The following is a 446,509-nucleotide window of genomic DNA, read 5'->3' as shown; positions in this document are numbered from 1 at the left end:
AACGTGACCAAACGTCCTAACTAGAACCGGAGACGTCCGGTAACCGAGTAGCGACGGCCCAGCGTGTCATAGGTCGTCGGGTATGTGTTGCCCGAGTTGAACGCGCTCGAACCGATGAACGAGCTGACATTCGGCGGATCACGATCGAGCAGGTTCTGGACGCTGAACGTCACATCGAAATTCTCGCTGACGTTCGAACGAACCGTCAGGTCGAAATAGGATGCATCGTCGGTCGCGGCATATTCCGGCAAGGTATTGCCGAACGCACCGTTCAACGGCTCGAGCCCCATTCCGTCGATCCAGCGCCACAGCAGCGAGATATCTGCGATATCGTCGATGCTCAGTGTGGTCCGCAGATTGAATGCCCATTCCGGCGTCAAAGGTTCGCAGTTGCCGCCATAGAAACCGACGCATTCGCGATTGATCGAAAGCGGTGTTGCCTGGAACAGCAGTTCATCTGTCCATGTACCGTTGAGATCGAAGTTCAGTCCACCAAAGCTCAGCGGGAAGGTGTAGTTGACCCGGAAGTCGACACCACTGGTTTCGATGACACCCAGGTTAGACCGTTGCAGGATCAGGCCAAGCGTTTCGCCACCACCGTTCAACGAACCGTTGATCGGGTTACGGCCAATACTCGCACATGCCGTTGGGTCCGTCCCGTTACCGTCGCTGTTGGCACCGTAACATGGGATGAGGATATCGCCTGGTGTAGGCACACTCGATGCACCTGTTACCTTGATGTTGAAGTAATCGACTGAGACAACCAGACCCGGAACCTGCGGCGGAGTTGCCACGAGGCCGAGAGTTATCGAGTCGGCTTCTTCCACATCCAGATTGACGTTGCCGCCAGTCGTCGCGTTGATCTGTGCCGCAGACGGTTGCGGAATCGCACCAATGGCGGCCGCAGGTGCACCCTGAGCGACGCAGATAGCCGTCAGAGTGGCGTTACCAACCGGGTTGGCGCCGGCGCACGGGTCGGTCGGCAATGGCGTCAAACCAGTTGTAACCGGAGCAAAAAGTTCGCCAATGTTCGGCGACCGCACAGAGACCGAGTAGATGCCGCGGAAGCGGAAACCTTCAAACGGTTCCCAGCTACCACCCGCTTTCCAGGTAACCGACGTACCGGTGTTGGAATAATCCGACACACGGATGCCGCCTTCAGCCTGGAGGCTGTAGAAGCCCGGAACGTCTTCGAGAATCGGAACGATCAACTCGGCAAAACCTTCGATGACATCATACTGGCCATTGAAGGTCGGCGCAGGCGCACCGGAACCCAGGACCTCGCCTTGCGTACCTGCCGACACGTCAGCCACACGACTGGCGCCATAATCGCGATACTCGACGCCAACAGCGAAGCCGATTGGGGTTTCCGTAAAGAAGCCAGTCTCACCAAACGTACCATTGAGTGAAGCGTTAACGACCGCAAGCGACGTCGAGTCAGTAAAGCCTGACGGCTGGTTGAAGAAAGCGACCGAGCGCGGATCGATATTCGTTCCAGCCGGTCCGCCACCCGCAAGATTGATCGGGAAGCAACCATTTGACGGATCGAAACAGGTTGTCGGGCTCGTCGCATTGAGCGCCTGTTCGATGCGTGATTTCAGGCCCCAACCTACGCGCGTGATCGTTCTCTGAGATTCGCCATAAGTCGCGTAAACATCGTAGCTCAACGTCGGGCTTAGATCGCCGCGGAAACCGGCCCAAACCTGGAACTGGTTTGTCACAATATCGCTGTTACGCGGGCCCTGTTCGACGAGACGACGATTGATGATCGTCTGTGGAGCCAGATAGTTTGGATCACCTGGTCCAGTCGCTTGACCTGCCGCCGTACATGTCGCCGGATCAATCGGCGTCGCAAAGCTGGCGCAGATCTGCTGGCGAACCGTTTCGGTTAGGAACGGATTGTTGAGCGGAAGCGTAAAGGGCGCACCGAACAATCCAGATGGCGCGAGGCGCAGGCTAACCGTCGAGTTCGTGAACATTGCCCGTGAGTAGACTTCAATGCCCGGCGTTACTTCATAACGCGCAGAACCGAAGATGTTCCAGCGCTCAAGCGGCGTCTGGAAAAAGTTGAACGGCGCGTAGTTGAAGGTATTCGGAGTACCGACACCAAGTGCCGAACCATCCTGCAAATACTGATTCCCATTGAATGCCGTTGGCACGGACGTACCCGAACCAACCTGCTGACCGCCAAGGAACAAAGCGTTCTGCGAGATCGTCCGATTGGACTGTAAAACGTCATCGACTTCCTGATAGCCCATCGAGAGAACCGCGTTACCGCGACCATCGTCGAAATTGGCACCCAGCGTAAGATCTGCCCGGATCCGTTCGCCGTCACCGCGCTCGGTGATTCCGTAGGTCATCGCAGCTTCCATGCCTTCAAAGTCACGACGCAGAACGAAGTTGGCAACACCCGAGATGGCGTCAGCACCATACACCGAAGAAGCACCACCGGTGATGACTTCAACCCGCTCAACAAGAGCAACCGGGATGATGTTCAAGTCAGTCCGCGAACCGATCGTCGAAGGTACGAGACGCGTACCGTCGAGAAGAACAAGGTTACGGCCGGTACCCAGGTTACGAAGGTTCAGCGAAGCCGTACCGTTCGAACCGTTGTTGACCGAGCTGTTCGTACCCGGTGCGATACCCGGCAGTTCACCGATCAGCTCTTCAGCGTTGGTTGCCTGACGAAAATCCATTTCGTCCTGGCCAACGACCTGGATCGGGCTCGACTGTTCGAGGTTCGGGTTCGTGATGCGCGTGCCGGTAACGATGATCGCCGGCTGGTTGCTGCTTGCAGCCGCCAGCTCCTCACTATCCTGTGCAAAGGCTGGCGTGCTCGCAAAGCCGATAGCCGCGGTCCCCAAAAGCAACCGCCGAAGCGACTGCGTACGCGTCAAAGATGTCATGGTGGATTCCTTATTGGTCATTGAAACTAAACCTTCCCCTTGTCGAAACAGTGAACCGAGACACGCGAGCCGTCGGTTATGGCCTTCAAATTTCGCGCTCCGACTCCTCAGTTTCGTCCATGCGCCCGCAGTTCCTGCTGGCACCTCAGATGCGCGTATATGCAGATGCCCTTTCCCAGCCTCAACTGAAATATAGTGCGACTCGCACTTTAATTTGCCTCTGTGGCATCATGATCACATACGCTGATTCTGCTATATAGCTGCTATAACGACATATTTGACTAGTATTATGATAATTGATCCTATTTCTTGCTGGATTTTATGGTTCGCACCATACTATATAGTACGTGTCGTACTTAATAAGGAGAATCGCCATGCCGACTGCCCGCCGTGACTCACCGCGATCGGCTATCGACTGGCAGGAGAGGCGCCGGGACATTGCAGACAATGCGCTACCGCTTTTTCTCAGCCGCCCTTGGCCCAACGTGTCGATCGAGGAAATCGGGGCCGAATGCGATATGAGTTTTTGGCAGGTCTATTATTCGTTCGATGGCCTGGAGGATGTCTATCGTGCCGCCATCATGAGACTATTTGAAAATCTATCCGAAGAATTCGCTGCCCAGCCAGAACCGGCAGCCACGATCCAGCAAACGATCAGCGATTTCGTCGATCATGTGGCTGCGATCGTTCAAAGCCCACGCTACCGACAGCTGCTATATCTTCGCGTACGAGACGAACGCATCGAGCCCTGGCTCGGCATCCAGCATGAAAAGCGGATCGTCCGCCCGCTCATTATCGCCTTGGGGACAGCAATTGAAACCAGCGGGCATCGCATGGGAATGGAGATAGCGGTCGACGAACAATGTTGCCGCCGTACGCTCGCGTCGCTCGAAGCGAACCTATCGCTGCCTCGGTTGCTGCAGGATGATGGACTGGATGAGGATTTCTGCCAACAGGCGATCCGTTCGTCTTCAAAAAAGCTCTGGGCCGGCACATTCCACATGGACGAGAGCCTTCCTATCGCTGTGTGAATAAATCACTCAGGCATCGCCTAACCTATCCTTTGCTGGCTATTTTCGATGTCACATCATAAGCATAGACGCTAGTACGCCACGACTTCCGACAAGTGGAATTAGACATGACCACCCTAGTTTCCGATCTGATGGACGATATTCGCCGTCGCTTTGACGAGGATGCGATCCCGTCGCTTAGCGAGTTTATCCGTATCCAGAACGTGTCACCTGCCTTCGATCCGAAGGGCGAGTCGGCGCCTAACACGCGCGCTGCGCTGAAACATGTCAGTGACTGGGCCATCACCCATGCTCCTGACGGTACCAGTATAGATACACTTGAAATCATTGAGAATTCACCGATCTTGGTGATCGACATTCCTGGAACCACCGATACAACCGTAATGTGCTACGGACATCTCGATAAACATCCGTCGGACTCTGAATGGTCCGAAGGAACTTCTGGGTATGAACCGGTGCTGCGCAACGGAAAACTGTTTGGTCGCGGCGGTGTAGACGGCGGATTTGCGCCTTATTGTTACGTTACGGCCATGGCTACCCTTGCGCAGCACGAGCTAAAGCGCCCGCGCTGCATATTGTTTCTCGAAACGACCGAGAAAAGTGCCAGCATGTATCTGCCACGCTACCTGCCAGAAGTCCGCAAACGATTCGATGAGCCAAGCTTGATCGTCCTCCTGGAATCGATCTGTGCTGATTATGATCGCCTATGGTATATGCAAGGCTATCGCGGGGTCGTTGAAGGTACATTGTCTGTAAATGCGCTCGCTCAGCCGGCGCATTCCGGAGCTGCTGGGCTGGCCCCCACAGCGATTGGCATTGCTTTCGACTTGCTCAGCCGGGTGTGTAATCTTTCGACCGGTTTGGTCACGCTTGATACTCTGCAGGCCAAAAGCCTGGGGCATATCACAACCGGCGGCGCCGAAACCGATGCGATTGCGGCGCGCTATTTTCTCGACGCCGCTCAAGTTGATCGAACGATTCCCGGTATTACCGACGATCTGACAGCGGCAGCTCCGATGGCCGTGCACAAAGCCGGCCTTTCGATCGCCGAGATTCATGGCCTACGCTCTGGGGGTATGGTGGGTGGCACATTGCCGGACGAGGTCAGCGTCAATATTGCCGTTCGATTGCCGCCGGAATTTGACGGGATCGAGGCCGCCGCCAATCTAGAAGAAGCATTAGTCAGTGATCCGCCGCTAAACGCCCGAGTTGAGTTCATCCCGTCGAACATCTCACCGGGCTGGCATTCTGGCCCGCTGCCAGCGTGGCTACAGCAAAGCATTGATGCTGCATCCTTTGACTGTTTCGGCAATCAGGCCGTTGGATGGCGGATCGGCGGCGCCTATCTGGAGATTGAGATCCTCGCGCAAGAGTTTCAGGCTACGCCGATTCTGATGACAGGCATCAAAGGACCGAAAGCCAATTTCCAGTCGGCTGATGAATCGCTCGATATTGCAGCAGCGCATAAGTTGACGGGAGCAATTGCTCGGATCTTGTCGGATTCCGCTGAACAGCCCCGCGCCTGAAGCGACGCGCAAAACCCCACCCAACGCATAGCTCCCCCACAGGAGCGAAATGCCTACTGTCATTTCGCGTCATTTCGACTATCGATAGAGCCACATAATGTGATCTTGGCGGCGATAGACCGAGGCGCAGCAAGGGAGGGGCGGATTATGTCCGACGAGCAAAGCCAGGCTGGCGACCCCCAGAATGGGGACACCAGCGCGACCGAAAGCGCCTATTGGCGGGCCAATATCCGGCTGCTGAGCATCTTGATGAGCATCTGGTTCATAGTCTCCTTTGGCGCTGGCATCCTTTTCCGGCCGTTTCTCGATCAATTCTCGCTCGGCGGCTATCCGCTCGGCTTTTGGTTTGCCCAGCAGGGCTCCATCTATGTCTTTATCGCGCTGATCGTCATCTATGTCCGCAAGATGCGGAAGATCGAACATCGCTTCGGGCTTGATGACGACTGATGGAAACCCAAAGCCTGATCTATCTGTTCGTCGGCGCATCCTTTGCGCTTTACATCGGCATCGCCATAGCCTCCCGCGCCGGATCGACCAGCGAGTTCTACGTCGCGGACGGTCATGTGAACCCGGTCGTAAATGGCATGGCCACGGCGGCCGACTGGATGAGCGCGGCAAGCTTTATCTCAATGGCCGGGCTGATCGCCTTTCTAGGCTATGATGGCAGCGTCTATCTGATGGGCTGGACCGGCGGCTATGTGATGCTGGCCCTGCTACTCGCGCCCTATTTGCGCCAGTTCGGCCAATATACCGTCCCCGATTTCATTGGCGCGCGATATTATTCCAAGGCCGCCCGCGTGGTCGCGGTCATCTGCCTGATCTTTATTTCCTTCACCTATATCGCCGGGCAGATGCGCGGCGTTGGCATCGTTTTTTCGCGCTTCCTCGAGGTCCCGGTTGATCTTGGTGTGATCATCGGCATGGGAATTGTGTTCGTCTATGCCGTGCTGGGTGGGATGAAGGGCATCACCTATACTCAGGTCGCACAATATTGCGTGCTGATCTTCGCTTATATGGTCCCCGCCTTCTTCATCAGCTTCCTTGTGACCGGCAATCCGGTTCCGCAGTTCGGACTGGGCAGTACCGTCGCCGATGGCTCGGGTATGTATGTGCTCGAAAAGCTTGATGCGACGCTCACCGATCTCGGTTTCACGGCCTATACGGATGGCTCCAAGGCGATGATCGACATATTCTGCATCACCGCCGCGCTGATGGTCGGCACGGCCGGATTGCCGCACGTCATCGTCCGCTTTTTCACCGTGCCGAGCGCCCGGGATGCCCGCAAATCAGCGGGTTGGGCGCTGGTCTTCATCGCTTTACTCTATACAACCGCGCCAGCAGTAGGCGCCTTCGCGCGGATCAATTTCGTCGATACGGTCAATGAGCAATCCTATGCCGACGCGCCCGAATGGTTCACCAATTGGGAAGCGAATGATCTGATCGCGTTTAATGACCGCAATGGCGATGGTGTGATGCAGTATCGCAGTGGCGACGCCTTTGCAGGCGCACCCGTCTTCACCGAGGAGCGCGGTGCATCGGGCGAGCGGCTCGTTTCGAATGATGCTGCCGAGGGCGAGAATGAAGTCTATGTCGATCGCGATATCATGGTTCTCGCCAATCCGGAGATCGCCAACCTTCCGGGCTGGGTGATCGCGCTGGTTGCAGCGGGCGGCCTTGCCGCCGCGCTATCGACCGCTGCGGGATTGTTGCTCGTTATCTCGACATCGATCAGCCATGACCTGCTGAAACAGACATTCCGACCACAGATAACCGAGAAAGGCGAGCTGATGGCGGCGCGGATAGCGGCAACCGCCGCGATTCTCGTGGCCGGCTATCTCGGAATCTACCCGCCCGGCTTTGTCGCGCAGGTGGTCGCCTTTGCCTTTGGCCTTGCAGCGGCATCCCTGTTCCCGGCCATCTTCATGGGCATCTTCTCCAAGCGGATGAACAAGGAGGGTGCGATCGCCGGCATGGTGACGGGTCTCGCCTTTACCTTCCTTTACATTGCCTATTTCAAGCTGTGGAATCCGGACGCGAATATCTCGGCCAATTGGTTGTTCGGCATTTCGCCAGAAGGCATCGGGATTATCGGCATGGTGATCAATTTCGCCGTGGCAATAGCCGTGTCGCGGATGACAGCCAGTCCGCCGATCGAGATTCGCAAGCTGGTCGATTCCATTCGCGTCCCGCGTGGAGCGAGCGAACCTTCGGATCACTAAACTACGCGGCCATCTCCTGTTCAGGCGTGCTGCGGCAATGGACCCGCCTGAGTCGCTTTTCAGACACTGCTGATCTGATATGATCCCTTGAAAAGGGAACGTGAGGCATGATGAAGAAACTGCTGATACTGGTTGCGATCCTGCTCCTGGCTGGAGCGATACTGTCCTTTGTCGTGACCCGCGATGGGGCCGTTGTGACGCCGACCGGCGAAGGAACTGTCGAGCTTAATGCCGGCAACTTCGAAGCCTTTCCACTCCCCGATTACGCTGCGGCTTTCGTATCCGAAGACTATCTGAGCTATTTCGTTGAAGTCGAACCCGGCATCAAAATCCATGTGCTCGAAGTCGGCTCTGGCTACCCCGTTTATCTCCAGCACGGTAATCCGACATCCGGTTTCCTCTACCGCCGTGTTGCCGAAGAGCTGCCGCGTGACCAGTTCCGGCTGATCATGCCGACAATGGTCGGACTCGGCTTCTCCACCAAGGTCCCGGCAAGCGAGCATACGCTTGAGAACCATATGCGCTGGATGACGGCGGCGATTGAGCAATTGCAGATCGAAGAAGCCATCTATGTCGGCCAGGATTGGGGCGGACCGGTGGGCATGGGCGTCATGGCACGCTCTCCAGACCTGCTGCGCGGTGCGGTCGTGATGAACACAGGCTTCACTGCACCAACCGAGCAACGCGATCTCTCGACCGCCCATGCGACGGTCAAGACTCCGGTTCTTGGCGAACTGATCCTCGAGACCTTCGGCTCGATCTTCGATCGCTTGCCCGATGCGCAGGGCGATCCGGCGTCAATGCCAGCCGATGTGCTCGACCTTTATGGCCGGCCCGTCCTTGAAAGCGGCAATGCCAAGGCGCCAGTAGCGCTGATGCGCATGGTACCCGATGGCCCCGATCACCCGAGCTCGGAACAAATGCGCGAGATCGAAGCCTATGTCGGTGGCCTGGACATCCCGGCCGAGATTGTCTGGGGTATGAACGATCCGATCCTTGGCCCGGGACTGCCCGTCATGCGGGGCCAATTCCCCGATGCGCGCGTGACTGAAACCGATGCTGGTCATTTCCTGCAGGAAGAGGTGCCGGCGGAGATCGCCGCGGCTATCCTGCGTGTGCATGGCCAGATCGAGGCCGCTAGGGCCCCAGAAGACGGACAGGAAGACGAGCAGGAAGACGACTCCCCCTCAAGTGAAGGAAATGCAGAGTGAATAAGACAATCCTCGCCGCAACCACCCTCACCGCTCTACTGGCGGGCGGTGCCGCATTGGCCCAGTCCAGCGATGCTGAACGCGCCGCAGCGCGCGCCAATTTCCAGCAGTCCGACGCCAATGATGATGGCGAATTGAACGCGAGCGAATTTCGCGCCTTTATTGATGCCAATGCCGAAGACGATATTGGCCGAGCCGGCATGGTGCGTCGCTTTGGCGCCTATGACCGCGCTTTCAGCCAGGTCGATGGCGACAGTAATGGCAGCATCACCCCAGCAGAACTGGCCGAAGCGCGCGGAGACTAAGCAAACCGGCAGAATCCCCGAGCCGCTTGCGTATCCGGTCGACGTGTATTAGATAAGCAATACACCTAATCCGGGACAATCTCTTTGCCGAACACTTCGCCACAAGACAGTGCCGCGCGCCCGCGCAAATGGGACCTGGCTGCGCTGCGTGATCTGGTGATCGTCGTCGCGGTCCTGGTGATCGTGAAGCAATCGGTGCTCCCTTATAGCTATCTCTACGCTGGCCCCGCTTCGACCTTCAGCGCGATGGCCGTGGCGACCTATCTGCTGTGGCGACGCGGGCTTGGCTGGCGCGATCTTGGCCTGCGCTGGCCGACCAGCTGGCTCAAGACTGCGGGCCTCACTGTGCTGACCATGGCCGCCTTCATCATCGCCACCCAGACGATGCAGCTCGCCGCCGACTATTTCTTCGAAGATGTCGGCGCGAGCGGACGGTTTGATCATATCGAAGGCAATCTCGCCGCCTATATCGGCATCATGCTCCTCGTCTGGACACATGGCTCCTTCTTTGAGGAACTCTTGTTCCGCGCCTTTGTAATCGATCACTCAAGCCGGCTCATGGGCGGCGGACTGGGCGCTGACCTCGCCGCCGCCTTCCTCTCCTCGGTCTTTTTCGGTTACCGCCATTTCTATTATCAAGGCATGCATGGCGCCCTGATCTCGGGCGCGGGCGGATTCGCCTTTGCCCTGCTCTATATCTGGTTCGGCCGCCGCAACATTTTGCCGCTGGTGTTCGCCCATGGCATTTTCAATTCGCTCGGCCAGACCTTCCGCTATCTCGGCATTCGCGACTAGCGCGGCCCGCGTCCGCCATCGGCATCTGCTGGTTCAGCCTCCTCCTCCGGCGAAGTTTCCTCCCTGTAAAGTTCCGGCAGAAAATCCGCGACCCGTCAGTTACGGACAATCGTCGGTTGGGTCGTCATGCGTGATCGCGCATATCATTCGTTCGGCGCATTGCGCGCCATAGGTTGCAATCAATCGCTCACGAAATGTCGCCCATTTGTCGGCGCTGTCTTCGACAGCGGCCAGGACAGCGCGTTCAAAGTTGGTGCCAATAGCACCGCGCTCTGTGGTCCCTGCGCCGATCACCGGATCAATCTGTCCGGTATCCTTGTTCAAATTGAGATGGCGGACGCGGTGCGCCCTGTCCTGATCGTAGAGACATCCGCGCTGCTCTCCCAGAAATGACGCATTGTCAAAGCATCCAGAGATGAGACCTTCTGGAAATGCCGGGGTATCATGGCGAAGATCCAGCCAATCCGCCCTGCCGCTATTGCCGAGGCCTGGGGGATTGTCCGCGCCAATCGGGCGCGCGGGATCGGCACCATCCACCCAGTTACTGTGCGAGTAGAAATCCTGCGCCGCGTGCAGTATGCGGCCGAGATGGGCGAGAATGTTGCACTTGGCCCGTCCATGTTCGCTGCCGGCATAGGTGCAGGAAATAAATCCTGGGATCTGGCTGGATCGAATATTGCCATCGCTGTCCAGAAGGTCCGCGGCATCGCGGACCGCATGGTCCATATTCTCCATCATATAGTCCCGGCACTCGGTGAGTATCGCCGCCGCTTCGGATCGGCTGCGCGGATAGCCTGGCACATCGAGATAATCGCCGCCGCTGCAATGCGCGTATGATGTCAGCATTCCGCGACCGCGGTCAGGCGCCCCGACAGCGCCAAAATCTCCGAGAGATCCGGCCAGGCTGTCGATCGTATCTTCGTCAAAACAATCGGCGATTGGATCCGTTGCCGCGCAGCTCAGCGCGTGCCGGGTTATCCGCCCATGCTCCGCATTCTGGCCGCCGACGCGCACCGTTCCAAACCCTGCGACCAGAAAACCGGCAAGCGTGACAGCCATCACGCTGGCGAATGCTGAAGTTCGTCTAGACATTATTGCGGCCATAACTGTCTTTCTTCGATGAATGACTCAGAACAGCATCGCCATTCCAATGGTGGCTAGCGTGGCGACCACCGGCACGAGAACCGTGACCACACCAACATCCTTATAGCCCTGTTTATGGGTGAGACCGACAACGGTGAGCATGGCGATCACAGCGCCGCAATGTGGCAGCGAGTCAAAGCCGCCGCTCGCCATCGCAACCAATCGATGCAGCTCTTCAGGGGCGATGCCCATGGCGAGATATTGGTCAGACAGCGTCGCCATGAAAATCTGCAATCCGCCCGATGCAGATCCGGTGATTCCCGAAACCGTGCTGATCGATGCAAACATGGAAATGAGCGGATGGACATTCGCTTCGACCATCGCGGTCGTGAAGGTTTCAAACCCGCTCGTCCGGACGACAACGCCTCCAAACCCGACCACTGCCGATGTCGCCATCAGTGGAAGGATCGAGTCCTGCATCCCCTCACCCATCAGTTTGAGCGGTTGCCGCCGCCCGATCTTGAACATCGCCAGTGCCAAGAGGCTTCCCAGGATGAGCGCAATAGAGGGCCAGATAATCGGTTGGGCATTGGCGAACTGAATGAGGCGATTGCCCGCTCCAAACTCCGTTCCGATCAACAGCCTTGGCATCAGGATTGTTGCGATGACTGCGAACAGCGGTGCGATCGCGAGCCACCAGGGCGGCAAATCATGGGCAATCGATTCAAGGTCCGGAATATTGTCATGCGCGCCAGCGACGAAGGTTTCCCCCGCGGCGCGGGCCTTGATCCGCTCGCGTTCGAGATACCACATGCCGAGCACAAACATGATCGTGCCGCCAAACAGGCCGAGCCACGCCCCGGCAAAAAGATCGGTGCCCAAAGCCACCGAGGGGATGACATTATGGATCGACGGCGTACCGGGCAGCGCGGTGAGCGTGAAGGTTCCGGCGCCCAGGGCGAGTGCCCCGCAGAACAAGCGTTTGGGAATATCCGCCTCTTTCAGCAATCTGAGCCCCAGCGGATACATCGCAAAGATAACCACGAACACGACCACCCCGCCATAGGTCAGCAGCGCGCAAGACAGGACGGTGATCCACAATGTGCGATGCGCGCCCAGCCGGTTTACAAGCGCCATGGCAATGCTGGTGGCCGCATGGGTTTCGCCCATGATGCGTCCGAAAACCGCGCCTGCGGCGAACAGGAAGAAGAAGCGGCCGGCAAAGGTGAACGCACCGAGATCGCCGGAGATATAGTCATTGGTCAGGCTCTCGGCGAAGGGCAGTGCGTTGGTGATAATGACGATCAAGGTGCACAGGATGGATGCCAGCAGAATATTCACACCGCGCAGCGCAAGGATGATGAGCAGGGCGAGCCCGGCCAGCAAGCCCAGAATTCCGATCCATCCGGCCATCATTGCGCTCTCCTGTCCGTCGGCACTCCCAAATGTAACCGCCCGATTGCAGTACACGGATTAGCAAGACGCACGGTGCGACTTGTCCACATCCACCTGCCGATCGATCGATTTGGCGGTGCAGGCGGAAATGGCGATACATTCACCGCCGGTCCCGAACAGGAGCGCGCGAGCCCCAGGACTTGCGCAATACCTGGCCTCACAGGTGCGCATCGAGATAATTAAGATTTTGATAAATATGGAAAAAGATCGTGGTGCCGCTTGCGTGACTCGAACACGCGACCTCCGCATTACGAATGCGATGCTCTACCAGCTGAGCTAAAGCGGCACGATCCCTTGGATGGGCGCTGGCCCTTACCAAGTGCAGATGCGCGAAACAAGCCGTAACATTCGCCTGATCCGCGGCTCTACTTACAGATTAAGGTTTACGGTTCGTAAACCATCACCGTGCATAAGGCTTACGTAAACCAATTCTGCGGGGGCAGACACGTTATGGACAATCCTCAGCCTTTTGATTCCGAAGAGCCCGGCTTTTCCGAAGACGATGGCAATGCTGCGATCGAGGCACCGCCGGAAGTCGGTACCGATGAGCGTCGCATGCATGTCCGCGCCTATAACCATTGGGCATCGCTGCTCAAGGACAATGCCTATCCGTCGATCGAGGATCTCGATCCGGCTGCAATCGGCGATTTTGGCCCGAACAGCGTATTGCTCGATTTCACAGGTGGCGTAAGCGATCCGATCATCACCTGGCTGGGTGGCGCGCTGCGCGGTGAATGCGATGTCGCTGACGATATCGAAAGCATCTCCGATGTCCCGCCCCGCTCGCTGCTCTCCCGGCTGACCGATCACTATATGCAGATCATCGCCAACCAGGCCCCGGTTGGATTTGAAGCCGAGTTTGAAAATCATCGCGACGTCAACATGATGTACCGCGGCATCCTGATGCCCTTCTCATCGGACAATGACACCATCGATTTCATCTATGGTGTGATCAACTGGAAAGAGGTGGTTGACCAGCGGACCCAGGCCGAACTGGCAAGCGCCGTCGACCAGGCCCTGCAGGACCAGCCGAATGAAACCGGTGATGCCGGCCCGGTCTGGGCGGATGGCCCGAGTGGCAATTTTGTCCCCGCCGATGACGCACCGAACTTTACGGCCAGCGATGTTGCGCCGGACGATCCAATCGCGGCGCTCGATGCTCAGGTTGAAGAGCCCGAAACGCTCGTCGACTTCCTCGTAGCCGCCCGCGAATCTGCAGCCGAAGCGCGGACCGCCGACCAGCGCAGCCGGGCAGCGCTCTATGAGGCGCTTGGCCGTGCCCATGATTTCGCGATTGGCGCCGACGCTGAACCGGAAGCCTATGCCGAGATCCTGGACGATGCCGGTATCACGATCCAGGAACGCGCACCGATGACCCCGATTGCCAAGCTCGTCTTCGGCGTCGATTATGACAAAACCCGGCTGACGGAATTTGCCTGCGCCCTGTCTTTCGCCAAGCGCGAACATATTGCCGCCGGGACTTTTGCCGATTTCCTCAAAGGACATAGGGGCGGCCTGAAGGCCGTTGTTGCCGAGGAACGTGCCGCGCGCCGACCGGCCTCCAAACCGGACAAGCTGGAAGACGCGCGCGAAACGCTGCGCAATGCGCCGGTCCAGGCCTATGTCGAGCTGGATGACGATGGCGACAGCAATGCGGAATTTGCCCTGCTGATGGCCCGCCGCCTGCCCGATGGCCGCCTGGCGATCATTGGCGTGGTTCCCGAAGATGCCGCCCTGACCGCAAAGGCCATTCGCAAAACGGCCGGCTAATTTGCCGAGGCCGCACAATCGCAGCCAATTTCAATTGAAAACGGACCGCTACACAAAGCTTGAGTAGCGTCTTTTTGGGGCGCATATGCCGCCCATGAACCAGGTTCCGAACGACTCGCACAAAGACGAGCAGACCGAGCCCTTTATTGCCGCCATTGCGGACGCACTTGTCCGTGGCGCGCTCCCGGGGGAAACCACCAATTTCAGCAAGGACGAGGCTGAGGAAGCGGCACGTTTTGTGGCCAGCGCGGCAGCAAAACGCGTACCCGACACGCCCGAGGTCCGGCTGGAATCAATCACCGACGATACCGGCCGCCGCTTCATGCGGATGGCGATCATCAATGACGACATGCCGTTTATCGTGGATTCGATCACCGGTGCAGTTGGCGCCCATGGTCTGACCGTGATGCGATTGCTGCATCCCATTGTCGCGGTAACGCGCAACCAGAAGCATAAGCTCGTCGAACTTGGCAGCGATAGCGCCGATGCGTTGCGGGAATCGATAGTCTATCTGGAAGTTGATCGCGCCGACGCGCGGACCCGGCTCGAACTGCTCGCCGATGTGCATCAGGTTCTCGTCGATGTCCGGGCGGCCGTGCGCGACTGGCCAGCGCTCCAGGACCGGATGCGCGCCGACGCCGACGGTGTCGATAGTGAAGAAGGCAAGGCGTTGCTGAGCTGGTTTGCCGATCATCATTTCACACAGGTCGGCCATTATGTTGAAGACCGGCACGGTGCGCGCGAGACCGGGCTCGGTATATTCGGTACAGCGGGTCCGTCCTGTTGGAACCAGCGAACGCGCGAAGCGGCATTTGGTTATTTCGAAAATGGCGGCACCGCGCCGCTCATGTCCAAGGCAGACCGGATTGCAACCGTTCACCGCCGCGTTCCGCTCGATCTGGCGATTACGCCGATCTACGAAAATGGCGAACTAACGAAGCTCTCCATCCATGCTGGGCTATGGACGAGCGCGGCGCTCAACGAACCCGCCGATAAAGTCCCGGTTCTGCGCGAACGACTGGCGGCTCTCGAAGCGGGATTGGGCTTCGATCCCAAGACCCATGCCGGAAAGGCGCTGGAACATGCGCTCTCGCGTCTCCCGCACGATATCCTCATCGCCTTTGACGAAGAATCGCTGAAACAGGCGGCGCTCACGGCGATGTCGCTGGCCGATCGGCCACGACCGAAGCTGCTGCTCATTCGCGGACCGATGCAGCGCCATCTGTTTGCATTTGTCTGGATGCCGCGTGACGAAATGTCGACAACCCGGCGCACCACGATCGGTGCTCGGCTGGAAGAGGCGACCGGTGCCATGATTTCCAGCTGGTCGATCGAGCTAGGCGATGGCGATCTCGCCTTCATCCAATATACGCTCGACATTGGCGAAGAACCGAAAAACCCGGACCCTGAAGCGCTTGATGCCGAAATCGAAGCTATGGTGCGCGGCTGGATCCCGGCCGTCGAAGCCGAATTGGGCGAACGGGTGCCGTCAGCGCGGGCTGCGCGACTTACGCTTGCCTATGCCGGCGCCTTTCCGAACGGCTATCGTAGCAATTATGGGGCCGAAGAGGCCGCCAAGGATATCCTGCGCATTCGCGGGCTTACCGATCATCAACGTGGTGTGCGCCTCTATCGCCTCGAAGGTGATCAGGGATCACAGTTGCGCCTGAAACTCTATCGGCGCGGGGCTTCAGTCCCGCTGTCCGACACGGTCCCAGTGCTCGAAGATTTTGGCTTCCGTGTTTTGGAAGAAATCCCGACGGCGCTCGAAGGCGGTCGGATCGGTTATATCCATGATTTCCTGCTCGAGATTGACGATGTCCCCGATCTAGATGAGCTGATCAGCCGGGCTGGCGTCAAGGAAGGCGCACTGTCCGCGGTGCTGGAGGGCCGGGCAGAGAATGACGAGTTTAATCAGCTCATCATTTCGGTTGGCCTCAACCCGCGCGATGTCACTCTATTGCGGGCCTGGTTCCGTTATTTGCGGCAGACGGGCCTGAGCTACGGCCTGACCACAGTGGTTGAAACGCTGCGCGACGAGCCGGGGATTACGCGTTCGATCGTCGAACTGTTCGATGTACTCCACAATCCGGACTTCGACGGCGACCGTGAAAGCGAGGCTGCAAAAATCAATCGCCGTATCGATAGTGCACTGACGAACGTTGCCGCGATTGATGACGATACGATCCTGCGGGCGATCCGAGCGGTAGTGACCGCCTGCCTTCGCACCAATGCCTTTGCACCCGCGGCCGCCGAAGCGCTTGCGTTCAAGCTCGACAGTTCAGGCATTCCGGGCCTCCCTGCGCCGATCCCGTGGCGCGAAATCTGGGTATATAGCCCCCGCGTAGAAGGTATCCATCTGCGCGGCGGGCCGATCGCTCGTGGCGGCCTGCGCTGGTCCGACCGGCGTGATGATTTCCGGACCGAAATTCTCGGCCTGATGAAGGCCCAGCTGGTGAAAAACGCTGTGATCGTGCCGACCGGCGCAAAAGGCGGTTTCTTTCCCAAAGCGCTGCCCAATCCGGCCGAAGATCGCGACGCCTGGATCGCGGAAGGCACGGAAAGCTATCGTATTTTCATTCGCACGCTCCTGTCGGTAACGGATAATCTCGTCGAGAATGAAGTTGTGCATCCTGACCGCGTAATCATCCGAGACGATGACGACCCCTATTTCGTTGTCGCGGCAGATAAGGGCACGGCGAGCTTCTCCGACGTGGCCAATGGCATCGCGCAGGAGCGCAAATTCTGGCTTGGCGACGCCTTTGCGAGCGGCGGCGGCTATGGCTATGACCATAAGGCGATGGGGATCACGGCGAAGGGCGCCTGGATTTCCGTCCAACGCCACTTCCTGGAAATCGGCATCGACGTGCAAACCGACCCGATCCGCGTTGGCGGCTGCGGAGACATGTCCGGCGATGTGTTCGGCAATGGGATGCTATTGTCCAAGGCCATCAAGCTCGTCGCGGCATTTGATCACCGCCACATCTTCCTCGATCCGGATCCGGACCCGGCGACAAGCTGGGAGGAACGCAAGCGGATGTTCGAACTGCCGCGTTCGAGCTGGGAGGATTATGACGAGAAGCTGATCTCCAAAGGCGGCGGCGTATTTTCGCGCAGCCTGAAGTCGATTTCACTCACCCCTGAGATTCAGGAGATGCTGGGTGTGTCCGAGGAGAAGATGCGCCCGTCCGAAGTGATATCGGCCATCCTCAAGGCCGAGATTGACCTGATCTGGTTCGGCGGCATCGGCACGTACATCAAGGCGTCGAATGAAGCGCATAGCGAAGTCGGCGATCCGGCCAATGACAAACTGCGGGTCAATGGTCGCGATGTGCGGGCCAAGGCAGTCGGTGAAGGCGCCAATCTCGGGCTAACGCAGGCCGGTCGTATCGAGTTCGCCCAGCATGGTGGACGGATCAATACCGACTTTATCGATAACAGCGCCGGCGTCGATTGCTCGGATAATGAGGTCAATATCAAGATTCCGCTGAACCGGGCGATGCTCGAAGGGCGGCTCGAGTTTGACGACCGTAACGCTTTGCTGGTCGAGATGACCGACGAGGTCGGCACGTTGGTGCTCGAAGATAATCGACTTCAAAATCTTGCTCTGTCGTTGGCCGAGCATGAAGGCCCAGGCGCTTTGCCGAGCCAGGTGCGCGTCATCGAGATACTCGAAGCGAGCGGACAGATTGATCGCGACGTCGAGGGCCTGGACAGCAATGAGGAACTGTTGCGGCGCGCACAGGAAAATCGCGCGCTAACCCGGCCCGAGCTGTCTGTTCTACTCGCCCATGCCAAACTGAACCTGCAAGCGGCTGTGGAAACGACCGAATTGCCCGATGATCCGCTGCTTGAACCGGTTTTGCACGCGGCCTTCCCAAAGCCGATGCAGGAGAGGTTCGGGGAATCCATTGACGAACATCGCCTGAGACGTGAAATTGTTGCCACAAAAATCGCCAATAAGGTTATTAACCGAATAGGGATAATTGCGCCATTTGAATTAGCCGAAGAAGAAGGTGTGGGTCTGGCCCAGGTTGCCAATGCCTATTATGCGGCCGATGCGCTATTTGATCTGGAAACCCTGTGGCAGGCCATAGAAACGGCAGACGTCAGCGAATCCGACCGATTCCGGCTCTTCGCCAGCGCGCAGATGAATGTGCTGATCCACTTGTCAGACATATTGCGCAATAGCGATGCGACGACGATGCCCAGCGTCATCGCCGAACTGCTCGCGCCCGGCATCAAGCGCCTCGACGAGTCTGCGCACGATCTTCTCAAGGAAGAAGCGCGGCACCAGGCTGCCGGACTCCGCGATCATCTGGCCGACATATCCGTCGAGCCTGCGCTGCTCGAGCGGATTGTGCGCCTTTTCGAACTGGATGGCGCTGTCGGCACCTCAACCCTTGCTGCCCGACTTGAAGTGAGCGAGGTGGATGTCACCAAGGCCTATACGCGGCTTGGCGAAGCCCTGGGGCTCGATTGGGCGAAGGCGGCGGCTGTGCGCTTCGAGACCAGCGATCCTTGGGAACGGCTGCTTGCCGCTGGCCTCAGCCGAGATTTCGAACAGTTGCGGCTCGACTTTCTTGCGCGCAATCGGACCAGCGATCCGGTGGCCGATGTCGAGAGCTGGCTGGTACGCCAGGAAGAGCGTGTGCGACAGTTCATTGAGCTGACCGAACGGGCGCGCCTCGCCCCTGCGCCAAGCGCTGCGATGCTTGCACAGATCGGTGGCCAGGCGCGGATCCTTCTCAACCGCGAAGTTTAACCGTTACGCGTCGTCGCGGGTCGCCTGCACAAAGAGCCAGCTCCTGATCGCGCTCGCCAGGTTTGGCGGATCGTCAACCGTCAGCCGGTCCGCGTCAATCTGCGCGACCAGCGCATTGAGCGGGAGCGACGCGTCGGCCGCGGCTTGCTCGAGCGCGTCCCAGAAAAGCGGCTCGAGCGTAATCGAGGTCTGATGCCCGGCAATCGTGACACTGCGCTTGATGGGCGGCTGAAAGATATCCACGCCCTTATATAACCACGCTCAGAGCTGCGCCTAATACATGTGCTGGCCACCATTGATCGACATGGTCGATCCGGTGACAAAGCCGGCTTCTTCGGAACAGAGAAAGGCAACGCCGCGCGCAATCTCGCCGGCTTGACCCAGTCGACCGACCGGGATCTTGGCGACGATCTTCTCCAGCACCGGTTCAGGAACAGCGGCCACCATGTCTGTATCGATATATCCCGGTGCCAGTGCATTGACCGTTACGCCCGCCTTGGCACCTTCCTGTGCCAGCGCCTTGGTAAATCCATGGATGCCGGATTTGGCCGCCGCATAATTGACCTGGCCATATTGGCCACCTTGCCCATTGATCGATCCGATGTTGACGATCCGGCCCCAGCTGCGTTCGCGCATCCCGGGGAAACAGGCCTTGGCCATGTTAAAGCAACCGCCCAGATTAACGCGCATCACTTCGTGCCAATCCTCATAGCTCATCTTGGCAAGCGTGCCGTCTCGCGTAATGCCGGCATTATTAACAAGCACATCAACCTGGCCGATTTCTTCGGCGACATTTGCACACCCTTCCTGGCACGCATCAAAGTCGCCGACATCCCACTTGCGCGCCGCGATCCCGGTACGCGCAGTGAACTCGCGCGCCCGTTCGTCATTGCCGCCATAGTTGGCGACCACATTCATCCCCTGATCCTTCAAGGCAACACTGATCGCTTCACCGATCCCGCGTGTACCGCCGGTAACTATTGCCACTCTCGCCATGCTCTGATCCTCTTGTCTCTAACCGCTCCAACACTGGTGTAGGATAGAGGCGCGCGCGCGTGCAAGCGCAATCGCGCTAATGCCAGGCGACAATGCCTCCCCACCCTGGCGTCATGCATTAACCACCCATTTCAGGAAATTATTCATAGGGTTGCGCTACATCGCAGATATGGACGTGCGGTCTATTATCTCAGCATCTGAGGATGTTGGGCGGCACGGCTTGGCAGTAAGTTTGGGGGTTACGCAGGCTGATAACGCCTACGAAACAGACTCTCAGATCGCTCTTTTGCGACGGGCAGCGGCAATGCTGCCCGCGATCGTCACCGCACAATTCGTCTCTCTCGCGCTCATTCTCACCGCCACTTTTGGACTTCAGACATTTGTGGTCGGAGGATGGGCCACCGCCTTTTCCGGCACCGGCCTGGCGGTCAGCGCTGCCATGCTGCTGTTCTCGCGGAGCCCGACATTCGAGCGCAGCCCGCCCCATCTTCTCATTCGAGGAACCGTACCAGCGGCCGCCTTGCTCGGCCTGTGCTTCACCTTTGGCGCATTCGAGATTGCCTTACTCGCTCAAATGACGATCGGGATCTTGTTCCTGGTTGCACTCGGCATGGCCGGGCTGTTGCTGCTGTTTGCGCTTGCACCGATCCATGCGGCAGCTTTTGCTTTCATCATTTCGGCTATCGTGACCGCTAGCATCCTCTCAGCTGAGGTCACGATAGTCGTTATCGGACTAGCCTGTTTCATATGTTTTTGGCTGGCCGGGGTCCGGACGGTGCGGATCGAACAGAAGCAAGTCCGTGATCGTGCGCGCAATGATGCGAGCGCATATCGGGCCAATCGGTTGCTGGCGGGATTTGAAGCCAATGGCGGCGGTTGGTTCTGGGAGACCGATCGCAGCGGGAAAATCGTCTATCTGTCTCCCAAGCTGATCGCTGCATTGAAGCGGCCCCGGGCCGAGATAATCGGCCAGCCTTTTGCCACGATCATTCGCCATCAGGGCGGTGCGGAGGACGGAGAGCGCGCCCTGGGATTTCATCTATCCACGCGTAGCGCATTTAAGGATGTCGAAGTTCGTGCAGCAGTTGATGACGAAGAGTTGTGGTGGGCGATTTCGGGCCATCCCGTCATCGATGAGATCGGACAATTTCGCGGCTATGCCGGCAGCGGCACTGACCTGACCGAGAAGCGCCGATCCCAGGCGGAAGCCACTCGCCTCGCCCGTTATGACTCGCTGACTGGCCTTGCAAACCGACAGGAAATGCAGCTGGCGCTTTCTCGATCGCTCGAAGAGAAGGGCGGACGTCCGGCCGAGGCAGCGCTCATGCTGCTCGATCTCGATCGGTTCAAGGCAGTCAATGATACGTTGGGCCATCCGGTCGGCGATGAACTGTTGAAACAAGCCTCGCAGCGCCTCTTCCGGGTGGTTGGTGACCGGGGCTTAGTCGGCCGGTTGGGCGGTGACGAATTCGAAGTCGTGCTGCCCGATCTCGTCAATCCCGACCCGCTGACCGACCTCGCCCGCCAGATTATTAGCGAGTTATCACAACCCTATATGATCAACGGAAACTCGCTAACGATTGGCTGCTCAATCGGGATTGCCATCGCGCCTGCCAATGGTGACACGTCGGACGAACTCGTCCGCAACGCCGATCTCGCGCTTTACGCTGCCAAAGCCGACGGCCGCGGCGTGCATCGTTTCTACCAAGCGGAAATGCACGCCGGTGCCAAGCAGCGCAAACGGCTCGAAGACGATCTGCGGGTGGCGCTCTCAAAAGACGAACTGGCGGTCGCCTATCAAGCTCAGGTCAGCACGGCGAATGAGAAGATTGTTGGCTATGAAGCGCTCGTCCGCTGGAATCATCCAGCCCGCGGCCCGATCTCTCCGGAAGATTTTGTGCCGGTTGCCGAAGATATTCGCCTGATCGAGCAGATCGGCGAGTGGGTGTTGCGAAAATCCTGCGAAGATGCGGCCAAATGGCCATCTCCGGCGCGCGTGGCCGTCAATGTATCCCCGATCCAATTTGCCAATCCGAAGTTCCCGGAAATCGTGTTGAGCGCCCTCACCAATGCCAATCTCGAGCCTGAGAGACTCGAACTGGAACTTACTGAATCGGTCTTCCTTGATGAGGACAATGATACGACAACGATGTTCAAGACCTTGAAGCGGATCGGCGTGCGTCTCGCACTGGATGATTTCGGAACCGGCTATTCCGCGCTCGGCTATTTGAAAACCGCGCCGTTCGACAAGATCAAGATCGATCAATCCTTCATTCGCGGCGCCGCCGTGGTCGGCAATCGCAATGCTGCAATCATCAAGTCAATCGTCTCGCTGGCCGAAACACTGGATATGGAAACCACGGCTGAGGGCGTCGAACTGAAAGACGAGATCGAGCTGGTCAAACAATTGGGTTGCTCACACATCCAGGGTTATATCTACGGCAAGCCGATGCCGCATGACGCGGTAGTGGAACAGCTGGGCGAAGGTGCCGGCGTTGCCAAGGCAGAAGGCCATCAGGCAAGCCGCAGCCCGCGCAAACGCCTGCTCCGTTCTGTCTCAGTCGAGGTGGATGGCCGGGTTTCCAAGGGTCTGATCCGCAACATATCGGCTACCGGCGCGATGGTTGAAGGCCTGAGAGATGTCGAAGTTGGCGCCACCGTGCGGATCGAAGTCATCGAAGGTCAGATGTTTCATAGCACAGTGCGCTGGTCGGACACGAAACGCGCAGGAATCGAGTTTGCGCGGAACTTCGATCTGGAGAAGCTCAATTCCTTCACGGCAAGACCAAGACCGAACGTGCGCCGGGTCGCCGCCAGCTAGGGAGCCGAGCCGAATTGCGCGTTCGGAATGTTGACGGTTGCAATCGTTCCGCCCGGTGAGGCCGGATCCAGACCGACGCGGCGCGTTAACCATCGCTCTCAGGACAGTATTCACATTGATGAACTATCACCGCCCGATGGACGTGCGGGCAATCATCTCAGCATCCGAAGATGTTGAGCGTCAGGGCATTGCTGTAAATCTGGGGATTACGGCAGCCGAAGGCGCATTTGAAACAGAATCCCAGATCGCTTTGGTACGTCGGGCAGCGGCAATGCTTCCCGCGGCCCTTGTCGCACAACTGCTTACAATCGCACTCATTCTGACCGCTACGTTCGGCATGCAGGCTTTTGAGTTCGGTGCCCGTGTTGTTCCCATAGTCGGCGGCGTATTAACGGTAACGCTTACATTGCTGCTCTTTTCGCGCATGAGAGTTTTCCGCCGAATCAGGCCCCACTATCTAGTGCTCGCTACACTGCCCATTGCCGCCGCATATGGAACAGTTTTCACAATCTTGGGATTCGAGTTGGCTGCGCTCAGCCATATGACGATCGGAATATTGTGCATGCTATCCCTCGCAATGTCCGGATTGTTGCTCTTCTATGCCCTCGCGCCGATCCAGACCGCAGCCTTTCTGCTCGTCGCTGGCGCGATCATCAGCGGTGCGGTGCTATCCGGTGAGTTTCTGGTTGCAGTGGTCGGAATAACCAGCCTCATATGCCTATGGGTCGCAAGTATCCGCAACGCCCGTATCGATCAGGAGCAAACCCGAAATCGCGCACGCAATGATGCCAGCGCGAGCCGCGCCAACCGGTTGCTCGAAGAATTCGAAGCCAATGGAAATGGCTGGTTTTGGGAAACTGACCGCACCGGCAAGATCGTCTACTTGTCCCCGAAACTGGTCGAGACGCTCAAAAAGTCCAAGTCCGAAGTCATCGGTCAACCATTTGCATCACTCATCCGGTACGAGGGCGGCGCTGAAGACGGTGAGCGCGCGCTCGGCTTCCACCTGTCCACGCGCAGTGCCTTTAATGAGGTCGCTGTCCGGGCTGCCGTCGAGGGCGAAGACTTGTGGTGGGCTATCTCGGGCCGCCCGGTCATTGATGAAATCGGACAGTTTCGGGGTTATGCGGGCAGCGGTACCGATTTGACGGAGAAACGTCGTTCCGAAGCCGAAGCCAACCGCCTTGCGCGATATGACTCACTAACCGGCCTTGCGAACCGGCAGGAGATGCAGCTGGCCCTCGAACGTGCGCTGGATGACAAGGGAGATCTTACCGCCGAGGCCGCCCTGTTCCTGCTTGATCTCGACCGGTTCAAGGCGGTCAATGATACGATGGGCCATCCGGTCGGCGATGAACTGCTTAAGCAGGTATCGAAGCGACTATTCCGCGCCGTGGGCGACAAGGGAATGGTCGGTCGGCTTGGCGGCGACGAATTCGAGGTGGTGCTGCCTGGGCTCGTCAAAAACGATAGCCTGTCGAGCCTGGCCAGCCAGATCATCAACGAACTGTCTCAACCCTATATGATCGATGGCGTTACGCTTTCCATTGGGTGTTCAATCGGGATTGCGATTGCACCGGCCAATGGCAGCACGTCGGACGAGCTTGTGCGCAACGCCGATCTGGCACTTTACGCTGCCAAGGCCGATGGCCGCGGCGTCCATCGTTTCTACCAAGCGGAAATGCACGCCGGCGCCAAGCAGCGCAAACGGCTCGAAGACGATCTGCGGGTGGCGCTCTCAAAGGACGAACTGGCCGTCGCCTACCAACCCCAGGTCAGCACAGGGAATGAAAAGATTGTTGGCTATGAGGCGCTAATCCGCTGGCATCATCCCACGCGCGGCTCAATCTCGCCCGAAGATTTCGTTCCGGTTGCCGAAGATATTCGCCTTATCGAGCAGATCGGCGAATGGATCCTGCGCAAATCCTGCATGGATGCCGCAAAATGGCCCGGCAATGTACGGGTCGCGGTCAATGTGTCCCCGATACAGTTTGCCAACCCGAAATTCCCCGAAATCGTCGTCAGCGCCCTGGCCAATGCCGAGCTCGAGCCTGAACGTCTTGAGCTTGAACTGACGGAGTCGGTTTTCCTCGATGAGGACAATGACACGACAACCATGTTCAAGACGTTGAAGCGGATCGGAATACGGCTGGCATTGGATGATTTCGGCACCGGCTATTCCGCGCTCGGCTATTTGAAAACTGCGCCGTTCGACAAGATCAAGATCGATCAATCCTTCATTCGCGGCGCCGCCGTGATCGGCAATCGCAACGCTGCAATTATCAAGGCGATCGTTTCGCTGGCCGAAACGCTGTACATGGAAACCACCGCCGAAGGTGTCGAGCATAAGGATGAAATCGAGCTCGTGAAGCAGCTCGGTTGCTCGCACATCCAGGGCTATATCTACGGCAAACCGATGCCGCATATTGAGGTGATGGCGCAGCTCGGCGACGGATCTGGCGTCGCAAAAGCCGAAGGACATCGCGCAAGCCGCAGCCCGCGCAAGCGCCTGCTCCGATCCGCTAATGTCGAAGTTGACGGCCGGACAAAAAGAGGCCTGATCCGCGATATCTCTGCGACGGGCGCGATGATCGAGGGCCTGAGCGATATCGAAGACGGAACTGATATCCTGATCGAGGTTCTGGAAGGGCAGATGTTCCGTAGTAAAGTTCGCTGGTCGGACAAGGAGCGCATGGGGATTGAATTCGCGCGCAATTTTGATCTTGAACGGCTCAATACGCCGGCCGAAAAACCCAAAAAACACTTGCGCCGCGCCGCCGCAGGCTAATCGATCCAGCCGCCAAGCTCCCGACGGACGAGCGTTTCAAGCATGGCCATGCCTCCATCGCTGGCATTGAGGCAGGGGATATAGCCAAAATGGGTGCCGCCAGCCGCCATGAACTGCTCACGGCCTTCCATGGCCAGCTCTTCCAGAGTCTCCAGACAATCGACTGAAAAGCCCGGCGCAAATATCGCAATCTTGCGGATATCCTTGGCCGGCAGCGCTTCCAGCATGTCCACCGTCGAGGGTTCCAGCCATTTGGCCCGTCCGAAACGGCTCTGGAACGAGACGAAGAGCGGTCGACCCAGCGCTTCGCCGACGAGGCGCGCGGTTTTCTGGCACTGGCAGTGATAGGGATCGCCGAGCTCCAAGGTACGCCGTGGCATGCCGTGAAAGCTCGCCACCACTGCGTCGGGTTCAAAGTCGAGCCCCGCAATGCCCGTGCGCACCGATGCGGCCAGCGCCTCGATATAGGCCGGGTCATCATGATAGGGCGGCATGACCCTGAGCGTCGGCTGCCAGCGCATATCTGCTAATTCCGAACCCGCTTCGTCGATTACTGTTGCCGTGGTCGCACCGCAATATTGCGGATAGAGCGGCGCCAACAGGATGCGGTCATAGCCCTGCTCTTTCATTTGCTCGAGCCGAAAGCCGATGCCGGGGCGGCCATAACGCATCGCATAATCGACATGGACGCTATCGCCGAGCGCCGCCTGCAATGCGGCCACCTGCTGCTTGGTATGAACAGCCAGCGGTGATCCGTCGTCGGTCCAGACCTTGGCATAGGCGGCTGCAGATTTGCGCGGCCGTGTGGTGAGAACAATCCCGTGCAGGATGGGTTTCCAGACCAGATCCGGCAGCTCGACAACCCGCTTGTCCGCTAGAAATTCAGCAAGATAGCGCCGCACGGCCTTGGCTGTCGGCGCGTCCGGCGTACCAAGATTGACCAGCAACACCGCCACTTTGGGAGGGATTATATCCGGATGGAAATCAGGCTTTTCGGTCATTCAACTCCGCCTATCACAAACGGTAACGAGCGCAGGCGCTGGCCAGTTGCGGCAAAGATCGCATTGCCGATGGCTGGCGCGACTGGCGGCACGGCAATCTCCCCAACCCCGCCTGGTTCTTCTTCGCTCTCAATCAATTCAATCTCAATTTCGGGGGTGTCGGACAGCAAGGGCAAGGCGAGGTCCGGGAAATTGGAGGCAGTCGGTTCGCCGGCATCATAGCCGAAGGGCAGACCCAGCGCCTGCGACATGCCGAAAATGACGCCGCCTTCAATCTGCTGACGGACAATTTCGGGATTGAGGACCCGGCCACAGTCCACCGCAACGGATACGCGCTCCAAAGCGGGGCGCTGATCATCGGCAATGCCCAGCTGAACGACCATGGCTACATGGCTGCCGAAACAGCTATGGGCCGCGATGCCCATGCCACCGCCCTGTTCGCCGCCGTCCCAGTTGCCCAGCATCGCAGCATTTGTCAGGCAGCGCGCGAGCCTTGGCTCGGCGCCCAGCATCGCGATCCGGAATGATAGAGGCTCGACACCGGCCTGCTGGGCCAGTTCGTCAATAAAGGTCTCATTGAAAAAGCCGGTATAGCTATGCCCGACCGATCGCCAGATTCCGGTTTCAACACCGATATCGGCCGGCATCTGTTCAACCGCCAGATTGGGAATCGCATAGGCCGGGCGCGCGCCTTCGACCGCGATTGGGCTGGCATCGTCGACATCGCCGAAAAAGATGCTCGGCATGATCCGCTTGAACATCTCATTATTGGTCGAGGGAACCGCGATCCGGCTGTGCCAGGCCGACACCCGACCGTCCGAGGCCAGTTTACCGGTTAGCCGCGCGCGGGCAGCCGGGCGATAATAGTCGCTGCGCATCTCTTCTTCGCGCGACCAGGTGAGCTGGACCGGGCGGTTCATCCGGCGCGCGATGATCGCTACCTGGATCGCCGCATCATTTTCGATCTTCCGGCCGAAGGAGCCGCCGAGCAGCATCGGATAGATGGTCACCTGGCCTTCGCCATAGCCGATGGCTTCGGCCACCGCGGCGCGCATCAAACCGGGCGCCTGGGTTGGCGCCCAGATCTCAATCTCGTCATCCTGGACCCGCGCCGTCGCGGTTAGCGGTTCGATCGCGGCATGCGGCGCAAGCCCGACAGTATAGGTCTCGCGGATCGCGCCCGATGGGCCGAAGGCGGCAGACAGATCCCCTTCGCTTACAAAGCGATGGCCCTCATCGCCATCGAGCGCCGCCTGCAGCGCCTCATCGATGCTGCTATCGTCGACCGGCGTCTCATCATCGCTGTCCCATTGCGGTGCCAGCGCCTCGACGCCGCGATTGGCCGCCCACCAATTGGTTGCGACGCAGGCCGCAAAGCGGGGATTTTCGAAGATCGCGGAAACACCGAACACATTATTGGCTGCGTCCCGGTTTACCGAGGCCAGCCGATGGCGGCGCGAAGGCGCCTGGCGGGCTGCGGCAAACACCATATCCGGCAGGCGGACATCACCGGCATAGCGGGCAGACCCGTCGACCTTGGACGGCAAATCGATGCGCGGCACGGATTGACCGCTGATCGATCCGGTACCTGCATTGCGCAGCGTCAGTGTTGATGGCGGAGAATAGCTAGCGGCTTCGGCGGCAAGTTCGCCAAACCGCAATCGGCGCTCGCCTAATGTTACAAAGCCATCAGCCGTGTCGCAGGCCTCCCAATCGGCATCCCAGCGGGCGGCGGCGGCCTTGCACAAAACTGCGCGCGCCGCGGCGCCAGCCTCGCGGAACCGCTGCTCAAACCCGCGCACCGAAGTCGAGCCTCCAGTGATCATCAAGGCGTTGCGGACGGCATATTCGCGGGTCGCCCATTGGCCGATCGATCCGAGGAATGAAGGCAGCGCACCATCCGATTCTCCGGCAACGATAAAGTCATTGGCATAGAGCGGATTGATCGGCGCCGTCTCGACCCCGATCGTGCGCCAGTCCGCGCCCAGCTCATCGGCGAGTGCCTGCGGCAGCGCGGTCCAGACGCCCTGTCCCATCTCGGCCTGCGGCACGATGACGCTGACATTGCCGTCCTCGCCGATTTTGAGAAAGGCGTTGAAGACTGTTTCCCCTTCACCGGCGATCAGATTATGGACATAGGAACGCGGCCAGACGGCCCAGGCGACCGCAAGTCCAGCACCCACGCCACCCCCAATCAGGACGCGGCGGCGCGTAATTCCAAAGCGCGGACCATCTGCCATGAATGGCTCTGTAGAGACTGGGAAGCGATGACGCCAGCCGCCCTTGGGAACAGGCTGCGCATGGCTTAGGCTTCGGGTTGTTCGACCCTGACCCAGGCAAGAAAGATCAGCCCGATCGCAAACAATATGGCGATCGATGCCATGCCAATCCGCTGGCTGTTAAAGGCCGTAGTGAAAACCTCCACAAGCAGCGGCCCAAGCCAGACGGTGACCGTACCGGCAATCGCATAAAGCCCGAAAAATTCGCCTGCGCGGCCCGGCGGTGCCAGCGCAACCAGCATTGTGCGGCTCGAGGAAATGCTGGCCGTGGCCGTCACCGCAAGCACCGCGGCCAGGCCAAGATAGACAAGATCGGACAGGTCCTGGAACACGAGGCCTTCCCAGACCTCGTAATTCTCGACAGTGCCGAAGAACAAAGTCTCATTGGTGATCGAGAGCTGCAACGCCAGGACCGCAACCATGCCGAGTATCTCAATGATCAGCGCCAGTTTCACGCCGACCTTGTTGTCGAGCCAACCACCGACCAGCCCGCCAAGAAACGCCCAGGCCGAAGCGAAAATCGCATAGCCGGTCATTTCCAGAAATCCCCATTCAAGGAATAGCGAGACATAGACTGCGCCCAGCGCCAGCAGCGCGGCCATTGCATCCGCGTAAAACATTCGCGCGAGCAGGAATTTCATCAGCTGCGCATATTGGGCGGCCTTGCGTACCGTGCGGACGACGCTCTTTGCGCCATCGATTGCCGCCATGCTCCAACTCGCACCCGGCACACCGGGATCCCGCGCGCTCGTAAAGAAAGGGATGGCAAAGACAACGAGCCAGATCGCACAGAGCGGACCTGCGATCCGCATATGTTCGTAGCGCGCAAGATCGAAGCCGAATTGCGGCTCTGCAAAGGGCCAGCCGATCGCCGCCGGAAGTGCAAACAGCCCGACCAGCGCCATAAACATCAACGTCGCCGCAAGATTGCCAAGACCGAGGCCCAGACCGCTGATCATCGGCAGCGCTTCGGGCCGCCCGGCCGCGGGCAACATCGAATTATGGGTAACCTCAGAATAGGTGTAGCAGACATAGGCAACGACCAGCACGACCATCACCACATTGGTCGGCAGGCCTTCTTCGCCCGGAATCGCATACCAGAGCAGCCAGGACATGACTGCAATCGTGCCGAGCATGACAGCAAGGATCGGCTTGCGCCGTCCACCGCGATCGAGCGCGGCCCCGAGAAACGGTGCGGTGAGCGCGGCGATCAAGCCGGCCCATTTGGTCACCGACGCAATCGCCGCCTGGCCCCGCGCATTGGCGGTCTGCGTCGCGGTTTCGGGATCGAGGCCGTCCAGCTCGCCGCTCGCCAGGATATCCGCTCCGACAATATCGCGCGCAAAATAGGGCGCGAAAATATAGATGACGATCAGGATATAATAGGGATTGCGGGCCCATTCGAAGATCGCCCAGGCAAAGCCTGTCTTGCCCAACGCACCGCCTTCACCGTGATGGGGCAAGGGCGCAGCGGCCGCTGCGGGTTGGGCGTCTGTTGCGATATCAGCGACCCTGAACCGGGTGCCTTTTCTGGTCGATCCGCATTGCGATCACATCATCTTCGGCGTGCCGAACACTCGCATAATTTCCGGTTCGAAGCTTTTGAGACTGTCGACATCGAAATCGGGATCAAAGGCCGGCGCATCCCATTCATCGACCAATTTGCAGGCCAAGGGATACCAGCTTTCATCCTTGTGATCTTCGCGCATCGTCGTCGATTTGCCGAGATAGTTATAATAATAAGCGCCCTGAAAATCCTGGTGATATTTGATCACATGATAGAGATCGTCGCTGACATAGGGTTTGAGGATTTCGGCCGCGATTGCGCCGTGATTGGGCACCGACATTGTCTTGCCGATATCATGGCAAAGCGCGGCAACGATTTCTTCATCGCTGGCGCCAGAGCGGCGCGCCAGGGTCGCTGTCATCAGTGAATGCTGGAGCTGATCGCAGCCAAAGCCGAGCGTCAGCGCACCGAGATCTTCAAGATGCTTGAGGATGCGCTTGGGCGCGTCTGTCTTGTAATGATCCTGATGCTCTTTCGCGATCACCGCCCAATGTTCGGGCTGGCCATCCTGCATGCGGGTGAAGGATTTGCCTGTCGTTTCTACTTCGGGTGCCTGGGTCGCCATCTTACTCTCTCCTACGCCTTTGTGATTCTCGGCGCTTTCCGTTTCGGTCTGCCACCATTATGAGGGCAAAAACGCGAGGGGGAAAGCCTTGGACTTTCTGTTAACGACATTCGCCGCCGCCGTGCCCGCTACCGGCGATTTTCTGAGGTTCGAAAATCTCGGTCTTTCGCCAATAGCTCTCGATCTCGGCTTCTTTCAGCTACGCTGGTACAGCCTTGCCTATATCGCCGGTATCATTGTCGGTTGGTGGTATCTCCTCAAACTTGTCGGCCAACCCGGCGCCCCGATGGCCCGGCGCCACGCCGATGATCTGGTGTTCTACGCGACGCTCGGCATCCTGATCGGCGGTCGGCTCGGCTATGTGATATTCTATAAACCCTTAGAATATCTTGACAATCCCGGCGATATCATTCGCGTCTGGGACGGTGGCATGTCCTTCCATGGCGGGGTAATCGGTGTCAGCCTCGCAATCCTGTTCATGGCCTGGAAGAACAAGCTCAACTGGCTACGGATCCATGACTATGTCGCCTGCACTATCCCGTTTGGCCTGTTTTTCGGGCGCCTTTCCAACTTTGTGAATGGGGAGCTGTGGGGCCGCCCTGGCGATGTGCCCTGGGCGATCATATTTCCCCGCGCCGACGAACAGGCCCGCCATCCGAGCCAGCTCTACGAAGCCGGGTTGGAGGGCGTCCTGCTCTTTGCCGTGCTGTGGTATCTGTTCTGGAAGACCGATGCGCGCCACCAACCTGGAAAGCTCGTTGGGACGTTCCTGGTCGGCTATGGTCTTGCCCGCTTTACTGTCGAGTTTTTCCGCGAACCGGATTCGCATCTCGGACTGCTCAGCCTGGGCATGTCGATGGGCCAGTGGCTGACGGTGCCGATGATCCTTGGCGGCATCTGGCTGATCGCAACCGCCAAGGGCCGCGCTGACCAGGCCAAGCCCCAGGCGAATGCCGACTAAAGACCGTTCGCTGACGGACAGGCTGGCTGGGCTGATCGCCGCTGCCGGTCCGATCTCCGTTGCCCAGTTCATGGCCGAAGCGAATGCGCATTATTATGCAACGCGCGACCCTTTGGGCGCGGCCGGAGATTTCGTCTCCGCGCCGGAGATCAGCCAGATGTTCGGCGAGCTGACCGGACTGTGGCTGGCAGACTTATGGGATCGCGCCGGATCGCCAGCCAACGCCCATTATGTCGAGCTTGGCCCAGGCCGCGGTACACTGGCCGAAGACGCGTTGCGGGCGATGCGCGCCGGCCGGTTCGAACCACCCATCCATCTCGTCGAAACGAGCCCGGTGCTGCGCGAAAAACAGGCGACGCGACTGCCGACTGCACGGTGGCATGACGATATCGATACGCTCCCGGACACCGGTCCGCTGCTCGTTGTTGCCAATGAGTTTTTTGACGCGCTTCCAATCCGCCAGATCATGCGGACCAAGGCGGGATGGCATGAAATCATGGTTGACCATCAAGATGGTGCTTTTCTCCCTGGTGCGTCCGGCCCGACGCTGGACAGCCTTGTGCCGGAGCCGCTGCGGGACGCGCCGGTCGGCAGTGTCATCGAAACATCGCCCGCCGTAGAGAGCGCTGCACGCGCACTCGCGACCCGCATTGCAGCCCAGGGCGGCGCCGCGCTGATCATCGATTATGGCTATCAGGGGTTCGCGACCGGTGACACATTGCAGGCCGTGTCCAGCCATGAATATGCGGACATTTTTGCCGAACCTGGCGAGCGAGACCTCACCGCCCATGTCAATTTCTCGATGCTCGAGAGCCTCGGCAGAGCGGCCGGACTGGCAGTTTATGGGCCGGCGGATCAAGGCGGCTGGCTGGAGTCCCTCGGTATCGGCGCGCGCACGGCAGCACTCGCCAAAGCCGCGCCGCACCGCCAGGCGGAACTGGTTGCCGCCCGTGATCGGCTCACACAGCCTGATGAAATGGGTACACTTTTCAAAACTTTAGCGGTAGTGAACCCCAACTGGCCAGCACCCGCGGCTTTTTAAATCGCACATTGCAACCAGCCAGAAGAGCGCTAAACAGACCGACCCGTTACGGGCAGGGACAAGAATTGCATGGGTCAGAAGATCGAGATTATCCGCGCCGCGGCGCTGGACGGGGTGGCACATGGCTTCCTCGGCCGGACGGGCGGAGCATCGACCGGCATCTATGAAAGTCTGAATGTTGGCATTGGATCAGATGACATCAAATCGGATGTCGAGACCAATCGCCGCCGCGCCACCGAAGCGGTAGCGCCCGATGCAACCCTTGTGACAGTCCATCAGGTCCATTCGCCCGATGTTGTGACCGTCACCCATGCTTTCCCCGATAGCGATCGCCCTGAGCTCGATGCGATGGTCACCGACAAACCCAATCTCGCTCTCGGCATCCTGACTGCGGATTGCGCACCGATTCTACTCGCTGACCGGGAAGCGGGCGTAATCGGCGCCGCGCATGCCGGCTGGAAAGGCGCGATGACGGGCGTCGCAAAATCCGTGGTTGAGGCGATGGAAGAGCTCGGCGCAAACCGCAGCCAGATCGCCGCCGCGGTCGGCCCGTGTATCGGCCGGGGCTCCTATGAGGTGGATGATGAGTTTCGCAAGCGCTTCGAAGCCATCGAACCTGAAAATGAGCAATATTTCCGCGATGGTGCGCCGGGCCATCATTATTTCGACCTTGAAGCCTATGTCGCGGCCTGGCTCGCTTTTTGCGGTATCCAGACCGTCGAGACGCTGGGCCTTGATACCTATACTGACGAAAATCGCTTCTTCAGCTATCGCCGCGCCACCCATCGGGGCGAACCCGATTATGGCCGCCAATTATCGGTGATCGCCTTATAATCGCTCGCACCTTCGCGCGAGCGATAAAGGGTGGTAGGCGATGGCGCACGGAGGGGTCGGATGACAGCCAAACAGATGGGATTTTTCGGCGGCCTCACCGTCTTTATCATCCTGCTTATCATGCCGGCGCCCGAAGGCATGCCGGTCGAAGCCTGGCGGGTGACCGCGCTGGTTGTGCTGATGGCGAGCTGGTGGATGACCGAGGCGCTGCCGCTGACAGCGACCGCACTGCTGCCGTTCGTGGCGCTGCCCTTTATGGGCGTGATGACCACCGGTGAGGTGGCGAGCGCCTATTATTCGCCGATCCTTTTCCTGATCCTGGGCGGTGCGTTTCTTGCGCTGGCGATCGAGCGGACCGGAATGCACCGGCGACTGGCACTCGCCATCATTGGCCGGGCCGGGAAAACCGCTTGGGGGCTGCTCTTTGCGTTCATGGCGGCGACAGCCATTCTTTCGATGATCGTCTCGAATACCTCGACCACGCTGATCATGGTGCCAATCGCGATAGCCGTGCTCGCCGCAGGTGGCGTCGCGGAAGGCGAGACCAAGGGCTTTGCCGGCGCATTGCTGATGGGCATTGCCTTTTCCGCATCGATTGGCGGGCTGGGAACGCTGGTCGGATCGCCGACCAACGCAATCGCCGCCGGACTGATGAACCGGACCATCAGCACCGAAATCGATTTCCTCACCTGGGCGATGTTCGGCTTGCCGATTGTTGCCATCGGCATTCCGCTGTGCCTCTTCATCCTGGTACGAATACAACGTGTGACGCGCACTGCGTTTGACACCGCCGCAGCGCAAGCCGCGATCGGCGATCCCGGTGCCTGGTCGACAGCGGAAAGGCGGCTGCTGCCCGTTATCATGCTGGTGGTCGGTGGCTGGATCGCGCTGCCCTTTATCAAGACCTATCTGCCCGAAGGTTCCATCCATGATGGCACCGTCGCGATCCTCGGCGGCCTGCTGCTATTCGTGCTGCCCGATGGCGAGGGTCGGCCAATGCTCAACTGGCCCGAAGCCAATCGCGCGCCCTGGGACGTGATCATGCTGTTCGCGGGCGGACTGGCGCTGGCCTCAGGCATCATCGCATCCGGGCTTGGCGCCTGGCTGGGCGAAGCCCTGGAGCCGCTCCAGGCGGTTGACCTCATCATTATCGCGCTGGCGGTGACCGCGCTTGTCGTGCTGATCACCGAATTTGCATCCAATGTGGCAACGGCAAGCGGCGTGATACCGGTTGTCGCAGCATTAATTGTCGCGACCGGCGCGGATCCGATGCTGCTCGCCATGCCCGCTGCAATGGCCGCAAGCTGGGGCTTTATGCTGCCCTCCGGCACCGGTCCCAATGCGATCGCCTGGGCATCTAATCACATTGCGCTGCCAAGGATGTTGAAATCCGGATTTCTGCTCGATATTTGCGGGATACCGATGATTGTCCTGGTGACCTGGGGCGTCGCAGCGCTGGCTGGCTAGTCCGCCGCGTTTCAAATCGGGCGAATGACGGAGATGCGCGCCTGCGGAGGTTAGGCGCCCTGGCCGGAAACGCCTCTATTGAGCTCCTGCCTTCCTAGGAGCGCAAAACGGAAGGCCTGTCCGCTATGACTGACGGAACCGAAGACAAATCTGCGCTCGACGGCACCACGCCGCGCCGCAAACCGAAACCCGAGATTGAAAAGATCGGCAACCGCAAGCTGAAGCCTGCAACCTTGATGATGGGCCATGGCTTTGACCCGGCCCTGTCCGAAGGCTCGCTCAAGCCACCGATCTTCCTCACCTCGACCTTTGCGTTTGAAAACGCGGCCGCTGGCAAGCGCCATTTCGAAGGGATTACCGGTAAACGCCCAGGCGGCGCCGAGGGGCTTGTCTATTCGCGCTTTAACGGCCCGAACCAGGAAATCTGCGAAGACCGGCTTTCGGTCTGGGAAGAAGCAGAGGAAGCGCTCGTCTTTTCAAGCGGCATGTCGGCAATCGCCACTGTCCTGCTTGCCAATGTCCATCAGGGCGATGTCGTCGTCCATTCCGGTCCGCTTTACGCGGCCACTGAAACCCTGATCAATCGCGTGCTCGGCCGCTTTGGCGTGACCTTTATCGATTTCCCCGCAGGTGCAGACCGGGCGGAGGTCGATGCGATCCTCGAAAAGGCAAAGAGCATGGCTACCGGATCAGGGAAGGTCGCGATGATCTATCTGGAAAGCCCGGCCAATCCGACCAATGCACTTGTCGATATCCAGATGGTCAAGGAAGCGCGCGATGCGGCCTTTGGCGAAGACGGCCCGCCGATCGCTATGGATAACACGTTTCTGGGCCCGCTCTGGCAGCAGCCACTCAAACATGGCGCGGACATCACAATTTACAGCCTGACCAAATATGTCGGCGGGCATAGCGATCTGGTCGCCGGTGGCGTGATGGGCTCCAAGGCGCATCTCGATCCGATCCGCGCGATGCGCAACACGATCGGCACGATCACCGATCCGAACACCGCCTGGATGCTGCTCCGCAGCCTTGAGACAGTGGAGCTTAGAATGACACGCGCCGGGGAAAATGCGGAGAAAGTCTGCAGCTTCCTGCGCGATCATCCCAAGGTCGACGGCCTGGGCTATCTCGGCTTTCTCGAAGAGGGATCAAGCCAGCGCGATATCTATGATCGCCATTGCACGGGCGCAGGATCGACCTTCTCGCTCTTCGTCCAAGGCGGCGAAGAGGAAAGCTTCCGCTTCCTCGATGCGCTGAAGATCGCCAAGCTCGCCGTGAGTTTGGGCGGCACCGAAACGCTGGCCAGCCACCCCGCGGCGATGACGCATCTGTCGGTGCCCGACGAGCGCAAAGCCGCACTCGGCATCACCGACAATCTGGTACGCATTTCCATCGGTGTCGAAGATGCCGACGATCTGATCGCCGACTTCACCCAGGCACTGGCGGAGGTCTAGCTGTGCGCCGGCGCAGGCCGGAGTCCAGTCCTGTCACATCCACATAGCGAAACCCGATCGGCCATAGGCTCCGGCCTGCGCCGGAGCACAGGATAGCGCAATAGTGCGGCTCACCCCCAGGCAAAGATCCGCCAGCCGCGTTTATCGGCGATCTTGCGGAGTTTGCTGGTGGGGTTGGTGGGTAGCGGTTCGTCCGACCAGTCGAATACCGGGAGATCGGTAGGGCTGTCCGAATAGAAACGGATCTCGATATCGTCCTTGGCCAGGCCCTGGGCTTCGGCCCAGACCTGGACGCGGCGGAGCTTGGCGTCGCCATAGCAATTCTCGCCATCGATTTTGGCGAGGATATTGCCGTCCTCGTCGCGCTCAACCTCGGTACCGATCACATCGTCAAATCCCAGCCGCTGCGCTAGCGGGCCAGCGTAGAACGAATAGGATGCGGTCGCGAGGACCAGCCGGTAGCCGGTGGCTTTCTCGCGAGCGATCCGGTCCAGCGCTTGGGGATGGAGATTGTTCGCCAGCGTCGCTTCGGCAAAGCTTTCGGTAATCGCCGCCATTTTCTCTGCATCGACCGGCGATCCGAGCAGCATATCCTGCATCCGCTCTTTCAGCCCGCCGCGATCCAGCGCGCGAACCAGATAGAGGGCGAACAAAATGCCGAAGCCAGGGAGGAATATCAGCCGTCGCCTATCATAGCGCCAGGCAGCATGGAGCAAAAACGGCAGATATGTAGGCCGTTTCGTGATCGTCTTGTCGAGATCATAGAGAGCAATTTTCGTCATCGCAGTGCTTCATAGCATGAAGGAGCCGCTTGCCGAGCCGGGATTTTCACCGCACAAGGTAAGGCGATGACTGCAGAAGCGAATTTTGCCGAAATCGAGGAGGGGGGCGAGCGGATTATTCGCTTTTCCGGCCGCCTGACCATTGCCCGGCTTGGCCCGGTGCCCGCCAAGCTGGATGCGCTCGAACTGGCGCCCAGCCGGATCGATATCTCGAATGTCGAACGCGTTGATACGGTCGGCGCCTGGATCGTTCACAAATTATCGCGCGATCATGGCGCGGAGATTGTGGGCGCGAGCGATCATGCCGAGCGCCTGATCCGCCAGGTTGTAATCGCCGATGATCCGGCAAAATCCTATGACGAGGATGAAGGCCGATTCCATCGCATTGTCGGCCGAATTGGTGCCTCGACTCTGGAGGCACTCAGCGGCCTCAAGGGCCTGCTCGCCTTTTTTGGCGGGCTGATCATCGCCACCGGGGCGGTAATCCGCAGTCCAGGCCAAATGCGCTACAATGCTGTCGTTCAGCGCTTTGAAACGGTCGGCGTTTCCGCGCTTGGAATTGTCGGGTTGATGAGCTTCCTGATCGGCATCGTTATCGCCCAGCAGGGCGCGGTCCAGCTGCGCCAATTCGGCGCCGAAGTCTTCACCATCAATCTGGTCGGCCGGATCACGACCCGGGAACTTGGCGTATTGATGACGGCAATCATGGTCGCCGGCCGCTCGGGCAGCGCCTTTGCCGCGCAGATTGGGTCGATGAAACTTGCCGAGGAAGTCGATGCGATGCGCACCATCGGTGTGCCGCCCATGCAGGCCCTTGTCCTGCCCCGGGTGTTGGCGACCACGCTGCTGATGCCGCTGCTTGGTTTTTATTCGACATTCCTGATGATCGTCGGCGGCGGTTTGCTCTGCTGGATCGGCCTTGGGATACCGCCGGAAACCTTCATCATCCGACTCCGCGAAGTCGTACCGATGACGGATCTATTGGTCGGCCTGATCAAGGCGCCGGTGTTCGGAATGATCATCGGTCTTGCTGGCTGTTACCAAGGCATGCAGGTGCATGGCGATAATGAAGAAGTCGGCAATCGCACGACCACGGCGGTGGTCCAGGCAATCTTCCTGGTGATCGTGCTCGACGCCTTTTTCGCAGTCTTCTTCTCATCCATAGGCTGGGGTTAAGTGGTGATGAGCGAGGAACCGATCATCTCCATCCGCGGATTGCGCAACAGTTTTGGCGACAATGTCGTGCATGAGAATCTGGACCTTGATGTTCGCAAAGGCGAGATTCTGGGTGTCGTCGGCGGATCGGGTACGGGCAAATCGGTGTTGCTGCGGTCGATCATAGGCCTGCAAGAGCCGGACGCCGGTGAAATCAGCATTTTTGGCGAGCGCATCGATTGCGCGACCGCAGAAGAAAATCTCGATTTGCGGCGGCGCTGGGGCGTACTTTTCCAGAATGGCGCGCTCTTTTCGACGCTGACCGTGGCCGAGAATGTCCAGGTGCCGCTGCGCGAATTCTACAAATATATCGATGAAGATCTGCTCTGCGAGATTGCGACGTTCAAAATCGTGATGAGCGGATTAAAGGCTGAGGATGCGCCAAAATATCCGTCGGAACTGTCTGGCGGCATGCGCAAACGGGCGGCACTCGCGCGTTCATTGGCGCTCGATCCGCTGCTGTTGTTTCTGGATGAGCCGACAGCCGGGCTCGACCCGATTGGCGCGGCGGCCTTCGACAATCTGATTCTTGAGCTCAAGGAAGCGCTGGGCCTCACAATCTTCCTGATCACGCATGATCTGGATACATTACATACAATCTGTGATCGGGTCGCGGTGCTTGCAGACAAGCGGGTGATCGCCTGCGCACCGATTGAAGAATTGCTTGCTCTCGATCACCCATGGATACAGGAATATTTCAACGGGCCGCGCGGACGCGCCGCAATTGCGGGAACGGGCTGAGCCAATGAGCTGGCGCCCAGGAGGATAGGATGGAAAACCGATCGAACCAGATACTGGTAGGCAGCGTGGTGCTGGGCCTGATCGCATTGCTCGTCTTTATCACCGTCTGGCTGACCCGGATCGGCGATGGCAGCGACAATAGTTATGACATCTATTTCGCCCAGTCGGTCGATGGCCTCGCTCGCGGTTCGGGTGTCACCTATGCCGGTGTCCCGGTTGGCCAGATCAATGAGATCTCGCTCGTACCCGACAATCCCGAATTTGTCCGTGTGCGGATCAGCATTGATGAGAGTGTACCGATACTCGAGGGGACCACTGCAACGATTGCCGGCATCGGCTTTACCGGCGTTTCCCAGATTTCACTGGACGGCGGTGTCCAGGGCGGGGAACCGATCGATGACGAAGGCCCCGAAGGTGTTCCCGTCATTCCCACTCGACCGGGTGCTTTTGGCGAACTGCTCAATAGTGCGCCGCGCCTCCTGGAACGCCTGACGACCTTGACCGAGCGGCTGACAGAGCTGCTGGGAGACCGGAACCAGAATTCGATCGCAGCGATCCTCGCGAACACCGAACGGCTAACCAATGAACTCTCAGCCCAGGGACCGGAGATCACCCAAACCCTTACCGAAACGCGCGTAGCCATTCGCCAGGTGGGTATTGCGGTCGAAGAGATTGGTCAGCTCGCCAACACAACCGACAATCTGCTCGGATCGGAAGGCCAGGGCCTGATGCGTGACCTGCGCTCGGCCGTTGCATCGGCGGAATCGAGCATGGAAGCGCTTGACCGCACGATTACCGCCGCAGAGCCGGGCCTCAACGCCTTTTCCGAACAGACCGTGCCTGAGATCGGCCAGCTGGTTCGCGATCTTGGCGAAATGTCTGAATCGCTGACTGCCGTATCGCAACGTATCAACCGCGAGGGCGCGGGATCGCTGGTCGGTACTGCCCGCCTGCCCGATTATGAGCCGCAATAGGAGCCGATGATGAAACGCTTATTCCCATTGGTTGCGCTAGCCATGCTGGCCGGCTGTGTCAGTTTCGGCTCCGAGCCGCCCCCGTTTTTGATGGCGCTCAATGCCGATGAGCAGATCGCGGGCGGTTCCGATCGCTCCGCTGCGATGGGTCAGGCGATCACCATTCGCCGTCCGGAAGTGCCGCAAAAGCTGATCACCAACCGGCTGCCCGTCCAAACCGGCGAAACAACCATCGCCTATCTGACCGACGCGCTCTGGGTCGACACACCCAATGAATTGCTCCGCGCGCTGTTCAGCGAAGTGGTTGCTGCCCGCACCGGCCGCATCGTCCTCGATCCGGCAACCTATTCGGCCGATCCCGGCACCGTGATCAACGGCCAGCTGCATGAGTTTGGCCTGGATGCACGATCCAACGAAACCGTGATCGTCTATGACGCCACAATCACCGATGAGAATGGTGTACGGACCCGCCGGTTCGAGCAACGCGAGCGTGTTTTCTCGCAGGACGCGCAAAGCGTCGCCCAAGCCTTGAACCGTGCGGCCAATCGCATGGCTGTCGAATTTTCGGACTGGATTACCGGTTAGGCTACCAGGGCCTGCCCTTCAGATCGATTGTCCCGGACTGCGGCGCGGCGCTGGCCCCGTCCCGCAGCATGACGCTGCTCTCCTGGAACGCGACCTGCTTGCCATGCTGCTCGACCATCACCGTTCCATCGAACACCCGCCAGCCGCGTTTTTCGTAAAATGGCCGATTATGCTCTTCGACAAAGATCAGGCTGAATTGCGGCGCGATCGTCTCGGCAATAGCCAGATTGGTTTCGTCGAGCACGGCGGTGGAATAGCCATGCTTCTCATGCTCCGGATGGGTTTTGACACCGCCGATCCCGGCCACCAGGCACTCTGATCCGTTCACATCGATCTCGCGCTGGTGAATGCCCGCCACAGACACAAGCGCATCGCCAAGATAGCCCAGCACCCATTTGTGTGCATGCGACCAGACCACGTCATGCCATTCGTCATGCGCGGCCATTTCGGGCGTGTAGACGATCGTGGCCAGCGCCTCGACCTCAGGCCAGGCGGCTTCGGCGTCTCGCCGTTCGATGCGCAGCGCCTCAGCCAAGGCTTTTTGACGCCTGTTCGAGCACGTCTTTGGAGAGGTTTGGCGCGGCAAGGATCCGTTCCAGCTCGGCCCGCATCATCGCGCCGCGCTCCTCATCGAAGCGCCGCCATTTGCCGAGCGGCGGCAGCATGCGAGCGGCGGTTTGCGGATTGATCGCGTCAGCCTTGAGGATGTGATCGGCGAGCAGGCGATAGCCGCGGCCCGAGGCTGTGTGGAAGGCGCGCTGATTGCCGCCAAAGGCTCCGATCAACGAGCGGAAACGGTTTGGGTTTTCGATACTGAAATCGGGATGGGCAGTTAGCGCCTCAACCGCGTCAACCGTGTCATCGCGCGTCGACATCGCCTGCACCATGAACCATTTGTCGAGCACCAATGCATCATCCTTGTACCGCGCGTAAAAATCATCGAGCGCGGCGATCCGCTCCGGCCATTCGCCACTTGCAAGGACGCCAAGCGCGGCCTGGCGATCGGTCATATTGTCAGCGCTATCGAACTGGCTGAAGGCGATCTGCGCAGCATCATCGGCGCCGCTCGCTGCGACATAGCTCAATGATACAGCCCGTAATCGGCGCAATCCCTTGGCCGTCGGATTATAAGCATAGCTGTTGCCGCTTGCCCCGGCATAAGCGGCGCGCCATTCGGCATCGAGCGCTTCACCCAGATCGTTGCGCAATGCTTCGCGGGCACCATGAATGGCTTCCGGATCGACGATCAGCATTTGATCTCCCACAAAGCTCTCGCTCGGCAATAGCACAGCTTCGGCGATAAAGGCCTTGTCGAGATCGTTATTGGCGAGCGTCTTTCCCACTGCCTCGATCACCGGACCATGATCGCTCCCATTTCCCGAAACAGCATCGGTGATTGTGTCCACCATCAGCTGCTGCATAGCTTCGTATCGGGCAAAGGGATCGTCATCACGGGCGGAGAGGAAGGCAAGCGTCGCCGCATCGCTTTCCCGGTCGATCGAGACGGGCGCTGTGAAACCGCGGTTCAAGGACAGGACTGGCGGTTCGGCGAGATTCTCGAAGCGGATTTGCTGCTCGCTCTCGGTCAGCATGATCAGCTGCTCATCGACGATGGGATCGCCGCTGGTCTCGCCCAGTAAAGCTGTTTTGAGCGGTATCGCCATCGGCTGTTTGTCGGGTTGCCCCGGCGTTACGGGCACCGTCTGCGATAGCGCCAATGTCGCCGACTGTTCTTCGGCATCATAATCGAAGCGCGCGGTGACTTTGGGCGTGCCCGCCTGGCTGTACCAGCGGCGGAACTGGGTGAGATCGGTGCCGCTCGCATCTTCCATTGCGGTCGCAAAATCTTCGCAGGTCGCGGCCTCGCCATCATGGCGCTCGAAATAGAGATCGGAACCCTTGCGGAAATCCTCCGCGCCCAGGATCGCCTTCATCATGCGGATCAGTTCCGCGCCCTTGTTGTAAACGGTCGCGGTGTAGAAGTTTGAAATCTCGATATAGCTTTCAGGCCGAACCGGATGGGCGAGTGGCCCGGCATCTTCAGGGAATTGCGCCGCGCGCAACACGCGGACATCACCGATCCGGGCAACCGCCTCCGACCCTTGATCGGCCGAGAATTGCTGATCGCGAAACACGGTGAAGCCTTCTTTCAGGGAAAGCTGGAACCAATCCCGGCAGGTCACCCGATTGCCCGACCAATTGTGGAAATATTCATGCGCGACGACTCCTGCAATCGCATCGAAATCCGCATCGGTCGCGGTGTCCGCATCGGCCAGAATATAGCGCGAATTGAATATGTTGAGCGATTTATTCTCCATCGCGCCGAAGTTAAAGTCGGACACGGCGACGATATTGAACTGGTCGAGATCATATTCGCGGCCATAGACCCGCTCATCCCAGGCCATTGATGTCTTGAGCGCATCCATCGCGTGATCGGTCTTGGGAAGATCCTCTTCGCGGACCCAGATCGCCAGCGAGACCGCCTTGCCCGAGCAAGTGGTGAAGCTGTCGCGATTGGCGGCGAGATCGCCGGCAACGAGCGCAAACAGGTAACAGGGCTTGGGCCAGGGGTCCTGCCACAGCGTCCAATGCCGACCCGCCTCGCCATCGCCGCTCTCGATACAATCGCCATTGGAGAGCAGCACCGGGAAGCGTTGCTTATCCGCCTCCAGACGCACCGAATAGCGGCTCAGCACATCGGGCCGGTCGGGGAAAAAGGTGATCCGCCGAAAGCCTTCCGCCTCGCATTGGGTGCACAATATGCCACCCGATGCGTAGAGCCCCATCAGCTGGCTATTCTTGTCTGGCGCGATCTCGACCAGTGTCTCGACAACCGCTGCATCACCCTGCAGGGGCACGCTGAGCTCGGCATCGTCGAGCGTCCAGTCGCCTTCGGACAGCGCATCGCCGTCAACATGCACTTCGAGCAGCTTGAGCCCCTCGCCATCAAGGCGCAGCGGTTCGTGATGCGCGCCATTGCGTTCGACCGTCAGCCGGGTGCGCACGATCGTGCGCGCCGGATCGAGCTGGAAATCGAGGGCGATCTCCGGAATGAGCCAGGCCGGCGCGCGATAGTCAGCGCGTAATGTGGCGGGCGGCGTGGCGGCGGCTATTTGCATATCGGACATGATTGCCGTCTAATCCCGTCTGTCCGGCGGCACAATCGCTACCGGGCAAGAATGAGAGGGATCGCAATCATGATACGATATTTGGCAGTGGCAGCAGCCACGGTGCTGCTTGTCTTGCCCACATCACTATGGGCCGCAGCAGGGTTCGATCCGGTCGCCGCGACCAATGCCTATGTCGAGACGCTGTCCGGCGAGGCCCGTGAGCGATCCGACAATTATTTCGAAGGCGGTTATTGGCTGCTCCTATGGGGCGCGATCGTCGGGGTGTTCGCCGAATGGGTCGTGTTGCGCACACGCCTGTCCGCGAAATTCCGTGACTGGGCCGAGCGCGTCGCCAAGCGCCGCTGGCTGACTCCCGCGCTCTACGCCATTCCCTATGTCATCGTTTCGACGCTGATCGTCCTGCCCTGGACGATCTACACCGGCTTTTTCCGCGAGCGCCAATATGAGCTGATGAATCTCGGCTTTGGCGAGTGGCTGACCGAACAGGCGATTGGCCTCGGCATTGGGGTGATCGGCATGGCCCTGTTCCTGATGGCGCTGTTTGCAGTGATCCGCCGTTCGCCCAAACGCTGGTGGATATGGGGTTCGGGCGTGATCACCGGCTTCATCATCATCGGGATCGCCATCGCGCCGGTGTTTATCAGCCCGCTGTTCAACGACTATACGCCGATGGAAGACGGGCCGCTGCGGGACCGAATTCTCGCCATGGCCGAAGAGCATGATGTGCCGGCAGACAATGTGTATGTCTTCGACCAGTCGCGCCAGCATGACCGGATCTCGGCCAATGTGTCGGGCCTGTTCGGGACGATGCGGATCTCGCTCAACGACAATCTGCTGGAGCGCGGAACGCCTGAGGAAGTTGAAGCGGTAATGGGCCATGAGCTGGGCCATTATGTGCTCAATCATGTGCTGCTGCTCGTCGTCGTCCTGTCGCTTATCTTCGGGTTAGGATTGTTCATCACGGCCAAGCTCGCGCCGCGCATATTGGCGCGGCATGGCGAGAAATGGGGCATCCGCGATGTCAGCGATCCGGCTGCATTCCCGCTCTTTACTGCCATTTTGACGGTCTATTTCCTGGTCATGACGCCCGCGCAGAACACGTTGATCCGCACGGTCGAAAGCCAGGCGGATGCCTTTGGCCTTGATGCAGCCCGACAACCTGATGGCTTTGCTTCGGTCGCGATGAAGCTTTCGCAATATCGCAAGATCGAACCCGGCGCGCTTGAGGAATTCCTGTTTTTCGACCATCCATCGGGCCGCACCCGCGTGCAGATGTCGATGGACTGGAAAGCGGAGAATGTGGAAGATCCCGAAATGATCGTGCCGACTGCTGAAGGTGAGACAGACAGCTAGACGATGCCGCATATCCTGATCTTTGGTCTCGGCTATTCCGCCGGGCGACTGGCCGATCGGCTGCGCGCGGACGGTTGGTCGGTTACCGCGACACGGCGCACGGCCGACGCGAACAGCATTGCCTTTGGCGATCGCGAAGCGGTGGTGAGCGCCATTGCAGCCGCCAGCCATATCCTCTCCTCGGTTCCGCCAACCGACGGGTCCGATCCGGTGCTCGACACCTATGGAGACGCCCTGAAACGCGCACCGGCCCAATGGTTCGGCTATCTCTCCTCGACCGGTGTCTATGGCGATACGGGCGGCGCATGGGTCGATGAAAGCGCCCCCATTGGCAGCGGGCGGCGCAAGGCGCGCACCGAGGCGGACCTGGCCTGGCAGGCGCTGCGGGGCGATGTGCGCGTGTTCCGGCTGCCCGGTATTTACGGCCCCGGCCGTTCGGTTCTTGATCGCATCCGCCAGGACAAGGCGCGGCGGATCGACCTGCCCGACCAGATATTCAGCCGCGTCCATGTCGACGATATCGCTCAGGGTGTGATCTGCGGTTTTGACGGGCCAGCAGGCGTCTATAATCTGTCCGACGACCAGCCGGCCCCGCATAATGACGTCGTCACCTATGGCTGCGCGCTCCTTGGCGTGGAACCGCCACCGCTCCAGACAATGGACGAGGCTGGGCTGAGCGAAATGGCGCGCGGCTTCTATTCCGAGAATCGCCGGGTCGCCAATGGCAAGGCGAAGCGGCTGCTAAACTGGATGCCGGCCTATCCCGACTATCGCACAGGCCTGCGCGTTATCGCGGCGGGTTAAGCGGGAATGCGTGGCCTTTTGGGCTGACGCGCCTGCATCGCAAAGAGCAATCCGGCAATCGCCAGCGCTGCGCCGCCAATTGCCAGTGGCGACCAGACATAGCCTTCCAGCAGCGTCGAAAAGACCATCGCGACAATCGGCACCAACACGCCGGTATAGGCCGCCTGGGCCGCGCCGATCTCCCGGATCAGGCCGAAATAGATGGGGAAGGTGACCGCCGATCCGATAACCCCCAGATAGAGGATGCCGGCAAAATACCCGGTGCGCATCTCGACCACCGGCGCACCGACCGTGGCGAGCCCGAATAGCGCGTTGAGCAATGCGCCCCAGAGCATCGCCCAGGCGATCAGGGTCAGGATCGGATGGGCCTGTGCGCCCTTGCTCGCCTGCAGGATATTGGCCGTCGACGCGCACATGATCGCGATCAGCGTAAGCCCGATACCGATAAACACTGCATCGCCGCCGACCGGTGCCAGCCGATATTCCTGCACGAACAGCAAGGCTATCCCGCCAATTGCGATTGCCGAGCCGATCACGAAACCGGTGGTGATACGCTGGCCGAGGAACATCCGCCCCAACACCGCATTGGGCACCATCAGCAGCGCAAACATCACCGCGACAAGGCCCGACGTGATGTAGAGTTCTGCCCCATAGACAAAGTTGAAATTGAGCGCGAACTGGCTGAGCCCGAGCACCACCGCCCAGAATTGCCCGCGGCGATCGAGCATCAGCGGCTGGCGGCGGAGCGCAATGACGATGAAGGTGGCGATGCTCGCGGCAAGAAAGCGATAGCTGACCGACCAAACCGGCGGGACAGCAATCAGCTGGTCCTTGATGACGATCCAGGTAGAGCCCCAGATCAACGAGATCAGCAGGAAGGAGAACAGGATGCGCGGCGTCCACAGGCCGACCTCGGCCTGCGCCGCTTCGGCCTGGTTCATAGCGCGGCTATGGCGGCGGCCAGCGGGCGGATATCCTCTTCGCGCTGGTCCCAGCTGGTCACGAAGCGCGCTTCGCCAATGCCCCAGTCATAAAAATCAAAGCCTGCGGCACGGAGCGATGCCGCTTCGTCAGCGCTGAGCGTGATAAAGACCTCATTCGCCTCGGCCGGATAGACCAGCCGATCGGGCGCGGCATCGGCGATCAGCTTGGCACCCGCATTGGCGGCGCGTGCATTGGCGAGCCAGAGATCGTCTGTCAGCATCGCCATCAACTGGGCCGCCAGATAACGACCCTTGGACAGGAGATGCCCGCCGCGTTTGCGCCGATAACGGATTTCCGCTGCTTTTTCGCGCGCATCACCGAACAGGATCATGGCTTCGGCCGACATGCCGCCATTTTTCACACAGCCAAAGCTCAGCATATCGACGCCGACGCGCCAGCTGATATCGGCGGGCGCGCAATCGAGGTGCGCGACCGCATTGGCAAAGCGCGCGCCATCCATATGCAGGCTCCAGCCCTTGGCGTGGCAGATATCGGCAAGCGCGCGGACCTCGTCCGGCTGGTAGACCATGCCATATTCGCTGGCCTGCGTGATCGACAGCGCACCGATCTGCATCTGGTGCACATCGTCGCGGATGGACGCCGCGAGCCGCTCGATCTCCGCGGGCGCCAGCTTGGCCCCCTCACCCTCACCGAGCAGCAGTTTGGCACCATGGGTGTAGAATTCCGGCGCGCCACACTCGTCATTCTGGATATGGGCTTCGCGATGGCAAATGATCGAGCCATGGGGCGGGCACAGGGCGGCGAGCGCCAGCGCATTGGCCGCCGTGCCCGTCGACACCCAGAGTGCGGTGACATCACTCTCGAATAGCTCCGAAAAGGCCGCATCGAGCCGCTGGCTCAACGCATCATCGTCATAGGCCGTATCGACGCTGTTCGCATTGGCCAACGCATCGAGCACCGGTTGGCTGACGGCCGCCGCATTATCAGAGAAGAAACGCATGCACGGCGTGTGGATCGCCGCTTCTGAATCGTCAAGCGGTGAGCGGAAAAGACCGGCGGAATGCAATACTCCCCTCCCCTTGATGGGGAGGGGTCCGGGGGTGGGGTGATCCATCGGAACGCGCTGGCGCCAGCGGTGATGTCACCCCCACCCAACCCTCCCCCATCAAGGGGGAGGGCAAGTCATACAGTGATCATCGGGCTGAACTCTAGCACGCCCTTGCGTCACCGCCATTGTCATCTACGACAGTCAACCGGGAGACGATGAGCGGGGCAATTGCGGTGAACCTAATATTGTCGATTGCCATCGGGATCACGCTGGCCACGTCTGCGCTAATCCTGATCCGCTACTCAAACGTCAAACTGACCGGCCCTGATCCGCTGCCCCTCGCCACCTTCATGGCGATCCTGTTTACCTCCGGCCTCGATGTCGGGCTGATCATGTTCCCGCTTACCGAGTTTCCCATTTATGAGAGCGAGCCAGCCTATGGCTTCACCAATGCGCTGGCGATCGAGTTCGGTTTTTGGGGGTTTCTGGTCTGGGCCTTTTATTTCCTCACGACTTTCTATTTCTGCGTCGTCGAACCGAAACTGCAGCTGTTCGAGATTGGCTGGATCAAGCTTGCGAATAACGCCGTGATTATCGCCACCTGCGCCTTTACCGGCTTTTTGTTCCTGACCTATCTGCCGACCTAAGTAGAGGGCATCTCTGATAGCCTTCGCTACGGTCTGGTCGCGTTGGTCGTGCTCCTGGCGGTCCTGTCGAGCACCGATATCCGCTATATCAAATGGCTGAGCCTTGGCTCCTGCGCACTGTTTTTCGGGCTTGTGCTGCTGCTGTGGGTGGCCAGCGGCGCGGGCATTGCCGGACTGGCCGAGAGCGCGGCGAACATTGGCGGCTATTTCCCCACTATCCATCGCTTCGCCACGCCGATCACTGATCATCATGCTTTTTACCTGTTCTGGTGGTTTGCCTGGAGCATCATGATCGGGCAATTTGTCGCGCGTTTTGTCGGCGGGATCGCGACTTGGCAGCTGCTGTTAGCGCTCCTCGTCATACGCTCCATCCCGATCGCGATCTGGTTTGCGATCCTATTCTATATTCACACCAGCGGCATGATGCTCTCCGGGGTCTTACAATTGTGCATGGTCGCGGTCGGCGTGATCTTCGTGATCAATTCTCTCGACTCGCTGACGCGGCTCTATTCCGAAAATCTCGGTCTCACCGTCACCCGTTTTGGCACTCGGATCTACACGGCCGCCCATTGGGCGCTGCTGTACGGCCTGATCCTGCTCTACCAGTTCACCCCGTTGAAGATTGAGTGGATTGGATTGGTCGTGATCGGCATCTACGCCGCGATTTACGCGCTCACCTTCACACGGCGTGCGCAGTTGCGGCAACCAGCGTAGCGGAGCCGCATTGCTGCAATCATTGGGGACGCATGGATAATCCGCTGTGCGCGCAGCGGATGCTTGACGATTGCCGCCCTTTCATTTAATGAACACGTTCAGTTAATTCAAATATCTATTCAAATCTGCCTAATTCCAACCAATTAAGGGTCAGAATCGTGACAGCAAAGCCATTGTCCCAATCGCATGCGACAAGCGATACGCTTCATGTTCACTATGAAAACCGCAACTTGCGCACGCATAGCCGAATAGGCTGGGCGCTGGAGAAATGGATCGGTGTGCCCCTCAACCTGATCGAGGTGCTCGGCTCCTATATTCTGGTGCGCCCGATGAACTGGGCGCTCAGGCACCTGGACGGATTATCTTACAAATTGGAAGGAACGCTGTTGAAGCGCATCCTTCAGCATATATTGTTCCCGGCGACGATCCTTGCGGGCCTGTATATCGGATTTGCCGTGGCCGCAGCCGGTGCATCGCTGCAATCTATTGCGACGCTCGCACTGATCCCGGTCGTCATCGGTTTGTTCGTCGCGCCGCTCGAAAGACTGATGCCCTATAGCCGGAACTGGCTGGAGGGCGGCAACGACACGACGGTTGACCTCATGATGTTCGTGTCCGGTGCTTTCTGGAATGGCTTCGCGCGATATCTGATTTCCGCCCTGTTTCTCGTCGGGCTGGTCGAGGCGATGGAAGCTTATGGCCATGGCTTATGGCCCACACATCTCCCCGGGGTCATTCAGGTGTTTCTGTTCATCCTGATCAAGGATTTTTTCCGTTACTGGTTGCACCGCGCCTTGCATGAGGTGCCCTTTCTGTGGCGCTTCCATGCCGCGCACCATTCGGTCAAACGGCTCTACTGGCTCAACGGTATCCGCAGCCATCCGGTAGAAGTGGTCGGGCAAGCCGTGTTGTTTGCAGTGCCCTATGCCCTGCTCCAGCCGCCGGCGGAGATCATCCTGGTTGCTATTTTGATGCAGCTTACCATTGGCATTTTCCAGCATGCCAATCTCGATCTGAAACTGGGCTTTTGGGAGTATATCTTCTCAATCGGCGACAATCATCGCTACCATCATTACCCCGACAAGGGCGTCGGCGATTCCAACTATGGCGGCGAGTTCATTGTCTTCGACCTTCTCTTCGGAACCTTTCACAAGGTTAAGGGAGAGCGCCCGCACGACAATATCGGCATCGGCACCGCGCCCAACTATCCGATGACGATGGCCGGGCTCTATATCGCGCCATTCCTGCCGGATCAGAAAGTGTTCGGGAGCGATCAATCAGAGGTGCAAGATAGCGAAGACGCGCACAGTCGCTGACCGGTGATGGTCGCCAAAGCGCTGTCAGCCTGACTCGTCCTGAACCGGTCTATCGGTTTTTGCGTGCCTAGGACCATGTATCCGCTGTCGGCAAAAAAGCGGACCATCTGCGACAACTCATGCTACTATCTTCTATCCTGCGATTTACAAAAGGAGTGGCGGCGGCGTGAACATTGATTTTGCTCCAGAGCTGGAGGCCTTCCGGGCCGAGGTGGCTGATTTCTTTGCGAGCGCGCCGACGCCCGCCATTCGCGAGGCGGGACGCAAGACGACCAGCGTTTTTGCGCCGTTCAAAGAATGTATGGAATGGCACCGCATCCTGTTCGAAAAGGGGTGGATCGCGCCGCACTGGCCGGCTGAACATGGCGGGACAGGATGGAGCGTCGAGCAACGCTTCATCTTCGCCGAGGAATATCGCAAGGCCGATCTGCCGCCGTTGCTGCCACAGAGCCTTGGCATGGTCGGGCCGCTGCTGATCGATATCGGGACGCAAGCGCAGAAGGACAGGTACCTGCCCGACATCCTGAATGGCAATGATTTCTGGGCGCAGGGCTATTCAGAGCCGGGCTCCGGTTCTGACTTGGCGTCACTGAGCTGCCGCGCAGAACCAGATGGCGATGATTATGTCATCAACGGTTCGAAGATCTGGACCACCTATGCCCATCACGCCAACCGCATGTTCATGCTGGTGCGCACCAGCAAAGAGGGCAAGAAGCAGCAGGGCATCACCTTCCTGCTGCTCGACCGGATGGACTATCCCGGCATGGATGTGCGCCCGATTGTCGGCCTCGATGGCTTCCCCGAACAATGCGAAGTGTTTTTCGACAATGTGCGCGTGCCGCAATCAGGCAGGGTCGGCGAGGAAAATGACGGATGGAGCGTTGCCAAGCATCTTTTGAAGCATGAGCGCGGCGGCGGTAATGCTGCCAGTCCGACGCTCACCCGATATTGCCAACGCGCCCGCGAAGCAGCGGCTGAAACCCGGTCGCCCTTTGGCGGGATGCTGGCCGATGATCCCGTATTCCAGCAGGAAATGGGCGAGCTCGAAGCGGATATCGCCACGCTCGGGCATTTCGAGAAACTGGCCATCAGCGGTCATGAGATCGCCCGCGATCCAGCCTTCCCATCCATGAACAAGACGATGAATTCCGAACTGGTACAGCGCGCATCAACCGTGATGATGCAGGTCTCCGGCGTTGACGGCCTGGCGCGACAACTCGAAGCGCTCAGGGTGGGATCGAATGTCGAACCGCTGGGTAGCGAGTTCGACCTGATCAGCATGCCGCTCTACCTGAACAGCCGTGCAACCACGATATATGCCGGCTCGAACGAAGTGCAGCGCGATCTGATCGCCCGCACGGCTGTGGGGAGCTGAGGCAATGGATTTCAGCTTCACAGACGAACAGCAGATGCTGCGCGACAGCGTCGGCAAGTTTCTGGAAAAGAGCTATGATTTCGATACGCGCCAGGAACTGGTGCGCTCAGACGCGCCATGGTCTGCCGAGGCGTGGCAACAATTTGCCGAGTTCGGCCTGTTGGCGCTGCCGTTCAGCGAAGACCAAGGCGGACTGGGTGGATCGATCTCCGATTGCGTCGCCTTTGCCGAACTGTTCGGCAAGCACCTGGTAGTCGAGCCCTATGTCGCCTCCATATTGCTCGGTGGCACGGCACTGGCGGTAAGCGCCAATGAGAGTGCGCAGCAATGGCTGGAGAAGGTGCAATCGGGCGAGGCCATTGCGGGTTTTGCATTCGAGGAAGGCCGTGGCACGCCCGCGCTCGACCAGACACGCATGGTGGCCACACCCGCTGACGGCAGCTTCACCCTCACAGGCGAAAAACGCACCGTCATGGCAGGGGCCGAAGCGGATATCCTGGTCGTGGTCGCGCGGAAAGGCGAAACTGGCGAGCCGGCGCTGTTTGTGGTCGAGCAAGGCAGTGATGGGTTTGCGGCGCGCAGCTTCACCACCATTGATGGGCGCAGCGCCGCAAATATCATGTTTGAAGCGGTTCCGGCGCTGGAAATAACGGATGATCGCGAACTGATTGAGCGCATACTGAACCATGCCATCATCGTCCACTGTGCCGAGGCAGTGGGCGCGATGAGCGCCCTGCTCTCGACGACCGGCGAATATGCCATGACCCGCAAGCAATTTGGGGTTCCGATCGGGTCCTTTCAGGCTGTCGCCCACCGGCTGGCAGATATGAAAATCGCCTACACCAAGGCGCGATCAACGCTGATCTATACGACCGCTCTCGTTGAATCCGGTGCGGCGTCTTCGCGCGACATCGCCATCCTGAAAGGGCAGACCGGTAAGCTGGGCCAAGCCATTGGCGAGGCGGCTATCCAGACGCATGGCGGTGTGGGCATGACGGACGAGCTGAATGTCAGCCATTATCACAAACGCCTTCTTGCCCTCGACGCCCAATTTGGCGCGCATGGTTTTCACCTGAGAATGGTGGGCCAGGGCTGAGGCCATCTTGCCTGCGGCTCAAAAAATGGCGCGGCTAGCCAATCGATATATGCCACGGAGCAGGACGGTGATAATCCCCTTCGACGCAGCAACAGGGTGAACCGTGCGCACCCCGATGGCCACTTTGCGCCCATTGCGGACATGTCGCTAATAGGTAGAAAACGGTTAGAGTGAGTTATGGCCGAGCGTGCAAGATTCACCGCTGCTGTAATCGGGATATTCCTCTGGTTTGCCTACCCAGTTGCATTTATCGTCGGAGGAGTCGCGCACCGAAACCATCGTTGTGAAGGCCGAGTTTTTACAGGCGAACTTGACGATTGTTTCACTGACGCAATCCCAGTCCTGCAAATGATGACACCGTTTGTCACATTGCTGTTGACGATATTCTTCTTAAACTTCGCATTTTCGATGTTTGCACCGTCGGCTGACAGGCGCACTCTAAGATGGTGGTTTGCGGGCTCTGGGGCCGGTGCTGACTACCATCCCGGATTTCAGTTTGCTGCTCTTGCTGGATTAATGTGGTGCGGGTTTCATGTTTGGGGGTTGCCAGTCTCAATCAGTACCTGGCACTTGTGGCTTTATTGGTCCGCGTGGTTCGGTTGGTTCTTAACTGGCGCATTCGCAAGCCACCCGTACGTTAGTAGGAACGAACACTAGTGCCCAGCCAATCGTCTGCGTTCTACGCATAGCGAGCAGTCTTAGCTACGAGATTGATACTTCCGAACTGCAATCCACACGTAGCTGATCAAAACACCTCCGCTTCCAATCGTCCAAGCCCACCATTCCCACGTTCCTGTGATTGACGAAAGCAAGATTCCAATGATCACGCCACTCCCGACAATGACGCCAATAACCATTGACCACGGCATCAGACGAGCTGCTTGAGATTGGGCCTCTCCCAAAGTTCGCCGGGGAGTAATATCAGGGCGCCCTTTGACCAGCCTTCTCGGGGCAAGAGATGCCCAACCAACTCGAACAAGGATCAGAACCGCAATTCCAATGGTCACGGTGGCGGATGCCCATTCAGGAACTACAAAAGTCAGTCGAAACACACTCCAAATCGCTACCAAGCCGATGATCAGCAGCATGCTAATCCAGAAACCACGGCCCGTGGCGGTGCGCTTCCATTCGGCTAGCAAATCTTGGTGTTCTTTCTCGGTGACGAACTTTCCACCTTCTCTACGCGACGGATAGTAAATGTACCCATCACCATGAGGTTCGAACTGCTTGGTGAAAGTATCAACTATCCTGATGACCGTGCCTCCAAGCTCCAACGCGTCTGCTACTCATCGAATGCGGGATTATTCGCATGTCATACTCAGCTGTGACGTATCATAAATCGCTGGACCACAATCCCGCCAAGGATAACTACAGTCCAGGACGCAATCCCAAAATCGTAGTCGGTGAGTGCCCGTTCGACTACGATAACCGCCACAAGCAAAATAGAAAAAGGGATAATAAGCAAATTCAGGACGAGCAGCCCTTTGGCGATTTTGGAACGTAGCACCAGACAAGAGCGCGCTCGAACAGGACTTTCTTCGGTTTGTCTTCTTTCATGGAAGAAGTATCGGGCAACGCGCCTTACCAAGTCAACGAATGCGCAGACCAAAGGCGGAATGTCCGCTAACCACCCATTGCGGACGTTTGAGTTTTGGTATTTGGTATAAGTTCATGGACCGTGCGAAGATCAAGAAATCAGAAGAGACAGACCGACGCGGATTGGCCGGTCTCGAAGGTCATATCTATGGTTGGACGACACCATCAGTAACCGGGGTCGATGTGATCGGCGCACAAGATGAAGATTTTGCCATCAATGTCTTCATCGAGACACTTGATGAGGATTTCTGGTTCACAAAGGATTTGGTCGAGGTGCTCGGGCCGGAAGTTGGGGCGGTGTTTTCCCTCGATGCTTCAGAAAATGAGAATGTGCGGCTGCCTGATGGAAGCTGGAAACAGCGCCCAAAACGACAGTAAGATCAACGTCCGCTTTCCACCCATTGCGGACACTTCCCGAGCGCACTAGCTTCAACCCATGTTAGAGATTCCACAAAACATGCGGTCAATTTTTCTGCATGCCGGAATTGCCGCACTATTTTGCACTACTGTTGCCACGGTTTATCTGTTGGTTAGTACCGGCTTTGGTCCCTCATTCGACTTGCCGATATGGTCCTTCTTTGTTTTTCTAACTGTCACGCCCGTTGCCATTTTCTCGGCTTCTACTACTATGCTGGTGCTACGGCGGATAGTGTGGCCAAAGGTTCTGATTGGTCTAATAATTGCGCCCACGCTTACGCTTGCAAGTGTTTACGGCTTCGAATTTTACATGGGTAACATCATCCCGTCCGTAAACTGGTCGGCTGCCTGGTTGTGGCCCGCGATTGCATCAGCGTCAGCTGCCTTCATTGAGATTGTTCTATTCAAGAGAAGCGCGGCTGCGCCTGATTCCTAATGTCCGCTAACCACCCATTGCGGACATTCTCGAAGCCCCGCAGCGTCCCGCGGATTGCGATTTCGCTGTTCTGTGGATGGATATTTAGGTGTCGACGACCTAGTTTGCGTCGATGACATCAACAGATCATGTTTCGGTCGATCATCTGCCGTTGCCTCAGAAAGTCCGCGTCACTTTTTCCAAATATGACATGCTGACATGGGACCTGAAAATTTGTGATGTTGATCTGGATGGTCCGGCTGTCTGTTTCACCGAAGAGGTTGAACATTGGGAGGAGTTGATCGCGCATCTCAGCCAGCTTCCAGATTTTGATGTCACTTGGCATGAGAAGCTGGCTCTACCACCATTTGCTGCCAATCCAGTTGTCGCATTTCTTCGAGCAGACCAGCCGGATCGGAAGAGCTATCCCATGATGGAGCTGCCGCCCATTGGTGATCGCCAAAAAATCTCGACTTTGCTCAGAGCTTCAACGGGTATGAATATTGCGTTTCTTTTCAAGCTTGTGCTGAGGCGGCTGCAGAGAAAGAGAGGAACAGCTTTTGATAGGAACCAAGGCAATTAGAGCTCTCGTCCCCAGTATGGTGCTGTTCGCAGCACTGACTGGCTGCGAGGAAAATGACGAACTCGTCAGAGATAGATGTAGCTCACCTCGAGTGGCTGCTGAACAATATTATAGAGAGATTACCGGCAGCAATGGACACTTGACGATTGAAGAGAGTGAGTTCGATCAAACTTATTCTCAGTTTGACGTGTACGAATCTGATGGAGTTATGGTGGCTTCTATTGTGGTAAATGATTCTGACTGCAGCTTAGGCATATATGCTAGCATCGGACTCGAATAAGGTGCGAAAAGAGCTCGCCGTTATTTATTAGTGCGTCTTCAAATGTCCGCTTTCGGCCAGAATCAGTCATTCAAACCATCTTAATAGACCGTACCTATCCCCGCGTCGCTGCTCCGAATGCAACCATGGTTTGATGAAACCTACTCCGCTTCGATAACCGCCGCACGTTGGCCTTCTTCGACAACATCGCCCTCGGACACGCCAAGCTCGGCCACGGTCCCCGAAGCGGGAGCGGTATAGGGTACTTCCATTTTCATGACTTCCAGAATGAACAGCTCCTGGCCTTCGGACACTTGGTCGCCGACTTTGACGAGCGTCTTCCAAACACTGCCACTCGTTTCAAGTTCAATACCATGTGATGCCATGATCAGTCCTATCGGCTCTTAGGGGCTATACGGAATTGCGCTGGGGCCGAGTAAATCCGGCAGCAGCGGCTGCACGCGATCTATCCACCGACACAGCATGGGGCGGGTTTCACGCGGATCGATGAGTTCATGGACCGAAAGCGCTTCGCCACGCGGGAATGGCGATTGGCGCGCGGCCAACATGTCTTCAAGTTCCTTGCGTTTGGCATCGGGATCTTCCGCTGCAGCAATCTCGCGATGAAAGGCAACTGCGACGCCGCCCTCCACCGGGAGCGGCCCACTTTCTGCCGATGGCCAGGCCAGGACATAGGATTCGGGTCCGTAATGGGCGGCCTGTGCGACCCCAAAGCTTCTTCGAACCATGACCGAAGCCCATGGAACGCTGGTCATCGCGGCTGTCAAAACGGTCCGCGCGCCGGCCCGGATCGTTGCCTCTTTCTCGGCCTTCGAACCGATCATGAATCCGGGCTCATCCACAAAAGCGACGATGGGAAGGGAAAATGTTTCGCACAATTTGATGAACCGTTCGGCCTTTCTTGCGCCATCAGCGGTCATCGAACCGGCCAGATGGCGTCCATCATTGGCCCAAATCCCAACCGGCTGGCCGTTCAGCCGCGCCAATCCTGTAATCTGGCCCCGGCCATAGCCCGGCCCCATTTCAAAAAAGCTCTCCCGATCAAGCACCAAGGAGAGAAGTTTCCGCATATCGAAGGCACGGCGGCGTTCGCGCGGAACGATATGGAGGAGATCCTCTTCCATCCGATCGACAGGATCGTCGTTGGGCTTAACCGGTGCCAGGTCCCAGACATTGTTGGGCATATAGGACAGGAAATGCCGAATTTGCGAAAGAGCGGCCCGCTCATCCTCGGCGCCATTATCGACCGTTCCATTGCGCGTATGGACTTGGGCGCCGCCAAGTTCGTCCTTGGTAAGCTTCTCCCCCATTGCGCGTTCGACGACAGCCGGTCCGGCGACCAATATCTGTGCCGTCGATTTCGACATGACCGAAAAATGAGACGACACCAGTCTTGCGGCCGGCAATCCAGCCACCGCACCAAGGCCGGCGGAGGCGACAGGAATGGTGGTAAGGGTTTCGGCCACGGATTTGAATCGCGACGGCGCAAATACGGGGCCTGGCACACTGGGCCCACCCGATCCGCCGACACTGCCGCCAGCGCCTTCATGCAAGCGGATGAGGGGCACTTTGCTCTGGAGCGCGAGATCTTCGGTATAGACCGACTTGCGCAATCCGGCCTGGGATGGCGAACCGCCCTTGATCGTAAAATCCTCGCCGCCGACGAGCACGCGTCGCCCGTCGATCGTGGCAAAGCCAAGGACAAAATTGGCCGGAGTGAAGTCTATTAGCTCTCCATTTGACCCATATTCAGCGCCGCCCGCCATCTTGCCAATTTCATCGAAACTATCGGGATCAATCAGCGCGTCGATACGCTCTCTGATCGTCAGGCGCCCCTTTTCATGCTGGCGCGCAACCGTCTCTTCGCCGCCTTGCTCGAGCGCCGCGGCGCGACGCTTCTTGATTTCATCAACTTCGGATTGCCAGCTCATGGCCAAGTTTTGCGGAGGATTGCGTGGAAAGTCAAAGCGATCTCGGACCGGCGGAGCTCAACAATCCCGCACACCGCGCTCGGGCCGCCGATATGATTGCTGGGACCGTGCAAACTCTGCTCCGCTGTTTCTCATTGGAGAGCGGAGGTAAATCTCAAAATCGATGGAAAAATGGTGCTGCTAGAGAGAATTGAACTCTCGACCTCACCCTTACCAAGGGTGCGCTCTACCACTGAGCTACAGCAGCGTGCCATTTGCCGGAATGCGGGCGAGCCTATGCCGGTAGAAAGGGCTAAATGTCAAGCAAAAGGCTTGGCTTTTCGCGCGCGCTTGGGCAGCGTGGCGCGCATGGCAGACAAGGATGAACGGGCAAAAAGGCTGGCCGAAGAGCTGCGCAGGAACCTGCGTCGTCGCAAGGGCCAGGCGCGCAAAATGGACCAGCCCGAAAAAACCAAGAAAGACTGAACCTTAGGCGATAATCAGCGCGAACAGGATCGCGAGCAGCAACAGCTTTGACAGGATCAGCGTGGGCCAGATCATCAAGCGGTTGAGCTCCCAGCGCGTCATCAGTCGAGCGGCGCGCACACCTCACCGAGCCAGGCGGCGGTGGCATCATCGAGATGCGGCCCGATCTTGGCAATCACATCGGCATGATAGCCATCCACCCAATCGCGTTCGGCGGGGCTCAGAAGGTTGGTGTCGATCAGCTTGTGATCGATCGGCGCGAAGGTGAGCGTTTCAAAGCCGAGCATGGTGGCTTCGCCGCCCTCGATTTCGCGCTCTTCGACCGCCACGAGATTTTCGATGCGGATGCCATATTCGCCAGCCTTGTAATAGCCGGGTTCATTGGAGAGGATCATCCCGGCATGGAGCGGCTCGTCCCAGCCGCTGCCTGGATAGTTGGCCGCGCTGATCCGTTGCGGGCCTTCATGCACGCCAAGGAAGCTGCCAACGCCATGGCCGGTGCCATGCATATAATCGAGGCCCGCCTGCCACAGATGCATGCGCGCAAAGCTGTCGAGCTGGCTGCCGCGGGTCGCGAGCGGGAAGAGCGCGGTGGCGAGCGCGATATGGCCCTTCAGCACCCGGGTGAAGCGATCGCGCATCTCGTCAGTCGGCGTGCCGATGATCACGGTGCGGGTCACATCGGTGGTGCCATCCGGATATTGGCCACCGGAATCGACGAGGTAGATCTGGTCCATCTCCAGCGGCAGGCTCGATTCCTCGGTCACCCGGTAATGCGGGAGCGCGGCATGCGGGCCCGTCCCCGAAATCGCATCGAAGGAGAGATCACGGAGCAGCGGATTTTCCTCGCGAAACTGTTGCAGCCGCTTGGCCGCAGACATTTCGGTAACACCGCCCTTGGGCGCCTCCAGCGACAGCCAGTGGAGGAAGCGGACCAATGCCGCGCCATCGCGTTCATGGGAATCCCGGGAGCCTTGCAGCTCAACGGCATTCTTGATCGCCTTGGGAAGCACAGCCGGCTCGGTCTCGGCCATGATCGTTGCGCCGCCATCATCCAGCGCCTGGAAGATTGCCGACACCGCGCGCTCAGGATCGGCGATCACCTTCTTGCCCTTGAAGCTCGCTAGCGAACCCTTGAAGGCGCTGCGATCATGGACGCGCACGCCATTGCCAAGATGGCGCAACACATCCTCGCTCATCTTGTCGGGTTCGACATAGAGATCCGCGGTCGCATCCTTGTGAACGACGGCATAGGCGAGCGCGACCGGCGTATGATCGACATCCGCACCGCGCACATTCAGCGTCCAGGCAATCGAATCGAGCGCCGCCAACACCGCTGCATCAACACCCTTCTCGGCCATGGAATCTGACATTTCCTGGCGTTTTTCGGCCGATGACTTGCCGGCATAGCTATCTTCATGGACGATCAGCTTGGCTTCGGATGGCAAAGGCTTGTCCGGCCATACGGCATCAATCGGATTGGTATCGACCGCGACCAGCTCTGCGCCTTTTTCCGCGAGCGCCTTTTCCGCTGACTTCACCCATTGGCGGGTGTGGAGCCAGGGATCATAGCCGATCCGCGCGCCATTATCGGCATGCGCGGCGAGCCATTCGGCAATGCTCGTACCCGGCACGCCAACATAGTCCCAATGATCGCCATCCACCTGTTCGCGGACCTGGATCGTGTAGCGGCCATCGGTGAAGATCGCGGCCTCTTCCGGCATCACAACAGCCGAACCGGCGGAGCCCTGGAAACCGGTGAGCCAGGCGAGACGCTGCGCATAGGCGCCGACATATTCGCTCATATGCTCATCGGTGAGCGGCACGACAAAGCCGGACAGTTTGCGACTGGCTAGCTCTTCGCGCAGGGCCTTGAGACGGTCTTCATAGCTGGACATGGCATTTGGCCTTTTTGATCGTTACTAGCTGCCTACATAGTCACCTGCGCCCCAGCGCGCTAGCGCCCGAAAGGTCATACGCCCATGTCATCCCGCTCCCTGATCGCTGCCGTCAGCCTGCTCGCCTTTTCAACGCCTGCCTTTGCCCAAGAAGAAAGTTCGTCCGTGCCAGAAACCGCCGCCACCACCCTGCCCGAACCACCGGTTGCCGAACGCCGCCCGCACAGCTTCACCATGCACGGCATCACGGTCGAAGATCCCTATCATTGGCTGAAAGACCAGAGCTATCCGGAAATCGATGACGAGGATGTCCTCGACTATGTACGCGCAGAAAACACTTATTTTGAAGCGGTTATGGCGCCCCATGAGGCGCTGATCGAGACGCTCTACAATGAGATGCGCGGCCGCTTGCCGGAAAATGATTCCAGCGTGCCGATCCGCGATGGCGCGTTCGAATATTGGTATGCCTATAATGAAGGCCAGGAATATCGCCTCTGGTATCGCCGACCGGTCGCTGGCGGTGCAGACGAACTGCTGCTGGACGAAAATGCGCTTGCCGAAGGCCATGAGCAGTTCAGTCTTGGCACCATCGCGATCAGCCCCGATGCCCAGTTGCTCGCTTACTCCACCGATACCGATGGCGCGGAACGCTATACGCTGAGGATTCGCGATCTGAGCACTGGCGAAGATTTGCCAGATGCCGTTCCCGGCATTCTCGGCCGGGCCATCTGGTCTGCTGATTCATCGGCGCTCGTCTACACGCCGGTCGACGAAAATTGGCGCAGCAAGGTTGCAATGCTGCATCGCCTCGGCAGCGAAACAGACACAGATGTCGAGCTCTACCGCGAAGCCGAAGAGGGCATGGAAATCGGCATCGACCAGACCCAGTCCCGCCGTTTCCTGACGATCAGTGCCGGCGACAATGTGACCAATGAAGTCCGCCTTGTGCCGCTTGCCGATCTGTCAGCAGAACCCGTTCTCGTCTCGCCACGCGTCACGGACCGCCAATATGGCGTCGAGGAGCGCGACGGGACGCTCTATGTCCTCACCAATCAGGATCATGTGAATTTCAGCGTCATGACCGCCCCGCTGGGCGATCCCGGCAATTGGCGTACGGCAATCGCCGGGTCCGATGAGTTCTACATTACCGGCCTCACCACCTTTGCCGATTTTTTTGTGATCGAAGGCCGTGATCGCGGGCTCGATCAGGTGCAGATCTGGAATTACAGCTTTGCGCCGCCGACCGCGGTAGAATTCCCCGAAGCCAGCTATGATGCGGGATTGGGGCCGGTTGCCGAGTTCGATACGACCACGATCCGGATTGATTATGAATCGATGATCACACCCGATACCGATTTTGGTTATGACGTTACGAGCGGCGAGCTCACCACGCTCAAGGTCCAGCAGGTTCCGTCCGGCTATGATGCCAGCCAGTATCGGACCGAGCGGCTTGAGATCGAAGCGCGCGACGGAGTGATGGTCCCTGTCAGCCTTGTCTATCATGGCGATACCGAGATCGGCCCGGATACGCCGGTCCATCTCTATGCCTATGGCGCCTATGGCTATGCCGTGCCGCCGGTCTTCTCGACCCGGCAATTGAGCCTCACCAATCGCGGCTTCATCTTTGCCATCGCCCATGTCCGGGGCGGCGATGATCTCGGATATCAATGGTATCTCGACGGCAAGCTTGATCGCCGCACCAATACGTTCAACGATTTTGTCGATGTCGCACGCGGCCTGATCGATCGCGGCTATACCAGCGCTGGTCGTATCGCGGCCTCGGGCGGTTCTGCGGGCGGCGAGCTGATGGGCGTTGTCCTCAACACCGATCCGGATGTCTGGGGCGCGGTGGTGGCCGAAGTGCCCTTTGTCGACGTGCTCAACACGATGCTCGATACCTCACTGCCGCTGACCCCGGGTGAATGGCCCGAATGGGGCAACCCGATCACATCGGCCGACGATTTCCGGCTAATCCAGAGCTACTCACCCTATGACAATGTGAGCGCCCAGGATTATCCGCCGATCATGGTCACCGCCGGGCTCAACGATCCGCGCGTCACCTATTGGGAGCCCGCTAAATGGACCGCCCGGCTGCGCCATCTGCGCACCGACGATAATCTCACCGTGCTGCGCACCAATATGGGTGCCGGGCATCAGGGCCAGTCGGGCCGCTTCCAGTCGCTGCGCGATGAAGCCGAGGCGCAAGCCTTCATGCTGACGCAGCTTGGGGTGGAAGAATAGGCAAGGCCGTTTGGGCTGAGCCGGTCGAAGGGTTCAGGGTGACGGATTGCAGAGCAACACTTCTCCCCTCCCCTTGATGGGGAGGGGTTGGGGGTGGGGTGATCCATCGGAACGCGCTGGCGCCAGCGGTGATGTCACCCCCACCCAACCCTTCCCCATCAAGGGGGATGGCTAAGGGTGAATGGGATTGAATCTACTGGGGACGAAAATGTCTTTCTCTCACCAAGTCACCGCCCGCGCCGAGCATATCGACGAGCTGGGCCATGTGAATAATGCGGTCTGGGTCCAATGGATCCAGGAGCTGGCCGTTGCGCATTGGAATGCGGTCGCCGATCCAGCGCATATCGACGCCTATATCTGGGTCGTGATCCGGCATGAGATCGATTATCTGCGTCCGGCACTCGAAGGCGATGTGGTGACCGGCACGACCTGGATCGAGGAAGGGCCCAAGGGCGCGCGCTTCAACCGCTATATGGAATTTGCCGGTGCCGACGGAAAACCGCGAATCCGCGCCAAGACGACATGGGCGATGATCGATCGGGAAACCGGCCGGCCAAAGCGCGTGACAGACGAGATCGCCGCGCCATTTTTTGACGGCAATTCTAGCGCCTGAAGCGGAAGCTATATTGGGCCGGCCCAGCCTGCTGAGTCGACACACCATTGCGCTGGGAACCGCGATACTGGTCCCGACCACTGGCTGAAACGACCGAGACTACACCCCCGTTACGACCGACGACGCCGGCATGCAGCGCGGCCCGGCAGATCGCCGACCGCTCGCTATACACATCGGTGCCGAAGACCTGGCCGCCGCTGACGCCAGTGCGGGTGCAGCGGCAGGTTACGCCACCAGGCGACGCTCGCAGGGACAGGCCATTGCCCGCACAGTTACGGACTTCGCCACCCGGAGCGGGCCGGAGCGGCGGATAGGGGCTGTTGGGCGGAATATAATCACTGCCACCAGCGCGAAAATCGATGGATCGGGCCGAGCGGCCATAGTCGCGAGAGCGCACGCCATTGCGCCGCGATCCTTCATAGGAGAATTGCCCGGCGCGCAGATCGAAGCTCACCATGCCACCACGATCGCCGATCACGCCGGCATGAAGCGCGGCCCGGCAGATGCGGGATTCCTGCGCATAGACCCGTGTGCCCCAGATGCGGCCGTTGCGCGTCGAGCCGGAATCGCAAAAGCAGGACCGCTGGCCACCGCCGCGATACTGGGTGGCATCGGAAGGGCAGTCGCGGCGATTGCCAAAGTCGGGATCGCCATAATCCGGCTGGCCGCCAAAATTGCCGCCCGCAAATCGGAAACTGGACGCGGCCCGGCCTGCACCGCGAGACCGTACGCCATTGCGCCGAGATCCCTGATAGCTGGCGCGCGCGCCAAGAAAGACAATCCGGACATTGCCGCCGCGCTCTGAAATGCGACCGTCATGCACCGCGGCCCGGCAGATCCGACTGTTTTCCGAATAGACACTCGTTCCCCAGACCGAGCCATCGTCAGACCTGCGTGCGGTGCAGTGGCATGTTAGCGCCCCGTTTCGGCCGCGAAAGCGAACCGCGTTGGACGGACAGTCATTCACCCGCTGAAACATCGCCTCACCTGACGAAGACATCGACAGCGGTACAAAGGCAAACAGCGCGAGCATCAGGAATATGGCTATTCGCGGCATCTACACTCTCCCCTCAGACGGATCGGCGCGCGCTATTCAAATGTGAAGCTTCCGGACCAGGCGCCATAATCGTTTGTCCGGATGCCGTTATTGTCCGACCCCCGATACCCACTCTGCCCGGGCAATGGGCGCAGGGTTACATAACCGCCATGATAGGTGGCAGATCCCGAATGCATCGCCGCGCGGCAGATGCTGGAATCATCGGTATAGACACGCGTGCCCCAGACCGAGCCGGCCTCGATATTCTGCGCCGGGCAAAAACAGCGATATGATTCCGCGCTGCCGCGAAATCTGGTGGCATTCTCCGGGCAGGTTGGGAGACCGTTGACGGAAAAAATGAAAGTACCGTCCCACTCGCCCCAGTCATTGCTCTGAACGCCATTGTTGAAGCTCGCATCATAGCCACCCATCCCGTGGCTCACATGGAAGGTAATCTGACCGCCATTTTCGTCTATCCAGCCGTCATGAACAGCCGCGCGGCAAATGCTGGAATCGTCGGAATAGAATTGCGTCCCCCAGACAGAGCCTGACCGCGCCGCCGATGCTGAACAAAAACAGCTATAGGTGCCGCCTGTGCCGCGATAGGCGGTGGCATTGTCCGGGCACGCTTGCAGGCCCGCCTGCATGGCCGGAGCCGGACTGTCGACCGGTACCAGCATCACGGCAACGACCATTGCGAAACCTATAGCGATCATTCGAAACATGTAATTCTCCCCTATAGCCGAAGCCCGCAAACCGTCGGACAATTCGGCGCGCCCTCTACCGCCTAATGTTGCGCATTCGCCTAGCGTTGGCAAATGCTGACTCCCTGGCCATTTCAACCTATGCGGTTGGGCATGGCACGAAAAAGGGCACTCATCATCGGCGCGGGCCATAATGGCCTGGTCTGCGCCTGGTATCTGGCGCGTGCCGGGTACCAGGTGGAGATGCTGGAAGCGCGCAGCATTGTCGGTGGCGCGGCCGTGACCGAAGAATTCCATCCCGGTTTCCGCAATTCGACGGCGAGCTACACGGTCGGCCTGCTCGATCCTGAGATCGCAGAAGAGATGCGGCTTGCCGAACATGGCTTACGGATCGTCCATCGTCCGGTTGCCAATTTCCTGCCGCTGGATAGCGAAAGCTACCTGATCATGGGTGGCGGAAGGAGCGCGGAAGAAGTCGGCAAATTCTCGCGCGCCGATGCGGCGATGCTGCCCGAATATGAGCGACGGCTTGATGCGGCGGCCAGCCTGTTGCGCTATCTCGCCAAGACGGTGCCGCCCAATGCCGGGGGCGGGCTCGACGATCTGTTTCGGGCCATCGGCCAGGCGCGCACGGCGCTGAAGCTGCCCATGGAAGCGCAGCGCGACGCAGTGGACCTTTTTACCCGATCGGCGCGCGAATTTCTCGATGGGTTCTTTGAGAGCGATCCGGTCAAAGCCGCCTTTGGCTTTGACAGCGTCGTCGGTGCCTATCACAGCCCGGACACGCCGGGCTCGGCCTATGTCCTGCTCCACCATGTGTTCAACGAAGTCGATGGCAAGACCGCGCAATGGGGCCATGCGATCGGCGGGATGGGGGCGATCACCCAGGCGATGGCGCGCGCATGCGAAGCGGAAGGGGTGACGATCCGAACAGAGGCTCCAGTCGCAAGGGTGCTGCGCTCGGGTGATCGGGTGGATGGTGTGGAAACCGCGGATGGCGAGCGGGTCTTGGCGGATGTCGTCATTGGCAATGTCCATCCCAAGCGGCTCTTGTTGGAAATGCTCGAGCCTGATGCCCTCGAACCGAGCCTGCGCGCCCGTATGGAGCAGCATGTGTCGGGATCCGGCACCTTCCGGATGAATGTCGCGCTGTCCGAACTGCCGCGTTTCACCTGCCTGCCCGAGCCCGGTCCGCACCTTTCAAGCGGCATCATCATGGCGCCGAGCCTCGACTATATGGATCGCGCCTATCAGAACGCGCGCACCGATGGCTGGTCGAAGGAACCGATCGTCGAAATGCTGATCCCGTCGACGCTCGATGATAGTCTCGCGCCTGAAGGTGCGCACGTTGCCAGCCTGTTCTGCCAACAGTTCGATCCAACACTGGATTGGGACCAGCATCGCGATTCCGCGGTCGAAACCATTATCGACACAATCGAAAACCACGCCCCCGGTTTCCGCGCCAGCATCGTCGGCCAGCTCGCCCTCTCCCCGCTCGATCTCGAACGGCGCTTCGGCTTGATCGGTGGTGATATCTTCCATGGCCGCATGTCGCTCGACCAACTTTGGGCGATGCGCCCGATGCTCGGCCTTGCCAGCCATCGCATGCCGGTATCCGGTCTCTATCTCTGCGGATCGGGCGCCCATCCGGGGGGTGGTGTAACCGGTCGACCAGGGCGCAATGCAGCGACCGTTATCCTGCGCGACCGGCGGCGCTTTCGGTAGGCCAAGGCCAGGCTAACTATCGCTCCCGGAATCGTCGTCGGTATCGGCCTGACCAGTATTGTCGTCCAGTTCGACAAATTCAAAGCTGCCATCCCAGGCCCCGTAATCCCGAGTCTCCACGCCGTTGGCTTCGGATCCGGTATAGGCCTCCTGACCGCCAACCGGAGCAAAACGCACTTCGCCGCCAGCCTCTGAAATCACTCCGGCGTGGACCGCGGCTTTGCAGATCGCGCTATCGTCCGAATAAATGTCCGTACCCCAGACTGTGCCGTCGGTCAGAATGTCGGCGGTGCATCGGCAGGTCACAGCTTCCTCCGTCCCGCGCAGCGCCTCGGCATTGTCGGGGCAGACATCGGCATAGGCATCGCCCTCGGGTTCGCCGAGCTCAGCGCCCTCAAAGGCAAAGCTGCCACCCCACGACCCCCAGGCGCCTGTTTCCACATCATTGGCGATCGATTGCGAATAGGCTTCACGGCCCGGCAGGAAGTTCACAGTCACATTGCCCGGTTCATCGCCGACCAGCCCCGCATGCATCGCAGCCCGGCACACAGCGGAATCGTCGGAATAGGGACCCGCACCCCAAACCGTTCCCGCTTGCGCTGTTTCGGCCGAGCAGGAGCAGGTGAAAGATGCCGCCGATCCCCGCATGTCCTGAACGCGTTCAGGACAGGGATCAGCCAGCGGTTCGATCACCTCGATCGGAGTGGTTTCTTCCGGCGGCGAACTCGTGAAACTGTCGCACGCCGCCAGCGTCGACAGCGCCATCACAGCAGCAATCCAGCCCAATGTACGAAGCGATGCCATCCATTCTCTCCCCACAAGATCGCTGGCACAATGCGAGTCTCGGGAGCCGCTGGCAAGCGGTGCATTCGACCGACCGGCCCGTGAGCGCGATTATCACCAATCCAAAGGCAACGGCACACTGGCGTTCGCCGCCATAGCGGCTATTAGAAGCGGAATATCGACTGGAGCCAGTGGAGCCCGATGCAATGATCGAAGTGGAATGGTGGGAATTCGAAGACGGTGACACGCTTGCCAATGAAGTGGCGGGCGATATCGGATTCATCATCGAAAAGGCGATCGAGACCAATGGCAAGGCGGAGCTCGCCTTGCCCGGTGGACGCACACCCGTGCCGATCCTCGAAACCTTGGCTAAGCGCGATTTCGACTGGTCGAAAGTCCGCGTGTTTCCGACCAATGAACGGATTGTTCCAGAGGGTGATGAACACAGCAATTATGAAATGCTGCAACGGATCCTTGGATCGGTTGGCGCCACCGTCGAACCGCTGATCGACCATTCGCAAAGCTGGAGCACCAAGGAAGCCGGCCAAAGTGCCGACGCACGACTGGCGGGCCTGAGCTGGCCAGTCGATCTCGTCTGGCTCGGCATGGGCGAAGATGGATCTACCGCATCAATTTTCCCCGGCCAGATGGACGATGCAATCAATGCGCCCAAGAGTCGTCGAGCTGTTGGCGTGTCTCCGGACCCGGCACCACCCAGTGCGCCCTATGATCGGGTCACCCTCACGCGCGCCGCGCTGCTAAGCACGCATACGATGATCGTCACGCTTGCCGGGCAGCCCAAGCGCGAGGTTTTGGAGAAAGCAATCAAAGATGGGCCACTCTCCAGCGTGCCGATTGGACGCGTACTGGCTGAGGTCGATCTCCCACTGGATGTCTATTGGAGCGCCACTTAGCGCTACAGCGTTCGCGACTGACGTTGAAATGTCCGGACTGACGCAGATTCTCCACAACCCCTAAACTGGCTGTTTTTCAGTGTTTTACAGCGTCATAATTCCGTAAATATTACTAATCGGATTATGCCGGAAACTTGTGCCGCATTCCTCGATATGACAATGCGCCTTCTCAGGGGCAACGCCGACTCGGCGAAGGAATGAATACATCTCGCGATGAGTGCACAAGACACGCCGCAGACATTGACCGATCACGAAGGCTCGTTGCTTTCGCTCGTCCATCGGCTCCAGCCCATCACAGCCTATAAAGTCGCCAAATTTTATCAGGATTCTCCTGTTGCTTCGGTCAACAAGAGCATGGGGCAGGTCTACCCGATGATCAGCCGCTTTTCGAAAGAAGGGCTGATTGAAGGACGGCAGATCGAAGATGATGCGCGCGGCACCGAAGTATGGCGGACAACCGACAAGGGCGAGACGGCCCTCAAGGCATGGCTTCTCGAATTCAAACCGGCCCAACTCATCCCGCACGACACGCTCGGCACCAAGGTCCTGTCATTTGACCTGATGACGCATCAGGAGCGGATCGACTGGGTATTGGCGGCGAAGAATGAGCTTGAGAAAAAACAGGCCGAGCTCGACACCTATAATGAGAAATCCGATGGGCCGTTCCAGGAATATGCCCATGACAATGCGGCAAGCATCTTGCGGGCGCGAATGGACTGGCTCGATAGGATCCTGTTCGATCTCGTCAAAAGTTCGGCCGCCGACTCCTGATCACTGCTCCTGTCTGATGGACAAAAAAATGGCGGGGGTAGGACTTCCAAAACCACCCCCGCCATCACACTAGAACGTGACCAAACGTTCTAACTAGAACCGGAGACGTCCGGTAACCGAGTAGCGACGGCCCAGCGTGTCGTAGGTCGTCGGATAGGTGTTGCCCGAGTTGAATGAGCTCGAACCGATGAACGAGCTGACATTCGGCGGATCACGATCGAGCAGGTTCTGGACGCTGAACGTCACATCGAAATTCTCGCTGACATTCGAACGCACCGTCAGGTCGAAATAGGATGCATCGTCAACCGACGCATATTCCGGCAGCGTGTTGCCGAATGAACCATCCAATGGCTCAAGCGTCATGCCGTCGATCCAGCGCCACAGCAGCGAGATATCTGCGATATCGTCGATGCTCACGGTGGTCCGCAGGTTGAAGGCCCATTCCGGCGTCAGCGGTTCACAGTTTTGACCGTAGAAGCTGACACACTCACGATTGATCGAAGCCGGGCTGGCCTGGAACAGAAGTTCATCCGTCCATGTGCCGTTGAGATCCCAGTTGATCGAACCGAAGCTGACCGGCAGGCGGTATGCTACGCGGAAATCGATACCTGACGTTTCCAGCGTACCCTGGTTGGTAAGCTGCAGGATCAGGCCCGGCGTTTCACCACCACCGTTCAACGAACCGTTGATTGGGTTGCGCTGAATATTGGCGCATGCGGTCGGATCGCTGCCGGCACCATCATTGTTCGGGCCGAAACACGGAACAAGAATGTCACCGGGGACCGGCTGGGTAATAGCGTCGGTGATTTCGATGTTGAAATAGTCGACTGAGAAAACCAGGCCCGGAACCTGCGGCGGCGTTGCCACGAGGCCGAGAGTGATCGAGTCTGATTTTTCAACGTCGAGATTGACGTTGCCGCCAGAGGTCTGGTTGATCTGCGCAGCGGACGGAACCGGGATCAGGCCGATCGTTGCAGCCGGCGCACCTTGCGCAACGCAAATCGCCGTTAGCGCAGCATTGCCAACCGGACCCGCGCCAGCACATGGATCAAGCGCAAGCGGGGTCAGACCGGTTGTAACCGGAGCGAACAGCTCGCCGATATTCGGTGACCGGGTCGCACGCTGGTAGATTCCGCGGAAACGGAACCCTTCGAACGGTTCCCAGCTACCGCCAGCCTTCCACGTTACACTTGTTCCGGTGTTGGAATAATCCGAGACTCGAATACCGCCTTCAACCGTGAGGTTATAGAAGCCGGGAACATCTTCGAGGATCGGAATGATCAGCTCGGCAAAACCTTCGATGACATCATATTGACCATTAAAGGATGGTGCCGGAGCGCCCGTTCCCAGAACTTCGTCCTGCGTACCGGCAGACACATCGGCGACGCGGCTGGCCGTATAGTCACGATATTCAACACCGACGGCGAAGCCGATTGGCGTCTGCGTGAAGAGGCCGGTTTCACCGAACGAGCCGTTCAATGAGGCGTTGACCTGCAACAGCGAGGTTGTGTCGGTAAAGCCCGATGGCTGGTTGAAAAAGGCCACCGAACGCGGATCGATGTTCGTGCCAGCCGGTCCGCCACCCTGAAGGTTCAGCGGGAAACAGCCGTTCGAAGCATCAAAACAGGTCGTCGTGCTGGTGGCTTCCAGCGCCTGCTCGATACGCGATTTCAGGCCCCAGCCCGTACGGGTCGTGGTGCGCTGGGATTCGCCATAGGTTGCATAGACATCATAGCCGAGGGTCGGGCTGAGATCGCCACGCACACCGCCCCAAACCTGGAACTGGTTAGTCACAATGTCCGTAGCCCGTGGACCCTGCTCAACGAGACGACGGTTGATGATGACATCAGGCGCAAGATAGGCCGGGTCGTTCGGATCAACCGCATTACGCGCAGCTGTACAGGCAACCGGATCGATTGGAATGGCGAAGCTCGCGCAAATCTGATCGACCTGAGTGTCCGTCAGGAACGGGTTGTTCAGCGGCAAAGCGAACGGATCACCGAACAGACCCGACGGTGCCAGCTGCAGGCTGACGGTCGAGTTGGTGAACATGCCTCTTGTGTAGACTTCGATGCCCTCGGTTACTTCATAACGGGCCGTGCCGAAGATATTCCAGCGCTCAAGCGGCGTCTGGAAATAGTTGAACGGCGCATAGTTGAACGTATTGTACTGCGGAACGAGCGTCTGGCCGGCCGGATCAATCTGAAGACCGTTGAAGCGGGTCGGAACCGTGGTGCCCGAGCCGACAGGCTGACCACCGAGGAACAGGGCGTTTTGCGAAATGGTGCGACTGGATTGCAGGATGTCATCGACTTCCTGATAGCCAATTGAGAGGACTGCGTTACCGCGACCATCATCGAAATTGGCACCCAAGGTCAGGTCACCGCGGATCCGCTCACCATCACCACGCTCGGTGATGCCGTACGTCATTGCCGCTTCCATGCCTTCGAAATCGCGCCGCAGCACAAAGTTGGCGACGCCCGAGATGGCGTCAGCACCATAAACCGAGGACGCGCCACCGGTGATGACTTCGACGCGTTCGACCAGAGCAACCGGGATGATGTTAAGATCGGTCTCGGAGAAGATCGTTGAAGGAACAAGGCGCGTTCCGTCCAGCAGAACCAGGCTTCGCGTTGCGCCGCCTACATTGGCGAGGTTGCGCAAGTTCAGCGTCGATGTACCATTTGAACCGTTATTGACCGAGTTGTTGGTACCCGGAGCAATACCCGGGAGATCACCGATCAATTCTTCGGCATTGGTAGCCTGACGAAAATCCATTTCGTCCTGGCCAACCACCTGGATCGGGCTCGACTGCTCAAGGTTCGGGTTCGTAATACGCGTACCCGTAACGATGATGGCTGGTTGATTGCTTGATGCAGCGGCCAGCTCTTCGCTGTCCTGCGCCAAGGCAGGGGAACTGGCAAAGACCGTTGCCGCACTGCCGAGCAGCATTGCGCGCAGGCCCTGCTGCCGTGCCGATAATCCTGAAAATTTCTGTCCTGTATTCATCGAGTTTAAACCCCTTCAAAAACTTTGCGGCCTCAAATCGGCGAGCCGGACCTGGTCCGTCCCTGTGCCGGTGAAGCGACGCCGCGCTTCGAGTGTGTGGCAGACGAAACCCGTAGATTCGCCGTTGACCATGGATCGCGCTTATGACGTCCGCCTTGGCCGCGCTCAATCCTTTTTTACCTCGTTTCGTAGTTGTTTGAGATATGTGGCAATCCAACAACAGTGCTGTACGTCCCGTTATATAGGCTTTTTGTCGAAATTCCCGTGCGATTCCGGGCATCTCTCATATTCCGATACATATTATATATTACGTTTCGATATATTATCGAAGCTGACAGTATTGAAAGGGAGAGACCATGGCTTGTCGCGAGAAACGTCCTGCCGGATCGACCGTGGATTGGCGTTCCCGCCGGGCAGAGATTGCGGATGCCGCGCTGCCGATCTTCCTGGAGCGCCATTGGAGTGCTCTGAGTGTCGAAGAATTCGCCGAGGCAATCGGCTTTACCTATTGGCAGGTCTATTATTCATTCGACGGACTCGAGGATATTTACCGCGCCAGCGTCGCATTGCTCGCCGAAACCGTGGCGGATGCCATCGCATCACCCCCCGAACCAAGTGCCTCGGTCAGCCGGACCATCCAGGACTATGTGCGCTTTGCTGCCGATAGTGTTCGCAGCGAAGCCTATGGCCACTTACTCTTTCTGCGGCTGCGCGACGCCTATCCCGAACCCTGGGTCCGTCATGTCTATGACACACGGATCGCGGCCCCGCTGCGGCGCGGGCTGGAGAAAGCGATTGCCGAGGCTGGTGCACATAGCGACCTGAAGATTGTCCTATTGCATGGCGCGCGTGGCCGCTGCCTTATGAGCCTTGAAGCGGCACTCGCATTGCCGCAGCTCCTCAACCAGGAGGATTTCGTCGAAGAGGGTTTTGAAAAGACGGTAGCCAGCGTTGCCAAAGACATGTTTGCGGCAACCTGCACATTTGACGGTTTTGAACAGGGCACTGTTCAGGCCGCCTGACCCGGACGGCGCCAAACACCAGCCTCGGAACCATCGCTTTCTGTGAGTCCGTGACGCTGCCATGCCGCGCTGCGAAATGCCCGCTTTTCGATTGCCGGAAAATCCCCTAGCCTCTCCGTGTGGTTATTGATTCCAGAGATGAATAGGCTTGCATGCCGTTAGTCGTTCACAACGCACTCGACGCGGTGCGCATTCGCAAATCCAATCCAGTCGCTGCCTGGGGCAATCGGGGCGATGAGAATCGTATCGAACCGGTAACCAAACCGGAATTCGACGTGCCATTCCAGTTCAAGCAGAAGGAGCGAATATTTACCATCGGCTCCTGTTTCGCGCGCAATGTAGAGAAGGAATTGCTGGCGCGTGGTTTTCGCATTCCGATGCGGGAACTGCTCGAAAAACCGGCATTTGACGGCGTTAATGCGGAAGTCGTCAATAATTTCGGCACACCGTCAATCTATAATGAGCTGGCCTGGGCGTTTGGCGCAGATACGTTTGACGAAAATCTTGGTTTTGTTGAAGTGCAGAACGGCAAGTTCATCGATCTGCACATGGTCAACAGCATCAAGCCAGCCCCGATCGAGCTGCTCAGGAAGCGACGAGACGGACTCGCCAAAGCGATTCAGATGCTCAAGAAATGTCGCATCCTGGTCATGACGCTCGGTTTGGTCGAACTGTGGTGGGACAATGAGGCCCAAGTCTATCTCAACACCACGCCTTTGCCATCGGTCCTCCGATCCTGGCCCGGTCGCTTTGAACTCCATGTCCTGACGTTCGACGAATGCCGCGACTATCTCGATCGCGCACTCGACCTGTGCTTTGCCCATGGCCATCGCAATCTCCAGATCATTCTCACAGTGTCGCCAGTCCCGATGATGATGACCCATCGGCGGATGGATGTGATCACAGCAAACAACTATTCGAAATCAGTACTCCGCACCGTTGCTGAACATGTCGTCTCCGATCGCGACAGGCTGTGCTATTTCCCAAGCTATGAGTCCGTCACCCATAGCGACCGGCAGATCGCATGGACCAACGATTTCGTGCATGTCACCGAGGACATCGTCGCCTTCAATGTCGAGCGGATGGTGAACGCCTTTACCGGGAAATCCCGCGCGGACGCCAATTCCGCCTTCCCAGCTGAACACAATCTACCGAGCGAAAGCGTCGATGCGCTGATCCTCGCAGAGCGCGCCATAGAAGCGCGGATTCACAATGATGAGAAATTCTTCGCCGATAATGCGGCGCAGGCTGCACAGTCGCCAGCCTTTCGCCTGGAGTATGCGCGCTATCTGGTCGACCGTTTCGAATATGCGACTGCGGCACGCCTGTTATTGGACGATCCGCGTTCAGAAGCGCGCTTGGTTCGCGCCACGGCATTATTGAAGGATGGTGACCATGCCGCCGCATTCGCCGTCGCAGAATCGATTGCAAGCCATGACCACAAGGGTGATCTACACTGGCGGACAATGGTCGAAGCCGCCATTGAAATGGGCTCCCGAGACAAGATCTTGGAAACTGAAACCCGATGGCTGGAAATGCATCCACGCCAGCGATATTTCGCAAAATTCGTCGTGGGTCGCGCTCTGCGCCGCATGAAAGATTATCGATTGGCGCTGGAAAGGCTGGAGGACGCCCTGGCCTGTGGCGAGAAAACACCGCCGCTCGCGGTCGAAACGGCATATTGCCTGTCCGAACTTGGTGAGCACGAAGCGGTAAAAACCATGCTTGAGGGAGTCGCAGCCGCCAATGAATGGCAAGTTGCGCAAGTCCAACGCCTGCTCAAGAAAGTAGATGCTGCCTAAACGTAAGGCCGTCACATTGCCTTGCTAGTTTCGCGACAAATGTTAGGGTTATGCCGGGGGCACGATCATACAGGTCGCTTAAACAAAAGGCATTCTTGAAAATTGGCTGATATCCAAAACTCGGTGGAATCGGGTGACGGCACACCCGGCGAAAAGAAAGACGCGCGTAAAAAACGCGGTTTTAGCGAATCTCGCTTTGTAGCGGGCTTCTCCGATCTCATTGCCGACGGCGAGCCCGAAAAGGCACTTGATTACTTCATCGGTGAGCTCGACTTGCTAAAGGCTAGCAAGCTGAATCGCAAAGAAAAACTCAACCATCTTGTCTATATGAGCAAGATTATTCAGAGCAATGGCAATGCCAAACATGGCTGGCAAAAGCTCCAACGGAAAAGCCGCCAAGCCCGCCGGGTAATGGCGCTGACCGATGTACCGCGCGACAAGACATTCCTTGATTTCGGATGCGGCGCTCATGATCCGGTATCCCTGTCTACATTCTTCTATCTAAACGGGTTTCCTAGATCGGTTGCGTGCGACATGCGACCGATGCGCAATCCGACCTACTCGGCCATTTCGCTCTATGAGACGCTGGCGGAATTCAATCTTCATCCCGAGCAATTCATGCTGGATGATGTCGAAGAAAGTGATTTCAAGCAACGGCTTAGCCATTTTGATACGAACAAATTGGCGCAGGGCGAGATCGATACGGTCCTTGGAGGGCTTTCTGGTTCAATCGATCACCGTATTGATAACCTCCTGAATCTGGACGTGGACGATGACGAGCTAGGCTTCGTCGTTTCATTCGCGGTACTCGAACATGTCGACGAAATTCAGCCGATCATGGACTGGCTGTATCGGAAAACTGCGCCCGGTGGAGCACATTTTCACTTTATCGATATCGCTGACCATCGGTCATACCAACCTGGAGGCGGATTTAACGCGTGGAGCTTTCTAACCGAAGAGGACGCTCCGGAGGGCATGAATCGCCTGCGCAAGGGTGAACATCTTGAAGCGATCACCGGTGCAGGCTTTGAAATCCTGCAGGAAAGATCGGTGGAAGGCGAAGTACCGCCGGAAACCGCCGAGGCGTTGCTACCGCGCTGGAAAGATATGTCAAAGTCGGACATAGATACGATCAAGCTCACCGTCATGTTTCGAAAACCAGCGCTATAGTGGGGCAGCAATGGATTCGTGGATCATTTTTGACAGGCTACGTAGCTGCGGAACCGCAGATTGCGATTGTCACTTCTCCAAATTGGCCAGTCGATAGGCAATGCAGACCGATACCTTCGACGTAAGACGCTTTCCATCGCTGGATAAGTTTGTCGCACCGGCTAGTGAGAACAAGCTCGAAGTCCTGATTGCGACCGAAGAGATTATCGGTCCGGTTCGCAACGGTGGCATTGCCTCCACATATTATCATCTCGCTCGTGGTCTGGCGGCCGACGGACATAAGGTCACAGTCCTTTATCTTAAGGGCCGTACGGTCGAGAATGAGACACCGGAACACTGGATCGATCACTATGCCAGCTTTGGCATCGAACTGGTGTATCTCCCCGACCTGGAGAATGAACTCTATTGCGCGAGCGCCAAATGGCAGTGGCGCTGGTTGTCCTTCTATCGCTGGCTGAAGGCCAACGACCGGTTCGACATGGTCCATACGTCAGAATGGCGAGGCGGCGCTTTCTATTGCCTGCAAGCCAAGCGGCTCGGCCTGGCGTTCCACGATACCTTGTTCGTGATGAAAACTTCATCGCCCTATATCTGGAATCGACACTATCAGATGCGACCGATCGACAAGGCTGAACTGATCGTTGCCGCGTTTGCAGAGCAGAAATGCGTAGAATGGTCGGACATCGTCGTCGGCGGCAGCGCGCATTTGCTCAGCTTCATGGACTATGTCGGCTATCAGCTTCCCGAGGGACATACCTATGTCCAGCCGAACATTGTCGACTTCTCCGAAGTGCTGGTCGACGATCAGCGGCCGCGGCGAGAGCTTGGCGACACGGTTAAGACTGGAGAATTGGTGTTTTTCGGGCGCCTCGAACCACGCAAAGGCCTCGAGCTTTTTGTGTTCGCGATCGATGCGCTCGTCGCGAACGGCGCCCAGATTGATAAGATCACCTTTCTTGGCAAGGAAGGGGAGAAGCTGCAGGGACAAGGCAATATCAAGCCTGGCGAATTCATCGAGGCCCATGCAAAGCACTGGCCTTTCCCGATTGAGATTGTAACCGACCGAAACCAGCCTGAAGCATTGTCGCTAATGTGTTCGCGAGAAATGATCGCGGTGATGCCGTCTTTGATCGAAAACTCGACGATGGCGGTTTACGAAGCCCTGGTACATCGGATTCCGTTCATCGCAACCCGTGTCGGCGGGACGCCGGAACTGATAGATGCGATCGACCACGACGCCACTTTGGTGCAGCCGCAGGTGCAGAATCTTGCCGATACGATCGCGCGCGCGCTCGAACATGGCCAGCCGATTGCCCGACCCGCCTTTGATAATGATGACAATCTCGCGACCTGGTATGGTTTTCACCGCTATGTTGCGAGCGAGGGACACCGTGCACTAGCCTCCCCTCCAGAGCCGAATGAGCTCGCGTCAACTATTGCCTATATTTCGGCGCCGGCAAATTTGGGAATGTTCTCGCAGCTTGTGGAATCGCGAAGCGCTGAAAGTCTTGCCGCTGCAGATCATATCGTAATTGTCAGTTTTCTTCCAACCAACGCCGTACGCGAGCAAATCGCGGCGGCGCAGGAAAAAGGTTTCACGATCATCGAGATGATCGGCGCATCGACCGGCGAGTGCCTGAACGCAGGCCGAGCGCAGACAGATGCCGAAATCATTATCTGCGAGGCCGCAGGAGTGACTGAAATATCCGAGGACTTCTTCCCGACTGTTCGCAAGGCCATGGCCGTCCGTCCTGCAGATATCCTGACAACGCTTTATCAGTTTCGTACAGCGGACATGGAAGATTTTAACCTGTTCGTCCCGCTCGGCGGGGATGTCGCGACGCAAACTATTTCAGGTGATGCCTATGGCGTCGAAATCGTGATCGGCAGGCGGGATTGCCTTGATTCGATTGGCGAATTTGAGGGTTATCGCGTGGATTCTGGCACAGTTCATGAGTTTGTCGGCCGCGCGGCAGCAAATGGTCGCGAATTGTTCGTGGTTCCCGAACCGCTTTTCTCGGTCGAGATTTCTGATGATCAAGATCCAGACGCAGCAGATCCGACCGGTGACTATCTCGTCAGAAAGCCCGTCCTTGACGGTGTAGATTTGACCACACGTAAGCTGTTGTTACTCGATACTGCCAAGACTGGTGGTGGCGGCAGTAAGCCCAATCGGGGGCCAATCATCATGGCCAAAGCCCACCGGCGGGAAGACAATGACGCATGGCTTACAAATGTAGATCGGCTCGGTCGTCCGGATGATCCTGTGCGGTTTAATGACGCAATCTACCTCGGATTCGACCGCGACATTGGCGTGCTGCATGTCGCCATGCGCCATAAGGGAGAATTGCTGATCAAGGCCAATGGCGAAATACTCAAACACGACCTCGACACCGACACCAAAGGCGAACTTGCTGTTTCGGAGATCCCACTCGCTCCGCTACTCGAACGCAGACCCAAAACACATCTCAGAATTGAGCTGATTAACGACGAGCGAGTGCGGGCTGCCGGCCTTGCCGTTCAGCGGCTCGAGCCAAATGTCTATTATCTAAGCTCTCACCGCCCGATCTTCTGGGGCAATGATTTCTTCCGGCTGATTGAGAAAGTGGAGCAGCATCGGGCGGCGAAGCAGGCGCGGAAAAGCCAGCGTGCGACAAAGCAGGCCCATAATGCGGCCAATGACCTCATTTCAGGATCAGACGGGCGCTCACGAGAAAGTGCTGAACTCACCGTACTCGGACGGCTCAGAAAGAAGATCGGGATTTAACTGCGCTCGATTGCGCTGACAGATTGGCCAAGCCTAGTCATTGCCATCTGTCGATGCACGGTCATCCTCGTTGCCGAACTGGTGAATTCCGCATTCCGTTTTATCGATGCCCGCCCATCGTCCATCGCGCGCATTGTCACTCGGCACGGTGCAGGGTGCACATCCAATTGACGGGAAACCCATGGCGACCAGAGGATGTTGCATCAGCTGCTGATCATCCAAAAACGCGTCAATCTCTTGCTGCGACCATTCGGCAAGAGGGTTGATCCGCAACCAATTGTTCTGGACTTCGACCGTCTGCATCGCTTGGCGGTCGTCAGTTTGAAACCGCTTGCGGCCAGTAAGCACGCAATCATAATCCTTCAGTACGCCAATCATCGGCAACGTCTTGCGAATATAACAGCATTGATCGCTGTCAGTGATATGCAGCGTCCCATCCGGATCTGCAGCCAATAGCTGATTGGGATCGGGCCGGACGCGGACCAAGGTCGTCATCCCCAGCGAATCCATCACCTGATCGACATATTCCAATGTTTCGGGGAAATGTTTGCGCGTTTCCAGGAAGACCACTGGCGTCGACGGTTTGCGATCCGCCACGAGTTTCAGCAGTACAACCGCTTCCGCTCCGAACGATGAAAGAACTGCGGGCCGGCCGGCGACCCCGCCATGCAGAATATCCGACAGAATTTGTCCCGCACTTTTGCCCGCAAACCGCGCGTTCAGCGTCTCGGCAACTTCAGCGAGCTCAATCGATTGGCGGGTTGCAAGAACCACCGGCCGCGCCCGCCCCTATGTCCAGGTTGATCGGCAGGGAATTTTGCTTCGGTCGCAACGATCCGAATATTTGGTCGCGATCTCTGTGATCTCGTCCAACAAGCCGTCTTCCAGCGTGATCGGCTCGAGGCCCAGCCCGAGAAAGCGATCATTCGCGACATGAAGTTCATTTTCATCGGCTTCGTTGCGGGGATTCTCGACTAGCTCGAATGTGCCGCCGGATTTGTCCGCAATCATCTTTGCAAGATCGCGAACGCGATGTGTTTCCGTCATCTGGTTGAGGATATTCACCCGCTCGCCCTTCTGTGGCGGATTGGCGATCGCCAATTCGATGCAGCGGCAGGTATCCTGGATATGGATAAAGGCTCGGGTCTGACCGCCAGTGCCATGCACAGTCATCGGATAGTCGAGCGCAGCCTGCATGACGAAGCGATTGAGCACAGTCCCATAATCGCCGTCATAGTCGAAGCGATTGATCAACCGTTCGTCCATCTTGGTTTCTTCAGTCTGCGTACCCCAGACGATGCCCTGGTGAAGATCCGTCACCCGGATGCCGTCATTCTTGTTGTAATAGGCAAAGAACAGCTGATCCTGCGTCTTCGTCAAATGATAGATCGAGCCTGGATTAACGGGATAGAGAATTTCCTGTTCGATCGGCTTGTCATCTGTCGGAATCTGGACCGTGAGATAGCCTTCAGGGATCTTCATTCCGGCTGTGCCATAGCCATAAACACCCATCGTTCCGAGATGGACGATATGGGCATTGCTTTTTGCTTCCACGATCGCGGCGAGCAGATTGTTCGTCGCGCTAAGATTATTGTCGACTGTATAGCGTTTGTGAAAGCTCGACTTCATCGAATAGGGCGCAGCGCGCTGTTCGGCGAAATGGATCACGACATCGGGATCCTCGGCTTCGATGAGGCTCAGCAGCCGATGATAATTCTCTGAAATATCGAAATCATGGAAGGCGATATCCTTACCGCTGACTTCTTTCCAGGCTTCGAGCCGTTGGTCGATCGGCGCAATTGGCGTCAGCGAATCGACACCGAGCTCGATATCGATCTTCCGGCGCGAGAGATTGTCTATGATGGTTACGTCATAACCGCGACGCGATAGATACAAACTTGTGGGCCAGCCGCAAAAGCCGTCGCCCCCCAAAACGAATACTTTCATACGAGATCGCCTACCTTTTTGCCCCATCACGAGTACGAATTCTGTCGAAAAACCGGTTTATCCATCCGTACCAGCAAATCAACAGCTTATCCGCAACTCGCCTATGCGATGAGATGAGTGGCTAGATCGCTCGATCTAAGCGTGTGGCGCTGCACATTTCGATTGTGTCCGGGCCGATTGATATCGGGCGCGGGCCTTCGGCATGGCTGGGCTCGATAATCGCGATGATACGCGCATCACTGTCCGGTGCGCGCAGCATGGGCACCGCATAGTTATGAATATATGTGAATTCAGCTGGCGGACACGGAGGGATTCGAACCCTCGATACGGATAATCTCCGTATGCCGGTTTAGCAAACCGGTGGTTTCAGCCACTCACCCACGTGTCCTGACCGAGCCGAAAGGCGCGTATAGCGACGCAGGCCAGCCCGATCAACAACAAGTCGCATCGCCTGCAATTCCGCTCCAAATAGCGGAAAATCCACAGGATCGACTCGTTTCAGCCTAATATCGACTCAACTCGTCCCACGCTCGATTGCGCGGGAGTCGCTGCGCGACGTATTTCTCGGGCGCCGAATTCTGTCGGGGGAGTTACTATGTTGAAGACGAAGATTTTTTCCATCGCCGCAGCCTTAGGGGCGTTCGGGATGGCCATCGCCCCGGCATCCGCACAGATCGACACCGTCGACCCAGACGCCGCACTCGAAGCGTCTGGCTATGACGAAAGCGACTATCAGAGCGGCGGCTCAACCACGGATCAGGGCGCGCCCGCCATCGCCTATGGCGACGAGTTCGATTTCGATCCGGACGCAGCGACCGAGGCTGACACGACGGTATATTCCGATCCCAACTATATTCCCGACACGCCCGGTTACGAAAATGAGGCGACAACGGGCGATACCGATGTCGTTGCCAACCAGACGACACCGGCCGAAGATGGCCGCACCACCTATCAGCAGGACGATCTGATCGCGGCCGCTGGCGGCGTATTCGGAGATGGTGCAGAGGGCCTCGCGCGCATCATCCAGGATATCCTGTCTGAACAAGGCGAACCCAATGGCTATATCGTCGGACGTGAAGCGGGCGGCGCCTTCATATTCGGACTGCGCTATGGCTCGGGCACATTATTCCATGCCGTTGAAGGGCAGCAGCCAGTGTATTGGACCGGTCCATCCGTGGGCTTCGATGCCGGCGCAAACGGCGCTTCGACCTTTGTACTGGTCTATAATCTCTTCGATACGGACGAGCTCTTCCGGCGCTTCCCGGCTGGCGAAGGCAATGCCTATCTCGTCGGCGGCCTGACCGCGAGCTATCTGCGGTCGGGAGACAAGGTCCTGATCCCGATCCGCATGGGTGCAGGCCTCAGGCTCGGCGCAAATATCGGCTATATGAATTTCAGCCGCAATCGCCGCTGGCTGCCTTTCTAGGCAGTCGCGCGGCTCCAATCGCAGCTTTCTCTTTGCCAACAATTTTCGAGTAGCCTCGGTGCACGAACCGTCGTAGGCGGCGGACATGAGCGAACCTCGCAACACACCGGCCGGCTATGCCTTTGGCATTGGCGTGTACCTCCTTTGGGGGTTGGTTCCGCTCTATTTCAAACTGCTCGACCATGTCGGCGCGTTCGAGACAGTCGCCCATCGGATCGTCTGGTCGGTCGGCTTCTTGCTGATCCTGCTGCTCGCTGTCGGCAAGCTGGGCAGCCTGCGTGCTACCTTTCGTAACCCGCGCACATTGGCCGCGCTGGCCCTGTCGGCCACACTGATCGGCGTGAACTGGCTGGTCTATATCTGGGCTGTCATTAACGAGCATATATTGGCGGCCAGCCTCGGCTATTTCCTCAATCCGTTGCTCAATGTCGTGCTCGGCACGCTGTTCCTCAAAGAAAAGCTGCGCCCGGCCACAATGATCGCAATCGGATTGGCAGCCATCGGCGTGGCAATCCTGGCCTGGAGTGCGCTCGATACGCTGTGGGTCAGCGCCACACTGGCGGTCTCATTCGCGCTCTATGGCTATGTCCGCAAAGTCACCGATGCCGGGGCAATTGAAGGACTGGCAGTTGAGACCGCACTCCTAACGCCGCTGTGCATCGCCTATTTGGCATGGCTCGGCGCAGCCGGTGGGCTGATGTTTGGCACGGATACCAATACCGATATCCTGCTGATCCTGGCTGCGGTTGTCACATCGATACCGCTGATGCTGTTCGCGGCGGCCGCAAAGCGGCTGACGCTGACAACGCTCGGTTTCATTCAATATATTGCGCCGTCGATGGTGTTCTTGATCGGCGCGTTCATCTTCAAAGAGCCGCTCAATAGCGGGCAGATTGCGTGCTTCCTCTTCATCTGGGCGGGGCTAGCGCTGTTCACGATCGATAATCTGCGGATGGCGCGTAGCAATCGTCGTGCGGCGCGAGCGACAGCCTGACCGCTTAGTCGAGCGTCCAGCCCAGCGTTTCGCCGGCCTGGAATGGCACTAGCTCTGTTCCCTCGATTGGCATGATATCCGGAATTTCCAGCGCAGCGCGGCGCAATGTTATGCTGCCCTCATTGAGCGGCAGGCCGTAAAAGCGCGGGCCATGTTCCGAAGCAAAGCCTTCGAAATTGTCCAGCGCGCCTTCGGCGTCAAATATCGCCGCATAGCTTTCCAGCGCATAGGGCGCGTTGAAGATTCCCGCACAACCGCAGGATGATTCCTTGTCACCGCGCGCATGGGGCGCGGTATCGGTGCCGAGGAAAAATTTGGGCGATCCGGATACTGCCGCCGCGCGCACCGCCAACCGATGCTGCTCACGTTTGGCGACCGGCAGGCAATAGGCATGCGGGCGAACACCGCCTTCGAAGATTGCATTGCGGTTGATTACACAATGATGCGGAGTGATGGTGGCGGCGATGTTGGCTCCGGCAGCCTTCACAAATTCCACGGCATCAGCGGTGGTGATATGTTCAAAGACGATCTTCAGCGCGGGAAAATCGCGGGTGAGCGGTTCAAGAATCTGCTCGATGAATACCGCCTCGCGATCGAAGATATCGACCTCATTGTCCGTCACCTCACCATGGATCAGGAGCGGCATGCCGATTGCTTCCATCCGCGCGAGAACGCCGTGAATATTGGCAACATCGGTGACGCCGCTATCCGAATTGGTCGTCGCGCCAGCCGGATAGAGTTTGGCGGCGGTGAAGATACCCTCGTCATGGCCTGACGCGAGATCATCTGCATCAATTGTATCGGTGAGATAGGCCGTCATCAGCGGCGTAAAATCGCTATCTTCTGGCAGCGCAGCCATGATCCGATCGCGATACGCACTCGCTGCCGCACTGGTTGTCACCGGCGGGATGAGATTGGGCATGATGATCGCACGCGCGAATTGGCGAGCCGTATAGACCGCCACGGCATCGAGCATTGGCCCATCGCGCAGATGCACGTGCCAGTCATCGGGCCGCCGGATCGTCAGAATATCGCTCATGCGCCTTCCCTTTGCACGGTCGGCCACCTAATTGAAGCCTATGGCCAACACGATGCTTGCCGACCGCGCCCTGATCCGTCTCTCGGGCGACGATGTCCGCGATTTCCTGCAAGGGATAGTTACCCAGAATGTGGACCGGGTAGAAGCGGACCAACCGCAATGGTCGGCACTGCTAACCGCCCAGGGCAAGCTGCTGTTTGACTTTATCCTTTGGGCCGATGGCGCCGATATTTTAGTCGATTGCGAAGCCGCAGCCGCAGACGATCTGGTCAAACGGCTATCTCTATACCGATTGCGCCGCGCGATCGTGATTGAGCGGGATCCAGAGCTGGCTGTTCATTGGTTGATCGACAAGTCCGACCACCCGTCAGATCCCCGGCTGGATGCACTGGGCCATCGCTGGTTAGGGCCAGCAAGCGAGCCGGCGGCTGGCTGGCACGCGCATCGCCTGTCCCTTGGCGTGGCCGAGGGGGTCGCCGAGCTCGGCAGCGACAAGACGCTTTGGCTTGAATGTAATGCGGAGGAGCTGAACGGCGTCGATTTCGAAAAGGGCTGTTATGTGGGGCAGGAGAATACCGCCCGCATGCATTATCGGAACAAGGTGAACCGGCGGATAGTCGTGGTGCCGCTCGATCAGGCCGACGAAAAACGCCAGCGCTGCGCATACCCTGATCTCGGCCTGGGCGTCGAACATCGTCGGGTCGAGGATCTGGACGGGATTGCTGTGCCCGATTGGCTGGCGGCAGCGATCGCGCCGGCCTAAGCCTGCGCGCTATTGCGTATCGCGGCCATCGGGAGCGAGCCAGCGCAGCGTCACCACACCCGCTTCGGTTCCCGGGACACGACGCGCATCTATTCCGGCAGCCGTCAATCGCGCGATCACCGCTTCGGCTTCTCCATCGACGCCCGTTACGCCCACCGGAACGGACAATCGCTGTCCGGCCCAGATGGCCAATGCAAGCGCGGTTTCTCCTGCACTATCGATTGCGCCATCCGTCAGGCTGACCACCGGCAAATCTTCCGCCGGCGGGATCACCTGCACGTCCCAGTCCTCGGCCCGTTCATTGGCGCGGCGTTCGAGCGCGTAATAGGTTTCGAGCTCAGCCCCCGGTAGCGCCCGGACCCGAACAATCGCGCGCCGGGCGGTACGATCGACCGTCACCTCATCCGCGGTCGTGCCCGCAATCAGTGCAAGTCGGTCGCTGAGATCGGCGATTTCCTCCTGGGTTGCACTTTCTTGCGCCTGCATCCGGGCGAGAGCGAGTTCGGCGCTGTCAGTGGTATCCTCAGTATCGACCTGGAACTGACGTAGATCGACCGATACCGGCCGGCCCAGCTGGCGTTCCAAGGTGCGCTGCGCACGCTCTTCAGCGCCGCCGACAATCTCCGGCGTGAGCACCGATGCGGTGATACGGATGGGCTCCGCGTCGAAGTCGAAATCGAGCTGGGAGATTCGCGCTTCCTGACCGAACTCATCGCTCACCAGGGCCTGGGCCTGGCGCGTGGCATTGGCTTCCCAGGAAATCTGGCGCAGCGAAAAGCCGAGGGGGATCGCCAGCGCGATAAAGACGATCACGATCACCACGGATTGCGCCGCCGTCTGCTTGGTCGTCAGATAGCTGCTGAAGCCATAAATCCGCGCCATGATCGCGGCGGTGAGCGCGATAGTTGTGAGGTTGGTGAAAAAGAGGAACAGTGCGCCGCCGAAAACGGCCCAGTTGAACGTTGCCAGGCCAAAGCCGATCGCGGCGAGCGGCGGCATCAAGGCAGTCGCGATTGCCACACCGACAATTGTACCGTCGCGCCCGCGGATCATCGCATAGGCACCGGCCAGGGCGGAGAATAATGCCACGCCAAGATCGAACAGGTTCGGCCGCGTCCGCGCTGCAATTTCCGACGTGATCGTCTGCAAGGGCGACATGGAGACGATCAGCGCGCAGAACAGGACCGCGACCAATGTGCCCAAGGCCAGGGCGCGGCCGGCATCCCTCAACCAGCGATAATCGCCAACAGCCAAGGCAAAACCGATGCCGAGGATCGGCCCCATTAGCGGTGACAAGAGCATCGCGCCAATCACCACCGCTGGCGAGGAAAGCAGCATGCCGAGAATGGCGATGCCCGCCGACATGCAGGTCATGAAAACATAACGCGGGGTCCAGCCGGATTCGCCGCGTACTTTTTCGATCACGGCGACCTGGTCAATCTCCCGGCACACCATCCGCCACCAGCGCCGCAGCAAAGCCAGTGATCCGGTGATCGGATTGCTGAACCCGGTATCGCTATTCTGTTCGCTTGCCATGCCGCCTCCCCAAGCTGGGATATGCATAGGCGCACCAGACAGTTGCGACAATTCCATCTTGCGCGGATTGATAATTGATACTATATATTCTTTATCATAAAACCGTCATGTTAGACTGATACAGCTGCGCCAAGGAGATTATCATGGCCCGCCCGCAATCCGATCATGAAGCGATCACCGAGCAGCTGCTCGAAACCGCAGAACAATTGATCCGTGAGCGCGGTCCGGTGACGCCGACAATCACGGAAATCGCCAATGCCTGCGGTATGTCGCAATCGAATGTCTATCGCTTCTTCCCGAACAAGGAGGCGCTGTTCGAAGCCTCGATCGAGCGCTGGTTCCAGCCGCTTAACGATATGATGGAAGAGGTGGTGGAGAGCGATCTTCCACCCCGGGAAAAGCTTTACCAGTTTTTCGCGCGACGCTTTGCCGAAAAGCGCCGGCGCTACGAGGAGGACCAGGACTATTTCCTGGCCTGTATGGCGCTTGGTGAAGAGCATAAGGATGTGGTGATGAGCTATGTCGATCTCGCCGACCATTATATGGCGACGATCCTTGCCGAGGCGATCTCCGATGGCGAATTTGCCGGCATGACGATCGACGGGCTGATGTCTCCGGTGAACACGATGCTCGCGCCCTATTGCGATCCCAGCCTGATCCCGCGTTATGACAGCGCGAATATGGAAAATCTGAGGATCGCCATCAACACGCTGTTCAACGGGCTCAATGCCAAATGCGCCGAGGCCCCGACAAGCAGCGGCACCCCGCTCAAGTTGGCGTCTTAGGACTTATTCCGCTGCTTCAGCCTTTGCCGGCCAGTTCTTCATCGAACCGGGCGGCGGACTGGCGTGCATCTCGCTCTCATCGAGCGCGGCCAGCGCCCGATCGCGATCGGCTTCGGTGAAGCTACCGGTGGTCAGACAAAATTCGACCATGTTGCCATTGGGGTCACGCGTATAGACCGAGCGGCACCAATTGTGATCGATCTCGAGCACGTCGAGACCGGCATCGTTCCAGCGCCCGCGCCAGTCATCCAGCTCTTCGCGCGTATCGACCGAAAAGCTGTAATGGTTGGTGCCCTGCGGCATCTTTGCCGCCGCGTTCAGATCATGCAGCTGCTCGTCCTGACCCGGTACGTCATGCAATTCCCAAAAGGCGATAAAGCGGCTGTCATCGCCATCCATACGGTAGAAGAAATGCTTGCCCCAGCCGCCACCCATGACAGGCGCGATCTCAACCTTCACCAGTTCAAATCCCATAACACCTTCATAAAATTCATGAATCGCCTTCATGTCTTTCGCGGCAAGGGCAAGATGGTGATAGGCCATGGCGCTAATCCTTCTTCCGGTTATCGACCATGCCCATCACGTCCGCCGTCGCGCCTTCGGGTGCGGGCACTTCGGTGATCGGTTCATCGACATCATCATATTCAAGCCGCAAGGCGCGGCTCATCACAGCGTGCATCATATAGGTGGCGGTGATGTAGGTGAGCTCCAGAATCTCTTGTTCGGACAGATGCTTTTTCAGCGTCGCGAACACCCCATCCGGGACCCGGCCCTTTTCGAGCACAAGACAATCGGTATAGGCGAGCACCGCACGCTGCACCTCGTCGAAACAATCGGCGACCGGCCAATGGGCAATCGCTTCGGCCTGCGCATCAGTCAGCCCAGCAAAGCGCGCAGCCTTCATATGCTGCGAATATACGAACCGCGATCCGACCGCATAGCCGGCCCGTGTCTGGCCGAGTTCGCGCAAGACCGGATCGAGCTTGCGATTGTCCGAGCGATAAAAGCCAAAGCCTTCGGTCGTATGTTTGAAGGCATCCGGAACGAGCGCGAAAACCGTCCACCAATTGCCGGGCGTTCCGGTGGCTGTACCGGGGTCTGCGACCGGATCGCGATCGCCGAACAGGGCGGTGTAGAGGGCGCGGACATAATCGTCTGCATCGTCGCGGGGCACTTGGGATAGGCGTGGCATGCGTTCAGCCTAGCGCAACACATTATGCGCCACCACCCCAATGGGTTGCATGACTTTCGATGCGATTGACCTTTGCGCGCGCAGAGCGTCATAATCACATCCAGGGGGACATTTCATGCCATTCACACGCGTCGCACGCAATCCGATCACCATCAGCGGGCTGCCCGTCACGCTCTTACTCCTCGTGTTGCTCATCCTTGCAGTGCCGGGCCCGGCCCATGGTTTCCAGGGATCGACGCTTGAATCCTTTGACAGCGAAGCCGATCTCGCCAGCTATCTTGGCGCGATGCGCGACATTCGAGAAGAACGGATGCGGGTACAGCGAGAACGCGCGGAAGCCGAAGCCGAACGTCGACGCGAATATCTCGAGCAGTATGAGCGGTACATGGAAGCGCGTGAGCAAGAATTACAGGAACGTGAAGTGGCGGAAGCCGCTTGGCAGGCTGAATCGGAGCGCCGTGCAGCAGCCGGCCTGCCGCCGCCACCGCCCCTGCCTGCGATGCCTGAGTGGCTTCCAATGCCGCCTCCTCCACCTCCGCCACCTTCGCCACCGCCGCCCGCACCAGCGATGGCTGATAGTGTTGCCGAAGAGAGCATTACCAACAATCAGACAGCCGGTGTCGATGAAGGCGGGATCGTCAAAATTCGCGGCGATATCCTTGTCATCCTGCGCCGCGGACGGCTGTTCACCGTATCGATTGCCGACGGGAATATGCGGCCGGTCGACATGATCGACGCATTTCCGCCCGACACCGATGGCAGCGCATCCTGGTATGATGAAATGCTGATAGCCGGGAACCGGGTGATCGTGATCGGCTATAGCTATGGTCGCGGCGGAACCGAGGTGAATCGCTTTCTATTGTCCGACGATGGCCAGCTGACGTTCGAGGACGCCCATCATCTGCGCTCCAATGATTATTACTCCGCTGACAATTATGCCTCGCGCCTGATCGGTAACCAGCTGATCTTCTACTCGCCGCTCAACCTGTTTCGCGGCGAAGACCCGATGGACGCGCTACCGGGCGTCAAACGCTGGGACGGCAATCCTCAAAACCGCGTGTTTCAGCGCGTTGCATCACCGCGCCAGATCTATGTGACGCGCGACATTCGCCGCAATGCCAGCGAGGCGATATCGACGCTCCATAGCGTTACGACCTGCGATGTCAGTTCGCCCGATTTCGATTGTTCCGCAACTGGTGTGATCGCGGGCAGTTCACGTGAATTCTATGTTTCGGGAGATGCGGTCTATCTGTGGGTCAGCAATGGCGACTTTACCCGGCCATCGAACAACCCGCGCTATTCGACGGTGTATCGGATGCCATTATCGGGCGGGGCGCCGTCCGCAATTGGTGCGCGCGGCGCGCCGATCGACCAATTCTCCTTCCGCGAAGATCCAAATGACGGCATGCTCAACATCCTCGTCCGCGCCGCTTCTGGCGATAATGCCATGTGGGAACCCGAAGCGCCGCGAGGCACGATCAGCCTGATTCGCGTGCCGCTTTCCGAATTTGGCGATGGCACTACCGAGGTTCGCCAACGCTATTACCGGCACCTGGAGCGCAATGAGGCCATGCCGCAACTCGAGAACCGGTTTGTCGGCAATCACCTGATTTACGGCCATGGCCGCAGCTACACTTGGCAGAGTCCGCCCAGCTATAGCAGCGAACCGACCGCATTTGCCGTACCGCTCAATGGCGGCGCGATAGCCCGTCTTAGCATGGGCCATAGCATTGAGCGGCTCGAAGTAATGGGCGCAGATGCCGTGATTGTCGGCAGCGATCTTGAGAACCGGCTAGGCTTCAGTGCGATCGAACTGGGCGGTGGATTGCCAGCGCTTGGAGATGCCTATTTCATGCCGGCAACGGGCCAGGGTGAATCGCGCAGCCATGCCTATTTCTACCGGCCCGATCCAGGATCGGCGGATGGCGCTTCCGGCACGCTCGGATTGCCCGTCGCACGCCAGGTGGAGCCGGAATATCGGCGGCTGTTCGGTAGCGCCGTCTCGATGCTGTTCCTGCGCCGGGACGATGGCCAATTCTCGCAAGCCGGCGAGCTCCGCGCCGAGGTTACCGGTGCCGTCGATGACGGTTGCCGCGCCTCCTGCGTCGATTGGTATGGCAATGCCCGCCCGATCTTCCTGCGCACCCGCACCTTCGCCCTGCTTGGATATGAGCTGGTCGAGGGCCGGATGGAAAATGGACGGATCAGCGAGATCGGCCGGACGAACTACGCGCCGACCAACCCCATCGATTAGGCCTCGCCGATCAGGCCCCGCCGGTTAGGCCCGGTCGATTAGGCGAGACTGAGGCCAGCGTTAGGCCGCGAGGTTCCGAAGCACATAATGGAGGATGCCGCCGTGGCGGAAATACTCCATCTCGTTAGCGGTATCGATGCGGCACAGCGTTTCGAACGTCTCGGTCGAGCCATCTGCACGGGTCATGGTGACCTCGACAGTCTGGCGCGGATCGAGATCGGCAACACCGGTGATGGTAAAGCTCTCCGTACCGTCCATGCCGAGCGTATCGCGATCAACGCCGTCTGCGAATTGCAGCGGCAATACGCCCATGCCGACAAGGTTTGAGCGGTGGATGCGTTCAAAGCTTTCAACGATCACAGCCTTGACGCCGAGCAGGTTGGTGCCCTTGGCCGCCCAGTCCCGCGATGAACCCGTTCCGTATAGCTCTCCGCCAATCACAACCAGCGGCGTGCCTTCGGCCTGGTGGCGCATGGCAGCATCATAGATCGGCATCACCTCGCCATCATATTTGGTGTAGCCGCCCTCTTTACCGTCAGCCATCTGGTTCTTGATGCGGATATTGGCGAACGTACCGCGCATCATCACCTCGTGATTGCCGCGCCGGCTGCCATAGCTGTTGAAATCCCGTCGATTGACCTGGTGGCTGGTCAGATATTCGCCAGCCGGGCTGTCTTCCTTGATCGCACCGGCAGGCGAAATATGGTCGGTCGTGATGCTATCGCCGAGCAGCGCCAGCACCTTCGCATCGACAATATCGTTGATCGGCGCCGGGGTCATTTCCATGCCGTCAAAATAGGGCGGGTTCGCGACATAGGTCGATCCAGCGCGCCACTGATAGGTGTCTCCGCCGGTGACATCGATCGCCCGCCACTCATCATCGCCATTATAGACATTGGCATAGCGGGTTTCGAACATTTCGCGGCTGACAAAGCTGTTCACCATGTCGGTGATCTCGTCATTGGTCGGCCAGATATCCTTCAGATAGACATCCTGCCCATCGTTGCCCTGCCCAATCGGCGTTTCATACATATCCTCGCGCACTGTGCCTTTGAGCGCATAGGCGACGACCAGCGGCGGTGAGGCGAGATAGTTGGCGCGTACATCCTGGCTCACCCGGCCTTCAAAGTTGCGGTTGCCGGACAATACCGAGGCGGCGACCATGTCATTCTCATTGATCGCCTTGGAGATCGGCGCGGGCAATGGCCCGGAATTGCCGATACAGGTGGTGCAACCATAGCCGACCAGATTGAAGCCCAGCGCGTCGAGATCATCGCTCAGCCCCGCCTTGTCGAGATAGTCGGTGACGACCTGCGATCCCGGTGCGAGCGAGCTTTTCACCCAAGGCTTGCGCTGGAGCCCAAGCTCTCGCGCCTTTTTGGCGACCAGCCCGGCGGCAATCAGCACATTCGGGTTGGACGTATTGGTGCAGCTGGTAATCGCCGCGATCGTTACATCGCCATGGGCGAGTTCATAATCTTCGCCCTCAACCGGCACTTCCTTGTCGGTGTCGGCGATGCCGAACACTTCGGAGAGATCCGTGTTGAAGCCTTCATCAAGGTCGGCCATCGACACGCGTTGCTGCGGCAATTTCGGTCCGGAGAGCGACGGCATCACCGTGCTCATGTCGAGCTCCAGCGTGTTGGAATAGATCGCATCCGGGCCATCATCCAGCCGCCAGAAGCCCTGTTCCTTGGCATAGGCTTCGGTCAGCGCGACATCCTGCTCCGACCGGCCGGTGAGCCGCAGATAGTCCATCGTCTTTTCGTCAATCGGGAAATAGCCGCAGGTCGCGCCATATTCGGGCGCCATATTGGCGATCGTCGCGCGATCGGCGAGGCTCAGCGCGGCAACGCCCGGCCCGTAAAACTCAACAAAGCGCCCAACCACACCCACTTCGCGCAGCATCTGCACGCAGGTCAAAACCAGATCCGTCGCGGTAATGCCTTCGGGCAGCGCGCCAGTCAGCTTGAAGCCAACCACTTCGGGGATCAGCATCGATACCGGTTGGCCGAGCATCGCGGCTTCCGCTTCGATCCCGCCCACGCCCCAGCCAAGCACGCCAAGGCCATTGATCATCGTCGTATGGCTGTCGGTGCCGACACAGGTATCGGGATAGGCCACTTCCTGGCCATTCTGGTCCTTCGAAGACCAGACCGCGCGAGCGATATGCTCGAGATTCACCTGGTGGCAAATGCCGGTTCCCGGCGGCACCACGGAGAAATTGTCAAACGCGCGCGATCCCCATTTGAGGAACTCATAGCGTTCCATATTGCGCTGATATTCGAGTGCGACATTCTCTTCGAACGCGGTCGGCGTGCCGAACTCATCAACCATCACCGAGTGATCGATCACGAGATGCACCGGAACTTGCGGATTGATCTTCTGCGCATCGCCGCCCAGCGATTTGATGCCATCGCGCATCGCGGCAAGATCGACAACCGCCGGAACCCCAGTGAAATCCTGCATCAGCACACGGGCCGGGCGATATTGGATTTCCGCGCTCGACTTGGCTTCCTTCTGCCAATCGACCACCGCCTGCGCGTCGCCAGTTGCAACTGTATGCCCGCCATCCTCAAACCGCAGCATATTTTCCAACAGCACCTTCAGCGTGAATGGCAGCCGCGAAATATCGCCAAGCTGTTCTGCCGCCTTGGCGAGCGAATAATAGGCATAGGAAGTCCCGTTCACATCAAGCGTGGAACGGGTGGAAAGCGTGTCGTGGCCGGTGCTGGTCAAAGGGATGGTCCTTCTGATCTGTGCCCGGCGCCGGAAGGGGGACTGCGCCAACGCGCAGCGACCAGCGGCCAAGCGGTAAATGAGTCGGGAGGGGTTTAGCGGGAAGGCGCAGCGAGTGAAAGACGCAACCCCGCAATTATGCTTGCGCCGTGGCTAACCGTCCTAGCGCCCGTCCACCGCACTCAGATCGCGACATCGAAGAGCGAGCGCAACAGCCAGCCGGCGCCATAGGCAAAGAAAGCCGCCATGCCGCCGATAAACAGCGTTTCGAGCCCCGATCGCCACCAGCTCGTCACCGCCCAGCGGCTCTTGATCGCACCAATCCCGAAAAACACGATACCGGTCATGCCGATCGACAGGGCCAAAGGTGCCTGGCCCGCCAGCAAGCTCGGCGTCACATAGGGCGCAAGAAAGGGCAGCAGCGGCACCGCGCCGCAGATCGCAAAAGCCACAAATGTCGCCAGCCCCGCACGCATCGGCGAAGGATTGACGGCCGCCAGCCCATATTCCTGGGTCACCATGAACTCGATCCAGCGGCGCTCATCCGCGGTGATCGACTCCACCGCCTCATCAAGCGTGGGAGGGGTCAGCCCCATGCCTGCAAGGATCTGGCGCACTTCTTCCCTCTCGCCTTCGGGGTCGGTATCGATATGTCGCGCCTCGATCTCCCGGATCCGCTCGACATTATCGATATCGGCCTTGGTGCCGCTATAATTGCTCGCGGCCATCGAAAAGCCATCGGCGAGCAGGTTGGCGATGCCGAGAATGACGATGATGCCGGATGATAACGACGCGCCGACCACACCGGCGACAATCGCAAATGTCGTAATCGCCCCATCAATCCCGCCATAGACAAAGTCGCGCACATAAGAGGGCCGCGATCCCGCCGCGAGCCGCTCCACAATCGCATCGGGATGATGGCTATGTTCCGGTGTCATACACATGCTCCCCTGGGGAGGAGAGGTATCAGAAGGGAGAGGCGGTGTCAGGCGGGAGGACGGGACGATGCTGGCATGACCGCATTCGCGGGGCTGCCCAAAATGCCTAAATGCTCGGATTGAAAACAAATATGTCGAGGAGGAGCGCAGTCAGCAAAAGTGGCGCTAAGGTCTTGTGGAGCAGCGGGTGCTTGATAAGTCCCAACACCATACAGCTGCCAAAAAGCACTATCGATGCGAGGTTGTCGAAGTCTAGCAGCGGCATACCGAAGCTGATCGGACGGAACAGTGTCGCCACGACGACCACCGCGGCAGCGATCAGCCAAAACGCTTTGGAATTGTCGAAATAATGCGTCTCCAGATCCACATCTTCTGCGGCCTTGGGATATAGCAGATGCGCTGCGATATAGAGACCGATTGGCCCGGCAAGCATCCAGAGCATGCTGCCAAAGTTCCAATGCTCGATCGATTGTAGCCCCCAACTTTCCCACCATTGCTGAAGCAGAGCGACAAAAACGAACACAACCAGCAGTGATTGCAGCCATGAGAATTTCCAGGATTCTCGATCCTTGAGCTGCCGCGCGACATTCGAAAGCAGGTCGGTTACGCCCAGTCCGACGATTAGTGACAGCAAGACCATCACAAACTGAAACTGAGTCATCCAGCAATCCCCTCGTTGCGTCGCCGCGGTGCGCTAATCATAGCCTATACTAAGCGAGGATGATCGGTAAGCCAGGATCATCAATGCGCATAGGGATCTCGCCATGACCGCTTTCGGCCAGAAGTGGATTCTCCATTACAGGTGTCTGCGCGCTCTCGACATCAACACGTGCAATTCCCTATCCTCGGTTATCGCTAGCGTCTCGAAGCAGCGACGAAACCATATCGTTGAACGCAGGACTAAACTGGGACTGGTTGTTTCGCCAATGAGTGGCGAGGCCTCGATCCTCGTTGAGCACAGTGGCGAATCGCGTGCGACTGCCCAGCCAGACATCTTCGTCCAACGCACCTGCGAGAAACTGAAGATGCGCGTTCTGCCAGGTCCTCAGGACATTGCCGTAAAAAGTTGTCAACCGCAGCGCAGCAGCCCCAGTCAACTCTTCGCCGTCGCGTCCTGCCCTCAATAGTTCGGCAAACTCGGGATTCTGAGCAATGAAAAACTCAATTTCGCTGAAACTATTTTGAAAATTGCTGGCAGCTTCCATGCGCGTGGCCACAGTGTTTTGCCGCAACTCAAAGGCAAGAAAGAAGATTCCTGCGATAACGCCAATATTTGCCGCCAAGAGGATCCAGCGGTTTACCCCGTCAACAATAGAATCCTTGTCCACTCCCATTCTCCCCGATCGGTTCTCCAGCCCGCGCTCGATGCGACTCTAAGGGGCAGCTTTCGATTTTGATACAACCATGTCCGCTTTCGGCCATATGCGGACGCTCGGGGTAGAAGAGCCTCTATCTTCCGATTCTTAACAGGCTGGGCCAATCACCGAACGTCCGCATTACGCTCAAGGCAATCTCTGCGCGCCGCCGATCGGTTGCAGAAGGAAGGGAAACGAAGACCCACAGAGCGGCTATTTGCTGTCGGGGTGCTGTCGCTCGATAAGCGTACTCAATCGCTGCGACGTAAGGTCCCGGAGGACGGACCCCCGTTCAAGATGTTGTTGCATGCGCGTGAGGCATTGCTCAGTGACGTTTTCAGAGTCGGCATTGTAGGCAAGGAGCGCAGCATCGATTTCCGAGGCGTCAATCGCGACGCCGCGCATTTCAGCTCGCGTTTGGAAATGGATTTGGCTTGGCAGGCCCACCTCGCGATCCTGAAGCGCCATTAGTGCGACAATACAAACAAGATCTTCATCAGCATTCGCCTGGGCTCCGACTTCACCGGGCAACAAGGCGCACAGCGAGATCGTTGCCATAGTAAAGCGGTTCATGAGACCTCCTACGATATTGGATGATCCACCATAGTATATTCTCCGTCCAATGTCCGCTTTCGGCCAGAAGCGGACATCCCAATCGACATCCCCCGCCATTTCCGCTCTAAGGCGCACCCGTCTTAAACGTTGAGGCATGCATTAGTGGCAGATCAATCTCCTGGGCTTCCCCCGCTTACGCCGGCGACTATCCAGCCCTTTTTCGATAATTTTTCCGAGATGGCGTTTCACAAATATCTCGGCATGCAATTGGTCGAGTATCGCGATGGCTATGCGCGGGTGGAGCTGCATCGCACCGAGCATACACCGACCGGGATTGGCGGGAGTGTGCATGGCGGGGCGCTGGCGACGCTGGTCGACATGACGGCGGTGACCTCCGTGCTCGCCGGGCTGCGCGAGGGCGAACATCCGGCCGGGACCGCCGATATCCAGCTCACCTATCTGCGCCAGACCAAGGGTGAGACCGTGACCTGCGAAGCGCATGTGTTGAAGCGCGGCAAGCAACTGGCCCCGGTTGAGGTGAAGGTGACGGACGATGAAGGCCGGCTCTGCTGTTCGGCCCGGGTGCTCTACGCCTTTCGTGCCTGAGGCTGCGCCATTTCCCATTGCGCCGGGCGGTGACGGGGCGCATGGTGAATGCCTCATTTTAGGGGTATTTGACCATGACGACGCCCAGCCAGGAGCAGATTGACGAGCTGCTCGAAACCAGCCTCTCCACCTCGCAATTGCGCTTGCAACAGGCCGGTTATTGCCCGCCGCATGCGCATTATCTTGATAGTGATGGCCGGATCATCGGGCTTGAGGTGACGGCTGAGGATATGCCCGATGCAACGCCCAGCTATGAGACGCTGGAGACGGTGTTGCAGGACCTGGCTGAGCGCGGCGAGGCGGTGGCCACCACGATCGGCGAGGCGATGGAACTGCATTATGCCGACGAGAAAGGCACATTCGATGGCATCGTCATCGCGCTGCGCACAGCGGACACGGCAGAGGATTATCTGACGCCCTTTGTGGCCCAGGAGACCGGATTTTTCCGTAAACGCATCACGATCGATCTGCTCGAAACAACGGTTAAGCAGGCCGAGAGAAACGAAATTTTCGGATAGGAGAAGTGAGGGTGTGATTATGTCAGACTCTCACTTTCGTTCGAGCGCGGCACCGGCCCTCTCCCCTTCCCGGCCGCCCACAGGGTATACTTACTGGGCGGCCGGGAAGGGGAGAGGGCCGGTGCCGCGAACTTCCGCCAGGAAGTTTCTGACAAAGATCTCATCGACCCAATAGGAGACCCACCATGCCGATTACCAAGATCAATCCCGATACGCTGCCCGATGCCGGGGCGCTCGGCTATACGCAGACGGTGACCTCGCCGCCCGGTGAGTTGATCTTCTGTTCGGGCCAGGTCGCGATCGATCGGGATGGCACGCCGGTGCCCGAAGATCTGGGCGAGCAGGCCAAGGTGGCGGCGAACAATGTGAAGCTGGCGCTGGCCGCCGCCGGCGCAACGCCCGACGATGTAACTGCGGTGCGGCTCTATATTGTTGGCCTGACGCCAGAGCGCCTGGGCGCAGTCGGCAGCGCGCTCCCTGCCCTGTTCAACGGCACCGCGCCCTGCGCGACGGCGATTGGCGTCGAGGCGCTGGCCGATCCCGAATATCAGGTCGAAATCGAAGTGATGGCGGTGAAGAGCTAGAAAAGAGTCGGGGTGCGGGCTGGTGCGGCGCCTGAGGCGAAGCCGAAGGTCTGACAAGAAAAGTGGGGCGCTTCTGTTGCTCGGTGCGCCCCGGACCGCCGGTATCCACTTCTGTTGCCGGGCGTGGTCCAGCCCCGTTATTTACCTAGTAACTTAAGCTGTGAAGCTTTGGGTTACGCAGCAATAGCAAGAGCGTCGTTATCGTTTGCTCTTATGAGTTGTGAACGGTTTCACGGCGCATTCAGGCCGGGCAAAAAGTTTCGTCTTTCAACACACGTCGATCCTGGTTCGGCCCCATCGGGAAAGGCGGGATTGGCAAGCCAAATCGCCCTTTTTGGTGGAGCCGCCGGGTACTGCCCCCGGGTCCGCTGTGCCTATTACACGACACCGTTTATCGCCATAGCCGAACCGAAATCCGGCACCCCCAATATAGGGGGCCTGGCGTTAATGGGAAGTGAGGAGAGAAAAGCGACTGGAAACAGACGGTTATTCGATCGGTTCCGGAGGTGTCTCCGTCCAGCATGAGTCCAATGTCTCAAACATGGCATTGACCCAACTGCCGGGTTGGGAACGGCCCCAGACTTCAAGCGTCGTCCGGGTGTGCTGGCCGTTGGCATAACGGCTCGGCATGCGGATTCGATAATAGGGCCCGTCATAGTTGATAAGATGGCTCCTTTCGTCTGCCATAAGCGGCAGGCGTGGTTCCGGGTCCGCTATATCGCCCAACGCGATTAACGACTGTCGGGCTCCTGGACAGTCAATGCTTGTCGTCCACCGCCGTTCTCCGTTTCGTGCCAGGCGAGAGAACCAGAATTGCGATCGGCCCTGCTCGTCGCGCCGATACGGACCGTAAAAGCCAACCTCGACCGGCACTCCGACCGCGCCGCGACGAAAATCTCCCGAAGCATTTGCTTCGGGATGGGTCAAAAACCGATTCTCAGGGCTAACGGCGCTATCCGACTGCACCATCAGCAGCATTAATAGTTCGATCATATTTCTCTTCCCCTAGCCGCAAGGCACTGCAAATCGCGTTACCCCGATTATTCCTTTTTCAGAGCGTCGCGGATCTCGGTCAACAGGTCGATTTCGCTGGGGCCGGTATCTTCCTCGGCTTCTTCGGCTTCTTTCTTGGCCATCATCTTGTTCGCCTGGCGCACCATCAGGAAGATGACAAAAGCCAGGATGATGAAGTTGATGATGACAGTGATGAACGCGCCGAGGCCGATCATCGCCACGCCGGCTTCCTTGAGCGCGGCATAGTCTTCGGGCGATCCCGCATAGTCCACCGGGATATCGCCCAAGCGGATGAACAGGGTGGAAAGGTCAGCCCCGCCAAAGATCCAGCCGACGACCGGCATGATAATGTCTTCGGTCAGCGATGTGGTGATCGTCGCAAAAGCGCCACCGATAATAACTGCGACCGCCAGGTCGATCACATTGCCACGCGTCACAAAATCTCTGAACTCACCGAACATAGGAACCCGTCCCCCTTGATTTGATATCGGCGCGGATATGGCACAGCCTGCTGCGCGCGCCAAGCAAACCGGTTTCCCGGCCTGAGGAAATATGCCATGCCAATGGCCTGAGTTAAGGAGTTTGATCAATGAAGTTTATGTCCACGCTCCCCGCCGCCGCGATCAGTGCGGCGCTTATCCTCGCGGCTTGCAGTGAAGGCGAAGCCACGGCGCAGGCAGAAGATAGCGAAAGCGCAGCCGAAGACGCGAGCGAAGAAACACCCGAGGTGCACGACGCAGCCGGCTATGCGGAAGATGAAACCGGTGGCCTGATCGATGCAGCCATCGTCGAAGAACTGAATACCAAGCTGCTCAGCTATCATGCCAGCAGCGGGCGGGACGTCCATGTGGTTCTCGGCATGAGCACGGACGGGCGCGATGTCGAAGAAGTCGCAGAAGAGATGCGCGCCGAACGCGATGCAGATGCACTGATCTATGTGGCAGGAAGCGATCAGGCGCTGGCCATTGTCGGCGAGGCGCTTGGTGACACCGCAGTGGGCGAAGCTGAGCTCGCAATGATTGCGCATTTTGAGGAAAATGAGCTGTCGGAAGGCCTGAATGCGGGCATCGACGCGGTCATTGCCGATCTCGGCCAATAGCGAGCGCGGCTTTATCGGGACGTCTTAGCATGCAATAGCAGTGGCTGAGTTTCACAGGGGGGAAAATATGACGAGAACAATGGCAGCAATGATGGGCGCGACAGCGCTGACAATGACTTTGGCAGGATGCAGCGGTGAAGCAGATACAGCGGACACCGAAGGCAGCGAAGCCGCAGCAAGTGAAGAGGCAGCCGAACACGGCGATTACATTACCGATGAATCTGGCCAGTTGGCGGAAGAGATCGGTGACGAAGCGATTGCCAATGTTAATGAACGGCTTGCGTCAAAGCATGAAGAAAGCGGACGCGACATCCATTTCTTGATTGTCGATTCAACCGATGGCGAGGATAGTGATACAGCGGCTGCCGCAGCGCGATCCGAAACCGATGCCGACGCGATGATTTACATTGCAGTCAATCAGCAGGAAATTGCCGTGGTTGGCGAGAATATTGATACGCAAGAAGGCGAAGGCGCCGCCAACGCGATCATCACAGCCTTTGACAATGGCAATTTCGAGAACGGCATGATGAACGGCATCATGGCCACCGAAATGCATATGGAAGACTGATTGTCGACAGACAGTAGCGAAGAGCGCGAGACCCACTGGGCCGGCAACTATCTTGCGATCCATCAAGAGGGTCGCTGGGAGTATGTGAGCCGCGTGCGCGGCATTGGCGCCGCCGTCATTCTCGCCATCGATAGCGATAAGACGGGTGACCATGTCATCCTGGTCGAACAATATCGCGTGCCTCTGCGCGCCAGTTGCATTGAGCTGCCCGCAGGCCTGGTTGGCGACGATACGGCCGGTGAGGCAGCTGCAGAGGCCGCCGGGCGAGAGCTAGAGGAAGAAACCGGCTACCGGGCCGGGCATCTCGAAAATCTCGGGCGCTTCTGCTCTTCGCCGGGGATGACGAGTGAGACCTTCACCCTGCTCAAGGCCACTGACCTAACCAAGGTCGGTGCCGGTGGCGGCACAGAGGACGAGAATATCACGGTGCACAGAGTAGCGCTTGCCGAGATCGCTGAATTCATCGCGCAACAGCGAGATGCCGGATCCATTATCGATGTGCGCATCGTCATGCTTCTCAGCGCCGGCTGGTTGTAGCTCAAAAATGCACTTTGGTCCGTTGACCGATTGTTCGCCGCGCTTTGCAGATCAGATGTAACGCGCGAATTCAGTCCCGCTATTGAGCCTGCAACCGGTCAATAGGGGAGGTTCCCAACATGCGATTTCATAGTCTATCCGTCGCCCTGCTGACGCTCAGCCTCGCCTTTGTTGGCGGCACTGCACATGCTCAGTCCGAAGAGGCCCAGGCAGCCATTGAACGGTTGGCGCCATTGGTCGGGACGTCGCGCGTCACTGGAGTGCGCCATGGACCGAATGGCGCAACAGATTTGGCCGCTAGCGAGGCCGAAGGGCGCATCATTTTGGGCGGCCATATCCTGCGCGAAGACACCCAAATCGAACAACAGCCAGGCGATCTCATCACCCTGCAAACCCAGTTCAGCTTTGACCAGTTTCGCAATCTGTATCGCATCGCAGTGGTGGATGACGATTTTGGATTGATGGACATCTATGAAGGCCGCTTCATATCCGACACGCTGCTCGTTGCTACAAATCTGCGCAGCGATACGCATTTTCCACTGGAAGACGGACGAGCGATGCACTTTCAATTACGGTGGGACTTCTCCGAACTGGTGGTTCATTTTGACGTGCTCTTGACGGTCGATGGCGGAGCGAACTGGCGGCCATTTTTCGAACTCGAATATGCGCATGGAGGCAGCGCCGAATAGGCTCTTGAATCACCACGTAAAACCAGCCTGCCGTTAACGATTCAGCCAAATGATCCAGAAGCGCTGGTTCCAGTCTCGGGCGGACTTTTTGTGCCTAAATTCGCGTTTACCAGTCTCGTTTACCGGTCATGCTTACTATTCCACCGATAGCATTCGGCGGAGGTATGAGTGGGTCTTGATCGTCAAAAGGCGTTCGACATCGCCGGGTTGCGCATATTGGAACAGGGACGGCCATCGCTCGATTTATCCGGGCTGTGCCGATACCGCACCTATCTGCCCGAAGCCGAGCTAAGATGTACGATCGGATGGCTGATACCGGATTATCGCTATCATCCTTCACTTGAAGATCATGCGGGCGGCCATATTGATCATGTGGCGCATCGCGCCCTGGCGACAGAACTTGGGACCGATCCCTGCAACGAGGATATCGGCCTCTTGGCTGCTCTGCGATTTGCGCATGATGCATCGGCCAATGCGCTCCGTTACGGCAATTGCCACATCTTCCTTGCCGAATTCATCCGGCGAATGCAGATCGTGGCGCGGCGCTATGGGCTGGATCCATGCTGTATCGAGCGGCGCCGGATCGTCCCTTCCGGATCGCATCACGGCCAATATGTGTTCAATGGAATATTGTGAGAGCGGCGGCACCGCCGTCATTGTCTCAAGCCACAATCCTAGCGAAAATTATCCGCATAGGCCTGGATCTTGAGCGTCCGCTCGGGACCCGGAACGACGTGATAATCAATGCCCTGCTTTTCGGCATAGGCTTTGGCGGCCTCAAGCGTCGGGAAGGTTAGCCGAACCTGCCGATTGGTGTCCGATGACCCGGCCCAACCCATCAGCGGGTCTGCGCGCTGCGCTTCGCTGGGCTCGAACTGTAGCGTCCACTGACCCACCCGATGACGGCCAGACTGCATTGCATTCTTCATCCGTTGATAGATACGCGCGGACATAATCATTCCCTGTTTCTGCCACTGCCAGATGCCGGAAGGCGACGTGCACCGTCAAGATGGATTAGCAGCTTTATATCCGATAGGGAGCCAGTCGAGGAGAGGGAATATGATCCGCACCATTTCGCTATGTATTTGCGCTGCTACATTTTCGACCGCTGCCTTGGCGCAAGACTATGACGAACCAGCCGAAGAGGCTCCGCCGCAGATCACTCTTGGCAATGGCGAGAATAGTGCAATTTTGGTCGACGGCGCGACGCGCAGTGGTGCGACGTTCCGGTTTCCGACAGTCAAAATTGACCGTAACGGCTTTCTGGTGATGCACCCGTTTCGCGACGGGGAACCCGAAGGGACAGTATATGTCGGCGCATCTCCGGTTCCCGCCGGCATCAGCCATAATGTACCGATCACAATCGATGACGTGCCGGAAGCTGGCGATATGTTCATCGTCATGCTGCACTACGACATGAATGATGACCGGGTTTTCGATTTCGGCGACGGGATCACGGTGCCGGACGTGCCAGTATTCGAGGGCAGCACAATGATTGCCCATCGCTACGCGGCACCAGCGGAAACCGAATAGCGAGGCCGACCAGCTAGTCCCGCCGGACGAAGGGATAGGCGAGCAGCCTCAAGAAGCTCTGATCCCGTTGCCCCTCAACACCGATGGGCATACCGATCACTCTTGCTTTGGGATTTGCCGAGCCGAACAGGCGATCCCAGATGGATAGGATCGCGGTATAGTTGCTGTCGGTATCCGCCCTGATCTTGTGATGGTGAATCCAGTGGATTGAGGGGGTCACGATAAACCAGGAGAGCAGCCGCTCGAACCGACGCGGCAGGGCGATGTTCGAATGATGAAATACGGCATTGGCCATCAGCAGTGCTTCAAACAGCAACAGCGTGGCGGCATCGATACCAAAAATGAGCGCCGGGATCAGGCGCATCGCTGCAGATATCAATATCTCACCAAGATGAAATCGGAACGCCGAACTTGCATCCAGATGGTCATCCAGATGATGCGGCGCGTGGAACCGCCAAAGGAACGGGATTTCATGATAGGCCCGATGCATTCCGTAGGTCCAGATATCGAGCACCAGCAGCTGGACCAGCAAGGCGCCCAGCGCACCGAGCGCAGTGAGCGGCACCAGCGGTTCCATGCCCGACGCGAACCGACCGGTTAGCGTCAGCAGCAACGGAGCAGCGGTCAGCGCGATCATACCAAGGCCGAGGTTTCGGAGTATTCGGCGCCAATTCTCTGCTGGCGGCATTTGCGCCACGGCCAGCCGCTCGAGGGTCAGGACGAGCGCAATCCATAGCGCCAATGCGCTGACGAGCCAGGGATCGGTCATTCTGACCCAAACCGCCGCGCGACGCGGCTTTGCCAGATCATAAGTAACGGCACGACACCAAGCTCCATTACCAATCCGAAACGATGGCCGTCGGACGGCAGTCCATACTCCATGACAGAGACTGCGCGGGCCAAGCCACCCAGGACGATCATGGCACCGAGCAATCTGAATCGCGCTGTCTTGCGTTCAATTCCCGGGACGCAGGTCGCAAAGGCTATCCCGACCATCAAAAATATCCCGGACAGATACCGAAAATGGCTGTCGAGATCGCGCGGCGGCGGATCATCGATCCCCGATAATATGGATGGCCCGATAATGACACTAGCGACGCCCATGGATAGCGGGACAAGGCAGGCGAGGCCGGCGGTGATTTGCAGCGCCCGCTTCTCGGCGCCCGGGCTCATTTCTTCGGCCTGCCCAGCAAATCGGCGCGAACATGGATCGATCGGTTCGCCAGCTGCACTTCGTAGAGGAAGGTGATCAGGCCGAGAATCAGCAGGCCCATCGCACCAACAAATGTCGCGGCCGTAAAACCGGTAAGTTCGATCTCGAAAAGCCGGGCTGCGAACAAGCCGCCTACAACCAGGCAGACGGCAATCATGGCAATGGTACCAAATAGGATGGATATGCCGGTGACAGTCATTCGCCGATCGAGCATCCTGAGCTCTTTCAGACAGTCGTCATGCTCCGGCCCAGGCTCTTGCGGCAAGATATCGGCGATGATCCGCGCCCGATCGACGACGCGTCCCAACCGGCCAGCGGCGAGAATGAGAAACTGGCCAATCCCGACCAGCAAGAAAGCCGGCGCCAGCGCAAGCTGGATGGTAATGGCGATATCAGCAGGCACTGGATCCATAATGGCAAACCTTTGCCCCTGGCCGGTGCATGGTCAAGCGCTGCTATCCAGTAACCGGCGTTTTCTGGGTTCCGCTGCACTGCAAAATGGCGCATGGCCGATCGCATGACGAACGGGGCATCCGCACCGCCGGCCCGCAAGCTGCCAGGCTTCACAGAATTCGTCGCCATGGTGGCTTCGCTGATGGCGATGACGGCGCTCGCCATAGACGCAATGCTGCCTGCGCTTCCGGCGATCGGCCACGACTTGAATGTGATTGAAGATAATGACCGTCAGTTGGTTATCGGTGTCATGCTGTTGGGCTTTGGTATCGCCCAGATCGTTCATGGACCTCTATCAGACAGATTTGGGCGCCGACCGCTGCTCGTCGGTGGGCTTGGCCTATATGCGCTATCAAGTGTCGTTGCAGCCTTTGCGCAATCCTACGAACTTCTGCTAGCCGCGCGCTTCTTTCAGGGAGTCGCCGTTGCCGCGACGCGCGTACTTGCCGTGTCGATCGTTCGAGATCTCTATGTCGGGCGTAAAATGGCCCAGGTCATGTCCTTCGCAATGATGGTCTTCATGGCCGTTCCCGTGCTCGCACCGCTTTTGGGCGAGATAATCATATCGATTGCAAACTGGCGCTGGATCTTCTGGATGTTTGCCGCAATTGGCATCAGTGTTGGCCTCTGGATCGGATGGCGCCTGCCGGAAACTCTCCAACCGGAAGATCGAATGCCGCTGACCGTTGAGCGTGTTGGGCATGGCTGGAAACAGACGCTCACCAATCGCAAGTCGCTTGGCTATATGCTGGCTTCAGCCCTGCTGTCGGGCGCGCTTTTTGGTTTCATCAATTCAATTCAGCAGGTGATCTACGATACATTCGGTCGGCCAGAAATGCTGGTTCCGGCTTTTGCCGTGATAGCCGGTGCGATGTCAGCAGCGTCTCTGCTCAACTCGCGGATCGTGTTGCGGCTCGGAACGCGTCTCGTCTCGCACAGCGCCCTGATCATCTTCATCCTGTTGGCAGCAGCGGCCTCATTCACGGCCTATGCGGATACCAAATCTCTCTGGCTTTTCCTGATCCTGCTGTCCCTCAATATGGGCGCGTTCGGCCTGTGCGGCGCGAATTTCGGCGCGATGGCGATGGAGGATATGGGCGCAATCGCTGGAACGGCCAGCTCGGGGCAAGGCGCAGTAGGCGTCTTGCTCGGGGCGTTGATCGGGGTCAGCATCGGTCAGCTATATGACGGCACGACCTTACCGCTATCTCTCGGTTTTCTGGTCTGCGGCTGCCTCGCTCTTGTCTGCGTCTTCGTCACTGAAAAGAGACGCCTGTTCGTCGAAGACGAGCTCGCAACCGAGCCGGCGCGCACCTGATTCAGCAGGCGCACGCCGTCCCTTGCTCTTGATGACCTATGGACGGCGGAACCGCATCAAGACCTTGTCGGTCCGATGGCGGATCGCCGGATCGAATGCTGACAATGTGGTATCATCATCCGGATTGCGCAGCAGATCGCTTTCCGCCTCCAGTACAAATCCCGCGGCCTCGAACTCGCGACGGATGACCGCCGGATCAATCCGGTGGAGCGCTTCAACGCTTTCGCGCGGCGGCATTCCTGCGGGCGCCACGCTATCGATGACGCCGACGGTTCCGCCAGGTTTCAGTGCCTCAAAAATGCCGGCCAGGAACATTTGTGGTGTCTGGCGAATGAAGCCGAACTGATCGCTCTCGAAATATACATCATGAAAGATCAGGCTGAGCATCACGAAATCTAGGCTGGCGGCCGGATAGTTGATCTCCTGCACGCTGCCGATATCGGCCCGGCTGTTCGCATTGCGTTCGATTATCGCATCAGCTTGCGCGCGAAAATCTTCGCGCGCTTCATACGGCACCTCGGGAACGCTGCCGATCACCAGTCCATCATCACCAACAATGCGCGCCAGCATATCCATCCAATATCCGCCGCCCATGGCGACTTCGAGGATATTGTCGCCGGGTTCGACGCCAAAAAATTCAAGGACTTCCGCCGGTCTGCGATGTTCGTCGAGCGCGACCATGGCTTCGGGCCGGCCTTCCGGTGCTGCAGCCTCCGCATAAATGCTGGAAGCGGTTGTCGCTTGCGCCGATGCGGGTGTGAAGGGAGCCGTCGCGCAAAGCAGTGCGACCGGCGCCAGGAAAAGTGCAAGTTTCGAATGCATGGTATTGTCCCCTTATCAATGGCAGCCTGACTGCGGCGTGGCGCGAGTGCAAGGCAATAGGGTTTCGACCAACATCATGATGCAGGTTTCGAGTGCCATCGCGCTTCGACGAACACCCCCCCCCGCCCGCGCCCAATAGCCAAGCACCGGCTATCGCGGTATCAGCCCGGCATGCTTGCCGTCCTGCTCCCGCTGATTGCATTCTTCACAGCGCTACTTTCAGGTATTTTCGGCATGGCGGGCGGAATGGTGCTGATGGGCGCGCTCGTCCTGCTGCTTCCGATCAGCGCGGCTTTTGTGACCCATGGGATCATCCAGATTGTGTCGAATGGCTGGCGCGCGTGGCTCAATCGAGCAGACATCGTCTGGTCGATTATCGGCTGGTATGCTCTCGCTGCGCTGATCGCGGCGCTGATATTTACAGGCTTGGCCTTTGTTCCACCGCGCCCGGTTGTTTTCATCGCGCTCGGTCTCGTCGGTCTATCAGTTTGGCTGCCAGCCAAGCGCTTTGCCCTGGACGCACGACGACCCTTCCATGCCTTCGCGTCCGGATTGCTGGTAACCGGAACCAATCTCGTCGCCGGCGTGGCCGGCCCGTTGCTGGATATCTTCTTCGTGCGCACAACATTAACGCGACATCAGATCGTTGCGACCAAGGCGTTTACTCAGGTCTTCGCGCATCTCGCCAAGATCATCGTTTATGGCGGAGCAATGATCTTCGCCGCAGATAGCGAGACGCTCCCTTGGATAGCGATTCTGCTGGCAATCCCTGTGACAATGTTGGGCACCCGGACAGGCAAAGCCGTACTCGACAAAATGTCGGACGCCATTTTTCTTGGCTGGACACGGTGGATCGTCAGCCTGATCGGACTGATCTATCTGGCACGCGGCCTTATGTTAGCAATGGCTTAGAGCGGCCGGATTAATCCGCGCGACAAGAGGCGCCGAATCAGATCAACGGCATCAGCGTCTTCAATCTCGGGAAGATCGGCCTTCTTGAAATTCTCGCCATCCATGGCTCGATCAAACGCCTTGCGCTTGGTCCCGACAAACTCACTGGCACCGCCACGCGTTACGACAGCAAACTCACCGCTCTCTTCATCCTCGATAAGACGATACAGGCCATTGTCATTGACCTCGTACATCTGGTCGTCCTTGATCGGATCGGAGGCGTAGCGAATGATGCCTGCCATATCCGGCGTGCGCGATTTCACATAATCGTCAGCCAGGATATCGAGCGGTTCGTCAAACTCGGCCTTTTCGGCAAGCTCTTTGACAAATTCGCGAAACTGCTCGCGTGCCGGGCCGCGTTCGAAATTGCTGTTGGCATAGCCCGGCGGCAGTGCCCGGCGCAGGTCATCGGTTTCCACGGCGGCCTTGGAGATCGCCTCGAGAACGACATCGGCCCATGTCTTGGTGACAAGGCCCAGGGTGATGTGCAGCGATGCCTCTTCATCATGCGCATCGGCATCATGCATCATACCGCGCGGGATATAGACAGTGTCACCGGCGCTCAGGACGAATTCGTCCGTAGGGTCTCCGACTTCATGAACACCCGGCTCAAACCCCTCGCCGCGAAACGGTTTGCCGACTGGTTCGTCATAAATCCGCCAGCTTTTGGTGCCCGACACCTGCATCACGAAGACATCGTGATTGTCATAATGGGTGCGAAAGCCCTTCGCACCCGGTGGCGTCAGATAGATATTCGTCTGCACGGACGCGCTGAAGACCGGCTCCAGCGCGCGAACGAAATCACCGAGCGGTTTGTGATAGCTGTGAAGATGCGGAGCGATGATTGTCGCATGATCCTGATACAGGCGAAGCAGCGCGCTGCGATCAATCTCATTATTGTCTAACGTAAAGGCATCACGCGTGATGCGCGGTTCAGCCCGGGTCGCATCGATCTGGCCATCAAACAACTGGCCATCAGCGATAAAGGCGTCGAGTACGTCGACAGAAACGAGATCTGAATACCGATCCGGCTCTCCGCGAGCGATCAGATGGTGCCGCTCCTCGAATACTTCCGTAAAAAAATCGCTCGGGTCTATCGGATCGAGAACCCGTGTGAGCGCGTCCGCTGCAACAGTTGGCAGATCTTTCGTCGGATCATATTTGTGCATGATGGTTTTCCGCAGGGGTTAGATAGCCAGACAGTAAGGCGCCGGCAGAACCAGCACCTTGATCTGTCTCAAAATGAAGTCGGTAGTGCCTAGTTGCCGCGGCCTTGGCCGATCGGATCCGCATTCGGACCGATATCACTGTCAGTCACACCACGCGTGCTGCCGGGACCACCACGACCGCCATTTAGTGGGTCAGCGCTAGCGCCAGTGTCACGATCGGTAATGCCGGTATTTTCACGGCGCCCCTGACCGACAGGATCGGCGCTCGCACCGGTGTCGGTGTCGGTCATTCCGCCGCCACGATTGCCGCCGCTTCCGCCGCGGCCCTGACCGACAGGATCGGCATTCGTGCCAACGTCGCTGTCGGTTATGCCACCGCGATTGCCGCCCCGGCCATTGCCGACTGGATCGGCATTGGAACCACCATCGCTATCGGTAACGCCGCTTCGGTTATTGGTATTAGAACCATTGGCTGGCCCACCGCGGCCATTGCCTGCGGGATCGGCACTTGCGCCGCTGTCGCTGTCAGTGAGGCCGCTCGTCCGAGGCTCTTCGCCTGCGGATCCGTTTTCAGAAGATCCCGCCGAACCGGATTCACCGGTACTGCCTGCGGCACCCGCGCCCTCGCCGGCGACATCATCACTGGGATCTGTACCGCTGGATTCGCTATCGTCTCCGCCCAGCCCAAGCTGGTCGCAAGCGCCGGTTACCAATCCGAGCGCACCGATACTGGCACTGGCACCAACCCGACTCAGAAATGATCGGCGATTGAATTTCGAAGACATTGCATTTTCCCCTCAGATCAAATTATCGCGGCCCAATATGGGCGCGGGGCGACATTCACGTCATGTGAACGCGCCCCGCCCTTGTGCTGATTGCTAGGCAGCCAGCACTATTCCCGGTAACCGACAGAGCCTCAGCCGCGTCGAATACCGGAATATGCACTAATCGCTGTCGCTGCAGCTGCGACCACTTCCGCCTGGGTCAGCCCGACCACCAGCGTCATCATCGCTGCAACGCCGGCCGTTACCGCCACGGTCGCTGCTTCCGCGGCCACCGCCAACGGGATCCGAATTTCTGCCGGTGTCGCTGTCAGTCACCTGTGCATGCGCAACGCGCGTACCCGTGATGACGCCCAGTGCGCCGATGCCGGCCGTTACGCCAACGCGCCGCATGAAAGAGCGGCGATCCAGTTTCTTACTCACAAACATTCCCCTTCAAGGATGTACTATTGCCATTCATTGCAACCTGGTCATCCGACAGCAAATGGCAAAACCGTCGGTCAGATCTCCGAGCTAGGTCTAATTGTCAGTGCCGCGTCCGTAACCGGCCGAATCCCGAGTCGAGCCCGAATCGGCATCGGTGACGCCTGTGCGATAGTTGCGCCGTGGACCACGACCGCGACCACCTGGATCAGCCATGCTTCCGCTATCAGCATCGGTATAGCCAGTCCGTCCGCAACGACGCCCACGGCCACCCGGATCGGCATTGCGGCCACCATCGCTGTCCGTGCAGCCTGTGCTGCCACGTCCATTGCCGGCGGGATCGGCATAGCTGCCCGTATCACTGTCGGTCACTCCTGAACGCCGTCCACCGCGACCATTGCCTGCCGGATCGGCATAGCTACCGGTATCGCTGTCCGTAATGCCGGAACGTCCGCCTCCGCGGCCATTGCCAGCCGGATCGGCATAGCTACCAGTATCGCTATCTGTAATTCCTGAACGCCCGCCTCCGCGACCGTTGCCAACTGGATCGGCATTGCGGCCCGTATCACTATCAGTAACGCCGGTGCGCCCTCGGCCCCGGCCTACCGGATCGGCGTTGCGACCAGTATCACTATCAGTGACTCCGGTTCCCCTGCCGCGACCAATCGGGTCAGCGTTCCGACCTGTATCACTGTCGGTAATCTGAAAAGCGCGCGCCGGGGCACCAGCCACAACGCCAAGAGCCCCTACACTAGCTGCAGCGCCTACACGCCGTAAGAATGACCTGCGATCGAGCTTCTTGCTCATTTGCCCCTCCCCAAAATAATATTACACGCGCCCGGGTGGAGGATGTAACCTTCGATCGGTGCACTGTCAAAGGACAATGATTTAATGATAACGGTTCGCAACATGGTGGATTTCCTCGCTTTTCATTGCTGGGTTGATAGGTGACATTGGAAGGGCGGGGCAGTTACTTCGCTCCGTCTATTGAACCCCCGCCAATGTCAGGCAAAGCGACCCACCGAACGGTCGGATCGGTCAGGTCGACCGCATCCGCCAATTCGAAAACATTGGCATAGCCGTAGCCATGCAGATTGATCATTGTTTGGATGTTCAGTGCCAGTGACACTGCCTTGCGAACAACCGGCGCAACATCGTTCACAAAATTATTGTTGCAGTAGATCAAGATTGGGCGATTGCTATCTGGTCCGATGACATCGGCAAGGCTGCCCGCGGTGAAATCCGGCAAAGGGAGGTTAACCGCACCTTCTATATGGCCCGCACGAAATGCTTCTGCTGACCGCGCATCAAGAAGGAGGGTGTCGGGCCTGGCCGCCATCGCCTGAAAGTCCGTCAGACCAAGCAGATGAGATTCGCGAATTTCCTGGACCGTTGCAGCCATGGCGACAAAGGCAGGAAAATCGATTTGCGGATTATTAGCTGACGATGAACCTTGGGCGGAAAGCGACGTTGCCGTCGCGAACAATGCAGCTGCGCAAATCGCGCGCCCCAAAAATGATACTGACGCCGCCATTGCCAAGCTCCTTTGGCATCGTGGCGCGACCCGGCTAGGGCATTGACTGAGCCAATATGAGCAAAGCCTGAACGCAACCGAGGCACGATCCATGAACGAAACGGCAAGGGCGATATGCACGGCACTTGATCTGGCACCACATCCCGAAGGCGGGTGGTATCGCGAAACATGGCGGGCCGAGGCGAAGGGTCAGGAACGAGCTGCCGGTACCGCAATCCACTTCCTGTTGGCAGCTGGCGAACGATCTCATTGGCACCGGGTCGATGCAACCGAGATCTGGCTGTGGCATGGAGGTGACCCGCTTACCTTGCATATGGCCGAAGACGGAAACAGCAAAACCGAAACAGTTCGGTTGGGATCGAATATTGGCAACGGTGAAATGCCCCAGGCAGTCGTACCACCTGATATGTGGCAGGCGGCCGAACCTTTGTCCGCCACCTGCGGCTATTGCCTCGTCAGCTGCGTGGTCGTTCCTGGATTCGCATTTGAGGGATTCACCCTCGCGGCACCAGATTGGAGTCCGGGGAATCAGTGATTCGTTCGAAATGCTGCGCAAAAGACGATGCAGCAACACGGAATCTCACATGATTTTGTCGAAGTGAATCATGGGGTTAAAAAGTTATCCCCGATATCCTCCTAATTCCATGTCACTTTTCGCTTGGCGCGACTCGGAAAGCCGTGACACTTTTCATTTGTCGAAAGGGAAAGCGACGGAAGGCAACGACCGAAGCAAGAACTGGAGACCGCAGAACTGGAAAGAATGTGGAGCGCAAGCAAAGCAGGATGGAAGGGAAAGCGGGGTGTTTGGAAGATTAAACGCACCGTCATCGTGCAAGCGAAGACAAGGCGATTAAGCGGAAAACCACCTAGGACAGCAGAGATGTTTTCGGATATCAAAACTGTCTGCCGTGCTTGAGCGCGGAATGGAAAGCCTTCGGGCGATCCGACCCCGGCGCTCGGCGCAGTGGGAGCTGATCTTCGGATCAGCTCCCATTTTCTTTTGGGGCATCCAAATCAGAAAACCATCTCTCTGCTTCCCGGCGTCCATGCGAGGCGTTACGGACTGAGGCATGACGAAAATCGCAATTGCAGGTGCCGGTCTTGCCGGGCTGGCGCTCGCTCATTCGCTGCGCGAACAGGCTGACATTACAGTCTTTGAAAAAGCCCGCGGTGTCGGCGGCCGCATGGCCACCCGCTATGCCGATCCCTGGCAGTTCGATCATGGCGCTCAGTTCTTCACAGCGCTAACCGAGCCGTTCCAGAGGTTTCTTGCGCCACTGATTGAATCTGGAATCGTCATGCGGTGGGACGCGCGCTTTGCGGAGTTCATCGGCGCCGAGCAGACCGCCCATTGGCAGTGGGATAGCACCCGTCCGCACTATGTTGGCGCGCCAAAAATGAATGCGGTGGCGAAACACCTTGCAGCCGGACTCGATATCAGGCTCGCGACACTGATTGATTCGGTCAGCCGCAACGGCGATTACTGGACGCTGACCGATGGCGACGGTGAAAGCCTTGGCGCGTTCGACTGGTTAGTCTCAACTGCTCCCGCACCGCAAAGCGCCGCGCTGCTGCCGCCAGAATTTGCGCATCACAGCGCGATCGCCGGGGCGGAGATGCGCGCCTGCTTTGCGCTGATGCTCGGATTTGATGGTCCGCTACCCTTCGACTGGGACGCCGCCCATGTCGGAGGAGCAGACATAAGCTGGATGTCGGTGAATAGTGCCAAGCCGGGACGCGACACGGCACCGTCATTGCTCGTCCATTCCACCAATGCATGGGCCGACGCCCATATTGAAGATGATCACGATGCTGTGCAGGCGCATTTGCTGTCTGAAGCCAGCCGGATCAGCGGGCATGATCTGTCGAGCGCGGCGCATATCGCCGTTCACCGCTGGCTCTATGCCAATCTGCCAAAACGCGAAGGACCAGCGGCGTTGATAGATCCAGACACCCAACTCGCCGCCTGTGGAGATTGGTGCGTCCAAGGGCGTGTTGAAGCCGCCTTGACCAGCGCAATTGCCTTGTCCGAAAATCTCAAAGCGCTACTCTAGCCACGATCGGCCGCGGCTCAGGATCCGTCCGTGGTGTCGGAGGGCCGCATATCCGCCGTCACATCCGGGGCGCGATTGTCCATATCTCTCCACAAGCGCCACACTCCATCTTCGCCGCGCTCGAAGGTCAGCCAGGACCGGCCCATCGCTTCAATCACATCGCCTTCCGGTGGGCTTATTGTCATCCAGTACAGCGCGATCAGGTCAGCGCGGTCGCCATTGATCTCCAAATCTTCCTCCTGGAAATCAATCGTCGCGCGCCATCCGGCCGCATGACTCTGACGAAAGCGACCAACGATTTCGCCCGGGCCATTAAGACGCGGCGCTCCAGCTGTCATGAGAATGGCATCGGGCGTGTACAGCGTTTCCAGCGTGTCGAAGTCGCCCGCCTCATAGAGGGATTTCCATTGCTCGCCATGAGCGCGAACCGCAGCAAGATCGCGCTGATACTGGCACGCTTGTTCATACTCGGCGCTTCCAACATCGGGACCATGACCTGCGTCATCGACAACGCTCGGGCAATCGTCCGCCACGTCGTGATGATCGGCCATCGCCGGTGCCGCCAGAATCACGCTGGCCAGCACAACTGCGCTGTTTCGAAAGACTGTCATTGTCTATCCCCTTTTCCGCTAGTCTAACACGCTACCCGGTGCGATATCACCCTGCGAACCATCGAACCGGCCGAACGAGACGGCCAGACACAGGGGGCAAGCAGATCGGTAGCTGGCAAGCAAAGGCGATTGGATTGGGACTTGCGGCCCTGCTGACGGCGGCAGCGTTGCTGGGCATGCGATGCCTGTCGGTGACGAGCGCGCAATGTTCGCTTGATTCGCTCTTCGGATCATCACCCGCGCTGGACGTTCCCTATGCCGAAACCCGATATGAGCTTGTCGAGGCGATGCTCGAAATGGCAGACGTACAACCCGATGAACGGGTCATCGATCTGGGCACTGGTGATGGCCGGATCCTGATTGTCGCCGCGCGCGATTTTGGCGCGAGTGGCCTTGGCGTTGATATCGACCCCTCGCTGGTCCGCGATGCCGAGGCCAATGCGAGCGCTGCGGGCGTAGCAGAGCGCACCGAGTTTCGCGCCGAGGACCTGTTTGATACGCCGATCGCCGATGCCGATGTGCTGACGATGTTCTTGCTGCCCGAGGTGAATATGCGGCTGCGACCGAGGATCCTCGAAGAGATGCGTCCCGGCACGCGTGTCGTATCCCATGCCTTCGACATGGGCGACTGGCAGCCGGACGACGAAGTGCGTGTTGGCGGGGCGCATGCCTATCTGTGGGTCGTGCCCGCGCAGGTTGAGGGCCGCTGGCAGATGACGGAGCAGGAAGGTGGAGCCCTGCTCGATTTGCGGCAACGCTTTCAGTTCTTCACCGGCACAGCGACCCGGTCGGATGGCAGCACCGCCGTGATCACCGAGGGGCGCATCACTGGCGCGGCCATCAGCTTTCGTATTCGTACCAATGATGGTGCGCATCAGTTTGCCGGCACGGTGAGCGGCTCCAACATCAGTGGCGATGCCGGCTGGCAGGCCGAACGCACCCCATAGCCCGGACGCAAAAAGGGCGGCAGAGCCGAAGCCCCACCGCCCTTTTCAAACTCAAACCGAAGCGGCTTAGGCTTCTTCGAGGTTCGTAGCGGCCATCTTGCCGTTACGGCTCTCTTCGAGCTCATAGGAAACGCGCTGGTCTTCTTTCAGCGTCGTCATCCCGGCAGCCTGAACAGCTGTCATATGAACAAAAGCGTCGTTTCCGCCTTCTTCCGGCTCAATGAAACCATAGCCTTTTTGTTCATTGAAAAATTTTACTTTGCCAATAGGCATATTCGTATTCCCTTTATTGGGGCCCTCGTCATGAGGGAGTGAGCCACGCCCGAACACCGGATGCGGCCTGCGTCTGAATGCTGAAGTATTGAGGGAATAGAGGGCGCTGGACGCCTTAGTCCGTCGCCACGTGCGACATCGGCAGTGGCGCCCCTATACGACCCCCTGTGGATAAGTGCAAACGAAAGCGTGGTTAGCAGATCGTTGCAGTCAGACCGGCGCATCGATACCCAATTTCCCAGTTCGACGCAGCAGCGCCCCAACCGCAGGAAACCCAACCTCATGACGGCCCTTCTCACCCGCCTGTTCCCCAAGACCATCACCAATATCTTCCCAGGCAAGCGGATTGCGCTGTGGCTGTTCGTCCCGCTGACGGCCGTCACCTTATGGCGCAGCCAGCATCATATCTTCGCGCCCGATGGCGGTGCCCAGACCATCGCGACCATCCCGCTCGACAGCTATACGGACGCCGGCGCGGCCGCAGTCATTACCATCTTCGCGCTCTGGGGCCTGAGCCAGCTCCTCATCGGCCTTATCTACCTCATCGCGCTCATCCGATACCGCGCACTGATCCCGCTCCTCTATCTCCTCTTCACCCTCGAATATGCGGTGCGGCTCTATATCGGCCATATCAAGCCGATCGAGACCGTCGAGACAGCCCCAGGCGCCGCCGCCAACCTGCCCTTCGTTGTCGCCGGGCTTGTCCTGCTCGCGCTGAGCCTGTGGCCGCGAAGGGGTGTGGAAGAAGCGGAGTAGCTTCTGTCTGCGCCTGTGCTCCGGCGCAGGCCGGAGCCCAGTCCACCGGGTTCCGGAAACACTGAGAATACGGGCCTAGGCTCCGGCCTCCGCCGGAGCACAGGGCGGTGGGGGTTTTAGAGTGTCAGACTCAACCTAGCGGTCGAGCGCGGTACCAGCCCGCTCCCCCTCCCCTAATATCCCCGCATCCGATCGATCAGCTTCAACCCGAGAAACCCGATCACCAGCAGCACCAGCGCCAGCGTCAATCGCACATGGACCGCAGAGAGCGTCGCCCGGGTGATGAACACTTCTGTATGGTCGAGCGAGGCGAATTTGTGCGGCACGCCAGCGATCATGCCCGGATCGAGATTCATGTCGAGCATGTCGCGCAGCGAGCGATACCGCACGATCGCCACCCGATCGACCTCGGCGCCATATTGGCCGAGCATCAGACCCGCCGTGTCGCCGACATAGATCGGGATAGCGCCCCGCTTGAGCAGCGCCGGGAACACCGCGCGCGCATAGGCCGCGTCCGCCGCCTCGGCCTCCGGCCCCTCGCGCAGCTGTTCGAGGTTCACCGCGTAAAACTCCCCGCCATCGTCATTGGGCAACATGGCTTCGATATTGGCCCGGAAATCGCTCATCGAACGCGGATTGCCCGCCGCCTCATGCGCCGCCTCAATCTCGTCGAGCATCGCAGTGCCTTCCTCGACAGACAGCGGATCGCCGGTGCCGCCATACCAATACCAGAAGGCCCCAAAGAGGATCAGCAGCAAGGCCAGCCAGGCGATCTTGAGTTTCGACATGATGTGTGCGCTCCCCTTTATGTGTCGCCCTGCTCTTTAGGCAGAGCAACGCGCCGCGCGCCACCCCGGCACCGTCATTCCTGCGTCAACCCGTCATTCCCGCGTCACCCCCGTCATTCCCGCGCAGGCGGGAATCTGTAACCGCACGCGTCGGAGCCAGCCGCTTGAGATCCCCGCCTTCGCGAGGATGACCAGCAGGCCGCCGATCGGCAGGCACAGGGCTCAGGGTGAAGATGGACGGGACATGCAAATAGCCACCCGGGCGATGCGGGTTTTTATAATGGGTCATCTAACAGTATGAGCCAGATGACCTCCAACATTTCAAGGGGTTGTGGAAATCATGAGCGCGCTGCGCACCGAATAAATGCAATTCAAAATGGATCTAATCTTTCGGGATATGCACCTTGACAAGGCTAGTTCAGAGCAGAACAAAACAGGAAGATAGGAGTTTTATGTGTTATGGTTAGTTCGAACGATTCTTCCGATGAAACCGCAGAACCCTCGCCCGTTCCACCGCAGCCTGTTCTCACGCCTTCCGACAAAGCAAGTGAGGAGATCAATGCATCAGTTGATTTAAATGTCGAAGCAGCACCTGAGATAGGCCAACTTCCTTTCGACCTTGTTCAGCGACATGACAAAAAAACAGTTCGCCTACTTGCGAACAGCGGGGACGACACGGCCATTGTCGGCAAGCGGATCTGGTTCAAATACGAATTCGATGAACCGGTTTTTATCGAACAAATCATTGTTACAACCGACAATTACAATTCCGTCGCTGACTTCGAATTCACCTATGTAGATTTGGATGGTCTGCAGCACAAAACCGAAATTTCACCGCGAAACAACGTTATCCGTCAATCTATAAATAGGTTTGTAAAAGAAGTTGCTTTTCGACCACCTCGCCGAAGATTGTCACGGGGTAAAATAGTGGGTGTCACCCTGTATGGTTTTGCCCAGAGCGACGCTTCAAAATTTGGCGAGTTTGTCGACGATCTCGAACGTCAGAGAGAAGAAGTCCTAACTGAGTTCGAAAGAAAACAAGACGAGACCCTGTCAGCGTTGACCGAGCTTCGCGACAGAGAAACTACGCGAGACCAGCTAGAAGAAGAGATAGCACTGGCAAAAAGCCAACTTCAGGACACAAATACTGATCTTGGCAAAGCAAGATCGCGGCGAGATGAGGCCATCGCTCGAATAGAAAGTCTTGAGCAATCGATCCGTGAGAACAATCAGAAAATTGAAGACCAGAAAAATAGAATTGGCGAGATTTCGGACATTCGTTCAAAGCTCGCGCGCTCAATAATAAAGAAGGACTCAAGAGTTAAGTCTTTGACAGCAGATATTAATCTTTTTCCTAGTGAGCTATCGGATTTTGTTTCACAGGGAGCTAAAGACATTCGATTCTACACGGGTTTGGCGGCTATCCCGATAATTGTAATCGCAATAATGTTTGTGATCTTGGTCAGTGGCGCTGTTGATCTAACGACAAAAATTACTGGCGAAGATGACTTAAACATCCTCGCAATATTGATTTCAAGAATGCCATTCGTAGTTGTAGCGGTAACTATCATAACTGCTTGCTACTATCTTGCCAGAATGTTCATCCTCGAGATGGTTAGAGTGAATCGCCAAAAATTGTCACTCAGCAAAATAGGGATCATTGCGAAAGACATTTCGTACTCAGTTGAGGATGAGCTCGATATGTCAGTCGACGAGAAATACTCGAAGAGGCTGACGCTAAAAATGGATATGCTGCGTGATCATCTCAAAGACTATCTGTCGCGCGATTTTGAACCTAGCCTGCCGAGGCGCTCGCCCTTCGAAAGCCTGAAAATTCCGGGATTTGGTAGTGCTGCATCGTTGGAGAAAGGCAGCAATAGTACGCCAGGCATCGAGCCTACCACTGAAAACACAAGCGATGATGAAACAGATGGTGATGAGGCGGAGCAAGATTTGGCTGCCAAGGAGCAGCCTTCAGGGTAAGCATCACACTCATCTTCATGACTCTGACGGTGTTACGGCCATCACTTTCTCCAGCATACATCTCGATTTCCTTCGATGTGATCAGGACCGGCGTCACCACCGCTTGAGCATATCCCTCAAATTGCCGACGGCAAGACTATCCTTCGCCTTGACGCCCTGTTCGAGTGTGCCTCCAGCCCAGGCGCGCCCCCTCACCCATTCCGCGCTTTGGCCTTCGCCCGCGCCACCAGCGTCTCATAGGTCGCCTCATCGATCAGCGCTTGCGTCCTCAACGTCGCGAGGACGTCTAGCTTTGTTTCAAGCGTGGCGGAGCGCATGTTGATGGTGTTGCCGTCGATCGACACGCCGGGGGCGTCCATGGCTTCTACCACTACGCGGAGGCGGGCGGCGCGGGAGTGGCGCATGCGCAGGCTGGCGCCGTAGAGGAGGACGAAGGCGATGGCGCTGTACAGGCCCATCGCGGTTAGGATCGCATAGGCCGTGACATCTTCGGCCGCGCCCGCTTCGCTCACGCATTGGAAGGCGCTGTTATAGGTGATTTCGCTGCCGGATTGGCCGCGGATCACATCCTGGAGCAGCGCGCCATCCGGGCAGACAAAGGGCTGGGCGATTTGCGCGATGGGCGGGAAGGCGAGCGGCGCGACCCAGCCGATCATCATGCCGAGGAACAGGCTGACCCCGATCATCACGAGGAAGGCAACGCCCCGGCTCATTGTGGCGCGCCCCTCATGGCCGCCGCCACTCGAACAGTCGCATCTGCTGCGCGGCAAAACTGAATAGTGCGGTGCCGGTGAGAAGGAAGCTGAAGATGACGGCGACGACGGCGTTGCCCTGCGGCGCATAGCCGAGCGCGCCGGCGAAGAAGAAGCCGCCCGCCGCATAGCCAGTGCCAAAGGAGACGGTCGTGTGGACAAGGCCGACTTCCTTGATCTCCTTCCAGCTGAGCCGGGAATAGAACCAGGTCATGACGACGCCGATGCAGGTGCTGGTCGCCGCGCCGGCGATGTGAAAGGCGAACAGGGATGTCGCTTCGCTCGCGCCATAGGCGTCCGCGGCAATCGGGACGAGGGGCACGAAGAGCAAGGGATAGGCCGCGGTGAGCAGCGCGCGGCTGTGCATCCGATCCGGCTTGCTCGCCTCGCGCCCGCCCATCACGACGGTCAAGAAGACCGTGACAAAACCGATCAGCACGACCGATATCTCCGCCGTTGTCAGGAAAAACAGTTCAAGATCCATGGCTCACCCCCCGCATCGCCTGGTGTGTAGCCGAGCATAGGCGCGGGGGAGTGCCGGTCAATGTGGGAGCGGGGGTGCGGGCGAAGCGCGCGGCGCTGGCGGGCCTTACTTCCCGAGCATGTCCTTGAGGTACCCGCCGGTAAAACTGCCCTTGGTCTTGGCGACTTCTTCCGGCGTGCCTTGGGCGACAATCTCGCCGCCCTTGTCACCGCCTTCGGGGCCGAGATCGAGGATATGGTCGGCGGTTTTGATGACGTCGAGATTATGTTCGATGACGACCACAGTATTGCCCTGTTCAACCAGCGCGTGGAGGACCTCCAGCAGTTTGCGGACATCTTCGAAATGCAGACCCGTGGTGGGTTCATCGAGGATGTAGAGCGTCTGGCCGGTCGCGCGTTTGGAGAGCTCCTTGGAGAGTTTTACGCGTTGCGCCTCGCCGCCCGATAGCGTCGTCGCCTGTTGGCCGACCTTGATATAGCCGAGCCCGACCCGTTCGAGCATCGCCATGCGATCGCGGATCGGCGGGACGGCCTTGAAGAATTCATGCGCATCTTCGACCGTCATATCGAGCACATCGGCGATCGATTTGCCCTTGAACTTCACCTCCAGCGTTTCGCGATTATAGCGCGCGCCGTGGCAGATATCGCAGGTCACATAGACGTCCGGCAGGAAGTGCATCTCGATCTTGAGAACGCCATCGCCCTGGCACGCTTCGCACCGCCCGCCCTTGACGTTGAAGCTGAAGCGCCCGGGCTTATAGCCCCGCGCCGCGGCTTCGGGCAGGCCTGCAAACCAATCGCGGATTGCGGTAAAGGCGCCGGTATAGGTCGCCGGGTTGGAGCGCGGCGTGCGGCCGATCGGCGATTGATCGATGTCGATCACCTTATCGAGATATTCGAGGCCTTCGAGCTTATCATGCTTGCCGGCGACCAGCCGCGCGCCATTCAGCGTGCGCGCCGCGGCGGCATAGAGCGTGTCGATGGTGAGGGTGGATTTGCCCGAGCCCGATAGCCCGGTGACGCAGGTGAAGGTGCCGAGCGGGATCGAGGCGCTGATCGATTGGAGATTGTTCGCCGTCGCGCCCTTCACCGTCAGCTTCTTGCCCGTGCCCTTGCGGCGTTTTTCGGGGACCGTGATTGCCTTGCGGCCGTTGAGATAATCGGCGGTCAGCGATTTCTTCGATTTGAGGATCTTCGCGAGCGTCCCCTGGGTCACCACTTCGCCGCCATGGACACCGGCGCCCGGCCCCATATCGACGATGAAATCGGCGTTGCGGATCGCATCTTCGTCATGTTCGACGACGATCACCGTATTGCCGAGATCGCGGAGCCGCTTGAGCGTGGCGAGCAGGCGATCATTGTCGCGCTGGTGCAGGCCGATGCTCGGTTCATCCAGAACGTATAAAACGCCGGACAATCCGGAGCCGATTTGGCTCGCCAGACGGATGCGCTGCGATTCCCCGCCCGATAATGTGCCCGAGCTGCGATCGAGATTGAGATAATCCAGGCCAACATTGTTCAAAAAGCCCAGCCGCTCGACAATTTCCTTGAGGATCGGGGTGGCGATCTGTTGCTGCTGATCATTGAGCTTGGCGGGCAGCTTTTCGAACCAGGCCAGCGCCTGGCCGACCGGGCGCCGCGCGCTCATCGAGATATCTTCCTCGCCAAGCTTCACCGCCAGCGCTTCGGGCTTGAGCCGCGCACCGCCACACACTTCGCATGGCGCCGCCGTCTGGAACTTGCCCAGCTCTTCACGCATCCAGGCGCTCTCGGTTTGCATCATGCGGCGATTGAGATTGCCGACAACGCCCTCGAACGGCTTTTTCACGTCATAGCTTTTGCGGCCATCCTTGAAGCTCAACGTTATCGGCAGGCCCTGCGTCCCATTGAGGATGACATCGCGATGATGCTCGCTCAATTCGTTCCAGGGCGTCTCGATCGAAAATTCGAAATGCCGCGCCACACTGCCCAGCACTTGCATATAATAGGGCGATGGCGGGTTGGACTTGGCCCAGGGCACGACCGCGCCCTTTTTCAGGGACAGTTCCCCATTGGGCACGACCAGCTCGACATCGAACTCCAACTTCTCACCCAGCCCATCGCAGGCCGGGCAGGCCCCTTGCGGCGCGTTAAACGAGAAGAGCCGCGGCTCGATTTCCTCGATCGTGAAACCCGACACCGGACAAGCAAATTTCTCCGAGAAGACGATGCGGTTATCGGGCAATCCCGCGCCCTTCATCGCACCGCCGCTCGCCTCGTCATCTTCGCGCCCGGGCACCACGCCATCGGCCAGATCGACATAGGCCAGCCCATCGGCGAGCCGGATCGCGGTCTCGAAACTGTCGGCGAGCCGCGTCTCCATGCCCTCACGCATCACCAGCCGATCCACGACCACTTCAATGTCATGCTTGAACTTCTTGTCGAGCGCGGGCGCATCTTCGATATCGTGAAATTCGCCATCGACGCGGACGCGGGTAAAGCCCGCTTTCTGCCACTCGGCCAGCTCCTTGCGATATTCGCCCTTGCGGCCGCGCACGACCGGCGCAAGCAGGTAGAAGCGCGTTCCTTCGTCCAGCGTCATCACCCGATCGACCATCTGGCTGATCGTTTGCGCGGCAATCGGTTCGCCCGTCGCCGGCGAATAGGGCACGCCTGCGCGCGCCCAAAGGAGCCGCATATAATCGTAAATCTCGGTCACCGTCGCGACGGTCGAGCGCGGATTGCGGCTCGTCGTCTTCTGCTCGATCGAGATCGCAGGTGAGAGCCCTTCGATATGCTCGACATCGGGCTTTTGCATCATCTCGAGAAACTGCCGCGCATAAGCGGACAGGGACTCGACATAGCGCCGCTGCCCTTCGGCATAGATGGTGTCGAAGGCCAGGCTCGACTTGCCCGAACCCGAAAGGCCGGTGATCACGATGAACTTGTCACGCGGCAGATCAATATCGACGCCTTTAAGGTTATGCTCGCGCGCACCCTTTACGGAAATCTTGGTCAGCATGGAGAAGTCTGTTCCACATTTGTTCTTTAGGTGCAAGGGCAGGACGCCAGCGCTCCAGATTGGCAGCCATGGCGGGCATTGCAAGGCAGAATAGGCATGCGCGATGACGCAATTGATGCGCGCGCAGCGCTATGACGGAATGTGCAAGGTTTCGGCTAGCCCCGCAGGACGCCCAATCAGCCGGCCATGCGGTGTTCGACGGCACCGGTGATCCGCACGGATGAGGCTTTTTCAGCAATCACCCAATCCGCGCCGCGGCGGCAGAGCAGGAAGATCGTCGTCTGGGCATGGCGCGGGGTATCGATCCGGACGCAGGCCAGGCGGTTATGCAGGATCTGGACATCGGCCACCCGGCTATTGTCCCGATAAAGGCGCGGGGGTTCTCGGCCGATGCGGGAGGCAAAGTCCCGCATATCTTCGGCGACCAGCCGGTCATTTGCATCGCGATGCTTCACCAGCCAATTCTCATCGGCAACTGCAGCAAGATCCGACACGGACCGACGGCCCAGGGCGTCATAGAAACGCGCCAATGTGCTCAATATCTGTTGCTCAGGCGTTTCGAGATCGCGCGCCGCACTGTTATCGCCATGTTCGGCAGTGGCGGAGATTTCGCTGGCGACACGCCATTTTCCGCGCACGCAGAAGAGCAGCATGATCGCCGCCTTGTCATGCTCCCAATCATCGAACCGGGCAACGGCCATGCCATCGCGAAATATCTGCAGGCTGGTCAGCCAGACGCCATCGGCCCAGTCGAGCGGTTCGCGCGCGGCATCGATCGATACGGCATTTTCAGCAAAGTGGAGCCTGTCGCCCCCGTTGAGCTTGCGCCGGCTCCAGACCGGATCGCGCATCCCATCGAGCGCGGCATGATCGGACAAAGCGAGCGCGGCCAGATAGCGAGAGATTGCGCGTTCGGCCTCAGCATAGTTGCTGGTCGACTTCCACGCCTTGATCCCGGCTGCTTGGGCTACTTCTAGAAACGCCACGCGATCACACTCCCTGATACCCTATTGTGATCATAGGTTTGCATCCTTGTATCGGGTGGGGCTTTCGGGCGGCGCTCTATTAGACAAACGACATGCGTCGTTCTGCGAATATGCGTCTGTTACCGACCAACAACCCACCGCTATGATGCTATTGCGCAATCCTGTTTCAATCTTGCGCATCCCGGTTTTTTACCAATCCTCCGACTCACTGTATTATAACAATAACTCACATAGGCAGTGCTTACAATGCAGCGTACTCGGTTCGCCACAGCTCAGGCTCGGGTCGTCGCAGGGGGCCACTCTTCCTTCATTGAGAGCGCAGCGAAGCAATCCGGAGCAGCTAGGCACAGCGCATGCGGCTCTGGATTGCCGCGTCGCCCCGAAACAAGTTCGCGACTCCTCGCAATGACGGATACTAAGGCGCGCGCACTGTGCTCCGGCAAAGGCCGGAGCACATAGAATATTCACATATGCCTGTTCGTCACCCTGAACTCGTTTCAGGGTCCACCGTTCCACTGGCCCCGGTCGGTGCAAACTGATGGGTGGATGCTGAAACGACTTCAGCATGACGGTAGACTTGGGAAACGCACACAAATAGTTGCTGCGCCGATGGACCTCCCGCGCTATTGGGCGCAGCATCATGAAACTCTCGATTACCGCCCAGCTCGATTACACCATCCGGGACGAAGCCGATGTGTTGTTGCAGATCGAAGCGGCGTCGGACGATCCGGCGCAGCGCGTGATCGCGGGCAAGATGCGGGTGGCGACCGGATCAGAACTCCATCCGGTTCCTGTCGAAACGGGCATTGGGCGGCGGACATGGACACGCGGCGCCGGGCCATTCCAGGTTGAATATGCGGCCAGTGTTGAGGTGGAGCGATCGGTGCGCGACATCGCCGATCTTGGCACAACGCCCTATGCCGAGCTGCCCGGCGAGGCGGTGCCCTATATATGGCCAAGCCGCTATTGCCAGTCGGACCAGTTTGAAAGCTTCGTCGCCCAGCAATTTGGTGCGCTGACCGGCGGCGCGAAAATCCTCGCCATGGCGGACTGGATCGAAACCCATCTCGATTATGTGCCGGGCGCCAGCAATGCGCAGACCGGCGCGACCGACAGTTTCATTTCTCGCCAGGGCATTTGCCGCGATTATGCGCATCTGCTGATCAGCTTTGCGCGCGCCGCCGGCATCCCGGCCCGGATGGTCTCCGCCTATGCCTGGGATCTGGAACCGCAGGACTTTCACGCGGTCACCGAAGTCTGGCTCGATGGCGCCTGGCATCTTGTCGATGCGACCGGGCTGGCACCGATGGAGGGCATGGTGCCGATCATCTCCGGCCGCGATGCCACCGACATCGCCTTTATGACGATCTTCGGCCGGGCAGATTTCAACGCGCAATCGGTGCGGGTGGCGAAGCTGGATTAAACGCTAATCGGCTTCAGCAAGCGCATCGCGAACCGCTTCGGTGGTTGCGATGATCATATCCACCAGTTCGGATGCACTCGACGGCGCCACAGCCATTATCCAGCCGCGGACCGGGGCAAGCGCAAGTTCGGCCAGCTGATGGGCTACCAGGGGGATCGGCAATCGATATCGGGTCCCGGCCGCTTCAACCCGCTCGGCGATCTGGCCAGCCAATAAGCGCATCACCTTATCGCGATCATCGCCCGCGATGGTATCCCGCGCCCGTGCCCGATTGTCCCAGAAATGCGCGAGCAGATGTTCGAGACGCTCCCGATCCGGCGATCCCGCTACGGCATCGGCAAGGATCGACATCGGCGCAGCCAGTGCCTGCATATGCAGCTCATCCGCGCTGCTATAATGTTCGTAAAAGGTGGAGCGTCCGACATCGGCCTGTTCGACAATATCGCTGACGCGAATATCGCCCCGGCCATTTTCCAGCACCAGCCGATTGAACGCCTGTAACAGGGATTCGCGGGTTCGCCGGACCCGCCGATCCTCGATCTTCGCCATGCTTTGCCTCTCCGGACATGTGTTTCCGGACAATTTCACCGCTTTGTCCGGTATCGGACTGCCGCGCTTCACTGTCGCTTCATTTCACCTTTTCGGGCCTTAATCCGGGCCATGCAAGGATCAGGAGAGATGGGAATGGTGCAACACGAAGCCGGGGCCAAACCAACGGATACACGCTTGGCGGGATTCATATTGATAGCGGCCGCGGCGCTATCTGTGCTCGCCATGGGCCACCACCCAACCGGCGCGCACGCAAGCGGCGGCGTTGGTGATTATGTCCATGGCACGATGATCATGGTCGTCTGCGCACTGTTTTTCGGCTTTACCTGCTTCGCGCAGCATCGCGGGATTACGCGGCCCGCCATTCTGGCCGGGCTGATCGCCTATGCGCTGAGCCTCGCCGCCCATGTCGGCGCGGCGACCATCAATGGGGCGATCGTACCGGCGCTGGCCGCGCGCGGCCATGATGCGCTGAGCCACGATATTGCGGTCCTGTGTTGGGAATCAAACCAGGCGCTCGCGCGGATGGGCGTCTATGCCACCGGCACGGCATTCCTGTTCTGGTCCGGCGATCTGCTGCTCGGCGGACGCGGCAAGGATCGGATCCTCGCCATCCTCGGGATCGGGGCGGGCATTGGCCCGATGGTCGCGCTCGCAGCTGGCTGGATCACGATGGATCTGGCGGGGGCTTTCATCGTCTATGTGGTGCATGCGCTTTGGGCGGTGCTGGTCGGCGTTCAGATGGTGCGGCGCGCTCTATAGCCATATCGACATTGGGCGCGCGGCTCGGTACCGCGCGTTTCATGCTACGCACTATACTCATCGCCATCGTCCTGCTCGTCATTGCCGCAGGCGTATATGCCTACACCGCAGACCGGTTGATCCTGTTCAACCGGCTGGTGCCCAAAGACGCCGGCGCCGAACGGGTCGATACGAATATCGCCTTTGGCGACGGGCCGCGCCAGCAGCTTGATGTCTATGCGCCGAGCGATCGCGAGCCAGACGACGCGCTGCCGGTGATCGTCTTCATCCATGGCGGTGGTTGGCGGGCGGGCGACAAGGCCGGATATGAATTTGCCGGTCATGCCTTTTCATCGCGCGGCTTTGTAACCGTCATTCCCAATTATCGCCTCTCGCCCGACGGCCATTTCCCCGATTTTGTCGAGGACGGCGCGGCGGCAATCCGCTGGGTGCGCGAGAATATTGCAGAGCGCGGCGGCGATCCCGATCGCATCATCATGGTCGGCCATAGCGCCGGCGCCCATATTGCCGGTCTATTGGCGATGGATGAAAGCTGGCTGGGCGAGCATCGCGCCGCCATCGCCGGATGGGTCGGCATGGCCGGGCCTTATGATTTCCTCCCGCTCGATAGTGCCAGCACCCGCGGCGCATTCAGCCGCGCGCCCGATCTGGCCGCAACGCAACCGATCAACTTTGCTGGGGAAGGCGATCCGCCCGCGCTCCTGCTTCATGGCAGCATCGACGATACGGTCGCGCCGCGCCACAGCAGTGGGCTGGCTGCGCGGCTAGAAGCTGCAGGCGTGCCGGTCCGCCATATCGAATATGATGGCATCGGCCATATCAAGATCATGACGGCCCTGTCGCGCTGGACGCGCAGTTCCGTGCCGTCGCTTGCGGATATCGAGGCATTTGCACGCGAAGTGCGCTGAGCGGAGCTGTTTGTCAGAAACTTCCTGACGGAAGTTCGCGGCGCCGGCCCGCTCCTGAGGCGAAGCCGAAGGTCTGACAGAAAGACCGCACAAAAACCCCAATCAACCAACATCCTACGGCAACCGACCAACGACCAAGGCCGTGCCGTCAGTTGAGCGCGAACCGCGATGAAGTGAATCCTTGATCGACAGAATTTCGACGTTTGTCGATTTGACGCAAAGCTCCAGCGCATCGTCGATCCTGGCGCGACGACATCAGCGAGACCCCCTATACCAATGATCGACGGCGAGATCGGGACCACCCGACAGGCGACCGTCAACCCGGATCCGGTGGGAATAGTCCCGACGGGCCAAGGTTCAGGAGTAATGACCATGCAGAAGTTTGTTTTCGCAGTTGCCGCGGTCGCCATGGCTGGCGCCGCAACCACTTTCACCACCTCGCCGGCGCTCGCCGGAGTTGGTCCGACGGCCCATAGCGTCGCGATCGACACGCGTACCTATGACCTCAACACCGAGCAGGGCTATTCGCTGCTCACTGACCGGATCGACCGCGCGTCGAAACAGGTATGCGGCGCCGTTGATGTACGGGATCTTTCGGGTTCCTACGAAGTCCGCGCCTGCCAGGATGCAGCCGTTTCGGATGCCATGGCACAGCTGATCGACATTGCGCGCTCGCCGACAGTCACGGTCGGCGCCTCGCGCTAAGCAAGCCCCTGACACGCCCCGTCAGGGCCACACCGAAGCACCCCCCGGGACCCTCTGCCCGGGGGGTGTTTTTTGTCTGTACTAGTCCGGAGCCCATAGAGCACTCACGCAATTCTGTTCGTCACCCTGAACTCGTTTCAGGGTCCACCGCTCCACAGGCGCCCGGTCGATGCGAAATGATGGGTGGATGCTGAAACGAGTTCAGCATGACGGAAGAATAGGATCGAGCTGCGCTCTGCCAAGCAGTACCGCCTATTTACCGGCGATCTGCTTGACTTTTTTGAGATATGTGCGGCCGATCCGGACTTCGGCGCCGTCCTGCATCTCGGCATACCAGCCGCCTGAACCGTCATGGCGGAGCTTGGCAATGCGATCGCGATTGAGGATCGAGGAGCGGTGGACCCGCATGAAGCGTTCGGGATCCAGACGTTCCTCAAGATTAGTGATCGTCTGGTGCAGCAAATAGCTGCGTTCCCCGATATGAAGGCGCATATAATCGCGCTCGGCCTCGATCCGGTCGATATCGTCGGCCGCAAGGCGGATCACTTCAGAGCGATGCGGCACCCAGAATTCTTCGGTCCAGGGTGAAGGTTCGCTGTCGTCATCCTGCGTTTCGCGCAGCTGCTCAGCCACCCGGGCGAGCGCTTTTTCGAGCCGCTCTGGTGCAACCGGTTTCAACAGATAATCGACGGCCGCCACGTCAAACGCCTCGACCGCAAATTTATCGAACGCGGTGACAAAGATTATCGCCGGCGCAAGATCGACACCGTCAAGAGCGCGCGCAACCTCCATCCCGTCCATGCCGGGCATCGCAATATCAAGCAGCAGCAGTTCCGGCTGCAAGGCTTCGACCATGCGGAGCGCCGCTTCGCCATCCTGGGCGGTACCGATCAGGTCGATCCCGTCGGTTCGCGCACACAGGATCTGCATCCGCTCAATGGCCAGCGGCTCATCGTCTACGAGCAGGGTACGGAGAGGTTTCTGGTCGGTCATGATCTGGAAGTCCTGACGTTGGTATTAGCAGCTTTCGCGGTTTATCGGCATTTCAATCGTTACACCAAATCCGCCTTCGGGGCGCGGCCCCCAGCTGACATTACTCTCTTCGCCATAACGCGCATCAAGCCGCTCATACACATTGTTGAGGCCAACGCCGGTTCCATGTGGCGCATCGGCGGGAAGCGGATCGCCATCATCGGTGACGGTTATGATCAGCTTGCCATTTTCCTCGCGCGCCTGGATCGACACTTTGACTGGACGGCGCACACGCGACACGCCATATTTGATGGCATTCTCGACAACCGGCTGCAGGATCAGCGCCGGGACGCAGCAGCTGTTCAATGATTTGGGGATCGAGATATCGACGAGCAGGCGTTCGGGGAAGCGCACCGCTTCAATATCGAGATAGAGCCGCTGCAAGCGGATTTCCTCTTCGAGCGACACATCATCGGCCGGCTCTGCGGTCAGGCTGGTGCGGTAGAATGTCGAAAGGTTGAGGATCATCTTCTCGGCTTCATCCTGCCGATCGCGCATCACCAGCGAAGACAGAACATTGAGCGTATTGAAGAGAAAATGCGGATTAACCTGGTAGCGCAAGGCCCGCAGTTGCGCGGTCTGCGCTTCCTGGGCGAAAATCGCGGCACGGCGCTCGGCACGGCGGACGATCTGCGCGTAGCCCAGTGCCATATATAAGAGCGCCCATGCAATCACGACAAAATAGCGGCCCATCACGGATTCAGCGAAACCGCGCCACAGGGCGAGCGGATCAAGCGCACGGAACTCCTCGATCAGCTCACGCTGTTCGGACCATTCATCGCCCTTGAACAGACCCAGCGGATCGGAAATCTCAAAGATATAGAGATTGATACCCGCGATAAGTGCGGCAATCGGTAGCGCGGCGGCAAATGCAATTGGGATGCGCCAGCGCAGTGGCCGATCGGCAAAGCGTTCGAGGAAGAGATAGAGCAGGAAGGTGAGGCCGATTGCTGCGGCCGTAACCACCACGCGATAGACCAGCATTTCGGACTGGCCCGGATAGGCCATCACGGCCGCCCGCAAGGTGACAACGGCAAAATAGAATCCCCATAGCCCGACGACGGACACCAGGCCGAGCCTGTGTCCGATCAACGTGCTGTGGGGCGATTCAATCAATTTGCCGTTCATGCGGGCCTTGTAGCGCGTCGATTTCAATCCGTCTCGTCACATGCGGCTCCCAGTCGAACAGCCATTGCACTTGGTCGATCCGTTCGTCGAAAGCCGATATTCTCTCGATTTCAGCCCCCACGCGACCGAATCCGCGCGCCATCATTACCTGGCGGGTAATTGAATGCGCTACCGGAGTGGCGCAAAAAGGCCGTGAAATCTCAAACAGACGGAGCCAGTCATGAGCGCATTTCGTATCCTGCTAGTCGCCCTGTTTCTCAATATCCTTGTCTATACAGCGATCGTCATCGGCAACCATGGTGCCAATCTGGCGCCGGACTTTCTCGGCGATATCGTGGCCTTAGCCTGGCCCGGCCAGTTCAATGTCGATTTTACGAGCTTTCTGATACTTTCGGCGCTCTGGGTGGCCTGGCGGCATAATTTCAGCCCTGCCGGACTTGCGCTTGCGGTGCCGGCCCTGTTTGGCGGCATGTTGTTTCTGGCACCCTATCTATTGATCGCCAGCTATGCGGCAAAGGGCGATATGCGCGTCCTGCTGCTGGGATCAGCCCGCGCACAGGCCAGTTAGACGCGCTTTTAGAATGAGTGTTTTCCTGCAACATTCTTTCTTCAATCCACATAAAATTTCAAAAATTGGTTGATGCAGCGCAACATAACTGATTCAATCCCTCCATTGGCGGTTCATGGTTAACGCTTCGTCAACATGTTGCGTGGCATAATCGCCAGACCGATCAACAGCGAACCGGAGGGTTCGATGACAAAGACAAATACTCCCCAGCCAGGCGCTCGCTCGCTTGCCGAGATGAAGGAGTTTGCGTCTTTCGAAGCCGGAACCCAACGCTATGTTCGCCGCTCCCTCGATGTTGGCCTGGATCGCCGAGATGCGATCCGCAAATGGTCTCGCGACATGGTTGAAGCGGCTGCAATCAAGGCACAAAGCGCCGTCTATGAGCGGCTCGACGATATTCGCGATACCATCCCTGACGATAGCGGGTTGGAAGCGGTGGAACCCTTTATGGGGCCATTGGTCACAGTGTCGGCCTTTGACCTTGGCCAGGATCGCCTGCCCTGCTTCGCCGCCTATCGATTCCTCTACGAGCGCCTGCTCGGGCCTTATGTGCGGCCTTGGCTACCGGGGTCCTTCTGCGCCGCTGCCGCACTGCCGCATATCCATCCGGAACGGCGCCGGGTCCTTTTGCAGTCAATCAGCGAAGCTGCGGCCACCGCGCCGGGCTGGTCGAACCGCGAACCCGCTTTCTATCCGGACTGGGTCGAGAAAGTCCCTGAAAGTGCGCTTCCGCATTGATAGCGGTCGGCAATCGCCAGCATCATTTAGCATCTGATACTTCCGCCGCCGCTAATTCTAGGCTATGTTTTGCCTCGACCTAAATGCGTTATTTGGAGCGATTGCCATGAATTCCATCGTCAAAATGGGGCTTCCGGCCCTTATCTTGTTCGCCGCATCTCCTGCCACTGCCGGTACGATTACCGGCTGCATCGCCGCCAATGAAGATCGCGACGGAATCATCAGTTTTGACGATTATGCCGTCGCCCATGCCAATGCCGCCAATGTCGCAGGCTCGGCACTGCGCGATGCAGCTGAAGCCGAACTGCGCGAACGCAACGCCGAGCCGGGCCGGATTGTCTGTCAGACCCATGATGGCACCGGCCATTATGTCGTGGTTGCTGGCGGCGTTGAGTATAATGGCGCCGTGCGCCGCCTGATTGGCTTTGGTTTCGGAAGCACCCGCGAAGAAGCGCTGGCCCGTAGCGATGATCGACTGAACGATGTTATCGAATATAACGCATTTGTCCGCAGCGGCGGCCAGATGACAGTTGTCGAAGAAGGCACGATCGGTAGCTGATCGGGTGACATCGGTCAGGCTGACCACACGGCAAATTAAGAAGATTTGGGGCCGGCGAGAACTGGGGCTCGGCTTCCCGGCCATTGCTGAAACGGACGATCCGGTTGGCGAGATCTGGTTCGAAGCTGGCGCTGCGCCCGAGCTCCTCGTCAAATATCTGTTCACCAGCGCCAAGCTGTCGGTTCAGGTCCATCCATCCGATGATGATGCGCAAGCCCGTGGCCATGCCCGCGGCAAGGAAGAATGCTGGCTGATCCTGGATACCGAGCCCGATGCGGCCATCGGCATCGGCTTGCGCGATACAATGAGCGAGCACGATCTGCGCGGGGCGGCGCTCGATGGATCGATTGAAGAAAAGCTCGATTGGAAGCCGGTTTCGCCGGGTGACATATTCTATCTCCCAGCCGGGACAATCCACGCGATCGGCGCCGGTGTGACACTGCTCGAGGTTCAGCAGAATATCGATCTCACCTATCGGCTCTATGATTATGGCCGCCCGCGCGAGCTGCACGTCGACGATGCGGTTGCGGTTGCGCATCGCGGTCCCTGGTTCGCGCCGTCGGCACCCGGTGAGGTTGGCACGGGTCGTGAGATATTGGCATCCGGCCGCGCCTTTACGCTGGAACGCTGGACGGGCGCACATGCCAGCAAGCTGGCGATGGAAGACTCCGGTCCGGTCTGGCTGATCCCGCTCGATGGAGCCGGGTCAGTGGATGCACAGGCTATCGCACCAGGCGAGGTGTGGATGGCCGACGGTACGGCACAGCTCGACTATTCCGGAACGCTATTGGCGGCCTATGCCCGCAGCAGCGTGGTGGAGGGCCTTTTCGCCAGCCGCTAGTGACGCGGATCGAGCGCGGCCCGCGCTGCTTCGCGCAGTTCCTCGGGAACCGCGGTTTCGATCAAAGGATCGGCTGTCTCCCTGTCGCGGATCGCCAGGCTGCGCGATATGCGATGGTCCAGGCCGAGTGCGCGCAGTTGCGCATAGCTGTGGGCGGTTGCTTCAAGGCTGTTGTAGATTGGTGTTTCAGCCTGGACGAGGCGTTCCTGGCCGCTCCCGCAGACAAAATCGACGATCGCCTGATCGCCACCGCCACCAGCGCGGTCAAAGGCAAAGAGCGGTACATCGCCACTTTGCGGAATCTCCATCACCTGACCAGTTTGGTCCATTGCATGGGTGAGCTGACCACGCACAATACCCTGTGCACATTCTGCATTGGCCGCGATCCGCGCTTGGCCCGCCATCACGCCGTTCTGGTAATAGAAAAAGCTGAGCGGCCAAACCCCTGTTTCAGCAAGAGACGGTTCGTACGACACAAAGGCGCTGCCCTCGAGATCCGCAAAGACAAGATAGGTACCGCGCGGCGTTTCGCGTTCCGGAATGTCCTGCGCGATCGCCGGCACCGCGATCAGGGCCAGGCCAACAAGGCAGGTTGGAAGCTTCAGGACCATGTAAATTCTCCGCGAAATTCGGGCTTGAACAGGAGCCGGGGGCGCTTGTCGATGGATGGGGCTGAATGGCGGCTGAAGAGCCGAAAGCAGCTTAGCCGCTCAGCCGCGGATCATCTTGGTCAGCTTTTCGCCGGTCACCGGATAGCCGGCATCGTCCGGGATCCGCAGCCAGGGTTCGCCCTCAAACTCTTCCACCCATGGCGTGATGAGTTTCACCTCATGGGATTCGGCGTGGATCCGGGTTTCTTCATAGCTTTGATGCAACGCCAAGCGTTCCAGATTGCGATGCGTGGGGAAGATGATCGAGCATTTCCCGGCCTCCGCATCGTCGATAACGCGCTGGGCGCTGGCCCAGCGGCTCGATACGCTTTCGCCGCCATCGGCTTCATCGACCGCAAGGTCAGGCGCACGGGCGACAAAGAACCAGGTATCGAAGGTGCGCTCCTGCTTGAAATTCGGCTTCCAGCGCGCCCATGGTGTCAGCAAGCTGAGATCGAGTTGCCAACCTCCGCTGGCGAGCATGGCACCGAAATCGGCTTCCTCATGCAGCGCTTCGCGCAGCTGCATCGTCGCGCCATGATCGGGTAGCGGGTCGAAGGCGACGGCAATGCCCGTTTCTTCCAGCGTTTCGCGAATCGAGGCGATCCGCGCGGCCGTCTCCATCGCATCGCCGACCGCGCCGCGGATGATGGAATCATTTTCGGCAATCGCATGGTCGCCAGGATCAATGCGGCCCCCCGGGAAAACCATCGCACCGCCCGCAAAGCGCATCTTCGCAGCGCGTTCAACCATCAGCACTTCGGGCGTTGTTTCAGGCCGGTCGCGCAGCAGGACCAGCGTTGCGGCGGGGATACCAGGAATGTCTTCGCTATTTTCTTCTAACTTCATATGGTCTTGCTACACGGCTGGACGAATGGGGCAAGAGGGCAGCCGCTCACTCATAGCCGCGCTGCCTGGATATGCATCCAATCATAATTGCGTTCGCGACCCAGGCTGATCCAGCCTTCGCTCTCCCAGATATCGAGGAATACCGCATGGTCAGGCCCAGCCATGCGCGCCCGATCGCGGCCCCAACGCAGGGCATTATGGGCCGGATCGAAATCGATCGCGATACCCCAGCTGTGCATCGACAAGGATCGGCCACCGCGCATTTTTCGGATGTTGAGGCACCCACCGAACAGATCGAGGCCAAGCGCGCGCAATTGCGTATCGCCATAATGATCGCGGATACGGGCAAGCGCACGCGCCGCGCTGTCATGCGCTTTCTCGTGGATCGAAAACCGGCGGATGATCGTGTCCGTGTCCCAGGCGAGGCGCATCGGAAATGGCAGGTCGAGCGACACCTGATGCGCTCCCGGCTCGCCGTAAAACCGACGCACGGCGCGCTGGCGAGGAAAGCGAGCGGGCTGATGGGCGATCTCGGCTGATGGGGGCGATTTGCCACGCAGGCGATCCTGCCACCGTTCGAGCGCCATCTGGGTCTGCGGCCCGACCTGTCCGTCGATTGCGCCAACCGCGATGCCCGCTTCCGCCATGATGTGCTGATCCAGTGCGATGCGGCAGCGCGGATCGATCCAGCGCTCAATCTCATGGCCTATATCGGCCAGTAACGCCCGCATTGCGCGGTGCGAGGCATCGCCAAATACACCGTCTATTGCACCCGCATAGCTACCTGAGTTCTGCAACACCCGCTGCGCCGTCCGATCGTCGATCATCTCACTCTCCATGTGAACCAGATTGGTACATATGGGTTTCCCTTTTTCTCCAACATTGCAAGAGGTTCAAAAATAACATCTTTTTCGCGCCTTGCATCGCGGCGCACATACCGCGACAAGGTGGGAGGAGCAGGAGCGAGCCATGACCGACGACCCCCTTTCGCATTGGCGAGACCAGATTGACGATATTGACGGCCAGATGGTCGCCTTGTTGGCCAAGCGGTTCGAAATCACCACCCAGGTCGGCCATTGGAAGGCCGAAAATAAGGTGACGCCAGTCGATACCGATCGCGAACGGCGCCAGGTCGAACGATTGCAGCAATTGGCATCGGACACCGGCCTCAGCCCGGATTTCCTCGAACGCTTCCTGCGGATCATCATCGACGAAGTGGTGTCGCATCACCGCGCGATCCGCGATGAAGATTTTGAGGCCCCCTCGCCGCTATAGGTCAAATGTGGAGACGATCATGATCCGGCGTTTGCTCACCCTGTTGCTAGCCTGCACCGTGGCGAGCGGATCATCGCTTGCAACCGCGCAGGATACGGCCACCACCATCTACCCGGCTAGCGTCGTTACAATGGATGAGGCCATGCCGACAGCAGGCGCTGTTGCGGTGCGCGATGGCATGATTGTGGCGCTCGGCGATCCGGACGAACTCGCCATCGAACTCCCCGCCGCGCGGATCGACAGCCGCTTCGCTGCGCATGTCATCGTCCCGGGTTTCATCGATCCCCATATCCATATGGTGCTCTCGTCGATCCAGTACGCCCTGCCGCTCGCTCCGCCCTGGGCGATGGCCGGACCCGAGGGGATGATTGATGGACTGCCGACACGCGAGGCGTTTTTCGATCACGTGCGCGCGCTTGAAGCCTCGGCTCCGGCGGGTGAACCGCTGGTGATCTATGGTTTTCACGATCTCGTCCATGGCGATCTCGACCGGCACGATCTTGATGCAGTGACCACCGATCGCCCGCTGATCATCTGGCATTATTCGAGCCATGATTTCTACCTGAACTCGGCCGCGCTCGACTGGGCGAATATTGATGCGTCACTGCATGACCAATTCGAAGGCGTGCCGCTGGGTGATGACGGCCAGCCAACCGGCCGCGTGTTCGAAGATGCACTCGGCGTGCTGCTTCAGAGCGTCGGCCCGTTAATCATGGCACCGGATATTCTCGAGCGCGGCCTCGACAATTTCTCTTCGCTGCTCCGCCAGGGCGGCGTCACGACGGTCGCCGATCTTGGCTATGGGATTTTCGGCTTTCCGCTCGAAGATGCGAACATTGCGCGCAATTGGGTGTCGCCGGATCATTCCGGCTATCGCGTCTATCTCGTGCCCGAATATCGCGCGCTCCAGCAACGCTTTGGCGACGATCGGGTGCAAGGCGTCGCGGACTTCGTTTCCGGCGAGCTTGCCGCGCCTGCACCGGTGCTGCCCCAGGTCAAATTCTTCACCGATGCGGCCTTTTATTCGCAAACCATGCGGATATCGGAACCCGGCTATCTCGCTGGCCAATCGCAAGGGAGCCAGGGCCTTTGGGTGATCCAGCCGGATGATCTTGCTGATACAATCCGTCCCTATTGGGAGGCAGGCTTTGGCGTGCGTATCCATTCCAATGGCGATGCGGCGCAGTCTGCGACACTGTCCGCCCTGGCCGAACTACGTCAGACCAGCGCCGACCAGCGCTTCGTGTTCGAGCATGCCGGGCTCTTTTCGCCGGAGCAGGTCGCACAAGCCGGCAGCCTTAACGCCGTGATCTCAGCGGCCAGCCATTATGTCTTCTATCTGGGGGAAGCCTATCAGGCGCCGCTTGGCGCAGAGCGTGGCGCATGGATCCTGCCACTCGGCTCGTTATCTCAGGCTGGAGTTCCGGTAACGCTGCACTCCGATGCGCCCCTTGCGCCACCCCTGCCGCTGCGCGCGGCCGGCATCCATATGACGCGCGCCACACGCGAAGGCGGAACGCTGACCGCGGATGAGCAACTCTCCGCATCCGAGGCGCTGGAATCGATTACAATCGATGCGGCCTATGCGCTCGGCCTCGAAGCCGAGATCGGATCGATTGCCGTCGGCAAGCGCGCCGACTTTACAATCCTCAATGCCAATCCGCTCGAGACACCGGGCGAAGCCTGGCCTGATATTGGCATCTGGGGTGTTGTTCTGGATGGCGACCCCCGGCCGCTCCCCTAAGCGCATCGCCGGTGACCGATCTCTCCCCTTATCGCGCAGACCCAATCGTTCCCGATTTCGATGACAGCCAGCCACTGATCGTTTTCGATGGCGATTGCGTGCTGTGCTCGCGGACCATGCGGCTGATCCTGCTGTTCGATCGCAGCGAACGCTTCCGCCTTGCCCCGGCCCAGGGTCCGATCGGGCAGGGCCTGTATCGTCATCTTGGCCTGCCAGCCGACCGCTTCGAAACATATTTGTTGGTCGCCGATGGCCAGATCTTCCAGCGCTCAACTGCCGTCGTACACATCGCCAAGCGCCTGCCCTGGCCATGGCGTATCGCGGCGGCGCTCTGGATCATTCCGCGCCCGATCCGCGACGGACTCTACAATCTGATCGCGCGGCATCGGTACCGGATATTCGGGCGCGTGGAATCCTGCGGCATCGCCGATGAAAGGTTGAAGCAACGGATGCTGTAACTGCGCAATGCGGTCACAGCTCCAGCGTATCCAGCCCCATCGGCCGGAGTGGCCAGCCGACGCCGCCCGAGACGATCGCCGCGACCAGGTTGCGCGCTGGCCAGATGCCGGCAAACCAATGGACGAGCTGGTCACGGACAAAGGGCCGCAGCCGATCACCGGCCTGATAGAGCGGGGTGAAGACCATGCTCATCGCCTGGTAAAGTTTGATATGGCTGGTGCGCAGCCAGGCATAATGGGCCAGCGCGTCGGCAATATCAGGGTAGCGATGGAAGCCTGCCGCGAGGCCCGCCGCATCGAGCAGTGCCATATTTGCCCCCTGACCAAGCTGCGGACTGGTTGAGTGCCAGGCATCGCCGAGATGCGCGAAACCCGGCGCCACCGGCTTGCGCACCGTGCGATGGGCATATTGGGCGAAAACCATATCCCGCGTATCGGCGATCTGATCGATCAGCGGCGCTGTTTCCGGCCAGAGCGCCAAGACCTGCTGCCGCCACGCCTCGGTTCCTGCCGCATGTAAGGCTTCACATTGATCGGCGCGCACGCTCCAGAAAAAGGCCGCGCCCTTGCGCTCTGTCGCCGGATTCACACCAATTGGCATCACCCCGATCATCTCATGGGCGCGCCGGTAGCGCTGATCGAGCGCATCTTCGAGGAAACCGGCGCCCTCCGGCCAGTTAAGCGTTGCCCATAATGCGCCATAGGCGAGATCGCGCCCCGATGGCGGGGCGAGCGGAGTCCGCGCACCCAGCGCATCGATCAGGCAATCAAAGCCCGCAGATTTGCTGCCATCGGCAAAATGGAAGCATCCGCCAGCGGCGTCACTTTCTGCACTGGCCACCGTTCGACCGGTTTCAATCGCAATCCCTTCCGCGCGGACCGCATCAAACAGGGTATCGAAGAGCAATCCCCGATGAACGCCATAGGCACAGCCATCGCCACCCAGCGCACCATAGCGAACATCGAGTGCGCGCTTGCCCGACGGTGCCGAGGTCCCTTTCAGGAAATTGACCCGGGCGCCCTTGCTGCGGATTGCATCGGCAAGGCCCAAAGTTTGGAGGACCGCGAGACCACTGGGTTGGACGAGCAGGCCGGAACCGACGGGTTGCGGATCGTCAAATCGTTCAAAAAGGACAACCCGGTGGCCAAGGCGATGGAGGAAGAGCGCGGACGCCAGCCCGCCAGGGCCGCAACCGGCGATCGCAATATCGTGCATCTGCCCCGTCGCCCCCTATTCGCCGCGCTGCCGGATCAAACTGGTTCCGGCGCTGCGCTCTCGGCCGCCGGCAGGCTCAGCCGAACCAGCAAGCCGCCCAGATCTTCGCTCTCCTCAAGCGAAGCCGAACCGCCATAAATCTCTGAAACATCGCGCACGATCGCGAGGCCAAGTCCGGTCCCCGGCTTGTTTGTGTCGAGCCGCGCACCGCGCCCGAAGATTGCAGCGCGCTCGGCTTCGGGAATGCCCGGGCCATCGTCCTCGATCAGAATATCGACAAAGTCCGGCACTGACTCGGCCTGCCGTTCGCGTTTTTCAACCGTCACAAAGACCCGGCCACCACCATATTTGGCAGCATTTTCGATGAGATTGCCAAGCAGTTCATCGAGATCCTGGCGCTCGACGGCGACCATCGCATCCTTTGTTCCGGCAATATCGATCGTCACATTATCATGCAGATGTCGGACCGCGCGCTCGACCGATTGCAACGCCTGCCAAACCAATGTGCGCGACTGGCCGGCGCCGCGCCGTCCGACGGCTCTGGCCCTGGCGAGGTGGTGATCGACCTGGCGCCGCATCACGCGGGATTCGCGCAGCACGGTTTCCGGGAGGTCAGCGCTGTTCGCCTCGGCCTCGTTCTGGATCACTGTCATTGGCGTTTTGAGCGCATGGGCGAGGTTGCCAGCATGGCGGCGCGCTTCTTCGGCCTGGCGTTCGTTATGATCGAGCAGGTTATTGAGCTCGGCCACCAGGGGTTCGATCTCGCGCGGCAGTGTCTCGTCCACCCTTGCATGGCGCCCCGTCCGGATATCGGTGATCGCTTCGCGCACGCGCCGCAATGGCCACAATCCGTAGGTGGCCTGCAGCGCGGCGAGCGCAATCAGGCCAAGCCCGAGCAACGCGAATGACCGGACCAGCGTCCGCCGCAGCTCGGCAATTTGTTCGTCGAGAACCGCGCGAGACGAGGCCACCTGGAAGCGAAACGGCGCATCCGACTCCGGTAGCGTCGCGTCACGCTCCAATATGCGCAGCGGCCCTTCGGCCCAGTCTTCCTCATTATAGCTGTGGATCTCGGAATCTTCATGCGGATCGCCGACCGGCAGCGCGCGATCCCAGAGGGAACGAGAGCGAAACGGTTCGCGGCCGCCACCCGAAACCTGCCAATAGAAACCCGAATAAGGCTCGAGGAAACGCTGATCGGCCGGCTGGCGGATGAAGCGTATCTCGCCATCCTGATCGAGCTCGGCCGAGACAATCATCGCCGACAGGACATATTCGAGCCGCGCGTCAAAGTTGCGCGTAAAGGCCTGGCTCAGCACCCGATCCAGCGCAAAGCCGCCAATCGCCAACAGGATTACGATCCAGAGCGAGGCAATGCCGATCATACGCCGGGTCAGCGACCCGCCCTTGCGGGCCGCATCCAGCTTTGCCTGGGCGTTCGTCAAAGGGGCCGTCGGCTGATCCAAAACCGTGTCAGTCCTCCGTTGTGTCGGCGAAAGTGACGGACGACCCAGCCATAGGCAACAGATCGGCGATCTCGCCTATTCCGTGCGCCGTTCGCTCGGATCTTCGAGGCTATAACCGAGCCCGCGGATCGTCGTGATCACTTCGGCACCCAGCTTTTTGCGGATCCGGGTCACGAACACTTCGATTGTGTTCGAATCCCGATCGAAATCCTGGTCATAGATATGCTCGATCAACTCCGTGCGGCTCACTACCTTGCCTTTGTGATGCATGAGATAGGAGAGCAGCTTGTATTCCTGCGCTGTCAGCTTGACCGGTTCACCGTCCAAGGTGACCTTGCCCGAGCGCGTGTCGAGCCGGACATCGCCAGCAACCAGTTCGCTTGATGCATTGCCCGAGGCACGGCGGATGAGCGCCCTAAGGCGCGCGATCAGCTCTTCGGTCTGGAACGGCTTTGCGAGATAATCATCGGCGCCAGCATCGAGCCCGGCGACCTTGTCCGACCAGCTGTCCCGCGCGGTGAGCACCAGCACGGGGATCGTAATCTCTTCCTTGCGCCAGCGATCGAGCACGGTCAGCCCGTCAATCTCGGGCAGGCCGAGATCGAGCACGATCACATCATAGCTTTCGGTGCTGCCAAGAAAATGTCCATCTTCGCCATCGGTGGCGAGATCGACCGCATATCCGGCGCCTTCGAGCGTCGCGCGGAGTTGCCGCCCGAGCGTCGGTTCGTCTTCGACAATGAGTACACGCATGGTTTTTTACCTGTCGCTTCGGTTCCGTATCCGGCCCGATCGGGCATCCACTTCTACGCGAATGACCTGACCGTCCCGCATGAACGTCATGCGATAGGTGTTACTGCGCTCAAAATAAATAGGGTTGCCCAGATAGTCATAGCCACGCATCTGCGTGACGACGCGCTGTTCGATGACCCTGAGCGGCATGGCGCGGCCCTGTTGGCGGTTTTCAAACACCATATCCTGCTCGCTACGCTGTTGCGCGTGCACGGGCGCAGCGATCATCGCCGCGACTCCAAGCGCGAATGCAAGACGGATTCCCATTGCCATGCTCGCTGGCATAGATGAGGGGCATTGAACAACTGGTGAATATGGCTGCCGGTCGCGGTTCAGGAAAAAGTGTTGCATCTATGTCGCAAAGGCTTTCCCCTTGGTGCGCAATGCTTTGAAAGCCGCCCGTGTGCGGGCTATGGCCGCAGTAATGGTTAACAGGGGGTGTCTATGATCCGGCTCGTTTCTTCGCTTGCGGCTGTTGTGGCGCTGCTCGCGATCATCATCGCACTACCCACGGGTAGCCAGGCGCAGAACCCGGTGGCCATGGAACGTGTCCCCGATCGGATGGCGGGCGAAGGCGTTGGCCCATTCGGTCGCATGCTGATCCGCGGCGCGACGCTGATCGATGGCAGCGGTGCACCGCCCGAAGGCCCGGTCGATATAGTCATCGCCGGGAATCGGATCGAAGCAATTTATCGCGGCGGCGCTCGGTCTCGCTCACCCCAGTCGGTCGATCATGTGATTGAGGCAGAAGGCATGTATGTGATGCCCGGCTTTGTCGATGTGCACGGCCATAATGGGGACCCGTCCAAGGCTCCCAATGCGAGCTATGGCTACCGGCTGTGGCTCGCCCATGGCGTGACGACGGTTCGCGGCGTGCCCATTTATAGCGGCCCCAATAATATGGCGATCAGCGATCGTGCGCGCAGCCGGGCAAACAGCATCGTCGCCCCGCGCATCTATGCCTATGCCGTGTTCGGCGACGAATGGAGCGGCGGCGCTGTCGATAGTCCCGGCCAGGCGCGCGCCTGGGTCAGATGGGCCGCTGGTCGCGGTTATGACGGCGTCAAATTCTTCAACCAGGTTCCCCCGGCGGTGCTCGCCGCTGCGCTCGACGAAGCCGAAGCGCATAATCTTGGCACAGTTGCGCATCTTGGCCAGCGCGGAGTGGCCGAAGTGAATGCGGCCCGGGCCGTGGAATTCGGCCTGGCGGGAATTACCCACTTCTACGGCCATTTTGAATCGCTGCTCGCCGATGGACCGGTCGTCCGCTATCCGAACGACTATAATTATCTCGACGAGCAATCCCGCTTTTCAGAAGTCGCGCGGCTGGCCGAACAGATTGTCGAACCGGGCAGTGACGAATGGAATGCCTATCTCGATCTGCTGCTCGAAAATGACGTCACGCTGAGCCCGACCTTCAACATCTATGTCGCGTCCCGCGATGTCGCCCGGGCGCGGACCTTTGAATGGCATGAGCGCTATACGCTGCCTTCGCTCTGGGATTTCTTCCAGCCGAGCCTCACCAATCATGGTTCCTATTATCATGACTGGACAACCGAAGACGAAGTCGCCTGGCGGAATTTCTACCGGCCCTGGATGGCGCTCACCAATGCGTACAAGGATCGCGGCGGGCGCGTGACCGTGGGGTCGGATCCCGGCTATATCTACCAGACTTGGGGTTTTTCCTATGTGGGTGAACTCGAGATGCTGCAGGAAGCCGGCTTCACGCCGCTCGAAGTGATCCAGGCCGCAACCATCAATGGCGCGCGGGAGATTTACGCTCCGCGCGGCGAAGAACCGCCCTTCGGGATCGTCCGGCCCGGCATGCTCGCCGATCTGGTAATCGTACCAGAAAACCCGCTCGATAATCTGAAAGTGCTCTACGGCACGGGCCATTTGCGACTGAACCGCGAAACCAACCAGCGTGAACGGGTTGGCGGGGTGCGTTGGACGATCAAGGACGGGATTGTCTATGACGCCCCGGCCCTGCTCGAAAGCGTGGCCGCAATGGTCGAGGCGCAGCGGGCGTCGCAGCCCACCGCGCCCTAGCGTTTAGCCGCGCGCCGGCAACACGTCCGACTTGCGCAGGATCGCTGCCGACACCAGCGATACGACCAGCCCGACCGGGAAGATTTCCAGGAAGGTCATCGGCACGCGGAACAGCGGATTGGCATAGCCTTCCGCCAGGGCGTTGAATTCGGCAATTTTTGCGTCAAGCGCTGCGCCGGTGACGCCTGCGGCCCGCTCAGCCTCGATTAGCCCGGCAATATAGCCATCGATGAACTGATTGCCGCTAAAGGCAAGGTAGATTTCCCAGGTGATCACATAGGCGATCCCCGCAACAAGCGCGATTGCCAGCCCGACCAGGAAGGCTCTGCCAAAACCGATCACCCCGCCCTTCTCACCATCACGATAGCGTTTGATGCCCATGAAGACCATCGAAAAGGCGATCAGCATGATGAGATAGCCAACCCATTCAGAGGCCAGGAAGCCGACCGTGTCTCCATAAGTAAGCCCGGCGATCATGGCGGTGATAACAACGAGCCCTGACAGGCTGCCATAGATGAGTGCGATTCTGGTCATGATGTCCCCTTCCTATTGGGTGATAGGCCCTTTTCGGTACTGGGCATTGGCTAGGCAGATTCGGGGCGCGATCCTATCGCCCAAAAGGGTGATTTGCGTGAAATGGCCCATTTGGATGACGCGGCTTCTAGCGAATCAGCGCGAGGCGCCGCGCCTTGTCGATCGCCTGGGTGCGGCGCTGCACTTCCAGTTTTTCGAAAAGCCGGGCGACATGCGTCTTCACCGTGTTGGGAGAAATTCCGAGCGCACGGGCGATTTCCTTGTTGGATTGACCAGCAGCGAGCTGTTCCAACACTTCATATTCACGCTCGGTCAGTCCGAGCGAGGCGATTCCTGCATCATTGATACTGTCATCATCGGGCAGGGTCCGCGCGGTCAGCCGATGCCCAACCCATAGCCCGAGCGCGGCAAAGCCGATGGCGATGACAATAATCGTCGCATCGCGCGAGATGGTGCGCACCAGATATTGATATTCGATCCATTCGAGCAGGGCCGCCGCCCCAGCAAGCACCAATGCATAAAGCAGGATCGTCCGCCACATGGCGCGGGAAGCTGGCAGAGTTTGCGCGATTTGGCCAGATCGGCTCCCCAGTCAGGCCCCGGACGAGACGGGACGGCCCCAACAAAAAAGGCGCTTCGCAGCACAATGGCCTGCGAAGCGCCCTTTTGAGCTGACACTGTTCCCGGAGCGCGCTCTGAGGGGAAGAGCTGGGAAGCGGCGGTCATCCACACACTGCCGGTTGCAAGGACAGTGTTATTGCAAGTGCTTCTCAATATAAATAATAGGCCCGAGGGATAGCGTCAACAGCCAATTGCGGTGCTTTGGATGCTCGGCACAGACAGGGCTGGCGATCCCGGCGCGCGGCGCTTACAGGACGCGCATGGCTGCGCCCATTCTCTCCTATGAAAATCTGGGCCTGAACCAGGGTACCGGTTGGCTGTTTCGCGGGCTCGATGTGCATATCGGTGCGCGCGACAGGCTGGCGCTGATCGGCCGCAATGGCACCGGGAAAACGACCCTGTTCCGCCTGCTCGCCGACCAGATCGAGGCCGATGAAGGCCGCCGCACCATCCAGCCGGGCACCCAGATCGTGTTGCTGGAGCAGGAACCCAATATGGAGGGCCATGAAAGCCTGCGCGATTGGGCGCTTGCTGGCAACGATGCTCCAGCGCCGCATGAGCTGGATTCCATCGCCGGCCAGCTGGGTGTCGATCTCGACACACCGATCGCAACCGCATCCGGGGGCGAACAGCGTCGCGCGGCGATCTCCCGTGCCCTCGCGCAGAACCCTGACCTGTTGCTGCTTGATGAGCCGACCAACCATCTCGACCTGACGGCGATCGATTGGCTCGAGGACTGGCTCGGCCGTTTCAAAGGCGCGTTCATCGCGATCAGCCATGACCGCACCTTCCTCAAGCGATTGACCAACGCCACGCTCTGGCTCGATCGCGGCAATCTGCGGCGCGCGGAGATCGGCTTTGGCGGCTATGATGCCTGGGTCGAGAAAATCTACGCCGAAGAGGCCAAGGCCGCCGAGCGCATGGATGCGAAGCTCAAGATCGAAACCCATTGGCTGCATCGTGGGGTTACCGCGCGGCGCAAACGCAACCAGGGTCGGCTGACCAAGCTCTACGAATTGCGCGCCCAGCGCGAAAAGATGCTCGGGCCGACCGGGGTCGCGAAGCTCAATGTCGAGAGCGACGAGGTGAAGACGAAAAGCGTGATCGATGCGCGTCGCGTGTCGAAAAGCTATGGCGAGGGCAAAGATCAACGTACGATCATCGATGATTTCACGCTCAAAATTCAACGCGGCGATCGGATCGGCATTGTCGGCGCAAATGGCGCGGGCAAGACGACGCTGCTCAAGCTGCTGACCGGGGAGATCGAGCCCGATAGCGGCCGGATCAAACGGGCCAAGACGCTGGAGGCCGTCATCATCGACCAGCATCGCGCGCTACTCGAGCCGGAAAAACGCGTCCGCGACGTGTTGAGCGAGGGCAGCGACTGGATCGATGTGAACGGCACGCCCAAGCGGATCGAAGCCTATCTGAAGGATTTCCTCTTCGACCCAAAACTGACCGATGCACGGATCGGCACCTTTTCGGGCGGCGAACGATCGCGGCTGTTGCTGGCGCGCGAATTTGCCAAGACCTCCAACCTGCTCGTGCTCGACGAACCGACCAACGATCTCGACATGGAAACGCTCGACCTGTTGCAGGAAGTGATCGCCGATTATGAAGGCACCGTCCTGATCGTCAGCCATGATCGCGATTTTCTCGATCGCACCGTCACGATCACGCTTGGCCTCGATGGCTCAGGTACGGTCGATATTGTCGCCGGTGGCTATGAGGATTGGGAAAAGAAGCGCACGCCGCGCAGCCAGACCCCAAAGCCAAAAGCCAAGGCGAAGCCGGCCCGCTCGCAATCATCGCCGTCCCCGCAGAAAAAACTCAGCTATAAAGATCAGCGTGATCTCGACCGATTACCCGGAGAGATTGACGCGATTGAAGCGGCCATCGCCAAGGCCGAAACCGAGCTCGCCGATCCTGATCTTTACCAGCGCGATACCGAACGTTTTCATGCGCTTACCGAGCAGATCGAACAGGCACGCGCCACCCGCGCTGCGCATGAAGAACGCTGGCTCGAAGTCGCAGAAATGGCGGAAAAGCTGGACGCCGGATAAAGTTGCACACGCGGCTTCATTGTTTCGCTCCCGGATTGCTGTAGATTCTGTCCCCTGGGAGATATGCCATGGCTGATCGTCACACGCTCATTTCGCGCCGGATTTTTACCGGGGCCGCACTGGGGTCGGTCGCCACATTGGCGGGTTGCAGTCGCGGCATGGCGCAGGACATGCGGACAGCCACTGCAGGCGGGCCGGAAGGGCCCTTCTTCCCAGTCGATTTTCCAACCGATAGCGATGCCGACCTCACGCAATTCGGAGATCGAAGCGAACGCGCTGCCGGTCAGGTGATCCAAGTTCATGGCCGGGTGCTCGACCGGCTGGGCAATCCGATTGAAGGAGCGCGGCTGCGCTTGTGGCAGGCCAATGCGGCCGGTCGCTATCATCATCCCGGCGATATCAGCACCGCGCCGCTCGACCCGAATTTCCAAAGCTATGCCGACCTGCGCACGGGTGCCGACGGGGCATGGCGTATCACAACTGTGAAGCCCGGCGGCTATGACTCGCCGATTGGCCATCGGACTCCGCATATTCATGGCCGGATCGCGGATGAGGCCCGCGAGCTGACCACGCAGATGTATTTTTCGGACGAGGCCGAACTCAATGCCGAAGACGAGCTGTTCCGCGATCTGGGTGCGTTGGCGCCTACCGCGATCGCCGAAGCCGACAGTGCCTCACCCGATATTTACCGCTGGACGATCATCCTCGATCGTGGGTGATGGGTCGCGCTAGGCGAGCCCCTCATCGGCCAGCGCCTTTTGCACGCTGGTGCGCTCCAGGTTGCGCGCCTGATAGGCTTCAAGCTCGGCGGGGAGCGGGATTTTCACGGCCTGCGCCCAGCGCAGCACGGTGAAGAGATAATTGTCGGCGACGCTTGGCTTACCGCCGACCAGCCAGTCTGCGCCATCCATCAGCTCAACCGTCAGCGCGAAGCGTTCAGCCAGTTTTTCGCGGGCGGCTTGCTGGTTTTCCTCGCTGCCATTCCAGAAGAGCGGGACGAATTGTTTGTGGATCTCCGTGCCGACAAAGCCGAGCCAGCCGATCATCGCATATTTGTCCGCTCCGGCACCCGGCCCGACATCGAATTTGTCCGCGAGATAGGACAGCACGGCCGGTGCTTCCGTGATCATGCCGGCATCATCGGTCGCCAGAACCGGCACATAGGCCTTGGGCGTCACAGCGCGAAAATCGCTGCCGTCGGGCAGCAGCTTCTTGCGAATATCAACCTTCACCGTCTCGTACGCAGCGCCGCTTTCGGCAAGCGCGATATGAGCGGCCAGGCTACAGGCCCCGGGGGAAAGGTAGAGTTTCATCGCGGGTCTCTTTCTGTTGGCAGTCAGCGCACCCAGGCGCCCGACACATTGGAGCGATAGCCCAAAATCTCATAGGCCCGATCGATCAGGCTCTGGCAGCGCTCGTTGAGCATGATGCCAAGCCCCATCTGGTTCATCGTATAGCTGAAGGCGAGATTGCATTCAGGGTCGGCAAAGCCGATCGATCCGCCCGCACCGACATGGCCGAATGCCCGATCGCCGATGATCGCGCTGGTCTGATCGCCGCCCGGATAGGCGCGATTGTCCATCGATTTCATAAAGCCCGAAGCAAAGCGGGTACGGCTGAGCAAGGTCGCATCGACACCAGTGGCAACCGAGCAGCGCTCCATCGCCGCCAGCCGGTCTGCCCCGACCAAGGTCACGCCATTATGGGAACCGCCATTGGCAAGCGGCGTATACATGGCGACTTGGCCACGGGCATTGGAGATGCCCCCGCCACCGCCAATTTCCGCGCGATGGCCATCGGCATCATTGGGGCCCCAGCCACCGGTATTGAGAAAGCTCAGGGACTGGAGTGAATCCGGCTGGGTCATCAGATTGATGGTGAACGGGATCGGCGTTTCCGAGCCGGTCGGCTGATACATCTGGATGGGTGCGATCGGGTGATCGAAATCCTCGGGGATGCCGATCCAGAAGTCGGCGCCCAATGGATCGGCCACTTCGTCGCAGAAAAACTGGCCGAGCTTTTTACCGGACACGCGATGGACAAGCTCGCCCACCGTCCAGCCGAAATTGATCATATGATAGCCGGCGGTCACGCCCGGTTCGAACCAGGCTTCCTCTTGCTCCATCCGCTCGATCATATAATCCCAATCGAGGAACCCGCCGGGCTTTACCGGCTCGCGCAGCGCCGGGACCGCGCTTTGATGATTGAGCATCATCTGGACCGTGGTCGCTTCCTTGCCCTTTTGCGCAAAGCCGGGCCAGTAATCGGCGACCGGCCGATGGAGCTCCAATTCGCCACGATCGATCAGGATATGCGCGCAGAGCGCCACCGCTGCCTTGGTGCAGGAAAAGACGATCGAGGTTGTATTCTCTTCCCAGGCCTCGCCGGTTTCCGGGTCAGCAACACCGCCCCACAGATCAACCAATGTCTCGCCATCGACGCTGAGGCAGACCGACGCGCCCACCTCACCGCGCTCGGCAAAATTGCGCTCAAATTCCTCGCGCAAGGCGGCAAATTTTGGGTCGCACGATCCAGCAACAGTTCCAGACATGGCCATCTCCTATTTGATCGTCATGCTGAACTTGCTTCAGCATCCACTTATCATCTCGCACCGACAGTGCCGACGGACAAGTAGACCCTGAAACAAGTTCAGGGTGACGGGGTTGGTGTTCTAACGGCTTCCCTGTCCGTCATCGAGCTTGATCACCGTGCCGGTGACGCAATCCGATGCCGGGGCGCAGAGATAGAGCAAAGTGCTGTCCAGCTGCTCGGTTTCAATGATCTTCTTGCGCGGGAAATATTTAGTGAGATCGCCCATTCGTTCCTGCATCCCGTCCGACATTTCCGAGCGCACAAGGCCCGGCGCAATGCCGTTGACGTTGATATTGAACGGCGACCATTCGACGGCCAGGGCTTCAGTCATCCGGACCATGCCGGCCTTGGTGATCGAATAGAGCGCAGCGGCAGAACCGGGGGAATAATTATAGGCCGCGACACTGGCGATATTGACGATCCGGCCGGGTTTCCGCGCGCCTTTTACCCGGCGCGCAAATTCGCAGCTCAGCACGAACGGTCCGCGCAAATTGGTGTCGAAGACGCGATCGATATGATCAAGCTCCATCTTCATCGCATATTGCGCATCGGGAATACCCGCATTGTTGACGAGGATGGTGACCGTGCCGAGCGCGTTTTCGGCCTGCTCCATCATTGCCAGCACGCTCTCATTATCCGTCATGTCCGCGACGACCGGCAGGGCTTCGCCGCCATCCGCCTCAATGAGCTTGGCCAGTTCTTCGAGCCGCTCTTCCCGCCGTCCTGCAATCGCAACCTTCGCGCCAACGCTCGCGAGCACCCGCGCAAAGCGCCAGCCAAGGCCGGATGTCGCACCGGTGACCAGCGCGACTTCGCCGGTCAGATCATGCGAGGCATGGGGCAGGGGAAAATCGGTCATCTTTGTCTCCTTAAGGCTCAGTCCGAAGCCGGTTCGGCAAGGGATCGTCCATCCCTCCCGGCCAGCTCTACAATATATTGCCAGGCCACGCGGCCCGATCGCCCGCCGCGCCGGGTCGCCCAGCCAACGGCGTCTGCTTCGTCAAATGGCAGATCGAAATGCGCGGCATAGGCGCGGACCATGGCGAGAAAATCGCCCTGGTTTGCCGCATGAAAACCAAGGCTCAGCCCAAAGCGATCGGCGAGCGCCAGGCTATCATCCCTGGCATCGCGCGGATTTACCGGATCATCCTGTTCGGCCATGGAGCGCGCGACGATATGCCGCCGATTGGAGGTGACATAGAGCCGCATATTGGACGGCCGCGCTTCCGCCCCGCCCTCCAGCAGCGAGCGTAAGGCACGCGCCGCCCCCGCATCACCATCAAATCCGATATCGTCGATAAACAGAATGAAGGCGCGCTCGACCGGCGCGAGCAGCGCGAACAGATCGGCCAGGCTTTCAAGGCGATCGGGCGCGACTTCGACCAGGGCAAGCGTTTCACCCTCGGCCTGTAGCGCCGCAATCGCGCTCTTGGCGAGCATCGACTTGCCCGATCCGCGCGATCCCCAGAGCAGGATATCATGGGCCGCCGCGCCGCGCGCCAATCGCCGGCTGTTTTCGAGGACCGCCTCTTTCTGCGCATCGATCCCGGTGAGAAGGGCGAGTGGCAACGGCTCAAAATGCTGGGCCGCATGGAGCCGTTCACCGCGCCAGACATAGGCCGGATGGGCGAGCGGATCGGCAGGCGCACCGGGTGGCGGTGCAATCCGGTCCAGCGCATCGGCGATCCGGGAAAGGGCGTCATCGGTCATCGCCTGACCCTTAGCCGCTAAATGGCGGACGATGCCAGAGGCTGTGTGCTAGCCCGCGCGCAGGGTCGCCAATCGATCGGTAATCTGGGCGTTATCCGGCGCCAGGCTTTGCGCTTTTTCGAGCAGCTCTATGCCGAGTTCGCGATCAACCCCGCTATCGGCAGCGATCCATCCGTAAATCTCGCTCGTCGACGCATTGGTCGGCAGCAGGTGATAGGCGCGGCGGGCCAGTGCCAGCGACCGCTCCGTATCGCCCATTTCATACCGCGCCCAGGCAAGGTTCGCGAGAAGCGACGCATCCCGATCCCCAAGGCGCCGGCGCAATTGCTCGAGGATCGCGGCCGCTTGCGGCCAGCGACCGGCCCGCAGATTGAGCCGTGCGGAAATCATCGCCGTCGAAACGTTGCGCGGATTTTGCTCGCGATAGAGCGCCAGGGTGCGCAGCGCCTGTTCGGGCAGGCCGGCGCGCTGAAGGGATTCATACAGCCCCAGCGCCGCCCGCTCAGAAAAGCGGATATTGGACGCATTGGCATAGGCGCCCGCCGCATCCTGATAGCGTCCGGCTGCACCAAGGGCATCGCCATAGATGAGATGCGCATCAGGCGCGCCCGGATTATTGGCGCTCAACGCAGCGGCGCGCGATAGGGCGTCATCAATGCGACCAAGTGCAAGATAGGCGCGAATGAGTACAACTTCGGCTCCTGCCGCCCCCGTCTGCAAGGCCTCACGTTCGATCAACGCCAAGGCGGCGGCATCTTCAGGCGGCGCCCCTAATGGAGCGAGCCCTTCGCGAGCCGGTTCGGCTGCGCGCGCAAGATAGGGTGCGGCGCGTTCGAGATCCCCTTCCCGTTCCCATGCGCGGCCGATCAGCGTGAGCACATAGGTGTCCGCGTCTGGCCGATTGGCCAGCGGTTCAAGCAAGCGGATCGTCGCCCGGGCATCATCGGCCCGGAAATTTGCCGCCCCCAATAGGCGGATCGCGGCCATATTGGCGGGTTGCCGATCCCGCAAATCTTCCAGCCGGCGGATTGCCGCTTCAAAATTTTGCGATTGAAAGTCGATCGCCGCTTCAAGCAACATCATGGCGGGCCAGCCGTCCAACCGCCCGTTGGTCAGCGTCACTAACCGGCGTGCGAGCGGGAAATTGCGGGCCCGGACAGCAAGCACGGCCTGAAAGTAGAGAGCGCGCGGATGGCCGGGCTCAAGCTCCAATACACGGCGGGTCGCGTCCACCATATCGGTCATCCGACCGACGTCGCCCAAGGTCGCCGCGCGTTCGAGATGCGCGTCAATATGATCAGGATCCACCGCGAGTGCGCGATCAAACCAAGCAAGACTGGCGACCAACCCATATTGATCGCGAACCATGCGGCCCTTCAGGATGAGCGCATCGATATTTGTTTCGTCGATCGACAATGCCTGGTCGACCGCATCGATGGCACCGGCCTGCTCTCCTGTCATCGACCGAAAGCGAGCCACATCAAGCCACAATTCGGCATTCTCCGGATCATTTTCGATCGCCAGGGTAAAGGCCTCAGCCGCCGCTGCGATCTGGCCATTATCTTGGAAAGCGCGTCCGCGAACGCGCTGCAGATCGGCAAGAAATTCATCGTCAATCGGGCCAGCTTCACTCTCGGCCAGTGCCGCTTCCCGATCCCCGCTGATCAGCAAGGCTTCGGCCCGCAAATGCCGGGTCCGGTCCGCACTTATGCCGGCGGATGCGGCGCGGTCGAGCGTACCGAGTGCCATCGCCCCCTCGCGAATGGCGATCTCGCTTCGCACCAGCAACCGCCAAGCGGCCTCATTGTCCGGCGCATGATCGACCGCGTTCATGGCTTCGACCCGCGCCGACCGCATTTCGCCGGCTGCTTCATAGGCTTCGGCACGGGCATAGGCGCCAGCCGGATTATTATTACCGGCCATCACGATGAGTATGATCAGGGCGAAGAGCAGCGCGCCGCCACCGACCAGCAGGATCGGTCGCAGCGCAATCGGCGGCAGGGCCAGGCGCGGCTTTCTTTTGCGGCGCCGTCGGCTCATGGACTCAGATCATATTGCTTGAGCAGGTCATACAATGTCGGGCGCGAGATACCGAGCAGTTTTGCGGCCTGCGAGATATTGTTGTCGGCGCGCGACAAGGCCAGCCGGATTGCCTTGCGGTCGGCCGTTTCGCGTGCCGCCTTGAGATTGAGATGCGCTTCATCCTCATTGTCTTCGAAGTCGAGGTCGAGCGCCCCGACCAGCTTGCTATCGGCCATGATCGCCGCCCGTTTCACGCGGTTTTCAAGCTCACGAACATTGCCGGGCCAGCCCCATGCTTCAATCGCGGCGAGCGCTTCGGGTGCAAACCCCTTCACCGATGAGTTCATTTCTCCGGCATATTTGCGCAGGAAATGGCGCGCAAGGAGCGTTGCATCGCCGGGCCGTTCCGACAATGCGGGAATGGTGACCACGATTTCGGCGAGGCGATAGTATAGATCGTCCCGGAATTCCTTGGCCGCGATCATCGCGTCAAGATCCTGGTGGGTTGCGCAGACAATCCGCACATCGACCGGGATAGCAGAGCGGCCGCCAATCCGCTCGACCACGCGCTCTTGCAGGAAGCGCAGCAACTTCACCTGTAGCGGCAGGGGAATATCGCCAACCTCATCGAGGAACAACGTTCCCCCTTCGGCCAGTTCAATCTTGCCTTCGGTCGTTTTCACCGCGCCGGTAAACGCGCCTTTTTCATAGCCAAACAGTTCGGCTTCCAGGAGATTTTCCGGGATCGCCGCGCAGTTGATCGCAACAAAGGGTTTGTCAGCGCGCGGGCTTTCATCATGCAGGCCGCGGGCGAGCAACTCCTTACCGGTACCACTCGCGCCCAACAGCATGACCGAAACGTCTGCAGACGCCACCCGCTCAATTGTCCTTGCGACTTTGAGCATTTCGGGCGCCGCTGTGATCATGCCACCCAGCACCGTTTCGTCACCGCCGGCCTGGCTGGCGAGGCGTTCATTTTCGCGCTCGATTGCATGGAGCTGGAATGCGCGCGCAACGATGAGGCCCAGCTCATCAATGTCGACCGGCTTCTGGTAGAAATCATAGGCGCCGCTCGAAATGGCGCGCAAAGCGCTCTCACGGGCGCCATGGCCTGATGCAATGATGACCTTGGTGTCGGGTTTGAGGGACTGGATCGCTTCAAGCGTCGCAAAGCCTTCGGACGTGCCGTCCGGGTCTGGCGGCAATCCAAGGTCCAGAGTCACAACGGCCGGTTCGTGCTGGCGCAGCATATCGATCGCGGTTTCGCGATCGCCAGCGATGACCACCTCATAATCCTCATAGGCCCAGCGCAGCTGGCGCTGCAGGCCTTCATCGTCTTCGACGATCAACAATACGGGCAGCTTATCGGCCATCACGCGCTCTTTCTGTCTTGATCACTGGTATCAGCGGGTTCGGCGGCAGGCAGGGTAATCGTAAATCGCGTACCCTCTCCCTCGCGGCTATCGACATCGATCCGACCGCCCATCTCGGCGATCAAGGATCGCGCTTCAAAGGCACCGATTCCAAAGCCCCCCGCCTTGGACGAGCTGAACGGACGGAACAGCTTTTGCTGCACAAAATCTTCGTCCATGCCGACACCGCTATCTTCAACCGCCAGCCAGGCTTCCTGATCGCCGGCGCCGACAGCAATACAGATCTGGGCATCGGCCGGACTCGCATCGATCGCGTTCTGGACCAGATGGGTGAGTGCGGTTTCGAGCCGGAATGGATCAGCCAGCGCATAGCATTGGGCATCGGCTGCTACGCGGATCGGATGGGCATCGCCCTTTTGCATCGCGACTTGGTCGGCAATCTCGCGCAGCTCGATGACGCGGGGCGCCTCACTGCGGCCGCGCTCCTTTGGCGCCAACCGGGTGAGGAGATCGTTCATCTTGCCGACCGAATCCTGAAGCGTTGCGATCATGTCAGCGCGAAACTCGGGATTATCGGCATGTCGTTCCGCATTGCGGGCGACGAGGCTGAGCTGGCTCACGAGATTCTTGATATCGTGCAGGATGAAAGCGAAACGGCGGTTAAACTCATCAAATCGCCGTGCTTCGGCCAATGCGTCCTGGCTGCGCGCCTCGGCAAGATAGCTTGCCGCCTGGCGCCCCACGATCCGCAACAGATCGAGATCTTCCCAGTCCAGCGTCCGATCGGCATGGGGCCGTTTCAACAGGACCGCGCCAATCAGCTGATCACGATGGATAAGCGGTACGAGGACCCAGGCGTCGGGTTCGTCAAACATCCATTGTGGGATCAGTGTGGCAATTTCGTCCGGATCGCCAAAATCGCCATTGCGGAGCGGATCGAGTTCGGTGATGTGGCCGCTGGCCGCTAGCCAATTGCCCAACATGCCATCAGCGGCAGGCTGCGCCGTTGAGAGCGTATCCCAGTTCCAACACGCCCCAGGATGCATCACATGATCGCCATCGCAGACCAGCATCAAGCCGCCCTGCGCTTCGGTGATTTCTGACAATGCCTGGACCACACGTTCGTCAAGAACGCCGCCTTCGGCATCGGCCTGGGCGAGCGTATGATTGAAGCGGATCCATTCCGCGCGATAATCATAGCGATGTTCGAACAGATGCTTGGCAACCTTTACCCGGAGCCAGCTGCGCACGCGTTTGGACGGGAGCAAGATCACGGCGCCGGCTGTCATCAGGAACACGAAGGCGACCTGCGCCAAACCGGCATTGCCGCCAGCAAATTGGTCGATCAGCTGGATCGCGGCAAACATCATCAGGAAATATCCGGCAATCGCAATCAGCGAGAGCGATCGGAACGTTACCTTGCGCGAAAGTTTCATCCGGAACCCGGCGCTGTTACGTGTTCCGAGCAGGAAAGTCGGTACCAGGCCAATCATCAGCAGGCCGCGCAATGCCATTAGCTCAACCGCCGGATCGCCGGTCAACCAGGCGATGGTGTAGAGATTGAGATCATAAGCCCAGATCCCGGCGATACCGATCATCGTGAAGCGAATATCGGATCGGGTGTCTGCTGCCGCGCCGGTGTACAACGCATTGACCATCAGCAGTGCACCGATGACGAAACACAGGTCGAGCAACACCGCCGCGTCATAGAAAAGGACGCGCCAGCTAGCGGTTGCCGGCACAGCCTGCATCGCGGCGTCGATCAGCAGCTGGAGCAGAGCCAACAGGAACAAGGCAACATAGATCAGGCCGACAAAGGGCCGGCGATCATCGCCAAGTCCGTTGCGCAGCAGCACGAACATGAAAGTCAGGAAACCAAGATTGCGACCGGTTTCGGCCAGCGCAGCAAGCGGTGTTGCCGGTCCGGTTGCAGCCGCGACCGTTGCCCAGCATGCGGTCAGGACAAAGGCGACGCCCAAAAGGCCAGCCGATGTGCGCCAGTCGTGGCGGGCAAACTGCCAGACCGCGAGCAGCCCAAACAGACCGGCCGCGATGCCGTGGCTCCATATGCCGATTTGCGCGATCATCTAGCGCGCGCCTTCCGGCCAGATCACCACACGCACCGTCTGAAGCAGGATCAGGAGATCGAGGAACGGCGTGTAGTTCTTCGCATAATAGAGATCATATTCCAGCTTGTGCCGCGCATCTTCAAGGCTCGCGCCATAAGGATAGTTGACCTGCGCCCAGCCGGTAATCCCGGGTTTCACCATATGGCGCTCGGCATAATAGGGCATCTTGGTCGCGAGATCGTCGACGAACTGCTTGCGCTCCGGACGCGGCCCGACAAAGCTCATCTGGCCCTTCAGAACCGTCCAGGCCTGGGGCAGTTCATCGATGCGCAATTTGCGGATCAGCTTGCCGATCCGCGTGACGCGCGGATCATTTTTCTGCGCCCAGACGGCTTGACCATCCTTTTCGGCATCATTGCGCATCGAGCGCAATTTGATGAGCTCAAACTCCTGGCCATATTGGCCAACGCGCTTTTGCCGGAAAAAGGCTGGGCCTTTGCTTTCGAGCTTGATCGCGATTGCCGTGACCAGGATGATTGGTGCGGTGATAAGCAGCAGCGCAAGGCTGGCGGCAATATCGAACAGTCGCTTAAGCGCACTTGAGATCCGCCGGCCACTCGAAAAGCCATCGGAGAAGATCAGCCAGCTGGGATTGACGCTGTCGAGATCGACGCGTCCCGTTTCGCGTTCGAGGAAACTCGAAAGATCATTGACGTGCACACCGGTGGTCTTGATCCGCAACAGATCGTCGAGCGGCAATGCATTGCGCCGCTCCTCCAGCGCGAGGACCACTTCACTGGCATTGAGCAGCACGACATGATCGGCGAGATTGTAGATTGCGTCGCGATTGATCGCTTCGGGGATTTCCTGGCGACCATCATTCATCGCGATATAGCCGACGACAACGAAACCCGACCCCGGATCCTTGGCAAGATCCTTGATCCGTTGTGCACGGCTGCCGGCACCCAGAATAACCAGCCGTCGTTTGAATGCTGCGCCGCCGAGCGTCTTGCCGAGCAAGATCCGCATTCCGAACAGCAAAACGGTTGCGATGATCATCGAGTAGAAGAGATTGGATCGCCACAAGGAGAGTTCGGGCACGAGGAAGAAGATAGCGGAGAGCGCAATGATGCCGAGCGAAATGGCGACGAGCAGACGCGCCAGCGCAAAGCGCAATGAGTTCAATGCTTCGATGCCATAAGCGCCCACCGCGATCATCGCGATCTCGAGCGCGGCAGCGAATGCGAGCAGCTCTGGAATACGGGTGGTAATCGGCTCGGGAATGCTACCGATCTGGCTCAGCCGATAGACCCAACCGATCTCCGCCGCGACGAGCAGCAGGACAAAGTCCATGATGCCCAAAAGCAGCACCGCATTGGGCACATAATGTTTAAACAGCCTGATCACGCCCGAAAACGCCTATTATTGTTCCATGTAAGGATTGTCTTAGCTGCAAATCGTAAAGAAATCCGACACAATTGACCCTGTCGAGAAATCTTACGATTCAGCGCCCGCCAATTCTTTGGGTGATTGTTTTTTGGTTTATTTTCAGAATGTTGTGGCAGGCAGATGCAGGGCTAGTGTTGGCTGCTTTTCAAAACCCGGGCCGGATGCATGCCATCGACATAGCCCATAAAGGGCGGATGGATCGAATAACCGACCAATTCGCGGGCGCGCTCGGGCAGCTCGGCCGCTTGTTCCGGCGTCATCGTCATCGCCATATTTTCCAGCTGCCGTGCCCAGCCCGGACAATATTGTGGCGTCACGATCAATCGCGGCGCGTCGGATCGATTGGCGCCACCACGATGCCAGAGCGTTCCCTTGGTCACCATCAGCGAACCGGACGGCATGACCGCCTTGATGGCATCGGCGCGCGGAGCGGGATCGTCATCGACGGAACGGATATCGGTATTTGCAAAATCCGCCGCGCTGTTCGCGCCTTCGATACTATTCTCGGGCCATACATGGCTACCCGGCAGAAGCTCGGTCGCGCCATTGTCCTCGGTCATTGGATCAATCGCCCAGAAGGTGCTGACGCCGAACGGGTCGCGCGGGCGGGGAACACGCAGATGATTATCGTCATAATGCCAGGGCTGGACCGTCTCGCCGGGTTGGAGATTGATGGCGAGGCAGGCAGAAAGGAGGCAGCTCTCACCCAGATCGGCCTCGGCAAAGGCGAGCGCCAGGGGATGCGTCACGAGCTCGGCAAAGACGGGCGACTTGGCAAGCATCGCATAGACGCGATTGGATCTAAGGCCTTCGAAATCATTGCGCCCGGTAACATCAGCCTCAAGATAAGGCTCGAGCGCCGCGCGGACGCGTTCGACCATGTCGGGATCGAGCACATGCTCAAAGATCACATAGCCGTCGCGATCGAAATCAGCGCGCACGTCGGCAAAGCTGCGGCCGCCGAGCCAGCGATCGAGATCGGGCCGGTCACTGGATTGCGCCGCGCTCGCCATATCAGGCAGCAACCGGTTCGTCGGGGCGCATGGCCTTGCGCAGCATCGCTGGATAGCCGCGGGTCGTGGCTTCGAAGCCATCATAATAGCCGCGATCTCGCAGCATCCGGTGGAGCTTGGGGAGATTATAGGGCGGCACCGCGGGGAAGTGATGATGCTCGCAATGAAAGTTCACATAGTTGGGCGCGAGGAACAGCCGCTCGATCGGGTTGGCGATTGTCGAATGGGTGTTCTCGCGCGGATCGGGGCTCAGGCGATTGGAGGCGACGCCATGTTCTCCAACATTGCGGATCCGCGTGATCGCCGGATAGAGGAACAGCTCGGCCGCCCACCACATCGCATAGGCCCAGGGCGCACCGACCGCGAACAATATCCCGAACAGGCCGAGATGGAAGGTCAGCCATGGCAGATGCTTGGGCAGGCGGAAATTCTTGATCTTGTTCCAGGTGTCGCGGATGCCCGTCTGCCCGGTGAGATCGCGGATCATCTTGCGGCGAAAGCTCGATTTGGTGACCGGATATTTGCGCACCAGCCCGATATCTGGATCCTTCTCGCTACCCGCATATTGGTGATGCTTGAGATGATAGGAGCGATAGCCATAATGCGACACGTTGAGCGCCGCATTGGTGAACCAGTGTCCGATAATCTCATTCGCCCGCCGGCTGGAGAAAAAGGCATGGTGCGCACAATCATGGCCGATCACGACAAGCCCGAGCAATCGCCCGGCAATCAGCACGGTGCCAAGAATGATCGTCAGCGGGTTCGGCCAGAGGATTGCCATCGCAAAGGACCCGGCCAGCATCGCATAGGTGCCGATCAGGATCGCGCTGGCTTTCAGGTCGGACGGCTTGAGCAAGGCGCGCAGCTCATCCTTGCTGACTGCGTCGGAAAGGCTGACCATATTGGGCATTACCGACTCCCTTTACGTTTACGTAAGGTCGCATATAGCTCAAAAATGGCCTAGCCGCAAAAAGCGCAGTTATGAGCGAGGCTGAATGACCGAAGCGACGATCACACCCGTCATCCTAACAGGCGGCAGCGGGACCCGGCTATGGCCGGTATCGCGCGGCGCGCGCCCCAAACAATTTCTCAGGCTGCTCGGCAAGACGACCATGCTCGAAGACACGCTGGCCCGGGCGACCGGCGATGCGTTTGGCGCGCCCTTGCTCGTCGGCGGCGCGGCGCAGGAAGATATTCTCCAGCTGCTCGCGGGAAGCGATGCGGCGATCATCCTGGAACCCGAAGGCCGCAATACCGCACCGGCGATTGCGCTGGCCGCACTCGTGCTGGAACCCGATACGCCGATGCTGGTCATGCCGAGCGATCATGCGATTGCCGACCCGGATGCCTTTCGCGACGCGGTCATCAAAGCCACTGCACTGGCCATGCAAGGCTGGCTCGTCACGTTCGGGATAGCCCCGGACGGGCCGGAAACCGGCTATGGCTATATCGAACAGGGCGAGGCGCTGGATGCTGGCGGATATCGCGCCGCGCGCTTTATTGAAAAGCCGGATCGGGCGACTGCCGAACAGCTGCTCGCGGCGGGCGGCCATCATTGGAATGGCGGCATCTTCCTGTTCACCGCCGGTGCCTATCTGGACGCGCTGGAGCGCCACGCACCGGATATCCTTGCCGGTGCCCGCGCCGCTTTTGATGCCGGTCATCGCGATGGCACGGTCCATCGTCCCGACGCCGCCGCCTTTGCGCGTATCCCGGCCATATCGATCGACTATGCGGTGATGGAGAAGGCCGAGAAGGTCGCGGTGGTGCCGGTATCCATGGGCTGGTCCGATGTCGGCAGCTGGGATGCGCTCCATGCGATCTCCGCGCGGGATGCGGATGGCAATGCGCTGGACGGCGATGTGCTTGCGATCGACACGCGCAACAGCCTCGTCCGCTCGACCGGACCGACCGTGACAACCATCGGCGTCGAGGATTTGATCGTCGTCGCCACGGAAGACGCGATACTGGTGATGCCGCGCGGCGATAGTCAACGGGTCAAGGAAGCCGTCGAAACACTCAAGGCAAAAACCGATGGCAAGTCGCGGCTCTAATCCCCGGCAAAGGCGAACGGTGTCAGCGCGCGTTCGCGTTCATTGATCAGCAGCGCCCGGCCCGTCGGCGGTGCACTGCGTTGCGGGCAATCCGCACGGGTACAGGCGCGGCAGCCCAGGCCAATCGGCGTCGCCCCTGCATCCAAGGCGATTCCGCGCGCATCGGCGATCTGCGTCGCATGCTCGGCCGCCACGCCCAGCCCGACGGCAAACTCCGCCCGCACGCCGCTCGGCGCGCTCGCCACCGGATGCACGGTGCGTGAAATGGTCAGCCAGCGGCTGTCATCCTCGAGCTCAACCAGCTGCCGGGCATATTCGCCGGGCCGATCGAACGCGCGATGGATATGCCAGAGCGGGCAAAAGGCGGCGGCATCGACCAAAGGCGATCCGCTGGCCCCGGCATAGCGTTTGGATACGACGCCCGACCGATCGATCCGCAGCATGAAGAAGGGCAAGCCGCGCTCGCCGACCCGCTGCAAAGTTGTCAGCCGATGGGCGACTTGCTCGAAGCCTGCGCCAAAGCGGCGCTGCAACAGATCGAAATCATAGCCACTCGATTCGCACGCCCGCAGGAAGCGGCGATAGGGCATCATCAGCGCGGCCGCGAAATAGCCGGCGAGATGGCGATGATAGAAACGCTCCTGGACCGGCTCGGGGAATTCAGCACCAGCAACCAGCGCCTCTATCTCTGCCTTGGCTTCGATCTGGGCGAGCTGGAATCCGGCCTGAAAGGTCCGCGAGGCCTGATCGAGCATTTCAGACAGCTGCAATTGCCGGGCATGAAGATCGAGCCGCCGCAATCGATCCGGCATCACATCGGCGGGCAGGATCCGAATGGTGAGCTGGTGCTTGGAACGCAGCCGTTCGGCAATCGCGCCATAAAGATCACCGGCACCCAATCGCAGCTCATCGGCCAACGCCTCGGCCTGACCATCAAGATCGGCATAGTGATTTTTCCAGCGTTCGATTTCGCGCCGGACCGGGATCACGGGATCGCCCGCTTCGGGTCGGTCGACGCCGCCGCCCTGCGTCATGCGATCAAAGGCGCGGGCAAAGGCTTCGACACCGCCGGGCGATGCCGCGAGCCATTCCTGGAGCTCGCTCCGATCGATATCGAGATCGGCGAATAGCGGATCAACCAGCCGCCGACGCAGACCCGCCTCGCCGCCACCCGGCTCATCGTCCGACAGGCTGCGCGGGTCGAAGTCGAACCGCTCGGCGAGCCGCAGCAACAGCGTAGCCGATAAGGGGCGCTGGTTGCGCTCGATCAGGTTGAGATAGCTCGGGCTGATATCCAGCATATCGGCCATCGCCGCCTGGGTCAGGCTCGCCTGTCTGCGGATCCGCTTGATCCGGTGTCCGGCAAAGAGTTTCGCGTCAGCCATAGTCACTCATCACCACCCAGAAGAGCGCTTGTCAATATCTTTACAACATGACAGACGATCTCTGCCTGAATCGCACCATCACACCCGAATATGTCGCATTGCAGCATAGGCGCTGACGCGCGAATCGGCTACTGAAACCTCCGAAGCGCGGCCATGAGCCGTTCCTCCCCGTTTCAAAATATGTGTAAAGGATTAACTACAATGGCGACGTTTGAAGAGCTTATTCCCGCTGCACCGGGCCGTTTCGACGGAATCACCCGCCCCTATGACACCGACAAGGTTGAGGCGCTGCGCGGATCGGTAGCCATTGATTATACGCTGGCCAGCAAGGGCGCGAACAAGCTGTGGGAACTGCTCCACAACGAAGATTATATCAACGCGCTGGGCGCGCTGTCGGGCAATCAGGCGATGCAGATGGTGCGCGCCGGGCTCCAGGCCATCTATCTTTCAGGCTGGCAGGTTGCCGCTGACAATAACACGGCCGGTGCCATGTATCCCGATCAGTCGCTCTACCCGGCCAATGCCGGCCCCGAGCTTGCCCGCAAGATCAACAACACGCTGCAGCGTGCCGACCAGATCGAGCATAGCGAAGGCGGAGCCGAGCGCGACTGGTTCGCCCCGATCGTTGCCGATGCCGAAGCCGGTTTTGGCGGACCGCTCAACTGTTTTGAGATCATGAAGGCCTATGTCGCTGCGGGCGCTGCTGGCGTTCACTATGAAGATCAGCTGGCGTCCGAAAAGAAGTGCGGCCATCTTGGCGGCAAGGTGCTGATCCCGACCCAGGCCCATATCCGCAACCTCGACGCCGCCCGGCTCGCAGCCGATGTCTGCGGCGTGCCGATGGTGATCTGTGCCCGGACCGATGCCGAGAGCGCCAAGCTCATGACGTCTGACATTGACGAGCGTGATCATGAATTCATGACCGGCGAGCGGACGGCCGAAGGGTTCTTCCGCCTGAAAGACGGCACCGGTGTTGATCACTGCATCAAGCGCGGCCTTGCCTTTGCCGAGCATGCTGATCTGCTCTGGTGGGAAACCTCCAAGCCGAACCTTGATGATGCACGGCGCTTTGCCGAAGCGATCAAGAAGGAATATCCGAACAAGATGCTGGCCTATAACTGTTCGCCAAGCTTCAACTGGGAAGCCAATCTCGACAAGGACACGATCGCCAAGTTCCAGCGCGAGATCGGTGCCATGGGATATAAGTTCCAGTTTGTTACGCTGGCCGGTTTCCACCAGCTCAACTACGGGATGTTCGAGCTCGCACGCGGCTATAAGGATCGCGGCATGGCTGCCTATTCCGAGCTGCAACAGGCTGAATTTGATGCCGAAGAAAATGGCTACACCGCAACGCGCCATCAGCGCGAAGTCGGCACCGGCTATTTCGATCTCGTCTCGAACGCCATTACCGGGGGCCAGAGCTCGACCACCGCACTCGCGGAATCGACCGAAGCCGACCAGTTTGTCGAGGCAGCCGAATAAAGTTTTAGGAGCTTACTGGTGGGGGCGGGTGCCCCCATCCTTTTTATTGCAAACACCCCTGGGAGAGGGTGCCTGCCCAGAATTACAGAGCTTTTCCTGGGGAGGAGAAGAGACGCCCGTCCGGAGAAATCCTGGCGGGCGTTTTCTTTTGGCTTGTCAGAACATTGCTATCGCAATGTCGCGGCTCCGGCCCACTCCCCCTCCCGGCCGCCCATTAAGTGTACCCTGTGGGCGGTCGGGAGGGGGAGCGGGCTGGTGCCGCGAACTTCCGCGAGGAAGTTTCTGACAAATCTAAGTCGGTTCTGAAACTATCTACCCAAAATCCCGCGTTAGCTCAGCGCGCATTTCATCGCCGATGATCGCGGCATGGCCATAGGCGGCATGATCGATCTGGAAGAGGATCTGGTTGGCCGTATCGCGGAACTTTGCTTTTTGCTCGGCGGTGAAGGCGAAGTGGAGAAACAAAACGGACGAAGCTTTGCCGCTATCATTTTCGCGATCGACATCCTGTTCGGGCGTCGCGCCGATCTTTTCGCCATCGATGACGATATGGATATGGTCGATCACCCCGCCCAGCTGGTTGAGCAGCGCGTCACGGCGATCCGGATCCTCGATCTCAAACATCAGCGTACAGGTCAGCTCATCGCCATTGGGGATCATCGGATTATAGGCGGCGAGCTCGTCGACCAGCTGCTCCTCCCCGCCTTTTTCGATGCGCAGCATTTCCTGGACCTGGAGCCACATCGTGTCCCAGGACTCAAAATATACCGTTACATGCGGTCCGACGGAAAGGCGCCGAAACCGCTTGCGCAGCAGATTCTCCTCGCGCTTTTCGGCGCGGATCTTTTCAAAGTCTTCCAGGCCGAGAATATCCTCGGCGGTAATTTCGCGGGCATCGCGCGGCATCATTGGCTCCTAATATCCATAGGCCTTGGCCAGTATCTCGATCGGGTGACCGATCCGCTCGGGCGCGGCATCGCCATCGGCCATCTCCATGACCTCGCGCAGATGCGGACCGGCAAGCGGGCATTCGCTGACAATATAGTCCGGATCAGTCTTCTTCAGATTGCGCACCGTCGGCCGGGCGAGCTTGACGGCGGTATCGTAATTTTCGGCCATGATTCCCCATTTGCCGCCATGGCCCGAGCAGCGTTCGACAATCGTCGGTGTCGTACCGGGAATAAGCTTGAGCATCTCCATCGCCTTGGCGCCCATATTCTGCGCGCGGCTATGGCAGGAAAAATGAATGCCGACCTTGCTATCCATCTCGGGCAGCTCAACAAGGCCTTTGTCCTTGGATAGCTCCACCACATATTGCGCCAGGTCCCGCGTATGTTCGGCAAGCTTCTGCACGATCGGATTGTCGGGCAGGATGAGCGGCCATTCGAATTTGAGCATCAGCGCGCAGGACGGGGTCAGCGCGACGATATCATAGCCGCGATCGATCAGCGGCTCGAAATGCGCGGCGACGGCTTGGGCGCTTTTGGCCACGCCGTCCAGATCGCCATTTTCGAGGAGCGGCATACCGCAGCATAGCGGATGCTCGATCCGGCACTGGACGCCGTTATGGGCAAGCACATCCAGCGCGGCCTTGCCGGGCGTCGCATCGTTGAAATTGCCATAGCAGGTCGCATAGATCGCGGCCTTGCGACCGAAGCTCGGCGCATCGACATTGACCGCGGGCATCGCGTCGGCGGGCGTCTTGGTGAGCGGCTTGGATTCATAGCGCGGCAGATGCGCGCGCTTATCGATGCCCAGCGTCTTTTCCATTGCGCCGCGGGTCATGCCATTCGATTCCTTGGTCGCCCAGTTGGCGAGGCCGGAAACTTTCGTGGCTAGCTTGCCGTTGCGATCCGTCTTGGCGAGCTGCGTGTCGGTGAAGCTGGTCTCGCCCTTCTTATGCTCGATCGCCCGGGCGCGGAGCATCAGGTGCGGGAAATCGAGATCGAATTCGTGCGGCGGGACATAGGGGCACTTCACCATGAAGCACATGTCACACAGGGTGCAGGCATCGACGACCGGCTTGAAATCGGCGCTGTCGAGGCTCTCGACATCCTCATTCTCGCTCTCGTCGATCAGGTCGAAGAGCTGTGGGAAACTGTCGCACAGATTGAAGCAGCGACGACAGCCATGGCAAATGTCAAAGACGCGGCGCAGCTCGGCATCGAGCAGCTCCTCGTCGTAAAACGCATCATCCTGCCAGGCGATCGGATGGCGCGTCGGCGCTCCCAGGCTGCCTTCCTGCATGATCTCGCTCTCCCCTTTGGCCGGCCCGCTATAGGGGCCGCGAAGAAAAAGGGGGACGGGCTTTCACCCATCCCCGCCTTTTCAATTCAACACTGCAAGCGACTTACGCGTCGGCTTTCAGCGTATCGAGCGTGCGCTGGAATTTGCCGGCATGGCTCTTTTCCGCCTTGGCCAGCGTTTCGAACCAGTCCGCGATCTCGTCGAACCCTTCTTCGCGCGCCGTCTTCACCATGCCCGGATACATATCGGTATATTCATGGGTTTCACCAGCGATGGCGGCCGCGAGATTTTGCTCGGTCGAACCAATCGGTTCGCCGGTGGCCGGATCGCCCGTTTCTTCGAGAAATTCGAGATGGCCGTGCGCATGGCCGGTTTCGCCTTCCGCGGTTGAGCGGAATACGGCGGCAACATCATTATGGCCTTCAATATCGGCCTTTTGCGCGAAATAGAGATAGCGGCGATTGGCCTGGCTTTCACCGGCAAATGCGGCCTTGAGATTGTCTTCGGTCTGGCTGCCTTTGAGATCCATGATAATTCCCCTGAGTGAACGAGTAATATGGCCCGGCGATGCTCCGGACTTGATTCGGGTGTAGGTGATCGAACGATTCGATTGAAACGCAAATAGCTGATCGGCTTGAGCGAGGAAACCGATTAATCGCTTGTTATTTATTGATAATGTTTCTCAATAACGGAGCGAGACTCTGCCGGCCGCTTCAGTCCGCGCTCGCCTCTGGTGCGAGAATATCGAGCGCTGCCATCACCAAAGCCTCGGTCGCAGTGGTGATCACCGCCTCGGCATCCGGCGCCCAATAGGCGCTGTGCAGCGACGGCAGGTCAATCTCGCCCCTTTGTGCGGCTTCCCAGCGATCGATCGGCACACCGCCAACCCAGAACAAGACGCTTTGGATATTTTCGCGATCGGCCCGATAATAGCGGCTGAAATCTTCGCCCCCCATCACCGGCTCACCTTCGAGCACGCGATCTTCGCCGAACCGACCGCGCCACAGCGCCATCAGCTCTCCGGACAGTTCGAGCGTATTATAGACCGCCGGTGTATATTCGTTGCGCCGCGTGACTTCGGGCAGCAATTCTTCGGGCAGCCCGGCGACCATGCCTTCGGCCCGCGAAATCCGCTCAATCCCCGAGAGCAATTGCTCGCGCACTTCATCGGTATAGCTGCGCACCGTGAGGAGCAGGTTCGCTTCGTCCGAAATGATATTATGCTTGGAACCGGCTCGGAAACTGCCAACCGTCACCACGGCGGGCTGTTGCGGATCAACCTCGCGGCTGACCAGCGTCTGCAACGCGCCGACGATCCGGGAGCCCAGCACGATCGGATCGCGGGTCGTATGCGGATAGGCGCCATGGCCGCCAACGCCACGCACATGGATATCAACGCTATCGACATTGGCCATGGCAAAGCCGGGCACGACACCGATCGTCCCGGCCGGAGCCGAGGCGGAATCATGAAAGGTCAGCGCATAATCGGGACGCGGGAAGCGCTCATACAAGCCATCTTCGAGCATCATGCGCGCGCCTGCGCCGCGTTCCTCGGCGGGCTGGAGAATGGCGACAAGCGTGCCCGACCAATCGCCGCGCCGCGCCACCAACTGGCGCACCGCACCGACCCAGGCGGTCATATGCGTATCATGGCCACAGGCATGCATGACATGCGATTCAATGCCTTCATCGGTGGTCGCGACCACGGTGCTCGCAAATTCAAGCCCTGTCTGCTCTTCGACCGGCAAACCATCCATATCCGCGCGCAGCAGCAAGACCGGGCCGGGTCCATTTTCCATTACCGCAACAACGCCATGGCCGCCCACTCCGGTCGTCACCTCAAAGCCAAGCTCTTCGGCGATTGCCGCGAGATGCGCGGCAGTATCATCTTCCTGGAAGGAAAGTTCCGGATTGGCATGGAGATGACGATAGAGCTCCATCAGCTCGGGTATGTCTGCCGCAACGGCATCGCTCAGCTCATCGGCATAGGCTGGTGACGCGAAAAGCAGGGGAAGGGCATAGAGCAAGCGGCGCATGGGTCTCTCCGTGAAATTCAGTCGGGTTGGATGGGGTGTGTATCGAGGAAAGTGTCAGCCGTCCAAATCTGCATTGAACAATTCTTCTCCGGCCTTGCGATTCCGTGCATTCACAACAAGCGCGACAATTCCGACTGCCATTATGATCAGCGCCAGGATCGGAATATCCCCCTCCGTCGCCAGTGTTAAACCCGACCATAAGATGCCGGTGCCGAGCGCGATTTTCCACAACAAGGTCCCGCCACCCGGCCAGGCAAAATGGCTCTCGCCATCAGCGCCGCGAAAGCCATAGATCCCGCGCTGGTCAAAGTTGGAGCAGGTATAGAAACGGCCCGTCATGCCCGGTTCGATATAGGGATTGGTCGATCGGTCGACTATAAATCTTCGATATTCGCTTTGAGTTCCCGGATTCCAGGTAACGCGTTTGTAGATGGTGGCTTTGCCAAGCGGCGGAGAGCGGCCCTCATCAACTTCTTCGATTGTCCCCTCGATCACTGATACAGCCACAATCCAATTCCCCTCGACAGATCCGCGTCCCGTTACGCCTCCGGCACCAGTTCAATCACGTCGACCAGCGACTCAAAGCGCGGATAGGGTAGCACAATCCGCCAGCGGGCATCGCCGATCCGTTCGAGCGTACCCGCCATATCCCGGCTCGCATCGCGGCCATAGACATGGGCCCGGCTTTCATCGCCAAGCACGAGCACCCCGAGAAAGATCATCCGTAAGCGATTTTCCGGATAGAAGGTGCCCAGCGGTCGCTGCGACCCGGTGAGTTTGGTGAAACGAAGCGTATCGCCCTGGTCTTCGATCTGGCAGCGGAACCAGGGATAGGCGACATAGGATAGGGGCACGCTGCCCTGCGATCCGAGCTTGATGAAGCGGCAGCGATAATAGCCAGCCGGCGGACGCGGATCGGCAAGGCCACCATCGGGTTGCAAGAGCACCCCTGCGGCAGCCACTTCATTCGCATGGCCGCTGGCCGCCGCATCGGCAACGCCTTCCCGAAAGGCCCGCCGCCAGGTCGAAATCCGGCTACGATCATCCAATGTCGCGATTGACCGCCAAAAGGTCGGCAGGTCCTGATTGGGATCGGCGCCGGCCTCGGTGCCGGTCACGCCGGTCGTATAGGCGCAGGACGACACCAACAAAGCCGCTGTTATCGCGGTGAATATTGCATGTGCTCGCCCCGTCATGCGCAGCAGCCTATCCTATCCTTGGCGATGTCGCCAGCCGCCTATTGCGCCGTCCAGCCGCCATCCATCGACAGGTTTGCGCCGGTAATCTGCGCGGCTTCGTCGCGGCACAGATAGAGCGCAAAGCTCGCTATTTCTTCGGGCATGACGAATTTCTTGGTCGGTAGCGCGGCGAGCAGCACATCGTTGATCACCTCGTCCCGCGTCATGCCGCGCGCGGCCATTGTGTCGGGAATCTGCTTTTCGACGAGCGGTGTCCAGACATAGCCGGGGCTGATGCAATTGACGGTTACGCCATCCTGGGCCGCCTCGAGCGCGACGGTTTTGGCGATCCCGCCCAGACCGAATTTCGAAGCGTTATAAGCCGATTTGAACGGGCTCGCGACCATCGAATGAGCGGACGCGGTATAGATGATGCGGCCCCAGCCCTTTTCCTTCATGCCGCCGACAACCAGCCGGGTCAGGTGCCAGGCCGATGAGAGGTTGATTGCAATGAGTTGGTCCCATTTCTCGACCGGAAATTCCTCGATCGGTGCGACATGCTGAACCCCGGCATTGGCAATTGCGATGTCCGGCGTGCCGAGCTCCTCGGCGCAATGGGCCACCATCGCCTCAATCGCGGCCGGGTCCGTCATATCGGCGTCGGAATAAACGGCCTTGGCTCCGGAAGCCGTTTCAAGCGCAACGCGTTCCGCCTCGATCTCATCGGCATCGCCAAAGCCGTTCATCATGACATTGGCACCCTCGGCCGCGAGCGCCTTTGCATAGGCGAGGCCGATCCCCGAAGTGGATCCAGTTACAATGGCGGTTTTGCCTGTCAGGAACATCGACGAATCTCCATGCTGTAATCGCGGTTTCGAGACAGCTTGTTGAGGCGCAGCCACGCCGTTGCAACCGAAAAAGGCAAAAGACGTGCATCGCAATTCGATCGTCGGTCATGGAGCGCGATTGCAACCGGCACGCGGCTCGCGCATTATCCGATCAACCGTGGGAGGGAATCACAATGCGTCTCGACGATCTGGATCCGAGCCGGAACACACGCGATCATGGCCGTGGCGGTGGTCGATCCGGCCGCGGCATGGGCGGTGGCGGTCTTGGCGGGCTGCTCGGTTTGCTGCCGATGCTGTTGGGGCGGCGAATGGGGCTTGGCACGCTGATCATCATCGCAATCATCGGCTATTTCCTATTCTCCGGCGGCGGGCTGCAACTCGGCGAAGTCGCGCCGGGCCCGGCGACCGAGCAGAGCGCGGGTGCCCAACAGGCCTGCGATACCGAGGCGGAACTCTTTGCCTGCCGCGTCCTCACCTCGACCGAACAGACATGGACCGGCCTGTTCCGGCAAAATGGATCGCAATATGATCCGCCGACGCTCCATTTCTATCAAGCCGGTACCCGCTCAGGCTGCGGCGCAGCGCAAGCATCGATGGGGCCGTTCTACTGTCCGGCGGACCAGGGCATTTATCTCGACACCAGCTTTTTCCAGCAGATGGAGAGTGACATGGGCGCCGGTGGCGATTTCGCCCAAGCCTATGTGATCGCCCATGAGGTTGGCCATCATATCCAATATATCACCGGCCGGGCCCGTGAGGTGCGTTCGCAGCAACAGCGGGTGAGCTCGGAAGAGGGCAATGCCTTGCAGGTGCGCATGGAGCTGGAGGCGGATTGCTATGCCGGCGTCTGGGCCGCGCGTAATCGCAACCGGATGGAACCGGGCGATATGGAAGAAGGCATGCGCGCCGCCAATGCGATTGGCGACGACACGCTACAGCGGCAGGCCCAGGGCTATACGGTTCCTGAAAGCTTCACCCATGGCACATCGGAGCAGCGCATGCGCTGGCTGCGCCGCGGGCTGGAGCAAGGGGATCCAAGTGCCTGCGATACCTTCTCGGCGAACCGGCTTTAGCGGGGCTTTCCTTCTCCCTTGATGGGAGAAGGAGTTAAACCTTCACCAGCATCTTGCCGGTATTGCCGCCGGTGAACAGGCCGATAAAGGCATCGACCTGGCTCTCAATGCCGTCATGGACGGTTTCCTGGGATTCCAGTTTTCCGTCGGCGACCATCGCACCCATATCCTGATAGAATTCGGCGGCCCGGGCCATGAACTGGGTGACGATGAAGCCTTTCATCATGATGCCCTTGCCGATCAGGTTCATGATGTAGCGGAACTCCATCGGATCGGTACTGTTATAGCCCGAGATCATGCCGCATTCGGCAAAGCGCGCGCCCGGGTTGGCGACCGCAAAGGCGCAATCGAGATGCTCGCCGCCGACATTGTCAAAATAGACATCAAGGCCGTTCGGCATCGCGTCCATCATCTTGTGGAGCAGATCGCCGTCGGATTTATAGTCAATGCAGTCATCCGCGCCGAGCGATTTCACCCATTCGCATTTATCTGCACCACCAGCCGAGCCAATTGCTTTCATGCCCTTGGCCTTGGCAATCTGGATCACGGTCGAGCCCACAGCGCCGGCGGCGCCCGACACGAATACGGTGTCGCCTTCCTTGGCCTGGCCGATTTCGAGCAAGCCGAAATAGGCGGTCATGCCCGGCATGCCGAGATAGCCGAGGAAAGATTGCGCCGGGACGCCAAGCTCCGGCAACTTCTGCGCAGTCGAGGCATCGATAACCGCTTCGTCGCGCCAGCCAGCGCCGTGGTTCACCATGTCACCCACGGCAAATCCATCGGCCTGGCTTTCAATGACCTCACCGATCGCGCCGCCTTCAAGCGGGGCATCGATCTGGAATGGCGGGACATAGCTTTTCACATCGCGCATCCGGCCCCGCATATAGGGATCGACAGTCAGCCAGCTATTCTTCACCCGGATCATGCCATCGCCCATCGCGCCCGGATCAAATTCCTTGAGCTCAAAATTCTCAGGGGCAGGCATTGCTTCGGGACGGGATTTGAGGTGCCAGGCGCGGGCCATGTGAGTCTCCTAAAGATCGAATCAGGTTTTGGAATGCAACTGGGCTAGCACGAAAGAATTCGGCTTGTCAGAAATAACCTGAATAGAATTTCTTGGGTGGCAACCCGTACTCTCTCGCCTAATCGTCCGCTTCGCCCGATCCCGGTGCGAGGAGATCGAGCACCGCGACAATCATCGCTTCGGTGCCAAGCCGCACGGACGGCTCCGGTTCGACGCGGAAGAAGGGGCTATGGTGTGACGGGATCGGTGGGCCGCCGGCTGCTGCTGCATCAAAGGCCGATTGCGGGGTTCCGCCGACGCTGAAATAGGCGCCCCGGACACCGGTATCGGGCTGGACGAAATAGGCGAAATCCTCTGCGCCCATGCCAGTCTGCTCCATCGGTTCAAGCACCACGCCATCGCCAAAATTGCCGGTGAAGACTCCGCGCAGGCGGTTGGACAGTTCGACATCATTGATGGTCGGCGGGGTTGATTCTGTCGACACTTCAACCTCGGGCAACAGATCATCGGGTAGATTGTTCATGCGCCCCACATTCTCGGCAATGCGGGCAATGCCTTCGAGCAATGTCTCGCGCACCGATTGTTCGTTCGAGCGCACCGTCAGCTGCATGGTCGCGCGATCGGGAATGATATTGTGCTTGATGCCCCCCTGGAACGCACCGACCGTGACGACCGCCGGATCGAGCGGCGAAACTGTGCGGCTGACCAAAGTCTGTAAGCTCGTGATGATCTGTGCGCCCATCACAATCGGGTCGATGCCCATATGCGGATAGGCCCCATGCGCGCCAACGCCATGGACGGTGATGTCGACACTGTCCGAAGAGGAGGCAACGAGCCCGGGCTGCATCGCAATCGTTCCGGTGGGGAGCGCGGAGGTCACATGAAAAGCGAGTGCATATTCGGGCCTTGGGAAGCGCTCATAAAGGCCGTCTTCCATCATCGCGCGCGCGCCGCCAATCCGTTCTTCGGCCGGTTGCGCAATGAACACGATGGTGCCGTTCCAGCTATCGCGCAGCCGGGCGAGCTGCCGAGCAGTGCCGATCAACGCGGTGATATGCACGTCATGGCCGCAGGCATGCATGACCGGTGCTTCCACACCATCAATGCCGACCTGACGGGCGGTCGACGCATAATCGAGCCCGCTATCTTCGGCGACCGGCAGGCCATCCATATCCGCGCGCACCAATACGGTCGGCCCCTCGCCATTCCGCATGATCCCGACAACACCGGTCCCGCCAACGCCTTCGGTTACCTCGGCACCGGTTTCGCGCAACTGGGCGGCGATGATGCCGGCCGTCCGCGTTTCCATATAGCTGAGCTCGGGATTGCGATGGAAATCGAGGAATAGCTCTTCGAGAAATGCGCTGTAATCGGCCTCTACCTCAGCGGCGATGTCGGTCTGGGCCGCGGCAGGCGTGGCAGCAAAGGCAAGAGTCGCGGCGAGCGCCAGAATCGAAGTGCGCATTTGGTATCCCCTGAAAGCATTTGGTTGGCCTATCGATAGGCCGAGCTGCGCAAGGGATCAAATTGGGATCGAGAACCGCCCCATGGGCCTCAGCTAGCGTGCTTCCTCGGCCACCGTCTCACCGACGGATTCGATATCCTGGCCAATTCCCTCAATCGTGTTGCACGCCGTGGTGGCAGCGACGAGCGCGATGGCCGCAGCAAAAATTGCGACAAATTTCATGGTGATACTCCAAAAATGCACGGCCGCGCCCCGCGCGCAGCCAGAGTCAAAGCGCGCGAAGACCGAAAATGTTCCAATGATTGCACACTGACAAGCGTGACAGCTTGCCGAACGCCCATAGGTCGCATAGCGTTGCGCCATACATAGGGGGCATTATGAAAATCATCGGGCTGGCCAGCATGGCCGCAGCATTGGTCTTGGCATCGGGCGCGCAGGCACAAACTTCCAGCTTTGGCGATTGGGCCACTGAACATTCAGGCGATGTGTCGATCGCCGGAACCGAAAATCAGGATGGCTCATCATTTGGTATCATCTGCGATGATGCCCAATGCCTGATGTTTATCGACCTGGCCGGGCCAAACTGCACAGCCGGAGACGAAGCCGATATGCTGCTCAATGCCGATGCCGGCGTTTTTGGCGCGTCCTTCACCTGCAACGATACGAAAGACGCGCTGATCTGGACAACCCGCTATGACGGGCCATTGACTGACATTTTTACGCAAGGCGGCACGGTAAGCGTAGCCAACGGCTTGACCGATGGCAGCTTCTACATTGTCGAATTTTCCCTGACCGGGGCCCGGCAGGCGGTGAACCACATCGCCCAATAACCGGACGCAGATGGCATGGTGGCGATCCGCCGACCTTGCCCTCACTCCGGAATCAGCGCATCTTTCGAGAAAAATCGAGAGAGGATTCCCGACGCCATGGCCGATATTGATTCTGCAATTGAAACTGCACCCAGCACAGATGCGCTGCCCTTTACGCTGCGCCCGCTGACACCGACGATCGGTGCCGAGCTGCTCGATATCGATCTTGGCGCGCCGGACATTGGCGATGCGATTCCGGCAATCCGCCAGGCATTGCTCGATCATCGCGTAATCTTTTTCCGTGACCAGCATATCACCCAGGAACAGCATCTGGCCTTTGCCCGGATGTTCGGCGAGCTCGAAATCCATCCGGCCACGCCCAAGGATCAGGAGAACCCGGAAGTTCTGCGCATCGCGCACGGCCCGAAATCGAAGGGCCAGGAGAATAATTGGCACAGCGATGTCACATGGCGCGAAGAACCCTCGCTCGGTTCGATCCTGCGTGCCATCGAAGTACCGGACGTGGGCGGCGATACGCTCTTCTCCGACATGCATGCGGCGTTCATGGGGCTGTCCGACAAGATGCGCGAATTCGTGGTCGGGCTGACCGCCGTGCATGACATTGCCCGCGTCTTTGCGCGCCGGCTCGGCAAGGCACCTGAGGAATTGCACGACAAATATCCGCCGGTTGAGCATCCGGTAATCCGGACCCATCCTGAAACCGGCGAGCCGGGAATCTACGTCAATAACGGCTTTACGAGCCACATTAAGGGGCTCTCTTCCGAAGAGAGCAGCGACCTCCTCCGCCATCTTTATGCGCAGGCCGCCAATCCCGAATATCAGTGCCGCTTCAAATGGGAGGCCGGTTCGATCGCCTTTTGGGACAATCGCGCCTGCCAGCATAATGCGGTGTCCGACTATTTCCCGCAGGTGCGCATCATGGAGCGTGCGACGATCAAGGGCGATCGCCCCTATTATCGTCCCGACGCCGAATAGCGCATAACGATAATCCGCCGCATCCGGAGCGGATCTTCGAAAATTGCCCTTAACGTGAACGTAAGGGTCGGTTACACATTGTCTCCACTCCAGAGATAATGGACCGAAGGAAATCGCCCGATGCTCGAGCTTAATCACGAACAGTATAGCCGCGTGGACTGGACAGGGCCGCGCAATAATCCGGTCTACGATGTCGGCGAGATCGTCAATCTGTCGGATATCGACCTGTTCCGCAAAGGCCAGCCGATCGACGGCTATGCCGAGCTGCTCGAAAAGGCACCGATCTATTGGCAGGACGAGCCGATGGAGAAGGAGCCGGGCTATTGGACATTCAGCCGCTATGCTGATGTGAAAACCATCTCCAAGAAGCCGGAACTCTTCTCCAGCCAGAAGGGCGGGGTGAATATTTCCTATGGCGATCCGGACAATATGCATCCGCTGCTATCGCCGGCCGCGCTCGACAATATGATCGCACTCGACGGAGAATCGCATCTCGAGCTGCGCCGCCAGCACATGCCTTTCTTCACGCCCGGCTATATCGCCAAGCTGAAGGAAAAGGTGGACGTCAAAGTCGGCGAATTGCTCGACGATCTCGCTGCCAAGGCGCCGCATTGCAATCTCGTCGATGAGTTTGCCGCGCAGCTGCCGCTCTTCACGCTCGCCGAACTGCTGGGCGTAGACCAGGCCGATCGTCCGCGGCTTGTGCAGTGGATGACGGATCTCGAGATGGCGCCCTATTTTGGTGCGATCCGCGAAGGCCTGTTGCAGCCGACCCCGGAAATGATCGGTGTCTATAATGGCTGGGAAGACCGGGTCCGCGAATTTTTCGATTATGGCATGCATGAGATCCGCAAGCGCCAGGAAGAACCGCGCGAAGATCTGATGAGCGCGATCGCCAATGCCGTGGTCGATGGCGACCAGATGCCCGAAATGTATCTCTATGGTGCCTGGGAACTGATCTTCATTGCCGGCAATGACACCACCCGCAATTCGATCTCCGGGATGATGAAACTGCTCACCGAAAATCCGGACCAGAAAGCCAAATTGGTCGAAGATCTGGATCGCCTGCCCAATGCCATCCAGGAAGCCGTGCGCCTTGTGAGCCCGGTGATCCATATGAAGCGCACCGTGATGGAGGATACCGAAGTTGGCGGCCAGGCTCTTGCCGCCGGCGAAAAGGTTGTCATGTGGTATGGCGCGGCGAACCGTGATCCGGCCATGTTCGAAAACCCGCACACATTCGATATCGAGCGCGCCAATGCAGCGAAAAATCTCGCCTTTGGCTTTGGCAAACATGTGTGCCTTGGCCGTCAGATCGCGCTGATGCAGCTTGAAGCCGCCTATCGCCAGTTGTTGGTTCGTTTCCCGGACATGCATATGGATGGCGAGATGGTCTGCGCGCCGAACAATTTCGTGCACGCCATCACCGAACTTCCGGTGAGCTTCAAAGCATAAGGCTCGGGCCGTTTCCCTTGCCTTTCGGCAGGAATCCGCCCAAACAGCCGCCCGATATGAGCGCTACCGTTACTCCGATCCGTGGCGATGCTTCGCCGCCCTCGCTCGATCCGATGATCGCGCTTGTGGCGTCCGATCTCGACCGGGTGAATCACGTCATTCTGGATCGCATGCGGTCCGAAGTGCCGCTGATCCCGGAACTCGCCGGGCATTTGATTGCCGGCGGTGGAAAACGCATGCGGCCGATGCTGACCTTGGCCTGCGCAAAGCTGCTCGATTATCCGGGCGATCGGCATCACAAGCTCGCCGCCTGTGTTGAGTTCATCCATACCGCGACCTTGCTGCATGACGATGTCGTGGATGTTTCCGACCAGCGGCGCGGCAAGAAGACCGCCAATGTAATCTGGGGCAATCCCGCCAGCGTGTTGGTCGGCGATTTCCTGTTCTCGCGTTCTTTCGAGTTGATGGTTGAGGATGGCAGCCTCAAGGTGCTCAAGATCCTGTCCAACGCATCGGCCGTGATTGCCGAGGGCGAGGTCAATCAGCTCACCGCCCAGCGGCGGATCGATACCGGCGAAGATCGCTATCTCGATATTATCGGTGCGAAGACCGCCGCGCTGTTTGCGGCAGCCTGCCGGATCGCAGCGGTCGTCGCCGAACGTGATGAGGAGGTCGAACAGGCGCTTGACGCCTATGGCCGCAATCTTGGTATCGCGTTCCAGCTGGTCGACGATGCGATTGATTATGTTTCGGACGAAGAAACCATGGGCAAGGATGTCGGCGATGATTTCCGCGACGGCAAAGTCACGCTGCCCGTGATCCTCGCCTATGCGCGGGGCTCAGACGAAGACAAGCAATTCTGGCGCGATGCCATTGAAGGCCGCCGGGTCAGCGATGACGATCTCGCCCATGCCAAGGATCTGTTGATCCACCATAATACGATCGCCGATACGATGGCGCGCGCGCGCCATTACGGCCAACGCGCGATCGATGCGCTGGGGCCATTTGCCCAGAGCCAGGCCAAGACGGCGCTCACCGAAGCTGTCGAATTTGCCGTAGCGCGGGCCTATTAGCGAACCCGCCGGGGCTAGAACGCTTCCCCGTCACCGCGAAATTTATTGCCCGTGTAGAAGCAGCTATGCGTGAAGCGCAGGCCGGCGGTCACCGGTTTCACACCGTGGAGATATTTCGCGCTGGACGGAAAATAGGTCAGCATGCCGGCCTTTATCTCAGGCTGATAGAACAGGTTCGGGAAATGGATCTGCCCGCCTTCGAAATCCTCATTCAGATAGATAATCGAGGCAAAGGCACGCCACGGAAACTGATTGGGGCGACCGTCCGGCTCCTCGCAATCGGCATGCGGTGCTTGCTGGTCTCCCGGCCGCCAGCGGACAAGCTGCAGGGTATCTGCATAGACCGTATCGGTGATTTCATAGTCCGCCTTGATCGTCGCGATCGCGCGATTGCGAATGTCAGCCATCAATGTGCGAACATTGTCGGGCATTGCCGGCGGATCGATCTTGCGACCATACCATACGTCATTGGGCGGAAGATTCTTGTCCCAGGCTGCGTGTGGAGATCGAACATAGTCCAGCAACTCCTGCCGCTCGCCAACAGACACAAAATCCTCTTTTACACCGATGGTTTTACCGGCCAGTGCCCGCGCGCTCAGCATATCGATACTTCCCCCCTTTCGAGCGAACTAAACAGATGTCGCACTGTATAGGCAAGGGGGAAACCTCCGGTCGCAACTTGTTGCGTAAAGGATACAATTGTTGCGTGCAGTGTTGCGTCTGTGCAGCAATGGCCTTCGCAAATTGCGCCAATCGCGCTACACGACCCGCTCTTATGAACTGCGTGAGTCGCCTCTAACCGTGCCCAAATGGCAACCAAGATCGCCCTTGATGGCCCTAGCACGCCCTTGCGCGCGGAGATTCGCGCCACCCTTGCGCTCGCCCTACCGTTAATACTCGGGAACTTCGCGCAGAACGCGATTACCACCACCGACGTTATCATGCTTGGCCGCTATGATGTCGATGCGCTCGCCGCGTCCGCACTGGGCGTAAATCTCTATTTTGCCTTTGCCATGTTCGCCATCGGCATTGTCATGGCGGCTTCCCCGCTGATCGCGGCCGCGCGCGGCAAGCGCGTCCATCCGGTGCGTGATTCCCGGCGAACCGTACGCCAGGCGATCTGGCTGTCGGTGATGGTCTGCATCCCGATCTGGGCTGTCATCTGGAATACCGAGGCGGTGATGCTGCTGTTCGGCCAGGATCCGGGGATATCCGCCCAAGCCGCCATATATAACCGGATTATCATGTGGGGCATCCTGCCCTTTCTTATCTTCGTCGTGTTGCGGCTCTATGTGACGGCGCTTGAACGGCCGATCTGGGGCGTGATCGTCACGATTATTGGTGTCGGCTTCAACATCATTGCCGATTGGTTGTTGATCTTCGGGCCTGGTCCCTTCCCCGAGCTCGGGCTGGAGGGCGCGGCGATCGCGAGCCTGATGTCGAACACGGTGCTGATGCTCGGCATGATTTTTGTGACAACCGGGCTGAAGCCCTTCCGCCGCTATCGCTTGCTCGCCAATTTCTGGCGCAGCGACTGGCCGCGGCTGTGGCACATCACCAAGCTTGGCGTTCCGATCGCAATCATGCTGACGCTCGAAGTCACAATCTTCAGCGCGGCGATCTTCCTGATGGGACTGATCGATCGCGAGTCCGTTGCCGCGCATGCGATCGCGCTGCAGATTGCCGCCGTCGCCTTCATGATCCCGCTCGGCCTGTCCCAAGCCGCGACAGTGCGGGTTGGTTATTATTATGGCCGCGAAGATCGCGAAGGCATCCGCCTTGCTGGCCTCGTTGCGTATGGCCTGGGCGTGGGTGCGGCGGTCCTGCTGGCGCTGATCATGATCGTAATTCCCGGGCCGCTCGTCGGATTGTTCATGGAAGAGGGCGTCGGGCCGGGCAGCCGGGTGTTCGATCTCGCCGTGAGTTTCCTGTTCATCGCCGCGATGTTCCAGCTGGCCGACGGTATCCAGGCGGTGGGTGCCGGCGTGTTGCGCGGGTTACAGGATACGCGCTGGCCGATGCTCTATGCCGGTTTTGGCTATTGGGTCGTCGGTATCGGCGTTGCGGTCGGCCTTGGCTTTTATGCAGGCTATGACGGTATCGGCATCTGGATTGGCCTTGCTGCTGGCCTTGGCGTTGCTGCAATATTGCTGACGGCCCGCTGGATGCGGCGCGAACGGCTCGGGCTGGCCGATTATGCGCCAACTCCGGGTACAGACGACTGACATGAAAAAGGCCGCCAGGCGCAATGCCTGGCAGCCCTAAACATGGTCAGCGGCCGGAGTGCCGGCCGGAGAACTCAGGCGGGGTGTTAGCCCCGCATCCTCCGAAACGACTGAACCGACCTCTTTACTGAACCATGAGACATCGGATCACCTCCTTTCGCATTGTTGAACTCATATGCAGGTGTGAATCATTGCGACTCGTGGATCAACCCTTGTTTTTCATTTTTATTTGAGCGATCTTCTTTTGCTCGCCGCGGGGATCCCACCTGCGGCTTTTTTATTGCCCGGGCTCCGCGCCACCACTCTCGGTCGCTTCCGCACATAGCGCAACAAAGCCCTGCAGCACGGCATCCCCTTCGATCATCAAGGGTTCGGCTCCATCGGTTTCGATTGTCAGCGGGACGGGGAAGTCGATGATCGCCTGGCTGATCGGGCCGTCGATCGGCATGGGCGCGATGCGGACCGGACCCGCGTCACTTGCGCGCACTTCCACCGGCTCGACACCATGCATGAAATCACCCGCCCGGATAAGCATCGCCGCGCGCGCACCATCGGCAAAGCCGCCCGGCATTTCGAGGATCAGTTCTTGGGTGGCTGGATGGCAGCGAAGGGTTGCAAGGCGCTGGCCATCCTCATTGGCATAGCCAGCCTCACTGTCATTGGCCGCCCAGGCTCCCGGCGTCAGGGTTAGCGTGCCCGGCTCGGCGATGTCCGCATCGCCCGCTTCGCCGCCGCATGCCGCCAGCAGTGTCGCCACACATAGTGGGACCAGGAAAGGTTTCGTCATCTTTGTGCGCTCCGAAAGATCAGCAAAGCGCGCGCATGGCACGAAATTATTACAGTTATGCGGAACCGCGTGGTTCAAAATTCACACTCAGGCGCGGCAATCCTCGAAGATGCGCGTCATCTCAGGCCAGTTCGGCACCGCGACCAGGGATTGCCCGCTCACCGTAATCGCAATCCGGCCGCGGCTGAACGCGATCATGTCGAGATAATCGTCCGTCGCATCGGTGGCCGCAACAATATAGGGCGACGCGCCTGAGCCATTGCGGGCCGCATAGCTGCGTTCGCCATGGGTCGCTTGAAACGCCATGGTGCCCGAGCCGCTGGTCATCGCTCCTGCGAGCGAGAAATAGATCCGCCGATCGGCCATGTTACAGCGCACGAGGAAAACTGCATCGCTATCCGGCTCCCCATAGAGCGCGAGCGAGCCACGATCATCCTCGCGATAGATCCAGGTTCCCGAGGCCAGCGGCACGTCGCGCCAATCGACATCGCTCTCGGCCTGGGCATCGGCCTGGGCGGGTGCAGGCGTCGGCGCAGCCGAACAGGCGCCTAGCGCGATCAGCGTTGCCACCGCCCCCGTCAGTCCATTGAAACCGAAGCGGCTCATTCAACGGGGCTTTCTTCGGTTATCGCTTCGGTCGAGATGGTTGCTTCCAGATCGGCAATCTCATCGGATGCATCGCGGCGGTCACAGGCGCTGACAACACTGGTCAGCACATCATCGGCCGGGAAGGCCACGCGTTGATCGCCGCCCAGCCGGATCGAATAAGGGCCGTTGCCGCCAATCAATCGGCCGATAAAGGGATCTGCCGCGGGAATGGAGATATATGCCGCCGGCACATCGCCCACAGCTTCCGATGCGGTAAAGGTCGAGCCGCCTTCGGGCGTATTGATGTACACCGTGCCCGATCCACCCTGGGGCGGCATGCCGATCAAGCGGATATCGATGCCGCCTCCCAGTTCGCAGGCGATGGTGATGGTCGGGTTTTCACCTTCTTCGCCAAATTGTGCGACACGCTCATCATCGATCGTCGCAACGCTCCAGCTGCCCGGCGTGAGATCACCCGATCCGCTGGTATCGATCTGGCCCGGAGAGGTGCCGGAGAGCACTTCCTCTACTTCGCTGCCGGCCCGCGCTTCGGCGGCGAGACGCGCATATTCCGCCTGGGCCGCTTGCGCCGCGGCGCGCGCTTCTTCGGGCGTTTCGGTGCGTGCACAGGCACTCAAGGCCAGGGCAGGCAGGACAATATAGAGGATCGGTCGCACGGGATTCTCCCAAGGAATAGGTTTCTCTATCAATGGGGAGGAAATCGCCCGATATCAAGCGATCCCGACGCCTATCCCGGGCGACCGCCATGCGCAGTCCAGTTGGCCATAAATTCGCGCCGCGTTTTCGGACCATAGGTGGCAAAGCTCGGATTGGCTTCGGCCCGATATTCCGCGCGCCGTTCGGGCAGCGCCTGATGGGTCGCAATTTCAGCCGGATCGATGCCATAGACCGCTGCGCCATTGAGGCCGAAAATCTTGCGCTTTGCTTCGGGCGTCAGCGCCGGATAGCCAAAGCGTTCCTGATATTCCGCGCTGATCTCAAAGGCGCGGAAGGCCTGGATCTGGTCCTGCGGGCTGCCATACCAGATCGAGTCTGTACCCCAGACGATCCGTTCCTCGCCAAAAGTCTGGAGCAGCTTGCCCATCACATGGGCGGCCTCGTCCGGCCGGCCCATGAAATAACGCCAGAGCGAGCCCATTTCGGCGTAGAGATTGCCCTCATTCGGTCGCAGTCCCGCATCGCGATGCGCCTTCACGAGCCGATCGACGCCGCCGCCATTGGTATCATATTCCGCTTCGGTCACGCCGGGTTGGAAGCCCGAATGATAGACGAGGAAAGTGATGTCCGGATTGTCGACCGCCGCATTCCCCATATCGCGCGGACTCGAATAGAGCGGATCGAGACCATAGAGCGTCACGCCCTTATGGACCGCGATTACCGTCTTGCCGAGCCGCCGGGCATTGTCGAACACCCGGTCCGCATAATCGCTTTCGTCGAGGAAGAAGCCAGCTGCATCAGGGCCCCATTGCGGATACATTTTCCACGCATCCACGCCATGCACCTCGGCTTTTTCGTCCATCGCTTCAAGCTCGCCGGGATCATTGGGCAGCACACCACCATGGATCAGGCAGCGTGCGCCTTCGCCGCCAATCTGTTCGATGATACCGCGCGCTTCGGCGGCATAGCTGATCGGCGTGGGATTGCTCTCGGCCGTTCCCCAGAGCGCCGAGACGACCGCGACGTCCGTGTCGCTGTCGAGATAGACTTCGCGCGCCAATGTCTGGGCGGAATAGCAATCATAGCTGCCGTCGGTGCATTGCGTGGACTGGCCGAACGCGCGGGAGAGCGCGGCTTCCCAAATCTCGCCATCGCGCCCGGTGGCCCAGGCGGCGGAGGGATCGACGCAATGGGTTTGCACATCGAGAATGAACTCATCGCCGCCGACTGCGGCATCGGCTGCAGCAGGCTCAAACCCGGCTTCTTCGGTGACGCTGTAGACTCCGCCGGAGTTCGGATTGGCGCGGTTACACGCCGCAAGCGTCGTCGCCGCCCCCATCGAAGACACCAGAAACGCCCGGCGCCCCATGCCGAGTTTCTTGGCATGATCACTCGCCGCTTCATGGGCAAGCCGGTTGGCATAATGCTGGTTGACGGTGGGTGGGCGCGGAAAAAATTCGCCGTTTGAGGTCCCATCAAATTTGATCGGCAATCGTGTGCCCTCAGGATCGAGATCTGGTGAACGGGCCATGCGCGACTCTCCTGTGCAGGTTACAGGGAAGACTGTAGCGCGCGGGAGGGCGATCCCGAAATGACATGGATCAAATAGTGGGTCGGGGGACCGTCAGGCGGCGCCCGTCACCCCGCGTCGTGGAAGATGATGCCCAAGGTCCAGCGGTTTCCGCTGCGGATGCGGCTGACGCCGTGGCGCATCTGGACGCGGCGATATCCGCGTTTGGAGGGAGCGGGGCGTTCGCGCGTGGCGAAGACGACGCCATCGCCCTGGGCGAGTTGCACGACTTCCGGGCGGGACTGCATGCGAGGACGCTGCTCGGACAGGACGAACTCGCCGCCGGTGAAATCCTTTTCGGGCTCGGACAGCAGGATGGCGAGCTGCAGCGGAAAGACGCAGTCGCCATAAATATCCTGGTGGAGCGCGTTCCAATCGCCTTCTCCATAGCGCAGGATCAGGGGCGTGGCCTTGGTCTGGCCCGCAGCATGGCACTGATCGAGATAGCTTTGATGGTCTGCGGGAAAGGATGCATCGCCGCCCAGTTGCTCCGCCCAGCGATTGGCGATTGTCGCGAGTGACGGATAGAGCGATGTGCGCAGCCGGGCGACCGGGTCCGGCAGCGGATAATCGAAATAGCGATAGGTGCCGCTGCCATAGCCCTTATGTTCCATCACAACCTCGCTGCGGAACCGTTCAGGGCTTTCCCAACAGGCGATGATATCGCGGCATTGCGCGGCGCTCAGCAGGCCGGGCAACCGCACCGCGCCGTAATTGTCGAGATCGAAAAAATCGTGCGTATCGAATGACATGCCATGGCTGTAGCAGCTTGGTGGCACGCGCGCCTCCCGAAAAATGCTGCCAAATCAGACGGCGCGCTCGCGGCAACCCCTAGCGCATCTTCCGCTGGGTCTTGCCGTAGCGCATCTTGCGGGTGCCCGGCCGGCCTTCGGTGGCGCGGCCCTTGGGTTGGGCGACCTGCTCGTCGGCTGGCAGGCCCAGCTCTTCGGCTTCCAATCGCCGGATCTCGTCGCGCAACCGCCCGGCTTCCTCAAACTCAAGATCGCCCGCCGCCGCGCGCATCCGTTTTTCGAGATCCTCAATATAAGCGCGCAGATTATGGCCGACGAGATTGTTGACCTCTTCATCGCCGGTATCGACCGTCACCTGATCCTTGCTCGCGGCATGGGCGACGATATCGGCAATGTCGCGCTTGATCGTTGTCGGCGTAATGCCGTGGAGCGCGTTATACTCCCTCTGCTTTTCGCGACGGCGATCGGTTTCGGCAATCGCCCGCTCCATCGATCCGGTTATCCGATCGCCATAGAGGATCACGCGGCCTTCGACATTGCGCGCGGCCCGGCCGATCGTCTGCACCAATGAGGTTTCGGAGCGCAGGAAGCCTTCCTTGTCCGCGTCGAGAATGCAGACCAATCCGCATTCGGGGATGTCTAGGCCTTCGCGCAGCAGGTTGATCCCGACGAGAACATCATAGACGCCCAGCCGCAGATCCCGGATCAGCTCAATCCGCTCCAGCGTTTCGACATCGCTATGCATGTAGCGCACGCGCAGACCCGCCTCATGCATGAACTCGGTCAGGTCTTCGGCCATCCGCTTGGTGAGCGTGGTCACCAATGTGCGATAGCCCTTCTTCGCCGTTTCCCGGCATTCATTGATGCAATCATCCACCTGTTCTTCGACCGGGCGGATAAACACGGGCGGATCGATGAGACCCGTCGGCCGGATCACCTGCTCGCTAAACACGCCGCCGGTCTGTTCCATTTCCCATGGCCCGGGCGTCGCGCTGACACAGACAGTCTGCGGCCGCATCGCATCCCATTCGTTGAAGCGCAACGGACGGTTGTCGATGCAGCTCGGCAGGCGGAACCCATATTCGGCAAGCGTCAATTTGCGGCGATGGTCACCGCGCGCCATGGCGCCGACCTGCGGGATCGTCTGATGGCTTTCATCGACGAAAAGCAGCGCATTATCAGGTAGATATTCAAACAATGTCGGTGGCGGTTCGCCGGGCAGTCGGCCGGTCAGGAAGCGGGAGTAATTTTCGATGCCCGCGCAGCTGCCGGTCGCGGCGATCATCTCCAGATCGAAATTGGTGCGCTGTTCCAGCCGCTGCGCTTCGAGCAGCATGCCCGCATCCTGCAGCTCTTTCAGCCGCACTTCGAGCTCGCGCCGGATCGCGCCCATCGCCTGCTTCATGGTCGGACCCGGCGTGACATAATGCGAATTGGCAAAGACGCGCACGCGATCGAGCTTGGTGCCTTTCTTGCCGGTCAGCGGATCGAATTCGGCGATCTCCTCAATCTCGTCACCAAACATGCTGATCCGCCAGGCCATATCTTCATAATGGCTGGGAAAGACTTCGAGATTGTCGCCGCGCACGCGAAAATTGCCGCGCGCAAAGGCCGCATCATTGCGCTTATACTGAAGCGAGACGAGTTTACGGATGATATCGCGCTGATCGACGACCTGGTTCTTCTTAAGATCGAAGGTCATCGCCGCATAGGTTTCAACCGAACCGATACCATAGAGGCAAGACACCGAGGCGACGATCAGCACGTCGTCGCGCTCGAGCAGCGATCGCGTGGCCGAATGGCGCATCCGGTCGATCGCTTCATTTACCGAGCTTTCTTTCTCGATATAGGTGTCAGACCGCGGGACATAGGCCTCGGGCTGGTAATAGTCATAATAGCTGACGAAATATTCGACCGCATTGTTCGGGAAGAATTGCTTGAACTCGCCATAGAGCTGGGCAGCGAGGATCTTGTTGGGCGCGAGCACCAGGCCGGGGCGCTGCAGGGCTTCGATCACTTTGGCCATGGTGAAGGTCTTGCCCGATCCTGTTACCCCCAAAAGCACCTGATCCTTCTCGCCGGCTTCGGCGGTTTCGACGAGCTCGGCTATCGCGGTTGGCTGATCGCCGGACGGTTCATAATCGGAAACCAGTTCAAACGGCTTCCCGCCTTCGGCCTTGTCCGGCCGATCGGGACGATGCGGGACAAATCCCCCATCGGTTTCGGGCTCTTCAAGGCCGGTTCGGATTGCGATTGCCATGGGGAGGATATGGCGGTCCGGCCAACGTTTCGCAACGGCCCGTGCCGGGTGCCCTGCCACGCTGCTGACAAGGCTCGCCCTTGCCTTGCTGCCGGATAGACGGCAGCTTCCCAACCGGTCGCACGATTCGATGAACTGAGACTATTGGGGGAAAATCATGCGGAAATTGGCTTTTGCAGCGCTACCGGCGCTCGCGCTCATGGGATGTTCGGGCGGCGAAGACGTAACGGAACCAGAAGCAGCCGGTCTGGAGGCCGGCGAGTGGCAGATGGCCTTTTACGTGAATGAAGTGACGGGCGAAAATGTCACCGAAGAGATCCGGACCGAGATCGCGACGGAACTGGATCGCGAATTGGCGATGGACCCCGTGTGCATCAGCGAAGAGCAGGCGGCTGCACCGGATGCCGCGCTCTTCATTCCTCGCGAAGTGAACAGCGAGTGCAATTTCACGGAATCGAGCGCTGAAAATGGCACGATTGAAATGGCCGGAACCTGCGGCGAGGGCGCCAATGATGGTGGCACCATCACGATCAGCGGCACCTATGAAGCGGCCAGCATGGAAGCTGTCATGACCGCTACAATCCGCGATGGCGGCGAAGAATTTTCCTTTGCTGCCGTGGTTTCGGGCGAACGTTCCGGCGAATGCAGCGGCTAAACATGCTTGCGTCTTCAGGCGCGCTCGGCCAGTGTTCGCGTCAGAGGGTTCGCTCTTTTTCCATTCTCAAACCCTAGGGGGTAATTTCGCATGAAGAAGTTTTTGATCGCGGCGGCGCCGCTCGCGCTGCTGGGCGCATGTTCAGGCGGTGCAAGCGATGAGCTGCAGGCCGGTGAGTGGACCATGACCACTCAGATGACGGAAATCGACGTTCCTGGCATGCCGGAAGAAATGGTCGAACAGATGCGCGCGCAGATGGACGAGCAGACCGACACCAGCACCCGCTGCATTTCCGATGAAGAAGCGGCCAATCCGGGCGCCAATCTGTTTGCACCGGAAGATGCGAGCGAAGATTGCGAATTTACCAATTCGACGGTTGCAGATGGTGTGATCGACGTATCGGGCAGCTGCCAGGCGCCGAATGGCGAAGGCAGCGCAACGATGGCGATTTCCGGCACCTATACGCCAACTACGATGGCGGCTGATCTATCGGTGAATGTCGAAGGTGGTCCGATGGCGATGAGCATGTCGGGTACCATGACCGCCGAGCGCACAGGTGATTGCGAAGTCGAAGCCGAAGGCTAGGCGCAACGTCAATCCATGGTTGAAACGCCGTCATGCCCGATAGGACATGGCGGCGTTTTTGCATTTTACAGTCCCGAGACGGGATTGATGCCAAGATGCGGCCCGCCTACAGCGGGAACGAGAGATTTGAATCTGGGGAGAAACAGTATGAAAAAGACGGCCTTTAAGACGATTATGCTGGCAGCGCCTCTCGCGCTTGCAGTGTCCTGTTCATCCGGCGATGCTGATACCGACGGTGATGGCGAAATCAGCGGCGAAGAAGCCGCCGCCGAGATGGAAGGGGCTACCGCGAACATTACGCCCGGTCAGTGGGAAGCCACCGTGCAGCTGACCCAGTTCGACATGCCAGACATGCCCGACGAAATGCGCGGCATGATGCAGGAACAGATGGGACAGGCCCAGACCAACACATCGTGCATTACGCCGGAAGAGGCCGCCGCACCGGAAGCCAGCATGTTCGGTGAGGATGATGATTGCAGCTATAGCGAATTCGACATGTCCGGCGGCACGATCCTGATTGCCGGCACCTGCCAGTCGGAAGGCATGCCGGGCGCGATGACGATGCGCATGGAAGGCAGCTACACGCCGACCAGCTATGACATGACCATGAACATGACGATGGATTCCGGGCCGATGGGTCCGATGACCATGGCGGGCGAAGTCAGCGGCCGTTTCCTTGGCCCCGATTGTGCAGAAGACGCGGACGGCTAAGCGGCTCCATTGATACTGCTGCGCGCCATCGATAGGATGGCGCGCAGCTTTGATGTTTGTGCGATGACTGGGGGACGGGATGGCGCAGGAGAATGATGCATCGGGGGGCGCACGCCAGCCGATCGCCTTTATCAGCCATCATAGCTCGCAGGAAAAAACCGCGCGCCACCTGAAAACTGTGCTTGAACGCAATGGCGTGACCGGATGGATGGCGCCGGACGATATCGATCCGGGGGTCGCTTTCGACCAGGCGATCATCGAGCAAGTCGAACGCTCAGACCTGATCGTCCTCCTCTTCTGTTCCAAGTCTGACCAATCGCGCCATGTGAAGCGCGAGCTGATGATGGCGGAGAATAACAAGAAACTCATCTATCCGGTGCGGCTCGAAGATATCGACGCCAAGGGCCTTGCCTATTGGCTCAACGATTATCAATGGATCGACTGGATCGACCGGCGCGACGCGACCATTCAACGCATGATCGAAACGATCAAACGCCAGGTCGCGCAGATTGCACCGCCGCCAGTCGAAGAAACACCAGTTGAACCAGCTGCGCCCGAGGCCGTTGCGGAAACGACACCGGAAGCGGCGCCGGAACCAGCCCAAGATCCTGTGCCGGCCACACCTGTCGGGCTGATGAGCAGTGCCGGTGGCGATGGAGATGATGGAGACGCGCCCAAGCGCCTGCTCGGCATCCCGATGCAAGGCAAGGGCTGGTACGCAATCGGCGGCATCGCCATATTCGGCGCGATCCTGCTGGGCCTGATCGTCAATAGCCTGGGCGGCGAATCCGAGTTCAAGGTCCAGCCCGGCCAGTGGGAAACCACCTATGAGGTCGATCGCGTCCTTAACCAGGTCAATGTGCCGCAGGACGAAGCCGACGCCTTTATCGCCGATTTTGAAAGCGAAGCCACCACCCATTGCATCACCGAGGCCGAGGCGCGCTCACCAGGCAATGACTTTTTCGATCCCGATCGCACCAATAATTGCGCGATGAGCAATCTCTCAATGGATGGCGGCGATTTCCGGGTGCAGCTGGAATGCCAGCCGCCCGAGCTCGATGGCGTCAATCTCACCGTGTGGATGCGCGGCGAATATGATGAGGATGCGATTGTCGCCGAGGCGGAATATGCATTCGTGTCCCAGGCCGGCGAAGAGTTCCGCTTCGTCGCGAACCAGGTCGGGCGCTATCTCGGGCCATGCGAGTAACGACCGGACAGAAACGGTGAGCGATCCGGCGCCGGATACTAAAGACGTCGCCCAGCCGGTCGCCTTTATCAGCCATCACAGCTCACAAGAGCAAACCGCACGTCACCTGAAAACCATCCTTGAACGCAATGGCATTACAGGATGGATGGCGCCTGACGATATCGAGCCCGGCACGATTTTTGACAAGGCGATCGTCGATCAGGTGCGCCGATGTGATATGATCGTCCTGCTGTTCTGCGCGAGATCGGATCAGTCCGAACATGTGCGAAGGGAGCTCACCCTCGCGGTCGATAACAAAAAACTCATCTATCCGATCAGGTTGGAGGATATCGATGCGGAGGGCTTGGCCTATTGGTTGAGCGGCTATCAGTGGATCGATTGGATCGACCGCCGGGACGACACAATCAATCGGCTGGTTGAAACGATCAAATTGTCGGCGAGCGAGGGATCTGCCGCGGTAGCAGCAAGCAGCGGGACGGTCCGATCACATAATCATCCGATTTCCCGCAAACGGACCCTTTGGATCGGTGGTGCAGCACTGGCCGCCATCGCCGCTGCGGGAATCGGCTGGTTCATAATGAGTGCCGAATCGGAACCCGAGTTTACGCTCCTGCCAGGAAGCTGGGCCCGGCAATTGATCGCGCATGAATCCATCGCAACCGGCGAGACGGAGACTGCGGAGACGTTATTCTCGAGCCTCAATCTCGAATCGGCAACTGGGTGCATCGGCGCAGCGGAAGCCGATCTGCCCGGCGTCTCGTTTTTTGACCTCGACGGCCAACAAAATTGTTCAATGGAAAGCCTGTCCGCGACAGAGGATTCAAAAATGCGGGCAGAATTTGTCTGCCGACCGGCCAGTCTTGACGGCGGCTCGGTAACTTTCGCGCTTGATATCGCGCCACAACGCTCCACCAAGATATCAGCGAACGGCACGGTCACGATACGGGATAGGCAGGACCGGCAAAGCCTGTATGAAGTTGAATTCAACTATTTCTATTCGGGGAAGAACTGCTGACCCGGAGCTGCAAGGAAAGGCATGCACGATGATTGGCTATACAACCGTTGGTACGAACGACCTGGAAAAATCACGCAGTTTTTATGATGCGCTGCTCGAAACGATTGGCGCTAAGCGGCTGATGCAGCTGGAAGAGGGCTTTACCGGCTATGGCAAGGAAATGGGCGCGCCGATGCTGTGCGTGACGCCGCCGTTCAATGGCGAGCCGGCCTCTGTTGGCAATGGCATGATGGTCGCGCTCGAAGCAGAAAGCCGGGACGAGGTGGATGCACTCCACGCCAAGGCGCTTGAACTGGGCGCGCCCGATGAAGGCGCGCCGGGCATTCGGGAGCCGGAAGAAATGGGATTCTACGCTGCGTATTTCCGCGATCCTGACGGCAACAAGCTCTGCGCCTTCAAGGTCGGCTAACGCTTGATCTTGGCCGGGCCAGGGTGAACTATCGCGCAATGGCTGAACATGATCAAAATGCGGAGAAATGGAGCGCGCAGCTGCTGGCATTGCGCGCGCAGCTGAGCGGCGAGGATGAAGGCGCGGCCGAGTGGCGCAAACCGGTTGAGCTCGATCAGCAGAGCGTCGGGCGCCTTTCGCGCATGGACGCGATGCAACAGCAAGCGATGGCCGATGCCGAAGCCCGCCGGCGCCAGTCCGACATTGCCCGGATCGATGCCGCGCTCAAACGGATCGAAGAGGGCGAATTCGGCTGGTGCCTCACCTGTGGGGAGCTGATCGCCGAGCAGCGGCTCGATATCGATCCGATGGCCACCCAATGCATTTCCTGCGCATCGTGACGCACAGGCGGACAAGCATCTCGACTCGCCTGTCCGCCTGTATCATGATGCATAAAAGACGATCATAGGAGCGGATGAATGAGTGATAGCCGGATCGATGTGGCGATTGTCGGGGCCGGGTTTTCAGGCCTGTATATGCTGCACAAGCTGCGCAAGATGGGGCTCAAGGCGACGATCTTTGAAGCCGGCGATGGCGTAGGTGGCACCTGGTATTGGAACCGCTATCCGGGCGCGCGCTGCGATATTGAGAGCATGGAATATAGCTATAGCTGGTCTGAGGAATTGGAGCAGGACTGGGAATGGTCCGAACGCTATTCGCCCCAGCCCGAAATTCTCGACTATGCCAATCATGTCGCCGATCGGTTCGAACTGCGCGACGATATCCGTTTCTCCACCCGCGTGACCGCTGCCCATTTCGACGAGGAGGCCAATCTCTGGCACGTCACGATCGATAGCGGCGAGACGGTCCAGGCCCGGCATGTCGTAATGGCGACCGGTTGCCTCTCCTCCCCGAACAAGCCCGAATTCGAAGGCGAGGCGGATTTTGAAGGCGAAACCTATCTCACCGGGCTGTGGCCGCATGAAGGGGTCGACTTTAGCGGCAAGCGGGTTGGCGTGATCGGCACCGGATCGAGCGCGATCCAGTCCATCCCGATCATCGCGCGCGAAGCCGATGCGCTGACCGTGTTCCAGCGAACTCCCAATTACGCAATTCCTGCCCATAACCATCCGCTCGATCCCGACTATGCGGCAACGATCAAATCCGAATATCCAGCGATCCGCGAAGAGGCGCGAGACCAGGCCGCTGGCTTTGTCGGCTCCTCGACCGAGCATGACGATCTCGCCATCGAACTTCCCAAGGAGGACGTGCGCGCCGAACTGGAGAAGCGCTGGGCGCGCGGCGGGCTGACCTTCATGGCGAGCTATCCCGATATGGGGATCAGCCTGAAGACCAATGACATTGCGGCCGAGTTTATCCGCGACAAGATCCGCGAACGCGTCGACGATCCGGAAACAGCCGAGCTGCTGTGCCCGCGCGATTATCCGGCCGGGGCCAAACGGATGTGCGTCGACATCGATTATTATGAGACCTTCAACAAAGATCATGTCTCACTGGTCGATATCAATGCGACACCGATTGAACGGATCACTGCCAAGGGCGTGCAGACCAGCGATCAGGAATATGAATTTGACGCGATCGTCTTTGCCACCGGCTTTGACGCGATGACCGGGACGCTCGCCAAGATCGATATTCGCGGTCGCGGCGGTGCGAAGCTGAGCGAGAAATGGGCGGCCGGCCCGCTCACCTATCTCGGATTGATGAGCACCGATTATCCCAACCTGTTCCTGGTGACGGGGCCGCAAAGCCCGTCGGTCATTTCCAACATGATGGTATCGATCGAACAGCATGTCGACTGGATCGCCGATTGCATCGGCGCGGTTGGCGATGGCGTGATCGAACCGATCCAGCAGGCCGAAACCGAATGGGTCGAGCATACCAATATGATCGCCAGCATGACCGTCTATCCCTATGCGAAAAGCTGGTATCTGGGCGACAATATCCCCGGCAAACCGCGCATCTTCATGGCCTATCTTGGCGGCGTTCCGGAATATAGGAAGATCTGCGATGCGGTCATCGAACAGGGCTATGCCGGCTTTGCGCTCAACGGCGTGCCATCCAATGCCAAGGTCGATCCGATGGAGTTCATGGAGGTCGATGAGCGGCTGCTACCGCTGATCGCCGAACGTGAAGCGGCTTAATCTAAATCGGCTAAGCTAACATGAGATCGTCATGCTGAACTTGTTTCAGCATCCACCCATCAATTTGCACCGGCTGTGCCTGTGGCGCGGTGGACCCTGAAACAAGTTCAGGGTGACGATGAAGATTGTGCAAGCCCGCCCGTCAGTCCCGGTTCATGCGGCTGAGCATCATGTATGAGCCGATGTTGAGCGCCGTGTACGCGCCGTAGAAGAAGAGGATCATCGATTGGCCGGCCCGGGCAAACCAGAGCGCGCCGACCAGTATCACGAACTCAACGGCATAGCTGCCCCAGCCGCCACCGAACCGGCGAAGCGTTTGCGCAATTTCAGCGAACACAGGCCCGCGCCCCTCCATCACGCTGCGATGGAAGAAGAAATTGGCGATGCCCATGGCGAATACGGCCCAGATCATGAAGCGATCATAGAGCAAAGCCGGTCTATGCAACAGCCATAGGGCTTAGCGAGCTATAGGGTTGGGCTTATTCCGGGCGCCGTTCATCGAGGATGATGCGCAATTTGGTGAGCGTGGGCAGGATCGCCTTCAGCTCCTTTTTCGTCATCTGTGTCATGAGTTCGCCATAGAGCGGGCCGAGCGCATCAAGGCCGGCCTGTCGCATCGCCCGGCCAGCTTTGGTAATCGCGACGCGGCGGATCCGACGGTCACCGGGATCATGTTTGAGTTCAACAAGCCCCTTGTCTTCGAGCTTGCGGACCGTGGAGGACATGGTCGGCTGGCGCACCTGGAAAGAACTGGCGAGTTCGCCGATCGTCCGCTCGGCGTCCATCCGCAACAGATGATTGAGCACACTATATTGGGCCTGGGTCATCCCGGCAGGCATCACGCTTTCGAACAGCGTGCTCGATAGCTGCGCGATGATGCCGATTTCGGTCATCACCGAATTGCCGATCGGATCGCCTTCGATGCCGGGCCCTTTGGGTGACGTGCGTTTCGCCATCAAGCGTCGACGATCCGGCTGGTCAGCGGCCAGCGCGGCGAAGGCGGTATGGCGGGCGCGACACCGATACGGAATAATCCCTGAACACGGGATGGTGCCTCGATACCCAGATGATCATGGATGCGGGCATATTGCTCGGCCATTTCGGGAAACTCCTGCAACACCTGGCTCAACGGCTGCATCGCCAGCCCAGCGCGTGTAGCAGCGAGCTGAATGCGAAGCCAAGCCGCACCGGTCGTCAGCTGGGTCGTGCGGCTGTTATCGGGCGTCGTCAGCCAGACCATCGACGGGCTCGCGTCGATGAGCGCGGTGTACATGCTGATGCCTTCGGAAAAGGCATAGCTGTTCGGATCGGCCAGTTTCTCCCGCGTGACGATACCCAGATTGCTGGCCGCCTCCATCATCGGGCCATCCATGATTATGCCATCGGGATTGGCCGTCGCCTCAGCCGCTCCGATGCGCATGACATCGATGCTCTCCTGCAAAGTGCGCGGGGTTTCATATTCGATCATCCAGGCATCGGTTGCGATTTGCTTGAGCGCATCGACCGCACCGGGTTCATTGGCCCAGCCCATCGCCACGCCTTCGGGTAGCGTATCCCGCATCAGGCTGAACTGACGGTCCTCGACCGGACTTGGGTCATAATGCTCGCGATTGGTGCGTCGCTCGAGCGCCAACTCAAAGAGCGGATCCTTGGCAATGCCGGGTTCGGCGATCAGCCGGACATCGGCGATCGGACGCGCATCAAGAACCGGCTGTGGCTCGCCCTCGGGAAAGGGCATGATCTCCGCCCGATAGCCTTTTTCGGCAGCCGCCATGCGGAGCTGCTCAAGAAACGCGCCAAAGCCGATTATGATCTGGCGGCACGGCGGATCGGTTTCCGGCAGCATGCGGGAGAGGTCTGCAGTAATGCGCATCGCATCGTCATCGATAAGCTCGATCATCCAGGGCTGTTTGTTATGCGGGTTCGGGGCAAGGATCGCATAGGCCAGGATATCGAGCCGGGTATCGCCAAAGCCTTCTGCCGCGGCATTCCAGGGCTCGATCGCTTCGGCCATGCTTGGCGAAAAAATATCATAAGCGAACAGGCCGCCCCCAATAATGACGGCACTGGCGGCACCGGTAACTAGGACTTGGCGACGGGATGGCATGGCGAATCTCCATTTAGATATATGGCTATAAGATAGGTGTCTATGTATTTTGTCAAGACTATGCCCGGCTTGATGCCAGCTTGATGCCAGCTTGATGTCTGTCGCTATGGTTGCGAGACTATGGCGCGGCCTGACTGTCGACGGGCCAAATCGGGGGGGGCAGCACAGATGTGCAATCATTATCGCAACCAGCCAGACGCGATTGCGCAGATCGAAAGCTGGAAAGAATATGTCAGCCATTTCGACGAGGCACCGGATGAAGATGTCTGGCCACGGCGCAAGGGCATTGTCGGGCGAATCGAAGAGGGCGAGAAAAAACTGGTCGTCTTGCAATGGGGCGTGCCGCTCAAAATGAAGGGCAAGCGGCCGGGCACGACGGTGACCAAACGAATCACTAATGTGCGCAATCTGAAAAGTCCCTTCTGGCGATCAATGTTGACCAATGCGGAGAATCGCTGCGTCGTTCCCTTCACCCAATTTGCCGAACCCAAGCCCAATGCCGGACGCGAGGAGGTCTGGTTCTCGGTCAGCGATGAGCCGGTCTCGGCCTTTGCCGGAATCTGGCGCGAGACCGATGAAGGCCAGGCCTTTGCCTTTCTCACCTGCGAGCCCAATCCGTTGGTCAAACCGATTCACCCCAAGGCGATGCCGGTGATCTTGTTGCCCGAAGATCATGATCGATGGCTGTCGGGAGAACCGGCCGAGGCATTCCAGGAACCATTTCCATCACAGCTGATGCAGATCGTCGACTGATCCGGTTCAAGTAATTTCTGGCCTTCGTGAGACAGGCCATTAAAATTTTTGCGTTCTTGTCCTGTTCTCTTGCAATCTCGCAAGGCCAGTTCGGTCCATGCGTCGCGGCCTGTTCGCACTGTTACGCGAGCGACGAAGCGAATCGTACATAAGACGAATTGAGTCACGCTTTTGGTCTGACCCCCCTTGTGCGTGAGTCGTGGTTAATACACTATGTATAGTGGGTCGGCCGGGGGGCCACGCTACAACTAGTGTCTAAATCGCCATTGGCGACACTGGAATCTGCGCCTCTCTGACCGCGCCCATGTGGATATCGGGGACAAGATCAAATCAGTTCCCGCAAGGCTGCAAAAGGGGTGTAGGACTGAAATTTCCGACTCGAACGAAGTAGGAACATTCCTATATAGGAATGGTGTAAAAAGGGGTATTAGGCTGATGGATCTGGCGAATAACGGCGAAGTCACCGTGGAAGATGTGATGGACGCGATGGATACACCGAAAACGGATGAAAAAGCGGAAGAGGAGCTGACGAGCAAGTCGGTCCGCCCGCAGATGCATCCGATCGTGCAGGATGAATCGCGCGACGCGCTGTTAACCGAGTTCGGCAAGGAAACGCTGAAAGATCGCTACCTGCTTCCCGACGAAAGCTATCAGGACCTGTTTGCGCGCGTCGCCTCGGCCTATGCCGATGATGCGGAACATGCGCAGCGGCTCTATGACTATATCTCCCGCCTCTGGTTCATGCCGGCAACGCCTGTGCTTTCCAATGGCGGTACAGGCCGTGGCCTACCGATCAGCTGCTATCTCAATTCCGTGTCGGACAGCCTGGAAGGCATTGTCGGCACCTGGAACGAAAATGTCTGGCTCGCCTCTCGCGGCGGCGGCATCGGCACCTATTGGGGCAGCGTGCGCGGCATCGGCGAACCGGTTGGCCTGAATGGCAAGACCAGCGGGATCATCCCCTTTGTCCGCGTCATGGATTCGCTGACGCTCGCAATCTCGCAAGGTTCGCTGCGCCGCGGATCGGCCGCCTGCTATCTCGATATCTCGCATCCCGAGATCGAAGAGTTTCTCGAAATCCGCAAACCCTCTGGCGACTTCAATCGCAAGGCGCTGAACCTGCACCATGGCGTGCTGGTCACCGATGAGTTCATGGAAGCGGTGCGCGATGGTTCCGAGTTCGATCTCAAATCGCCCAAGACCGGCGAAGTCCGCGCGACCGTTGATGCGCGCTCGCTGTTCCAGAAGCTGGTCGAAACCCGGCTTGCCACTGGCGAGCCCTATATCGTCTTCAACGACACGGTGAACCGGATGATGCCCAAGCATCAGCGCGATGTGGGCCTCAAGGTTTCAACCTCCAACCTGTGCTCCGAAATCACCCTGCCGACCGGCGTTGACCAGCATGGCAAGGATCGCACGGCGGTCTGCTGCCTGTCATCGCTCAACCTCGAAATGTGGGACGAGTGGAGCGAGGAACCGATGTTCATCGAGGATGTCATGCGCATGCTCGATAATGTGCTGCAGGATTATATCGATCGCGCACCGGACGAGATGGCGCGCGCCAAATATAGCGCCGAGCAGGAACGCTCGGTCGGGCTTGGCGTGATGGGCTATCACAGCTTCCTCCAGGCCCGCGGACTGGGCTTTGAAAGCGCGCTGGCGAAAAGCTGGAACCTCAAAATCTTCAAACATATCCAGACCAAGGCGTCCGAAGCTTCGATGATGCTCGCCAATGAGCGTGGCCCCTGCCCCGATGCAGCGGACCAGGGCGTGATGGAACGGTTCAGCTGCAAGATGGCGATCGCGCCGACCGCGTCGATCAGCATCATTTGCGGTGGCACCAGCGCCTGCATCGAACCGATCCCGGCCAACATCTATACGCACAAGACGCTCTCGGGCAGCTTTGTCGTGAAGAATCCGTATCTGGAAAAACTGCTCCAGGAAAAATCGAAGGACAGCGCCAATGTCTGGAATTCGATCCTCGAACAGGGCGGCAGCGTCCAGCATCTCGATTTCCTGAGCGCGGAAGAAAAAGACAGCTTCAAGACCAGCTTCGAGATTGATCAGCGCTGGCTGCTTGAGCTCGCCGCCGATCGCGCGCCGTACGTAGACCAGGCCCAGAGCCTCAACCTCTTCATCCCCGCCGATGTCGAGAAATGGGATCTGTTGATGCTCCACTTCCGTGCCTGGGAGCTCGGCATCAAGTCGCTCTATTATCTCCGCTCGAAATCCGTGCAGCGCGCGGGCTTTGCCGGCGGTGTGGACGCGGATAATACGCTCGACCCCGCCAAGGTGGAACTCGCGACGGCAGAAACCACCGATTATGACGAGTGCCTGGCGTGCCAGTGAGGGCGCGCACCGAATACCCCCACTCCGTCCGCTCCCGCGCGGCGCTGATGCCGCTCATCCTGCTGCCCCTGCTGCTCACCGCCTGCGCGGCGCAGCAGATCGGCGGCGGCGTAGCGGACACCGCACCGGGCTTTTGGCTCGGCGTGTGGCACGGCTTTATCTTCCCGGTCGCCTGGGTCGTCTCGCTCTTCGTCGAAGAGGTCGCGATCTACGCGGTACCCAATAATGGCGGCTGGTATGACTTTGGCTATTTCGTCGGCATCGTATTTCTCGGCGTCGGCGCGCGAAGCGCGAAGCGATAGAGGCGGCCATGGCAGAACGTCAGTTAGAATATGGGAGCATTGCGGAGATAATCGGCGTGCTGACCAGCGCCCGGTTTCACACAATGAAGTTGTTCAACCTGTTCTGCGTTGGCCTTGGCGTATTGCTGGTCGTCGATAATTATACAGACGGCGTGATGGACGGAATTGTAATCCGCGCCGCATATTCTGGCTTCGCCGCCATGAATATGGTCGCATTCTATCAAAACTTCACAATCCAACGGGCGGCCCATTCGTATCTCGAATCTCAGCAGCTCGATTCTGAGACCGAGGAATTGATCCGCAAACTGAGGCCCGTCAGCAAAATCACAAGCCGGATCGCGTTGATCGCGATATTCCTTGGCGGCTATTTCTTGGTGAACGCCTATCTCAACGCACGAACAGCGAACGCAGCAGTTGCGGCATCGCAAATCCAACCCGCATCATAGGAAAGTAGAATATGTCCCTTCTCGAAGCCCGTAAAACGTACAAGCCGTTCGAATATCCCTGGGCCTATGATTTCTGGAAACGCCAGCAGCAGATTCACTGGATGCCAGAAGAAGTACCGCTGGGCGAGGATTGCCGGGACTGGGCACAGAAGCTCACCGATCATGAGCGCGCGCTCCTCACCCAGATCTTCCGCTTCTTCACCCAGGCTGATGTCGAGGTGCAGGATTGCTATCACGACAAATATGGCCGCGTGTTCAAGCCGACCGAAGTCAAGATGATGCTGACCGCCTTCTCCAATATGGAGACGGTTCACATTGCCGCTTACTCGCACCTGCTCGACACGATCGGCATGCCGGAAAGCGAATATTCGATGTTCCTCGAATATGAGGAGATGAAGGCCAAGCATGATTATCTGAACGAATTTGGCGTCGATACCGATGAGGATATCGCCAAGACGCTCGCCATGTTCGGCGGCTTTACCGAAGGGCTGCAGCTGTTCGCCTCCTTCGCAATGCTGATGAACTTCCCGCGCTTCAACAAGATGAAGGGCATGGGGCAGATCGTCAGCTGGTCGGTCCGCGATGAAAGCCTGCACTGCGAAGGCATCATCAAGATGTTCCACGCCTTTTGCGAAGAACGCGGCTGCCTCACCAAGGCGGTGAAGGAAGACATTATCGATTGCTGCCAGAAAACGGTGCGCCTCGAAGATGCCTTTATCGACCTTGCTTTCTCCGAAGGCCCGGTCCCCGGCATGACGGCCAAGGAGATCAAACGCTATATCCGCTACATCGCCGATTGGCGCCTCGGCCAGCTCGGCCTGCCGGCCGTCTACATGATCGACGACCACCCGCTGCCGTGGTTGGCGCCGCTATTGAACGGCGTCGAACACGCCAACTTCTTTGAGACGCGCGCCACCGAATATTCCAAAGGCGCCACCAAGGGCGACTGGAACCATGTCTGGGACAGCTTCGACGAACGCAAAAAGGGCAAAGCCAACGACGACGAAGGCGAAGACGAGGGCGAAGATATGTTCGGCGAGAAGCCTGGCGTAGCGGCGGAGTAGGGGGTGATTGAATGGCATCGGTCTTTGTCTCATACAGCCATGAAGACGAAGCGCTGAGAGATGAATTTGAAGTCCATCTTTCAATGCTCAAGCGCGACGAAGCTATTTCCGTTTGGCATGATCGAAGGATGTTACCGGGAGACGCGATTGACGATGTAATATCGAGCTATCTTTCGGATGCTGACATTGTCGTTCTACTCGTTAGCCCGCAATTTCTAGACTCTTACTATTGCTATGAAAAAGAGATGTTGGCGGCACTGGATCAGCATGAGAAAGGAATCTCACGAGTAATCGCTGTCATTCTTCGACCATGCGATTGGCAAAGTGCCCCTTTTGCTGGGACGCTGGTCGCGCCAACTGACGGCAAGCCAGTTACAAAATGGCCGAGCTCCGACGACGCGTTCTTAGATGTTGTCCAATCAATTCGCCGGGTGTTGGAAGATCACAAAACCAGTGACCCCCAGCAAGCCGAAGAAATGGATAACCATCAAACCAGCAAAACAAATGATCCCGAACCTCGGTCGTCCAACCTGCGTATAAAATCAGAGTTTTCCGAAGCGGATAAGGACAAGTTTGTCGACGAAAGCTATGATTACATAAAGAAATTTTTTGGCAATTCTCTTGAAGCACTAAAATCCCGTAACGACGAAATTGACTTCCGTATGCGGGAAACCGGGGACGATCGGTTCTCTGCTACATTGTACCGTGGTGGGAAAAAAGTCTCAGAATGCACGATCTATGTAGGGTCAGATCATCGATCTCGCACCATCTCCTATTCAGATCAGGCATCCGGACATTCAAACTCTTACCGTCTTTCAGTTCGTGCCGAAACGGATGATTATAAGATATATCTATCCAGCTCTTTCTCTATGTATCATGATCGCGACAAGAAGCTGAACCCTGAGGGGGCTTCGGAACTGTTCTGGTCGGAATTGATTGAAGACATCCAATAGGGGATAGCTCATGGCTCAGGAAAAGCACTTCCAATGTCTAAACTGCGGCTATCGATTTTCTAAAGAGGTGATGGATCGCGACGAGGCAGATCGTCGCAAGATGAGAATTGTACCGATTCGCTGCCCAAAATGTGGGCGATCGGATTTTCGCGATGACTAAGGAAAAGTCGATCTAACATGCTACCCATCGCTGATCTGAACGCCATCTTGCCTATATCCGCCGAACCCGGCGATTTTCTACATAGGGGATTGAGAGACGATCACAGTATCGGACTGGTCGTCGATTTTCCTTCTGGCCGCACCAGCTTCATTCCATTTGAGCAGGAATATGGCCGCCGGTTTGGGATTCAGGAAATTAGCACGCACATGGAAGCCAGACTCAGGCTACCACAGCCAACGATACTCGTAGACGAAACCGCAGGCATCGCTAACGATTTCGCGCCAGGGTGTCTGTATCAAACAGCAAACGGACCTGTAATAATCGCCGACGCAGGAGGTCCGACCTTACACTTCCTCCTGAACGGTACACAGGTAGATCCGACAGATTTCTCGGTTTTTGTTGGATTCACCCGCTGGTCTCTCACAATTCCCCTACCGTTTGACCAGAGTTTGGAAGTGTATCGCAGCTGGAGCGACTGCTAAAAGCACGACTTTGCTTCAACCTTCATCAGCTAGTGCGAGCTTTCACACCCCCATTCCCTTCCCCCCGTCACCACCCTATCCTCACCCCCATGTTTGGCCGCAGGAAACCCAAGCCCAGATCGTGGAACGGTGTCTCGATTACGCCCGGGGCGATGGTGGAGCTGGCGAAGGAGCCGGGGCCCAATCGGCGGTCGGTGGGGCTCAAGCTGCATGACAATGGCAATCTCGTCATCGATTGCTGCGATGGCGGGCCGCTGGTTGAGGGGATGATGGGCGATGCGGATTATGAGCGGTTTTGCACGGTCGAGGCCGAAGACGTCCCCCGCCTCGCCGCCGCCCTGCTCCACGCCCAGTTCGACGGCGACAGCCAGGCCGTCGACAGCTTCAAAGCCTTTTGCGACGCCTATGGCATCAACGCCCGCATCACGAGTTTTTGAGAACTCCGTTGCCCTGAGCCTGTCGAAGGGCTGCACTTCTCTTCAACGGCCAAGGTAAGAACAACCCTTCGACAGGCTCAGGGTAAGCGGGTGGTGTTTGGGTCGGGGCAAGCGCCCCCTAAACCCGCAATCCCCGCGCCACGCGCTCGACGAAATCCATCGCCTCGTCATCCGATAATTTCAGTGCGCGGCGGGCGTGGGTGAAGGCGCGGTTGGGGTGGTTTTGGAGGAGCAGGGCTTTCACCTCGCGCTCGGCATATTGTTCGGCCGTGTAACAGGCCTCGCTCAGCCGTGCATTTCCGGACGGTGCATCGCGCCGCCATTCGGGTGCGATCTCGCCATCGGTTTCGGCAGGTACCGGTTCGGGCGCGGGTTCGGAGATGGCCGCGACCAATTCCTCGGCCCTCTGCTCCGGCACCGCGACGGGCGGCACGGGATCGGGCGCGCGTTCCTTTGGCGGCGTGATCGTTTTGGGTGCAACCGGTAACGCTGGTTTTCCTGGGGGCCGCTGGCCATATTCGCGCTTGCCGAATTCCCTGGGCGGCGCGATCAGGTCTCCCCGGCCGCTGCGATGACCAAGATAGAGAAACAGCCCGACAAAGCCGCCAACAAGGGCGAGCACAGCCAGGGCAGAGATGGTCATCATGTCCATGCGGACCGGCCTAGCACCGCCCGGTCAAAATCCGGTTAAATGGCCGGGCGGCCTGTCAGCACCAGCTACGCCGGCCATTGCCGTAGGGCCGCGCCAGGCCTTCGCGGATCAGGGTCGGGCCGACCGGATTGCCATCGACATAGACCCGGCGGAGGAGGCGGCCATAGCGGTCCTGGTCCCGGCCATCGCGCTCCAAGGTTACGACGCCGCTGTTGAGCAGGCCATGGAGCCGGCGCTTGGCGGCCTGGCCGAGCCGTTCTTCCTCGGCGCAGCGAGAGGGGGAGAGCTCGGGCGTATCGATGCCCAGCAACCGGATCTTTTCGCCGCGCATCCAGATCGTATCGCCATCGACGACGCAATTGATCCGTTGCCCGATGCCGCAGATCGAGAAACTTATGCGTTCAGCAGCGGCGCTGTCCGCATTGGCCGCACTGGGCGGAGTGACCGCATTGGGCGCAGGGGTCAGGAAGGACTGGGGCGCAGTGTCGACGGTGCGATCGTCCCACCAGCCAAGGCCGACAAAGACAAGGAGGAAAACGCTGGAGAAGACCGCAAGAAACAGGCCGCCCATTTGCCAGTTCGACAGCCCGGCCTTGCGGCGGCGAGCAGGGCGGTCCTGGTGCCCGCCATGCCAGCTGGTGCGCTCGCGATTGCGCGGGCGTGTGCGTTTGAATTTTAGCAGCTTCCCCACAAGCGGCTCCCCCATATGCGCGCCGACTATGTCGCAATCCGCGACAGATTTCGAGGTCGATCCGCCGGTCAGCATTTCTGTCCGATCCGGATGCAGTTCGCGCTGCGAAGACATCCTGCGCACGATATCCTGCTGCCCCCCAGGCAGAGGAACGCCATGCCCTATCGCAGACGCAATTCCAGCGATCAGTGGCACTGGTGCCGCAACTGTCCGCGATGGCCGGAGCGCAATTATAGCAGCCGGCCAAACCGACCGGCCTTTGGGAAGCTCTGCAAGACATGCCGGACCCGCCATCGGCTCGGCGATTGCCAGTAGCGATGCGGTTTTGCGGCTTTGCGCTAAATCAAAGCCGATCGGCTGCTGGCCGCCTAGCATGGCTCCCGACAGACAGATTCAGCAGGAGCCATGCACCGATGACCAATACCGCCAATGCCGCCTCCACCACCGCTTCTCGGACCCGGCTCGAAAGCCAGTTGGCCGAGTTGGAAGCGCGTTTTTCCCATCTTGAGCGCGATCTGGATGAGCCGCTCAATGCGGATTCCTCAGAGCAAGCGGTCGAGATGGAGGATGATCAATCGCTCGAGGCGCAGGCCCTTCTGGTGACGCGGGAGATCGTTTCGGTAAAGCGCGCGCTCGCCCGGATCGAGGATGGCGAATATGGCGTGTGCGTGCGCTGCGGCGGGGATATCAATCCCAAGCGGCTCGATGCCCGGCCGGAAGCGGCGCTCTGCATCCATTGCGCCTCGAAAGAAGGTTAGCCAGCCAAGATACTAACCGCCGAGCGCGTTGGTATAGGTCGCCATGTCGAAATAGTCGCGCCAGGTAGCGATCTTGCCGTCTTCCATTTCGAAGACACCGCAACAGGGCAGATCAATCTCGATATCGCCCACTTTGGTGCGATCCAGCCGCTCGGCGATCACGGTATCGCCCTCACCGATAATGGTGAGGACATCCCAATCGGTTTGCGTCCAGTTGCCGATAAACCCGGCGATGAATTGCTTGAGCGCGGCATGGCCGCTGACCGGGCCGACCGGCATATTGTGATAGGTGCCCGTCTCGGTGAAATAGCCGGTCAGCTCTTCGGCATCGAGGCGCGACCAGGCGGCAATGAAATCTGTGATGATCGCGACATTGTCAGCCATGATAGTCTCTCCGGTTGCAGCGTGGCGCAGGGGATATTGCGCAAAGCCAGTCTATACTGCTATCGGCGCCGTGCATAACCACGACCAGAGTGTTTTATGAAAGAGATTGTAATCCGCTGATGGACGGCCCGGGGCGTGCCCCGGTGACCCGTCGGTTCGCAGCACCCCGCCAGGCGCGATTGCGCGCGGCGGCGCTTTGCTGCGCCTGTCCACCTCAGCAGGGCGCCAAATGTCCGGCGCCGGGGTCACAATTTCCAATGAATATTTCAAAGCATGAGCAGCGCACGCTGCATTTACTCGCCCAAGGCGGGCATATCCGGCACGACCATGAAAGCCGGGAAGACGGCCAACGCGGTCGGATTATCAAGGTCACCTGTTTCACGCGCGAAGGCTATGTGCTTTCCGATTGCACCATGGCGGTGTTCAAAAAGCTGAAGCAGCGGCGCTTGGTGATCAGCCGCGGCGGCAGTCCCTATCGCATTACGCACAAGGGGCTGAAGGCCGTACGGCCGCAGCTGGACAATCGTTAGCCAGAGGTATGATACCGGACCGTACATCCGGTATCGGCCTATCCGCAATTGGCGGCAGATAGTGGCACTCGTCGAATAACCATGGAAAAGTTGGAACGGCTGACGCATCATGCGCTAGCCCGGGGTAAAGAGGAGAGTGGTTATGCGAACGCGCAACTGGATGGCAGCTCTGCTGGCCTGCGGCATTGCCGTGGCTCCTGTAGCGGCTCAGGCGCCTGCAACACCGCCCGAACCCGCGCCGCAAGCAGTGGAGCAGCTCCGCCATGTTATCGGCCTCTGGGATGTCGAGACGGACTTTATCGGCGCGGACGGCGCGGTTACGCAGAGCTTTGTCGGACAGTATCGCTTTGGCTGGGTCGTGAATGACCGGGTGGTCAGCGGGATGAGCACCATCCCGTCGCTCAACCAGGCATCCGGCATCTTGTTCTTCGCCCGGCCTGCCCAGAATGAGATCGAGATGAGTTCAGTCGGTCCCGATGGGCATTTGTGGCGGATGATTGGTCCGGATACGAGCGAGACGCGGACCACGCCGAACACGCCGATGGCCGATGGCACGACGATCATGCTGCGCTTCACGCGCTATGCCGTGGAGCAGAATCGGTTCCAGTCGCGCATGGAGGTATCGACCGATGGCGGCGAAACTTGGCGCGTCGGCAATGAGCAACGTTTTGTGCGGGCTGCTCAAAATTAGGCTGGCAAAGGTGCACATTGTCGCACCTGCAGAACCGATTATCCGGGACTGATACGGTTTTTCGGGCGTTGTCTAAGGTTCATGAAACCAAGCCTGATCTTTCGCGTTGAAGCTGATACAGTCTGCTACAATCCGATTGAAAGGAAGAGAATATGCGTATGCCGATCCTTGCGATAGCTACCGCCGCAATCGCTGGTACGACCGTCGGTGCACTGGCCAGCCCACCTGCCCACGCTCCGGCCTGGGGCCATCGCGCTCAAGCCGCACAGGTCCAGCAGATCCATCACCGCCGCGGCCATCACCGGGGCTATCAAGGTCGGGTGTGGCGCGATGATGATGGCCGCTATCGTTGTCGGCGCGAAGACGGCACTGTCGGACTGCTCATTGGCGGGGTTGCCGGGGCGCTGGTCGGCCGCGAAATTGATGGCGGCCGCGACCGCACTGTCGGCACGATTGTTGGTGGCGCTGCCGGTGCACTTATTGGCCGCGAGATCGATCGTAGCGATTCCCGCTGCGAATAATGTTCGGCCGATCGCTGGCCTAGCCTTTTCCTGCCGCCCAAGTCCGCCTAGACCGGGCGGCGGAGAAAACCGTGGATGCACCGCCAACACAATATCGAGTGATCGAACGCGGGCGAAAGCTCATCGTGCTGGAGACGCAGACCAATCTGCCACCGAAGCAAGCGTGCGATATGCAGCCTGGGCCGCAAGAAACTGCCTCCGCTCTTCCTGTGATGGAGGCGCTGGCGCCCGCTCGCTCCGATCGGCCGCGCTTGCAAGACGAAGGCAATACACCGGCGGACGGTTTTGAAGGATTTTTCGACGGCCGAATGAACAGCAAGGGCGAAGGCCCGTCAGCCGGATCAATTGGCATCGGTGCCGTCATATTTGGCATCGCTGTCGGGGTAATGATCGGCGGCTTCACCGGCTTCCTGTTCACCGCTGCAATAATCATTATCGCCGGCAATGTAGCATTCCGCCGTGCAAAGAAGCGCTAGCTAGGCGACGGGAATCAGGACCTCATTGCGACGCATCGGTCCAGGGATGAAGGGTGAGTTGTAAAAGGCATATTCGGCGTCGCCAGCCGGTTCCAGGCTGTTCGCGGCCATCCATTCGCGCAAGCTCGCTTCATTCTCGGCCAGCATTTCATCATCGGCACTGCCAGAAAATCGTATTGCCGCCACCTTGCGCGCAGGCTGTTCGGCCAGCGTGACCCCGGGTGCTGGTTCTGGAAGATCTGACTTATGCAGCTTGGCCGGCATCACGAAGCGCGTCCGCCATTCGCCATCTGTTACGGCGCGTTCACTCATCACCGGAGACGTCATCGCGATCTTTCGACCCGGACGAGACCGGGCAAATATATAATCCGCAAGCACCCGAAAGCCGTTACCCAGGGCGGTTTCGCGCTGACCCTGTTGGACAGTCTCTGCCATCATCATTGCCGGATAGGCCCGCAATGCAAAACGCCCTTCGTCGATCAGGAGATCATAGTCCGGCTTCTCGCTATTGCGCTCATTGAGATAATAGGCTGCGGCGGCAACCGCGGCCGTGCCCGCCGCAGCGGCGGCAATCCATCGTGCTTTTCCCATAGCACGGCTTCTGGCGCTTTTCGTTTCGGCACGCAAGCGGTGCGCGACAGATCAATAGGCGTTCGCAAAAACTGAATTGCCAGTGAAACCGACCTGAGTCACGCCCGCGCGATTGATTTCCGCGAGAATTTCATCGACGCGCCCATAAGGCGCCTCCGCATGGGCTGCGATTTCGAGACGGGGATAGGCAGGATCAGCCACCATTGCGTCCAATCGATCCCGAAGCGCACTCGCTGGAAGCATCCGACCGTCCCATGACAGTGACCCGGTCGGGCTGATGCCCAAGCTATGGATTGGCGGCGGTGCGCCATCGGCCGGCCCAGGCGGCGGAATGTTGAGCGGTACTTTATGGGTCAGCGCGGGCAATGCGATCAGAAACATGACGAGGAGCACCAGCATCACATCGATGAGCGGCGTTGTGTTCATTTCGCGCATCGGCTCGGTATCGGGTGGAGCAACATATCGTGGCATGATCTTCTCCCTCGTTAGTGTCTTCCTTCGTTCTTTGAATGTAATACTATAACATAACTGTTGTCGGATGGGTAGGCCGAGCGCCTGACGGCTTTGACCTTGACGGCGAAGCTGTCCCGGGCAACGTTCGGGCCATGACAGATGAAAGCTATATCGACCCGAGCCGTCCCAATTTTGAGGCTTTTAAGGCGCTCGATCGCGATCAGCCGGTGGCGATGCTCAATCTTGTGCGATTCCGCGAACACGCAGCCTATCCGGACGATCATGAGCAAGCCGGCAAAGGCCTGTCAGGCGCAGAGGCCTATGCACTCTACGGACAGGATAGCGGCCCGGTCTTTGAGCGGGTCGGCGGGACGGTGATCTGGTCGGGCGAGCCGCAATCAATCTTGATCGGGCCGGAAGACGAACATTGGGACACAGCGTTTGTCGCGCTCTACCCAACAGCGGGTGCATTTCTCGAAATGGTGACCGATCCGGTCTATCAGCAAGCCGTGAAGCACCGCCAGGCGGCGGTCGAAACGTCGCGGCTCATTCGGCACAAACCGCGTGATGCCGGCAAGGGCTTTGGCTAAGCGTTAGATAAATCCGCCGCCGAGCATCAGGCGCAGGCCGCCTACGATCGCCACGACAATGCAGAGATTTCGGCCAAGATTGCTGTCCGACAACATGCCGACAACAAGACCGACAAACGCAACTGGCAGCATCAGCCAATTCACCCATCCCAGCAATGGGATCAGGCCGACCAGGGCCATAACGGCCGCAACGAGCCCGATAAGAAGCGAAACAATGTTGAGCATCCTGACATTCCCTGTCGCTGGTGAAAATCTACTGTATTAACGATATAGGTCACGTCGGTTTGCGCTTCAAGGCGATTGTGCGATAACCGCCCTGTCAGTTGGGGAGGTAAATATGGATCTAAAAGCGACAATCCTGGGAATTTCATTGGTTTCGCTCGCCGCGTGCGGCGGATCGGAGGAAACAGTTTATACCGGACCGGATGGTGAGGAAGTGGTCGTCGAGCGCGGTGGGGATGGGACCACCACCTATCGCAGCGAAGAGGGAGAAACGACCATTACAACCGGTACCCTCGACACAACCGCAGTCGGCGGTGTGCCACCCTATCCCGGCGCCACCTCGCGTGAGGGATTAAACCTCAATACTACGGCCCGCGATGGCGGATCGGGACAGATTTCAAGCTTCCAGACAAATGACAGCCCGGGCGACGTCATCGGCTTTTATCGCAATGCTCTTGAGGGATCAGGCTATTCTATCGCCGCGACCATGGATATGGGCCAAAGCCAGATGCTGGTTGCCGAGCGCGATGACGGCAATGGCGGTGTACAGATTACCGCGACTGTCATTGAAGGGCGCGGTACCAATGTAACCGTGATTGCCGGAGTCGAAGGCTAGAGCCTTTCCAACAGCGTCCCGAAAAGATGGTGAATCTGCAGTAAATTGTTCGCGATTCACCATGTTCGTGCACGCTTTGGTAAGGTTTGGCCGCGAAAATCCGGCGTTTCCGAACAGGAGCTGAGTATCATGGTGGCTAAGCAATTCTCGATGACGGCTGGAGCCATTGCCCTGGCCTTCAGCTTGGCCGCATGTGGCACAGGTGGCACCACCTCCGATACCGATGCAATGGATGAGGCGCTGCTTGGGGAAGCCGATAATAGCGACCCCGCGCTGACCGTTGCGCTGGAAGACCAAATCATGGTCGATCAGGACCTGTCCGGCCAATCCAACCAGAATGCAGCGCTGCCTGGAAATGTAGTAAGCAGCGCGCCTATCCCGGAAACTCTCGATACCATGCAGGATGCACAGGATGCGATCAGCGGCGGGCGGCTCCTGACTGCACCTACGCCGGTTGCCGTTCAGGATGGTAACGGTCGCAGCGCAGCCCAGGGCCAGACCACACAAGGCGCGATGGCGCAGCGACAGGCCGGCGATCCTGCCGTCAACAGCTGCAGCGGCACGATGCAATATGGCATTGAATGGGCCGCAACCCTACCGCGCGCCTTTTCTATCTATTCCGGCGCGGAGGTGATCGAAGCCTCGGGATATAATCAGGATCATTGTCGCATGCGGGTCGTGAGTTTTCGGACCCGCGTACCGATGGAGCATCTGATCAATTGGTATTATACGCGGGCCATCCGATCAGGCTTCTCCGCCGAACATCAGCTGCGTCATGACAATAATGTGCTCGGCGGATTTCGCGAACGCGATGAAGCGGCTTTCTATCTGGTCTTTGCGCCGCTGCGCGGTGGCGGCACGACCGTGGACGTGGTCGTCAGCAACGGAACTTAAGCAGCCGCAGCGGCTAGCCCAATCCGCCCGACTCCGGTAGAGGGCGGCGATGCCCCATCTTCTTATCGTCATGGCGGGCGGCGCCATTGGTGCAGGATTACGCTTCCTGCTTGGCCGATGGACATTGCATCAGTTTGGACCGGCATTCCCCTGGGGCACCTTGACCGCCAATATTATTGGCGGGCTGGCAATGGGGGTTTTGGCCGGATTGCTTGCCCGCTTCGGCAGTGGCGCAGAAGGGTGGCGATTGTTCCTGGGTGTTGGAATCCTCGGCGGCTTTACGACCTTTTCGGCGTTCAGCCTTGAAACCGTGAATATGATTGAACGCGGTGCGATCGGCACTGCAGGCGCTTATGCACTGGTCTCGGTTGTTGCATCGGTCTTCGCATTGTTTGTCGGGCTTTGGATTGTCAGGGTGGCCGCATGACCAAGACGTTCAGCGATAATGTGCGCCAGTTTACGGTCGATGCAGAGGATGACGGGATCCGGCTCGACCGCTGGTTCAAGCGCAACTTGCCCGATGCGACCTTCAACATCGTCTCGCGCTGGTCGCGCACCGGTCAGCTTCGGTTGGACGGCAAGCGCGCCGCTCCGGGCGACCGGATCGAGACGGGGCAAGTCATCCGCGTCCCCCCAGCCGAAGCGCCCAAATCGCAACGCCCCAAAAAGGAACGCCCACCGCTGAGCCAGGATCAGATCGACTATGCGCGGACGCTGGATTTCCACCGCGACAAGAGCGCGTTGGTGATCAACAAGCCGCCGGGCCTCGCAACGCAAGGTGGCACCAAGACCAAGGATCATGTCGACGGGCTTCTCGACGCGCTACAATATGAAGCCGATGGACGCCCCAAGCTGGTTCACCGGCTCGACAAGGATACCAGCGGCGTACTGCTCGTCGCGCGAACACCGCGCGCTGCCGCCTTTTTCTCCAAGACATTCTCATCGCGCCGCGCAACCAAGATTTACTGGGCGATCGTAATGGGCGTGCCTGAAATCGAGGACGGGGTAATCGATCTGCCGCTCGCCAAGCAGCCGGGAACCGGTGGCGAGAAAATGCACGTCTTCGATGAAGGCCAGCCGTCCAAGACCCGCTACCAGGTTATCGAACGCGCCGGAAACCGGGCAGCGTTCGTCGCGCTCCAGCCCTATACCGGGCGGACGCACCAGCTGCGTGTCCATATGGCAGCGATCGGCCATCCGATTGTCGGCGACGGCAAATATGGCGGCGCTGATGCTTTCCTGACCGGCGGGATCAGTCGCAAGCTCCATCTCCACGCGCGCCGCCTGCGCCTGCCCCATCCGGACGGTAAGCAGCTTGATGTAACCGCAGAACTTCCAGAGCATTTCGCGAACAGCCTCGACGCGCTGGGCTTTTCACCGGAGCTGGGCGACGCAGCCTTTGCCGAAGATCCGCCCGAGGATCCCAAACAGGCTCAGAAACGCGCCGCGAAAGCCCATGCCAAGGACCGCCGGAGAGCACGCCGTGGCGAACGACGGTCGCGCGGAGACCGTGGCCGCAAATGAGCAATCGGCTGGCCATCTTCGATTGCGACGGAACACTCGTCGACAGCCAGGCCAACATATGCATGGCCATGGAGAGTGCATTTGAACGCGCTGGACTGACGCCGCCACTCCGGGAGCAGACCCGCCGCGTGGTCGGTCTGAGTCTCGTCGAAGCGATGCAAAATCTGCTGCCCGATGCCGATCATGATCGCCATCAATCGTTGGCCGAGGATTATAAGGATGCGTTTTTTGAGATGCGCACCGCGGGCAGTGTCCATGAGCCGCTTTATGACGGCATTGGCGAAGTCATTTCGACGCTCGATAGCGAGGGCTGGTTATTGGGTGTCGCCACCGGCAAATCTGATCGCGGGCTGAAATTCGTACTCGAAGCACATGACCTCACCGATCGTTTTGTCACCCTGCACACCGCCGACAGGCATCCCTCCAAACCCCATCCCGCCATGCTGGAGGCCTGTATGGCCGAGGCCGGTGCAACCGCCGCATCCAGTGCCATGATCGGCGACACCACCTTCGATATGGCTATGGCGCGATCTGCGGACATGTTGGCGGTTGGAGTATCCTGGGGCTATCATGACGCGCATGAGCTGGAAGCAGCCGGCGCCGATATCGTCATCGACCGGCCGATCGATATACCGGCCGTGCTGAAGGAACTGTCATGACCCCCGAAGATCGCGAACGCCTGGCCAAATCGCGTTTCCAGACCCTGCAATTGCTGCGCTTTACCGGGATCATCGTGATGATCATTGGCATGTGGGTATGGGGCGGAGATATCCTGCGCGAAGGCGGTTGGCCGATGCTCGGCATCCCGCTATTCGCATTCGGCCTGTTCGAAGCCTTGGTGCTGCCAACAATCCTGGCCCAGCGATGGAAGAGCCCGCCTGAAGAATGAAGAGATTCTATGAGAATGCCGATGCAACGCGCAGCAGCGATGGCTGGACCGTGGCCCTTGACGGCCGGACGGTAAAAACACCCGCCCGCAAATCGCTGGCGGTGCCGGCGCGCAAGCTGGCCGATGCCATTGCTGCTGAATGGGCGGGGCAGGAAGAAAAAATCGATCCAGCGGCTATGCCGCTCACCGGCCTTGCCAATGCGGCCATCGATCGCGTGCATCCGAACCACCAGAGCTTTGCGGCCGAACTCGCCGAATATGGCGAGACTGATCTCCTCTGCTATCGCGCGGACAGCCCGACCGAACTGGTCGCCAGGCAATGCGCGGCCTGGGATCCGTTGCTCGAATGGGCGCAGAAACGCTTCGATATCGGGTTCGAGACAACAACCGGCATCGTCCATCGGCCTCAACCGGCACCGACCGTCGAACGACTGCGCGCGGCGACCGAAATCTACGGCCCCTTCCACCTCGCCGGGCTTTCTCCGATCGTGCGCATTGGCGGTTCGCTGGTCGCGGCTCTCGCACTGGTCGAGAACGCCTTTGACGAGGATGTGATCTGGTCAGCAACGCGAATCGACGAAGACTGGCAGGCGAGCCAATGGGGCGAGGACGAAGACGCCATCGCCACCCGCGACGCACGCCGACGCGAGTTCAGTGCCGGCATGCGCTTCATCCGGTTGCTCGAAGCCGGAGATTAGCCCGGCACGGGCGTGCTGCCGCTACTCCTCTCCGAAGCGATCGTCGCTGTCGACATCTTTGGGCAGGAACCAGCGCGCGATGATCGCACCAGCGACCACATACATGATAGTGTTGGCGACAAAGCGGTAGATGTGGTGCGTCCAATCCTGGTGATACCAGATCGGATCGCTCAGCAAGGTGAAAGCCGACACCGACAAGGCAAACAATATCGTGATCGACAGCCGCGCGCCGAAATCGCGCACATGGCCCGCCAGCGAATAGAGCGCCGCACCAAGCAACAGCGCAACGAACAGCATATGGACAAATCCGCTGACCAACGCGCCGGTATCGCCGATCGCAAAGCCGTTGGGATTATAATGGACCATGGCGATCGGACCGCGCGCATAGAGCTCGCTTTGCGATGCCGAGACCGAGGGTTCGGGGATGGCATAAGTCCCCGCGCCATCAGCCGGCATGTTCGCCGCCAGCGCCGTTTGCACCGCAGCGGCTTCGGCGTCACCAAGCCCGCCCAGATGAATATTGGACAGCGGTGTTGCGAAGAAAATGAACCCCAGAAGGAACATGGCGATCGCCGCAACGAATGCCCCTGGAATGACTTTGAACATGAATGACCTCCCCTGATCTGGAGGCGAAGCTAGGCCGGTCGTGACGCGATGAAAAGCCCGGGTCCTTGTCTATCCGATCAGCGTCCGGACAAAATCGACCAGCCCGGTGCGGCGGTTACGGCGCAACCGTTCGGATTGGAGGATGCCTTTGGCCCGCTCGGCGCAGACATCCGCATCGTCATTCACGAGCACATAATCATATTCCGCCCAATGGCTGATCTCGGCCGCCGCCCGCTCCATCCGGCCAGCGATTACTTCGTCGCTATCGGTGCCGCGCCCGCGCAGTCGGCGTTCCAGTTCGTCCATTGATGGCGGCAGTATGAAGACCCGTACGATATCGGGATCGACCTGTTTGAGTTGCTGCGTGCCCTGCCAGTCAATGTCGAGCAACACATCGCGCCCGTCATCTAGTTTGCGCGTCACCTGAGATTTCAGCGTTCCATAGCGGCGATCGAAAACATGCGCCCATTCGAGGAAGGCATCATCGGCGACCAGCCGGTCAAACTCGTCATTGTCGACAAAGTGATAATGCTCGCCATCCGTTTCGCCGTCGCGGATCGGCCGCGTCGTAGCGGACACGGACAGCGAAATCTCTGAATCGCCCTCCAACAGCATGCGCGCGATGGTGGACTTGCCCGCGCCACTCGGCGATGAAAGGACATAAAGGAGCCCGCGGCGCTGCAGCTGTATCGGATCGGCCATGGGACCGGTTCGCGCAAGCGCGCCTGAAGGTCAAGATGGGAGGGGGATATCGGACGCCAATATTGGATCTTCGCGACCGCCATTGTGGTGGTTGCCGCTGCGATTCTATATTTCATGGGCCGCAATCCGATTTGCGAATGCGGTCAGGTCAAACTCTGGGTCGGGACGGTGCACGGACCCGACAACAGCCAGCATATCGCCGACTGGTACACGCCCAGCCATATCATCCATGGATTTATCTTTTGCGGACTGGGCTGGCTCCTCCTCCGCAATCGACCGGTCGGTCTGTGGCTGTGCCTTGCCGTCGCGCTTGAAGCGGGTTGGGAAGTGCTCGAAAATTCGCCGATCATCATCAACCGCTATCGTGAAGCGACGGCGGCCTTTGGCTATTCCGGCGATGCCATCATCAATTCCGTTGCCGATATTGGCTGGATGGCAATCGGCTTCCTGATCGCCCGGCGCATTGGCCTTTGGCCAACCGTCGCAATTGCAATCGCCTTCGAGCTATTCACACTCTGGATGATCCGCGACAATCTGACACTGAATGTCGTGATGCTGGTTTGGCCGATTGATGCCATTCGCGAGTGGCAAGGCGCGCTCTAGGCGGCTTTCGCTTCCTCAGGCGGCACCGGATTGATTTCGCTCCGCCAGCTATCGGTTAGCCGCCGCATAATGGCTTCGACCGGCCCGCGATCGAACTTGCGTCGCCACAGCGTCGAAAGCAGGATGAGAATGGAATAGAGTATCGCCGAATAACCGATCACCCAGCCCAGCGTCCGCGACGGTTTGACCCCGGCCCATTCAACCGCCCAAATCCCGATCGTACCGTGGATGATGTAGATCGTCAGTGCGAGCTGCCCGGTATGGACCAGTGGCATGATCCAACGGCGGTCGGCAAACCGCTCGCCAAAGCTCAGACATAGGGACACAATCGCCATCGCCCAGCCGGCACCGACTGCCACGAAGAGCGGCATCGGCGGATAGGGCGCGCTGTCCAGCGACACCGACGCCTCTTCCAGATCGAGCATCGGGAAGATATCCTCCATGAGTTTGAAAGTGCCCATATTGAGAAAGAGATAGGCGATTGCTTCGGCTGACAGGGCGATCGCGACACCCCAAATCAGCAGCCGCCGCCGAACCGACGCGTCAGTCAATTCCAGCCGCCCGATCATCATGCCGACCAGCATGAACGCGACCCAAGGCATCACTGGATGATAACCCTGGAAGAACAGGTCGATCAGTATCTCTCGCGGTGTGAATGCGTTGGTCGTTGCCCAGAAGGTAATGCCCAATTGTTCGGGCAGGATATAATACAGAAAGGGAAAGACAATCGTCGCCAGCAGCGTGAAGATCAGCAGCGCGCGATTCGACGTTGTCAGGATCGCGGCGGCGATCAACAGATAGACGCCGTAAAAATGGAGAATGTCATATTCCCAATATTGGCGAAACCAAAAGCCAATCACGAGCAGGAACAGCGATCGCCGCAACAGGTTCATCCGATCCGCACGGATGAGATCGGCGTCATCGGACAATCGACCGCGTCGCGACAGAAGCGATATGCCGATACCTGCAAGAAACACGAATAGCGCAGCGGCGCGGCCATTTACCTGGCCGGCCATCCATTCGAGCCAGGCCGGACCATCCACCGTCACCGGGAAAGTCGCCCGATAATTGACAGTAATCATGCCGAAAATCGCCAAGGCGCGGGCTATGTCGAAGCCTTGGATACGGCTTGCTGTCCGGGCTTCCTCGACAGTCGATGCCTCAACAGCGGGTACGTCTGTGTCCGCCGTCATTTGCTGTCACCGTCGTCAATGCTGCTGGCCGTCGGCTCACCCGTGCCGCGACCTATCGGATCGGCACCGAACCCGACGTCGCGATCCGTTTGTCGCTCTGTACCGCGTCCCTGTGCGACCGGATCGGCAAAACGGCCACGATCGCTGTCAGTGATCGGGCCCTCTCCATTGCCGCACCCTGCTGGATCGGCATTGGCCCCACCATCGCTGTCGCTAACGCCCGTGTTACCGCCGGTTCTGCCACCACCAGCAGGATCTGCGTTCGGGCCACCATCGCAATCGGTCAAGCCGGCCTGGGCACCATCTCCCTCTGGATCCTTGCAGCCGGTTACAACGCTCCCGGCGCCGACCGCTAACGTCGTGCCACCGACAACGCGCGACAGGAACGAACGGCGGGACAGCGTCCGCGATGAACCGGATTGTGCGATAATGAGCCCCCTTTCGGGTGCGATAGGAGAGAATGAGCGGCTAGGCAATTCGGGCCTGGCACGCGGATCCGTGTCGTTCGCCCGCCGGCGCTAATTCTGCCGGAACGGCGCTAACGGCCGATCATGTTTTCCGGGCGCACAACGCGATCAAACGTCTCTTCATCGACCAGGCCAAGATCAAGACCCGCTTCTTTCAGCGTCTGGCCGTTCTGGTGCGCATGTTTGGCGATCTTGGCGGCATTGTCATAGCCGATTTCCGGTGCCAGCGCGGTGACCAGCATCAGCGACCGGTCAACCAATGATTTGATCTGATCTTCATTCGCTTCAATGCCATCGACACAGCGTTCGGCAAATCCGGTCATGCCGGTCGAGAGCAGGGCTATCGACCGCAGCACATTGGCACCGATAAGTGGCATGAAGACATTGAGCTCGAAATGCCCCTGCATCCCGCCCACGGTCACTGCCTGATGGTTGCCGATGACTTGTCCGGCGACCATCGTCATCATCTCGCACTGGGTTGGATTGACTTTGCCCGGCATGATCGAGCTGCCCGGTTCATTTGCCGGAAGCGATAACTCACCCAGGCCAGAGCGCGGGCCAGAGCCTAGGAAACGGATGTCATTGGCGATCTTGTTGAGCGCCACAGCCAGCGTGTTCAGCGCGCCGGAGAAGAAGACGAGCCCGTCCTTGGCGGCAAGCTGTTCAAATTTATTGTCTGCGCTTTCGAACGTGAGACCGGTGATATCGCTGATCGCTGCCGCCATATCCTCCGACCAGCCCTCCGGCGCGTTAAGCCCTGTGCCAACCGCTGTTCCACCGATAGCGAGCTTGGCAATATTACCCATTAGCGCGCCTTCGATCCGCGCCTTGCAGCTGATCAGCTGGGCCGCATAGCCGGAAAATTCCTGGCCCAGCGTGAGCGGGGTCGCGTCCTGGGTATGCGTCCGCCCGATCTTGACGATATCGTCCCAGGCTTCGGCCTTGGCGGTGAGCGATGCGATCAAGATGTCGATTGCGGGCAGCAGTGCATCACGCGTTGCGAGCGCCGTTGAAACATGGAGCGCGGTCGGGAAGCTATCATTGGAGCTTTGCGACATGTTCACATGATCATTGGGGTGAACCGGTTCCTTGCCCCCGCGCGTGCCGGCAAGCGCCTCATTGCCGATCCCGGCAATCACCTCGTTCACATTCATATTGGTCTGGGTGCCGGAGCCTGTCTGAAAGATGGTCAGCGGAAATTCGCCGTCATGCTTGCCATCGCGGACCGCGGTTGCTGCCGCTTCAATTGCATCGGCAATGCCAGCATCTAGGCCATGCTTCTTGTTCACCCGCGCTGCCGCTTGTTTAACCGCTGCCTGGGCATGGACAATGCCGATCGGCATGCGCTCTTCAGGGCCGAAGGGGAAATTCTGAAGGCTGCGCTGCGTCTGCGCGCCCCAATAGGCATCGATCGGCACTTCGATCGGGCCGATGGAATCAGTTTCAGTGCGGGTGTCCTGGGTCATGGAATATCTGGTTCCTATGGTTCGGCCGGAACTCGATAAGGAGGCGCGACCTCTATTTTTTGCGTTTGAAATCAACCGCGACGACGTTCGATCCGTCTTCGACGGGCTCAACGGCCGGGGGATCATTTTCGGCATGGTCGGCAGGGCCGGATTCTTTGCCCTGCGCCTGGAATTGGAGGGCGAAATTCACCGCTGGATCGACAAATCCGGTAATCGCAGCAAAGGGCACTACCAGCGTGGACGGCACCTGATTGAAGCTCAGCCCAACTGAAAAACCCTCTTCGTCGACAGTCAGATCCCAGAAACGCTTCTGCAGGACAATCGTCATTTCGTCGGGAAAGCGTTCCAGCAGATGGCCGGGAATATCGACCCCCGGAGCTCGGGTCTTGAACGTGATGTAAAAATGATGCTCGCCGGGAAGATCCCCCGCTTCGCCGACCTCACTCAATACGCGACCGACAACGGCGCGAAGCGCCTCCTGCACGATCTCGTCATAAGGAATCAGACTATCTGGGGTGTCATCCGTCATACAGGTTTGGTGAACGGCTGGAGCCGCAGGGTCAATATTTGTTTCGCAGATTTTCCACCATGGCGACGGTGATTGGGCTGGTGGGCCATCATTCGCACCAATTAGGCGAGCGCCTGATAGGCGGCGAAGACCATGGAGATGCCCCGCATATCGCCCATCAACGCGCTATCCATGCGATTCATCACATAGGACAGGCACAGCCCGGTATCGCGATCGACAAAGACGAGCGATCCACCATAGCCGCCCCAGAAACAGTAGTTCTGGCTCGGCCCAAGCGGCATCATGTCATTTTTGAGGCCATAGCCCATACCGAAACGGATCGGCATTCCCAGAACCAGGTCCATCCCGTTGGTCTGTTCCTCGAAAATCCGCTCAGGGCCTTTTTCCGACATGATGCGCTTGCCAAAAGCCGATCCGTCATTCGCCATGGCCGTCTGAATCCGGACAATACTGCGCGCATTGCCATGGCCATTGGCCGCCGGAATCTCTGCATCGCGCCAGCCGCGCATGGTTGTTTCGGCAATGTCGATTTTCGGGCTACGAAAGGTCCGCGATGCAATCGATCCATCATCGTTCGATTCAACCAGAGTGGTGGGCGGGATGAGCTCGGCAATACGATCGTCAAGCGTTGCATCCGTTCCGATATGAAAATCCGCATCGAGCGGTCCAGCAATTTCACTCCGGAAGAACTCGCCTGCCGTCTGGCCCGTTACCCGGCGGATCACTTCGCCGATCAGATGGCCCTGGGTGATCGCGTGATAACCGGACTTGCTACCCGGCTCCCACCAGGGCGTCTGTTGCGCCAACGCCCCAACGACACGGTCCCAGTCATAGAGCGCCGCGCCTTCAACAAGATCATCCATCCCGGAAAGGCCAGCCGAATGGCTGAGAAAATGGCGGACCTCGACCCCCTCCTTCCCGTTCTGCGCGAATTCCGGCCAATAGCGCGCGACGGGAGCGTGCAGGTCGACATCCCCGCGATCCGCCAACAATAACATGGACATGGCAGCCATCGTTTTGGTCGACGACCAGACATTGATGATCGTATCTTCTTCCCAAGGCTTGGTTTTCGCGGCATCGGCATGGCCGCCCCAAAGATCGACGACCATCTCGCCCTGATAGCTGGCCGCAACTGACGCGCCGACTTCTTTGCCGCTTGCAAAATTACTCTCGAACATGGCTTTGACCGGCGCAAAGCGATCGTCACAGGTGCCGTGGATTTCCGTCATTCTCAATCTTCTCCTGGGCGGCGAAATGGCGCGCGGAAAATGCGTTGCACGGCCATGCACGATCCGTCCAGCCCCGGCTTGCGCCGTTTTGCCCATCTGAATGATTGTCTGATCCGCCGTATCGGCTATAGCGGCGCGATGCGCACCGCTACGATAGCCCGCAAGACCGGCGAGACCGATATTGCCGTCGAGATCAATCTCGATGGAACAGGCAGCTATACCGTTTCAACCGGTATCGGATTTCTTGACCATATGATCGAGCAGCTCTCCCGCCATTCGCTGATCGATGTTGATCTCAAGGTCGATGGCGACCTGCATGTCGACCAGCATCACACAACCGAGGACAGCGCGATTGCGCTGGGCGAAGCGGTCGCCAAAGCGCTTGGCGACAAGGCCGGCATCCGCCGCTATGGCACAGCCTATTCACCGATGGACGAGACACTATCGCGGGTTGCGCTCGATATTTCCGGTCGACCCTATCTGGTGTGGAATTCGGGTTTCAGCCAGGAACGGCTCGGCGAAATGGATACCGAGCTGATCCAGCACTGGTTCCACAGCTTTGCCGGATCGGCGGGCATCACGCTGCACATCGAAACGCTGTATGGCGATAATAATCACCATATCTGCGAAAGCATTTTCAAGGGTCTGGCCCGCGCGCTGCGCGATGCCGTGGAAATTGATCCGCGCAAAGAAGGCGCGATTCCCTCAACCAAAGGCACGCTCGGCTAATGGCGGAGCGCATAGCGCTTATCGACTATGGCGCGGGCAATTTGCGATCAGTGTATAATGCCCTGATGGCCGCAGGAGCCACGGCCGTCGAAGTGACAGCTGATGCGAGTGCGGTGAACGACGCGGATCGGATCGTCTTACCCGGTGTCGGTGCCTTTGCAGCCTGTATGGATGGACTGTCTGGCCTGCCCGGCATGATTGACGCGCTTCACAGCGCGGCGATCGATCGAGCGCGGCCATTTCTGGGCATTTGTGTCGGAATGCAGTTGCTCGCGGATCGCGGCGAGGAACATGGGGTGTTTGACGGGCTGGGCTGGATCGGTGGGACTGTGAAGCCCTTGGCCAGCAAAAATCAGCAGCTCAAGATCCCGCATATGGGCTGGAATGATGTTACGCCGCACGGCAGTCCTCCGCTCGTCGAACCGGGAGAGGCCTATTTCCTTCACGGCTATCATGTCGCGCTGACTGAACCCGCGACGGGCTATGCCATAACTGACCATGGTGGCCCGGTGACTGCCGCGATTGGTCGAGACACGATTATCGGGGTTCAATTTCACCCGGAAAAGAGCCAGAAATACGGCCTGGATTTCCTGTCCCGATTTCTGGAGTGGACGCCATGAGCTTGATCGTATTCCCAGCAATCGACCTGAAAGATGGCCAGGTGGTGCGTCTCGCGGAGGGCGATATGGATCGGGCCACAATCTATGGCGACGACCCCGCTGACCAGGCCCGCCTATTCGCCGAAGCCGGCGCGGAGCATGTCCATGTCGTTGACCTGGACGGCGCCTTTGCTGGTGAAGCGCGCAATGCAGATGCCGTCAAATCCATCGTCACCAGCTTTCCCGGCTATGTGCAGCTGGGCGGCGGAATTCGCTCGCGCGATGATGTCGAAGGCTGGTTCGATCGTGGAGTCGCCCGGATTGTTATCGGCACGGCAGCGCTCACCGACCCGGACTTTGTGAAAGACATGGCCCGCGAATTTCCCGGCGGCATTGTCGTTGCGGTGGACGCCAAAGGTGGCTTCGTTGCCACACAGGGCTGGGCAGAGACATCCGAGGTCAGCGTGATCGACATGGCTCGGCGGTTCGAAGATGCCGGGGTTGCATCGCTGCTGTTCACCGATGTCGGGCGCGATGGATTGCTCAAGGGCTGCAATATCGAAGCCACGGTGGACCTGGCGAATGCCACAGATATCCCGGTCATCGCGTCGGGCGGCGTCAAAGGCATCGCCGATATCCATGCGCTCAATATCCATGCCGATGCCGGGATCGAAGGCGTAATCACGGGCCGGGCGCTCTATGATGGAACGCTGGATCTCGCCACTGCGCTTGCCCTCGCCGATCGATGACTGTCCGCAAACGCATCATACCCTGTCTCGATGTCGCCAATGGCCGGGTGGTAAAAGGCGTAAACTTCGTCGATCTCGCGGATGCCGGCGATCCGGTCGAACAAGCTCGGGTTTACGATGCCGCCGAGGCCGATGAGTTATGCTTTCTCGACATCACGGCCAGCCATGAAGAGCGCGATACATTGCTCCATATTGTCGAGCGCACCGCAGCGGTCTGCTTCATGCCCTTCACCGTCGGCGGTGGTGTCCGGACCCCCGAAGACGCCCGCAGACTGCTGCTGGCTGGGGCCGACAAGGTGGCCGTAAACAGCGCTGCCGTGGCGCGGCCAGAACTGGTCAGAGATATGGCCGAGCGGTTCGGGAGCCAATGCGTGGTCGGGTCAATCGATGCGCGGCAGACATCATCCGGCTGGGAGATTTTCACCCATGGCGGACGCCGGGGAACCGGGATCGATGCCGTGGCCCATGCCATGCAGCTCGCAAAACTGGGCGCTGGAGAGTTGCTCGTCACATCGATGGACCGGGACGGGACCAAGGATGGCTATGATGTCACGCTGACCCGGACGATTGCCGATGCAGTATCGGTACCGGTCGTCGCGTCGGGCGGTGTCGGTACGTTGGAGCATCTGGTCGAAGGTGTGCGCGATGGCCATGCCGATGCCGTGCTCGCCGCTTCGATATTCCATTTCGGCACCTACAGCATCGCCGATGCGCGGGCGACCTTGGCGCGAGCAGGAATTCCGGTTCGCAGCCAAAAAACCGTCGGGTAACTTTACATTTACCATATCTGGCAGATCGAGATTAACCATGGCGATCGGACCCATCGGTGAGTTCCCCGCAATTGGCCGGTTTCTTGCTTCAATATCATAGATTTGGCCTTTTTGGGGGGATGGATGTCCGCACCGCGCATCATATTTGCATTTATCGCCGCTTTCGTGATCGGGGTTTCGCCTGCATTGGCGGCTGCGATAAGCGTGGATGCGCCGGGCGACATCACTTTGTTCGCGCTGGGTGTCGTCGGGCTTTTTGTCGGCCGACACATCAGCAAACGGCGAAAAAAGTCCGACTCTGACGAGCCCGGTTGACGGAACCCGCCTTCCCGCCCAAATGCGGGAGATGGCCAATACGCTTACCCGCCTCGAGAAAGTCATCAAAAGCCGCAAGGACGGCGATTCCGGCAAATCCTATGTCGCCAAGATATTCGGCAAAGGTCGCCTGAAGATCGCCCAGAAATTCGGCGAAGAATCGGTCGAGACCATTATCGCGGCGCTGCAAGAGGATGATGAAGCCCTGGTGGGCGAAGCCGCGGACGCTCTGTTCCATCTGCTGATCCTGCTCGCCGATCGCGGTGTTCCAATATCCGACGTACTGGCCGAACTGGAACGTCGCGAAGGCAAGTCAGGACTGGCCGAAAAGGCCTCGCGCAAAAACTAGTCGCAGCGCATATCGCCCGAACCGATCGAGGAGGAGTCGCACTGCGCGCCGCCGCGCACGCGAATATCGCCTGAACCGATCATATTCCCGCTAACGGTTTCGGTCGCAAAGATCTCAACATTACCGGAACCGGCAATATCGATATCAGCGCGTTCGACGCGTAGCTCTTCGGCTTCGATATCCCCGGAACCGGCGATGCCGATTTCGAGGTCAGCGACGGTACCGGCGGCGGCAATGTTACCCGAGCCGGCAATATCAAATTCGGCGCGCTGGGCTTCTAGCGCCTCAAGCGCAAGACTGCCTGAGCCCGCTATCGACACTTCAAAATCTTCAGATTCGGCTCGGTCGACCCGCATATCGCCAGACCCGGCGATAGATGCACCGTTCAGGACCGGAACGGTGACGAAGATCGTTGCCGAATCACCACCAATGGAGATCCCATTATCGTCGCTGCGACCGATGCGCAGAGTGTTGTTGCGGATCTCGAACACGATCCGCTCGACGACATCATCATCGCCTTCGACGCGAATATCAAAACCATCGCCCAGGGCGACTTCGACATGGTCCGGGCCCCGTAAGGACACCGAATCAAATTCCTCAAGCTCAAGCTCACTCAGCGGTTGGCCGTCAGAAAGGCTGTCACCGCCAATAACGACCCCGTTACATCCAGCGACCGCCAATGCCGCAAGCGATACCAATAACGCGCGCATTCTCATTCTCCCAACTGTATTGTTTCATTAATACAGCAAGGCAGGGATGGGCGCAACCCCCTACGCCCTGGCGGGTGCGTCGTCGGGCGCATCGTCGGGCATGGCTTCGCACACATTTGCAATATCGCCGTCCCGGCGAATCTCCCTCGCCTCATCCTCTTCGATCTCGTCATGCTGCTTGTGAAGCGGTGCAAATCGCAGCACTAGGAAGCCGGCAATTCCCGACACGGCCGAGCCGAGCAGAACGCCGATTTTAGCTTCTTCGATCAGCAACACATTTCCAGGGAATGCGAGACCGCCGATGAACAGACTCATCGTGAAGCCGATACCGCACAGCATGGCCGTACCGTAGATCTGTAACCAGGTTGCCCCGCGCAGCTTGCCGGCCACGCCGAACTTTACAGCCAACCATACGCTGCCGAAGATCCCGATTTGCTTTCCGGCAAACAGGCCCAGCGCAATGCCGATCGGCAGCGGTGCCAATATCTGTTCGACACCCATGCCTTCAAGATTCACCCCGGCATTGGCAAAGCCGAAAATCGGAACGATCACAAAGGCGCTCCATGGCGCAATGGCATGCTCCATCCGGTGCAGAGGACTCTCTTCAGAATCGGGCGCGCCGGGAGTTCGGGTAATCGGGATCAGCATCGCTGCAAGCACCCCCGCAATCGTCGCGTGGACACCCGACATGAGCACACAATACCAGAGGAGGATCGAAAGGAGGATGAAGGGCCAAAGGCGCTTCACGCCTGTCGCATTCACATAATACATCACCGCCAGGACGATGCCTGAGGCGAACAGCCAGATCGTGGCCAGAGACGGCGTGTAGACAAGAGCAATAATCGCTACCGCACCCATATCGTCAACAATCGCGACGGTGACCAGAAACAGTTTGAGCGATGTCGGCGCCCGTTTGCCGAGCAGGGCCAATACGCCGATCGCAAAGGCGATGTCGGTGGCGGCAGGAATAGCCCAACCATTGACCAGCTCGGGATGGTCGCGGGTGAAAAACAGGAAGATAATCGCCGGCACTGCCATTCCCGCAGCTGCTGCAATGATCGGCAAGCGACGCTTGTCCCAACTCGACAGGCGGCCGTCGACAAACTCACGTTTGATCTCCAACCCTACCAGGAAGAAGAAGATCGCCATCAGGCCATCATTGATCCACAGGTGCAGGGTCATCGGCCCAAGCTTGCTGGTAAGCTCCGGACTTAAGATCGGCCCCATATTGTCGTTCAGGATATGGTGATAGCTCTCGTAGAGCGCGCTATTCGCCACAATCATGGCGAGCACGGCCGCGATCATCAGCACAATACCGCCAGACGCTTCGCTCTTCAGAAAGCTGCGCAGCGCAGATCGGACACCCAAGCGTTCAGCCATGATCACTCCTTCGTTTCGCGCAACGCTCTAATGGGGATTGCGGACAATGCAAAGCATCTGACCGCAATCGAACGGCCAATCTCGCTTGGCACTTTCATTTGTTGGAATTTTGACATAAACAATGGGCGGCTCTTGGGGGCAAACGTTGGGAGGCGTTGCTGTACGGAGAGCCCCTTTTTCAGCTCATGGAGATTGTGTTTCGCGAACTTGCGCTGTTCGCGGCGTGTGGTTTTTTGCTCATCGCTCTCGACAATCTCACCATTGATCTGCTCTGGCTGCGCCGGACACTGCGCCGGACACTGCGCCGATTCCGCGGGAAGCCAAACAACTCCCGCAGAATGCCGGCGCAACTGGCTGACAATGCCGTTCCTGGCCGCCATGCCGTCTTCATCCCCGCCTGGGACGAGGCTAATGTCATCGGACCGATGCTGGAACATATGGCCCGGCAGTTTGAAGGTCGCAATTACCGCGCGTTTGTCGGGTGCTACCCCAATGATCCCGCCACGATCGCGGAAGTTAAAGAGGTGGCCGAACGCTATCCAAAAATTTGCCTTGTCATTTGCAGAAAGCAGGGCCCAACCACGAAAGCCGATTGCCTGAACGCCTTGTGGAAAGCCATGGAGGCCGAGGAAGACCGGAGCCGGACAAAATTTAGATCGGTCATTTTGCATGATGCCGAAGACGTGGTCGATCCGCATGAGATTTCGCTTTTCGATCGAATGATCGGCAGCCATGACCTGATCCAGATTCCGGTTATCCCGCTGCCGGACCCCAATTCAGCATGGATCGCCGGCCATTATTGTGACGAATTTGCCGAGGCGCATGGCAAGGATTTGCCCATGCGGTCTGCACTCGGAGCAGCTGTGCCTTCGGCCGGTGTGGGATGTGCGATTGCCCGCTCGGTGTTGGGCGACCTAGCCAAGCAGCGCGGCGATGTTCCTTTCGACAAGGACAGCCTAACCGAAGATTATGAGCTTGGCCTAACGCTCGCGCAGCAAGGCTGCAAAGGGAGCTTCGTGCGCTGCCATGCGGGGGAAGATAACGATCTAATAGCCGTGCGCGCGCATTTTCCGGCCACCCTTGGCGCAGCGTTACGCCAGAAGACACGATGGGTAGCCGGAATATCACTATTCGGCTGGGATCGCCTCGGCTGGGACGTCGGTTTTGCAGATTTCTGGATGCGATTGCGCGATCGCTGCACGATCCTTGCCGCACTTGTTCTGACTGCCGGCTACGCTGCTGCACTACTCGGCTTGGGCCTTGTGATTATAGCAAGCATATTCCCGGTTTCGTTCACTCCGCTGCCCGATTATCTGGCAGTCCTTCTCAGTATCAACTTCGCACTGCTGTTATGGCGCCTGGCGATGCGCGCCATTTTTACCGCACGAGTCTATGGCTGGCGCAGCGCGATAACCGCACTACCCCGAATTGTGGTTTCGAATGTGATATCGATAATGGTCGCGCGCAGGGCGCTCACCCAATATCTTCTTACGCGTAGGGGTGGTCGACCGGCCTGGGAGAAAACCAAGCACGTCTTTCCAGCAGCCAAGCTAAGGTGATCGGCTATTCCAGACCACCGCTCAGATTTGCGGTGTCGATTATATTGACTTGGATTGGGCTCCGGATCCTGTTTTGGAATCCGACCCATCCCCCCCTCACGCCAGCGGAACGTGAAGTACAATTGGCGTCGACAGAGGCCGCACGACCCGTCTCACCTCCTGATGCGAACATGCGTGCGCCGGTAAGGCGCCCCATCGCCAATCTGATCGAGGGGCAATCAATCCAGCGATCATGGACAGCGCTCAACAGCGAAAACGAGTCTGGCAGAATTGAACCGGCGACCAAAAGAGGCATTCGCAGCGGAGCCCCGAACCTGACCGGTTCTGTTGCCGCAGCTATCGAGGAAGCCGGTGCGCAGGTGGGAACCAGCGGGACCATGGTGAGGTCTGCGGTCATGCCCATTGCTCCGGCCCCTTCGAATAGGGCGTCGCTGGCCATCTGGGCGCAGTGGCGAGCTGGCATTGGAACCGAATCCCTCGCCAATGCCGGTGAACTGGGCGGTAGTCAGGCAGGCGCGAGGCTGTCCTATCCGATATGGCACAGGGGGTCCGCAGAAGTCGCAATTGCCGCGCGCCTGTCCCGCCCGATTGAACGCGCTGACGGGGCAGAAGCGGCCATCGGCCTTGCCGTCCAACCGAGCAGATCTGTTCCGGTTACCGTCTCGTTCGATCGACGGATTGCGATCGAGCCGGGAGGACGCAATGCTTGGTCCATCGGTGTCGCTGGCGGCGTGTATCGCAAGCGAGTTACCGCCGGACTGGAGCTGGATGGTTATGGCCAGGTCGGCATCGTCGGCGCTGAAAGCCGCGACCTATTTATTGACGGGTCTGCCTCGCTAAGCCAGTCGATTGCGATTGGCGATCGAGCGGCCGTATCGCTCGGCATTGGTGTGTGGGGCGGTGCACAGCCCGGCGCAGCACGGCTCGACATAGGCCCAGAGGCGGGCCTGCGTCTTTCCGTCGATGATATTGGGGTGCGCCTTGCTCTGGGCTGGCGCCAGAGGGTCGCGGGCATGGCTGCGCCAGGCTCTGGTCCGGCCGTGACCCTGGGCGCCGATTTCTGAAGAAAGCCGAGCGGATCGACAGACACCACCTTCCGCTCGGCGGCCAAAATCGGTAGGCCAGTAGCTGATGGATATTTATCTCCCGATCGCTGAAATTTCGGTCAATGCGTTCGTGATCATCCTTTTGGGAGGTGTGGTCGGCATATTGTCCGGCATGTTCGGTGTCGGCGGTGGTTTTCTGACGACACCGCTCCTGATCTTCTCGGGCATATCTCCGGCCGTCGCAGTAGCCTCGGCGACCACGCAGATAACCGGTGCGAGTGTGTCAGGTGTTGCTGCACATGCCCAGCGCAAGGGCGTCGACTTCAGAATGGGTGCCGTGCTGATCGTGGGCGGCATATTTGGCACCATATTTGGTGGGATCGTTTTCCTGCAACTGCAACAAGCCGGCCAGATCGATGTCGTAGTGGCGATGCTATACATCATCCTCCTGACGGGCATCGGAATCCTGATGATCCGCGAAGCCTGGACCGTGATCGAGGCTCGAAGATCGGGTGTCCGTATCAAACCGCCCAATCGTCGCCACCATCCCGTCGTCGCCGCACTCCCCCTGCGTTGGCGATTCTATGGCTCTGGGCTCTATATTTCGCCTGTCGCCCCCTTTGCTGTCGGCTTTCTCGTCGGCACGCTTACCGTCATGCTGGGGATTGGCGGTGGGTTCGTGCTTGTTCCAGCCATGATCTATATCCTTGGCATGTCGACCCGCGTGGTTGTCGGCACATCCTTGTTTCAAATCCTGTTTGTCGCAGCGGCAACGACCATGGTCCATGCGCTGACGACCCAGGCTGTCGACATCGTCCTGGCGGTATTGCTGCTGATCGGCAGTGTCACCGGTGCGCAAATCGGTGCTCGACTATCGACACGCATCAATCCGGAATGGCTAAGATTATTCCTCGCGGCGCTGTGCATCCTCGTCGCGGTGCGCATGGCGCTTGGGCTCGGATGGCGGCCAGACGAAATCTATTCGATCGAGATCACATGAAACGGATCGCGCCCCTCATTCTCCTCCTGATGGTTGTGCCCATGCTGATGGGGCAGGCCCGCCCGCGGCTGGTTCCAGCGGTCGATCAGGAGCAGATCGAGATCATTTACAGTTTCACCGGTGCCGAGCTGATGGTCTATGGCGCGATCCTCTATCCCGAAGGACGCGTTCCCGAAGACCCGGTCGACATCGTCGTCGTCCTGAAGGGACCCGAGCAATCAATCCTGGTGCGCGAAAAACAGCAATGGATGGGCATTTGGATGAATGCCGCCCAGGCCCGGTTCCGATCAGCTCCGGCATTTTACGCGCTGGCGAGTGCCCGGCCGATTGATGAAATCGTCGATGAGCGCACTGCAGCTATCTACGAACTCGGCATAGACAGCCTGCAACTATCTCCTGCCAGCGCGAATCCGCCGGAAGAAGCACGGCGATTTGACGACGGCCTTGTCGATCTTCGCGGTCGTAATGATCTATATGTTGAACAGCTTGGAGCCGTCGAGGTGACTGAAGGCGTGCTGTACAATGCACAGATCGATATCCCCGCGCGGGTGCCGGTAGGCGACTATACAGCCGAAACATTCCTGATCCAGGATGGCCGGGTCTTGGCCGGCGAAGTGCGCGAAATTCGCATCGATAAGTCGGGATTTGAACGATTTGTCGCTAATGCCGCTGAAAATAACGGTTTTCTTTATGGTCTGGCCGCAGTGCTTGTATCGCTGCTCCTCGGCTGGATTGCGGGGATCGCCTTCCGCCGGCTTTAGGCATTCTGCGCCTATGGTAAGCAAAATATTTACCCTTTTGCTGCTAGTTTCCATCCGTTGAAAATCAGGCAAATGGGGTATTACCTGACATGGATGAGATTGGTACTTTTCGGCCAGTAGCTGACGAAGAAGAAGCGAACGGCGCTTCGCTCGTCGGCAGCATGGTTTCCCGCGAGGGTGATATCGTGATCGGTCATGTGACCGAGATCGCCGGCTCCGGTTCGCGTATCGCTGTCGATGCCCAGATGCTTGATCAGGTTCGCGCTGATCCCGATCCTACGCTGGCCATGGCTGGCCAAGTCGGCAGCCAGGTAAAAATTCGTGTCGGCGATAGCTGGCTGGTTGCCAATATCCGCACGCTTGCGGCAGATCCCAACAATCCGGCTTCTGTCGATGCCTATATCGACTTTCTCGGCGAAGGTATCGTTGTCGAGGGATCCAACCGGGTTAAAGGCTTCCGCCGCGGTGTAACACGCTTCCCGATCCCCGGTTCGCCGGTAATGGCCGTGTCCGATGCGGATATGCGCCAAATGTTTGCGACGGAAAGCCGTCCGCATATTGAGATCGGCAATGTCTACCCGACCAAGGATATTCGCGGCGCACTCTATGTCGATCCCATGCTCGGCAAGCATTTCGCGGTGCTCGGCTCAACCGGTACCGGTAAATCGACCAGCGTCGCATTGATCCTCCATCGGATCTGCGAACTCGCACCGGAAAGCCATATCGTGATGGTCGATCCGCATGGCGAGTATAGCGCGGCCTTTAAGGGCGCTGGCGAAATTTTCGATGTGAACAATCTCGCGCTTCCCTATTGGCTGATGAACTTTGAAGAACATTGCGAAGTTCTGATCACGACCTCTGGCGCCGACAAGCAACGCGACCGCGATATTCTTGCGAAATGCCTGTTGGCATCGCGCGCGAAGAGCCGGCTTGCCGAAGAAATTCCGCAGCTGACCGTCGACAGTCCCGTTCCATATCTGCTCTCCGATCTGCTTTCGCTGATCACAACGGAAATGGGCCATCTCGATTCAGCGAATGATACGGCGCCCTATATGCGCCTCAAAAGCAAGATCGAGGAACTCAAGGCCGATCCGCGCTACAGCTTCATGTTCTCGGGTATGCTGGTCGCCGATACGATGGCTGATTTCATTGGTCGCGTCTTCCGCTTGCCGGGCAATGGCAAACCAATCTCGATCGTCGACGTTTCGGGCGTGCCGTCTGATATCTGTTCGGTCGTGGTCGCCGTCCTGTCTCGCATGGTGTTCGACTATGCGATCTGGTCACGCAATGAACCACAACGGCCGATCCTGCTCGTATGCGAGGAGGCCCACCGCTATATCCCGGCCGGCCATATCGAACAGGAATCCGCGGTCGGCAATATTTTGAGCCGGATCGCCAAGGAAGGTCGTAAATATGGCGTTTCGCTGGGCCTTATTACCCAGCGTCCGTCGGATCTTGCCGAGGGCGTGCTCTCCCAGTGCGGTACGATTATCGCGATGCGCCTCAACAATGACCGTGACCAAGCGCATGTGCGCTCCGCGATGCCTGAGGGTGCGCGCGGGTTCCTTGATGTGATCCCGGCCCTGCGCAATCGCGAATGCATTGTCTGCGGCGAAGGTGTGTCGGTTCCTATCCGTATCGCCTTCGATACGCTGGAAGAAGAAAAACGACCGGCATCGGGTGATCCGGTATTCTCAGAAATGTGGACCCATGTCGGCGACGAACAGGGCATTGTTTCCCGGACCATTAAGCGCTGGCGCAGCCAGGGCCGATAGTCCGACATCCAAGACTACCCAGAAAGCCCTGCCGGAAGGTGGGGCTTTTTTGGTAGCGCTGTTGTTGGAATGCCGCCGAACAGGCTCTAGCTGGAAGTGCGTTCCGTTCGACGGGCGCCGCTGGCGATTTCCGGCTCCTCGCGATCCTCGCGGCGGGAAAGGGCAGCGCCGGGCTCAACCTCAAGCAAGTTCGCCAAGGTCGCGCGGAACCGCTGCAATTCATCGCCGGTGATCCGCGCCTGGCGAGTGAAGCTCACCGATCGCGGATCGACCTTCCGGCCATTGCGGATCAATTCATAGTGAAGATGCGGTCCGGTCGACATGCCGGTCGAACCGACATAGCCGATGATCTGGCCCTGGCTGACGCGCGATCCGTTCGACGCGACAATCCGGCTCATATGCGCATAGGCGGTCTGGATACCGCTACCATGACTGATCCGGACATAGTTGCCATAACCGCGATTACGCCCGGAATAGTTCACGGTTCCGGATGCTGCAGCACGGATCGGTGTGCCGCGTACAGCAGCAATGTCGAGCCCGGTATGCAAACGGCGATAGCCGAGAATTGGATGACGGCGATAGCCAAAGCCGGACGTCAGCCGTCCATTGACCGGCATCAGCATCTGGCCGGTACGCTGGCCAACGCCAGATGCCTCAAACCATTGATCATCGCCATCAACGGCCCAACGGAGCAGTTGAGTTTCGCGCTCGCCGCGCTCGATGCCGGCATAGATCAGCCGGCCAATCTCTATCTCGCCAGTTTCAGCCCGGCGATGTTCAACGATCAGATCGAAGGTGGAATCTGCCGGTATGTCGCGATTAACCGACATGCGTGTGCCAATGGCACGCAGATATTCCTGGATGGCCGCAGGCGGTGCGCCCGCAGCGCGAGCTGACCGATACAGGCTCGATCCCACCCGGCCACGAATACGCAGCGGTGTATCATCCACTGCGATCGGGATCTGGTTGAGACGCAATGCCCCATCTACCCGGGCCACCTCAAGCTTCAGATCGAAACGCGCGCGAAAGGCAATCTCGTCCACCGGACGCGGAACCGTTCGGTTCGGTCGACGGCCCAATACAATATTCATGACGGTGCCAGGCCGAATATCTTCAACTGGCACGGCATCGGTAATCATCGCTGCCAGCTCTACCGCTTCGTTTGACGCGATGCCGGCGCGTTGCATGACGCGGGCAAGGCCATCACCACGGCCCAATGTTGCGCTGAGCTCAATACGCGGGCGTTCGGGTGTACCGGCAAGTGGTTCGACAGATTCGGTAGCCGCCATCCGCCGCCCGGTATCTCCGCCCAACGCCAGTGGCGTGATCGCTTGGGCACGGGCTTCATCCCATTGCGCTTGGTCCATTGGTTCAGCCGCCGTCGGTATTGCTTCGACACTGGGTGCCAACAGGAATGTTGTCACACAAAGCGCCGCGCACGTAGCCGCTCCACGCCACCAGGTTTTGCTGCCGACCTGCGCTCCGAGATCGACGATCAGATCAAGGTCGCGCCAGCGATCGACCGGAATCCTGGATCGCAGGGCTTCACCGAAATTTGGGATCTGCGGGTCTTTTTCGTCTGATACAGCAGAATCGAAGGACAGTGCGGCAGTGCCGCTCCCTTGAGCCCCCTCAAATTCGTTGCGCTGATACAAGTACAACCCCGCTTAAGAGCTAATTACACCCGGGCGCATCGGGCGCATCTCCGGGAATGACCGTTGTGGTTAAAAAACGTTAAAGTCAAATTAAGGTGAGGCAGGGGGAATCACGGATGCGGCGAGCCGTGAGAGTCGCTCGACAGGCCGCATTTCGGGGATTCTTTGAGATTATGCATCTTGCGCGGTAGCACTGGATCGCCGATGGAAAAGAGATGAGCAATTTCGCCCGTGCACCGCTTGCTGCCGTGCTCGGCCCGACCAATACCGGCAAGACGCATCTCGCGGTCGAGCGCATGATGGGTCATGCCAGCGGGATGATCGGTTTCCCGCTGCGCCTGTTGGCCCGGGAAGTCTACGATCGGGTGGTCGCTGCAAAAGGCCCGGACAGTGTCGGGCTGATCACCGGCGAAGAGAAGATCCTTCCGGAAAAGGCGCGCTGGTTTCTCTGTACGGCAGAATCCATGCCGCGGGATCGGGATACCGCCTTTGTTGCGCTGGACGAAGCCCAGCTCGCCGCCGATCCCGAGCGCGGCCATGTTTTCACCGATCGCATGCTCCATATGCGCGGGCGCGAGGAAACAATGATTCTCGGATCGGATAGCTTGCGCCCGATGTTGGGCGCGCTGGCTCCCGATGCCGAGATCATCTCTCGGCCCCGCTTTTCCACGCTCTCCTACAGTGGACCCAGAAAGCTCTCCCGCCTTCCGCCGCGGTCCGCGATCGTCGCCTTCAGCGCCGAAGAAGTTTACGCCGTGGCCGAAGCCTTGCGCCGGTTGCGCGGCGGCGCGGCCGTTGTGATGGGTGCACTCAGTCCGCGCACCCGCAACGCGCAGGTTGCGATGTTCCAGGCGGGCGAGGTGGACTATCTTGTTGCCACTGATGCGATTGGCATGGGGCTGAACATGGATGTGCACCATGTCGCCTTTGCCTCGCTCCGCAAATTTGACGGGCGACGGCGGCGGCGCTTGCATATCCATGAGATGGCGCAGATCGCCGGCCGCGCGGGCCGTCATCAGCGCGACGGCACGTTTGGGACATTGGGCCTCGAAGGCGGCGATCATGCGAGCTTTACTGATGCCGAGATCGAACGGATCGAAGGCCATGACTTCCCCAATCTGCGGCAACTCTATTGGCGCGATGGCGATCCGCGCTTCGATACGATCGATACATTGATCGCCGATCTCGAATACCGTCCCGAGCAGGAGGTGTTGCGCGCGGCGCCCGAAACCGTCGATCTGACCGTGCTCAAAAAACTCGCCGAGGAAACATGGGTGCGCGAGCGGGCAACCGACGCGAATATGGTGACGCGACTATGGGCCGCCTGTGGCTTGCCCGATTTTCGCAAGACCGGTGCAGATGGACATGCGCGGCTCGTCGGCCGGCTGTTCCGCCATCTTTCTGAGGGCGATGGCCATATCCCGGCGCCGGTTTTTGCGCAGGAAATAAGCGCGCTCGAAAATCTCGCCGGGGATGTTGAGACGCTGGCCGGGCGATTGGCCGCGATCCGGACCTGGGCCTATGTCGCGCACCGTGCTGACTGGCTTGAAAATCCCGATAAAGGTGCAGACCGCGCTGCGGCGATCGAGCAACGATTGTCGGACGCGCTGCATGACAGCCTGACGCAACGATTTGTCGATCGGCGGACAACCGTCTTGATGCGCGATCTTGGGGCGAAGGGAGAAGAAGCGCTGCCGGTCCGGGTCGATGCAGACGGTGTCGTGACCGTCGATGACGAACCGATCGGCACGATTACCGGCTTTCGCTTCACCGTCGATCCGGGCAGCAATCACGCAGACACGAAGCGCCTGCTCGCCGCGGCCGAACGCCGGCTTGGCGGGGAATGGGCGCAGCGGACTGCAGCCTTGCTCGCCGATAGCGATGAAGCTTTTGCGGTGCTGACCGATGCCGGTGGGCCCATTCGCCTGGCCTGGCGTGGCGAGATCGTGGCAGCCCTTTCCGCCGGCAAGGCGCTGCTCACGCCGGAAATCACCCTCGACCGCACTCTCTCTGCCCTGACCCCCGAGCAGCAGGCCCGCATCGCCCAGCGCCTGCAGGCCTGGATCGCCCGCACCACCGGCCGCATACTCGGACCGTTGCGCAGGATCGATGCCGCGCTCAATGCCGAGCAGACCGACCCGGCAATCCGCGCGCTGCTCGCCCCCCTGCTCGAGGCCGGCGGAATACTGGCGCGCAAGATAGCGCTCGGCCCCCTGGGGCAGCTCGACAAGCAACAACGGCACCGGATCGGTCGGTTGGGACTGACCATCGGTGCGCTCGATATTTTCCATGCTGCGTTGATGAAGCCCGAGCCGACCCGCTGGCGCCTGGCGCTCGCTGCAGCGCTCAACAACCGGCCGATGCCCGAACTGCCGCCCGCCGGCGCTGTCTTGCTGCCCGAACCAAGGGGCGCGACGCTTGCCGCTTGGCGCGACGCCGGTTTTCGCGGCTTTGCCGGCCAGATGCTGCGGATCGACATGGCCGAACGCGTTGCCCGCGCCGCGCATGATGCGCGCACCGGCAAGGAGGCCTTCCTGCCCGATCCCGCATTCTCGACGTCGCTCGGGCTCAGCGAAGCCGCACTTGCCCGGTTGATGCAGTCGCTTGGCTTCCAACCCGCGCCTCCGGAAAGCGAAGGCGGCCCGGGCCGCTGGGCCTGGCGCGGTCGCCGCCCACCGAAACCCAGGCCACGCAAGGCGGCGCCGGGCAATGCCTTTGCCAAGCTTGCCGAACTCGATCTGGGCAAGAAATGACCCAGGATGACGGCCTGCGCATCGACAAGTTCCTCTGGTTCTCCCGGCTCACCCGGACCCGGAGCCTGGCGCAGAAGATTGCCGAGAAAGGCCATATCCGCTGTGCCGGCCGACGGATCGATCGCGCCCATGCCGTGGTGCGCGTTGGTGATGTGCTGAGCGTGCCCATGCCCAATGGCGTGCGCGTATTGCGGGTAGAATCGCTGCCGGAACGACGCGTGCCCGCCAAGCTGGTAGATGAGATTTATAGCCGCGTAGAAAGGATCAGCGACACTAGGCGTTGACGGGGGCGTCATCTTGTCGCTAGCAGAATTCCACTGACCACGAGGAGAGCCGCGTCAATGACATATGTCGTCACCGATGCCTGCATTAAGTGCAAATATATGGACTGTGTCGAAGTATGTCCGGTGGACTGCTTCTATGAGGGCGACAATATGCTCGTCATCCATCCAGCCGAATGCATCGATTGCGGCGTATGCGAACCGGAATGCCCGGCCGAGGCCATTCTCCCTGATACCGAACCGAACCAGGAAAAATGGCTCGAGCTCAACACCAAATTCGCCGAAGAATGGCCGAACATCACGCAAAGCCGCGAAGCGCCTGCCGATGCCGATGACCATAAGGGCGAAGAGGGCAAGTTCGAGAAATATTTCTCCCCCGATCCCGGTCAGGGCGACTAGGACCGCGCTCCGGACCAGCCCGGAACGGATCTCGACAGGAAAAACCGCAGGCAGGGTCCGGTTTCGGACAAGCCGCTCGCACGCGGCATAAATGTATACAGGCTGGAAATTTTCTTACGAATCTGTTACATAATGTCCCGAAGCGGGAATAAATATATTCCGCTATGTGGGATAACGCACGGAAAAGGCTAGAGAAATTGAACGCGTAGGCATTGCCCGCTATGGGCGGCTGCACGATTCGCTCGGCTTACCGTCAAGAAAGGTCGTATTTTATGGCAAGCAAGGCGCTTGACTTCGAAGTCGGAGATTATGTCGTTTACCCAAAGCATGGCGTAGGCCGGGTAATCGAACTCCAGAATGAAGAAATTGCGGGCATGCAGCTCGAACTTTACGTGCTGCGGTTCGAAAAGGAAAAGATGACGCTCCGCGTGCCGACCAACAAGGCCGAAGGCGTTGGAATGCGCAAACTCTCGTCCGACAAGACGCTGAAGGACGCGCTCAAGACGCTGGAAGGCAAACCCAAGGTCAAGCGCACCATGTGGTCGCGCCGGGCCCAGGAATATGAAGCGAAGATCAATTCGGGTGACCTGCTGCAGATCGCCGAAGTGACCCGCGATCTGTTCCGCGCCGATGACCAGCCGGAACAAAGCTATTCGGAACGCCAGATCTTCGAAGCGGCATCAAGCCGCCTCGCCCGCGAACTCGCGGCGATGGAAAAGACGGACGAACCAACCGCACTCGAGAAAATTCTCGTCATCCTGAACAAGGCCGCCGCTATCTGGAATGCTGAAAAGGCAGAAGAAGAAGCTGCGAAGGAAGCGGCCAAGGCGTAATCCCGCTCACTGCGAGACCGAAAAGCCCGGCCAAGCCCTTGCGGTTTGGCCGGGCTTTTTAGTTTTGGCGATGGTGCTCCCCCGTTCGATCATTCCAGAATCGTCACCCTGAACTTGTCTCAGGGTCCACCGCTCCTGCTTCTCCGTCTGTGCAGATGGACGAGTGGATGCTGAAACAAGTTCAGCATGACGCGCTGTACTACCCGCTCCACCGTCACTTTCGACTGGCGACATTCGGCGTGACGCTTCATACCGTTAGGCAAAAGGCACAGAGGAGATTCGACGATGGCAGTTGCAGATCAAGTACCGACAGATTCAGGCTTTGTCGCCAAGACCGATGGAGCGGATGTCATCAAGGGGATCGACCTTGCCGGCAAGACCGCGATCGTCACCGGCGGCTATAGCGGCATCGGGCTGGAAACCGTTCGCGCGCTGGTTGGTGCCGGGGTGAATGTGGTGGTTCCCGCGCGCAGCCGGGAAAAAGCCGAGACCAACCTTGCCGAGATTGATGGCGATGTACGGGTCAGCGACATGGATCTGGGCGATATCGGATCAGTGACCCGCTTTGCCGAAGAGATGACGGGATCGCTCGATACGCTCGATATCCTGATCAACAATGCCGGGATCATGGCGAACCCGCTCACGCGTGTCGGCCCGGGCTGGGAATCGCAATTCGGCACCAACCATATGGGCCATTTCGCGCTGACCCTCGGCCTGATGCCGCTGCTCGAAAAAACGCCCGGCGCGCGCGTCGTTGCCCTTGCTTCGACCGCACACAAGGTCAGCGATGTGCATTGGGACGATATCCAGTTTGAAAATCACGACTATGACAAATGGCAGGCCTATGGGCAGGCAAAAACCGCCAATGCTCTGTTCGCCAATGCCCTCAGCCGGCGCATGCGCGATAGCGACGGACTGGCGTTCGCGGTGCATCCGGGCGGCATCTTCACGCCGCTGCAGCGCCATCTCCCACTGGAGGAGCAGGTTGCGCTGGGCTGGCTCAACGAGGATGGCAGCCCGTCCGATCTTGCCAAGATGGGCTTCAAGACCCCGGCCCAGGGTTGCTCCACATCCCTATGGGCAGCGACTTCGCCCAAGCTCGACGGCAAGCCCGGCGTCTATTGTGAGGATTGCGACATCGCCGCGCCCACCGACACTGAAAGCCCGATGGCCCGCTATAGCGGCGTTGATGCGCATGCCTGTAGCGATGAGAATGCGGAAAAGCTCTGGGCGATCAGCGAGAAATTGCTGGACGAGGCGTAAGGCGGAATTGTGACGCAAGTCTCGTTCAGACTGATTGTATCTGTCACGCTGGCAGCCTTCGGCCTTTCTACGCTGGCTGTGGCCCAAACTAATGATGACAGAGAAATGTTCAGGTCGGATTCCAATTGGCAAACCGACTATGGCTATCCGCGATGCCGAGTTCTGCGAACATTCACCGATGGCGACCAAACGATATTCTTGATGATGGATCGTAGCGTTCCACCAGATCGCTTCACGATGACGATTGGTGGTGTCAATATTCCGAGGCGACAGGCCTGGAGCGAAGTCCAGATAATCGCACAGCCACAAGCAACATCCATCGAAGCACAGTCTCTTCGCTACCGTGCGAGTGGTGATCTGGAGGAGGCTATCCAGATCCCGTTTGTTTCGACCAGTTTCGCGGCCAACTGGTCCGACGAGCAGATCCTGGAAATCAGATTGCAGGGCAATCAACCCGTTCGAATTCTGCTAACCGACATGCAAGCATTGTTTGCGTCGTGGGAGAGCTGCCAGATCGAGCTACTTGAGTTGGTAAACTGGAATCTCATTCGAACTGGTGAGATCCCGGAAGAGTTGCACGCACCACAAGACAGCCAAGCACGAGCGGCGACACCTCGGTCCAATCCCGGACAATGGATACATTGGGGCGATTATCCACCCTCAGCGATTTTGGATGACGCAGAAGGCACTATTCCTTTCATTCTTTTCATATCCGATACTGGAGAAGTAACGGACTGCGCCATATTGGAAACGAGCGGCGATGCGTCTCTAGACGCTATTGTGTGCGGGGCGCTTACCGCCCGAGCAACTTTCGAGCCAGCAACCGACGAGTCTGGTGAACCGGTAAGAGGGACCTACCAATCACAGGTTCGTTTCCAACTGCCGTGACACGACCTTGCCCTTATGAATGAAAGCTGCTCGGCAAAAAAGCCCCGGCACGAACCGGGGCTTTTAAAATTGCGATATGAGATCATTCCCTCTCCCCTTGTAGGAGAGGGTTAGGGTGAGGGGTGCGCTTTCACCGAAAGCGCGCCGAGCTAGGCTCGGCCCACCCTCATCCAACTTCGCCTAATGCGCTGACGCGCAAAGGCTTCATATCCTTCTCCCATCAAGGGAGAAGGAGGCATCCGTTAAAGCTTCTCGGTCAGTTCCGGAACGGCGTTGAAGAGATCGGCCACGATACCATAGTCGGAGACCTGGAAGATCGGGGCGTCTTCATCCTTGTTGATCGCGATGATCGTCTTGGAATCCTTCATGCCGGCGAGATGCTGGATCGCGCCGGAAATGCCGATCGCGATATAGACTTCCGGTGCGACGATCTTGCCGGTCTGGCCGACCTGATAATCGTTCGGCACATAGCCCGCATCAACCGCAGCCCGAGACGCACCGATACCCGCGCCAAGCTTGTCCGCCAAAGGCGTGATGACTTCTTCGAACTTCTCGCTCGAGCCCAGCGCCCGGCCACCCGACACGATGATCTTCGCGCTGGTCAGTTCCGGACGATCGCTTTTGGCAATCTCTTCGCTGACAAAGCTGGAGAGCCCGGCATCACCGGCGCCCGAAACCGCTTCAACAGCCGCAGATCCGCCTTCGCTCGCGGCCTTGTCAAAGGCCGTACCACGCACGGTGATCACCAGTTTCTCGTCCGAGCTGGTGACGGTCGCGATTGCGTTGCCCGCGTAAATCGGACGCGTGAAGGTCTTGTCGCCTTCAACCGAGAGAATGTCAGAGAGCTGCATCACATCGAGCAGCGCAGCGACGCGCGGCGCGATATTCTTGCCGGTCGTCGTGGCCGGCGCAACGAACGCATCATGGCTGCCCATGAGATCGGCGACGAGCGGCGCAACATTTTCCGGCAATGCATTGGCATAAGCGGCATCGTCGGCAAGATGCACGGTGGCAACGCCAGCAACCTTGGCGGCCTGGTCAGCCACGGCCTGGCAACCGGAACCGGCAACCAGCGCATGCACTTCACCGAGCTTCGAGGCGGCGGTTACCGCAGCAAGCGTCGCATCCTTCATCTCGGCATTGTCATGTTCGACCCATACGAGCGTCTTCATTATGCGACTCCCATTTCTTTGAGTTTGGCGACCAGCGAATCCACATCTTCGAGGATCTCACCGGCTTCGCGCTTCGGCGGCTCGGCCACGTGAGACGTGGTGAGGCGCGGCGCGGTGTCGACGCCATAATCGGCAGGCGTCTTCGTATCGAGCGGCTTGGACTTCGCTTTCATGATGTTCGGCAGCGAAGCATAGCGCGGTTCGTTGAGACGAAGATCGGTGGTGATGATCGCCGGCAGGTTGAGTTTTACCGTCTGCAGGCCGCCATCGATTTCGCGCTTCACATCGACCGTGCCGTCAGCGACTTCGATCGTATTGGCGAATGTGCCCTGGCCCCAGCCGAGCAGTGCGGCGAGCATCTGGCCCGTCTGGTTGCTGTCATCATCAATGGCTTGCTTGCCGAGGATTACGAGCCCGGGCGCTTCTTCGTCGACAACCGCTTTGAGGAGCTTGGCCACGGCGAGCGGCTCAACCTCGTCATCGGTTTCGATCAGGATGGCGCGGTCGGCGCCCATCGCGAGGGCTGTGCGCAGCGTTTCCTGCGCCTTGGCCGGGCCAACCGATATGGCGACGATTTCTTCCGCCTTGCCGGCTTCCTTGAGGCGGATCGCCTCTTCGACCGAAATTTCATCGAACGGGTTCATCGACATTTTGACATTGGCGAGATCCACGCCCGAACCGTCGGACTTGACCCGCGGCTTTACGTTATAATCGATCACCCTTTTCACGGGCACCAAGATTTTCATCGTCTCATTCCTCCTGGGCCTGTTCTGCTTGGCCCTTTACGTTCACGTAAACGTCACTAGCATGCTGCGCTGCAGCAAATCAACAGTTTTGCCATCTCGTTCCCGCAAAAACGGGGTGGCGATCGCTATTTCTGCACCTGCTCCACAATCTTGCGTGCGGCATCGCCGAGATCGTCAGCGCTGACGATCGGCAACCCGCTATCGGCCAGGATCTGCTTGCCCTTGGCGACATTGGTGCCTTCGAGCCGGACCACCAGCGGTACATCAAGCTCCACTTCCTTGGCCGCAGCGACAATGCCCTCGGCAATGATGTCGCAGCGCATGATCCCGCCAAAGATATTGACGAGAATGCCTTCGACCGCCGGATCCGACAGGATGATCTTGAACGCGGCCGTCACCTTTTCCTTGGTCGCCCCGCCGCCAACGTCGAGGAAGTTGGCCGGGAAAGCGCCGTTCAGCTTGATGATATCCATCGTCGCCATGGCCAGACCCGCGCCATTGACCATGCAGCCAATATTGCCGTCGAGCTTGATGTAAGCGAGGTCGTGCTTGGACGCCTCAAGCTCCATTGGGTCTTCTTCGCTCTCGTCGCGCAGCTCTTCCCAGTCCGCATGGCGGAACTCGGCATTGGTATCGAAGCTCATCTTCGTATCGAGAACGAGCAGCTGGCCATCATCGGTTTCGACCAGCGGGTTGATCTCCAGCATCGCGCAATCGAGCTTGACGAAGGCATCATAGAGATTGGCGGTCAGCGCGACACAGGCATCGGCGAGATCGCCGCTCAGTTCCAGCGCATCGGCCGCCGCGCGGCCATCACCATCGGTAAAGCCGGCGATCGGATCGATGGTGATCGTCGCGATCTTCTCCGGCGTGTCATGGGCGACCGCCTCAATATCCATGCCGCCTTCGGTCGAGACGACCATTGCGACCTGGCCCGACGCCCGATCGACGAGCAGGGCGAGATAATATTCTTCTTTGATGTCGACGCCATCGGTGACGTAGAGGCGATTGACTTCCTTGCCGACATCGCCGGTCTGCACCGTCACCAGCGTGTTGCCGAGCATCTCTTCGGCATCGCTGCGAACGTCGTCGACCGATTTGGCGAGCCGCACACCGCCCTTGGCATCGGGGCCCAGCTCCTTGAACTTGCCCTTGCCGCGACCACCCGCATGAATCTGCGCCTTCACCACATAGAGCGGGCCCGGCAATTCTTCGGCGGCGGCGACCGCCTGATCGACCGTGGTTGCGGCGACGCCCTTGGGAATGCCGACACCGAATTTGGCGAGCAGTTCCTTGGCTTGATATTCATGGATGTTCATGGCGGCTAAGCGCTCCTGAATGGCATATATGAGTCGAAAGGTTCGTGGCGGCTAAAGCATAGTCACCGGCGGATGGGAAGACCCTCAAGTCGAGGCGACCTGAGCGCGCAAACCGCTCCGGACCGTCCGGCCAGAAGCAGTACCTCGCGATCCTGCAATCCGCGCGTGGCATCGACAAATTCGCCGATCGTCAGATCCGCCACTTCCCGATCCCGAAAGATGCTGAGCGAAGAGAGCGCCCAGAGCTGGCGATAGCTGAGCCCTTCAGCCAGCCGTTCGGCCATGCAATCGGCGACCGGCTCCGCCAATCCCGCCTCGACCAAGGCCGTGCGCATCCGTTGCTCGGGCGTTCCGTAAATCAGGAAAAACCCGAGGACGCCGACGACCAACAGCCCGATCAGCGAGACAATGATCCGCTTCATGCCTTGCTCTCCTTGCCCCATTCGGCCGGGCGTTTTTCAAGAAACGCCTTGATGGCTTCGCGATAATCGGCCTGGCCCATCATCTCATTGAGAAGCACCCCGGCATCGCGCACCGCCGCGCCGACATCACGATGCTGGTCGAGCCAGAATTGCCGCTTCGACTGGCGCAGCGATTCCGGCGATACGCGGGTGATGAGATCGATGGCATAAGCGCGCGCCTCCTCGACCAGCGCATCAGCCTCGCAAAGCCGATGCACCAGCCCCATCTGATGGGCTTCGTCGGTCAGGAATTTGCGGCTCGAGAGCAAGAGCTCGAGCGCATGCGCGCCGCCGATTAGCCGCGGCAACAGCCAGGACAAGCCATATTCGGCCGGCAGGTTGAGCGGGCCATGCGCAGTGGTCAGCTTGGCGCCGGACACCGCAAAGCGCACATCGGCATAGCAGGCAAGCACCAGCCCGACCCCGGCCGCCGCACCGTTCAGCGCGACGATGACCGGCTTGGACAGCGCAAAATGATAGGCGAAATCTTCGATAAAGGCCTCGAACTCGCGCGATCCCGGCGTCACCAGATCGGGCGTCGTACCCGGATCATAGCCGCCGCGTTCCGAATGACCTTCGAGCGCCTGCGCATCCCCACCGACACAGAACATCCGCCCCGCGCCAGTGACCAGGATCGCGCCGACGTCTGTGTCGCCTTCCGCTTCGCCGAGCAGATAGCGATATTCGCTGTGCATCCGGCCGGTCCAGCCATTGCCGCGATGCGGGCGGTTGAGCGTGATGGTCGCGATGCCGTCGCGCACCGCATAGAGCGTCGATTTCAGTTCCATGGCCGCAAGGATTAGGCGATCCGCCCGCGCCGCGAAAGTGCACATCGCATCTGGCATGGCGCGCCGCGCCTCTCTATATCAGCGTCATGTCCTGGTATTATGGCCTGCTCCTGTTTTTCGGCACCGTGCTCTTCATGGAAGGCGTCGCCTATGTCGCGCATCGCTGGGTCATGCATGGTTTTGGCTGGTTCCTGCATGCAAGCCATCATCGGCCACGCACGGGCAATTGGGAGCTCAACGATCTCTACGCGCTGATCTTTGCCATACCCTCCTTCGTGCTGCTGCTCGGCGGGGTCCAGCTGGGCTGGTGGCCGGGCGCGACCTGGATCGGCGCGGGCATTGCTGCCTATGGCGCCATCTATTTCGGCTTTCACGACATCATCGTGCACAAGCGGCTGAACCATCGCTACATCCCCAAATCCAACTATATGAAGCGGATCATCCAGGCCCATCGCCTGCATCATGTCGTCGAGACCAAAGAGGGCACGGTGAGCTTCGGCTTTCTCTACGCGCCCAAACCCGAAGCGCTGAAGGCCGAATTGAAACGCCGCGGCCATGCGGGCGTCCGCGCGCCAATCGGCACGTTCCGCGAAGACGACCGCCAATCGGAATTGATCTAGCCAGTCAGTATTTTCCGATAGGCAGCCACGACACTTTTTTCCCGACAGGCAAAGGTCACATACTCTATACTTGTGTCGGTCTCCAGAAACGCACGGACTTCGCGCACGGCAATCTCCGTCGCAGACATCACGGGGTAACTGAAGGCGCCGCAACTAATTGCCGGGAAGGCGATGCTTCGCACGCCATAGTCCACAGCCAGCGCGAAACTATTGCGGTAGCATTTCGCCAATAGCTCGTCTTCGCCACGATCGCCGCCGTGCCAGGCAGGGCCGACAGTGTGGATCACTTATCGGGCCGGTAGATCAAATCCGGGTGTGATTCGCGCTTCGCCGCGCGGACAGCTGCCAATCTCAATACAGGCTTCGAGCAATTTCGGCCCGGCGTTGTAATGAATGGCACCATCGACCCCGCCACCGCCGCGCAAGGATTGGTTTGCCGCATTGACCACGGCATCGACCTCCAGCTTTGTAATATCGGTCCGTTCCACGCCCATTCGTTCGTCAGACATCGATCACTCCAATCCTGCAGCACCCGGAATTCAGCGCCGTTACCCCATCGATAGCCGATGATTGCTATACTGGCTCGGCAACAGTCGGAGATAGCGCACCACGCTGCGGCGCATGCGGTAATGCAGCGCTATGCCGATGGCGCCACTGCCGATCAGCGCGACAAACAGCGCCGCGAAAAAGCTGTCCGCGAAATAGGCGGTGAGCGTCGCGATCAGAACAAAAAGGCCGAGCACTCGCCCATGATGCGGGTTGCTAATCGTATAGGCGAGGGTGCCGGTCTCACCGAGCGGCATTTCAAAGCGAACCGCCCCGGCCATACGCACCGAAAAATCCATCCGCCCGCCGGTGCGGCGCAACTCGGTACGAAACCGCTCGAACCAGCTTAGCTTGCGACTGGCCCGTAGCGGCACGGCCGAGAAGATCTTGAAGCCGTCGCCCGCCAGTTGGTCCGGCAAGCGCGCACGCAGCTGATCGACAACGCCCGGGCGATCAATTGTCAGATGGCCGGAAAATTCCATGCCTAAACAGGTGGGGCGAAACGATCACGATTCAATGCCTGTCGCCAGCTCTTGAACAGCCAGCCCAGCTTCTCGCGCCGCGTCGTGAACACGCGCTCATCGAGCGCCGCCTCGCCCTTGGCAGAGACTTTGCGGGCGATATCGCCGTAAATGCCGGCCGCGGCGAGCACCGCCCATGCCGAACGGAAGGAGAGCGCGGCGGTGCCCTGGCGCGCGCGATCCTCATAACCCTCCGCCATTCCCGCAAGCCGCTGGGCAAGGCTGGCGAGCGCGGGACGGTTGCGCGGATCGCGCAGCTGTGCCGGATCGATAGTCTTTTCCGCCAGCCATGCCCGCGGAAGATAGCAGCGGCCATTATCGGCATCTTCGCCAATATCCCGGGCAATATTGGCAAGCTGGAAGGCAAGCCCCAGATCACGCGCGCGATCCAGCGTTTCCTGCTCATCGGGCGCAACACCCATGACGATCGCCATCATCTGCCCGACGACACCGGCGACATGATGACAATATTGGACGAGATCATCTTCGGACTGCGGCACCCAACCATCGGCATCGAGCGCAAAGCCCGCGATATGGTCTTCGATCATTGCAGGCGGGATGCCGCATTCCTTGGCGACGAGCCCCAGCGCATCGAAGCTTGGATCGCCGGTGCGCGCACCCGATAACGCCGAAGCTGTCTTCACCCGGATTTCGGCAATGCGCGCCGCGGGATCGGCGACGACCGACATATTATGGCCCAGCGCCTGCCCATCGGCGAGATCGTCGCAACGACGGCACCAGGCATAAAGCAACCAGGCCCGCTCGCGCGTTTCCAGATCGAACAGTTTCGACGCCATGGCAAAACTCTGCGACCCGCGCCCGATCGTCTCGCGCGCGGCATCAACCAGAGCAGCACGGTTATTCATGGGGACACGCCCCATGATATTGTCAGACCTTCGCTGCGCTCAGGCGCGGCGCCGGCCCGCTCCCGCAAGGAAGTTTCTGACAAACCCAAAACCATCATCAACCGCCCAGTTCTTCGAGCATCAATCCGGCGGTCGCTTTCGCGCTACCGACAACGCCCGGGATACCCGCGCCCGGATGGGTTCCGGCGCCGACAAAATAGAGATTATTGACGATATCGTCGCGATTATGAACGCGGAAATAGGCGCTTTGGGTGAGGATCGGTTCGAGGCTGAACGCGCTGCCCTGATGGGCGTTGAGATCGCTCTGGAAATCCTTTGGCGTGTACCAGAATTTGGTCTTCACCCGCTCCTTGAGGCCCGGGATCAGCCGCGCTTCGATATGATCGAGAATGCGGTTGGCATAATCTTCTCCAATCTCATCCCAATCGGCCGGGAATTTGCCGAGATGCGGCACCGGTGCGAGCGCATAAAAGGTCGAACAGCCTTCGGGCGCCATCGACGGATCGGTGACCGTCGGGTGATGGAGATAGAGCGAGAAATCCTCGGCCAGCACGCCATGATCGTAAATGTCCTTGAGCAGTCCATCATAGCGCGGGCCGAACAGGATCATGTGGTGCGGGATGCCCGGCCAGCTGCCTTCGACGCCAAAGTGCAGCACGAACAGCGACGGCGAATAGCGTTTGCGCATCAGGCTTTTCGTTGCCCGCTCGCCGCGCTTCGTACTGGTCAGCAAATCGCGATAGCTGTGAACGATGTCTGCATTGCTCGCCACGGCGTCAAAATCGTCGCGCCAGCCACTCTTGCAGGCAAGGCCGGTGACCCGCTCGCCCTTGGTTTCGATCGCGGTGACCGGATCGTCGATCCGCACCGTGCCGCCAATCCGTTCGAAATGGGCGACCATCCCGGCGATCAACCGGTTGGTGCCGCCCTTGGCAAACCAGACCCCGCCATCCTTTTCGAGCTTATGGATCAGCGCATAGATGGAGCTGGTTTTCATCGGACTGCCACCAACGAGTAGCGTGTGGAAGGAGAGCGCCTCGCGCAGCTTTTCATTTTCGACGAAGCTGGAAACCATCGAATAGACCGACCGCCAGGCCTGTTTGCGGGCGAGCGCCGGTGCGGCCTTGAGCATTGATTTGAAATCGAGGAACGGCACATCGCCAAGCTTCACATAGCCTTCCTCATAGACCCCGGCCGAATATTCGAGAAAACGGCGATAGCCTTCGACATCCGCCGGGTTGAGCTTGTCGATCTCGCGGGTGAGGTCGACCTCGTCATTGGAATAATCGAAATTGGTGCCGTCCGGCCAATTGAGCCGGTAGAACGGAAAGACCGGTTCCAGCTCGACATCATCGGCCATGTTCGCCCCGGTCAGCTCCCAGAGCTGGGTCAGGCATTCGGGATCGGTGATCACTGTAGGGCCGCCGTCAAAGACGAACCCGTCTCGCTCCCAGAAATAGGCACGCCCGCCCGGCTTGTCCCGGCCTTCGATAATTGTCGTGTCGATCCCGGCCGATTGCAGGCGGATGGCCAGTGCCAGTCCGCCAAAGCCTGCGCCGATTACGGCTGCCTTGGTCATTTACGTCCACTCTTTCGTCTTTGGTTTTTCAGTATCGCACCCATGCCGCGCCGGATGGGGATTGGCGGTTTGCCGGATAGGATGCGGAGCTTGTCGGTTGCGCGGCTGCGCCCAGCGTAAAAGCGCGCGATCAGCGCAGGCTTCAACCGGTAGAACCGTTCGAGGATCTTGTAGCGATTGGCGGTGTCCGCGCCATAAAACATCATCGCGTCGAGCATGCGATAGAAGCTCGCATCGCGCCAGCCCTGTGCCGCGCGCGCAAAAAGCCGCCCGTGCAGCGGTTCGCCGGGCAGGTCAGCATGATCGGCAATGAAGAGCGCGCTGCGCACGGCCTCAGGGAGCGAATAGCCGGTCACCGGGTGGAACAGTCCGGCCCGCACGCCCGCTTTCGGTACCGCACCGGTGGAGCGCCAATATTCGCCAAATGCGCCGTTACAGACCACCGGGAGGACGCCTTTTTCGCGATGGACAATGCTGGCAACGTCCCAACCCTGCGCCTTGGCATAATCGAGAACACGCTGCTCAATCGTCTCCGCATCAAGCTCGGGTTCGTCGCTGTAATAGGTGTCCTCGACAAAGATGCGTTGGGGGCCAAAGGGCAGCGAATAGACAAAACGATAACCGTCAATCTGGTCTACCGTCGCGTCCATGATGATCGGGCGGGAGAGACTATGCGGCGCGGTGAGCTCGAGCTCCAGCCCGACAAATTTCTGCCAGCCGCTATCGAGCGTATCAAGATCGCCCGCGCCGCGGCAATCGATCACCGCATTGGCGGCAATCTCACGACCATCCTCGAGCACCACATGATCGTCGCTCGCTGATGCAACACGCACACCGGTCTGGATCGCGTCACCCGGCAGTGTTTCGCGCAGCACGGAATCGAACTGATCGGATCGGATCGAATGATAGGCCATCTGTAGCGTGCGGCTATGGGCCGGGAAGCGCACTTCATAATTGTCCCAGCGATGGGTGATCAGCGGTTCGATAAGCGCCATGCCAGCCGCGTCGACATCGCCTTCGAAAAAGGACCAGATGTGATTCCCACCGAGGACGCTATCGGCATCGATCAGGCGCAAGCGGATATCCGGGCGCGCGCGGTGCACGGCGAGCGCGATCAACCCACCGGCCAGCCCGCCGCCGAGAATCGCAATATCGCAGTCGAGATTATGGCCGGAATCGGCCGCTGCATGACCCATGGAGCAGCGCTCTACTCCAATGACCGCACGGCGAACAGCCTGTTACTCGGGACAGGTCTACCAAAGGGCGTCTACCATGCTGCACTTGCACAATTTTCCCGCCGCGCTATGCCGTTTGGTGAATGGCAAAACCGGGCAACCGGCGCTGTCATTTGACTGCACGCCGGTAACGGGAATGCGGTGCGGGCTTATCGGCCCAAATCCGCGGCTATCCCTGTAACTGTAAGCGGCGAGCGCATCCTGCACGCAGCCCGAAAAAGGCTGCAGCCACTGGGGCAACCTGGGAAGGCGCAGGCGGCGCGATGACCCGCGAGCCAGGAGACCGACCGACGCGCGTCGCTCTTGCCCGGCTCAGGGATTGGCCAGGCGCGGAACGGTTTCTGTCTGAGCGACATGAAGCGGCTGGGGCCGCACCGACCTGTGAGGGCGGGCATGGCATGCCGCGCGTCTTCACCGGATGGCCGCGCATAGGCGTGGAGCCCCTGCCGATTGTCGCTCGGCATGCGGAGACCGACTAAACATGACAAAACTCACTCAAAGCGTGGCGGTTGGCGCCCTGTTGCTGCCCATCGCCGCAACAGCCCAACCATCGCCGGATGACGGCGGCGCAACGCCGCTTATCGTCACCGGAACCCGGGCACCCGACCCGGTACCAGCCGATCAGGTCGGCGGATCACTGACGGTGATCGACCCGCAAGCCCTCGTCCAGCGACAAGCGCGCGAGATCAGCGATATCCTGCGCGATGTGCCGGGGCTCGCGGTATCGGGCATCGCCGGCCAGACCCAGGTTCGCATCCGCGGCACCGAAGCCAATCATACGCTGGTCCTGATCGACGGCATCGAAGTGTCCGATCCGTTCTTCGGCGAGTTCGACTTTGGCAGCTTGGCGATCGACCAGGCGGCGCGGATCGAAGTTCTGCGCGGTCAGCAAAGCGCGCTCTACGGTTCCGACGCAATCGGCGGTGTTATCCACTATATAACCCTGTCCGGTAGCGAAGCGCCGGGCGTACAAGTACGCGCAGAAGGCGGATCGTTCGGCACGTTCAACACCGCTGCCCGCTATGCCGGTGTCGCCGGAGATTTCGACTATGCCCTGTCGGCCACCTATTTGGGGACTGACGGTACGGTCGGTACGCGCGGCGGAACGCGTGACCTCGACAAGACTAGCGCCGCGTTATCCGTGAACACCCGATGGACACCGGCCCCCAATGTGCGCCTGCGCTTTGTTGGTCGCTGGTCGGAAACCGAAAGCGAGTTCAATAATCAGGACTTCCTGGCCGGCAGCCCGACCTTCGGGTTCGCGGTTGATTCACCGGGCACCTATGTCGAAAATGAAGCCATCTACGCACTGGTCGGCGGAGAGGTTGACCTGCTCGATGGCCGCTGGACGCAGGCGATCACCGGCCAACTCGCCGATATCGACCGGGTCGGCTTCAGCAATGACATCGAGAATTCCGGCAATGAAGGCAGCCGGCTCAAAGCCTCTTATGTCTCAAGCCTTCGCCTTGGTTCGGAACGCGTACGCCACACCATTACCTTTGCCGGTGACTGGGAGCGGGAACGGTTTCGCAACACGACACCCGGCGGCTTCGCCTTTACCGGGCGCCGACAGGTTCGCAATTTCGGCCTGGTCGCCGAATATGGGTTGGTCGTCGATGAACGGCTGGCAATTGGCGCTGCCATACGCTGGGATGACAACTCCCTGTTCGACGATACGACCAGCTATCGCGTACATGGCAGCTATGCATTTGATTTCGGCCTGCGCGCCCGCGCCGCCGCCGGGTCGGGGGTCAAGAATCCAGGCTTTTTCGAACTGTTCGGTTTTGTCGATGGGCGCTTCATCGGCAATGCCGCCCTGCAGCCGGAACGCTCCGAGGGCTGGGAGATTGGCCTGGAGCAGGAACTGGCCCAGGGCGTGGTCACGATCGGCGCGACCTATTTCGAAAGCACGCTGGACGATGAAATCTTCACCGATTTCCCACCGCCAGACTTTCTCGCCACACCGGCCAACCGAACGACGGAGTCCCGCCAGCATGGTGTTGAAACCTTCGTGCGCGCACAGCTTGGCCCGCAATGGCGGATTGATGCGAGTTACACACGATTATCGTCGCGCGAGAATAGTGTCCGCGAAGTTCGCCGGCCCCGGAACACCGCCAATATGGCGATCGCCTGGACGGCGCCGGAGGAGCGCGGCGGCCTGACGCTGGTGATCCGGCATAGCGGATCGCAGACCGACAACGCCTTTCTCGATCCCTCCTTTGTGCCGACAACCGTAACGCTCGATGCCTTCACCCTGGTCTCGCTCGCCGGTTCGCTGCGGATTGCCGAAGGTGTCGAACTGACCGGCCGGATCGAGAATCTGTTCGATGAAAACTACGAACAGGTTTTCAGCTTCGCCAATCCTGGCATCGGCGCTTTTGCCGGCGTCCGGGCACGATTCTAGCGGGAGGATGAGATCATGACAGACAATAACATCACCCAGAATGACTTGATGCACAGTGACTGGGCCTGGCCGCCAACATTTGCACTGGCGGCGGTCGGCGGCAGCGTCGTGGCGGGGTGTATGATGCCCTTCGTCGCCATCGCGACAATTGCCGCGGGTACGCTCGACCTTCGCCGCGGCCTGATCACCATTGTCGCCTGCTGGATGGCCAACCAGATCATCGGCTTCGGCCTGATGGGCTATCCAGTCGATGCGCCCACCATCGGCTCGGGCTTTGCGCTGTGCACATCAATGCTGATTGCCTTTGCCCTGGCCCGCCGGTTCGGCAGGCCCGGCATTGCAGGCTGGGTTGTCACTGGCGTGATGGGTTTTGTTGCCTATGAGATTTCGCTTTACGCCATGGCTCATCTGTTCGGTGGTACGGACATGTTCACGGCCGAGATCATCATGCTGATCGGTACGAATGAGCTGGTCTGGTTTGCCGGCCTGTTGGTTGCACATTCCGTGCTGGCCCGCGCACTGCCCGGACAGTTCGGGATGCCGCTACCTGCACGCACCGCATAATGGACCGCGATCTCAAGCTCGTATCGCTCCTTCCCAGCGCCACCGAAATAGCGGTGGCGCTGGGATTGGGCGATAATCTGGTCGGGCGCTCGCATGAATGCGATTTCCCCGCGCCGGTGAAATCCGCGCCCATTTGCACCTCAACCCGGCTCGAAAAGGGATTGCGATCGATCGAAATCGATCAGCGGGTTCAGGAGATCGTGACGCAGGGCCTCTCGCTCTATGAAGTCGATGCCCCGCTGCTGCGTGGCTTGTCTCCCGATATCATCCTTACCCAGACGCAATGTGCGGTCTGCGCGGTGACGCCGGACGATCTCACAGACGCCCTGGCCAACTGGATGGGTGATCCGCCAAAACTGATCTCAACCGCGCCGGACACGCTTCACGATGTTTGGGGCGATATTCGTGCAGTCGGCGCGGCGAGCGGACGCGAAAGAGAGGCCAGTCGGCTGATCCGTGATCTCAAGAACCGGCTCGCAGTGCTTTCCAGATCGGTGCCCGCTGAAACGCCACGGCCGCGCATTGCCGCAATCGAATGGTTCGATCCCTTGATGGCTGCCGGCAACTGGGTTCCCGAACTGATCAGCATTGCCGGTGGAGAGTCCTTGTTCGCCACGCCGGGCGAGCATTCCGATTTCCTTGCCTGGGATGATCTGGCCGCAGCCGATCCGGATATAGTGATCCTCATGCCATGCGGATATCAGATCCCGCAAAGCCTGGCCGATATTGAAGCCGTCGAAGGCGCGGCGCATTGGGCGAATCTCCGCGCGGTAAAAGCCGGCCATGTCTATATCGCCGACGGGCATCATTTCTTTAACCGGCCCGGCCCGCGGCTTGTGGAATCGGCAGAGATAGTCGCGGCGATCATAGAAGACTGGCGGGGTGCGGGACACCCAAATCCGGGACATTGGATGCGTTATTCCGGGTGACGGGAGCGGGCGGCAGGGCTATTGAACCGGACATGTCCGGCAGCCTTACCGCGATCCTCCTGTCCGCACTGGCGATGACAATCATCGTTGGCGCGCGTTATTTGGCAGCGAGCGGGCTGTTCGCCTGGCTAACCGGAAAGGTCCGTCCGGGTCTCTATGCAAGCCTGCGGCCGCAGATCGGGAGCGAGATATACTGGTCGCTGTTGAGCGCCGCGATTTACGGAATCCCGGCCGGGATCGTTGCCTGGGGCTGGGACACTCTGGGCTGGACGCTGATCTACACCGACATCAGTGCCTATCCGCTCTGGTATGTACCGGTGTCGATTTTCCTATATTTGTTGGCCCAGGATACATGGTTTTACTGGACCCATCGCTGGATGCATCGGCCCCGCATTTTTCGGATCGCCCATGCCGTACACCATGCCAGTCGGCCGCCCACTGCCTGGGCAGCGATGAGCTTTCATCCGATTGAAGCGCTGACTTTGGCAATATTCATACCGTTGCTCGTTTTCCTCATCCCCATACACATTTTCGCTTTGGCTATCGTTTTGACCATTATGACGATAATGGGGGTGACAAATCACATGGGCTGGGAGATTTTCCCTAGGTTCATAGTCGAGGGGGTAGCAGGACGCTGGCTGATAACAGCAAGCCATCATCAGCGGCATCATGCAGACTATAGGTGTAATTATGGGTTATATTTCCGGTTCTGGGACCGGCTCTGCCGGACAGACACGGGATTGGGCAGTTTCGAACAAGAAGGCCGCAGCGGCCGCAGCGGCGTTTCTCCTCCTCACGGGGGTCAGCCCGAGCGGCCAGCTTGAGGTCAATGTCGAAGAGCTGCGATCCGATAACGGTCTCCTCCATGTCTGCGTAACGCGCGACGAATCCCACTTCCCCGATTGCGAAGATGATCCTGCCGCCGTGCGCGAGACATTCCGCGTCGCAGATACGCAATCCGTGCAGTTCTCCAACCTGCCCTCGGGCGATTATGCGATTGCCATATTGCACGATGAGAATGGCAATTCGCGGCTCGATCGCTTTGCCGGGATCCCGCGCGAAGGCATTGGTTTCTCCCGCAATCCGCGCTTTTCCTTTGGCCCACCGCGCTTTTCCTCGGCTCGCTTCCGACTGGGCCGTCGCGGCGATGTCCAGCGCATCCGGATGCGCTACTTCCTCTAACGGTAATTTCCGATGCATAAGGCGGACGTGCCGAACGAACCGTCTGAAGATGCGCCTCTCCGCAAGATCATCCATATCGATATGGATGCCTTTTACGCATCCGTTGAACAGCGCGATAATCCGGAGCTGCGGGGGAAGCCTGTCGCCGTTGGCGGATCGAGCGGGCGCGGCGTTGTCGCGGCGGCATCCTATGAGGCCCGCGAATTTGGCGTGCGATCCGCAATGCCATCGGTCACCGCAAAGCGGCGCTGTCCGGACCTGATCTTTGTGCGCGCGCGCTTCGATATCTATCGCGCCATTTCGAACCAGATCCGCGGCATTTTCCGCAACTACACGCAGCTCGTCGAGCCGCTGTCGCTGGACGAGGCCTATCTGGACGTGACGCGGTATCGCAAACTGCCGACAGCCACCGCTATTGCCGAAGAAATCCGCGAACGGATCCGCGATGCCACCGGGCTCACAGCGTCGGCGGGCGTCTCCTACAATAAATTCCTCGCCAAGATCGCCTCAGACCAGAACAAGCCGGATGGCATCTGTGTCGTCACGCCAAAACAGGGGCCCAGATTTGTCGCCCGGCTGCCGGTGCGCCGCTTCCATGGCGTCGGCCCCAAGACAGCGGAGAAGATGAAGCGGCTCGGCATCGAGACGGGTGCGGACCTGCGCGAGCAATCCGAAGAATTTCTCCGCGCCAATTTCGGCAAGAGCGCTGGCTATTTTTACCGTGCCTCGCGCGGAATCGACAATCGCCAGGTCAAACCCAATCGCGAGCGCAAATCACTGGGTGCCGAGCGCACCTATGGCGAAGACTTGCATGACCGCGGCGCGATGATCGCCAAATTGGACGAGATTGTCGATACGGTCTGGGAACGCGCGGAAAAATCGGAAAGCTTCGGCCGGACGATCACCCTCAAGCTACGCTATGCCGATTTCGAGACGCCGACCCGGGCCCGCTCGCTCGATCATCCTGTCGCCAGCCGTGACGCGCTGTTGACGGTCGGTGTGGAGCTCCTCGACACACTGATCCCGGATAGCCGCGGCGTGCGATTGCTCGGTCTTACCATGTCGGGCTTTGGCGAAAAGGATAGCGAAGGCTCCGATCCGGACGAACCCGCACAGCTTGGGCTGGAGCTTTAACCGAGCCGGGTTCATAAAGTCGGCGAGCATCGCCAAAGGAGAGACTGTCATGTCCGGCAAACCCGCCATTTTCCCGGTTACAATCGGCAGCCTGGTCCTGGCGATTACCGCCGCATTTCACTTTACGGGCCATGCAGAAATTTCCGCATGGGTTGCCGAAACCGGCGATCAGGGTTTCTTTGCCCAAGCGATCCCGACAATCTGGTTGTTCCCCACGGTGCATTGGATGGCGATCGCGATCGGCCTTGTCGCAGGCGCCTGGTTCACCGTGGCGGGGCTCCGTAGCCTGCTGATCGCGTGCGCGCTTTTGATCGCCGCAGATGCTGCATTGATTGTCTATGCAGTCGGGCCGTTTATTGGCAGTGCAATGCTGCTGGCCGCCGCGCTTCTCTACGGTTTTGCCGCGACACGGTTGAAGACAATCTCCTGAGCCTGTCCGCCCAAACCGTTTGACTCAAATCAATGCGGGTCGCCATGCTGCGCGGAAAGGTGCTGCCTGAGGAGAAGTGAGATGGATATGCCAAGCCAGAATACTGAAGCCCGCCAGGATGCGACCCATGTCGATGTGTTGGTTGTCGGTGCGGGGATTTCCGGCATCGGCGCTGCATGGCACCTGAAAGATCAATGCCCGGGCAAAAGCTTTCTGATCCTTGAAAAGAAAGACACGTTCGGCGGCACCTGGGTAACCCACACCTATCCGGGCATCCGGTCCGACAGCGATCTTTATACCTTTGGCTATCGCTTCAAGCCCTGGACCTCCGCCCCGATCGCCAGTGCCGAGGAGATCCTCAAATATATGGGCGAGGTGATCGAAGAAAACGGCATCGATGCGCATATCCGCTATGGCCACACCATTACGGCAGCGCATTTCTCCCGTGCCGATAATCTATGGACCGTCGAAGTCACCGAAAACGCAACCGGCGAGCAGAAGATCTTCACCGCCAATTTCCTCTGGATGTGCCAGGGCTATTATAATCACGAACAGCCCTTCACGCCCGAATGGGATGGCATGGATGACTATAAGGGCGAGATTATCCATCCCCAGCTCTGGCCCGAAAATGCCGACCTGAAAGACAAGCGCGTGCTCGTGATCGGATCGGGCGCAACCGCGGCGACGCTGGTTCCCGCGATTGCCGGTGATGTCGACCATGTCACCCTGCTTCAGCGCTCCCCGACCTATTTCTTGCCCGCGCCCAACGCCAATGAGCTCGCTGATACGCTGCGCGAGATTGAGATTGATGAGGACATTATCCATCCGATCGTCCGCAAGAAGAACCTGTTCGATCAACTGCAATTGACAACACGCTGCAAGACCGAGCCCGAGGTGGTGAAGGAAGAACTGCTCGACGGGGTGCGCGAATTTTTAGGCCCTGACTATGATATCGCGACCCATTTCACACCCAGATATCGACCCTGGCAGCAGCGGGTCGCGGTGGTGCCGGATGGCGACTTGTTCCAGGGCATTGCGAGCGGCAAGGCAGATGTCGTTACCGATACGATCGATCGCTTCACGGAAAAGGGCGTGCTCTTGAATTCGGGCGAAGAGTTTGAAGCCGATATCATCGTCACGGCAACCGGCTTCAACCTGTCGGTGCTCGGCGATATCCCCTTCTCGGTCGATGATGAGCCGGTCAGCTGGCCCGAAACGATCACCTATCGCGGCATGATGTTTACCGGCGTGCCGAACATGGTCTGGATCTTCGGCTATTTCCGGGCGAGCTGGACCTTGCGGGTCGATATTGTCGCGGACTTTGTCTGCAACCTGCTCAACCATATGGACCGGCATGGCGCAGACAGCGTCGAAGTGGCGCTGCGCCCCGAAGATGCGAATATGGAGATCAGTTCCTGGGTCGACCCGGATGATTTCAATCCCAACTATCTGATGCGCGACATGCATTTGCTGCCCAAGGCCGGTGACAAGCCGGAATGGCGGCACACCCAGGATTATTGGAACGAATGCGATGTCATACCGACCATCGATCCGGGCAGCAGCGAATTTGTCTATCACGGCCAGGCCGCCACCGCCGAGGCAGAAACTGAAGCGGCCGAATAGCCTCGACGCAAACGGGGCGAGCCGACATGATCGGCCCGCCCCGCCTACGGCTCGCGAAAACCTGCGTTAGAAGCCGAAAGTAGCCGCTACCCGTGTGCCGACGCGATCATCGCCGGTATTCCCGGTGACGCCCGCCGATATGTAAACCGATTCCGAAACACGCCCGGTCATCTGTCCGGCAAAGGCTTGCTGCCCGCCATAGGATGCGGCGGCAATTGTGAAGGAAAAGGCCTTGCCCGGTACAATCGTCGCGCTGCCCAAAGCCATCGCCGCAGCGATGCCGCCGGACAGCCGGTTATCAAGCTCTTCGAGACGGAAATTGGTCTGTGCAAGCCCCGCCTCCGCGGCGTTGAGCCGGGTCATGGTTTCGGCCGAAAAGTCATCGAACGCACTTTGCAGATTGGTGACGCTATCTGCGCTGGCAAGTGCTGCGCTTCCCAGCGTTCCACTTGCATCAATCGTGACCGCCTGGACCGGCCCGACCTGGGCTGCGGTCGACGCATCGATATCGCCAACCTGCACCGATGACCCGGCGGCACCCAGCACTACCTGGTTGTCTGCCGTGGTTGCTGCTCCGGCGCCGACGGCCGTGGAGCCCGCATGGACAGCCGAAGCCCCCGCGCCCAGCGCCGAACTGGCATTGCCGCTGGCCAGCGCATCTGTCCCGAGCGCGGTCGAATATTCGCCGCTCGCGACCGCGGCATCGCTATCCGCATCGCCAATCCCATCTTCACCGATCGCCAGCGCACCGATGGCTACCGCCTGCGCATCCACACCGACCGCAACGGTGCCCTGACCATTGGCCGTCGCACCCGCGCCAATAGCCGTGGAACCATTTGCTATGGCCCCCGCACCAATGGCGGTGGAGCGATCGGACTGGGCCTGCGCACCAGATCCTATCGCGACTGCGTCGTCACCCGAGGCAGTGGCCTCATCCCGGCCGGTAATGTCGCCTACGCCAACCGGTGAGGTGATGCGCATGCTTTCGATCAGATCGGCATTGGTTAGCGCCAGAGCGAGTGCGCTATCCGCGACAACACTCACCGCCGCAACCGTATTGCCCAGATTGTTGAGCTGACGGACAGTGACAGCATCATTCGGATCCTGGCCGTTCGCGACATTCACGATGCGCCGATACAGTCCAAAATCGTCATTACCCACCGATACGGTCCTGGCATCGGGCGCCCAGGAATCGGTGCCAAGGGCAATCGATTCATCGGCCTCGGCCCATGCATTCCGGCCGATTGCGATCGATGCGGTCCCGTCGGATGCCGCCTCATATCCGACCGCAATCGACGAGAGGCCATAGGCCTGCGCCCTCCCAATCGCCACGGTGAAACTGACCCCCGATTCACCGCCTGCATCGGCACCCCGGCCAAGGGCAACAGACCAGGAGCCGGTCGCCGCAGCTGCGTTGCCAAAAGCGGCACTGTTACCGCCAAATGCCAGCGCGCCTCGGCCGACAGCAGTCGACAGGTCGCCCGTTGCTTGGGATGCTTGCCCCACAGCCGTTGATTGCAATCCAGTCGCCCGAGAATTTTGTCCCAAAGCCGCCGACCGTTCGCCAGTCGCCCGAGACCCTGAGCCGATAGCCGTCGTGTTTGTACCGGTCGCTTCTGCGTTTCTACCGCAAGCGAGATTGTCGTTATCGAAGCTGTCGCCAACGTCCGATCCATCGGAATTGGCGCCGCCATTGTCGGAAACTTCATTGTTGCCAGTCAGGTCAAGCATGCAGCTATCCGCATGCGCAGCGGAGGTGGGAAGCAGCATCGCAGCGCTTATCGCGATACCGGCGGTCGACAGAAGATATTTGTGTGAAGCGATCATTTTATGCCCCTCATTCACGGTCAGGCGGAATGGATGAGTGGCGAGGAGCTGACCGCGGCACAGACGTGCAGCGGTCCGAAACAACCCGCCGTCCGGCCGGGGCTGCCTCCGTATGCCCGCGGGTCCGATCTCAGCAGATCGATCCGCAGCAGAGCATTAGACACGCAGCGCCCCCCCTCACAGGCGAATTGGTAAAGCGGTCTGATCGCTGCGCAGGATATTAAGTTACACCGAAAAGGCAATGGGTTAGCGCAGGGCAAAGATTCCGTGCCGAAACGGGACCGAACTGTGCATAGCAATCGCCCCGCCGAACCGGAGTTCAGCAGGGCGAACTGTGATCCGAAGCTATTGCCGGGCTGGCCCTATTCGCTGGCCCTATTCGCTGGCGTCACCGCCGATCATGCCGTCAGGCAGTTCGATCCGCGGTTCAGGCGGTTCGCCGCCTGGACCGGTGAGATAGTGACCCATCCAGCGCATCAGGCGGATATTGTAATCATAGCGCGCCGCAGCGTTGCGGTTGCCATGGCCTTCGCCCGGATAGAGCACGAGGCGCACGGGCACATCGGTGCGAATGTTGAGCGCGTTATAGAGCTCATAGCTTTGCCCCGGATCGACCCGGGTATCTTCCTCGCCGTGGAGGATCAGGGTTGGCGTTTGCGATTGGCCGGCATGGAAGATCGGGCTGACTTCAAGCATCGCCTGCCAATCATCCCAGGGCCAGGCGCGTGCATGGACGAGGTACATTTCCTGCGGGATATCGCCGGTGCCGAATTTCGAAATCTGGTTTGAAATCCCGACAAACATGACGCTGGCGGCAAAATGCTCGGTCAGCGCGGTCGCGCCCCAGGCAGACGCATAGCCGCCATAGGAACCGCCAGTGATGCCGACCCGTTCAAGATCGACCAGGCCTTCTGCACCCAGCGCCTGGATGCCGTCGACGAGATCGTTGAATTCACCGCCCGCATAATCGCTCTGGTGGAGCTTGGAAAAGTCAGTCCCATAGGCGGTGCTGCCGCGATAATTGGGGTAGAAGACGGCATAGCCGCTCCCCGCACCGACCTGGCCGGCCATCGAGTAGCGCGTCAGCCAGCCATTGGAATAATGGGCTTCGGGCCCGCCATGGACGGTGAGGATGGTCGGCGCTCCACCGTTCGGCGCGCCGCCAACGGGTTCGATGACAATGCCTTCGACGGTCAGCCCGTCGCGCGCCTGATAGGTCATGGTGCGCTGGGCCCCCATATCGATATCGGCGAGCCAGGGATTGAGCGTGGTCCAGCGCGCGAAGCTGGTCCCGTTGAGCAGGAACAACTCATTGGGATGGCTCGGCGCATCGCCAACCGCCGCCAGTCGATCGCCCGCCGCATCAAGGCGCCGCAGGATCACGGCACCCGGATCGACGGCAGCGGTGACAGCGCCGCTTGCATCATAGAAACGCAGCTCGCTTTGCGCGCCGACATGGACCACGGCGGCCAACCGGCCATCGGCCATCCATTCAGTATCGACAATCGCTTCGGCCGCGCCGGCATTGACCGCGCTGTAGCTGCCGGTCGCCGCATCGACGAGATGCAGCGTGGTTGCTGCGGGATCATGCTGATCGATCCCAGCAATCAGCGAAAGCTGACTCCCATCAGGCGAAATCTCATAATCGCCGATCTTGCCCGGTGTTTCGACGGTCGCGCGGATCGCCCCATCATCGGCGTCGACGATCACCACACGTTGGCGCGTATAGCTATCATCGACCAATGTTGTCGGGGACCAGCGCAAGGCGAGCCAGTCATCGTCTGGCGAGACCCTGAGCTGGGTGACATGGCCGTCCACTGCGATCTCACGCGGATCAGCTTCGGAACCGATCGTAACCGCGAAGATCCGGTTGAAGCGCTGCTCTTCCTGATAGATGACCGCGTTGAAACCCGCAGCACTTTCCGCTGCGCGCTGAGCGTCGGTTTCGGCGGCAGCAATCGCATAGACGCTGCGCGAATCCGGCGCCCATTCATAGCTGCGGATATTCGCCCCATCGATCTCGGCGAGCAGGCGGTGGCCACCACCAGCAACGGGAATGCCGTAGAGTGCGGTGTGGGAATCGTCATCGCCATCATCGTTCCAGAGAAAGCTGACCATCCGACCATCAGGCGAAAAGCGAATGCCGCTCACATCCATGCCATCAGGCAGGAATTCCTGCGCGCTATTTGCGGCGCTTACCACATGAAGGCTGGTATCGGTCGTGCCGTTATCATCGCCTGCGATGATATCAGGGAGCTGGTTGCGGCCAAAAGCGATACGCGCGCCATCTGATGACACGGCAAAGGCGCCGACATCGGCGATGCGGCTCACATCTTCGGGCGTCATCGGTCTGGCGAGCGCGGGCGTGGTCGCCAATGCGGCGACGCTGGCGATAAGAGCGATCGATGGTTTCAAGGGACTGTCTCCTGTTAGATTCCGCTATGATCCGGGCTTGTGCCGATCCTATTGGCATCCGTCACATCTAAAATCCATGGCCCGGAGATTTGCTGCGCCTATCGCGGCGTTCGTGCAGCATAGAGACGTCCGCTTGACTATATTCAACTTGTGTCATATTACTCCCTCATTGTCATATGAGAGAATGCTATGTCGCTACAATATGCGATCCTGATCGCACTGACCGAGGGGCCACGCTCCGGCTATGATATCGCCAAGTTGTTCGATCAAAGCGTCGGCTTTTTCTGGCGCGCGCGCCATTCCCAAATCTATCGGGAACTCGGCAAGCTAAAGGACAAAGCTTGGGCGGTTGCCAAGGAGATCGTCCAGTCCGACAAGCCCAACCGGATCGAGTTTAGCATCACCGAGGCGGGGCGCGAGGCGCTGATGCAATGGTCGCGACAACCTACCGAGCCGCAGGAGTTGAAGGATGATTTCCTGGTCCAGCTCTATGGGATCGAAGCGATCGACCTGGATGCACTGCGCGCCAACCTCCTTGCCCGGCAGGAACGCCATCGCGATCTCCACGCCCAGTATCAAGCGAAGTATAAGCTACTCGAAAATAGCGATATACTCGGCGATATCGGCCGCCGACTCGCGCTTGAAGTGGCGCTGATCTACGAACGCGAATGGGGCGATTGGTGCACCCGCGCGCTCGACCAGCTGAGCCCCGAAGCGCTCGGCTCGCAGAACAATGTCATTCCGATTGAACAGGAGAAACGCGCATGACGCTCACCGAAAAACGTAGGGGACTGCTCGTGTTCAATGGCATCGGGCTGCTGGTCTCGTCGGTATTTGCCGGCTGGTTCTATTTCTTCTTCCTGCTCGGCGCGATCGATCTCTGGCCCTTTTTCACCGACATCCCGGTTGATATCCCCAGCGATCGTCGCGCATGGAACATGGCGCATCTCGAAGGGATCACCAATGGCACGATGCTGATCGCGATTGGCGCGGCGGGCGGCTATATCCGGCTTGGTGAACGGGCCCAGGCCTGGCTCTTCTGGGCGGCGCTTGCCTTTGGCTGGCTTTTCACTTTACCCGCGATCGCCAATGCGATGTTCGGCACGCGCGGGCTGGAATTTGGTGGCGGGCCTTTTGCGGGCGATGTCACGATCAACAATATCATCTTCCTCGCCGGTTGGCCGGCAATGCTGGGCGTCCATATCGCCTTTGCCTTGCTGGTATGGGGCGCTTGGCAGCATCACCGTCACCGGGAGCAAAGCGCATGACCGCCACGTCCGAAATCCTTGTCCGCCGTATCCCCTTTTCCTTCGACGAGGACATCGATCCGGTCTGGCATTCCGAACGACCCGAATGGAGCCACATGACCAATGGTGCTTCGCTTGCGATGCCTTATCTCGAACCGTTCTTGATCAAGACGGTGCGCGAAGCCTTGCAGCATGTCTCCGACCCCGATCTCAAAGCCGATGTGCAGGGCTTTATCGGGCAGGAAGGCGCGCATTACCAAAATCATCGGCGCTATAACGAGATCCTGAAGCGCACCTATCCCGAGCTTGCCGAAGCGGAAGACGAGATGGATGCGGACTATAAGCGCTTCCAGACTTACAGCCTCAAATGGCGGCTCGCTTACACGGCAGGTTTCGAGACGATGACGATGGGTATCACCGAATGGCTGATCCGCCAGCGCAGCGATCTGTTTGCCGGAGCGGACCGGTCCGTCTCCTCGCTCGTCCTGTGGCATATGGTGGAAGAAACCGAACATAAGAATGTCGCCTATGATCTCTACCAAGATCTCTATGGCGATTATTGGGGCAAGGCCTGGGGCCTGATCCGCGGCTCCTTTCACGTCGCCTGGTGCAGCCGCAAAGGCTATAAGCGCATGCTGAAACGCGATGGCCGCTGGCGCAGCATCCGCAGTCGGTTGCGGCTCTATCGCATGGTCGCGCGTTTTTTCTTTCATGCCTCGCCCGCCATGCTGCGCTCATTGATGCCCGGCTATCACCCGGCCAAGGTGCGCGATCCGCAATGGGTGGAACGCTGGGCCAGCGCTTATGCCGATCTCCCCGAAGGCCGCATCCCGCTGCTCGACACATCCGACCCGGAAATCCCGGCCCGCTTCGCGGCATAGCAAGCATCGCTTCTCATATTACCTTGATTTAAAAGAGGTTTTGTTGAATCCTTCTCTTCAAGGAGAGCGGGCGGTGCGTCAGGATCTATATGGCTTTGGTGGCTGGTTGATAGTTTTCGTCATTTTTGGGTGTGGATTTCCGCTGCTCATCGACATGACGAGAGTGTATTCCGCGCTCATCGGGGGCGCAGCCGAGATGGGCCGTCAATACATCTCAAACTGGACATTCTTCTCGATATCGCTCCTAACATTCTTGGTCTGCGAGTTCATAGTGTTGACCACGGTCGCCTATCGGCTTGCCAAGAAATATCGGCCTTCAACAATCCTCCTGACCCGCATAACAATCTTGATGACTGCTTTTGTGTTCCCGTTCGGCGTAACCAGTATAACGAGTTCCTTTTTGGGATATTCTCCGTTCGAAACAGTTTCGATGATACTTGCCGACGGGCCAAGAGCTCTTGTGCAGTCGATCATATGGGCCACGATCTGGACTCTCTATTTCGCGACATCAAAGCGCGTTAAAGTTACCTATCTCAACCAGCCTGAAGATCATGAGGTCGATGATGTTTTCGCCTGAGGTCCGATAGACAGGCGAAGCGCGATCCGGTACATGATGACCATCCCCGGGGAGCCTTAGGCTGAGAGGTGCGGTGCAAATCCGTACGACCCGCAGAACCTGATCCAGTTCACGCTGGCGGAGGGAGGGAGCGGCCAGGCCGATCGATACACGCCCCCCGCACTCTCCTTACGAGATGGAAAGGAGTTGTGTCATGACGGCTATCGGAAATCTCACCGGCGCCCTCGCCATTGCCATCGGTCTCTACGCCGCAGCAGCAGGCCTCGGCATGCTGACGGCGCCCGACCGGTTTCGCCAGATGATCGCCAATGCGGAAAACTCACCCGCGCTCAATTTCGCGATCGGCATCCTTGTCTTCAGCGTCGGCACCGCGATCGCCCTCACCCATCCCATGGGCGAAGGCTGGCTCTCGATCCTTGTCACCATCACTGGCTGGGGCATGGCCATCGAAGGCCTGTTGTTCCTCGCCGCACCGCAAATCATCTGGTCAATCGCCCGGCCCATGGCCAGCCTTGGCGGTCGCATCGGCGGCACGATCGCAACCCTGGCTGGCGCGGCCTTTGTCTGGGCCGGCTATTGTCACCTCTGATCCTCCATCTCCTGACCCAAATCCCCAAGCGACTGTTCGCGTAGAAAGGCTTACTCTTCCATGGCAGACATCCCCGCCCGCACTGAAATCGGCGTTACAACCGGGCCCATTCGCGGCTCGAAGAAAATCCATGTCGCCGCCCAGACAGGCTCCGGCGTTCGCGTCGCGATGCGCGAGATCCATCTTGAGGAAGGCGAGGATCCGGTCCGCGTCTATGACACCTCCGGGCCGTACACCGATCCCGAGGCGCATATCGATATCATGGCCGGCCTTCCCGCAGTGCGGCGGGACTGGATCATGGCCCGCGACGATGTGGAGAGCTATGACGCGCGCGAAACGAAACCGGAAGATAATGGCCAGCTCGGCCCGGATCGGTCTGGCGGTGTCGATCCCTTCCCCAATGTGATCAAGCGCCCGCTGCGCGCCAAGTCCGGCGCCAATGTCACCCAGATGCATTATGCCCGCAAAGGCATCATCACGCCGGAGATGGAATATGTCGCCGAGCGCGAAAATCTCGGCCGGGCGTTCAATGCCGAGCAGGCCCGCACGAAACTCGGCGAGGGTGAAAGCTTTGGCGCATCGCTCCCCGAATATGTGACTCCCGAATTTGTGCGCGACGAGATCGCCCGCGGCCGCGCGATCATCCCGAACAATATCAACCACCCGGAATCCGAACCGATGGCAATCGGCCGCAACTTCCTCGTCAAGGTCAACGCCAATATCGGCAACTCGGCCGTCGCGTCCGATGTCGCGGCCGAGGTCGACAAGATGGTCTGGTCGATCCGCTGGGGCGCGGACACGGTGATGGACCTTTCCACCGGCCGCAACATCCATGACACGCGCGAGTGGATCATCCGCAACGCGCCGGTGCCGATCGGCACCGTGCCGATCTACCAGGCGCTCGAAAAAGTTGGCGGCGTGGCCGAAGACCTGACCTGGGAGATTTTCTCCGACACGCTGATCGAACAGGCCGAGCAGGGCGTCGACTATTTCACCATCCATGCCGGCGTCCGCCTCCCCTATGTCCCGATGGCCGCCAAGCGGATGACGGGGATCGTTTCGCGCGGCGGATCGATCATGGCGAAATGGTGCCTCGCCCATCACCAGGAGAGTTTCCTCTATGAGAAATTCCCCGAGATCTGCGAGATCATGAAGGCCTATGACATTGCCTTCTCACTCGGCGATGGCCTCCGCCCCGGCTCGATTTACGACGCGAACGACGAAGCCCAGTTTGCCGAGCTCTACACGCTGGGCGAGCTCACCAAGATCGCCTGGGAAGAAGATGTCCAGGTGATGATCGAGGGCCCCGGCCATGTGCCGATGCACAAGATCAAGGAGAATATGGAAAAGCAGCTCGAAGCGTGCGGCGAAGCGCCCTTCTATACGCTCGGCCCGCTCACGACGGACATCGCGCCCGGCTATGACCATATCACCAGCGGCATCGGTGCCGCCCAGATCGGTTGGTATGGCACGGCGATGCTTTGCTATGTCACACCCAAAGAGCATCTGGGCCTCCCTGATCGCGACGATGTGAAAGTCGGCGTGGTCACTTACAAGCTCGCCGCCCATGCGGCCGATCTCGCCAAGGGCCATCCGGCGGCGCAAGTCCGCGATGATGCGCTCTCCAAGGCGCGCTTCGAATTCCGCTGGCGCGACCAGTTCAACCTCTCGCTCGATCCCGACACGGCCGAGGATTTCCACGACCAGACACTGCCGGCAGAGGGCGCAAAGACCGCGCATTTCTGCTCCATGTGCGGCCCGAAATTCTGCAGCATGAAGATCTCACAAGAGGTACGCGAGTTCGCCGCGAACAATCCCAATGGCGTGCTCGATTCCACCGAACCGGATGCCGAAGCGGCCGAGGCGGGCATGGCCGAGATGAGCGAGAAATATCGCGATGGCGGCGATCTCTACGTCCCGGTGGATGAGAAGGGATGAGCGATAGCGCCGACAACAAGGCCCTGATGACCAAGGCCTTTGACGGGCTGGCCAAGGGCGATCCCTCCCATTTCATGCCGCTCTTTTCAGACGATATCGAGTGGCAGGTCATGGGCAGTTCGGCCTGGTCGAAACATGCGAAAGGGCTGGAGGCTGTCGAGCGCGATCTGGTCGGGCCGCTCTTCGCGCGCTTTGCCGGGCCGTATCTGACCATTCCCGAGCTGATCCTGGCGGATGGCGACCGGGTCGTGGTGCTGGCCAGGGGCGATGCCGAAACCGTCGATGGCAAACGCTATGACAATGATTATTGCTTCATCTTCACCCTGCGGGACGGGAAGATTGTCGGCGTGCGCGAATATATGGACACGATATTGGCCGACGCGGCCCTTGGCACCTGACACAGGAGAGACAGCCCCTGTCACCGCAGTGCCCCCGCCTGCCGTGCTCCGGCCTGCGCCGCAGCACAAAGCTCTATTCGTCACCCTGAACTCGTTTCAGGGTCCACCGTCCCACACGCATTGTCTGCACATTTGGATGGGTGGATGCTGAAACAAGTTCAGCATGACGGCGTTTCTTGATGGCGCAATGGCGCCGCCAAAACACCGCCTACCCTGAGCTTGTCGAAGGGCTGTTCTGTTCTTCATCCGTCTAGGAAGAAAAGCACAAGGCTTCGACAGGCTCAGCCCAAACGGATAGGATCGGACGACCACAAGCGAGAGGAGCCCGCCCATGGAGACCCAGGCAGATACCGTCCAGACCCAAGGCTATCGCGTGCCCTTTGTCGAGCGCACGGGGATGCGGACGCTGGAGCATGAACGCGGCTATGCGAAGCTGCTGATGCCGCTTGAGGGCAATGCCAACCATGTGAATGTCATGTATCTCGGCGCCTTCTGCGTCCTCGCCGAGGCCGCCGCCGCCAATCCCGGCATCTCGATCCTCGACACGAAACGCTTCTTCCCGATCGTCAAAGACATCGCCGTCGATTTCCACAGACCAGCCACCAGCGACGTCACCGCCGAATACCGCCTGAGCGACGCCGAGCTGGATGCCCTGCTGGAGAGCCTGGAGACCAACGGCCGCGCAACCTATGTGGCGCAAGTCCCGATGCAGGACGCAGACGGGGTTGTCGTCGCGACGGGCACGGTGACGATCAAGCTGCTAAGCCATGGGTGGAGTGGGGGTGGGTAGCGGTAGACTTGGCGGCGCAATGAGTTGATCAATGGAACACTAAGTGCGATGCAGACAAAGCTTGGACTGCTGGGAATTCGGATTATGGACATCCAATCCCAGCAGTCCTGCGGATGCCAGCAACGCTGGCAAATTCGCCCCTTGTGGAAGGGGGCGAACCCTAATCTCAGATTACACGTCTAATTCTTCTGTGAAAAATGCTCCCCGAATGCCTGGCATTTGGGCGCTGGGGGTATTCTGCCAGTGGAAGTGGACCTCAACGTCTATTCCGAGGCCCGATGCAATTTGGTAGGCCTGCCGCCAAGCGCCGTTTGCATCTTGTCCTTGAACTGAAATATCAACCTCCTGGAGATATTTGAATCCGCTATCCTCTCGCTTACCAGTTTGACTATTAACTGTGATCAAATCGAGAATATCGGCGCGACTTGCCCCTCTTCTCCATGCCTCAAGAATCACCTCCAATAAGACCGAGTTCCAATAGCATTTGGATATCGGAAGTGCCTTTCCGGCAACCTTGGCACTAATAATTCCCGTAAATTTTAGATCTGGCGGTGATCTAGGTTCGAACATTTGTTCGATCACGGATTTATTTTCGCGCTTTCCAGTATTGGAACCGTCCTCGAGTGCATCGAGCGCGCGCTCAATCACTGAAACCGTCGTATCGACCAACGGAATTGCCTGTTTTTGCAATCTCGCGAACAAATCATTGGGGATTTCGATTAAATGGGACATCTCAATTCCTAACCATCACTCCACCACAGCAGTAACACTTAGCGGAAGCCCTGTCAACCCTATAGGGTCTATACTGTCTGTAGAGCCTATACGCCTAGGCGTGTTCGGGGGCAATTTCTCATCGGGACGGGTTAGGCTTATGCAACCCCTAGAAGCACGTTCATTCCATCGTCCAAAAACCCAAGGCCCCCACCATGACTGACCCCCTTTTCCGCACCATCGTCGCCCTCGCCGGGCTCGTCTTCCTCACCGTCTTCGTCACCATCGTAATCCCGCCGCTGATTGCAGAGCCGGATATTATCGGGGCGTTTGGGGCCGGGTTCGTTAATCCCTATGCGAGCGGTTATTCGAGTGATGTGTTGGCGTGCTGGGTGATCCTGGCGGCGTGGATCCTCTATGAGCGCGCGTCGATGGGGATCCGGCATGGCGGGTGGTGCATTGCGCTGGGCATCATTCCGGGCGTCGCTGTGGGCTTTGCGCTGGGCATCATTCCGGGCGTCGCTGTGGGCTTTGCGCTCTATCTGCTATTGCGGCAGCGACAGCTGGCAAAGGCAGAAAGCGGAGACTGACCATGGCAGAATTAGCATATGAAGCGGCTTTGGAAGCGGCGCGGGCGGAGCTCGACGCGGCGCGCCGATTGTTGCAGCAGGAAATCGCCGACTATCCGACGCCGATCTCGGGCTGCGATGCGCAATATGTGCGGCTGATGAGCGATCGCACGCGGATCCTCAATTGCCTGCACGAGCTGGACGACCAGCCCTTCGTGGCCACACCGCGGATATTGGAGCCGGCGGCTGCGGCTAAGGCGTAAACCGCTAGCCCTGGATATAGTCATGCACGCGGCGCAGGCCGATCGCCTCGAGAAAATCGCTGCCATCGCCATTATTGACGATCAAAAGGTCGCTGCCGCTCGTATCGCGCACAACGACATTGCCGGCCTGTACAGTGCCAGCGGTAAGGCCAAGCGTAAGGGCCAGGGCGATAGTGGTGATCTGCTTTTTCATCGAAACTCTCCTGTTGGCCTAAAGGCCGGTTGATCTGTTGGAGAGCGTAATGCGCGATACCGGCCCGTTCGACAGTGATCCGGATCACGGCTTTGGACGATCGGTGGATCTCCTGCCTAACCCCCGGTCACCCCGTCCCAGATCAGCTTGAGGCCGAGCAGCACCATCAGGATATAGACAAGCGTGTAGAAGCGCTCGGGGTTGATGCGGCGGACGAGCCAGACGCCGAACAGGGTGCTGGCGATCGCCAGCGGCATCAGGATGGCGGATGCGGTGAGGTTTTCGGTCGTGAATTCGCCAAGCGCGGCATAGGCGGGGACTTTCATCCAGTTGATCGTCGCGAACAGGATCGATCCGGTGCCAATGAACATGAGGTGCGGCATTTTTTGCGGGGTCAGCCACATCTGCATCGGCGGGCCGCCGGCATGAGCGATCTGGCTGGTGAAACCGGTGACCACGCCAAACAGGCTGCCGACCCAGCCCGGTGATTTGGCAGGCGCTGCGATCCGCCCGCCGCGCTCCAACCAGAGCCGGTACAGCCCAAACCCCAGGGTGATGACGCCAAGCGCGCCGGTGACCGCCGCCATGGAAAGGCTGGCAGCAAAGGCATAGCCGCAGATCACGCCGACCAGTGCGCCGGGCAGCATCCAGCCGACCGCCCAGCGGCTCCAGCTTTTGCGGAAGCTCCATACGCTCACCGCATCCTGGACGATCAGGATCGGCAACAGGATCGCGGCGGCCTGGGTCGGCGCAACGGCGAGAGCGAAGAGCGGCGTCGCCAAGGCGCCGAGCCCGGCAAAACCGCCCTTGGCCAGGCCGACGATGAAGACGGCAAGACAGGCCAGCGCAATGGTGAATGGGTCATAGGGCATTGCGTTCGGCATAGCGGCGCAGGGCGAAGTGGCAAGCAAGGTCGCGATGGAGCGCGCAATGCTGCAGGCTATGCTGCACTAAAATGCTGCGCACAATTTTTGTGCAGCATCGGCCGCTCAGGCGTCGATCATGGCTTTCATCCGCGCGGCCTGGGCTTGCCATGCGGGCTTGCTAATGGCCGCAGCCTCGTCGCCACCGGCTTCGGCAAGCGTATCGATCGTCATGTCGATCCAGTCATGCCAGTGCGCTTCGCTGATCGTGCCGAAATTGCGGTGGAGGTCGACAAAATTGATGATCGTGGTGTCGACCCACCAGGCTTCGTCGGCAAGGCCGACCAGCGCTTCAAGCGTTTCATTGACCATGCGACCGGCTGCCGCTTCGAGATTGGGGAACAGCTCCCGGGTTTCCGGATGGCGCGCAAAGAAGCGATCAAAAACAAGCGGCACGATATCGATCTCGCGCTCCCCCGCCGCTTCGAGCAGCGCCATCATGGCATCGCTATCGGATGCGAGCTCAGTCATTCCTCATTCCGACTGGCCCTGCATCATGGCGAACAACTCCGCACCGGTCAGCTTCTGGGCATCGCCAGCAAAGCTATAGAAATCGGGCTTTTCGTCGATGAACACTTCCATCTTCAGCGCCATCTCATCCTCCGGCTCGAACAGGCCGACCGAGACGATGTGATAATCGGTTTCCTTCAGCCGATAGAAGAGATTGGTTCCGCATTGCGCACAAAAAGCGCGCTCGGCCCAATCGGATGACTGGTAGCGTGTGATGTGCTCATCGCCCTCGATCACGACATCCGTGCCGCAGTCCAGATCCATGAACGGTCCGCTGCCCCAGCGGCGACACATGGTGCAATGGCAGCTGCCAACCCCATGGCCGTCCGCCTTGGCCGTGATCTTCACCGCGCCGCACAGGCATTGGCCGCTGCGTTCGATCTTCTCTGCTGTGTCGGTCATTCGCCTCGCCTCCAAATCTGGTTCTTGCGCCCGTATCGCGCGCTGACGGGAGGCGGGTCAACTGACAAGGCTTGCCAACCATGCAATCCATGTTGCGCAGCAATTATGTCTAGCTCGGAACGCGGCTCAATCCAATTTCCAGGGTGCGATGGTCACCCGAATCGATGATCCGCACAGTGCTGTCTTCCCAACCATTACCGTTGAAAAAAACGAGATCCTGTTCGACCAGTTCCGGCGTCTGACGCACTTCAAAACCCTGTACTGTCAGGTCTTCGGCATATTGCTCATACAGGCCTTCCAGCGGTGTCGCCGTGCGCCCGCGCAACATATAGGTGGATGCACCGAATTGCCGATCACTTTCGGCAATGAAATCGTCCGGCACCGGGAAATCCTCAGGCAACCAATCGGGCATTGGGATCGATTCAGCGCTTTGCGCATCGCTATCGGCATCCACTGACTCACCGGCCTCGCCGCCGCCACAGGCCGCAAGGGTCAGGGCAATGGGTGCAATCACAAGAAATGGACGAATGGTCATTGTGTCAGCTCCTCGAACGAATTTGGTCGGGCCGGATCAAAAGATGCCGGGCGAATTGATCTGCGCGGCAGTCGGTCGACTGGGCATCAGCAAGGTGCGCTGTGCTGTTGGCTGCGCGGCCAGTGGCGATGTCACCGATGCAGAAGAGCTTTGCGCTGTCGGCGTGTTTTGCGCCGCAATCGCTCCGCCGCCAGGCGCGCCGGCAATTGCTTGGCACGACCGACCTGCAAGGAAATCAAGTGCCCGGGCAACCGAGTTTTCGCGCGGATCGCCAAGCGGGAAACTGACATCGTCTCCCGCAGCACAGCTTACATCGACGCTATTGGCCAGACCCGAAAAATAGTCAGCATTTCCCGCCGAGTTTTCAGTAGCGAATGCGACCACCCGCAGTCGATCGTCACATTGGTCGCGATCCAGTCCGACCTGGCCCACTGGCTTTCCGAACGTGTCGCTACCGATCAACGCAAGATCCGAACCGAGGAAGGGAATGAAGGCGTTGATCACCAACTCACTGGCCGAGGCCGTCGATCCGGTGCCGATAAAGGCGATCCGGGTCGGCGCCACGGATTGTGTTTTTACTTCGAAGCGTTTCACCGAATTGAACTGCGATTTGCTCGCCCGATAGGTCAGTCGCGAGAACACATCGCTCATGCGGCTTTGCGCAAGCAGGTCGCCGAACAGTTCCGCCGTGCTAACCAGGCCGCCCCCATTATAGCGAAAATCGATAATGAACTCGGTTATTCCCCGCGCCTTGAAATCATTAAATGCGGCTTCCAGCGCAGGATCGGCGGTTTCAATGAAGGTTCGCAGATTCAGATAACCGACTTCCCGACCACCATCGGCGATCACCTGGGCACCATAGCGCGAAGAAACCGGCTCAAGATCATAATCGGCTTTGGTGATCGAAACATTGCGCGTCCCGTTGGCAGCATCCTCAACACGCAACGTTCGCTGGATACCGGCCGAGGATGGGCCGAGTGCATCGGTGATTGCCGACGGCCCGCCAGCGGCCACGATTTCGCTTATCGTGCGCAGGTCGCTCGCGCTTGTCCCAATGGCGAGGATTTCTGTTCCGCGGTCGACTCCCGCGGCCAGGGCAGGTGCACCTTCAAAGGCCTCCGATATAAACAATCGTTGGCCGGCATCGTCATAGGAGATCCGTATCCCAAAGCCGGCATTGGAACCGCTCTGGAAGAAGGCATTTTCCTCGGTGATCGACGTGATGAAGGTGAAGAAGCGATCGCGGCCCTGGCTGCGGGCGGTCGCCGTCAGACTGTCGATATAATCGCGCACCGTCGCAAACCCGGATGGATCGCGATTGGCTGGAAGGGTTTCCGGGAACAGATACCATTCGTCGATCTGAGCTTCTGCCCATTGTTGTCGATCAAGCGTGGAACATGCTGCATTTGCCGGCGGCGGCGGAGGTGGAGTCCCGGCGGTTGGCGGCGTTCCACCGGCATTATTGCCGCCACTCTCGCCGCCACATGCAGTTAGGAGGGCCAATACACTTAATGCGGCTCCGAATTTTCCCGGTCTGTAAATCACTCGCCCCTGTTTTTTGTTCCGCGATCTGGCCGCTTAGGTTTTTCAGTTTGAACCTGAGATGTCTAACAGGCAAGATGCTGATTCAAGCAGAAATTGAAATTGTCGGGTGGCGATGCTCTGCGCGTGCGCTAAGGCGCGAATCGCAAAGACAGGAGACAATCGATGGCGGAAAAGACCTTGCACCCAGAAACGCTGGCCCTTCACGCAGGCTGGCGTGCAGATCCGGGCACCGGATCGGTGGCACCGCCCATCTTCCAAACGACTAGCTATCAGTTTGAAAGCACGGACCATGCCGCCAACTTGTTCGCGTTGAGCGAGCTTGGAAATATCTACACGCGAATTGGCAACCCGACGATTGCGATCCTGGAAGACCGGATGGCAGCCATTGAGGGCGGCGCAGCCGCGCTCGCGGTAGCATCCGGCCAGGCAGCATCAGCCTATGCCGTGCAAAATCTTGCTCGGTCAGGTGACAATATCGTCAGTGGCACGGACCTTTATGGTGGCACCTATAATCTCTTCGCCAATACGCTGAAGGATCTTGGCATTGAAACACGCTTTGTCGATCCGGCCGACCCGCGGGCCTTTGTTGATGCAAGTGATGACAAGACCCGCGCCTGGTATGTCGAAACCTTGCCGAACCCCAAATTGGTCGTCGCGCCGATGGCTGATATCGCGGCTGCTGGGCGTCCAATGGGCATACCGCTGATTGTCGACAATACGGCCGCGCCATTGATCGCGCGACCATTCGATCATGGCGCTGCGATCATCGTCTATTCGACGACGAAATATATTGGCGGCCATGGCACATCGATCGGCGGGCTGATTGTTGATGGTGGCAATTTCGACTGGGCCGCCCATCCCGAACGCCAGCCAATGTTGAACACCGCAGACCCCAGCTATCATGGCGCGGTCTGGACCGAGGCCGCGGCGCCGCTTGGTCCAATTGCCTATATCCTGCGTGCGCGAACGGTTTTGCTGCGCGACCTGGGTGCAGCAATGTCTCCCATGAATGCGTTCCAGTTTCTCCAGGGCCTGGAGACGCTTGCTCTGCGCATGCCCAAACATTGCGACAACACGCAAAAGGTGGCCGATTGGTTAGGTGCGCGCGATGGCGTGTCCCGCGTGATCCATCCCTCGCGCCTCACAGGCGAGCAAAAGGCGCGCGCCGAGGCGGTGCTGACCGGCGGATTGGGCGGCCTATTGGGCTTTGAGCTTGAAGGCGGTGTTGAGGCTGGCAAGGCATTTATCGACGCGCTGCAATTGCTCTACCATGTCGCCAATATCGGCGATGCGCGCAGCCTGGCCATCCATCCGGCCTCGACCACCCATAGCCAGCTATCCGCCGAAGAGCAGATCGCAACCGGCGTATCTCCGGGCTATGTGCGACTTTCGATCGGCTTGGAGCATATCGACGATATCATTGCAGATATTGACCAGGCACTCACCGCGGCACAGGGGTAATCGCATGGGAAAGAAAAGCAGCCACAGCCATGATTTCTCGCAGAGTGTAGACGCTGTCTATGCGGGTTTCACCGATGCCGATATTGTTCGGGCCAAACTCGAAGCGCTCGGTTCGCGCGATATCGAAATCGAGATTGCGAAGGAAGATGGCGTTACGACAGTGACCATCGATCGCACTGTGCCGGTGAATGTCTCCGGATCAATGAAGGCGATGGTCGGCGATAGCCAGAAAGTGCGCCAGACCGAGCGCTGGGAAGGCGAAGCCGGAGGGCCCTATTCAGCGACCGTCGACATTGAGCCGGTCGGCGTTCCAGCCAGCATGCATGGCGAAACCACCCTCAGCGCCGATGGCGATGGGTGCGCATGCGTGGCGACGATGGAGGCCCGCTGCACCATCCCATTGATGGGCGGCAAGGTCGAAAAGATGATGATAGGCGATTCCGATACCAAGATAGCCCAGGAGTTCGCCTATATTGCGCAGCATTGCTGAGCCGGCTTAGTCGGAGCCAGGCCCGCGCTTGCCAAGAATGTCGCGGTAAAAGGCAAAGGCCGGTTCCATATCCGCATCATAATCACCGGTTGGGGTAATGATCGGTCCCACGCCTGCGCGCCTGCGCTCATAGTCCATAAAGCCGCAGACGATTGGGACGCCCGCGCCATGCGCGATGCGGTAAAAGCCGGTGCGCCATCCGGCGACCTTTTGCCGCGTGCCTTCTGGTGCAACGGTCAGCACAAATTCATCGCGCTTCGCAAATTCATCGACCATCTGTTGCACCATATCGCGATTGGCATCGCGCGTTACCGGCACACCGCCGACCTGGCGCATGAATTTGCCGATCGGCCATTTGAACAAAGAATCCTTCGCCATGAAATGCGTGTCGAGCCCCAGCTCATGGGTCAGCCCGACATAGTTGGGGAAATCCCAGTTGCTGGTGTGCGGCACAGCGATGATCACGAAGCGGCGCAGTTCTGGTGGGGTGCCGACAGCCGTGAATTTGTATCGCTTGTATATGAAGAACAGGATGCGGCGTACGAACCGGGCCAGCAGGCCCATCGGCGGTGCGTCAGTTCGGTCCGACCTACTCATCCAATCCGCTCTGCACGATTGGAGAGGTAATGGCTATCGCCTTTCGATATTGCGTGACGCCAGTGTCGAACACAGACCGGGCAGACAGCGGCGGACACAATCGCTACGGTTCCGGCTATTCAGCCTTGGGGGGAGGGGTCAATGCGTCTGATCGCTATGACGCTAGTCGCGCTGATCACTGCGCATTCTGCGCCCGCAAACGCCTATAAGATCCACCCATCGCTCGCGATCCACGAAGCGATGACCGCGCTCGCGGAAAATTGCCTCGAAAGCTATCAGGGCGCCGAGCCTTATGATTGCAGCGGCTATTATCCCGAGCATCTCGAATATTTCGCCAATCTCGATTTCAGCAATCCGGTCTATAACCTGTCCGTCGCATCGCGCTGGTCGGATGATCCGCAACGCATGAACCGCGGCCTTGGCTATCTGCGCTTCGGGCTGGTTTTCATCGGCTGCCGATCGCGCGTCGACAACCATCCCGGCCTCGATGACAGCGGCCTGCTCTGCAACTCGCATTTCGGGCGGCTCCAATTCCTGCACGCGATGGCATCTGTTGGGGGCGAAACCACCGAGCAAACGGCCGCCCTGATGCTGCAATGGACCGGCTTCACCTATGGCCTGGCCAGCGGCGAAATTGATCATCAGCAAAATTACTGCCGCTATTTCGAAGGCCGGGGCGACGCGCTCGCCGCCGCAATGTGGCGCCCGGATTTTCGCTATTGCGGGGACCGGACAGATGGCCCGGCACCCGATCAATGGACGCTCGGCACGCCCTTCCTGCTGCGCTGTGCAAGCCTGGTGAGCCCGTGCCAGGAAACCGTCTGGGATGCGGGGCGCCGGGAGGTCCGCGTTACCGCAATGGGCGCGCTCCTTCACATGGTGCAGGACAGTTTTTCGCAAAGCCATGTCGCGCGCGGCGATCTGACATCGCCGCGATATGAGGCGCGGATCCGCTGCCTGCCAGCCGAGCGTTTCTACAACTTCAACGGCGAGGACGGCCGCGGGCAAGACGGCCATTCGGCGGCGGACCAGCTGCCCCAATACGACACGGAAAGCTGCAACGCCGCCATCCGCACCGTAGATGATCCGATCACCGCCTCGGCGCGCTTGTTATGGATGCTCGACCAGGGCCATTCGTCGGAGCAGGCAGTCGCCTATGTCAGAGCGCATGTCCTCGGCCTGCCCCCATCCAGCGAGACTGCGCGCTAGCAGCGGCGCAATTCGCTCTTTTCGGGTCCGATGAATTCTGCAACGATCCCAGCCAGATTGGAGAGACTATGCGCGAGACCGTCAAACCCGTTCCCGAACCCACGCCCGAGCCCAGCGAGCCGTCAGAGATAGTCGCCAAACGAAGCTATCCGCTTCCGGCCACCATTATCATCTGCCTGGTGCTGCTGCTCGCCTTGTTCGGCGGCCAGGGGCGCGAAGCGGGTGTCACGTCAGACGCGCAAGGCATCGGCTTTGTGGTTGGCTGGGCGCTGGGCGGCGTGATCTTGTGGGGCATCGCCTGGCTGGTGACGATCCGCCATGCCTCGCGCGGCTGGAAATGGGGCAGCTTGGCCATCGTTACTGCGGTTGGCCTGCTCACCGGGCTGGTGCGGCTTATATGACGGTTTCGCCCTCTATCTGCATCATCGGCGCCGGCTGTTCCGGCTTCACCATGGCCAAGCGCTTGAAGGATCATGGCCTTGCCTATGATCAGTTCGAAGCCTCGGACGATATTGGCGGCAATTGGTATTATAAAAATCCCAACGGCATGTCGGCCTGCTATCAGAGCCTCCATATCGACACATCGAAATACCGATTGGCGTTCGAAGATTATCCGGTGCCCGACAATTGGCCCGATTTCCCGCACCATGCCGAGCTGCTTCAATATTTCCACGACTATGTCGATCATTTCGAGCTGCGCGATGCGATCACCTTCAGCACCCGCGTCGAGGAAGCGACCCGGCGCAGCGATGGCGGCTGGGACGTCACCCTCTCGACCGGCGAGACGCGCAGCTATGATGCGCTGATCGTCGCCAATGGCCATCATTGGGATCCCCGCACGCCCGAATATCCGGGCGATTTCCACGGCTATCAGATGCACAGCCATGACTATTGCGATCCGTTTGAGCCGTACGACTTTCGCGGCAAGCGGGTGATGGTGGTCGGCGGCGGCAATTCGGCAATGGATATTGCGAGCGAACTGTCGCAGCGCCCGCTATCGGAAAAACTCTTCGTCTCGATGCGGCGCGGCGTCTGGGTGCTCGGCAAATATGCCAATGGCCAGCCCGCCGACAAGGCGGTGTTGCCGAGCTGGATGCCCGCCAAACTCGGCCGCCGCCTCGCCCAGCGTGCGATCAAGAAACAGCTGGGCAAGATGGAAGATTATGGCCTGCCCAAGCCCGATCACGAACCGCTTGAAGGCCATCCCAGCGTATCGGGCGAATTCCTGACCCGCGTCGGCTGCGGCGATATCAATCCCAAGGGCGCGATCGACCGGCTCGACGGCGATGGCGTGATCTTCGCCGATGGCAGTCGCGAGCAGATCGACGCGATCATCTGGGCGACGGGCTATAATATCAGCTTCCCCTTCCTGACGGACCCGGAGCTGCAACCCGAAAACAACGCCTATCCCCTCTACAAACGCATGGTGAAGCCGGGCTTTGAGAATCTCTTCTTCCTCGGCCTAGCCCAACCGCTGCCGACGTTGGTCAATCTGGCGGAGCAACAGAGCAAGCTGGTCGCGGCAGCACTGGCGGGCAAATATGGCTTCCCGGATGCGGCAGAGATGGAGCGGGTGATTGTGGAAGATGAAGCGATCCATCTTGGTCATTTCTACGAGTCCAAACGCCATACAATTCAGGTCGATTTTGGTACCTATTGCCGGGACCTGACGAAGGAGATTGAGCGGGGCGGTCAGCGGCGAGCGTAATCACAGACTGAGGCCTCACCCCACCCCTAATCCCACCCCATCAAGGGGAGGGGTACGGTACCGCATTACTGAGCCCTCCTCGCCAAGGAGGCGTGTCGCATTACTAAGCCCTCCCCCTTGATGGGGGAGGGTTGGGTGGGGGTGATCGCTCCGCCCAAATCTTCGCTAGGTGGCCTCCGGCAGCGCCCACCCAATCGGTTCCCTGCCCACACTTTCCAAAAACGCGTTCGCCTTGGAAAAATGTCCGCTCCCAAAAAACCCATTATGCGCTGACAGCGGCGATGGATGCGGCGCTTTTAGCACGCAGTGGCGGCCGCCTTGGTCGATGCTTTCGACGAAGGCCGCTTTCTTTTGCGCATAGCTGCCCCAGAGGAGGAACACGACCGGTTCGGATTTGTCGGCCACCAGCCGGATGATCGCATCGGTGAATTGTTCCCAGCCGCGCCCGCGATGCGAGGCGGCCATGCCGGATTCGACGGTGAGCACGCTGTTCAGGAGCAACACGCCCTGGTTCGCCCAACGTTCAAGATGCCCGTGATTGGCGCGTGGGATGCCGAGGTCGGTTTCCAGTTCCTTGTAGATATTGACGAGGCTGGGCGGAGGGCGGACGCCGGGGCGCACGGAAAAGCATAAGCCATGCGCCTGGCCCGGCCCGTGATAGGGATCCTGGCCAAGGATGACGGCGCGGACCTTGGGCAGCGGCGTCGCATCAAGCGCATGGAACCAGAGCGATCCGGCCGGGAAAATGGTTTTGCCCGCCTGGCGCTCGCTGACCAAAAAGGCGCGCAAATCCGCCATATAGGACGCGTCGAACTCCCCCTGGAGCGGCGCTTTCCAGCTTTCATGCAATTTGATCTCGCCAGCCATGGCACAGGGGTATGCGCGGCGGGCCGCAAATTCAAACCGCCCTTCCCCACTGTCATTGTCGACCGGCATTCCCCACCGGCATTCCCCACCGGCATTCCCGCGCAGGCGGGAATCTGTATCCGCACGCGCCGGAGCCCGCTGTTTGCGATTCCCGCCTGCGCGGGAATGACGGCGATTGGGGGCACGCTGTGCGCACGCCCCCTCTTTGTGCCATGATACATCCGAAACCAGTAAATGCATGAGGGAGAACAAGCATGGCGATGACGGGCCAATGCCTGTGCGGGCAATATAGCTATACGGTCGAGGCCGATCCGATGATGACGGCGATCTGCCATTGTAAAAGTTGCCAGCGGCAATCGGGCAGTGCCTTTTCCACCAATGTCGGCGTGCCCGAAGCCGCGATCAAAGCCGATGGTGAGCTCAAGATCTTCGAAGAGACCGCCGATAGCGGCAATCTCGTCTATCGCCATTTTTGCGGGACATGCGGTTCGCCAGTGATTTCCACGCTTTCTGCATCGCCGGGGCTCGCCTTCCTGAAAGCCGGGACGCTCGACGATACCGATGCTATCGCGCCGCAGGTCAATATCTGGTGCAAGAGCGCGCAAAATTGGGTGGCGATGGATGAGGCGCTGCCGCGCTTTGAAGAAAGCCCGGAGATGCCCCAGGGCTAGAATGGCCGTTCGGTCGCAGCTGTCGCTCCAACGAGAAAGGCCTCCCGGTGAGGGGAGGCCTTTTGAAGGGGCGGGCGACCCGAGCGTTTAAGGGGGGCAATGCTCGAGGGTCGCCCATTTCGCAGGGTGCGAAACTCTTAGTTAGCGGCCCAGCCAACCAGCAGGTACGCGAGGATCGCTACCGGGCCGAGTGCGAACAGGGTGAGCGCGAGGAGGCCGACGCGGATCGCCAGCACGTTCCACCCAGTCCATTGGGCGAAACCGGCGCAAACACCCATCAATTTGGCGTTGCTGCGGTCTAAGGCGAATGTCTGCGTCATTATCTGTCTTCTCTTTCTGTCTCTGTCTGTTCGTCTTGAATTGGACTTTAAAAACTGGGGCGCCGTTTAGGCGATCGGCAAAGGACCGACGGCGGCGCTGATGCACATGGCGCTGACAATCAGGGCAGCGACTGCGGAAAATGCGGCGTTCTGGATCGAGGTGGTCATTAGTTTATCTTTCCTGTGAGTTTGGTTTTTGGGAGGTTGGTCTCCCCGTGCTGTTAGGCAACGGGAAGAACCGGACCGACTGCGGCGCTGATGCATACTGCGCTAACGATAAGGGCAGCGACTGCTGAGAAAGCGGCGCTCTGAAGGTTGTTGAAATTGATCGACATGGTTTTGCTCCTGTTAGTCCCCGGTGGATCATTCCGCCGGTTCCCCCCATACTAAGCATGAGCCGTGCCAGTTTTTGATTTTGGCTGTTTTTCAGGCTTTTAGCCCAAAACACGCCCATCGCGACACATTGTTGCGCGCAAAGAGTTGGGGTTTTTCACCAACCAATGGTGTGAAAATTGCCAAATATCCGATCGATTGGGAAAATTTACTCGTCACCCCAGGCCGGTGGCGGGGTCTCAACGGGCGTGCCAAGATCGAATTCAACCCGGAAGAAGCGGTTATTATCCTCCGCGGAGCGCCGCAGTTCATAGGCAAAGCTGCTGTCATCCACCTCGACCGCCCAGACATTGATGACCGATACATCCAGCCCTTCGCGCTCAAATAGCGCAATCGATTCCGCGTCGACCGGGAATTCCTGGCGCGTCGCTGTGCCCGGCTCGGCTGTTTCGCCGCCATATTGGGTGATCACATCGTCGCTGCCATCTTCATGCCGGTGGTCATGTTTCAAGAGAATACCCGTGCCGGTATCGGTGATGACCCATGTGCGCGAGCGATCTTCGCCGACATGAAAGGGGATGCGGATGCGATCGGGCGCGCAATCGGCAACATGCATGACGAGTGGCTGCTCGGCGATATCGGCATCGGCTTCGTCGGTCGACACCATCGTGCCGGCAAAGGATTGGCCGCATAATTCCGTCAACCGCTCGATAAAGGCGACCTGCGGATCGGGCTCGGCCTCGATCGGCGTGCCGGACTGGTCTGGGGCAGAGCAAGCGGTTGCGGCAAGGAGGAGCGCCGCAAGCGGCAAAGCGGGACGGATGAGGTTGGGGCGATGGGTCATGCGGTGAGACTAGCGGTCAGACGGGCCCGGCGCCAGTCGATCACTCTATATAGGGCTCGATATAGGGCGGGGCATGCGCCGAAGCGGGAGGATCTGTCTCCCAATCTCCCAAACACCATGGCATAGACCAAGAGGTAATCAGCGCATCGAGAAACGAACAGGCGGAGGCCGGACAGTCTATGGCGAAGAGCGGGATCATTCGGACCGGGATTGGCGGCTGGACGTTCAAGCCGTGGCGCGGGACATTCTATCCCAAGGGCCTGCGCCAGGCCGACGAGCTCCACCATGCCGCCACCCATGTCGGGGCGATCGAGATCAACGGCACCTATTACCGCCTGCAGAAACCCGAAAGCTTCGCCAAGTGGCGCGATGCGGCGCCCGATGGCTTCAAGTTCACGATCAAGGCCTCGCGCTATTGCACCAACCGCAAGGACTTGCGCGACACTGGCGAGAGTATCGAGCGGTTCTGCAATCAGGGGATTGCCGAGCTTGGCGATCGGCTCGGGCCGATATTCTGGCAGTTCATGGCGACCAAGAAATTCGATGCGGACGAGTTTGAAGCCTTTATCGAGATGCTGCCACGCCAATGGGAGGGCGTTGGCCTGCGCCATGCCGTCGATGTCCGGCATGAAAGCTTTATCTGCCCCGAATTTGTCGCGCTGATGCGCAAGCATAATATCGCGATTGTCTGCCCGGACAGCGACAAGTTCCTCCAGATTGCCGACCAGACCGCCGATTTCAGCTATGCGCGCCTGATGCGCTGCCGCGAAGATATCGACACCGGCTATAGCGCCGCGGAACTCGATCATTGGGCGCATGTCGCGCAATCCTGGCATGGCGGCGCGCAACCCGACGGGCTCGACTATGCCTCGGACGCCGCACCGAAGCTTGCGAAAAAACGCGATGTCTTCATGTTTTTCATCAGCGGCGCGAAGGTGCGGGCACCGGCAGCGGCGAGCGCACTCACACAGCGCATTGAGCAATAGGGCCTCGAGCAATAGGAGAGTAAGATGGTTCGGATCATGATCGCGGTATCGGCGCTGGCGCTGGCCAGTTGCACAGGCGGTACCACTGGCAACGAGAGTGATGCCATTGACGAGGCGAGCATCGAACCGGACGCAAGCACAGACGCCGCAGCCACTGAATCGCTGGATGCAATGCCGGATGAATATCTCGGCCGCTGGGATTTCACCGAAGAGACCTGCGCCGATCCGGCCAGCGACATGCGGCTCGACATCGCGGCCAATGAGATCCGCTATTATGAGAGCGCGGCCGTGCCCACCACCATCACTGCCGACGAGGATGGCATAGTGATGGTCGAGCACAGCTTTTCAGGCGAAGGCGAGGAATGGACCGAAATGCTGGCCTATGAATTGAGCGAAGATGGCGAGCGGCTGACCGTCAGCCAGGCCGATGGCAGCCTGTCGATCCGCATGCGCTGCCCCACTTAACCGCCGATCCGCTCGGCTAACCGCATTGCGTGGCATTAGCGGTTGCCAGCACAGCGGCGGCGCGGCACCGAATTGAACCGCGAAACAATCTTTCACCTCCACGCCACAATAGATTTTACGACATTTGTCGAAAAAAGCATGTCGCTGGTCGGAAATGGCCGGTCCAGCTCTGGATGCTTGCCTGCGATTGGCCGATGGAGCGTGCCATCGCAGGGAGGGAAAACAGAGATGCGGCGGAAATATTGGCTGTTATTGTCGACTGCCATGCTGGCTGGGCCGGCATGGGCGCAGGCGTCAATTGACGAGGACAGCGCAGAAACTGGCGCCACAGACGCAGCCGTCGATAACGCCAGCCTGACAGTGGCTGGCCAGAATTACACGGCCGCCGATTTTGCGCGCTTCTCCCCCAATTCAGCGCTCGACATGGTGAACCAGATCCCTGGCTTCACCATCCAGCGCGGCGATGATCGCCGCGGCCTTGGTCAAGGCGGCGATAATGTCCTGATCAATGGCGAACGGGTTTCAGGCAAATCGAACGATGCCGTTACAGCGCTTGGCCGCATCTCGGCCGCCAATGTCGTGCGGATCGAAGTGCGCGATGCCGCCTCACTCGATATTCCCGGATTGTCCGGCCAGGTCGTCAACATCGTCGCCGAATCCACCGGGATAACCGGCAACTTTGCCTGGTACCCACAGTTTCGCGCCCGCATTACCAATCCGCGCTACACCGCTGCCGAGATATCAGTCAGCGGCACCCAGGGCGCGTTCGATTACACGCTCAGCCTGTCCAACACGGACAATTCGTTCCGCGGCGGCGCCGAAGGACCAGAACTTGTGGTGGATCCCAATGGCGCGATCATTGGACAGCATGAAGAATTGGCAACCTTTAGCGGTGATCGACCACAGCTTTCCGGCACATTCCGCTATGACGGACCGGGCAGTTCGGTCGGCAACCTCAATCTATCCTATGAACGCTGGTATTTTCGCGGGAGCGAGGATTCGGTCCGCACCGGTCAGGGCATGCCGGACCGGACGCGTTTCTTCCGCGACCGGGAGAATGAATGGAATTTCGAAGTCGGCGGTGACTTTGAATTCGCGCTTGGGCTCGGCCGGTTGAAGCTGATCGGCCTGCGCCAGTTTGAGCGCAGTCCCTTTCGTACCAGCCTGATCACCGATTTTGTCGACGGCACGCCATCGATTGGCGATCTGTTCGAACGCACCCTTGATGAAGGCGAATGGATTGGTCGGGCTGAATATGGCTGGGAAATGGGCGGTGATTGGCAGGTCGCTGTCGAAGGTGCGCTCAACACGCTTGAAGTGAGTTCTCAACTTTCGTCGCTCGATGCCAATGGCAATTTCCAGCCGGTTATCCTGCCCAACTCGAACTCACGCGTCGAAGAAGAGCGGGCCGAGATCAATATTACCTATGGCCGACCGCTCACCGACAGCCTCACGCTGCAGACCTCGATCGGCGGCGAATATTCGACGATCATGCAAAACGGCGCCAACGGGCTGACCCGCTCCTTCTATCGCCCCAAGGGATTTTTGTCCTTGGCCTGGCAGGCAAATGAAAATCTCGACATCCGCGCCCGGGTCGAACGCGAAGTCGGTCAGCTGAACTTCTCGGACTTTGTCGCCTCGACCAATTTGGGATCCGACAGCCAGGATGCGGGCAACCCAAATCTCGTGCCGCCGCAAAGCTGGAATTTCGAGATTGAAGCAACCCAGCAATTGGGCGCATTCGGATCGATCACCGCGCGCGTTTACTATGAGAAAGTCAGCGACATTGTCGATCAGATCCCGCTCGGCCCAAACGCTGAGGCGCCGGGCAATATCGACAGCGCTAACCGTTATGGGATCGAATGGAACAGCACATTCAATTTCGATACGCTCGGCTGGCATGGCGGGCGGCTCGACGTCGAACTCAATCTGCAGCGCAGTCGGGTCCGTGATCCATTAACCGGTGTGCGGCGCTCCATCTCTCATGAGATGCAGCGCGATATCGAGATCGAGCTCCGCCACGACATTCCGCAGACCGACTGGGCCTGGGGCCTGGAATATGAAGATTATCGTGAAGCACCCGGGCTTCGCCTTACCCAGATCAACAATTTCCGCAGCGGCGCTCCCTTTGTCGGGGCCTATATCGAACATAAAGATGTGTTCGGGCTGCGGGTGCGGGGCGGCGTTTACAACATTCTCGATCGCGACGAGAATTTCACCCGCACCTTCTTCGTCGATCGGCGCGATGGCCCGGTTGCCTTTATCGAAGATCGTACACGCGAATTCGGGCCGATCTTTTCCTTCCAGATCAGCGGCAGTTTCTAAAGGATCGCGGCCTTAGTTGAGGCTGCCGCTGTCGCCATAGCGCCAGTTGCTGGCAATCTGCTCGTTGAGATCGCGGCATTCGGCCATCAAAAGCGGAAAGGGCTGGTTGCTTTCGCGGATCAGGGCCGCTTCGCTATCGGCATAGCAAGCGGCTTCGCTGCGATAGATCGCATTTTCGCGCGCCACCTGTTCGCACATCGTACCAGCATCGCCGCATCCCATGATTGCCAAGATGAAATAACCCGGACCCATTTGTCTTCCTCCATTTGATGCAGCGATTATTAGCCCGGCGCATCAATTCGGAGCTGTGGTGCAGATCACAGGCTGGTCGTTTTCGAAAAAAAGCCTATCTAGACAGCCCATGCCGCCCGAGACCCCCCCAGAGAAACAGCTGAACGAGCCCGGGCTGGCATTGATGCGTCGGTTCCTGCCCTATCTTTGGCCCAAGGGTCAGCCGGGCCTGAAGGCGCGGGTTATTGGTGCTTTCGCCTTTGTGCTGTGCGCCAAGGCCGTCATCCTGATCATGCCCTTTGCCTATAAGGGCGTGATCGACAGCATGGATGACCAGCTGGATCCGGCGATCATGCTCGCCATCGCCTTGGTCGTTGCCTATGCGGGCGCGCGGTTCAGTGGCGTGTTGTTCGACAATCTCCGCAATGTAATCTTCGAAAAGGTCGGTCAGACCGCGGCGCGCAAGCTGACCGAGAATGTCTTTTCGCATCTCCATCGGCTCAGCCTGCGTTTCCATCTCGAGCGCAAGACGGGCGGCGTAACCAAGATCATCGAGCGCGGGACCAAGAGTATCGACACGATGCTCTATTTCCTGCTGTTCAATATCGCACCGACAGCGGTTGAGCTGATCGCGGTCTGCATCATCTTCTATGTGAAATTCGGCCTGACGATGGTCGCCGTCACGCTGGGCGTGATCGCGGTCTATATTACCTTTACCCGGCTGGTGACGATCTGGCGCACACAGCTGCGCCGCGACATGGTCGATCTCGATACGACCGCCTACAGCCATGCCGTCGATTCCTTGCTCAACTTTGAAACCGTCAAATATTTCAATGCCGAGGCGCGCGAAGCGCAGCGTTTCAGCCGGGCGATCACCAGCTGGGCCGGCGCAGCGGTCAAAAGCGAAAACAGCCTTGCGCTTCTCAACGTCGGCCAGGCGCTGCTGACCAACCTGATGATGGCGGGCGCCATGGCCTATACCGTCTGGGGCTGGAGCGAGGGCATGTTCACGGTCGGCGATGTGGTGCTCGTCAATGCGCTGCTGATGCAGCTGTTCCGCCCGCTCGATTTTCTCGGCACCGTCTACCGGACGATCCAGCAGGGCATGATCGACATGGAAGCAATGTTCGATCTCATCGATACGCCGGCCGAGATTGTCGATCAGGATGGCGCACCGCTGCTCGCCGTCGATCGCGGTGCGGTGCGCTTCGAAGCCGTGGGCTTTGGCTATGATGCGGACCGCCGCATTCTCCACGGAGTCGATCTGGATATTCCGGCGGGGAGCAAGCTTGCGATTGTCGGGCCGTCTGGTGCGGGTAAATCGACCATCGCCCGGCTGCTCTTCCGATTCTACGAAACGAGCAGCGGGCGGATATTGATCGATGGCCAGGATATTGCCGCGGTTCGCCAGGACAGTTTGCGCGCCGCTATCGGCATCGTCCCGCAAGACACCGTGCTGTTCAACGACACGATCGGCTATAATATCGGCTATGGCCGTGATGGCGCGACCCAGGCCGAGATTGAAGAGGCCGCCAAGGGCGCGGCGATCCATGATTTCATCCTCAGCTTAACCGATGGCTATGACACCCGGGTCGGTGAACGCGGGCTCAAGCTTTCGGGCGGGGAGAAGCAGCGGGTGGCCGTGGCCCGGGCGCTGCTCAAGGATCCGCCGGTGCTGATCCTCGATGAAGCCACCAGCGCATTGGATTCGCGGACCGAAGCCGAAATCCAGGCGACGCTCGATCGCGCGGGCCAGGGGCGCACGACTATCGTTATCGCCCATCGCCTCTCAACGATCATCGATGCCGATGAGATTGTCGTCCTTGATGCCGGGCGCGTCGCCGAGCGGGGCAGCCATGCGGCGTTGATCGCCAAGGCCGGCCTCTATGCCGAAATGTGGGCGCGGCAGCAGGAAGAACGGCGGTCTGAACCGGATCGCTAACATCATAGACCGAACGGGACGTGCGCAACACCGCGCGACAGGATAAGCGGGACCAATGGATCAGCCCGAAACGATTCTCAAAAAAGTCTTTGGCTTTGAAAGCTTTCGCAGCGTCCAGCCCGACGTGATCGATCGGGTGATGGCGGGTCAGCATAGCCTGGCCGTGATGCCGACCGGGGCGGGCAAATCGCTCTGCTACCAGATTCCTGCGCTGGCCCGGCCCGGTACAGGGATCGTCATATCGCCGCTGATTGCACTGATGCATGACCAGGCGCGCGCGGCGCGCGCGGCCGGCATCAAGGCGGCAACATTGACCTCGATCGATAGCGATTGGGCGGAAACCCAGGACCGGTTTCGCGCGGGCGATCTCGATCTCCTCTATGTCGCGCCCGAGCGGGCAAGCGGGGCGGGCTTTCAGGATATGCTGGGCGCGGTGCCGCTGGCGCTATTTGCAGTCGACGAAGCGCATTGCGTTTCCGAATGGGGCCATGATTTCCGGCCGGACTATCGATTGCTCCGCCCGCTGCTCGATCGTTTCTCAGACGTGCCGCGCCTCGCCCTGACCGCCACCGCGGATCGCCACACCCGCGCGGACATCCTCGAACAACTCGGAATCCCGGAAGAGGGCGCGATCGTCGCCGGTTTTGATCGGCCCAATATCCGCTACATGATTACGCCGCGCGCCGGTATCGCCAGCCAGGTCAAGGCGCTACTTGCCGAACAGCCGGGCGCCGGGATCATCTATGCAACGAGCCGGGCCGCGACCGAGAAGCTGGCCGGGCAGATCGCCGCCACGGGCCGTGCATCGGCGGTCTATCATGCCGGCCTGCCCGCCGAGGAGCGTGCCGCGAACCAGGCGGCCTTTGTCGCATCCGAGGACATGGTGATGTGCGCGACGATCGCTTTTGGCATGGGGATCGACAAACCGGATGTGCGCTTTGTTGTCCATGCCGGGACGCCCAAATCGATCGAGGCCTATTATCAGGAAACCGGTCGTGCGGGGCGCGATGGCGATCCCGCCGAAGCGCATCTCTTCTGGGGCGCAGAGGATTTCGTCCGCGCAAGGCGCCGGATCGAAACCGAGATTGAGGATGGCCGGCGCGGCGGCGAGCGGACGCGATTGAATGCATTGGGCGCACTCGTGGAAACCGCGAGCTGTCGCCGCGCAATCCTGCTGCGCCATTTCGGCGAGGACCCGCCCGAACGCTGCGGCAATTGCGACAATTGCCTCGCCCCGCCAAAATCCGTCGACGGGACCGAGACCGCGCGCAAATTCCTCTCCGCCGTATATCGCACGGGCCAACGGTTCGGCATGGGCCATGTCGGCGAGGTGCTGGCGGGGCGGGAAAATGAGCGGATCCTTTCGCTGGGCCATGACAAGCTATCGGTGTTCGGGATTGTCGATGAGGAGGAAGAGCCGCTGGTGCGCCCTGTCGCCCGCGCACTGCAGACGCGCGATGCGCTCGTCCAGACGGAACATGGCGGGCTGGCGCTCGGCCCGGAATCCCGCGCGATCCTGAAAGGCGAGGCGGAGGTGTCGCTCGTCCTGCCACCGCGCAAGACTCGCAAGCGCCGCGCCAATCGCAGCGCCAATCCGGTCGGCGATCCGCTGTTTGATGCGCTGCGCGAGAAGCGGCGTCTGATCGCGACGGAGAATGGCATCCCGCCCTATGTCGTCTTCCATGATGCGACGCTGCGCGAAATGGCGGTGATGAAACCCGATAGCCTGTCCGCGATGAGCCGGATTTCCGGCGTCGGCGATCGCAAGCTGGCGACCTATGGCGAAGAGTTCCTCGCCATCATTGCCGCGCATCAATAGCCGCTCAGCGCTTGCGCACCGGCCCCGTCTGGCCATATGAGCGGCGACAAGAGGAGACCCCCATGTTTCGTACTGTGACCGATACTTTCCTGGCTTCGCCGCAAATCTCTACCGACGATGTTGCCGAAGCCGCCAAGCAGGGCGTGACGCTGATCATCAACAATCGCCCGGACGATGAAGACCCGAACCAGCCCGCTGGCGGCGCAATCGCCGCGGCTGCGCAGGATGCGGGGCTTGCCTATGTCGCGATCCCCGTCACCCATGCCGGATTCTCGGTGCCACAGGTCGAGGCCATGCGCAGCGCGATTGACGAGAATGGCGGCAAGACACTGGCCTATTGCCGCTCGGGCACGCGGTCCACGCTGCTCTGGGCCTTGGCCGAAGCGCATACGGGCCGCGATCCCGAAACAATCGCCACCGAGGCCGCCAATGCGGGCTATGATGTCGGGGCGATCCGCTCGATCATGGATGCCTTCGCCGCCGCCAAATGAATCTGACGGTCCTCCTTGGCTCGCTCGCCGCGGTCTTTGTCGTGGCCGCCATCAGCTGGCTGATGGGCCTCGGCCGCATACCGCGCATCGGCAGCGAAGCGGATGCGAGACAGCTGGCCCGCGAGGCGCATAGCGGTTTCCAACCGACCGGTGCCGCAGTCAGCATCGATGGAAAAGCGGCGCTGGTGGCCGGGCAGGGCGGAGATTATGTCCTGCTGCGCGATCATGGCGCCAATGTTGCCGCCCGGGTGCTGCATGAAGCCCCTTCGATCCGCCGCGACGGTGCGATGCTCATCGTGGAGACCGGCGAGATGATGTTCGGCGATCTACATCTCGAACTCGAAGACGATGCCACGCAGCACTGGACGGACCAACTCACATCGCAGGCCGGAGCCATCGCGCATGGATGAGCTGCCTGATCCGGTCCAATATGCGATCCCCGCTTTCATCATCCTGATCCTGATCGAGATGGTGATTGCCCGCCGCGTCGATCCCAGCCGCTATGAGCCCAAGGACACGCTGATCTCGCTGTTGCTCGGCACCGGTAGTACGGTCGCCGGCGCGCTGACCGGCTCCTTTGTTATCGGCCTGTCGGTCTGGCTATCGCAATTCGGCCTGTTCGAAATCGGCTATGTCTGGTGGGCCTGGATCCTTGTCTTTCTGCTCGACGATCTTGCCTATTATGTCTTTCACCGCATGGCCCATCGGGTGCGCTGGTTCTGGGCCAGCCATGTGATCCATCATTCGAGCCAGCATTATAATCTCTCGACCGCATTGCGGCAGACATGGACCGGTTTCTTCTCGCTCTCCTTTGCCTTCAGCCTGCCGATCATCCTGCTCGGCTTTCCGGTTGAAATGCTGCTCTTCGCGAGCGCGGTGAACCTGGTGTATCAATTCTGGATCCATACCGAGGCGATTGACCGGATGCCGCGCTGGTTCGAGGCATTCTTCAACACGCCGTCGCATCACCGCGTCCATCATGCGACCAACCCGCGCTATCTAGATAAAAACTATGCCGGCATGCTGATCATCTGGGATCGCATGTTCGGGACATTCGAAGCGGAGCGCGCTGACGAGCGGCCACGCTATGGCATCATCAAGAATCTCGGCAGCTTCAACCTGCTTTGGGCGGCGTTCCATGAATGGATCGGCATCGCCCGGGATGTCGCGACGGTGCCCGGCATCCGCAACAAGATCGGCTATCTCCTCCGCCCGCCCGGCTGGAGCCATGATGGCTCGCGCGACACCAGCGATACAATCAAGGCGCGCTGGCGGGATCAGCTCGCTACTGATGAGTGAACCAACTCGCATCATTCTCCACCCCTGTGATTGGAGATCTAAGGCCAATTTCTATGACGAAATCCTGCCGCAACTGGGCGCGCCGGACTGGCACTGGCGCAATTTGGATGCGCTTGAAGATTCACTTGTCGCCGGACAGATAAATCGGGTTGAACCGCCACTGCTCATCGAGATCTACAAACCGGATCAGGCGGCGCGCTTTACGGCCGCAATAATCGAAGCGATGACGGATATTGCGCGGGAAGCCAGCCAATCCGGTCGGATGATATCTATCGAGATCACATAAAAATGGGCCGGTGGATCTCTCCACCGGCCCAGTGATTCGCGGGAACGAACCTCTGTGATTAGTGCAAATCAATAATTGTAAGCACGCTCGCCATGTTCAGCGAGGTCGAGACCTTCGCGTTCGGCTTCTTCGCTGACCCGCCCGCCGGTGACGAGCTTGGCAACGTAGAAGGCAATGGCAGAGCCGACACCGGCCCAGGCGACGGCAACAAGCACGCCCTGGAGCTGGATCACGAACTGAGCGCCAGCGGCATAGTCCGCATCACCCGGTCCACCGAGCGCTGGCATCATCGTGAATGCCGTGCCGAGCGAACCGACGATACCGCCGATACCGTGGATACCGAACACATCGGCCGTGTCGTCAAAGCCGAGCTTCGGCTTGATGACGGCGACGAACCAGAAGCAGAGTATTGCCGCCACTGCGCCGACCAGGATCGCGCCGAACGGCCCGCCATTGCCAGCTGCCGGCGTAACCGCAACCAGCCCGGCAATTGCACCTGAACAGGCACCGAGCAGCGAACCCTTGCGGCCGGTAACCGCTTCAGCGAGCATCCAGAAGAGCACGCCAGCTGCGGTTGCGACGAAGGTGTTGAGCACGGCGAGCGAGGCAAAGCCATCTGCTTCGAGAGCAGAGCCGCCGTTGAACCCGAACCAACCGACCCACAGCAAGCCCGTACCGACCAAGGTCATGGTCAGCGAGTGCGGCGGCATGGCGTCTTTTTGATAGCCGAGCCGTTTGCCGAGGATCAGGCAACCGACCAGAGCGGAGACACCGGCATTGATATGCACGACAGTACCGCCGGCAAAATCAAGCGCGCCCCATTCGAAGATCAGTCCGCCCGTTGCCCAGACCATATGGGCGATCGGGAAATAGACGATCGTCAGCCAGATCAGGGCGAAGACCATGATCGTCGAGAATTTCGCCCGCTCGATCACGCCGCCGACCACCAGCGCCGCGGTGATCGCGGCAAAGGTCATCTGGAAGGCAATGAAGATGAATTCGGGAATCTCGACGCCATCGGTAAATGTCGCCGCGGTTGAATCCGTTGTGACACCGGCAAGGAATATCTTGCCGAAGTCGGCGATATAGGCATTGCCGGTATCGCCGAACGCCATCGAGTAGCCATAGGTTACCCAGACAATCATCGCGAGACAGGCCACGGCCATCACCTGGGTGAGAACCGACGCCATATTCTTGGTGCGGGCGAGGCCGCCATAAAAGAGCGCGAGCCCCGGCACGATCATCGCCATCACAAGCACGGTAGCCACAATCATCCAGGCGGTATCGCCCTTATCAACCGTTGCAGTCGCAGCTTCGGCGGCGTCCTGGCCCCAGGCAGGGGCAGCGGCGAGGGCCGCCACGGCATAGGCCGAAATTTTGGTAAAAAGTCGCATTATCTTCCCCTTACAGAGCCGTCTCGTCGGTTTCGCCTGTGCGAATTCGCACTGCACCACCGACATCAAGTGTGAAAATCTTGCCGTCTCCGATCGATTCCGTATTCGCTGCAGCAGCGATGGTTTCGACGACGCGCGGCGCGAGATCATCGCTGACCACTGTCTCGATACGGATCTTGGGAACCATGTTTGTGGCATATTCAGCGCCGCGGTAAACCTCGGTTTGACCCTTTTGTCGGCCGAAGCCTTTGGCCTCGACCGCGGTCATCCCCTGGACGCCTATTTCGGACAAGGCTTCACGCACCTCATCCAGTTTGAACGGTTTTATAATAGCTATGACTAGTTTCATATCGCCTCCCTGATGGGGCGATGATTGCTGCATCGCAACATAGGTGTCAAATGGCGATTGCAATAAAAATGCGAATTTTGTTATAATATTATTTCAATATTGTGAAAAAATCGCTGTTTTCCGAGCAGTGAGCCGATTCAAAAAAATCACTCAACCGTCAATCAATCTTTCGATTTCTGGGATGGCCTTCACCGCTTCACGGCGTCCAATCTCAATCAGATCCTCGGCGCGGGTGAAATTGGACGTGTCGATATGGCCGACCGGCAGACGCAGTTCGAGGTCTGGCGGATCCTGGTCGAGCGAGAGGCGCGCGAGCTTGGAGAGCATCAGTCCGGTGGCGCTGCGAACCACCGATAAGGTGGTCAGTTTGGCGTCCTCGCCATCCTTGATGCCGACCGCCGCGCGCCGAGCGATATAATCGCCCTGCAAATTGATCGCGACGATCGGTCGGCCATCGGCCATGGCCCGGGCAGGCGTCACGGGTACCGGCATGACCGCGCCGCCATCGGACAGGATCATGCCCTCATGCACGACCGGCTGGAATATTCCGGGCAAGGCGATCGTTGCATGGATCGCATCCCCGACCGGGCCGGAATCGAGAATGACAGCATCGCCGGACAGCAGATCTGCGGCCACGACTGCGGTGGGAATGTTAAGCGATTCAAATGTCAGATCGCCGAGATGTTCTTCGATCAGCTTGGCAATCGCCTTGCCGCTCAAAACCGAACCCGGGCGCCAATTGGGGCCGAGATAGCGCAGCACCGAGCGCATCGACGATGCCGATTGAGCGAGCTCCTCCAATATGTCCAAGCGACCGGATGCAAAGGCGATCGAGACCACGCCGCCGATCGAGGTGCCGGTCAGCACGCCGATATCGATACCGGCAGCTTCAAGCTCACGGACAACGCCGATATGGGCCCAGCCAAGGCCAGCACCGCCGCCCAGGACAAGCGCAATACTCATTGCGCCTCCGCTTCGCGGATTACGGCAAGGGCAGCCTCAAGATCGGCCTCCTCCACCATCAGCCGCACGGGAATCATGATGCCAACGCTTTCGGCGATATTCATCCCGGTATCGAACGAGACAGCTTCAATCCCATCGGCCTGCAGCCGTCCGCGAATGATCGCGGCTTCAACGCCGCTCGGAAAGCGGCCCAGTTCAACCAGCGCCATCGACCTTGATCTCCTCGTCGAAATAGCGGGTCGTCGGACGGACCGGCAGGCCATCGATACTCTCGGTACGCCCGCCAACCTTGGCGAGCCATTCGTCTTCGCTGGGCTGTTTATGGGCTTTTTGGAGTGTGGCGCGATCTTGTTTGTGCTCCATGAAGGGCACGCCCCAGCCGCAGCTTTCCTGAACATTATCCACCGCAATATCGAAAATCTGCCGGGTGCCCGGGAGGATCTCGAAATTCGCAGCCAGTTCGTCCCAGCCATCATCCTGCGGCAGCACGGCTGTGCCATGGCCATAGATGCGGAAGATCAGGGCCGGCTGTTCGAAGGCACAGAACATGATCGTAATCCGGCCGTCGGCGGTTAGGTGCGCATGGGTTTCATTGCCGGACCCGCCAAGATCGAGATAAGCCACGCGGTTGGGTCCAAGCACGCGAAACGCATCATAGCCTTTGGGCGATAAGTTGATCCGCCCATCGGCCGCCGCCGTTGCAACAAAGAACATCGGCTGCTTTTCGACAAAAGCGATCTGCTTGTCGGTCAGTGCATCGAAAAAATCAGCCATCGTCTCTTCCTTTGTTGCGCGTTCCTATGCCGCCGTTCCGCCAACCGTCAGCCCATCCAGCAACAGCGTCGGCTGGCCAACACCGGCGGGGACGGACTGGCCGCCCTTGCCGCAAATGCCGATGCCTTCGTCGAGCGCGAGATCGTTGCCGATCGCCGATACCTTGGTGAGCGCGGTGGGCCCGTCGCCGATCAGCGTTGCGCCCTTGATCGGCGCGCCGATCTTGCCGTTTTTCACGCGATAAGCCTCAGTGCAACTGAACACGAATTTACCGCTCGTGATATCGACCTGTCCGCCGCCAAAGCTTTTGGCGAAAATGCCATCCTTCACCCGGCTCATGATTTCTTCCGGATCATCTTCGCCGGCCCGCATGAAGGTGTTGGTCATGCGCGGCATCGGCGCATAGGCGAAACTTTCGCGGCGGCCATTGCCGGTGGCAGGGACGCCCATCAGCCGCGCATTCATGCGATCCTGCATATAGCCGGCAAGGATGCCATCCTCGATCAGCACGGTTTCCTGGGTCGGTGTGCCTTCATCGTCGATCGAGAGCGAACCGCGCCGATCGGCAATCGATCCATCATCGACCACCGTGACGCCCGGCGCTGCAACGCGTTCGCCGATACGGCCGGAAAAAGCGGACGTCCCCTTGCGGTTGAAATCGCCTTCCAGGCCATGGCCGATCGCTTCATGGAGCAGGATGCCGGGCCAGCCTGGGCCGAGCACGACTTCAAACTCGCCAGCCGGTGCCGGTTCCGAACCAAGATTGACGATTGCCTGGGCCAGAGCCTCATCGATTGCGCGATTCCAGTTCGCGCTCTCAAACAGGCGGTCATACAGATAACGCCCGCCCATGCCGTAAAAGCCGGTTTCGCGCCGCCCATTTTCCTCGACAACAATCGAGACATTGAGCCGAACGAGTGGACGGATATCGGTGGCGACATAACCATCGGGCCGGACGATCTCGATTACGCTCCACGATCCTGAGAGCCCGGCAGTGACCTGCACGACACGCGGATCGCGGGCGCGGGCGGCGGCATCGATCTGCTCGCATAGCGCCACTTTCTCGGCAAAGGGAACGAGGGTCAGCGGATCATCAGCCGTATAGAGATGGCGGTTCGTAGCGCGCGGCGCTGGCTGGCGTGTTTGTGCTGCCGGATCGAGCAATCGCATCGTTTCACCGGCACGCAATATGGCGGCCTCGCTAATCTCATTGGCATGGGCAAAGGCGGTCGTCTCACCTGATACGCCGCGCAGGCCAAAACCGGCTTCGGTGCTGTAATCGGCGGTCTTCAACCGGCCATCGTCAAAGGCAAAGGCTTCGGACGCGCTATATTGCATATAGAGCTCGCCATCATCAGCGGTCTTCAAAATGTCGGCTGTCAGCGCCTTGGCACGATCAGGATCAAGCGCATCGGCGCGGTAAAGAAGCGAACGGGGATCGGATGAAGTTGTCATACGATCCGATATAAGGAGATTAGTCGGCGGATACACCCTTATCGGCAGACGCTGTATCAGCCGGGCCGCCAATCAGGACAAAATGCCGGTCGCAATAGCCACAATCGACATAGCCGGCCTCATCAATCTCGAGCCAGACCCGCGGATGGCCAAGGGCTGCGCCGCCGGCAATATCATCGGCCCCGTCGCACGCAACGCGGGTATCGGAGACTCTTACGGTTTCAGGCTGGTCGGTCATGATGGCGACGCGCATAGCAAGCGCCCGTTTTTGGCGCAATCGACTTCGGCGATGCTAAGAAAAAGTAAATCAGCAAGCCGTTGGTAGAGGGGCGCCTGACTTCCTGCTGGGCGCGATTAGGCGGGTCCGGACTGAAAGATCCGGGCCAGCGTTACCGCCGAAAGCGCGAAATCCTCAGTGATAGACTGCCAGAGGTTCGAGAGGGTTTGCCATGTCATGCCCCTCAGATAGGGCGTGGCCCGTTAATTCTTTCCTGAAAAACACCGTTAAACAAAGCTTTACCGCGTTTGAAAAACCGCGCGGACTGCCCGTTCGCTTAACCCGATGTTGAGGTTCTTTGGCGATAAGAGCCTGTCTATCCCGGGGGGGTTTATGAAGCGCATAATGGTCTACGCGGTTTCTGCCGCAACGCTGGCTTTGAGCCATAGCAATATTGCTCATGCCGCCGATGCCAGCGCGTCGGCCGATGCGGTTATTGTGACGCCACTCTCTCTGGTGAATACAACAGATCTCGAATTTGGTGCCCTGTTGCCGAGCGCAACAGCCGGTACCGTAGTCATCAATCCCACTAATGACGCCCGTACCGTAACCGGTGGCGTCACCGCCGCCGGTTCGGGGGGACAGGCGGCGCAGTTTTGGACCTATGGCGGCCCGCTGCAGTTCATATTTGTGACGCGCGGCCCTTTGCCGGTCCTTAATCGTGTAGGCGGCGGCGGCAGCATGAATGTGTCTGGGCTGACGCTCAACGGCCCGGTTTTCCGGTTTCTGAGTAGCGCCGGCCTGCTCGATCTGCGTGTCGGGGGCACGCTGCAGGTCGGCGCGAACCAGGCGCCGGGTAACTATGAAGGCAATTTCGACATTACCGTCACCTATTTCTAGGCGCGCCGATCGAAAGACGCGCTGCCGTTAGGCGCCGCGCTTATCTTCAAATTTTCAATTGAATCAGTTGACTAGCGAAAGTCGACGGTCACATCGAATGTGCCGTCATAGACACCGGGCGCCTGATTTGCCCCGACCTGCAAGCGACCGCTAACAAAGAATGTGTGATTGCCAGCGGCATTGAGCCGCTTGTTGCGGTTGCCGTTGATACGAACCCGATCCATCACCATCGTTGCCGGTCCGCTGACATGCGTCAAAGTGATCGGTGCAGAAGCCAATGTGATACGATAGCGCTGCCGCGATGGCCCGGTCACGAGGAACTCGCCCCGCTGGCAATCGCTTCCGACAAGCGTGACACCGCCCTGAGCAACACAGACGCCCGAATTGCGACGAATGTTGATGCGTCCGCCGGTGGCGCTGGGAATGATGGTGCCGAAATCCAGTCCGGTTACCTGGGTCAGCGTCAGCTGTTCCAGAATCTCGACCTCGGCATCGCTCGTTTGCGTAGCGGCCAGAGCCGGCGCAGCACCCAGCATGACAGGCAGCGCCGCCATATATATCGCCCTGCGGCGTATCTGTGAAAACTGCATTGGCATGTGAGATTATTCCCCCCAGGCCTCTGCATTGGCAGGAAATGGCCAAATTAGTCCGAACAAGCTTGGTTAATGGTCTGTGAAGGAATTAGTGGTGCCCGGCGCTTTGCGGCTTGCGCGGGACAGGCTATGCGCTGCGGTTATGAATGATGCAGCGATCCATGTCGAAAATGTCACCAAAATCTATGAAGGAGAGGTGCGGGCGCTCGATGATGTGAACCTCACCGTGCCGCGCGGTGCGATTTTTGGTCTGTTGGGCCCCAATGGCGCGGGCAAATCGACGCTGATCAACATTTTGGCCGGACTGGTGAACAAAACCGCTGGCTCTGCCTCGATCTGGGGCTTCGACATTGATCGCGATCCGCGCAATGCCAAGGCGAGCATCGGTATCGTCAATCAGGAGATCACTTTCGATCCCTTTTTTACCCCAGCCGAGACGCTCGATATCCAGGCCGGCCTTTATGGTGTTTCGCGCAAGGACAAGCGCACCGCCGAGCTGCTGAGAGCGGTGCGCCTCGAAGACAAGGCCGATGCCTATGCGCGGACATTGTCGGGCGGCATGAAGCGCCGGCTGATGGTCGCCAAGGCGCTGGTCCATTCACCGCCAGTGCTCGTGCTGGATGAGCCAACCGCGGGCGTCGATATCGATCTGCGCCGCCAGCTCTGGGACTATGTGCGCGAACTGCATGCGGCAGGCACCACCGTCGTTCTGACCACGCATTATCTGGAGGAAGCCGAAGAGCTGTGCGATCGGATCGCGATCATCAACCATGGCAAGCTGATCGCCGACAAGCCAACCCGCGAACTCGTCAACATGGCCCAGGAAAAGGCCGTCGTTGTTACGGTCGAAAACGATATTGCAACGCCGCCCGACACCGCCGCCTTTGAAAAGGTCGAGCAGATCGATGCGCGGACGCTTTCGATCACCTATCGCAAGGACAAGGTGAATGCTGGCGAAGTGCTCTCCGCGCTTGGCGATGCCGGCCATAACATCATCGATGTGTCGACCCGCGAGGCCGACCTTGAGGACGTGTTTCTCAACCTCACCCGGGATGCCGCGTGAGCGACCATGATATCCTGATAATCGGTTCGGGCGCAGCCGGGCTGACCGCAGCGATCACACTCGCCGAAAGGTTCAAGGTGTTAGTGCTCGCCAAGGGCGCAATTTCCGGCGGCTCCACTGCCTGGGCCCAGGGCGGGATTGCGGCGGTGCTTGAACCCGGTGATACGTTCGAAAGCCATATCGCCGACACGATGGATGCGGGTGCCGGACTGAACCGCGAAGAGACGGTTGAATTTGTCGTTGAAAATGCGCCGGCGGCGATCCAGCGGCTCATCGATCTTGGCGCGGATTTCACGCTCGCGGAGGATGGCGATCTGCATCTGACGCGGGAAGGCGGCCATAGCCATCGGCGGATCGTCCATGCCGATGATGCAACAGGCTGGGCGGTGCAGGAAGCGCTGGAAGGCGCGGCCAAGGCCAACCCGAATATCACCTTGATGCCCGACATGGTGGCGATCGACCTGATCACCGATCGCCATGCGGAAAGCCCAAGCGCCAGCGATCATGGCAGCGATCATGTTTGGGGCGCCTATGCGTTCAACAAGGCGAGCGGCCATGTCGAACGCTTTACCGCCCGCGCCACGATCCTCGCCACCGGCGGCGCGGGACGCACCTATCTCTTCTCGACCGCGCCGCGCGGTGCGACAGGTGATGGTATTGCGATGGCCTGGCGTGCGGGATGCCGCGTATCGAACATGGAATTCATGCAATTCCATCCAACCTGCCTGTACAATCTGGAGGTCAAGAATTTCCTGATCACCGAAGCCGTGCGCGGCGAAGGCGGGCACCTCAAGCTGCCGGGCGACGCGCCCAATCCTGGCCATCGCTTCATGCCGGAATTTGATTCGCGCGAAGAACTTGCGCCCCGCGATATCGTGGCCCGCGCCATCGATAGCGAGATCAAGCGGTTTGGGCTTGATTATGTCCATCTCGATATCAGCCATCGCGAACCCGAATTCGTCCGCGATCATTTCCCGAACATCTATGACAAGCTGATTGGGCTCGGCATCGACATGACCACAGAGCCAATCCCGGTCGTCCCTGCCCAGCATTATACCTGTGGCGGTGTGCGCATCGATCTCAACGGCTGCACTGATATGTCGGGTCTCTATGCGGCGGGCGAGGTCAGCGAGAGCGGATTGCACGGCGCCAACCGGCTTGCCTCCAACTCACTGCTCGAATGTTTTGTCTTCGGTGAAGCCGCCGCCAATCATATCCGGGATCATTGGGACGATCTTCCGGAACCGCCACCGATCCAGCCCTGGGATGAGAGCCGGGTCACCGATTCCGATGAGGAAGTCGTCGTCCAGCATAATTGGCGCGAGATTCGCCGGTTCATGTGGGACTATGTCGGCATTGTCCGCACGACCAAACGGCTGGAGCGAGCCCAGCACCGCGTCGAGCTGCTCCGCCAGGAAGTCGACGAATATTATGGCAATTTCCGTGTCACGCCCGATCTTATCGAGCTGCGCAACCTGATCGAAGTCGCCGCGCTGATCGTCCGCTCAGCCCTGGTACGCAAGGAAAGCCGCGGGCTGCACTATACGACCGACTATCCCGAACGGGCCGGTGAAGCGCTCGACACCGTCCTCGCGCCCTAGCGGAGCGGTAGGTCATGCCCCTCCCCCGTTTCCTGCGCGCCTATTATGCCTATGTCTTCCTGATCGATTTCATTCTCGGTTATGCGATCTACACGGCCTATTTCTCGCTCAGCGGATTGGGCGTGTGGGATATCGCGCTCTTGTTTATCTTCTGGTCAATCGTTGCGGCGATTTTCGAGATCCCCTCGGGCGCACTGTCCGATCATCTTGACCGGCGATGGCTGCTGATTGCGGCACCCCTGATCAAGGCGGCGGCCTTTGCCTTTTGGGCGATTGCCAATGGCAGTTTCGCGATATTTGCCCTTGGCTTCCTGGTCTGGAGCTTTGCGAGCTCGTTGATCTCCGGATCGAAAGAGGCGTTGCTCTACGAACATATGGACGCCGCCGGCGAGGCCGACGATTATGATCGTGTGCTGGGTCGCGATCGCGCACTGCAGGAGATCAGCGCCGGCATTGCGATGGTGCTCGGCGGGTTGGTCGGTCATGTGTCGATGGAAGCCGCATTATGGCTCGCGCTGCCGCCGCTGTTCCTCGCCGCGCTGATCGCGATCTGGCTGCCCGATGTTCGATCCAAGGCCGATCTGCCGACCGAGCGGCCCAACTATCTCGCCCATTTCGTCGAAGCCGCGCAGGAGTTCAAAGCCGAACCGGTGCTGCGCTTTGTAACCGGCTATCTCGTGCTTGGCGTGATGCTGTTCTACGTACTCGAGGAGTTCGATCCGCTCTATTATCTCGCGGTCGGCGTGCCGATCTGGGCGTTCGGGCTGGTCGGTGTGCTCGCTATCGCGGCCTATGCCTATGCAAGCGTCATGGCGCATAAACTGTCGAATTTTCGCGCCGGCGGCTGGCTTTTACCGCTCGCTTCCGGTGTCTGTTTGCTGATCGCGGGGTTGGGCGATTCGATCTGGCTCCTGATCCCGCTGATGATGGCCTATATCTGTATTGCGCCGCCGCTGATCCTGGCCGAGGCGAAATTCCAGCAGGTGATGGGCGGCTCCAGCCGGGCAACGACAACCTCGGCGATGGTTTTCTTCCATTGCATCGCCAGCATCTTCATGTGCCTGGCGATTGGACTGGTTGCCGACCGCTTTGGAATCCTGACTGCCTATGGCTGGTGCGGCGTCTATCTGATCGTCTTTTCCGGCTGGGCCTGGTGGCGGGATCGCAAGGGCCAAAATGCGATTCACGCGGTCGAAGCGTGATTCTCTTTGCCCCGCGCGCGCCATAGGCTAGACCCGCCCGATGCCTGAGGAGAAGCATCTCTATCTCGTCGATGGGTCGAGCTATATTTTCCGCGCCTATCACCGGCTGCCGCCGCTCACCAATATCCGCGGTGAACCGGTCGGCGCGGTCTATGGCTACACGACGATGTTGTGGAAGCTGGTCGATCAGCTGAACGCCGCAGACGGCCCGACCCATATGGCGGTGATTCTCGATGCGAGCGCGCAAACCTTCCGCAACGAAATCTACGATCAATATAAAGCCAATCGACCGCCACCGCCCGAAGATCTCGTCCCGCAATTCCCGATGATCCGCGATGCAACGCGCGCCTTCTCCCTGCCCTGCATCGAAGAGCTCGGCTTTGAAGCCGATGATCTGATCGCATCCTACGCCAAACACGCGCTTGCAGAGCAGTGGAATGTCACGATTGTCAGTTCGGACAAGGATCTGATGCAGTTGATCGAACCGGGCATCGACATGCTCGACACGATGAAAGACGCGCGGCTCGGCAAGGAGCATGTCGAGGAGAAATTCGGCGTTGGACCGGAAAAGCTGGGCGATGTGCTCGCGCTGATGGGCGATACATCGGACAATATTCCCGGTGTTACCGGTATCGGCCCGAAAACCGCCTCGAAGCTGATCAATGAATATGGGACGGTGGAAGCCGTGCTCGACGCGGCGCCGGAAATGAAAAAGTCCAAGATGCGCGAGAATCTGATCGAGCAGGCGGACAATGCCCGCATGTCGCGCTTGCTGGTGACGTTGAAGGACGATGTCCCGCTCCCCGAACCGCTCGACGATTTCACGCTCGACGGCATCCCGGAAGACCCGTTGCGCGAATTTCTCGAGCATCATGGCTTCAAATCTTTACTCACCCGGATCGGTGGCGCGGCGGCCAATGCCGAGCTTGCCCAGCATAGCGAGACGACGGTCGAGGAAGGCGAGGACGAACCGCCGATTGATCGCAGCGCCTATGAGACTGTCACCGACGAAGCCGCGCTCGACGCCTGGATCGCCGAAGCCCGGCGGATCGGCCATGTTGCAGTCGACACCGAAACCGACAGCCTGGAATCGGTGACCGCACGGCTGGTCGGTGTGTGCCTCGCGACCGAACCCGGCAAGGCTTGTTACATCCCGCTCGGCCATGGCGGCGGCGACCTGCTCGGCGAGAATCCCGACCAGATCGATTTCGACACGGCGATCGCCAAATTGAAATCGCTGCTTGAAGACCCCGCCGTGCTCAAGATTGGCCATAATCTCAAATATGATATGGGCGTCCTCACCCAGCACGATATTGTCCTCGCGCCGATCGACGACACGATTGTCATGAGCTTTGATCTCGAAGCCGGGCTGCATGGCCATGGGATGGACGAGCTTGCCGAGCTGTTTCTCGGCCACACATGCATCAAGTTCAAGGATGTGGTCGGCACCGGCAAGAAGCAGATCAGCTTTGCCGAAGTCCCGCTCGACCAGGCGACCGAATATGCAGCCGAGGATGCGGATGTAACGCTGCGCCTGTGGCGGCGGCTCAAACCACGACTGGCGGCGGATCGCGCGACGCGCGTCTATGAGCTTGTCGATCGCCCGCTGATACCGGTGATTGCCGGCATGGAATGCGCAGGCATCAAGGTCGATCGCGAGGAGCTGGCCCGGCTCTCGGCGGATTTTGCTGCGCAGATGGAAACGACCGAAAAAGAGGTGCACGATATCGCCGGTGAACAGTTCACGATCGGCAGCCCCAAACAGCTGGGCGAGATTTTGTTCGACAAGATGGGCCTTAAAGGCGGGCGCAAGGGCAAATCCGGCGTCTGGTCGACTGACGTCAACGAAATGGAGCGGTTGGCGCGCGATGGCGAACCGATCGCGCAGAAAATACTCGACTGGCGTCAGCTGTCGAAGCTCAAAAGCACCTATACCGATGCGCTCCAGGCCGAGATCAATCCGAAAACCGGCCGCGTGCACACCAGCTATTCCCTCACCGGCGCGCAAACCGGTCGCCTGTCATCGACCGAACCCAATCTCCAGAATATCCCGATCCGCACCGAAATGGGCCGCAAGATCCGCTTCGCCTTTGTCGCGGAACCCGGCAATGTGCTGCTCGCGGCCGATTACAGCCAGATCGAATTGCGCCTTGCCGCGCATATGGCCGATGTTCCCGCGCTCAAAGAGGCGTTCGAAGCGGGCGAGGATATTCACAATCGCACCGCGCAGGAATTGTTTGGCGAGGTGAATCGCGACACGCGTGGCCGGGCCAAGACGATCAATTTCGCCATTCTCTACGGCATCTCGCGTTGGGGCCTTGCCGGACGGCTCGAAATCACGCCCGATGAAGCCCAGGACATGATCGATCGCTATTTCGAGCGTTTCCCGGGTATCAATCAATATATCACCCAAACGCTGACCGCCGCGCGCGAGGCCGGCTATACCGAGACGCTGTTTGGCCGAAAGACGCATTTCCCGCGCCTCAAAAGCAAGATGCAGCATGAACGGCAAGGCAGTGAGCGCGCGGCGATCAATGCACCGATCCAGGGTACGAGCGCCGATATCATCAAGCGCGCCATGGCAAGAATGGGTCCAGCACTCGCCGCCGAAGGGTTGGATGAGGTGAAGATGCTGCTCCAGGTACATGATGAGCTGGTCTTCGAACTCCCTGAAAACAAAGTGGAAGATGCGTCTGCTGTAATCAATGACGTCATGGCGTCAGCCGCCGCACCGCTGGTGAAAATCGATGTGCCGCTGGCCGTGGATATCGGCACCGGACCCAGCTGGGGCGCAGCACATTGATCATGTTTGACCGGGGGGTGAAATGGCGGAGGTAGACAAAACCCCGCCGCCCGATCTGTCTGCCCTCGCCAAGGGTGGCCGCACCAATGTGTTCGGATTCATCCTCCGTCTTGCGGCACGTATCCCTTTCCTGTTTATCGCAGGGCGCTGGTATGGTGCCGAAGCGCTCGGGATCTTCGCCTATGCGGTGATTGTCGTCGAATTTGCCGCTCAGCTCTCTACGCTGGGCCTCAAACGCGGGCTGGCGGAACAGCTTTCCAAGACAGATAGGCCGCATGTCCATGTGATCTGGGATGCAATGCTGGGCGGCTTTATCGCATCGGCCATTGCCGTCGCGCTGCTTGTGTCCTTCCCCCAGGCGATGTTCCCGAACAGCGAGATACAGGGGCTGGAACGCTTGCTGCCGCTGACAATCTTTGCGCTCGCCGCATCGGATATTGCGCTCGCCGCTCTCGCCTATCGCCATGATATTGGCGCAACTGTCCGCGCCCGGGCGATTGTCGAGCCCTGGACGATCAGCATCGCGGCCTTCTTCCTGGCCTTTTATTCGCTGCGAGACGGGCTGATCCTGGCCTATGTATTGTCGATGATTGCCGCGCTTGTGGCTTCGGTATGGCCGCTGCTGCGGACATTTGGACTGCCGCGCGGCTGGCGCCCCCATCCAGTGCGCCTGATGCGGATGGCCTGGACAAACCTGCCCATGGCCGGGGCCGATGCCATTGAATGGGTTTCGCGTCGGCTGGATATCGCCATTCTTGGCCTGTTCTTCTCGCCGGCGATTGTCGGCATCTATTATGTCGCCCAGCAATTGGCGTCACTTCCACAGAAACTCAAAACTAGCTTCGATCCGATCCTTGGCCCCGTCATCACGCAAAACCTGCGTGACGGGAACCGGGCGGCGGTGGCCAAACAGGTCCGCCAGGCGGGTTTCTGGATCATCGCGGCCCAAGCCGGCGTTGCGCTGGCGCTTGGTATTCCTGGCGAGGCCTGGATGGGGCTGGTCGGCGCGGTGTTTGTTGGCGGCACAGGCGTTCTGGCCTTCCTGCTCGCCGCTGAAGTTGTGGCGGCAACCGCGGCGGTTTCCGAAGCGGCGCTGGTCTACGTGGCCCGCCATCGCAACCTGATGATCTCTTGTTTCATGCTCGCGGTTCAGGCTGCGCTGTCAGTAGCGATTATCCTGATCATGCGCGCCTATGAATTGCCCTTGCTCTTCCAGGCAACCGGCCCGGCAATTGCGCTGATGCTGGCGCTGGGCATGGCATCGGTGATGAAAGCCCGGCTCCTGTCACGTCTGCTCGAAGCGCCGGTCAGCCCATGGCGCTGGGCGCTGGTATGGGCCGCTGGGACAGCCACGGTGGTTGGCTATCTCGCTACGTTCACGCCGGAATGGATCGAGTTGGTAATCGGTGTACCGGCCGTATTGGCGATCTACTGCCTGATCATCTGGTTCCGTGGCTTTGGGGCCGAGGACCGATTGCTTTTCAAAATGTCCAAAACCGACGAGACGCCATCCTAGCGATCAATGCCGGAAGTGACGCATCCCGGTAAAGACCATGGCAAGCCCCGCCTCATTGGCCGCTGCAATCACTTCATCATCGCGGATTGAGCCGCCGGGCTGGATCACGGCCGTTGCCCCCGCTTCGACCGCCGCCATCAGGCCATCAGCAAAGGGGAAAAAGGCATCTGACGCCACAGCGGACCCGATCGTGCGCGGTTCCGCCCAGCCGGCCTTTTCCGCAGCGTCCTTGGCCTTCCATGCGGCAATGCGCGCTGATTCCAGCCGGTTCATTTGACCGGCACCGACACCAGCGGTGCTGCCATCCTTGGCGTAGACAATCGCGTTTGACTTCACATGTTTCGCCACTGTCCAGGCGAACAGGCAGTCGGCCAGTTCCTGATCGGTTGGCTGGCGCTCGGTGACCACGGTGAGGTCAGACTGGCTAATCCGACCATTATCGCGTGCCTGGAACAACAGGCCGCCGGCGATCGTCTTCATCATCATCCCGGGCCGCGCAGGATCAGCAAAATCGCCAGTCAGCAGCAAGCGGAGGTTTTTCTTCTTGGCAAAGATTTCGCGCGCCGCCTCATCTGCGTCGGGTGCGATGACAACTTCGGTAAATATCTCCGTGATAGCGCTCGCAGTCTCCGCATCGAGCGCCTGATTGAGCGCGACAATCCCGCCAAAAGCAGAAACCGTGTCGCAGGCAAAGGCGGCGTTATAGGCATCGATCGCTGATCCAGCGGCCGCAACACCGCACGGATTGGCATGTTTGACGATCACGCAGGCCGGTTCAGCGGTCTCGAATTCGGAAACCAGCTCAAGCGCTGCATCCGCGTCGTTGAAATTATTATAGCTGAGCTCTTTCCCCTGCAGCTGTTCGGCTTGGGAAATGCCCTTGGCACCCGGCATTTCAGGGACATAGAGCGATGCTGCCTGATGCGGGTTTTCGCCATAGCGCAGCGCCTGTTTGCGGCGCACCGGGATCTGCAGCCGCTCGGGGAATTGCTCGCCCTGATCGGCAAAGGCAAACCAGCTCGCGATCATCGAATCATAAGCAGCGGTTGCCGCAAAAGCCTTTGCGGCCAGGCGCTTGCGAAAATCGAGCGACGTCATTCCGTCATTCGCATCCAGCGCTTCGGCAAGCTCGGCATAGTCGCCTGGATCCGTGACAATCGCGACATGCGCGTGGTTTTTCGCCGCCGAACGCACCATGGACGGGCCGCCAATATCGATATTCTCGATCACATCGGGTCGATCCGCGCCCCGCGCGACGGTCGCGGCGAAGGGATAGAGATTGACGACGACCAGATCGATCGCGCCGATCGCATGTGCATCCATTGCCGCGACATGGTCTTCATTGTCACGCACCGCCAACAGCCCGCCATGGACCTTTGGGTGCAGTGTCTTCACCCGGCCATCCATCATTTCAGGGAAACCCGTCACGTCCGATATGTCGCGCACATCGAGGCCCGCTTCGCGCAGCGCCCTGGCCGTGCCTCCCGTCGAGACGAGCTCTACACCATGGCGCGCAAGCGTTTCACCCAATTCGACCAGCCCGCTCTTGTCCGAAACGGAAAGCAATGCGCGGGTGATTTTGACATCCGACATGAAAAGTCCTGACTAGATCTGAAAAGAAAAAGGATAGTGGTGGCGGCTATCCCGCACGACGGAAGAGCCAGCCGATAGTGGTGCCGCCGGGCGCGGCCTCACCGGCCAATACAAGCTGTTTGGTTTTGCAGAGGCGGGATTTTTCATCGATCCAGACGCTATCGTCGATCATCAACCCGGTGCCCCGACACCGGAAATGCCAGGCCGGCCCGCCATCCATCTTGAGGAGAGCGCCCATATTGTCCGCCGTTGGTGTGACGTCGACATCCGCGCCGAGATGGAAGCGGACGGCAAAGGCTGCGCCGTCCGATTTCCCGCGCCCGCCGGGCAGCAGCACATCTTCGCCGCGCAACTCGTCGCCATCTTCGGACAGGCCAAGCTGGCGCTTATGGACGAAGCCATAGCGCTGAACATAGCCATCATGGCTGGCAGTCAACCGGGACACGCCATTGCGTTCTGCGCGGCTCAGCTCGACCTCGACAACCCCACGTCCCAGCGACCCATCGGGATTGAGGGCGGTGGAATTGCTGTCGGCCACGGTGAGTGTCGAATGGGCCGCAGTCGTCCGCAAACCATCGGCAAAGCTTTTGGGGAGTGCAGTACCGCCAGCGCCGCCGCAATTGACGACAATGCGATGCGGCCCGTGCGATAGCTCAAAGCCCAGCGTTGACGCGCAACCGCCTGTCTCAAGGCGCATCGAAGGCGGTGGAGCCCCGTCGACCACCAGCACCGTGTCTCCGGCGGCCATCCGCTGATAGCCCCAATCGCGCGCCTGGCGCAGCGGCAAGGCGCGGTGCCCAGTTGCTTCGATGGCTGCGGCAATCCGGCGACCGGGAATGGGAGGTCCGCCCTGCCAGCTCGAAAGTCCGCCATCGCCCAACGTCACCCCAAGCAAGGCTGGAACTGCGAAAGACAGGGCCGATTGGAAGGCAACCGGAAACTCCATTGCGCGCGCATCATAGGCAGCACGCAACATGCCAAGCGTTTCCACAAGATCGAGCTGGGCGATGGGCGAGCGGCAGATGATTCCGCCATCGGCGGTCAGAGTCTGGCTCAATGCGCGCTCAAGCCCGGCCTCGCCCCGCGCAACGCGCGGTTCGCCGCCTTGGACGAGCAGGCCCGCGCCAGTGATACCGGCCCAGGCGCGCACCTGCGTCAAACCCGGGCTTTCCTTGGGCGCCGCACGATCAAGATGACGCGCACCGCGCGCCAGCGTGTTGAGAACGGCCGACCGATAGACGAGGTCATCCGATGAGAGGATCAGCGGCGCGTAGCTCGTCCAGAGCAACACGCGCTGGCCCCACATATCCGGTCGCCATGCAGATTCAGCAACCTTGCCGCTATGCGTTTCGAGCCAGTTGCGCATCAGCGCTTCGGCGATCGGCACGATTTCCGATCGCGAACCCGCCGAGGCGAGATCGCGCAACCATTCGAAGCTCTGCAGATATTTTGCGAGACCGGGCGAAACATCAAGCGCAGCGAAATCAAGATCGGCCAGCGCGATTTCCTGGCCATGATACAGCGCCCGCCCTTCGAGCAGAGATGTGCCGCGCGTACGATCGCCGGGAATCGGATCGGAGGGGACCGCAACCAGCTTCAACGGGAATTTGCCGCGTAACCGCAGGCGATGCAGCGGCGTCCGCCAGATCAGGTGACGAAAGCGGGTGGCCAGCCTCTCGGACAGCGAAAGGCCACCATCGTCGAGCCGAATAAGCCGGCGTCCTTTGTCGATGCTGTCCTGTGCGCTCTCGGGCATGTCGATCCGCTCAGCAACCGTCATTCGCCCCTCAGCGCGCGGATATTGGCCGCGTAATTATCCGGTCCGCCCCGGAATGTCGCAGTGCCAGCGACCAGCGCATCAGCGCCAGCAGCAATAGCGCGCGGCGCGGTGTCCGGATCGACGCCGCCATCAACCTCGAGATCGATCGGCTTGCCCAGCGCATCGATGCGCGCACGGATCGCTTCGATCTTGCGCAGCTGGCTGTCGATAAAGCTCTGACCGCCAAAGCCGGGATTGACGCTCATCACGAGGACGAGATCAATCTCTTCGAGCAGATAATCCAGGATATCGATTGGCGTTGCCGGGTTCAGCGAGATGCCAGCCCGTTTGCCGAGCGATTTGATATGCTGGACGGTGCGATGGACATGCGGCCCGGCTTCCGGGTGCACAGTGATCGTATCGGCGCCCGCATTGGCAAAACTCTCGATAAAGATATCGACCGGCGAGATCATCAGATGGACGTCGAAATGCTTGTCGGTATGCGGGCGCAATGCCTTCACGACGCCGGGCCCGATGGTGAGATTGGGCACGAAATGCCCGTCCATCACATCGATATGGATCCAATCGGCACCGGCAGCATCGATCGCACGCACCTCTTCCCCAAGCTTGGAAAAGTCTGCGGATAGGATCGAGGGCGCTATGCGGACGGGCCGGGCCATAATCGGCAAGCCTTAGGAGAGGCCCGCGAATCCGGCAAGCAGCCCAAGCCGCAGCAGGCCGCTATTTGGGGATAAGATGCACAGATTGTGCGATCAAAGCCTAGCTGTGCCGAAACCGGACAAGAAAAAAGCCGTCTGCGCCCTCCGGATCGTCGATCTGCCCAGGCAGCACACGAACCCAGCCTTCGGGTGCCGGCGCCAGTCCCGATGGCAGCATTTCACCCTCGATAGATGCGATTTCGAACGTCGGGTGCGCGTCCAGGAACGTCTTTGTGGCCGCCTCTCCCTCTTCGGGTTCGAGCGAGCAAACCGCATAGACGATCGTCCCACCCGGTTTCAGCCATCGCGATGCGCGATCGAGCATCTGCTGCTGGATTTTCGCACACTCGGCGATGATCTGTGGCGATGCGCGATACAGCACATCGGGATGGCGGCGGAAAATCCCGGTCGCCGAACAGGGCGCATCAATCAGGATCGCATCAAATTGCTCCGCCGTTGCCCAATGCAGCGCATCGGCGGTCACGATATCGGCGGAAAGCCCGGTTCGCTCCAAATTCTCCGAAAGTCGCGCGAGACGACTTTCTGCGCGGTCGAGCGCGGTCACCTGCCAGCCCTGAGCAGCGAGCTGCAACGTCTTGCCGCCCGGCGCCGCACATAGATCAAGCGCAGATCGCCCGTTTCCGGGCCCAAACAAGCGCGCAGGAAGCCCGGCGGATACATCCTGCACCCACCATTGGCCTTCGGAATAGCCCGCCAGATCGGGCACTGCGGCCCGGCCGCACCGGACATGGCCCGGCATCAAGCTATGGCCCCCCAATTTCTCCGTCCATTCCGCCGTTTTCTCGGGATCGGCCAGGGTCAGGTCGAGCGGCGGCGGCGTGGCGATCGCCTTGGCGGCGTCCGCCACCATGGCGTCACCCCAATTCTCTCCCCAGCGATCCGCTACAAAGCCCGGTAGACTGGGCATTTCCGGGAGTTTCGCCCCTTGGCGCGACAAGGTACCGAACACGCCATGGACGAGCCGTTTGGGACCCCCATCGAGCAGCGGCAAGGCCGTGGAAATGGCCGCATGAGCTGGCGTTCCGAGCGCCAGGGTCTGGGCCAGCGCCATGCGCAGCACGGTGCGCGCCTTGGCATCATCGGAAAGCGGGTTTTTGGTCGCGCTATCAATCAGTTCGTCATAATCGGGCAATCGGCGCAGCACTTCACCGGCAATCGCCAGCGCCAAACGGCGATCTTCGTCGCGATCCAGCTTGCGACAGGCGCGTTTTGCCACAGAATCGATGGATTTCTCGTGGCGCAGCACGGAATCGAGCAGCTGCAACGCCGCCCGCCTGCTCTCAACACCGGGAGGGGATGCGTCGCTCAGCGGTCGCGCCGATGCGGATTGAGCGCGCTACCACCGCGCGAGGACACGCCATCGTCAATCGCGCTGCGCCCGGCTGGCGCGTCCATGACAGCGGCCATCTTTTCAAGTTCGGCAATACGGATATTCGTGTCCGGATGGGTCGAGAACAGGCTGCGCGCGCCGCCAAACAGCGCGGGAACGATATATAGCTGGGCCGTCGCCGGATTGCGATCGACGACCGGATTATGGATTTGCGAAGCGCCGTTAGCGAGCTTCGCCAGGGCCGAAGCCAATGCGCCCGGCTTGCCGGAAATCTCAGCACCGCCGCGATCCGCGCCATATTCGCGCGTCCGGCTGATCGCCATCTGGACGATCATCGCCGCAAAGGGCGCGAGAAACACTGCAACAAGGGCAGCAAGCCCGCCGCGTCCGCCGCCGCCCCGGAAGAAATAGCCATAGCTGGCCAGCATCGAGATCGCCCCGGCAATTGTCGCGGTCATCGTCATGATCAACGTATCGCGGTTGCGCACATGGGCGAGCTCATGCGCCATCACCCCCTCCACTTCATCGCGGTTCAGTATCTCGAGGAGCCCGGACGTTGCCGCCACGGCCGCATTTTCGGGGTTTCGGCCGGTTGCAAAGGCATTGGGATGCGGGGAATCGACGATATAGACTTTGGGCATGGGGAGCCGCGCGCGTTCGGCAAGATCCTCGACAAGCTCATAGAATTCCGGCGCTGTATGCGCATCGACCTGCCGCGCATTATGCATCCGGAGGACGATCTTGTCGGCATTCCAATAGGTGAAAAGGTTCATGCCCGCCGCCACGAGAAAGGCGAGGATCATCCCCATCCGGCCGCCGAGCATCAACCCGATACCCATGAAGAGCGCGGTCATCACCGCCAGCATGATCAGCGTTTTTACCTGGTTCACCTTGCGTCTCCGTTCTGAAGCCCCAAAATGGGTATCCGCAGCGCATTTGACAATCGGAGAACGCACATGGCCGGAAAACGACCCGATTGGGTGAAAGCCCCCGACCATCTGACCCCGAACTCCCCCGTGCCCGAACCCAAGACCGGCGAACCGGCGCACGAGCATAGCGGCAAGGAAATGCTCGAACCCACCCGCTATGGCGATTGGGAGCATGAAGGCATTTGCTGGGACTTTTAAGCCTGCCGTAGTAGTCCGTGCTCCGGCGAAGGCCGGAGCCCTGTCCGACATGCGCCATCTCGTCCATTGAGTGCGGGCCTAGGCTCCGGCCTGCGCCGGAGCACAAACCGGTAAACTGCCATATTCGTCACCCTGAACTTGTTTCAGGGTCCACTGTGCCACAGCCAGTATCTGTGCATTTGGATGGGGGGATGCTGAAACCAGTTCGGCATGACGGAAGATTGAGAGCACCCCGTACTCCGCATTCGCGCTGAGAGGACAGGCCTAGGCTCCGGTCTACGCCGGAGTACATAGCGCTCGCTAGCGTTCGCTTTTCAATGGCCGCGCCATCAGCGCTTCGACCGTTGCCTCGACCGATGTTTCGCCTTCCAGCATGGCGCAGACCGCCTCGGTAATCGGCATTTCGACGCCCGCATCATGGGCGGCTTCCCGCAAAACCGGCGCGGTATGGGCACCTTCGGCAACTGTTGTCCGATCACTCATCAGCTCTTCGGCAGACCGCCCTTCGCCCAGGCCTTTGCCGAGTGAGAAATTGCGCGAGCTGGTGGATGAACAGGTCAGCACGAGATCGCCGAGCCCCGATAGACCGGCGAGTGTTTCCGCCTGTGCGCCGCGCGCCAGGCCAAATCGCGTCATTTCCGCAAACCCGCGGGAAATAAGCGCCGAACGGGCATTTTGGCCGAGCCGCTTGCCCTCAACCACACCACAGGCAATGGCGAGCACATTCTTCACCGCACCGCCAATTTCGGCGCCCACGACATCGTTCGAGAGATAGGGCCGGAAGCTGCGGCTCGCGAGCCGCTTGGCAATCGACGCGCCCAATGCCTGATCTTCGCAGGCCAAGGTGACCGCCGCCGGCAGCCCGGCAGCCACTTCATGCGCAAAGGTCGGGCCAGACAGGACCGCGATCGGCGAACCCGGATAGGTTTCGGCCGCCACCTCGCTCATCAATTTCTTCGATCCCGCTTCAATGCCTTTCGCGCACAGGATCAGTGGCGCAAAGCCAATCGATGCGGATCCCAATATGTCGCGAACATGCTGGGCGGGGGCGACCACCAATATCGCATCGCAATCAGACAGATCATCAAGCTGGCTGGTCGCGCGAATTTTGCGGGACAGTTGGACATTGGGAAGGAACATGGGATTGGCGCATTGATCGTTGATCGAGCGCACAACCTCACCTTCGCGCGCCCAGAGCATGACGGGACTGTCATTTTGCGCCGCGCATTGGGCGAGCGCCGTACCCCATGCTCCCCCACCGATGACGCCGATCTGGTCTATACTCATGCCTTCACTCCTGCGCCCCGAGCTTTAGCGGCATCCGCATCGAGCGGCCAGCGGGCGCGCGGTGCGATATCGAGCGGATCGACAAGCCCGGCGGCGAAGCGTTCTGCGCCTGCCCAGGCGATCATCGCCGCATTGTCCGTGCACAGCCAGGGCGGCGGCGCGACAAAGGGCAGCCCCCAACTCGCCGCCAATGCCTCAAGCGCTGCGCGAATGGCCGCATTGGAGGCGACGCCGCCAGCGACCACCAGGGCAGTGACGTCATCGACTGAATGCAGGGCTTTTTTGGTGCGGTCGACCAGGCAATCGATGGTTGCGGCCTGAAAGCTCGCGGCAATATCGTCACGCGCATATTCGCCGCTATCCTTGGCCCGCAATACGGCCGATTTCAGCCCGGCAAAGGAGAAATGGGGTTCAGCGGCGCCCAACAGGGGGCGCGGCAAGGGTACGGCGTCGGGATTACCGTCTTTTGCCGCCGTTTCGACCGCGGGTCCGCCCGGATATCCAAGGCCGAGCAGCTTGGCCGTTTTGTCATAGGCCTCGCCCGCGGCATCATCGATCGTCGTGGCGAGGCGGCGATAGGCGCCGACCCCTTCAACCAGCAAAAGCTGGCAATGCCCGCCCGAGACGAGCAGCAGCAGATAGGGAAAAGCGAGGCTCGGATCCACAAGACGGGGCGACAATGCATGGCCTTCGAGATGATTCACGGCGATCAGCGGCTTGTCGGCGGCCAGCGCCAGCGCCTTGCCGGTCATCAGCCCGACCATAACGCCGCCGATCAGTCCGGGACCTGCCGTGGCCGCCACCGCATCGATATCTGCAACTGATAGCCCTGCTTTTTCAAAGGCTTGTGCAACAAGTGGCGTCATGGCGTCAACATGGGCGCGCGCGGCGATTTCGGGTACTACGCCGCCAAAGGGACGATGTTCTTCCTCCTGCCCGGCCAGCGCATGGGCCAGAATCTCCCCATCGCTGGTGACCAGTGCCGCCGCGGTTTCGTCGCAGCTCGATTCGAGACCCAGGATGATTGCCATGGGCCTTCCCTGCCATCGCATCACCGGCTAGCACAAGCCTCATGACACCCCCCCTTACACTCGGCACGCGCGGGTCCCCGCTTGCACTTGCCCAGGCCCAGATGGTGAAGTCGGCGCTGAGCAACGCCCATGGCCTGTCAGACGATGACATCACCATCGTTCCCGTGCGCACGACGGGCGATGCGGTGCAGGATCGGCCATTGGCAGAAATCGGCGGAAAAGCGCTATGGACAAAGGAGCTCGATCGGGCACTTGGCGCAGGGGATATCGATTTCACCGTCCATTCGATGAAGGATGTGGAGACGGTTCGGCCAGCCGAGATCATTCTCGCGGCCAATCTGCCTCGGGCCGATATGCGCGACCGGCTGATTGGAGCGCATAGCATCGCCGATTTGCCTGAGGGGGCGCGGATCGGCACGTCATCGCCCCGGCGCGCGGCGCAAATAGTGTCTCTGCGCCCCGATCTGGTTGTTGAATCGCTACGCGGCAATGTCGCTACCCGCCTCGCAGCGGTCGAAAATGGCGCGATCGACGCCACCTTGCTGGCAGCAGCCGGGCTGGACCGGCTGGGGCACAGCGATATTGGCGCAGCGATCCCGGTTGAAGCGATGCTGCCGGCAGCCCAGCAGGGTGCGATCGGCGTCGAAACGCGCGCGGCGGATGCCGAACTCCGCGCGATGATCGCGGCGATCAACGATAGTGCGACATTTCAGTGCATCGAAGCCGAACGGGCGCTGCTCCTCGCGGTTGGTGGCGATTGTCATTCGCCGGTTGCCGCTCTGGCGCAGATCGACGATGACGTCATGACCATCCGCGCGCAGATATTGCGGCACGACGGCAGCGAAACTGTCGAGGCGGAAGCGTCCGGCGCGATTGATGATCGCCTGAGAACCGCAGAAAAGCTGGGTTCCGATCTGTTGGAGCGCGCCAGCCCGGCCTTGCGCGCGCTATTTGCCCGATGACGTCAGATCTGTTGGTCTTGCGGCCCGAACCGGGTGCCAGCCACACAGCGCAACGCGCGCGTGAAGCGGGCTGGAACCCTGTATTGCTGCCGCTTTTCACACTGACGTCATGCCCATGGACAGCGCCATCTGCCGAAAGTTTCGATGCCGTCATGATGACGAGCGCCAATGCAGCGCTGTTTGGCGGGGAAGGGCTGACGGATTTTTGCGACTTGCCGCTCTATGCGGTCGGCACAGCGACGGGCGTGGCGGCGAAGGAGGCCGGTTTTGTGGAGATCATCGCTGGCAGTGGCGGCGTGGCCGAGCTGGCTGATCGAATGCGCGGCGATGGTGTGGCGCGGATCTTCCATCCTGCCGGCGCAGCGACCCGACCCTTTGACGAGAGCGGCCTCACCATAACGCGCGCCACGGTTTACGACGCCAAACGCGTGCCGCCACCCAATCTCGCCGCGCATCTCCGGCCCGATATGGTGATTCTTGTCCATTCGCCGCGAGCGGCTGAATATCTGGACGCGCTCTGCACCGAACAAGCCGTGGAGCGTAGCGCTTTGCGGCTCGTAGCGATCAGTGCCGCAGCGCTGGAACGAGCAGGCACTGGATGGGGCATGGCAATGGCCGCTGCACAGCCCAATGAGCCGGCCATGCTGGCCGCCGCATCGGCGCTAGGCGAGAGCGATCCGATCAGGTAAAGCTGGCCGCCCGGCGCGCCTGACGCGTCTGTTCGGAGTATGAAGTCACCTTATGCCGCGCGATTATGAACCGATCGAAACCGAAGACACGCCCCGGCGCTCGCTGATCCGGGTGCTGATCATCGCCGGCGTCGCCTTTCTGGGCGGCGTGATCGGGATGGGCTGGTTCCTCGTCAATTATGGCCCCTCGCTCGGCATATTCAGCGCCGAAGAAACAGAGGCCACATCGCCGGAGAGCAGCGCTGCTGTCGCCGCGCTTGAACGCCAGCTCGATGATACCGAACCCGGCGAACCCGGCGCGCCGGTTGGAGAAACCCCGGACACAGCTGAAATCGAAGCCGATCGTGCGACATTGGCGCGCCGCGTCGCGCAGCTCGAAGACCGGATCGACCGGATCGGGACGCGCGCTGGCGCCGCAGCGGGCAATGCCGACCGCGCCGAAGGGTTGCTGGTTGCCTTTGCCGCCCGCCGCGCGCTCGATCGCGGGGTCGCGCTTGGCTATATCGAAGGCCTGCTCCGCGAACGATTTGGCCGCTCGGCGCCTGAAGCGGTGGCCCGCGTCATCGCTGCTTCCCAACAGCCTGTAACGCTCGACGGCCTGCAATCCCGGCTGACCGCGCTTGAGCCCGAACTGATCGGGATCGGCGAGGGTGAAAGCTGGTGGGATGCAACGCGGCGCGAATTTTCCGAGCTGTTCGTCCTGCGCCAGGAAGGCACACCCTCGCCAGCCCCGCGCCAGCGCTTGCAGCGCGCCCGTGACAAGCTGGCGGTTGGCCAGGTCGATACCGCGCTCGCCGAGGTGCTGCGCCTGCCCGAACGCGAGGCGGCCGAACAATGGATTGCCGATGCGCGCCGCTATATCGCGGCACGCAATGCGCTCGACCGGATCGAAACGATCGCGCTGATGGAGCCGCGCCTCGCCGCCCGGCAACGCGAACAAGACGAAGCCAACGCCGCAGCCGAAGCCGAATAGGCGGGGCTTATTCTTCTGCGGCGCGCGGCGTGTAGAGGCCATCGAATGCGACGGTCCAGGTCTCGCCGCCATCGCTCGACACTTCCCAGAACTGGCGCACAGCGCCGCCCTCTTCCTGCGACCAGGTAACCCGGTTGATCGTGCCGGTGGCCGTGCTGATCGGGAGATCGGCATCACTCAGCACCATCGCACCCTCGGCATTGAGATTGCCTTCGAGATATATCGGGATGCCATTATTCGCCATCCAGCTCTGGTGCCAACGCCCGGTTGTTGAATCGACGAAATTGATGCTCATTCCGGTATAGGCGCCGGCGTCAAACTCTTCGAGAACGACACATCCACCATGTTGCGAGGAAATCCGGCTGCTCGCGGTTTGCGGGCTCGAAGGCGTGTTTACATCCCATTCGCCAAGCCAGAAATCGAACGCGCGATAGACGGGATCGGTGCAGGGCGCCATCGCCGCGATCGCGGCGGCGAACCGCGCATTCTCAGCCAGATCGCCAAATTCCGCTGTCGCCTGGATCGTGCTGCCGAGCGGCGTTCCACTGGCCGCAATCGCTTCGATCTGGGTCAGTGCGCCATCGGTGTCGCCCAGCGTCATCAGCGCGCGGGCAAGATGAAAATGCGCGCGCGCTGCCGGGGTATAGCCGGCCTCAATAGCTTGCAGATAAGCCGCGCGTGCCGCGGACAAATCTTCCGCCGAATGGCGGGCCCGTGCTAAATTGAACCAGTTGGCGCCGTTGGCGGGGTCAGTTGTGAGCAGCGCGTCATAAGCCTCGGCTGCCGCCGCCCAATCCTCCGCCGCAAACAGCGCATCGGCATCCTCTTGGGGTGTCGCCAGCGCCCCGCTTGCCGCCATCAACAGCCCGGCAGCCGCCAAGCCAATACAGGTTTTTCCAATTCGCGTGTCGCGCATAATCCTATCCCCTCAAAGAATTGGACTGGTGCGTATCGTACTATGAGGTCTTGTGGAAATCGCCGTTCGACGAACAGGCAGCAGCCATCGATCAGTCGGGCGCCGCCGCACCGGCCCGATCCAGCACCCGCTGCGCCTGCAACAGATGCGGCCGATCGAGCATTTTGCCGTCTAGCCCGATCGTGCCGAGATCCGGATTCTCCGCAAATAGCGCCACAACCTTGCGCGCATGCGCGATTTCTTCGGCGCTCGGCGTAAAAGCAGCATTGATGATCGGCACCTGGGCCGGATGAATGGCGAGCTTTCCGGTAAAGCCTTCGCGGCGCCCCTTATCGCAATCCGCTTCAAGGCCCGCATCGTCCCTGAAATCGCCGAACAGGCTGTCGACCGGCTGGACTTCGGCGGCAACCGCACCCGCCAGGCAGAGCGAACGGGCAAGCTGATAGGTGAAACTCAACTCCCCATCGGTATCGAACTTGCTCGACGCGCCGAGCGCTGCAGACAGATCTTCTGCGCCCCAGGTCAGTGCAGCCAAACGGTCGCTCGACCCGCCATAGCTGCCCAGGCCGAACAGGCTGGCGGCGGTTTCCGTCGCCACGGCACTGATCGCCGTCGCGCCCGGTGTGACATCCTGCTTCGCTTCCTCGCTATCCAGCATCGCATGCAGCGCCGCGATATCATCACCGCTTTCGCTTTTCGGCAACATGACGCCATGGGGCTTGGCGCCAATAATCGCCGCCAGATCATCGGCAACCATGCCGCTATCAAGCGGATTGATGCGCACCCAGATCTGCGCCGCATGATCGGCAGCGCTGCGGATGGCGTCTGCCGCGACGCCGCGCGCCGCAGGCTTGTTGGCTTCGGCTACCGAATCTTCCAGATCGAGGATGATTGCATCGGCCTCTCCGCCCAGCGCCTTGCCGATCTTCTTTTCGCTATCGGCTGGCACGAACAGCCAGCTTCTTGGAGATTGGGTCACGATTGCCTGCCTTGCCATTTGCGCCAGTTTACCGAGCGGACAATGCCGGAACGGCGCGATGCGTGCAATTGGCGAAAGGGGCGGACAGCAACCTTGACACAGGGAGGACGATGAAACAGGCCAAAGCCTGGTTTTCAGCCATAGGGCCGGGATTTCGACCATGTTGCCATCGCTGATCGTGATCGACGATTTTCTGAAAGATCCGCATGGCGCGCGGCGCCAGGCCATGGCGCTCGATTATGATCCGGCGTTCAAGAAGGGCAATTATCCAGGCCTGCTCTCAACCAAGACGCTGGATATCCAGGGGCTGGACGACACGGTGTCGAAAATCATCGGCGTACGGGTGAAGCCCGATCCCAACACCAGCCATGGCCATTGCCGATTGACGCTCAAGGCCGACAAGGGGCGCAGCGGCGTCCATATCGATCCCTGTTTCTATTCGGGCATTCTCTATCTCAGCCTCGATGAGCATTGCCGTGGCGGCACGGATTTCTTCCGACACCGCCGCACCGGGCTCGATGCGATCCCGCATGATCCGGCCCAATTGGCCGCCACCGGCTATCCCGATGCCAATGCGCTGATCGAAGATGTCGTCAACAAGGATACGGTCATCGCCAGCAAATGGGAGCGCACGTCGCGCATCCCGATGCGCTTTAATCGGCTGATCCTGTTCAAGCCCTGGCAGTTTCACAATGCGGGGCCGGGCTTTGGCAAGGATCATGAAACCGGCCGGCTCGTCCATCTGATGTTCTTTGCCGCTGACCAGTAATGCTCGACTCGCATCCGCGCGCGCGGCATAACTGCGGGCAGAGCATGATGGGAGCGCGCAATGGCCGACAATAACAGCAAGGATCCGATGGATACGCTTCGTAAGGCGATGGGCGATCTCGAAACGCGTTTTGACGAAATGTCGAAAGCGATATTCGGCACCGAAGGCTTTGCCAAAACAACCGGTGTGGCAACCGAACTCGGTGCCAAGATGCAAAAAGGCATGACCGACCAGATGTCGAAGAATCTGGAATTCTTCAACATGCCCAGCCGCGCCGATATCACAGCCATTGGTGAGCGTTTGATGACCATGGACGAACGGCTCGTACGGATCGAAGAAGCCTTGTCGCGGCTTGCCCCGCCGGAAGCGGGCGCATCATCGGGGCCCCGTCGCACGCGCAAGCCAGCGGCGAAAAAACCCGCAAAGAAGAAGTCGGACTAAGCAATAATGGCGAGCACAGCCGAACAGGATGGTGGGGCCGGATCGGGCGCGGCGATCCAGAAGCTTGTCGAGCGAACGATCCAGCGCAACATCAAGGGCGTTGAGTATTTCGCCTCGGCGGCGCCAGCTGTCGGCCTGACCGCTAAGGATGTGATTCACAAGCGCGGGACGCTGAACCTCTATCACTACAAACCGCTGGTCGAGGAAGTCTATCGGGTGCCGATCCTGATGGTCATGGCGACAACCAACCGCGGCTATGTGTTCGACATCGCCGAAGATCACAGCTTTGTCCGCTTCCTCTTGAATGCCGGATATGATGTGTTCGTGATGGACTGGGATGCGCCGCGACCCGAGGAGAAGGGCCTCAACCTCGATAGCTATGCGAATGACTTTATCGGCGATTGCCTGCGCCGGGTGCGTGAGACGACCGGCGAGCAGGAGGTGTCGCTGGTCGGCTATTGCATGGGCGGCGTGCTCTCGACCATTTATGCCGCGACCCATCCTGAAGAGCCGATCAAGAATCTCGTCTGCTTCACGACGCCGATCGATTTTTCCGAAATGCACCTGTTTGCGCATATGTCGCAGCAGAAATTTTTCGATGTCGATCGCCTGGTCGATTCGGTGGGCAATGCCTCGCCCGATTTGCTGCTGACATCATTTGACATGCTCCGCCCCTCCGGCCGTATCGCGGCCCAGCGCACGCTGTGGGACAATATGTGGAACAGCGATCTCGTCGAGTTCCAGCGGAAGATGGAGCGCTGGAGCAATGACATGCTGCCGCTTGCCGGCGAATATTTTCGCGACACGGTGAAAAAGCTGATGTGGCGCAATGAGCTGAAAGAAGGCACGCTCGAAGTCGGCGGCCGGATTGCCGATATCGGCAATATCAAGATACCGCTTTTCCATGCGGTGGCGCTGCATGATCACATCGTTCCCTATGAGGCGAGTAAACATCTGGTGCCGCTGGCGGGATCCAAAGACAAAACTGAAATCACTCTGAAAGGCGGCCATATCAGCCTGATTGCCGGGCCCAATGCGGCGCGGCGGCTATGGCCCACCCTGGACGAATGGCTTGGCGAAAGGTCCGTATGACACGCGAACGCAATCCCTCGACACATGCCATGGGCGATGCCGAGATTTCACTTCGACCCATGACGGCGGACGACAAGGCCGGGCTGCTTAGCTTTGCGAAGGCGCTACCGCCGCATGATCTGCTGTTCCTCACCCGCGACATCACCAAGCGCGGCGTGGTGGATGCCTGGATCGCGCAGACCGATAGCGGTGCCATCGAAACGCTGGTCGCCGAACAGGATGGCCGGATTGTCGGTTGTTCAGCCCTGATTACCGACCCGCTGAGCTGGTCGCCCCATCTTGGCGAGCTGCGCGTGTTGGTCGATCCGTCCGTCCGCAAGCATGGGCTTGGCCGGGTGCTGATCGAGCAATGTTTTGCCAAGGCGCTCGACAAGGGGCTGAAGAAATTGACTGCCCAGATGACTGTCGACCAGAAAGGCGCGATCACGCTGTTCGAGGAACTCGGCTTTCGCGGTGAAGCGTTGCTACGCGATCATGTCCGCGATGCGGACGAAGCGCTGCACGATATCGTGATCCTTGCGTGCGACGTGGAACAGGCCGCGGGGCGGCTCGAGGCCTATGGCATGGCCGAAAGCAGCTAGGCCGTTTTTTCTGCGATGAAGGCGCCCATTTCGGCAATCGATTGACGGGCTTCTTCGACCATCGGGTAAAAGGCCTGGAAGACATGGATCATGTCCGGCCAGACTTTCAGCGTTACATCGACACCGGCTTCTTCCGCCCGCGCGGCGAGATCAACCGAATCGTCGAGCAGCACTTCGCGATCCCCGACATGAATGATCATCGGCGCAAGGCCCGCAAGATCCGCCAGGATCGGTGACGCGAGAGGGTTGCTGGGGTCAGTATCGCCAAGATAATGCGCGGCCATCGCGCTGATCCCGTCCTTGCGGACCATCGGATCCGATTCCTTGCGGCTCTCATAGGCCTTGGCGACGATCCGGAGATCGGACCAGGGCGAGAGCAGCGCGGCACAGGCCGGTTGCGGCAGGCCGCGTTCACGGGCCGCGAGGAGCAGGGCCAGCGAGAGACCGCCACCGGCGGAATCCCCGCCAATCGCGATCTTTGCCGGATCGCGGCCTTGCTCGAGCAGCGCATGATAGACCGCGACGGCATCTTCGACCGCTGCGGGAAACGGATGTTCGGGCGCCAGGCGATAATCGACCGAGAGCCCGGTTATCCCGGTCGCACCGCTAAAGCCCGAAACGAGCCCGCGATGCGTGTTCACCGATCCGATCACATAGCCGCCGCCATGAAAGTAAAGCAGGACGGCATCGTCTTTCGCGCCCTCCACCGATTGCCATTCGCACGGCACGCCGGCGATGGTTTCTGCGCGCTGCTGTGCGCCTTCGGGAAGCGGGAAGGATCCGGCGAGCGCTTCCATGCCAGCGCGTTGCTCTTCAACGCTCGGATCGCCGTCCGCCTGATTGGCGTTGAGCAGTTGAATAACCGCGTCCATTTCCTGCTTCGACATTGCGCTCTCCCGAATCTTGATGCGAGCGCACACGCTACGGACCGGGACGAGGGCGGTCCAGCCCGACAAAAGCCTAGCCAATACCCCCAATAGTTTTCCGCCGTGGACTCAGCCGCCGTGATCAGCAATTCTCGCGTCACGCAATCAACAGAAAGAATCGATCATGAGCGACGAAGCAGAAACCCCCGAAAACCAGCCCCCAGGATATAAACCCGCAAAGATCTGGACCTGGGACAAGGAAAGCGGTGGGCGTTTTGCTGCCATCAACCGGCCGATTGCCGGACCGACCCATGACAAGGACTTGCCGGTCGGCGAGCATCCGATCCAGCTCTACTCGCTCGCCACGCCAAACGGCGTAAAGGCAACGGTGATGCTCGAGGAGCTGCTCGCGCTCGGCCATGAAGGCGCCGAATATGATGCCTGGATCATCAATATCGGCGAAGGCAATCAATTCTCCTCGGGCTATGTCGACATCAATCCGAACTCGAAAATCCCGGTGATGGTCGATCGCAGCGTCGAACCGCATCAGCGCGTGTTCGAGAGCGGATCGATCCTGCTCTATCTTGCCGAGAAATTCGGCGAGTTCCTGCCGAGCGACCATGCCTCGCGGACCGAAGCCCTGAACTGGCTGTTCTGGCAGATGGGCAGCGCGCCTTATCTCGGCGGTGGCTTTGGCCATTTCTACGCCTATGCACCGATGAAAATGGAATATCCGATCGATCGCTTTGCCATGGAAGTGAAGCGGCAGATGGACGTGCTCGACCGGCATCTGGCCGAGCATGACTATATGGCCGGCAGCGAATATTCGATCGCCGATATGGCAATCTGGCCCTGGTATGGGGGCCTGGCCAAGGGCGTACTCTACGAAGCGGCCGAATTCCTGCAGGTGCATGAATATACGCATGTGAACCGCTGGGCCGATGAGATAGCCAAACGCCCGGCCGTCGAACGTGGCCGGATGGTCAACCGCGTCTGGGGCGAGCCGGAAACCCAGCTTCCCGAACGGCATGATGCCAGCGATTTCGAGACGAAAACGATGGACAAGCTGATGCCCAAGGAAGACGCGGCCGAATAGGCCACTCACCGACGCGAATTGACAGCTGCGCATCGCTGCACCAGACCGTGGCGCAGATGGTGCCGCCTTCATCGGCGGCTAAGAGGGAACCCGGCGAAAATCCGGGGCTGTGCCCGCAACTGTCAGCCGATAGCTGACGGCCGATATGCCACTGGCTCTGTCCGCACGGGATGGGAGCCGGGAAGGCGGCCGGAGGCGACCATCGGTGAGCCAGGAAACCTGCCATCGCGTCGTTCGCCTGGAGACCGGGATCAGCTCTCGACAGGCGGGTAAGGTGTGGGTGCCGGGATCCGATCCGTTCGGCCCGCGCCACTTCCCCTGAAGCGACAGCAGACAGGCTTGGCCGTCCGCGCGGAGACCATTCCGTGAGGCCCGTTGCCGTTGGGATTGCATCTGTCGCGGACGGCGCGGTGCATTGGGGAGTGATAATGGGGCGCATCAAAAATGCTGCACCTGTTTGGCGCGGGATGGTTGTGCTTTCCGCTGCCCTTATGCTCGCCGCGTGCCAGCCATCGGGCGGCGGCGAAGACACCCTCGCGGCCCAATCAACCGAGCGGCCCATGCGAATAGTCAGCCTCGATTATTGTGCCGACCAATATCTGTTGCAGCTCGCCGATCGCGAGCAGATCCTCGCCATCTCGCCGGGCGGGGTGGAAGATTTCTCCTATATGCGCGACGCCGCGATCGGCATGCCGACCGTGCGCCCCAATGCCGAAGATGTGCTGATCCTCGAACCCGATCTCATCATTCGTTCCTATGGTGGCGGGCCCAACGCGGCCGGCTTTTTCGAGCGCGCCGGCGTTCCGGTGTTACAGCTCGGCTGGATATCCAGCATCGATGGCGCGGAAGAGGGCTCGATTGCCCAGCAAATTGCGCATGTCGCAGACGGCCTCGGCCAATCCGAGCGCGGTGCAGCGTTGATCACCAAGTTCCGATCCCGATTGGCCGCCATAAGCAAACGCAGCAGCGATGCTGCCACCCTTTATATGACGCCCGCTGGCGTCACGAGCGGGCCCGGCTCGCTGATCCATGAGATGCTGATCGCTGCCGGCCTTTCCAATTTCCAGGCGGAGTCCGGCTGGCATTCCCTGCCGCTGGAGCGGCTTGCCTATGAGCAGCCGGACCTTGTTGCTGCGGCCTTTTTCGATTCCTTTTTCAGCACGCCGGATGCCTGGGGCGCCGCCCAGCATCCGGTTGCCCGCGCGCAGCTCACCGATCGGGACGTGGTTCCGCTCGACGGCGCATGGACCGCCTGTGGCGGCTGGTTCATCCTCGATGCGATCGAGGCCCTGGCCGACGGAGCGCGCGGATGAAAGCGCATAGCTGGCTCACTCCCGGACTGGTTATCGCGTGTTTAGCGGCGATATTCGCGGCCTGCCTGATCGGATCGACGCCGATGCCGGTCGATCGGGCATTCGCCGCTTTTCTCGGCAATGGCTCGCCCGGCGATCTGCTGGTGATCTGGTCGATCCGCCTCCCCCGCGCGCTCGCCGCTTTTCTCGTCGGTGCAGCGCTCGGTGTCAGCGGCGCAGCGCTGCAGGGGCTGCTCCGCAATCCGCTCGCTGAACCCGGCGTGCTCGGCGTATCGGCATCGGCTGCACTGGCGGCGACCTTCTCGCTCTATTACGGCCTTGCCGCACTCAGCATCTGGGTGCTCCCGATCGCCGCGATTATCGGCGCACTGGCGGCCACCGCATTGCTCGCGCTCGCCGCGATCCGCACCCAATCGGTCGTCACCTTGATCCTGATCGGCGTCGGGCTATCCAGCTTTGCCGGCGCGGCGATGAGTTTGCTCATGAATCTGGCGCCCAATCCCTTTTCCCTGTCAGACATGATCAACTGGATGCTCGGCTCGGTCACCAATCGCAGCTTTGCCGAGATCGGCCTGACCTTTCCGTTCCTGATTGCGGGCTTCGCCATCCTGTTCGCCACCCGGCGCGGTCTTTCAGCGCTGACCCTGGGCGAAGAAGCCGCCAGCGGGATCGGGCTCAACCTGCGCAACCAGCGCATCTTCACCGTTCTCGGCGCGGGCCTGGCGACCGGCGCATCGGTCGCGCTGGCCGGGGCGATCGGTTTTGTCGGGATAGTCGCGCCGCATCTGGTCCGACCCTTTGTCGGCCATGATCCGGCGCGATCGCTGGTGCCGTCTGCGTTGCTCGCCGGGCTCATTCTCGTGCTGGCCGATATCGGCGTGCGGGTCCTGCCTACGGAATCCGAACTCAAGCTCGGCGTTGTCGCGGCGCTGATCGGCGCGCCGGCCTTTATCTGGATAGCGATGCAGAGGCGGACGATCCGTGGTTGAGCTCGTCGCCGCCAACCTCTCGCTCGCCGTCGGCGATGCCCCGCTTGTGCGCGATGCCAGTTTCCGGCTTGGGCCGGGAGAGCTGGTCGTCCTGCTGGGCCCCAATGGGGCGGGCAAGACGAGTTTGATCCGTTCAAGCATCGGACTCGAACCACGAACCGGGGGCAGCGCCACGCTCGATGACAGTGAGTCCTGCCTGATGAACCCCATCGCACGCGCCCGGCAGCTTGCGTATCTGCCCCAGGCCCGCCCGCTGGCCTGGCCCAATAGTGTGCGCGATGTTGTCGCCCTCGGCCGCTTTAGCCATGGCGCGGCGCTGGGCCGGCTAACGGACACAGATGCGCAGGCTGTCGACACGGCAATCGACGCATGCGGCCTGTCTGCGCTCGCGAACCGGCGAACCGATACATTGTCCGGCGGTGAGCTTGCCCGGGTCCATTGCGCCCGCGCGTTCGCCGCAGAAGCCCCGCTGCTGATCGCCGACGAGCCCACCGCGGCGCTCGATCCGCTCCATCAGTTCCGTATCATGGATCTGATCCAGGCCTTTGTGGCAAACGGCGGCGGCGCGCTGGTCGTGCTCCACGATATCCAGCTCGCCGCGCGCTATGCTTCCCGTTTGATCTGGATGGATGACGGCCAGATCGTCGCCGACGGTCCGCCCTCCGAAACCCTCACCGAAGCCCGGCTGGCCGACGTCTATGGCGTCAAAGCCCAGGTCGATGGTCGCACCATCACGCTCGACGGCGCAGCATAACGGCCGAGGCCAGCCGCGTTAAATTCGGATTCGCACTGTGAGAGAAAAATGGAGCGGGCGAGGCGATTCGAACGCCCGACCCCAACCTTGGCAAGGTTGTGCTCTACCCCTGAGCTACGCCCGCTCGGCGCTCTCCCCTATGACGCCAAATTCTTGCCATCGGGTGAAGAGGCGGCGCAGCTAGCATGGGATTAGCGGCAGGGCAAGTATATTGCGGTCAATAATCCGGCCGACCAATCGGCCATTTACACGCTGCAAGTCATCCGGCTAGTTCACCGACAACGGACAGGAGGTTACCCAGATGCGCTCGCCTTATAGCTCGCTCGCTCCGCGCGCCTTTTGGAGAAACGGCGTTGCGGGCAAAAACCCGTCTTCTGTTGTCGATCTCTACCAACCGAAATTTCCGATATCCCAGGATCTGAAAATCGCGACCGCCGGCAGTTGCTTCGCACAACATATTGCCCGCCACCTGCGCCTGCGCGACTATAATGTCCTCGATCTGGAGCCGCCATCCGCCGCGATTCCGGATTCCGTTGCCAAGCGCTTTGGGTATCGCATGTTTTCTGCGCGGTTCGGCAATATTTATGCCGTGCAACAGTTATTGCAGATCGCCGAAGAGACGATCGGTAACACGCCGTTGCCTGAATCGCTGGTCGTTTGGGAGGCGGAGGGCCGATATTTCGACGCCATGCGCCCGTCGGTCGAACCCGAGGGGCTGGACAGCGCTGCCGAAGTAATGGCCCACCGGCAGCAGCATCTTCACTATGTAGATCGCCTGTTCAGGCTGGCCGATATCTTTGTCTTCACACTGGGCCTGACCGAAACCTGGCGCGACCGGGAGAGTGGAACAGCCTGGCCAACGGCGCCGGGAACCATTGCTGGCTCTTATGATCCGGATCGGCATGAGTTTCATAATGCCGGCTTTGCCGAGATATTGGGGCAGTTCGAAGCGTTTCGCACACTCATCCGCCGTGTGAATCCGGAAATCAAATTCTTGCTGACTGTCTCGCCCGTACCGCTGACTGCGACGGCTTCGGACAATCATGTGTTGGTCGCAACCACCTATTCGAAATCCGTGTTGCGCGCCGTGGCCGGCGAACTCGCTGCGACCCATGACGATATCGATTATTTCCCATCCTATGAACTGGTGGCCTCTCCGCTGGCCCGCGCAGAACTTTATGAGCCCAACCTCAGGACCGTTCGGATGGATGGTGTGGACATGGTGATGCGGCAATTCTTTGCGGCCCATGGTGTGGAAACGCTCGACACTGATGCGGCGGGACCAGCCGATAGCGACGCAGATACTGCAGCATATCCTGAGATTGATGCCGATGAAGAGGCATTGTGCGATGACGTGCTGCTCGAACAATTTGCGCCTGGCAGCTGAATGGCGGACGATGACATCCTGTTGGATTCGCTTCAACGCCCGATAGATCCGGCGGCACCGACCGTCTGTTTGCTCGGCAATTCGCATAGCCAAGCCTATCGCCATGCACTGGCATCCAATTCCGCGCCATTCGATGGTGTAACGCTTGATTTCTTCTCCGGGAATCTCGCCGCCCTGCAAACCCTGTCTGTACAAGGCGATGCTTTTGTCACCGACCATGATGGCTTGTGTAAAAGATGGAGCCGCAATCCACCGCATAAGGCCAAGATCCGTCCGGCAGATTATGATGCATTCGTCCTCGTGGGCCTCGGCGTTGATTATATGCTCGCGCTGCGCGCCCTGGCCAAGCTGGATCTATTCTCGCACAGCGCCGGTCAGAGATTGATAAGCCGCGCTGCGTTCCGCGCGATCATCGCCGAGAATTTCAAGCTCAGTTTTGCATATTTCATGGTTCGCAACCTGCGCGAAATGACCGATGCGCCGATTGCCCTGATCGTCACGCCGCGCCCGGGCGAAACCTTGATCGAAAGGCCGGCATATAGCCGCTACACGCAAGATGATGGCATGGCCGTGATTGGCGAGGCAGGATCGATGACCGAGGAGGTGGCGTACGAAATATTCGGTGGCGATGTCCGGCTCGTCCTGCCCGATCCGGCCCTATCGGCCAGCTCCGGCCTGACCCGCCGGGATATGATGCGCAGCGGGGGTGAAGAATGGGACGGCCTTGAACCGCATGACGACGGTTATGACCATGTCCATATGAACGCCGGCTATGCTCGCCATATGCTGGATTGCTTTGCGCCTGTGTTCGCCGAGTTGCTGGCCAGCCGATAGCCGGCACGCAATGCTGAGCCTCCCCTTGGGTTATGCGCTGCAATACCCCATATATGCCCAAACCCCGAAAAGGAGTCGTACGAAGTGGCCACGCAATTGGGATTGACCGAAGACCAGAAGGCCGAGGTCGAGAAATTCCGCACCGATGTTGTCGAACCGTCAATGTCGCAGCTCGTTATCCTGGATTTCTGGGCCGAATGGTGCGGCCCGTGCAAGCAGTTGACGCCAATGCTCGAAAAGGTGGCAGCGGACTATGCGGACAAGGGCGTGATCCTGAAAAAGGTGAATGTCGACGAAGACAAGTTCATCGCCTCCCAGTTCCAGATCCAGTCAATCCCCACCGTCTATGCGATGTTCCAGGGCAAGCCGATCGCGGATCTTGGCCAGGCGCGCACCGAAAGCGCGCTAAAGCAGATGCTCGACCAGATTTTGACGCAGCTGCCGGTTGAGAGCGACGAGAAGCAGCAACAAGCCGAAATCGAGCCGCTTATCGAAATGGGCGAGCAGTTTCTTTCGGATGGCGATAATGAGCGTGCGCTTTCCGCCTTTGCCCAGATCATGGAAATGGCACCGACCGAACCCAAGGTCATTTCGGGCTTTGTCCGAGCGCTGGTTGCTATGGACAAGATTGACGAGGCACGCGAAATGCTCGCCCAGATACCCGAAGAGGTGGCCAAGGACCCGGCGATTGTTCGTGCCCAAGCGGCCATCGATCTGATCGGCGATGCCGCAGACAGCGAAGATACCGCACCGCTGCGCGCCAAGGTCGAAGCCAATCCGGCCGATCATGAGGCGCGGCTCGAGCTCGCAACAGCCTTGATCGCCAATGATGCGCGGGACGATGCTGCCGATCAGCTGTTCCACATCATCGAAGCCGATAAGGACTGGAATGAGGGCGCGGCGCGGCAAAAGCTGCTCCAGCTGTTCGAGGTTGTCGGCCTGGAAGATGAATGGGTGTCCCAGCAACGCCGGCGGCTCTCGGCTATCCTGTTCGGATAATGAGCGAAAGCCCGGTCCGCCTTTCCATCTTTCCGCTCGCCGGCGCGATCCTGTTGCCGCGCGCGCAGCTGCCGCTGCATATATTCGAGCCGCGCTATCGGGCGCTGGTGCAGGATTCCATGGCCCGCGATCGGCGCATCGCAATGATCCAACCGCGCAGCACGGAAGATGCAGACGGCCATAAACCGGCCCTGTTCGATATTGGCTGTATCGGCAAGATTTCCGAAGTCGAAGCGATGGAAGATGGGCGCTTCAATCTGGTGCTGGATGGCCTGACCCGGTTCCGGCTGGTGCGCGAACTTGATGCGACCACCGCCTTTCGGCGGGTCGAGGCGGTTACCGCAGAATTTGGCGATGAGGCCGAGGCGGAGCCGCTCTCGATTGCGATGCGTGGCGGGCTGATGGATGAATCGAAGAAGTTTGCGACCTTGCTCGGCTATGCCGTGGACTGGGATGCGGTTGAGACGCTCGACGATGAAACGCTCGTCAATATGGTCGCCCAGGTTTCGCCGTTCGACACGGTCGCAAAACAGGCATTGCTCGAAGCACCGACGATCGAGGAGCGGTCCGAACTGCTGATCCAGTTCATGCAATTCTTCCGCATGCACCAGCAGACCGGCGGCGATGACCGCGCGACTCTGCAATAGCGGACCAATGACCAGCGCCACTCCGCTCGACCCTGAACTTCTCGCCATACTCGTCTGCCCGGTAACCCGGACACCGCTGCGCTATGATCGCGAGGCGGATGAGTTGATCTCCGAGGCAGCAGGATTGGCCTATCCGATCCGCGATGGCGTCCCGGTGATGCTCGTTGAAGAAGCGCGCAAGCTGGGCGCAAGCCGCTAGCGCCCCCCTATTGCGGCGGCTGCAGGGCGAGCGTCTTCAGTTCCTTGGCAAGATAATCGAGCACGGCCCGGATACGCGGCACATGGCGGAGGCGCTCATGGGTCAGCAGCCACAAGCCGTTTTCATCCTCTCCGCGCGGCGGCAGGCATTGAACGAGCTCGGGATCATGATCAGCGAAGAAGCTCGGCATCACGGCAAGTCCGCCCCCGGCCCGCACGGCGGACAGTATCCCGGTGGCGGTCGCATGATGCACGGCAACCCGATCTTCCAGGCCATTGTCGCGCAGCCACTGGCGATAGGTGCGCCAGAAATTCTCGCCACCCCCGCCGATAAAGGCGTGGTTGACCAGATCGGCTTCGGACTTGGGGATGCCATTTTCACGCGCATAGGAGCGGCTGCAGTAAATCGTCCAGCCATCATCGGCGATACGCCGCCCGACCAGTCCGCCCCCTGTCGGCCCATTGCTGTTGCGCAGCGCGATATCCGCATCGCCGCTCGCCAGGTCGCGCGGCTCCTGGGTCGTTTCAATCTCGATCCGGATTCCCGGATAGTCGGTCCGCATCCGCTTCAGCATCGGCGGCAACAGGGTTTCGGCATAGATATCGAGCGTGGTGAGCTTCACCGATCCGCTGATATCGCGGACCTGCGAATCCGCCGCCTTGGCGAATTCGTCCGCAGCACTGCCAACCGCGCGCGCCGATTCGAGCAGCGCCTCACCCACCGGGGTGAGCGTGTAACCGGTCCGGCTGCGGTCAAAGAGAGTGAGATCGAGCGCGTCTTCGAGCGCCGCAATGCGCCGCGCCGCGGTGGTTTGGCTGACATGCAGCTTCTTGCCGCCGCTTAATGTGCTGCCGGTTTCCGCGACGGCGATAAAGTAACGAAGATCGTTCCAGTCCATCATATTACCTGTTCTGCAATTCTGCAGAACATATAGGCAATATCGTTGTTAGTTGCAAATCGCAACCTATGTTACATCCCTTCTTGTCAACTCAACCCCCTCCCCAAGGAGCATGACAATGAAGAATATTAGCGCACTTTTGATTCCCGCCACCCTGATGATCGGCGCAGCGATGGCCCAGCCGGGCGTCGCCCAGGCCGCACCGGCCGGCAATGCCACGGTCGCCGTGAACCATGCCGATCTCAACCTTGCCAATGAAGCGGATCGCAACACGCTTCAGCGCCGCCTTATCGCAGCTGTCCGCGAAGTCTGCGGTACCGGCTACAGCTTTGACCTGCGCAGCCGCATCGACGCCCGCGACTGCCAGGAAGAAACGCTGCAGAGCATCGCCATTCCAATGCCCGGCGTCTTCGCAGCCGCCGAATAATCCGTACGGAACCCTCTTCCGTATCCAAACTGGCCGCCATCCCTCCCCGGGTGGCGGCCTTTTTTGTCGTCAATCGGCCGCCCATCGGAGCGGTTCTGGTAGCTCGACCGTCGAATAATCGATCTGCAGTACACGCCGTTGCCGGTCTCCGGACGCCAGGTCAGAGCGGTGAAGGATCGGCGTGGAGTAGGCCCAAATACTACCCGGTTCGGCATGGCAAGAGTGCAGGGCACAGCGGCCAACGACGTCATCAATCTGTGATACGGCTATGCGACCCGTTTTGTGCGACCCCAAGGCGATAACCAAAGGTGCATTCTCATCATCGACGGCATCGATATGAACGCGCAGGGTCATCATTGATTCCATCACCGTAAATGGTGGTTCGACATGGGGAGTGCCGTTTTTCACGGTCCATGGGCCAAACCCTGGTTGATCATGGCGTTCTGCCACCGCAATTGTCCTGTCCTGGTGCCATCCCAAGGCCCAGTTTGTCCCGGGGGTCTTGTTGAAGATCACGGCGCGCACTGGCCGTGCCTTTTCGCCAAGGCAGCGGTCAGCAATGCTGCCAATCTCACTGCCGACGCCCAGCAGAGTTTTGAGTTTTGAACCAATCTCAATTCGCAAACCGGGCCGCGCGGCGGCGCGTGCGTCGAACATTTCAGCCAATCTGGTACGATCAGCATAACTAACCGCCGCTGGAAAATATTCGGCACCGTCTCTTTCAAGGGATAGCCCGTGGTGCATTGGACTAAAGCCCTAAACCGTGACGCCTCGGAGGAGCAGGGGGAGTTTTCCGCTGCTGCCGCGCGCTTCGTCGACAAAGCGGCGTTTTAGGGGCGGGATGCGATCGACGGCGGTCATGCCAATGCGCCGGATCTTCGAAGCGGTTTTGCCGGGAATACCAAACAAACGCGTCAGGCCGTCTGTCGCCATCGCGACCATCAGCGTATCGAGACTGCGCCAGGTCTCATAGCGTTTCATAAGCTGCGCATCGCCGGGATCCATGCCGAGCCGGACGCCTTCAACCAGCACTTCGGTGAGCGCTGCAACATCGCGAAAGCCGAGATTGAGGCCCTGGCCGGCAATCGGGTGAATGCCGTGCGCGCTGTCGCCGACCAGCGCCAGCCGTTCGCCGGTGATGTGCGCCGCATGATGGAATCCAAGCGGATAGCTGCCCCGCGGTCCGGCCAGCGCCAGATCGCCCAGGAACCCGCCCATCCGCTTTTGGGCTTCGGCAAGAAAGGCGCGCTCAGACAGCCCGAGCATCGCCGGGCCATCTTTTTCGTCGACTGTCCAGACCAGGGCCGAGCGCGGGCCATTCGCATCGTCCAGCATCGGCAGCAGGGCAAAGGGCCCGGCCGGATAGAAAATCTCATAGGCAATCGCGCCATGGGGGCGTTCATGATTGATCGTCGCGACGATCGCGTGATGGCGATAGCTCCAGCGCGCAATCTTGATGCCCGCCGCATCGCGGGTCGGCGAGCCCCGGCCTTCGGCACCAATCAACAGTCCGCCCTTGAGCACCGTGCCATCGTCCAGCGTAACGGTGACGCCGCTCGCGTCGCGGACAACATCGGCTGCGCTCTTCGCCATATGGAGATCGATATACTCGGCCTTCTGCGAGACTTCGAACAAAGTCGCGCGCAACAACCGATTTTCAAACATCGTGCCGAGCGGGCCTTCGCCCTCGCCCGGTTCGAAATCGAGCCGCCCGGGCGCCAGTCCGTCACTCGCCCGGATCGATCCGATTGCACAGCCCTTGCCGTCCAGCGCTTCACCGAGGCCGATCGCATCGAGCATATTCTTGCTGGCGCTCGCCACAGCGGAAACGCGCCCATCATAGCTGCTGTCGAGCAGAGCTTCGCTTGGCATCCGATCGATAACCGCGCTGGACACCCCATGGGTGTCCAATGCGAGCGCCAGAGTCTGGCCGACCAGTCCGCCGCCCAGAATGATGATATCTGTCCGATTTTCGCCGTTCATCGCCATAGGGACTCGCTTTAACGCAGGCGGAGCGAGCCGCATAGACGCAAATGCTTGACGCGGAGTCCAGCGCAAGCGCATTAGAGGCAAACAGAAGAACATAAAGCGCACAAAGCGGGAGGCGCGAGATGGCACAGGGTGGATTGGCGGCACAGCTGCCGGCCTGGCGAGACGCAATGCGGCGCGCAGCCTCGCGCTCGACCGCATTACTGGCATCGCTCGGCCTGTTGACGGTCACCGTGCTGACCGCGCTCTCGCTTGTCAGCTATCGGCCCAGCGATCCGGCGCTGAATACGGCAGCAGCCGGCCCCGCACAGAACTGGCTTGGTAGCGTTGGTGCCTATACCTCCGAAACCCTGCTGACGGTGTTTGGACCGCTGGTCGCGCTGCTGCTTCCGCTGGTTGTCCTTGTCGCCTTGCGCCTGTGGCGCGATGCACCGCTTGGCCGCTGGGCGCGATCGGCATTGCTGATAGCCGTGGCGATCATGCTGGTTGGCTCGGCCATGACTTTACTCAGCGGCGCCAGTGTGCGCGGGCTTCCGCTCGGCTGGGGCGGCGTGCTCGGCTATGGCGGCGGTGCAGCAGTTGGCGGTTTGCTCGGCCTGATCGGCAGCCCCGATGTCGCACGCTATCTCGGCTGGGCGCTGGCCGCCTTGCTTGGCGGTGGCGGCGTGTATCTCTGGTATCGCGGCCTCGGTTTTAACGAGGATGAGCGCGCCTTCCTGTTCCGTCGGCGCGAAAAACCGGCACCCGTACGGATTACAGATCCCAAGGAAGAGGCGAAGAAAACGCCGCAGCCGCGCAAGAAAGTCGCGCCGCCCGAACCCGAAGCACGCGCGCCGGTCATCACCGATCCCAAGGCCAAGCGCAAAGCTCCCGACAAGAAACCGCGCCAGCGCACGCTCAACCTCAATTATGAGCTGCCCTCGCTCGAACTGCTCAACCCGCCTTCCGATGAAGGCGGCCAGGCGCTCGACAAGGCGGCGCTCGAACGCAATGCGCGCCTGCTTGAATCCGTGCTCGATGATTTTCATGTCAAAGGACAGATTGTCGAAGTCCGGCCGGGCCCGGTCGTCACCATGTATGAGCTCGAACCCGCGAGCGGCATCAAGGCAAGCCGGGTGATCCAGCTGGCCGACGATATCGCCCGCAACATGTCGGCCATCTCCGCGCGTGTCGCGGTGATCCCGGGACGCAGCGTGATCGGCATTGAACTGCCCAACCAGCATCGCGAGATGGTGGTGCTCTCCGAAATGGTCGCGAGCACCGCCTTTGAAGATCATACGGCCAAGCTGCCGATCATCCTCGGCAAGAATATCGCCGGCGATCCCGTGATCGCGGATTTGGCACCGATGCCGCATCTGCTCGTCGCCGGGACCACCGGTTCGGGTAAGTCGGTCGGGCTGAACTGTATGATCCTGTCGCTGCTGTACCGCCTGACCCCGGAAGAATGTAAGCTGATCATGATCGATCCCAAGATGCTCGAGCTGAGCATCTATGACGATATCCCGCATCTCCTATCGCCCGTCGTCACCGAACCCGCCAAGGCAGTCCGGGCGCTGAAATGGGCGGTCGAGCAGATGGAAGAACGCTATCGGATGCTCGCCTCGCTATCGGTGCGCTCATTGCAGGGCTTCAACGACAAGGTCCGCGCGGCCAAGGCCAAGGGCAAACCGCTCGGCCGACGCGTGCAGACCGGCTATGATGCGGACACCGGCCAGCCGGTCTATGAGGAAGAGGAGCTTGAATATGAGCCCCTCCCCCAGATCGTCGTCGTGGTCGACGAGCTTGCCGATCTGATGATGACGGCGGGCAAGGAAGTCGAATTCCTGATCCAGCGATTGGCCCAGAAAGCCCGTGCAGCCGGCATTCACCTGATCATGGCGACGCAGCGCCCCTCGGTCGATGTGATTACCGGCGTGATCAAGGCGAACCTGCCAACCCGCATTTCGTTCAGCGTGACCTCCAAGATCGATTCCCGCACCATCCTCGGCGAGCAGGGTGCCGAACAGCTGCTCGGCAAGGGCGACATGCTCTATATGCCCGGTGGCAAGCAGATTGCCCGCGTCCATTGTCCGTTCGTATCGGATGAAGAGGTGCGCCGGGTCGCCGATCATTGGCGCGAACAGGGCCAGCCGGAATATATCCAGGCGGTTACCGAAGAGCCCGAAGATGGCGGCTATACATTCGATGGCCAGCCCACGGGTGAAGATTCGGCTGAAGACCAGCTCTATCGCAAGGCCTGTCAGATCGTTGCGGAAAGCCAGAAGGCCTCAACCAGCTATATCCAGCGCCAGCTGCGCGTCGGCTATAATAACGCCGCACGGCTGATCGAGCGGATGGAAGCCGAAGGCAAGGTCAGCGCCGCCAACCATGTCGGCCGCCGCGAAGTGTTGATCGATCAGGAAGGCAATCCGCTCTAGGGATCGCCTGAATGTGCGCGCAACCGCGGGTTCAGTTTGCATTCAACGGCGCAAACCCATTAGGCGGCATCGTTTAGACTATGGATGGACATATGATCCGGATTATCGCCCTTGCCCTTGCTGCCCTGCCGATTGCGATCGGAACCGGTGCGGTTCTCGCGCCGAGCCCCGTCGCCGCGCAGCAGGATACACTCGCCCAGGTCCAGCGGCATCTGCGCAGCGTCGACACGATGCGCGCCGATTTCATCGAAACCAACCGCGCAGGCCAGTCGGTGCGCGGCGAAATGTTTCTGAAGCGTCCGGGCCGGATCCGCTTTTCCTACGAAGAAGGCGTCAACATCCTGGTCGTGTCGGACGGGCGCGCGCTGACCTTTGTCGATTATGATGTCCGCCAGGTGCAACGCTGGCCGATCGGCGATTCCCCGCTTTCCGTATTGCTCAACCCCGATCGCGATCTCGCCGAATTTGCGCGCGTCATCCCGTCGGCGCGCAATAGCGAGGTACGGATCGAGGCACGCGATCCGGAGCATCCCGAATATGGGACGATCCGGATCATCTTCTTGCGCAGCCCGGGATCGCCCGGCGGATTGATGTTGCAGGGTTGGACGGTGCTCGATTCGCAGAATAATCTGACGACGATCAACCTCGCCAATCAGCGTTTCGGCATGGAAATCGCCAACCGGACCTTCCGATATCGCGATCCGCGCCCGCGCAACCGTCGTCGCTAACGGACGCAGTTGAGCGGATTGTCGCACCAGACAGGCGGCTTGGCGGTAACCCGAACAATAGCCGCGATAAAGTGCGTGACGCCATTCATGCGCGCGACAGGAACAGCCCGCTAGAACAAGGCTGTGGAGAGGCGAAAAGGCCAAGCGGGATTCCCCCTGTTACCCGTTCTGGCTGCATCTCCCGCCTAGCGTGACGAACGACTAGGTTTCGACCCCCGCTCCAAATGCCCCCGGAGCGGGGGTCATTCGTTCCAATATCGGTGGCGTTGCGGGGCGTTGGCCGCTAGACGCTTTCCCATGGCTTCAACCGTGAAAATCGCGACCTGGAATATCAATTCCGTCCGTTTCCGCATCGGTATCGTCGAGCGCTATCTTACCGAAGAAGCGCCGGATATCTTGTGCCTGCAGGAAACCAAGACGGTCGACGAGACCTTCCCGGTCGAAGCGCTCAAAGCACTTGGCTACGAGCATCAGGCGCTGAACGGCCAAAAAATGCATCACGGCGTGGCGATCGTCAGCAAGATACCCTTTGATGCAGATGACCGGCTCGACTGGCAGGATAATGGGGAAGCGCGCCATGTCGGCGTGCGGCTCGATTGCGGTTTCCATCTCGACAATGTCTATGTTCCGGCCGGTGGCGACATCCCGGATCGCGAAGAGAATCCCAAGTTCGGCCAGAAGCTTGATTTTCTCGGGCGGATGACGAAATGGTCGAAAAAGCTCGATCGGCCGACGCTTCTGGTGGGCGATTTCAATGTCGCGCCGCTCGAATCCGATGTCTGGAACCACAAACAGCTGCTCAAGGTTGTCAGCCACACGCCGATCGAAGTGGAAACGCTCGATAAGCTGCAAAAAGCGCATGACTGGGTTGATCTCGGCCGCCGCTTCATTCCGGCTCCCGAGCGCTATTATAGCTGGTGGAGTTATCGCGCGAAGGATTGGGCGGCTTCGGATCGCGGCCGGCGCCTCGATCATATGTGGGCGAGCCCCGAACTCGCAGAGCAAGCGGTGGCGCATAGCATCCATGAGCCGAGCCGCAGCTGGCACAAGCCATCCGATCATGTTCCACTGGTGACCGAATTTAGTGTCTGACGCATCCTCCCCATCCGGCGATAGCCGCAAGGTCGCGCGCGCGATCGATGCGCTGCGGCGCGGTTGGCCGATTTCCTGCGGGAGTGGCGATCAGGCGATCCGCATCCTGGCGGTGGAGACGGCCGACGAAGCAGGACTGGCCGCGTTCGATGGAGATGCACCGGCCGACATATTGATCGGCGCGGGGCGCGCAGAAACCTTGAAGCTCGCCAACCAGCGAGAGGCGGCGACACCGGGCGCGCCGGTTCGTGTGCAACGCGAGGACTGGCATGACCTTGGCGCGGCAATCGCGATCGCCGATCCGGCTTTTGATCTCAGCACCCCGCTCAAAGGCCCGTTCCGGGCATTACCGATTGATGATGTCGAGACGGCCACCGCCGCGCTTAAGCTCGCCCGGCTCGCCAATCTCCTGCCAGCGGTGTTCGTGACACCGGGCGGAGCGGATGATGCAATCGCGCTTGCCGATATCGATAGCTATGACGATCCCAATGACCTGGTGATCGCGGCGCGGGCGCGCTTACCGGTGGCAGCGGCCGAGCAGGCAGAAATTATCGCCTTTCGCCACCGCGCCGATGCCGCCGAACATGTCGCACTGATAATCGGCGAACCCAATGGCTCCGCACCGCTTGTCCGCATTCATTCCGAATGCCTGACCGGCGATGTGCTGACCTCTCTCAAATGCGATTGCGGGCCGCAGCTCACCGGCGCCATGGCCGAAATGGCGGAACAGGGCTGGGGCATCCTCCTCTATCTGCGCCAGGAAGGGCGCGGTATCGGTCTGGTCAACAAGCTGCGCGCCTATGCGCTGCAGGATCAGGGCTTCGACACGGTCGATGCGAACACGCGCCTCGGCTTTGCAGTCGACGAACGCGATTTCGGGATTGCCGCCCGGATGCTGGCCCTGCTTGGCCAGGATCGGGTGCGCCTGATGACCAATAATCCGGACAAGAGTGCGGGATTATCGGCAGCCGGTATCACGGTCGAAGAGCAGGTCGCCCATCGCCACGGCGAAAATCCGCATAATGAGAAATATCTGGCAACCAAGCGCGACCGCACCGGCCACCAGCTCTAGCTAGCCCCGTGCGCCGAACAACGCGGTTCCCACCCGCACATGCGTCGCGCCGCACATGATGGCGGTCTCATAGTCAGACGACATGCCCATGCTGAGTTTTTGCACGCCATTCTCCGCCGCCAATTTGGCGAGCAGCGCAAAATAAGGTGCAGGCTCCAGCCCATTGGGCGGGATGCACATCAGTCCGGTAATTTCGAGGCCCTTGTCGCGCGCGCTGGCGAGAAGCGTCGGCAGAACCTCGATCGCACAGCCGCCCTTTTGCTCTTCCGCGCCGATATTCACCTGAACATAGAGCGCCGGTCGGCGATCCGTCTTGGCGAAGGCCTTGGCGAGTGCTTTGACGAGCGATGGGCGATCAACACTGTGAATCGCATCGAATAGCGCAACCGCATCATCCGCCTTGTTCGATTGTAGCTGGCCAACCAGATGAAGCTCGATATCCGGGGTTTCGGCTTTGAGCGCCGGCCATTTCTCCTGCGCCTCCTGCACGCGATTCTCGCCAAACACGCGTTGGCCGGCAGCGATCACCGGCTGGATTGCCTCCGCGCCATGGGTTTTCGAGATTGCGATCAGCGTGACATCGGATAGCGAGCGGCCTGCTTTTTTGGCGGCGCGCTCCATCACCGTCCGGACATCATCGAGCCGGTCTGCCGGAGTGGATGGGTTATCGCCTGTTGCCATGGCCGTTGCTATAGATAGGCGCGTGCGACGCCGCCACCCTCTCGCGCCTGCGCTTCCCAAGCTCTGGCTGATGACCGATGAACGCCAAGGCGATCAGCTTTGGCCGGCGCTCGACGCATTGCCGCGCGGCAGCGGGGTGATTGTCCGGCACTACAGCCTCTCTCCATCTGAGCGCCGGGTGCTGGTTGCACGGATTCGAAAGATTGCCGACGGGCGGGGTTTGGTTCTTGTGACAGCCGGATCCGCCAAACTGGCGCGATCCAGTCACGCCGATGGTTTTCATGCACGCTCTGGCGAACGCGGACCGCCGGGCCTCATTCGCACCATGGCGGCCCATAATCTCGCCGAGCTGCGCCTCGCCGAACGGGTTGGCGCAGATCTGGTGTTTTTTTCTCCGGTATTCGCCACAGAATCGCATCCCGGCGCCCCATCGCTCGGCCGTGTGCGATTTGGAGAGCTGGTCCGGCAATCGCGAATTCCCGTGATCGCGCTGGGCGGCATGACGAACAGCCGCGCGCAATCGCTGGCCGGTTTCAATATCTATGGATGGGCGGCAATCGGGGCGCTGACGCCAGATCGCAATTAGAAGCGGAACGCTGTCCCGACATAGACGGCCTGGCTATCCTGCCGATCAACATCTTCCTGGGCCAGGCGATGCTGGCGCTGATAGCGAACACCACCGGTGATCGCGATGTTGCGGGCGATGCTGTACGAACCGCCGACATCAACTGCGACGCGTTCTTCATTGTCGATCAGGCTCGGAGCCGATTGCGGCGCGGGCCGATCAGCCGATACCTGGACCCGTGTGCTCCAGCGACGGCCGGAATAGCTCAAACCAACATCTGCCGATTCGCGTGAGCGACCCGGAATGATGGCATTATCAACACGGGCGACATCGCCGGAAATGGCAAACCGCCGCCAGCCGACCGAAACGCCCAGATTATAGGCCGAAGGCGTGATCGCCGTTACGCCGGTCGACGAGGTGTTGGCCATCGCGATTTCGGCATTGCGTTCCGCCTGTTCCGTCGTCGAAGCGCGCGCCCGAACGGCCACGGTGACCGGACGATCGCCCTGACGCGAGGCAGACGGCGTGAACCGCATTCCGCGACTCGAGATGCCCGCACGGCGCAAAGCGCGCGCCATTGACGGGTCGCCAGATGCCGGTGTGAAGGTGCCCATGGCTCCAGGAGCGTTGAGAGAAAGCGACCGAGCCTGCGATTCGGCAGCATCGGGCATCGCGGTCAAACCCGCGATAAACAGGGCGGAACCCGCCACTGCAGCCAATGATACTCGCCCAAACATCGCTCAGTTATTCTCCTTGCAACATTGCCCTAGCATGAAGCTTTCGAGTCGCGCCACTATTCGGAGTCGAATCCGGCTTGGTGTTGCGCATCCTCCACAACTCTCTTTTTGCTCAGCAAAAAAGCGCGCTTGCGGGGGTGGCCCGAGCGGCTATAAACGCCCTTCGTTTCGCTTTTATGTCTTCGCAGGTGAGTTTCATGTTCCGTTTGCACCACGCCGCTATTGCCGCCCTCCTTCCGCTGAGCCTGGCAGCCTGTGGCGGTGGGGACCGTCCGTCCAATACTTTGGCTCCGGCACAGGTCTCCACAATCGGCGTAAACAGCTATCTTTGGCGCGCGTCGCTCGAGACTTTGTCCTTCATGCCGATGGCCCAGGTTGATTCGGCTGGCGGGGTTATTGTCACCGATTGGTATGCCAATCCGGCAGCGCCAACCGAGCGGATGAAACTGACGGTTACGATCCTCGATCGCGATCTGCGCGCCGACGCGCTGTCCGTAGCCGCGTCGCGCCAGCTCTATAACGGCACCCAATGGCTCGAAGCGCCGGTACAGGCAGCAACCGTCCAACAGCTTGAGGCTATCATCCTCACCCGCGCGCGCGAACTGCGTCGCAGCACCGTAATCGGCTAACCCTTTCGTCATGGCGTCACGCTTCAATCCGCAAGCGGTGGACTCGCATTGGCAAAAAGCCTGGAAAGACTCCCAGACTTTTGCCGCAGACACATCGTCCGCCAAACCCAAAAGCTTTGTGCTGGAGATGTTCCCCTATCCGTCGGGGCGCATCCATATGGGTCATGTTCGCAACTATACGATGGGCGATGTCCTGGCGCGCTACCGCCGGATGACCGGCCATGAAGTGCTCCATCCCATGGGATGGGACGCCTTTGGCATGCCGGCTGAAAATGCAGCGATGGAAAAGAAGGTACATCCGGGCGAATGGACCCGCGCCAATATCGCGGCGATGCGCAGCCAGCTGAAGCGCCTCGGCTTTGCGCTTGATTGGACGCGCGAACTCGCAACCTGCGAACCCGATTATTATGGCCAGGAGCAGGCGCTGTTCCTCGATCTCTTCGCCGCCGGCCTCGTCTATCGCAAGGAAAGTGCGGTGAATTGGGATCCGGTCGATATGACCGTATTGGCCAATGAGCAGGTGATTGACGGCAAAGGCTGGCGCTCCGGCGCGATGGTCGAGCGGCGCAAGCTCAGCCAATGGTTCCTGAAGATCACCGATTTCGCCGATGATCTGCTGGCTGGCCTTGATGAGCTTGATCAATGGCCCGAGAAAGTTCGGTTGATGCAGGAAAACTGGATCGGCAAGAGCCGCGGCCTGCGCTTCCGCTTCACGCTCAATGAACCGATTACCGGACAGAGCCAGCTACAAGTATTCACAACCCGGCCGGATACGATTTTCGGCGCGAGCTTTGTCGCGGTGGCGCCCGATCATCCACTCGCCGAAGCGGTGGCCTCGAAAGATTCTGCAGCGGCTGACTTTATTGCCCAGTGCCAGGCAGGTGGAACCTCCGCTGCCGATATCGAAAGCGCAGAAAAGCTGGGCTTCGACACAGGATTGAAGGCAGCACATCCGTTCCAGGCCGAATGGGAGCTACCCGTTTATATCGCGAATTTCGTGCTGATGGACTATGGCACCGGCGCGGTTTTCGGCGTGCCTGCGCATGACCAGCGCGACCTTGATTTTGCGCGCAAATATGGCCTGCCGGTGCGCCGCGTCGTTGCCGATGGCGATGAGACGGATCCGGACTATGCGGGCGATGAAGCCTTTTCCGGCGATGGCCCGCTCGTCAATTCGCGCTTCCTGGACGGCATGGACGTCGAAAGCGCGAAAAGCGCGGTAATCACGCGTGCCGAAGAAGAAGGCTGGGGCGAAGGCACGACCGAATGGCGGCTGCGCGATTGGGGCGTTTCCCGGCAACGCTATTGGGGCACGCCGATCCCGATCATCCATTGCGAGGATTGCGGACCGATTGGCGTGCCGAAGGATCAGCTTCCGATTGTCTTGCCTGACGATATCGACTTCGAAACACCCGGCAATCCGCTTGATCGTCATCCAACATGGAGCAAGATCGATTGCCCCGAATGCGGTAAGGCCGCGCGGCGCGAAACCGATACGCTCGATACGTTTGTGGATTCGAGCTGGTATTTCATTCGCTTTGCCAGCCAGCCCGATGATCAACCGTTCGACAAAGCCGAAGCCGAGGCCTGGCTTCCGGTGGGCCAATATATTGGCGGCGTCGAGCATGCGATCCTGCATCTGCTCTACGCGCGCTTCGTCACGCGGGCGCTGAACCGGATTGGCCGGCTGGATGTGAAAGAGCCTTTCGCCGGCCTCTTCACCCAGGGCATGGTGACGCATGAAACCTATCAAATGGCCGATGGCAGCTGGCTCTCGCCGGACGAAGTGCAGCGCGATGGCGCGGATTGGGTGCGGATCGAAGGCGGAGAACCGGTAAAGACGGGCCGCATCGAGAAGATGTCCAAATCCAAGAAAAATGTCGTCGATCCCGATCCGATCGTCGATCAATATGGCGCGGATGCGGTGCGCTGGTTCATGCTGTCCGACAGCCCGCCCGAGCGCGATCTCGAGTGGAGCGAAAATGGTATCGAAGGTGCCTGGCGATTCATGCAGCGCTTGTGGCGCCTGATCGATAGCGATTCCGAGGCCAGCGGCGAAGATGCCACGCTCGACCGCAAGCTGCATCAAACCATCGCGGGCGTGAGTGAAGATATCGAGGCCTTGAGCTTCAACAAGGCGGTCGCGAAAATCTACGAACTGACCAATGCGATCGAGAAAGCCGATCCGAGCGCCAGCCGCGATACGGCTGTGCATACACTGGTCCGCCTCGTCGCGCCGATGGCCCCGCATCTTGCTGAACAAGCCTGGCAGGATATGGGCGAGAGCGGGATGATCGCCGATGCCGATTGGCCGGACGCCGATCCGGCGCTGCTCGTCGAGGATGAAGTGACGATCGCCGTCCAGATCAACGGCAAGCTGCGCGATACGGTATCGGCTGCGAAAGGCGCGCCCAAGGCCGATCTTGAAGCGCTCGCGCTCGGCTCGGACAAGGTTCAGCGGCAATTGGACGGCGCTACACCGAAAAAGATTATCGTCGTGCCCGATCGTCTGGTAAATATCGTCGCGTGATCCGGAATATCGCCCTGTGCCTGGGCCTGTTGACCCTGTTGACCGCCTGCGGCTTACGGCCGCTCTATGGCGGGGCGCAATCCCCTGCCCGTGATATGCTGGCGGCGGTCGAAGTTGGCGGCATTCCTGGGCGTTCGGGCTATCTGATGCGCGGCGCTCTCGAACAGCGTCTGGGCGCAGCGGGCAATGCGGCGCCGCGCTACCGGCTCGAAGTGACGCTGGACGACCGTATCGAAGGCTTTGGTGTGCGGGCAGATAATGCCGTGACCCGCGAGCGTCGTACTTTGCGCGCACGTTTTCAACTGGTTACGATCGATCGCGGGACAGTTTTGCTCGATGCGACGGCCGGTGGCGATGCCGGTATCGATGTGGTGTCTTCGGAATATGCGACGATTGCGGCGGAAGATTCTGCGCTGGAGCGGCTCACCGAACAGGTGGCTGACCAGATCGTCGCCCGGGTTGCGCTCTATGCGGCACGCCGTCCGCCTCCCGCCGCGGCGGATCCCAGCGCGGAACTGCCCTAGGTGAAGGCCAATCGGGGCCAGATCGCACGCGCACTATCTGCGCCAAGCGACGAAATACGGTTCTTCCTGCTCTACGGCCCGGATCGATCGGGTTCAGAAGCCCTGGTTGCGCTGCTGTCCGATGCAATGGGTGAAGATGCGGAGCGGATCGATCTCTCCGGTCCCGATCTCAAGGCCGACCCCGCAAAACTCGCCGATGAAGCAGCCGCGATATCGTTATTCGGCGGCGCGCGGTTGATTCGTATCGACCCGATTGGCGATGAGAGTTTTGCCGCGGTCGAAGCGTTGCTCGAGGCCGAAAAGGCGGGAAATCCGGTGGTGGCAATCGCCGGCGCGCTGCGCGCGACCAACAAGCTCGTGAAACTGGCCTTCGGAAGTGAACAGGCCATGGCCTGTGCCAGCTATGCGCCCGAAGGCCGTGATGCCGACCGGATGGTCGTCGAGATGGCGCAAGATTCTGGCCTGCAGATCGCCCCGGATGTGGCGCATCGTTTGGCGCGCGGATGCCATGGCGACCGCGCGATCCTGGCGAGCGAGCTGGAAAAGCTGTCGCTGTATCTCGATGCTGCGCCCGACCGCCCCCGCCGGGTAGAGCATGACACGCTCGATGCTCTAGCGGCGAGTAGCGAAGAAGGCGATCTCTCCCGGCTTGCCAATATCACTCTGTCAGGCGATCTGATCGCACTTGATCGCGAGTTGACGCAATTGGCGAGCGAAGGCCTTGTCGGGATACCGCTGCTACGCGCGATCCTGCGACGGCTGCACCTGCTCACCCGCCTCCGCGCGCAAGTCGAGCAGGGCAATAGCGCCCAATCCGTTATCGCCAAGGCGGGGCGCGCGATTTTCTGGAAGGACAAGGCGGTCATCACCGATCAGGTGGAACGCTGGCGCAGCGAGGCGCTTTCAACCGCGATCCAACGCGCCAATGCTGCCGAACTGGCCCTCAAGCGGTCTGGCGGACCCGGCATGGTGAGCGCGGACGAAGAGCTGTTCGCGATCGCCCGCAAGGCGCGATCGCTGCGCTAATTATCTGATATTTATATCTTTTCGCCAGACAATCTCTGGCAGATCAGGTCAAGCTGATCGAGCGATTTATAGGTGATTTCGACGGTGCCTGTCTTCCCGTTATAATCGATAGACACCGGCAGGCCGACAGCCTCACCCAATTGGCGTTCCAGCGCGACAATATCTGCATCGCGTTCCGCCGGCGGCCGCCGGGACGTTGATCCGCCACCTGGCTTTGCCCGGCGGGCGAGATCTTCCGCCTGGCGCACGGACAGGCCCTGCGCGGCAATCAAGCGCGCCAAAGCTTCGGCATCCGGCGCTGAGATAATCGCCCGAGCATGGCCCATTTCCAACTCGCCAGACACAACCATCGCTCGAACGGCGTCAGGGAGATCAAGCAGACGCAGCAAATTGGCGACATGGCTGCGCGATTTGTGCACCAGCCGGGCAAGCGCGGCCTGGCTATGCCCGAAATCTTCGATCAGGCGCTTATAGGCTTCCGCCTCTTCAATCGCATTCAGATCCTCTCGCTGAATATTCTCAACCAGCGCGATCTCCAGCGTTTCTGCCTCGTCGAAATCGCGAACGATGACCGGGACCTGATGGAGCTGCGCGCGCTGCGCGGCGCGCCAGCGGCGCTCGCCGGCAACGATCTGGTAATGCGTGCCCTGCGGCCGCACCACAATCGGCTGGATCATACCGCGCGCTTCGATCGAACGGGCCAGCTCGCCCAGGGCTTCCTCATCGAAATGGCGGCGCGGCTGATCGGGATGCGGCGTAATCTTGCCAACCGGCAGCATTTGCACCGTGCCTTCGTCCGGCGCGGCATCGATCGGCGCTTCCTGTTCGACTTCGCCCATCAAGGCAGAAAGACCGCGCCCCAATCCGCTCGGTTTCTTCTTGGCCGGGGCTTTCTTGCTCTTCTTTGCTTGGGTCATGGCTATGTCTCTCAGGCGGCTTTGGCGGTTTTCGGCAGGCGCGCGATGGTTTCACGGGCGAGCGCCATATAGGCCTCAGATCCCGGGCAGCGATAATCATAGATCAGCGCGGGCAAGCCATGGCTTGGCGCCTCGGACAGCCGCACATTGCGCGGAATAACCGTATCAAACACAAGCTTGCCCAAAACGGCGCGCACATCCTCCGCTACCTGTCCGGAGAGGTTATTGCGACGATCATACATCGTCAGAACGACGCCAAAGATCGAAATATCCGGGTTGAAACGCTCCCGTACGCGCTCAACTGTTTGTAATAGCTGACTTAATCCCTCCAGCGCAAAGAATTCGCATTGCAGCGGAACCAGCAAAGACGGCGCGGCGACCAGCGCGTTGATCGTCAGCAGGCCCAGTGACGGCGGACAATCGATCAGGCAGACGTCCCATTGGCCGTCCGGCGCATCGCTCAGCGCCATGTTCAAACGCTCAGTTCGGGCTTCATAGTCGACAAGTTCAATCTCGGCACCCGATAAATCGACTGTCGCAGGCACAACCGAGAGCCTTGGAACCCGGCTTGCAATCGCTGCCTCTTCCACAGTCGCCTGTCCGATGAGCAATTCGTAGCTCGATAGCGCGCGTTGTTCCTGGGTTATGCCAAGGCCGGTCGAGGCATTGCCCTGGGGATCGAGATCGATCAACAACACCTTGGAACCCGAGGCTGCGAGCGCGGTTGCGAGATTTATCGCCGTCGTCGTTTTGCCAACTCCACCTTTTTGATTGGCAATCGCGATGCGGATCATGAACGTCTCCTTGGCCTCACATTATGCGCTGTCACAATGAATGCGTCATCGCTGGTCTGACTTGGTGTCAGTACGAAATCACCCTGCCATGATCGCTGCGCCTGTTCCAGTTCTTCTTGCGCAGTTCGTCCTTTTGGAAGCACCCATTGCGTTTTCGGGGTCGAAAAACGATGCGCGAGCGCAAAAAGTTTGGGCAGGGCCGTAAAAGCACGCGCCGTGATGACGTCAAAGGGCTGCGTTTCGACCCGCTCGAGCCGACACCCCTCAACCGTAACGGAGGCGCCCAGGTCCAAAGCTTCGATCGCCTGATGGAGAAATTCGAACCGCTTAGTCCGCACCTCAACAAGGGTAATCGGCATATTGCCGATTAGCGCCAGGACAATGCCGGGAAGGCCGGGACCAGAACCAAGATCGATCCACTTACCGGATCTAAGCTCCGGGCCCGCGAGCTGGTAGAGCTGGGCAGAGTCCCGGATATGGCGGTCCCAAAGCGTATCGAGAGTCGAACGCGCGATCAGATTCTGGCGAGCGGATTCTTCTCGAAGAAGAGCAACAAAGCGATCAATCCGCTCGAGTGTTTCACGTGAAACACCCAATGACGTTTCGAGCCAGGATTTGACGCTTGCTTCGTCCATCTGGTTCAGGCGGCGCGGCGGCGAGAGTGCACAAGGATGGCGGCAAGTGCTGCTGGCGTCACACCGCCAATCCGCCGCGCCTCGCCCAGGGTGGCGGGTCGTGCACGGTCCAACCGCTCAACCATCTCGTTGGAAAGACCGGGGATATCGGCATAGATCAGCGTATCAGGAATGCGGAGATTTTCATCGCTATCAACGCGCGCAATCTCGTTAGCCTGGCGCTCAAGATAGGGCGCGTAGCGGACATCTTCGACCACCTCATCAATGATGTCATCCGCGATATCGGCAATTTCCGGCACGGCCTCACGCACGGCATCAACTGTTCCACCGGGCAGTTTGAGCCATTCGGCAAGACTGCGTGTTTCGCGATGCTGGCCCAGTTGTACCCCAGCCGCCTCGACAGCATCGGCGCTCAGTTTCTGCGCCATTGCAGACTGCAGGCGCGCGCGCTTCTCTGCGCGATCTTCGGCAAGAGATTTGAGGCCTTCGCCGACACATCCCCAGGATATCGCCGTATCCGTCAATCGTGTGACGGCATTGTCAGCCCGCAGCCGCAGTCGATGTTCGGCGCGCGCGGTGAGCATGCGATAGGGTTCGGTGACGCCTTGGAGCACAAGATCATCAATCATCACACCGATATAGCTGTCGGACCGCTCAAACCGGACCGGTTCTTCCCCCTGCGAAAAACGCGCAGCATTGATCCCGGCAACAAGCCCTTGGGCGGCGGCCTCCTCATAGCCTGTTGTCCCATTGATCTGGCCGGCGAGATACAGCCCCGGCATGGAACGCACCGCCAGATCATGGCCGAGGATCCGCGGATCGACATGATCATATTCAACCGCATAGCCCGGCTGATCGATCTCAACCCGCTCCAGGCCAGTGATCGTCCGCAGGAACTCAAGCTGTACATCCACCGGAAGTGAGGTCGAGATGCCGTTCGGATAGACATTGCTGTCATCAAGGCCTTCCGGTTCCAAAAAAATCTGATGTCCGTCACGATCGCCGAAGCGATGAATCTTGTCTTCGATCGATGGGCAGTAGCGCGGCCCCTCTCCCTGGATCTCGCCGGAGAATAATGGCGAGCGATCAAGCGATGCACGAATGACGTCATGCGTGCGCTGGTTGGTTCGTGCAATGGCGCAGAAAAGCGCGGGTTTCTCGCGTTTCTCGCCCTGTACGGACATCGTCCAACTGCCGCCATCCGATGGCTGCTGCTCGAGCACCGACCAGTCAATCGTCCGGCCATCAAGCCGCGGCGGCGTCCCGGTCTTCAGCCGCGCCAAAGGAAGTTCAGCCGCGTACAACTGTTTCGCCAAAGCCGTCGCCGCCCGCTCGCCAACCCGACCCCCAGCATGATTATCCATCCCGAAATGGAGCTTGCCGCCGAGAAAGGTGCCGGTCGCCAGGATAACCGCAGCGGCGTGGATCACCCGCGCTCCGCCATCCAGGACCATGCCCTGTACCGTCAGTTCATCATCCGCGAGAACAAGCTCTGTCGCTTCCGCTTCGATGATCTCCAGTTTTGCCTCTGCCGCCAGCATCTCATGAATCGAATCCCGATAGAGAATGCGATCGGCCTGGATGCGCGGGCCGCGGACCGCCGCGCCCTTGCTCTGATTGAGCATCCGATAGTGGATCGCCGCTGCATCGGATGCCCGGCCAATCAAACCGTCACAGGCATCGACTTCGCGAACCAGATGGCCCTTCCCCAATCCGCCAATCGCCGGATTGCAGGACATGGCGCCGATCATATCTTTCTGCATCGAAACCAGCGCCGTACGCACACCAATGCGCGCCGCAGCCGCTGCGGCCTCGCAGCCTGCATGGCCGCCGCCAACAACGATTACGTCGTAGCGCTCAAAGGCTTCGGATTTCGCCATGCCGCGCCTTTATCAGCGCAGCGGGCCAAGTCCAACATGTTTCACGTGAAACGCCTCAGCGCTGGGACGGACTATTTCCCGATGCAGAACTTGCCGAACAGCGCATCCAGCATATCTTCGACGCCGCCCTGCCCGGTCAGGCGATCAAAGCTGGCGCGCGCCTGGCGCAAGGTCTCGACCAGCAAGATCCAGTCATCTTCGGGTGGATTGGCCAAAATCTCCGCGGCTTCGCGCAAAACCCCTCGCTGCCGCGCGTTAAGAGCCAGCTGATCTTCGCGCGGAACCATCGCGCGGGCGCGCTCCAGAATTAGAGCGCGCAACGCATCGAGCCCCTCGCCACTAACCGCCGAGACCGCCAAATCTGTATTCTCCGGGATGTCCGACCGCTCCGCTTCGTCGCTGCGCGCATGAAGCCGAATAACCGTCTCTCCGTCCGGTGCTTTGTCAGGATCGCCCAACCAGAGCAGAATATCCGTGCGCTCGAGCGCATCGCGCGCGCGCCGGACCCCCTCATCCTCGATCGCGTCCCCTGCCGCGCGCAAACCCGCCGTGTCGGAAAACACAAAAGCGAGCCCATCAATTTCGACCGGTGCCTCGATGATATCGCGCGTTGTTCCTGCCGTCGGCGAGACAATCGCCGCTTCGCGCGCAATCAGCGCGTTGAACAGCGTCGACTTGCCGGCATTGGGCGGGCCAGCCAGTGCCACCCTCACCCCATCGCGTATCCGTTCGGCCGGCGGCGCAGCCAATGCCGCGCGAATTTCATAGTTTACATCGCGAATTGCGGCCAATGCCGCCTGTTGGTCGGCTTCATCGACATCGCCTTCATCGGAAAAGTTGAGCACAGCCTCGAGCCGCGCTTCCGCTTTCAGCAATCGCTCGCGCCAATCGCCAATCTGCCTAGCTAGCCCGCCCTCACTCATCGCGAGCGCCTGGCGCCGTTGCGTTTCGGTTTCCGCCGCGAGCAAATCACCCAGCCCTTCCGTCTCGGAAAGATCAATCCGGCCATGAAGAAAGGCGCGCCGCGTAAACTCCCCGGCTTCGGCTGCCCGCAGGCCCGGCATGTCATCGAGCACCGCCAGCATTTTTGCGGCGACTGCGCGGCTGCCATGGATATGGATTTCGGCAAGGTCTTCACCGGTTGCGCTATCGGGCCCGGGAAACCAGAGGATCAATCCGCGATCAATCGGTGCATCATCCGCCGGATCGCTCAACAGCGCCAGCGATGCGTGACGCGGCTCGGGCAGGCGACCGGCCAGCGCCGCTAACGCGGCACCGCTTTCGGGTCCACTGACCCGGATCACCGCAATCGCACTGGGAAGGCCTCCGGTGGAGAGCGCAAAGATTGTCGCGCTATCGTTGCCCGTCAGCGCCATGGCCGAAGGATCACTTTTTCGTGCCGCCAATCTGATCGAAGAAGCGCGTCCACATCGAAAGCCCGGCTTCGCTCATCGGGCCCCAGCTGCTCATCAGCTTCTCGACTGTATCGGGCGTGATGCCATTTTCCATCGTCTCTTTCATCTTGTCGAGATAGAGATCATGCACCGGCGTGAGATCGGGCAGGCCCAGGAAACGCCGTGCTTCTTCGGGCGTGCAATCGACATCGACGGTGACTTTCATGGGTGCGCTCCTCAAAATGCTGGCCTTTCCATACGCAATGCGCGAAACCGCGTCCATGACCTGCCATATTATTGCCAGCCCGATCGGTTCGATTTCGATTTCCGCGAGCGCGGACGCGCTCCAGGCGATCGACATGGTCGGGCAAATGGAACCGACAGGCCCCACCGAACATCCATTGCTGCGCGAGGCCGAGCGCCAGATAAATGCCTATTTTGCCCATGATATCAAACAGTTTGATCTTCCGCTCGAACCGGCGTCCACTAAGCGCGGCAATGAGCTGCGCGCCGCGGTTGTCGCGATCCCCTATGGCGAAGCGGCAAGCTATGGCGAGGTCGCAAGGCGCGCCGATTCCGGTCCGCGCGCAATCGGCCGGGTCTGCAGCCACAATCCATTGACACTGGTTGTACCGTGCCATCGCGTGATCGCAGCGGGCGGGAAAATCGGCTATTATTCGGGCGGGGAGGGCATCCCGACCAAGCGATATCTTTTGATGCATGAGAATAAGGAGGCGAGCCAATGGGCAGCATGATCAAGATTCCAACCCTGAGCGGAGAGGAAAGTTTCGGCGTCTATGTCGCAACGCCCGAAGGCGATGCCACCGCAGCGGTAATTGTCATCCAGGAGATCTTCGGTGTGAATGCCGGGATCCGCGCCAAATGCGATTATTGGGCAAGCCAGGGCTATCTCGCCGTTGCACCCGATCTCTTCTGGCGGATCAATGAGGGCACGGACCTCGATCCCGATGTCGAGGCGGAATTCAACACAGCGCTCGATCTGATGGGCAAGTTCGATCAGGACCAGGGCGTCCGCGATATCGAAGCAACCATCCATGCCGCGCGCGACCATCTGGGCGGTGAGACCCGGGCCAAGGTTGGCTGTGTCGGCTATTGCCTTGGCGGCCGGCTCGCCTTCATGACCTCGTCGCGCACCGATATCGATGTTTGCGTCGGCTATTATGGCGTGGGCATCGATGGACTGCTTGGCGAGAAACACGCCATCGCCCATCCGGTGATGCTGCACATCCCGACCGCCGATGGTTTTGTCCCGCCCGAAACCCAGGCCGCCATGCATGAAGGCCTGGACGATCATGCCAAGGTGACACTGCACGATTATGAGGGCTTGGATCATGGCTTCGCCACCGAGTTCGGCAACCGCCGCGACGATGAAGCCGCCACTCTCGCAGACGGCCGCACGGCTGAATTTTTCAAGGAGCATCTCGGATGACGACAGACCCCCGCCTCCAACGCTGGTTCGATCATATGGACGGCGATCGCAGCCCGGAGAGTTTGCGCCCGCTGCTCGCCGATGATGCGACCTTCCATTCGCCGGTTGTTCATACCCCGCAACGCGGTATTGAGTTGACGCTTGGCTATCTGACAGCCGCCGATACGGTTTTCGGCAATGGCACGTTTGAATATGTGCGGATCATCGTCGATGGCGATAATGCGATGCTCGAATTCACCGCCGAGCTCAACGGAATCCACATAAACGGCATCGATATCATCCATTGGAACAGCGATGGTTTGATCGATGATTTCAAGGTCTTGGTACGACCTTTGAAGGCGATCAACATGCTCTGGGAAATGATGGGCCGCCAGCTCGAAAAACAGGCTGGTTAACGTTAACCCTCTTTATTGAAACGAAATTCACTACAGGCCGCCGCGATAGGCTAGACTGGCGCCATGCTTATCGTGCGCCAGATAGCCAATGTGATTGCCGGCCTGTTGGCGATTATCATCCTGCTCAGCGTCGTCGCAGCAGGCTATTCGCAGCGCGTCACCAGCATGGCGCTCTCCGCGCCCTGGCATGGCCTGCCGCAGATTTCGGTGACGCTCAACGATAGCGTCCAGGGCCGCTTCATTGTCGATACGGCGGCCAGCAAGACGATGTTGACGCGCAGCATGGTCGGCCAGCTCGGACTTGCCGGCCATGGCCAGCCGGCACGGATGCTGGGATCGACCGGCAGCGCAGCGATTGAGTTCTTCAACCTGGCAAGCCTTAGGATTGGTGCCCGTGAATTCCGACAGCTCGGCGCCTACAGCTTGCCGGGCTTTGCTGGCAGCGATCATGGCGATGGACTGATCGGGGCCGATATCCTGCGTCAGCATGTCGTCGATTTTGATCTGCCGGGAAATCGATTGCGTTTGTTTGCGGCCGAAACCGATTTTTCCAGCAATGGTACCGACTGGGTTTCAATTCCCTTTATCGAGCGCGCGGATGGCTTGCTGATCGTGCCGGTTACAGTCGGTCGTATCGAGATGCCCGCCCTGTTCGATACGGGCGCTGCCCATTCGATCATGAATCAGGCGGCCGCCGAACAGACTGGCCTGCAATCCTATCTCGCCACTGCGTCGCGCGGTGCGATCGGCGGTGCGTCTGGCCATGCGGTGGCCATGCAGCAGATTCGCCTGGACCGCTTCACTGTCGGAGGCTTTGCGGTCGATGAAGCGCGCATGGGTATCGCCGATCTTGCGATATTTGAGACGCTCGAACTCGGCGACGGACCGGCCATGCTGCTCAGCGCAGATGCCTTTGCCGGGCGGCGATTTGTTGTCGATTATCCGCGCAACCGGCTATTGGTCGCGCCGCAGGCTAGTTCGTAGATTCAGCTAGCCGAATAGCGTCATCAGGCCGATGTCGGGATCGATCGTGCCTTCATAGATCATCCGCACCGCGACCCAGAGGATCACGACCAGGCCGAGATAGGCGATCCATTTATAGCGTTCGATATAGCGCGCGATGATATTGGCGGCGAGGCCCATCAGCGCGACCGATAACAGCAAGCCGATCACCAGGATCCCCGGATGTTCGCGCGCTGCGCCGGCAACGCCAAGCACATTATCAAGGCTCATCGATACGTCCGCCGCGGTCACCGCCCAAACGGCGCCCCAGAAGCTGCGCGCTGATTTGAGGCCTGAATGCTCGTCACCAACAATCTCTTCAGAACCGGGAGACTCACTGACATGCCGAAGCTCGCGCCAGAATTTCCAGGCGACCCAGAGCAGCAGCAAACCGCCAGCCAGGATCAGCCCGACAATGCCCATCAACACGCTGACAATCAGCGCGAAGAAGATCCGCAACACCAGCGCTGCGCCAATCCCGATCAGGATGACCTTGCGGCGCTGATCGGCAGGAAGCCCGCCCGCAAGCGCGCCCACGACAATTGCGTTGTCGGCGGCAAAGACGAGATCGATCAACACGACCTGGCCAAATGCGGCCATCGCCGATGGCGTGTTCAGATTGCTGAAGTCATGGACGATCGCCGCCCAGATTTCAGCGAGCGACCCCAATCCGGGGGTTACTTCCGACACATTGGCAAGAAATTCGAACATCGTTGCTGGCTAGGCCCTACTGATTCATCGAGTCGAAGAAATCTTCGTTGGTCTTGGAATCCTTCATCTTGTCGAGCAGGAATTCCATCGCATCGACGGTACCCATCTGCATGAGGATCCGGCGAAGCACCCACATCTTAGCAAGATTATCCTTCTCGACCAGCAGCTCTTCCTTGCGGGTGCCGGACTTGCCGACATCGAGAGCCGGGAAGATGCGCTTGTCGGAGACCTTGCGATCCAGCACGATTTCCGAGTTACCGGTGCCTTTGAATTCTTCGAAGATGACTTCGTCCATCCGGCTGCCGGTATCGATCAGCGCGGTGGCGATGATCGAGAGCGAACCACCTTCTTCGATGTTACGCGCCGCACCGAAGAATCGCTTCGGCCGTTGCAGGGCGTTGGCATCGACACCGCCGGTCAGCACCTTGCCGGAGCTCGGCACGACCGTGTTGTACGCGCGGCCAAGCCGGGTGATCGAGTCGAGCAGGATCACAACGTCTTTCTTGTGTTCGACGAGGCGCTTGGCTTTTTCGATCACCATTTCGGCAACCTGGACGTGGCGCTGCGCTGGTTCGTCAAAGGTCGAGGAAATCACCTCACCATTTACCGAGCGCTGCATATCGGTCACTTCTTCCGGGCGCTCATCGATGAGCAGCACGATCAGATAGACCTCGGGATGATTGTCGGTGATCGCCTTGGCGATATTCTGCAAGAGCACCGTCTTACCGGTCCGGGGCGGTGCCACGATGAGTGCACGCTGGCCCTTGCCCTGTGGCGAGATGATATCAATGACCCGGGCCGATTTGTCCTTGATCGTTGGATCATCGCTATCGAGCGTGAGCTTCTCATCGGGATAGAGCGGGGTCAGATTGTCGAAATTGACGCGGGTGCGCAGATATTCGGGATCATCGAAATTGATTTCGGTAACCTTGGTGAGCGCAAAATAGCGTTCGCCATCCTTGGGACCGCGAATTTCGCCTTCAACCGTATCGCCGGTGCGCAGGCCAAATTTGCGGACCTGGTTCGGAGACACGTAGATATCGTCGGGCCCGGCCAGATAATTGGCTTCCGGGCTGCGCAGAAAGCCGAAGCCATCGGGAAGCACTTCGATCGTGCCCATGCCCATGATGAGCTCGCCTTCTTCGCTTTCGGCTTTCAAAATGCCGAATAGCAGGTCCTGCTTGCGCAGGGTCGAGGCGCCTTCGACGCCGAGATCTTCGGCCATTTTGACGAGCTCGGCCGGTTTTTTCTGTTTTAAATCTTTGAGATGCATGTTGGTTTCCTGGCGGAAAATAAAATGGGGGATTGCGACGGTGTCTGAGAAAGATGCGTCGAAAACATGAAGCGCTGCGCAAGGACTGGCAGCGGCTGCTTGGTGTGCGAACTAGTGAGCCAAGCCCTTCAAGTCAAGCGAAACGGCCCGCTGATGGTCCCGCTAGAAAGGCCGTACAACGACAAGAATAACAATGATGGCCGCAGCAATACCCGGCACTTCGTTGAGCATTCTCAATCTTTTGCCGGACAATGGCCGTTCGCCGCGGGCAAGTTTCTTGCGATAGCCCATCAACCATCCCTGATAGCCGGAAAGCAGGACCACAAAGACCAGTTTGGCGATGAACCATGGCTGCGCCCAGAGGTTGAGATAATAGGCCAGCGTCAGGCCCAGCACCCAGACGATGAGCATGGAGGGATTCATGATGATCGTCGCGAGCTTGTCCTCGCGTTCGACCCATGCGCTCGCTTCGGATGATCCTTCCGCGGCTTCCTGATGATAGACAAAGAAACGCGGCAGCATGAACAGGCCGGCCATCCAGAAAATCACGAAGATGATATGGGCAGCGCGCAGCCATGGATAGGCGAGGGTGAGCAGCTCGGTCATCGCATCGCCCCTCGCTTAACCCTGACGAACCAGCGCGAGCAGATGCTCGACATGCGCGATCGGGGTATCGGGCAAAATTCCATGGCCCAGATTGAACACATGCGGTCGTCCAACGAAAGCCCTTTTTATCCGGCCGACAGCATGGTCGAGCCGCTCGCCACCGGCAATCAGCGCCAGCGGATCGAGATTGCCCTGCACCGGCAGTGATGCCGGCAGCGCTTCATCGGCCCATTCGGGATTGATCGTCTCATCGATCCCGACCGCATCGACCATCGTCTCGCGCGCATAGGCGGGCAGCTTTTCTCCCGCACCCTTGGGAAAACCGATCACCGGCGTATCGGGATACCGATCGCCAAGCTCGGCCACGATCTTAGCGTTGGTCGCGATCACCCAGCGTTCGAACTGGGCCGGAGACAAGCTCCCCGACCAGCTATCAAACAGCTGCACGGCATGGACACCGGCCTCGATCTGCTTGCCGAGATAATCGACTGTGCTGGTCGTGATCGCATCGATGATTTCGCCAAAAGCTTCGGGATCGCCATAGGCCATGCGCCGGGTATCGGCCTGGTCCCGGCTGCCTTGTCCAGCCACCATATAGGTCGCCACGGTCCACGGACTTCCGGCAAAGCCCAGGAACGTCTTGTCAGGCCCCAACTCATCGGCAACCAGGCCCACCGTCCGGTAAACCGGATCAAGCCGCTCAGGCACCGCTTCCAGCGACGCCAGTGTGGCATCGACCAGCGGAGGGGAAAGCCGCGGACCTTCGCCAGCAACAAAACGCAGATCCTGACCCAGGGCATGGGGGATCACGAGAATGTCGGAAAACAGGATCACGCCGTCAAAGCCGAACCGCTTGATCGGTTGCAAAGTCACTTCGGCGGCCGCTTCGCTATCATGGACAAGATCGAGAAAGCCGCCTTTCTCGGCGCGCAGTGCACGATACTCAGGAAGGTAGCGCCCGGCTTGACGCATCAGCCAGATTGGCGTTGGATCGATGCGCTGGCCCCGCAAGACATCGAGGAGAGGACGGCCGCTTGTCGGATAATCTGGCACTTCGGAACGCTCTCCTACTTCTATATATATATTTATAATAATAAGATTGATGGAGTCAGTTGTAGGCTTGGCAGCGGGGCTTAATCTCTTTTCAGCACGAGGCCAACAGCTTGACTCATGCGGGAATCGCGCGGCTGCTTGGAGTCGAATCTGTTATCCCGATGATTCACATCCTGTGTGCATATTTCATTCCCTGTGGATCGAGTGCGGGATGGAATTGGAGTCTGCGGGTGTCGTTTGCCGACTTGCCTCTATCCCCGAATTTCAGCTAGCGAAATGGGCAGGCTTTTCCACACGCTTATCCGCCCCAATCCCGACCACACTCAATCTTCTAGCATAGGCACTTCATGATCCGACTTCACCTCCATCTGATATCGGACTCGACGGGCGAGACGCTGGAAAATATTGCCAAGGCCGGTCTTGCGCAGTTCGATGATGTCGAAACGATCAAGCATTTCTGGCCGATGGTCCGATCTGAAGGCCATGTCGATCGGGTGCTCGACGATATTGGGAAACAGCCGGGGCTCGTTCTCTATACATTGGTCGATCACAATGTCCGGCGAAAGCTGGAGACGCGCACCCGCGCCATGGGTCTGCCGGTAGTGTCCGCGCTCGATCCGGTGATCGATGCCCTGTCGCGTCTGCTCGGCATGGAAGCCAAGGAACTACCCGGCGGCCAGCACGCCCTTGATGCCGCCTATTTTCAGCGGGTCGAGGCGATCCAATATACGATTGCCCATGATGATGGCGTGGCGCCTGAAGATTGGGACCGCGCGGATATTGTACTTGCCGGCGTCTCGCGCACCTCGAAAACCCCGACGAGCATCTATCTGGCCAATCGCGGGTACAAGGTTGCCAATGTACCATTGGTTCCGGAATCGCCACCGCCCGATACGCTGTACAGGCTCAAAAATCCGCTGATCGTTGGCTTGACCACCAGTCCGGACCGGTTGGTGCAGGTTCGCCGCAATCGGTTGCTCAGCCTCAACCAGACGCCCGAGACCGATTATGTTGACCAGGACCGGGTGAAACAGGAAGTCGCCTTTGCGCGCCGGATCTTCGCTGACAATGAATGGCCGGTTATCGATGTGACCCGCCGCTCGATCGAGGAAAGCGCGGCCGCGATCCTCAACATTGTGACGGCGCGCGATACCGAAAGCGCGGATGGCGGTGCAGGGTCTGTGCCATCCAGCTGATCCTTGCCTCGCAAAGCACCAGCCGTCGCGCGATGCTGAACGCTGCCGATGTGCCGTTCGAACCAATGGGCGCCGGAGTGGATGAAGACAGCGCAAAAGAGGCGCTGTGTGCCGATGGCATTTCGCCACGCAATCTGGCTGACGCATTGGCCGAGCTGAAAGCGACGAAGCTGTCGCAACGTTTCCCCGAAGCGCTTGTCCTGGGATGTGATCAGGTCGCGTCACTTGATGGAGCAATCTACGACAAAGCAACGAGCCGCGAAGAGGCGCGCGATCATTTGCGCGCGCTGCGCGGTGAAACCCATCAGCAGATCAGTGCGGCGGTGATCTGTGAAGCCGGCAAGCCGGTCTGGCGGCATATCGATATTGCCAAACTCAGCATGCGTGAATTCAGCGATGCGTTTCTCGACAGCTATCTCGATCAGGAATGGCCTGCGATCGGCGGGTGCGCTGGCGGCTATCGGCTCGAAGGTCGCGGTGCGCAGCTCTTCTCGCGGATCGATGGTAATTATTTCACGATCCTGGGACTCCCCTTATTGCCGCTGCTCGAATATCTGCGGGTGCGGGGAGTGATGACCGAATGAGCAACGCCTATGCCGAGGTGATTGGCGATCCGATTGCCCATAGCAAATCGCCGATGATCCATGGCTTCTGGCTCGAAAAGCTCGGCATTGATGCTGCCTATCGCGCCCATCATGTCACCCCCGACACTCTCGCAGACTATTTTGCACAGCGTCAGGCCGATCCGAACTGGCGGGGCTGCAATATCACCTTACCGCACAAGGAAGCCGCGCTCGATCATGTCGAGGATCGCGGCGGGCTGCGCCAAAGCATTGGTGCGATCAACACCGTGCTGCGCGATGAGGATGGCATTTTGATCGGGACGAATACCGATGCCGCGGGTTTCTACACACCGATCTCCGGACTTGATCTGGCGGGCGAAACCGTGGCGCTGATCGGGGCTGGCGGCGCGGCGCGTGCGGTGTTGTTCGCATTGAAACGCGCTGATGTCGGTGCGGTCGTCTTGCTGAACCGGACCCCGCTCAAGGCGGCCGCCTTGCTCGCCAGTTTCGATCTCAAGGGCGAAGCGCTGCCACTTGATGCACCGGTGCCGGCTGTGCCCTTGCTGGTGAATGCCAGTCCACTCGGTATGGCAGGGCAGGAGCCATTGGCGCTGGATCTCGATCCACTGCCTAACGATGCGATAGTCTATGATCTCGTTTATGTGCCGCTGGAAACCGAATTGCTTGCCGCGGCGCGTGCGCGCGATCTCGACACGGTCGATGGTCTCGATATGTTGATCGGCCAGGCAGCGATCGCCTTTGAACTATTCTTCGGCAAAGCCCCGCCGCGCGATCACGATGACGAGTTGAGAGAGGCGCTAATTTCATGATGCCCAACCAATGATATTGCTCGGCCTCACCGGATCGATAGGGATGGGCAAGTCCACGGTCGCCGCCATGTTTGCGGCCGAAGGCGTGCCGGTGTTCGATGCCGATGCCGAAGTCCATCGATTGCAGGGCCCGGGCGGCGAGCTGGTCCAGGCGATCGAGGAAGTCTTTCCGGGCACCACCGGTCCGGACGGTGTTGATCGCGCCAAACTCTCCAAGGCGGTGCTTGGCGATCGGGAGAAATTGCGCGCGCTTGAAGAGCTGATCCATCCGGCGGTCGGCCTTAATCGCATGGCGTTTCTCAAAGAGCATGAAGATGCACCGATTGTGCTGTTCGATATACCATTGCTCTATGAGAAAACCGGCGATGCTGGTCTCGATGCCGTGATCGTGGTGTCCGCGCCTGCAGATGTACAGCGCGAGCGGGTACTTAAACGCCCGGGAATGACGGTCGAAAAGTTCGAACATATTCTCGGCCTGCAGCTGCCTGATGCCGAAAAACGCGAACGGGCCGACTTCATTATCGACACCGGAACAGCGCTAGAAGAAACCCGTGCCCAAGTTGACGCACTCGTCACTTGCTTAAGGGAGCATGACATCCGATATTGCAAACAATGCGTGAAATAGTTTTCGATACGGAAACCACTGGATTGAGCCCCAAGGACGGGCACCGGCTTGTTGAGATCGGTGCGTTGGAAATGGTCAATCGAGTCGAAACTGGGCGCAGCTTCCACATCTACTGCAATCCCGAACGCGAGATGCCGAGCGAAGCCTTTGCCGTGCATGGTCTCTCCGATGCATTTCTCGCCAGCAAGCCGCTATTCTCGAGCGCGGCCCAGCAGTTCATCGATTTCATCGAAGATAGCCCGCTGGTTGCGCATAATGCGCAATTCGATTTCGGCTTTTTGAATACCGAACTGGAACTGGCCGGCCATGCCCATGTCAGCCTCGATCGCATGGTCGATACGCTGGCGATCGCGCGAACCAAGCATCCCGGTGCCAAGCATAGCCTTGATGCACTTTGCTCGCGCTATGGTGTCGATCGCAGCCAGCGCGTATTGCATGGCGCACTGCTCGATGCGCAGCTGCTTGCCCAGGTCTATGTCGAGCTGACCGGTGGCCGCCAGATCGGACTGGTTTTGCCAGATGATGAGAAAGCGCCGGTTGCAGCAGGTGATGGCGAGGATCGCCTCACGCAGAGCAATGATCGTCCGGTTCGCGCGCCGCGCCCGCATCAGGCATCGGATGCAGAGCGCGCCCGGCATGCCGCATTTATCGCCCAGCTGACCGACCCGTTATGGCCGGACGAGCAGGCCAAGAGTTGAATAGACGGTGTCGCGTCAGATGGGCGCACACCCCATGATGAAGGAATAGCGTAATGGACATTCGGGTATCGGGTCATCAGGTCGAAACTGGCGATGCGCTCAAGGATCATGTCGAAGATCGGATGACGGCGATCGCCGACAAATATTTTGCCCGCGCCATTTCTGCCAATGTGACCTTTGGCAAAGGCCCGCATGATCATGGCTTTCGCTGTGTGATTGTCGCCCATGTGATGCAGGGTGTGATCCTGAAAGGCGAAGCGGAAAACCAGGGCGATGCGCATGCCGCCTTCGAAGAAGCGGCTGGCCATGTCGAAAAGCAGCTGCGCCGCCATATGGATCGCCTCAAAGATCATCACAAACATGCCAATGGCGATATGCCGCCCGTAATGCCGGAGCCGAGCGCTGGCTATACAGTCTTTGGCGGTGGCGAAGAGGCAGAGGATGTGCCGGACAATCCGCCGATCATTGCCGAAACCAGTGTCGATATTCCCGATGCGAGCGTTTCCAATGCGGTCTGGATGCTCGATTTGCGCAATACCAACGCTCTGCTCTTCAAAAATAGCGATACTGGGGTATATAATATGGTGTACCGGCGCCGTGACGGATCCATTGGTTGGGTCGAGCCCGAGCGGCCGGTTTAAGACAAGCCATCCCCTAACGCCGGCGTTCGCCGGTATTTCGCTGTGTAGTCAAGGTGTTAAATGTCAGAGTTTGAGTTTCCGGATCCTGCATTCGTCGTGTTCGCCGATGCGGTCCCCAACAAATCCGCGCTGTTTCGGCTGATCGCCAAACATGCTGCCGATATTGCCGATGGCGATGCCAAGGCACTGGAAGCGCAGTTGAATATGCGCGAAAAGCTCGGTTCGACAGGCTTTGGCGACGGCGTCGCTATTCCCCATGGCCGAATCGATTCGCTTGAAAAGCCGTTCGGGATCTTCGTTCGCCTGGCGACGCCAGTTGATTATGATTCGGTCGACGATCTGCCGGTCGATTGCATTTTTGCGCTCTTCTCACCCGAAGCCGACGGCGCCTCGCATTTGCGGGTATTGGCGCGGATCAGCCGCCGGCTGCGCGACGGGGAATTTGTCGCCAAGCTGCGTGGTGCGCGCTCTACCGATGCTGTCTATGCGCTGCTCGCCAATTTCGAGGCGGCGGACGCTGCCTGACCAGGACCCAGCGGATGCACCGCTGGCTGGTGCAGAAGCGCATTTTCGGGCGCTTGAGGCGCTCTACGATTCTGCGCCGATCAACGATATCTGGGATTCCCGGCTGGCGATTCCGGAAAGCGGCGTCTCGCGGATCGAATTCGATCTGGACGAGCGCTATTTCCATGCGGCGGGTGCGATCCACGGCACCAGCTATTTCAAGATGCTCGACGATGCGGCCTTTTATGCGGCCAACAGTCTGGTCTCCGATCGTTTCCTGCTGACGACCGGTTTCAATTTGCTGTTCACGCGCCCGATGACCGGGGGCACGGTCACCGCCGAAGGCCGATGGGTGAGCGGCCAGCGCCGCGTATTCGTGGCCGAAGCCCGGCTGCTCGATGCCGAGGGCGAGGAAGCAGCGCGCGGTACTGGCACCTTCATGAAATCGCGCATCCCCCTTTCCTCACTCGATGGCTATCGGCTGTCCGAATGAGCGCGCGCATCACCAGCAAGACCCTGGTCTCGGCGCTGCGGAGGCGGGTCGAGGCGGCAGGCGGCCATGCCATGGTGCTGACCAAGGGTGATGAGATTTCCGGCGCGGTCATACTGGCGCTGGCCAGTCGCGGAGTCGTCAGCGGCCTGCGCGAACGCGGGCTCGCGCCAGACGGCAGCTATCAATGGGTCACGGCCGGGCCGGACGATGCGGAAGATCCTGCTGCGGTATCGGCCTATATCGAACGGCGGCGCAATTTTGATCCCGATATCTGGGTGGTCGAGCTTGATGTCGAAGAGCCCGAGGCCTGGCTCGACGAATTCATCGGGGCCAGTTAGCACTCTCTTCCAATCGTTCATTCTTTGTTCTAGTCACGAAGCATGGCTGATCCGGCGATTCTCGAGGGCGATGTCTTAAAGGCAGAGCATGTCGCGCGCGGCGTATCGCGGCTCCTGTTTCGTCAGGAACTGGTCGCGCTGACAGAGGTTACACTCGGCAACGGCCGGCGGGCTGATGTCATGGCGATCGACAGCAAGGGTCAGATCGTGATCGTCGAGATCAAGGTCAGCCGGGCTGACCTGCTCGGCGATCGCAAATGGCCCGACTATCTCGATTATTGCGATCGGTTTTTCTGGGCCGTGCCGGCGGGATTCGATCTTGCACTGTGCGAACGGGAAGAATTGCAGCCGGATATTTCCGGGCTAATCGTCGCCGACGCCTATGATGCCGCTATTGTACGAGAAGCCGAACGCCGCAGCGTTGCGGCATCGCGCCGGCGAGCAGAGACCTTGCGTTTTGCGCGCCGCGCCGCCGGCCGGTTACTGGCCGCAGACGATCCGCATCTGGCGGGTTTCGATTAGCCTCTAGTTGGGCGTCGGGCCAAAGGTTGGCGCGGCTTCCGCTTCCGGTTCCGCTGAATCCAATATTTCCAATATGGCTTCGGATCGGCCGTCGCGCGCCGCATAGTCCCGGGCCGACAATCCAACCACACTATCGGCAATGCCCGGATCAGCTCCGGCATCGACAAGCTGGCGGACCAGCGCGCCGTGGCGCTGCTGAACGGCAAGGATCAACGGGGTTTCCCCGCGATTATTGCGGGCATCGAGATCCGCGTTGACGATGCGCAGCCAGTTGGCGGCTTCGGCAAAGCCAATCTGAGCGGCGATATGGAGCGGCGTGTTGCCTTCGCTATCGCGGATGTTGGGATTGGCATTTTGCCGGAGAAGATAGAGCACCCATTGCGAATCCCGCCGCCGGGTCACGATATGAAGCGCGGATTCGCCCGTTGATCGATCCCGCACATTGATGACGGTTGAGCTTGGCGCTTCAACCAGGTCGCGCACGGTCGCGAAATCCCGATCGCGTACCCCGCGAAGGAAATTATAGGTGTCCGAAAATTGCGCGGCTGCCGGCATTGGCAGCATCAGCGCGCCAAGGCTCGCAGTAGCGAGCGCAAAGCTGCGGCGCGTCATTTTTGGCGAAGCCCGGTCGTTCATCGAAATCCTATCCCTTTGCCACTTGCAAGCCCGTCCTTAGCAAAGCATGACTGGCCCTGTCATGAACGATCTCAAACAGTTGAAAATCGCCTTGCTCACCCTTGGTACCGGTGTCGCAATTGCCGCCTGTTCGCCCGAAGCCCCGCCCGCTCCGCCGCCGCTGCAAGGCGCGGCCATCGGCGGGGATTTCGAGCTGGTCAGCGAAACCGGGGAAACCGTTCGCGAAGCTGATTTTGCGGGCCAGAACCGGGTGATCTATTTCGGCTATGCCTTTTGCCCGGATGTCTGCCCGGTCGATATGCAGCGGCTCGGCCAGGCGATGCGGATCGTGGAAGAGCGCGATCCGGAAATGGCCGAACGGATCACGCCGATCTTCGTAAGCGTCGACCCGGATCGTGATACTCCTGAAGTGCTGGCGGAGTTCACCGACAATTTCCACCCGCGCATGCTGGGCCTGTCGGGCTCGCGCGAAGCGATCGATGCCGCGGTCGATAGCTATGGTGTCTATTATCAGCTTGGCGAGGATGATGGATCGGGCACCTATCTCGTCGATCATAGCAATAATGCGATCCTGTTCGGGCCCGACGGCGAACCGCTGGCGATCCTGCCTTTGCAGGATCAGCCCGAAGCCATCGCAGACGCCCTGCTGCGCTGGGCGCGATAGGATGCGTCGGTGAGCGGCAATTTCTGGGAAACCAAGCGGCTCGACCAGATGACGCGCAGCGAATGGGAATCGCTATGCGATGGCTGCGGCAAATGCTGCCTCCACAAGCTGCAGGATGCGGATACGGGCGAAGTCCAGGCGACCAATGTCGCGTGCAAATTGCTCGATCTCGATACGGCGCGCTGCACGGACTATAAGCATCGCAAGATCCGGGTGCCCGATTGCCTGCGGCTCACCGCGCGCAACATGGCCGATACGCCCTGGCTGCCGCGTACCTGCGCCTATCGCCTGCTTGCCGAGGGTGAGCCACTTCCCGACTGGCATTATCTGGTCTGCGGCGATCGCGACGCCGTGCACCGGGCCGGAGAATCGACGCGCGGCTGGACGATATCCGAAATCGATGCCGGCGATCTTGAGCATCATTGTGTCGAACGCGAACTCTGAGCTGGTTTTTGAAGGCGGCGGCCATCGGCGCGCGCTCACCCTGAATCGCCATCCACGGGTGCGATCCTTTCGCCTGCGGGTCGATCCGCGCGACGGGCGCGTATTGCTCAGTCTCCCGCAACGCGCAAGCCTCACCAAGGCGGAGCGCTGGGCCGAAAGCCAGCGCGATTGGGTCGAGGCCCAGCTCGCCGATCTGCCTATGCCGCGACCGATCCTTCCGGGCGGTACCCTCCCCTATCGCGGCACGGATCTGCGGATCGACCACAGGCCGGAGCATCCGCGCAAGCCCGCATTATCCGGAGACAGCATTCGCGTTGGCGGACCACAAGATGCCGTGAGTGCGCGCCTTGTTCGTTGGCTGAAAGACGAAGCGCGTCATACGCTCACCGAAGAATCGGCGCGATATGCGCTGGCGGCGGGTGTGACGATCGGCCGGATCAGCATCGGCGATGCGCGGAGCCGCTGGGGCAGCTGCGCGTCGTGCGGTAACATCCGCTATAGCTGGCGGCTGATCATGGCGCCGCCGGAGGTGTTGAGCGCAACTGTCGCCCATGAGGTCGCGCACCGCGTCCATATGCATCACGGCCCCGAATTTCACGCAGTGGTGGCTGATCTGTTCGGCCGTGAACCGAAAGCAGAACGCCGTTGGCTGCGCGATCATGGCGCGGCGCTTTATTGGGTGGGCACTTCTTCCTGATCGCGGATCGCCGGCGGCGGGTCGTCGCGCTCTTCATTGGGAAAAGGCTGGGCGGGTTCCTGCTCGGCCCGGCGATCGCCCTCGCTGCGGCGAAGCACTTCGTCGAGCCAGTCCTCATCCATATTGCCGGGCTGGCTGCCATCGCCATAGCGATCGGGAATGGGGCCACCGGGCGTGCCTATCGGCATGCCATTTTCATCGACGAAAATCTCGTCCTGGAACGGATCGCCGAAATAGGCGTCGTCCTGATCTTCCAGCTGCCATTCGGGAAGCGTTACATCGGTGGCAAATTCTTCGACCGGTCGGCTCGATACTGCATAGCGCATGAAATCGGCAAAGGCGCGGGCCGGAGCCCGGCCACCCTGGAGCCCGCCAACCCGCCGCGCATCGTCACGGCCCATCCATACAGCTGTGGTGAGGCCGGATGAAAAGCCGACAAACCAGCCATCGCGATTGGAGCTCGTCGTCCCCGTCTTGCCGGCGACCGGCCGGCCGATCTGGGCGGCGCGTCCGGTGCCCGTTGCGACTGCCGTCTGCAACAGATCGGTCATCTCGGCAGCAACATAGGGCGCGACCAGTACGCGCGACTGATCAATCTCGGTGACATGGAGATCGATTTCCTCGCGGGTTTCCGGATCCTCCATCGTGACGCGGACAATGCCATAGGGATCGACGGCGACGCCGCGCGCGGCAACCGAAGCAAAGGCGCGCGCCATTTCGATCACGCGGACTTCGGACGTGCCGAGCACCATGGAGGGATGGGTGTTCACCGGGGTCGTGATGCCAAAGCGCTGGGCCATATTGGCCACCGTATGCAGCCCGACTTCGGCGCCAAGCTGGGCGGCCACCGTATTCACCGAATAGGCAAAGGCCGAGCGGACATCCATTTCCCCGGAAAAACGTCCAGAGCTGTTACGCGGTTGCCAGCCATTCCAGTCGATCGGCTCGTCGACGACGCGGTCTTCGGGCGTGTATCCATTCTCAAGCGCTGCGAGATAGACGAACAATTTCCAGGACGATCCGGGCTGTCGGACTGCGGTTACTGCACGGTTATAGTTGGACGTCACATAATCGGTCCCGCCAACCATTGCGCGTACCGCTCCATCTCGATCCAGCGCGACAAGTGCGCCCTGCGCACCTTCTGGCGTATGGGCGCGGACCGAATTGACGGCCTGGGCCTGCATTTCGAGATCCAGCGTTGTCCAGACATCGATCGGCGCGCGGGTTTCATTGACCAGCAGGTCGAGCTGATTGAGCACCCAGTCGGTGAAATAGCGCACCGAATTGCGCCGCGGCTGCGGAGCCAGGGATACATCATCGGGCGCGGCGGCAGCAGCTTCGGATTGGGTGATCTGGCCGGTCTCGACCATCAGATCGAGAACAACCCCTGCCCGACCGATTGCGGCTTGGGCATCCGCGGTCGGCGAATAGCGCGAGGGTGCTTTGACGAGGCCAGCGATAACCGCGGATTCGGACAGATCGAGATCGCGTGCCGAATGGCCAAAGAAGCGCCGTGACGCCGCATCGATCCCATAAGCACCACCGCCAAAATAGACGCGATTCAAATAGAGTTCGAGAATCTGTTCCTTGGTAAAGGTCCGCTCCATCGCGAGCGCGAGAATCATCTCGCGGATCTTGCGGCCAAAGGTGCGGGTGTTGGTGAGGAACAGGTTGCGGGCGAGCTGCTGGGTGATGGTCGAGCCGCCCTGCACCCAGCTGCCGCGTTCAATGCGCACGCGCACCGAGCGGGCGATGCCGATCGGGTCGACGCCGAAATGGCTTTCGAAGCGCCGATCTTCGACCGAGATCATCGCATCGCGCATGATTTCCGGGATTTCGTCATGGCGCAGCCATTGGCCATAGCTTGGCCCCATGGCGAAGATCACCGAGCCATCGGCGGCGCGCACGCGAACCGTTTGCCCATTGGGCGAGGATTGCAGTGTCTCGTAATCGGGTAGCGACGACATGGCGATGCCCACCGCCACGGCCAGTGCGACAAAGGCCAATAATGTCACATACAGGCCGAGCTTGATCAGCCCGACCGTGATGCGCCAAACCGGCCCACGCGTCTTTGCTCGAGATGCCGCCATATTCGAATTAGCCCTATGCGCCTACCCAGCCTGCCACAAGCGCCTAATGTGACTGAATGTGGGCTGAATCGCCCGGAATATGGACGATCAGCCGGAAAATCGGGACGGGTAGATTCCGCCCCGGGTTTCGGGCTTTATTCGCTGTCGAGCGGCCGAAATTCGAGCGCCAGGCTGTTCATGCAATAGCGCAGGCCCGTGGGTGGCGGGCCGTCAGGAAAGACATGACCGAGATGGCTGTCGCACCGCCCACAGCGTGATTCGGTCCGGATCATGCCGTGGCTCATGTCGCGATGATCAGTGACGGCCTCTTCGCTCACCGGCTGGGTAAAGCTTGGCCAACCCGATCCGCTGTCAAATTTGGCCTTGCTCTCGAACAGGGGCAGCGCGCACGCGCCGCACAGATAGTCGCCCGCGTCGTGATTATCATTGAGCTCACCAGCGAAAGCCGGCTCAGTGCCCGCCTCGCGCAACACATGATAGCGTTCCGGGGTGAGGAGTTCGCGCCATTCGGCGTCGGTGCGTTCGATTTTGTCCATGCCGGAAATATGGGGTCTGGTCCCGCTCCTATCAAGCGCGGATTCGGGTTGCCTCGCCGAGAAAGCCGACCAGTCCCGGCAGTGCGGCGAGCGAGAGCGCCCGGCGAGCCAGTCTTGGACGATCGGCGATACGCTTCAAGGCGCTGGCCACGGCCACCGGCCGCCGGGTGGATCGTGCGAAACGGCGCTGGAAATCGGGCGCGGCTTCAGCGCCGCCGGACAGATAGGCCTGGGCTGCCTGGACACCGCTGGCGAGTGCTATGCCGATACCCTCCCCTGCCAGAGACGGGATCACGGCCGCCTGATCGCCAAGCCGGAATATGCCATGCTGACCCTCTCGCACACGCCAGCCATAGGGCACGCGGCTCACCGCATCGACACTGTCCGGGATTGTCTCGCCGTCCAATCGATCAGCAAGGCTCGGTGTTTCGCGGGAGAGCAGTCGCAGCAGTTCGCGTGTATCGCCATCCGCTTCGCGCAGCCGCGATCGCCGCACGGCCATGCACAGATTTGCACTGCCATCTTCCTGCAGCAACAGCCCGGCATAGCCATGGCGCACGATATGCATTTCGATCGCGCCATGCAGTGTGTCCTGCAGCCGCGCCGAGGCGGGCAGGCGATAGCGGATTCCCATCCAGGGATCTGCAGACGGTTCGCCGACCGGGCGTTTGAGGCCGCGCAGCTCATATTTGCCGGTGGCCAGGAACAGCGCCTCAGCGGTGATCTCGCTGCCATCGGCAAGCCGGGCCTCGCCGTCGCTATTGGCGGCGCTGAGGCCCGTACCGGCTTCGATCTCGGCGCCCGCTGCCTCGGCCGCCTCGCGCAACAGACTGTCCAGCCGTCTTCGGGAAAGCCCCATCCCTTTGTTCGGGAGCCTGGCCGCTCTGCTTTGATCGCCTGCGTACAGCCCCACCCGATCGATCGCATGCCCGCCAAGCCGTGTCGGTTCGATGCCGAGCTCTTCGATCGTCTCCAGTGTTTGCCAGCTGACAAAGCCGCCGCATAGCAGGTCCGGCGTCTCGCGATGGCGCTCGACCACCAGCGGTTTCGCGCCGCCGCGGGCAAGCCCGATGGCGGCTGCCAGCCCGGCTGGGCCTGCTCCGGCGACTAACGCAGCCGTTCGACGCATAGCCGGTACGGAAAACGCCGCACGACCCGAGCCGTGCCGGGCGCGATATCCGCCTCTGTCAGTAAGGATTGCCATTCTGCCGGGCGATAGCTGCGCGCGATCGACAGCTGCCCGTCCTGGCGGACCATCGGGTGCCAACCCATCAGTCTTGCAAGCAGCGGATAGCCGAAATGCGCAAATCTGTGCCGGTGAAGATCATTGACCAGCCACCCCTTCCCCGCCCTCGCTTCCATATGGCGCAAGAATGCGATCAGCTGGTCATGCGTCATATGATGCGCAACGAGATTGGACACGATGAAGTCTGTGGCTTCGCAATCGGCATAGTCACCGGTGCGATAATCGATGGTCAGATCGTCTGGTGTGGCTGCCTCCGCTGCCGCCTGGCTCTTGGCATTGAGATCGACGCCGATCAGCCGCGCCGCGATCCCGCGTGACTTGGCCCAGCGCGCAATCGTTCGCAGCATGCCGCCCTCGCCATAGCCGACATCGAGCAGGCTGAAGCGATCAAGGCCAGCGGTGGCGCGCTGGAGATAGCTGAGCGTCGAACGCGCCGAGAAGGTCCAGCGGTTCGCTTTCTCGAGATCCGCCAGCACGGCGGCATAGATTTCGGGTGCGAGGTCCGGCGCATCCATCTGCTCTTCGGTAATGGCGCGCTGGGCGAGATTGGCCATCAGGCCGACCGATAGCCAAAGCCTTCGGCGGCAAGGCCCGGCCCAAAGGCGATCGCAACGCCGGTTTCAGCCGGCGGTCCGCGCATCACGCGCTCCAGCGCAAACATCAGGGTGGAGGAGGACATATTCCCCTTCTCGCGCAGGATATCGCGCGAAATGGCAAGCGCGTCCGGGGCAATGCCCAGCCCCTTCTCCACTGCATCCAGGATTGTCCGACCGCCGCCATGCACCGCCCAGCTGTCAATGCCTTCCGGGCCGGTGCCGTTGCAGATCGCGCCGCGAAACTCGTCGCTGCTCAAGGCGTCGCCGATCCGGCCGGGCACTTCGCCCGAAAGATGCATGGCAAAACCGGTATCGCCGACATGCCATTGGATCAGCGCCTGGGATTCCGGCAAGGTTGCTGCAAACTGCCGTTCCATGGCCAATCCCTGCGGCTTTGCGCTGACAATCGCCGCCGCGGCGCCGTCGCCAAACAACAGCATGGCAAGCAGCGGCTCGAGCGCGTCATCCGGCTGGAGATGGAGGGTCGATAGCTCGGTCGTGATAACCAGCACCCGCGCCTCAGGCTGGGAGCGAACGATATGATAGGCGTTTCTGAGCGCCGTCACCGCGCCATAACATCCCATAAAGCCCACAAGTGTGCGCTCTATCGATCCATCCAGGCCCAGCATCCGGGCGACGATCTGATCGAGGCCGGGGGCCGTAAAACCCGTGCAGCTTGCGACCACCAGATGGGTGATGCTGTCGGGATCCAGTTCCTCGGGAAGGTTGGCGACAGCATTGACCGCCAGGCGCGGCGCGGATTCGGCATAATGCTGCATTCGCCGCGAGGTGGGCGGCATGCCATTGGCGTAAAACCCGCCCGGATTGATCGGCGATCCGCCATCTTCGCCTTTTGGCAGCACGGACCAGCGATGCTCGATCCCGGCGCGGTCGGCCATGCGGTGGAACACCGCCTTGTCGCGATCATCGCGCAACTGATCGCCCGCCCAGCCGATAAAGGCATGGTGGATATCGTGATCCGGCGTTGCGGCGCCGATGCCGTTAATATGAGGCGTGGTGTGCGACACTATGGAAATCTTTCGTAATCGACGCGTCGGGTAGCGCAATCCCTTCATGACAGGCTTTGCGCTTTAACGATATATTGAATGGTTAACCCCAATTAAGGGCATAATGGCACGGGTTATCTTCATTTTGCCGGCGTTCGTCGCGGCGATTGCGCCCTTTGTTGCGCCTGATGCCGCTACGGCACAGGGGAGTTGTCGTCTATGTGACGATGCCGCACCAATTGTCGAGCGCGGTCAGCCAAGGCGTCCGTTACGCATCAATATCCAAACCGATCTCGATTTCGATCGCATGGCCTTGATGGATTATCAGGGCGGACAGGCCGAAATCGACCCGCAAACCGGACAAAGACGCCTGACTCGTCTGATTGATCTGGGCGGCATGGCCATGCGGGGCAGTGTTACGATCGAGGGCGAACCCGGCCGTGCCGTGCGCGTCGATCTTCCCAATGAAGTGGTTTTACGGGCGCCTGGCGGGCGCCGCACCGAACTGCGGGACCTGCAAAGCGATCTGCCTGCCCAGCCTCGCATCGGCAGCGATGGATTCCTGCGCTTCTCGTTCGGCGGGCGGCTCGATGTTGATGGCACCGATGTCGGCAGTTTTCGCGGCACCATGAGAATTAACGCGGAATATGAATAGGTTATCGCCAGCAAAAAGTTAAGCCCGCTTTAACCATAGTCATTTGCAATATCTGAAACATGATCCGCCAGAAGGGATGCTGAATGGCGCGGGGGACACGTTCCGTTCGACCAAAATTACGGATGTGGAAAAAGGGACATTACCAATGAAAAAGCTTATCACTGTACTCGTTGCCGGTTCGGCTATGGCCATGGGCACGACTGCTGCAAATGCAGCTACCGCCAGCGCTACTGCAACTGCCGAAATTCTCGAGCAGGTTCAGATTGTTAACACTGCCGGCCTCAACTTCGGTACGATCGTTCCGGATACGGCTGCTGCAGCAAACGTTTCGGTTTCTGCAGACGCAGCCGGCACCCGCAACTGCGGTGGCCTGACCTGCGCCGGCGCTGCCAGCGTTAGCTCGGCTGCTTTTGACGTTACGGGCGCCAATGGCCTTAATGTCGACATCACGCTCGGCACGCTGACTTCGCTTTCCGATGGCGGCACGAACAGCATGCCGATTTCTCTGTCGGGTTCGGCTGGCACGCTGGCAATGACCGGTTCGGCTGTGGCTCTGTATGTTGGCGGTACGATCACCGTTGCTGCGAACCAGGCTGCGGGCACCTATACGGGTAGCTTCGACGTTACTGCTGATTATCAATAACATAGCAGTGCGGATCGCCTAGATCCGCGCAGCTTCAAAGACCTGGCCCGGCCGTGCATCAGCGCGGCCGGGCTTTTCTTTGCGTTCAGCCCCCAATTCTTGACGGAAAAGTAACCAGTTTTTGCAAGGTTCTGTGAGCACTTACGGGGGGGACGCATCGTCCTCGACTATGAATAGACGGAGACGGACTCATGCTTTGCAAAAGCCTTTCACTGCGCACTCGCTGGGGTGTGGCTGCCCTTGCGCTTGCAACGGCGGCAATTGCCGCGCCAGCACCGGTTGAGGCCAATGACCTGCTGGTCGCGCCGACCCGGGTGGTCCTCGAAGGATCGCGCGGTACCCAGGTCATCCTCAACAATATCGGAACCGAGGAAGCAACCTATCGGATTTCGCTCGAATTGCGCCGGATGACGGCCGATGGTGGGCTTGAAGAGGTTGAAATTCCTAACGAAATCGAAGAAGCCGCACTCGGCATGATCCGCTATGCGCCGCGCCGTGTCGTGCTGCCGCCGAACCAGCCGCAGGCGATCCGGATCGGTGCCCGGGCCCCCGAAGGCCTGCCTGACGGCGAATATCGCGTCCATATGCTGTTTCGCGCCATTCCGCGGCCGCGTCCGGCGGCTGAGCAGCAGGATGCAGCCAGCGGAGAGGGGTTTCAAATTCGTCTGATCCCGATTTATGGCGTCACCATCCCGATTATCGTCCGCCACGGCAGTCTTTCGGCCACCGCCGCTATCGCTAACCCCCGGATTGTAGGGGAAAATGGCGGTCAGGCGATTGCGTTTGACGTCTCGCGCCAAGGCGATCGATCGACCTATGGCCAGGTCACTATCACCCGCCCAGGCGTCGATGTGCCCTTGGCCCGCGCCCGCGGTGTAGCGGTCTATCCCGAAATCGGTCATCGCAGTGTGACGATCCCGGTTTCCGAGGAATTTCAAGGCAGTATCGCCGGTCCCGTGCGGATCCAGTATCGCGAGCCCGATAGCGTCGGTGGTGGTTTGATCGCCGAAGTCGAGGCGGTGCTCCGCTAAGGGGCATCGGGGGGAGCGAGGCCTATGCTTCGCTGGAAACGCACAACAACCCATATATTTGCCGCGCTGGCGGCCCTTTTCGGGGCGGCCGGCGCTTCTGCGCAAGGTGCATGGGAAGCGCACCCCGACGATTCCCTCCTGTTTGACGTCCGGCTCGGCGAATATCGCCTGGGAGACGGCGTCAGAGGCTATCAAACCCCGGGCAGCATTTGCATCGACCTTGCCGATACGATTGCCGCGCTCGATGTGCCGATTACCATCGATGAAACCGCGAACCGCGCCGAGGGCTGGGCATTTACTGAAGAAAATCAGATTGTTATTGATCGCGCGCGCAATCGCGTCCGCCATGGAGAATTATCGGAAAACCTGCCCTCCGGCCTCGTTTTCGACACGCCAGAGGGCTGGTGTGTGTCGACCCAGGCGCTTGCCGCCTGGTTTGGCGTCACAATGGAAGCAGATCTGCGCAATGCGGTGCTAATCCTCAGTTCCGACCAGCCTTTGCCGGTCGAACGCGCGCTTGAGCGTCAGGCGCGAGCCAGTTCGCTGCGTCCGCAGCTGGAATTTGACCTTTCCGGGCTGCCACAGGCCGATACGCCGTATCGCATGTGGCGCACGCCGTCCGTCGATGTCGTTGTTTCCATTGGTGGATTAAGCGATCGGCAGCGCGGCGATAGCGGATTTGAGCGGCGTTACGAGATTTATGCGGCCGGTGAAGTATTGACGGCATCGGTTGATGCCCGACTGGCGTCAGATGATCGCGGTGTCCCCAGATCGTTGAGAATGCGCGCTTTTCGCAGTTCTCCTACTGCTGATCTGTTGGGTCCGTTGCGGGCTACTCATTTCGCAATTGGCGATGTTTCAAGCCAAACATCGCCGATTGCCGTGCAGCCGACGCCCGGGCGCGGTGCCATCATCACCAACCGTCCGCTTGACCAGCCGTCCAGCTTCGATCGCCGCACTTTTCGCGGTGAATTGCCCGATGGCTGGGAAGCCGAACTCTACCGAAACGGCCAATTACTGGCCTTTTCGATGGATCGCGGCGATGGCCGGTATGAATTTGTCGATGTCGAGCTGCGCTACGGAATAAACCGGTTCGAGATCGTCCTTTATGGCCCGCAAGGCCAGATTCGGCGGGATACCGAGGTTATCAATGTCGGCGCGGCGAGTATTCCGCCCCGGAAAACCTGGTATTGGGCCGGCGCGAGCCAGGATAATCGCGATCTGGTCAATCTCGACAATCGTCGATCGACCCGCGGCAATCATTGGCGGGCTGGTTTTGGTCTCGAACGCGGCCTGAACGCCCGGACTTCCTTGGCATTTCAGCTCAACAACCTGGTCATCGCGGACGAACGCGTGACGGTGGTGGAAGGATCGGTGCGCAGGGCAATCGGCCCCGCCCTTGTCGAAGTCACCGCCGCATGGGCGGATAATGGCGGCTATGCGGCCCGCGCCCAGTTTCTTGGGCGCTTCGGCCGAGCCTATATCAGCGCTGAATCGATGATCGCCCGGGATTTCCGGACCGAACGCTATGCGCTGAACACAACCGGCCGCCACAGTATCGCCGTCGATCATAGTTTGAACCTGGGCCGGGTCGTCATGCCGGTTCGCGTGCAAGCGACCTATCAAACCCGCGCAGATTCCTCTGACCAGCTGGACGTTGCAGCCCGGATTTCCGCCAATTTCCGCCGTTTTGCGGTAACCGGCGAGCTTGGCTATCGACGTCAAGGCGCCACGGGTGCAATCGGCCCGCCGGATCAGACCGATGCCGCGATCCTGGCCAATGGCCGGATCGGGCGCGTTCGCCTGAGAGGTGAAGCGCGCTGGCGCCTGTCTCCCAATAGCCGATTTGAAAGTGCGTCGCTCACCGCTGACTGGGGGAGCGGCGAAAATAGCGCTTGGCGCGCAGAACTGGGCTATCAGGCCACTTTGAACCGCGCTCGCGCGAGTGTCGGCTATGTGCGGCGCTTCGATCGCCTGGCTTTGACGGCGTCTGCGGAGGCGGCAACCGACGGATCTGTCGCGGCGGGCCTCAATCTCGCTTTCAGCCTGGGCCCGAGCCCGCGCGGCGGGCTGCAGATGACCGCCGACAAGCTCGCGAGCAGTGGCCGTGCCGTCGCCCGGGTCTATCGCGACCTCAATAATGACGGCGTCCGCCAGGCAAATGAGCCGTTTGAAGAGGGCGTACAGGTCACGACCGGTCGCGCGCCCGCCAATGAACCGACTGATGAGAGCGGAACCGCGGTTGTTACCGGATTGACGCCGCATCGACCGATTCTCGTCGGTATCGACACATCTTCGCTGTCCGACCCCTTTGTTCAGCCGCGTGGACCGGGTGTCGTCATCACGCCGCGGCCCGGAATTGCGTCGGTTGTGGAGATTCCTCTGGTCAGTGCCGGAGAGATTGACGGCGTATTGGTCCGCGCTGGCGGTGGTCCGCTCGAAGGCGTGGATCTCGAGCTGCTCGATATCGAAGGCCGGGTCGTAAAAACAGTCCGTACGGATTTCGACGGCTTCTTCCTCTTCGAAGGCGTGCCGTATGGCGAATATAGCATCCGCATGGCGGAACTCTCGGCCCAGGCGATTGGTGCCAATGCCATGCTTGGCCGGCGTGCCTTTGTTACCGATGATAATGATATCGTCCGCCTCGGCACGATCGCGATCGCCGGCGAAACTGCGTCGGCGGAATAGCGGGATTTGGGTACTCGTTTGTCAGGCTCGACCTAGCGGTTGAGCGCGGCACCAGCCCGCTCCCCCTCCCGGCCGCCCACAGGGTACACTTAATGGGCGGTCGGGAGGGGGAGCGGGCTGGTGCCGCGAACTTCCGCAAGGAAGTTTCTGACAATCCAAACCGGGTACCGCGCTCAACCGCCAGGTTGAGTCTGACAGACGCAAAGTCGCGCCGCGCAACTTCTTGCGACGCCAACCTTTTGAAATTTTTGGAAAATGGTGCGGTCGAGAAGACTCGAACTTCCACGGGCGTTAGCCCACAACGACCTCAACGTTGCGCGTCTACCAGTTCCGCCACGACCGCACTCTATATTGTCACCGGCCCGAAGCCGGCGTCTGGCAGGCGCGTGCCTCTAGCAAAGGGCAGGGGCAGGCGCAATGGCCGAAAAGCGCCCAATGGCCTGCTGATGCGGAATAAATGCGCAATTCGCGCCATTAAGCCTCTTTTCTCCACCCATTAACCATTTGTTTACCTTTTCGGGCCGATTCTTGCGGCCTAGCCATAGGGGCATGGCATTTGTCTCTGCCCTTTTCCTGATCGCGGCTGCGTCGGATAGCGGCGCCGTGGTGCGCGCGCGCGCGACTGCCACGATCCTGCCAGCCGAGCGGATCGACTTCAGCCAGGCTGAAACGCCTGCAAATCTGCGCTTTTCGGAGAATTGGCGCATAGTGACGCGGTACGAAGCTTCATCGGCAGTATCGGGTGAGAATCGCGCCTATCGATTGGTCGAATTCGAATAATTTCCTCTAATAGAGGAACATCGGCATGCCTTCGATCCGCAACAGCTTTGCCCGATACGCGTCACTGTCATAGAGATTGGCCGTATCCACCGATTTTTCCTGCTCAAGCAGTGTCGCGATCGGCACATGACAGTAATTTCCGTCGGTAAGCGCTACCATCCGCCCCTTCTTGCCATCCCGCAGCAGCTGGATCGCCAAACCACCAAAGGCAAAACCCACCATTCTGTCCATTGCATCGGGTTCGCCTGACCGCATCAGATAGGCGAGTTCCTGGACAACGGTGCCAATCCCGGTATCCGCCTCGATCCGGCGTGCGAGGCGCTGGCCAACACCGCCCTCTTTGCGGTGGCTCGCGGATTTGGCGAGATCGCTATTGGCCTCTTCGCCGGAAATCCGCGCGCCTTCGGAAATCACGCACATCGCGTAATTTTCACCGCTATTGGCGCGATCTTCCGCAAGGAGCGGGATCAGTCGGTCCGGATCAGCGGGAACTTCGGCAATTACGGTGCGCGCAACCTGGGCGAGATAGCCAGAAAGCAACGCCGTTTCGCCCGATCTTCGGCCAAATAGCTCGATCACGCCAATCCGCTCATGGCTGCGCGTCGTGGTGCGCAGCGCGTTGATCGCGGCGACCGAGCGGGTGATTGCGGTGGAGAATCCGATGCAATAATCGGTACCGAACACATCATTATCCATCGTCTTGGGCACGGATATCACGGTAAAGCCTTGATCGGCGAGATGCGCGGAGAAACGCAGCGTTCCGTCCCCACCCAAGGTGATCATCGCATCGATACCGAGGTGATCCAGCACGCGCAGCACATGATCGGTGCGATCGCCGCTCTCCTGGGTGCGCGGATCGGTCCGCGATGTATGGAGGATAGTGCCACCGATCCGGTCAATCCCGCGAACCCGATCACGATCGAGATTCCAGGTCTGGGCCTCGATGCTGGCCGGATCATCGGGATCGATGGACAGGCAGCCGCGCCAGCCGCGTCGGAACCCGGTGACTTGCCAGCCTTCGTCAAGAGCGCCGAGCGTAATCGCCCGGATACAGGCATTGAGCCCGGGTACATCGCCGCCGCCAGTCAATATCCCGATATGGATGCCGGCCTCCTGACTATGCCCCTTCAAATGGCACGAAGCTGAGATTGAGTTCCTCGGCGTTGCGCGGAATATCGATCTCGGCCGAGTTGAATTCTACCATTTCGCGCGCGGGAAGGGATTGTTGTGGCGCCTGGATCGTCCAATCATAAACAACCGCGCCCTGCGCATTGCGGAGCTCTGCCCGAATATCGGGCACCCGCTGCTCCTCATCAGTCATATTGACGATCCGGCCGGAAATAGAGAGCAGCTCATGCCCGCTGGCGAGCGTGCGCCGTTCCGGCGAACGCACAAGTTGAACATCAAGCGCGCTATCGCCAGCCTCACTGCCCAATCCCGCAACAAAACTAGGCGGACCGAACCATGCAATTGCGCCAATCCCGGCGCCGAGCACAAGGAACAGGCCGACAGCTATCGCGGTCCACATTTTTGCTGGATTGCGACGCGGTTTGAATGGCGGTTCATGGGCAAACGGATCGGGATCGTCACTCGCTGGCGCCTGGTAAGACGGTTCTTTGGCCGCTGGCGCTGCTTCTTCGTCATGGTGGAGCGGTGGATCCGGAAACTCCTGCTGGACCGGCGCGGGCGGAGGCGGAGGGGGAGGCGGTGCGGGCGCGACAACCGTTTCCGCGCCCTCGGCAAACCAACTGTTCTTGCAATTGGCGCAGCGCACCTGGCGGCCTTCGACACCGATTGCCGTGTCAGGCACCAGATAACGGGTAGAACAGGCCGGGCAAACGAGGATCATCCGAATGGTACGCCAACTGATTGCAAAGTCTGGTGTGATCTACGCGCGCAGGGGGTCGGCTGGCAAGATGGTCGCGTCCTGCGTTGTGTGCTTTACGGCAGATGGCGCGCTGTGCCATTGCTGCGGCGATGACATCGACAATCGCTCAGTTCGAAAATGTGGGACTACGCTACGGAACCGGGGCGGAAACACTGTCTGACGTCAGCTTCTCGCTCGACGGCGGCGGCTTCTATTTTCTGACCGGCCCGTCCGGTGCGGGCAAGACGTCATTATTGAAACTACTTTACCTTGCCCTGCGGCCCAGTCGCGGCTTGATCCGCCTGTTCGACGAAGATGTCGTGACTTTGCCGCGCGATCGGCTACCGGGCTTTCGGCGCCGGATCGGTGTGGTGTTTCAGGATTTCCGGCTCGTGCCGCATCTTTCTGCCTTTGATAACATTGCGTTGCCCCTGCGGGTCGCAGGTGTTGATGAGGAAGAGCTGGCGACGCCAGTGAATGAAATGCTGGCCTGGGTCGGCCTGTCCGATCGCGCAAGTGCGCGACCCGCGACCTTGTCTGGCGGTGAGCAACAACGTGTTGCTATCGCCCGGGCGGTGATCGGTCGACCGGAATTGCTGATTGCCGATGAGCCGACCGGCAATGTCGATCCCGAAATGGCCGCGCGCCTGCTGCATCTCTTCGATGCGTTGCACAAGCTGGGTACGACTTTGGTGGTGGCGACGCATGACGTGCATTTGTTGAGCCGGGTGTCCGCAGCTCAGATGATGCGACTCGAAGGCGGGCGTTTGTCTGACCCTACTGGCTTGCTCCGCAATCCGCCGCGCGAACCGCGCACAGGCCGGAAGCGCAAGACATGACGTTACCTTTTGCCGCCACGCCTGCCGAACGCCGATTGCTGACCGAAGGCCGGCTATCGGGCCCGATGCCCTGGGTGATTGCGATCATGATGTTTCTCACCGTGCTGGCGGCAGCCGGCGGATTGGCGCTCAACCATGCCGCGAGCAATGTCACCGGCAGCATAGCGCAGCGCATCACCGTCCAGATTGTTGAGGCCAATCCCGATATTCGCGAACAACAGACCAGAGCGGCAATGGCCGCATTACAAGCAATGGACGGGGTGAATGAAGTGATCCGTGTCCCGGATTCCGAAATCGACGCGCTAATGGAGCCCTGGATTGGTGCCGCCGGACAGGAAGAAGGGATCCCCGTCCCGACTATGATCGATGCGGACCTGAACGCCGAAACCCATGCCGACCTTGAAAGCGTCGAAGAAGCGATCCTTGCGGTCGCGCCCTCTGCCCGGGTGGATGATCATGCGCAGTTCCTCGCGCCGCTTGCGGGATTGATTGGATCACTTACCTGGCTTGCTTTGGCGCTGGTTCTGCTGACGGCGAGCGCGTTGGCGGCGTCCGTAATCCTTGCCGTGCGCGCGGCGCTCAACACGCACCGTGCGACGATTGAAGTGTTGCATTTGATGGGCGCGACGGATGTTCAGATTGCGCGGCTTTTCCAGCGGCGGATTGCAATCGATGCCTTGCTCGGCGGGATTGTCGGCTTTTTGTCCGCCATCATCGTCCTTCTGCTGCTCGGCCAGCGGATCGGCGCGGTTGGCTCGGAACTGTTGGGCTCGGCGTCGCTGCCGCTCTGGGGTTGGTTTACTCTGCTCCTTTTGCCGCTATTGGGGGCGGTCATGTCGACCTTTGTAGCACGGTTCACCGTGATCGGTGTGCTCAGGAAGATGCTATAAGGCTGTTCCATGGTTCGTCGCATCCTCTCTCTGATCCTGCTCCTATGGGCGCTTGGCTTCGCATTTTTTGTGATCACCTTGCCCGGCCCGGCGGGCCCGCAACATACCGATGCGATCATTGTCCTTACCGGCGGTGAAAACCGGATTGAGCGCGGCGTTGAACTGCTCGAGGCCGGGGAGGCGGATCGCCTGCTTGTTTCCGGCGTCAATCGCACCGTCCGCCCGGTGGAACTGGCGGAGGAAATCGGCAAACCAGAAGCGCTGTTCGATTGCTGCATCGATCTTGGCCAGGAAGCCGTCGATACACGCAGCAATGGTGCAGAGGCTGCGCGCTGGATGCGCGAAAATCGCTTCACGACGGTTCGGCTGGTGACGACAGACTGGCATATGCCGCGTGCACGCTACGAATTGGAGCGAGAGCTGGATGCCGGCGTGACGCTGCTGCCCGATGCGGTGGCGAGCGATCCCAGCTTCATGCAACTCTTTCTGGAATATAATAAATATCTGTTGCGCCGGGTGAGCGCGCTGGTCGGGCTGTAGCGCGAAATGGCGGCAATCCGGTCCATTCTCTTCTTCATCGTCTTTTATGGCATGACCATTCCCTGGGTGATTGCAGCGCTGTTTGGCGCGTTGCTCGGCGAGCGGCCGATGCATGCGGTGATCTATGCCTGGGTGCGTTTCCATCGCCAGTGCGCACGCGTCTTGCTTGGCATTCGGGTGCAGATTGAGGGCGAAGTGCCTGATGGCCAATATCTGTTCGCCGCCAAGCATCAGGCGATGTTCGAAACGCTCGATTTTCTCAACCTGCTCGATACGCCGGCCCCGGTGCTCAAAAAGGAGCTGACCGAGATTCCGGGCTGGGGCTGGTTGGCGGTTCAATATGGTGGCATTGCCGTGGATCGAAGCGGCGGTGCTGCGACGATGCGGGCGATGCTGAAGCGCACGAAAAAGGTACTCGCGCATGGGCGATCGGTTGTTATCTTCCCGGAAGGGACGCGCGTCCCGCCGGGCGAACAGCCCGAACTTCAGGCTGGATTTGCCGGGCTCTACAAGATGTTCAAACTACCGGTCGTTCCGATTGCGATCAAAAGTGGCCATGTCTGGCCCAAGGATAGCTGGATCAAATATCCCGGCACGGTGACCTATCGCTTCTTCGATCCGATCCCCGTCGGCTTGCCCCGCGAAGAGATTGAAGAGCGTGTGCATGCACTCATCAACGCATTCGAGAAAGAAACTACAGAGTAGCGGAAACCAGGCCTTCCAGCGCCGCGGCAACTCCCCGGGTTTCCTCTTCGGTCCCGATCGATATCCTGAGACCATCGGGCAGGCCCTGTCCCGGCAGCCAGCGGGTGATGTAGCCGCGCTCCATCAAGCCTTCATAGGCGGCTTCGGCGGATAGCGCGCCATCGAACAGGATCAGCAGGAAATTGGTTTCAGAGGGTATCGCGCGCAGCCCGGCATTGCCCATGGCCGCGATCCGCGCTGCCAGCCAGTCGCGCCATTTTTGGTTATGCGACCGGCTCATTTCCACAAAATCTTGATCAAACAGTGCTGCCAAGGCCGCCGCCTGGCCTGCCGTTGTGACATTGAATGGTCCGCGGATGCGGTTCAGCGCTTCGATCACCGGTGCCGGACCATAGGCCCAGCCGACCCGTTCAGCCGCCAGTCCGTAAATCTTTGAAAATGTCCGTGTTACCAATATGTTATTGGCTTTACGCGCCAGCTCAAGCGGCAGCACCGCCTCGTCCGGATCAAGATATTCGGCATAGGCCTGGTCGATTACCAACAGGCAATCCTCCGGCATGGCGTCATGAAGTCGCGCAATCTCTGCGATCGGCGTGTAGGTGCCGGTCGGATTATTCGGATTGGCGAGGAATATCACCCTGGTTGCCGGTGTAACTGCCGCAATCAACGCATCGATATCGGTCGCATAGTCGGCATCGTCGGCCTCGACCGGTGTCGCTCCAACCCGCCGGGCCGACAGCGGATAGACCATGAAGCCATAGCGGACATAGAGGATCTCATCACCGATACTCGCATAGGCGCCGGCGGCGAGATGCAGGATCTCATCCGATCCCGTTCCGCAGACAATGCGATCAACCTCAATGCCATTGTGCTCCGCGAGAGCGGTGCGCAAGGCGGTCGAATTGGGATCGGGATAGCGGGCCAATGTACCGCGTTCGTCGGCCAGTGCGGATTGCGCCTGTTCGCTGGTCCCAAGTGGATTTTCGTTCGACGATAGCTTGATCGTCGGCGCATCGGAACCGGAACTCGAGCGGCCGGGCGCATAGGGCGTGATCGCCGTGATCCAGGATTTGGGCGTTGGGCCTGTCATACAGGCGGGAATAGAGAGATTCTCGGGAGGCTCAAACCGAAAAAGATGTAAGATCCGAGTAATCCGCTGGCGCCGATCACCTATCGGCACAACTTCGAAGACCCCGTTTGCCCTGAGCCTGTCGAAGGGCTGCACTTTCTTTGGCAGCGCAAAGGTGAAGGGCAAGGCTTCGACAAGCTCAGCCCAAACGGGTGAAGACAAGATTGTCCGCCAATCGCCCGCTTTCGTTGACAAGCTGGCCTTTTGCGCCCTAGCGCCGCCTTTCCATGGCGGAAGATAGCTCTCCTTTTGGCGCCGCGCGCGCTGTGACCTTGCCCGGGCCGTTGATGCTCGATGGCGGTGGATCGCTGGCGCCGCTCGAGATCGCCTATGAAACCTATGGCGCGCTCAATGACGATTGCTCCAATGCAATCCTCATCTGCCATGCACTGACCATGGATCAATATGTCGCGTCCGAGCATCCGCTGACCGGCAAGCCCGGCTGGTGGACCTCGATGGTCGGCCCTGGGAAACCCATTGATACGGACCGTCATTTCGTGATCTGCACCAATGTGCTGGGCAGCTGCATGGGGAGTGCGGGCCCGGCGAGCGCCGCCGAAGACGGTGCGCCTTATGCGATGCGTTTCCCGGTGATCACGATCCGGGACATGGTGCGTGCACAGGCAATGCTCGTTGATCATCTGGGTATCGAGACGCTCCAGGCGGTGATCGGCGGTTCGATGGGCGGCATGCAGGTGCTGCAATGGGCGGCCTGCTATCCCGATCGCGTCCGCTCGGCCGTTGCGATTGCGACAGCGGCCCGGCATTCGGCGCAGAATATTGCCTTTCACGAGGTCGGGCGCCAGGCGATCATGGCCGATCCCAATTGGCGCGGCGGCGATTATTACTCTGACGGCGAACAGCCGACCAAGGGGCTGTCCGTCGCCCGGATGGCGGCCCATATCACCTATCTCTCCGAAGAAGGGCTGACCGAGAAATTCGGTCGCCGGCTTCAGGCGCGGGACGCAAAAAGTTTCGGTTTTGACGCAGATTTCCAGATCGAAAGCTATTTGCGGCATCAGGGGATCAGCTTTGTCGATCGCTTCGATGCGAACAGCTATCTCTATATCACCCGCGCGATGGATTATTTTGACCTGGCCGAGGAACATGGCGGCCTGCTCGCCAATGCTTTTACCGGATCGAACACGCGCTTTTGCGTGATCAGTTTTGACAGCGATTGGCTCTATCCGACCAGCGAAGCCAAGATGATCGTCCGTGCGCTCAATGCCGGCGGCGCGGAAGTCAGTTTTGTCGAACTCTCCTCGCCCTTCGGCCATGACGCCTTCCTGCTCGATACACCGGGCATGAATGATGTGATCGACGGGTTCCTGAAAGCCGGTGAGGGCCGGGCATGACCAGCGCGCTTCGTCCCGATCTGGCGATTATCGCCGATCACCTGCCCGAAGGCGCGCGCGTGCTCGATATCGGGTGCGGCGATGGTGGCCTCATGGCGGCAATTCGCGAAACGAAAAGCGCCGATGCCCGCGGGTTAGAGCTTGACGCCACCAATGTTGCCCAGGCGATGGCAAAGGGCCTGTCGGTGGTGCAAGGCGATGCCGATACGGACCTTGCAGACTATCCGGATAGCGCGTTCGACTATGCGATCCTCAGCCAGACGCTGCAGACGACCCGGGCGCCCGATGCGATCCTGACCGAGCTCTTGCGCATCGCCCCGCGCGCATTCGTCAGCTTTCCGAATTTCGCCTATTGGCGGGTCCGCGCAAACCTGATGTTTGGCGGCCGGATGCCGGTCACCGGCGCGCTGCCCTTAAGCTGGTATGCGACCGAGAATATCCATCACGTCACGATTGACGATTTCCGCGCGCTGATTGGCCAGCAGGGCATTGCGGTGGAACAGGCCTGGTACTTGAGCGGCAACCGCCAACGCGGCGCCGGCGCGGCAAACCTTCTCGCCGAACAAGCGGTATTCTTGTTGGGGCGGTAAGCACCAGCAGCTGAGGGCAGAAAGGCAACCATTCGACAGGCTCAGGGTAAGCGGGGTGGGGATTGGTGTTCAGAACCCGTTTGGGCTGAGCTTGTCGAAGCCTTGTCCTTACTACCCCCGCAACTCACCCCCAACCTTCGCCGCAGCAGCCACCAGTTTGTCCGAAATCGCTTTCAGATTTTCTTCGGTGAAGCTCTTGTCCTGCGGTTGCAGCGTCACTTCGACGGCGATCGATAGCTTGCCGTCAGGTACGCCTTCGCCGGCGAACACATCGAAGATGCGCGCATCGACCAGGCTTTGCTTATCCGCGCCCTTTATCGCGCGAAGCAGCGTATCGGCGCAGGAATCCGCATCCACCAGGAACGCAAAATCGCGGGTCACGGCCTGCAGGGCAGGGGGCGTGAAGGCTTTGCGCATATGGCCGGAATTGCGGCCCATCGGGATCGCATCGAGGTAGATTTCGCCAGCCATGGCCGGTCCGTCCAGATCAAGCGCCTTGAGCGTCGCAGGATGCAGTTCGCCAAACTCAGCCAGCATGTTCTTTGGGCCAAGGCAGAGCCGCGCGGAACGGCCCGGATGGTAGAGCGAGCTGGCGTCGCCAAAGAGCTGCAGATTGCCGACCGGCGCACCGGCGGCTTCGAGCAGCGCAAGGATTTCAGCCTTGGCGTCATAGACGTCGAACGGTGGTTCATTGCCTTGCCAATGCCGCGCGGCTTTTTCGCCGACCAGGATCAGGCCCAGTGTCGCACGCTCTTCCTCTTCCAGATAACGGCGGCCGATCTCGAACAAACGAATGCTCGCAGCGCCGCGATCGGCATTGCGCTTGGCCGCAGCGGCCAGGCCCGGGATCATCGAGGTGCGCATCACCTTCATGTCTTCGCTGATCGGATTGGCGAGGATCCAGGGTGCCTCTCCCGTCAGTGCTGCTTCGCTCTCGGGAATGAAGCTCCAATTGACGGCTTCATTGAGCCCGCGTGCAGCCGCAGCCCGGCGCACGGTTCGCTCGCGCTTCTGCTCCGGTGAGGCAGTTGGCGTCGCGACGCCATCGGCACGCGGCAGGGCGACCGAGGGAATTGCGTCCAGGCTTTCGAGGCGCAAAACCTCTTCGACAAGATCGGGCGCGCCGACAATATCGCGGCGCCAGCTTGGCGGGGTGACGCGAAACGGCCCATCGCCTTCTACGCCAAAGCCCAGCGCCTCAAGCGATGCGCGTTGCCTATCGTTCGGGATCGCCAGTCCGCCCAATGTTGCAGACAATGTCGGATCATAGTCGATTGTCCGGCTATCATCTGGCAGCGCGCCTGCTTCGACGGACCCAGACGGCGTGCCGCCGCACATGTCGAGCACCAGTTGCGTTGCAATGGCCAGGCCATCGCCCAGGAAAGCGGGATCGACACCGCGCTCAAAGCGTGCGCGCGCATCCGACATCAGGCCAAGCTTCTGGCCGGTCCGGGAAATGCGGGGTGGATCGAAATAAGCGCATTCGATGACGATCTCGGACGTCTCGTCCTGCACGCCGGAATGTTCACCGCCCATGATGCCGCCAATATCGTGGACGCCCATTTCGTCGGCGATCACGGTCATGCTGTCGTCGAGCGTATACTCTTTGCCATTGAGCGCGACGACCTGTTCGCCATTCGTCGCACGACGGGCGAAAATCGCATCGCCCAGTGACGAGCGGTCATAGACGTGCAGCGGTCGACCATGATCGATCATGATGTAATTGGTGATGTCGACGAGCGCGGAGATCGGTTTTTGGCCAATCGCGCGCAGTCGCTTCTGCATCCAGTCTGGCGAGGCGCCATTGGCAACGCCCGCCACGGTGCGTCCGAAAAAGGCCGGGCAGCCTTCCGGATCGTCTGTGCGGATCTCTATCGAAGGCGCGCGATCGCCGGCAATCGTTGGAACGGCGAGCGGTTTGAGCGTGCCGAGCCCGGCCGCAGCCAGATCCCGCGCAACGCCGCGCACACCCATGCAATCCTGACGATTCGGCGTGATCGCAATATCGATCACTGGATCGTCGAGCCCCGCCCATTCGACATAGCTGTCGCCGATATGCGCAGCCACGCTCTCGTCGAGATCGATAACGCCCTCATGCTCGTCGGACAGTTCCAGCTCGCGCTCTGAACACATCATGCCGAAGCTTTCGACATCGCGGATCTTGGCCGGGCCAAGCGTGACATCGATGCCGGGCACATAGGTGCCGGGCGCGGCAAAGACGCCGACCATGCCCTTGCGGGCATTGGGCGCGCCGCACACGACCTGCACCGGATCGCCCGAGCCGGTATCGACCTTGAGCAGCTGCAGCTTGTCGGCATTGGGATGTTTTTCCGCCGAAATGACCTGGGCGATACGGAATCCCTCCAGCGCATCGCCGGGATTCTCCAGGCCCTCAACCTCCAGCCCGACCGCCGTCAGCTTTTCGAGAACGGTATCGAGATCGGCATCGGTATCGAGATGCTCTTTCAGCCATGACAGGGTGAACTTCATGCGCCCACTCCCGCGCTCAACGTCGGCACATCAAGCGCCGAGAATCCATAATGTTCGATCCAGCGTAGGTCGCCGTCGAAAAAGGCGCGCAGATCGTCCATCCCATATTTGAGCATGGCGAGGCGATCGATACCGCAGCCAAAGGCAAAGCCCTGCCATATATCGGGATCCAGTCCGCAGGCTTCGATCACCTTGCGATTGACCATGCCCGAGCCGAGGATTTCCATCCATCCGCCTTCTTCGGTGTTCGGATCGCCGCCGATGATGCGTTTCCCGTCCTTCAGCGAATAGCCGACATCGACTTCGGCCGATGGCTCGGTGAAGGGGAAATAGCTCGGGCGCAGGCGCAGCACGATATCATCGCGCTCGAAAAAGGCCTTTACGAAAGTCTCGAGCGTCCATTTGAGATGGCCCATATGGATGTCGCGATCGATCACCAGACCCTCGACCTGGTGGAACATCGGCGTGTGGGTCGCATCGGAGTCAGACCGATAGGTGCGGCCCGGCGCAATGATACGGATCGGCGGCTCCTGATCGGTCATCGTGCGGATCTGCACCGGCGAGGTATGGGTGCGCAGCATCATCGGCTGGCCATCGCGCATCTGGTTTTCGCCGAAATAGAAAGTGTCATGCATCGCCCGCGCCGGATGGCTTTCGGGAATGTTGAGCGCGGTGAAATTGTGCCAGTCATCCTCGATCTCGGGGCCGGTGGCGACGGCAAAGCCGAGATCGGCGAAGATTTCGGCAAGCTCATCCATCACCTGGCTCACCGGATGCACCGATCCCTTGGGGCGATCCTTGGCCGGCAGCGACAGATCGAGCGTTTCCGAGGCGAGGCGTTTGGTCAGCTCGGCATCGGCCAGCGCGTCTCTCTTCGCTTCGATCGCATCGGCGATGTCACTGTGCAGGCCATTGATGCGCGGCCCTTCGACCTTGCGCTCTTCCGGTGTCATCGAACCGAGTGTCTTGAGGAGGCTGGTGACCGCGCCATTCTTGCCGAGCGCCTGTACCCGCACGGCATCGAGCGCATCGAGGCTGTCCGCTGCATCGATCGCCGCAGAGAGTTCCTGCTTCAGCTGTTCCATCATTCTGTCCGTTTCGAATAGCGTGATACGAAAAAGGGCGCGTGGAGCCGTTCCGCTCCCCGCGCCCTTTTAGTGTGAATTGCCGATGTTGCTACCGGCGATTGCTGTCGTTGCCTCAGGCTTTTGAGAGCGCGTCTTTGCTCTGGGCAACGACGGCGCTAAATGCCTCGGGTTCGTTCATCGCGAGATCGGCCAGAACCTTGCGGTCCAGCTCGACACCGGCCAGCTTCAGGCCATGCATGAAGCGGGCATAGGTCATGTCTTCGGTGCGTACCGCAGCGTTGATCCGCTGGATCCACAATGCGCGGAAGTTCCGCTTCTTAACCTTGCGATCGCGATAGGCGTACTGACCGGCCTTTTCGACCGCCTGGCGTGCCACGCGAATCGTATTCTTGCGGCGGCCCCAATAGCCCTTGGCTTCTTTAAGAAGTCGCTTGTGGCGGGTTTTCGTCGTTGTCCCGCGTTTTACTCGTGCCATTTTCGCTTACCTCCTAGCGCAGCCCGTAGGGCGCCCATTTCTTGACTGTCTTCGCATCAGCGTCGGACAGTTTGGTGGTGCCGCGATTTTGGCGGATATATTTCGAATTATGGCTGATCAGCCGGTGGCGCTTGCCAGCGACGCCGTGCTTGACCTTGCCGGTGGCGGTGATTTTGAAGCGTTTCTTCACACCGCTCTTGGTCTTCAGCTTGGGCATTTTCGTCTCCTCGGTTTTGACGATTTGCGAACGGCCTCGGCAGCCCATACTGGCCGGACAGTTCATTCAGCTTTCGTCGGAAGCGCGCGCTATAGCGATCCTGCATAGAGAACGCAATATTCTTTCGCGCCGAAACCCGGCGCAAATCTGTGGGCCTTCCATCGTCTCTTTGCTTGTGTTTCTGCTCCGATCTGCATTAGCATTCTACCCAAGCGAGCTATCGTTCGCTGGCCGACCATTTTTCGGCCCAAGGGGGTGTTTTGGCCGATATATTCATATCCTACGCGCGCGCGGATCTTCCGGCAGCGACGAGCATCGCCGCTCTGCTTGAGGATAGTGACCACAGTTTTTGGTGGGATCAGCTGATTGACGGCGGAGAGCGGTTTTCCGACGATATCGAAACGAAGCTGGATGCGGCCAAGGTCGTTATTGTTCTGTGGTCTGAACATTCCCGCAAGTCGCGTTGGGTGAAAGACGAGGCGGAAACGGCCGCTCAGAATGAGAAGATGATTCCAATCAGCCTAGACGGCGACCCCCCGCCGCTTGGCTATCGTCAGTTCCAGTCACTGGACTTTTCCGGGTGGAGCGGCGCGGTGCCGTCCGACCATACCGACAAGCTGCTCGATGCCATCGAGCAGAAGATTCGCGGATCGGTGAGCGAGCATCTGAGCCGGATCCCGGTCGGCATGTCCCGGCGGCAGCTGTTGAAGAGCCCCTTTGCGATACCCGTTGCCGTTGGCGGGGTGGCGGCATTGGCTGGCTTGTTCGTCATGTCCCGTGATGGTGAGGGGGATGCTGTTACGCCAGCATCTGACGGCCCGAGTGTCGCAATCTTGCCGTTCAGCAATCTGACGGAGAGTGACGATAGCGCGTTTTTTGCGCGCGGCCTGCATGATGAGCTGCTTGCACAAATGTCTCGCTTGAGCGGGTTATCGATTATCGCGCGCGAGTCAGTCATGGCCTATGAGGCGAGCGACAAGCCGATCGCTGAAATTGCTGCCGAGCTTGGCGTCAGCCACGTCTTTAAGGGATCGGTGCAAAGCGCAGGCGATCAGGCTCGGATATCGGTGACGCTTTCGATCGGCGATTCCGGAGACGATGTGTGGCAGGATTCGATCGTCACCGGGATCGATGCCCAAAATATCTTCCGCACCCAACAGCAGATCACATCTGGAATCGTGTCCGAACTCGGCACCGTCCTCACCGACGCCGAGCAACAGGTGATAGAGGAGACGCCGACCGAGAATGCTGAAGCCTATCGGCTCTATCTCGAAGGCCGCATTCTGGGGCGCTATGGTGATAACACAGAGGAAGGATTTGCCGAGGCAGTCATACTTTTCGACCGGGCGATTGCGCTCGATCCAGCCTTTGCCAATGCCTATGCCGAAAAGGCAATGTCGCTGCTCTCGCTATATTGGTCTGGCGCGGAACGCGAAACCAATCTTGCCCTGGCCGTTAATGCGCTCGACCAAGCCGTCGAAATGGCCCCAAACAGCCCGCTCACCCTATGGGCAATGGGATCCTATCATTATTGGGTATTGGGAGATCTTGACGCCGCCAGCGATTATCTGCGCCGGGCCTCGGAGGCAGGCCCGAGCAATTCAGATATCTGGTCTATGGCTGCCTCGGTTTCCCGACGCCAGGGCACATTCGACGATTCATTGAGCGCTTTTCGCCGCGCCCTCAGCCTCAATCCATTGCGCATCAATATCTTTGGTGACCTCAGCTATACGCTGGGCCTGGTCGGTCGCATCGAAGAGGCGCGCGGCCTGCTCGATCGGGGTCTGACGATCAGCCCGGGGGCGGCCTATCTGCTCGGTGCAAGCACAACCAACCATGTGCTGGCCGGAAATCTGCCGGCCGCCTGGGCGGATTGTACGGCGATCGATGCCTTCGATTCCGGCTCCTATGACATGTTTCGCACCCAGATGATTTTCTATGCGGGCAGTGACGAAGATATCCGCGGGCTGGTTGCCAAATGGCCAGCACCGCGCAACCAGCCGCCTTTTCTAAACTATTTCGATCTGAATCATGCTTTTGCTTTCCTGCGATTGGGCGATAGCGACGCCGCGACGAACATGGTCGCCGCGCTGCGGCCCAGGATTGAGCAAATTCTTGCCGAGGATCCCGACGATGTCGAAGCGCGAAAAATCCTTCCGGTACTGTTTGCTATCGAAGGCAATCCGGCTGAAGTGGAGCGCAGCACCCGGGGGCTGCTGGGCAATCCGCCGCCTGACAATCAGATGCTGATCGAAGAGGGTTTTGTTGTTGTCGTCGCCAATGCGATTAGCGACAACCGGGACACTGTTTTTGAGCTCATCGAAATGATGATGCTACGCACCTCGCCCGCGCAATTTATCCGCATCGTGCAAAGTCCATTTTTCGACGATCTGCGCAGCGATCCGCGCTATGACGCACTCAATCGGCGCTATCGCCAATGGCTGGCGGAAAGTTGATCGCCTAGTCGCTGCCGTGCAGCGCCTCGAGCACATCGTCGAGCCGCGCCGAATCGCCGAGCGCAATTACCCGCCCGTCGCTCTGGGCGGTTAAAGGCTCGCCCTGCCAGTCGCACATCTGCCCACCGGCACCTTCGACAATCGGAGCAAGGGCGGCGTAATCATGGATCTTCAATCCGGTTTCGATCACGACATCGAGATGGCCGGACGCGACCAGGCCGTAATTATAGCAATCGCCGCCATAAACAGGCCAGGGATGCTGGCCATAGGCAGCGGCGATCACGCGGAGATAGGCTTCGGCCTCATCATCGGAAAAACAATGCGGGCTGGTGGTTGCTACGGTTGCGCCTTCTAGCGCCTTGCAGCGCCGCGCCTTGACTGGCGTGCCGTTGAACTGGGTCGGGCTGCCCATTGCCGCAGTCCAGCGTTCGCGACCAATCGGCTGGTCGATCACTCCCATCACCGGCCAGCCATCCTGCATCAATGCGATCAGCGTGCCAAAGATCGGACGCCCGGCGATGAAGCTCTGCGTGCCGTCGATCGGGTCGAGCACCCATTGGCGCGTTGCCGATTCGCGTACTGCGCCATATTCTTCACCGATGATCCCGTCGTCGGGGCATTCCTCTTCAAGGATCGCGCGCATCGCCTGTTCCGATGCGCGATCGGCCTCGGTTACCGGCGAAGCGTCATCCTTGCTTTCGCTTTTGAAGTCAGAACGAAAAAAGGGGCGGATCGCTTCGCCTGCCGCATCGGCAAGGCGGTTTGCGAGCGCAAGATCGGATTCAATAGTGGCCATGAACGTCTAGTCGCGCGGACGCATCTCGGTGTCCATACCTGCTGTGATAAAGAGCGCGCTTGCCTCTCCATCGATATCGGCTGTGTGCCAGCAACCGGGTGGATTTATGGCATATTCGCCGGGGCCCAGCGTCACGGTGGCTTTGGTGCCGTCGGCCATTTCCTGGTGCAGCGTCATCGCCCCGGTCAGGCAGATCACCGCCTCTTCGCCCTTGGGATGCATTTCCCACACATCCCAGCTTTCGGTGAAATTATGCGCGCTGACGAGTCGGCCTTCGGCGCCGTCGCTGGCAGTGCGCATCCCATAGCTTTCATACCAGTCTACGCCGGTGAATTCGGGTTGGGGAACAGCTGTCGCCCCGAGCCCAAGGTGCATCGGATGGGTGAAGATATTGTCTTTTGCCATGGCCGGGAAGCTAGTCCTCCCGGGAATTCCGGTCAAACATTCCAATTTGCCACCTTCGATCGTCATTCCCGCGCAGGCGGGAATCTCTTGCGGGTTACGCGACGTCCGGTGATCGACTCCAGCCTGCGCGGGAGTGACGGTACGGTTTGGCGGCAGACACTGCTTCGGTGCCGCATTTCATGCTATGCTCGCGTCCGAAATTAGGAGGGCGAAATGACTGTTACACCCGCGATGATGCCGAATATCCGCTATAAGGACGCACTCGCTGCCATAGATTTTCTCTGCACCGGCTTCGGTTTCGAGAAACATGCGGTGTTCACGGATGAGGATGATCCTTCGATCGTCCATCATGCGCAGCTTCTCTATGCTGGCCAGATGCTGATGGTGGCGACTGCGATGGGCGGCGAATGGACAGATGTCGCATCGATGAAGACGGTGGCCGAAGCCGGCGGCAATACGCAGACGCTCTATCTGGTCGTTCCTGATGTCGCCGCGCATTGCGAGCGTGCCCGGGCGGCGGGCGCAACGATCATCATGGAACCCAAAGCGCAGGACTATGGCGGCAGCACCTATGGCGCGCTCGATCCGGAGGGCAATGCCTGGAGCTTTGGCGATTATGATCCGTTCGCGGACTAGGCCAGTGCATCCCAGTTGAAATCGACGAGCTTTTCGCTCTCCTCCCATAGCCATGCAGCGCGTTCGGCATTGCGACCGCGCATTGCGACCTGGGAGTCACCCACCGGTCCACGCGCATCGCCCCAGCCAGTCGGTCCATAATAGGCGCCCGATTGCGCTTCTTCCCCCGCAGCCGCGAGCACCGTCGGGATCGCGCCAAGCGCAGACGGTTGCGCCATGAGCGGATTGAGGAATTTATAGAGCAGGTTGAACGCGCCCGACGGCCCGGTGTCCTGCAGCGCGGTGTTGGAATAGCCGGGGTGGCAGACGATCGATTTGACCGCGCTTCCCTTGGCGGCAAGCCGGCGATGCAGCTCCAGGCCGAACAGCATATTGGCAAGCTTGGATTGGCCATAGGCCTGGGTCGGCGAATAGCTTTTCTCGAGCATCAGATCGTCTATGAAGATCGTGCCGAATTTATGGGCAATGCTCGACACGGTAACGATCCGGCCTGCTGCTTTCTCGACAAGATCGAGCAGTAATCCTGCCCAGAGAAAATGGCCGAGATGGTTGGTTGCGAGCTGCAGCTCATAGCCGTCAACCGTGCGGGTTTCGGGCGTTTGCATGATACCGGCATTGTCGATCAGGCCGTCGATCTTGTCATAGCGCGAACGCACGGTCTCAGCGGCTGCGCGGACATTGGAGAGATCGGACAGGTCGAGCTGTACGGTATCGATAGTGCCGGTGGCGCTGCCTTGTAGGCTCGCGGCAGCCGCGGTGATCTTTTCCTGGTTGCGCCCGGCAATCACGACATCAGCGCCCTTGTCGGCCAACATGCGGGCGGCATCGAGGCCAATCCCGCTATTGCCGCCGGTAATCACGTAAAGTTTGCCGGTGAGATCCGGCAATGCGTCTGGTTTCCAGTTGCGAACACCGGATTTGGTCACGTCGAGCATGAATTTCTCCTTTGCCGCAGGCGCGGCCAGTCAATGGGGGCGAATCACTATATTTACATAGTTGACAAAAAAGAACGATAATGTCAATTATGTCGTCATGAACCCGGAAGATCCCCTCACATCCGTGCTGCGCGTCTTCTCCCAATATGGCTTTCGCAAGAGCTCGATGGGGGATCTGGCCGATGCGATGGGGATTTCGCGCCAGGCGCTCTACAATCGCTATGGTTCAAAAGAAGCGGTGTTCGCCTGGGCCACGAAAACGCTCATCGAGCAAACGGCAGCGGACGCATTGGCGGCACTTGAAGATGATAGTCGCGCCATCCCGGATCGGCTGATGGCAGCCTATGAGATCTGGGCTGGCCAGCATGTCGATCTGCTCCGCGCATCGCCCCATGCCGCCGAGATCCTGACGCTCGTCCATGGCGAAGCAGCGGCGCTCGCCGAACAGGCCGAACGCTACATCAATGCCAAGGTCGCCAAAATGCTGACGGCGGAGTCATCCGAGATTTCTGACACCCAGGCAGTCGATCGCGCGCATACGCTCTATTGGGCCTCGAAGGGCTTGCTCTACACCGCCGAAAACCACGCCGCCTATTGCGACGGTCTGGAACGCGCCATCGCGGCGGTGACGGCTTAACTCTATCCTGAACACTACCGCTTTCCGGTACTCTGTGCTTCGGCCTACGCCGGAGCACAATTGTGCAACGGCATCGGTCTCACGGTTCAGCATCAGGACTAGCGATAATTGGAAAACGAGCCTGAACGCGGCCCCGTCATCGCGAGGCACCGTTAGGCGACGCGGCAATCCAGAGCCGAATGCGCTGTGCATAGCCACTCTGGATTGCTTCCCCCGGCTCAAGGCCGGAGTCGCAATGACGACTGCAATGCTGCGATGTTGCGCGTGCGAGCCTCGCCTCTAATCGAACAGGCTGGAGACGGAGCTTTCATCGGCGATGCGGCGGATGGCTTCGGCGAATAGCGGCGCGATTGGCAGGTGGCGGATCGATTCCGATTCACTGATTGCTTCGTGATTACCGATCGAATCGGTGATCACCAATTCCTTCATCACCGAACCATCGACCCGGGCAACGGCCCCGCCGGACAGCACGCCATGGGTGCAATAGGCGATCACTTCTTCGGCGCCTGACTCTTTCATCGCGGCGGCCGCGTTGCAGAGCGTGCCGGCGGAATCGACGATATCGTCGACGATGATGCAGAAGCGGCCTTCGACGTTACCGATGATGTTCATCACCTCGGATTCGCCGGGCCGTTCGCGCCGTTTGTCGATGATCGCGAGCGGCGCATTGTCGAGGCGTTTGGCCAGCGCGCGTGCACGAACCACGCCGCCGACGTCTGGCGAAACGACTGTGATGTCTTTCTTGGAAAAGCGAGCGGAGATATCTGCCGCCATTACGGGTGCACCGTAGAGATTGTCGGTCGGGATATCGAAAAAGCCCTGAATCTGGCCGGCATGAAGATCCATGGTCAGGACGCGATTGGCTCCCGCCACCGTTATCAGATTGGCGACAAGCTTGGACGAAATCGGCGTTCGCGGCCCCGGCTTCCGGTCCTGCCGGGCATAGCCGAAATAGGGCATCACAGCCGTGATGCGCTTGGCCGACGCGCGTTTCAGCGCATCGATCATGATCAGCAATTCCATCAGATTGTCATTTGCTGGATAGCTTGTCGATTGCAGCACGAAGACATCTTCGCCGCGGACATTTTCGAGGATCTCGACAAAGATCTCCTCGTCGGCGAAGCGCCTGACATTGGCTTCAGTCAGCGGGATTTCGAGATATTGCGAAATCGCGCTCGCGAGCGGCAGGTTTGAATTGCCCGACAATAATTTCATGGATGCACTGCCCCTTCGCCCGAATTTTCGTCCGTCGTTTTAGGCTGTGGCGGGAAAAAATAAACAGCTTGTCCGGGCTTTTCTGGGGAGCATCACGCAGGAGTGCCGAAGCGCCCCGTCAGAACCAGCCTTGGCTGCGGAGTTTTTCCTGTCGATTGCGGGCAACCGGGGCGAGCAGGCCATTGGCAAGTTCGAGCTTCATGTTGCGGCCGTCGCGGCGGACCGCGCGCACCTGATCCCGTGCGACCCACCAGCTTCTATGGACCTGCTGTCCTTCCACACCATCGAGTTCGGCAATCGCGTCGCGCATCCGCATCAGCAGCATTTCGCTGCCAGTCAGCGTATGGGCCTTTACATAATGATCCTGCATTTCGAGGCAGACCAGATTGGTGCCGAGCGCGGGCGGAAGCCGATCGAAAAAGGGTGCGGTCGGGGTCTCGGGCAGCGGGATATCATTGACGTCGAGGGGGATTGGCGGCGGCGGTACATTTGCATTGGCTGGCGCGAGATCGTTGGTCGGCGGCTGGCGATTAAACAACAGCCACATGCCCGCCTGGATCGCAAGGCCGATGCCGAGCACCTGGAGATAGAGCGTTCCGAAAGCGGAACCGAGATAATCGGTCTCGAGACTCATGCCGGCAAGGGCAAAGCCGACAGCGCCCGTCAGCGGTATGGCGGCGAGGCCCGCGGCAAAGAGCAGCGCAACCCAGATCGGTATCGCGGTCGCGTCCGCGAGCCAGAGCGCAACGGTCTGGACCGGGCGATAGATGATATAGCCAACCAGGATGAAGCCGATCCAATAGGCAAGGCGCATCGCCACGGGCATCGCATAGGTGCCGAACGGTCCGAGCAGGCCGAGCAGCGCGCCGATCGCCGCAATGATGAAGATTTCGATCGCCAACTGGCGCAGCAGCATGTGATTTCCTGTCCCGTTCGCGCTTCGTGAATGGGCAAATAGCCCAAAATCAGCGGTTTTGCGAAGCTTTTCTCCTGTCCACGCAGATCCGCTTGCTGGCGAACGGGCCGCTGCCATTCTTGGCCCATCACCAACAGGAGAATTGCCATGTACAGCCCGTTTCGCCCAATCTTGCCCAGCCTAGCCGCGGTCTTTCTCGCCCTGTGCGTCTCGACCACCTTGATTGCTTCGGCCACCAGCATGCCGCTTACCGCCATATCCGCGACGGCGTATCTCGCATGAGCCGCGCCGCGACCGCCCTGCCACCCCGGCTTTCCATCCCTCTCATCGCTGCAACCGCGGTCGGTACTATCATCGTCACATTAGCGCTGATGGCACTCAGCTATGGCAATGGTCAGCCGAGCGATAATTCGCTGTCACCGGCGGTTGTCATCCATCTCGTATCGGTCCTTCCCGCTCTGCCGATTGGTGCGATCATCCTTTATGGTGCCAAGGGCACACCGCGCCATCGGCTGCTCGGTCGAATCTGGGTCGTGCTGATGCTGACCGCGGCGATATCGAGTTTCTGGTTCTCGCTATCCTTCATCCATGTCTTTTCGGTACTGGTATTGGTTTCGGTCCCGCTCTCGCTCTGGCGCTTGCGGCTGGGAGACCTGGTCGGCCATCGGCGGGCAATGGAAGGCATGTATATCGGCCTCGTTATTGCTGGTGCCTTTGCCTTTATTCCAGGACGCCTGCTCGGCGGCCTGGTATTTGGTTAGCGTGTTACGCCGGCATGAAATCCGGCCTCGATCTGGCCGCTCATATAGTTGGTGATATCCGCGATCTTGCCGGTTTCATCGATCTCGAAAAAATTGCAGTTGCGCATTTCGCGGGATTCATCGCCATTGCTGGGCGTCAATGTGATGCGGAAGCGCACGGCTACCGACTGAGTCTCAATATCTGCCGTCACCGCAAAGTCATCGACCTCGACCTTTGAATAGGCATCCAGGAAATCGACGAAATGATCGGCAATCGCCTGTTTGTCGCGAAATCGGATTCCCAAAGACGGGACAGCCATCGCGACACCGTCAGCGAGATTGTCGAGCAGGGCGGCAATGTCACGGCGGCCCACATTGCCGAAATAGCCGTCGACGGCGAGATTGATCAGGGCTTCGCGAGTAAGGGGCATCGTCTTCACCTTGGCTAGTGCGCGCAACATCCATAAAGAGCGCTGGATGACAAGTTTCCTTAGAATAGCTTTTGCACAGCTCAACCAGGTGATGGGTGATCTGGCTTGCAATGCAGATGCAATGTTGCAGGCCCGCGCGGGATGTTCGGATGCGGACCTGATCGTCTTTCCCGAGCTGCAGCTGATCGGCTATCCGCCCGAAGATCTGGTCCTCAAGCCCGCATTGATCGAGCGCGCGCGGATTGAGCTTGAACGCATGGCCAAAGCTACCGGCGATACTGGACCCGCGATGCTCGTCGGAACAGCGATCCTGGAAGAGGGCGAGCTCTACAATGCCATGGCCCTGCTTGATGGCGGTGAGGTTACGACCATCATCCGCAAACACCGCCTGCCCAATTACGGAACTTTTGATGAGCTGCGCTTGTTCAAGCCCGGGCCAATGCCGGAGCCGATCGAATTTCGCGGCGTGAAAATTGGCGTACCGATCTGCGAAGATATCTGGGTGGATGGCGTGTGCGCACATCTTGCATCGCGCGGGGCGGAGCTTTTCATTGTTCCCAATGGCAGCCCCTATGAAGTCGAGAAAGACGATATTCGGTTGGCGCTTGCGCGCGGGCGGGTCGCCAATACCGGCTTGCCGCTGGCCTATCTCAACCGGGTCGGTGGGCAGGATGAAATTGTCTTTGACGGATCTTCCTTCGTCCTCAACACCGATGGTGAAATTGCGTGGCAGTTTGCCGATTGGGAAGAAGAAGTCGCGACCACTTTATGGGAAAAAAGCGATGATGGCTGGGCGTGTACAGACGGCCCGCAACATGCGCTCGATGCCCATCCGGCCGACATCTATCACGCCATGCTGGTTGGGCTACGCGACTATGTGAACCGCAATCGCTTTCCCGGCGTGGTGCTGGGCCTATCCGGCGGAATCGACAGTGCCTTGTCTGCTGCAGTGGCGGTCGATGCGCTGGGTGCCGACCGGGTCTGGTGCGTGATGATGCCCTCACGCTTTACGTCGCAGGAAAGCCTGGACGATGCGGCAGAGTGCGCGCGGCTGCTTGGCTGCAAGCTCGATACAATCCCGATCATGCCAGCAGTAGAGGGCTTTGACGCGATGCTGGCGGATAGTTTTTTGGATGCCGAGGTCGATATCACGGAAGAGAATATTCAGTCGCGCATTCGCGGCGTCACATTGATGGCGCTTTCAAACAAGTTCGGCCATATGCTTCTGACCACCGGTAACAAGTCGGAAATGGCGGTCGGTTATGCGACTATCTATGGCGACATGGCCGGCGGCTATTCAGTCCTCAAAGACGCTTACAAGACGACCGTGTTTGAGCTCTCAAGCTTCCGCAACACCGTGCGCCCAAGCCTCGCCATGGGACCCGATGGTCCAGTGATGCCCGATGTGGTGATCACCAAGCCCCCCAGCGCCGAACTGCGTCCTGATCAGAAGGATAGCGATTCCTTGCCACCCTATGATGTACTCGATCCGATCCTCAAAGGGTTGGTCGAAGAAGAGGTCGGCATCGAACACTTGGTCGAGCGGGGTTTTGATCGTGCGACCGTCGCGCGGATCGAACGGCTGCTCTATATAGCCGAATATAAGCGGCGCCAGGCTCCCCCGGGGGTGAAGATTGGCGCGCGCAACTTCGGTCGCGATCGCCGCTATCCGATTACTAACGCATTCCGGACCGTATAAAATGACCATCACTCGTTTTGCCCCTTCGCCGACCGGTCGCCTGCATGTCGGCAATATCCGCACCGCGCTGCATAATTGGCTCTGGGCCCGCAAACAGGGCGGACAGTTCCTGTTGCGGTTGGACGATACCGACAAAGAGCGCTCGAAAGAGGAGTATGTCGATGCAATCCGTGCGGACCTTGCTTGGCTCGGCATGGATATAGACGGCGAGGCGCGTCAGTCTGCCCGTTTTGACCGCTACGAAGCAGCCTTTGAAACGCTGAGCGCAGCGGGACGCATTTATCCGGCCTATGAAACTGCGCAGGAGCTGGAGCTCAAGCGCAAGATCTTGCTCGGGCGCGGCAAACCGCCAATCTATGATCGCGCAGCACTCGCGCTCAGCGATCAGGAGATTGCGGATTTCGAGGCCGAAGGCCGGACACCCCATTGGCGTTTCAAGCTTGATCATGATGTGCCGATTGAATGGAATGATCTTATTCGCGGCCGACAGCATTTCGATCCGGCCTTGCTCTCCGATCCGGTGATCCGGCGCGCGGATGGCAGCTGGCTCTATATGCTGCCAAGTGCCGTCGATGATGCGGAGATGGGGGTCACCCATGTGGTTCGCGGCGAAGACCATGTGACCAATACCGGACTCCAGCTGCAGATGTTTGATGCAATGGGAGTGCGATCGCCTGCCTTTGCGCATGAGGCCTTGCTCGTCGGTAGTGAGGGCAAGCTGTCGAAACGGCTGGGTTCGCTCGGTGTCGAAGCTTTCCGCGAAGATGGCATTGAGCCGATGGCGGTGCTGTCGCTGCTCGGCCGAATCGGAACGAGTGATCCGGTCGAACCATTTGCCGAGGTTGCGCCGCTGATTGAGGGATTTGATTTCACACGCTTTGGCCGCGCGCCTGCGCGCTTTGACGCGGAAGAATTGGCGACACTCAATGCGAAAATCGTGCACCAACTCGATTTCGATTCCGTTGCTGACCGATTACCGGGGGGCATGGCCGCCGATGGCTGGGATGCGATCCGGCCGAACCTGTCGACTGTCGTCGAAGCGCGTGACTGGTGGCATGTCGTCCAAGGTCCTGTTGATGATGTCGTGTTCGATTCCGAAACGACGGCTTATCTGGACCAGGCGGCGGCGATGGCTGCAGATATCGCTTGGACCGACACTGTCTGGAAAGAGCTCACCACGACGCTCAAGGCCGAGACCGGCCGCAAAGGCAAACCATTGTTTCTTCCGCTACGGCAAGCGCTGACCGGGCGCGATCACGGGCCGGAGATGGCCGCATTGCTACCGCTTATTGGCAAAGAGCGGACCGTCGCCCGGTTGAGTCGACAGGCGTAGCAGCCAGCATTCTGGCGCTTGCGAAAATCGCCGGGTCTGGCAAAGCAGTTATGAAATCACAGGAATTGGGAATTGCGGTATGAGTGAATTTCGGATTGATCGGCGGCAGCTGTTGGGCGGAATTGGCGCTGGCCTTGCACTTTCGACATTACCGGCGCGGGCGCTGGCCGCCTTTGATGGCACCGCGCAATGGCCGCGGGTTTCCGCCTTCGTTCCTGGCTTCGTCTCCGAACATTTCATTCCCGGTGCCTTGATAGCCGTTGGCCGTGGCCAGGATGCGCCCATCTATTATGGCGATGGTACTGTAGCCCTGGATAGCGAACAGTCGGTCGATGCCGATACCCTCTGGCGGATCTACTCGATGACCAAGCCGATTACTGGCATGGCGACGATGATGCTGATCGAAGATGGCGTGATGCAGCTCGATCAGAATATCGCCGATTTCCTGCCTGGTTTTGCCGATCCGCAGGTGCTGACTGATCCCGACAACAGTCTGGAGACGCGCGCAGCAAGTGGCCCGATCACCATTCGACATCTGCTGACCCATACTGCTGGCCTTGGATATACGATCATTACAACGGGCCCGCTGCTCGCAGAGTATCAGCGTCTTGGTCTTGAGCCTGGTGTGATCATGCATGAGCCGGCAGAAGTTGTGGCCCGCCGTCCGGATTCACTGGAAGAGTTTGCCGATCGCTTGGCAACGCTGCCAATCATTGCCGATCCGGGTACGAAATGGAGCTACTCTGTCTCAATCGATCTTCTCGGCCGGATCATTGAGGTCGCGTCCGGCATGCCGTTTGATTCCTTCTTGCAGCAACGACTATTCGGACCGCTCGGTATGACCGACACCTTCTTCCAGGTTCCGACTGACAAAGAAGATCGGATGACAGCTTGTTATACGCTGCGCGATGGCCAGCCCCTGCGCGTCGATCCGGCCCAAGGGTCCGTCTATTCGCTGCCGCCGCGCTATCCCTATGGCGGAGCGGGTTTGGTTTCGAGTGCGCGTGATTATGATCGCTTCCTCACCATGTTGCTCGGCGAAGGGGCATTGGGGGATGTACGGGTGATGGAAACCGAAACCGCGCGGCTTGCCATGTCGGACATGTTGCCGCCGGATGTCGACAAGACTGGCATGTATTATGAATCCGGCTTTGGCGCAGCCGGCCGGGTGACGATCGAAGCTGGTGCAGCCGGCGAAGGTCTCGGCACCTATGGTTGGGGCGGCGCTGCCGGCACGGTGGCCTGGGTCGATCGGGCGAATAATCTGCGCGCGTCGGGTTATGTCCAGAATTTGCCGAGTGAGATTACCCCATTCCGGGCGGGTGTCCTCGCTTCGGTATATACCGATCTGCATGGCGGCTGATCCGGATACAAGCAGCTCGGAGCATTGGGCTCCAGACTAGTGTGAAAAGGGACTGAGCGTGGGAAAAGACGCGGAATCCGAACCCCAACTGAAAACTCCTGAAGAGCTGATCGAGAAACTGTGCGACCTTTTGACGGTCGAAGAGCTCGACAAGGATCTTTATCGCGGGCCGCGTTTGCCGGGTGGCGTCGGACGGGTGTTCGGGGGGCAGGTGATTGCCCAGGCTCTGGTCGCTGCTAATCATTCGGTTGATGATGATCTCGTAGCGCACTCGCTCCACGCCTATTTCATGCGGCCGGGCAATGAGAATTATCCGATCATCTATCGGATTGAGCGCGACCGGGACGGGCGCAGTTTCTCAACCCGCCGGATCATCGCGCTTCAGCGCGGCAAGCCCATCCTCAACATGGCGGCCAATTATCAACGTCCCGAAGACGGGCTCGCGCACCAATTTGATATGCCGGATGTTGCCGGCCCCGATGAGTTGCAGAGCGAAGCGGATTATTGGCGTGAGAATATTGAGCTGATTCCTGAACCGTTTCGTAAGCGGATGTTGCGGCAGCGGTCTATTGAACTCCGCCCGGTGGAACGTCGCAATCCGGCGAAGCCCGAGAAATCAGAGCCGCGAAGCTACACCTGGTTCCGCGCTGTCGCTCCGATTGGCGACGATCACCGGCTGCACCAAGCGATCCTGTCTTACGCATCGGATATGAGCCTGTTGGGGACAAGCACCCTTAAGCACGGAATTAGCTGGCTTCGAGATCCGTTGCAGATGGCGAGCCTCGATCATTCGCTCTGGCTGCATGAGGAATTTCGCGCGGATGAGTGGCTTTTATACGCAACCGACTCGCCCTGGACGGGGCATGCGCGCGGTTTTAATCGCGGCCAGATTTTTACGCAGGATGGGCGGTTGGTCGCCAGTGCTGCGCAAGAAGGGTTGATGCGTCTGCGCGGCAAGTAAGCTGGATTTCTGACAAACTGGGAAGGTACGGATGAAGATATCGACTGGTTGGGCTGGAGTTTTAAGATGATATGATGTAACATACCTCTCGTTACACGCCAGGGCGCAGATCGCCGCAGAGCGGATCGCCATCGGCGCAGAGACTGAAAAGGAGAGAGGGAATGACCACATCTGATTCACGCTCATCCGGCTATCTCAGCCAGTCACGCCGTAGCCCGACCGGGCTCGCTATCGTCATCGGCCTGCATGGCGCGGCGCTCGCGATCGCCTTTCTTGCCAAATCCGGTGTGGTACCGATCATCATCGACCCTGGACCCCCTACGGTCGTCAACTTGCCGACACCTGCTCCGCCGCCCCAGCCGCTCCCCGAGACGAATGAGCCAGACGACCCGCCGCCCATTCCGACAGCGACACCTTCGCCCATTCCGACACCTCCTGTTCGCTCAAATCCGGTGCAGCCTATACTGCCCGCACCGCCGCCAGTTCCGACCCCGCCAATTTTCGACCCGGTTCCCGAGCCCGTTTTGCGCGGCGCGCAGTTTGCCAGAGGGGTAAATTTGCAACCGCCTTATCCCAGTCGATTGATCCGCCAGGAGCTCGAAGGCAGCTGCACGATCCGGGTGCGCATTGCGCCCAATGGCCGGGTCACCGAGGCGATCCCTATGGACGCCACCCACCCGGCCTTCTGCGCGGCGACGGAACGCCACGCCCTGCGTCGCTGGCGTTTCGAACCGGCGACGCGAGACGGCGTTCCAGTTGAAAGTTGGCAACAGCATATCGTCCAGTTTCGGATCACCTGATCGGGCGATTCTCAGCGCGCCCTCTGGCGTTGGGCGGTCTGCTGTCCTATTTAGAGGAGCATGTTACCGCCCAAACCTCGAGTGATCGTCAAGGATATCGCGTCCTTCTTTGCGCGCCGCGAGCGCCATAACTGGATCGCGCTATTCTTTGCGATACTGATCCCGGGCGTGGTGATCGGCACTTTCGCAATGGATAGCGAGACAGACATCCTGCCGACCGAACCCATTGTCCATTATGTCGAAGTCTGGGGCTCTGATCGGACGGATGAAGAGATTGTCGAGCGCCAACGCGTCCTCGCGCTTGAAGAAAATGAGCGGCGCGCCATTTCGCGCCAGCGCTTCCAGCAACTCGCCGAGGGTAGCGGGGTTGAATATGACCGCGCCGCCGCCGCGGAAGCCGATCGAATCGCCGACGAGAACCGCCGCATTCTGCTGCGTCCGGGTGAACGGCTGGATGGCGGACGGCTGGAGATCGACACTGACGGTCGCTGACGAACGGTTCATGGCCGCAGCGCTTGCCCTGTCCTGGCGCGGCCGGGGCCGGACGGCGCCCAATCCCAATGTTGGCTGTATAATAGCCCGAGACGGCCAGATCGTCTCGCGCGGCTGGACCCGGCCGGGCGGACGCCCCCATGCGGAAGCCGATGCGCTGGACGGCGTAGATGCCCGCGGCGCAGATATTTACACGACCCTCGAACCCTGTGCGCATAAGAGCGAGCGCGGCCCGGCTTGTGCGGATTTGCTGGTGAAAGCCGCTCCCGCCCGCGTCATCATTGCCGCCCAGGATCCCGATACCCGCACCAATGGCGCTGGAACCGCCCGACTGCGCGACGCCGGCATCACCGTCACGGAAGGCGTGCGAACCGAAGAGGCGCATCGTGCCATGGCAGGTTTTTTCACCCGGCAGGCCAAGGGGCGCCCCCATGTCACGCTGAAGCTTGCAACGTCACTGGATGGGCAAGTGGCCCTGCCGGATGGCTCAAGCCAATGGATAACCGGACCCGAAGCCCGCGCCCACGCTCATGTCGAACGGGCACTATCGGATATGGTCGTCGTCGGTCGCGGCACGGTGGCAGCGGATCAGCCGCAGCTCGATGTCCGACTGACCGGACTGGAGCCGCGCACCCCGGGTCGCGCTGTCCTGTCGAGCGAATATAGCAATTTTGCGCAGCTCCAGCTCAAGGCCGACAATCCGGTCTGGCAGCATCTGGAAAGCCCCGAAGCGATCGCAGATCTTGAGAATGTCGACTATCTGCTGGTTGAGGGTGGGGCGGGTGCAGCGGCCGCTTTTGTGGCTGCAGATCTGGTCGATCGGCTGCTCCTCTATCGCGCGCCAATCCTTGTCGGCACCGGCCTCAGCGCACTGGGCGATTTTGGCCTCGCTCAGCTTGACGATGCGCATGGTCAATGGCGGCTTGTGGAAACACGGATGCTTGGTGTCGATCGCATGGAAGTTTATGAGAAAGCCTGACCATCTCCCGTTTGCCCTGAGCTTGTTGAAGGGTCGCCCTTCAATTCCAAGTAAAAAAGAAGAACAGGGCTTCGACAAGCTCAGCCCAAACGGATAGGGGAGTTTCGATGTTTACCGGAATCATCACCGATGTCGGCACGATTGCCGAAGCCGAACAGCGGGGCGACCTCCGCCTCACCGTCCAGTGCAGCTATGACATGGCCGGTGTCGAACTTGGCGCATCGATCGCCTGTTCGGGCGTTTGCCTCACTGTGGTCGACAAGGGCGAAGACTGGTTTGCCGTCGATGTTTCAGCCGAATCTGTCGCGCGTACCGCACAGGGCCAATGGAACACCGGCTCGAAGCTCAATCTCGAACGCTCGCTCAAGCTGGGCGATGAAATGGGCGGCCATATCGTCACGGGCCATATTGACGGGATTGGCGAGATTGTTTCGGCCGATCCTGTCGGCGATTCGATTGAGATCGTGATCCGTGCACCCGATGAGCTCGCCAAATATATCGCGCCGAAGGGATCGATCACGCTCAACGGCGTGTCGCTCACGGTCAATGAAGTGCGCGACGAGGAATCGGGATGCCACTTCACGATCAATCTCATTCCGCATACGGCCGAGGTGACGACCTTCGCGTCTGCGGCGGCCGGGCAGCCAGTGAATATCGAGATCGATATATTGGCCCGATATCTGGCGAGAATGACCAGCGCATAACATTTGCATGTGATTTCATATTGTCGATCACACTGTAGTGTGTTATTCGGCGCTCATGTCTACACCGCTCATTGAAAATGTCCGCACCCTTGTTGCTTCTGGCGAAGCGACCAAGGCCGGCCTGGCGCGCGCCGCCGGGCTTCACCCCAACTCGCTGCGCAAGCTTGACGATGATGATTGGAATCCGACTGCGGAGACCTTGCTGAAGCTCGAACGCTATCTGGTGACCGGCGGCGGGCAGGCACTTGCAAGCCCGGAAGAGATTATCGAAGCCGCGCGCAACGGACGGATGTTCATTCTGGTCGATGATGAAGATCGCGAAAATGAGGGCGATCTTGTCATCCCGGCGCAGATGGCAACGCCCGACGCGATCAATTTCATGGCCAAATATGGCCGCGGACTGATCTGCCTGGCGCTGACCAAGAAACGCACTGAAGCGCTCGGCATCGATTTGATGAGCCGCCATAATGGGACGCGCCATGAAACCGCCTTCACCGTTTCAATCGAAGCCCGTGATGGCGTGACGACAGGCATCTCGGCCGCTGATCGGGCGCGCACGGTTTCCGTGGCAATCGATGGCTCGAAAGGGCCCGATGAGATTGTCACCCCGGGCCATGTCTTCCCGCTGGTTGCCCGGCCGGGCGGTGTGCTCGTGCGGGCTGGCCATACCGAAGCGGCTGTAGACATTTCCCGGCTTGCCGGGCTCAACCCATCTGGTGTGATCTGCGAGATCATGAATGAAGACGGCACCATGGCGCGGATGCCGGACCTGATGGCCTTTGCCCAGCTCCATAACCTCAAGATCGGAACGATCCGCGATCTGATCGCCTATCGCCGTAAGCATGACCATCTCGTCGAAAAGAAAGCCGAAGCTCCATTTACGAGCCGCTGGGGTGGTGACTGGCGGGCGATGACCTTCTTCAACAAGGCGACTGGCACTGAGCAGGTTGCGCTGGTGAAGGGCAAGGTTGATCCGGACAAACCGACCCTGGTGCGTATGCATGCGCTGTCGGCCTTTACCGATGTTTTTGGCGAAGAGGGCGCGCGCGGCAAGATGTTGTCCCGCTCGATGGAGATTATCGGCGAAGAAGGGGCGGGCGTTGTCGTCGTCATCAACCGCACGATGCAGGGTGCCTTCACCAAGGCGCTCCTGCTCAAGACGGGCAAAGAACGCCCGGATATGGAAGAGCTGCGCGACTATGGTGTCGGCGCCCAGATCCTGACCGAGCTTGGTGTGCAGAGCATGATCCTGCTCACCAACACGCATCACAGCCTGGTCGGCCTTGATGCCTATGGACTGTCGATTGCCGGTGAGCGGGCGATCGATGTGGGAGATGACTAATGGCGCATTTCCTGATCGTCGAAGCGCGATTTTATGAGCACTATAATGACTGGCTGATCGATGGGGCCAAGGCTGCGCTTGAAGCCGCAGGCCATAGCCATGAGGTGATTACGGTGCCCGGTGCGTTGGAGATTCCCGGTGCCGTCGCAATGGCCGCGGAAACCGGGCGCTATGATGGCTTTGTCGCGATCGGCGTCGTGATCCGGGGCGAAACCTATCATTTCGAAATCGTCGCGGGTGAAAGCGCACGCGGCCTGATGGCGCTGACCATGGATGGCATTGCGATCGGCAATGGGATCCTCACCACCGAAAATGCCGAGCAGACCGAAGTTCGCGCGCGGCCTGATCAAAAAGACAAGGGCGGGGAGGCCGCCAAGGCAGCCATCGCCTTGTTCGATCTTGCCCAAGGCTTCTCGTCCCAATGAAGCTGCTCCGCATCATTGCGGTGCTACTCGCGCTGTCTTTGATGCTGGGCGAAGCCTATCGCAGCTGGGGCGCTGGACGCCCAGTCATGTTCTGGATGGATGATCAGATCATGGGAGCGATGCTGATCGCCGGCGCCTGGTTGATGGCGCGGCCGACCCCGGCGCGCCATGTCTTTTTCGCCGCCGGTTGGGGCGTCAATGCCGGGATGCTCTATGGCAGCTTCTTCGGCAAAGTCTTTGCGCCCGAAACCAGCAATCCCGGCAATTTCGACATCGGTCTGCTCACGGCCTTGATCGGCCTCGCCTTTGTCACAGCCATTGCCGGAATGATCGCGACGATCCTCTATGCCCGGGACGATGCCGGGACGGGCTAGGCGCTCAGCGCGCTTTGCCGATCCCCGGAATCACCGCACCAACCTTTTTCCGATACTCGACATATTGCTCGCCAAGATGGGCGATCAGATCGCGTTCTTCATAGCGCACACCGATGACCACATAGACGGTCATGCCGATCGCAAAGAGCAGATGCCCCTGGCTCATGTCAGGCGTTGCCCAGAAGGCGAGCAGGATGCCGGTGTAGATCGGATGGCGCACCAGCTTGTAGAAAAGCGGCGTGCGGAACTGTGTTTCGGGTACCGCTGTTCCGCGGAACCCGGCCCAGGCCTGATGCAAGCCGAACAGTTCGAAATGGTTGAGCAGGCAGGTGGCGATGAACAGGATCGCCCAACCGGCAAAAAACAGGCCCCATAGCAGCATCCGGAGCCAATCCGCATCGACCGACCAGACCATCGGCGTGATCGGGCGCCAGAAAACATAGATCATTACCAGCACGGCGACGGTGGCCAATACATAGAGGCTGCGCTCGATCGAGGCTGGCCAGAAGCGGGTCAGCCAACTCTTGAATCCTGGCCGCGCCATGACGCTGTGCTGGATTCCGAACAGCGCGATCAGCGCCAGGTTGATGATGATCGCAACGCCCAATGGTGCCGCCGGCCCGGCATCGATGCTGGGGAGGGCGGCAAGTCCTGCGATCCCGGTCAGCCCAACCGCTTCATCGAACAGATTCCCTGTAAAACCGACCAGATATAGAAATGATGCAAAGAACAGCAGATAGCTGCCCACGGCAAAGCCCAGGCGCAATAACCCCATTTTCCCCTCCCATTTTGTTGCGCCAGCGTAACATTTGGCCGCTGGCGCGGCAATTTTGGGAGTAATCCGGGCTATTCAGCGGCGACTGTTTCCTCGGCGAACGGATAATCCGTATAGCCTTCAGGCCCCGGCAGGTACCAGGTTTTCATATTGCTTTCATTGAGCGGCAGGCCTTCGCGGAAGCGCCGTGGCAGATCCGGATTGGCAAGGAACGGGCGGCCATAGGAGATCGCATCGGCAATCCCGCTGTCGAGATCGGCCTGGCCTTGCTCGGCGTCATAATCTGAATTGAGCACCAGCGGCCCGTTGAACGCCTTGCGGATCAACGGCGAAAGTTTGGGTACATCGGTGCGGCCGAATGTGCCTTCGGGCCCGGGCTCGCGCAGCTCAAGAAAGCCGATACCAAGATCGCTGAGCTTTTCAGCGGCAAGCGGGAAGACGCTTTCCGGATTGCTATCGTCGGTGCCCTGGGATTCGCCATTGGGGGAGAGGCGAACCGATGTCCGGTCGGCGCCCGCTTCGCGGATTACTGCGGCGGTGACTTCAGCGAGGAGCCGCGTGCGATTGTCCGGCGATCCGCCATATTCGTCATCGCGCAAATTGGTCCCGTCGCGCAGGAACTGATCGATCAGATAGCCATTGGCGGAGTGGATCTGCACGCCGTCAAACCCGGCCTCCATCGCATGCCGCGTGGCGCGGGCATAGTCGTCGAGCAGACCGGGCACCTCGTCGGTGCGCAGCGGGCGGGCTGCTTCGTAATCCTTCGTTCCGGTCGGCGTATAGGCATGGCCCGGGCCGGTTGTGGCCGATGCCGAAACCGGTGGTTCGCCATCCAGATAATCGGGATGGACGAGCCGACCCATATGCCAAAGCTGGAGGATGATCTGGCCGCCCGCATCATGGACGGCGCTGGTCGAAAGCTTCCAGCCTTCGGTTTGTTCCTCGGTCCATACGCCGGGTGCGGCGGGCCAGCCCAGGCCCTGGCGGCTGATACCAGTGGCTTCGCTGATGATCAGGCCGGCGCTGGCGCGCTGCGAGTAATATTCGGCCATCAATGCATTGGGGACATGGCCGGCATCCGCCCGGCCGCGGGTGAGCGGCGCCATGAGAATGCGATTGGGCGCTTCGATGGCGCCAAGCGTAACCGGATCGAACAGTGAAGGCATGATGTGCAGTCCCTTATTTGTGTCGATGACTGACATAAGGGATGAGACTGGGCTGGCCAGTGCAGAACGCGCAAACTTTTCTAATCCGGCCTAAAGCCGGGATGCGATCCGGGGCAATGGCACCGCCACCGCCCCGGTTCTAATCAGACGGCAAGCGCGCCCTGTGTCACCATGCAATAGAGCATCGGGATCGAGAGCAGCGTATTGGTACGCGATGCGATCAGTGCCCGCGGTGCAGCCGCCGCTTTCTCCTCATCACTCGCTTCAACCATGCCGAGAATCTTCTTCTGCGCCGGCCAGATGATGAACCAGACGTTGAACGCCATGATCAGCGCCATCCACATGCCGATGCCGATCAGCGTGAAGCCGGTCTGCAAGGTCAACGCCTGGGTGAGATAGCCCGAAAGATGAGCAACGATGAGGCCGGTCAGCACGGTGAAAGCGGCAGCCCAACGGAACCAGAACAGCGCTTTGGGTGCGATATGGCCGGTCACGCCCGGTTTATGCTCGGCCGGGATGCCGGGCATCGCCGGCACCTGGACGAAATTGAAATAATAGAGCAGCCCGATCCACATGATCCCGCACAGGACATGGAGGAACCGGAAGAACTGATTGGGATAGAGAGCCGTATCACTGACATATCCGCTGTGCAGACCGAACATGATGGCCAGCAGGACGACTATTCCTGCGATCAATACCGCATTGAGATTTCCGAAAAATTTCGCCATTTCGCTTCCCCTGTTGTTTCGGACTGCCAGTTCCGAGCCCATTGCCGGGTTCGATACCAAAAAGCCGAGAATCTGTCACGAACGGCAGTACACAGGCCTTGGTCTCTTTGGCCAGTGGCTTATATAGGTCCGCATGGCCCAAGCGATGCCCGCCGATCCGACGCTCGATGAAATCCGCGCCCATCTGGGCCCGATGATTGCAAACCATGCCGCCTTTGATGGCTGGACTGACGAAGCCATTGAGCGCGCGGCGCATGATGCTGATATCGATCCCGAGGCCGCAAAGCTCGCCTTTTCCAAGGGCGCGACGGACATGATTGATGCCTGGTTCGCCACAATCGATGCCGAAATGGAAGCAAGTTTCACGGTCGAAGAATTGGATGCCATGCCGATCCACAAGCGAATCCGGGCGGCGATTCTCAAACGTCTAGATATCGCGCGTCCGCACAAGGAAGCCCTGCGCCGCGCGATCGCCATTCTCGCCATGCCGAAAAATGTCCCGCTTGCCGGAAAGTTGGGCTGGCGCTCGGCCGATGCGATGTGGCGGCTGGCCGGTGACACATCCACCGATATCAACCACTATAGCAAGCGCACCATTCTTGGCGGAGTGTACGGCTCCACGATCATGGCTTGGCTCGAAGATGAGAGCGACGACGAAGCCGAAACCATTGCTTTTCTTGATCGGCGCCTCGGCAATGTCGCCCAGTTCGAGAAACTGAAGCGAAAGTTCCGCATGGATCCGGATCGCCGCTTCAGCGTCACCCGCTTTCTCGGCCGGCTGCGCTATCCGGGTCGCTGAACCAATGCGACTCGACCGACTCCCGCTGCGCGAATCGGCTCTAATCACCGCGGTTGATTGGGACAGCCTGTCCGCAGAAGTGGTTCAGCGTCTTCGCGATTCGGGAATCGTGGAGGGCGAAACTGTTGAAGCGACCCATTGTGCAGCATTTGCCGGCGATCCGATTGCCTGCACGATTGGCGGCAAAACCTACGCTATTCGCCGCGATCATGCCGCAGCTGTCGAGGTCGAACAGCTAGCGCGCTGAGCAGGCTGCGCACAGCCTCAGACAATTCACAATCCGGTACGGCTGCGCTTGTCGAAGCACTGTCCTTTAACTAAGCCAAAGACAGCGACCCTTCGACACGCTCAGGGTATTTTTCATTTGAGGGAGGCGGGACCCCTGTCGCCTCGCGGGAGACAAGACATGGCAGGCAGCGTCAACAAGGTAATATTGATCGGTAATCTCGGACGCGATCCTGAAAGCCGCACCTTCAACAATGGTGGCAAGGTCTGCAATTTGCGGATTGCCACATCTGAAAACTGGAAAGACAAGCAGACCGGGGAACGCCGCGAGCGTACCGAATGGCACAGCGTTGCCATTTTCTCCGAAGGTCTCGCCAATGTTGCTGAACGCTATCTGCGTAAAGGCAGCAAGGTCTATATCGAAGGCCAGCTTCGGACGCGGAAATGGCAGGACCAGTCCGGCAATGACCGCTATTCCACCGAAGTCGTGATCGATGGTTTTAACGGCAGCATGACGATGCTCGACGGCCGCGATGGTGGCGGTGGCGGTGGCGGCGGCAGTGCTGGCGGTGGTGGTGATAGTTGGGGCGACTCAGGGGGCAATGGCGGGGGCCAATCCTCCGGTTCCAAGCCTGCCGGTGGCGCGTTCGACGACGATCTCGACGACGACGTACCCTTTTAGGCGTTAGTCCTTTTTGGCAGCCAACTGGTCTCTAAGACCCTTTAGCGCACCAAAAGGCCCGGCTTCTTCTTCGCTGATAACGCCGGCGTCGCGCAGGGCATCATCTGCATTCGGGCCGCGCGGAAATGGATCCAGCGTTAGAGCAAGCGTTTCCGCGGCGGCTTCGCCAAGATCAATAGCGCCGCCCAGATAGGTCAGCGTTTCACATTCATCGGCGCTCAGCTCGATTTCTTCTTCGTCCTTGGGCGCATCTTCCGGCACGAAGCGGAGCGAAAAACCCTCGTTGACGGAGTGGGCAATCGGTTCATCCGTTACTACGCAGCTTTGCGTCACTTCAGCCTGTACTGATCCATCGGCGAATATCTGATCTCCCTCCCGGCGTACATCGGCGCGCGCGCCCAGAGTTGCGATTGCTTTGAGCCCAAAGCGCTTGGCCAAGGCCGCACATTCGTCCGGATTGGCAGAGATCTCATGCTCAACCGCGCCAGCACCGATCGTGTCGATTGGAATGGGGCGGGAAAATTCAGGATCGACAGTCATGCAAGCTCCGGCACGGTACCCGAGACGATATCGGCCCCGGGCGTTTCCGCCAGTGCTGCAGAGAATTGCTCTAGTCGGGTTACAGAATAATTGACCGCATCATCAGCCGGCTCGGTTCCGCGATACAGGTTGCGCAACAAGGACTCCCGCGCGTCGCCATCGGGCTTGAAGCCGTCGCGATAAGCGGCAAGCCGCCCACCAAGTGCGCCCATCATCTTGCCGATATGTTTTCCTACCACGATGTCACCCACACCAAGCTCGCGCAGCTGGCCGTCCATGTCCTCGACAAACAGTTCGGCAAGCAGAGCGCTTTGCGGCCCGAATGCATCACCTTGATTTTCGAGGCGCAGTAAGATCAACGCCAGGATTGCGGCAATCATGTCGAATCGCCCATCCTGCGTGTCCGGTACTCCGCCTTGGACATACCATTGCGGGTCGCGCGCACGGGCAACAACCATGCAGTAAAGCGGCTGCAATGCGTCGCGGGGCTCGCGTCCACCAAAAAGCCGGGTAAAGAATGACATTGGGCTTGCTCTCGTTCCATCGATGCGGCCTTGCTATCGGCCCCTTGTTCCGCATATTGAGCGCCGATGACCAAGTTGCAATGCTGGCTGTATTGGCATTGCGCGTAAGGAGAGTGAAATGGCCCCGAAAATCCGGCAATTGCCGATGATCGCCAGCATGGTGGCGCTGATGGCGACCGGCATTGTAACCAGCGGTTGCGCGCAGATTCGCACGCATCAGGGCTATCTGGGCGAACAGATTCTGATTGAATCGATACAACCTGGTGTTGATAATCGGGCATCTGTTCAGGCAACGCTTGGCCGCCCGACCTTCACCAGCCAGTTCACGACTGCGACTGAGACGCCGACCTGGTATTATGTCTCTCGCGAATCTCGCCAGCTTGCATTTGCCCGACCTCGTCCGGTCAACCAGACAATTCTCGCGGTTCGTTTTGCCGGTGATGGCAATGTCGCGGCGGTGGACCAGATCGGCATTGATCAGGTCGCGTCGATCAATCCCTGGGGCGAAGAAACACCAACGCTCGGCCGAGATCGTAGCTTCTTTGACGAGTTGTTCGGCAATATTGGCCAGGTTGGCAGCATCAGCCGAGGCGGTGGAACAGCGGATAATCCAGGCGGCTAATCACTCAACCGCCCATCGGTTGATCTAGAAAACTAGCGCGCAATCCCGCCCGCAGCGAGCACTGCCAGCGTCACAAGCTCGCTGGCGGTTGCCGACATTGTCGCAATCTGGACCGGGCGGGCCATACCGACAAGCATTGGTCCGACCACCGAATCGCCGCCGAGTTCGCGCAGCAACTTGGCTGACAGATTCGCCGATTGCAGACCCGGCATCACCAGTACATTCGCCGGCTGTGACAAGCGGCTGAACGGATAACTCTTCATCAGCTTCGGGTTGAGCGCGACATCGGGCGCCATTTCCCCCTCATATTCGAAACTCACGCCACGCTCATCAAGCAAGGCAACCGCTTCGCGAATATTCTCAAGCCAGTTGCCCGGTGGGTTGCCGAAGGTTGAATAGGACAGGAAGGCAACGCGCGGTTCATGGCCCATGCGCCGCGCCACCGCAGCGGTTTGCTCAGCAATGTCAGCGAGCAGTTCGGGCGATGGACGTTCGTTGATCGTCGTATCGGCCATGAAGACATTATGGTTGCGGCCGACCAGCATATGGATGCCGAACGGTCGACGGCCTTCAATTGGGTCGATCACCTTCATCACCTGACTGAGCGACTGGCTGAACTGGCGCGTCACGCCTGTTATCATCACATCGGCTTCGCCGAGTGCGAGTAAAAGCGCGCCAAAGATGTTGCGATCGTTATTGACCATACGCTCGCAATCGCGCCGCAAGAATCCGCGGCGCTGCAACCTATCATAGAGATAATCGACCATCTGCGGCACGAGCGGTGATTTGCGGCTGTTATGATATTCAAAACTGTCGGGATCATCGACGCCCAGTTCGCGAAGCCGTTCCGGCACATCGTCGCGACCGACCAGAACGGGAATGCCATAGCCTCCATCGAGGAACTGGATGGCGGCGCGCAGTACGACTTCTTCTTCGCCCTCGGCAAACAGCACACGGCGCGGCTGGGCGCGGGCTTGCTCATAGGCAAGCGTCAGCACCGAATTGGTCGGGTTCAAACGGGACTTCAGCGAATCGCGATATTCATCGATATCGAGGATAGGCTGGCGGGCGACGCCCGAGTCCATCGCCGCCTGGGCGACTGCGGCCGGCACAATTTCCATCAGGCGCGGATCAAACGGTGCGGGAATGATGTAATCCGGGCCAAAGCTATGCGATTTCCCGTACGCTGCGGCGACTTCTTCGGGGACCTGCTGGCGGGCCAGTTCCGCGAGCGATGTGGCAGCCGCGATCTTCATTTCGTCATTGATCGTCGTCGCGCGCACGTCGAGCGCACCGCGGAAAATGAACGGAAAGCCGAGCACATTATTGACCTGGTTTGGATAGTCTGAGCGGCCGGTGGCGATGATCGCATCGGGCCGCACGGCCTTTGCGTCTTCGGGCAGTATTTCGGGATCGGGGTTTGCCATTGCAAAGATGATCGGCTTGTCGGCCATGGACTTCACCATGTCCTGATCGACCAGATTGGCGACGGACAGGCCGAGGAAAAGGTCCGCGCCCTCCATCGCTTCACGCAATGTGCGTTTGTCGGTTGGCGCGGCATGGGCGGATTTCCATTGGTCCATGGATTCTTCGCGGCCCTGGTAGATCACGCCCTTGGAATCGCACATCAACACGCGATCGGCGGGCGCGCCCATCGCCTTGATCAGTTCGGTGCAGGCGATTGCTGCAGCACCGGCGCCCGACACGACCATGTCGATATCTGTGATGTCGCGTCCTGTGAGATGCAGCGCATTGATAACGCCGGCGGCCGCAATGATCGCTGTTCCATGCTGGTCGTCATGGAAAACCGGGATGTTCATCCGCTCGCGCAGCGTCTGTTCGATGATGAAACAGGCCGGCGCGCCGATATCTTCCAGGTTTATGCCACCAAAGCTCGGCTCCATCAGTTCGACCGCATTGATGAACTTTTCCGCATCCTCGGTGGCGAGTTCGATATCAATCGAATCGACATCGGCGAATCGTTTGAACAGGACGGCCTTACCCTCCATCACCGGCTTTGACGCCAGTGCACCCAGATTGCCGAGGCCGAGGATCGCCGTACCGTTGGAGATGACGGCCACGAGATTGCCTTTGGCAGTATAGTCATAGGCGGTGGCCGGATCGGCGGCGATTGCTTTCACCGGCACCGCGACGCCCGGCGAATAGGCCAGGCTCAAGTCCCGCTGTGTCGCCATCGGCTTGGTCGCCACGATCTCAATCTTGCCCGGCCGTTCATGCGAGTGAAACAGCAGCGCCTCGCGCTCGGAAAACTCGACATTGGTCTTGTCGCTCATACCGTCCTCTGTGGATGACATCGTGGATAACTGGGTCTTTCCGCCCAATCGCCTTTTGGGGCATGGCGGCGGCTGCGGCAAGACGCTATCCCCGGATTCGACATGGCGACACAGGCGAAAAAGAAACGCGCGGCGAAGAGCGGGCCGACACCGATGATGACGCAATATCTTGCGTTGAAGGAGACGGTGCCGGATTGCCTGCTTTTCTACCGGATGGGCGATTTTTTTGAGCTTTTCTTCGACGATGCCAAGGCCGCGGCGGCAACCCTCGATATCGCTCTAACGGCACGTGGCGAGCATGATGGCGCGCCGATTCCGATGTGCGGCGTCCCCGCGCACAGCCACGAGGCCTATCTCGCACGGTTGATCAAGGCCGGCCACCGGGTTGCCATCGCCGATCAAACCGAAACCCCCGAACAGGCCAAGAAGCGCGCTGGATCCAAGGCGCTGGTCGAGCGGGCCGTGGTCCGAGTCGTCACCGCCGGCACCTTGACCGAAGAAACCTTGCTCGATGCCCGGGCCGAGAATTGGCTGGTCGCGATTGCCGTTACCGGCGGTACGCTTGGCATTGCGGCAGCCGATATTTCAACCGGCCGCTTTGCGCTGTCCGCCGCTGACCCCGCGATGCTGGATGCGGAGCTGGCGCGGCTCGGCGCGGCCGAACTGATTGCACCAGAAGGTTTTGTTGCCGCCCCGTCCCATGCCCAGCTTTGCGCAAAAGGCGATTTCAGCAGCATCGCGGCGGAAAAACGGCTGAAGCAGCTGTTTGGCGTTGCGACGCTCGATGGCTTTGGCGATTTCGACCGGGCAGAGCTTGCGGCGGCGGGCGGATTGCTGGCCTATCTCGAAACCGCGGGGCAGGGCGCGCTGCCCTTCCTGCAGCCGCCGGCCCGGCACCGATCCGACGATCATATGCTGATCGATGCGGCAACCCGCGAAAGCCTGGAACTGACCGAAGCGGTAGGCGGAGGCCGCAAGGGCAGCCTGCTCGGCTGTATCGACCAGACGGTTACAGGTGCCGGCGCCAGGCTCCTCGCGGCGGACATCGCGGCACCGCTCACAGATATTCCCGCGATCGGCGCGCGACTCGATCTGGTGCAGCTATTTGCGGATGACGCAGGCTTGCGCGAGACGCTGCGCGGCCAATTGAAAGCGCTCCCCGATATCGGTCGGGCGCTGGGCCGGCTCGTCGCCGGGCGCGGGACGCCGCGCGATCTCGGCTTGATGCGCGACGGGCTGGGGGCGGCGCGCACCCTCAATATCAGCCTCGCCAAACGCGCGGATCCACCTGCCTTGCTGGCGGCGCTGCTGCCCAAGCTCACGGGCCATGGCGCGCTGACCGACCATCTTGCGCGCGCGCTCGTCCCCGAGCCACCGATCGATACCAGCAAGGGCGGCTTTATCGCCGAAGGCTATGATGCAGCACTCGATGATCTGCGCGAAACGGCTGGAGCAGGCCGGCGGGCGATCGCCGCTCTTGAAGCGCGCTATCGCGAGGCGACCGGGATCGCGACGCTCAAGGTCAAGCATAATAATGTGCTCGGCTATCATATCGAAGTCCCGACCCGCCATGCCGATCCGCTCATGAATGCGGAGTCCGGTTTCACCCATCGTCAGACTTTGGCGGGTGTCGTGCGGTTCAACGCGCCGGATTTGCATGAGGAAGCACAGCGCGTGACCCAGGCTGGCGCGCATGCGCTGGCTGCCGAAGCCGCGCATCTTGAGGAACTGACCGAGACGGTCTTGGTCGATCGCGATCGGATTGCGGCAACCGCAGATGCCCTGGCCCGGCTCGATGTTGCAAGCGCCCTTGCCGAACAAGCGGCCGTTTCCGGCTGGGTACGACCGACACTGGCCGATCATCCCTGTTTCGAGGTGGAGGCGGGTCGCCATCCGGTCGTCGAACGCGCCGTCGAACAACAGGGCGAGCGCTTTGTCGCCAATGATTGCGGCCTCTCGCCCGAAGAACGGCTTTGGCTTGTCACCGGACCGAATATGGGCGGTAAATCGACCTTCCTGCGCCAGAATGCGCTGATCGCCGTGCTCGCTCAGGCCGGAAGCTACGTCCCGGCAGCTTCGGCCGAACTCGGCATTGTCGACAAACTATTCAGCCGGGTCGGCGCGTCGGACAATCTCGCGCGCGGCCGATCGACCTTCATGGTCGAGATGGTCGAAACTGCGGCCATCCTCTCACAAGCGACAGCGAACAGCCTGGTCATCTTGGACGAAGTGGGACGCGGCACCTCCACCTATGATGGTCTCGCCATTGCCTGGGCGGTGGTCGAGGCGGTGCATGACGTCAATCAGTGCCGATGCCTCTTCGCCACCCATTATCACGAACTCACGCGCCTCGCGGAACGGCTGGATGCGTTATCGCTCCATCATGTGCGCGCCCGCGAATGGAAGGGCGATCTTGTGCTGCTCCATGAACTCGCCGATGGGCCGGCGGATCGTAGCTATGGGCTCGCCGTGGCGAAACTCGCTGGACTGCCGAAGGAAACGGTCGCCCGGGCAAGATCCGTATTGGCCAAGCTCGAGGCCGGTCGTGCGGCCACTGGCGGGCTGGCTGCCGGGCTGGATGACCTGCCACTCTTCACCGCTGACATTGCCCAGGAAGAGGAGAGCAGCGATCCACTTCGCGATGCGCTTGAGGCGATCCATGCCGATGACCTGACCCCGCGCGATGCGCTGGAACTTGTTTATCGTCTCAAACGACTGGCGGACGAAGGCGACGGCGCCTAGATTAGCGCTATGCCAGCGAGCCTCATCCCCAATCGGCGTACGATTATTGACCGGCGAGAAGTTGCGGCGCGATTGCACGCGCTTGAGGCCGATAACAATGCGGACCTGCGCGCGGCAGCGGTGACCGAACTTCGAACGGTTATGGAAAAAGGCTGCGCGGAGATCGCCGAGCGGCTGGAGCAAAAGCCTTCGCGCGGGTCGATTATCACCCGCAGCTATTCCTTTCTCTATGACCAGTTGCTGCGCCTGATCTATGATTTCACCGTCCAGCGCCTCTATTCGAACAGCAATCCATCGGATGGCGAGCGGCTGACCCTGATCGCGGTTGGCGGCTATGGCCGCAGTGAATTGGCACCGTTTTCCGATCTCGATATCGGCTTTATCACCCCCTACAAACAATCGCCCTGGTGCGAGCAAGTCATTGAATCCATTCTCTATACGCTTTGGGATTTGGGATTGAAGGTCGGCCATTCAAGCCGTTCGCTAGACGATATGGTGCGCATGGCGAAAAGCGATCTCACGATCCGCACTGCGTTGCTCGAAGCACGGTATCTATGGGGTGACGAGGCGCTGTATGACGAGGCCACACGCCGCTTCTATGCCGAAGTGGTCGAGGGAACGGCGCAGGCCTTCACCGCCGAAAAGCTGGCCGAGCGTGACGCGCGGCACAATCGGATGGGCGATAGCCGCTATGTCGTCGAGCCCAATGTAAAGGATGGAAAAGGCGGGCTGAGAGACCTGCACACCTTGTTCTGGATCGGGCGCTACGTCCATCAGGTGCGCGATCTGGGCGAGCTTGTCGAACATGGCCTGCTGACGTCCGATGAGCTCAAACAGTTTCGCAAGGCGCGCGATTTCCTGCTAGCGGTGCGTTGTCATTTGCACCTGATCACATCGCGCCCCGAAGAACGGCTGACCTTCGACGTACAGCCTGAGATCGCCCAGCGAATGGCCTATGCCGAGCGGACCGGGAAATCCGCGGTCGAACGGTTCATGCAGCATTATTTCCTGATCGCGAAGCAGGTGGGCGATCTGACTGGTGTGTTCCTCGCGCATCTCGACGAACAATATGGACCGCGCGGGCGTCGCTTTGTGATGCCGACCCTACGTCGCAAGCCGCGCAAACTGAACGGCTTCATTCTCGATCGTGGGCGGCTGTCTATTCCCGACGAGGGTTTCTTTGCCGAAGATCCCGTCCGTTTGATCGAGATATTCGCGCTGGCCGACAAGCACCAACTCGAAATCCACCCATTGGCGATGCGCCAGGCAGGACGGGATGAGAAACGCGTCGCCAAGATCCGCAAGGATGAGCGGGCAAATGCTCTGTTCCTGGATGTGTTGACCAGCCCGCGTGACCCGGAAACTGTGCTGCGCTGGATGAATGAGGCCGGGATATTCGGGCGCTTCGTTCCCGATTTCGGCCGGGTCGTCGCCCAGATGCAGTTCGACATGTATCATCACTATACCGTCGATGAGCATACGATCCGGGCAATCGGACTCCTCTCCAAGATCGAGAATGGCCGGCTCAAGGATGATCACCCGCTATCGCATGGCGTGATGGGCAAGCTCGTTTCGCGCCGCGTGCTCTATGTCGCGGTGCTGCTCCACGATATCGCCAAGGGACGCGGTGGCGATCATTCGATCCTGGGGGCAGAAGTTGCAAACAAATTATGCCCGCGCCTCGGTCTTGATGCGGGTGAAACGCAAACTGTCGCCTGGCTTGTCCGCTGGCACCTGTTGATGTCGGCGGCGGCCTTCAAGCGCGATCTTGCCGATCCCAAAACGATCGAAGATTTCGTCCTCGCCGTGAAAAGCCCAGAACGGTTGAAGCTGCTATTGGTTCTTACCGTTGTCGATATCCGCGCGGTTGGGCCCGGCGTATGGAATGATTGGAAGCGCCAGTTGCTGACCGATCTTTATCAGTTGGCCGAAGAAACGTTGCGGCTTGGCCATAAGCATCAAGGTCGGCGCTCGCGCATTGCCGCTGTACAGGAATCGCTGTCGGACGCATTGGACTGGCCAAAACCGGATCTCGATGCGCTCTTCAAACGCATGCCGCGCGCCTATTGGATTGCGGAAAATGAGGATACCGCGATCGCCAATGCCAGGCAGATGGCGGACGCCTCGGCCAATGACGACGCGCTTTCCATCGCCATGCAGCCCGATCATGATCGCGGCGCGACCCTGGTGACCGTCTATACGGCTGACCATCCGGGCCTATTCTACAGGCTGGCCGGTGCCGTCGACATGGCGGGCGCAAATGTTATCGACGCGCGGATCTATACGACGCGCGATGGCATGGCGATCGATAACATCCTGGTTCAGGATCCCTTTGGCGGGACGTTTGACGATCCCGGCCAGTTACAGCGCCTCGAAACCGCAATTCGCGATGCGTTGGCGAACAAACATAAGCTCAAAGAGCGCCTCGAAGCCCGGCCAATGGCCCGGACTCGTGCCGAAGCCTTCCATATCGAGCCGCTCGTGCTGATCGATAACAAGGCATCCAATCGCTACACCGTGATCGAAGTGAATGCGCTTGATCGGCCTGCATTGCTCAACAGCCTGACCCATGCGCTGTTCCAGTCCAAGGTCACGATCCGCTCGGCCCATATCGCTACCTATGGTGAGCGCGCGGTCGATACATTCTACCTGACGGATCTATTTGGCGAGAAGATCGTCAATGGCAGCCGATTGAAAGCGCTACAAAAACGCCTGCTGAAAGCCGCTGCGGAATCTGAAGAAACAGAGATGGAAGCCGCCTAGGCCGGCTCGGGTTCAGTGCCGGATTCTGGGTCCGATTCAGGGCCGGGTTCAGTTGGGCGGCGTTTGCGTTCGAGCTGTTCGCTCGGTGCCTCTGGTGGCGCATAGCTGACAACGATATCGCCGGCCTCGACCACTGGCCGTGCATCCGTGGAAAAGAAGAGCAGCCGCCGGTCGGGCTTCATCACGCAAATCAGCAGTGCATCGGTATCAAGGTTCTTTTTGAGATCCTCCATCCCGAACTTGTCGGTGATCTTTGTCCGGGTGAAGACCCATTTGGCATCTTCGCACTTCAGCAAATCATCGATGGTCGGCGCCGAACGCATCAGGACCCGGCCGCGCGACTGGAACGCGCGATCGCGATCGGTGCCGATCTGGCTGACGGAATCATAGCCCATTTCGGGGCCGAGATCGTCGCAGATCAACGCGTTATATGCGTCATTGTCGGTCGCAGCGATGAGCTCCTGAAACTGGCCAAGGTCGAGATGTTCCTGGGTGACTTCGTCAAGAATATCGCCGCGATAGACAGCCAGCTCGCGCCGCCGGGCTGCGCGCAGGGCATATTGGGACGGGTCAGCGATGGTTATCGGTATCTCGAGTTTTTTGAGCAGTTCGCCAAAATCGATCGTCCAGCGATTGGCTCCGACCAGCAATACGCCGTCTGCCGGGCCCTGATCGATACCGAGTCGATGCGCCCACCATTTGGCCGAGAAGCCATGGGCGAAGATCGTCGCGATCACGACGCCGAAGGATAGCGGGATCAGCGCCTCGGCATCTTCAACCCCGAAATCGGCAAGCCGGATCGCAAACAGGCCGGTGATTGCCACCGCAACAATACCGCGCGGGGCGATCCAGGCGATGAACAGACGCTCATTCCAGGGGACGCTCGAAAAGAGCAGCGAAACGAGAATGGTTAGCGGACGGACGACGAACAACAGCAGGAACAGGAAGCCGAGGAAGCGCAGCACGCCCTCGATCGGGTCGGGCGATGTCGTCTGGAAGCTGGCGATAACCTCCCAGTCCAGTGTCGCTGACAGCATGACGAACACGCCGGAAATTAAGAGTACCGCCAGATCTTCCTTGAAGCGTCGCAGGGCATGGCTCGAAAACATCGGCCGGTTGGCCATCACCACGCCCATGATCGTGACGGTGACGAGCCCGGTCTCGTGCTGGATGATATCGGCAACCACAAATCCACCGATCACCAGGATCAGCAGCATCGGTGCCTTCAGATATTCCGGCACATAGCCGCGCGGGAAGAACCAGGTCACACCCCAGCCGAGCGCAGCGCCAAGCAGGGCGGCGATAAAGGTCGAACCGATCACGTCGAAGCTGATCGCGGCAACATTGGTGCCCGCACCGCCATAGGTGATGTAGGCGAAGATGAAGACGGCAAGCAGCGCGCCGATCGGATCGTTGACGATCCCTTCCCATTTGAGAATGTTCGACACGCGCGGGCCCACGCGCAAGGTGCGCAGCATCGGTCCGATGACCGTGGGCCCGGTCACCACCAATATGCCGCCGAAGAGTGCGGAGACTTCCCAGCTCAGCCCCGCCCCATAATGGCCGGCAAGCGTGCCGAGGAACCACCCGACTGGCACCCCGATAATCACCACGCGCATCACCGCCCATCCGGCTTGTCGTAACTCGCGGAAGTTGAGGCTGAGGCCCCCTTCGAACAGGATCACGGCGACGGCAAGCTTGATGATGGGCTCCATCAGAGCCCCAAAATCTCTTTCGGGATTTATGAGGCCTCCGCGAAACAGTTCATGCGGAATGAGCGCGCTGACCGGGCCGACCAATATGCCGACGATCAACATGAGGGCGATGGCCGGTCGGCCGGTACGCCATGCGATCCATTGCGCGCCGACACCGGCCACGCCGATGACGGCAATCTTCACCATTAGGGAATCGAGCGCCATGCGCGATGCATGCCGGGGAAAGGCGGCCGCTTCAACTTTTTGTTGCGTTGCCCGGCACGAGATTGGCGGCCTATAGTGGGCGGGCAGGGGAGAATCGGGAGGAAGATATGGGTGTTACAGGCATTGGCGGGCTCTTTTTCCGGGCCAAGGATCCCAAGGCGCTGACGCAATGGTATCGCGATCATTTCGATCTTGGCGGCGGCGATAGCTGGTGGAACCAGGCTGCCGGACCGACCGTTTTCGCGCCCTTCAAGCAGGACAGCGACTATTTCGCGGCCGACAAGGCGTTCATGATCAATTTGCGGGTCGATGATCTCGCGGCCATCAGCGAGAAACTAACCGCCGCGGGTATCGAGGTGATGCGCAACGACGAATGGGATCTCGACGGCAGCTATGGCCTGTTTGCCCGGGTCCATGATCCGGAAGGCAATGCGATCGAGCTATGGGAACCGCCGGCGGTACTGCCGGAGGAATAGCGGCCTTACTTAACGATCGGGCGCCTGCGCACCGCCCAGGGATGGCGGGACGCGGGTCTCGACCGATGCGCTGACGGTGCCGGGTCTCCGCACCAGCAGTATCGCAACGAAGATCAGCGCCATGCCGACCACATCGACGGTCGTGAGTATTTCCGCAAACCACAGAAAGCCCAGCAGCGAAGAGAAAAGCGGCTGAACGAGGAGGCCGAGGCCACTGGCGAGCGGCGGCAGATGCGGCAGCGCGTAGATCACCAACCCTTGGCCAGCGACCTGGCTGGTCAGGGCGAGCAGCAGCAGGGGCGTCCAGTCCTGCGGCCAGAAATTACCATCGGCGATAAGCGCGGCAGGCAATAGGAAAAGCGCGCCGGCTGTGGTGGCGAACCCCAATGCGGACAAGGCCGATAGCCCGGCGCGCGCGCGGTTCATCACGATCAGATATCCGGTGTAGAAAACCGCCGCGAGCAGACAGAACAGATCACCGCGCAGATTGGTCGGTGATACACTCGCTGAATCCCCCGCCAGGGTCAGTATCCCCACCGCCGCCAACAACAACGCGATCGCTGCAAAGGGCGTCGGCCAGCGGCGCACGACGAGATAGCCCCAGACCGGAAACAGGAAGGCGGTCGCATTGGCGAGCAAGGTTGAATTGGCCAGCGTCGTGCGTTCAATGCCGAGATGCCAGCTGCCGAGGTCTGCCGCAAAGAAGAAACCGCCGAGCAATAGCCAGACCAGCGCGCTGCCCTTCGGCAGGCTCGGAAAGCGGCCTTCAACCGCGCGCACCAGCAGGAACAACATCGGCGCGCCAATCGCCAGCCGCCAGAAAGCCGATTGTACCGCACCAACATCGGCGAGCCGCACGAAGAGCGGCCCGGCCGAAAGGATGATGCTGCCCACGAGGAACAGCGGAAAGACGAAACGCGGCGCGGTCATGATTCGCCCATGCCACCGCGATAACGGTTCCGCCAGTCAGAAAGTCGGTTGCGAGAATATGCGCCGACAGCTGTCCGTTTTCTGGATTGCCAGCCTTGCAGCCGGGCAGAATTCGGGAGCCAGAATTACTTCGGCGCAAGAACCATCAGCATCTGACGGCCTTCCATCTTCGGATGTGCTTCGGTTTTTGCGTTTTCCTTGGTGTCTTCCTGCACGCGGCGCAGCAATTGCATGCCGAGCTCGCGATGCGAGAGTTCACGTCCGCGGAAGCGCAAAGTCACCTTCACCTTGTCACCATCGTCGATGAACTGGTTCACCTTCTTCATCTTCACGTCATAGTCGTGATCATCGATGTTCGGGCGCATCTTGATCTCTTTGATGTCTTGCGTTTTCTGCGATTTACGCGCGGCATTGGCCTTTTTCTGGGCCTCATACTTATATTTGCCGACATCGAGGAACTTCGCCACGGGCGGGTCCGCATTCGGAGAGACTTCCACGAGATCGAGGCCGACATCGGCGGCCTGTTCAATCGCTTCGTTGGTTAGCAATACACCCAGATTATCGCCGTTCTCGTCGATCACACGGACCTTTGGCGACTGAATAAACTGATTATAGCGGGGGCCGTTCATCGGCGGTGCCGCAGGGCGGCGGGACATCGGGGGGCGTATAGCTCTATCTCCTAAAGTTTAGGGGCACGTCAGTGTGCCTTTCGTCTAATATACGGTGCTTCGGCGCGGAATCAAAGGCATCGATTGCCGATCGAGCGATTGTTTGCCTCTATTTCAGGTCCGGCGGGGTCGCTTCATCGCGCAGCATCGCGACAAGATCATCTACGCTCATCACCTTTTGATGCTCGTCAGAGCCGAGCCGACGCAGTGCAACCGTACCTTCTTCAGCCTCGCGTTTGCCGACCACAACCAGGTTCGGCACCTTCGCAAGGCTGTGTTCGCGCACCTTATAGTTGATCTTCTCATTGCGCAGATCCGTCTCGACGCGAATGCCTGCCGCGTGCAATTTCTCGCGCACCTCATTGGCATAGCCATCCGCATCCGAAACAATCGTCGCGATGATGGCCTGTACCGGCGCCAACCAGAGCGGCAGCTTGCCCGAATAATTCTCGATGAGAATGCCGATAAAGCGCTCATAGGTGCCGATCACAGCGCGGTGCAGCATGACGGGACGATGCCGTTCGCCATCTTCGCCGACATAGCTCGCGTCGAGCCGCTCGGGCAGCACCCGGTCTGACTGGATCGTGCCAACCTGCCAGGTTCGGCCAATCGCATCGGTCAGATGCCATTCGAGCTTGGGCGCATAAAAGGCCCCTTCGCCCGGCAATTCTTCCCAGCCATAGTCTTCGGTCGCCATGCCCGCTTCGATCACCGCATTGCGCAGCTCGTCTTCGGCCGTGTCCCAATCTTCATCGGAACCGAAACGCTCTTCAGGCCGCAGTGCCAGCTTGATCGCATATTTTTCGAAACCGAAATCGCGATAGACGCGATCGGTGAGTTCACAGAACTGCCGCACTTCTTCGACCAGCTGATCTTCGCGGACGAAGATATGGCCGTCATCCTGCGTCATCTGGCGAACCCGCAACAGGCCGTGCAGCGCGCCATGCGGTTCGTTACGATGGCAGCAGCCCATCTCCGCCATGCGGATCGGCAGGTCGCGATAGCTTTTGATGCCCTGGCGGAAGATCAGCACATGGGCCGGGCAGTTCATCGGCTTGAGTGCCATCATGTCAGCATCGCTGGAGACGATCGGCCCCTCATCTTCGGTCGAGGGAATCTCGTCAGGCACCACGAACATATTCTCGCGATATTTGCCCCAATGGCCCGATTGCTGCCATTGCCGCGCGTCCATCAGCTGCGGCGTCTTGACTTCATTATAGCCGGCTTCGTCGATCCGGCGGCGCATATAGGCCTCCATCTCGCGCCAGATGATATAGCCCTTTGCGTGCCAGAAGACGCTGCCCTGCGCTTCGGGCTGGAGATGGAACAGATCCATTTCCTGGCCGAGCTTGCGGTGATCGCGCTTGGCGGCTTCTTCCAGCCGATGCAAATGCTGGGCAAGCTGCTTCCGATTGAGCCAGCCCGTGCCATAGATGCGCGATAGCTGCGGATTGCGCTGGTCGCCGCGCCAATAGGCGCCCGATACGCGCAACAGTTTGAATGCCTTGGGATCGAGCTTGCCGGTTGAGGCAAGATGCGGGCCGCGGCACATATCCATCCAGGCATCATCAGCACCGGGCTCGCCCGACCAATAGACGCTGAGCTCTTCATCGTCTGGCAACTCGCCCGCCCATTCGGCCTTGAACGCTTCGCCGTCCTTCTGCCACCGCTCGATCAGTGCATCACGCTCCCAGACTTCGCGGATCAGCGGTTTGTCGGCCTGTATGATGCGGCGCATTTCCTCTTCGATCGCCGGCAGGTCCTCGTCCGTAAAGGGGCGATCCTTGGGCGCGAAGTCATAATAAAAGCCATCATCGGTTGCCGGCCCGAAGGTAATCTGCGTGCCCGGGAAGATGTTCTGCACCGCCTCGGCCAGCACATGGGCATAGTCATGCCGTGCCAGCTCAAGCGCTTCGGCTTCATCGCGTGACGTGATCAGCGCGAGCTCGGTATCGCTGTCGAGCGGGCGCATGATGTCACGCACTTCGCCATCGATCTTTGCAGCGAGCGCAGCCTTGGCGAGGCCCGGCCCGATATCTGCCGCAATCTCTGCCGGGGTGGTGCCGGACGCGACTTCGCGAACGGATCCATCGGGCAGGGTTATGGCAATCATCTGGGACATCGGTCTCTTCTTGGCTCCAGTTACGGTGTTTAGCTTGAATGCGCTGCCTTAGATGGGGGCGGAGCCAAGTCAAGCAACAGGCACGAGATCACGGGCAGCAGTAAAGTTGCATTTCACAACTGATGCAGTCTAGCTCTGGGACATGAGCGAATCATCCCAACCCGTATGTCTTGTCATTGGAGCCGGTGATGACACCGGTGGCGCGATTGCACGCGCCTTTGCAAAAGAAGGGTATCAGGCCTGCCTGGTCCGCCGGCCGCGGCATGGCGATGCGCTGGAAAAACTGGCGGATTCGATCCGCGCGGATGGCGGCACCGCTCATGCGCTGCCGACCGACGCGCGTGATGAAGATGCGATGGTGGCTCTGGTCGAGCAAATTGAATCCGAGATCGGTCCGATCGAAGTCGCCGTCTTCAATATCGGTGCGAATGTGAACTTCCCGATTACTGAGACCACGGGCCGGGTGTATCGCAAGGTATGGGAGATGGCGGCGTTCTCCGGCTTCCTGATGGGTCGGGAAGCGGCCAGATTTATGACCGAGCGCGGCAAGGGGACGATCCTCTTCACCGGCGCAACGGCCAGTATGCGCGGCGGCCCGGGCTATAGCGCCTTTGCCGGTGCCAAATTTGCGCTGCGGGCGCTCGCCCAGGCGATGGCGCGCGAATTGGGACCGAAAAATATCCATGTCGCCCATATCGTGATTGATGGCGCGATCGATTCCAATTTCATCCGGCAGAATGACCCGAACGTCGATGCGCGGCGCGAGGAAGACGCCATTTTGTCGCCTGATGCCATTGCCCAGAATTATGTGATGCTCCATCGCCAGACGCGCAGCGCCTGGACGCACGAGCTGGATCTGCGCCCCTGGAAGGAGAGTTGGTAGCCATGACTGTCACCGTCGATTTCATTTTCGATTTTGCGAGCCCCAATGCCTATCTCTCGCATCGCGCAATCGGGCCGATTGCCGAGCGCACAGGCGCAACCTTCAACTATATTCCGTGCCTCTTGGGTGGGATTTTCAAATCTACGGGCAACAAGGCGCCGATGATTGCCTATGCGCCGATCCCGAACAAGCTCGCCTATGAACAGCTCGAATTTGGGCGCTTTGTGAAGAAGCATGCGCTGACCGAATTTCAGTTCAATCCGAATTTCCCGATCAATACCGTCCAGCTGCAGCGCGGCGCGCTGGTCGCCGAGCGCGATGGACGGCTGATGGAATATATCGAGGCGGGCCTCCACCATATGTGGGTCGAACCGAAAAAGATGGACGATCCGGAAGCCTATGCAGCTGCCATGACCGAGTCCGGCTTTGACGGGGCGGCGCTCATTGAAGGTTCACAGGACCCGGAGATCAAGCAGAAGCTGATGGATAATACAGCGGCTGCGGTCGAGCGCGGGGCCTTTGGGATCCCGACCTTTTATGTCGGTGACGAGATGTTCTTCGGTAAGGACCGGCTCGATCAGGTCGAAGAGGCGATTGTCGCTGCTAGCTGAGCGGCGCGCTTGCAAAGAATACACCAAAAGCACGGCACCAGATCACAATCGATCGGTGATTGCCGTCCAGCGCCCCGGCCGGGATCACATAGCTCTGATCACCACTGCTGCGCCGTAACCGCCCGAGATCAACATGGTTGGCGCGGCGCGCGGTCCGGGCATTGCGGACATCCGCGGCATCCGTCACCCAGACCCTGAGGTCGGGGCCACCGGTCACCGAGAAATCTTCAAATTGGACAACCAGATCGCCATTGGCGCGCCTTATAATGGTTGCCGATCCGTTCGCACGGTGCGAGCGGTCTGCGCCGCGGAACTGGCCGGATGCGATGGCTTGCGCACCGGCTGTCTGGGCGACGGCGGCGGCTGGCGTCACGGTTGACGGAATAGGGATTGCGAAGGCCGCCAGCGCGGTGGCGGCAATCGCGGAATGAGCGGCGAAGCGGGTCAGGGGCATGTCCTTGTCCTTCCGATGGCAAAAATGATCTGCTCTCAACCGGGGTTCGCATCGCGGCCATTCATGGTTACAGCCATGCGCGAATCGCCTGCATGGGAAAGGGCATCGGAATGAGCGAACTTCGCTATCACGAACGGGCTGGCCAGCCGACACTCGCATATAGGCATCGCGAAGGGATCGGGCCGACGCTCGTCTTCCTGCCTGGCTATATGTCCGACATGACCGGTTCCAAGGCGAGCGCGATCATGGCCTATGCCGAAGCCGAAGATCGGGCCTGCCTGTTGCTTGATTATTCGGGGTGCGGTTCCAGTTCCGGTTCGTTCGAAGAGCAGAAGATCACCGATTGGCGCGACGATGTGATGGATCTCGTCAACGCGCTGGTGCTTGGCCCGGTTGTGCTGGTCGGATCGTCGATGGGCGGTTGGTTGATGCTGCTCTGTGCGCTCGCCCATCCGGAACGGGTGGCTGCGCTGGTCGGCATTGCCGCCGCGCCGGACTTCACCGATTGGGGCTTCACCCAGGATGAAAAGCTCACCATCCTGCGCGACGGCCGGTTGGAACAACCATCGGACTATGACGATTCGCCCTATGTCACCAGCCGCGCCTTTTTCGAAAGCGGTGAAGCGAGCCGGTTGCTCGGCACCGAGATTGCGATCGATTGCCCGGTGCGCCTCGTCCATGGCCAACAGGACAATGACGTGCCCTGGGAATATTCGGTTCGGCTCGCGCGCCAGCTGCGTTCAGCCGATGTCCATGTCACGCTCGTAAAGGATGGCGACCACCGGCTGTCGCGGATCGAAGATGTCGCACGGCTATTGGCCCAGATCGAATGGCTGCTCGAAAGCCTGAAAGCGTCCTGACATGAGTTTCCTTCTGTTCCTCGCGGCTATGCAGGCCGCTCCGCCGGCTGTTGATCCGATACTCATTCCGCCGCGCGGGCCGGAACCAGAGGATCAAAGCTTGGCGCTGGCCGAGGCGCAACGGCTGCTCAACTGCATTCAGCTTGCACAACAGGATCCAGACGCTGCGATTGCCGAGGGCGCGCGCTGGGCGCTCACCGACAATGGCGTCGACGCGCATCTCTGCCTGGGTGTGGGCTATGAAAATCAGGGCGAATGGGGCCGTGCGGAACAATCCTATATGCAAGCCCATGCCCGATCAGAGGCGACGAACGATACGCGCCAGCTCGGGATCCTCGTGAATGCGGGGCGCATGGCACTGGCGGACGGCAATGCCGAAACGGCGCGCGCGCGTTTTGATACCGCTTTGGCGAGCGATCAGCTGCGCGATTCGGTGCGCGGTAATGTCCTGCTCGAACGCGCCCAGGCGCACGTGGCCTTGGAAGATGGAACGGCGGCGCAGACCGATCTGGTCGCAGCCCAGGCGTTGATGCCCAATGACAAGCTGGTCTGGCTGTTGTCGGCAACACTCGCGCGCCGACAGGGCAATTTTGACGAAGCCGGCAATTTTATCGATCGCGCGCTTGAGCTCGATCAGGATGACCCGGCGACCTTGCTTGAGGCCGGGAATATCGCCATCGGCCTCAACGCCTATGGCGTAGCCGAGCAGGCCTGGGGCCGCGCCTCTGCCGCGGATCCAGACGGCCCGTCCGGCCAGGCGGCCCGGCGCAATCTTGAGCGCCTCGCCGCCTTGCTCACCGCAGGCCCGACCATACCGGTGGAACTGCCCGATGGGTTGGAAACCGACAGCGCCGACCCGACCGACCCGCAGCCTTAATCGAGATAGAAATCGATCGTCGTGACGACCCGGACCAGCTTGTACGGCGTATCGGCGACGCCATAGCCGCCCGCATCGCCATCGCGCGATGAGATCGAGAAATAGCCCTGTGTCGCATTGCGGATGCCGCCCACGGCCGTGCCGCTATCTTCGGCAAACTGGTTGGCCGATGAGCGCGCATCTTGCGTCGCCTCGGCGACCATCTCTGGCTTGATCTCATTGAGCCGGGTGAAGGTGAAGCTCATCCCCGATCCGTCTTCGAGAACAACCCCGCGGCGCACGAGATCGAACTGCCGCGCAACCGCCGCCTGGGCGCGTTCGATATCGGTCGTGCGGAGCTGCAATCGCTGGCGGATCGTATAGGTCTGCCCGCCCTGATTGCTGCTATATTGCGAGACATTGACGCCCGAGGGCTGCAGCGCTTCGGTTTCAAAGCCGAGCTCGTCGAAAAAAGCGCGGATCGCTTCGGTGTCGCGATCAATATCGCGCTGCGCATCGCCGAGATTGGCAGAACGCGCCGAATAGGAAATTGTCCAGGTGGCAAGGTCGGCGGTGACTTCGCGTTCGGCGAGGCCGCGCACCGTCACTGATCGGTCGGCCATGCGGGCGCGCAACAAGCCGTCACCCAGCAGATAGCCGCCGACCACGATGCTCACACCAAGCATCCCGCTGGCAATCAACAGCGTCCGCCCGTCCGGGCGGCGCCAGCCGCTCAAAATTGTCTCTTTGGTTTCGTCGGTCATCCCGTTTACCCCTATGGGCACCGGCCGGCGCTTTCGCTTGCTCCGGCAGGCGTCTATGACGCGACCCTTGATGGATTTCCGCTATGGCGCGCCGTAGATGAACCGTTGCTGACTTGCGATGAACCGTTGAACGAAAGAGGCAGACTGCGATGAAATATCTCCACACGATGATCCGCGTTTCGGATATCGATGCGACGCTCGCCTTTTTCGATTTGCTCGGGCTCGAGGAACTGAAACGCTACGATATCGAGGCGGGGCGCTTTTCATTGGTGTTCCTGGCCGCACCTGGCGACGAAGACGCACAGGTCGAGCTCACTTATAACTGGCCACCCGAAGATGGCAGCGAACCCGAAGTCTATGGCGAAGGCCGCAATTTTGGGCATCTCGCCTATGCGGTCGACGATATTTATGAGAGTTGCCAACGACTGATGGACGGCGGCATAACGATTAATCGCCCGCCGCGTGATGGGCGCATGGCCTTTGTTCGATCACCCGACAATATTTCGATCGAGCTTCTCCAAAAGGGCGAGCCCAAGCCGCCGGCTGAACCCTGGTCGTCGATGGAAAATATTGGCGAGTGGTAGGCGCTGAGGCCTAGGCAACCTGTTTTGCCGTGCTGATGCGCGGTGCTTTCCATTCCGAAACGACGCAATCCCGGCCCTTTTCTTTGGCTTGATAGAGGCAGCGATCGGCGGCGCGATGGGCCTGGGTAAAGGTCTGCCCCGGCAGGATCGACACCAACCCAATGCTGACAGTCAGTGGATCATTAAGTTCGGGCACGGCCCTGTGCACTGTCTCGCGTATCGCCTTGCACAGACGTTCGGCCGTATCCGTCGGGTCGACACTGTGGATCAGCGCGACAAATTCTTCGCCGCCAATCCGGCCTGCGGAGATATTGCTCCAGTCGCGCATGATGGCAGCGACAGCTTGCAGCGCCCGATCCCCAACCTCATGGCCATGATCGTCATTGATCTTTTTGAAATGATCGAGGTCGAGCAACGCGAAACCGCGTGCGCCAAAGGATCCTGTTGCTTCGTCGAACGAGGCAACAATGGCGCGGCGATTATTGAGGCCTGTAAGGTAATCGGTGCGGGATAATTTCTCATAGGCCGCTTCGCTTTCCCGGGCGCTGTCGCGTTGGCGGCGGATGATCATCATCCGATCAGCGATGCCGAGCGCGGTGACAATCATCTCAAAGGCAAGCGTCGCATATACGATGAAATCTAGCCAGATCGGACCTTCATAGAGATCCATGCCGCGCAACACGCGTTCGCTCATCGAGAGGATGAGCGCGCAACAGGCGATGAAGATAAATCGCGCGGCGCGACTTCCCCGGCGCAGTGACTGAACAACACCAGCGGTGATGAAGGTCATGACCGGGAGGAAGGAGAGGAGGAAAAGATTCTGCGCGACCGGACGGAGCAATTCTCCCGCCAGCATGATGGTGAGGGTGACAATCGGGATCAGCGCCGCCGATAGAGCGAGGCCCCGCCGAATTGCCGGAGAGAGTTTGTCGGGTTCGATGAAGCTGCGGAAGAACATGGCGGCCGAGGATATGGCGAGTGCGATGCTCCACAGATTGAGCGACCATCGCAGGCTGAGCGGCATGGACGGAAACAGAAAGTGGACGAAGCCACCAGAGCACAGGACATAGCCGAGCGCGCCTGTCACCATTGCCATATGCCAGAGGGTGAATTCCTCGCGCAGGATGATGAAGAAGGCGGTGTTGTACACCATGGGCAGCAGCAGGACGCCGATGAAGATCGCGTAGAACAGGCTGGTATAATAATGGCTGGCTTCAGTATCAGCGGCATTCTCGATCGCCAGATGCGAAATATTGGCCGACAGTTGCGGGCGATCGAAAGAGACTGCCATTTCAGTCACCGGCATCCCGCCCGTATCGATTGGCAAGGCAAAGCGCATGCCCGCGCGCCAATTCTCGGTTGCGATCTCGGGGCCATAGCGGTGCCCCGACCAGTCACCCGCCTCATCCCGGAAATAGACTGCGAAGCTGTCAAAACTTGATGGATCGACGATCAGCATCTGATCTTGGCCGGGATCGATGACATCGGAAACGTCTGAAAAGGCCCAGATGCGAGGCCCGGCAATCGAGTCATCGGCCACCTTGCAACGCTCTTCGAGCTGCAGCGCCGAGATCAGGCCGATATCGGTGGAAGTAGCCAAAGTGCAGACCCGCGGACCCAATGGCGCAGCAACAGCCGGAAAGGCCGTTCCCAGAAATGCCAGCAGCGCAGTTGCCATGGCAAGAAACCGCATCGGGATCGTCAGATGGTTCATCGCAAATCTATGGTAATCACCGCGTCTTGAATTGCGGTTAATATTCGACTTGCAGCCCGGAACCCGGTAAACCTCGAAAAATGCTAGAAATCGTCCGAATCCCAGTCCTTTCCGACAATTATGTCTGGCTCGCTCATGAAGCCGAAAGCCGCGAAACCATGGTGGTGGATCCGGCCGTTGCCGATCCGGTGCTGGCCGAGGCGAATGCGCGCGGCTGGCAGATCACCCAGATCTGGAACACCCATTGGCATCCCGATCACACTGGCGGCAATGAAGCGATCAAGGCTGCCACCGGCTGTACGATTACCGGGCCGGAGGCGGAACAGGCGCGGATTCCGACCTTGGATGTAATGGTGAAAGAAGGCGATACAGTTGCCCTTGGACCGGTCGTCGCGGACGTGATCGACGTTCCTGCGCATACCGCCGGGCATATCGCCTATCATCTGCCCAGCGAACAGGCGGCCTTTGTCGGCGATACGCTGTTCGCGATGGGCTGTGGCCGGCTTTTCGAAGGCACGGCCGAGCAGATGTACGCCAATATGCGCAAGCTCGAAGGACTGCCGGATGAGACCAAAGTCTATTGTGCGCACGAATATACCGAGGCCAATGGCCGCTATGCCGTGACGGCAGAACCCGACAATCAGGCGCTCGCCGAGCGGATGGATCAGGTGCTGGCGATGCGCGCCAAGGGCGAAGCAACAGTGCCCACAACGATCGGCGACGAGCGCGCAACGAACCCCTTTATGCGAGCCAGGTCAGCGGATGAGTTGGCCGCGCGGCGCGCGGCGAAAGATGCGTTCTAGCCAAAACTATGGTATCCGGGACTTTCGGGGGCGAAAAAGCGAAAGGAACGGTCATGGTTCGAATGATAGCTATGGCGGTAGTGCTGCCCCTGCTTGCGGGATGCGCTGCCAATGCAATGGAAGCGAGTAGCGAGGGTACTGATTCGCTGTCCGAACGGGACGAGCGCCGGATGGCCAATATGCTTGACGGCAAGACGCCAGGCGATCCGCAGCCCTGCATCCATACACGGCCCAACACCCAGACATCGATCATCGGCAACCAGGCGATCCTGTATCGTGTGGGTGGCACCGTCTACCGGAACGATCTGGATGGCATCTGCCCGACTTTGCGCTCGACCAGCACCTTGGTCAGCCAGCGCTATGGGTCGAGCCAGCTCTGCAGCGGTGAAGTGCTTGAAGTGCGTGACCCCTATAGCGGCGCGTCTTTCGGCAGCTGCGTATTGGGCGAGTTCACGCCGTATCGCGAAGAATAGCCAGGCTTTTCAGTCCGTAGCGACTAATGCCGGTAGAGCGCGTTCAGACGCTCGCCATAGGCATCGCGCAGGACATGTCGACGGATCTTCATAGACGGCGTCATCTGGTCATTCTCGACCGTGAAGGCTTCGTCGGCGAGGATCACGCGGCGCACCTTTTCGACCGTGGCCAGGCCCTTATTGACCCGGTCGACGGCGGCGGAGACGGCCTTTTGGAAATCGGCATTGTCGCGTAGCTCTTCTTCATCATTGGGGACGCCAGTGGCTGCGGCCCATTCCCGCATCCACTCCGGATCCGGCACGATCAAGCCCACCAGATGCGGCCGCTTGTCGCCGACCACCATCGCCTGCAGGATTTCGGGTTCGAGAGTGAGCATGCCTTCAACGCGTTGGGGCGCGACATTATCGCCCTTGTCGTTGACGATCAGATCCTTTTTGCGATCGGTAATCGCAATCCGGCCTTCTTCATCGATATGGCCGATATCGCCAGTGTGCAGCCATCCGTCCTTCAGCACGCGCGCGGTCTCTTCGTCGTTGCGCCAATAGCCCTGCATTACCAGCTCGCCTTTGACGAGGATCTCGCCATCTTCGGCAATCTTCACCTCGGTATTGATGAGTGGCGGCCCGACGGTATCCATTTTCAGGCCGGTCTTGGGGCGATTGCAGCTGATAACCGGGCCGGACTCCGTTTGCCCATAGCCTTGCAGTAATGTGAGGCCGAGTGAGTGGAAGAAGATGCCGATCTCCGGATTGAGCGGCGCGCCGCCGGACACCATCGCCTTGAGTCGGCCGCCAAAGCGCTTGCGGATCTTGGGTCGCAGGATCACGTCGAGCAGCACATCCATCGGCCTGTCCTTGAACGGAACGGACCCTGCATAGTCCTTCTCGCCAATATCAAGCGCGCGTTGCAGCATGAAATTGGGGAATTTGCCCTGCTTTTCGATTGTCTTGAGCAATCTTTGGCGCAGTACTTCGAACAGCCGCGGCACGACCACCATGATCGTTGGCCTGGTTTCAAGGATATCGGCAGCAAGCTTTTCCAGCCCGCGCGAATAATATATCTGGCCGCCAAGCCCGATCGGGAAGAACTGGCCACCGCTATGCTCATAGGCATGGCTCAGCGGCAGGAATGAGAGGAACACCTCTTCCTTCCAGCCGAAATCTTCGGAGATGACCGCGACACAGCCCTCGCAATTGTGAAGGATGGCGCCATGATGCTGCATCACGCCGCGCGGCGCACCGCCGGTGCCGCTCGTATAGATGATGCAGGCGGTATCTTCGCGGGTGAAGTCACAGCGTTCGGCCCGCGCATCGACATCCGGCGTTTCCGCTTCGATCAGCTCGGCCCAGTCGTGAAACTGGATATCGCCGCCCTGGCCGATGCGCATCGGCTCGATACCAATGATTGTCTTGCAATGGGTGGCAAGCAGCGCCGCGCTGGTGACCGTCTTGGCGAGTTTCTGGTTCGAAACGATGACCGCCTTGGCCCGGCTGTCTTCCAGGATATGCGCATGATCGCGCTCGGTATTCGTGGTGTAGGTCGGCACGGCGATGCAGCCGGCCGCCATGATGGCGAGATCGGCAACGCAGAATTCGGGCCGGTTCTCGGACACCAGCACAACGCGATCACCACGCTGCAGCCCGAGCTTTTCTAACGCATCAGCAAGAGCGGAAACCTGTTCAGCGATCTCGCGCCAGGTTTGGGCCTCCCAGCCATCTTCGCCGTAATGCCACAAGAAAGGCGCATCGCCCTTTTCGCGGACACGGGTAAAGAACATGGTCAGAAGATTAGGAAAATGTTCGAGTTGGCGCATCGCTGGTTATCCCCGGGGATTACATCATTCGCTTAGGGCAACGCCCGGGCTGCGGGGATCGGCGGCGCCGACCCATCCGTTTTCCGTCCATTGCACGGCATTGACTTTGGAGGTGAGACGGGAGGCAACGACAAGGCCGCTCAGCGCCGAAATCTCGCCCTGTATCTCGGCAAGATAGCTATCCTGTTCGATCCGCAATCCGTCACCGCCGAAATAGATATTGGGCAGGGCAATCGCTTCATCGACCGGCAGTCCCCAGTCGAGCACACCGATCAGCGTCTTGGCGACGTGCATGATGATCCGGCGGCCACCGGCTGAGCCGAGTGCCAGGACGAGGCGCCCGTCTGCATCATAGACCAGCGTTGGCGACATGGAGGATAGCGGCCGCTTGCCCGGTGCCACGGCATTGGCAACCGGCGCGCCATCGCGTTCCGGCGTAAAATCGAAATCGGTCAGCTCATTGTTGAGGAAATAGCCATTGGCGACCAGCTGGCTGCCGAACGGACCTTCGATAGTTGATGTCATGGTGACGACATTGCCGCTGCTGTCCACCGCGACAAAATGCGTGGTCCCGGAGATCTCGCCATCCAGTCCGGCGGTGCGGGCTTCGCTGCCCGGCGGCGTGCCGGCTTCATAGCTGCCAAGTCCAGACGTCTCGGAAATCAGTGCCGAGCGTTGGGCAAGGTAATCGCGATCAAGCAGACCTTCGACCGGAACGGACACGAAATCCATATCGCCGAGATACATCGACCGGTCGGCATAGGCGAGGCGCATCGCTTCGCCGATCAGATGCCAGCTCTGCGCGCTGCGCGGGCCAAGCTCGCCCATATCGAACCGTTCGAGCATACCGAGAATCTGTAATACAGTGGTCGCGCCAGAGGAGGGCGGGCCCATGCCGCACACTCTATAGCTGCGATAGGGCTGACATATCGCGGCGCGTTCGATTGCGCGGTAGCTGGCGAAATCGTCGGCGGGAATGGTCAGCGAGTTAATCGGGCTGTTCGATGTCGCGGCCTGGATCGCTTCGACATTCTCGCCGCTATAGAAGCTGTCGGGGCCCTCGCTGGCAACGCGCCGCAACAGGGCAGCAAGCGCTGGATTGTGGACTGTGTCGCCGTCTTCCTTGGGTGCGCCATCTTCCCAATAGAGCGCTTGGGCATCCGGGAAGTTCTGCCAAATTTCCGCGAAGAAGCCGAGGAATCGAGCCATCCGCGCATTGACCGTATAGCCTTCTTCGGCAAGCCGGATGGCAGGCTCGAAAAGCTGCGCCCATTCGAGCTGTCCCCAACGGCCATGGACCTCTGCCATTAGCCGGATATTGCCAGGGATGCCGACGGACCGGCCTCCCGGTACGGCCTGGCGAAAGCCGAGCGGTTCGCCCTGTTCATTGAGAAACAGATCCGGTGTCGCCGTGGACGGAGCGGTCTCGCGCCCATCGATTGTGGTTGGCTGGCCGGTTGCTGCGTCATGGCGCACGAAAAAGCCGCCCCCGCCAATCCCTGAGCTCTGCGGCTCGACCACCGTCAGCGCGAGCATCATGGCCATGGCGGCATCGGTTGCTGAACCGCCTGCGCGCAATATCTCTTGGCCCGCTGCCGCTGCACGCGGATCGGCTGCAGATACCATGCCGGGCATGGATGCTGATGCGGGTTCCGGCTGGGCTGAGACGGGCGCACAGCCGATAAGCGGCGATGCAATGAGGACGAGAGATAGAGCGAGAGATCGGATCATGCTGAGCTTTCTAGCCGGACAATTGGGAAGCGCCTAGCCCGTTCATGCTGCAGTACCGACGGCCGCGGTTAGCGTGTCAAAACCATCGCGTTGGCGCAGTTGTTCGAGACCGTGCACGATCCGCCGCGCGAGGCCCGGGCCATGATAGGCGAGCGCCGTATATATCTGGATCAGCGAAGCTCCGGCGCGGATGCGGCTCCACGCCTCTTCGGCAGAATCGATTCCACCGACGGCGATCAGCGGCAGCACGCCGCCGGTGGCCGATCGAA

Annotated in this window: 459 protein-coding genes, 5 tRNA genes, 1 other RNA gene, 1 pseudogene and 3 riboswitches (1 of these 469 running past the window's edge); of the genes and pseudogenes, 254 read left to right on the top strand and 212 right to left on the bottom strand. The window is 59.7% G+C overall.

The genetic code is table 11. The features are described from left to right. Positions 1–20: 20 nt before the first annotated feature. Positions 21–2,906 (bottom strand): TonB-dependent siderophore receptor, encoded by a 2,886-nt coding sequence (locus HFP51_RS13105; protein WP_176876161.1) that lies wholly within the window; start codon positions 2,904–2,906, stop codon positions 21–23. Positions 2,907–3,280: 374 nt separating this feature from the next. On the opposite strand from HFP51_RS13105, the gene HFP51_RS13100 reads away from it, so the two are divergent. From HFP51_RS13100 to HFP51_RS13070, 7 genes are all read left to right on the top strand, one after another. Further along, entirely contained in the window at positions 3,281–3,937 is a 657-nt protein-coding gene (locus tag HFP51_RS13100; RefSeq protein WP_176876160.1) for a TetR/AcrR family transcriptional regulator, read from the top strand. A 107-nt stretch (positions 3,938–4,044) separates the two neighbouring features. Beyond that, complete coding sequence (locus tag HFP51_RS13095) at positions 4,045–5,463, top strand: M20/M25/M40 family metallo-hydrolase (RefSeq protein ID WP_176876159.1); 1,419 nt, start codon at positions 4,045–4,047, stop codon at positions 5,461–5,463. A 147-nt stretch (positions 5,464–5,610) separates the two neighbouring features. After that, positions 5,611–5,910: a DUF4212 domain-containing protein gene (locus HFP51_RS13090; RefSeq protein WP_176876158.1), complete on the top strand. Its 300-nt coding sequence runs from the start codon at positions 5,611–5,613 to the stop codon at positions 5,908–5,910. Continuing rightward, complete coding sequence (locus tag HFP51_RS13085) at positions 5,910–7,682, top strand: sodium:solute symporter family protein (RefSeq protein ID WP_176876157.1); 1,773 nt, start codon at positions 5,910–5,912, stop codon at positions 7,680–7,682. The genes HFP51_RS13090 and HFP51_RS13085 overlap by 1 nt, the downstream gene beginning before the upstream one ends. A gap of 107 nt (positions 7,683–7,789) precedes the next feature. Beyond that, positions 7,790–8,893, top strand: coding sequence for an alpha/beta fold hydrolase (locus HFP51_RS13080; protein ID WP_176876156.1), 1,104 nt, complete (start codon positions 7,790–7,792; stop codon positions 8,891–8,893). Continuing rightward, a complete protein-coding gene (locus HFP51_RS13075) occupies positions 8,890–9,198 on the top strand; it encodes a hypothetical protein (protein WP_176876155.1) in 309 nt (102 codons plus the stop codon). The genes HFP51_RS13080 and HFP51_RS13075 overlap by 4 nt, the downstream gene beginning before the upstream one ends. An 84-nt stretch (positions 9,199–9,282) precedes the next feature. Beyond that, on the top strand, positions 9,283–9,993 hold the full coding sequence (locus HFP51_RS13070) for a CPBP family intramembrane glutamic endopeptidase (protein ID WP_176876154.1): 711 nt from the start codon (positions 9,283–9,285) through the stop codon (positions 9,991–9,993). A 99-nt stretch (positions 9,994–10,092) separates the two neighbouring features. Here the strand turns inward: HFP51_RS13070 and HFP51_RS13065 are convergent, their stop codons facing one another. The 3 genes from HFP51_RS13065 to HFP51_RS13055 all read right to left on the bottom strand — a co-directional run bounded on the left by HFP51_RS13065 (position 10,093) and on the right by HFP51_RS13055 (position 12,817). Further along, on the bottom strand, positions 10,093–11,085 hold the full coding sequence (locus HFP51_RS13065) for a CinY protein (RefSeq protein WP_176876153.1): 993 nt from the start codon (positions 11,083–11,085) through the stop codon (positions 10,093–10,095). Between the two features lie 36 nt (positions 11,086–11,121). Further along, a complete protein-coding gene (locus tag HFP51_RS13060; RefSeq protein WP_255454672.1) occupies positions 11,122–12,492 on the bottom strand; it encodes a GntP family permease in 1,371 nt (456 codons plus the stop codon). Positions 12,493–12,741: 249 nt separating this feature from the next. Beyond that, positions 12,742–12,817, bottom strand: a tRNA-Thr gene (locus HFP51_RS13055). Between the two features lie 164 nt (positions 12,818–12,981). Between HFP51_RS13055 and HFP51_RS13050 the strand changes: the two genes are divergently transcribed. Continuing rightward, positions 12,982–14,301 (top strand): hypothetical protein, encoded by a 1,320-nt coding sequence (locus HFP51_RS13050; RefSeq protein WP_176876152.1) that lies wholly within the window; start codon positions 12,982–12,984, stop codon positions 14,299–14,301. 94 nt (positions 14,302–14,395) lie between these two features. Next, the gene (locus HFP51_RS13045; protein ID WP_255454671.1) at positions 14,396–19,066 is read left to right on the top strand and encodes an NAD-glutamate dehydrogenase domain-containing protein; all 4,671 of its coding nucleotides are present in this window, start codon (positions 14,396–14,398) and stop codon (positions 19,064–19,066) included. A 3-nt stretch (positions 19,067–19,069) separates the two neighbouring features. On the opposite strand, the gene HFP51_RS13040 is transcribed toward HFP51_RS13045, so the two are convergent. Together HFP51_RS13040 and phbB are read right to left on the bottom strand one after the other, a co-directional pair. After that, positions 19,070–19,309, bottom strand: coding sequence for a ribbon-helix-helix domain-containing protein (locus HFP51_RS13040; protein WP_176876150.1), 240 nt, complete (start codon positions 19,307–19,309; stop codon positions 19,070–19,072). Between the two features lie 30 nt (positions 19,310–19,339). Continuing rightward, positions 19,340–20,062 (bottom strand): acetoacetyl-CoA reductase, encoded by a 723-nt coding sequence (gene phbB, locus HFP51_RS13035; RefSeq protein WP_176876149.1) that lies wholly within the window; start codon positions 20,060–20,062, stop codon positions 19,340–19,342. 304 nt (positions 20,063–20,366) lie between these two features. On the opposite strand from phbB, the gene HFP51_RS13030 reads away from it, so the two are divergent. Beyond that, positions 20,367–22,883 carry an EAL domain-containing protein gene (locus tag HFP51_RS13030; protein ID WP_176876148.1) on the top strand — a complete coding sequence of 839 codons (2,517 nt, stop codon included), beginning with the start codon at positions 20,367–20,369 and terminating at the stop codon, positions 22,881–22,883. Between the two features lie 136 nt (positions 22,884–23,019). Then, entirely contained in the window at positions 23,020–25,671 is a 2,652-nt protein-coding gene (locus HFP51_RS13025) for an EAL domain-containing protein (RefSeq protein ID WP_255454670.1), read from the top strand. Here the strand turns inward: HFP51_RS13025 and hemH are convergent. From hemH to HFP51_RS13005, 4 genes are all read right to left on the bottom strand, one after another. Next, the gene (gene hemH, locus HFP51_RS13020; RefSeq protein ID WP_176876147.1) at positions 25,668–26,672 is read right to left on the bottom strand and encodes a ferrochelatase; all 1,005 of its coding nucleotides are present in this window, start codon (positions 26,670–26,672) and stop codon (positions 25,668–25,670) included. The genes HFP51_RS13025 and hemH overlap by 4 nt on opposite strands. Then, on the bottom strand, positions 26,669–28,912 hold the full coding sequence (locus HFP51_RS13015) for a xanthine dehydrogenase family protein molybdopterin-binding subunit (protein ID WP_176876146.1): 2,244 nt from the start codon (positions 28,910–28,912) through the stop codon (positions 26,669–26,671). Before HFP51_RS13015 ends, hemH begins: the two co-directional genes overlap by 4 nt. A gap of 65 nt (positions 28,913–28,977) precedes the next feature. Continuing rightward, on the bottom strand, positions 28,978–30,387 hold the full coding sequence (locus tag HFP51_RS13010) for an MFS transporter (RefSeq protein WP_255454669.1): 1,410 nt from the start codon (positions 30,385–30,387) through the stop codon (positions 28,978–28,980). 114 nt (positions 30,388–30,501) lie between these two features. Next, positions 30,502–31,083 carry an HD domain-containing protein gene (locus HFP51_RS13005; RefSeq protein ID WP_176876145.1) on the bottom strand — a complete coding sequence of 194 codons (582 nt, stop codon included), beginning with the start codon at positions 31,081–31,083 and terminating at the stop codon, positions 30,502–30,504. A gap of 97 nt (positions 31,084–31,180) precedes the next feature. Here HFP51_RS13005 and lgt point away from each other — a divergent pair, with 97 nt between their 5' ends. The 5 genes from lgt (at position 31,181) to HFP51_RS12980 (ending at position 36,841) form a co-directional block, all read left to right on the top strand. After that, positions 31,181–32,044, top strand: coding sequence for a prolipoprotein diacylglyceryl transferase (gene lgt / locus HFP51_RS13000; RefSeq protein WP_255454994.1), 864 nt, complete (start codon positions 31,181–31,183; stop codon positions 32,042–32,044). Continuing rightward, complete coding sequence (locus tag HFP51_RS12995) at positions 32,034–33,086, top strand: class I SAM-dependent methyltransferase (protein WP_176876143.1); 1,053 nt, start codon at positions 32,034–32,036, stop codon at positions 33,084–33,086. The genes lgt and HFP51_RS12995 overlap by 11 nt, the downstream gene beginning before the upstream one ends. 69 nt (positions 33,087–33,155) lie before the next feature. Continuing rightward, positions 33,156–33,920, top strand: coding sequence for a peptidoglycan editing factor PgeF (gene pgeF / locus HFP51_RS12990; protein ID WP_176876142.1), 765 nt, complete (start codon positions 33,156–33,158; stop codon positions 33,918–33,920). Positions 33,921–33,980: 60 nt separating this feature from the next. Further along, a complete protein-coding gene (locus HFP51_RS12985) occupies positions 33,981–35,387 on the top strand; it encodes a DASS family sodium-coupled anion symporter (RefSeq protein ID WP_176876141.1) in 1,407 nt (468 codons plus the stop codon). A gap of 125 nt (positions 35,388–35,512) precedes the next feature. Next, positions 35,513–36,841, top strand: coding sequence for a cystathionine gamma-synthase family protein (locus HFP51_RS12980; protein WP_176876140.1), 1,329 nt, complete (start codon positions 35,513–35,515; stop codon positions 36,839–36,841). Between the two features lie 110 nt (positions 36,842–36,951). Here HFP51_RS12980 and HFP51_RS12975 read toward each other — a convergent pair whose 3' ends face one another. Next, positions 36,952–37,623 (bottom strand): HAD-IB family hydrolase, encoded by a 672-nt coding sequence (locus HFP51_RS12975; RefSeq protein ID WP_176876139.1) that lies wholly within the window; start codon positions 37,621–37,623, stop codon positions 36,952–36,954. A 66-nt stretch (positions 37,624–37,689) separates the two neighbouring features. Here HFP51_RS12975 and HFP51_RS12970 point away from each other — a divergent pair, with 66 nt between their 5' ends. The 4 genes from HFP51_RS12970 to HFP51_RS12955 are packed head-to-tail and all read left to right on the top strand — an operon-like array spanning position 37,690 to position 41,138. Next, positions 37,690–38,799 carry an MlaE family lipid ABC transporter permease subunit gene (locus HFP51_RS12970; protein WP_176876138.1) on the top strand — a complete coding sequence of 370 codons (1,110 nt, stop codon included), beginning with the start codon at positions 37,690–37,692 and terminating at the stop codon, positions 38,797–38,799. Positions 38,800–38,805: 6 nt separating this feature from the next. Continuing rightward, positions 38,806–39,579, top strand: a complete 774-nt coding sequence (locus HFP51_RS12965) for an ABC transporter ATP-binding protein (RefSeq protein ID WP_176876137.1) — start codon at positions 38,806–38,808, stop codon at positions 39,577–39,579. A 29-nt stretch (positions 39,580–39,608) separates the two neighbouring features. After that, positions 39,609–40,553 (top strand): MlaD family protein, encoded by a 945-nt coding sequence (locus tag HFP51_RS12960; RefSeq protein WP_176876136.1) that lies wholly within the window; start codon positions 39,609–39,611, stop codon positions 40,551–40,553. A 6-nt stretch (positions 40,554–40,559) separates the two neighbouring features. Beyond that, the gene (locus tag HFP51_RS12955; RefSeq protein WP_255454668.1) at positions 40,560–41,138 is read left to right on the top strand and encodes an ABC-type transport auxiliary lipoprotein family protein; all 579 of its coding nucleotides are present in this window, start codon (positions 40,560–40,562) and stop codon (positions 41,136–41,138) included. Between the two features lies 1 nt (position 41,139). Here HFP51_RS12955 and HFP51_RS12950 read toward each other — a convergent pair whose 3' ends face one another. Next, positions 41,140–41,673, bottom strand: a complete 534-nt coding sequence (locus tag HFP51_RS12950) for a GNAT family N-acetyltransferase (RefSeq protein WP_176876135.1) — start codon at positions 41,671–41,673, stop codon at positions 41,140–41,142. Further along, positions 41,666–44,266 (bottom strand): aminopeptidase N, encoded by a 2,601-nt coding sequence (gene pepN, locus HFP51_RS12945; RefSeq protein WP_176876134.1) that lies wholly within the window; start codon positions 44,264–44,266, stop codon positions 41,666–41,668. Before pepN ends, HFP51_RS12950 begins: the two co-directional genes overlap by 8 nt. 69 nt (positions 44,267–44,335) lie before the next feature. Here pepN and HFP51_RS12940 point away from each other — a divergent pair, with 69 nt between their 5' ends. Next, a complete protein-coding gene (locus HFP51_RS12940) occupies positions 44,336–45,622 on the top strand; it encodes a M48 family metallopeptidase (protein ID WP_176876133.1) in 1,287 nt (428 codons plus the stop codon). Positions 45,623–45,625: 3 nt separating this feature from the next. Further along, positions 45,626–46,426, top strand: a complete 801-nt coding sequence (locus HFP51_RS12935; protein WP_176876132.1) for an SDR family oxidoreductase — start codon at positions 45,626–45,628, stop codon at positions 46,424–46,426. Here HFP51_RS12935 and HFP51_RS12930 read toward each other — a convergent pair. Together HFP51_RS12930 and HFP51_RS12925 are read right to left on the bottom strand one after the other, a co-directional pair. Beyond that, positions 46,423–47,367, bottom strand: a complete 945-nt coding sequence (locus HFP51_RS12930; RefSeq protein WP_176876131.1) for a DMT family transporter — start codon at positions 47,365–47,367, stop codon at positions 46,423–46,425. The two genes, HFP51_RS12935 and HFP51_RS12930, sit on opposite strands and share 4 nt — an antisense overlap. Next, positions 47,364–48,371, bottom strand: a complete 1,008-nt coding sequence (locus HFP51_RS12925; protein WP_176876130.1) for a low specificity L-threonine aldolase — start codon at positions 48,369–48,371, stop codon at positions 47,364–47,366. Before HFP51_RS12925 ends, HFP51_RS12930 begins: the two co-directional genes overlap by 4 nt. Positions 48,372–48,634: 263 nt before the next feature. Here HFP51_RS12925 and HFP51_RS14660 point away from each other — a divergent pair, with 263 nt between their 5' ends. The 5 genes from HFP51_RS14660 to HFP51_RS12905 all read left to right on the top strand — a co-directional run bounded on the left by HFP51_RS14660 (position 48,635) and on the right by HFP51_RS12905 (position 53,567). Then, positions 48,635–49,066: a BCCT family transporter gene (locus HFP51_RS14660; protein WP_218135305.1), complete on the top strand. Its 432-nt coding sequence runs from the start codon at positions 48,635–48,637 to the stop codon at positions 49,064–49,066. 48 nt (positions 49,067–49,114) lie between these two features. Next, complete coding sequence (locus HFP51_RS14655) at positions 49,115–49,780, top strand: hypothetical protein (protein ID WP_218135303.1); 666 nt, start codon at positions 49,115–49,117, stop codon at positions 49,778–49,780. Between the two features lie 158 nt (positions 49,781–49,938). Next, complete coding sequence (locus tag HFP51_RS12915; RefSeq protein ID WP_176876129.1) at positions 49,939–51,096, top strand: sterol desaturase family protein; 1,158 nt, start codon at positions 49,939–49,941, stop codon at positions 51,094–51,096. A 166-nt stretch (positions 51,097–51,262) separates the two neighbouring features. Further along, a complete protein-coding gene (locus HFP51_RS12910; protein ID WP_176876128.1) occupies positions 51,263–52,471 on the top strand; it encodes an acyl-CoA dehydrogenase family protein in 1,209 nt (402 codons plus the stop codon). Positions 52,472–52,475: 4 nt separating this feature from the next. Then, positions 52,476–53,567 carry an acyl-CoA dehydrogenase family protein gene (locus tag HFP51_RS12905; RefSeq protein WP_176876127.1) on the top strand — a complete coding sequence of 364 codons (1,092 nt, stop codon included), beginning with the start codon at positions 52,476–52,478 and terminating at the stop codon, positions 53,565–53,567. 698 nt (positions 53,568–54,265) lie between these two features. Here HFP51_RS12905 and HFP51_RS12900 read toward each other — a convergent pair. Continuing rightward, positions 54,266–54,841, bottom strand: a complete 576-nt coding sequence (locus HFP51_RS12900; RefSeq protein ID WP_176876126.1) for a hypothetical protein — start codon at positions 54,839–54,841, stop codon at positions 54,266–54,268. 370 nt (positions 54,842–55,211) lie between these two features. Here HFP51_RS12900 and HFP51_RS12895 point away from each other — a divergent pair, with 370 nt between their 5' ends. Together HFP51_RS12895 and HFP51_RS12890 are read left to right on the top strand one after the other, a co-directional pair. After that, on the top strand, positions 55,212–55,541 hold the full coding sequence (locus HFP51_RS12895; protein ID WP_176876125.1) for a hypothetical protein: 330 nt from the start codon (positions 55,212–55,214) through the stop codon (positions 55,539–55,541). A gap of 587 nt (positions 55,542–56,128) precedes the next feature. Further along, positions 56,129–56,578, top strand: coding sequence for a hypothetical protein (locus tag HFP51_RS12890; protein ID WP_176876124.1), 450 nt, complete (start codon positions 56,129–56,131; stop codon positions 56,576–56,578). Between the two features lie 420 nt (positions 56,579–56,998). Here HFP51_RS12890 and HFP51_RS12885 read toward each other — a convergent pair whose 3' ends face one another. The 4 genes from HFP51_RS12885 to HFP51_RS12870 form a co-directional block, all read right to left on the bottom strand. Further along, positions 56,999–57,223, bottom strand: a complete 225-nt coding sequence (locus HFP51_RS12885) for an acetyl-CoA carboxylase biotin carboxyl carrier protein subunit (protein ID WP_176876123.1) — start codon at positions 57,221–57,223, stop codon at positions 56,999–57,001. A gap of 18 nt (positions 57,224–57,241) precedes the next feature. Beyond that, entirely contained in the window at positions 57,242–58,789 is a 1,548-nt protein-coding gene (locus tag HFP51_RS12880) for an acyl-CoA carboxylase subunit beta (protein ID WP_176876122.1), read from the bottom strand. A 172-nt stretch (positions 58,790–58,961) separates the two neighbouring features. Next, positions 58,962–59,036: transfer RNA gene (locus tag HFP51_RS12875), tRNA-Thr, on the bottom strand. Between the two features lie 319 nt (positions 59,037–59,355). Further along, on the bottom strand, positions 59,356–61,152 hold the full coding sequence (locus HFP51_RS12870; protein WP_176876121.1) for an aminopeptidase P family protein: 1,797 nt from the start codon (positions 61,150–61,152) through the stop codon (positions 59,356–59,358). 84 nt (positions 61,153–61,236) lie between these two features. Between HFP51_RS12870 and HFP51_RS12865 the strand changes: the two genes are divergently transcribed. Both HFP51_RS12865 and HFP51_RS12860 read left to right on the top strand, forming a co-directional pair. Then, positions 61,237–63,393 (top strand): S9 family peptidase, encoded by a 2,157-nt coding sequence (locus HFP51_RS12865; protein ID WP_176876120.1) that lies wholly within the window; start codon positions 61,237–61,239, stop codon positions 63,391–63,393. A 208-nt stretch (positions 63,394–63,601) separates the two neighbouring features. Next, positions 63,602–64,006 (top strand): thioesterase family protein, encoded by a 405-nt coding sequence (locus tag HFP51_RS12860; RefSeq protein WP_176876119.1) that lies wholly within the window; start codon positions 63,602–63,604, stop codon positions 64,004–64,006. Here the strand turns inward: HFP51_RS12860 and HFP51_RS12855 are convergent. Both HFP51_RS12855 and HFP51_RS12850 read right to left on the bottom strand, forming a co-directional pair. Then, complete coding sequence (locus HFP51_RS12855) at positions 63,996–65,063, bottom strand: LCCL domain-containing protein (RefSeq protein WP_176876118.1); 1,068 nt, start codon at positions 65,061–65,063, stop codon at positions 63,996–63,998. The genes HFP51_RS12860 and HFP51_RS12855 overlap by 11 nt on opposite strands. A gap of 32 nt (positions 65,064–65,095) precedes the next feature. After that, entirely contained in the window at positions 65,096–65,767 is a 672-nt protein-coding gene (locus tag HFP51_RS12850; RefSeq protein ID WP_176876117.1) for an LCCL domain-containing protein, read from the bottom strand. A gap of 132 nt (positions 65,768–65,899) precedes the next feature. Between HFP51_RS12850 and HFP51_RS12845 the strand changes: the two genes are divergently transcribed. Beyond that, the gene (locus HFP51_RS12845) at positions 65,900–67,471 is read left to right on the top strand and encodes an NAD(P)/FAD-dependent oxidoreductase (RefSeq protein WP_176876116.1); all 1,572 of its coding nucleotides are present in this window, start codon (positions 65,900–65,902) and stop codon (positions 67,469–67,471) included. A gap of 12 nt (positions 67,472–67,483) precedes the next feature. Here the strand turns inward: HFP51_RS12845 and HFP51_RS12840 are convergent, their stop codons facing one another. After that, positions 67,484–68,275 (bottom strand): LCCL domain-containing protein, encoded by a 792-nt coding sequence (locus HFP51_RS12840; protein WP_176876115.1) that lies wholly within the window; start codon positions 68,273–68,275, stop codon positions 67,484–67,486. 185 nt (positions 68,276–68,460) lie between these two features. Between HFP51_RS12840 and pgl the strand changes: the two genes are divergently transcribed. Beyond that, positions 68,461–69,168, top strand: coding sequence for a 6-phosphogluconolactonase (gene pgl, locus HFP51_RS12835; protein WP_176876114.1), 708 nt, complete (start codon positions 68,461–68,463; stop codon positions 69,166–69,168). 213 nt (positions 69,169–69,381) lie between these two features. After that, the gene (locus HFP51_RS12830) at positions 69,382–69,939 is read left to right on the top strand and encodes a PadR family transcriptional regulator (RefSeq protein ID WP_176876113.1); all 558 of its coding nucleotides are present in this window, start codon (positions 69,382–69,384) and stop codon (positions 69,937–69,939) included. 93 nt (positions 69,940–70,032) lie between these two features. Here HFP51_RS12830 and HFP51_RS12825 read toward each other — a convergent pair whose 3' ends face one another. Then, entirely contained in the window at positions 70,033–72,948 is a 2,916-nt protein-coding gene (locus HFP51_RS12825) for a TonB-dependent siderophore receptor (protein ID WP_176876112.1), read from the bottom strand. Positions 72,949–73,304: 356 nt separating this feature from the next. On the opposite strand from HFP51_RS12825, the gene HFP51_RS12820 reads away from it, so the two are divergent. The 4 genes from HFP51_RS12820 (at position 73,305) to HFP51_RS12805 (ending at position 79,709) form a co-directional block, all read left to right on the top strand. Beyond that, on the top strand, positions 73,305–73,970 hold the full coding sequence (locus HFP51_RS12820; RefSeq protein WP_176876111.1) for a TetR/AcrR family transcriptional regulator: 666 nt from the start codon (positions 73,305–73,307) through the stop codon (positions 73,968–73,970). Positions 73,971–74,122: 152 nt separating this feature from the next. Beyond that, entirely contained in the window at positions 74,123–75,772 is a 1,650-nt protein-coding gene (locus HFP51_RS12815) for a GSCFA domain-containing protein (RefSeq protein WP_176876110.1), read from the top strand. Positions 75,773–75,874: 102 nt separating this feature from the next. Next, the gene (locus tag HFP51_RS12810; RefSeq protein ID WP_176876109.1) at positions 75,875–76,942 is read left to right on the top strand and encodes a methyltransferase domain-containing protein; all 1,068 of its coding nucleotides are present in this window, start codon (positions 75,875–75,877) and stop codon (positions 76,940–76,942) included. Positions 76,943–77,042: 100 nt separating this feature from the next. Further along, on the top strand, positions 77,043–79,709 hold the full coding sequence (locus tag HFP51_RS12805; RefSeq protein ID WP_176876108.1) for a glycosyltransferase family 4 protein: 2,667 nt from the start codon (positions 77,043–77,045) through the stop codon (positions 79,707–79,709). Positions 79,710–79,742: 33 nt separating this feature from the next. Here the strand turns inward: HFP51_RS12805 and HFP51_RS12800 are convergent, their stop codons facing one another. The 4 genes from HFP51_RS12800 to HFP51_RS12785 all read right to left on the bottom strand — a co-directional run bounded on the left by HFP51_RS12800 (position 79,743) and on the right by HFP51_RS12785 (position 82,044). Beyond that, a complete protein-coding gene (locus HFP51_RS12800; RefSeq protein ID WP_176876107.1) occupies positions 79,743–80,483 on the bottom strand; it encodes a phosphoadenylyl-sulfate reductase in 741 nt (246 codons plus the stop codon). Between the two features lie 15 nt (positions 80,484–80,498). Further along, positions 80,499–81,656: an NAD-dependent epimerase/dehydratase family protein gene (locus tag HFP51_RS12795; protein WP_176876106.1), complete on the bottom strand. Its 1,158-nt coding sequence runs from the start codon at positions 81,654–81,656 to the stop codon at positions 80,499–80,501. Positions 81,657–81,777: 121 nt separating this feature from the next. Then, positions 81,778–81,915 (bottom strand): hypothetical protein, encoded by a 138-nt coding sequence (locus tag HFP51_RS12790; protein ID WP_176876105.1) that lies wholly within the window; start codon positions 81,913–81,915, stop codon positions 81,778–81,780. 36 nt (positions 81,916–81,951) lie between these two features. After that, positions 81,952–82,044 (bottom strand) — tRNA-Ser (locus tag HFP51_RS12785). 258 nt (positions 82,045–82,302) lie between these two features. Here HFP51_RS12785 and HFP51_RS12780 point away from each other — a divergent pair. Then, positions 82,303–83,082 (top strand): DUF1134 domain-containing protein, encoded by a 780-nt coding sequence (locus tag HFP51_RS12780; protein ID WP_255454667.1) that lies wholly within the window; start codon positions 82,303–82,305, stop codon positions 83,080–83,082. Between the two features lie 85 nt (positions 83,083–83,167). After that, complete coding sequence (rarD, locus tag HFP51_RS12775; protein WP_255454666.1) at positions 83,168–84,076, top strand: EamA family transporter RarD; 909 nt, start codon at positions 83,168–83,170, stop codon at positions 84,074–84,076. 4 nt (positions 84,077–84,080) lie between these two features. Here rarD and pyrC read toward each other — a convergent pair whose 3' ends face one another. Continuing rightward, the gene (gene pyrC, locus HFP51_RS12770; RefSeq protein WP_176876103.1) at positions 84,081–85,115 is read right to left on the bottom strand and encodes a dihydroorotase; all 1,035 of its coding nucleotides are present in this window, start codon (positions 85,113–85,115) and stop codon (positions 84,081–84,083) included. Positions 85,116–85,155: 40 nt separating this feature from the next. Between pyrC and HFP51_RS12765 the strand changes: the two genes are divergently transcribed. Beyond that, on the top strand, positions 85,156–85,878 hold the full coding sequence (locus HFP51_RS12765) for a folate-binding protein YgfZ (protein WP_176876102.1): 723 nt from the start codon (positions 85,156–85,158) through the stop codon (positions 85,876–85,878). A gap of 9 nt (positions 85,879–85,887) precedes the next feature. Here the strand turns inward: HFP51_RS12765 and HFP51_RS12760 are convergent, their stop codons facing one another. Beyond that, positions 85,888–87,414 carry a DUF389 domain-containing protein gene (locus tag HFP51_RS12760; RefSeq protein ID WP_255454665.1) on the bottom strand — a complete coding sequence of 509 codons (1,527 nt, stop codon included), beginning with the start codon at positions 87,412–87,414 and terminating at the stop codon, positions 85,888–85,890. A 143-nt stretch (positions 87,415–87,557) separates the two neighbouring features. On the opposite strand from HFP51_RS12760, the gene HFP51_RS12755 reads away from it, so the two are divergent. Beyond that, positions 87,558–88,199, top strand: a complete 642-nt coding sequence (locus HFP51_RS12755) for a TetR/AcrR family transcriptional regulator (RefSeq protein ID WP_176876100.1) — start codon at positions 87,558–87,560, stop codon at positions 88,197–88,199. Positions 88,200–88,202: 3 nt separating this feature from the next. Here HFP51_RS12755 and HFP51_RS12750 read toward each other — a convergent pair whose 3' ends face one another. Together HFP51_RS12750 and HFP51_RS12745 are read right to left on the bottom strand one after the other, a co-directional pair. Then, positions 88,203–88,742 (bottom strand): VOC family protein, encoded by a 540-nt coding sequence (locus tag HFP51_RS12750; protein WP_176876099.1) that lies wholly within the window; start codon positions 88,740–88,742, stop codon positions 88,203–88,205. Positions 88,743–88,746: 4 nt separating this feature from the next. Beyond that, a complete protein-coding gene (locus HFP51_RS12745) occupies positions 88,747–89,391 on the bottom strand; it encodes a carboxymuconolactone decarboxylase family protein (protein WP_176876098.1) in 645 nt (214 codons plus the stop codon). Between the two features lie 115 nt (positions 89,392–89,506). Between HFP51_RS12745 and HFP51_RS12740 the strand changes: the two genes are divergently transcribed. Continuing rightward, positions 89,507–91,645 carry a beta-propeller domain-containing protein gene (locus tag HFP51_RS12740; protein WP_176876097.1) on the top strand — a complete coding sequence of 713 codons (2,139 nt, stop codon included), beginning with the start codon at positions 89,507–89,509 and terminating at the stop codon, positions 91,643–91,645. 60 nt (positions 91,646–91,705) lie between these two features. Here the strand turns inward: HFP51_RS12740 and acnA are convergent, their stop codons facing one another. The 5 genes from acnA to HFP51_RS12715 form a co-directional block, all read right to left on the bottom strand. After that, positions 91,706–94,384 carry an aconitate hydratase AcnA gene (acnA, locus tag HFP51_RS12735; protein ID WP_176876096.1) on the bottom strand — a complete coding sequence of 893 codons (2,679 nt, stop codon included), beginning with the start codon at positions 94,382–94,384 and terminating at the stop codon, positions 91,706–91,708. A gap of 182 nt (positions 94,385–94,566) precedes the next feature. Next, positions 94,567–95,322, bottom strand: a complete 756-nt coding sequence (locus HFP51_RS12730; RefSeq protein WP_176876095.1) for a VIT1/CCC1 transporter family protein — start codon at positions 95,320–95,322, stop codon at positions 94,567–94,569. 106 nt (positions 95,323–95,428) lie between these two features. Next, positions 95,429–95,983, bottom strand: a complete 555-nt coding sequence (locus HFP51_RS12725) for a hypothetical protein (RefSeq protein ID WP_176876094.1) — start codon at positions 95,981–95,983, stop codon at positions 95,429–95,431. Between the two features lie 178 nt (positions 95,984–96,161). Then, positions 96,162–96,650 carry a hypothetical protein gene (locus HFP51_RS12720; RefSeq protein WP_176876093.1) on the bottom strand — a complete coding sequence of 163 codons (489 nt, stop codon included), beginning with the start codon at positions 96,648–96,650 and terminating at the stop codon, positions 96,162–96,164. 240 nt (positions 96,651–96,890) lie between these two features. Next, a complete protein-coding gene (locus HFP51_RS12715; protein WP_176876092.1) occupies positions 96,891–97,250 on the bottom strand; it encodes a hypothetical protein in 360 nt (119 codons plus the stop codon). A gap of 144 nt (positions 97,251–97,394) precedes the next feature. Here HFP51_RS12715 and HFP51_RS12710 point away from each other — a divergent pair, with 144 nt between their 5' ends. The 3 genes from HFP51_RS12710 to HFP51_RS12700 all read left to right on the top strand — a co-directional run bounded on the left by HFP51_RS12710 (position 97,395) and on the right by HFP51_RS12700 (position 98,940). Next, entirely contained in the window at positions 97,395–97,838 is a 444-nt protein-coding gene (locus tag HFP51_RS12710; RefSeq protein ID WP_176876091.1) for a PaaI family thioesterase, read from the top strand. A gap of 74 nt (positions 97,839–97,912) precedes the next feature. Continuing rightward, positions 97,913–98,356, top strand: a complete 444-nt coding sequence (locus tag HFP51_RS12705) for a hypothetical protein (protein ID WP_176876090.1) — start codon at positions 97,913–97,915, stop codon at positions 98,354–98,356. 185 nt (positions 98,357–98,541) lie between these two features. Next, entirely contained in the window at positions 98,542–98,940 is a 399-nt protein-coding gene (locus HFP51_RS12700; protein ID WP_176876089.1) for a RidA family protein, read from the top strand. 61 nt (positions 98,941–99,001) lie between these two features. Here the strand turns inward: HFP51_RS12700 and ssrA are convergent. From ssrA to mscL, 3 genes are all read right to left on the bottom strand, one after another. After that, positions 99,002–99,398: a transfer-messenger RNA gene (ssrA, locus tag HFP51_RS12695) on the bottom strand. 28 nt (positions 99,399–99,426) lie between these two features. Next, on the bottom strand, positions 99,427–99,933 hold the full coding sequence (locus HFP51_RS12690) for a hypothetical protein (RefSeq protein ID WP_176876088.1): 507 nt from the start codon (positions 99,931–99,933) through the stop codon (positions 99,427–99,429). 47 nt (positions 99,934–99,980) lie between these two features. After that, positions 99,981–100,415 carry a large conductance mechanosensitive channel protein MscL gene (mscL, locus tag HFP51_RS12685; RefSeq protein WP_176876087.1) on the bottom strand — a complete coding sequence of 145 codons (435 nt, stop codon included), beginning with the start codon at positions 100,413–100,415 and terminating at the stop codon, positions 99,981–99,983. Positions 100,416–100,543: 128 nt separating this feature from the next. On the opposite strand from mscL, the gene HFP51_RS12680 reads away from it, so the two are divergent. From HFP51_RS12680 to HFP51_RS12660, 5 genes are all read left to right on the top strand, one after another. After that, positions 100,544–101,053, top strand: a complete 510-nt coding sequence (locus tag HFP51_RS12680) for a TPM domain-containing protein (protein WP_176876086.1) — start codon at positions 100,544–100,546, stop codon at positions 101,051–101,053. 67 nt (positions 101,054–101,120) lie between these two features. Beyond that, entirely contained in the window at positions 101,121–101,621 is a 501-nt protein-coding gene (locus HFP51_RS12675; RefSeq protein ID WP_176876085.1) for a TPM domain-containing protein, read from the top strand. Further along, positions 101,622–102,158, top strand: coding sequence for an NUDIX hydrolase (locus HFP51_RS12670; protein ID WP_176876084.1), 537 nt, complete (start codon positions 101,622–101,624; stop codon positions 102,156–102,158). A 119-nt stretch (positions 102,159–102,277) separates the two neighbouring features. After that, positions 102,278–102,847 (top strand): hypothetical protein, encoded by a 570-nt coding sequence (locus HFP51_RS12665; protein WP_176876083.1) that lies wholly within the window; start codon positions 102,278–102,280, stop codon positions 102,845–102,847. 168 nt (positions 102,848–103,015) lie between these two features. Continuing rightward, complete coding sequence (locus tag HFP51_RS12660) at positions 103,016–103,483, top strand: hypothetical protein (RefSeq protein WP_176876082.1); 468 nt, start codon at positions 103,016–103,018, stop codon at positions 103,481–103,483. A 38-nt stretch (positions 103,484–103,521) separates the two neighbouring features. Here HFP51_RS12660 and HFP51_RS12655 read toward each other — a convergent pair whose 3' ends face one another. Beyond that, positions 103,522–103,800 carry an ETC complex I subunit gene (locus HFP51_RS12655; RefSeq protein ID WP_176876081.1) on the bottom strand — a complete coding sequence of 93 codons (279 nt, stop codon included), beginning with the start codon at positions 103,798–103,800 and terminating at the stop codon, positions 103,522–103,524. A 106-nt stretch (positions 103,801–103,906) separates the two neighbouring features. Between HFP51_RS12655 and HFP51_RS12650 the strand changes: the two genes are divergently transcribed. Continuing rightward, positions 103,907–104,380, top strand: coding sequence for a hypothetical protein (locus tag HFP51_RS12650; protein WP_176876080.1), 474 nt, complete (start codon positions 103,907–103,909; stop codon positions 104,378–104,380). Between the two features lie 13 nt (positions 104,381–104,393). On the opposite strand, the gene HFP51_RS12645 is transcribed toward HFP51_RS12650, so the two are convergent. The 3 genes from HFP51_RS12645 to HFP51_RS12635 are packed head-to-tail and all read right to left on the bottom strand — an operon-like array spanning position 104,394 to position 106,005. Continuing rightward, the gene (locus tag HFP51_RS12645) at positions 104,394–105,149 is read right to left on the bottom strand and encodes a sterol desaturase family protein (RefSeq protein ID WP_176876079.1); all 756 of its coding nucleotides are present in this window, start codon (positions 105,147–105,149) and stop codon (positions 104,394–104,396) included. Next, a complete protein-coding gene (locus HFP51_RS12640) occupies positions 105,146–105,553 on the bottom strand; it encodes a DUF4345 domain-containing protein (protein WP_176876078.1) in 408 nt (135 codons plus the stop codon). Before HFP51_RS12640 ends, HFP51_RS12645 begins: the two co-directional genes overlap by 4 nt. Next, positions 105,550–106,005 carry a DUF2721 domain-containing protein gene (locus HFP51_RS12635; protein ID WP_370462918.1) on the bottom strand — a complete coding sequence of 152 codons (456 nt, stop codon included), beginning with the start codon at positions 106,003–106,005 and terminating at the stop codon, positions 105,550–105,552. Before HFP51_RS12635 ends, HFP51_RS12640 begins: the two co-directional genes overlap by 4 nt. Positions 106,006–106,098: 93 nt before the next feature. Here HFP51_RS12635 and HFP51_RS12630 point away from each other — a divergent pair, with 93 nt between their 5' ends. After that, positions 106,099–107,364 carry a multidrug effflux MFS transporter gene (locus HFP51_RS12630; protein WP_255454664.1) on the top strand — a complete coding sequence of 422 codons (1,266 nt, stop codon included), beginning with the start codon at positions 106,099–106,101 and terminating at the stop codon, positions 107,362–107,364. A 36-nt stretch (positions 107,365–107,400) separates the two neighbouring features. On the opposite strand, the gene HFP51_RS12625 is transcribed toward HFP51_RS12630, so the two are convergent. Further along, positions 107,401–108,186, bottom strand: a complete 786-nt coding sequence (locus tag HFP51_RS12625) for a class I SAM-dependent methyltransferase (RefSeq protein WP_176876076.1) — start codon at positions 108,184–108,186, stop codon at positions 107,401–107,403. A 171-nt stretch (positions 108,187–108,357) separates the two neighbouring features. On the opposite strand from HFP51_RS12625, the gene HFP51_RS12620 reads away from it, so the two are divergent. After that, entirely contained in the window at positions 108,358–109,098 is a 741-nt protein-coding gene (locus tag HFP51_RS12620) for a TSUP family transporter (RefSeq protein ID WP_176876075.1), read from the top strand. On the opposite strand, the gene HFP51_RS12615 is transcribed toward HFP51_RS12620, so the two are convergent. From HFP51_RS12615 to HFP51_RS12595, 5 genes are all read right to left on the bottom strand, one after another. Then, complete coding sequence (locus tag HFP51_RS12615) at positions 109,095–110,306, bottom strand: cupin domain-containing protein (protein ID WP_176876074.1); 1,212 nt, start codon at positions 110,304–110,306, stop codon at positions 109,095–109,097. The two genes, HFP51_RS12620 and HFP51_RS12615, sit on opposite strands and share 4 nt — an antisense overlap. Positions 110,307–110,395: 89 nt before the next feature. Further along, positions 110,396–111,091, bottom strand: coding sequence for a hypothetical protein (locus HFP51_RS12610; protein WP_176876073.1), 696 nt, complete (start codon positions 111,089–111,091; stop codon positions 110,396–110,398). Positions 111,092–111,250: 159 nt separating this feature from the next. Then, positions 111,251–111,511, bottom strand: coding sequence for a twin-arginine translocation signal domain-containing protein (locus tag HFP51_RS12605; protein WP_176876072.1), 261 nt, complete (start codon positions 111,509–111,511; stop codon positions 111,251–111,253). Between the two features lie 96 nt (positions 111,512–111,607). Continuing rightward, positions 111,608–112,318 (bottom strand): hypothetical protein, encoded by a 711-nt coding sequence (locus HFP51_RS12600; protein WP_218135302.1) that lies wholly within the window; start codon positions 112,316–112,318, stop codon positions 111,608–111,610. A 163-nt stretch (positions 112,319–112,481) separates the two neighbouring features. Then, on the bottom strand, positions 112,482–113,045 hold the full coding sequence (locus tag HFP51_RS12595; RefSeq protein WP_176876071.1) for a rhodanese-like domain-containing protein: 564 nt from the start codon (positions 113,043–113,045) through the stop codon (positions 112,482–112,484). 91 nt (positions 113,046–113,136) lie between these two features. Here HFP51_RS12595 and HFP51_RS12590 point away from each other — a divergent pair, with 91 nt between their 5' ends. Both HFP51_RS12590 and HFP51_RS12585 read left to right on the top strand, forming a co-directional pair. After that, a complete protein-coding gene (locus HFP51_RS12590) occupies positions 113,137–113,580 on the top strand; it encodes a cupin domain-containing protein (protein ID WP_176876070.1) in 444 nt (147 codons plus the stop codon). Positions 113,581–114,115: 535 nt separating this feature from the next. Further along, positions 114,116–115,099, top strand: coding sequence for an NAD(P)/FAD-dependent oxidoreductase (locus HFP51_RS12585; protein WP_176876069.1), 984 nt, complete (start codon positions 114,116–114,118; stop codon positions 115,097–115,099). A gap of 17 nt (positions 115,100–115,116) precedes the next feature. Here HFP51_RS12585 and HFP51_RS12580 read toward each other — a convergent pair whose 3' ends face one another. Then, positions 115,117–115,710, bottom strand: coding sequence for a DUF4440 domain-containing protein (locus HFP51_RS12580; RefSeq protein WP_176876068.1), 594 nt, complete (start codon positions 115,708–115,710; stop codon positions 115,117–115,119). 134 nt (positions 115,711–115,844) lie between these two features. On the opposite strand from HFP51_RS12580, the gene HFP51_RS12575 reads away from it, so the two are divergent. Further along, positions 115,845–116,657, top strand: coding sequence for a cyclopropane-fatty-acyl-phospholipid synthase family protein (locus HFP51_RS12575; RefSeq protein WP_176876067.1), 813 nt, complete (start codon positions 115,845–115,847; stop codon positions 116,655–116,657). 66 nt (positions 116,658–116,723) lie between these two features. Here the strand turns inward: HFP51_RS12575 and HFP51_RS12570 are convergent, their stop codons facing one another. Then, a complete protein-coding gene (locus HFP51_RS12570; protein ID WP_176876066.1) occupies positions 116,724–116,930 on the bottom strand; it encodes a cold-shock protein in 207 nt (68 codons plus the stop codon). Positions 116,931–117,212: 282 nt separating this feature from the next. Between HFP51_RS12570 and HFP51_RS12565 the strand changes: the two genes are divergently transcribed. Further along, positions 117,213–117,686 (top strand): hypothetical protein, encoded by a 474-nt coding sequence (locus HFP51_RS12565; protein WP_176876065.1) that lies wholly within the window; start codon positions 117,213–117,215, stop codon positions 117,684–117,686. A 173-nt stretch (positions 117,687–117,859) separates the two neighbouring features. Here HFP51_RS12565 and HFP51_RS12560 read toward each other — a convergent pair whose 3' ends face one another. Next, positions 117,860–118,474, bottom strand: coding sequence for a hypothetical protein (locus HFP51_RS12560; protein ID WP_176876064.1), 615 nt, complete (start codon positions 118,472–118,474; stop codon positions 117,860–117,862). 85 nt (positions 118,475–118,559) lie between these two features. Then, positions 118,560–118,763: a hypothetical protein gene (locus HFP51_RS12555; RefSeq protein WP_176876063.1), complete on the bottom strand. Its 204-nt coding sequence runs from the start codon at positions 118,761–118,763 to the stop codon at positions 118,560–118,562. 170 nt (positions 118,764–118,933) lie between these two features. Between HFP51_RS12555 and HFP51_RS12550 the strand changes: the two genes are divergently transcribed. Beyond that, the gene (locus HFP51_RS12550; protein WP_176876062.1) at positions 118,934–120,457 is read left to right on the top strand and encodes a hypothetical protein; all 1,524 of its coding nucleotides are present in this window, start codon (positions 118,934–118,936) and stop codon (positions 120,455–120,457) included. Positions 120,458–120,648: 191 nt separating this feature from the next. On the opposite strand, the gene HFP51_RS12545 is transcribed toward HFP51_RS12550, so the two are convergent. The 4 genes from HFP51_RS12545 to HFP51_RS12530 form a co-directional block, all read right to left on the bottom strand. Beyond that, complete coding sequence (locus HFP51_RS12545; protein WP_176876061.1) at positions 120,649–121,170, bottom strand: hypothetical protein; 522 nt, start codon at positions 121,168–121,170, stop codon at positions 120,649–120,651. Between the two features lie 13 nt (positions 121,171–121,183). Next, positions 121,184–121,693: a hypothetical protein gene (locus HFP51_RS12540; RefSeq protein WP_176876060.1), complete on the bottom strand. Its 510-nt coding sequence runs from the start codon at positions 121,691–121,693 to the stop codon at positions 121,184–121,186. Positions 121,694–121,798: 105 nt separating this feature from the next. Next, positions 121,799–124,693 (bottom strand): excinuclease ABC subunit UvrA, encoded by a 2,895-nt coding sequence (gene uvrA, locus HFP51_RS12535; RefSeq protein ID WP_176876059.1) that lies wholly within the window; start codon positions 124,691–124,693, stop codon positions 121,799–121,801. A gap of 176 nt (positions 124,694–124,869) precedes the next feature. After that, positions 124,870–125,679: a hypothetical protein gene (locus HFP51_RS12530; RefSeq protein WP_176876058.1), complete on the bottom strand. Its 810-nt coding sequence runs from the start codon at positions 125,677–125,679 to the stop codon at positions 124,870–124,872. A gap of 640 nt (positions 125,680–126,319) precedes the next feature. On the opposite strand from HFP51_RS12530, the gene HFP51_RS12525 reads away from it, so the two are divergent. Beyond that, positions 126,320–127,102, top strand: a complete 783-nt coding sequence (locus HFP51_RS12525; RefSeq protein WP_176876057.1) for a transglutaminase family protein — start codon at positions 126,320–126,322, stop codon at positions 127,100–127,102. Positions 127,103–127,105: 3 nt separating this feature from the next. Here the strand turns inward: HFP51_RS12525 and HFP51_RS12520 are convergent, their stop codons facing one another. Continuing rightward, positions 127,106–127,651 (bottom strand): TetR/AcrR family transcriptional regulator, encoded by a 546-nt coding sequence (locus HFP51_RS12520; protein WP_176876056.1) that lies wholly within the window; start codon positions 127,649–127,651, stop codon positions 127,106–127,108. Between the two features lie 135 nt (positions 127,652–127,786). Between HFP51_RS12520 and HFP51_RS12515 the strand changes: the two genes are divergently transcribed. From HFP51_RS12515 to HFP51_RS12505, 3 genes are all read left to right on the top strand, one after another. Beyond that, on the top strand, positions 127,787–128,413 hold the full coding sequence (locus tag HFP51_RS12515) for a hypothetical protein (RefSeq protein ID WP_176876055.1): 627 nt from the start codon (positions 127,787–127,789) through the stop codon (positions 128,411–128,413). 41 nt (positions 128,414–128,454) lie between these two features. Continuing rightward, positions 128,455–129,321, top strand: a complete 867-nt coding sequence (locus HFP51_RS12510; protein ID WP_176876054.1) for an alpha/beta hydrolase — start codon at positions 128,455–128,457, stop codon at positions 129,319–129,321. Between the two features lie 372 nt (positions 129,322–129,693). Continuing rightward, positions 129,694–130,026 (top strand): UrcA family protein, encoded by a 333-nt coding sequence (locus HFP51_RS12505; RefSeq protein ID WP_176876053.1) that lies wholly within the window; start codon positions 129,694–129,696, stop codon positions 130,024–130,026. Between the two features lie 252 nt (positions 130,027–130,278). Here the strand turns inward: HFP51_RS12505 and HFP51_RS12500 are convergent, their stop codons facing one another. The 3 genes from HFP51_RS12500 to HFP51_RS12490 are packed head-to-tail and all read right to left on the bottom strand — an operon-like array spanning position 130,279 to position 132,331. Further along, entirely contained in the window at positions 130,279–131,019 is a 741-nt protein-coding gene (locus tag HFP51_RS12500) for a LytTR family DNA-binding domain-containing protein (protein ID WP_176876052.1), read from the bottom strand. Between the two features lie 24 nt (positions 131,020–131,043). Beyond that, positions 131,044–132,186 carry a sensor histidine kinase gene (locus HFP51_RS12495; RefSeq protein ID WP_176876051.1) on the bottom strand — a complete coding sequence of 381 codons (1,143 nt, stop codon included), beginning with the start codon at positions 132,184–132,186 and terminating at the stop codon, positions 131,044–131,046. Then, a complete protein-coding gene (locus HFP51_RS12490) occupies positions 132,167–132,331 on the bottom strand; it encodes a hypothetical protein (protein ID WP_176876050.1) in 165 nt (54 codons plus the stop codon). The genes HFP51_RS12495 and HFP51_RS12490 overlap by 20 nt, the downstream gene beginning before the upstream one ends. 75 nt (positions 132,332–132,406) lie before the next feature. Here HFP51_RS12490 and HFP51_RS12485 point away from each other — a divergent pair, with 75 nt between their 5' ends. From HFP51_RS12485 to HFP51_RS12470, 4 genes are all read left to right on the top strand, one after another. After that, on the top strand, positions 132,407–132,754 hold the full coding sequence (locus HFP51_RS12485) for a hypothetical protein (protein WP_176876049.1): 348 nt from the start codon (positions 132,407–132,409) through the stop codon (positions 132,752–132,754). A 186-nt stretch (positions 132,755–132,940) separates the two neighbouring features. Then, entirely contained in the window at positions 132,941–133,492 is a 552-nt protein-coding gene (locus tag HFP51_RS12480; RefSeq protein ID WP_176876048.1) for a hypothetical protein, read from the top strand. A gap of 106 nt (positions 133,493–133,598) precedes the next feature. Then, complete coding sequence (locus HFP51_RS12475) at positions 133,599–134,051, top strand: hypothetical protein (protein WP_176876047.1); 453 nt, start codon at positions 133,599–133,601, stop codon at positions 134,049–134,051. Then, positions 134,023–134,892 (top strand): class I mannose-6-phosphate isomerase, encoded by an 870-nt coding sequence (locus tag HFP51_RS12470; protein ID WP_255454663.1) that lies wholly within the window; start codon positions 134,023–134,025, stop codon positions 134,890–134,892. The genes HFP51_RS12475 and HFP51_RS12470 overlap by 29 nt, the downstream gene beginning before the upstream one ends. Here HFP51_RS12470 and HFP51_RS12465 read toward each other — a convergent pair. The 3 genes from HFP51_RS12465 to HFP51_RS12455 form a co-directional block, all read right to left on the bottom strand. After that, on the bottom strand, positions 134,889–135,503 hold the full coding sequence (locus HFP51_RS12465) for a hypothetical protein (protein ID WP_176876046.1): 615 nt from the start codon (positions 135,501–135,503) through the stop codon (positions 134,889–134,891). The genes HFP51_RS12470 and HFP51_RS12465 overlap by 4 nt on opposite strands. 99 nt (positions 135,504–135,602) lie before the next feature. After that, positions 135,603–136,391, bottom strand: a complete 789-nt coding sequence (locus tag HFP51_RS12460; RefSeq protein WP_176876045.1) for an NUDIX domain-containing protein — start codon at positions 136,389–136,391, stop codon at positions 135,603–135,605. A gap of 50 nt (positions 136,392–136,441) precedes the next feature. Further along, a complete protein-coding gene (locus tag HFP51_RS12455; protein WP_218135301.1) occupies positions 136,442–137,218 on the bottom strand; it encodes a M15 family metallopeptidase in 777 nt (258 codons plus the stop codon). Between the two features lie 142 nt (positions 137,219–137,360). On the opposite strand from HFP51_RS12455, the gene HFP51_RS12450 reads away from it, so the two are divergent. From HFP51_RS12450 to HFP51_RS12440, 3 genes are read left to right on the top strand one after another with little or no spacing between them, the layout of a single operon-like run. Continuing rightward, on the top strand, positions 137,361–137,666 hold the full coding sequence (locus HFP51_RS12450; protein WP_176876044.1) for a chorismate mutase: 306 nt from the start codon (positions 137,361–137,363) through the stop codon (positions 137,664–137,666). Positions 137,667–137,685: 19 nt separating this feature from the next. Beyond that, positions 137,686–139,410, top strand: a complete 1,725-nt coding sequence (locus HFP51_RS12445) for an amidohydrolase (protein ID WP_176876043.1) — start codon at positions 137,686–137,688, stop codon at positions 139,408–139,410. 11 nt (positions 139,411–139,421) lie between these two features. Further along, positions 139,422–139,868 (top strand): thiol-disulfide oxidoreductase DCC family protein, encoded by a 447-nt coding sequence (locus HFP51_RS12440; protein ID WP_218135300.1) that lies wholly within the window; start codon positions 139,422–139,424, stop codon positions 139,866–139,868. Between the two features lie 13 nt (positions 139,869–139,881). Here the strand turns inward: HFP51_RS12440 and HFP51_RS12435 are convergent, their stop codons facing one another. The 4 genes from HFP51_RS12435 to HFP51_RS12420 all read right to left on the bottom strand — a co-directional run bounded on the left by HFP51_RS12435 (position 139,882) and on the right by HFP51_RS12420 (position 143,615). Beyond that, the gene (locus HFP51_RS12435; protein ID WP_176876042.1) at positions 139,882–141,084 is read right to left on the bottom strand and encodes an NAD(P)/FAD-dependent oxidoreductase; all 1,203 of its coding nucleotides are present in this window, start codon (positions 141,082–141,084) and stop codon (positions 139,882–139,884) included. A gap of 35 nt (positions 141,085–141,119) precedes the next feature. After that, a complete protein-coding gene (locus HFP51_RS12430; RefSeq protein ID WP_176876679.1) occupies positions 141,120–142,469 on the bottom strand; it encodes a HAMP domain-containing sensor histidine kinase in 1,350 nt (449 codons plus the stop codon). Positions 142,470–142,625: 156 nt separating this feature from the next. After that, positions 142,626–143,303 (bottom strand): response regulator transcription factor, encoded by a 678-nt coding sequence (locus tag HFP51_RS12425; protein ID WP_176876041.1) that lies wholly within the window; start codon positions 143,301–143,303, stop codon positions 142,626–142,628. A gap of 6 nt (positions 143,304–143,309) precedes the next feature. Next, on the bottom strand, positions 143,310–143,615 hold the full coding sequence (locus HFP51_RS12420; RefSeq protein ID WP_255454662.1) for a hypothetical protein: 306 nt from the start codon (positions 143,613–143,615) through the stop codon (positions 143,310–143,312). Positions 143,616–143,786: 171 nt separating this feature from the next. Between HFP51_RS12420 and HFP51_RS12415 the strand changes: the two genes are divergently transcribed. Continuing rightward, positions 143,787–145,391 carry an amidohydrolase family protein gene (locus HFP51_RS12415; protein WP_176876040.1) on the top strand — a complete coding sequence of 535 codons (1,605 nt, stop codon included), beginning with the start codon at positions 143,787–143,789 and terminating at the stop codon, positions 145,389–145,391. A gap of 3 nt (positions 145,392–145,394) precedes the next feature. Here the strand turns inward: HFP51_RS12415 and HFP51_RS12410 are convergent, their stop codons facing one another. Continuing rightward, positions 145,395–145,925, bottom strand: a complete 531-nt coding sequence (locus tag HFP51_RS12410; RefSeq protein WP_176876039.1) for a DUF4199 domain-containing protein — start codon at positions 145,923–145,925, stop codon at positions 145,395–145,397. Between the two features lie 127 nt (positions 145,926–146,052). Further along, positions 146,053–146,466 (bottom strand): response regulator transcription factor, encoded by a 414-nt coding sequence (locus HFP51_RS14755; RefSeq protein WP_176876038.1) that lies wholly within the window; start codon positions 146,464–146,466, stop codon positions 146,053–146,055. Positions 146,467–146,806: 340 nt separating this feature from the next. Between HFP51_RS14755 and HFP51_RS12400 the strand changes: the two genes are divergently transcribed. Both HFP51_RS12400 and HFP51_RS12395 read left to right on the top strand, forming a co-directional pair. Then, on the top strand, positions 146,807–148,609 hold the full coding sequence (locus HFP51_RS12400) for an ABC-F family ATP-binding cassette domain-containing protein (RefSeq protein WP_176876037.1): 1,803 nt from the start codon (positions 146,807–146,809) through the stop codon (positions 148,607–148,609). Positions 148,610–148,677: 68 nt separating this feature from the next. Then, on the top strand, positions 148,678–149,328 hold the full coding sequence (locus HFP51_RS12395; protein ID WP_176876036.1) for a hypothetical protein: 651 nt from the start codon (positions 148,678–148,680) through the stop codon (positions 149,326–149,328). Positions 149,329–149,337: 9 nt separating this feature from the next. Here the strand turns inward: HFP51_RS12395 and HFP51_RS12390 are convergent, their stop codons facing one another. The 10 genes from HFP51_RS12390 to HFP51_RS12345 all read right to left on the bottom strand — a co-directional run bounded on the left by HFP51_RS12390 (position 149,338) and on the right by HFP51_RS12345 (position 161,747). Beyond that, positions 149,338–149,922 carry a glutathione binding-like protein gene (locus HFP51_RS12390; RefSeq protein ID WP_176876035.1) on the bottom strand — a complete coding sequence of 195 codons (585 nt, stop codon included), beginning with the start codon at positions 149,920–149,922 and terminating at the stop codon, positions 149,338–149,340. A gap of 23 nt (positions 149,923–149,945) precedes the next feature. Next, positions 149,946–151,160: a serine hydrolase gene (locus HFP51_RS12385; RefSeq protein WP_176876034.1), complete on the bottom strand. Its 1,215-nt coding sequence runs from the start codon at positions 151,158–151,160 to the stop codon at positions 149,946–149,948. A gap of 120 nt (positions 151,161–151,280) precedes the next feature. Further along, complete coding sequence (locus HFP51_RS12380) at positions 151,281–152,060, bottom strand: SDR family NAD(P)-dependent oxidoreductase (protein ID WP_176876033.1); 780 nt, start codon at positions 152,058–152,060, stop codon at positions 151,281–151,283. A gap of 17 nt (positions 152,061–152,077) precedes the next feature. After that, the gene (locus HFP51_RS12375; protein WP_176876032.1) at positions 152,078–152,911 is read right to left on the bottom strand and encodes an ATP-binding protein; all 834 of its coding nucleotides are present in this window, start codon (positions 152,909–152,911) and stop codon (positions 152,078–152,080) included. A 48-nt stretch (positions 152,912–152,959) separates the two neighbouring features. Then, on the bottom strand, positions 152,960–154,951 hold the full coding sequence (locus HFP51_RS12370) for a tetratricopeptide repeat protein (RefSeq protein ID WP_176876031.1): 1,992 nt from the start codon (positions 154,949–154,951) through the stop codon (positions 152,960–152,962). Beyond that, positions 154,948–156,306: a PEP-CTERM-box response regulator transcription factor gene (gene prsR, locus HFP51_RS12365; RefSeq protein WP_176876030.1), complete on the bottom strand. Its 1,359-nt coding sequence runs from the start codon at positions 156,304–156,306 to the stop codon at positions 154,948–154,950. The genes HFP51_RS12370 and prsR overlap by 4 nt, the downstream gene beginning before the upstream one ends. Continuing rightward, positions 156,306–158,393: an XrtA/PEP-CTERM system histidine kinase PrsK gene (prsK, locus tag HFP51_RS12360; protein ID WP_176876029.1), complete on the bottom strand. Its 2,088-nt coding sequence runs from the start codon at positions 158,391–158,393 to the stop codon at positions 156,306–156,308. The genes prsR and prsK overlap by 1 nt, the downstream gene beginning before the upstream one ends. Then, complete coding sequence (locus tag HFP51_RS12355) at positions 158,394–159,782, bottom strand: TIGR03013 family XrtA/PEP-CTERM system glycosyltransferase (RefSeq protein WP_176876028.1); 1,389 nt, start codon at positions 159,780–159,782, stop codon at positions 158,394–158,396. Positions 159,783–159,952: 170 nt separating this feature from the next. Next, positions 159,953–160,837 (bottom strand): phytanoyl-CoA dioxygenase family protein, encoded by an 885-nt coding sequence (locus HFP51_RS12350; protein ID WP_176876027.1) that lies wholly within the window; start codon positions 160,835–160,837, stop codon positions 159,953–159,955. Between the two features lies 1 nt (position 160,838). Then, positions 160,839–161,747 carry a fatty acid desaturase family protein gene (locus HFP51_RS12345; protein ID WP_176876026.1) on the bottom strand — a complete coding sequence of 303 codons (909 nt, stop codon included), beginning with the start codon at positions 161,745–161,747 and terminating at the stop codon, positions 160,839–160,841. Positions 161,748–161,832: 85 nt separating this feature from the next. On the opposite strand from HFP51_RS12345, the gene HFP51_RS12340 reads away from it, so the two are divergent. Next, positions 161,833–162,891, top strand: a complete 1,059-nt coding sequence (locus HFP51_RS12340) for a mannose-1-phosphate guanylyltransferase/mannose-6-phosphate isomerase (protein WP_176876025.1) — start codon at positions 161,833–161,835, stop codon at positions 162,889–162,891. Here the strand turns inward: HFP51_RS12340 and HFP51_RS12335 are convergent. Continuing rightward, complete coding sequence (locus HFP51_RS12335) at positions 162,888–164,276, bottom strand: short-chain fatty acyl-CoA regulator family protein (protein WP_176876024.1); 1,389 nt, start codon at positions 164,274–164,276, stop codon at positions 162,888–162,890. The genes HFP51_RS12340 and HFP51_RS12335 overlap by 4 nt on opposite strands. 201 nt (positions 164,277–164,477) lie before the next feature. On the opposite strand from HFP51_RS12335, the gene aceA reads away from it, so the two are divergent. Further along, on the top strand, positions 164,478–165,758 hold the full coding sequence (gene aceA / locus HFP51_RS12330) for an isocitrate lyase (protein WP_176876023.1): 1,281 nt from the start codon (positions 164,478–164,480) through the stop codon (positions 165,756–165,758). Between the two features lie 312 nt (positions 165,759–166,070). Here aceA and HFP51_RS12325 read toward each other — a convergent pair whose 3' ends face one another. From HFP51_RS12325 to HFP51_RS12295, 7 genes are all read right to left on the bottom strand, one after another. Then, the gene (locus tag HFP51_RS12325; RefSeq protein ID WP_218135299.1) at positions 166,071–166,667 is read right to left on the bottom strand and encodes a DUF3501 family protein; all 597 of its coding nucleotides are present in this window, start codon (positions 166,665–166,667) and stop codon (positions 166,071–166,073) included. Between the two features lie 6 nt (positions 166,668–166,673). Beyond that, positions 166,674–168,005, bottom strand: a complete 1,332-nt coding sequence (locus tag HFP51_RS12320) for a heterodisulfide reductase-related iron-sulfur binding cluster (RefSeq protein WP_176876022.1) — start codon at positions 168,003–168,005, stop codon at positions 166,674–166,676. A 103-nt stretch (positions 168,006–168,108) separates the two neighbouring features. Continuing rightward, positions 168,109–168,534: a rubrerythrin family protein gene (locus tag HFP51_RS12315; RefSeq protein WP_176876021.1), complete on the bottom strand. Its 426-nt coding sequence runs from the start codon at positions 168,532–168,534 to the stop codon at positions 168,109–168,111. Positions 168,535–168,718: 184 nt separating this feature from the next. Next, on the bottom strand, positions 168,719–170,041 hold the full coding sequence (locus HFP51_RS12310) for an amidohydrolase (protein ID WP_176876020.1): 1,323 nt from the start codon (positions 170,039–170,041) through the stop codon (positions 168,719–168,721). A 54-nt stretch (positions 170,042–170,095) separates the two neighbouring features. After that, positions 170,096–170,548, bottom strand: coding sequence for a hypothetical protein (locus HFP51_RS12305; RefSeq protein ID WP_176876019.1), 453 nt, complete (start codon positions 170,546–170,548; stop codon positions 170,096–170,098). 32 nt (positions 170,549–170,580) lie between these two features. Continuing rightward, positions 170,581–171,237 carry a DUF4893 domain-containing protein gene (locus HFP51_RS12300; protein ID WP_176876018.1) on the bottom strand — a complete coding sequence of 219 codons (657 nt, stop codon included), beginning with the start codon at positions 171,235–171,237 and terminating at the stop codon, positions 170,581–170,583. A 41-nt stretch (positions 171,238–171,278) separates the two neighbouring features. Next, positions 171,279–172,064 (bottom strand): 3-hydroxybutyrate dehydrogenase, encoded by a 786-nt coding sequence (locus HFP51_RS12295; protein WP_176876017.1) that lies wholly within the window; start codon positions 172,062–172,064, stop codon positions 171,279–171,281. 176 nt (positions 172,065–172,240) lie between these two features. Here HFP51_RS12295 and HFP51_RS12290 point away from each other — a divergent pair, with 176 nt between their 5' ends. After that, positions 172,241–173,140, top strand: a complete 900-nt coding sequence (locus HFP51_RS12290) for a neutral zinc metallopeptidase (protein ID WP_176876016.1) — start codon at positions 172,241–172,243, stop codon at positions 173,138–173,140. 34 nt (positions 173,141–173,174) lie between these two features. Here the strand turns inward: HFP51_RS12290 and HFP51_RS12285 are convergent, their stop codons facing one another. The 3 genes from HFP51_RS12285 to HFP51_RS12275 all read right to left on the bottom strand — a co-directional run bounded on the left by HFP51_RS12285 (position 173,175) and on the right by HFP51_RS12275 (position 175,851). Beyond that, on the bottom strand, positions 173,175–174,164 hold the full coding sequence (locus HFP51_RS12285) for an NADP-dependent oxidoreductase (protein ID WP_176876015.1): 990 nt from the start codon (positions 174,162–174,164) through the stop codon (positions 173,175–173,177). A 118-nt stretch (positions 174,165–174,282) separates the two neighbouring features. Continuing rightward, entirely contained in the window at positions 174,283–175,629 is a 1,347-nt protein-coding gene (locus HFP51_RS12280; protein ID WP_176876014.1) for an amidohydrolase, read from the bottom strand. A 93-nt stretch (positions 175,630–175,722) separates the two neighbouring features. Further along, complete coding sequence (locus HFP51_RS12275) at positions 175,723–175,851, bottom strand: entericidin A/B family lipoprotein (RefSeq protein ID WP_176876013.1); 129 nt, start codon at positions 175,849–175,851, stop codon at positions 175,723–175,725. 155 nt (positions 175,852–176,006) lie between these two features. Between HFP51_RS12275 and HFP51_RS12270 the strand changes: the two genes are divergently transcribed. The 4 genes from HFP51_RS12270 (at position 176,007) to HFP51_RS12255 (ending at position 179,962) form a co-directional block, all read left to right on the top strand. Continuing rightward, positions 176,007–176,459, top strand: coding sequence for a hypothetical protein (locus HFP51_RS12270; protein ID WP_176876012.1), 453 nt, complete (start codon positions 176,007–176,009; stop codon positions 176,457–176,459). Positions 176,460–176,555: 96 nt separating this feature from the next. Continuing rightward, positions 176,556–177,434: a TauD/TfdA family dioxygenase gene (locus tag HFP51_RS12265; RefSeq protein ID WP_176876011.1), complete on the top strand. Its 879-nt coding sequence runs from the start codon at positions 176,556–176,558 to the stop codon at positions 177,432–177,434. Between the two features lie 120 nt (positions 177,435–177,554). Continuing rightward, positions 177,555–178,889: a cytochrome P450 gene (locus HFP51_RS12260; protein ID WP_176876010.1), complete on the top strand. Its 1,335-nt coding sequence runs from the start codon at positions 177,555–177,557 to the stop codon at positions 178,887–178,889. 56 nt (positions 178,890–178,945) lie between these two features. Continuing rightward, a complete protein-coding gene (locus HFP51_RS12255) occupies positions 178,946–179,962 on the top strand; it encodes a polyprenyl synthetase family protein (protein ID WP_176876009.1) in 1,017 nt (338 codons plus the stop codon). A gap of 14 nt (positions 179,963–179,976) precedes the next feature. On the opposite strand, the gene HFP51_RS12250 is transcribed toward HFP51_RS12255, so the two are convergent. After that, positions 179,977–180,564 carry a 2OG-Fe(II) oxygenase gene (locus HFP51_RS12250; RefSeq protein ID WP_176876008.1) on the bottom strand — a complete coding sequence of 196 codons (588 nt, stop codon included), beginning with the start codon at positions 180,562–180,564 and terminating at the stop codon, positions 179,977–179,979. A 207-nt stretch (positions 180,565–180,771) separates the two neighbouring features. Between HFP51_RS12250 and HFP51_RS12245 the strand changes: the two genes are divergently transcribed. Next, complete coding sequence (locus HFP51_RS12245) at positions 180,772–182,187, top strand: MATE family efflux transporter (protein WP_176876007.1); 1,416 nt, start codon at positions 180,772–180,774, stop codon at positions 182,185–182,187. A 277-nt stretch (positions 182,188–182,464) separates the two neighbouring features. On the opposite strand, the gene HFP51_RS12240 is transcribed toward HFP51_RS12245, so the two are convergent. From HFP51_RS12240 to uvrB, 6 genes are all read right to left on the bottom strand, one after another. After that, a complete protein-coding gene (locus HFP51_RS12240) occupies positions 182,465–182,974 on the bottom strand; it encodes a hypothetical protein (RefSeq protein ID WP_176876006.1) in 510 nt (169 codons plus the stop codon). 87 nt (positions 182,975–183,061) lie between these two features. Beyond that, positions 183,062–183,580 (bottom strand): hypothetical protein, encoded by a 519-nt coding sequence (locus HFP51_RS12235; RefSeq protein ID WP_176876005.1) that lies wholly within the window; start codon positions 183,578–183,580, stop codon positions 183,062–183,064. Beyond that, complete coding sequence (locus HFP51_RS12230) at positions 183,577–184,239, bottom strand: hypothetical protein (RefSeq protein WP_176876004.1); 663 nt, start codon at positions 184,237–184,239, stop codon at positions 183,577–183,579. Before HFP51_RS12230 ends, HFP51_RS12235 begins: the two co-directional genes overlap by 4 nt. Positions 184,240–184,310: 71 nt before the next feature. Beyond that, positions 184,311–185,771: an amidohydrolase family protein gene (locus HFP51_RS12225; RefSeq protein WP_176876003.1), complete on the bottom strand. Its 1,461-nt coding sequence runs from the start codon at positions 185,769–185,771 to the stop codon at positions 184,311–184,313. A gap of 107 nt (positions 185,772–185,878) precedes the next feature. Beyond that, positions 185,879–186,562 carry a 2OG-Fe(II) oxygenase gene (locus HFP51_RS12220; RefSeq protein WP_176876002.1) on the bottom strand — a complete coding sequence of 228 codons (684 nt, stop codon included), beginning with the start codon at positions 186,560–186,562 and terminating at the stop codon, positions 185,879–185,881. A 79-nt stretch (positions 186,563–186,641) separates the two neighbouring features. Then, positions 186,642–188,822 (bottom strand): excinuclease ABC subunit UvrB, encoded by a 2,181-nt coding sequence (uvrB, locus tag HFP51_RS12215; RefSeq protein WP_176876001.1) that lies wholly within the window; start codon positions 188,820–188,822, stop codon positions 186,642–186,644. A 157-nt stretch (positions 188,823–188,979) separates the two neighbouring features. Here uvrB and HFP51_RS12210 point away from each other — a divergent pair, with 157 nt between their 5' ends. The 8 genes from HFP51_RS12210 to HFP51_RS12175 all read left to right on the top strand — a co-directional run bounded on the left by HFP51_RS12210 (position 188,980) and on the right by HFP51_RS12175 (position 195,545). Then, positions 188,980–189,477: a DUF3617 family protein gene (locus tag HFP51_RS12210; RefSeq protein WP_176876000.1), complete on the top strand. Its 498-nt coding sequence runs from the start codon at positions 188,980–188,982 to the stop codon at positions 189,475–189,477. A 90-nt stretch (positions 189,478–189,567) separates the two neighbouring features. Beyond that, positions 189,568–190,062: a DUF3617 domain-containing protein gene (locus tag HFP51_RS12205; RefSeq protein WP_176875999.1), complete on the top strand. Its 495-nt coding sequence runs from the start codon at positions 189,568–189,570 to the stop codon at positions 190,060–190,062. Between the two features lie 147 nt (positions 190,063–190,209). Then, entirely contained in the window at positions 190,210–190,773 is a 564-nt protein-coding gene (locus tag HFP51_RS12200; protein ID WP_176875998.1) for a DUF3617 domain-containing protein, read from the top strand. 79 nt (positions 190,774–190,852) lie between these two features. Then, a complete protein-coding gene (locus HFP51_RS12195; RefSeq protein ID WP_176875997.1) occupies positions 190,853–191,980 on the top strand; it encodes a TIR domain-containing protein in 1,128 nt (375 codons plus the stop codon). Positions 191,981–191,996: 16 nt separating this feature from the next. Next, the gene (locus HFP51_RS12190; RefSeq protein WP_176875996.1) at positions 191,997–192,995 is read left to right on the top strand and encodes a toll/interleukin-1 receptor domain-containing protein; all 999 of its coding nucleotides are present in this window, start codon (positions 191,997–191,999) and stop codon (positions 192,993–192,995) included. A 28-nt stretch (positions 192,996–193,023) separates the two neighbouring features. Continuing rightward, entirely contained in the window at positions 193,024–193,404 is a 381-nt protein-coding gene (locus tag HFP51_RS12185) for a VOC family protein (RefSeq protein ID WP_176875995.1), read from the top strand. 38 nt (positions 193,405–193,442) lie between these two features. After that, positions 193,443–193,784 (top strand): TraR/DksA C4-type zinc finger protein, encoded by a 342-nt coding sequence (locus tag HFP51_RS12180; RefSeq protein WP_176875994.1) that lies wholly within the window; start codon positions 193,443–193,445, stop codon positions 193,782–193,784. A 78-nt stretch (positions 193,785–193,862) separates the two neighbouring features. Next, positions 193,863–195,545, top strand: coding sequence for an NAD(P)/FAD-dependent oxidoreductase (locus tag HFP51_RS12175; protein ID WP_176875993.1), 1,683 nt, complete (start codon positions 193,863–193,865; stop codon positions 195,543–195,545). A gap of 142 nt (positions 195,546–195,687) precedes the next feature. Here the strand turns inward: HFP51_RS12175 and HFP51_RS12170 are convergent, their stop codons facing one another. From HFP51_RS12170 to HFP51_RS12160, 3 genes are read right to left on the bottom strand one after another with little or no spacing between them, the layout of a single operon-like run. Next, positions 195,688–195,990: a hypothetical protein gene (locus HFP51_RS12170; RefSeq protein WP_176875992.1), complete on the bottom strand. Its 303-nt coding sequence runs from the start codon at positions 195,988–195,990 to the stop codon at positions 195,688–195,690. 34 nt (positions 195,991–196,024) lie between these two features. Beyond that, complete coding sequence (locus tag HFP51_RS12165) at positions 196,025–196,501, bottom strand: MarR family winged helix-turn-helix transcriptional regulator (RefSeq protein WP_176875991.1); 477 nt, start codon at positions 196,499–196,501, stop codon at positions 196,025–196,027. Next, entirely contained in the window at positions 196,501–197,652 is a 1,152-nt protein-coding gene (locus HFP51_RS12160) for a nitroreductase family protein (protein WP_176875990.1), read from the bottom strand. The genes HFP51_RS12165 and HFP51_RS12160 overlap by 1 nt, the downstream gene beginning before the upstream one ends. 168 nt (positions 197,653–197,820) lie before the next feature. Between HFP51_RS12160 and HFP51_RS12155 the strand changes: the two genes are divergently transcribed. The 7 genes from HFP51_RS12155 (at position 197,821) to HFP51_RS12125 (ending at position 204,598) form a co-directional block, all read left to right on the top strand. Beyond that, entirely contained in the window at positions 197,821–198,405 is a 585-nt protein-coding gene (locus tag HFP51_RS12155; RefSeq protein WP_176875989.1) for an SOS response-associated peptidase family protein, read from the top strand. A 435-nt stretch (positions 198,406–198,840) separates the two neighbouring features. Then, the gene (locus HFP51_RS12150; RefSeq protein ID WP_176875988.1) at positions 198,841–200,754 is read left to right on the top strand and encodes a ribonucleoside-diphosphate reductase subunit alpha; all 1,914 of its coding nucleotides are present in this window, start codon (positions 198,841–198,843) and stop codon (positions 200,752–200,754) included. Positions 200,755–200,801: 47 nt separating this feature from the next. Then, a complete protein-coding gene (locus HFP51_RS12145) occupies positions 200,802–201,056 on the top strand; it encodes a hypothetical protein (protein WP_176875987.1) in 255 nt (84 codons plus the stop codon). A gap of 8 nt (positions 201,057–201,064) precedes the next feature. Then, on the top strand, positions 201,065–201,502 hold the full coding sequence (locus HFP51_RS12140; RefSeq protein ID WP_176875986.1) for a hypothetical protein: 438 nt from the start codon (positions 201,065–201,067) through the stop codon (positions 201,500–201,502). A gap of 11 nt (positions 201,503–201,513) precedes the next feature. After that, the gene (locus HFP51_RS12135; protein WP_176875985.1) at positions 201,514–202,566 is read left to right on the top strand and encodes a ribonucleotide-diphosphate reductase subunit beta; all 1,053 of its coding nucleotides are present in this window, start codon (positions 201,514–201,516) and stop codon (positions 202,564–202,566) included. 11 nt (positions 202,567–202,577) lie between these two features. Further along, on the top strand, positions 202,578–203,519 hold the full coding sequence (locus tag HFP51_RS12130) for a toll/interleukin-1 receptor domain-containing protein (protein WP_176875984.1): 942 nt from the start codon (positions 202,578–202,580) through the stop codon (positions 203,517–203,519). Between the two features lie 731 nt (positions 203,520–204,250). Continuing rightward, the gene (locus HFP51_RS12125; protein WP_176875983.1) at positions 204,251–204,598 is read left to right on the top strand and encodes a hypothetical protein; all 348 of its coding nucleotides are present in this window, start codon (positions 204,251–204,253) and stop codon (positions 204,596–204,598) included. Between the two features lie 118 nt (positions 204,599–204,716). Here HFP51_RS12125 and HFP51_RS12120 read toward each other — a convergent pair whose 3' ends face one another. Beyond that, positions 204,717–205,250, bottom strand: coding sequence for a hypothetical protein (locus tag HFP51_RS12120; protein WP_176875982.1), 534 nt, complete (start codon positions 205,248–205,250; stop codon positions 204,717–204,719). Between the two features lie 55 nt (positions 205,251–205,305). Further along, the gene (locus tag HFP51_RS12115) at positions 205,306–206,055 is read right to left on the bottom strand and encodes a thermonuclease family protein (RefSeq protein ID WP_255454660.1); all 750 of its coding nucleotides are present in this window, start codon (positions 206,053–206,055) and stop codon (positions 205,306–205,308) included. Between the two features lie 299 nt (positions 206,056–206,354). Between HFP51_RS12115 and HFP51_RS12110 the strand changes: the two genes are divergently transcribed. Next, entirely contained in the window at positions 206,355–206,699 is a 345-nt protein-coding gene (locus HFP51_RS12110; RefSeq protein ID WP_176875981.1) for a TraR/DksA family transcriptional regulator, read from the top strand. A 12-nt stretch (positions 206,700–206,711) separates the two neighbouring features. Here HFP51_RS12110 and HFP51_RS12105 read toward each other — a convergent pair whose 3' ends face one another. Next, positions 206,712–207,083: a limonene-1,2-epoxide hydrolase family protein gene (locus tag HFP51_RS12105; protein ID WP_176875980.1), complete on the bottom strand. Its 372-nt coding sequence runs from the start codon at positions 207,081–207,083 to the stop codon at positions 206,712–206,714. 257 nt (positions 207,084–207,340) lie between these two features. Here HFP51_RS12105 and HFP51_RS12100 point away from each other — a divergent pair, with 257 nt between their 5' ends. The 4 genes from HFP51_RS12100 (at position 207,341) to HFP51_RS12085 (ending at position 209,301) form a co-directional block, all read left to right on the top strand. Beyond that, positions 207,341–207,613 (top strand): YjhX family toxin, encoded by a 273-nt coding sequence (locus HFP51_RS12100; RefSeq protein ID WP_176875979.1) that lies wholly within the window; start codon positions 207,341–207,343, stop codon positions 207,611–207,613. Between the two features lie 142 nt (positions 207,614–207,755). Further along, the gene (locus HFP51_RS12095) at positions 207,756–208,304 is read left to right on the top strand and encodes a hypothetical protein (protein ID WP_176875978.1); all 549 of its coding nucleotides are present in this window, start codon (positions 207,756–207,758) and stop codon (positions 208,302–208,304) included. Between the two features lie 152 nt (positions 208,305–208,456). After that, positions 208,457–208,825 (top strand): glycine zipper 2TM domain-containing protein, encoded by a 369-nt coding sequence (locus HFP51_RS12090; protein ID WP_255454659.1) that lies wholly within the window; start codon positions 208,457–208,459, stop codon positions 208,823–208,825. A 71-nt stretch (positions 208,826–208,896) separates the two neighbouring features. Continuing rightward, positions 208,897–209,301, top strand: a complete 405-nt coding sequence (locus tag HFP51_RS12085) for a hypothetical protein (RefSeq protein ID WP_176875977.1) — start codon at positions 208,897–208,899, stop codon at positions 209,299–209,301. On the opposite strand, the gene HFP51_RS12080 is transcribed toward HFP51_RS12085, so the two are convergent. Both HFP51_RS12080 and HFP51_RS12075 read right to left on the bottom strand, forming a co-directional pair. Continuing rightward, a complete protein-coding gene (locus HFP51_RS12080) occupies positions 209,302–209,892 on the bottom strand; it encodes a heme-binding protein (RefSeq protein WP_176875976.1) in 591 nt (196 codons plus the stop codon). A 51-nt stretch (positions 209,893–209,943) separates the two neighbouring features. Then, positions 209,944–210,363 carry a biopolymer transporter ExbD gene (locus tag HFP51_RS12075; protein WP_176875975.1) on the bottom strand — a complete coding sequence of 140 codons (420 nt, stop codon included), beginning with the start codon at positions 210,361–210,363 and terminating at the stop codon, positions 209,944–209,946. Between the two features lie 134 nt (positions 210,364–210,497). Here HFP51_RS12075 and HFP51_RS12070 point away from each other — a divergent pair, with 134 nt between their 5' ends. Next, positions 210,498–210,935 (top strand): DUF1330 domain-containing protein, encoded by a 438-nt coding sequence (locus HFP51_RS12070; RefSeq protein ID WP_176875974.1) that lies wholly within the window; start codon positions 210,498–210,500, stop codon positions 210,933–210,935. Positions 210,936–210,938: 3 nt separating this feature from the next. Here HFP51_RS12070 and HFP51_RS12065 read toward each other — a convergent pair whose 3' ends face one another. Continuing rightward, positions 210,939–211,160, bottom strand: coding sequence for a hypothetical protein (locus HFP51_RS12065; protein ID WP_176875973.1), 222 nt, complete (start codon positions 211,158–211,160; stop codon positions 210,939–210,941). A gap of 112 nt (positions 211,161–211,272) precedes the next feature. Here HFP51_RS12065 and HFP51_RS12060 point away from each other — a divergent pair, with 112 nt between their 5' ends. The 7 genes from HFP51_RS12060 to HFP51_RS12030 all read left to right on the top strand — a co-directional run bounded on the left by HFP51_RS12060 (position 211,273) and on the right by HFP51_RS12030 (position 215,778). Then, a complete protein-coding gene (locus tag HFP51_RS12060) occupies positions 211,273–211,773 on the top strand; it encodes a hypothetical protein (protein ID WP_176875972.1) in 501 nt (166 codons plus the stop codon). 129 nt (positions 211,774–211,902) lie between these two features. Then, a complete protein-coding gene (locus HFP51_RS12055) occupies positions 211,903–212,667 on the top strand; it encodes a hypothetical protein (RefSeq protein ID WP_176875971.1) in 765 nt (254 codons plus the stop codon). A 49-nt stretch (positions 212,668–212,716) separates the two neighbouring features. Next, entirely contained in the window at positions 212,717–213,094 is a 378-nt protein-coding gene (gene crcB / locus HFP51_RS12050) for a fluoride efflux transporter CrcB (RefSeq protein WP_176875970.1), read from the top strand. Then, positions 213,091–214,191: an RluA family pseudouridine synthase gene (locus HFP51_RS12045; RefSeq protein WP_176875969.1), complete on the top strand. Its 1,101-nt coding sequence runs from the start codon at positions 213,091–213,093 to the stop codon at positions 214,189–214,191. Before crcB ends, HFP51_RS12045 begins: the two co-directional genes overlap by 4 nt. Continuing rightward, on the top strand, positions 214,188–214,850 hold the full coding sequence (locus tag HFP51_RS12040; protein WP_176875968.1) for an HAD-IA family hydrolase: 663 nt from the start codon (positions 214,188–214,190) through the stop codon (positions 214,848–214,850). The genes HFP51_RS12045 and HFP51_RS12040 overlap by 4 nt, the downstream gene beginning before the upstream one ends. Then, positions 214,847–215,080, top strand: coding sequence for a hypothetical protein (locus HFP51_RS12035; RefSeq protein WP_176875967.1), 234 nt, complete (start codon positions 214,847–214,849; stop codon positions 215,078–215,080). Before HFP51_RS12040 ends, HFP51_RS12035 begins: the two co-directional genes overlap by 4 nt. After that, entirely contained in the window at positions 215,077–215,778 is a 702-nt protein-coding gene (locus HFP51_RS12030; RefSeq protein ID WP_176875966.1) for an ATP12 family chaperone protein, read from the top strand. Before HFP51_RS12035 ends, HFP51_RS12030 begins: the two co-directional genes overlap by 4 nt. Positions 215,779–215,799: 21 nt before the next feature. Here the strand turns inward: HFP51_RS12030 and HFP51_RS12025 are convergent, their stop codons facing one another. Then, on the bottom strand, positions 215,800–216,384 hold the full coding sequence (locus HFP51_RS12025; RefSeq protein WP_176875965.1) for a hypothetical protein: 585 nt from the start codon (positions 216,382–216,384) through the stop codon (positions 215,800–215,802). 69 nt (positions 216,385–216,453) lie between these two features. Beyond that, the gene (gene gmk / locus HFP51_RS12020; RefSeq protein ID WP_176875964.1) at positions 216,454–217,086 is read right to left on the bottom strand and encodes a guanylate kinase; all 633 of its coding nucleotides are present in this window, start codon (positions 217,084–217,086) and stop codon (positions 216,454–216,456) included. 114 nt (positions 217,087–217,200) lie between these two features. Between gmk and HFP51_RS12015 the strand changes: the two genes are divergently transcribed. Further along, complete coding sequence (locus HFP51_RS12015) at positions 217,201–217,689, top strand: DUF2585 domain-containing protein (RefSeq protein WP_370462917.1); 489 nt, start codon at positions 217,201–217,203, stop codon at positions 217,687–217,689. Here the strand turns inward: HFP51_RS12015 and HFP51_RS12010 are convergent. The 5 genes from HFP51_RS12010 to HFP51_RS11990 form a co-directional block, all read right to left on the bottom strand. Continuing rightward, positions 217,686–218,882, bottom strand: a complete 1,197-nt coding sequence (locus tag HFP51_RS12010) for a DUF418 domain-containing protein (RefSeq protein WP_176875963.1) — start codon at positions 218,880–218,882, stop codon at positions 217,686–217,688. The genes HFP51_RS12015 and HFP51_RS12010 overlap by 4 nt on opposite strands. Then, entirely contained in the window at positions 218,879–219,358 is a 480-nt protein-coding gene (locus HFP51_RS12005) for a hypothetical protein (protein ID WP_176875962.1), read from the bottom strand. Before HFP51_RS12005 ends, HFP51_RS12010 begins: the two co-directional genes overlap by 4 nt. Before the next feature lie 62 nt (positions 219,359–219,420). Further along, on the bottom strand, positions 219,421–220,815 hold the full coding sequence (fumC, locus tag HFP51_RS12000) for a class II fumarate hydratase (RefSeq protein WP_176875961.1): 1,395 nt from the start codon (positions 220,813–220,815) through the stop codon (positions 219,421–219,423). A gap of 52 nt (positions 220,816–220,867) precedes the next feature. Continuing rightward, positions 220,868–221,344 (bottom strand): SspB family protein, encoded by a 477-nt coding sequence (locus tag HFP51_RS11995; protein WP_176875960.1) that lies wholly within the window; start codon positions 221,342–221,344, stop codon positions 220,868–220,870. A gap of 101 nt (positions 221,345–221,445) precedes the next feature. Beyond that, positions 221,446–222,573, bottom strand: a complete 1,128-nt coding sequence (locus HFP51_RS11990) for a serine hydrolase domain-containing protein (RefSeq protein WP_176875959.1) — start codon at positions 222,571–222,573, stop codon at positions 221,446–221,448. A 138-nt stretch (positions 222,574–222,711) separates the two neighbouring features. On the opposite strand from HFP51_RS11990, the gene hisB reads away from it, so the two are divergent. The 6 genes from hisB (at position 222,712) to HFP51_RS11960 (ending at position 226,084) form a co-directional block, all read left to right on the top strand. Further along, on the top strand, positions 222,712–223,302 hold the full coding sequence (hisB, locus tag HFP51_RS11985) for an imidazoleglycerol-phosphate dehydratase HisB (protein ID WP_176876669.1): 591 nt from the start codon (positions 222,712–222,714) through the stop codon (positions 223,300–223,302). Then, a complete protein-coding gene (hisH, locus tag HFP51_RS11980) occupies positions 223,302–223,922 on the top strand; it encodes an imidazole glycerol phosphate synthase subunit HisH (protein ID WP_176875958.1) in 621 nt (206 codons plus the stop codon). The genes hisB and hisH overlap by 1 nt, the downstream gene beginning before the upstream one ends. Beyond that, complete coding sequence (hisA, locus tag HFP51_RS11975; protein ID WP_176875957.1) at positions 223,919–224,650, top strand: 1-(5-phosphoribosyl)-5-[(5-phosphoribosylamino)methylideneamino]imidazole-4-carboxamide isomerase; 732 nt, start codon at positions 223,919–223,921, stop codon at positions 224,648–224,650. Before hisH ends, hisA begins: the two co-directional genes overlap by 4 nt. Beyond that, positions 224,647–225,420 carry an imidazole glycerol phosphate synthase subunit HisF gene (gene hisF, locus HFP51_RS11970; protein ID WP_176875956.1) on the top strand — a complete coding sequence of 258 codons (774 nt, stop codon included), beginning with the start codon at positions 224,647–224,649 and terminating at the stop codon, positions 225,418–225,420. Before hisA ends, hisF begins: the two co-directional genes overlap by 4 nt. A 123-nt stretch (positions 225,421–225,543) precedes the next feature. After that, on the top strand, positions 225,544–225,735 hold the full coding sequence (locus HFP51_RS11965) for a hypothetical protein (RefSeq protein ID WP_176875955.1): 192 nt from the start codon (positions 225,544–225,546) through the stop codon (positions 225,733–225,735). A gap of 31 nt (positions 225,736–225,766) precedes the next feature. Beyond that, positions 225,767–226,084, top strand: coding sequence for a phosphoribosyl-ATP diphosphatase (locus tag HFP51_RS11960; protein ID WP_176875954.1), 318 nt, complete (start codon positions 225,767–225,769; stop codon positions 226,082–226,084). Here the strand turns inward: HFP51_RS11960 and HFP51_RS11955 are convergent. Beyond that, positions 226,081–226,794, bottom strand: coding sequence for a head GIN domain-containing protein (locus HFP51_RS11955; protein WP_176875953.1), 714 nt, complete (start codon positions 226,792–226,794; stop codon positions 226,081–226,083). The two genes, HFP51_RS11960 and HFP51_RS11955, sit on opposite strands and share 4 nt — an antisense overlap. A gap of 60 nt (positions 226,795–226,854) precedes the next feature. Next, positions 226,855–228,174 carry a Na+/H+ antiporter NhaA gene (gene nhaA / locus HFP51_RS11950; RefSeq protein ID WP_176875952.1) on the bottom strand — a complete coding sequence of 440 codons (1,320 nt, stop codon included), beginning with the start codon at positions 228,172–228,174 and terminating at the stop codon, positions 226,855–226,857. 185 nt (positions 228,175–228,359) lie between these two features. Between nhaA and HFP51_RS11945 the strand changes: the two genes are divergently transcribed. From HFP51_RS11945 to HFP51_RS11925, 5 genes are all read left to right on the top strand, one after another. Then, positions 228,360–229,733, top strand: a complete 1,374-nt coding sequence (locus HFP51_RS11945; protein WP_176875951.1) for a glycosyl transferase family protein — start codon at positions 228,360–228,362, stop codon at positions 229,731–229,733. Positions 229,734–229,903: 170 nt separating this feature from the next. After that, the gene (locus tag HFP51_RS11940; RefSeq protein ID WP_176875950.1) at positions 229,904–230,797 is read left to right on the top strand and encodes a hypothetical protein; all 894 of its coding nucleotides are present in this window, start codon (positions 229,904–229,906) and stop codon (positions 230,795–230,797) included. Positions 230,798–230,864: 67 nt separating this feature from the next. Continuing rightward, entirely contained in the window at positions 230,865–231,779 is a 915-nt protein-coding gene (locus HFP51_RS11935) for a sulfite exporter TauE/SafE family protein (RefSeq protein ID WP_176875949.1), read from the top strand. Further along, positions 231,776–232,540: a TIGR02186 family protein gene (locus HFP51_RS11930; protein ID WP_176875948.1), complete on the top strand. Its 765-nt coding sequence runs from the start codon at positions 231,776–231,778 to the stop codon at positions 232,538–232,540. Before HFP51_RS11935 ends, HFP51_RS11930 begins: the two co-directional genes overlap by 4 nt. A gap of 161 nt (positions 232,541–232,701) precedes the next feature. After that, the gene (locus HFP51_RS11925) at positions 232,702–234,315 is read left to right on the top strand and encodes an ATP-binding protein (RefSeq protein WP_255454991.1); all 1,614 of its coding nucleotides are present in this window, start codon (positions 232,702–232,704) and stop codon (positions 234,313–234,315) included. An 86-nt stretch (positions 234,316–234,401) separates the two neighbouring features. Here the strand turns inward: HFP51_RS11925 and HFP51_RS11920 are convergent, their stop codons facing one another. After that, positions 234,402–235,970: a M23 family metallopeptidase gene (locus HFP51_RS11920; protein WP_176875946.1), complete on the bottom strand. Its 1,569-nt coding sequence runs from the start codon at positions 235,968–235,970 to the stop codon at positions 234,402–234,404. Between the two features lie 215 nt (positions 235,971–236,185). Between HFP51_RS11920 and HFP51_RS11915 the strand changes: the two genes are divergently transcribed. The 6 genes from HFP51_RS11915 to HFP51_RS11890 all read left to right on the top strand — a co-directional run bounded on the left by HFP51_RS11915 (position 236,186) and on the right by HFP51_RS11890 (position 242,387). Further along, a complete protein-coding gene (locus HFP51_RS11915) occupies positions 236,186–238,723 on the top strand; it encodes a helicase-related protein (RefSeq protein ID WP_176875945.1) in 2,538 nt (845 codons plus the stop codon). Continuing rightward, positions 238,720–239,007 carry an RNA-binding S4 domain-containing protein gene (locus HFP51_RS11910; protein WP_176875944.1) on the top strand — a complete coding sequence of 96 codons (288 nt, stop codon included), beginning with the start codon at positions 238,720–238,722 and terminating at the stop codon, positions 239,005–239,007. The genes HFP51_RS11915 and HFP51_RS11910 overlap by 4 nt, the downstream gene beginning before the upstream one ends. 57 nt (positions 239,008–239,064) lie before the next feature. After that, positions 239,065–239,403: a ferredoxin FdxA gene (gene fdxA / locus HFP51_RS11905; RefSeq protein ID WP_176875943.1), complete on the top strand. Its 339-nt coding sequence runs from the start codon at positions 239,065–239,067 to the stop codon at positions 239,401–239,403. Between the two features lie 272 nt (positions 239,404–239,675). Then, positions 239,676–240,236 carry a CarD family transcriptional regulator gene (locus HFP51_RS11900; RefSeq protein ID WP_176875942.1) on the top strand — a complete coding sequence of 187 codons (561 nt, stop codon included), beginning with the start codon at positions 239,676–239,678 and terminating at the stop codon, positions 240,234–240,236. 285 nt (positions 240,237–240,521) lie between these two features. Beyond that, on the top strand, positions 240,522–241,499 hold the full coding sequence (locus HFP51_RS11895) for an oxidoreductase (protein ID WP_176875941.1): 978 nt from the start codon (positions 240,522–240,524) through the stop codon (positions 241,497–241,499). A gap of 9 nt (positions 241,500–241,508) precedes the next feature. After that, positions 241,509–242,387: an energy transducer TonB gene (locus HFP51_RS11890; RefSeq protein WP_176875940.1), complete on the top strand. Its 879-nt coding sequence runs from the start codon at positions 241,509–241,511 to the stop codon at positions 242,385–242,387. Positions 242,388–242,629: 242 nt separating this feature from the next. Here the strand turns inward: HFP51_RS11890 and HFP51_RS11885 are convergent, their stop codons facing one another. The 5 genes from HFP51_RS11885 to HFP51_RS11865 form a co-directional block, all read right to left on the bottom strand. Continuing rightward, complete coding sequence (locus tag HFP51_RS11885; RefSeq protein WP_176875939.1) at positions 242,630–243,559, bottom strand: electron transfer flavoprotein subunit alpha/FixB family protein; 930 nt, start codon at positions 243,557–243,559, stop codon at positions 242,630–242,632. Beyond that, positions 243,559–244,305: an electron transfer flavoprotein subunit beta/FixA family protein gene (locus tag HFP51_RS11880; protein WP_176875938.1), complete on the bottom strand. Its 747-nt coding sequence runs from the start codon at positions 244,303–244,305 to the stop codon at positions 243,559–243,561. Before HFP51_RS11880 ends, HFP51_RS11885 begins: the two co-directional genes overlap by 1 nt. A 125-nt stretch (positions 244,306–244,430) precedes the next feature. Continuing rightward, positions 244,431–245,624 (bottom strand): ADP-forming succinate--CoA ligase subunit beta, encoded by a 1,194-nt coding sequence (gene sucC / locus HFP51_RS11875; protein ID WP_176875937.1) that lies wholly within the window; start codon positions 245,622–245,624, stop codon positions 244,431–244,433. Between the two features lie 62 nt (positions 245,625–245,686). Next, positions 245,687–246,046: a hypothetical protein gene (locus tag HFP51_RS11870; RefSeq protein ID WP_176875936.1), complete on the bottom strand. Its 360-nt coding sequence runs from the start codon at positions 246,044–246,046 to the stop codon at positions 245,687–245,689. Further along, on the bottom strand, positions 246,043–246,930 hold the full coding sequence (locus HFP51_RS11865) for an enoyl-CoA hydratase-related protein (protein WP_176875935.1): 888 nt from the start codon (positions 246,928–246,930) through the stop codon (positions 246,043–246,045). Before HFP51_RS11865 ends, HFP51_RS11870 begins: the two co-directional genes overlap by 4 nt. 29 nt (positions 246,931–246,959) lie before the next feature. On the opposite strand from HFP51_RS11865, the gene HFP51_RS11860 reads away from it, so the two are divergent. Beyond that, positions 246,960–247,493 (top strand): sterol desaturase family protein, encoded by a 534-nt coding sequence (locus tag HFP51_RS11860; RefSeq protein ID WP_176875934.1) that lies wholly within the window; start codon positions 246,960–246,962, stop codon positions 247,491–247,493. Here HFP51_RS11860 and HFP51_RS11855 read toward each other — a convergent pair. From HFP51_RS11855 to crtY, 5 genes and pseudogenes are all read right to left on the bottom strand, one after another. Beyond that, positions 247,490–247,987, bottom strand: a pseudogene (locus tag HFP51_RS11855) (macro domain-containing protein). The gene HFP51_RS11860 and the pseudogene HFP51_RS11855 sit on opposite strands and share 4 nt — an antisense overlap. Positions 247,988–248,041: 54 nt before the next feature. After that, positions 248,042–248,521 (bottom strand): hypothetical protein, encoded by a 480-nt coding sequence (locus tag HFP51_RS11850; protein ID WP_176875933.1) that lies wholly within the window; start codon positions 248,519–248,521, stop codon positions 248,042–248,044. A 2-nt stretch (positions 248,522–248,523) separates the two neighbouring features. Then, on the bottom strand, positions 248,524–249,426 hold the full coding sequence (locus HFP51_RS11845) for a phytoene/squalene synthase family protein (RefSeq protein WP_255454658.1): 903 nt from the start codon (positions 249,424–249,426) through the stop codon (positions 248,524–248,526). Positions 249,427–249,523: 97 nt separating this feature from the next. Beyond that, complete coding sequence (locus HFP51_RS11840; protein ID WP_176875931.1) at positions 249,524–251,005, bottom strand: phytoene desaturase; 1,482 nt, start codon at positions 251,003–251,005, stop codon at positions 249,524–249,526. Then, positions 251,002–252,201: a lycopene beta-cyclase CrtY gene (gene crtY, locus HFP51_RS11835; RefSeq protein ID WP_176875930.1), complete on the bottom strand. Its 1,200-nt coding sequence runs from the start codon at positions 252,199–252,201 to the stop codon at positions 251,002–251,004. Before crtY ends, HFP51_RS11840 begins: the two co-directional genes overlap by 4 nt. Here crtY and HFP51_RS11830 point away from each other — a divergent pair. From HFP51_RS11830 to HFP51_RS11785, 10 genes are all read left to right on the top strand, one after another. Continuing rightward, the gene (locus HFP51_RS11830; protein WP_176875929.1) at positions 252,193–252,357 is read left to right on the top strand and encodes a hypothetical protein; all 165 of its coding nucleotides are present in this window, start codon (positions 252,193–252,195) and stop codon (positions 252,355–252,357) included. The two genes, crtY and HFP51_RS11830, sit on opposite strands and share 9 nt — an antisense overlap. Beyond that, positions 252,349–252,547, top strand: a riboswitch (cobalamin riboswitch). Its footprint overlaps the gene before it by 9 nt. Continuing rightward, on the top strand, positions 252,504–252,719 hold the full coding sequence (locus HFP51_RS11825; RefSeq protein WP_176875928.1) for a hypothetical protein: 216 nt from the start codon (positions 252,504–252,506) through the stop codon (positions 252,717–252,719). Its footprint overlaps the riboswitch before it by 44 nt. 2 nt (positions 252,720–252,721) lie before the next feature. Then, positions 252,722–254,644, top strand: coding sequence for a TonB-dependent siderophore receptor (locus tag HFP51_RS11820; protein ID WP_176875927.1), 1,923 nt, complete (start codon positions 252,722–252,724; stop codon positions 254,642–254,644). A 15-nt stretch (positions 254,645–254,659) separates the two neighbouring features. Then, complete coding sequence (locus HFP51_RS11815; protein ID WP_176875926.1) at positions 254,660–255,208, top strand: hypothetical protein; 549 nt, start codon at positions 254,660–254,662, stop codon at positions 255,206–255,208. Beyond that, complete coding sequence (locus tag HFP51_RS11810; RefSeq protein WP_176875925.1) at positions 255,208–256,137, top strand: cobalamin-binding protein; 930 nt, start codon at positions 255,208–255,210, stop codon at positions 256,135–256,137. Before HFP51_RS11815 ends, HFP51_RS11810 begins: the two co-directional genes overlap by 1 nt. Positions 256,138–256,169: 32 nt before the next feature. Continuing rightward, the gene (locus tag HFP51_RS11805; RefSeq protein WP_176875924.1) at positions 256,170–256,961 is read left to right on the top strand and encodes a sterol desaturase family protein; all 792 of its coding nucleotides are present in this window, start codon (positions 256,170–256,172) and stop codon (positions 256,959–256,961) included. Positions 256,962–256,977: 16 nt separating this feature from the next. Further along, positions 256,978–257,319, top strand: a complete 342-nt coding sequence (locus HFP51_RS11800; protein ID WP_176876668.1) for a DUF2141 domain-containing protein — start codon at positions 256,978–256,980, stop codon at positions 257,317–257,319. A 12-nt stretch (positions 257,320–257,331) separates the two neighbouring features. Next, on the top strand, positions 257,332–258,453 hold the full coding sequence (gene dinB, locus HFP51_RS11795) for a DNA polymerase IV (protein ID WP_176875923.1): 1,122 nt from the start codon (positions 257,332–257,334) through the stop codon (positions 258,451–258,453). A gap of 49 nt (positions 258,454–258,502) precedes the next feature. Beyond that, positions 258,503–258,883, top strand: a complete 381-nt coding sequence (locus HFP51_RS11790) for a hypothetical protein (RefSeq protein WP_176875922.1) — start codon at positions 258,503–258,505, stop codon at positions 258,881–258,883. 81 nt (positions 258,884–258,964) lie between these two features. Continuing rightward, positions 258,965–260,506, top strand: coding sequence for an NAD(P)/FAD-dependent oxidoreductase (locus HFP51_RS11785; protein WP_176875921.1), 1,542 nt, complete (start codon positions 258,965–258,967; stop codon positions 260,504–260,506). A gap of 66 nt (positions 260,507–260,572) precedes the next feature. Here HFP51_RS11785 and HFP51_RS11780 read toward each other — a convergent pair whose 3' ends face one another. Both HFP51_RS11780 and HFP51_RS11775 read right to left on the bottom strand, forming a co-directional pair. Beyond that, positions 260,573–262,333 (bottom strand): hypothetical protein, encoded by a 1,761-nt coding sequence (locus HFP51_RS11780; protein WP_176875920.1) that lies wholly within the window; start codon positions 262,331–262,333, stop codon positions 260,573–260,575. A 375-nt stretch (positions 262,334–262,708) separates the two neighbouring features. Further along, positions 262,709–264,748 carry a S9 family peptidase gene (locus HFP51_RS11775; protein WP_255454656.1) on the bottom strand — a complete coding sequence of 680 codons (2,040 nt, stop codon included), beginning with the start codon at positions 264,746–264,748 and terminating at the stop codon, positions 262,709–262,711. Between the two features lie 189 nt (positions 264,749–264,937). Between HFP51_RS11775 and HFP51_RS11770 the strand changes: the two genes are divergently transcribed. The 8 genes from HFP51_RS11770 to HFP51_RS11735 all read left to right on the top strand — a co-directional run bounded on the left by HFP51_RS11770 (position 264,938) and on the right by HFP51_RS11735 (position 271,168). Beyond that, entirely contained in the window at positions 264,938–265,516 is a 579-nt protein-coding gene (locus HFP51_RS11770; RefSeq protein WP_176875919.1) for a PadR family transcriptional regulator, read from the top strand. Continuing rightward, complete coding sequence (locus HFP51_RS11765; protein ID WP_176875918.1) at positions 265,513–266,016, top strand: hypothetical protein; 504 nt, start codon at positions 265,513–265,515, stop codon at positions 266,014–266,016. Before HFP51_RS11770 ends, HFP51_RS11765 begins: the two co-directional genes overlap by 4 nt. Then, complete coding sequence (locus tag HFP51_RS11760) at positions 266,013–266,876, top strand: metal-dependent hydrolase (RefSeq protein ID WP_176875917.1); 864 nt, start codon at positions 266,013–266,015, stop codon at positions 266,874–266,876. Before HFP51_RS11765 ends, HFP51_RS11760 begins: the two co-directional genes overlap by 4 nt. A 73-nt stretch (positions 266,877–266,949) precedes the next feature. Continuing rightward, positions 266,950–267,453: a DUF2569 family protein gene (locus HFP51_RS11755; protein WP_176875916.1), complete on the top strand. Its 504-nt coding sequence runs from the start codon at positions 266,950–266,952 to the stop codon at positions 267,451–267,453. 37 nt (positions 267,454–267,490) lie between these two features. After that, a riboswitch (TPP riboswitch) is annotated at positions 267,491–267,596 on the top strand. 50 nt (positions 267,597–267,646) lie between these two features. Then, positions 267,647–268,042 carry a DUF2065 domain-containing protein gene (locus tag HFP51_RS11750; protein ID WP_176875915.1) on the top strand — a complete coding sequence of 132 codons (396 nt, stop codon included), beginning with the start codon at positions 267,647–267,649 and terminating at the stop codon, positions 268,040–268,042. A gap of 60 nt (positions 268,043–268,102) precedes the next feature. Further along, positions 268,103–269,980 (top strand): phosphomethylpyrimidine synthase ThiC, encoded by a 1,878-nt coding sequence (gene thiC, locus HFP51_RS11745; protein WP_176875914.1) that lies wholly within the window; start codon positions 268,103–268,105, stop codon positions 269,978–269,980. Further along, entirely contained in the window at positions 269,977–270,378 is a 402-nt protein-coding gene (locus HFP51_RS11740) for a nuclear transport factor 2 family protein (RefSeq protein WP_176875913.1), read from the top strand. The genes thiC and HFP51_RS11740 overlap by 4 nt, the downstream gene beginning before the upstream one ends. A 331-nt stretch (positions 270,379–270,709) precedes the next feature. Next, positions 270,710–271,168: a PaaI family thioesterase gene (locus tag HFP51_RS11735; protein WP_176875912.1), complete on the top strand. Its 459-nt coding sequence runs from the start codon at positions 270,710–270,712 to the stop codon at positions 271,166–271,168. A gap of 171 nt (positions 271,169–271,339) precedes the next feature. Here HFP51_RS11735 and HFP51_RS11730 read toward each other — a convergent pair whose 3' ends face one another. Next, on the bottom strand, positions 271,340–271,900 hold the full coding sequence (locus HFP51_RS11730; RefSeq protein WP_176875911.1) for a T4SS efffector SepA family protein: 561 nt from the start codon (positions 271,898–271,900) through the stop codon (positions 271,340–271,342). 194 nt (positions 271,901–272,094) lie between these two features. Between HFP51_RS11730 and HFP51_RS11725 the strand changes: the two genes are divergently transcribed. Then, positions 272,095–272,469 (top strand): DUF2834 domain-containing protein, encoded by a 375-nt coding sequence (locus HFP51_RS11725; protein ID WP_176875910.1) that lies wholly within the window; start codon positions 272,095–272,097, stop codon positions 272,467–272,469. 2 nt (positions 272,470–272,471) lie between these two features. Further along, on the top strand, positions 272,472–272,711 hold the full coding sequence (locus tag HFP51_RS11720; RefSeq protein ID WP_176875909.1) for a hypothetical protein: 240 nt from the start codon (positions 272,472–272,474) through the stop codon (positions 272,709–272,711). Between the two features lie 4 nt (positions 272,712–272,715). On the opposite strand, the gene HFP51_RS11715 is transcribed toward HFP51_RS11720, so the two are convergent. The 6 genes from HFP51_RS11715 to HFP51_RS11690 all read right to left on the bottom strand — a co-directional run bounded on the left by HFP51_RS11715 (position 272,716) and on the right by HFP51_RS11690 (position 276,777). After that, complete coding sequence (locus HFP51_RS11715; RefSeq protein ID WP_176875908.1) at positions 272,716–272,904, bottom strand: hypothetical protein; 189 nt, start codon at positions 272,902–272,904, stop codon at positions 272,716–272,718. 116 nt (positions 272,905–273,020) lie between these two features. Further along, a complete protein-coding gene (locus HFP51_RS11710) occupies positions 273,021–273,776 on the bottom strand; it encodes a sulfite exporter TauE/SafE family protein (RefSeq protein WP_255454655.1) in 756 nt (251 codons plus the stop codon). Between the two features lie 117 nt (positions 273,777–273,893). Then, complete coding sequence (locus HFP51_RS11705) at positions 273,894–274,298, bottom strand: globin domain-containing protein (RefSeq protein WP_176875906.1); 405 nt, start codon at positions 274,296–274,298, stop codon at positions 273,894–273,896. A 3-nt stretch (positions 274,299–274,301) separates the two neighbouring features. Continuing rightward, positions 274,302–274,739 carry a GFA family protein gene (locus tag HFP51_RS11700; protein WP_176875905.1) on the bottom strand — a complete coding sequence of 146 codons (438 nt, stop codon included), beginning with the start codon at positions 274,737–274,739 and terminating at the stop codon, positions 274,302–274,304. Between the two features lie 109 nt (positions 274,740–274,848). Further along, the gene (locus tag HFP51_RS11695; protein ID WP_176875904.1) at positions 274,849–275,274 is read right to left on the bottom strand and encodes a hypothetical protein; all 426 of its coding nucleotides are present in this window, start codon (positions 275,272–275,274) and stop codon (positions 274,849–274,851) included. A 36-nt stretch (positions 275,275–275,310) separates the two neighbouring features. Then, the gene (locus HFP51_RS11690) at positions 275,311–276,777 is read right to left on the bottom strand and encodes a S41 family peptidase (protein ID WP_255454654.1); all 1,467 of its coding nucleotides are present in this window, start codon (positions 276,775–276,777) and stop codon (positions 275,311–275,313) included. A 204-nt stretch (positions 276,778–276,981) separates the two neighbouring features. On the opposite strand from HFP51_RS11690, the gene HFP51_RS11685 reads away from it, so the two are divergent. Next, the gene (locus HFP51_RS11685; protein WP_176875903.1) at positions 276,982–278,280 is read left to right on the top strand and encodes an O-acetylhomoserine aminocarboxypropyltransferase/cysteine synthase family protein; all 1,299 of its coding nucleotides are present in this window, start codon (positions 276,982–276,984) and stop codon (positions 278,278–278,280) included. 4 nt (positions 278,281–278,284) lie between these two features. Further along, the gene (locus HFP51_RS11680; RefSeq protein ID WP_176875902.1) at positions 278,285–278,770 is read left to right on the top strand and encodes a DUF2505 domain-containing protein; all 486 of its coding nucleotides are present in this window, start codon (positions 278,285–278,287) and stop codon (positions 278,768–278,770) included. Positions 278,771–278,776: 6 nt separating this feature from the next. Here HFP51_RS11680 and HFP51_RS11675 read toward each other — a convergent pair whose 3' ends face one another. Then, the gene (locus tag HFP51_RS11675; protein ID WP_176875901.1) at positions 278,777–279,367 is read right to left on the bottom strand and encodes a lysophospholipid acyltransferase family protein; all 591 of its coding nucleotides are present in this window, start codon (positions 279,365–279,367) and stop codon (positions 278,777–278,779) included. A gap of 141 nt (positions 279,368–279,508) precedes the next feature. Between HFP51_RS11675 and HFP51_RS11670 the strand changes: the two genes are divergently transcribed. From HFP51_RS11670 to HFP51_RS11660, 3 genes are all read left to right on the top strand, one after another. Continuing rightward, positions 279,509–280,576, top strand: coding sequence for a hypothetical protein (locus HFP51_RS11670; protein ID WP_176875900.1), 1,068 nt, complete (start codon positions 279,509–279,511; stop codon positions 280,574–280,576). Between the two features lie 68 nt (positions 280,577–280,644). After that, positions 280,645–280,977 (top strand): hypothetical protein, encoded by a 333-nt coding sequence (locus tag HFP51_RS11665; RefSeq protein ID WP_176875899.1) that lies wholly within the window; start codon positions 280,645–280,647, stop codon positions 280,975–280,977. Next, positions 280,974–282,284, top strand: coding sequence for an NAD(P)/FAD-dependent oxidoreductase (locus HFP51_RS11660; protein WP_176875898.1), 1,311 nt, complete (start codon positions 280,974–280,976; stop codon positions 282,282–282,284). Before HFP51_RS11665 ends, HFP51_RS11660 begins: the two co-directional genes overlap by 4 nt. Before the next feature lie 165 nt (positions 282,285–282,449). On the opposite strand, the gene ung is transcribed toward HFP51_RS11660, so the two are convergent. Continuing rightward, positions 282,450–283,151: a uracil-DNA glycosylase gene (gene ung / locus HFP51_RS11655; protein WP_176875897.1), complete on the bottom strand. Its 702-nt coding sequence runs from the start codon at positions 283,149–283,151 to the stop codon at positions 282,450–282,452. A gap of 254 nt (positions 283,152–283,405) precedes the next feature. Here ung and HFP51_RS11650 point away from each other — a divergent pair, with 254 nt between their 5' ends. Then, the gene (locus HFP51_RS11650) at positions 283,406–283,822 is read left to right on the top strand and encodes a GFA family protein (protein WP_176875896.1); all 417 of its coding nucleotides are present in this window, start codon (positions 283,406–283,408) and stop codon (positions 283,820–283,822) included. A 137-nt stretch (positions 283,823–283,959) separates the two neighbouring features. Here HFP51_RS11650 and HFP51_RS11645 read toward each other — a convergent pair whose 3' ends face one another. Continuing rightward, on the bottom strand, positions 283,960–284,142 hold the full coding sequence (locus HFP51_RS11645) for a PspC domain-containing protein (protein ID WP_176875895.1): 183 nt from the start codon (positions 284,140–284,142) through the stop codon (positions 283,960–283,962). A gap of 541 nt (positions 284,143–284,683) precedes the next feature. After that, positions 284,684–285,319, bottom strand: a complete 636-nt coding sequence (locus HFP51_RS11640; protein ID WP_255454653.1) for a hypothetical protein — start codon at positions 285,317–285,319, stop codon at positions 284,684–284,686. 179 nt (positions 285,320–285,498) lie between these two features. Between HFP51_RS11640 and HFP51_RS11635 the strand changes: the two genes are divergently transcribed. The 3 genes from HFP51_RS11635 (at position 285,499) to HFP51_RS11625 (ending at position 289,095) form a co-directional block, all read left to right on the top strand. After that, positions 285,499–286,305 (top strand): DUF72 domain-containing protein, encoded by an 807-nt coding sequence (locus tag HFP51_RS11635; RefSeq protein WP_176875894.1) that lies wholly within the window; start codon positions 285,499–285,501, stop codon positions 286,303–286,305. A gap of 24 nt (positions 286,306–286,329) precedes the next feature. Beyond that, complete coding sequence (locus HFP51_RS11630) at positions 286,330–286,770, top strand: hypothetical protein (RefSeq protein WP_176875893.1); 441 nt, start codon at positions 286,330–286,332, stop codon at positions 286,768–286,770. A 228-nt stretch (positions 286,771–286,998) separates the two neighbouring features. Beyond that, positions 286,999–289,095, top strand: a complete 2,097-nt coding sequence (locus HFP51_RS11625) for a TonB-dependent siderophore receptor (RefSeq protein ID WP_176875892.1) — start codon at positions 286,999–287,001, stop codon at positions 289,093–289,095. Between the two features lie 12 nt (positions 289,096–289,107). Here the strand turns inward: HFP51_RS11625 and HFP51_RS11620 are convergent, their stop codons facing one another. Then, positions 289,108–289,347, bottom strand: coding sequence for a hypothetical protein (locus HFP51_RS11620; RefSeq protein ID WP_176875891.1), 240 nt, complete (start codon positions 289,345–289,347; stop codon positions 289,108–289,110). Positions 289,348–289,456: 109 nt separating this feature from the next. Between HFP51_RS11620 and HFP51_RS11615 the strand changes: the two genes are divergently transcribed. From HFP51_RS11615 to HFP51_RS11590, 6 genes are all read left to right on the top strand, one after another. Then, positions 289,457–291,268, top strand: coding sequence for an ABC transporter ATP-binding protein/permease (locus tag HFP51_RS11615; RefSeq protein ID WP_176875890.1), 1,812 nt, complete (start codon positions 289,457–289,459; stop codon positions 291,266–291,268). 55 nt (positions 291,269–291,323) lie between these two features. After that, complete coding sequence (recQ, locus tag HFP51_RS11610; RefSeq protein ID WP_176875889.1) at positions 291,324–293,087, top strand: DNA helicase RecQ; 1,764 nt, start codon at positions 291,324–291,326, stop codon at positions 293,085–293,087. Positions 293,088–293,149: 62 nt separating this feature from the next. Further along, positions 293,150–293,578 (top strand): TIGR01244 family sulfur transferase, encoded by a 429-nt coding sequence (locus HFP51_RS11605; RefSeq protein WP_176875888.1) that lies wholly within the window; start codon positions 293,150–293,152, stop codon positions 293,576–293,578. Then, complete coding sequence (locus HFP51_RS11600) at positions 293,575–293,988, top strand: hypothetical protein (protein WP_176875887.1); 414 nt, start codon at positions 293,575–293,577, stop codon at positions 293,986–293,988. The genes HFP51_RS11605 and HFP51_RS11600 overlap by 4 nt, the downstream gene beginning before the upstream one ends. Further along, positions 293,981–294,877: a sterol desaturase family protein gene (locus HFP51_RS11595; RefSeq protein WP_176875886.1), complete on the top strand. Its 897-nt coding sequence runs from the start codon at positions 293,981–293,983 to the stop codon at positions 294,875–294,877. The genes HFP51_RS11600 and HFP51_RS11595 overlap by 8 nt, the downstream gene beginning before the upstream one ends. Next, positions 294,870–295,163, top strand: a complete 294-nt coding sequence (locus HFP51_RS11590; protein ID WP_176875885.1) for a barstar family protein — start codon at positions 294,870–294,872, stop codon at positions 295,161–295,163. The genes HFP51_RS11595 and HFP51_RS11590 overlap by 8 nt, the downstream gene beginning before the upstream one ends. Before the next feature lie 68 nt (positions 295,164–295,231). Here HFP51_RS11590 and HFP51_RS11585 read toward each other — a convergent pair whose 3' ends face one another. From HFP51_RS11585 to HFP51_RS11555, 7 genes are all read right to left on the bottom strand, one after another. Next, positions 295,232–296,557 carry an ammonium transporter gene (locus HFP51_RS11585; protein WP_176875884.1) on the bottom strand — a complete coding sequence of 442 codons (1,326 nt, stop codon included), beginning with the start codon at positions 296,555–296,557 and terminating at the stop codon, positions 295,232–295,234. A gap of 10 nt (positions 296,558–296,567) precedes the next feature. Beyond that, the gene (locus tag HFP51_RS11580; RefSeq protein WP_176875883.1) at positions 296,568–296,906 is read right to left on the bottom strand and encodes a P-II family nitrogen regulator; all 339 of its coding nucleotides are present in this window, start codon (positions 296,904–296,906) and stop codon (positions 296,568–296,570) included. Positions 296,907–297,056: 150 nt separating this feature from the next. Beyond that, on the bottom strand, positions 297,057–297,869 hold the full coding sequence (locus HFP51_RS11575) for a patatin-like phospholipase family protein (RefSeq protein ID WP_176875882.1): 813 nt from the start codon (positions 297,867–297,869) through the stop codon (positions 297,057–297,059). After that, positions 297,866–298,078: a DUF2007 domain-containing protein gene (locus HFP51_RS11570; protein ID WP_176875881.1), complete on the bottom strand. Its 213-nt coding sequence runs from the start codon at positions 298,076–298,078 to the stop codon at positions 297,866–297,868. The genes HFP51_RS11575 and HFP51_RS11570 overlap by 4 nt, the downstream gene beginning before the upstream one ends. Further along, on the bottom strand, positions 298,065–298,643 hold the full coding sequence (locus HFP51_RS11565; protein WP_176875880.1) for a pyridoxamine 5'-phosphate oxidase family protein: 579 nt from the start codon (positions 298,641–298,643) through the stop codon (positions 298,065–298,067). Before HFP51_RS11565 ends, HFP51_RS11570 begins: the two co-directional genes overlap by 14 nt. A gap of 24 nt (positions 298,644–298,667) precedes the next feature. After that, complete coding sequence (gene tldD / locus HFP51_RS11560) at positions 298,668–300,098, bottom strand: metalloprotease TldD (RefSeq protein ID WP_176875879.1); 1,431 nt, start codon at positions 300,096–300,098, stop codon at positions 298,668–298,670. Positions 300,099–300,117: 19 nt separating this feature from the next. After that, positions 300,118–300,336: a zinc-finger domain-containing protein gene (locus HFP51_RS11555; protein ID WP_176875878.1), complete on the bottom strand. Its 219-nt coding sequence runs from the start codon at positions 300,334–300,336 to the stop codon at positions 300,118–300,120. A gap of 372 nt (positions 300,337–300,708) precedes the next feature. On the opposite strand from HFP51_RS11555, the gene HFP51_RS11550 reads away from it, so the two are divergent. Further along, positions 300,709–301,215, top strand: a complete 507-nt coding sequence (locus HFP51_RS11550) for a DUF4402 domain-containing protein (RefSeq protein WP_176875877.1) — start codon at positions 300,709–300,711, stop codon at positions 301,213–301,215. A gap of 71 nt (positions 301,216–301,286) precedes the next feature. On the opposite strand, the gene HFP51_RS11545 is transcribed toward HFP51_RS11550, so the two are convergent. Continuing rightward, the gene (locus HFP51_RS11545; RefSeq protein ID WP_176875876.1) at positions 301,287–301,769 is read right to left on the bottom strand and encodes a DUF4402 domain-containing protein; all 483 of its coding nucleotides are present in this window, start codon (positions 301,767–301,769) and stop codon (positions 301,287–301,289) included. A gap of 181 nt (positions 301,770–301,950) precedes the next feature. Between HFP51_RS11545 and HFP51_RS11540 the strand changes: the two genes are divergently transcribed. From HFP51_RS11540 to HFP51_RS11520, 5 genes are read left to right on the top strand one after another with little or no spacing between them, the layout of a single operon-like run. Further along, a complete protein-coding gene (locus HFP51_RS11540; protein WP_176875875.1) occupies positions 301,951–302,871 on the top strand; it encodes an ABC transporter ATP-binding protein in 921 nt (306 codons plus the stop codon). Beyond that, a complete protein-coding gene (gene nadB, locus HFP51_RS11535; RefSeq protein ID WP_176875874.1) occupies positions 302,868–304,472 on the top strand; it encodes an L-aspartate oxidase in 1,605 nt (534 codons plus the stop codon). The genes HFP51_RS11540 and nadB overlap by 4 nt, the downstream gene beginning before the upstream one ends. A 14-nt stretch (positions 304,473–304,486) precedes the next feature. After that, on the top strand, positions 304,487–305,674 hold the full coding sequence (locus HFP51_RS11530; RefSeq protein ID WP_176875873.1) for an MFS transporter: 1,188 nt from the start codon (positions 304,487–304,489) through the stop codon (positions 305,672–305,674). 40 nt (positions 305,675–305,714) lie between these two features. Further along, positions 305,715–308,477 carry a DNA polymerase I gene (polA, locus tag HFP51_RS11525; RefSeq protein WP_176875872.1) on the top strand — a complete coding sequence of 921 codons (2,763 nt, stop codon included), beginning with the start codon at positions 305,715–305,717 and terminating at the stop codon, positions 308,475–308,477. A gap of 22 nt (positions 308,478–308,499) precedes the next feature. Further along, a complete protein-coding gene (locus tag HFP51_RS11520) occupies positions 308,500–309,993 on the top strand; it encodes a lipopolysaccharide biosynthesis protein (protein ID WP_176875871.1) in 1,494 nt (497 codons plus the stop codon). A 3-nt stretch (positions 309,994–309,996) separates the two neighbouring features. Here the strand turns inward: HFP51_RS11520 and purH are convergent, their stop codons facing one another. The 5 genes from purH to htpX all read right to left on the bottom strand — a co-directional run bounded on the left by purH (position 309,997) and on the right by htpX (position 316,305). Beyond that, the gene (gene purH / locus HFP51_RS11515) at positions 309,997–311,586 is read right to left on the bottom strand and encodes a bifunctional phosphoribosylaminoimidazolecarboxamide formyltransferase/IMP cyclohydrolase (RefSeq protein WP_176875870.1); all 1,590 of its coding nucleotides are present in this window, start codon (positions 311,584–311,586) and stop codon (positions 309,997–309,999) included. A 46-nt stretch (positions 311,587–311,632) separates the two neighbouring features. After that, positions 311,633–313,366 carry a heparinase II/III family protein gene (locus HFP51_RS11510; RefSeq protein WP_176875869.1) on the bottom strand — a complete coding sequence of 578 codons (1,734 nt, stop codon included), beginning with the start codon at positions 313,364–313,366 and terminating at the stop codon, positions 311,633–311,635. Continuing rightward, positions 313,363–314,025, bottom strand: a complete 663-nt coding sequence (gene rpe, locus HFP51_RS11505) for a ribulose-phosphate 3-epimerase (RefSeq protein WP_176875868.1) — start codon at positions 314,023–314,025, stop codon at positions 313,363–313,365. The genes HFP51_RS11510 and rpe overlap by 4 nt, the downstream gene beginning before the upstream one ends. 100 nt (positions 314,026–314,125) lie before the next feature. Next, positions 314,126–315,394 (bottom strand): RsmB/NOP family class I SAM-dependent RNA methyltransferase, encoded by a 1,269-nt coding sequence (locus tag HFP51_RS11500; RefSeq protein WP_176876664.1) that lies wholly within the window; start codon positions 315,392–315,394, stop codon positions 314,126–314,128. Beyond that, positions 315,391–316,305 carry a zinc metalloprotease HtpX gene (gene htpX, locus HFP51_RS11495; protein WP_176875867.1) on the bottom strand — a complete coding sequence of 305 codons (915 nt, stop codon included), beginning with the start codon at positions 316,303–316,305 and terminating at the stop codon, positions 315,391–315,393. The genes HFP51_RS11500 and htpX overlap by 4 nt, the downstream gene beginning before the upstream one ends. Before the next feature lie 66 nt (positions 316,306–316,371). Between htpX and HFP51_RS11490 the strand changes: the two genes are divergently transcribed. Continuing rightward, positions 316,372–316,542 carry a DUF1674 domain-containing protein gene (locus HFP51_RS11490; RefSeq protein ID WP_176875866.1) on the top strand — a complete coding sequence of 57 codons (171 nt, stop codon included), beginning with the start codon at positions 316,372–316,374 and terminating at the stop codon, positions 316,540–316,542. Positions 316,543–316,842: 300 nt separating this feature from the next. Here the strand turns inward: HFP51_RS11490 and HFP51_RS11485 are convergent, their stop codons facing one another. Next, positions 316,843–317,829, bottom strand: coding sequence for an NAD(P)H-dependent glycerol-3-phosphate dehydrogenase (locus HFP51_RS11485; RefSeq protein WP_176875865.1), 987 nt, complete (start codon positions 317,827–317,829; stop codon positions 316,843–316,845). Beyond that, positions 317,826–318,860 carry a tRNA (adenosine(37)-N6)-threonylcarbamoyltransferase complex transferase subunit TsaD gene (gene tsaD / locus HFP51_RS11480; protein ID WP_176875864.1) on the bottom strand — a complete coding sequence of 345 codons (1,035 nt, stop codon included), beginning with the start codon at positions 318,858–318,860 and terminating at the stop codon, positions 317,826–317,828. Before tsaD ends, HFP51_RS11485 begins: the two co-directional genes overlap by 4 nt. Positions 318,861–318,901: 41 nt before the next feature. Between tsaD and hemC the strand changes: the two genes are divergently transcribed. The 3 genes from hemC to HFP51_RS11465 are packed head-to-tail and all read left to right on the top strand — an operon-like array spanning position 318,902 to position 321,484. Further along, positions 318,902–319,822, top strand: a complete 921-nt coding sequence (gene hemC, locus HFP51_RS11475) for a hydroxymethylbilane synthase (RefSeq protein ID WP_176875863.1) — start codon at positions 318,902–318,904, stop codon at positions 319,820–319,822. Further along, complete coding sequence (locus HFP51_RS11470; RefSeq protein ID WP_176875862.1) at positions 319,819–320,511, top strand: uroporphyrinogen-III synthase; 693 nt, start codon at positions 319,819–319,821, stop codon at positions 320,509–320,511. Before hemC ends, HFP51_RS11470 begins: the two co-directional genes overlap by 4 nt. Before the next feature lie 52 nt (positions 320,512–320,563). After that, on the top strand, positions 320,564–321,484 hold the full coding sequence (locus HFP51_RS11465; protein ID WP_176875861.1) for a hypothetical protein: 921 nt from the start codon (positions 320,564–320,566) through the stop codon (positions 321,482–321,484). Positions 321,485–321,491: 7 nt separating this feature from the next. Here the strand turns inward: HFP51_RS11465 and HFP51_RS11460 are convergent, their stop codons facing one another. Further along, complete coding sequence (locus tag HFP51_RS11460) at positions 321,492–322,400, bottom strand: tetratricopeptide repeat protein (protein WP_176875860.1); 909 nt, start codon at positions 322,398–322,400, stop codon at positions 321,492–321,494. A 91-nt stretch (positions 322,401–322,491) separates the two neighbouring features. Continuing rightward, positions 322,492–323,397, bottom strand: coding sequence for a CoA ester lyase (locus HFP51_RS11455; protein ID WP_176875859.1), 906 nt, complete (start codon positions 323,395–323,397; stop codon positions 322,492–322,494). A gap of 142 nt (positions 323,398–323,539) precedes the next feature. Here HFP51_RS11455 and HFP51_RS11450 point away from each other — a divergent pair, with 142 nt between their 5' ends. Genes HFP51_RS11450 through HFP51_RS11435 form a run of 4 tightly spaced genes read left to right on the top strand, consistent with a single transcriptional unit; the run spans position 323,540 to position 326,262 of the window. Continuing rightward, positions 323,540–324,148, top strand: a complete 609-nt coding sequence (locus HFP51_RS11450) for a DUF6445 family protein (protein ID WP_176875858.1) — start codon at positions 323,540–323,542, stop codon at positions 324,146–324,148. 60 nt (positions 324,149–324,208) lie between these two features. Further along, positions 324,209–324,589 carry a hypothetical protein gene (locus HFP51_RS11445; RefSeq protein WP_176875857.1) on the top strand — a complete coding sequence of 127 codons (381 nt, stop codon included), beginning with the start codon at positions 324,209–324,211 and terminating at the stop codon, positions 324,587–324,589. Positions 324,590–324,595: 6 nt separating this feature from the next. Beyond that, on the top strand, positions 324,596–325,681 hold the full coding sequence (locus tag HFP51_RS11440) for an alpha/beta hydrolase (protein WP_176875856.1): 1,086 nt from the start codon (positions 324,596–324,598) through the stop codon (positions 325,679–325,681). Beyond that, on the top strand, positions 325,678–326,262 hold the full coding sequence (locus tag HFP51_RS11435) for a GNAT family N-acetyltransferase (RefSeq protein WP_176875855.1): 585 nt from the start codon (positions 325,678–325,680) through the stop codon (positions 326,260–326,262). The genes HFP51_RS11440 and HFP51_RS11435 overlap by 4 nt, the downstream gene beginning before the upstream one ends. On the opposite strand, the gene HFP51_RS11430 is transcribed toward HFP51_RS11435, so the two are convergent. Then, positions 326,259–327,149, bottom strand: coding sequence for an alpha/beta hydrolase (locus HFP51_RS11430; protein ID WP_176875854.1), 891 nt, complete (start codon positions 327,147–327,149; stop codon positions 326,259–326,261). The genes HFP51_RS11435 and HFP51_RS11430 overlap by 4 nt on opposite strands. A 163-nt stretch (positions 327,150–327,312) precedes the next feature. On the opposite strand from HFP51_RS11430, the gene yghU reads away from it, so the two are divergent. From yghU to HFP51_RS11410, 4 genes are all read left to right on the top strand, one after another. Next, positions 327,313–328,224, top strand: a complete 912-nt coding sequence (gene yghU / locus HFP51_RS11425) for a glutathione-dependent disulfide-bond oxidoreductase (RefSeq protein ID WP_176875853.1) — start codon at positions 327,313–327,315, stop codon at positions 328,222–328,224. 40 nt (positions 328,225–328,264) lie between these two features. Continuing rightward, positions 328,265–328,466: riboswitch (cobalamin riboswitch) on the top strand. 186 nt (positions 328,467–328,652) lie between these two features. Continuing rightward, positions 328,653–329,537: an ABC transporter substrate-binding protein gene (locus HFP51_RS11420; RefSeq protein ID WP_255454652.1), complete on the top strand. Its 885-nt coding sequence runs from the start codon at positions 328,653–328,655 to the stop codon at positions 329,535–329,537. Further along, a complete protein-coding gene (locus HFP51_RS11415) occupies positions 329,534–330,526 on the top strand; it encodes an iron ABC transporter permease (protein WP_176875852.1) in 993 nt (330 codons plus the stop codon). The genes HFP51_RS11420 and HFP51_RS11415 overlap by 4 nt, the downstream gene beginning before the upstream one ends. Beyond that, a complete protein-coding gene (locus HFP51_RS11410) occupies positions 330,519–331,280 on the top strand; it encodes an ABC transporter ATP-binding protein (RefSeq protein ID WP_176875851.1) in 762 nt (253 codons plus the stop codon). Before HFP51_RS11415 ends, HFP51_RS11410 begins: the two co-directional genes overlap by 8 nt. 49 nt (positions 331,281–331,329) lie before the next feature. On the opposite strand, the gene HFP51_RS11405 is transcribed toward HFP51_RS11410, so the two are convergent. Next, positions 331,330–331,404 (bottom strand) — tRNA-Gly (locus HFP51_RS11405). A gap of 177 nt (positions 331,405–331,581) precedes the next feature. Between HFP51_RS11405 and HFP51_RS11400 the strand changes: the two genes are divergently transcribed. From HFP51_RS11400 to HFP51_RS11380, 5 genes are all read left to right on the top strand, one after another. Beyond that, positions 331,582–332,667 carry a GSCFA domain-containing protein gene (locus HFP51_RS11400; protein WP_176875850.1) on the top strand — a complete coding sequence of 362 codons (1,086 nt, stop codon included), beginning with the start codon at positions 331,582–331,584 and terminating at the stop codon, positions 332,665–332,667. Then, positions 332,668–333,501, top strand: coding sequence for a hypothetical protein (locus HFP51_RS11395; protein ID WP_176875849.1), 834 nt, complete (start codon positions 332,668–332,670; stop codon positions 333,499–333,501). An 84-nt stretch (positions 333,502–333,585) separates the two neighbouring features. Further along, positions 333,586–334,500: a tetratricopeptide repeat protein gene (locus tag HFP51_RS11390; protein WP_176875848.1), complete on the top strand. Its 915-nt coding sequence runs from the start codon at positions 333,586–333,588 to the stop codon at positions 334,498–334,500. Continuing rightward, entirely contained in the window at positions 334,500–335,147 is a 648-nt protein-coding gene (locus HFP51_RS11385) for an LON peptidase substrate-binding domain-containing protein (protein WP_176875847.1), read from the top strand. The genes HFP51_RS11390 and HFP51_RS11385 overlap by 1 nt, the downstream gene beginning before the upstream one ends. A 7-nt stretch (positions 335,148–335,154) precedes the next feature. Next, a complete protein-coding gene (locus HFP51_RS11380; RefSeq protein WP_176875846.1) occupies positions 335,155–335,346 on the top strand; it encodes a Trm112 family protein in 192 nt (63 codons plus the stop codon). Positions 335,347–335,353: 7 nt separating this feature from the next. Here HFP51_RS11380 and HFP51_RS11375 read toward each other — a convergent pair whose 3' ends face one another. Beyond that, positions 335,354–336,247, bottom strand: coding sequence for a LysR family transcriptional regulator (locus HFP51_RS11375; protein WP_176875845.1), 894 nt, complete (start codon positions 336,245–336,247; stop codon positions 335,354–335,356). 115 nt (positions 336,248–336,362) lie between these two features. Here HFP51_RS11375 and HFP51_RS11370 point away from each other — a divergent pair, with 115 nt between their 5' ends. Continuing rightward, complete coding sequence (locus HFP51_RS11370) at positions 336,363–336,671, top strand: UrcA family protein (protein ID WP_176875844.1); 309 nt, start codon at positions 336,363–336,365, stop codon at positions 336,669–336,671. A 69-nt stretch (positions 336,672–336,740) separates the two neighbouring features. Here the strand turns inward: HFP51_RS11370 and HFP51_RS11365 are convergent, their stop codons facing one another. Both HFP51_RS11365 and HFP51_RS11360 read right to left on the bottom strand, forming a co-directional pair. Beyond that, on the bottom strand, positions 336,741–337,328 hold the full coding sequence (locus HFP51_RS11365; protein ID WP_218135298.1) for a phytanoyl-CoA dioxygenase: 588 nt from the start codon (positions 337,326–337,328) through the stop codon (positions 336,741–336,743). 99 nt (positions 337,329–337,427) lie between these two features. Continuing rightward, positions 337,428–338,660 (bottom strand): UbiH/UbiF/VisC/COQ6 family ubiquinone biosynthesis hydroxylase, encoded by a 1,233-nt coding sequence (locus HFP51_RS11360; RefSeq protein WP_176875842.1) that lies wholly within the window; start codon positions 338,658–338,660, stop codon positions 337,428–337,430. Positions 338,661–338,782: 122 nt separating this feature from the next. Between HFP51_RS11360 and HFP51_RS11355 the strand changes: the two genes are divergently transcribed. The 4 genes from HFP51_RS11355 to ribA all read left to right on the top strand — a co-directional run bounded on the left by HFP51_RS11355 (position 338,783) and on the right by ribA (position 343,969). Beyond that, positions 338,783–341,077 carry a DNA translocase FtsK 4TM domain-containing protein gene (locus HFP51_RS11355; RefSeq protein WP_176875841.1) on the top strand — a complete coding sequence of 765 codons (2,295 nt, stop codon included), beginning with the start codon at positions 338,783–338,785 and terminating at the stop codon, positions 341,075–341,077. 92 nt (positions 341,078–341,169) lie between these two features. After that, positions 341,170–341,805 (top strand): outer membrane lipoprotein carrier protein LolA, encoded by a 636-nt coding sequence (locus tag HFP51_RS11350; RefSeq protein WP_176875840.1) that lies wholly within the window; start codon positions 341,170–341,172, stop codon positions 341,803–341,805. Between the two features lie 297 nt (positions 341,806–342,102). Next, positions 342,103–342,897 (top strand): exodeoxyribonuclease III, encoded by a 795-nt coding sequence (locus tag HFP51_RS11345; RefSeq protein ID WP_176875839.1) that lies wholly within the window; start codon positions 342,103–342,105, stop codon positions 342,895–342,897. After that, on the top strand, positions 342,890–343,969 hold the full coding sequence (gene ribA, locus HFP51_RS11340) for a GTP cyclohydrolase II (protein WP_176875838.1): 1,080 nt from the start codon (positions 342,890–342,892) through the stop codon (positions 343,967–343,969). Before HFP51_RS11345 ends, ribA begins: the two co-directional genes overlap by 8 nt. Here the strand turns inward: ribA and HFP51_RS11335 are convergent, their stop codons facing one another. Further along, positions 343,970–344,650 carry a YggS family pyridoxal phosphate-dependent enzyme gene (locus HFP51_RS11335; protein ID WP_176875837.1) on the bottom strand — a complete coding sequence of 227 codons (681 nt, stop codon included), beginning with the start codon at positions 344,648–344,650 and terminating at the stop codon, positions 343,970–343,972. 22 nt (positions 344,651–344,672) lie between these two features. Here HFP51_RS11335 and HFP51_RS11330 point away from each other — a divergent pair, with 22 nt between their 5' ends. Continuing rightward, positions 344,673–345,236 (top strand): thiamine phosphate synthase, encoded by a 564-nt coding sequence (locus HFP51_RS11330; RefSeq protein WP_255454651.1) that lies wholly within the window; start codon positions 344,673–344,675, stop codon positions 345,234–345,236. Here HFP51_RS11330 and HFP51_RS11325 read toward each other — a convergent pair. After that, positions 345,233–345,952, bottom strand: coding sequence for a porin (locus HFP51_RS11325; RefSeq protein ID WP_255454650.1), 720 nt, complete (start codon positions 345,950–345,952; stop codon positions 345,233–345,235). The two genes, HFP51_RS11330 and HFP51_RS11325, sit on opposite strands and share 4 nt — an antisense overlap. Before the next feature lie 197 nt (positions 345,953–346,149). Between HFP51_RS11325 and HFP51_RS11320 the strand changes: the two genes are divergently transcribed. The 4 genes from HFP51_RS11320 to holA are packed head-to-tail and all read left to right on the top strand — an operon-like array spanning position 346,150 to position 350,661. Beyond that, entirely contained in the window at positions 346,150–346,581 is a 432-nt protein-coding gene (locus HFP51_RS11320) for a DUF3576 domain-containing protein (protein ID WP_255454649.1), read from the top strand. A gap of 10 nt (positions 346,582–346,591) precedes the next feature. Next, positions 346,592–349,111, top strand: coding sequence for a leucine--tRNA ligase (gene leuS / locus HFP51_RS11315; protein WP_176875834.1), 2,520 nt, complete (start codon positions 346,592–346,594; stop codon positions 349,109–349,111). Beyond that, a complete protein-coding gene (lptE, locus tag HFP51_RS11310) occupies positions 349,111–349,635 on the top strand; it encodes an LPS assembly lipoprotein LptE (protein WP_370462960.1) in 525 nt (174 codons plus the stop codon). Before leuS ends, lptE begins: the two co-directional genes overlap by 1 nt. Next, positions 349,636–350,661 (top strand): DNA polymerase III subunit delta, encoded by a 1,026-nt coding sequence (holA, locus tag HFP51_RS11305; RefSeq protein ID WP_176875833.1) that lies wholly within the window; start codon positions 349,636–349,638, stop codon positions 350,659–350,661. It begins immediately after the preceding gene. 11 nt (positions 350,662–350,672) lie between these two features. On the opposite strand, the gene HFP51_RS11300 is transcribed toward holA, so the two are convergent. The 6 genes from HFP51_RS11300 to HFP51_RS11275 form a co-directional block, all read right to left on the bottom strand. After that, the gene (locus tag HFP51_RS11300) at positions 350,673–351,578 is read right to left on the bottom strand and encodes a ParB/RepB/Spo0J family partition protein (RefSeq protein ID WP_176875832.1); all 906 of its coding nucleotides are present in this window, start codon (positions 351,576–351,578) and stop codon (positions 350,673–350,675) included. A gap of 11 nt (positions 351,579–351,589) precedes the next feature. Beyond that, on the bottom strand, positions 351,590–352,372 hold the full coding sequence (locus HFP51_RS11295) for a ParA family protein (RefSeq protein WP_176875831.1): 783 nt from the start codon (positions 352,370–352,372) through the stop codon (positions 351,590–351,592). Next, positions 352,369–353,007: a 16S rRNA (guanine(527)-N(7))-methyltransferase RsmG gene (gene rsmG / locus HFP51_RS11290; protein ID WP_176875830.1), complete on the bottom strand. Its 639-nt coding sequence runs from the start codon at positions 353,005–353,007 to the stop codon at positions 352,369–352,371. Before rsmG ends, HFP51_RS11295 begins: the two co-directional genes overlap by 4 nt. Positions 353,008–353,012: 5 nt before the next feature. Next, entirely contained in the window at positions 353,013–354,887 is a 1,875-nt protein-coding gene (gene mnmG / locus HFP51_RS11285; RefSeq protein WP_176875829.1) for a tRNA uridine-5-carboxymethylaminomethyl(34) synthesis enzyme MnmG, read from the bottom strand. A gap of 71 nt (positions 354,888–354,958) precedes the next feature. After that, positions 354,959–356,263 carry a tRNA uridine-5-carboxymethylaminomethyl(34) synthesis GTPase MnmE gene (gene mnmE, locus HFP51_RS11280; protein ID WP_176875828.1) on the bottom strand — a complete coding sequence of 435 codons (1,305 nt, stop codon included), beginning with the start codon at positions 356,261–356,263 and terminating at the stop codon, positions 354,959–354,961. Between the two features lie 10 nt (positions 356,264–356,273). Continuing rightward, positions 356,274–356,507, bottom strand: a complete 234-nt coding sequence (locus HFP51_RS11275) for a DUF6489 family protein (protein WP_176875827.1) — start codon at positions 356,505–356,507, stop codon at positions 356,274–356,276. A 55-nt stretch (positions 356,508–356,562) separates the two neighbouring features. Here HFP51_RS11275 and HFP51_RS11270 point away from each other — a divergent pair, with 55 nt between their 5' ends. From HFP51_RS11270 to HFP51_RS11255, 4 genes are all read left to right on the top strand, one after another. After that, positions 356,563–357,036, top strand: a complete 474-nt coding sequence (locus HFP51_RS11270) for a methylated-DNA--[protein]-cysteine S-methyltransferase (RefSeq protein ID WP_176875826.1) — start codon at positions 356,563–356,565, stop codon at positions 357,034–357,036. Beyond that, the gene (locus HFP51_RS11265; RefSeq protein WP_176875825.1) at positions 357,024–357,731 is read left to right on the top strand and encodes a dienelactone hydrolase family protein; all 708 of its coding nucleotides are present in this window, start codon (positions 357,024–357,026) and stop codon (positions 357,729–357,731) included. The genes HFP51_RS11270 and HFP51_RS11265 overlap by 13 nt, the downstream gene beginning before the upstream one ends. Continuing rightward, entirely contained in the window at positions 357,728–358,126 is a 399-nt protein-coding gene (locus HFP51_RS11260) for a nuclear transport factor 2 family protein (protein ID WP_176875823.1), read from the top strand. The genes HFP51_RS11265 and HFP51_RS11260 overlap by 4 nt, the downstream gene beginning before the upstream one ends. 63 nt (positions 358,127–358,189) lie before the next feature. Continuing rightward, positions 358,190–359,110, top strand: a complete 921-nt coding sequence (locus HFP51_RS11255) for an aspartyl protease family protein (RefSeq protein ID WP_176875821.1) — start codon at positions 358,190–358,192, stop codon at positions 359,108–359,110. 6 nt (positions 359,111–359,116) lie between these two features. On the opposite strand, the gene HFP51_RS11250 is transcribed toward HFP51_RS11255, so the two are convergent. From HFP51_RS11250 to hemE, 4 genes are all read right to left on the bottom strand, one after another. Continuing rightward, positions 359,117–359,839 (bottom strand): TerC family protein, encoded by a 723-nt coding sequence (locus tag HFP51_RS11250; RefSeq protein WP_176875820.1) that lies wholly within the window; start codon positions 359,837–359,839, stop codon positions 359,117–359,119. A gap of 16 nt (positions 359,840–359,855) precedes the next feature. Beyond that, on the bottom strand, positions 359,856–361,112 hold the full coding sequence (gene rho, locus HFP51_RS11245) for a transcription termination factor Rho (protein WP_176875819.1): 1,257 nt from the start codon (positions 361,110–361,112) through the stop codon (positions 359,856–359,858). A 162-nt stretch (positions 361,113–361,274) separates the two neighbouring features. Further along, on the bottom strand, positions 361,275–361,718 hold the full coding sequence (locus HFP51_RS11240; RefSeq protein WP_176875817.1) for a CopD family protein: 444 nt from the start codon (positions 361,716–361,718) through the stop codon (positions 361,275–361,277). Between the two features lie 15 nt (positions 361,719–361,733). Next, the gene (hemE, locus tag HFP51_RS11235; RefSeq protein WP_176875815.1) at positions 361,734–362,771 is read right to left on the bottom strand and encodes a uroporphyrinogen decarboxylase; all 1,038 of its coding nucleotides are present in this window, start codon (positions 362,769–362,771) and stop codon (positions 361,734–361,736) included. Between the two features lie 347 nt (positions 362,772–363,118). Between hemE and HFP51_RS11230 the strand changes: the two genes are divergently transcribed. From HFP51_RS11230 to HFP51_RS11185, 10 genes are read left to right on the top strand one after another with little or no spacing between them, the layout of a single operon-like run. Further along, complete coding sequence (locus HFP51_RS11230; RefSeq protein ID WP_176875813.1) at positions 363,119–363,967, top strand: pyruvate, water dikinase regulatory protein; 849 nt, start codon at positions 363,119–363,121, stop codon at positions 363,965–363,967. A gap of 32 nt (positions 363,968–363,999) precedes the next feature. After that, positions 364,000–364,551, top strand: a complete 552-nt coding sequence (locus HFP51_RS11225; protein WP_176873727.1) for a nucleoside triphosphate pyrophosphatase — start codon at positions 364,000–364,002, stop codon at positions 364,549–364,551. Beyond that, positions 364,548–365,360: a shikimate dehydrogenase gene (gene aroE / locus HFP51_RS11220; protein ID WP_176875812.1), complete on the top strand. Its 813-nt coding sequence runs from the start codon at positions 364,548–364,550 to the stop codon at positions 365,358–365,360. The genes HFP51_RS11225 and aroE overlap by 4 nt, the downstream gene beginning before the upstream one ends. Before the next feature lie 10 nt (positions 365,361–365,370). After that, positions 365,371–365,985, top strand: a complete 615-nt coding sequence (coaE, locus tag HFP51_RS11215) for a dephospho-CoA kinase (protein ID WP_176875810.1) — start codon at positions 365,371–365,373, stop codon at positions 365,983–365,985. Continuing rightward, complete coding sequence (gene dnaQ, locus HFP51_RS11210; protein WP_176875808.1) at positions 365,973–366,683, top strand: DNA polymerase III subunit epsilon; 711 nt, start codon at positions 365,973–365,975, stop codon at positions 366,681–366,683. The genes coaE and dnaQ overlap by 13 nt, the downstream gene beginning before the upstream one ends. 53 nt (positions 366,684–366,736) lie before the next feature. Further along, positions 366,737–367,324, top strand: coding sequence for a ribosome hibernation-promoting factor, HPF/YfiA family (gene hpf / locus HFP51_RS11205; protein ID WP_176875806.1), 588 nt, complete (start codon positions 366,737–366,739; stop codon positions 367,322–367,324). Positions 367,325–367,384: 60 nt separating this feature from the next. Next, the gene (locus HFP51_RS11200) at positions 367,385–367,849 is read left to right on the top strand and encodes a PTS sugar transporter subunit IIA (protein ID WP_176875805.1); all 465 of its coding nucleotides are present in this window, start codon (positions 367,385–367,387) and stop codon (positions 367,847–367,849) included. After that, positions 367,809–368,321: a PaaI family thioesterase gene (locus HFP51_RS11195; protein WP_176875803.1), complete on the top strand. Its 513-nt coding sequence runs from the start codon at positions 367,809–367,811 to the stop codon at positions 368,319–368,321. Before HFP51_RS11200 ends, HFP51_RS11195 begins: the two co-directional genes overlap by 41 nt. Then, on the top strand, positions 368,318–368,659 hold the full coding sequence (locus HFP51_RS11190; protein WP_176875801.1) for a DUF1491 family protein: 342 nt from the start codon (positions 368,318–368,320) through the stop codon (positions 368,657–368,659). The genes HFP51_RS11195 and HFP51_RS11190 overlap by 4 nt, the downstream gene beginning before the upstream one ends. A gap of 42 nt (positions 368,660–368,701) precedes the next feature. After that, positions 368,702–369,181, top strand: a complete 480-nt coding sequence (locus tag HFP51_RS11185) for an MmcB family DNA repair protein (RefSeq protein ID WP_176875800.1) — start codon at positions 368,702–368,704, stop codon at positions 369,179–369,181. A gap of 3 nt (positions 369,182–369,184) precedes the next feature. Here the strand turns inward: HFP51_RS11185 and HFP51_RS11180 are convergent, their stop codons facing one another. Further along, positions 369,185–369,817 (bottom strand): ankyrin repeat domain-containing protein, encoded by a 633-nt coding sequence (locus HFP51_RS11180; RefSeq protein ID WP_255454647.1) that lies wholly within the window; start codon positions 369,815–369,817, stop codon positions 369,185–369,187. Between the two features lie 61 nt (positions 369,818–369,878). On the opposite strand from HFP51_RS11180, the gene HFP51_RS11175 reads away from it, so the two are divergent. Genes HFP51_RS11175 through HFP51_RS11165 form a run of 3 tightly spaced genes read left to right on the top strand, consistent with a single transcriptional unit; the run spans position 369,879 to position 371,622 of the window. Next, positions 369,879–370,481, top strand: coding sequence for an SCO family protein (locus HFP51_RS11175; RefSeq protein WP_176875799.1), 603 nt, complete (start codon positions 369,879–369,881; stop codon positions 370,479–370,481). Positions 370,482–370,529: 48 nt separating this feature from the next. Further along, positions 370,530–370,925: a YcgN family cysteine cluster protein gene (locus HFP51_RS11170; protein ID WP_255454988.1), complete on the top strand. Its 396-nt coding sequence runs from the start codon at positions 370,530–370,532 to the stop codon at positions 370,923–370,925. Next, complete coding sequence (locus HFP51_RS11165; RefSeq protein ID WP_176875797.1) at positions 370,882–371,622, top strand: M48 family metallopeptidase; 741 nt, start codon at positions 370,882–370,884, stop codon at positions 371,620–371,622. Before HFP51_RS11170 ends, HFP51_RS11165 begins: the two co-directional genes overlap by 44 nt. On the opposite strand, the gene HFP51_RS11160 is transcribed toward HFP51_RS11165, so the two are convergent. The 5 genes from HFP51_RS11160 to HFP51_RS11140 form a co-directional block, all read right to left on the bottom strand. After that, positions 371,598–373,712: a transglycosylase domain-containing protein gene (locus tag HFP51_RS11160; protein ID WP_176875795.1), complete on the bottom strand. Its 2,115-nt coding sequence runs from the start codon at positions 373,710–373,712 to the stop codon at positions 371,598–371,600. The genes HFP51_RS11165 and HFP51_RS11160 overlap by 25 nt on opposite strands. A 134-nt stretch (positions 373,713–373,846) precedes the next feature. Then, a complete protein-coding gene (gene msrB, locus HFP51_RS11155) occupies positions 373,847–374,248 on the bottom strand; it encodes a peptide-methionine (R)-S-oxide reductase MsrB (RefSeq protein WP_176875793.1) in 402 nt (133 codons plus the stop codon). A gap of 31 nt (positions 374,249–374,279) precedes the next feature. Continuing rightward, positions 374,280–375,452 (bottom strand): NAD(P)/FAD-dependent oxidoreductase, encoded by a 1,173-nt coding sequence (locus HFP51_RS11150; RefSeq protein WP_255454646.1) that lies wholly within the window; start codon positions 375,450–375,452, stop codon positions 374,280–374,282. Further along, on the bottom strand, positions 375,356–376,048 hold the full coding sequence (locus tag HFP51_RS11145; RefSeq protein ID WP_176875792.1) for a methyltransferase domain-containing protein: 693 nt from the start codon (positions 376,046–376,048) through the stop codon (positions 375,356–375,358). Before HFP51_RS11145 ends, HFP51_RS11150 begins: the two co-directional genes overlap by 97 nt. Beyond that, the gene (locus tag HFP51_RS11140; RefSeq protein WP_370462916.1) at positions 376,048–377,118 is read right to left on the bottom strand and encodes a type III polyketide synthase; all 1,071 of its coding nucleotides are present in this window, start codon (positions 377,116–377,118) and stop codon (positions 376,048–376,050) included. The genes HFP51_RS11145 and HFP51_RS11140 overlap by 1 nt, the downstream gene beginning before the upstream one ends. A 103-nt stretch (positions 377,119–377,221) precedes the next feature. Here HFP51_RS11140 and HFP51_RS11135 point away from each other — a divergent pair, with 103 nt between their 5' ends. The 4 genes from HFP51_RS11135 to HFP51_RS11120 all read left to right on the top strand — a co-directional run bounded on the left by HFP51_RS11135 (position 377,222) and on the right by HFP51_RS11120 (position 382,114). Then, positions 377,222–377,752: a DUF4402 domain-containing protein gene (locus HFP51_RS11135; protein WP_176875789.1), complete on the top strand. Its 531-nt coding sequence runs from the start codon at positions 377,222–377,224 to the stop codon at positions 377,750–377,752. Positions 377,753–377,897: 145 nt separating this feature from the next. Further along, the gene (locus HFP51_RS11130; RefSeq protein ID WP_176875788.1) at positions 377,898–378,395 is read left to right on the top strand and encodes a DUF4402 domain-containing protein; all 498 of its coding nucleotides are present in this window, start codon (positions 377,898–377,900) and stop codon (positions 378,393–378,395) included. A gap of 191 nt (positions 378,396–378,586) precedes the next feature. After that, positions 378,587–379,426: a molecular chaperone gene (locus HFP51_RS11125; RefSeq protein ID WP_176875787.1), complete on the top strand. Its 840-nt coding sequence runs from the start codon at positions 378,587–378,589 to the stop codon at positions 379,424–379,426. 24 nt (positions 379,427–379,450) lie between these two features. Then, positions 379,451–382,114, top strand: a complete 2,664-nt coding sequence (locus HFP51_RS11120) for a collagen binding domain-containing protein (protein WP_176875786.1) — start codon at positions 379,451–379,453, stop codon at positions 382,112–382,114. A gap of 256 nt (positions 382,115–382,370) precedes the next feature. Here HFP51_RS11120 and HFP51_RS11115 read toward each other — a convergent pair. Then, positions 382,371–382,457: transfer RNA gene (locus HFP51_RS11115), tRNA-Leu, on the bottom strand. 206 nt (positions 382,458–382,663) lie between these two features. Here HFP51_RS11115 and HFP51_RS11110 point away from each other — a divergent pair. After that, complete coding sequence (locus tag HFP51_RS11110; RefSeq protein ID WP_176875785.1) at positions 382,664–382,894, top strand: hypothetical protein; 231 nt, start codon at positions 382,664–382,666, stop codon at positions 382,892–382,894. Positions 382,895–382,900: 6 nt separating this feature from the next. On the opposite strand, the gene HFP51_RS11105 is transcribed toward HFP51_RS11110, so the two are convergent. Together HFP51_RS11105 and HFP51_RS11100 are read right to left on the bottom strand one after the other, a co-directional pair. After that, a complete protein-coding gene (locus HFP51_RS11105) occupies positions 382,901–384,025 on the bottom strand; it encodes a 6-phosphofructokinase (RefSeq protein WP_255454645.1) in 1,125 nt (374 codons plus the stop codon). Further along, the gene (locus tag HFP51_RS11100) at positions 384,012–384,704 is read right to left on the bottom strand and encodes an MJ0042-type zinc finger domain-containing protein (protein ID WP_370462915.1); all 693 of its coding nucleotides are present in this window, start codon (positions 384,702–384,704) and stop codon (positions 384,012–384,014) included. Before HFP51_RS11100 ends, HFP51_RS11105 begins: the two co-directional genes overlap by 14 nt. A gap of 167 nt (positions 384,705–384,871) precedes the next feature. On the opposite strand from HFP51_RS11100, the gene ftsE reads away from it, so the two are divergent. The 4 genes from ftsE to HFP51_RS11080 are packed head-to-tail and all read left to right on the top strand — an operon-like array spanning position 384,872 to position 387,735. Continuing rightward, positions 384,872–385,600 (top strand): cell division ATP-binding protein FtsE, encoded by a 729-nt coding sequence (ftsE, locus tag HFP51_RS11095; RefSeq protein ID WP_176875783.1) that lies wholly within the window; start codon positions 384,872–384,874, stop codon positions 385,598–385,600. Beyond that, positions 385,597–386,490: an ABC transporter permease gene (locus HFP51_RS11090; RefSeq protein WP_176875782.1), complete on the top strand. Its 894-nt coding sequence runs from the start codon at positions 385,597–385,599 to the stop codon at positions 386,488–386,490. The genes ftsE and HFP51_RS11090 overlap by 4 nt, the downstream gene beginning before the upstream one ends. Before the next feature lie 9 nt (positions 386,491–386,499). Next, the gene (locus tag HFP51_RS11085; protein ID WP_176875781.1) at positions 386,500–387,030 is read left to right on the top strand and encodes a YdcF family protein; all 531 of its coding nucleotides are present in this window, start codon (positions 386,500–386,502) and stop codon (positions 387,028–387,030) included. Positions 387,031–387,036: 6 nt separating this feature from the next. Then, the gene (locus HFP51_RS11080) at positions 387,037–387,735 is read left to right on the top strand and encodes a 1-acyl-sn-glycerol-3-phosphate acyltransferase (protein ID WP_176875780.1); all 699 of its coding nucleotides are present in this window, start codon (positions 387,037–387,039) and stop codon (positions 387,733–387,735) included. Here the strand turns inward: HFP51_RS11080 and hisC are convergent. After that, on the bottom strand, positions 387,725–388,825 hold the full coding sequence (hisC, locus tag HFP51_RS11075) for a histidinol-phosphate transaminase (protein WP_176875779.1): 1,101 nt from the start codon (positions 388,823–388,825) through the stop codon (positions 387,725–387,727). The genes HFP51_RS11080 and hisC overlap by 11 nt on opposite strands. A gap of 266 nt (positions 388,826–389,091) precedes the next feature. Between hisC and HFP51_RS11070 the strand changes: the two genes are divergently transcribed. Beyond that, entirely contained in the window at positions 389,092–390,219 is a 1,128-nt protein-coding gene (locus HFP51_RS11070; protein WP_176875778.1) for a homoserine O-acetyltransferase, read from the top strand. Further along, entirely contained in the window at positions 390,216–390,809 is a 594-nt protein-coding gene (gene metW / locus HFP51_RS11065) for a methionine biosynthesis protein MetW (RefSeq protein ID WP_176875777.1), read from the top strand. Before HFP51_RS11070 ends, metW begins: the two co-directional genes overlap by 4 nt. Before the next feature lie 111 nt (positions 390,810–390,920). On the opposite strand, the gene pheT is transcribed toward metW, so the two are convergent. From pheT to rpmI, 4 genes are all read right to left on the bottom strand, one after another. Continuing rightward, entirely contained in the window at positions 390,921–393,299 is a 2,379-nt protein-coding gene (gene pheT / locus HFP51_RS11060; protein WP_176875776.1) for a phenylalanine--tRNA ligase subunit beta, read from the bottom strand. Continuing rightward, positions 393,296–394,387 (bottom strand): phenylalanine--tRNA ligase subunit alpha, encoded by a 1,092-nt coding sequence (pheS, locus tag HFP51_RS11055; RefSeq protein WP_176875775.1) that lies wholly within the window; start codon positions 394,385–394,387, stop codon positions 393,296–393,298. The genes pheT and pheS overlap by 4 nt, the downstream gene beginning before the upstream one ends. Positions 394,388–394,499: 112 nt before the next feature. After that, positions 394,500–394,862, bottom strand: a complete 363-nt coding sequence (gene rplT / locus HFP51_RS11050; protein ID WP_176875774.1) for a 50S ribosomal protein L20 — start codon at positions 394,860–394,862, stop codon at positions 394,500–394,502. 13 nt (positions 394,863–394,875) lie between these two features. Continuing rightward, on the bottom strand, positions 394,876–395,079 hold the full coding sequence (gene rpmI / locus HFP51_RS11045) for a 50S ribosomal protein L35 (protein WP_176869918.1): 204 nt from the start codon (positions 395,077–395,079) through the stop codon (positions 394,876–394,878). A 260-nt stretch (positions 395,080–395,339) separates the two neighbouring features. Here rpmI and HFP51_RS11040 point away from each other — a divergent pair, with 260 nt between their 5' ends. Next, complete coding sequence (locus HFP51_RS11040; RefSeq protein WP_176875773.1) at positions 395,340–397,535, top strand: TIR domain-containing protein; 2,196 nt, start codon at positions 395,340–395,342, stop codon at positions 397,533–397,535. 4 nt (positions 397,536–397,539) lie between these two features. On the opposite strand, the gene hisN is transcribed toward HFP51_RS11040, so the two are convergent. Further along, entirely contained in the window at positions 397,540–398,331 is a 792-nt protein-coding gene (hisN, locus tag HFP51_RS11035; protein ID WP_176875772.1) for a histidinol-phosphatase, read from the bottom strand. Positions 398,332–398,337: 6 nt separating this feature from the next. Then, complete coding sequence (locus tag HFP51_RS11030; protein WP_176875771.1) at positions 398,338–398,736, bottom strand: cupin domain-containing protein; 399 nt, start codon at positions 398,734–398,736, stop codon at positions 398,338–398,340. A gap of 213 nt (positions 398,737–398,949) precedes the next feature. Between HFP51_RS11030 and HFP51_RS11025 the strand changes: the two genes are divergently transcribed. Further along, positions 398,950–399,372, top strand: coding sequence for a VOC family protein (locus HFP51_RS11025; protein WP_176875770.1), 423 nt, complete (start codon positions 398,950–398,952; stop codon positions 399,370–399,372). On the opposite strand, the gene HFP51_RS11020 is transcribed toward HFP51_RS11025, so the two are convergent. Beyond that, on the bottom strand, positions 399,369–400,307 hold the full coding sequence (locus HFP51_RS11020; RefSeq protein WP_176875769.1) for an oxidoreductase: 939 nt from the start codon (positions 400,305–400,307) through the stop codon (positions 399,369–399,371). The two genes, HFP51_RS11025 and HFP51_RS11020, sit on opposite strands and share 4 nt — an antisense overlap. 61 nt (positions 400,308–400,368) lie before the next feature. Here HFP51_RS11020 and HFP51_RS11015 point away from each other — a divergent pair, with 61 nt between their 5' ends. Beyond that, positions 400,369–400,944, top strand: a complete 576-nt coding sequence (locus HFP51_RS11015; protein WP_176875768.1) for a TetR/AcrR family transcriptional regulator — start codon at positions 400,369–400,371, stop codon at positions 400,942–400,944. A 279-nt stretch (positions 400,945–401,223) separates the two neighbouring features. On the opposite strand, the gene HFP51_RS11010 is transcribed toward HFP51_RS11015, so the two are convergent. Both HFP51_RS11010 and HFP51_RS11005 read right to left on the bottom strand, forming a co-directional pair. Further along, the gene (locus HFP51_RS11010) at positions 401,224–402,159 is read right to left on the bottom strand and encodes a ribose-phosphate pyrophosphokinase (RefSeq protein ID WP_176875767.1); all 936 of its coding nucleotides are present in this window, start codon (positions 402,157–402,159) and stop codon (positions 401,224–401,226) included. A 118-nt stretch (positions 402,160–402,277) separates the two neighbouring features. Continuing rightward, entirely contained in the window at positions 402,278–403,075 is a 798-nt protein-coding gene (locus tag HFP51_RS11005) for a LytTR family DNA-binding domain-containing protein (protein ID WP_176875766.1), read from the bottom strand. Between the two features lie 147 nt (positions 403,076–403,222). Between HFP51_RS11005 and HFP51_RS14730 the strand changes: the two genes are divergently transcribed. Both HFP51_RS14730 and HFP51_RS11000 read left to right on the top strand, forming a co-directional pair. Further along, a complete protein-coding gene (locus tag HFP51_RS14730) occupies positions 403,223–403,357 on the top strand; it encodes a hypothetical protein (RefSeq protein ID WP_255454644.1) in 135 nt (44 codons plus the stop codon). Then, positions 403,354–403,836 (top strand): DUF2306 domain-containing protein, encoded by a 483-nt coding sequence (locus HFP51_RS11000; protein ID WP_176875765.1) that lies wholly within the window; start codon positions 403,354–403,356, stop codon positions 403,834–403,836. Before HFP51_RS14730 ends, HFP51_RS11000 begins: the two co-directional genes overlap by 4 nt. On the opposite strand, the gene HFP51_RS10995 is transcribed toward HFP51_RS11000, so the two are convergent. Then, entirely contained in the window at positions 403,833–404,246 is a 414-nt protein-coding gene (locus HFP51_RS10995) for a nuclear transport factor 2 family protein (RefSeq protein ID WP_176875764.1), read from the bottom strand. The genes HFP51_RS11000 and HFP51_RS10995 overlap by 4 nt on opposite strands. Before the next feature lie 46 nt (positions 404,247–404,292). On the opposite strand from HFP51_RS10995, the gene HFP51_RS10990 reads away from it, so the two are divergent. The 11 genes from HFP51_RS10990 to HFP51_RS10940 all read left to right on the top strand — a co-directional run bounded on the left by HFP51_RS10990 (position 404,293) and on the right by HFP51_RS10940 (position 414,718). Then, positions 404,293–405,945, top strand: a complete 1,653-nt coding sequence (locus HFP51_RS10990; RefSeq protein WP_176875763.1) for an NAD+ synthase — start codon at positions 404,293–404,295, stop codon at positions 405,943–405,945. Between the two features lies 1 nt (position 405,946). Continuing rightward, the gene (gene gltX, locus HFP51_RS10985; protein WP_176875762.1) at positions 405,947–407,278 is read left to right on the top strand and encodes a glutamate--tRNA ligase; all 1,332 of its coding nucleotides are present in this window, start codon (positions 405,947–405,949) and stop codon (positions 407,276–407,278) included. A gap of 79 nt (positions 407,279–407,357) precedes the next feature. After that, complete coding sequence (locus tag HFP51_RS10980) at positions 407,358–408,641, top strand: serine hydrolase (RefSeq protein ID WP_176875761.1); 1,284 nt, start codon at positions 407,358–407,360, stop codon at positions 408,639–408,641. A gap of 58 nt (positions 408,642–408,699) precedes the next feature. Then, a complete protein-coding gene (locus HFP51_RS10975; protein ID WP_176875760.1) occupies positions 408,700–409,602 on the top strand; it encodes an acyl-CoA thioesterase II in 903 nt (300 codons plus the stop codon). Positions 409,603–409,763: 161 nt separating this feature from the next. Continuing rightward, positions 409,764–410,402: an energy transducer TonB gene (locus HFP51_RS10970; RefSeq protein ID WP_176875759.1), complete on the top strand. Its 639-nt coding sequence runs from the start codon at positions 409,764–409,766 to the stop codon at positions 410,400–410,402. Between the two features lie 60 nt (positions 410,403–410,462). After that, a complete protein-coding gene (locus HFP51_RS10965) occupies positions 410,463–410,894 on the top strand; it encodes a hypothetical protein (protein ID WP_176875758.1) in 432 nt (143 codons plus the stop codon). Positions 410,895–410,904: 10 nt separating this feature from the next. Beyond that, the gene (gene ribD / locus HFP51_RS10960) at positions 410,905–411,873 is read left to right on the top strand and encodes a bifunctional diaminohydroxyphosphoribosylaminopyrimidine deaminase/5-amino-6-(5-phosphoribosylamino)uracil reductase RibD (protein ID WP_176876657.1); all 969 of its coding nucleotides are present in this window, start codon (positions 410,905–410,907) and stop codon (positions 411,871–411,873) included. 107 nt (positions 411,874–411,980) lie between these two features. Then, positions 411,981–412,577: a riboflavin synthase gene (locus tag HFP51_RS10955; RefSeq protein ID WP_176875757.1), complete on the top strand. Its 597-nt coding sequence runs from the start codon at positions 411,981–411,983 to the stop codon at positions 412,575–412,577. Positions 412,578–412,632: 55 nt separating this feature from the next. Continuing rightward, the gene (ribB, locus tag HFP51_RS10950; protein ID WP_176875756.1) at positions 412,633–413,919 is read left to right on the top strand and encodes a 3,4-dihydroxy-2-butanone-4-phosphate synthase; all 1,287 of its coding nucleotides are present in this window, start codon (positions 412,633–412,635) and stop codon (positions 413,917–413,919) included. Next, positions 413,919–414,344 carry a 6,7-dimethyl-8-ribityllumazine synthase gene (gene ribH, locus HFP51_RS10945; RefSeq protein WP_176875755.1) on the top strand — a complete coding sequence of 142 codons (426 nt, stop codon included), beginning with the start codon at positions 413,919–413,921 and terminating at the stop codon, positions 414,342–414,344. The genes ribB and ribH overlap by 1 nt, the downstream gene beginning before the upstream one ends. Next, positions 414,341–414,718, top strand: coding sequence for a hypothetical protein (locus HFP51_RS10940; RefSeq protein ID WP_176875754.1), 378 nt, complete (start codon positions 414,341–414,343; stop codon positions 414,716–414,718). The genes ribH and HFP51_RS10940 overlap by 4 nt, the downstream gene beginning before the upstream one ends. A gap of 4 nt (positions 414,719–414,722) precedes the next feature. Here the strand turns inward: HFP51_RS10940 and mddA are convergent, their stop codons facing one another. The 3 genes from mddA to HFP51_RS10925 all read right to left on the bottom strand — a co-directional run bounded on the left by mddA (position 414,723) and on the right by HFP51_RS10925 (position 417,387). Beyond that, positions 414,723–415,493 (bottom strand): methanethiol S-methyltransferase, encoded by a 771-nt coding sequence (mddA, locus tag HFP51_RS10935; RefSeq protein ID WP_176875753.1) that lies wholly within the window; start codon positions 415,491–415,493, stop codon positions 414,723–414,725. 71 nt (positions 415,494–415,564) lie between these two features. Next, positions 415,565–416,659 carry an alkene reductase gene (locus HFP51_RS10930; RefSeq protein ID WP_176875752.1) on the bottom strand — a complete coding sequence of 365 codons (1,095 nt, stop codon included), beginning with the start codon at positions 416,657–416,659 and terminating at the stop codon, positions 415,565–415,567. 143 nt (positions 416,660–416,802) lie between these two features. Then, positions 416,803–417,387, bottom strand: a complete 585-nt coding sequence (locus HFP51_RS10925; RefSeq protein ID WP_176875751.1) for a urate hydroxylase PuuD — start codon at positions 417,385–417,387, stop codon at positions 416,803–416,805. A gap of 133 nt (positions 417,388–417,520) precedes the next feature. On the opposite strand from HFP51_RS10925, the gene HFP51_RS10920 reads away from it, so the two are divergent. From HFP51_RS10920 to ssb, 3 genes are all read left to right on the top strand, one after another. Continuing rightward, entirely contained in the window at positions 417,521–418,186 is a 666-nt protein-coding gene (locus HFP51_RS10920; RefSeq protein WP_176875750.1) for a COQ9 family protein, read from the top strand. A gap of 4 nt (positions 418,187–418,190) precedes the next feature. Further along, the gene (locus tag HFP51_RS10915; protein WP_176875749.1) at positions 418,191–418,433 is read left to right on the top strand and encodes a FeoA family protein; all 243 of its coding nucleotides are present in this window, start codon (positions 418,191–418,193) and stop codon (positions 418,431–418,433) included. Positions 418,434–418,592: 159 nt separating this feature from the next. After that, entirely contained in the window at positions 418,593–419,093 is a 501-nt protein-coding gene (ssb, locus tag HFP51_RS10910; protein WP_176875748.1) for a single-stranded DNA-binding protein, read from the top strand. 3 nt (positions 419,094–419,096) lie between these two features. Here the strand turns inward: ssb and HFP51_RS10905 are convergent, their stop codons facing one another. Both HFP51_RS10905 and HFP51_RS10900 read right to left on the bottom strand, forming a co-directional pair. Beyond that, positions 419,097–419,633 (bottom strand): DUF177 domain-containing protein, encoded by a 537-nt coding sequence (locus HFP51_RS10905; protein WP_176875747.1) that lies wholly within the window; start codon positions 419,631–419,633, stop codon positions 419,097–419,099. Further along, positions 419,630–420,157: a ubiquinol-cytochrome C chaperone family protein gene (locus tag HFP51_RS10900; protein ID WP_176875746.1), complete on the bottom strand. Its 528-nt coding sequence runs from the start codon at positions 420,155–420,157 to the stop codon at positions 419,630–419,632. Before HFP51_RS10900 ends, HFP51_RS10905 begins: the two co-directional genes overlap by 4 nt. 118 nt (positions 420,158–420,275) lie before the next feature. Here HFP51_RS10900 and HFP51_RS10895 point away from each other — a divergent pair, with 118 nt between their 5' ends. Beyond that, positions 420,276–420,779: an outer membrane protein assembly factor BamE gene (locus tag HFP51_RS10895; RefSeq protein WP_176875745.1), complete on the top strand. Its 504-nt coding sequence runs from the start codon at positions 420,276–420,278 to the stop codon at positions 420,777–420,779. A gap of 32 nt (positions 420,780–420,811) precedes the next feature. On the opposite strand, the gene HFP51_RS10890 is transcribed toward HFP51_RS10895, so the two are convergent. Next, the gene (locus tag HFP51_RS10890; protein ID WP_176875744.1) at positions 420,812–423,073 is read right to left on the bottom strand and encodes an NADP-dependent malic enzyme; all 2,262 of its coding nucleotides are present in this window, start codon (positions 423,071–423,073) and stop codon (positions 420,812–420,814) included. A 102-nt stretch (positions 423,074–423,175) separates the two neighbouring features. Here HFP51_RS10890 and mutS point away from each other — a divergent pair, with 102 nt between their 5' ends. After that, positions 423,176–425,815 (top strand): DNA mismatch repair protein MutS, encoded by a 2,640-nt coding sequence (gene mutS, locus HFP51_RS10885; protein WP_255454643.1) that lies wholly within the window; start codon positions 423,176–423,178, stop codon positions 425,813–425,815. A gap of 9 nt (positions 425,816–425,824) precedes the next feature. Further along, positions 425,825–428,578: a [protein-PII] uridylyltransferase gene (locus HFP51_RS10880; RefSeq protein ID WP_176875743.1), complete on the top strand. Its 2,754-nt coding sequence runs from the start codon at positions 425,825–425,827 to the stop codon at positions 428,576–428,578. On the opposite strand, the gene HFP51_RS10875 is transcribed toward HFP51_RS10880, so the two are convergent. Continuing rightward, positions 428,575–430,497, bottom strand: a complete 1,923-nt coding sequence (locus HFP51_RS10875) for a sodium:proton antiporter (RefSeq protein WP_176875742.1) — start codon at positions 430,495–430,497, stop codon at positions 428,575–428,577. The genes HFP51_RS10880 and HFP51_RS10875 overlap by 4 nt on opposite strands. A 107-nt stretch (positions 430,498–430,604) precedes the next feature. On the opposite strand from HFP51_RS10875, the gene HFP51_RS10870 reads away from it, so the two are divergent. Further along, complete coding sequence (locus tag HFP51_RS10870; RefSeq protein ID WP_176875741.1) at positions 430,605–430,973, top strand: VOC family protein; 369 nt, start codon at positions 430,605–430,607, stop codon at positions 430,971–430,973. A gap of 9 nt (positions 430,974–430,982) precedes the next feature. Here the strand turns inward: HFP51_RS10870 and HFP51_RS10865 are convergent, their stop codons facing one another. From HFP51_RS10865 to thrS, 3 genes are all read right to left on the bottom strand, one after another. Continuing rightward, entirely contained in the window at positions 430,983–431,903 is a 921-nt protein-coding gene (locus HFP51_RS10865; protein WP_176875740.1) for a DMT family transporter, read from the bottom strand. A 125-nt stretch (positions 431,904–432,028) separates the two neighbouring features. Then, entirely contained in the window at positions 432,029–432,559 is a 531-nt protein-coding gene (gene infC, locus HFP51_RS10860) for a translation initiation factor IF-3 (protein ID WP_176875739.1), read from the bottom strand. Positions 432,560–432,680: 121 nt separating this feature from the next. After that, on the bottom strand, positions 432,681–434,693 hold the full coding sequence (gene thrS, locus HFP51_RS10855; RefSeq protein ID WP_176875738.1) for a threonine--tRNA ligase: 2,013 nt from the start codon (positions 434,691–434,693) through the stop codon (positions 432,681–432,683). Between the two features lie 142 nt (positions 434,694–434,835). Between thrS and HFP51_RS10850 the strand changes: the two genes are divergently transcribed. Together HFP51_RS10850 and HFP51_RS10845 are read left to right on the top strand one after the other, a co-directional pair. Then, entirely contained in the window at positions 434,836–435,576 is a 741-nt protein-coding gene (locus HFP51_RS10850; RefSeq protein WP_176875737.1) for an SDR family oxidoreductase, read from the top strand. Positions 435,577–435,578: 2 nt separating this feature from the next. After that, positions 435,579–436,187, top strand: a complete 609-nt coding sequence (locus HFP51_RS10845; protein WP_176875736.1) for a 2-hydroxychromene-2-carboxylate isomerase — start codon at positions 435,579–435,581, stop codon at positions 436,185–436,187. On the opposite strand, the gene HFP51_RS10840 is transcribed toward HFP51_RS10845, so the two are convergent. Next, on the bottom strand, positions 436,180–436,641 hold the full coding sequence (locus HFP51_RS10840; protein WP_176875735.1) for a DM13 domain-containing protein: 462 nt from the start codon (positions 436,639–436,641) through the stop codon (positions 436,180–436,182). The genes HFP51_RS10845 and HFP51_RS10840 overlap by 8 nt on opposite strands. A 110-nt stretch (positions 436,642–436,751) precedes the next feature. On the opposite strand from HFP51_RS10840, the gene HFP51_RS10835 reads away from it, so the two are divergent. Both HFP51_RS10835 and HFP51_RS10830 read left to right on the top strand, forming a co-directional pair. Continuing rightward, positions 436,752–437,501: an alpha/beta fold hydrolase gene (locus tag HFP51_RS10835; RefSeq protein WP_176875734.1), complete on the top strand. Its 750-nt coding sequence runs from the start codon at positions 436,752–436,754 to the stop codon at positions 437,499–437,501. 1 nt (position 437,502) lies between these two features. Then, entirely contained in the window at positions 437,503–438,378 is an 876-nt protein-coding gene (locus tag HFP51_RS10830; protein WP_176875733.1) for a lipopolysaccharide assembly protein LapB, read from the top strand. Here HFP51_RS10830 and HFP51_RS10825 read toward each other — a convergent pair. After that, positions 438,375–439,043: an SIMPL domain-containing protein gene (locus HFP51_RS10825; protein ID WP_370462959.1), complete on the bottom strand. Its 669-nt coding sequence runs from the start codon at positions 439,041–439,043 to the stop codon at positions 438,375–438,377. The two genes, HFP51_RS10830 and HFP51_RS10825, sit on opposite strands and share 4 nt — an antisense overlap. A gap of 227 nt (positions 439,044–439,270) precedes the next feature. Between HFP51_RS10825 and HFP51_RS10820 the strand changes: the two genes are divergently transcribed. Next, positions 439,271–439,705, top strand: a complete 435-nt coding sequence (locus tag HFP51_RS10820; protein WP_176875731.1) for a VOC family protein — start codon at positions 439,271–439,273, stop codon at positions 439,703–439,705. A gap of 10 nt (positions 439,706–439,715) precedes the next feature. On the opposite strand, the gene HFP51_RS10815 is transcribed toward HFP51_RS10820, so the two are convergent. Continuing rightward, positions 439,716–441,419 (bottom strand): diguanylate cyclase, encoded by a 1,704-nt coding sequence (locus tag HFP51_RS10815; RefSeq protein WP_176875730.1) that lies wholly within the window; start codon positions 441,417–441,419, stop codon positions 439,716–439,718. 80 nt (positions 441,420–441,499) lie between these two features. On the opposite strand from HFP51_RS10815, the gene gloB reads away from it, so the two are divergent. Both gloB and HFP51_RS10805 read left to right on the top strand, forming a co-directional pair. Then, on the top strand, positions 441,500–442,222 hold the full coding sequence (gloB, locus tag HFP51_RS10810) for a hydroxyacylglutathione hydrolase (protein ID WP_176875729.1): 723 nt from the start codon (positions 441,500–441,502) through the stop codon (positions 442,220–442,222). Positions 442,223–442,275: 53 nt separating this feature from the next. After that, entirely contained in the window at positions 442,276–442,695 is a 420-nt protein-coding gene (locus HFP51_RS10805) for a hypothetical protein (protein WP_176875728.1), read from the top strand. 23 nt (positions 442,696–442,718) lie between these two features. On the opposite strand, the gene HFP51_RS10800 is transcribed toward HFP51_RS10805, so the two are convergent. The 3 genes in view from HFP51_RS10800 to HFP51_RS10790 are tightly spaced (at most 42 nt apart) and all read right to left on the bottom strand, a layout consistent with a single transcriptional unit that may run on beyond the window. After that, positions 442,719–444,509 (bottom strand): long-chain fatty acid--CoA ligase, encoded by a 1,791-nt coding sequence (locus HFP51_RS10800; RefSeq protein ID WP_176875727.1) that lies wholly within the window; start codon positions 444,507–444,509, stop codon positions 442,719–442,721. 24 nt (positions 444,510–444,533) lie between these two features. Next, positions 444,534–446,240: a gamma-glutamyltransferase gene (gene ggt, locus HFP51_RS10795; RefSeq protein ID WP_176875726.1), complete on the bottom strand. Its 1,707-nt coding sequence runs from the start codon at positions 446,238–446,240 to the stop codon at positions 444,534–444,536. Positions 446,241–446,282: 42 nt separating this feature from the next. Beyond that, a protein-coding gene (locus HFP51_RS10790; protein ID WP_176875725.1) for a quinone-dependent dihydroorotate dehydrogenase crosses the window boundary here: on the bottom strand, positions 446,283–446,509 show its end. The gene runs 811 nt beyond the window's last position; the window shows 227 of its 1,038 coding nt (coding positions 812–1,038); its start codon lies beyond the right edge, outside the window; the stop codon is at positions 446,283–446,285.

The organism is Parasphingopyxis sp. CP4 (assembly GCF_013378055.1).
Taxonomy (GTDB): Bacteria; Pseudomonadota; Alphaproteobacteria; order Sphingomonadales; family Sphingomonadaceae; genus Parasphingopyxis.
Note: the sequence above shows the minus strand (reverse complement) of the source record. Positions and strands in the feature narration are given on the sequence as shown.

Excerpts from the sequence above, each read along its gene's own strand:
- HFP51_RS13105 (WP_176876161.1), bottom strand. The coding sequence starts at position 2,906 with ATGACATCTTTGACGCGTACGCAGTCGCTTCGGCGGTTGCTTTTGGGG.
- HFP51_RS13100 (WP_176876160.1), top strand. The coding sequence starts at position 3,281 with ATGCCGACTGCCCGCCGTGACTCACCGCGATCGGCTATCGACTGGCAG.
- HFP51_RS13095 (WP_176876159.1), top strand. The coding sequence starts at position 4,045 with ATGACCACCCTAGTTTCCGATCTGATGGACGATATTCGCCGTCGCTTT.
- HFP51_RS13090 (WP_176876158.1), top strand. The coding sequence starts at position 5,611 with ATGTCCGACGAGCAAAGCCAGGCTGGCGACCCCCAGAATGGGGACACC.
- HFP51_RS13085 (WP_176876157.1), top strand. The coding sequence starts at position 5,910 with ATGGAAACCCAAAGCCTGATCTATCTGTTCGTCGGCGCATCCTTTGCG.
- HFP51_RS13080 (WP_176876156.1), top strand. The coding sequence starts at position 7,790 with ATGATGAAGAAACTGCTGATACTGGTTGCGATCCTGCTCCTGGCTGGA.
- HFP51_RS13065 (WP_176876153.1), bottom strand. The coding sequence starts at position 11,085 with ATGTCTAGACGAACTTCAGCATTCGCCAGCGTGATGGCTGTCACGCTT.
- HFP51_RS13060 (WP_255454672.1), bottom strand. The coding sequence starts at position 12,492 with ATGATGGCCGGATGGATCGGAATTCTGGGCTTGCTGGCCGGGCTCGCC.
- HFP51_RS13050 (WP_176876152.1), top strand. The coding sequence starts at position 12,982 with ATGGACAATCCTCAGCCTTTTGATTCCGAAGAGCCCGGCTTTTCCGAA.
- HFP51_RS13045 (WP_255454671.1), top strand. The coding sequence starts at position 14,396 with ATGAACCAGGTTCCGAACGACTCGCACAAAGACGAGCAGACCGAGCCC.
- phbB (WP_176876149.1), bottom strand. The coding sequence starts at position 20,062 with ATGGCGAGAGTGGCAATAGTTACCGGCGGTACACGCGGGATCGGTGAA.
- HFP51_RS13030 (WP_176876148.1), top strand. The coding sequence starts at position 20,367 with ATGCTGCCCGCGATCGTCACCGCACAATTCGTCTCTCTCGCGCTCATT.
- HFP51_RS13025 (WP_255454670.1), top strand. The coding sequence starts at position 23,020 with ATGGACGTGCGGGCAATCATCTCAGCATCCGAAGATGTTGAGCGTCAG.
- hemH (WP_176876147.1), bottom strand. The coding sequence starts at position 26,672 with ATGACCGAAAAGCCTGATTTCCATCCGGATATAATCCCTCCCAAAGTG.
- HFP51_RS13015 (WP_176876146.1), bottom strand. The coding sequence starts at position 28,912 with ATGGCAGATGGTCCGCGCTTTGGAATTACGCGCCGCCGCGTCCTGATT.
- HFP51_RS13005 (WP_176876145.1), bottom strand. The coding sequence starts at position 31,083 with ATGGCGACCCAGGCACCCGAAGTAGAAACGACAGGCAAATCCTTCACC.
- HFP51_RS12995 (WP_176876143.1), top strand. The coding sequence starts at position 32,034 with ATGCCGACTAAAGACCGTTCGCTGACGGACAGGCTGGCTGGGCTGATC.
- pgeF (WP_176876142.1), top strand. The coding sequence starts at position 33,156 with ATGGGTCAGAAGATCGAGATTATCCGCGCCGCGGCGCTGGACGGGGTG.
- HFP51_RS12985 (WP_176876141.1), top strand. The coding sequence starts at position 33,981 with ATGACAGCCAAACAGATGGGATTTTTCGGCGGCCTCACCGTCTTTATC.
- HFP51_RS12980 (WP_176876140.1), top strand. The coding sequence starts at position 35,513 with ATGACTGACGGAACCGAAGACAAATCTGCGCTCGACGGCACCACGCCG.
- HFP51_RS12975 (WP_176876139.1), bottom strand. The coding sequence starts at position 37,623 with ATGACGAAAATTGCTCTCTATGATCTCGACAAGACGATCACGAAACGG.
- HFP51_RS12970 (WP_176876138.1), top strand. The coding sequence starts at position 37,690 with ATGACTGCAGAAGCGAATTTTGCCGAAATCGAGGAGGGGGGCGAGCGG.
- HFP51_RS12965 (WP_176876137.1), top strand. The coding sequence starts at position 38,806 with ATGAGCGAGGAACCGATCATCTCCATCCGCGGATTGCGCAACAGTTTT.
- HFP51_RS12960 (WP_176876136.1), top strand. The coding sequence starts at position 39,609 with ATGGAAAACCGATCGAACCAGATACTGGTAGGCAGCGTGGTGCTGGGC.
- HFP51_RS12955 (WP_255454668.1), top strand. The coding sequence starts at position 40,560 with ATGATGAAACGCTTATTCCCATTGGTTGCGCTAGCCATGCTGGCCGGC.
- pepN (WP_176876134.1), bottom strand. The coding sequence starts at position 44,266 with ATGTCCGATATGCAAATAGCCGCCGCCACGCCGCCCGCCACATTACGC.
- HFP51_RS12940 (WP_176876133.1), top strand. The coding sequence starts at position 44,336 with ATGATACGATATTTGGCAGTGGCAGCAGCCACGGTGCTGCTTGTCTTG.
- HFP51_RS12935 (WP_176876132.1), top strand. The coding sequence starts at position 45,626 with ATGCCGCATATCCTGATCTTTGGTCTCGGCTATTCCGCCGGGCGACTG.
- HFP51_RS12930 (WP_176876131.1), bottom strand. The coding sequence starts at position 47,367 with ATGAACCAGGCCGAAGCGGCGCAGGCCGAGGTCGGCCTGTGGACGCCG.
- HFP51_RS12925 (WP_176876130.1), bottom strand. The coding sequence starts at position 48,371 with ATGCGTTTCTTCTCTGATAATGCGGCGGCCGTCAGCCAACCGGTGCTC.
- HFP51_RS14660 (WP_218135305.1), top strand. The coding sequence starts at position 48,635 with ATGAGCGGGGCAATTGCGGTGAACCTAATATTGTCGATTGCCATCGGG.
- HFP51_RS12905 (WP_176876127.1), top strand. The coding sequence starts at position 52,476 with ATGGATTTCAGCTTCACAGACGAACAGCAGATGCTGCGCGACAGCGTC.
- HFP51_RS12890 (WP_176876124.1), top strand. The coding sequence starts at position 56,129 with ATGACATCAACAGATCATGTTTCGGTCGATCATCTGCCGTTGCCTCAG.
- HFP51_RS12885 (WP_176876123.1), bottom strand. The coding sequence starts at position 57,223 with ATGGCATCACATGGTATTGAACTTGAAACGAGTGGCAGTGTTTGGAAG.
- HFP51_RS12880 (WP_176876122.1), bottom strand. The coding sequence starts at position 58,789 with ATGAGCTGGCAATCCGAAGTTGATGAAATCAAGAAGCGTCGCGCCGCG.
- HFP51_RS12870 (WP_176876121.1), bottom strand. The coding sequence starts at position 61,152 with ATGTCCAGCTATGAAGACCGTCTCAAGGCCCTGCGCGAAGAGCTAGCC.
- HFP51_RS12865 (WP_176876120.1), top strand. The coding sequence starts at position 61,237 with ATGTCATCCCGCTCCCTGATCGCTGCCGTCAGCCTGCTCGCCTTTTCA.
- HFP51_RS12860 (WP_176876119.1), top strand. The coding sequence starts at position 63,602 with ATGTCTTTCTCTCACCAAGTCACCGCCCGCGCCGAGCATATCGACGAG.
- HFP51_RS12855 (WP_176876118.1), bottom strand. The coding sequence starts at position 65,063 with ATGCCGCGAATAGCCATATTCCTGATGCTCGCGCTGTTTGCCTTTGTA.
- HFP51_RS12850 (WP_176876117.1), bottom strand. The coding sequence starts at position 65,767 with ATGTTTCGAATGATCGCTATAGGTTTCGCAATGGTCGTTGCCGTGATG.
- HFP51_RS12845 (WP_176876116.1), top strand. The coding sequence starts at position 65,900 with ATGGCACGAAAAAGGGCACTCATCATCGGCGCGGGCCATAATGGCCTG.
- HFP51_RS12840 (WP_176876115.1), bottom strand. The coding sequence starts at position 68,275 with ATGGCATCGCTTCGTACATTGGGCTGGATTGCTGCTGTGATGGCGCTG.
- pgl (WP_176876114.1), top strand. The coding sequence starts at position 68,461 with ATGATCGAAGTGGAATGGTGGGAATTCGAAGACGGTGACACGCTTGCC.
- HFP51_RS12830 (WP_176876113.1), top strand. The coding sequence starts at position 69,382 with ATGAGTGCACAAGACACGCCGCAGACATTGACCGATCACGAAGGCTCG.
- HFP51_RS12825 (WP_176876112.1), bottom strand. The coding sequence starts at position 72,948 with ATGAATACAGGACAGAAATTTTCAGGATTATCGGCACGGCAGCAGGGC.
- HFP51_RS12820 (WP_176876111.1), top strand. The coding sequence starts at position 73,305 with ATGGCTTGTCGCGAGAAACGTCCTGCCGGATCGACCGTGGATTGGCGT.
- HFP51_RS12815 (WP_176876110.1), top strand. The coding sequence starts at position 74,123 with ATGCCGTTAGTCGTTCACAACGCACTCGACGCGGTGCGCATTCGCAAA.
- HFP51_RS12805 (WP_176876108.1), top strand. The coding sequence starts at position 77,043 with ATGCAGACCGATACCTTCGACGTAAGACGCTTTCCATCGCTGGATAAG.
- HFP51_RS12795 (WP_176876106.1), bottom strand. The coding sequence starts at position 81,656 with ATGAAAGTATTCGTTTTGGGGGGCGACGGCTTTTGCGGCTGGCCCACA.
- HFP51_RS12790 (WP_176876105.1), bottom strand. The coding sequence starts at position 81,915 with ATGCTGCGCGCACCGGACAGTGATGCGCGTATCATCGCGATTATCGAG.
- HFP51_RS12780 (WP_255454667.1), top strand. The coding sequence starts at position 82,303 with ATGGCCATCGCCCCGGCATCCGCACAGATCGACACCGTCGACCCAGAC.
- rarD (WP_255454666.1), top strand. The coding sequence starts at position 83,168 with ATGAGCGAACCTCGCAACACACCGGCCGGCTATGCCTTTGGCATTGGC.
- pyrC (WP_176876103.1), bottom strand. The coding sequence starts at position 85,115 with ATGAGCGATATTCTGACGATCCGGCGGCCCGATGACTGGCACGTGCAT.
- HFP51_RS12765 (WP_176876102.1), top strand. The coding sequence starts at position 85,156 with ATGGCCAACACGATGCTTGCCGACCGCGCCCTGATCCGTCTCTCGGGC.
- HFP51_RS12760 (WP_255454665.1), bottom strand. The coding sequence starts at position 87,414 with ATGGCAAGCGAACAGAATAGCGATACCGGGTTCAGCAATCCGATCACC.
- HFP51_RS12755 (WP_176876100.1), top strand. The coding sequence starts at position 87,558 with ATGGCCCGCCCGCAATCCGATCATGAAGCGATCACCGAGCAGCTGCTC.
- HFP51_RS12750 (WP_176876099.1), bottom strand. The coding sequence starts at position 88,742 with ATGGCCTATCACCATCTTGCCCTTGCCGCGAAAGACATGAAGGCGATT.
- HFP51_RS12745 (WP_176876098.1), bottom strand. The coding sequence starts at position 89,391 with ATGCCACGCCTATCCCAAGTGCCCCGCGACGATGCAGACGATTATGTC.
- HFP51_RS12740 (WP_176876097.1), top strand. The coding sequence starts at position 89,507 with ATGCCATTCACACGCGTCGCACGCAATCCGATCACCATCAGCGGGCTG.
- HFP51_RS12730 (WP_176876095.1), bottom strand. The coding sequence starts at position 95,322 with ATGACACCGGAACATAGCCATCATCCCGATGCGATTGTGGAGCGGCTC.
- HFP51_RS12725 (WP_176876094.1), bottom strand. The coding sequence starts at position 95,983 with ATGACTCAGTTTCAGTTTGTGATGGTCTTGCTGTCACTAATCGTCGGA.
- HFP51_RS12715 (WP_176876092.1), bottom strand. The coding sequence starts at position 97,250 with ATGAACCGCTTTACTATGGCAACGATCTCGCTGTGCGCCTTGTTGCCC.
- HFP51_RS12705 (WP_176876090.1), top strand. The coding sequence starts at position 97,913 with ATGACGACGCCCAGCCAGGAGCAGATTGACGAGCTGCTCGAAACCAGC.
- HFP51_RS12700 (WP_176876089.1), top strand. The coding sequence starts at position 98,542 with ATGCCGATTACCAAGATCAATCCCGATACGCTGCCCGATGCCGGGGCG.
- HFP51_RS12690 (WP_176876088.1), bottom strand. The coding sequence starts at position 99,933 with ATGATCGAACTATTAATGCTGCTGATGGTGCAGTCGGATAGCGCCGTT.
- mscL (WP_176876087.1), bottom strand. The coding sequence starts at position 100,415 with ATGTTCGGTGAGTTCAGAGATTTTGTGACGCGTGGCAATGTGATCGAC.
- HFP51_RS12680 (WP_176876086.1), top strand. The coding sequence starts at position 100,544 with ATGAAGTTTATGTCCACGCTCCCCGCCGCCGCGATCAGTGCGGCGCTT.
- HFP51_RS12675 (WP_176876085.1), top strand. The coding sequence starts at position 101,121 with ATGACGAGAACAATGGCAGCAATGATGGGCGCGACAGCGCTGACAATG.
- HFP51_RS12665 (WP_176876083.1), top strand. The coding sequence starts at position 102,278 with ATGCGATTTCATAGTCTATCCGTCGCCCTGCTGACGCTCAGCCTCGCC.
- HFP51_RS12655 (WP_176876081.1), bottom strand. The coding sequence starts at position 103,800 with ATGTCCGCGCGTATCTATCAACGGATGAAGAATGCAATGCAGTCTGGC.
- HFP51_RS12650 (WP_176876080.1), top strand. The coding sequence starts at position 103,907 with ATGATCCGCACCATTTCGCTATGTATTTGCGCTGCTACATTTTCGACC.
- HFP51_RS12645 (WP_176876079.1), bottom strand. The coding sequence starts at position 105,149 with ATGACCGATCCCTGGCTCGTCAGCGCATTGGCGCTATGGATTGCGCTC.
- HFP51_RS12640 (WP_176876078.1), bottom strand. The coding sequence starts at position 105,553 with ATGAGCCCGGGCGCCGAGAAGCGGGCGCTGCAAATCACCGCCGGCCTC.
- HFP51_RS12635 (WP_370462918.1), bottom strand. The coding sequence starts at position 106,005 with ATGGATCCAGTGCCTGCTGATATCGCCATTACCATCCAGCTTGCGCTG.
- HFP51_RS12630 (WP_255454664.1), top strand. The coding sequence starts at position 106,099 with ATGGCCGATCGCATGACGAACGGGGCATCCGCACCGCCGGCCCGCAAG.
- HFP51_RS12625 (WP_176876076.1), bottom strand. The coding sequence starts at position 108,186 with ATGCATTCGAAACTTGCACTTTTCCTGGCGCCGGTCGCACTGCTTTGC.
- HFP51_RS12620 (WP_176876075.1), top strand. The coding sequence starts at position 108,358 with ATGCTTGCCGTCCTGCTCCCGCTGATTGCATTCTTCACAGCGCTACTT.
- HFP51_RS12615 (WP_176876074.1), bottom strand. The coding sequence starts at position 110,306 with ATGCACAAATATGATCCGACGAAAGATCTGCCAACTGTTGCAGCGGAC.
- HFP51_RS12610 (WP_176876073.1), bottom strand. The coding sequence starts at position 111,091 with ATGTCTTCGAAATTCAATCGCCGATCATTTCTGAGTCGGGTTGGTGCC.
- HFP51_RS12600 (WP_218135302.1), bottom strand. The coding sequence starts at position 112,318 with ATGAGCAAGAAGCTCGATCGCAGGTCATTCTTACGGCGTGTAGGCGCT.
- HFP51_RS12595 (WP_176876071.1), bottom strand. The coding sequence starts at position 113,045 with ATGGCGGCGTCAGTATCATTTTTGGGGCGCGCGATTTGCGCAGCTGCA.
- HFP51_RS12590 (WP_176876070.1), top strand. The coding sequence starts at position 113,137 with ATGAACGAAACGGCAAGGGCGATATGCACGGCACTTGATCTGGCACCA.
- HFP51_RS12585 (WP_176876069.1), top strand. The coding sequence starts at position 114,116 with ATGACGAAAATCGCAATTGCAGGTGCCGGTCTTGCCGGGCTGGCGCTC.
- HFP51_RS12580 (WP_176876068.1), bottom strand. The coding sequence starts at position 115,710 with ATGACAGTCTTTCGAAACAGCGCAGTTGTGCTGGCCAGCGTGATTCTG.
- HFP51_RS12570 (WP_176876066.1), bottom strand. The coding sequence starts at position 116,930 with ATGCCTATTGGCAAAGTAAAATTTTTCAATGAACAAAAAGGCTATGGT.
- HFP51_RS12565 (WP_176876065.1), top strand. The coding sequence starts at position 117,213 with ATGACGGCCCTTCTCACCCGCCTGTTCCCCAAGACCATCACCAATATC.
- HFP51_RS12560 (WP_176876064.1), bottom strand. The coding sequence starts at position 118,474 with ATGTCGAAACTCAAGATCGCCTGGCTGGCCTTGCTGCTGATCCTCTTT.
- HFP51_RS12555 (WP_176876063.1), bottom strand. The coding sequence starts at position 118,763 with ATGACCCATTATAAAAACCCGCATCGCCCGGGTGGCTATTTGCATGTC.
- HFP51_RS12550 (WP_176876062.1), top strand. The coding sequence starts at position 118,934 with ATGGTTAGTTCGAACGATTCTTCCGATGAAACCGCAGAACCCTCGCCC.
- HFP51_RS12545 (WP_176876061.1), bottom strand. The coding sequence starts at position 121,170 with ATGAGCCGGGGCGTTGCCTTCCTCGTGATGATCGGGGTCAGCCTGTTC.
- HFP51_RS12540 (WP_176876060.1), bottom strand. The coding sequence starts at position 121,693 with ATGGATCTTGAACTGTTTTTCCTGACAACGGCGGAGATATCGGTCGTG.
- uvrA (WP_176876059.1), bottom strand. The coding sequence starts at position 124,693 with ATGCTGACCAAGATTTCCGTAAAGGGTGCGCGCGAGCATAACCTTAAA.
- HFP51_RS12525 (WP_176876057.1), top strand. The coding sequence starts at position 126,320 with ATGAAACTCTCGATTACCGCCCAGCTCGATTACACCATCCGGGACGAA.
- HFP51_RS12520 (WP_176876056.1), bottom strand. The coding sequence starts at position 127,651 with ATGGCGAAGATCGAGGATCGGCGGGTCCGGCGAACCCGCGAATCCCTG.
- HFP51_RS12515 (WP_176876055.1), top strand. The coding sequence starts at position 127,787 with ATGGTGCAACACGAAGCCGGGGCCAAACCAACGGATACACGCTTGGCG.
- HFP51_RS12510 (WP_176876054.1), top strand. The coding sequence starts at position 128,455 with ATGCTACGCACTATACTCATCGCCATCGTCCTGCTCGTCATTGCCGCA.
- HFP51_RS12505 (WP_176876053.1), top strand. The coding sequence starts at position 129,694 with ATGCAGAAGTTTGTTTTCGCAGTTGCCGCGGTCGCCATGGCTGGCGCC.
- HFP51_RS12500 (WP_176876052.1), bottom strand. The coding sequence starts at position 131,019 with ATGACCGACCAGAAACCTCTCCGTACCCTGCTCGTAGACGATGAGCCG.
- HFP51_RS12495 (WP_176876051.1), bottom strand. The coding sequence starts at position 132,186 with ATGAACGGCAAATTGATTGAATCGCCCCACAGCACGTTGATCGGACAC.
- HFP51_RS12490 (WP_176876050.1), bottom strand. The coding sequence starts at position 132,331 with ATGATGGCGCGCGGATTCGGTCGCGTGGGGGCTGAAATCGAGAGAATA.
- HFP51_RS12485 (WP_176876049.1), top strand. The coding sequence starts at position 132,407 with ATGAGCGCATTTCGTATCCTGCTAGTCGCCCTGTTTCTCAATATCCTT.
- HFP51_RS12480 (WP_176876048.1), top strand. The coding sequence starts at position 132,941 with ATGACAAAGACAAATACTCCCCAGCCAGGCGCTCGCTCGCTTGCCGAG.
- HFP51_RS12475 (WP_176876047.1), top strand. The coding sequence starts at position 133,599 with ATGAATTCCATCGTCAAAATGGGGCTTCCGGCCCTTATCTTGTTCGCC.
- HFP51_RS12465 (WP_176876046.1), bottom strand. The coding sequence starts at position 135,503 with ATGGTCCTGAAGCTTCCAACCTGCCTTGTTGGCCTGGCCCTGATCGCG.
- HFP51_RS12460 (WP_176876045.1), bottom strand. The coding sequence starts at position 136,391 with ATGAAGTTAGAAGAAAATAGCGAAGACATTCCTGGTATCCCCGCCGCA.
- HFP51_RS12455 (WP_218135301.1), bottom strand. The coding sequence starts at position 137,218 with ATGATCGACGATCGGACGGCGCAGCGGGTGTTGCAGAACTCAGGTAGC.
- HFP51_RS12450 (WP_176876044.1), top strand. The coding sequence starts at position 137,361 with ATGACCGACGACCCCCTTTCGCATTGGCGAGACCAGATTGACGATATT.
- HFP51_RS12445 (WP_176876043.1), top strand. The coding sequence starts at position 137,686 with ATGATCCGGCGTTTGCTCACCCTGTTGCTAGCCTGCACCGTGGCGAGC.
- HFP51_RS12435 (WP_176876042.1), bottom strand. The coding sequence starts at position 141,084 with ATGCACGATATTGCGATCGCCGGTTGCGGCCCTGGCGGGCTGGCGTCC.
- HFP51_RS12430 (WP_176876679.1), bottom strand. The coding sequence starts at position 142,469 with ATGATCGGCATTGCCTCGCTCTGGATCGTAATCCTGTTGGCGATTGGC.
- HFP51_RS12425 (WP_176876041.1), bottom strand. The coding sequence starts at position 143,303 with ATGCGTGTACTCATTGTCGAAGACGAACCGACGCTCGGGCGGCAACTC.
- HFP51_RS12420 (WP_255454662.1), bottom strand. The coding sequence starts at position 143,615 with ATGGCAATGGGAATCCGTCTTGCATTCGCGCTTGGAGTCGCGGCGATG.
- HFP51_RS12415 (WP_176876040.1), top strand. The coding sequence starts at position 143,787 with ATGATCCGGCTCGTTTCTTCGCTTGCGGCTGTTGTGGCGCTGCTCGCG.
- HFP51_RS12410 (WP_176876039.1), bottom strand. The coding sequence starts at position 145,925 with ATGACCAGAATCGCACTCATCTATGGCAGCCTGTCAGGGCTCGTTGTT.
- HFP51_RS14755 (WP_176876038.1), bottom strand. The coding sequence starts at position 146,466 with ATGTGGCGGACGATCCTGCTTTATGCATTGGTGCTTGCTGGGGCGGCG.
- HFP51_RS12400 (WP_176876037.1), top strand. The coding sequence starts at position 146,807 with ATGGCTGCGCCCATTCTCTCCTATGAAAATCTGGGCCTGAACCAGGGT.
- HFP51_RS12395 (WP_176876036.1), top strand. The coding sequence starts at position 148,678 with ATGGCTGATCGTCACACGCTCATTTCGCGCCGGATTTTTACCGGGGCC.
- HFP51_RS12390 (WP_176876035.1), bottom strand. The coding sequence starts at position 149,922 with ATGAAACTCTACCTTTCCCCCGGGGCCTGTAGCCTGGCCGCTCATATC.
- HFP51_RS12385 (WP_176876034.1), bottom strand. The coding sequence starts at position 151,160 with ATGTCTGGAACTGTTGCTGGATCGTGCGACCCAAAATTTGCCGCCTTG.
- HFP51_RS12380 (WP_176876033.1), bottom strand. The coding sequence starts at position 152,060 with ATGACCGATTTTCCCCTGCCCCATGCCTCGCATGATCTGACCGGCGAA.
- HFP51_RS12375 (WP_176876032.1), bottom strand. The coding sequence starts at position 152,911 with ATGACCGATGACGCCCTTTCCCGGATCGCCGATGCGCTGGACCGGATT.
- HFP51_RS12370 (WP_176876031.1), bottom strand. The coding sequence starts at position 154,951 with ATGAGCCGACGGCGCCGCAAAAGAAAGCCGCGCCTGGCCCTGCCGCCG.
- prsR (WP_176876030.1), bottom strand. The coding sequence starts at position 156,306 with ATGGCCGATAAGCTGCCCGTATTGTTGATCGTCGAAGACGATGAAGGC.
- prsK (WP_176876029.1), bottom strand. The coding sequence starts at position 158,393 with ATGATCGCGCAAATCGGCATATGGAGCCACGGCATCGCGGCCGGTCTG.
- HFP51_RS12350 (WP_176876027.1), bottom strand. The coding sequence starts at position 160,837 with ATGGCGAGCGCGGCGCAATCCAGTGACCGGCCCGATCTCGATCGCTGG.
- HFP51_RS12345 (WP_176876026.1), bottom strand. The coding sequence starts at position 161,747 with ATGCCCAATATGGTCAGCCTTTCCGACGCAGTCAGCAAGGATGAGCTG.
- HFP51_RS12340 (WP_176876025.1), top strand. The coding sequence starts at position 161,833 with ATGACCGAAGCGACGATCACACCCGTCATCCTAACAGGCGGCAGCGGG.
- HFP51_RS12335 (WP_176876024.1), bottom strand. The coding sequence starts at position 164,276 with ATGGCTGACGCGAAACTCTTTGCCGGACACCGGATCAAGCGGATCCGC.
- aceA (WP_176876023.1), top strand. The coding sequence starts at position 164,478 with ATGGCGACGTTTGAAGAGCTTATTCCCGCTGCACCGGGCCGTTTCGAC.
- HFP51_RS12325 (WP_218135299.1), bottom strand. The coding sequence starts at position 166,667 with ATGATGCCGCGCGATGCCCGCGAAATTACCGCCGAGGATATTCTCGGC.
- HFP51_RS12320 (WP_176876022.1), bottom strand. The coding sequence starts at position 168,005 with ATGCAGGAAGGCAGCCTGGGAGCGCCGACGCGCCATCCGATCGCCTGG.
- HFP51_RS12315 (WP_176876021.1), bottom strand. The coding sequence starts at position 168,534 with ATGGATCTCAAAGGCAGCCAGACCGAAGACAATCTCAAGGCCGCATTT.
- HFP51_RS12310 (WP_176876020.1), bottom strand. The coding sequence starts at position 170,041 with ATGCGCCGCTTGCTCTATGCCCTTCCCCTGCTTTTCGCGTCACCAGCC.
- HFP51_RS12300 (WP_176876018.1), bottom strand. The coding sequence starts at position 171,237 with ATGACGGGGCGAGCACATGCAATATTCACCGCGATAACAGCGGCTTTG.
- HFP51_RS12295 (WP_176876017.1), bottom strand. The coding sequence starts at position 172,064 with ATGTTCCTGACAGGCAAAACCGCCATTGTAACTGGATCCACTTCGGGG.
- HFP51_RS12290 (WP_176876016.1), top strand. The coding sequence starts at position 172,241 with ATGCGTCTCGACGATCTGGATCCGAGCCGGAACACACGCGATCATGGC.
- HFP51_RS12285 (WP_176876015.1), bottom strand. The coding sequence starts at position 174,164 with ATGGCCCGCGCCTGGCACCTCAAATCCCGTCCCGAAGCAATGCCTGCC.
- HFP51_RS12280 (WP_176876014.1), bottom strand. The coding sequence starts at position 175,629 with ATGCGCACTTCGATTCTGGCGCTCGCCGCGACTCTTGCCTTTGCTGCC.
- HFP51_RS12275 (WP_176876013.1), bottom strand. The coding sequence starts at position 175,851 with ATGAAATTTGTCGCAATTTTTGCTGCGGCCATCGCGCTCGTCGCTGCC.
- HFP51_RS12270 (WP_176876012.1), top strand. The coding sequence starts at position 176,007 with ATGAAAATCATCGGGCTGGCCAGCATGGCCGCAGCATTGGTCTTGGCA.
- HFP51_RS12265 (WP_176876011.1), top strand. The coding sequence starts at position 176,556 with ATGGCCGATATTGATTCTGCAATTGAAACTGCACCCAGCACAGATGCG.
- HFP51_RS12260 (WP_176876010.1), top strand. The coding sequence starts at position 177,555 with ATGCTCGAGCTTAATCACGAACAGTATAGCCGCGTGGACTGGACAGGG.
- HFP51_RS12255 (WP_176876009.1), top strand. The coding sequence starts at position 178,946 with ATGAGCGCTACCGTTACTCCGATCCGTGGCGATGCTTCGCCGCCCTCG.
- HFP51_RS12250 (WP_176876008.1), bottom strand. The coding sequence starts at position 180,564 with ATGCTGAGCGCGCGGGCACTGGCCGGTAAAACCATCGGTGTAAAAGAG.
- HFP51_RS12245 (WP_176876007.1), top strand. The coding sequence starts at position 180,772 with ATGGCAACCAAGATCGCCCTTGATGGCCCTAGCACGCCCTTGCGCGCG.
- HFP51_RS12240 (WP_176876006.1), bottom strand. The coding sequence starts at position 182,974 with ATGACGAAACCTTTCCTGGTCCCACTATGTGTGGCGACACTGCTGGCG.
- HFP51_RS12235 (WP_176876005.1), bottom strand. The coding sequence starts at position 183,580 with ATGAGCCGCTTCGGTTTCAATGGACTGACGGGGGCGGTGGCAACGCTG.
- HFP51_RS12225 (WP_176876003.1), bottom strand. The coding sequence starts at position 185,771 with ATGGCCCGTTCACCAGATCTCGATCCTGAGGGCACACGATTGCCGATC.
- HFP51_RS12220 (WP_176876002.1), bottom strand. The coding sequence starts at position 186,562 with ATGTCATTCGATACGCACGATTTTTTCGATCTCGACAATTACGGCGCG.
- uvrB (WP_176876001.1), bottom strand. The coding sequence starts at position 188,822 with ATGGCAATCGCAATCCGAACCGGCCTTGAAGAGCCCGAAACCGATGGG.
- HFP51_RS12210 (WP_176876000.1), top strand. The coding sequence starts at position 188,980 with ATGCGGAAATTGGCTTTTGCAGCGCTACCGGCGCTCGCGCTCATGGGA.
- HFP51_RS12205 (WP_176875999.1), top strand. The coding sequence starts at position 189,568 with ATGAAGAAGTTTTTGATCGCGGCGGCGCCGCTCGCGCTGCTGGGCGCA.
- HFP51_RS12200 (WP_176875998.1), top strand. The coding sequence starts at position 190,210 with ATGAAAAAGACGGCCTTTAAGACGATTATGCTGGCAGCGCCTCTCGCG.
- HFP51_RS12195 (WP_176875997.1), top strand. The coding sequence starts at position 190,853 with ATGGCGCAGGAGAATGATGCATCGGGGGGCGCACGCCAGCCGATCGCC.
- HFP51_RS12185 (WP_176875995.1), top strand. The coding sequence starts at position 193,024 with ATGATTGGCTATACAACCGTTGGTACGAACGACCTGGAAAAATCACGC.
- HFP51_RS12180 (WP_176875994.1), top strand. The coding sequence starts at position 193,443 with ATGGCTGAACATGATCAAAATGCGGAGAAATGGAGCGCGCAGCTGCTG.
- HFP51_RS12175 (WP_176875993.1), top strand. The coding sequence starts at position 193,863 with ATGAGTGATAGCCGGATCGATGTGGCGATTGTCGGGGCCGGGTTTTCA.
- HFP51_RS12165 (WP_176875991.1), bottom strand. The coding sequence starts at position 196,501 with ATGGCGAAACGCACGTCACCCAAAGGGCCCGGCATCGAAGGCGATCCG.
- HFP51_RS12160 (WP_176875990.1), bottom strand. The coding sequence starts at position 197,652 with ATGCCATCCCGTCGCCAAGTCCTAGTTACCGGTGCCGCCAGTGCCGTC.
- HFP51_RS12155 (WP_176875989.1), top strand. The coding sequence starts at position 197,821 with ATGTGCAATCATTATCGCAACCAGCCAGACGCGATTGCGCAGATCGAA.
- HFP51_RS12150 (WP_176875988.1), top strand. The coding sequence starts at position 198,841 with ATGGATCTGGCGAATAACGGCGAAGTCACCGTGGAAGATGTGATGGAC.
- HFP51_RS12145 (WP_176875987.1), top strand. The coding sequence starts at position 200,802 with ATGCCGCTCATCCTGCTGCCCCTGCTGCTCACCGCCTGCGCGGCGCAG.
- HFP51_RS12140 (WP_176875986.1), top strand. The coding sequence starts at position 201,065 with ATGGCAGAACGTCAGTTAGAATATGGGAGCATTGCGGAGATAATCGGC.
- HFP51_RS12135 (WP_176875985.1), top strand. The coding sequence starts at position 201,514 with ATGTCCCTTCTCGAAGCCCGTAAAACGTACAAGCCGTTCGAATATCCC.
- HFP51_RS12130 (WP_176875984.1), top strand. The coding sequence starts at position 202,578 with ATGGCATCGGTCTTTGTCTCATACAGCCATGAAGACGAAGCGCTGAGA.
- HFP51_RS12125 (WP_176875983.1), top strand. The coding sequence starts at position 204,251 with ATGTTTGGCCGCAGGAAACCCAAGCCCAGATCGTGGAACGGTGTCTCG.
- HFP51_RS12120 (WP_176875982.1), bottom strand. The coding sequence starts at position 205,250 with ATGGACATGATGACCATCTCTGCCCTGGCTGTGCTCGCCCTTGTTGGC.
- HFP51_RS12115 (WP_255454660.1), bottom strand. The coding sequence starts at position 206,055 with ATGTCTTCGCAGCGCGAACTGCATCCGGATCGGACAGAAATGCTGACC.
- HFP51_RS12110 (WP_176875981.1), top strand. The coding sequence starts at position 206,355 with ATGACCAATACCGCCAATGCCGCCTCCACCACCGCTTCTCGGACCCGG.
- HFP51_RS12105 (WP_176875980.1), bottom strand. The coding sequence starts at position 207,083 with ATGGCTGACAATGTCGCGATCATCACAGATTTCATTGCCGCCTGGTCG.
- HFP51_RS12100 (WP_176875979.1), top strand. The coding sequence starts at position 207,341 with ATGAATATTTCAAAGCATGAGCAGCGCACGCTGCATTTACTCGCCCAA.
- HFP51_RS12095 (WP_176875978.1), top strand. The coding sequence starts at position 207,756 with ATGCGAACGCGCAACTGGATGGCAGCTCTGCTGGCCTGCGGCATTGCC.
- HFP51_RS12090 (WP_255454659.1), top strand. The coding sequence starts at position 208,457 with ATGCGTATGCCGATCCTTGCGATAGCTACCGCCGCAATCGCTGGTACG.
- HFP51_RS12080 (WP_176875976.1), bottom strand. The coding sequence starts at position 209,892 with ATGGGAAAAGCACGATGGATTGCCGCCGCTGCGGCGGGCACGGCCGCG.
- HFP51_RS12075 (WP_176875975.1), bottom strand. The coding sequence starts at position 210,363 with ATGCCACGATATGTTGCTCCACCCGATACCGAGCCGATGCGCGAAATG.
- HFP51_RS12070 (WP_176875974.1), top strand. The coding sequence starts at position 210,498 with ATGACAGATGAAAGCTATATCGACCCGAGCCGTCCCAATTTTGAGGCT.
- HFP51_RS12065 (WP_176875973.1), bottom strand. The coding sequence starts at position 211,160 with ATGCTCAACATTGTTTCGCTTCTTATCGGGCTCGTTGCGGCCGTTATG.
- HFP51_RS12060 (WP_176875972.1), top strand. The coding sequence starts at position 211,273 with ATGGATCTAAAAGCGACAATCCTGGGAATTTCATTGGTTTCGCTCGCC.
- HFP51_RS12055 (WP_176875971.1), top strand. The coding sequence starts at position 211,903 with ATGGTGGCTAAGCAATTCTCGATGACGGCTGGAGCCATTGCCCTGGCC.
- crcB (WP_176875970.1), top strand. The coding sequence starts at position 212,717 with ATGCCCCATCTTCTTATCGTCATGGCGGGCGGCGCCATTGGTGCAGGA.
- HFP51_RS12045 (WP_176875969.1), top strand. The coding sequence starts at position 213,091 with ATGACCAAGACGTTCAGCGATAATGTGCGCCAGTTTACGGTCGATGCA.
- HFP51_RS12040 (WP_176875968.1), top strand. The coding sequence starts at position 214,188 with ATGAGCAATCGGCTGGCCATCTTCGATTGCGACGGAACACTCGTCGAC.
- HFP51_RS12035 (WP_176875967.1), top strand. The coding sequence starts at position 214,847 with ATGACCCCCGAAGATCGCGAACGCCTGGCCAAATCGCGTTTCCAGACC.
- HFP51_RS12030 (WP_176875966.1), top strand. The coding sequence starts at position 215,077 with ATGAAGAGATTCTATGAGAATGCCGATGCAACGCGCAGCAGCGATGGC.
- HFP51_RS12025 (WP_176875965.1), bottom strand. The coding sequence starts at position 216,384 with ATGTTCAAAGTCATTCCAGGGGCATTCGTTGCGGCGATCGCCATGTTC.
- gmk (WP_176875964.1), bottom strand. The coding sequence starts at position 217,086 with ATGGCCGATCCGATACAGCTGCAGCGCCGCGGGCTCCTTTATGTCCTT.
- HFP51_RS12015 (WP_370462917.1), top strand. The coding sequence starts at position 217,201 with ATGGGCCGCAATCCGATTTGCGAATGCGGTCAGGTCAAACTCTGGGTC.
- HFP51_RS12010 (WP_176875963.1), bottom strand. The coding sequence starts at position 218,882 with ATGACGGCGGACACAGACGTACCCGCTGTTGAGGCATCGACTGTCGAG.
- fumC (WP_176875961.1), bottom strand. The coding sequence starts at position 220,815 with ATGACCCAGGACACCCGCACTGAAACTGATTCCATCGGCCCGATCGAA.
- HFP51_RS11995 (WP_176875960.1), bottom strand. The coding sequence starts at position 221,344 with ATGACGGATGACACCCCAGATAGTCTGATTCCTTATGACGAGATCGTG.
- HFP51_RS11990 (WP_176875959.1), bottom strand. The coding sequence starts at position 222,573 with ATGACGGAAATCCACGGCACCTGTGACGATCGCTTTGCGCCGGTCAAA.
- hisB (WP_176876669.1), top strand. The coding sequence starts at position 222,712 with ATGCGCACCGCTACGATAGCCCGCAAGACCGGCGAGACCGATATTGCC.
- hisH (WP_176875958.1), top strand. The coding sequence starts at position 223,302 with ATGGCGGAGCGCATAGCGCTTATCGACTATGGCGCGGGCAATTTGCGA.
- hisA (WP_176875957.1), top strand. The coding sequence starts at position 223,919 with ATGAGCTTGATCGTATTCCCAGCAATCGACCTGAAAGATGGCCAGGTG.
- hisF (WP_176875956.1), top strand. The coding sequence starts at position 224,647 with ATGACTGTCCGCAAACGCATCATACCCTGTCTCGATGTCGCCAATGGC.
- HFP51_RS11965 (WP_176875955.1), top strand. The coding sequence starts at position 225,544 with ATGTCCGCACCGCGCATCATATTTGCATTTATCGCCGCTTTCGTGATC.
- HFP51_RS11960 (WP_176875954.1), top strand. The coding sequence starts at position 225,767 with ATGGCCAATACGCTTACCCGCCTCGAGAAAGTCATCAAAAGCCGCAAG.
- HFP51_RS11955 (WP_176875953.1), bottom strand. The coding sequence starts at position 226,794 with ATGCGCGCGTTATTGGTATCGCTTGCGGCATTGGCGGTCGCTGGATGT.
- nhaA (WP_176875952.1), bottom strand. The coding sequence starts at position 228,174 with ATGGCTGAACGCTTGGGTGTCCGATCTGCGCTGCGCAGCTTTCTGAAG.
- HFP51_RS11945 (WP_176875951.1), top strand. The coding sequence starts at position 228,360 with ATGGAGATTGTGTTTCGCGAACTTGCGCTGTTCGCGGCGTGTGGTTTT.
- HFP51_RS11940 (WP_176875950.1), top strand. The coding sequence starts at position 229,904 with ATGCGTGCGCCGGTAAGGCGCCCCATCGCCAATCTGATCGAGGGGCAA.
- HFP51_RS11935 (WP_176875949.1), top strand. The coding sequence starts at position 230,865 with ATGGATATTTATCTCCCGATCGCTGAAATTTCGGTCAATGCGTTCGTG.
- HFP51_RS11930 (WP_176875948.1), top strand. The coding sequence starts at position 231,776 with ATGAAACGGATCGCGCCCCTCATTCTCCTCCTGATGGTTGTGCCCATG.
- HFP51_RS11925 (WP_255454991.1), top strand. The coding sequence starts at position 232,702 with ATGGTTTCCCGCGAGGGTGATATCGTGATCGGTCATGTGACCGAGATC.
- HFP51_RS11915 (WP_176875945.1), top strand. The coding sequence starts at position 236,186 with ATGAGCAATTTCGCCCGTGCACCGCTTGCTGCCGTGCTCGGCCCGACC.
- HFP51_RS11910 (WP_176875944.1), top strand. The coding sequence starts at position 238,720 with ATGACCCAGGATGACGGCCTGCGCATCGACAAGTTCCTCTGGTTCTCC.
- fdxA (WP_176875943.1), top strand. The coding sequence starts at position 239,065 with ATGACATATGTCGTCACCGATGCCTGCATTAAGTGCAAATATATGGAC.
- HFP51_RS11900 (WP_176875942.1), top strand. The coding sequence starts at position 239,676 with ATGGCAAGCAAGGCGCTTGACTTCGAAGTCGGAGATTATGTCGTTTAC.
- HFP51_RS11895 (WP_176875941.1), top strand. The coding sequence starts at position 240,522 with ATGGCAGTTGCAGATCAAGTACCGACAGATTCAGGCTTTGTCGCCAAG.
- HFP51_RS11885 (WP_176875939.1), bottom strand. The coding sequence starts at position 243,559 with ATGAAGACGCTCGTATGGGTCGAACATGACAATGCCGAGATGAAGGAT.
- HFP51_RS11880 (WP_176875938.1), bottom strand. The coding sequence starts at position 244,305 with ATGAAAATCTTGGTGCCCGTGAAAAGGGTGATCGATTATAACGTAAAG.
- sucC (WP_176875937.1), bottom strand. The coding sequence starts at position 245,624 with ATGAACATCCATGAATATCAAGCCAAGGAACTGCTCGCCAAATTCGGT.
- HFP51_RS11870 (WP_176875936.1), bottom strand. The coding sequence starts at position 246,046 with ATGAAGCGGATCATTGTCTCGCTGATCGGGCTGTTGGTCGTCGGCGTC.
- HFP51_RS11865 (WP_176875935.1), bottom strand. The coding sequence starts at position 246,930 with ATGCCAGATGCGATGTGCACTTTCGCGGCGCGGGCGGATCGCCTAATC.
- HFP51_RS11860 (WP_176875934.1), top strand. The coding sequence starts at position 246,960 with ATGTCCTGGTATTATGGCCTGCTCCTGTTTTTCGGCACCGTGCTCTTC.
- HFP51_RS11850 (WP_176875933.1), bottom strand. The coding sequence starts at position 248,521 with ATGGAATTTTCCGGCCATCTGACAATTGATCGCCCGGGCGTTGTCGAT.
- HFP51_RS11845 (WP_255454658.1), bottom strand. The coding sequence starts at position 249,426 with ATGAATAACCGTGCTGCTCTGGTTGATGCCGCGCGCGAGACGATCGGG.
- HFP51_RS11840 (WP_176875931.1), bottom strand. The coding sequence starts at position 251,005 with ATGACCAAGGCAGCCGTAATCGGCGCAGGCTTTGGCGGACTGGCACTG.
- HFP51_RS11830 (WP_176875929.1), top strand. The coding sequence starts at position 252,193 with ATGACCCATGGAGCAGCGCTCTACTCCAATGACCGCACGGCGAACAGC.
- crtY (WP_176875930.1), bottom strand. The coding sequence starts at position 252,201 with ATGGGTCATGCAGCGGCCGATTCCGGCCATAATCTCGACTGCGATATT.
- HFP51_RS11825 (WP_176875928.1), top strand. The coding sequence starts at position 252,504 with ATGACCCGCGAGCCAGGAGACCGACCGACGCGCGTCGCTCTTGCCCGG.
- HFP51_RS11820 (WP_176875927.1), top strand. The coding sequence starts at position 252,722 with ATGACAAAACTCACTCAAAGCGTGGCGGTTGGCGCCCTGTTGCTGCCC.
- HFP51_RS11815 (WP_176875926.1), top strand. The coding sequence starts at position 254,660 with ATGACAGACAATAACATCACCCAGAATGACTTGATGCACAGTGACTGG.
- HFP51_RS11810 (WP_176875925.1), top strand. The coding sequence starts at position 255,208 with ATGGACCGCGATCTCAAGCTCGTATCGCTCCTTCCCAGCGCCACCGAA.
- HFP51_RS11805 (WP_176875924.1), top strand. The coding sequence starts at position 256,170 with ATGTCCGGCAGCCTTACCGCGATCCTCCTGTCCGCACTGGCGATGACA.
- dinB (WP_176875923.1), top strand. The coding sequence starts at position 257,332 with ATGCATAAGGCGGACGTGCCGAACGAACCGTCTGAAGATGCGCCTCTC.
- HFP51_RS11790 (WP_176875922.1), top strand. The coding sequence starts at position 258,503 with ATGTCCGGCAAACCCGCCATTTTCCCGGTTACAATCGGCAGCCTGGTC.
- HFP51_RS11785 (WP_176875921.1), top strand. The coding sequence starts at position 258,965 with ATGGATATGCCAAGCCAGAATACTGAAGCCCGCCAGGATGCGACCCAT.
- HFP51_RS11780 (WP_176875920.1), bottom strand. The coding sequence starts at position 262,333 with ATGATCGCTTCACACAAATATCTTCTGTCGACCGCCGGTATCGCGATA.
- HFP51_RS11770 (WP_176875919.1), top strand. The coding sequence starts at position 264,938 with ATGTCGCTACAATATGCGATCCTGATCGCACTGACCGAGGGGCCACGC.
- HFP51_RS11765 (WP_176875918.1), top strand. The coding sequence starts at position 265,513 with ATGACGCTCACCGAAAAACGTAGGGGACTGCTCGTGTTCAATGGCATC.
- HFP51_RS11760 (WP_176875917.1), top strand. The coding sequence starts at position 266,013 with ATGACCGCCACGTCCGAAATCCTTGTCCGCCGTATCCCCTTTTCCTTC.
- HFP51_RS11750 (WP_176875915.1), top strand. The coding sequence starts at position 267,647 with ATGACGGCTATCGGAAATCTCACCGGCGCCCTCGCCATTGCCATCGGT.
- thiC (WP_176875914.1), top strand. The coding sequence starts at position 268,103 with ATGGCAGACATCCCCGCCCGCACTGAAATCGGCGTTACAACCGGGCCC.
- HFP51_RS11740 (WP_176875913.1), top strand. The coding sequence starts at position 269,977 with ATGAGCGATAGCGCCGACAACAAGGCCCTGATGACCAAGGCCTTTGAC.
- HFP51_RS11735 (WP_176875912.1), top strand. The coding sequence starts at position 270,710 with ATGGAGACCCAGGCAGATACCGTCCAGACCCAAGGCTATCGCGTGCCC.
- HFP51_RS11730 (WP_176875911.1), bottom strand. The coding sequence starts at position 271,900 with ATGTCCCATTTAATCGAAATCCCCAATGATTTGTTCGCGAGATTGCAA.
- HFP51_RS11725 (WP_176875910.1), top strand. The coding sequence starts at position 272,095 with ATGACTGACCCCCTTTTCCGCACCATCGTCGCCCTCGCCGGGCTCGTC.
- HFP51_RS11720 (WP_176875909.1), top strand. The coding sequence starts at position 272,472 with ATGGCAGAATTAGCATATGAAGCGGCTTTGGAAGCGGCGCGGGCGGAG.
- HFP51_RS11715 (WP_176875908.1), bottom strand. The coding sequence starts at position 272,904 with ATGAAAAAGCAGATCACCACTATCGCCCTGGCCCTTACGCTTGGCCTT.
- HFP51_RS11710 (WP_255454655.1), bottom strand. The coding sequence starts at position 273,776 with ATGCCCTATGACCCATTCACCATTGCGCTGGCCTGTCTTGCCGTCTTC.
- HFP51_RS11705 (WP_176875906.1), bottom strand. The coding sequence starts at position 274,298 with ATGACTGAGCTCGCATCCGATAGCGATGCCATGATGGCGCTGCTCGAA.
- HFP51_RS11700 (WP_176875905.1), bottom strand. The coding sequence starts at position 274,739 with ATGACCGACACAGCAGAGAAGATCGAACGCAGCGGCCAATGCCTGTGC.
- HFP51_RS11695 (WP_176875904.1), bottom strand. The coding sequence starts at position 275,274 with ATGACCATTCGTCCATTTCTTGTGATTGCACCCATTGCCCTGACCCTT.
- HFP51_RS11685 (WP_176875903.1), top strand. The coding sequence starts at position 276,982 with ATGGCGGAAAAGACCTTGCACCCAGAAACGCTGGCCCTTCACGCAGGC.
- HFP51_RS11680 (WP_176875902.1), top strand. The coding sequence starts at position 278,285 with ATGGGAAAGAAAAGCAGCCACAGCCATGATTTCTCGCAGAGTGTAGAC.
- HFP51_RS11675 (WP_176875901.1), bottom strand. The coding sequence starts at position 279,367 with ATGAGTAGGTCGGACCGAACTGACGCACCGCCGATGGGCCTGCTGGCC.
- HFP51_RS11670 (WP_176875900.1), top strand. The coding sequence starts at position 279,509 with ATGCGTCTGATCGCTATGACGCTAGTCGCGCTGATCACTGCGCATTCT.
- HFP51_RS11665 (WP_176875899.1), top strand. The coding sequence starts at position 280,645 with ATGCGCGAGACCGTCAAACCCGTTCCCGAACCCACGCCCGAGCCCAGC.
- HFP51_RS11660 (WP_176875898.1), top strand. The coding sequence starts at position 280,974 with ATGACGGTTTCGCCCTCTATCTGCATCATCGGCGCCGGCTGTTCCGGC.
- ung (WP_176875897.1), bottom strand. The coding sequence starts at position 283,151 with ATGGCTGGCGAGATCAAATTGCATGAAAGCTGGAAAGCGCCGCTCCAG.
- HFP51_RS11650 (WP_176875896.1), top strand. The coding sequence starts at position 283,406 with ATGGCGATGACGGGCCAATGCCTGTGCGGGCAATATAGCTATACGGTC.
- HFP51_RS11645 (WP_176875895.1), bottom strand. The coding sequence starts at position 284,142 with ATGACGCAGACATTCGCCTTAGACCGCAGCAACGCCAAATTGATGGGT.
- HFP51_RS11640 (WP_255454653.1), bottom strand. The coding sequence starts at position 285,319 with ATGACCCATCGCCCCAACCTCATCCGTCCCGCTTTGCCGCTTGCGGCG.
- HFP51_RS11635 (WP_176875894.1), top strand. The coding sequence starts at position 285,499 with ATGGCGAAGAGCGGGATCATTCGGACCGGGATTGGCGGCTGGACGTTC.
- HFP51_RS11630 (WP_176875893.1), top strand. The coding sequence starts at position 286,330 with ATGGTTCGGATCATGATCGCGGTATCGGCGCTGGCGCTGGCCAGTTGC.
- HFP51_RS11625 (WP_176875892.1), top strand. The coding sequence starts at position 286,999 with ATGCGGCGGAAATATTGGCTGTTATTGTCGACTGCCATGCTGGCTGGG.
- HFP51_RS11620 (WP_176875891.1), bottom strand. The coding sequence starts at position 289,347 with ATGGGTCCGGGTTATTTCATCTTGGCAATCATGGGATGCGGCGATGCT.
- HFP51_RS11615 (WP_176875890.1), top strand. The coding sequence starts at position 289,457 with ATGCCGCCCGAGACCCCCCCAGAGAAACAGCTGAACGAGCCCGGGCTG.
- recQ (WP_176875889.1), top strand. The coding sequence starts at position 291,324 with ATGGATCAGCCCGAAACGATTCTCAAAAAAGTCTTTGGCTTTGAAAGC.
- HFP51_RS11605 (WP_176875888.1), top strand. The coding sequence starts at position 293,150 with ATGTTTCGTACTGTGACCGATACTTTCCTGGCTTCGCCGCAAATCTCT.
- HFP51_RS11600 (WP_176875887.1), top strand. The coding sequence starts at position 293,575 with ATGAATCTGACGGTCCTCCTTGGCTCGCTCGCCGCGGTCTTTGTCGTG.
- HFP51_RS11595 (WP_176875886.1), top strand. The coding sequence starts at position 293,981 with ATGGATGAGCTGCCTGATCCGGTCCAATATGCGATCCCCGCTTTCATC.
- HFP51_RS11590 (WP_176875885.1), top strand. The coding sequence starts at position 294,870 with ATGAGTGAACCAACTCGCATCATTCTCCACCCCTGTGATTGGAGATCT.
- HFP51_RS11585 (WP_176875884.1), bottom strand. The coding sequence starts at position 296,557 with ATGCGACTTTTTACCAAAATTTCGGCCTATGCCGTGGCGGCCCTCGCC.
- HFP51_RS11580 (WP_176875883.1), bottom strand. The coding sequence starts at position 296,906 with ATGAAACTAGTCATAGCTATTATAAAACCGTTCAAACTGGATGAGGTG.
- HFP51_RS11575 (WP_176875882.1), bottom strand. The coding sequence starts at position 297,869 with ATGAGTATTGCGCTTGTCCTGGGCGGCGGTGCTGGCCTTGGCTGGGCC.
- HFP51_RS11570 (WP_176875881.1), bottom strand. The coding sequence starts at position 298,078 with ATGGCGCTGGTTGAACTGGGCCGCTTTCCGAGCGGCGTTGAAGCCGCG.
- HFP51_RS11565 (WP_176875880.1), bottom strand. The coding sequence starts at position 298,643 with ATGGCTGATTTTTTCGATGCACTGACCGACAAGCAGATCGCTTTTGTC.
- tldD (WP_176875879.1), bottom strand. The coding sequence starts at position 300,098 with ATGACAACTTCATCCGATCCCCGTTCGCTTCTTTACCGCGCCGATGCG.
- HFP51_RS11555 (WP_176875878.1), bottom strand. The coding sequence starts at position 300,336 with ATGACCGACCAGCCTGAAACCGTAAGAGTCTCCGATACCCGCGTTGCG.
- HFP51_RS11550 (WP_176875877.1), top strand. The coding sequence starts at position 300,709 with ATGAAGCGCATAATGGTCTACGCGGTTTCTGCCGCAACGCTGGCTTTG.
- HFP51_RS11545 (WP_176875876.1), bottom strand. The coding sequence starts at position 301,769 with ATGGCGGCGCTGCCTGTCATGCTGGGTGCTGCGCCGGCTCTGGCCGCT.
- HFP51_RS11540 (WP_176875875.1), top strand. The coding sequence starts at position 301,951 with ATGAATGATGCAGCGATCCATGTCGAAAATGTCACCAAAATCTATGAA.
- HFP51_RS11530 (WP_176875873.1), top strand. The coding sequence starts at position 304,487 with ATGCCCCTCCCCCGTTTCCTGCGCGCCTATTATGCCTATGTCTTCCTG.
- polA (WP_176875872.1), top strand. The coding sequence starts at position 305,715 with ATGCCTGAGGAGAAGCATCTCTATCTCGTCGATGGGTCGAGCTATATT.
- HFP51_RS11520 (WP_176875871.1), top strand. The coding sequence starts at position 308,500 with ATGGCGGAGGTAGACAAAACCCCGCCGCCCGATCTGTCTGCCCTCGCC.
- purH (WP_176875870.1), bottom strand. The coding sequence starts at position 311,586 with ATGTCGGATGTCAAAATCACCCGCGCATTGCTTTCCGTTTCGGACAAG.
- HFP51_RS11510 (WP_176875869.1), bottom strand. The coding sequence starts at position 313,366 with ATGACGGTTGCTGAGCGGATCGACATGCCCGAGAGCGCACAGGACAGC.
- rpe (WP_176875868.1), bottom strand. The coding sequence starts at position 314,025 with ATGGCCCGGCCCGTCCGCATAGCGCCCTCGATCCTATCCGCAGACTTT.
- HFP51_RS11490 (WP_176875866.1), top strand. The coding sequence starts at position 316,372 with ATGGCCGGAAAACGACCCGATTGGGTGAAAGCCCCCGACCATCTGACC.
- HFP51_RS11485 (WP_176875865.1), bottom strand. The coding sequence starts at position 317,829 with ATGAGTATAGACCAGATCGGCGTCATCGGTGGGGGAGCATGGGGTACG.
- tsaD (WP_176875864.1), bottom strand. The coding sequence starts at position 318,860 with ATGGCAATCATCCTGGGTCTCGAATCGAGCTGCGACGAAACCGCGGCG.
- hemC (WP_176875863.1), top strand. The coding sequence starts at position 318,902 with ATGACACCCCCCCTTACACTCGGCACGCGCGGGTCCCCGCTTGCACTT.
- HFP51_RS11470 (WP_176875862.1), top strand. The coding sequence starts at position 319,819 with ATGACGTCAGATCTGTTGGTCTTGCGGCCCGAACCGGGTGCCAGCCAC.
- HFP51_RS11465 (WP_176875861.1), top strand. The coding sequence starts at position 320,564 with ATGCCGCGCGATTATGAACCGATCGAAACCGAAGACACGCCCCGGCGC.
- HFP51_RS11460 (WP_176875860.1), bottom strand. The coding sequence starts at position 322,400 with ATGCGCGACACGCGAATTGGAAAAACCTGTATTGGCTTGGCGGCTGCC.
- HFP51_RS11455 (WP_176875859.1), bottom strand. The coding sequence starts at position 323,397 with ATGGCAAGGCAGGCAATCGTGACCCAATCTCCAAGAAGCTGGCTGTTC.
- HFP51_RS11450 (WP_176875858.1), top strand. The coding sequence starts at position 323,540 with ATGTTGCCATCGCTGATCGTGATCGACGATTTTCTGAAAGATCCGCAT.
- HFP51_RS11445 (WP_176875857.1), top strand. The coding sequence starts at position 324,209 with ATGGCCGACAATAACAGCAAGGATCCGATGGATACGCTTCGTAAGGCG.
- HFP51_RS11440 (WP_176875856.1), top strand. The coding sequence starts at position 324,596 with ATGGCGAGCACAGCCGAACAGGATGGTGGGGCCGGATCGGGCGCGGCG.
- HFP51_RS11435 (WP_176875855.1), top strand. The coding sequence starts at position 325,678 with ATGACACGCGAACGCAATCCCTCGACACATGCCATGGGCGATGCCGAG.
- HFP51_RS11430 (WP_176875854.1), bottom strand. The coding sequence starts at position 327,149 with ATGTCGAAGCAGGAAATGGACGCGGTTATTCAACTGCTCAACGCCAAT.
- yghU (WP_176875853.1), top strand. The coding sequence starts at position 327,313 with ATGAGCGACGAAGCAGAAACCCCCGAAAACCAGCCCCCAGGATATAAA.
- HFP51_RS11420 (WP_255454652.1), top strand. The coding sequence starts at position 328,653 with ATGGGGCGCATCAAAAATGCTGCACCTGTTTGGCGCGGGATGGTTGTG.
- HFP51_RS11415 (WP_176875852.1), top strand. The coding sequence starts at position 329,534 with ATGAAAGCGCATAGCTGGCTCACTCCCGGACTGGTTATCGCGTGTTTA.
- HFP51_RS11400 (WP_176875850.1), top strand. The coding sequence starts at position 331,582 with ATGCGCTCGCCTTATAGCTCGCTCGCTCCGCGCGCCTTTTGGAGAAAC.
- HFP51_RS11395 (WP_176875849.1), top strand. The coding sequence starts at position 332,668 with ATGGCGGACGATGACATCCTGTTGGATTCGCTTCAACGCCCGATAGAT.
- HFP51_RS11385 (WP_176875847.1), top strand. The coding sequence starts at position 334,500 with ATGAGCGAAAGCCCGGTCCGCCTTTCCATCTTTCCGCTCGCCGGCGCG.
- HFP51_RS11380 (WP_176875846.1), top strand. The coding sequence starts at position 335,155 with ATGACCAGCGCCACTCCGCTCGACCCTGAACTTCTCGCCATACTCGTC.
- HFP51_RS11375 (WP_176875845.1), bottom strand. The coding sequence starts at position 336,247 with ATGATGGACTGGAACGATCTTCGTTACTTTATCGCCGTCGCGGAAACC.
- HFP51_RS11370 (WP_176875844.1), top strand. The coding sequence starts at position 336,363 with ATGAAGAATATTAGCGCACTTTTGATTCCCGCCACCCTGATGATCGGC.
- HFP51_RS11365 (WP_218135298.1), bottom strand. The coding sequence starts at position 337,328 with ATGTTCGACGCACGCGCCGCCGCGCGGCCCGGTTTGCGAATTGAGATT.
- HFP51_RS11360 (WP_176875842.1), bottom strand. The coding sequence starts at position 338,660 with ATGGCGATGAACGGCGAAAATCGGACAGATATCATCATTCTGGGCGGC.
- HFP51_RS11355 (WP_176875841.1), top strand. The coding sequence starts at position 338,783 with ATGGCACAGGGTGGATTGGCGGCACAGCTGCCGGCCTGGCGAGACGCA.
- HFP51_RS11350 (WP_176875840.1), top strand. The coding sequence starts at position 341,170 with ATGATCCGGATTATCGCCCTTGCCCTTGCTGCCCTGCCGATTGCGATC.
- HFP51_RS11345 (WP_176875839.1), top strand. The coding sequence starts at position 342,103 with ATGGCTTCAACCGTGAAAATCGCGACCTGGAATATCAATTCCGTCCGT.
- HFP51_RS11335 (WP_176875837.1), bottom strand. The coding sequence starts at position 344,650 with ATGGCAACAGGCGATAACCCATCCACTCCGGCAGACCGGCTCGATGAT.
- HFP51_RS11325 (WP_255454650.1), bottom strand. The coding sequence starts at position 345,952 with ATGTTTGGGCGAGTATCATTGGCTGCAGTGGCGGGTTCCGCCCTGTTT.
- HFP51_RS11320 (WP_255454649.1), top strand. The coding sequence starts at position 346,150 with ATGTTCCGTTTGCACCACGCCGCTATTGCCGCCCTCCTTCCGCTGAGC.
- leuS (WP_176875834.1), top strand. The coding sequence starts at position 346,592 with ATGGCGTCACGCTTCAATCCGCAAGCGGTGGACTCGCATTGGCAAAAA.
- HFP51_RS11300 (WP_176875832.1), bottom strand. The coding sequence starts at position 351,578 with ATGACCCAAGCAAAGAAGAGCAAGAAAGCCCCGGCCAAGAAGAAACCG.
- HFP51_RS11295 (WP_176875831.1), bottom strand. The coding sequence starts at position 352,372 with ATGATCCGCATCGCGATTGCCAATCAAAAAGGTGGAGTTGGCAAAACG.
- rsmG (WP_176875830.1), bottom strand. The coding sequence starts at position 353,007 with ATGGACGAAGCAAGCGTCAAATCCTGGCTCGAAACGTCATTGGGTGTT.
- mnmG (WP_176875829.1), bottom strand. The coding sequence starts at position 354,887 with ATGGCGAAATCCGAAGCCTTTGAGCGCTACGACGTAATCGTTGTTGGC.
- mnmE (WP_176875828.1), bottom strand. The coding sequence starts at position 356,263 with ATGGCGCTGACGGGCAACGATAGCGCGACAATCTTTGCGCTCTCCACC.
- HFP51_RS11275 (WP_176875827.1), bottom strand. The coding sequence starts at position 356,507 with ATGAAAGTCACCGTCGATGTCGATTGCACGCCCGAAGAAGCACGGCGT.
- HFP51_RS11270 (WP_176875826.1), top strand. The coding sequence starts at position 356,563 with ATGACCTGCCATATTATTGCCAGCCCGATCGGTTCGATTTCGATTTCC.
- HFP51_RS11265 (WP_176875825.1), top strand. The coding sequence starts at position 357,024 with ATGGGCAGCATGATCAAGATTCCAACCCTGAGCGGAGAGGAAAGTTTC.
- HFP51_RS11260 (WP_176875823.1), top strand. The coding sequence starts at position 357,728 with ATGACGACAGACCCCCGCCTCCAACGCTGGTTCGATCATATGGACGGC.
- HFP51_RS11255 (WP_176875821.1), top strand. The coding sequence starts at position 358,190 with ATGCTTATCGTGCGCCAGATAGCCAATGTGATTGCCGGCCTGTTGGCG.
- HFP51_RS11250 (WP_176875820.1), bottom strand. The coding sequence starts at position 359,839 with ATGTTCGAATTTCTTGCCAATGTGTCGGAAGTAACCCCCGGATTGGGG.
- rho (WP_176875819.1), bottom strand. The coding sequence starts at position 361,112 with ATGCATCTCAAAGATTTAAAACAGAAAAAACCGGCCGAGCTCGTCAAA.
- HFP51_RS11240 (WP_176875817.1), bottom strand. The coding sequence starts at position 361,718 with ATGACCGAGCTGCTCACCCTCGCCTATCCATGGCTGCGCGCTGCCCAT.
- HFP51_RS11230 (WP_176875813.1), top strand. The coding sequence starts at position 363,119 with ATGATCCGACTTCACCTCCATCTGATATCGGACTCGACGGGCGAGACG.
- HFP51_RS11225 (WP_176873727.1), top strand. The coding sequence starts at position 364,000 with ATGCTGAACGCTGCCGATGTGCCGTTCGAACCAATGGGCGCCGGAGTG.
- aroE (WP_176875812.1), top strand. The coding sequence starts at position 364,548 with ATGAGCAACGCCTATGCCGAGGTGATTGGCGATCCGATTGCCCATAGC.
- coaE (WP_176875810.1), top strand. The coding sequence starts at position 365,371 with ATGATATTGCTCGGCCTCACCGGATCGATAGGGATGGGCAAGTCCACG.
- dnaQ (WP_176875808.1), top strand. The coding sequence starts at position 365,973 with ATGCGTGAAATAGTTTTCGATACGGAAACCACTGGATTGAGCCCCAAG.
- hpf (WP_176875806.1), top strand. The coding sequence starts at position 366,737 with ATGGACATTCGGGTATCGGGTCATCAGGTCGAAACTGGCGATGCGCTC.
- HFP51_RS11200 (WP_176875805.1), top strand. The coding sequence starts at position 367,385 with ATGTCAGAGTTTGAGTTTCCGGATCCTGCATTCGTCGTGTTCGCCGAT.
- HFP51_RS11195 (WP_176875803.1), top strand. The coding sequence starts at position 367,809 with ATGCGCTGCTCGCCAATTTCGAGGCGGCGGACGCTGCCTGACCAGGAC.
- HFP51_RS11190 (WP_176875801.1), top strand. The coding sequence starts at position 368,318 with ATGAGCGCGCGCATCACCAGCAAGACCCTGGTCTCGGCGCTGCGGAGG.
- HFP51_RS11185 (WP_176875800.1), top strand. The coding sequence starts at position 368,702 with ATGGCTGATCCGGCGATTCTCGAGGGCGATGTCTTAAAGGCAGAGCAT.
- HFP51_RS11180 (WP_255454647.1), bottom strand. The coding sequence starts at position 369,817 with ATGAACGACCGGGCTTCGCCAAAAATGACGCGCCGCAGCTTTGCGCTC.
- HFP51_RS11175 (WP_176875799.1), top strand. The coding sequence starts at position 369,879 with ATGAACGATCTCAAACAGTTGAAAATCGCCTTGCTCACCCTTGGTACC.
- HFP51_RS11170 (WP_255454988.1), top strand. The coding sequence starts at position 370,530 with ATGACGCGCAGCGAATGGGAATCGCTATGCGATGGCTGCGGCAAATGC.
- HFP51_RS11165 (WP_176875797.1), top strand. The coding sequence starts at position 370,882 with ATGCCGGCGATCTTGAGCATCATTGTGTCGAACGCGAACTCTGAGCTG.
- HFP51_RS11160 (WP_176875795.1), bottom strand. The coding sequence starts at position 373,712 with ATGGCGGCATCTCGAGCAAAGACGCGTGGGCCGGTTTGGCGCATCACG.
- msrB (WP_176875793.1), bottom strand. The coding sequence starts at position 374,248 with ATGGACAAAATCGAACGCACCGACGCCGAATGGCGCGAACTCCTCACC.
- HFP51_RS11150 (WP_255454646.1), bottom strand. The coding sequence starts at position 375,452 with ATGGCAATCCTTACTGACAGAGGCGGATATCGCGCCCGGCACGGCTCG.
- HFP51_RS11145 (WP_176875792.1), bottom strand. The coding sequence starts at position 376,048 with ATGGCCAATCTCGCCCAGCGCGCCATTACCGAAGAGCAGATGGATGCG.
- HFP51_RS11135 (WP_176875789.1), top strand. The coding sequence starts at position 377,222 with ATGGCACGGGTTATCTTCATTTTGCCGGCGTTCGTCGCGGCGATTGCG.
- HFP51_RS11130 (WP_176875788.1), top strand. The coding sequence starts at position 377,898 with ATGAAAAAGCTTATCACTGTACTCGTTGCCGGTTCGGCTATGGCCATG.
- HFP51_RS11125 (WP_176875787.1), top strand. The coding sequence starts at position 378,587 with ATGCTTTGCAAAAGCCTTTCACTGCGCACTCGCTGGGGTGTGGCTGCC.
- HFP51_RS11120 (WP_176875786.1), top strand. The coding sequence starts at position 379,451 with ATGCTTCGCTGGAAACGCACAACAACCCATATATTTGCCGCGCTGGCG.
- HFP51_RS11110 (WP_176875785.1), top strand. The coding sequence starts at position 382,664 with ATGGCATTTGTCTCTGCCCTTTTCCTGATCGCGGCTGCGTCGGATAGC.
- ftsE (WP_176875783.1), top strand. The coding sequence starts at position 384,872 with ATGACATCGACAATCGCTCAGTTCGAAAATGTGGGACTACGCTACGGA.
- HFP51_RS11090 (WP_176875782.1), top strand. The coding sequence starts at position 385,597 with ATGACGTTACCTTTTGCCGCCACGCCTGCCGAACGCCGATTGCTGACC.
- HFP51_RS11085 (WP_176875781.1), top strand. The coding sequence starts at position 386,500 with ATGGTTCGTCGCATCCTCTCTCTGATCCTGCTCCTATGGGCGCTTGGC.
- HFP51_RS11080 (WP_176875780.1), top strand. The coding sequence starts at position 387,037 with ATGGCGGCAATCCGGTCCATTCTCTTCTTCATCGTCTTTTATGGCATG.
- hisC (WP_176875779.1), bottom strand. The coding sequence starts at position 388,825 with ATGACAGGCCCAACGCCCAAATCCTGGATCACGGCGATCACGCCCTAT.
- HFP51_RS11070 (WP_176875778.1), top strand. The coding sequence starts at position 389,092 with ATGGCGGAAGATAGCTCTCCTTTTGGCGCCGCGCGCGCTGTGACCTTG.
- metW (WP_176875777.1), top strand. The coding sequence starts at position 390,216 with ATGACCAGCGCGCTTCGTCCCGATCTGGCGATTATCGCCGATCACCTG.
- pheT (WP_176875776.1), bottom strand. The coding sequence starts at position 393,299 with ATGAAGTTCACCCTGTCATGGCTGAAAGAGCATCTCGATACCGATGCC.
- pheS (WP_176875775.1), bottom strand. The coding sequence starts at position 394,387 with ATGATGGAACAGCTGAAGCAGGAACTCTCTGCGGCGATCGATGCAGCG.
- rplT (WP_176875774.1), bottom strand. The coding sequence starts at position 394,862 with ATGGCACGAGTAAAACGCGGGACAACGACGAAAACCCGCCACAAGCGA.
- rpmI (WP_176869918.1), bottom strand. The coding sequence starts at position 395,079 with ATGCCCAAGCTGAAGACCAAGAGCGGTGTGAAGAAACGCTTCAAAATC.
- hisN (WP_176875772.1), bottom strand. The coding sequence starts at position 398,331 with ATGGCCACTATTGAATCCGATCTTGCGCTCGCAAACCGCCTTGCCGAT.
- HFP51_RS11030 (WP_176875771.1), bottom strand. The coding sequence starts at position 398,736 with ATGGCAAAAGACAATATCTTCACCCATCCGATGCACCTTGGGCTCGGG.
- HFP51_RS11025 (WP_176875770.1), top strand. The coding sequence starts at position 398,950 with ATGACTGTTACACCCGCGATGATGCCGAATATCCGCTATAAGGACGCA.
- HFP51_RS11020 (WP_176875769.1), bottom strand. The coding sequence starts at position 400,307 with ATGCTCGACGTGACCAAATCCGGTGTTCGCAACTGGAAACCAGACGCA.
- HFP51_RS11010 (WP_176875767.1), bottom strand. The coding sequence starts at position 402,159 with ATGAAATTATTGTCGGGCAATTCAAACCTGCCGCTCGCGAGCGCGATT.
- HFP51_RS11005 (WP_176875766.1), bottom strand. The coding sequence starts at position 403,075 with ATGCTGCTGCGCCAGTTGGCGATCGAAATCTTCATCATTGCGGCGATC.
- HFP51_RS14730 (WP_255454644.1), top strand. The coding sequence starts at position 403,223 with ATGTACAGCCCGTTTCGCCCAATCTTGCCCAGCCTAGCCGCGGTCTTT.
- HFP51_RS11000 (WP_176875765.1), top strand. The coding sequence starts at position 403,354 with ATGAGCCGCGCCGCGACCGCCCTGCCACCCCGGCTTTCCATCCCTCTC.
- HFP51_RS10995 (WP_176875764.1), bottom strand. The coding sequence starts at position 404,246 with ATGCCCCTTACTCGCGAAGCCCTGATCAATCTCGCCGTCGACGGCTAT.
- HFP51_RS10990 (WP_176875763.1), top strand. The coding sequence starts at position 404,293 with ATGACAAGTTTCCTTAGAATAGCTTTTGCACAGCTCAACCAGGTGATG.
- gltX (WP_176875762.1), top strand. The coding sequence starts at position 405,947 with ATGACCATCACTCGTTTTGCCCCTTCGCCGACCGGTCGCCTGCATGTC.
- HFP51_RS10980 (WP_176875761.1), top strand. The coding sequence starts at position 407,358 with ATGAGTGAATTTCGGATTGATCGGCGGCAGCTGTTGGGCGGAATTGGC.
- HFP51_RS10970 (WP_176875759.1), top strand. The coding sequence starts at position 409,764 with ATGACCACATCTGATTCACGCTCATCCGGCTATCTCAGCCAGTCACGC.
- HFP51_RS10965 (WP_176875758.1), top strand. The coding sequence starts at position 410,463 with ATGTTACCGCCCAAACCTCGAGTGATCGTCAAGGATATCGCGTCCTTC.
- ribD (WP_176876657.1), top strand. The coding sequence starts at position 410,905 with ATGGCCGCAGCGCTTGCCCTGTCCTGGCGCGGCCGGGGCCGGACGGCG.
- HFP51_RS10955 (WP_176875757.1), top strand. The coding sequence starts at position 411,981 with ATGTTTACCGGAATCATCACCGATGTCGGCACGATTGCCGAAGCCGAA.
- ribB (WP_176875756.1), top strand. The coding sequence starts at position 412,633 with ATGTCTACACCGCTCATTGAAAATGTCCGCACCCTTGTTGCTTCTGGC.
- ribH (WP_176875755.1), top strand. The coding sequence starts at position 413,919 with ATGGCGCATTTCCTGATCGTCGAAGCGCGATTTTATGAGCACTATAAT.
- HFP51_RS10940 (WP_176875754.1), top strand. The coding sequence starts at position 414,341 with ATGAAGCTGCTCCGCATCATTGCGGTGCTACTCGCGCTGTCTTTGATG.
- mddA (WP_176875753.1), bottom strand. The coding sequence starts at position 415,493 with ATGGGGTTATTGCGCCTGGGCTTTGCCGTGGGCAGCTATCTGCTGTTC.
- HFP51_RS10930 (WP_176875752.1), bottom strand. The coding sequence starts at position 416,659 with ATGCCTTCACTGTTCGATCCGGTTACGCTTGGCGCCATCGAAGCGCCC.
- HFP51_RS10925 (WP_176875751.1), bottom strand. The coding sequence starts at position 417,387 with ATGGCGAAATTTTTCGGAAATCTCAATGCGGTATTGATCGCAGGAATA.
- HFP51_RS10920 (WP_176875750.1), top strand. The coding sequence starts at position 417,521 with ATGGCCCAAGCGATGCCCGCCGATCCGACGCTCGATGAAATCCGCGCC.
- HFP51_RS10915 (WP_176875749.1), top strand. The coding sequence starts at position 418,191 with ATGCGACTCGACCGACTCCCGCTGCGCGAATCGGCTCTAATCACCGCG.
- ssb (WP_176875748.1), top strand. The coding sequence starts at position 418,593 with ATGGCAGGCAGCGTCAACAAGGTAATATTGATCGGTAATCTCGGACGC.
- HFP51_RS10905 (WP_176875747.1), bottom strand. The coding sequence starts at position 419,633 with ATGACTGTCGATCCTGAATTTTCCCGCCCCATTCCAATCGACACGATC.
- HFP51_RS10900 (WP_176875746.1), bottom strand. The coding sequence starts at position 420,157 with ATGTCATTCTTTACCCGGCTTTTTGGTGGACGCGAGCCCCGCGACGCA.
- HFP51_RS10895 (WP_176875745.1), top strand. The coding sequence starts at position 420,276 with ATGGCCCCGAAAATCCGGCAATTGCCGATGATCGCCAGCATGGTGGCG.
- HFP51_RS10890 (WP_176875744.1), bottom strand. The coding sequence starts at position 423,073 with ATGAGCGACAAGACCAATGTCGAGTTTTCCGAGCGCGAGGCGCTGCTG.
- mutS (WP_255454643.1), top strand. The coding sequence starts at position 423,176 with ATGGCGACACAGGCGAAAAAGAAACGCGCGGCGAAGAGCGGGCCGACA.
- HFP51_RS10880 (WP_176875743.1), top strand. The coding sequence starts at position 425,825 with ATGCCAGCGAGCCTCATCCCCAATCGGCGTACGATTATTGACCGGCGA.
- HFP51_RS10875 (WP_176875742.1), bottom strand. The coding sequence starts at position 430,497 with ATGGCGCTCGATTCCCTAATGGTGAAGATTGCCGTCATCGGCGTGGCC.
- HFP51_RS10870 (WP_176875741.1), top strand. The coding sequence starts at position 430,605 with ATGGGTGTTACAGGCATTGGCGGGCTCTTTTTCCGGGCCAAGGATCCC.
- HFP51_RS10865 (WP_176875740.1), bottom strand. The coding sequence starts at position 431,903 with ATGACCGCGCCGCGTTTCGTCTTTCCGCTGTTCCTCGTGGGCAGCATC.
- infC (WP_176875739.1), bottom strand. The coding sequence starts at position 432,559 with ATGTCCCGCCGCCCTGCGGCACCGCCGATGAACGGCCCCCGCTATAAT.
- thrS (WP_176875738.1), bottom strand. The coding sequence starts at position 434,693 with ATGTCCCAGATGATTGCCATAACCCTGCCCGATGGATCCGTTCGCGAA.
- HFP51_RS10850 (WP_176875737.1), top strand. The coding sequence starts at position 434,836 with ATGAGCGAATCATCCCAACCCGTATGTCTTGTCATTGGAGCCGGTGAT.
- HFP51_RS10845 (WP_176875736.1), top strand. The coding sequence starts at position 435,579 with ATGACTGTCACCGTCGATTTCATTTTCGATTTTGCGAGCCCCAATGCC.
- HFP51_RS10840 (WP_176875735.1), bottom strand. The coding sequence starts at position 436,641 with ATGCCCCTGACCCGCTTCGCCGCTCATTCCGCGATTGCCGCCACCGCG.
- HFP51_RS10835 (WP_176875734.1), top strand. The coding sequence starts at position 436,752 with ATGAGCGAACTTCGCTATCACGAACGGGCTGGCCAGCCGACACTCGCA.
- HFP51_RS10830 (WP_176875733.1), top strand. The coding sequence starts at position 437,503 with ATGAGTTTCCTTCTGTTCCTCGCGGCTATGCAGGCCGCTCCGCCGGCT.
- HFP51_RS10825 (WP_370462959.1), bottom strand. The coding sequence starts at position 439,043 with ATGCTTGGTGTGAGCATCGTGGTCGGCGGCTATCTGCTGGGTGACGGC.
- HFP51_RS10820 (WP_176875731.1), top strand. The coding sequence starts at position 439,271 with ATGAAATATCTCCACACGATGATCCGCGTTTCGGATATCGATGCGACG.
- HFP51_RS10815 (WP_176875730.1), bottom strand. The coding sequence starts at position 441,419 with ATGAACCATCTGACGATCCCGATGCGGTTTCTTGCCATGGCAACTGCG.
- gloB (WP_176875729.1), top strand. The coding sequence starts at position 441,500 with ATGCTAGAAATCGTCCGAATCCCAGTCCTTTCCGACAATTATGTCTGG.
- HFP51_RS10805 (WP_176875728.1), top strand. The coding sequence starts at position 442,276 with ATGGTTCGAATGATAGCTATGGCGGTAGTGCTGCCCCTGCTTGCGGGA.
- HFP51_RS10800 (WP_176875727.1), bottom strand. The coding sequence starts at position 444,509 with ATGCGCCAACTCGAACATTTTCCTAATCTTCTGACCATGTTCTTTACC.
- ggt (WP_176875726.1), bottom strand. The coding sequence starts at position 446,240 with ATGATCCGATCTCTCGCTCTATCTCTCGTCCTCATTGCATCGCCGCTT.